Source organism: Nocardia sp. NPDC056100 (genome assembly GCF_042266325.1).
Taxonomy (GTDB): Bacteria; Actinomycetota; Actinomycetes; order Mycobacteriales; family Mycobacteriaceae; genus Nocardia.
The window spans coordinates 1322399-1783771 of the sequence record NZ_JBHJVY010000001.1 but is presented as its reverse complement, the minus strand read 5'-3'; the positions used below and the strand labels follow the sequence as shown (position 1 = coordinate 1783771).

The window sequence follows — 461373 nt, the reverse complement described above, 5'->3', positions numbered from 1 at the left end:
GCAGGCGCATCACCTGAGTGGACTTATCGTCGATCTGGTCGTTCAACATCGCCCGGTGGGCCGCGATGTTCGCGGCCTCCGCCGGGCTCGCCATGAACTCCTGGTTGGCGAGTTCACGGGACTGGGCGTTCAGCTCATCGGCCTCGGCGAGGAGTGTCTTCGCCTGGGCGTTGCGGGCATCGCAACGCTCCAGCATCGAGGAGTACGCGGCCAGCATCGTGTCGGCTTTGCCGACGTATTCGATTGTCATTCCTGCTCTTTCTTACGGCACCCGCCGCACAGCGCCCTTGTCTGCCGAGGTCGCCAGCGCGGCGTATGCCCGCAACGCGGTGGTGACCGGGCGCTCGCGATTCACGGGCTGCCAAGGCCGTTCGGACGCTTCCATTTTCACGCGTCGCTCGGCGAGAACTTCATCGGGTACCAGCAATTCGAGGGCACGCGTGTGCACATCGATGTGAATCCGGTCGCCGTTCTCGATCAGGCCGATGGCGCCGCCGCTGGCCGCCTCGGGCGAGACATGGCCGATGGACAGGCCCGATGTGCCGCCGGAGAACCGGCCGTCGGTGATGAGCGCGCACACCTTGCCCAGGCCAAGGCCCTTGAGGAATGAGGTGGGATGCAGCATCTCCTGCATACCCGGCCCGCCCGCGGGACCCTCGTAGCGCACCACGACGACATCGCCGGGCTTGATCTCCTTGTTCAGGATCTTGGAGACCGCGTCCTCCTGGGATTCGACGACCACGGCCGGACCCTCGAAGGTGAACAGATCCTCATCGATACCGGCGGTCTTGAGGATCGCGCCGTCGGGCGCGATATTGCCGCGCAGCACGCACAACCCGCCCTCGACGGTGTAGGCGTGCGCGAGATCGCGAATGCAGCCGCCCTCGGCATCGGTATCCAGCGAGGACCAGCGGTTGTCGGTGGAGAACGGCACGACGGTGCGCACGCCACCCGGCGCGGCGTGGAACAGCTCGACCGCTTCCTCGGATGCCTTGCCGGAGCGGATATCCCAGGTGTCCAGCCATTCGTCGAACGACTTGGTGTGCACCGTGGACACCTCGGTCTCCAGCAGGCCCGCGCGGCGCAGCTCACCCAGGATGGCGGGAATGCCACCGGCGCGGTGCACATCCTCCATGTGGTAATCCGAGTTCGGCGACACCTTGGACAGGCAGGGCACCCGGCGCGAGATCTCGTCGATGGTCTGCAGATCGAAGTCGATCTCACCCTCCTGCGCCGCCGCGAGAGTGTGCAGCACGGTATTGGTGGAACCGCCCATCGCCACATCGAGGGCCATTGCGTTGTGGAAAGCCTTGACGTTGGCCACATTTCGCGGCAGCACCGACTCGTCGTCATCGCGGTACCAGCGGTTGGCGATATCGACGATGACCCGACCGGCCTTCTGGAACAGCGCGCGGCGAGCCGAATGCGTGGCGAGGGTGGAACCGTTGCCGGGCAACGAGAGTCCCAGCGCTTCGGTGAGGCAGTTCATCGAGTTGGCGGTGAACATGCCGGAGCAGGAACCGCAGGTCGGGCACGCCGACCGCTCGACCTCGGACAGCCCGTCATCGGTGACATTGGGGGAGGCGCTGGCGGAGATGGCGGTGATGAGGTCGGTCGGCGCCTGCGCCACACCGCCCACGACCACGGCCTTACCGGCCTCCATCGGACCGCCGGACACGAACACGGCGGGGATATTGAGCCGCATGGCGGCGTTCAACATGCCGGGAGTGATCTTGTCGCAGTTGGAGATACAGACCAGCGCGTCGGCGGTGTGCGCATTGGCCATGTACTCGACCGAATCGGCGATGATCTCGCGCGAGGGCAGCGAGTACAGCATGCCGCCGTGACCCATGGCGATGCCGTCATCGACCGCGATGGTGTGGAATTCGCGCGGTACGCCGCCTGCCGCCCGGACCGCCTCGGCCACGATCTCGCCGACATCCTTGAGATGCACGTGACCCGGTACGAACTGCGTATACGAGTTCGCGATGGCGACGATCGGCTTCCCGAAATCGGAGTCGGTGAGGCCGGTCGCGCGCCAGAGCGAGCGAGCGCCCGCGGCATTGCGTCCGACGGTGGTGGTGCGTGAGCGAAGCGGTGGCATGGGGTCCTCGGGTTCTCGTCGCAGGGGGCTGATCGGCGACTACGCCGAATGCTTTCGGCGCGTTCCAACGTTACTCCCGCGCGAATCGATCCCCGTCAGCGCCCGAAACCTCGCACCCCAACACGCCGCTACTTGTCCGAAGTATCGCTTTCGGGGATGTCCACCTCGTCCGCATCCTCCGGTTCGATGAACGGATCCGGAATGCGCCCGTCCGATGCCTCGACCAAATCGCGCAATCGGTCATAACTGACAGCGGGCAAACTCACATCCGAGTCATCGGCCAAATGCGCCTGCAGGAATCCGCGCTTGGGAATCCGCAGTCCCTTCACCTGGTCCCAGTCGATATGCCGGGTCGAGAACATCGTCCGCAATTCCAGTCCGTCGGCCGAGACCTTGGTCCGAGTGCGCTCGATCCACACCGCCATCGCGACCGGAATCGCGAACAGCACCCACAGCACCTGCGGCATCCCGGAGAACGGGAAGATCACACCCATCAGCACCATGAACACCGCGATATGCGCGAGCCGGGTAAGCCCGATCACCCGCACGCCGGGGTCCGGAATATGCCCGCGCGCACCCAGCACCAGCGCCCGCAACCGCGCGAAATCGACGCCCGGCAGCGCGATGTCCTCGCCGCCCGTGGTGTGCAGATACACCCGCCCGAATCCCGGAATGCGAACTCCGGCAACCTCGGCCCACGGCACCCTGCGCGTGCGCGTCAGCCCGCGAGTCTCCACGCCTTCGCTGGTCAGGTCGGTTTGCAACCTGAGTAGCCAGAGCGGCAGCACGATGATCAGCGGTGCGATGAGGACTCCCGGCAACCACAGCCAATCACTGCGGAAGCGGACCTGCGGGATCGGACCCGTGTCCGATCCGGGGTCGGGGGTGTGGGACGATTGTGCCGGTGGCACGGACTGATGCGGTGATGACACACCCCCATCCTCGCATTGTGTTGAACTAACCCGAACAACCGCTATGTCTCACATAATGAGACACACATGGTCAGATGTTTGACTCCGCGGCTCATGCGCGCATACCGTCGAGCGCGTGAATCGAATCGAGTTGCTCGTAATCGGCCGGCGCGTCCAGCGCTGAGCCGACGACTATAGAGTCAATTACGTCAGCTCGCAGCTGCGACGCGCCACCCTCGAACAGCCCCCGGCTGTCGAGGGCTTTTTTGTGTTCAGGCAAGTCCATGAACTGGAACGACAAGCAGTAAGGAATCCAGACGGTGAGCGCACCTACCGCCCGACCCGGGCCCTCGGCCCGACGGCCCGCGCCTTCGGCCCCCGCGGCCACGGCTCCGGCCACCACTCCGAACCGCCGCCAGGTCCCGCCCGAGCGGGTCACCGGCGCGCAGTCCGTTGTCCGCTCCCTCGAGGAGCTCGGCGTCGACACGGTATTCGGTATTCCGGGCGGCGCGATTCTTCCCGTTTATGATCCGCTGTTCGACTCGACCAAGGTCCGCCACGTGCTGGTCCGCCATGAGCAGGGCGGCGGCCACGCGGCCACCGGCTACGCCCAGGCAACCGGCAAGGTCGGTGTGTGCATGGCCACATCCGGTCCGGGCGCGACCAATCTGGTGACCCCGATCGCGGACGCCCAGATGGATTCGGTGCCGCTGGTGGCCATCACCGGTCAGGTCGGGCGCAGCCTGATCGGCACCGACGCCTTCCAGGAAGCCGATATCTCCGGCATCACCATGGCGTGCACCAAGCACAACTTCCTGGTCACCGACCCGATCGATATCCCGCGCATGCTGGCCGAGGCGTTCTACCTGGCCGCCTCCGGCCGCCCGGGCGCGGTCCTGGTCGACATCCCGAAGGATGTGCTGCAGGCGCAGACCACCTTCAGCTGGCCGCCGGAAATGCGGCTGCCCGGCTACCGTCCGGTGACCAAGCCGCACGGTAAGCAGGTGCGCGAGGCCGCGCGCATGATCATGGAGGCCAAGGCCCCCGTGCTCTACGTCGGCGGCGGCGTCATCAAGGCCGACGCGTCCGCGGAACTGCTCGAGCTGGCCGAGCTGACCGGTATCCCGGTCGTCACCACGCTGATGGCCCGCGGCGCGTTCCCCGACACCCACACCCTGAACATGGGTATGCCCGGTATGCACGGCACCGTGGGAGCCGTTGCGGCGCTGCAGAAGTCGGATCTGCTGATCACCCTCGGCGCGCGTTTCGACGACCGCGTCACCGGGCAGCTGGATTCCTTCGCACCCAATGCCAAGGTCATCCACGCCGATATCGACCCGGCCGAGATCGGCAAGAACCGGCACGCGGACGTCCCGATCGTGGGCGACTGCCGCGAGGTCATCGCCGAGCTGATCGAAACCCTCAAGGCCGATCCGGCCGCCACCGGCACCCCGCTGCTGGAGCTCGGCGACTGGTGGAAGTACCTGTCCGGCGTGCGCGATCAGTACCCGCTGGGCTGGAAGACCCCGAGCGACGGTTCGCTCTCGCCCGAGTTCGTCATCGAGAAGCTGGGTCAGCTCGCCGGTCCGGACGCCATCTACTGTGCGGGCGTCGGCCAGCATCAGATGTGGGCCGCGCAGTTCATCAAGTACGAGAAGCCGCGCACCTGGCTGAATTCCGGTGGCCTGGGCACCATGGGCTACTCGGTGCCCGCCGCCATGGGCGCCAAGATGGGCATGCCGGACCGTGAGGTCTGGGCCATCGACGGTGACGGCTGCTTCCAGATGACCAATCAGGAACTCGCCACCTGCGCCGTCGAGGGCGTGCCGATCAAGGTCGCGCTGATCAACAACGGCAACCTGGGCATGGTCCGCCAGTGGCAGACCCTGTTCTACGAGAAGCGCTACTCCAACACCGATCTGGGCACGCACACCCTGCGCATCCCGGACTTCGTGAAGCTCGCGGAAGCCCTGGGCTGCCACGGCATTCGCGTGGAGAAGGAAGAGGACGTCGAGGCCGCGATCCGCGAGGCGCAGTCCATCAACGACCGTCCCGTGGTGATCGATTTCATCGTCGGCAAGGATGCGCAGGTGTGGCCGATGGTCGCCGCCGGCACCTCCAATGACGAGATCATGGCCGCGCGCGGCATCCGCCCGCTGTTCGATGACGATGAGGCCGTGGACGAGCCCGCCGTCATCCACGAGGCCATGTCGCATGAGAAGGCCACCCTGACCGCCCACGACAAGGCCGCCCAGAAGGGTTCCGAGGAATGAGCACGACCCACACCCTCTCCGTCTTGGTGGAGGACAAGCCCGGCGTGCTCGCGCGTGTCGCCAGCCTGTTCTCCCGCCGCGGCTTCAATATCGAGTCGCTGGCGGTCGGCGGCACCGAGATCCCCGAGATCTCGCGTATGACAATCGTTGTGACGGTTGAGGATCTGCCGCTCGAGCAGGTCACCAAGCAGCTCAACAAGCTGGTGAACGTCATCAAGATCGTGGAGCAGGACGACGACAGTTCCGTTGCCCGCGAACTGATCCTGGTGAAGGTGCGCGCGGATGCCAGTGTGCGCACCCAGGTCATCGAGGCGGTGAACCTGTTCCGCGCCAAGGTGATCGATGTGTCTCCCGACGCCCTGACCATCGAGGCCACCGGCACGCGCTCCAAGCTCGACGCGCTGCTGCGCATGATGGAGCCCTACGGCATCCGTGAGATCGTGCAGTCCGGAGTCGTCGCGGTGGGACGTGGACCCAAGTCCATCACCGCGACTCGCTAGTACCACCAACACACTTAGACACAGAACCAGAAGGAGAAACCCAAAGTGGCAGTCGAGATGTTCTACGACGACGACGCTGACCTGTCGATCATCCAGGGCAAGAAGGTCGCGGTCATCGGTTACGGCAGCCAGGGCCACGCCCACTCGCTGAGCCTGCGCGACTCCGGCGTCGACGTCCGCGTCGGCCTGACCGAGGGTTCCAAGTCCCGCCCGAAGGCCGAAGAGGCCGGTCTGACCGTCGGCACCCCCGCCGAGGTCTCCGAATGGGCCGACGTGATCATGGTGCTCGCGCCCGATACCGCGCAGGCGTCCATCTTCACCAATGACATCGAGCCCAACCTCAAGGACGGCGACGCGCTGTTCTTCGGCCACGGCCTGAACATCCACTTCGGTCTGATCAAGGCTCCGGCCAACGTCACCGTCGCCATGGTCGCCCCGAAGGGCCCGGGCCACCTGGTGCGTCGTCAGTACGTCGACGGCAAGGGCGTTCCGGCGCTCATCGCGGTCGATCAGGACCCGAAGGGCGACGGCCAGGCGCTGGCGCTGTCCTACGCCAAGGCCATCGGCGGCGCGCGCGCCGGTGTCATCAAGACCACCTTCAAGGAAGAGACCGAGACCGACCTGTTCGGTGAGCAGGCCGTGCTCTGCGGTGGCACCGAAGAGCTGGTCAAGACCGGCTTCGAGGTCATGGTCGAGGCCGGCTACGCGCCCGAGATGGCGTACTTCGAGGTGCTGCACGAGCTCAAGCTGATCGTCGACCTCATGTACGAGGGTGGCATCGCCCGCATGAACTACTCGGTCTCCGACACCGCCGAATTCGGTGGCTACCTGTCGGGCCCGCGCGTCATCGACGCCGGCACCAAGGAGCGCATGAAGGCGATCCTGTCCGACATCCAGGACGGCACCTTCGTCAAGCGCCTGGTCGCCAACGTCGAGAACGGCAACACCGAGCTCGAGGGCCTGCGCAAGGCCAACGCCGAGCACCCCATCGAGGTCACCGGCGCCAAGCTGCGCGGCCTGATGAGCTGGGTCGACCGCCCCATCACCGAGACCGCCTAAGTCTCAAGCGCTTTCGGCGCTGATACGGCCCGGCACCTTTCGGGGGTGCCGGGCCGTTGTCGTTCCCACGGCCAGCAACCAGATCATGGTGAAGCCGCCGAGGGTGGCTGTGGTGCCCCAGCCGTTGGCGGCGTAGAAGTTCGCGGGGGTGTTCCCGAAGAACATGGACGGGACGAAGGCCAGGTTGATCAGGCTGAGGGCGAAGGCCGTGGTCGCGGTCCAGCGGGGGAGTAATCCGGTGCGACGGACGGCGAAACCGAAGGCGCAGAACATGAGTGCCTCGAGGAAGCGCGAGATGGTGCCGTACAGGATGTAGGTGCCGCTGACCGTGATGGTCGGGTCGATGGGGTCGGGGGCCTGGATGACCGCGCCGACCTCGAGGCCGGTGGAGACCAAAGCCACTGTGAGCCAGATGAGTCCGGCATTGGCGGCGATCCCTGCGATCCAATCCGCTTCGGGGAGTGCGCGTTTCACCAGATAGCCGAAGCCGGTGAAGAAGACGATCAGCGTGGTGATGCCCGCGAGCCCGAAGAGGCTGCGGACCAGCACATTCCAGTCCGGCGGCGGGCCGTCGTAGATGAAGTAGAGCGGTATTTCGATCAAGGTGAGCGCGGCCCCGATGATGGCGGCCGTTCCGGTCACTCTGCGCAGCAGGTCGGTATCCATGTCGGTGATAGTATAAGACTTATACTATAAGGGCTATGCTAATCTCGGCGGCAGACTCGACGAGGAGGAAGCCCGAGGCATGCCCGAGCCGACAATGCCCGATGACCTGGCGCGACTGTGGCGACTGCGGACCGGACCCAGGCTGGGGCGACCGGCCGAACTCGATATCGACCGAGTCGTCGGCACCGCGGTGCGATTGGCTGATGAGGGCGGGCTGGCCGCCGCGACACTGCCCAAGATCGCGGCGGCGCTGTCGGTGACGCCGATGTCGCTGTATCGGCACATCGGCTCGAAGGAAGAGCTGATCGGGCTGATGGCCGATGCGGCGATGGGACCGGCCCCGGATTGCTCGTCCGAGGCGACCGCGGAGTCGAATGCGCACTATGCGACGGGCGGCACGGCGACACGGGGCGACGCACCCGAATCTGCTTCTCCGGCATGGCGTCCCGCGCTCCGCGAGTGGGCCGTGGCGCAGTCGGAGGTCTTCCGCCGCCGCCCGTGGCTGGCGCAGTTGCCGGTGACGGGACCGCCGCGTGGGCCGAATGCCATCGCCTGGATGGATGCCGGATTGCGAGCCCTGCGGGAGACCGGGCTGGACTGGGCCGCCAAGATCGGTGTGATCACGGTCGTCGGCGGGTATGTGCGGCAGGCGTTCACGCTGGATCGGCAGTTGGCCGAGAGTCGTGGAGCGGCGAATGTCGATGAGCGGCAGGCGCTTCGGCGATATGTGCGCGAGCTGACCGCGGTCGTCGACGCCGGCCGCTTTCCCGATGTCACCGCGCTGCTCGGCTCCGGACTTTTCGAATCCGTTCCGGACGCACCCGAATCCGCCGATCAGGACTTCGCGTTCGGTCTGGATCTGGTGCTCGACGGGGTGGCGGCGGCCGTCGAACGCTGAGGCGTGTGGGCGGTGGCGGTCCGCGTGTGATGATGGATTTCAGGTGCGAGGAAAGGCTGTTGAATGTCGTTGCGGCACGGTTTGCTCGGATTGCTCGCCGAGGGTCCGGCGAGCGGATATGACCTGGCGCAGCGGTTTCAGGAGGCGCTCGGCCCGGTGTGGCCCGCGCGGCATCCGAAGATCTACGCGGAGTTGGCCCGGTTGCTCGACGGCGGCCTGATCGAGTTGGACAGTGAGGGTGCGCGCGGTCGCAAGTCGTATCGGATCACCGAAAGCGGTCTGGCGGAGGTGCGGCGCTGGCTCACCGAGGAGGATGTCGACCACACGCTGCGGGTGGAGCCGCTGCTGCGCTCATTCTTCTTCTGGCTCATGGATTCCGAGGCTCTGGACCGGCATCTGGAGCAGGAGGAGAAGTTCTTCAGCGATACCGCGGCCATGTATCGGGAGCTGGCGGCGGCCAAGGATCGCGGGGATTTCGGGACCGAACCGCACAATCGCTCCAAGCGGATTTCCATCGAGGCCGGTATCCGGCTGTACGACGCGCTGGCCGAATGGGCGGAGTGGGCGCGCGAGGAGAACAAGCGGTAAGCGCTGGTAGTTCGCGGTAATCGATAGGGCGGCAGCTGTTTTCGGTCGTTCGTGGTTGAGCTGTTCCCATTGACATGTCCCAAGGGACATGTACTCTGGGTCATGCACCTGGAGGGTGCCATTCAACGATTCGATCCCGAGGATCACCATGGCAACGAATAGTTCCGTTCGTGCAGTCCTGATCACTGGAGCCACCGGCGGTATCGGCAAAGCGGCCGTGATCGCATTGGCAGACAAGGGTTTTCACGTCTACGCCGGAGTTCGTACCGAGACTCCGGAGCTGGACGTCACCGGTGTCACCCAAATCCGCGTCGATGTCACCGACCCGGACAGCATTGCCGCAGCCGTCGACGAGGTGGCGAAACGTCAAGACGGCGCAGGCTTGTACGCGCTGATCAACAATGCCGGAGTCCTGGTCCAGGGCCCGGTCGAACTGGTCCCGGCCGCCGAACTGCGCCGCCAGTTCCAAGTCAATGTCGGCGGCCCGGTGCAGATGATCCAGGGGTTTCTGCCGCTGCTGCGCGCCGGTGGCGGGCGGATCATCAATATCAGCGCCGCCAGCGCGCGCGTATCGCTGCCGTTCCTGGGGCCGATCGCCGCGAGCAAAGCTGCGCTGGAATCGTTTTCGGACGCGCTGCGAGTCGAGTTGACGCCCTGGGGGATCCCGGTGTCGGTCATCCAGCCCGGTGCGATGCGAACGGAGATCTTCGCCAAGTCCGGCGCTGCGGCGCAGGAAGCGCGGGCGGAAGCGGATCCGCGCACGGTGGCGCTCTATGAACAGCAGCTCATCGCCCTCGACAAGGTGATGGCCGCCCAGCGCTTCGCCCCGGTCGATATCGCGGTGACCGTGATCGTCAAGGCGGTCGAGTCCCGTGCTCCGAAGCCGTACTACACGGCGGGATCGGATGCGCGCCAAGCCGTTTGGCTGAGCCGTCTCTCCCCGCGGCTGCGGGACCGCCTGATCGCCCACGCCCTGGGCGTCTCCGGTATCCAAGCCGCCCACTGACCGATCGAAAGAGAAAGCCGAACAATGGATTTGGGACTCTCCGGGCGCACCGCGCTCGTTACCGGAGCCTCGGCGGGCATAGGAGCGGCCATGGCCGAGGTCTTCGCCGCCGAAGGCTGCCACCTGCATCTCGCCGCGCGCGGCAAAGAACATCTCGACGATATCGCCGACCGTCTGCGCGCCGAGTACGGCGTGCGCATCGACACCCATCGCGTCGATCTGCGCGTTCACGCCGATATCGAACGCCTCGCCGAAGTGACCGACGGCCCGCACATCCTGATCAACAACGCCGGTGACATTCCCGCCGGATGCCTTGCGGCCGTGGACGATACCGCCTGGCGGTACGGCTGGGAGCTCAAGGTCTTCGGCTATATCGGCCTGACCCGCCTGGTCTACGAGCGCATGAAACAGCGGGGTCGAGGCGTCATCATCAATGACATCGGCGCGGCGGGGGAGCGACCCGACTTCGAATACATCGCGGGCAGCAGCGGCAATGCCGCGCTCATGGCCTTCACCCGCGCACTGGGCGGCCGCAGTTGGCGCGACGGTATCCGCGTGGTCGGCATCAATCCGGGTCCGGTTGCGACGGAACGCATTACGAAACTGATCGACTCCAGCGATCGATTCCGTGCCATGGCGGCCGATTTCCCCTTCGCCCGCCCGGCCGAACCGCGTGAAATCGCGGATGCCGCAGCGTTTCTCGCCTCGGATCGTTCCGCGTACACCTCGGGCATGATCCTGACCGTCGACGGCGGGTTGAGCGCGGCCTGATCGGCTGGTCTCGAACATACGGCGGCCCGGCATCCCAACCGATGCCGGGCCGCGTTCCTCTCGGGGGTATCAGCTTCCGAAGGATCCGGTCGGAAGCCACTGCCGCAGCAGGGATCGCAGCGGATCGTGCCCGCGATTCCACTGGTCGCGGTCGTCCCAGTGATCATGCCGATCGTTGCGGTCCCAGGGATTGTTGCGATCCCACGGGTTATTGCGATCCCACGGATTGTTCCGGTTCCAGGGATTGTTCCAATCGTCGCGGTCGTTGTGGTGCGGCCGGCTGATTTCGGTGACGTCCGGTCCGGCGGTGGTGTCCGCCATGGCCGGAACCGCTACCGCGGTAAGGGGAATCGCGGCGATCGCCCCGGCCACGGCAACCCGGGCGATCATCCGTCGTGCGGAATTGTTTCTCGGCGAGCTCATATCGTTCACTGTGCCGAACTCGGGCGTCGAAAAGATATGGCTTGAAAGGAGTTCGGTCAGAATTCAGGGTGCGGCTACGTCTCGGGTATGACTTTTCCCCGAGCCCGTCAGTAGTGGGTGCCGCCGTCGATGCGGATTTCGGTGCCGGTGATGAACGCGCCGTCATCGGAGGCGAGCATTGCCACCACGCCCGCAACGGTATCCGGCGAGGCGAAGCCCTGGCCGATACCCGGGGCCAGCTTCATGAACAGGCTCAGATCGGCGTCGGCGGGCAGGCCCGGGCCGCGGCCGTCGGTCATATCGCTCGAAATCGAGCCCGGGGCGACGGCGACCACGCGCAGGCCCTGCTTGCTGTATTCGGCGGCGAGCGCGTGCGTCATGGACATGATGCCGCCCTTGGACGCCGCGTACGCGGACATGTACGGGTGCGCGAAGAACGCCGAGGTCGAGGTGAAATTGACGATGACGCCCTTATCCGAGGCGAGCAGCGCGGGCAGCGCCTCGCGGATCATCAGGAAGGTGCCGGTCAAATTCACGGTGATGATCTTGGTGAAATCGGCGAGCGGCATTTCGTGGGTATGCGCGGACCGCAGAATTCCGGCGGCATTGATCAGCGCGTCCAGCCCGCCGAGATTCTCCAGCGCGGTGGCGACGCCCGCCCGCACCGAATCCTCATTGCCGATATCGACGGTGACGGTGCTGAGTCGGTCGGCAGTGCCCTGCTCGGCGGCCTGTTTGACGGTTTCGGCGAGCCCGGCCTCGTTGACATCGGCCGCGACGACCCGCCCGCCCTCGCTGAGCACGCGATGCACGGTGGCCCGGCCGATACCCGAGCCAGCGCCGGTGATGAGTACTCGGCGATCGGTGAAACGCTCCATTGCGAACTTCTCCTCTATGGTCTCGATCCCCCGTACTTGACACGCTACGCCTACATGGCACGTCGTGCCAGATCGGCATCCGAAGACTAGGATGGGAGCACCCGACCGAAGGACATCCCATGCCCGTTGCCGAGCAGCGCCCCACCCTGGCCGAGCGCCGCAAAGCCGAAACGCGCCTGGATATCGCCCGCATCGCCGCGCGGCTGTTCGCCGAACACGGCACCGCCGAGGTCACCGCCGATCGCATCGCCGCCGAAGCGGGCATCGGCCTGCGCACCTTCTACCGCTACGCGCGCACCAAGGAGGACGCGGTCGAACCCATGCTCACCACCGGCGCGCAACGCTGGATCGAAGCGATCTCGACCGGTCCGCATCGCCTGCCCACCCTCGCCGAACTCGAGGTCGCCGCGGTGCAGGCGGTGACCGTCGAGGTGGGGGAGGACTTCGAACTCACCCGCGGCCTGCTGCGCGCCATGGAAACCGATCCGGCCCTGCGCGCGGTCTGGCATCGCATCAATATGGAGGGCGAGCGTGAATTGCGTTGCGCCCTGGCTGAATTGGCGGGGCCGGACGCGGATCCGGTGCAACTGCGCCTGCTTGCGGCCGCCGCAGCCGGAGCGATTCGAATCGCGTTGGAGCAGTGGGCGATTGCCGATGAAACCGGGAGCGCCGGTGCGGCAGCAGGAGCTGGGGAATCGACCCCCGCGGCATTGGTGGTTCGCTGCATTCGCGCACTGGGCGCGGGCATATAGCGCTCGGGCACGGGTCTTCGTTCTCGGGCAGCGGTCGTAGTCGGCTCTCGGACCGCGGTTATAGCGGCTCGTGGGCGACGGCCATAGTCGACTCTCGGGTGGCAGGCCGTAATCGGCTCGCGGGAGGATCCTGTGCGACCGCTGTCCCTGAACGGCGTTTCGTCCCCATTCCTCGCATTCGCGCCCGCTAAGGTACGCCGAGCGACCTTCTGGCTACCTACCATGCGTGCCGACCCGCGGAGGAATCAGTTGTATCGAATCTGTAGTCGTATCGGTCTTTCCGTAGCAGCGGCGGTAGCCCTGCTCATCACCGCGGGTACCGCCTCCGCCGAACCCGAGCAACTCCCGGTCAACTACTCGGTGGCGCAGTGGTTCATCGACGCCAACACCGCCAAGGCCCCCTTCACCCCGCCCGGCGGCAATGACTGGACCTGCGTCCCTACCGCCGCCCACCCCGAACCCGTGGTCCTGGTGCACGGCATCGCGGGCAACGGCGCGGGCTGGCCCGCCATGTCCCCGTTGCTGCACAACAACGGCTACTGCGTCTACTCCGTCACCTACGGCATCTACCCCGGCCAGGGCGGTCTCATCGCAGGTGCGGGCGGACTGGAACCAATTCCCCAGTCCAGCAAGGAATTACGCGACTTCGTCAACCAGGTCCTACAGCAGACCGGCGCTCAAAAGGTCAACCTCCTGACCTGGTCCGAAGGCACCCTGGTAGCCGCCAACTACCTCCTCTTCGACGGCGGCAACGAGGTAGTCGACCAATCCTTCAACCTGGTCCCCATCTGGGCGGGCACCCACGCCGCCGACCCCATCGTGAACGCCGCCTACGGCCTCAACGTAGCCCCCGAAGTCTTCGCCGCCCTGCGCCCCATCTGCCAAGGCTGCGTAGACATGCTCCCCGTCTCCGACTTCATCCATAACCTGCAAGCCGCAGGCGTCTACGCCCCGAATGTCCACTACACCAACCTGGTAACCCGATCCGACACCGAAGTCATCCCCTACACCAGCGGCATCCGCGAAGCCCCCAACGCGACCAACATCGTCCTCCAAGACGTCTGCCCCGTGAATCTCGCAGGCCACAACAGCGTCTCGGTAGACCCCACGGTCGCCGCCCTCATGCTCAACACGTTCGGCACCCCAACCGAAATCCCCTGCGCCCCGTCTCCGTCACCCTCCATCTGAACCCCGCGCTTGCGGCTATCAAGCACTGAATTGGCATATCCGGGCGGTGATCTGGCACGTAACGCCGTGATGTTGCGGACAGATCATTCGCTATAGTCCTCCGGTTATCGTCGTTCGTGCAGGGGTGGGTCATGGCGGAAGAGTGGAAGTTCGATGTTCCCACCACGGGAACCAAGACCCTTCCGCCTGACCCGCGTTATATGGAGGCGCTGACCAGTCAGGGCTACGGCTTCGAAGCCGCGATCGCGGATCTGGTCGACAACTCGATCGATGCCGGCGCCAAAGACGTTGTGGTGCATTTTCTTCGCGATGACGACCGGCTCGTGAGTTTGCTGATCATCGATGACGGTTGCGGTATGACCGAACAGGAACTGGACGTCGCGATGACGGTCGGTGGGCGGCGCGACTATCGCGACGGAGCCCTCGGCATGTTCGGTACGGGTTTGAAGTCGGCCTCGTTGAGTCACGCGGCCGCCGTGACCGTTGTGAGTCGCACGCGCACGAGTCGTCCCGCTGGCAGACGCTGGGTGATGGAGCGCGCGAAGACCGGATTCCAATGCGATATTGTCGAACCCGCGTACGCCCAGACCTTGATCGACCGCTACAACGACAATCCGATCACCTGGCAGGGCACCGTCGTGCGTTGGGATGGAGTCAAGGATTTCCCGCGCAACGGTGGCCCCGAACAGACCGAGCGCTATCTCTCGCGCACCATCAGCGCCCTCGGGATGCACCTCGGATTGCAACTGCACCGCTACCTGGCGCGTGGAAACTTCAACATCACCATCGCCGTGGAGGACATCGCGACCGGCATGGTGGTCATGGATTATGGTGTGCTGCCACTGGATCCGTTCGGGTATCCAGTTACCGGCGATCCCGAGTACCCGCGAGTGTTCTCCGCCTCGCTCCCCTCCGTCGGCGTCGTCAAATTGAACGCGCACATCTGGCCCCCGCGTTCCTCGCTGCCCGAGTTCCGTGCGATCGGTTCGCTACAGAGCACCCAGGGTTTCTACCTGTATCGCAACGACCGCCTGGTGCAGGCGGGCGGTTGGAACAACTTTCGCCAGCCCGAACAGCACCTGGCACTGGCTCGCGTCGCGGTGGAACTTCCCGCGCGGACAAGTGACGCGTTCCGTCTGACGGTGAAGAAGGACGGCGTCGACGTATCGCCCGACTTCATCGCCGCGCTCGACAACGCGGTGGACGAGAACGGATTGACCTTCGTCGAATACATGTCGGCCGCCGACGCTCGCTATCGGGACGCGCGTCGGCGAGCCGGAGTCGAGCGCAAGGCGGTCATCCCTCCCGGCGAAGGTATCGCTCCCGCCGTGCGGGAGGCGATCTCGGAAGAGTTGCCGTATCTCATAGGTGAGGAACCGATCACGGTCCGCTGGCAGCTTTTGGACGGTGACACGTTCTTCGACATCGACCGCGAAGAGCGCACCATCCTCCTCAACCTCCGGTATCGCGCCGCCATCCTCGGTGGCCGCGGCGGCAGTCTCGACGACATCCCGGTTATCAAATCCCTGCTGTACCTGATGTTGAACGAGGTATTCCAACGCGAACGATCGGGTGTTCGTGAGCGGGACAATCTCGCGCTGTGGCAATCGATCCTGGTCGCCGCCGCACGTGCCGAACAAGGTTCTCAAGACGATGGGGACGGGGAGTAGCGGTGGATAGCAACATTCGAATCGCTTTGCACGCAGCGGTTTTGGCGGATATGGCGGGCAGCAAGCCGAAACGTCTGGAACGCGCGATGCGGTACCAGGCGGAGGATCTATCGGGGGTGGATGACTTCGCGAGCGAAGAGGATTTCCGGCAGGAGTTGTTCACCCCCGCACCGGGCGGCCAGCTGGTCGACATGTGGCGAAAGCAATTGCGCGCGTGGGACTTCGCCCAGAGCGTGCCGTGGTCGTCCGCAGCCCCGTGTACGGATGAACGCCGCACCGACATCTACGGTGAGCTCGCGCTCGAAGCGACGACACGCAAATTACTCGATGTGGCTGCGCCGGTGATCAAGGCGCCGATGCCGGTCGTGATCAGCAAAGAGTTCATCCCGTGGTACTCGACGCATCAGGGCCGGTCGTTCTACTGGCCGATGTACGCGGAGCTGCTGAGTCGCAAAGGCTGGCCCGATCACGCGATCACCGCGCTCGATATGGCGACCGAGAGTGTGGTGGAACGACTCTCGGATCCGACCCGACCCCAGGCGTATCAGTCCAAGGGGTTGGTGGTGGGCTATGTCCAATCCGGTAAGACGGCCAACTTCACCGGCGTCATCGCCCGCGCGATGGACGCGGGCTACCGGCTGGTCATCGTGCTCGGCGGCACCCTGAACCTGCTGCGCGATCAGACGCAGCGCCGCCTCGACATGGAGCTCGTCGGCCGAGAGAACGTGTTGCGCGGTGCCAGCGAATTCGAGTCCGACTACGCCGACGACCCGGACTGGATCCAGCGCAAGTTCGTCGAATTCGGCACCGCCCCATCGATTCTGGGCGGATTCGACATTCATCGTATGACCACTCGATACGACGATTACAAGAGCCTGCTGCAAGGCATCGTCGCACTGGAATTCGAGAAGCAGGAACCGGCACTGCCGCTCTACAACCCGGCGAACCTGCATCGCGCTCCCGCGCGATTGATGGTGGTCAAGAAGAACAAGACGGTTCTGACCAAGCTGGTCAAGGATCTCAAGAAGATCCTCACGCCGCTGGACGAGATCCCGGTGCTGATCATCGACGACGAATCCGACGAGGCCTCGGTGAACACCACCAAGCCCAAGCCGGACGCGGAGCGCACCGCTATCAACGAGAAGATCTCGCAGCTGCTCACCATGCTGCCGCGGGCGCAGTACGTCGGTTACACGGCGACGCCGTACGCGAACGTCTTCATCGACCCCAGCGATGGCGCGGATCTGTTCCCGAAGGACTTCATCATCTCGTTGGAACGCCCGAACGGCTACATGGGCGCCGCCGACTTCCACGACCTGGATTCCGATGTGGCCGACGAGGATCGAACCGTCGCCGACTCCAACGAGCGGGCGTACGTCCGCGACGTGAAGGTCACCGACGACGATGACACCGGGCCCCTACGTCGCGCCATGGACATGTTCGTCCTCGCCGGCGCGATGAAGCTGTACCGGGCGGAAGTGGAGGGCGTCGGCGTTGAGAGCTACCGCCACCACACGATGCTCATCCACGAATCCAACTGGGTCGAGGCGCACCGTGAACTACTCGGCCGGGTGACCCAACTGTGGTGGCAGGCAGGCTATTCGAGCGCCGCAGGCGCGGAGCGACTCCGTGAGCTGTTCGACACCGACGTCGCCCCAGTATCAGCGGTACGAGCCGAAGGTCACGCGGTTCCAGCCTCTTTCGACGAACTCCAACGCTTCATCGGCCCCGCCGTCATGAACATCGGTGGCGACCAGCAACCGATCATCGTCGTCAACGGCGACAAGGATCTCGAGACCGGCACAGCCGACTTCGACCGCCGCTCCATCTGGAAGATCCTCATCGGCGGCCAAAAACTCTCCCGCGGCTTCACCGTGGAGGGGCTCACCGTCACCTACTTCCGCCGCCGCGCCTCCAACGCCTCCGCCCTGATGCAGATGGGCCGCTGGTTCGGTTTCCGTAAGGGTTACCGAGACCTGGTGCGGCTCTACATCGGTCGAGATGAGGAGTTCGGCAAAAGGGGGATCGACCTCTTCAAGGCATTCGAAGCCGTCTGCCTGGACGAGGAGCTGTTCCGCGAAGAACTCGCGCAGTACGCGACTCTGGTCGACGGCATGCCCCAGATCACCCCGGCGCAAGTCCCGCCCCTGGTCTCCCAACACCTACCGTGGCTGAAACCCACCAGCCCCAACAAGATGTACAACGCTCGTCTGGTGGAAGTGCGAACCCCAGGACGTTGGAAAGAGTTCTACGACTACCCCAAGGTCGGCCCGGACCTACGCCATAACGTCGAGCTCTGGGCCCCCGTCATGGCCGGACTCTCCACCACCGCAACGGAATTCAAGTACCTCATCCCAGAAGAGGAAACCACTCACAAGTTCCAGGCGCTGACGGGCAGCATCAGCCCGCGCGACCTCATGACCATCCTCGAATCACTCCGCTGGCGTGCTCCCTCCCTGTTCACCCCGCACCTCGATTACCTCCGAGACATCTCAGCGGGACCCAACCGAGGTGTCGACGAATGGATCGTTCTCGCACCGCAACGCGCGAAGCACGCGAAGGGCATCGCCCTGGATACCACCGGCCGCCGCTTCGACTGGTGGGAACGAGGCCGCACCCGCGACTCCATGTTCTCCCGAGTCAGCGAGCCGAAACAAAACAGTGTCGCCATGCGAATCGCCGGCGGCCTCCCCAACTCCGGCGATCCAGTAACCGAAGGCTTCGTAGCCCCACGTCGCGGCGTTCTGATGCTCTTCCCGATCGTCGAGCCGGAGTACGCCCCAGAGATCTCGGACACCGGCACAATCGACGCACGAAAACTGGTCATGGCCTTCGGCTTCGCCGCCCCCGCCTCCGCGATCGGTCGAGACGACCGCCTGATTCGCTTCGTCACGATCGACTCGTCCCAGGACGCCGCGATTATCGAGTTGAATTAAAGTCATGCATTGTCGACACCTACCTTGGAAATCAGTTCCTTAATAATTTCGTTTGAATCCAAGAATGGAGGATGCAGTTTGAAGTGATTGGCAATCTCTGATTTTATGTCACCTATGGATTTTGCGTCTTGCGCGGAGCTGGCCGCCCATTTGCGACCGGGGTGAAGTGTGTCCCAGGGTGAACGCTTGTTTGCTCGGGTATTGGAGTCATCTCCGTTTTTGCCGAAGCCTTGAACTATTTTGGTTTCCTTATTCCAAATTGGCTTGAAGAAGCCGATGAGTGCGCTCTCTGCGGCAATCTGCCAACCACTGGCGACGACTAGTCGGCGGCACTTGAAATCATTGATAGACAGATTCTCCGCGAGCTCGATATTCCCTAGATGCTTTGTAAGTCTCGTGGTGAGCCCAGTCCCTTGATCTCTCGGCGTTCTTGCGCCGGGTTTCGGGTCGGCCTTGCCGACGTAGATCGGAGTCTCGGTGTCGCTTATCGGAGAGTAATCCTCATGGGTTCCGCTGTAGTACAAGGCGTATACACCCGTGCCGTACATCTTGTCGACAGCAACGGATTTCAGCGGCTCCAAAATCTGTCCAACAAGTGCAATCGCCGCAAAGGCTCCGAAGTACTCTGCGTCTGCTGGATTGAACACCGAATTTGGGTACCGGATGGGGTCTAGCGCGGTGATCTGCTTGTTGAGTGCAATGCTGGCTGCTTCCAAGTTCCCTCGATCATTTATGGTGATCTCATTGATTGAAACAGCCGCGATATTCTCTTTTATTTGTTCGATGTCCTCCGTGAACTTCTTCGTCCGGGCGCCGCCGCGCCTGTTTGTCACCATCTTCAGCCCCCATGTAAGGATCGGTTAGCGGCGCGCACGGACAGTGCTGACGATCTGACTCGCCGCCGCCTCGAGGTCATCATGTTCCCAGATTCTAATAACGTGCCAGCCAGCGTTTTCCAGAAGCCGGTCGGTCTCCTTATCCCTAGCTCGATTGCCCTCGATCTTGGCACTCCAGAAGTCGCTGTTCTTTCGCGCCGGTCGATAGTGCTCGGGACATCCATGCCAGTAACAGCCATCGCAGAAGACGGCCACCTTGGAACCAAGGAATACCACGTCAGCTCTTCGTCGAATGTCAGGGACGGGTCGCATGTCTATTCGATAGCGGAGACCATGAGCGCGGATCGCTGATCGCAGAGCGAGCTCGAGCCGAGTGTCCCGCGCGCGATTGGCGCGCATCACCGACCGGACGGCAGGAGTGCTGGCCCAGGAACCGGAGGGCTCGGCTGGAGTTTGAATCAGTTGTCTGGACTTGGCGAGATCCCATGCCTGAGCCAGGTTTTGGCGTCGCGTGCGACCATCCACCTCGCCGATGTACTTGGTTGGGTACTTGCCGTGGTCGGACCAGCGGATGTACGCGCGTATGCGGCGAGTCTTCGCGTAGACCTTCAACTCGACCGACGCGGACGAGGTTCGACCATCGCCAAGGTCGACGAGGCGATGATGGTGACCGCCCGCCGCACGGTCCTGCTCCACCGCGCGGGCCGCCCGGCTCAGGCCGGTTGGGCACCTCCACGCTCGGTCCGGCGGCAGCCGGTCATTCCATTTGCCCTTATCGCGGCCGTCCACGGTCGTGTCTACTTCTTCGGCTGAGCCTCTTCGAGTACGGTCGCGACCGCTCGGGCGAAGGTCTCGCCCAACAGCACAGGGACGGCGTTGCCGAGTTGTCGCATCTTCTCCCCGCGAGGGCCAGCGAGCTGCCAGTCATCGGGAAAAGTCATAACGCGAGCCGTCTCGCGAACAGTCATGTACCGGTGGGTCCCGTTGTCCAGCAACATCACTGACTCTCCACCGGGAACGCCGTGCACACCCGCTTTCACAGTCTTCGCTGGCTTGTCCAGCTCGTTCGGAGTGTGCCCCGCGTAGATTCGCGCGTCGGGCCAACCAATGTGGTCGGCGAAGCCGCCAAGATTGTGCTCCTTGCGATCGAGGAGCTCCGGCGGGACATCAGGGAGAGGCTTCTGCCCCTCGCCAATCCCCTTGAGCGCGTCGCGGAGTGTCCGCCACGGCAAGAGTCGATCCTCCTCGGAATCCTGAAGCGTCGCCTGCGGAGCGGGAATTCGTTCCATGACGCGTTTTCGAACAGCCTTGGGAACCTCGGGGTGCCTGTCCCAGTAAGCTCCGCTGTGCATGTCCTCGTACAGGCTGAGGTCGGAATACCGCGGTCGAACAAGCTCTTTGAATCGGCCCATGTCGACGCCGAGATCCCGACGAAAGGCAATGGCAATGACCCGATTTCGAATCTGTGGCACGCCGTAGTCGGCCGCGTTCACCGCGAAGTGCTCGACGTCGTAACTCTCGTCTGTCGCGACCCGCGCGGAATCCCCCATATGACGCAGGATCTCGTCGTGATCGCGCCAGTCGGATCCCTCGGCGCGCTCCTCGAACGGCAGCGACAACTCTCGTTTGATGTAGTCGAAGTACGGCTTGAATGACGGGCGAAGAAGCCCTCGCACGTTCTCGCAGATGACGGCCTTCGGGCGCATCTCGCGGATCGCGCGGAACATGTGCGGGAAACCGTTGCGGTCGTCCTCGTCGCCCTTGGCGACGCCGCCGAGCGAGAACGGTTGGCACGGTGGGCCTCCTGCCAGGACGTCGACTCTGTTCCGCAGATACTCGAAGTCCACCTTGCGCACGTCACCCACGATGAGCGGCGGTCGCTCGCCACGGCCGGGTATCGCGGGCTCCTGTCCCTCGTCGATGGGCGTGGCGCAATTGGCGGCTAGCGTCTCACACGCCCGCTTCGCGAACTCGTTCATTAGCAAAGGTCGAAAACCGGCGTGCTCAACGGCCATCGCCAAGCCACCACCACCAGCGAAAAGCTCAACGCTCGTACGCTCGGAGTCGGCTGCGCGCCGCTGCTTCGACATGGCGGAAACCATACCGCGGACACGATTCGAACGCACGTGCGACACGCTGTGTGCTCGTCATCTTTGAACTCGCCTGGCCCTCTTGGGTATATGAGGCGTGTCGCACCTCTCAAGTAATGTCAGTTCAGAGTCGGTGATCGGAGATGGGAGTGGGCGGGATGTCGGCAAGTGGCGAATTCAGGCTAAGTATCACTCGTGCACTTGGCGATCAGTTAGCGGAGGGACTGACTCGACTAGTGCCTGAGGCGTTGGATGCCGTGTCCATTGCGGAACTTCAGCCTCGTCCAGGGGTTTATCAGTTATATGAAGACGACGTTCTCGTCTATGTTGGTAAGGCGGATAATTCATTGCCTCAGAGGTTGGGGAAGCATCGAGCGAAACTACAAGGCCGACTAATGGTTGGTTCGATGGCTTTTACCTGCCTGTACGTTGATGAAGATTTGCACGCGGTAGCTCCTGAGCGTCTGCTGATCGACCGGTATAAAGGTAATGGACTTGCTCGTTGGAACTATAACGGGTTCGGTAGTAATGATCCCGGAAAAAATCGAGACGAGACAGTCTTCGAGGAGGATCATTTCGACTCGATGCATCCAGCGAATCTTGGGATTGAAGTGAACGGTATCGAGGTCGGTGAATACGCGCTCGCCGAGCTTCTGAAGAGGCTGAAATCATTATTGCCATACGTTTTCCGGTATCAGTCTGCGGACTTTCACAACGAAATCAGGATAACTATTTCTGATCGTCGTTGGACGGCAGACGGGATCTTTGAGACGATTGGTGAAGCGCTCGGTCGAGCAAACCCTGAATGGCGTATTACGGCACTTCCTGGATATGTGATCATGTATCCTAAGCCGGGACCCTATCCGAGTGCGCAAAAACAATATTCATCTGTGGCGCGACAATCTTGACGGCGCCGGCGCGGATTATTAACGATATTGCTTGATAGGATGTTCGATCACGACAGCGCCAAGCCTTCTTCGCTTTTATCGAGTTTGGTGGCATTTGAGTCCGGAACTGCGGAGGTGCTGACCATCCACTCGGCTCGTGCCAAGAGTTCGTCGAAGGTCAGGATTTCCGGTTCCGTGAGGTTTCGTCGAAAGAGTTCGAACGATCTGAATCTGTCCTCGTGTACTCCGCCGGACTCGCCGTGCAGGCTTGTGAGATCGCCGACGATCAGGTACGAGCGGGGGCGGAGTAGGTAGGTGTAGTCGCCGGGAACATCGCTACCGTCGGATGCCTTCTCCTGTAAGCGGCGGCCGATCTGATCCACGGTTCGATGGATAGTTCCCTGCACCTGCGCGACGGCTCCGGAAACCTCGGAAGAGGGCGCCCAACAGCCGGGGCGATACGGGTCTTTACGCAATAGCTTCGTCTGGTGTGTCTTGATCTCCGCGAACACCATCGACTTGATACGACCGGAAGTGCGCATCAGAGCATCGGCGCGTTTACCCACCCCGCCGATCGAGTTACCTACGACGACTTGTTCGAGCTTCTCATCACTCCACTCTGTGAGAAACTGGCCGGACAGTGATACGCCGAAGATCCACGCATTGTCCTCGAAGAACCTCTGCCACACGGCTTCTGGGCTCTCGCTGGATGTTTCCTCGACCGCCCGCGCGAAGAAATCCGGGTCGGTCAAGAGTCCCTTGAATAACGCGACCTGATTTCTACGCCGCGCCATCGCGACGACATCGTCGGCGGCTTCGTCGTTTCCGATCAATTCCCTGAAAAGGTCGGGATTCTTGTTGTAGGCGTTGGTGAGAATCGATGGATCGAGCGTGACGCCCGTCGGAAACGCCAGATCCCATCGTGTCTGGATGCCGAGTTCCTCGTCACCGAAGGTGTCGCGGAAGACCTGGGTGAGTTGTGCCGCGATCTTCGCGTCGAACTGGAGTGATTGGCTGCTCTTGGGGTGCGAGACACGGTCTTTGGAACCAAAAGTGGATAGATGCAGAAGCTGAGCGCCGTCAGCGTCCTCGACGGCCTGGTGCTCGCAAACGACACTCTTGTCCAGGCTGTGCGCGGTGATTCGCTGCTTGTTCGGACTCAGATCGCGAATTCGTGCCACGAACCGATTGTGTGTCTCTCTGTACCGATCGTCAACCGATATCGGCCGAGCGTGTCGGAGGCAGTTCGTGTGTTGAAGGCATGTGACTGCGCTGTGCGTTCGCGGAAAGTCGGCTTTGCTGCATCCCGTCCCAGGCGTCGGGGATGTAGCGGAGGCGTTCGGGGGCGAGGGTCCAGGCTGTGCGGACTGTGTGGCGGAAGAGGGTGAAGGCTAGGGCATCTGCTCGGGTCCAGGTCCAGCCCAGGATGTTTCGGGCTTCGGGGGGCATGGTGGCGTTGGAGAGCCAGACGCCTATGGACATGACGGGGTAGCGGATCAGGGGCCAGAGGGGTTTTGGGATGAAGGGTGGGGTGGGGACTTTGGCTTTGTGGATGGTGGCGGCGAAGGTGGTGGTTTTGTTGGATTGGAGGACCTCCTGCCACATGTGGAGCCAGTAGGCGCGGTAGTTTTCGTAGTCGCCGAAGGCTGGGCGGTCGGACATGCCGTATAGGCGCCACCAGGTGAGACCCTCGGCTATCAGTTGGGCCTTTTCGGCTTCGGTGAAGGGGGTGCCGAAGAATTCTTGGGTGGCGATGATGGATTCGTAGAAGGTTACGTGAGTCCACCAGAAGACTTCGGGGTCGAGGGCGTGGTAGCGGGTGCCTTCGGGGGCAAGGCCTTTGATGGGTTTGTGGAAGTCTCGGACCTTGCGGGCTCGGGATTCGGGGTCGGGTTGGTAGATCATCGCTTGGATGGGGGCTACCGAGCGGTCGAAGCGGTCCATGGGGTCGGTGAAGAAGGTGGAGTGTTCCTGGAGGGCGGCGTTCAGGACGGGGTGCATGTTCTGCAGGGTGCCGGCGCGGCCGAGGATGAGCATGGAGCGGATGTCGCCGAAGTGCTTCCAGGTCAAGGAGTTCGGGCCCAGCGGAGCGGAGGTGTTCCAGCCGGGGAGTTTGTCGAACACGGGCGTGCCTAACTCTGGGAGAAGCCGGGGGAGAGTAGGGCGAGCGTGGTGTCGACCAGCTCGTCCACGGGGACCTCGGGGTGGGTGAGCCACCAATTCGCCACCGCTACAACGGATGACACGAGGATCGTGGCCGCGATCTCGGGGGTGTGCGGGGAGGCTCGGGGGTTCGGTGGGGGGAGTAGGGCCAGGATGCCGCGGTGGGAGAGGGCGCTCAGGTGCGCTACCACCCCGGAGATGTCGGGATCCTTTGTGGGAGAGAGGATCAGGCGGGTCGCGAGGGGGCGCTCCAGCATGAAGGTGAAGTAGGCGCGCAGGGCGCGGGGGAGGCGGGCTTCGGGTGCGGCGGCCACCTCGGCGGTGATGCGGGCCAGCAGGGCTTCGGTTTCGGTGGTCAGCAGGTCCAGGACCAGATCCTTCTTCGACGGGAAATGGTCGTAGAGGACCGGGCGGGTGATGCCCGCGGCGGTGGCGATATCGCGCATGGAGACCGCGTCATAGCCGTTGGCGGCGAAGAGGTTTCGGGCGGCATCGAGTACCAGCACACGACGTTCTGGGCCCTTCAGGCGACGGACCGGGTTAACCGACACGTGTGTAGGTTAACCCGGTCCCGAAGATCGCGAGGCGGAATCAGTTGGTGTGCCAGGTGATCACGTTCGCGAGATCCGCACGGGTGGTGCGGAATCCGTTGACGGCGTGATCGGGGTCGGGATAGCCGAAGGACACCCCCGCGATGATCTGGCGACTCTCGGGGATGCCGAAGTACTCATGGAGGAAGGGGGAGTAGGACGCCAGGGCGGCTTGTGGGGCGGTGGCGATGCCGAGGCTTTGGGCGGCCAGGAGGAATGAGGTGAGGTAGAGGCCGCAGTCGACTGCGCCGTAGACGCCGAGGTCGGCCTCGGTGGTGAGGATGGCTACGTGGGGGGCGTCGAAAAGTTCGAAGTTGCGGAGCATTTGGCGGAGGGAGCCTTCGTGGTCGCCTCGGGCTATGCCGACGGCGGTGTAGAGGGCGCCGCCGCACTCTCGGCGGCGGTCGCGGTAGACGCCGTTGTAGGCCGGGGGGAAGGGGAGGTCGGATTCGGTGGGGGTGCCGTTGATGTGGTCGAGCAACGCCTTGCGGAAGCGGTCGGTGGCGTCGCCGTCGGTGATGGTCAGCTGCCAGGGCTGGGTGTTGCACCAGGACGGGGTGCGCTGGGCCGCTGTCAGGACCTGTTCGATGGTCTCGCGGGGGACCGGGTCGGGGCGGAAGGCTCGGCAGGTGTAGCGGTCGTCGAGCAGGGTGCGCAGGGTGGTGTACGCCTCGGTCATGGGGTCGCCTCTCCTTTGGTCTCAAAACGAGACCGATTGAACTTGGTCTCATATTAGGACCAAATGGGTAGGATTGGGAGATGCGGTATGAGGAGCTGGCCGAGGAGCCCTGTTCGATCACGCGGTCGCTGGTGGTGCTGGGGGATCGGTGGACGCTGCTGGTGATGAAGGCGGCGTTCTCGGGGGTGCGGCGGTTCAACGGGTTTCAGAACTATTTGGGGATCTCGCGGGGGCGGTTGCAGGATCGGCTGGATCGGCTCGTCGAGCATGGGATTCTCGTGAAGCAGAAGCCGGAAGTCGGTGTGCACGAGGAGTATCGGCTCACCGCCAAGGGGCACGAGGTGTATCCGATCCTGATGGCGTTCAAGGATTGGGGCGATGCGCATATGGCCCCGGACGGGCCGCCCGTGTACTACCGGCATCGGGACTGCGAGGGGGAGGCGCATGTGCACCTCGCGTGTGATCGCTGCGAACGTGAGCTCACCGCGCGCGATGTCGTGCCCGAGGCGGGACCGGGAATGCTGGCGCAGGTGTGAGCGCTCGCCCTCCCGTGAGCCACCAGCGCTGGCATGGGCGATCTGGCACCACTGTGACCGGCCGGTCCTATAGTCGGCGGCATGGGTGAGTTGACGGTGCGTCCGGTTGAGGCCGCGGACGAGAAATTCCTGTGGGCGATGCTGTTCGAGGCGTCGTATTCCCATGAGCAGGGCCGGGTTTCGCCCGAGGAGCTGCGGGATGTGCCATCGCTGGCGCATTACGTCGAGGGCTGGGGTGCGCCGGGTGATGTCGGCGTCATTGCGGAGCGGGACGGGGTGCCGTGCGGGGCCGCGTGGCTGCGGCTGTTCACCGGGGACAATGCCGCTTACGGATACGTGGATGACGAAACGCCGGAGCTGGCCATCGGTGTCGCGCCCGGACAGCGCGGCGGCCGGATCGGCACCGTGCTGATGACCGGTCTGCTCGAAGTCGCCCGAACCCGCTTCGCAAGCGTGAGTTTGAGTGTGCGACAGGAGAATCCGGCGCTGCGCCTGTACGAGCGCCTGGGATTCGTCGTGGTGCCCAGTTCCGCGCACACCAACCCGGCCGGCAGTACCAGCCTCACAATGCTGTTGCGGTTCAGCTGATTACGCGTCGAAGGCGAGCACCCCGGGCGTGACGTAGTCGTCCGGGTCGAGCAGCATGCGAAGCTTCGGGCCGTCGGGAATGGTCGCGAGCGCGGTCTCCAGCGGTGCCCGGAAGGCCGAACCGCGCGCGGTGATCAACGGCAGCCAGTTGTCATGATGGTTGGGCACGAACACCTTTGCCCGCAGCGCCTCGATATAGCTGCGCGGGTCTCGCAGGCCGTTGGTGAACTGGTTGTACCCCTGCACCGCACCCACGTGGACATCGGACGCGGGTAGCTCACGCAGCGTCTCGAGCACCTCCGGCGCCTTGTCCAGCAGCGGCCCGGACGAGTCATGCCAGGTGAGCGTGAACTTCTCGGTGCGGAACTGGTACAGCAGCACGCCGCCCTCCGGATCGGTCAATCGCCGGACGAGATGGGCGGTATCGGCGAGAGTCGTTGGATACCTGCGCATATCGCCGATCTGCGGGATGGGCTTGACGGGTGCGCAGGCGTCCGCGCCCGCGTATCGCTCGGTGCGCGCGGAATGTATATGCCGGACCGCCGTCACCGAAATCCCCGGTGCGAGGTCGAAATCGTAGCGAGCTCCCGGTAGGGAGGTGCTCGAACCCAGTGTCACACAGGAGAATCCGGGAGATTTCACCTGCTTGCGCGCGGTCGCGCAATGTTCGACGGTGCCGTGGATCACCGCACCGCTGGCCTGCGCGATCGGCCCGGCATCGGCGGCATGATCGAAATGCCCATGCCCGATGAAGATCGCCGCCGGGCGCAGCGCCGCCACCTCCGCCGGCGTGGTCGGCACGTATCCGGACGTCGCGCCGCGCGGCACCCAGGCATCGAGCAGGAATACCGAACCGCCCAGCGCGACAGCAAAACTCGCGCACCCGAACCAGCTCAGCACCACCCTGTCGGAGCGCACCGCGCCGGTTTCGGCGTCCACCATATCGGCCCCGAAGAACCGCTGTCGCGCCGCGATGGTCTCCGCGAGCGTCGGCTCGGCGATCGGCTGAGCGCTGACGCGCTCGGCGAATGCGCCCAGGCCGCGCCGCAGCGGCGTCACCAACCCGCGCTGAATCGACTCGCCCAGGCTGCCCAGCTCAGGATTGCGCGCCACCGATAGTCCTCTCGCCCGCGGAGCCGCCGGTCCCGCCCCGTCGCCCGCATTCTGCCCGGGTTCACGCGGCTTGTCAGCGGGCCTGCTTGGTGAAGGTCAGGTGGGTGACGTTTTCGGACGACTCCTTCCGGGTGCACGAATATCCCGGCAATGTGCCCAGACCGTCCCAGAGCCGTTCGCCCGCACCGAGTAGCAGCGGTACCTGGGCCAGGTGCAGTTCGTCCACCAGCCCCGCGCGCAGGAACTGCCGGACCGTGGCCGAGCCGCCGCCCAGGCGCACGTCCTGGCCGCCCGCGGCGTCGAAGGCGCGCTTCAGGACCGCTTCGGGGGTGTCGTTCACGAAGTGGAAGACGGTGCCGCCCGCCATTTCCACCGATGGCCGCGGGTGGTGGGTGAGGACGAAGGTGTCGTGGTGGTAGGGCGGGTTCGGGCCCCACCAACCGGTCCAGGAGTGGTCCGGCCATTCGCCGCGGATCGGCCCGAACATATTGCGCCCCATGATGGTCGCGCCGATGTTCACATCGCCCTCGACGGCGTAGCGCTGGTCGACGCCGTCCTCACCGGTCGCCGCCGCGCCGGACATGCCGCGACCGTAGTCGGTGGCGAAGATCCAGGTGTGCAGATCCTCTCCGCCCACGCCCAGGGGATTGTCGGGGCTTTGGTCCGGCCCGGCGACGTAGCCATCGAGGGAGATCGACAGGTTGTGCACTCGAAGTTTCGGCATGACGCACCTCATAACTGGTTGTGTTTTGCAATCGGTTAGTAGCATAGATCCAACCGGTTGCGATATGCAATCGGTTTGGCGAAAAAGCTTTGAAGTGAACACGATTCGGTCACCTAACCGTTAACCGAGACCTTGCCGTTGCACTGGGCTACCCCTCGGTGAATGTCGGAACATGACCGTGACGAACTGGTAGGTGAATGTTCAGCCCTTTGTTAATCAGGTGGCGTTGCATCGATATCAGGGATAGCTGAACGAAGGCTATCGATAGGGCAATTGGGGACCACCATGTACAACGACGTGCATGCGGCCGCGCTGGACGACCACAAGTACACGATGCGGATCAGCCGGCTGGCCATAGACAAACTCGGAATCCGGCTCTACGACCGGGTTTCGGCCGTACTGGCCGAACTCATCGCGAACTCCTACGATGCCGACGCCACCGAGGTGGAGGTCTCGCTACCGTGGGGCGTCACGCTCGCCGGGACGGTGCGCGCCGCGGATGAGCCCGCGTATCAGATCGTGGTGTCCGACAACGGACATGGCATGACCACCGAGGAGATCAATCAGCACTATCTGATGGTCGGCTCGGACCGGCGCGTTCGCTACGGCACCGACCTGTCCCGCGAACGCGGGCGACCGGTGATGGGCCGCAAGGGAATCGGCAAGCTCGCCGCGTTCGGCATCTGCCGGACCATCGAAGTGATCACCGCCGGAAGCCATTCCGGCGATGAGGGCGCGCTCGGCTGGCCCGTCTCCCATCTGGTGATGGATCTGGACGATATGCTCTCGGACACCGAACGCGACTACTACCCGCAACCGGGTCCGCTGGACGGCACCTTCACCGCCAAACGCGGCACCACGGTGATTCTGCGAGACTTCTTCCGCAAGAGGGTGAATACCGGCACCGAACTGAGCCGCCAGCTCGCTTCGCGCTTCGGTATCGAACGCTCGGACTGGCGGGTGCAGGTGCGCAATTGCATCGGGCAGGAGAGCTTCACTCTCAGCGATCTGGCCATCGATGTCATGGAGGACACCCGCATCGACGTGAGCCGGGTGCCGGTGCGCTTCGGGCATAAATTCCTGCCGGTCACCGGCTGGATCGCCTATTCGAAACAGCCGTACCGCGATGACGCCATGGCCGGGGTGCGCATTTACGCGCGCGGCAAAATCGTCGCGCAGACAAGGGATTTCGGTATTCCCGCCGGATTCACCGGCGAGTTCAAACTGCGCTCCTATCTGGTCGGCGCGGTACACGTGGACTGGCTCGACGATGAGGAGGATCTGGTCCGCTCCGATCGCCAGGACATCATGTGGAACTCCCCGCGCGGTGAGGCGCTGGCCCAGTGGGGTCAGGCGCTGATCAAGGAGATCGGCCGCATCGGCGAGAAATCCATTCGCCGCCGGGTCTGGGAGGAGTTCGTGGACCGCTCCCGGCTGCGCCAGACGCTGGAGTCGATCGCGCCGGGGGACAGGCTGTTCCGCGATTCGGTGATCGACGCCGCGCGAATCCTGGTGGCGCACAAGGATCGCGCCTCACTCGACGATCCCGCGCATATCGAGAACATGGTGCGCCTGGCGCTGTCGCTCGGACCGCAGCGCAGCCTGCTCGAAACCCTCAAGGAGATAGCGGATGACGCCGATCAGGAACTCGATGTCGTAGTGGCGCTGTTCGAACGAGCCCGCATCGCCGAAATCTATTCGCTCGGCCAGATCGCCAGTGAACGCGTCGCCGTGGTGGATCGGCTGCGCGCGCTCATCGACGAACGCCGCTCACTCGAACGCCCCTTCCAGGAGCTCATCGAGAGCGCGCCGTGGCTGCTCGCACCCGAGTGGACGCCGCTGGGCATGAACGAATCGCTCAAACGCGTGCGCGCCAGTTTCGAACGCTGGTACGCGCACAAGTTCGGCACCACGCTGCTCACCAGCGCCATCGGCAGTCCGAAACGCGAGCCGGATTTCGTGCTGCTGCACGATTCGGGCGAATTGTGGATCGTGGAGATCAAGCGGATGGACTACCACCTCACCGATGAGGAGTACAACCGCGCGGTCAACTACCTGTACGAACTCGATCGCTTCCTCGATGAGAATCCCCGCATCGGCGCCCAATTCCCGCGCCGCAGGCTGACTTTCATCGTCGACCACATCGACCGGCTGGGCCCGGCGTCGCTGTCCTCGCTGATGAGCGATCAGCGGGTGGACCGCCGCACCTGGCGCGAACTCCTGGACGCCACACTGCGCGCGCATGGCGACTTCCTGGATCGCGTCTACGCCATGCGCGGCAGCCAGGAGGACGAGGGCACGGCCCGCGCTGGCTAGCGAATTCGGCCCGCTCGGCGGGCAACCCCCCAGCGCGATGCGACACCTCCAATGGCGTGGGTGTCGCATCGCTTTCGTCCGGCCCGCGATTTCGGGACCTGTCACAGGGCCGCGGCAACACCATCGAACCGGACGAGTCGGACGCCCTGCGCGGGCGCGTGCGTGCGGCCGACGTCCGCGTGACACCATGGACCCGCGCGCGGGGGCGCAACTCTGTTATCCGGACGGTCGAGAAGGTTTGGTAATGCTGCACGGCACGGTCAAGTGGTTCGACAGCGCGAAGGGCTTCGGATTCATCAGCCCCGACGGCGGCGGTCCGGATGTGTTCGTGGAGTACACCGCCGTCGAGGGTGACGGTTTTCGTTCGCTGGCCGAGGGACAGCGCGTGGAGTTCGAGGTGCGCCGCACCAAGCCGGGGCCGGAGGCGGTCATCGTGCGGGTCATCGCGGCGGGTTACTGAGTAATTCCGCGGTGGTCGGCGGCGTATGCGCCGAATCGGCCGGTGCCGGTCCGGTGAATTCCTTTGCGCCTCGCGCGACTTCGTTGACGTGGTAGTCGGCGATTGATGCGGGTGCGTTTGTTCGCACAATTCAACGGTACCTGATTCCTATATCGCCTCCGCTGTCGCGAGTCGGGCGAAACCATCGGGCTGCTCGCATATTTCGAGCAATATCGAATAGCGCGTGGTCATCGCGATGCGCCAGCGAACAGAACGCTCTCTCCGCTGGCCGATCGGAATCGGACAACTCTCATACCCGGCTCTCCCGCAAGGTGGCAGAGGCAGGCACAGGCGCTCTCCCGTGACACTCTGCCGGATGCCGGAAGCGCTGCTGGTCCAGGCATTTTCGCAGCTCCCATGCCCATGGAAATAGGGGCGTGATTGGCACGTTATAGACGAGAATTTGATCTGAACATGACTCGGGTCACACAATCCGAATCCTGTGACGCCGATCACATCGTGCTAATGCCCCGTAACGAGCGCGAAAAGTCCGCCGATATGCTGGCTGTCGGAAGTACAACCGAGATTCATTGAGAGGCATTTACATGATCCCCGTTATCATCGACACCGGTTCCGCTGCTCTGGGTGGCCTGTTCGACACCTTCGGTGCCGCACTGCATGGCATCCTGAACACGCTGTGGACCGGCTCCTTCGGCCGCTAAATAGCGCCACACAAGCCTGAAAGGCCGACCTCGGGTTTCGCAGCCCTGAGGTCGGCCTTTTGTCATTTCCCGCGAATTCGTGACCGATCACATGCCCATCACGGCCCGTGTGTGGCCTGCATCGCAACCGCTTGTGATAGCCGATAATTAGCCGGTCAAACGAAGTTTTCTCTCGTTTCGACAGCCCTCTCCCGATGCCCTAGGTTGGCCGGGGTCAGACGGCCGTCCAAGAGAAAGCGGGGCCGATGAACGTCGATGCCCTCAAAGCCAGCTGGCGCCTCGTAGAACGCGCCGGCGACGAAGCGATCCAGTACTTCTACGCACACCTGTTCCTGGCGCACCCCGAGGTCCGGGACATGTTCCCGATCCGGATGACCACCCAGCGCGGCCGCTTCTTCGCCGCCCTCGGCCGCATCGTCAGCAATGTCGAAACCCTGGCCGCCGATCCCGAATTCGTCGCCCAGCTGGGCCGGGACCATCGCCGCTTCGGCGCGGTCGCCGCGCACTACCCGGCCGCGGGCGGATCCCTGCTCGCCACCCTCGCGCACTTCCACGGCCCGCGCTGGACCGAGGAATTGGCGCAGACCTGGACCGCCGCGTACCAGGCCGTCGCGGGCATCATGATCGCCGCGGCCGAACAGGCCGAGCAGATCGACGGCCAGCCCGCCTGGTGGGAGGCGGAAATCGTCGCCACCGAGAAGCGCAGCATCGATGTCACCGTGCACACGGTGCGACCGCTCCAGCCGTATCGGTACGCCGCGGGCCAGTCCCTGGCCATCGAGATCCCGCAGCGTCCGCGACTGTGGCGCTACTACTCACCCGCCAACGCGCCACGCGCCGACGGCACCTTCGATATCCACGTCCAGGTGGTGGACGGCGGCGAGGTCAGCGCCACCTTCGCCAGATCGGTCCGGCCGGGTGATCGGCTGCGGCTGGGCGCACCGGTGGGGACGGCGTTCGTGATCCCGCCGAACGCGGTCGACAATCTGCTGCTCATCGCGGGCGGCTCCGGATTGGCGCCGCTGCGAGCGGTTTTGGACGGTATCGAGGATGAGGCGCACAGCACCGGGATCGCACCGCGCGTGCACCTGTTCCACGGTGTGCGCACCGCCTGGAACCTCTACGACCACGAGGCGCTGACCATGCGCACCGAACAACCCTGGTTCACCTACACCCCGGTCGTCTCCGAGGATCCGGGCTTCCACGGCGTACAGGGCACGGTCGGCGCGGTCGCGGCGCGCGGCCGCGATCTGACCGGCGGCGCGACCGCACTGGTGTGCGGTTCACCGAATATGGTCGCCGCCACCGTTTCCGCGCTCACCGGCGCCGGAATGCCACGGCACGCAATCAGATTCGAGACGTTCGGCCAATCGGCGGCGTCCGACCAGGCCGCCCAGCAGCGCGGATTCGACAAGGTTGGCCAATGGATGTGACACCCGAAGACATTCAATCCGCCCGATTCAAGGGTGCGCGACTGGGACGCCGCGGCTATGACGCGGACGATGTCGATCTCTTCCTCACCCAGGTGCGCGGCGCCATGACCAAGGTGGCGCGCGAGAATCGGCAGTTGACGCTCACCAGCAATTCCGAGGAACTGGCCCGGTTGCAACGGGAGAATCGGCAGTTGGCCACGAAATGCGATGCGCTGCAAATGCAGATGCAGACCATGGCCTCCGCCGGGGAGCTCGCCGAAATGCAGCGCCAGCTCGCCAATGCCAATTGGGAGATCTCCCGGCTCCAGGGCGAGATGGCCAAAGACGCGCTCGGCATCAGCGCCCAGGCCGTCGACGTGCTCAATCGCGCGCAATTGTCCGCGGATTCGATCGTGGAACAGGCCGAGGAGCACGCCCGCGACCTGATGCGGGTCGCGCGTGAGCAGCAGCGCGAAATGCTCTATCAGGCAAGGGAATCCGGGGTGCGCGCCACCGGCGGCGACCAGGAATCCATGGAACAGTTGCGCGCCTACTCCGGACTGCTGCGCAACCAATTGCAGGCCATGATCATGACGCTGTCGGTGGAGGTGGACAAGCTCGCCCTGCTCCCCATGCCCGGCGGGACCGATCCCGGCTCGGAAATCACCAGCGGCTCTTCACGTTCGCGTGATCTGCCGGTCACCGGATCATGGCAGCCTTCGGACAACTGAGTATCGAATCATCAACGCAGGAAAGAGAAGTGGGGGAACCACAGTGAATATCGAAGCATTGCAGTCGAGTTGGGTTCAGGTCGGCGCCGCCGGTCCCGAAGCGGTCGAATACTTCTACGACCACCTCTTCAAATCGCATCCCGAGGTGCGCGGCATGTTCCCCGACGATATGGGCGAACAGCGCACGCGCTTTCTGAACGGTCTCGGCCGGATCGTCACCAATGTCGAAACCCTCGCCGCCGACCCGTCATTCGTACAGCAGCTGGGTCGGCAGCACGGCAAGCTCGGCGTGATCGCGGACCACTACCCGGTAGCGGGGGCCTCGCTGCTCGCGACCCTCGAGTACTTCCTCGGCGAGCAGTGGACGCCGGAGCTCGCCGCCACCTGGACCGCCGCCTACGGCGCGGTGGCCGAGATCATGATCTCCGCCGCGGCGGAACCGGCCGCCGCCACCGCCTGATATCCGTTGCGCCGGTCTCGAATTCGTATCCGAGACCGGCTCTCGGGCTCCTTACTTACTGAATGATCCGCTCGCGGATCCACTACCCGAGCCGCTGCCCAGGATGCACAGCGGGTTGTTCACCATGGCCGCCTCGGCCGAGCCGGAGGACGAACCCGTCGCGCCGGAATCGATGGCGGGCGTATTCGGCACCGGCGCGGCCGGATTCCCGGAACCGCCGTCCCGCATCGACCGGCCGTCCAGGTTCGATGGCGCGGGCACGCCGAGCAGATCCAGCACCGTCGGGGTGATATCGGCCAGGGTGTACCCGTTGTTCTGTGCGCCGCCCGCGAAGTCCGGGCCGCGCGCGATCACGAAACTGGCTGTCTCATAGGCGCTTTGGCCGCCGTGTCCACCCTCGGGCTTATGCCCGTGATCGGTGGTGACCAGAATCGTCCAGCGCTCGTTGGCATGCGAGGCCGCGCGTGCGTCCACCGCCCGGGTGATCTTTCCGACCAGCGCGTCCGCCCGTTGAATCGCGTCCCGATACGCCTGCGGCCAGATCCCGCGCAGCGTATGCCCGGTGATATCGACCTGATCCAGATGCGTGAACACCAGATCGGCGCCGTCATCGGTGACCGCCGATACGACCTTGGCCGCCGCGTTCGAATCCGCCGTCGTCTCACAGACTCCCGCGCCGGTCGGATCGATCTGCGTCACGGAAACCTTGTCCGCGGGCGGATTTCCGGTGCGGGCGATCATGCCGATCTTGTCCCAGGTGCCCAGTGATTCGGTCGTCAGATTCGGCCGGGCCTGTTCGAGCTGGGTGAAAACGGTCGGGTACTGCGCGAAAGGCGTTGGGTTACAGGTGGCGTCGTTGTCCTTGATGCCGTGTTTGTTATCCCACACCCCGGTCAGCGCGGTCGCCCAGGAGACGCACGACATGGTGGTGTGCGGTGCGATCGAGGTGCGCGCCAGCGTGCCCTGCGCGGCCAGCAGGCCGAGGTTCGGCGCGTTGGCGGCGAGCACCTCGCTGTACAGCGTGCCGTCGATGCCGATGACCACGACCTTGTTCACCGTGGGCGCGGCGGTCGCCGGGACCGCGGCCGCGAGCGGCAGGGTGCTCAACGCCGCGGCGGCGAGTGCGCGCCGGGCGGGGCGGGGAAATGTGGAAGATGTGTGAGTCAACCTTCGGGCCATGCCGCGCAACCTAGTGGGTCGTGCGCGTTCGCGGGGCAAAAACTGGACAATTGACCACGAGAGTTCCGGTGATCGGGAAAAAGCGCACGTCACCGATGTGATGGCACGCGTCTACCGGGCGGTAATCCGAGATCAAAACCGGACCACTAAGCTAGCGCCCGTAAATCCCGGATCCCTTTCCCGCAGGAGTACCCCACAGTGAGCCAAGCAGGCCGTCCTGTAGTTCTGATCGCCGACAAGCTCGCCCAGTCGACCGTCGACGCACTCGGTGACGCCGTCGAGGTTCGCTGGGTCGACGGCCCCAACCGGCCCGAGCTGCTCGCCGCCGTCCCGGAGGCCGACGCGCTGCTGGTCCGCTCCGCGACCACCGTCGACGCCGAGGTCCTCGAGGCCGGTAAGAACCTGAAGATCGTCGCCCGCGCGGGCGTCGGCCTCGACAACGTCGATGTGCCGGCCGCCACCGAACGCGGTGTCATGGTCGTCAACGCGCCCACCTCGAATATCCACACCGCCGCCGAACACGCTGTGACGCTGCTGCTTTCGGCCGCGCGCCAGATCCCGGCCGCCGATGCCACGCTGCGTGAGCACACCTGGCAGCGCAGCAAGTTCAACGGTGTCGAGATCCTGGGCAAGACCGTCGGCGTCATCGGCCTGGGCCGCATCGGCCAGCTGTTCGCGCAGCGCCTCGCCGCCTTCGAGACCAAGATCGTCGCGTACGACCCCTACACCTCGCCGGCCCGCGCCGCCCAGCTCGGCATCGAACTGCTGACCCTGGACGAGGTGCTCGAGCGCGCCGACTTCATCTCCATTCACCTGCCCAAGACCCCCGAGACCAAGGGCATGCTGAACAGCGAGACCCTGGCCAAGACCAAGAAGGGCGTCATCATCGTCAACGCCGCCCGCGGCGGTCTGATCGATGAGCAGGCCCTGGCCGACGCGATCAAGTCGGGTCACGTGCGCGCCGCCGGTCTGGACGTGTTCGAGACCGAACCCTGCACCGACAGCCCGCTTTTCGAGCTGCCGCAGGTCGTGGTCACCCCGCACCTGGGCGCTTCCACCGCCGAGGCGCAGGATCGCGCGGGCACCGATGTGGCCAAGTCGGTCAAGCTCGCCCTCGCCGGTGAGTTCGTCCCCGGCGCGGTCAATGTCACCGGTGGTTCGGTCTCCGAAGAGGTCGCCCCGTGGCTGGAGATCGTTCGCAAGCAGGGCGCCCTGCTCGGTGCGCTGTCCTCGGAGCTCCCGGTCAGCCTGGAGGTCCAGGTCCGCGGTGAGCTGAGCGCGAGTGATGTTGCGGTGCTGGAGCTTTCGGCTCTGCGCGGCGTCTTCTCCGCCCTCATCGAGGATTCGGTCACCTTCGTCAACGCCCCGGCGCTGGCCAAGGAACGCGGCCTCGAGGCCACCGTCACCACCGTGTCGGAGAGCCCCACCCACCGCAGCCTGGTGGACCTGCGCGCCGTCTTCGGCGATGGCAGCACCCTGAACGTGGCCGGCACCCTGACCGAGCCGCACCAGGTCCAGAAGATCGTCAACATCAACGGCCGCAACTACGATATGCGCGCCGAGGGCCTGAACGTCGCCGTGCTGGCGTACGAGGACAAGCCGGGTCAGCTCGGCCGCCTGGCCACCAAGCTCGGCGAAGCCGGTATCGACATCCTGGCCGCCCAGCTCACCCAGGACCTGGACCAGGACGGCGCCACCGTCGTCCTGCGCGTCAACACCGAGGTTCCGGCCGAGGTGCAGTCCGCGATCGCCGAGGCCGTCGGCGCGGCCAAGGTCGCCCAGGTCAACCTGGACTGAGTGGACCGGGCGTAATGCCCGAAAGCAATTGCCGCCGAGCCCCTTCCATATACATGGAAGGGGCTCGGCGCGTATCGGCGGACGCTTGCGCAGCCGCGCCTGTCCGGCCTCGACCGCGTCCGCGGCTGCCCGGAGATCCGCGGACGGAATGCGCTCGTCCCAGTGTGTGGGAGCGGTTCGCCCTGGTGACAGGGGTGCGCAAGGCACCCGCTATCGTGGCGACTGTTCACGGGCGCTTATATCCGAACGGAGCATTGTTTACATGAAACTCGCTGTCATCCCGGGCGACGGAATCGGTCCCGAGGTCATCGCCGAGGCACTCAAGGTGCTCGATGTGGTGGTGCCCGGTGTCGAGAAGACCGAATACGATCTGGGCGCGAAGCGGTTCCATGCGACCGGGGAGATCCTGCCCGACAATGTGATCCCGGAGCTGAAGCAGCACGACGCGATCCTGCTCGGCGCGATCGGCGATCCGTCCGTGCAGAGCGGACTGCTCGAGCGCGGACTGCTGCTGCGCACCCGGTTCGAGCTCGATCACCACGTGAACCTGCGCCCGTCCAAGCTGTACCCGGGCGTCACCAGCCCGTTGAGCGGTAATCCGGAGATCGATTTCGTCGTGGTCCGCGAGGGCACCGAGGGTCCGTACACCGGTACCGGCGGCGCGATCCGGGTGAACACCCCGCACGAGGTCGCGACCGAGGTTTCCACCAACACCCGTTTCGGTGTCGAGCGCGTGGTGCGCTACGCCTTCGAGGCCGCGCGGGCGCGTCGCAAGCATCTGACCCTGGTGCACAAGAACAATGTGCTCGCGTACGCCGGTTCGCTGTGGACCCGGACCGTCGCCGAGGTCGGCGCGGAGTACCCGGATATCGAAACCGCCTACCAGCACATCGATGCCGCGACCATTCATATGGTCACCGATCCGGGCCGCTTCGACGTGATCGTCACCGACAACCTGTTCGGCGACATCATCACCGACCTCGCGGCCGCGGTCTCCGGCGGTATCGGCCTGGCGGCGTCGGGCAATATCGACGCCTCCGGCACCAACCCGTCCATGTTCGAGCCCGTGCACGGCTCCGCGCCCGATATCGCGGGCCAGTCCAAGGCCGATCCGACCGCCGCGATTCTCTCGGTGTCGTTGCTGCTCAACCATCTCGGCAAGACCGAGGAGGCCGCGCGCATCGAGGCCGCCGTCGCCAAGGATCTGTCGGTCCGCACCGGTCCGGCCTCCACCGTCGAGGTCGGCGATCGGATCGCCGCCGCCGTCTGATCGGACGCCGCGGCTCGATTCGACCCCGAAACGCCGAACGGCCCCGCTCCCGGATTCCCGGGGCGGGGCCGTTCGAGTTCCGAATCCCTGAGTCGCACAGGTGTTTACCGGCGAGTAAGCTCCGTTTCGCGGCAATTCGGGTGTCCGGAATTGAAACCTGGTGGGGCAGTGAGACATATCGCATTCATGCATTCGGATGCGAAAACGTAACGGGGGCAGCCCTTCCGGATTTGCGGGAGATCAGCGGTCAGCGCGTCCGAGGTTGAAAGATCAACGGGAAGCCCTGGGCACCAACGGGACTGCGACCGCCGCGACCACCGCCGCCAGCGCGTAGACGATCGGGAATCCGGCCGCCGTGATCAACGCGCCGAAGCCGGGCGCGACCGCCGCCACGGCCAGATTCTGACCGGTGTTCTGAATACCCAGCCCCCGCCCGGACCAGTACGGTCCCGCGATCTCGGCCACCGCGGTGAAGGCCAGTCCGTTATCGGTGACGGTGATGACCGAGGCCGCGACCAGAATCGGAATCGCCGCCCACCACCACTGCGCCCAGGCCGCGAAGGCCAACGCGGCCATGGAGATTGCCGCCGCGATGGCGACCGTGCGCAGCGGGCCCAACCGGCTCGCGACCCGGTCGGACCAGACGCCCGCGCCGATTCGCCCTCCCGCGCCCAGGATTTGGGTGATCGTGACCAGCACCCCCGCCGCCGCCAGTGACCAGCCGACATCGCGGTGCAGCCACAGCAGTGCGAAGGTCCACAGCGTGCCCTGCGGGACACACAGCAGCACCGATACCGCGTGAATGCGCCACAGGGTGGAATCGCCCCGATAGGGATTGACGGGACGCCCTGTGTCACCGGTGGATTGGGGGCGCGGCGGATCGATGATGCCGACCAGGCAGGCGATCGCGGCCGCGCCGGCCATCAGCGCGGGCACCAGGATGGCGGTCGAGAAGCCATGTGCCGCAGCGATGGCCGGAATGCTCAGCGCCCCGATGCCGACGCCCAGCGGTTGTGCAGTTTGCCGAATTCCCATGGCCAGTCCGCGTTTATCCGGCGGGAACCAGCCCACGATGACGCGCCCGCTGGCGCCGTTGGTACTCGCCGCGCCGACGCCGCCGATGAACAGCAGTGCGCCCAGCGCGATGTAGTTGGTGACGGTCGCCGCGGCGACGCCCGCGACGAACATCAGCGCGGGACCGGCCACCAGCACCTTGTGCTCACCGATCCGGTCCACCACATAGCCCCACGCGATCAGTGTGCAGACCAGTCCGATGACCGGCATGGCGACCAGCAGACCGGCCGTGGCCAGCGACAATCCGCGATCGGTCAGGGCGGGCAGCAGGAACGGGGTGCCATTCACGAACACCGCGCTGGCGCTCTGCGCGAAGACGCCGAGGGCCAGCATGCTCCACCGTCGGGCCGATCCGATCTGTGTCACGGTGGTCATGTCCGCACCTCTATCTCACTATGTGGAACTGATGTCTTACTCTGTGAACATCGGACCTTACGATACACCTGGGGCATTTGGCTATTTCAGTGGCATGCTGTCTATTTGCTCACACCCCTCGGGGCGGTCCGGGGAACCGTGCCGGGGCATCGAGTTGTCTTGCGTACAAGGGCTTTCCACATTTCCGGTGACCCGATGCGGGCGGGCATGCCGCAGCCTCTCAGCGGGTCCCGCGCCCGCACCCCGGCCACCCGCCCCGATCGCCCCCGCTCTCGCCGGTCGGGTGCATTAGGGCAGGTGGAAGCCGGTCGATAGGATGCGAAACATGCGCCTAGGTCGAGTTGCCAGCCCAGATGGGGTCGCTTTCGTAAGCATCGAAGGAGACGGCCCGAGCGCCGTGGCCCGTGAGATCGCCGAACATCCGTTCGGCAACCCGACGTTCACCGGCCGCAGCTGGCCGCTCGCCGATGTCCGCCTGCTGGCGCCGATTCTGGCCAGCAAGGTGATCTGCATCGGTAAGAACTACGCCGACCACGCGGCCGAAATGGGCGGTCCCGCACCGGCCGACCCGGTCATCTTCATGAAGCCGAACACCTCCATCATCGGCCCGAACGTGCCGATTGTGTTGCCGCCCAGCTCCTCTCAGGTGGATTACGAGGGCGAACTGGCCATCGTCATCGGCCGCCCCTGCAAGGATGTGCCCGCCGCCCAGGCGTATCAGGTGATTCTGGGCTACACCATCGCCAATGACGTCACCGCGCGCGATCAGCAGAAGCACGACGGTCAGTGGACCCGCGCCAAGGGTTACGACACCTTCTGCCCGCTCGGCCCGTGGATCGAGACCTCGCTGGACCCTTCGGATCTGGAGATCAGCACCGAGCTCGACGGCGAGGTGAAGCAACGCAGTCGCACTTCACTTCTGCTGCACGATATTCCGAAGATGATCGAGTGGATCACCACCGTGATGACGCTGCTGCCCGGCGATGTCATCCTGACCGGCACTCCCGCCGGTGTCGGCCCCCTGCAGGCCGGTCAGAGCGTGTCGGTGACCATCGAAGGCATCGGCACCCTCACCAATCCCGTTGCCGCCAAACGCTGATCGAGAGAGAGACATGACTGACGTTCGGGTCCGATTCTGCCCGTCTCCCACCGGCACACCGCATGTCGGCCTGGTCCGCACCGCGCTGTTCAACTGGGCCTACGCCCGCCACACCGGCGGCAAATTCGTCTTCCGCATCGAAGACACCGACGCCGCACGGGATTCCGAGGACTCCTACCGGGCCATCCTGGACGCGCTGCGCTGGCTCGGCCTCACCTGGGACGAGGGTCCGGAGGTCGGCGGTCCGTACGAGCCGTACCGGCAGTCCCAGCGCCGTGACCTTCATCTCGATGTGGTGCGGCGGCTGGTGGAGGCGGGGGAGGCCTACGAATCCTTCTCCACCCCTGAGGAAGTCGAGGCCCGGCACAGGGCCGCCGGCCGCGACCCCAAACTGGGTTACGACAACTTCGACCGCGACCTCACCGATGAGCAGATCGCGGCGTACCGGGCCGAGGGCCGTCCCGCGGTGATCCGGCTGCGGATGCCCGACCACGATCTGTCCTGGAACGATCTGGTGCGCGGTGAGACCACCTTCCGGGCCGGTGTGGTGCCGGACTTCGCGCTCACCCGCGGTAATGGCGATCCGCTCTATACGCTGGTCAATCCCGTCGACGACGCGCTTATGAAGATCACCCATGTTTTGCGCGGCGAGGATCTTTTGTCTTCCACGCCCCGGCAGCTGGCGCTCTATGAGTCCATGATTCGGATCGGCGTCGCCGAGCGCACTCCGGAGTTCGGGCATCTGCCGTTCGTCATGGGCCAGGGCAACAAGAAGCTGTCCAAGCGGGATCCGGAGTCGAATCTCTTCCATCACCGCGACCGCGGCTTCATTCCCGAGGGTTTGCTGAATTATCTGGCGCTGCTCGGCTGGAGCATCGCCGATGATCATGACGTCTTCTCCATGGCCGACATGGTCGCCGCGTTCGATATATCGAAAGTAAATTCGAATCCGGCCCGTTTCGATCAGAAGAAGGCCGACGCTCTGAACGCCGAACATATTCGGTTGCTGGAGCCGGGTGATTTCGCTCACCGGCTCCGCGAGTATCTGACCGAACACGGTCATATCGGCGCGGAGATCGACGAGAAGCTCTTCCTTGCGGCCGCAGATTTGGTGCAGACCCGCATCGTGGTTCTGGGTGATGCGTGGGGTCTGCTGGAGTTCTTGTTCGTCCCCTCCGAAGATTTCGTGATCGATCCGGCCGCACGGGAAAAGAATCTCGGCGCCGATGCCGTTCCGGTATTACAGGCGGCTATCGCGGCAGTGGACGGTGTTTCGGAATGGAATGCGGACGCACTCGGGGAAGCGCTCAAGACCGCGCTCGTCGACGAGTTGGGTCTCAAACCGCGTAAGGCGTTCACCCCCGTGCGCGTCGCGCTGACCGGATCGCACATCAGCCCGCCGCTGTACGAGTCGATGGAACTGCTGGGCCGTGAGGAGTCGCTGCGCCGGTTGCGCGCCGCGAACGCGGGCTAAGCGGGAGCAGGGTTGGCAGAGTGCCGGTGAACAACGCTCGAACAGTTCGAAAACCGGCCTCTGACCAGCCGATTTGTATATAACCCGGCAGGTGCTGCTAATCTTCTTCTCGGCCGGAAGCGGTCAGGGAGTTCCCACTGGGAGCAACCTGAAAGCCCAGGTCAATGGGGTATGGTGTAATTGGCAACACAGCTGATTCTGGTTCAGCCATTCTAGGTTCGAGTCCTGGTACCCCAGCTCCGAGAGCTTTTCGAAGCTTTCGAAATGCTGGAGATTCGGTGGTCCGGCCACCGAGAAATCGACAGCACTCCTGGTCCCGTCGTCTAGCGGCCTAGGACGCCGCCCTCTCAAGGCGGTAGCGCGGGTTCAAATCCCGTCGGGACTACAAAGTAAAGGCCCCCAGCCAATCGGCTGGGGGCCTTCGCTTTTCACATACGCCCTGCTCAATCCTGATCGGTGAGGGTGCTGCCACCCAACGGCATTGCGGGAAGTCCCAGTTTCCGGTGATCCCAGCTGCGCACTCGCTCGGGCACGATGCGAATCGCGATGCGCTTGTTCAGCATCTGCTCCACGAACGGCTTCATCTCTTCGCTGTACGGCCCGGTGTACCGCTCCCACACACTGATTCCCACCTGGAACAGTGCGTCGGCGTCATCGATGATCTCGGCGCGGCCCTCGATGGACACCCCGCGCAACTGGTCGTAGGTGTCCCCGGCCTCGAGCAGCACGGTCACCCGCGGATCGCGGCGCAGATTCACCGCCTTCTGCGATTTCGCCTTGGTCTCGAACCAGATTTCGCCGTTGATCAGGCCGTACCACATGGCGGTCAGGTGCGGGGTGCCCGCGGGACCGAGCGTGGCGAGGTTGGCGATTCGGCTGCGCCGCAGGAATTCCGCGATCTCCGGGTCGGACATCGTGATCTGAGCGCGTTGATTAACTCCCATCGGCCGACTGTAATTTACGGCGTATGAGGCGGGTCACACCGGACCGTCCGGTATCGGATGCGCTGATCGTCCCGCTGCGGCCCGAAAACGCCGACGCCCCCACCGGATTCCCGGCGGGGGCGTGAAAACGGCTGTGCGGGCCCGTCAGAGGCGTTTGTGCAACGCGTCCGCCGCCGCCACGAGATCGGCGGCCCAGCGCGCACCCGGGCGGCGGCCCATCCGATCGATCGGCCCGGAGACCGAAACGGCCGCGATCACCACACCGGTCGCATCGCGCACCGGCGCGGAAACGCTGGCGACGCCCGCCGCCCGCTCGGCCGCGCTCTGCGCCCAGCCGCGCCGCCGCACCTCGGCCAGCGCGCGCTCACCGAAGACCGCCTCGGGCAGCACGGTGCGCTGCAGATCCGGATCAGCCCAGGCCAGCAGGACTTTCGCGGCCGAGCCGGCGGTCATCGGCATGCGCGCCCCGACCGGAACGGTGTCGCGCAGGCCGGACGCGGGCTCCATCGAGGCCACGCACACGCGCGCGTTGCCGTCCCGCCGATACAGCTGCACGCTCTCGCCGGTGATCTCGCGCAGGCGCGGCAGGATGGTGGCGGCGGCGTCCAGCAGCGGATCGCTCGCGGTGGTAGCCAGCTCCGAGAGCGCGGGCCCCGGGCGCCACAGGCCCTGGCTGTCGCGGGCCAGCATGCGATGTGTCTCCAGGCCTACGGCCAGGCGATGCGCGGTGGCGCGGGGCAGGCCGGTGCGGGTGCACAACTCATTGAGGCCGCAGGGTTGCTCGGCTACGGCGTGCAGGACCGCCATGGCTTTGTCCAGAACACCGATACCGCTATGCTGTCTCATAGAACGATATTAGCGTCTCGCATACTGGGAAACGCAAACCGCGTCGCCCAGGCCCCGGAGCCATTCGGCCCGGGTGGTCGGGCGCTCCCCGCGTCGACAGCCCCGGCACGGGAATGTCTATCGAGAGGTGATGGAGATATGGCCGAGCGGCCACGCACTCTGGCGGAGAAGGTCTGGGACCAGCACGTCGTCGTCCAAGGCGAAGGTGAAGGCGCGCATCGCGAACCCGACCTCATCTACATCGATCTGCACCTGGTGCACGAGGTCACCAGCCCGCAGGCGTTCGACGGCCTGCGCGCGGCCGGTCGCCCGGTGCGCCGCCCCGATCTCACCATCGCCACCGAGGACCACAACGTCCCGACCATCGATATCGACAAGCCGATCGCCGATCCCATCTCGCGGCTGCAGGTCGACACCCTGCGCAAGAACTGCGAGGAATTCGGTGTTCGCCTGCACCCCATGGGCGATCTCGATCAGGGCATCGTGCACGTTGTCGGTCCGCAGCTGGGTCTGACCCAGCCGGGCACCACCGTCGTCTGCGGTGATTCGCACACCTCCACGCACGGTGCTTTCGGCGCGCTCGCAATGGGTATCGGCACCAGCGAGGTGGAACATGTTCTGGCAACGCAGACTTTGTCGCTGCGCCCGTTCCGGACCATGGCCATCAATATCGACGGCACGCTGCCCGACGGGGTGACTTCCAAGGATGTGATTCTGGCGGTCATCGCGCAGATCGGCACCGGCGGCGGCCAGGGCTATGTGCTCGAGTACCGCGGTGAGGCCGTGCGCTCGATGTCCATGGAAGCCCGGATGACCATGTGCAACATGTCCATCGAGGCCGGTGCGCGCGCGGGCATGGTGGCCCCGGACGAGATCACCTACGAGTTCCTCAAGGGCCGTCCGCACGCGCCCGAGGGCGCGGATTGGGATGCCGCCGTCGCCGCCTGGGACGCCCTGAAGACCGATGAGGGCGCGGTTTTCGATGCCGAGGTGCATATCGACGCGAGCGCGCTGACCCCGTTCGTCACCTGGGGCACCAACCCGGGACAGGGCCTGCCGCTGGGGGAATCGGTGCCGGACCCGGAGCAGATCGTGGACGAGAACGAGCGTCAGGCCGCCGAAAAGGCGTTGCAGTACATGGACCTGACGCCGGGCACGCCGTTGCGCGAGTTGACCGTGGATACCGTTTTCGTCGGCTCGTGCACGAATGGCCGTATCGAGGATTTGCGTGCGGTGGCTGATGTTTTGAAGGGCCGCAAGATCGCCGAGAGCGTGCGCATGTTGATCGTTCCCGGTTCCATGCGGGTGCGCGCGCAGGCCGAATCCGAAGGGCTGGGCGAGATTTTCACCGCGGCCGGCGCGGAATGGCGGCAGGCGGGCTGCTCGATGTGCCTGGGAATGAACCCCGATCAGCTTTCGCCCGGTCAGCGCTGTGCCTCCACCTCGAACCGGAACTTCGAAGGGCGACAGGGCAAGGGCGGTCGCACACACCTGGTGTCGCCGCTGGTCGCGGCCGCCACCGCGGTGCGCGGAACCCTGTCCTCACCGGCGGATCTCAACTGATTTCGGCTTTACCGGCCCGTAATCCGCTGCCCTCACAGACATCAGGAGAAACACGATGGAAGCCTTCAAGGTCCACAAGGGGATCGGCGTTCCGTTCCGCCGATCCAACGTCGACACCGACCAGATCATCCCCGCCGTCTACCTGAAGCGCGTTACCCGAACGGGTTTCGAGGACGGACTCTTCGCGGCATGGCGAACGGATCCGAACTTCATTCTGAACGCCGAGCCCTACAACCGCGGCAGTGTGCTGGTCGCCGGTCCGGATTTCGGTACCGGTTCCTCACGCGAGCACGCGGTTTGGGCGCTGAAAGACTACGGGTTCCGCGTGGTGATCTCGTCCCGCTTCGCGGACATCTTCCGCGGAAACGCCGGTAAGGACGGGCTTCTGACGGCTCGGATGGCGCAGAGCGATGTGGAATTGCTCTGGAAACTGCTCGAGGAACAGCCCGGTTTGGAATTGGCGACGGACCTCGAGGCGCGCACCGTGACGGCCGGAACGGTCGTGTTGCCGTTCGATATTGACGACTACACGCGGTGGCGCCTGCTGGAAGGTTTGGACGACATCGGCCTCACTCTCCGGCACAGCGACCAGATCGGTCAGTTCGAAAACGCAAGGCCGACATGGAAACCCACCACCATTCCGGCGCGTATTTCGCAGACGTAATCATTGGGGGGCGTTAGCTGAACGCCCCCAAACGAGGTAGCTGGTCGTGTGCCATCTCTCATCAAAATGGGTGTGGCAGATAGACTCTTGCTCAAAGAAGGTTTACCGTGGTACCTAGTCGGTCCGACGACGGGCCATTAGTCTGCGGAGGATTCAATGAACAAGGCGGAACTGATCGATGTTCTGACCGAGAAGTTGGGTACTGACAGGCGCACCGCTACTGCTGCAGTCGAGCAGATGGTAGATACGATCGTGCGTGCTGTGAACAAAGGTCAGAGCGTCACCATCACGGGATTCGGTGTGTTCGAACAGCGTAAGCGTGCAGCGCGCGTTGCTCGTAACCCGCGCACCGGCGAAACCGTCAAGGTGAAGCCGACTTCGGTGCCTGCCTTCCGTCCCGGCGCTCAGTTCAAGGCGATCATCGCCGGCAAGCAGAAGATCACCGCGAGCGGCCCGGCCGTGAAACGTGGTGTGGCTGCTCCGGTGTCGGGCAAGCCGGCCGGTGCGAAGAAGGCCGCTGCCAAGAAGACCGCCAAGAAGGCCGCCACCAAGGCACCGGCCAAGACCACGGCGAAGAAGGCCGCGACCAAGGCTCCGGCCAAGAAGGCCACCGCCAAGAAGACGGCGACCAAGGCTGCTGCCAAGAAGACGGTCACCAAGGCCACCGCCAAGAAGGCGCCGGCCAAGAAGACCGCCGTCAAGGCCACCGCCGCCAAGAAGGCCACCGCCGCCAAGAAGGCACCGGCCAAGAAGGCTCCGGCCAAGAAGACCGCGGCGAAGCGCACCGCTCGCCGCTGATCGCTCGAACAGCCCGTCGCTGACGGGTTTTCGGCACCGCACAACATGTGAGACGGCCCGGCATCGCCGGGCCGTTTCGCACGTTCGGGGGTAGTTGTTCGGAGGCATTCGGCCCGTCAGAGGCCGGAAATGGTTCGGCCGCCGGGTAATTGCCGCAAAACTGTAGTGCGAAATATCCCGGCGGCTCGAAATGCCCTAGCGCCGAATGTCGGTCGGGTTCAATGCGCGATCGAGATGATCGGCGGCGACCAGGCGGCCCTGCTGTACCGAGAGCACCCAGACGCTGCCCTTGCGATTACGGGCGGGCGGCAGCGTGACGCCGTCCTTGGCCGCCCACCACTCCAGCAGATCCGGAATCACCTTGCCCTGACTGCAGATCACCGGAATCTCCCGTTCGGCCGCCAGATCCCGAATGCGCTTGCGCGCGGTGTCCGGGGCGGCGGCGTAACCGGTTTCGGACAGTTGCGGCTCCAGTTCGATGTCCAGGCCCAGCTTTTCGGCGATCGGGGTCACGGTTTGGACACAGCGCACCGGTGGGGCGGAATGGATTTCGGTGGGGCCGAACGCCAGCAGATTCGGCACCAGCTCGCGAGCCTGTGCGCGCCCGGCCTTTTCGAGCGGACGGTCCTCGTCCGCACCGGCGAACCGGTCCCGGCGGCCCGCCTTGGCGTGGCGCACCAGCAGCATGGTGGCCGTATCCGGCGGCAGCCGAAGGAAATTGCGCACGATGTGGCGATCCATGGGATAGGACAGCGCGTCCATCAGCCCGTCGATCCGATGCCACTGGAGCACATCGACTTCCGCGTTCGATTCGAAATCGCCGTCGAGAATCTGTGCGGCCCAGTAGTCCACGCGCTTGAGCTTGCGATGTCCGGTCACCGGATAGGTGACGTGGCCGAGGTAGCGGCCGAGCCGGGAGTGGATCCCGGTCTCCTCGGCCACTTCTCGCACCGTCGTCATCACCAGGCTCTCACCCGGGTCCACCTTGCCCTTGGGCAGTGACCAGTCGTCGTACTTGGGTCGATGGACGAGGGCGATCTCGATGGCCCCATCGGGCGCGTAACGCCACAGCACGGCCCCCGCGGCCGGAATGTTGGCTTTCACCCGGGGATCCGGGAAATCGGCGGCGGGGGAGTAGTCCGGTGGTGTCACGGGCGATCCGGACGCCGCAGTCGCATGAGGTAGTCCTGATGGTCGCGAATCTCTTCACCGGCGACATCGGGATCGGGCTGGGCGACCCAGCTGCCGTCGGGCCGCAGCACCCAGCAGCGGGTGGTGGGGTAGAGCGCGGAGTCGAAGACCTCGCCCAACTGCTGTGCCAGCTTCGGATCCTTCACCTGCGCCAGTACTTCCACGCGCCGGTCCAGATTGCGATGCATCATGTCGGCGCTGCCGATCCAGTACTGATCCTGGGCGGCGAAGTGCAGGATGCGCGAATGCTCCAGGTAGCGGCCGAGAATCGAGCGCACCTCGATGTTCTCGCTCATCCCGGGCACGCCCGGGCGCAGCCCGCAGATACCGCGCACCACGACCTGTACGGGCACGCCCGCCTGCGACGCGCGGTAGAGCGCGTCGATGATCTGCTCATCGACCAGGGCGTTGGCCTTCAAGCGGATTCGCGCCGGAGCGCCCTCGGCGGCCAGTTCCACCTCGCGCTCGATGCGCTCGATAATCCCTTGCCGCACACCGATGGGCGCGACGAGCAGGTTGCGGTAACTCGACTTTCGGGAGTATCCGGTCAGCGAGTTGAACAGATCGGTCAGGTCCGCGCCGATTTCCGGTGCGGCAGTGAGCAAGCCGACGTCCTCGTACAGGCGCGCGGTCTTGGGATTGTAATTACCGGTGCCGATATGGCAGTAGCGGCGGATGGTCGCGCCCTCGCGGCGCACCACCAGGCAGGTCTTGCAGTGCGTCTTGAGACCGACCAGGCCGTAGACCACGTGCACGCCCGCCTGTTCCAGTGCGCGAGCCCATTTGATGTTGGCCTGCTCGTCGAAGCGGGCCTTGATCTCGACCAGTGCCACGACCTGCTTACCGGCCTCGGCGGCGTCGATGAGCGCGTTCACGATCGGGGAGTCGCCCGAGGTGCGGTACAGCGTCTGCTTGATCGCCAGCACCTGAGGATCGGCCGCGGCCTGTTCGATGAAGCGCTGCACGCTGGTGGAGAAGGAGTCGTACGGGTGGTGCACCAGTACGTCGCCCTCGCGCAGCGCCGCGAAAACGTTTCGGGGCGTTTCCCGTTCGCCGAAGGCGGGCGGGGTGGCGGGCACGTACGGTGCGTCCTTGAGATTGGGACGGTCCACGCCGTACACCTGCCACAGGCAGGACAGGTCGAGCAGGCCGGGCACCTGGATGACATCGCCGGGATCGACATCGAGTTCGCGCAGCAGCAGATCGAGCATGTGCTCGGTCATATCGTCCGAGACCTCGAGGCGCACCGGCGATCCGAAGCGGCGGCGCGCGAGTTCGCGCTCCAGGGCCTGCAGCAGATCCTCGTCGCGGTCCTCCTCGACCTCGAGGTCGGCGTTGCGGGTGATGCGGAACGAATGGTGTTCCACCACTTCCATTCCCGGGAAAAGCTGATCCAGGTGTGCGGCGATCAGTTCTTCCATCGGCAGGAAGGGCGCCAGTCCGGTGCCTTGTGCCGCACCGGATTCGCGCGGCGAACGGCGCACGCGCACGAAGCGGTCCACATTGTCGGGCACCTTGACGCGCGCGAAGTGCTCACCGCCGGTGACCGAATCCTTCACCGTGACAGCGAGATTCAGGCTCAATCCGCTGATGTACGGGAACGGGTGCGCCGGATCGACGGCCAGCGGGGTCAGCACCGGGAAGACCTGATCCTGGAAATACCCGGACAGCCGCTGCCTTTCACCGTCATCGAGATCGGCCCAGCGGGTGATGGCGATGTTCTCCGCGGTGAGGGCGGGCAGCACCTGATCGAGGAACACCCGGGCATGGCGGTGTGCCAGATCCTGGGTGCGGGCCGCGATCATCTCCAGCTGTTCGGTGGGGGACAGCCCATCGGCGGACCGCACCGACAAACCCGTTTCGGCGCGGCGTTTGAGGCCGGCGACGCGCACCATATAGAACTCGTCGAGATTGGACGCGAAAATCGCGAGGAATTTCGCCCGCTCCAACAATGGCTGCGAGGTGTCCTCGGCGAGCGCGAGAACGCGCGCGTTGAAATCGAGCCAGCTGAGTTCTCGGTTCAGGTACCGATCCTGTGGCAAACGTGCCGCTGCCGTGGCAGTGGGCGGTGGGGTTGCCGCGGGCGGGGCCGCGGGTAGTAGCGGCGGTTGCTTGACGGTATCCGTATCGCTCACTCTCACGATCATTCCTTATGTCGTGTGCGGGGTGCCGTTCTGACACCGTCCATTGCAGCGCAGATCACGCCCGGTCAGCACAGTGAGGAACCTGTTCGCTGTACTTGTTCGACTCCCCGACACGCCTGCGACACGCCGATTTCACTGAGCAGCGTGTCCGTGGCCGCTCCGACGCCGAGCGCGGCGGCGCGATCCAGATCCGCCGCCGTGTCCACGTCCTGCCGTAATCCGGGCCAGTCACCGAGCAATTCCACCGCGCCCGCCGCGATATGCCTGCGGGCCGAATCGGGGCCGAAAAGCGGATCCAGGGCGGTGCCCGGATCCCGGACGAGCAGTGCCACGGTGCCGCTGCCGTCATGATCAGCAACCACCGAGCGTCGATGTTTCGCCGCACTCACCATGTCGGCGAGTTCGCGCGACCGCAACGCGGGCAGATCAGCCTGCAGCGCAAGCAGATCGACCGGACCGTGCGCACTCCTGATCGCCGCCGCCCCGGCCGCCAGCGCGGCATTGAGCCCACCCGGAATCGCCGGTTCGGGCTGTACGCGCGCACCGAGCCCGCGCACCAATTCACTCACCACCGGATCCGGCGTCACCACCGTCACCGACGCGACGCTCGCCGTGGCGACCGCCGCCGTCACGGTGTCGGTCAGCATCGCCAGCACCAATCTGGGCCGGTCGCGCGGCAGCAGCCGATCCGCGAGCCGGCTCTTGGCCAGCTCGAGATTCTTCACCGCGATCACGGCGTGCACGGTCGACCGCATGCCCGAATCCTCCCACTCCAAAGTGACGACCGTGTGAGCGCCCGCCCACACCCACCTCGATAACCCGTAGTACCCGCTCTGGCTTCCCCGCGCCCGGAGTACCCGGTTTGCGATGCTCGGCGCGGTGGATTTCGGGCGCGCTTATATTGGGCAGATGGCTAGGGCAGCGGTGTTGGGGGCGGGGTCGTGGGGGACCGCGTTCGCGAAGGTGTTGGCGGAGGCGGGAACCGACGTCACGATGTGGGCGCGACGGCCGGAGGTAGCCAAAGTGCTGGGCACCGAACATCGCAATCCCTGGTATCTGCCCGAGGTGACGCTGCCGCCGATCGCCGCCACCGATGATCATCGGATCGCGTTGGCCGGCGCGGACATCGTGGTGCTCGCGGTGCCATCGCAATCGCTGCGCGCCAATCTCGCCGAATGGCAGCCCGCCATTCCCGAGGACGCCACGCTGCTGAGTCTGGCCAAGGGCATCGAGACCGGCACCCTGCTGCGCATGAGTCAGGTCATCGCCGAAGTCAGCGGTGCGGATCCGAGCCGGGTCGCGGTGCTGTCCGGGCCGAATCTGGCGCGCGAGATCGCCGATCGGCAGCCCGCCGCGACCGTGGTCGCCTGCACCGATACCGCGCGGGCCGAAGCGGTGCAGCACGCCAGCGCCACCGGATACTTCCGGCCGTACACCAATCACGATGTGATCGGTTGCGAGATCGGCGGCGCTTGTAAGAACGTGATCGCGCTGGCCTGCGGTATCGCCTCCGGAATGGGGTTGGGCGACAACTCGATTGCCAGCCTCATCACGCGCGGGCTCGCGGAGATCATCCGGCTCGGCGTCGCGGTCGGCGCGGAACCGGTGACCCTGGCCGGACTCGCCGGGGTCGGCGATCTGGTCGCCACCTGCACCTCACCGCTCTCGCGCAACCGTTCCTTCGGGCATGTGCTGGGCGCGGGCGGCACCATGGAGGCCGCCCAGCAGGCCACTCATGGCCAGGTCGCCGAGGGTGTGAAGTCCTGCACATCGGTGCGGGCGCTGGCCGCCGCGCACGGGGTCGAGATGCCGCTGACCAATGCCATGCATCAGGTCTGCCACGAGGGGCTGCCCACCGCCGATGCGGTCGGACAGCTGCTGGGGCGGCGGCTCAAGTCCGAGTGATTCCGGTGCGGCGTGGCGCGATTGCGACGCGACCTGGGGCGACCGCGTAACCGCGCTGCCATCACCGCCGGATATGGTTCCGGGCATGACCAACAGGATCCGGGTGGCGGTGGTGTTCGGCGGGCGCAGCAACGAGCATGGCGTCTCGTGTGTGTCGGCCCGTACGGTCTTGGGCAGCCTCGATCCCGAACGGTACGAGGCGGTTCCGATCGGCATCACCCGGGACGGCACCTGGGTGCTCAATGCCGCGGACTCGCACGCGCTCACCGCGGACGCGAGCCGGGAACTGCCGTCGGTGGATTCGATCGGCACCGAGTTGACCCTGGCCGCCGATCCCAGCCGCGCGGGCGGACTGGTTCCGCTGGACAGCGCGGACGCGGCGATCGGCAGCGTGGATGTGGTTTTCCCGGTGCTGCACGGGCCATTCGGTGAGGACGGCACGCTGCAGGGGCTGCTGGAACTCGCCGGGGTGCCGTATGTCGGGCCGGGTGTGCTGGCCAGCGCAGCCGGTATGGACAAGGAATTCACCAAGAAACTCCTTGCGGCGGAAGGGCTTCCGATCGGCGTTCAGGTGGTGCTGCGGGCGGGCACCGCGACGCTGTCCGAGGCCGACCGCGATCGGCTCGGGCTGCCGGTGTTCGTCAAGCCCGCGCGCGGCGGATCCTCCATCGGCATCACCAAGGTCGACGGCTGGGATGAGCTCGACGCCGCCATCGCCGTTGCGCGCCAGCATGATCCGAAGGTGATCATCGAAGCCGGTATCATCGGCCGCGAAGTCGAGTGCGGCGTACTGGAATTCCCGGACGGGCGCGTGGAAGCCAGTGTGGTGGCGGAGATCCGGATGCCGGAGGAAACCCCCGAGGGCCCCGAGTTCTACGACTTCGACACCAAATACCTCGACGACGTCTGCGAGTTCGATGTCCCCGCCAAGCTGGACGACGATGTGTCGCAACAGATTCGGGAACTCGCGGTGCGGGCGTTCCAGGCCCTGGACTGCCAGGGACTCGCGCGCGTCGACTTCTTCGTCACCGCGGACGGCCCGGTCATCAACGAGATCAACACCATGCCCGGTTTCACCGCCATCTCCATGTACCCGCGCATGTGGGAGGCCACCGGCATCGATCGCGGTGAGCTGGTCACCACGCTCGTGGAAACCGCGCTGGCCCGGGGCACCGGCCTGCGCTGACTCCCCCAACCGGTGGAGCTGCCATCAGACCTGAGGTCGATGGCAGCCGCCGGGGTGCTGAGTACCCTGGATGGCGTGCTCATGGCGATGACCATCCCCGGTTTGGCGATCCTGATAATCGTGGTCGCCTTCGCGGAGGTCGGCTACCGCAAGGTGACCGGCCGCACCGGGCTCCCCTGGATGCGCGGCAGCGAGGACGAGAATCGCAGCGCGGCCGCCATCGGGTTCGAGCAATTCGGCTCGGTCTTCGAATCCGGTAAGAAGCACGAATTCGAACAGCGGCAGTCGGTGCTGATGCACCGCGAGAATCCGGGCGACGGCACCGACGGTATGAAGATCGATCTCACCACCGGGAAAGCCCGGCTGCCCAAGCTCTGATTCGGTTCGGGCGCTGCTTCAGTTCGGCAGCGGTCCCGGATCCAGCGCCTGCTGCGGCATCACCTTGCTGACGGCGTCCGAAATCTCCTGCAGCGGAGTCGGTCCCGCGTTATCGGGCATGGTCAGCGCGATGTACGTACCGCGATCCACCGCCCAGTAGGTGCCCGAGGCCGCACCGCTGGTCTGATCGCGCACATCGAACCAGTTGACGCCGTTCACGACCTGCAACGGTGAGGCGCGGTTGAATTCCAGCGGCCGATCCAGCCCGCAGCGCAGCACGATGGCGTCCCCGCCGTCCGACAGCTGCCACGCCTTCGCGCCCACCGGCGCGGGCTGTACGAGTTCGGAATTGCTGTAGTCGCCGAGTTTCTCGGGCAGTGCGGGCAGCAGGGCCGAGCACAGCGGCCCGGCCGCGGCGGGGGCCTGCACCGCACCCAGTACCAGCGGCTCGCGCGCGGGATGCCGATTGGCCAGCACACCCATCACCAGCACGCCCGCGACGAGCGCGATCGGCAGTGCGACGGCGGTGGCGATCAGCGCGGGTGAGCGGCGTTCGGCCGGCTCGTCATCGGATTCGCCGGTGTCCGTGGACTTCTCCGCGCCCGCGGTGGCCGCATCGGCCGCCTGTGCGCCACTGCCCGCCGAGTTCGCGGGCTCGGTGGTCGTGCTGGACTTCGACTCCTCGGCGGCCGCCCGCGTATCGGCGGCAGCGCTGTCACTCGCGTCTGCGGCGGGCTTGGCGATATCTACCGTGCCGGGTTCGGTGGCGTCGCTGCCGTGGGTGTCGGTGCTCATCCGGTTGTCGGTCCCCGATCGTGCCGGGCCGGGCTCAGCGCGTCCCGGCTGGTGGTCGTCGATTGCGTGTCCGAGGGTACCGTTTCCAGGTCGAGCGTCCGCAGCCCACTCATTGCCGAGGAGACCGTCATCACCGCCAGCAGCAGTCAGCGTCGTGGCTCCCGTATGAGGTTTCCGGGGTACGGCAGTGATGCGGTGACTGTGCGGGAGGTGGGGGAGTTCGGGGTGATTGCCCGGATCAACGCGGGGCGCAAGCAGGGGCCTGGGGTTCTACTTGGGCCCGGGGATGATGCGGCCGTAGTCGCGGCACCCGATGAGCGGTTCGTGGTGACAACGGACATGCTGGTGCAAGACCGGCATTTCCGGCTGGACTGGTCCAGTGGGCATGACATCGGGCGTAAGGCGATCGCGCAGAACGCGGCCGATGTCGTGGCGATGGGAGCCACGCCGAGCGCGTTCGTTGTCTCCTTCGGTTGCCCGCCCGAGACCCCGATCGATTTCGTCACCGATCTCGCCGATGGCATGTGGGCCGAGGCCGAGCGCGCGGGCGCGTCCATCGCGGGCGGCGATGTGGTGAGCGCACCGCTGCTGGTGATCTCGGTGACCGCGTTCGGTGATCCGGCCGGACGCGAGCCGATTCTGAAATCCGGTGCGCGGCCGGGCGATATCGTCGCCGTGGCCGGACTGCTGGGTTGGTCCGGCGCGGGTTTCGCGCTGCTGCACGGCGGCGTCGAGCCGGAGCACTTCCGCTGTGTCGACACTTCGCGTTTCGCGGATGTCATTGCCGTGCACAAGGTTCCGCAGCCGCCGTACGAGGAGGTGCTGACGCTGCCGGATACGATTCGGATCACCGCCCTCACCGATGTCTCGGACGGCCTGCTCGCCGATGTGGGCCATATCGCCGAATCCTCCGGTGTGGCTGTCGATCTCGACTCCGCCGCACTGCGCGATCCGGTGCTGGAGGTGATCGCCGACGCGGTCGGCGCGAACGCCCTCGACTGGATTCTGACCGGCGGCGAGGATCATGCCTTCGCCGCGACTTTCACTGATGCCGTTGATCTTCCCGCAGGTTGGGTGCGTATCGGCCGCGTCACCGAGGGCTCCGGCGTGACCGTGGACGGTATCGCCCGAAACGGACTTACCGGTTGGGAATCCTTCGCATAGGTGGGCGGTCTTCCCTCGCGAAACTCGTCACGATAAGTTCTCCCGACATGGGCAACAAACCGCTGTCGGAGGTCGTCGATTCAGGATGGGCCGAGGCCCTGGAACCGGTGGCCGATCGCATTGCCGAGATGGGCGAATTCCTCCGTACCGAAAACGCCGCGGGCCGTGGCTATCTCCCCAAGGGGGAGAATGTGCTGCGCGCCTTCCAGCGACCGTTCGACAAGGTCCGGGTTCTCATCGTCGGCCAGGATCCGTACCCCACTCCCGGCCATGCCATGGGGCTGAGTTTCTCGGTGGAACCGGATGTGAAACCGGTGCCGCGCAGCCTCGCCAATATCTTCTCCGAGCTCACCAAGGATCTCGAACTGCCGATGCCGTCGAACGGTGATCTGTCGCCGTGGTCGGATCAGGGTGTGCTCATGTTGAACCGAGTTCTCACCGTGCAGCCGGGCCAGGCGGCCTCGCATCGCGGTAAAGGCTGGGAAGCGGTGACCGAGCAGGCAATTCGCGCGCTCGTGGCCCGTGATCAGCCGCTCGTCGCCATTCTGTGGGGTAAGGACGCCTCCACTCTGAAGCCGATGCTGGGGTCCACGCCCTACATCGAATCCGCCCATCCCTCACCGTTGTCCGCCTCGCGCGGATTCTTCGGATCGCGCCCGTTCTCCCGAACCAATGAATTGCTGGGTACATTGGGTGCCGCGCCGGTGGACTGGCGTCTGCCCTAGAGCGCGAATCCGTTGATCCGATTCAGGAGCATGTGAATGCAGAACAAGACTGCCCGTGGTGTTTTCGTGGTACTGGCCGCAGGGGCGGCCCTCGCCGCCGCCCCTGCCGCCGCCAATGCCGCGCCGTTGACGCTGGAGCCCTTCACCAACGCTCCCGTTGCGACGACGAATGAGGGTGGCACCCAGGTGGCGAGCTTGTTCGACACCAATAGCGCCACCACCATGAGCTCGCAGGTGACCTCGCGGATCGCCTGCCTGCCGATGACGATCAGCCAGAACCTGGATTGCTTCACCGGCGATCGCTGATCGAACCCGACGCCCTCAGCGCCCCGCGCGGCGCACCATTCGAATTTCGATGGAGGGCGTGAAGGCTTCGACTCGGCGTTCACCGTCGGGTTCGAAGCCGAATTTGCGGTAGAAGGCCCGGGCACGCGGATTCTCCTCGAACACCCAGAGTGAGGTATCGGCGTCCTGGGCCAGCACCGTTTCCATGAGGGTGTGCGCTACTCCGGTGCCGTACCAGGCTTTCCGGACATACATGGCGCTGATTTCGCGTTCCGCGACGGGTGATTCATCGCGAGCCGGTCCGGCACTGGCGAATCCGATCACCGTGCCGTCGACGACGGCGACGATATTGCGTCCGGGATAGTTCACCCGGATCTTCTCCCACGCTGCCGCGCGCCTGTCGACATCGAACGCGTCGAGCACATGCGCGGGCACCAATCCCTGATACGCCTCGCGCCAGCACGCGATATGGCATTCGGCCATGCTGCGCACATGTTCGGCCTCGAGCGGAACCACCTGCCACTCACTCATTTTCGACCCCTGCGGTCCCAATGTGCCCGGAGCACAGCAAAAGCCCCGGATCACCCATTGTGGGTGCCGGGGCTCTTACAGAAAAGCGGTAATCAGCCGCGGGCGACCTTGCCGGCCTTCAGGCAGGAGGTGCACACGTTCATGCGGCGGGTGTTGCCGGGGGCAACCTGGGCGCGCACGGTCTGAATGTTCGGATTCCAACGACGGTTGGTGCGCCGGTGCGAATGCGAAACCGACTTACCGAAGCCGGGGCCCTTGGCGCAGACGTCGCAGACGGCAGCCATAGTCGCGAGCTCCTTCATGTCATGTTGGGACGCGCTGCTCGAATAAACAGCGTGTCCGGAAACGTAATGTCTGGGGACGTGCCTGCCAGCGAATCGCTAGCGAACGCGTTTCTGATGCCTGAGAAGGATCAGTGCCCGCGTCGGGCAACCGTGCAAGAGTAACCGCCCCCGCCGGGCCATGTCCAATTGCCCCCCACTTCGCTGGGAGAGCCCTGCGAACGAACGGCAGGTGACGGCGCGGTGTCCACACTCCGGACTAGGCTGGCAGCCGGGGGAACAGCGACTTTGATGTGCGGTGAAAGGACGGTGCCGGTGCCCGGGGTAGGGGACGTGCTCGACGGTGAGGCGCTGCTGCGCTGGGGACAGGCCTGCCTGTCCGGGCTCGAACGGCACCGCGATGAGATCAACGCCCTCAATGTGTTCCCGGTCGCGGATTCCGATACCGGTACGAACCTGCTGGCCACCATGCGCGCCGCGATCCATGCCGCCGAAGAGGCGGCCAACCGGGTGACGACCCGACGGATCGTCGAACCCGCCGGGCTCGCGGCGGTATCGGACAGTGCGCGCGCCGAGGCGGAGTCCACGGTCGTACCGGGTCTGCGGGTGGCGACTGTTCGGGCTGCGGCCGGATCGCCGGAGGCTGGGGGCGGATCGTCCGAGGGTGCGGGTGGGGGACTGCCCGCTCGGGTGGTTGCCTCGGCCATGGCGCGGGCGGCGACGATCGGGGCGCGGGGGAATTCGGGGATCATCCTTTCGCAGGTGCTGCGGGGGATGGCCGATGCGGTGCGTGACGAAGACCTCACCGAGGCGACGCTGCGGCTGGCGCTGCGCCGGGCCGCGCGACTGGTGCGCGGGGCGCTGAGTTCGCCGGTGGAGGGGACCATGCTCACCGTGTTGGATCGGGCGGCCGATCACGCGGCGGAATGTACGGAACCGACATTGAACGCGGTGGCGCTGGCCGCGGCCGATGGGGCGGCCAAGGCGCTGGGGGAGACGACATCGCAATTGGGAGTGCTGCGGCGGGCCGGGGTGGTGGATGCCGGGGCGCGCGGGCTGCTCGTGCTGCTCGATGAATTGGTTGTCGCCACCGGTGGGCAGGCTCCGGACCGTCCCGAGTATCTGCGGCAGGCCGAACGCGCGGTGTCCACCGGGTCGGGTGGCGGGGGAGTTATAGGCCGTGGGGTGGCGGGCCGCGGTGGTGCTGCGGGCAGCGGTGGGATCGCGGCCGAGGGGCCGGCTGGTGCCGGTGATCGGCGCGGAGAAGTCGCGACGGGGCCTATTGATCGGGTGGCAGGAGCGGGGGCGGGGTCGCTCGATGACAGTGCCGAGCATGCGAATGATGGTGTCGCGCACGTACTTGTCGGTGGGGCACCGCACTATGAGGTCATGTTCCTACTGACCGGGGCCGATGAGGCGGGTGTGGCCGAGTTGCGCGAAAAGCTTGGGGGGCTGGGGGATTCGGTGGTTGTGGTGGGGGATGGGGTGGGGACGTGGTCGGCGCATGTGCATTGTGCCGATGCGGGGGCGGCGGTCGAGGCGGGGATCGCGGCGGGGGAACTGAGCGGGATTCGGATCGAGACGCTGGCGGCGGCGGGGCCGGTGCCATTGGGGTCGGGGGAGCGCGGCATTCTGGCGGTGGCGACCGGGGATGGGGTGGTGCGGCTGTTCGAGGACGCCGGGGCGCAGGTGCTCCAGGGGCGAGTGACGGCGGAGTCGCTGCTGGCCGGGATCCGGCGGCTGCCGCATCGCGAGGTGCTGGTGCTGCCGAACGGAGCGCTGCCCGCGCACGAGTTGATGGCGGTGAGTGTGGCCGCGCGCGACGGCAATCGGGATGTGCTCATGCTGCCGAGCGGGTCCATGGTGCAGGGGCTGGCGGCGCTGTCCATGCACGACGCCGGGCGGGCTGCGGCCGACGATGTCTTCGCCATGTCCGAGGCGGCCGCCGGAACCCGTTGGGGCGCTTTGCGAATCGCGCCCGAACGCGCGCTGACCATTGTCGGCATGTGCGATGCGGGCGACGGTCTCGGTCTGGTCGGGCACGATGTGGTGGTGATCGATCCCGATCCGCGCGCGGCCGGGCGTACGCTGCTGGATCGAATGCTGGGTCTGGGTGGCGAATTGGTCACCATGCTCATCGGCGCGGATGCGCCGCAGGGACTTTCGCAGGAGTTGGCCGAGCACATCGGCGCCGCGTTCCCGGGTGTCGAGGTGGTGACGTATCCCGGCGGGCAGGCCGGTGATCTGGTGCAGATCGGGGTGGAATAGGTGGCGACACTGGGTGATCGGCTCGACCATGTGCTCGGGGTGAAAGCCGCCGAACCGCTGGCCGAGGCCTTCGATATGCATACCGTCGAGGACCTGCTACGCCACTATCCGCTGCGCTATGCCACCCAGGGCCAGCCTCTCACCGAGGAGGCGCCCGAGGAGGGCCAGCACATCACCGTCATGGGCCGGGTCACCAAAACCGATCTGCGCCCCATGAAGAATCGGCGCGGCAGCCTGCTCAAGGTGAGCCTGGACACCGGCGGCTCGAAACCCATCGAGGTCACCTTCTTCAATGGCGACAAGGTGCGCCATCTGGTGAAGGAGGGTGTGCGCGCCATGATGTCCGGCACCGTGCACTGGTGGCGGCCGGACCGCTGGAATCTCTCGCATCCGGACTACCTGATCCTGCCCGATAAAGAGGGCGGTTCCATCGAGAACCTCACCTCGGTGCGCGGCGGCGGTGCGCTGCGCGGTCTGGCGGCGACCGCGAAAGGCGCGGGCGGCGTGGACGTCTCGTTCTTCGAACGCGAGTTCATCCCGGTCTATCCGGCCACGGCGAAGGTGCAGAGCTGGGATCTGCTGCGCTGTGTGCGTCAGGTGCTCGATCAACTCGACCCCATCGAGGATCCGCTCCCGGTGGAGCTGCTCGACGAACATTCGCTGCTCCCGGTCTCGGACGCGCTGCGCCTTATCCACCTACCCGACAGCAAGACCGATATCGATCAGGCCAGGGGCCGACTGCGTTTCGACGAAGCCCTGGCCCTGCAATTGGTGCTCGCGGAGCGGCGGCATCAGGCCGAGGGCCGCACCGCCAAACCGAGCCTGCCCCGCACCGACGGTATCGCCGCCGCGTTCGACAAACGCCTGCCCTTCGAACTGACCGAGGGCCAGCGCACGGTGATCGATGAGATCTCCGCCGATCTGTCCCGCACCCACCCCATGCACCGTTTGCTCCAGGGCGAGGTCGGCTCCGGTAAGACCATCGTGGCGCTGCACGCCATGTTGCAGGTGGTCGACAACGGCCAGCAGTGCGCTCTGCTCGCGCCGACGGAAGTGCTTGCCTCCCAGCACTATCGCTCGCTCAAGGCGATGCTCGGTGATCTCGCCACCGCCGGTGAACTCGGCGCGGCCGATATCGCCACCAAGGTCGTGCTGGTGACCGGCTCCATGTCGGTCGGCCAGAAACGAGCCGCGCTGCTGGACGCCGTCACCGGCGAGGCGGGCATTCTCATCGGCACGCACGCCCTCATTCAGGATTCGGTCGAGTTCTTCGATCTCGGCATGGTGATCGTCGATGAACAGCACCGCTTCGGCGTGGAACAGCGAGATGCCTTGCGCGCCAAGGCGAAGAACGGCATCAGCCCGCATCTGCTGGTCATGACCGCGACCCCGATCCCGCGCACCATCGCCATGACGACCCTGGGCGATCTGGAAACCTCCACCCTGACCCAGTTGCCGCGCGGCCGGTCGCCGATCACCTCGAAAGTGGTGCCCGCCAAGGTGAAACCGTCCTGGGTGGACCGCGCCTGGGAACGCATTCACGAAGAGGTGGGGGCGGGTCGCCAAGCCTATGTGGTGTGCTCGCGCATCGGCGATGAAGAGGAGAACGGAAAGACCAAGGGCCGCAAGAAGTCCGAAGAGGAGAAGGAAGGCCCCACCACGCATTCGGCGGTGGACATCTTCGAGATGCTGAGCACGGGGCCGCTGAAGGATCTGCGCGTCGGGCTGCTGCACGGCCGCCTGCACTCGGATGAGAAGGACCGGGTCATGCGCGCCTTCAACGACGCCGAGATCGATGTGCTGGTCTGCACCACGGTTGTCGAAGTGGGCGTTGACGTTCCGAACGCCACCGTCATGGCCATCCTGGACGCCGACCGCTTCGGTGTGAGCCAGCTGCATCAGCTCCGCGGTCGCGTGGGCCGAGGCAAACACCCGGGATTGTGCCTGCTCATCACCGAATCCGGTCCGGTCGGCACCGCCATGGCACGCCTGGAGGCGGTCGCCGGAACCACCGACGGTTTCGAACTGGCGGTGCTGGACCTGCGCCAGCGCCGCGAAGGCGATGTGCTGGGTTCGGCGCAATCCGGCACCGCCCGCAGCCTCAGACTGCTGTCCTTGCTTGACGATCTCGAGGTGATCACCGCGGCGCAGCAATTGGCCAGGGAGGTAACCGAATCCGATCCGGGCCTGAAGAAGCATCCGGGCCTGGCCAGCATGATGCATGCCGCCGTGGACGGCGAGCGCCTGGAGTACCTGGCTAAATCCTGACCGCCGTGCGTGTAATGGCGTTCGCCGACGCCATTACACGCACCTCCTCAGCGGGGCAGGCGGGGATAGGGCAGATCGCTGCTGGTGTGTTCGGTGATGGCCAGGGGGCGGCCGATTTGCGGGAACGCGCGCTGGGCGCAGTTGGGGCGCTCGCAGACCTTGCAGCCCGCGCCGATGGGTATCGCCGCGGCCGGATCGTCCAATTGCAGTCCGCGAGAATAGGACAGGCGGTCGGCGTATTCGATATCGCAGCCCAGCCCGATGGCGAATTCCTTTCCGGCGGTGCCGAATCCGGTCGGGGTGGGGGTGGTGGTGCGGGCGATCCAGAGGTAGCGGCGGCCGTCCGGCATGGCCGCCACCTGGGTGAGCATGCGGCCGGGATGGGCGAAGGCCTCGTGCACGACCCACAGCGGGCAGCTGCCGCCGACTCTGGAGAAGTGGAAGGCGGTGGCGGACTGGCGTTTCGAGATATTGCCCGCGCGGTCGGTGCGTATGAGGAAGAAGGGGACCCCGCGCTGGCCCTGGCGTTGCAGGGTGGACAGGCGGTGGCAGACGGTTTCGAAGCCGACTTCGAAACGCAGGCTGAGCAGGTCGATGTCGTAGCGTAGTTCTTCGGCCGAGCGCAGGAATTTGCTGTACGGCAATACGAGTGCGCCCGCGAAGTAATTGGCCAGGCCGATGCGGGCCAGGGTTCTCGATTCCCCACTGAGCGACGGGGTTTCGTCCAGCACCTCGTCGAGTAGGTTGCCGTGCAACAGGAATGCCAGCGTCGAGGCGATCTGGAAGGCGCGCTGTCCGGGGCGCAAGCGCCGCGCCAGGGTCAGGGTGCGGGTTTCCGGTTCATAGTGGCGCTTGGGCACATTCGGGTCCGCGCCGTCGCCGCGCACCAGTACGGTGACGCCCGCGCGCTCCTCGGCGACCCGCGCGAGCTGGCGGTCCAGCGAGCCCACCGTCAGCCCGCAGTCCTCGAACAGCCGCTCGGCGGCCAGATCCAGTTGCGCGATGTGATTGTGGTGGTCGTAGAAGAAATCTCGCACGTCCTCGTAGGGCATGGGCACGCCCGGGGCCCCGGTGGGGGTGGCCACCTTCGAGGACAGCAGATCGAGTTGATCGGTGGCCGCGCGTAGTCGGCGGTGCATGGCCACAACGATTTTCGCGACTTCCGGCATCCGGGTGGCCAGATCTTCCACCTCGGCGACCGGCGCCGCGTTGCCGCCCGCGGCCTCGACCAGTATCTCGTGTAGGTCCGAGACCAGCCGGGCATCGGAGTCCGCGGCGAAGAACTGCACATCAAGATCGAACGTGGAGTTCAGTTTGAGCAGTACCGGAATGGTGAGTGGCCGCTGATCCCGCTCGAGCTGGTTGAGGTAGCTGGGCGAGAGATCCAGGGATTTGGCCAGGGCCGCCTGGGTCATTCGCCGTTCCTCGCGCAACCGCCGTAGTCGAGCACCCGCATACATCTTGCGCACAGTGCAGGATGCTACCGATCGCGCTTCGCAAACATCGCAATTTGAAGGGACTTGCCGCTATTTCTTATTACTGCGTGGCGTTTCGCCTTCGCGGTGCGGCTGCGTAGCGTGCGAATTCGGCGGTCTGAATTCTCATACGCAAGGCACTCATCGTACGCGGGAGCGCCCCCGGCCGTTGCCGAACCGGGGTGGCAATCGGACAGCGGATCGGTCCGGTCACGCCAGTATGAGGTGAACCTGAAGTTCGCCGACGAGGAATCCGAGGACCGCTCCGATGGCGACCAGCTTCCACTCGTCCTGTTTGAAGGCCGGGCGCAGCAGGCCCTCGTACTCGTCATCGGTGAGCTGTTTGGTCTTCTCGATGACCAGACTGCGCACGTCCAGGGCCTCGATGGCGTGCCGGTCGAGGCCCGAATGCGCGGCGGCGCGGACGTGCTCGAGCACGAAGGTGACGGCATCGCGTTCGATGGCGGTATAGCTGTCCCGGGCGACCATGAGCATGAGCGGTTTCGCCGGACCGGTCTGTACGTTCAGGAATTCGCTGACGTGGTGATTGAGCAGTGATGCCAACCGGTCGGCACGCTCACCGTTCAGCACGGCTTCCAGAATCCGTGCGGGGGTGAGGATTTCGGTGGCGATCAAATCGCCGTAATCGGCGCACACCTGCTCGCGGCGCTTATGGAACAGGCCCTGCCAGCGCAACGGTCCGATGCCGATCGGCTTGATCGGCCGGAAGATCATCTGCAGCGCAAGCCAATCCGTCACCAAACCGGTGAAACCGCCGAAAGCGGGCATGAGCCAGGAAGAATGGGTGAACGCCCAGGTGATCATCTGTACGAAACCCAGCACCGTGCCGAAGATCAGCCCGGACCGCACGATGAAGCGCAGCTCATGCGCGCCCACCCGGCGCACCATCTCCACCAGCAGCCGCTTATCGTCCACCAGCGCGCTGATCGCCATACCGCGCAGGTCCATCACCTGATCGATATTGGTGCGCAGATCGAACACGATGTCCTCGATCAGGCGTGGCAGATCCCGTTGCGCGCGTTCGATGATCGCGCGCCGCGCGGCATCGGGCATATTCACCCACAGCCGCGGCTGATGTTTCAGCATCATCTCGCGGACCATGTAGTCCACGCCCGCGTCCAGCGGTTCGCGCAAACGCGTTGTCAGTTCGGCGATATCGATGCGGGCGATGATGTCCTGCGGATCGATGAGCTTGCCGAACATCAGGTCGACTGCGATGGTTGCCATGCGTGGTGCCGAGCGGGGGATCACCCCCTGCCAGCCGAACCACGGTGGGATGCCGCGGAATTCGAGCGGGTACATCAGCATCCGCACGGCGACGATCTTGGTCACCCAGCCGATGAGGGCCGCCACCACCGGAATCGAGCAGTACAGCAGCCAGTGCTCGGTGAAATCCGCGATCACGACGCGAGCTGCCGCGCGATACGTATTGCCATGACCGCTCCCTGGTGCGATTATTCGAATCCTGTGATTCGGCTATTCGTATCGAGAGGCTAGGAGACGCGCGTGCCCGCTGGCAAGACGAGGACGGCCGACAGCTCCCCGCCCACCCAGCGCGTCATCTCCATCGTGGAATTGCTGGCCGCCCAGCGCACCCCGCTCACCTCGGCCGAAATCGCCGACAATCTCGAGCTGAACCGCTCCACCGCCGGGGCCATCCTGGCCGCTCTCACCGAACGCGGCTGGGTGCGCCGCCTGCCCGATCTGACCTACCGCGTCGGGCCCGCGCTGGCCGCACTCGGTGTCCGCGCCGCCGATTCGCGTGGCGATCGCGCCTGGCTCAATACCGAATTGGAGCGCCTGGCCGAACAGGTCGACTGCGGTGCGGCCCTGACCGCCATCGACGGCGAATACCTGGAATTCCTGGCGGTCACCCGGGACCGTCTCACCGTCGGCATGAAATCCGGGGTCCGCATTCCGCTGCGCGCGCCGGCGGGGGCGGGCATGATCGCGCACTGCGGTCCGGGCCGCCAACAGGATTGGCTCGACACCCGCGGCCCCGAACGCCGCGATGAATACCGCGAAGTCCTGAACACGCTGCGCGCCAACGGTTTCTGCGCCTGGCGGCTGGAACCAGACAGCCTGCCCACCGCCCGCGTGCTGTCGGAGGTCGCCGATCACCTCTCCGAACATCCCGCGAACAAGGATCTGCGCGGCCGCGTGCTCGCGCAGCTGGCCACCATCGTCGGCCCCGCCTACGATCTGGCCACCCTCGACGAGGACATTCCACTGCCGCTCAGCTATATCAGCGCCCCCGTCTTCGACGGCAGCGGTCACGCCGTGATGGAACTCCAGATCGGCCCGCTCCGCACCGATGTCACCCGCGACGAACGCCGCCGCTACCTCACCGAATTGGCCGCCGCCGCCCGCCGCATCGGCGACGGCGTCGAAAGGAAGAACAATGTCCGACCCTGATGCCCTGGTCCGCGAAATGTGCGCCGCCTGGGCGAAACCCGATCCGGACCACATCGCCTCCTTCTTCACCGAGGACGCCGTCTACCACAACATTCCGATGGAACCGGTGGTCGGCCGCCAGGCCATTCGCGACTTCATCGCCGGTTTCGCCGCCGCCCTGGACGGCATCGACTTCACCATCCACCGCCAGCTGGTGACCGGCAATCTGGTCATGAACGAGCGCACCGACACCCTGCGCACCCCGGCCGCTGCCACCGATCTGCCGGTGATGGGCACCTTCGAGATCGCCGACGGCAAAATCTCCGCCTGGCGCGACTATTTCGACCTCGCACCCATCACCCGAGCCTTCGGCGGCTGAGGGTCAGTCCTCGGAATCGAGGATGACCGCCTGTGCCGCAATCACATTCGTGCCGTTGAAGGTCACCGATGGTGCGCCGTGCAGGCGGTAGCCGTCGTCGAGCAGCGCGCTGACGCGTTCGCAGAAGGTCGCGTCGTCCGGTCCGGTGATCAGGCGGTAGCGCAGGCGCGGGAGGCTGGTCATGGTTCGAGCCTAGAGGCGTGGATTTCGCAGGACTCGTGCCGGATTCGCACCGGCCGCTCGTTCGGCGGGGACGCCGAGGTGAATGCGGGGAGGTTTTCGGCGGTGGGCCTTAGCAAGTCGGCGAATCCCCGTGCGCAGTTTCCGCTAACCTCACCGGAGGCTATGTGTCCAGGTGATGAACACAAATTCGCAACCGACCGGTATGTGACTGTGAAGATTGCTGCGAAGCCGACTTCGATGCCCGTTCGATACGCGGGGCCAGGTACCTTGGTCGAATGTTCTCCAAAGTCCTGGTCGCCAACCGCGGCGAGATCGCCATTCGCGCGTTCCGCGCGGCCTACGAACTCGGCACCGGCACCGTCGCGGTGTTCCCGTACGAGGATCGCAATTCGGTCCATCGGCTGAAGGCCGACGAGGCGTACCAGATCGGCGAGCCCGGACATCCGGTCCGGGCGTACCTGTCCATCGCCGAGATCATCAAGGCCGCAAAGACTTCCGGCGCGGACGCCATCTACCCGGGTTACGGTTTTCTTTCCGAGAATCCGGACCTGGCCGCGGCCTGCGCCGCCGAGGGCATCACCTTCGTCGGGCCATCGGCGCATGTGCTGGAGCTGACGGGCAACAAGGCGCGCGCCATTGCCGCCGCCAAGGCCGCGGGGCTGCCGGTGCTGGCCTCGAGTGAGCCGTCCTCGGATGTGGATGCGCTGCTGGCCGCCGCCGAGACCATGGAGTTCCCGGTCTTCGTCAAGGCGGTGGCCGGTGGTGGCGGGCGCGGTATGCGCCGGGTCGCGGATAAGGCCCAACTGCGCGAGGCGATCGAGGCCGCTGCGCGTGAGGCGGAGTCGGCGTTCGGTGATGCGACGGTGTTCTTGGAGCAGGCGGTGATCAATCCTCGTCATATCGAGGTGCAGATTCTGGCTGATCAGCAGGGCAATGTGATTCATCTGTACGAGCGCGATTGTTCGTTGCAGCGGCGGCATCAGAAGGTCATCGAGATGGCCCCGGCCCCGAATCTGGATGCGGAACTGCGGGATCGTATTTGCGCGGACGCGGTGGCGTTCGCCAAGGAGATCGGCTACTCGTGTGCGGGTACGGTGGAGTTCTTGCTCGATGAGCGGGGTAATCATGTGTTCATCGAGATGAATCCGCGTATTCAGGTCGAGCACACGGTGACCGAGGAGATCACCGATGTGGATCTGGTGCAGTCGCAGATGCGGATCGCTTCGGGTGAGTCGTTGGATGATCTTGGTTTGAGCCAGGAGTCGATTGTTATTCGTGGTGCGGCGTTGCAGTGCCGGATCACGACCGAGGATCCGGCGAATGGTTTCCGGCCTGATACGGGTCGTATCACCGGTTACCGATCCCCGGGCGGCGCGGGCGTACGCCTGGACGGCGGCACCAATGTCGGTGCCGAGGTCGGCGCGTACTTCGACTCCATGCTCGTCAAGCTCACCTGCCGCGGCCGCGACTTCCAGACCGCCATGGCGCGCGCCCGCCGTGCCGTCGCCGAATTCCGCATTCGTGGCGTGACGACCAATATCCCGTTCCTGATGGCGGTGCTGGACGATCCGGACTTCCGCGCCGGACGCGTCACCACCTCATTCATCGATGAACGCCCGCAACTGCTCACGCTCAAGAGCTCCGCGGACCGCGGCACCAAGATCCTGAACTACCTGGCCGATGTCACGGTCAACAAGCCGCACGGCACCCGGCCCACCAAGCTGTACCCGCACGACAAACTGCCCGCGCTCGATATGACCGTGCCGCCGCCGCCCGGATCACGGCAGCGCCTGCTGCAACTGGGTCCGGAGGGCTTCGCCAAGGCGCTGCGGCAGCAGCAGGGCGTGGCGGTCACCGACACCACCTTCCGCGACGCGCATCAGTCACTGCTCGCGACCCGCGTGCGCACCAATGGTCTGCTCGATGTCGCCGGGCATGTGGCGCGCATGACTCCCGAACTGCTGTCCATCGAATGCTGGGGCGGCGCAACCTATGACGTGGCACTGCGCTTCCTGTACGAGGATCCGTGGGAGCGCCTGGCCGCCCTGCGCGAGGCCGTGCCGAATATCAACCTGCAGATGCTGCTGCGCGGGCGCAATACCGTCGGGTACACCCCGTACCCCGAAAAGGTCACGCGCGCTTTCGTTTCCGAGGCCACCGCGACCGGTATCGACATCTTCCGCATCTTCGACGCGCTCAACAATGTCGACCAGATGCGGCCCGCCATCGACGCGGTCTGCGAAACCGGCACCGCCGTAGCGGAAGTCGCGCTCAGCTACACCGGGGATCTGTCGAACCCGAACGAAGACCTCTACACCCTGGATTACTACCTCAAGCTCGCCGAGCAGATCGTCGAGGCCGGGGCGCACATCATCGGCATCAAGGATATGGCCGGACTGCTGCGCGCACCCGCCGCCGCGACCCTGGTGACCGCGCTGCGCCGCGAATTCGACCTGCCGGTGCATGTGCACACCCATGACACCCCCGGCGGGCAGCTGGCCACCTATCTGGCCGCCTGGCAGGCCGGTGCGGACGCCGTGGACGGCGCGAGTGCGCCCATGGCGGGCACCACATCTCAGCCCGCGCTCTCGGCAATCGTTGCCGCGGCGGCGAATTCGCCGCACGACACCGGACTGAACCTGCAGAACGTGTGCGATCTCGAGCCGTACTGGGAAGCACTCCGAAAGGTATACGGGCCCTTCGAATCCGGGCTGCCCGGCCCGACCGGGCGCGTCTACCACCACGAGATCCCGGGTGGTCAGCTCTCGAACCTGCGCCAGCAGGCCATCGCGCTCGGCCTGGGTGATCAGTTCGAAGAGGTCGAAGCCAAATACGCTGCGGCGGACCGGCTGCTGGGTCGCCTGGTCAAGGTCACCCCGTCCTCGAAGGTCGTCGGCGACCTCGCCCTCGCGCTGGTAGGCACCGGTGTCGACGTCGAGGATTTCGCGAACGATCCGGGCCGCTACGACATCCCCGATTCGGTAATCGGTTTCCTCCGAGGCGAACTCGGCACCCCGGCGGGCGGCTGGCCCGAACCGTTCCGCAGCCGCGCCCTCGCCGGTCGCGGTCCGGCCAAGCCCGAAACCCAGCTCACCGCCGATGACGAGGCCGCCCTGAACGGCACCTCCGACGAACGCCGCGCCACCCTCAACAACCTGCTCTTCCCCGGCCCCACCTCCGAATTCCTCGCGCACCGTGAGAAATTCGGCGACACCACCAACCTGTCCGCGAACCAGTTCTTCTACGGCCTGCGCCACGACGAGGAACACCGCGTCCAGCTCGACAAGGGCGTCACCCTGCTCATCGGCCTGGAGGCGATCTCCGAACCCGATGAGCGCGGTATGCGCACGGTGATGTGCATCCTCAACGGCCAGTTGCGCCCCATCACGGTGCGCGACCGCTCCATCGCCAGCGAGGTCCCCACCGCCGAGAAGGCCGACAAGACCAACGCGGGCCACCTCGCCGCACCGTTCGCGGGTGTGGTGACCCTCGCTGTCTCCGAAGGCGATTCGGTATCGGCGGGCGACACCATCGGCACCATCGAGGCCATGAAGATGGAAGCCGCCATCACCGCACCGCGCGGCGGCGTCATCAAGCGCGTGGCCATCAGCAAGGTCCAGCAGGTGGAAGGCGGCGACCTGCTCGTCGAACTCCGGCTCACCGAGGCCGCGGCCGAATGATCGCAACCCGATGACCCGCATCATCTCGGGCACCGCGGGCGGACGCCGACTACGCGTCCCGCCCGCGGGCACCCGCCCGACCTCGGATCGCGTCCGCGAAGCCCTGTTCAACCTGCTCGAGGCCCGGATGGACTTCGACGATATGCGGGTCCTGGACCTCTACGCGGGCTCCGGGGCGCTGGGCCTGGAAGCATTGTCGCGCGGGGCATCCCACGCGCTGCTGGTCGAATCCGACCGCAAGGCGGCCACGATCATTCGAGGCAATATCTCGGACCTGGGCCTGCCCGGCGCGGAACTCCGAATGACCACCGCCGCGGGCACTCTCGGCGGCCGCCCGGCCGCCCCCTACGACCTCGTCTTCTCCGATCCGCCCTACGCGGTCGAGGTATCCGAGGTCCTGGACGACCTGCGCGCCCTCATCGCCAACGGCTGGCTCCACGACGGAGCCCTGCTCGTCGTCGAACGCTCCACTCGTTCCCCCGAACTGATCTGGCCCGAGGGATACACGCCGCAGAAGTCCCGCGTATACGGCGAAACCCGCCTGGACCTGGCCGAATACGAGCCCTGAGCGACCATGCCGACCCAGCGCCCGGCCGCTCGACAGGCAGCCGGGCCGGGCCGGTGCGGGCTGGGGTAGCGTTCGGCCATGGCTGGAGCATTGTGCCCGGGATCGTTCGATCCCGTGACCAAGGGACATGTCGATGTGTTCGCCCGCGCGGCTGAGCAGTTCGACGAGGTGATCATCACGGTGGTGGTGAATCCCAACAAGCAGGGGATGTTCACCGTCGAGGAGCGGATGGAACTCATTCGCGAGGTGACGGCGGATCTGCCCAATGTGCGTGTCGAATCCTGGCGCGGGCTGCTCGTGGATTTCGCACGCGAACAAGGGGTTACCGCGATCGTCAAGGGACTGCGGGACGCCAACGACTACGCGTACGAGCTCCAGATGGCGCAGATGAATCGCAAGCTCACCGGGGTGGACACCTACTTCATCGCCTCCAATCCGGAGTACAGCTTCGTATCCAGTTCGCTGGTCAAGGAAGTCGCCAAGCTCGGCGGTGACATCTCCGATCTGCTGCCTCCGATCGTGCACAAGGCACTGCTCGCCCGCATCGCGGAAAACCAGGGCTGATACGAGTGCCGGTGTGGGTGCGCTCGATCGATCGCACCCACACCGGCCCCGTCTCCGCCTATAGGCGCAGGGTCGGGATCCGGCGCGGGGCCGAGGCGGGTGCCGGTTCCACGCGGCCGTCGGCGCGGCGCGGGCGGGACAGGGCGGTGCGCAGGCGGCGGGCCGGATCGTCGGTGTGCAGTTCGTTCCAGGTCCAGCGGATGACGTGGAAACCCAAGGCGCGCAGATAGGTTTCGCGGATCTGCTCGCGGCGCAGGGCCTCGGGGACATTGCCCGCGGCGTGTAGCAGACGGCCGTAGCGCAGCGGGCCGTCGAATTCGCAGAGGACGGCGAATTCCTCGTAGTAGAAGTCGACCCGGCCCACGAAGCGGCCGTCGGGGGTGAGCACATTGCCCTGCGTGGCGGGTGCGGGCAGACCCTGGCGGCGCAGCATCAGGCGGCTCAGGGATTCACCCGCGCTCTGACTGCGGCCGTCCAGGGCCGCGACGACCCGTTTGGCCTGGGCGATGCCGTGCCGGCATCTCGCGAGCGAGAGTTCTTCGGCCAGTTCGGCTTCGGTGAGGCCGAACATCCCGGTCAGGCCGTCACCCGCCACCACGGCCGCCTCGAACGGCAGGGACAGCGCCAGATCGATCACCGTGCGCGCGGGCGGGGTGACCAGCATGCCGTCGATCTCCACCGCCGAATCCAGCGGGGAGCCATGCACTTTCGTATACGGCCGGGTACGTCCGCCGCCCCGGCGATTGCGGGTCACGCACACTCGATCCAAAGGGGTGCGCCACAGCGGAGCGCCGTACAGCACCGCGGCCGATTGATGGCTCACCACACTGCCTTCGGCCATCTCCGGCAGTACCGCCTCGATCAACAGTCGATGCCGATCCCGCCAATTCTGGGCCGAGACACCGGCGGCCATCGAAATGCCCCACGGTGTCGAGTCATTCGCCGATGATCTACCGCGACGGGAGGTGTCCGCGCGTCCCGGCGCCGCATCGCCCGGCGCACCGCACCCCTCCAGCAGTCGCCGGGCCAATCCCTTTGGCGCGCAATGCCGTCGGCGTTCGGTATCGGCATCGGGCGCGGAGTCGCCGTGGCGCTTCATTCGCCCTCCCCGCGCGGGCGTCCGCGCCGCCAGCCATGTCTGACGCAGGATGCGTGCGCTCGTCCGGCGGGGCGCGGGGGAGTGGGGCGGCGGGTATCGCGCCGTCCGCCGAGGCATCCGTGCGATCTCTGCATGGGAGGAACCCCTTTCAATCGGTCGATGCTTGCTTTGACGCAGCCATCGCCGAGCGGGTTCCGCCCTACCCGGAAATAGCGAATCCCCGCACCCACTGCCGAGTTTCGGCCGGGTGCGGGGATTCGCCGCGAGCGAGTGTCAGAAGACCCAGAGGCGCAGGGTCAGGAAGCGAATGGTGCCGACCGCGGCCGTGATCGCCAGTACCGCAGCGGCTTCGGCGATATTGCCGAGCCCGGGTGCGGTCGATTCCAGCAGCGCCAGTCCCGCCGAGGTGATCGCCAGACCCGCCAGTGCCAGTCCGCCGCCCTCGAGCTGCGCGGTGTACCAGCGCACCCGCCCGGCCGCGTGGAAGCTGAACCGCCGGTGCAGTTCATTGGCGAGCGCGGTGCTCACGATGGATCCGGCCAGATTGGCCAGCTGCGGGCCACCGCCGTAGAAGGCCAGGAACAGCAGCAGATAGCCGACATTGCTGAGTCCGCCGACGAGCGCGAACCGCAGCAACTGGGCGATGGCGTGCTCACTGCGCAACCACGCGCCGACCTGTTCGGTCCAGCGCGCGCCCGCGGTGCGGACGGCCTCGGTGCCGGAGACCATGGCCTCGGCGCCATATGCGTAGGCGTCGACCAGCGCGGTGCCGGGCGCTGCGGCCCGCTGCGGCATGTCCAGAACAGCCATCGTCATATCCCTCGAACACGTCGGGACGTGCCCTGCGGAGTCATCCCTGTAGAGGCTCCGCCGTCCCGACACAACAATTTCTTGTTGCTTGAATGTAAACCAACTGGAGGGGTTTCCTCCACTTCTTTTCGTGTGGTGTGAAACAGGTCTCCGACACGCCGGGTTCGAACCTTGGTGACAGCGCTCGGAAGGGCAGACTTGTTCCCGCGGAGGTCTCGCCGTGTAGTCCAGGCAGGAGAGTGGGGTAGCAACATGTACCGCGTATTCGAAGCGCTCGACGAACTCGTGGCCATCATCGAGGAGGCGCGGGGCATTCCGCCCACGCGCAACTGCATCGTCCCGCGCGGTGAGGTCCTCGAACTGCTCGACGATGTGCGCGAGGCCCTGCCGGGTGAACTCGACGACGCCCAGGATGTGCTCGACCACCGCGACAAGATCGTGGTCGATGCCCGCAATGCCGCCGAGAGCACGGTCAGCGGCGCGAATCAGCAGGCGCACGACACCGTCACCGGTGCTCGTGACGAGGCCGATCGCATCCTGTCCGATGCCAAGGCGCACGCCGATCGCATGGTCGCCGAGGCCCGCGCGCACGCCGAACACCTGGTCAGCTCCGCCGAGGCCGAGGCCGAACGGGTTGTCGCCGAGGGCAATCAGGAGTTCGACATGGTCACCGGCCGTGCCCGTTCCGAGGCCGATCGCATGACCGCTGCCGGTCAGGCCAGCTACGACCGCTCGGTCGCGGACGGTAAGGCCGAACAGGAACGCCTGGTCTCGGCCACCGAGGTGGTCCGCGCGGCGCATGTCGAATCCGCCCGGCTCATCGATACCGCCCAGGCCGATTCCGATCGCCTGCGCACCGAATGCGATGACTACGTCGACGGCAAGCTGGCCGACTTCGAGGAGACCCTGCACAGCACGCTGCGCATCATCGGCCGCGGCCGCAACCAGGTGCGTTCCGGTACGAGCGTGCAGGATTACGCCGCCGAGTTCCGCCGGTAGCCGGTTTGGGCGCAGCAGTACGTTTCGGTATTGTTGGGTGGTTGCCCATTCCATACCGAACGTGAGTGAGTCCTTGATGTCCGAATCCGGTTCCAAGCCGCGTCACCGTCGCACGACGGTCGACGACGCGGGCTTCAATCTGGATACGCGACGCCTGGGCCGCAAGCCGGGGTCGATCCTCCCGGTCCAGCGCACCTTCACCACCGACAACCGGATCGGCCTGGAAATGGTCGGTATCCCCGCAGGCGGTGAGGTCGAACTCGATCTGACCCTGCAGTCGGTCTCCGAGGGCGTGCTGGTGCTGGGTACGGTGCACGCGCCCATCGAGGGTGAGTGCTCGCGCTGTCTCGAATCGTTCACCGACGATATCGAGCTGCATCTCACCGAGCTGTTCGCCTATCCGGACAGCAATACCGAGAAGACCACCGAGGAAGACGAAGTGCATCGCCTGGTCGATGACATGATCGAACTCGAAGCGGCCGTCATCGACGCCGTCGGTCTGGAGCTGCCGCTACAGCCGCTCTGCGAGCCGGATTGTGCCGGATTGTGCCCCGAATGCGGCGTACGGATGGCGATTGCGGGTTCCGGCCATGGTCATGAGATACTTGACCCTCGCTGGGCCGGGCTCGCGAAATTGGATGTCGCGGACGACAACGTCGTCGGTGACGCAGCCCCCGGAAGCGGCGCCTAGGCGCTGTACCGGACCCATCAACAGATTTATCCTTGCGGGCCACAATGGCGCCGTGAGTCAGAGGACAGAGGAGAAGTAGTCGTGGCCGTTCCGAAGCGCCGGATGTCCCGTTCCAACACCCACTCGCGCCGGAGCCAGTGGAAGGCCAGTGCGCCTACCCTGATCACCTGCCCGAACCGTGCCTGCGGCCAGCAGACCCTGCCGCACATCGCGTGCCCCTCGTGCGGCACGTACAAGGGCCGCCAGGTCACCGCTGCGGTCTGATTCTCTGATCCAGCCGATCGTGACCGCCAGCAAGGACGCGGCGGAGGTGCCCGCCGTGGGTGACTCCGCCGACCATTCCAGCCTGCTCGAAGCGCTCGGCGTCGGCCTGCGACCGGACCTGTTGCGCCTCGCGCTCACCCACCGGTCGTATGCCTACGAGAACGGTGGGCTCCCGACCAATGAGCGCCTGGAGTTTCTGGGCGACTCAGTTCTCGGCCTGAGCATCACCGAACGTCTTTATCTGGAGCATCCGGATAAGTCCGAGGGCGAGCTCGCCAAACTGCGTGCCAGCGTGGTGAATATGCATGCCCTGGCCGAGGTGGCTCGTACCCTCGGCGCGGGCGGGCTCGGCACCCATCTGCTGCTCGGTAAGGGCGAAGAGCTCACCGGCGGCCGGAACAAGCCGAGCATCCTCGCCGACGGCATGGAATCGCTGCTCGGCGCGGTGCATCTCGAGCACGGCATCGACACCGCCCGTGGCGTGGTGCTGCGGCTGTTCGCCGACCTGCTCGAGCGTGGACCCCGCATGGGGGCCGGGCTCGACTGGAAGACCAGCCTGCAGGAGCTGACCGCCGAGCGCGGTATCGGCGTGCCCAGCTACGAGATCACCTCCACCGGACCCGACCACGACAAAGAGTTCACCGCCACCGCGGTGATCGGTGGGAAGGCGTACGGCCAGGGGGTGGGACGCTCCAAGAAGGAAGCCGAGCAGAAGGCCGCGGGCGCCGCCTATCAGGCGTTGAACGCCGAAAGTGCCGCTGCCGCCGGGGAATCGGCGCAGTAGCCGCCGATGCCCGAACTTCCCGAAGTCGAAGTCGTACGGCGCGGGCTCGCCGATCATGTGGTGGGCCGCGTCGTCGATTCGGTGACCGTCAAACATCCGCGTTCGGTGCGACGGCATCTCGAGGGCGGTGATGATCTCATCGCCCGGCTCACCGGCCTGCGGGTCGAATCCGCGCAGCGGCGCGGCAAATTCCTCTGGCTCACCTTCGATGAGCCCGATCTCTCCCTCGTCGTGCATCTGGGCATGAGCGGGCAGATGCTGGTGCAGCCTGCCGACGCCGCCCTGGAGAAGCACGCGCACATCATCGCGAATCTCGATACCGGCGATCAGCTGCGGTTCGTGGATCAGCGCACCTTCGGCGGCTGGCAGCTCGCGGAGCTGGTCGAGGTGGACGGGACGCTGGTGCCCGAGCCGGTCGCGCATATCGCGCGCGATCCGCTGGATCCGCTCGTCGATGACGAAAAGATCGTCTCGGCCATTCGCGCCAAGAACTCCGAGATCAAGCGGGTGCTGCTCGATCAGACCGTGGTGTCCGGGGTCGGCAATATCTACGCTGACGAGGCGCTGTGGCGGGCCAAGCTGCACGGGGAACGGGTGGCGTCGAAGCTGACCCGGCCCGCCGCGCGCGGCCTGCTGGGCGAGGTGCGCACGGTGATGAGCGAGGCACTTCAAGCCGGTGGGACATCGTTCGACGCGCTCTACGTCAACGTGAACGGGCAATCCGGGTACTTCGAGCGCTCACTCAACGCCTACGGCCGCGAGAGCGAAGCCTGCCGCCGCTGCGGTGCGCCGATGATCCGGGAGAAGTTCATGAACCGGTCCTCGTTCTCCTGCCCGCGCTGCCAGCCCCGGCCCCGCGGCTGATCGCCACGTCACTGACAGTTCATGCCCGCTGTTCGGACTAGCCTCCCTATCGAAGGCATTGAAGCGCTACCTTTTTGACAGCGGCATGTGTGGTGCCGGCTGGAGGGACCAATGCGCAAACTGACCTATTACGTGGCAGCCACCATCGACGGATTCATCGCTTCCGACGACGGTTCGGTGGACTTCTTCCCGGTCGGGGGTGATCACGGTCCCGCGATCATCGCGCAGTACCCGGAGACGCTACCGACCAAGGTCCGCGAGGCGCTCGGTGTGGACCGCAAACCCTTCAGCACCTTCGACACCGTCATCATGGGCCGTAAGACGCACGATTTCGGGGTGCGCACGGGCACGTCCAGCCCGTACTCGCATCTGCGGCAGTTCGTGGTCTCGCAGACCCTGCCCGAGTCGCCCGATCCGGATGTGGAATTGATCACCGGTGATCCGCTGGCGCGGGTGCGCGAACTCAAGCGTGAGAAGGGGCTGGGCATCTGGTTGTGCGGCGGCGGTGAGCTGGCGCAGACGCTGCTGCCGGAGATCGATCAGATCTTCCTGAAGCTGTATCCGATCGTGCTCGGGCACGGTCGCCCGCTGTTCGGCACGGCCGGATCCCGGCTGCCCGAGGCCACCCGCTACCGGGTGCTCACCAGCCGGGTGTTCGAGGACGGCGTGGCCTTCCTCAAGTACAGCCGGGTCCGCTAGAGGATCGCGACCGCGACGACCAGGCCGAGCGCGAAATGCGCGGCGGCGACGACGAGAGCCTCGGTGGAGAACGTGGGGCTCTTCAGTACCTCGCCGATATTGATGCCGAGCACCGCTTCGATCACGCGCACCGAAATCACCTGGGCGACAATGCCGACCAGACCGTAGATGAGCGCCGCGATCAAGCCCTCGGACAGCTTGCCCGCCTGCGCGTAGATGGCCAGCACCACGATGAAGGCCATGCTGAGCATGCCTGCGGCACTGACGATCACGGCATTGGGCAGGCCTTGGGCGACCATATGGCGCAGATTGCCCGGGGTGGTCAGATCGACGGCGTAGAAGCCGATGAGCATGAGCGCCAGGCCGATCAGCGCGTACAGGAGGATCGCGCCTACGCCACGACCGAGTGAGCTCCAATATCCCGATTCGAGCGCGAGCGTGGTGATCATCTGGTGGGTCCTCCAGTAGGGGTGGAAGGTTGGGGTCAGGGCTGCGGAATGCGGTGGGGCACAAACGTAGAGGTGTCATCGGTGATCAGGCCGACGGTTTCGCGGATGCCCAGGCCCGCGGAGGTGTCGCCGACGATCCACGCGCCCAGCACCGGGCGCATACCGTCGAATTCCGGTAGCGGGTCCAGCAATTGGTAGACGAAGCCCTCTTCGCCGTAGACCCCGCCGGTGGCGGTTTCCATGCCCGCGCCCACGATGGTCATATTCGCGCCCTCGCGGCCGAGCTTGGGTTTGCGAATGTATTCGGTGAGCTCGTGCGGGTCATCGAGGTAGGCGGGCAACAGGTTCGGATGCCCGGGGTACATCTCCCACAGCACCGCCAGTAGCGCCTTGTTGGAAAGCATTGTCTTCCACAGTGGTTCGATCCACATGGTGCCCGGCAGGGATTGCGTGACGCGCTTGCCGAAGTCGTCGTCCAGTACCCATTCCCAGGGGTAGAGCTTGAAGATGGAGTCGACGGGGGCCTCGGCGAGATCGACGAAACGCTCCAGCTCGGTATCGAATCCGATTTCCTCGATGGGCAGGGCGATGGTGTCGAAGCCCGCCTCGGCGGCGGTTTCCTGCATATAGGCGGTGGTGACATTGTCCTCACCGGAGGCGTCCGCGCCGGACCAGGTGAAGTGCAGTTCCGCGCTGGGCAGCAGCTCGCGCACCTCGCCCCAGCGCTCGACCAGCTTCTCGTGCAACGAGTTCCACTGATCGTCGTCCGGGTGGGTGTCGGTGAGCCAGTGCCACTGCACGATTGCCGCCTCCAGCAGGGAGGTCGGCGTATCGGCGTTGTACTCCAGCAGTTTCGCCGGTCCGCGACCGTCGTAGCGCAGGTCGAAGCGGCCGTAGATATGCGGGTCCGAACGCTTCCAGGAATTGGCGATGGGTTCCCAACTCCACTGCGGCAGACCGAAATCGGCGAAACGCTCGGTCAGGATGATCTGTTCGACGGCGTGCAGGCACATGGTGTGCAGCACCTCGACCTGCGCCTCGAGCGACAGGATCTCATCCATATCGAATTCGTAGTGCACCGATTCGTCCCAGTACGGGCGCGGCTGGCCATTGGTATCGCGTCCGGGCGAGCCGTAGACCAGCCCCTGACTCTCGATGATCTGCTGCCAACCCGGGCGCGGAGTGCTCCGCACTCGCCGCATCAAGAACCTCCACCGCTGATTTTGGAACCGAGCCCGCCGCGCTGAATCGTGCTGCCGCTCTTGGTTTTCACGTCCGCGCCCTTGGGCAGCACGGTGCTGCCGCCGGTCGGTGCGTGGCCGATGGTATTGCCGCTGCCACCGTAGTAGTAGCGATACTGACTGCCATTGAGAATGAAGATTCCGCCCAGTCCGGTACTGCCCGTGCGCTTGGCATCATCGCAGTAGTTGTCCGGAATGACGATTTCCTGATTGTCACTGGTGGCGGTGACGGTCTGGCCGTTGCCGACCGCGACCACCTGACCCTTCTTGGCCACCACCGTGCAGTAGGCGGTCACCTCGGGCGTGGTCAGCGCGTCGTACGCCAGGTACCCGCCGCCCACCAGCGCGGCCACGCCGACCACGGCCGCGCCGCCGATGAGCACCTTCTTCTTTTTCTTGCGCTTGGTCTCGGCGGCCTCGGTTGCGGCCTGTTCGGCCTCCTCGGCGCGCTTGCGCGCCTTCTCCCGGGCGCGCGCCTCCGCGACGGTGGGCGGCCTGGGCGCGGTGACGCCCGCCTCCTGGCGCTGCATACTGCCGCGCCGGGGTTCGGGAGCGGTGAAGGGAGCCGGAGCCGGGAACGGCGGGGGAGCCTGTCCCGCACCGGGTTCCAGCGGCGGCACCGGCATTTCGAAGGTCGGTGGTGTGGGGAGGTCGCCCGCGCCCGGCATCGCGCCGACGATCGACGCGTCGCCGGGGTGGTCCGAAGTGGCTGCCTCTGGCGTGGATTCGGCGGCGGACCGATCGGTCGCGTCCGAGGTGTTCGGGTCCGGCGCGAGGGTGTCCGAACGCTTCTTGATGGTGTGGCCGCCCTGCCCCCACGCCCGCTTCGGCTCTCCGGCCTGGGGCTCGGCGTCGCTCGCCGCACCGGTTTCGACGGTCGGCGGCTCGCTCGCGGCGGGCGTGCTCGGGCCGGAATCCGATGCGCTGATGCGGGATTCGTCGCCGGGGGTGTGGTCCGGGGTGGCTGCGGGGTCGCTGGAATCGGGGCGGCGGTTCGGGTCTTCCGGGGTGCCGCCGAAGCGTTCAATGGCCAACGATCGACTCCTGATGTGCGACCTGCGCCTGCATCAGCGCTCCTCGAATCCGATTATGCCTCCCTGGGCGTCCACCCAGTCCGCAACGACCAGGTCCACGCGACCAGGCGTGTCGCCGGAACGTAGCAGGCTCAGCAGGGTTTCGCAGCCGGTACGGGAGCCTTCGGCCACCACGTGCACGCGGCCGTCGCGGTGATTGCGGGCGTATCCGGTCAGGCCCAGTTCCAGGGCGCGGGATCGGGTCCACCAGCGAAAGCCGACGCCCTGCACCTGGCCGTGCGCCCAGGCGCTGAGCCGGACGGGGGATTCGGTCATTCGTCGACGCGGAAGGTCAGGTTGACGGTGGTCCCGGCCTTGAGGGTGCGGCCCACGGTGCAGACCTTGTCGATCGAGCGCTGCGCGGCGACCAGCAGGCGTTCGCGGGTGGCCTGATCGAGTTCGCTGAGATCCAGCTCGAAGGATTCGTTCAGCTCGGGGTAGGTCTCGTTCTCGCGGTCGGCGTCACCGGAGACGCGCACGGTGGCGTCGAAGCTCTCACCGAGCTTGCGCGAGAGGGTGAAATCGGCGCTGAGCCCGGTGCAGCCGGCGAGCGCGATCTTGAGCAGCTCGCCCGGGGTGAACGCGCCGGGCACGCCCGCGGACGCGATGAGTACCTCGCCGCCGCGATTATTGCGGCCGGTGTAGGCCCGGGTCCCGGTGCGCTCGGCCCACAGTTCGACCGGTTCGGCGGACGGGGCGGCGGTGGCGTTCTGGGGCGCGGCGGTCTGTTCGGACATACCAAGATCCTCGCATTCGTGCGGAATTCACTGCTGTTCGGTTCGAAACAGTGCCGTGGTCAGCGGAATTCCGCTCAGCGCACCGGTGTGAGGTCCACGACCAGTTCGGGGGTCAGCGACTTCAAATTCTCGGCGACATACGAGGCCAGCGCGAGCGCATCGGGCTTGAGCGGGTAGCGCGGATGCGGGACGGCGATGACCGTCATCCCTGCGGCGTGCGCGGCGCGCAGACCATTGCTGGAATCCTCGATGGCCACGCAGTGCGCGGGCTCGATACCGAGTCCGGCCGCCGCGGCCAGGTATCCGTCCGGTGCGGGCTTACCGCGTTCGACCTCCTCGGTCGAGACGGTGGTGTGGAACAGGTCGGTGACACCCATATGGTCCAGCACCACATCGATGAGCCGGCGCGGTGAGGAACTGGCCAGGCCGAGGGTGAACCGATCGGCGAAGCGCCGCACGGTCTCCACCGCATCCGGCATCAGCGGCAGATGATCGGCATACCGGGCCGCCATGCGGGAGATGACATCCTCGGCAACCTCATCGGGTGTGCGCCGCCCGTCCAGCAGATCCGCACTCGTGTACGCAGCCCATTCGGCCGTACTCATCCCCATGAACCGATCCTGGGTATCGGGCAGCCATCGCCCGTGCAGTTCACCGATATACGCGCGCCGCACCTCCTCCCAGATCGGTTCGGTATCGATCAGGACCCCGTCCATATCGAAGACGATCGCGGCAACAGACATGTCCACCATCGTCCCGGTCACCCCCGAACCCCGCGCGCCGGGGGTGACCGGACGGGTCGGTCAGTCGAAGTCCGCCGGTGCGGCCGAGGTGTTTTCGAGCCGGGCCGCCAGGGTGGCCACGCCGGGCCCGTGAACCTGTGCGAGTCCGGCGGCGCGGCCGGTGACAAGAAGCAGCAGGGCGAGCGCGGGTCCGCGGATCTCACTGCCGAGGCCGTAGGTCCACACGGTGTCGGTGGCGATCAGGCGCAGCCCGTCCAGGCGGTGCCGATCCCAGACCGGCCAGCCGACCTCGACGGCGCGATCGGCTCCGGCGGCGGCCGCCTGCGGGGTGACGCGCAGGGTGCGGCCCAGCGGAATCGCGATGTCCTGGCCGTGCACGATGGTGTCGAAGTGGATATTGCGATAGTTGGTGAGCGCGGGCAGCTTTCGTGACGCCGCGTGTGCGCGCAGTTCCGCCACCGGGTCATGGCCCGGGTCGGCCGCATAGTCCAGGGTGAGTCCGTCGATGAGCCGGTTGTAGTTGCCGCGAGCTCGAATCGCGGTGCGCAGCATGGTTTTCGGGGGTATCCGCAGCGGTACGCAGGCCACATGTGCGGCCACGTCGCGCACCCGCCAGCCCGCGCACAGCGACGGCCGATCCCATTCCTCATCGGAGAGTTCGGCCAGGAGATCCGCGATGGCCAGGCGCTGCTGTTCGATGATTCGCCAACTGGATTCGCGATCCATGATGGTTCCCGCTTCCGATAGAGTTAGTCAGCCTCTCTGCCTAATATAGTAAGAGGATCTGACTAAACGTCAAGGAGTTGCGATGGCAGGCGATGAGATGAACGTGGGGCTGCTCATGTTCATCGCCCATCGATCGATGGAACAGCGCACCTTCGACGCCCTGGTCGAGGCCGGGCACGGGGATATCACCATCGCGCAGGGCCGTCTCGCGGCGCAGATCGGCCCGGACGGCACCCGGCTCACCGAATTGGCCGAACGGGCGCAGGTGACCAAGCAGACCGCGGGATTCCTGGTCGATCAGCTCGAGCGTGCGGGATATGTGGAGCGCGTCCCCGATCCGACCGACGGGCGCGCCCGCCTGGTGCGGTTGTCCGAACGCGGGCGGCGGATGGCCGAGTTCGGCAATGAGGTCTCGGCGAGCATCGAGCGCGAATGGGCCGCGCATCTGGGCGAGCGGCGCATGGGTCAGCTGCGTGAGGCGCTGGCGCGGTTGCGCGAAATCACCGATCCGTACGCCTGATCCGGGGCGGCTCCGGCTTCCGCGCATTTCGCTGACATGGTGTCCACTGAATGAGATGGTGGGTGCGAACGCGACCGCGGGCGCTGGTGTGCGGTTAGCGTCCGAATCGAAAGACATACACCCGCAAGTGAATACCGAGGTGGGCCGTGGGCACGGTCATGGATATCTACGATCCGGAACTCTATGTGGACGGGCCGATCCACGAGATGTTCGCCGAATTGCGCGGCACGCGGCCGGTGTACTGGCAGGACATGCCCGATGAGCCGGGGTACTGGGCGATTCTCAAGCATGCGGATGTCGCGCATGTGGCGCGCAATCCGCTGCTGTTCTCGGCCGAGCAGCAGGGCGTGATGCTGGAGAATCAGCCGCCCGAACGGCTGGAGCAGACCCGGAACATGCTGCTCATGATGGATCCGCCCCGGCATACCGATTACCGCAGGCCGCTGGCCGAACATTTCAAGGCGCGGGTGATCGGCGAGATGGAGGATCGGGTTCGTGAACTGACCCGGCGGCTGCTCGAAAACACCGGCGGTGACGTGGAATTCGTGCACGATGTCGCCGGGGTGCTGCCGAGTCAGGTGGTCGGCGGGCTGTTCGGGATTCCGGAAGCGGACTGGCCCGATATCCGGCATTGGGCGGAACAGTCCACCAGTCAACAGGATCCGGAATTGGTCGGCGATTTCGATACCACGGCCGAGATGACGAAAATGGCGATCTACGCCATCCAATTCTCCATGGCACGGCGGGAGCGGGAACCGCAGGCGGATCTGACCTCACTCATCCTGGCCGGTGAATTCGGCGGAAAAGCCATGTCGGACATTGAATTCGGCAGTTTCTTCACCCAGCTGGTGATCGCCGGGAACGACACCACCAAAACAATGCTGTCCTCGGGAGTGCAACTGCTGCTGCGACATCCGGAACAGTTGGCGGCACTGCGGGACAACCCCGCGCTGATTCCCGGTGCGGTGGAAGAGATTCTGCGTTTCGCGAATCCGCTGCATTACTTCCGCCGCACCGCCACCGCCGATACCGAGATTCGCGGTGTGCCGATCAAGGCCGGTGACAAGGTCGCCATGTGGTACACCTCGGCCAATCGCGATGAGGATGTCTTCGCCGATCCGCAGCGTTTCGACATCACCCGCAATCCCAATCCGCACCTGTCCTTCGGCCTGGCTCAGCACTTCTGCCTCGGCGTACACCTGGCCCGCATGGAGGGCCGCGTCTTCTTCGAGGAATTGCTCGCCCGCTTCCCGAAGATCGAGCAGACCGGCGACGCCCGCCGCATCCGCTCCAATCTCAATAACGGACTCAAATCCCTGCCTTTACGCCTGACCCGCTAGGAATTCACCCGTCGGACACCGTGCGCGCCTAGCCTGGAGGGAATGACCTTCAAGGTGATCACCGGGCAATTTCGCGTGATCGGCGCGCAGCCCGACGGCGATTCGATTCGCTTCTACCCGCATGATTCGGCCGCATTGGCCCGCACCGGACTGGCGGTCCGCCCGAACGCGCAGGGCGGCTTCCAGCTCCGGCTGGACGGTATCGACGCCCTCGAAACCCATTACCGCCCACCGCATGCCGCGCACAATTGGCATCAGCCGCCCGAACTCGCCGATAAGGCGAGCGCGGAACTGCTGGCCTTCCTCGGCTTCACCGATGTCACGCGCAAGGAGCAGACCGTCACCGCCGCGACGCCCGCGACGATCGACGGCTACATTCTCACCAAATTCGCCGACAAGTACGGTCGTGCGGTCGCTTTCGCGTTCCCGGGTGAGCCCGATACCGGTGCGCACGACGGCGGCGCGCATTTCGTCGATCCGGACGAGCTGACCCGGTCGGCGAATCACCAGCTGCTGGAACAGGGTCTGGCCTATCCGACCTACTATTCCGGCCTGTTCCCCGATCTGCGCCAGGTTCTGACCGCGGCCGTGGAGACCGCGCGCGGCAAGGCGTCGGGCATCTGGGCACAGGATGTGACCACCGTCGGTTTCGACGTCACCTCGATCGATGATCTGGAATCCCGGGTGGTCATCCTGCCCAAGCTCTTCCGTCGGCTGGCGGAGTATCTGGCCGCCGATACCAGCGCGGTGGACATGTCGCATTTCGATCAGTTCCTGGCCGCGCACGGCGATGAGCTCTACACCCTGGACACCGGGCACAGCACGCATCTGGACACCCTGGTCGAGGTGCGCGGGTCGCGGGTGCGGCTGACCGTCGCACCCGAGGACATCATCTTCCGGGAGAAGTGAGTCAGACCTGGAAGCGGTAGCCCATGCCCGCTTCGGTGAGTAGATGTTTGGGCTGGGACGGGTCGTCTTCGAGTTTGCGGCGCAACTGGGCGAGATACACACGCAGATAATGGGTTTCGGTCGCGTAGGACGGACCCCAGACCTCGCGCAGGATCTCCCGGCGGCCCACCAGCTTGCCCTTGTTGCGCACGAGCATTTCCAGCATGCCCCATTCGGTGGGGGTGAGGTGCACATCGCGGCCGTGCCGGGTGACCTTCTTGGCGGCGAGATCGACTGTGAACGAGGAGGTTTCGATCACCGGTTCGGAGCTGTCCGCGGTGCCCGCCGAGCGGCGGACCGCGGCGCGCAGGCGGGCCAGCAGCTCGTCCATGCCGAAGGGTTTGGTGACGTAATCGTCGGCGCCCGCGTCCAGGGCCTCGACCTTGTCCGAGGAGTCGGTGCGGGCGGACAGCACGATGACCGGGGTGGTGGACCAGCCGCGCAGTCCGGCCAGTACCTCGATACCGTCCATATCGGGCAGGCCGAGGTCGAGCACGACCACGTCCGGATGTTTCTCGGCGGCCGCGCGCAGGGCCGCGGCCCCGGTGGCGGCCGTGGTCACCTCGTAGCCGCGCACCGACAGGTTGATGCGCAGTGCCCGCAGGATCTGCGGTTCGTCATCGACCACCAGGACTTTCGTCGGCGCCGGCGCCGCGTTCGTCACGGGTTCTCCTGTTCATCGCATGCTTGTAGGTCGATCACCATTGTCAGGCCGCCGCCGGGGGTGGCCTCGGCGTGCACCGTGCCGTCCATGGCGTCGACGAATCCGCGCACCACCGACAGGCCGAGGCCGACGCCGGTGGAGTTGTCGCGATCGCCGAGCCGCTGGAAGGGTTCGAAGAGCTGATCTTCCATACCGGTCGGTACCCCGGGTCCGGTATCGACCACGGTAATCGCCACCCGCTTACCGGTGTGCTCCGCCGTCACCCGCACCGGCGAGTCGCCGGGGGAGTACCGCACCGCGTTATCGATGAGATTGGCCAGCACCCGCTCCAGCAGGCCGGAATCCGCGCGCACGCAGACCGTGCCCACCTCCACCTCGACCCGGTTCATGGCGCGGCGGCCCATACCCCGGGTGCCCATCCCCATGAGCGCGTGATGCACCACCTCGTCCAGATAGGTGCGCCGCATCTGCGGTTTTATCACGCCCACCGCGAGCCGCGAGGAATCGAGCAGATTGCCGACCAGCGCGGTCAGCTGATCCACCGATTCCTCCACCGTGGCAAGCAATTCGGCGGTGTCCTCGGGGGAGAACTCCACATCGTCACTGCGCAGACTGGAGACCGCGGCCTTGGCCCCGGCCAGCGGCGTGCGCAGATCGTGGCTGACCGCGGACAGCAGCGCGCGGCGCAGCTTATCGGCCTCCATGACCGCCTGGGCCGCACCCGCCTCCTGCTGCAATCGCTTCTGATTCACCAGTCCCGCCGCCTGATTCGCGACCGCGCCGAGCACCAGCCGATCACCCGAGGACAGCGCCCGCCCGCGCAACAGCAGCCAGTGCAGATCATCGCCCGCCTCGACCGCGGTGTAGGCGTCGATCACCTCGGTGGGCGGATCCTCGCCGACCGAGGCCACCATCTCGTCATCGGTGATGAGGCTGACCGCCTCCTGATTGAAGGTCTCGCGCGCGCGTTCGAGCAGGTCCGGCAGATCCGCGCCGTGCAGTACCGCGCCCGCGAACAGCGTCAGCAATTCGGCCTGCCGGGATGCCTTGCGCGCCTCCCGAGTTCGTTTGGCCGCCACATCCACCAGCGCCGATACCGCCACCGCGACCATGAGCAGCACCACGATGGTCAGGAAGTTATCCGGATCGGCGATGGTGAGGCTGTAGCGCGGCGCGGTGAAGAACCAGTTCAGCAGCACCCCGGACAGCAGCGCCGACAGCGTCGCGGGTGCGACGCCGCCGAACAGCGCGACCACGATGACGCCGATGAAGAACACCGCGCTCTCACCGCCGATATTGAGCCAGCTGTCCAGCCACAGCGCGGTGATCAGGCAGATGATCGAGGGCACCAGCAGTGCGGCCGACCAGGATCCGAGTTTGCGATCGCGCGGTGCGAGCGAGGACCAGCGGAAACCGCGATTGGATTCCTCATGGGTGACCATGTGCACGTCGATCTTGCCGGACTCCTGCACCACGGTCGCGCCGATACCCTCGTCGAGCATGCGCGCCCAGCGTGAGCGCCGCGAGGTGCCCAGCACCAACTGGGTCGCGTTCACCTGACGCGCGAAATCCAGTAGCGCCGTGGGGACGTCGTCGCCGGTGACGGTGTGCAGGCTCGCACCCAGTCCGGTGGCCAGATCGCGGAGCCGGGTGAGCCGCTGGGCGGACACCCCGGCCAGCCCGTCACCGCGAACCACGTGCACCACAATGAGTTCGGCGCTGGATTTGGCCGCGATGCGGCTGGCGCGCCGCACGATGGTCTCGGATTCGCCGCCGCCGGTCACCGCCACCACCAGGCGTTCGCGCGCCTCCCAGGTATCGGTGATCTTGTGGTCCGCACGGTATTTCGCCAAGGCGGCGTCCACCTGATCGGCCAGCCACAGCAGCGCGAGTTCGCGCAGCGCGGTCAGATTGCCGGGCCGGAAGTAATTGCGCAGTGCGGCATCGACTTTGCTCGCCGCGTACACATTGCCGTGAGACATCCTGCGCCGCAACGCTTCCGGGGTGATGTCGACCAGCTCGACCTGATCTGCGGAGCGAACCACCCAGTCCGGCACGGTTTCCCGCTGCACCACCCCGGTGATCTGCTCGACCACATCGTTGAGACTCTCCAGATGCTGCACATTGACCGTGGACACCACATCGATCCCGGCATCCAGCAGTTCCTGCACATCCTGCCAGCGCTTTTCGTGTTTGCTGCCCGGCACATTGGTATGCGCCAGCTCGTCCACCAGCACCACCGCGGGCGCGCGCCGAAGTACCGCCTCCACATCCAGTTCGGGCAGCGTGGTGCCGCGATACTCGATCATCCTGGGGGCGATCCGCTCGATACCCGCCAGCATCTCGGCCGTCTTGGATCGCCCGTGCGTCTCGACCACGGCCGCGACCACATCGCGACCGCGTTCGAGCCGCCGATGTGCCTCCGACAGCATCGAGAACGTCTTGCCCACTCCGGGGGCAGCGCCGAGGTAGATCCGTAGCTGGCCGCGTTTCACTCGTCCATCATCACGCGTGCGGCCGGAAAGTCCGGGCGGGCCGCGCGCACCCGCACCCGATTCGGTTCGGTGCTCGCGAGCACCCGCAGCAACAGTGCGGCAGCCAGGAATCCGAAGATCACCATCAATGGAACGACGATGTCCGGCACGATCTCTCCTCAGTCGGCGGAAAAGCCCGGCCGCCATGGCCGGACTCCCAAGGATGACCGTCGATTTCGCCGCGGCGGCCGATGCTGACGCTTTCTTAACGCCCGCGTGTCGTGATTCCGGCGACAGTTGCCCATTCGGCTGACGGGGGCCGATCCGGCCGGGGAGATTTCGGTGGAGGGCCCGCCCCGCGGGTACTGGCCACCGGGAGCGCGAGGGCGGGACCTCCACCCCTCGAAGTGGTCTGGTTACCCACACGATTCCCAGAACCGTCGCCAACTGTAGGGGGCGAGTTATGACCGAACGCGGCTCGCGATGTGACCTATCGTGCCAAAGCTATTTCGTGGCGAATGCGCGATCCCAACTGGTCGGCGCGGGCCCGAAAGTGCGCTGCCCGTTATTGATCACGGATTTGGCGAGAGCGCGGTTGCCGATGGCGCCGATAACCGCGCCGATGCCGGCGGGCAGCGTTTTGCCGAACATGAGCACACCGCGTTTGACGACGAATTGCACGATGAAGCGTTTGGCCATGGCGTTGTCGATGTTCTTGATCACCGGCAGGTGATCGCCGACGGTACTGGCCCAGTCGCGGGCGGATTGACTCGCGCCCTTACCGAGCAATTGTTCGCCGGTTTCACCCAGCACCACCCCGGCAACCAGGGTGCGGCGCTGTTTGGCGGGCAGATCGCCCATACCGTGCACCGCGCCCAGCGAGGCGGCGTACAGCGCCGAGGTCTCCAGGAAGAACACCGATTCGACGCCGCTGACCGCCAATCCGATCAGGGTGCCGACGCCGGGTACCGCGGCCGAGAGTCCGGCCAGCGTGCCACTGATGGTGACCACCGTCAGATAGCGCAATTCCAGGCCCTGTTCGATGCCCGCCGGAGAGCGATCCGGATGTTTGCGGTGCAGTCGCGCCACGTATTTGGCGGCGAGCGGGGCCTGGATCCCGGTGCTGCCCTTGAGGACCAGCTCCACTGACTTCTGTAGTGCGCGTTCGAACATGGGGCCTCCCTTGTCGGCTGCCTGATCGAGGGTACGGAAGACCCGCGCCACGCCCGCATTCCGACACACCGAGCCGAGCGCGTAAGCGGAGCGTCAATGCACGGCCGCGAGACGCTAAGAAGGCGTAAAGGACCTCGAATAGCGACCAATCGACCGCTTGACTCGCTCTGCCGCACCTGAGGCGCGGCACCGGTTAGAGAGAGGTTTCGATACATGTCCGTCGTGGTGTTCACGGTGCTGACGGTGGCGATTTTCGCCCTGCTCGGCCTGATCCAGCGCGGGGTGGAACGGCTGTGACGCAGAACGTTATCGGTCTGGTTCTGGCCGTCGGCATCGCCGTTTTTCTGATCGCGGCATTGCTGTACCCGGAAAGGTTCTAAGTGAGCACGACTACCGCGGGGCTCATCTTCACGATGGCCCTGGTGATCGCGCTGGCCCTGGTGCATGTACCGCTCGGCGATTACATGTACCGGGTTTACAGCGGCGATAAGCATTCCAAGGCCGAACGCGGCCTGTACCGCGCCATCGGCGTACAGCCCGGGGTCGAACAGACCTGGGGCGTGTACGCGCGCAGCGTCCTGGCCTTCTCGGCCGTGAGCATTCTGTTCCTGTTCTTCCTCCAGCTGATTCAGGGCAAACTGCCGTTGCACCTGAACGATCCGGGCACCGAGATGACCCCGGCGCTGGCCTGGAACACCGCCGTCAGCTTCGTCACGAATACGAACTGGCAGAACTACTCCGGTGAATCGACCCAGGGCCACCTGGTGCAGATGGCCGGACTCGCGGTGCAGAACTTCGTCTCGGCCGCCGTCGGCATGGCCGTGGCGGTGGCGCTGGTGCGCGGATTCGCGCGCAGGCATACCGGCGATCTGGGCAACTTCTGGGTGGATCTGGTGAGGGGAACCATCCGCATTCTGCTGCCCCTGGCATTCGTGTCCGCCATCGTGCTCGTCGCGAGCGGGGTGATCCAGAACTTCCACCTGCACGATCAGGTCGCGCAGACCATTACCGGTGGGACGCAGACGATTACCGGCGGACCGGTGGCGAGCCAGGAGGTCATCAAGGAACTCGGCACCAATGGCGGCGGCTTCTACAACGCCAACTCCGCGCATCCGTTCGAGAACCCGAACGCCTGGACCAACTGGCTGGAGATCTTCCTGCTGCTGGTGATCAGCTTCTCGCTGCCGCGCACCTTCGGGCGCATGGTCGGCTCCAAGAAGCAGGGTTATGCCATCGCCGCGGTCATGTCGGTGATCGCGCTGGCCAGCACCCTGCTGACCAACCTGTTCCAGTTGCAGCACCACGGCACGGTCCCGACCGCGCTCGGCGCGTCCCTGGAAGGGGTGGAAACCCGCTTCGGCGTATCGAATTCGGCGACCTTCGCCTCGGCGACCACGCTCACCTCGACCGGTGCGGTGGACTCGTTCCACGATTCGTACACCAGCCTCGGCGGCATGATGACCATGTTCAATATGCAGCTCGGCGAGGTCGCGCCCGGCGGTACCGGATCCGGTCTCTACGGCATGCTGATCCTGGCGGTCATCACGGTGTTCGTCGCGGGCCTCATGGTCGGGCGCACCCCGGAATACCTCGGCAAGAAGATCACCCCGCGTGAAATCAAGCTCGCCGCTTCGTATTTCCTGATCAGCCCGCTCATCGTGCTCATCGGCACGGCGGTCGCGATGGCCATGCCCGGCCAGCGCGCCAGTATGGCGAACGGGGGACCGCACGGACTCTCGGAAGTGTTGTACGCCTTCACTTCCGCCGCCAACAACAATGGCTCCGCCTTCGCGGGACTGTCCGGCAATACCGAATGGTTCAACACCGCGCTCGGCCTGGCCATGGTCTTCGGCCGCTTCCTGCCGATCATTTTCGTTCTCGCACTGGCCGGTTCGCTGGCACAGCAGGGTTCGACGCCGGAATCGATCGGCACGCTACCGACACACCGGCCGCAGTTCGTCGGCATGGTCGTCGGCGTGACCATCATCCTGGTCGCCCTGACCTTCCTGCCCGCGCTGGCGCTCGGGCCGCTCGCCGAAGGAATCCACTGACATGTCTGCTCCCACCATCGAACCCGCGGTGACGCCGGAGGCGTCGGCGCCCAAGGGCCGGGTCACCAGCGGACTGTTCGATCCGCAGCTGCTGCTCAAGTCCTTGCCGGACGCGGTCGAGAAACTGGACCCGCGCACGCTATGGCGCAATCCGGTCATGCTGATCGTGGAGATCGGCGCGGTGTGGTCCACCATCCTCGCGATCGTCGACCCTTCCTTCTTCGGCTGGGCCATTGTTGTATGGCTCTGGGCGACAGTGCTTTTCGCCAATCTGGCGGAGGCCGTCGCCGAGGGGCGCGGTAAGGCGCAGGCCGATACCCTGCGTAAAGCCAAAACCGACACCGTCGCCCGCCGCCTGGCCAACTGGTCACCCGGCGCACGGGTGATCGAGGAGAAGGTCGCCGCGGCCGAACTCCAGCGCGGCGACTTCGTGGTCGTGGAGGCGGGCCAGGTCATCCCCGGTGACGGTGATGTCGTGGAAGGCATTGCCTCGGTGGACGAATCGGCCATCACCGGTGAATCCGCGCCCGTCATCCGCGAATCCGGCGGTGACCGTTCCGCCGTCACCGGTGGCACCACGGTGCTGTCCGACCGGGTGGTCGTGAAGATCACCCAGGAGCCGGGCGGCAGTTTCATCGACAAGATGATCGCGCTCGTCGAGGGCGCGTCCCGGCAGAAGACGCCGAACGAGATCGCGCTGAACATCCTGCTCGCGGCGCTCACCATCATCTTCGTCTTCGCGGTGGCGACGCTCCAGCCGCTGGCCATCTTCTCCAAGGCGAACCTGCCCGGCGTGCCGGACAGCTTGGCGCTCAACGGCAATGGCATCACCGGCATCGTCATGGTGTCACTGCTGGTCTGCCTGATTCCGACCACCATCGGCGCGCTGCTCTCGGCCATCGGCATCGCCGGTATGGACCGGCTGGTGCAGCGCAATGTATTGGCCATGTCGGGCCGCGCGGTCGAGGCCGCTGGCGATGTGAACACGCTGCTGCTGGACAAGACCGGCACCATCACCCTCGGCAATCGTCAGGCGTCGGACTTCGTGCCGATGCCGGGTGTCACCGCCGACGAAATGGCCGATGCCGCACAGCTTTCCAGCCTCGCGGACGAAACCCCCGAGGGTCGCTCCATCGTGGTGTACGCCAAGACCGCGTACAACAAGCGCGAGCGCACCCCCGGTGAGCTCACCGGCGCGACCTGGGTGGAATTCACCGCCCAGACCCGCATGTCGGGTGTGGACCTGTCCGATGGTCATCAGCTGCGCAAGGGTGCGGCCAGTGCGGTCACCGAATGGGTGCGCGCACAGGGTGGTTCGATTCCGGACCTGCTCGGCCAGACCGTGGACGGCATCTCCGCCTCCGGTGGCACACCGCTGGTGGTCGCGGAGGTCAGGGACGGTAGGGCCCGGCTGGTCGGCGTCATCCATCTCAAGGATGTGGTGAAGCAGGGCATGCGCGAGCGCTTCGACGAGATGCGCAAGATGGGCATCCGGACCGTCATGATCACCGGTGACAATCCCTTGACCGCCAAGGCGATCGCCGATGAGGCGGGCGTGGACGACTTCCTCGCCGAGGCCACCCCCGAGGACAAACTGGCCCTGATCAAGAAGGAGCAGGCCGGTGGCCGCCTGGTCGCCATGACCGGTGACGGCACCAATGACGCGCCCGCACTCGCCCAGGCGGATGTCGGCGTGGCCATGAACACCGGCACCTCGGCCGCCAAAGAGGCGGGCAATATGGTCGATCTCGATTCCGACCCGACCAAACTCATCGAGATCGTGGAGATCGGCAAGCAATTGCTGATCACCCGCGGCGCGCTCACCACGTTCTCCATCGCCAATGACATCGCCAAGTACTTCGCCATCATTCCGGCGTTGTTCGTGGCGCTGTACCCCGGCCTGGACATGCTCAATGTGATGCGGCTGGCGAGCCCGCAGTCCGCCATCCTGTCCGCGGTCATCTTCAACGCGATCATCATCGTGCTGTTGATCCCGCTGGCGCTGCGCGGTGTGGCCTACAAGCCCGCGGCAGCCTCGAAGCTGTTGAGCCGCAACCTGGCCGTCTACGGCGTGGGTGGGATCATCGCCCCGTTCATCGGGATCAAGCTGATCGACCTCGTCGTCCAATTCCTCCCCGGGATGTCCTGAAATGCGCATGTCAACCTGGATCCGGCAGCATGTGGCGGCGCTTCGCGCGCTGCTGGTGCTGACCGCGATCACCGGAATCATCTATCCGCTGGCGGTTTTCGCGATCGCACAGCTGCCCGGCCTGAAGGACAATGCCGACGGGTCACTCATCGAATCGGGCGGAAAGACGGTGGGGTCCAGCCTCATCGGGCAATCCTTCACCGATGACAAGGGCGGCGCGCTGGTGCAGTACTTCCAGAGCCGCCCGTCCGCCGCCGGGTCCAGCGGATACGACCCGACCGCCACGGCCGCGAGCAATCTCGGCCCGGAGAACATCGTGGACAGCGCGCCGGACAAGACCGGTCTGCTCACCACGGTGTGCACCCGCAGCAAGACCATCGGCGAGCTGGAAGGCGTGGACGGCGCTCGCCCGTTCTGCACCCCCGGCGGCGTGGGCGCGGTGCTCTCGGTGATCGGGCCGCGCGAGACCAACGGCACCGTCGACCATCCGGAGAAGGTGGTGAGCGTCAACGAGTTCTGCTCGGTGACCAAGACCCCGTTCCTGGCCGAGTACAAGGGTGTGAAGGTCGAATGCGCCACCGACGGCGAGGACTACTCGGCCGGGCTCATCGTCCCGATTCGCGGTGACGCCCCGGCACAGCCGGTCGTGCCCGCCGACGCCGTCACCGCCAGCGGCAGCGGTCTGGACCCGCACATCTCCCCGGCGTACGCGGATATCCAGATCGCTCGAATCGCCAAGGCCCGCAATGTCTCCGCGGATCAGGTGCGGGCCCTGGTGGACGCGCACACCAGCGGTCGCGTCCTCGGCTTCATGGGCCAGCCGCGCGTGAACGTGGTCGAACTCAACCTCGACCTGGACGGCAAGTACCCGTTCCGCGCCTGATACCCGCCAGGCATCTGCCGGTGGAAGACGCAGGTCCACAGTCACTTTCACGAAAGTGACTGTGGACCGCGTGCGTCAGGGATTCGGCGTGCAGGTGGTCGGGTTGGGCAGTTCGGTGCAGGGCGTGTTGCCGTACGACCGCAGTACGTCCTTGCCCTGTAGATCGGTGAGATAGCGCAGGAAGGCCGCGGCGAGCGAATCGGCGGGGAGTTCGCCGTTGCTGTAGGCGTATTCGACGGTCCAGAACGGGTAGGCGTGCGCCGCCACCTGTTCGCGGGTGGGGGACTGGCCCCCGATGGTCACCGTCTTCACATCGGAAGCCTTTGTCGCGTCGGCGTTCTCGGCGTAACCGATGGCCCCGCGCAGTTCCGCGACGGTCTTGAGCATGTCCTTGGTGACCTGCACCTCGCAGAAGGACGCACCGGCCGGATTGCCCGCGCTGATGGCGCGGCAGCTGGTGGCGGGCGGCGCGGGGGGCTGCTCGTCACCCAGCAGACGGGTGCGGAAGGTTTCCCGGGTGCCCGAGCCCAGCGCCCGATTCACCACGCGCACCGGCAGATCCGGGCCGCCCAGTTGCTGCCAATTGCTCACTCGTCCGGCGTAGATATCGCGAATCTGCGCCACGCTCAGATCGCTCACGCCCACACCGGGATTCACCACCATGGTGAACAGGGACAGCGCCAGGGTGCGCGGGCGCAGATCCGGATACCCGGGGCCCTTGGCGCCATCGCTGACGGCCAGCAGCTCCGGATTGCCCTTACCCTCATCGTCGACGCGGCTCAGACCGCGATCGCTACCGTCGAAGGCGAAGCTGAAATCCGCTCCGTCGCACAGCTTGTGGTACGCGGCGGCGGCATCGCGCACGACCGGTTCGAAGGCCGTGGATCCCACCAGGGTCAGCTTGCCGCTGGTGCATTGGGCGTTCACCGGGGTGTCCTGCGGGCGCAGGCCGACGAAGTACTGGACGGCCACGACCACCACCAGGAAGCCGATCAATGCGAGCAGTCGCGGGGAAGTGCCCGTATTGCTGCGGGTTTCGGCGACCCGGCCGCCCTTGATCTTGGCGCGCACGATCGGGGTGGGGTAGACGCCGCCGGTGCCCGCGCTGCGCTGCAGGATCGCCAGGATCTTGTAGTGATCGCGCCGATTCATCGGCACCTTGGGCAGATCGATGATTCCGATGTGATGCGCGGCGTCCTCGCGCTTACCGATACCGGTACCCGGGCGCAGACAGTCGCCGAGGGTGTCATCGCTGAGTTCGGTGACGGCCATACCGATGACGCGGCGATCCGGGAAATGGATGTGCACGCCGACCAGTTCGGCCTCGGGCACCGCGTAATCACCGTCGTCGATATCGGTCGCGCCGCTGTTCTCGATGCGCATCAGCACCACCGACAGATCCTTCAGATCCGGTGGCGTACCGGTGCCGTCGGGCTGCAATTGCGGTAGTACGCCCGGGAATACGGATTCGATCTCACCGGTGACCGGGGTGTCCATCTGCACCCGGTAGCCCAGCCTTTTGCGCCCGACCAGCACGAATTCCCAGACGAACGCCGCGATCGGCACCACGATGCCGATGAGCGCCAACACGATTTCGATAGGAAAGCCCCCGCCGTTCACCAGACCTCGAATTCTGTTGTCCGCCCGCAGGATCGAGCTGCTGGGCTGCACCATACCGATCCAGGGTTACCGGAACGAGAACGAACTCACCACCAGCCCAGAATCGGGCGTAGCTGGCGTTCGAGTTCCGGTGCCAGAGAACGGGAATAGCTCGCGGTGAGGTGATGCTCATCGTGGTAGATGAGGATATTGCCCTCCACCACGGCGCAGACGGTGGGTTCGCAGACCGCGTTGTTCAGGTCCAGCACATGCACATTGGGGAAATCGTCCGAGGCCGCCAGCGCCGGATTCACCGCCGAGAGCGCGTCGGGGCGTTTCATCCCGCATTCCACCCGATTACCGCCCGAGGCCAGGCAGTCGATGGCGCGATAGCGAATTCCATTGCGGCGCAACCACGGCGTATCGCGCATGGCGAGCACCTGCAAACCACGATCGGCGAGCTCATGCCAGACGTCGAGGTAATCCTGTGGAATCTCGTCGCCGCCATTGTCGGCGGGCCGGGTGCCGGTGGTGAAGACGTAGTCGGGGCGTTCCGCGCCGAGCCGCTCGATCACATCGTGTGACCAGTCCTTGCAGTCCGGATTCTGCTGGCCCTTGTACATGGGTTCCTCCGCCACGGTGAGCGGGCACCCCATCTTCAGGTAGACGCTGATCTTGAAGCGGTACTTCTCCGCCACGATCTGCAACGCCGGAATCCAATGTTCGGCATGGGAATTGCCGACCACCGCGATGGTGCGATGCGCGTTCGCGTCGCCGTAGGTGCAGGTGACCACCGAGCGGGTGTCGAAATCGGCGATACAGCTGTCCCGGGTCGGATAGGCGACATCGGCCGGGGCTTCCTCGATGGTCGGCCGCATCGGCGCGCGCGGCACCAGCGCGCCATCGGCGAGCGCCGCCGCGCCCGGATATTTCGCCGGATCGAGCTCACCCACCGCATGTGCCTTCGCACCCATGCTCCACTGCCAGGCGACGGTCGATCCCAGCAGCAGTACGCCCACCGTCGAGACCGCGACGCCGATCAGCATGCGGGCGCGGGCGGGCGCGGCGGGCACGGTCGGCGTGGACCGCAGGCGCAGCGGTTCCTCCACGAAACGGTGTGTGAGATAGGCGAGTACGAACGAGACCAGGATGATGATCAGCCCGCCGACCGCACCGGCCTCGCGCGAATGCCGTTCGCCCAGATAGAAAATCAGAATCGGCCAGTGCCACAGGTACAGCGCATAGGCGAAACCGCCCAGCCCGACCATGGGCGCACTCGCCAGCAGGCGATTCACCAGCGGCTGTCCGGCGGTGGCGAGCCCGGCCCCGGCCAGAATCAGCGCGACGGTCGCCAGCACCGGAATCAGCGCGTACGGACCGGGGAAGACCGAGGAGCCGTTCACCAGCCAGCCGCACGCGATGATCGCGGCGATACCCGCCCAGCCCAGCATCTCGCGCACGAGTTTGGGCAGTTTGACCAGCGGAGCAGCCAGTGCCAGCAGCGCACCGGTGAGCGGCTCCCAGGCGCGCGCGAAAGTGTCGTAGTAGTTCCAGCCCTGCTGGGTCGAAACCCCTTCGGCGGCATAGCAGAACGAGGCGACCGCGATGGCGGCGAAGATCACGGCCAAGCCGATGCGCAGCACGTTCTGTCGCGAAGTCCGCACCAGCCGGCGGCCGAACCCGGACCGCAGCAGCGCCCGCATCGGATCCGAGGCCAGCACACCGCGCACGGGGGTGAACCGGCGCAGCGCCGGACCCCGGCGGCACAGCCACGCCACCGTCGCGATGATCAGCAGCATGCCGAGATAGCACTGCCCCTGCACCGACATGGACCACAGATGCTGCAGCGGACTCACCGACGGATCCGCGGCCAGATAATCCGACCAGGACAGCGCCAGATACCAGTTCTGGTAGTAGAACAGCGAGGCCAGCGTCTGCGCCGCGATATCGGACCAGCGGGTGTGCGGCAGCAGCAGCACCGCCGCGATCACCACCGCCGCCAGCACCACCACCATGGCGGGCAGCAGCCGTCGCAGCGTCCGGCGAATCGTCGCGGGCACCCCGACGACGCCCGAATCCGAGCGTCGCACCAGCATCCCGGTGAAGAAGAATCCGGACAGCACCAGGAAGACGTCCACGCCGCCGGACACCCGCCCGAACCAGATGTGGAACGCCACCACCAGGGCGATGGCGATCCCGCGCAAACCGTCCAGATCGTGCCGGTAGGCCCCCGGATCATGCACCCCGGAACCCGGACTCGGCACCGGTGCGGCCTGAGGCTCGCTGTCCGGCGCTGACGGCGCGGGCTGATCGGTGCTGGCAAAGGACATGGCGGCGACCATTCTGGTATCCGTAGCCGCATATTTGCCAATCGCCGCACGAATCTTCACCGGAATGTGGCCATCGTCCCGATCGTCGAGGGGGCGGTCCGACCCTGATCAGTCCGCGTCGTACAGGCGCAGCGGGACGCCGAGGCGGTTCCAGAGGTTGATCTGGGCGGTGATGGCCACCAGGCCGCCGCGGGCGCCCTCGTCGAAATTCTTCTCCACCTCGGCCCAGATCTCATCGGAGACGCCGTGCTCACCGAGTTCGGTGGCGGCTTCGGCGTATTCGAGCGCGGCGCGCTCGGCGGGCGTGAACTGGTCGGATTCGCGCCAGGCATTCAGATGGTAGATGCGCTTCTCGGTCTCGCCCTCCTTGCGAGCCTCGGTGGTGTGCATCTCGATGCAGAAGAGGCATCGATTGATCTGGGACACCCGGATCTTCACCAGCTCGCGGACCGTCGCGTCGAGCGGGCCGCGCCGAATCGCGACCTCGGCCGCCATCCACGCCTTGTAGACCTCGGGCGCGACCGCTGCCAGGTTCATTCGTGACATGTGCTCGTCCTTTCATGACGTGCCGATCGGTTCGGTACACACCTTGGACGAGAAAGGGCGCGCGTTCGTGACGCGACGCGACTGTGCGGCCGATCACAGCGTGATCCGCCGGGTCCGCGCACTGGTTCGGATGTGCGGACCCGGCGGTCACCGTGGCCCCACCCCCTGGGGCCCGGAGGCCGTAACCGTGGTTCGGGCGGTTACGGCCGGGTCAGTGCCGCATAGCGGGCGGTGTGGTGCGCGGTGGTGCCGTATTCGTACTGCACGGCGGTGAGACGTTTGAAGAAGTGGCCGATGGCCAGTTCCTCGGTCATACCCATGGCTCCGTGCAACTGCACCGCCTCCTGCCCGATGAGACGGGCGGCCCGGCCGATGGTGGCCTTGGCGGCCGAGGCCGCCTTGGCGCGTTCGGCCGGGGTCGCGGTCAGTTTCAGCGTCACCAGATAGCTTGCGGCAACGGCCTGTTCGAGTTCCAGATGCATATTCACCATGCGGTGCTGCAGCGCCTGGAAGCTGGCGATGGGGACACCGAACTGGTGCCGCTGCTTGGTGTATTCGACGGTGTCCGCGACCACCTTGCGCATGGCCCCGACCGCCTCGGCCGAAATCGCGGCGATGGCCTCGTCGATGGTCGCCGCCACCGCGCCGCCCGCATCGGTCAGCAGCAGGGAATCCGCCGGGAGACGCAGGTTCTGGAAGGTCAGATCCGCGGCCGGGCGTTCGTCGATGGTGCGATACGACTCCACGGTGAGCCCGGCGGGCGGATTCGCGGCATCGAAATCGACCGCGAAGAGCGCGATTTCGCCGTCGATCGCCGCGGTCACCAGTAGGTGGGTGGCGATCGGGGCCGAGGTGACCACGGTCTTCACGCCGGTCAGCAGCCAGTCGTCGCCCTCGCGCACGGCGGTGGCGGCGATGGTGCCGTAGTCGTAGCCGGACTGGGGTTCCAGCCCGGCGAAGCCGATGACCACCGAGCCCTCGGTGATACCGGACAGCAGATCCTCGGCGCGCTTACCGCTCGAGCGCCGGAGCAGCCCGCCACCCACGACCACGGTGTCCACATAGGGTTCGACCACCAGCGCGCCGCCGAGCGCCTCGGCGATGATCATGGTCTCGACGGGTCCGCCGCCGATGCCGCCGGCCGATTCGGGCAGCGCCGCACCCAGGATGCCGACCTCCTCGGCCAGTCCGCGCCACACCCGCGGCTGCCAGCCCGCGCCGATTCGCGCTGCGGCACGGCTGCTTTCGAGGTCGTAGCGGGCCGCGAGATAGTCGACGACGGTATCGCGGAGCAGTTCTTGTTCAGCGGTGAAGGAGAAGTCCATGGCTACAGTCCCAGGGTCGCTTTGGCGATGATGTTTCGCTGAATCTCATTGCTGCCGGCGTAGATCGAACCGGCGCGATCGTTGAAATAGCGCAGCGGCGCGACCGCCTGCCATTCCTCACCGGAGACGAAACCGTCCGCGGGCGGGGTGAAATCGGCGATCGGCCCGCCCGGCATGGTGGCGTGCGGCTGATAGACCCGCCCGCGCGGCCCGGCGGCCTCGAGCGCCAGTTCGGTCAGCGCCTGGCTCAGTTCGGTGCCCAGAATCTTGATGGTGGACGCGGCCGGACCCGGATCCTTCCCGCTGGAAACCAGTGCGAGCGTGCGGTATTCGAGGATCTCCAGCACATCCGCGCGCATCCGGGCATCGGCCAGCTTGGCCGCGAACGCCGGATCGTCCAGCAGCACACCGCCGTTCGGTCCGGGCTGGGTGCGGGCGGCCTGCGCCAGCTCCTCGGCCATCACCTGCAGCGCCGGGGCCGCCGCGCCGCCGCCGCGCTCGAAATTGAGCAGGAATTTGGCGACGGTCCAGCCATCGTCGATGCGCCCCAGGACATTCGCCTTGGGCACCCGCACCTGATCGAAGAAGACCTGATTCTGCACCTGTTCGCCGGAGGTCATCACCAGCGGGCGGATCTGGATGCCGGGGGCGTCCATCTCCATCAGTACGAAGGTGATGCCCTGCTGCTTCTTGGCCTGCTTCGAGGTGCGCACCAGCGCGAAGATCCAATTGGCTTCGGTGGCGTGCGTGGTCCAGATCTTGGATCCGGTGACCACCAGCTCCTCACCGTCCTCGACCGCAGCCATGGACAGCGAGGCCAGATCGGATCCGGCCTCTGGCTCGGAGTAGCCCTGGCAGAAGAACACCTCGCCGGTCAGGATGCGCGGCAGGAAGAATTCCTTCTGCTCCGCGGTGCCGAACGCCATGATGGCGTGCGAGACCATGCGAATCCCCATGGGGGACAGGTTCGGCGCACCGGCGAGGGTGCATTCGCGGCCGAAGATGTAGTGCTGGGTCAGACTCCAATCGCAGCCGCCGTATTTCACCGGCCACGCGGGTGCGGCCCAGCCCTTGGCGTGCAGGATGTGCTGCCATTCCATGCTGGCCTCGTGGTCCGGATAGACGCTGGTGGCCAACCGTCCCGCGCGCCGCAGTCCGGGGGTCAGATTCTCATCGAGGAAGCGGCGCACTTCATCGCGAAACGCCAGCTCAGCGGGCGACCAGTCGAGGTCCACGAAAACTCCTTGTGCGAAGAACCGACCCCAACCATCTCACTGCCTCACCCCCGCTGGCAAATGTGCTGGCACCTGCCCTCACTTGACGGGATTGACATTCCACTGTGGAGGAATATTCTGGAATGCAAGACGTTCCACAAAGGAATATCAAGGAAGGAACGATCATGGACATCAGCCCCGGTACCCGCGCCTCCGATGCCGAGCGCGCACAGGTCGCCGAAGCGCTGGGCCGCCATATGGCCGATGGCCGCCTGGACGTCGCCGAATACCACGAACGCCTGAACCAGGTCTACGCCACCGCCACCCGCGAAGACCTCACCCGGGTGCTCGGCGATCTGCCGAAACTCCCGAAAGCGCCTGTGGCGCAATCGCGCTCACTGGGACGCTTCCCGATCTGGCAGCGCATCGAGGGCAGCGCCTGGCTCGCGGTCGGACTGCTCTGCGTCGCCATCTGGGCCATGGTCTCGGTGGCGGCGGGCGAGTTCACCTACCCCTGGCCCATTTGGGTCATCGGCCCGTGGGGTGCGGTGCTCGCGTTCCGGGCCGTCATGGGCTGGGAGGCGAGCGCCTCGACCGGCTGCGGCGCGAACCTGCGCGTGCGATAAGCGCACCGGACACAAAAAACCGGCGGCCCGGTGTACCTAGGTACACCGGGCCGCCGGTCGAACTCCTGCTAATTAGGCAGGGGTGATGTTCTCCGCCTGGGGGCCCTTCTGGCCCTGCGCGATGTCGAACGAGACCTTCTGGCCCTCGGTCAGCTCGCGGAAGCCCTGAGCGGCAATGTTCGAGTAGTGGGCGAACACGTCAGGGCCGCCACCGTCCTGCTCGATGAAGCCGAAGCCCTTTTCGGTGTTGAACCACTTCACGGTACCGGTAGCCACGATTGACTCTCCTCTTTGTTTTGGTGCGACCCGCACTTTGCGGGTCTGATGTCGCTGTAATGACCCCGTCAGGAATCACTGGAAACACAAATGCGCGCCTGCGTGATGGTCAGCAGGCGCGTACTGAAGTCTGTGAGAACCAAAAGTTGCAACACGCAAGACAGTACCTGATCTCCGGGACATCCGACGAATTCCCACGGTGTGGACGTGTCGCAAGTCATTAGCGCGACGAATGACGACCCGGACCACTGCGATCACCCCGCCCGCCGGTCGGCGATCGACAGGACGCGTTGTCGGCATACTCGGGGCAATCGCGAATTACCGGGTAGCCTGGGCGGCTGTGCACCTCAAGAGTCTGACGCTGAAGGGCTTCAAGTCCTTCGCGTCCGCGACGACGCTGCGGTTGGAACCCGGCATCACCTGCGTGGTGGGCCCCAATGGGTCGGGGAAGTCGAACGTCGTCGACGCCTTGACCTGGGTGATGGGGGAGCAGGGCGCGAAAGCGCTGCGTGGCGGAAAGATGGAGGACGTCATCTTCGCCGGCACCGCCGGCCGCGCGCCGCTGGGCCGCGCCGAGGTGACCCTGACCATCGACAATTCCGACGGCATGCTGCCCATCGAGTACTCCGAGGTCTCCATCACCCGCCGCATGTTCCGCGACGGCGCCGGTGAATACGAGATCAACGGCAATTCCTGCCGCCTGATGGATGTGCAGGAATTGCTCAGCGACTCCGGCATCGGCCGGGAAATGCACGTCATCGTGGGTCAGGGGCGGCTTTCGGCGATCTTGGAATCCCGGCCCGAGGACCGCCGCGCCTTCATCGAAGAGGCCGCGGGCGTGCTCAAACACCGTCGCCGCAAGGAGAAGGCGGTCCGCAAGCTGGACGCCATGCAGGCGAATCTGGCCCGCCTGACCGACCTCACGACCGAACTGCGCCGCCAGCTCAAACCGCTCGGACGCCAGGCCGAGGTGGCCCGGCGCGCGGCCACCGTGCAGTCCGAATTGCGCGACGCGCGCCTGCGTTTGGCGGCCGATGACCTGGTCAGCAGGCGGCATGAGCTGGAGAGCCAGCAGAGCAAGGAATCGTACGCGCGCGAACAGCAGGTCAACGTGCACGCGGAATTGGATGCCGCCAATGCCGCTCTCGCACAGCAGGAATTCGAACTCTCCCGGCTCACCCCGAGCGCGGAGGCGGCGGCGCAGACCTGGTTCCAGCTGTCCGCGTTGACCGAACGTGTCAATGCCACTATTCGAATCGCCCGGGACCGCGCGCGAAATCTGACCATCGAGCAACCCGTCGGCGAGGGCCGCGATCCCGATCAGCTCGAACGCGATGCCGACCGGGTCGAGGCCGAGGAAGCCGAACTCGTCGAGGCCGTCGAGATCGCCACCGAAACCCTCGAGGCCGCCCGCGATCTGCTGCACGAGCGCGAACAGGCCGCCAAGGCCGCCGAACAGGCGCATCTGGCCGCCGTGCGCGCCATCGCTGACCGGCGCGAGGGCCTGGCCCGGCTGTCCGGACAGGTCGACACGCTGCGCTCGCGCGCGCAATCGGTGGACGGGGAGATCAACCGCATCTCCGCCTCCATCGCCGAGGCGCGCCAGCGCGGTTCGGCCGCGGACGCCGAATTCGAGTCCGTCCAGGAGGAATTGAGCGAACTCGATTCCGGTGAGGCCGGACTGGACGCCTCCTACGAACATGCCGCCGAGGCCCTGCAACTGGCCGACCAGCGGGTCACCGAACTGCGCGAACAGGATCGCGAGGCCGGAAAGCGCGTCGCCTCGCTGACCGCGCGCATCGAAGCGCTCACCATGGGCCTGGCCCGCCGCGACGGCGCGGCCTGGCTGCTCGAACATCGCGCCGACGGACTGCTCGGACCGCTGTCCGGACTGATCCGGGTGCAGGGTGGCTTCGAGGCCGCCGTGGCCGCCGCGCTCGGACCGCTCGCCGATGCGGTCGCCGCCGATACCGGACCCTCCGCGCACGCCGCCGTGCGCGCGCTCAAGGACGCCGACGGCGGACGCGTCGCCCTGGTGTACGCCGGTGCGGCGCAACCGGATTCACGCGCCGGCGGACAGCTGCCGGACGGTGCGCGCTGGCTCGCCGACGTGGTGGAATGCCCCGATCACATGCGCGGTGCGATCGCCGCGCTGACCACGGGCATCGCCGTCGCCGCCGATCTGGAGACCGCCACCCGCGTCGTCGCCGCCCGCCCCGAACTGCGCGTGGTCACCCGCGAGGGCGATCTCACCGGCGCGGGCTGGGTACTGGGCGGTTCCGACCGCGCGCCCAGTCAGCTCGAGGTGCAGGCCGAAATCGATTCCGCCAAGGCCGAACTCGACTCCTGGGTGCGCCATGCCGAGGAATTCGAGGCCGCGCTGTCGGGTGCGCTCGCCGAACAGACCGACCGCAAGGAAGCCGTCGATCACGCGCTGCTCGCCCTGCACGAATCCGATCAGGCGCTGGTTTCCATCTACGACCGGCTCGGACGGCTCGGCCAAGGTGCGCGCAATGCCCAGCGCGAATGCGAACGGTTGCTCGCCCAGCGCGCCGAAACCGAGGCCGGGCGCGAGGAGACCCTCGCCAAACTCGCCGAGCTGGAGGACCGGCTGCGGCATGTGGAAGGTGAAGGCTCCGACCTGGATTCGGACTCCGCCGGTACCGAGACCGCCGGATACGCCCGCGAGGAAGCCGCCGCGGCGCTCGCCGAAGCCCGCACCATGGAGGTGGAGGCGCGCCTGACCGTGCGCACCGCCGAGGAACGCGCGGAATCGGTGCGCGGCAAAGCGGATTCGCTACGCCGCGCCGCCCGCGCCGAACGTGAGAACCGTGCCCGCGCCGAACGTCAGCACGCCGCGCGCCGCCAGGCCGCCGCCGTCGCGGCCGTGGTCGCCGAATCCGCCGAGAAGGTCGCCGCCGAACTGGAGAAGGTCGTCGCGCAGGCCGCGCTGCGCCGGGACGAATTGGTGCGCCGCCGTACCGAATTCGCGGCGCAGGTGGATCAGACCAAGGAGCGCGCCCGCGCCCTCACCACCCAGCTGTCGCAGCTCACCGATGTCGTGCACCGCGACGAGGTGGCGCGCGCCCAGGCGGCGCTGCGCATCGAACAGCTCGAAACCAATATCTCCGAACAGTTCGGGCTGGCCCTGGACGACCTCATCAACGAATACGGTCCGGACACCCCGATGCCGCCGACCGCACTGGAGATGATGGAGTACGAGGCCGCCAAGGAACGCGGTGAACAGGTCACCGAACCGCAGCCCATGCCGTTCGACCGCGCCACCCAGGAACGCCGCGCCAAACGCGCCGAGAAGGATCTCACCACCCTCGGCAAGGTGAATCCCCTTGCGCTGGAAGAGTTCGCGGCCCTCGAAGAGCGCTACAACTTCCTCGCCACCCAGCTGGAGGACGTCAAGAAGGCCCGCCAGGATCTGCTCGACGTGGTCGCCGAGGTCGACGCCCGCATCCTGCAGGTCTTCACCGAAGCCTGGGAGGATGTGGAGCGCGAATTCGTCGGCGTCTTCGGCAAACTGTTCCCCGGCGGTGAGGGGCGGCTGCTGCTCACCGATCCCAATGACATGCTCACCACCGGTGTCGAGGTCGAGGCCCGCCCGCCGGGTAAGAAGGTCAAGCGGCTCTCGCTGCTGTCCGGTGGCGAGAAGTCGCTGACCGCGGTCGCGCTGCTGGTCGCCATCTTCCGCGCCCGGCCGTCCCCGTTCTATGTCATGGACGAGGTCGAGGCCGCGCTGGACGACACCAATCTGCGCCGCCTCATCGGCCTTTTCGAGCAATTGCGCGAGAAGAGTCAGCTGATCGTCATCACGCACCAGAAGCCGACCATGGAGATCGCCGATGCGCTCTACGGTGTCAGCATGCGCGGTGACGGAATCACCCAGGTGATTTCGCAGCGATTGCGCGGCGAGAATTTGGTGGGCGCGTCCGCATAGTCGGTGCGATGCGGGAATCCCATTGAGTGGGAGTGAAATTCCCGACAAGCCGACTATTTGAAACATGATCACGTCGGAGTGGTGCGGCGAATAGCCTCCGGGGGCTATGAGAGCTTCTTTCGCAGGTATTGCCCTCGGTGTCGCCGCAACCCTCGCCGTCCCGGCCGTCGCATTCGCCGACAGCGGATCCTCCTCGCTATCCGGCGGGACCGGATCCTCATCCCTGTCGGGCGGGGGCTCCGGCTCCTCCTCGCTATCGGGCGGCGGCAGCAAGCCCAGCTACAGCCAGTGGATCGCCGATGTCACCGCCGTCACCACGCAGGCGCAGAGCTACCTGACCGCCGCACTGCCCGGCGCGACCAAGCCCGCCATCGTGCTCGATATCGACAACACCAGCCTGGAGACCAGCTACAACCCCAGCCCGATCGTCCCGGCCATCCCGCCGGTGCTCGCCCTCACCAAATGGGCCAAATCCCAAGGCGCGGCCATCATTTTCGTGACCGGACGGCCCTCGGTGCTCGGCATCTACACCCAGGCCAACCTGGCCGCGGTCGGGTACTCGGTGGACGGGCTGTACGGCGGCGGGCTCACCACCGGATCCGCCGGTGCGGGCGCGCTGGAGTCGTACAAGACCGGCGCCCGCATCGATATCGAGAGCAAGGGTTACACCATCGTTGCGAATATCGGCAACAGCGCCTCCGATCTCGCGGGCGGGCATGCCCAGCAGACCTTCAAGCTGCCCGATTACGACGGCGCGCTGAACTGATCGCTAGCCCTCGAGGATCGGTTTCAGCTGTGCCGCACCGGTTTCGGTGAGCCACTGTTCGAAAGTGCGCAGCGTGGGCAGGATTTCGCGCAAGGCCGGGATATCGGCGTGCCAGCCCTTGCCCGAGTGTGTCATCCGGTAGACGTTGAGAACCTCACCGCCCAGGTCGGCGGCGAAGTCCTCGGGCAATTCCTCGTAAGTGACGGCGTGCCCGGTGATCGCACTGATCATCGCGGCCGCCGCCACCATGGTGTGCGCATCACCCGCCAGTTCCAGAATCCGGCCGTGGAAGCGAGCGGGATCGGTGAGGGCCAGTTCGGCGAACGCCGCCACATCATCGACCGCGATCATCTGGATCGGCATATCGGCCGGGAACAGGTGCCGATGTACGCCCGCCGTGATGTCGTCCACCGGAAGTCCCTGCGCCAGATAGTTTTCCATGAACCGCACCGGGCGCAGAATGGTCCACTCCAGCCCGCTGCCCCGCACCGCGTCCTCGATCCGGCGCTTACCGTGCGCACCCCACTGCGCCTCGGCCTCGAACGAGGCGATGCCCGAGAAGACGAGCTGCCGCACCCCGGCCGCCTTCGCCGCCGCGACGAGGTCCTCCCCGCGCCGCGCCTCCAGCTCGACATCCCAGCCATCGGGTCCGAACGCCGCGGGCGGAATGAGGAACACCGCACCCGCTCCCTCCACTGTGGCCGCGATCGTCTCGGGTTCGTCGAAGTCACCCCGCGCCAACTCCGCCCCGGCGGCCGCGAGCGCTTGCGCCCCAGCCGATTCCGTATCCCGGACCAGCGCCCTTACCGGTCGCCCCGCCGCCAGCAGCCGCCGGGCCGTCGCACCACCCTGCTTCCCGGTCGCGCCGGTCACCAGGACGAGGTCATTTCCCACAGACATGTGTTCTCGGTTCCTTCGGTAGTATTCGGGTCGGACAACCCGAATGCCGACGCTACGACCGGGCCGTTCGGCTCCGCCAGCACCGAAGAGAATCGCCGTAACGAAATGACCTCCGCGCCACTCCGACTCGATCGCCCCGCCGCCCCGAACGCGCGCGCCGACGCCCGCCGCAATCGCGCGCTGGTGCTCGCGGCCGCACAGCGCGCCTTCGCCGAGGACGGGACCTCGGTATCCCTGATGGAAATCGCGCGCCGGGCGGGCGTCGGCGCGGGCACCGTGCACCGGCATTTCCCCACGAAGATCGAACTGCTGGAAGCGGTGCTGCAACAGCGCATCGACCGCCTCACCGCACTCGCCGTCGGCTACCGCGACGCCCCCGACGCGGGCCTGGCCTTCTTCGCCTTCTGCGCCGAGGTCATCACCTCGACCAGCGGCAACACCGCGCTCTGCGAGGTTTTGGACAATGACGGCTGGCCACGCGACCTGCTCCGGGACGCGGGACAGCGCTTCCACCGCGCGCTGACTCCACTGCTGGTGGCGGCCCAGCGTCAAGGCTCGGTGCGCGCCGACATCGCCCTATCGGACGTGCTGGCCCTCTACACCGGATGTGTTGCCATCCAACGCGTCTCGCCCGGTCCCGGACTCGCTCGCCCGGCCGCACTGATCCTCGACGCCATGCGTGCGATGCCCGCGCGTCCGGACGTGACGAAACCCGTGAAGTCCGGTGCGGCGCGTGACGAAACCCGATCGCGTAACGAAACCCCCGCCACTCCCTGCCCCGTCTGCGCGACCCCCGTCCAGCCCACCGGCACCGGCCGACCCGCCCGCTACTGCTCTCCCGCCTGCCGCCAGAAGGCTCACCGCCGCCGCCACACACCCCTGTCCTGAGCACACCACAGGAGACCCGAATCGGTGTTGTCGCGCGGATTGTGGTCGGTCGGAGTGGTGGGGCAAAGATGTACGCGCACAGGAATGGTCGCGCGCGGATAGGCTCGCGGGGTGGTGTGGGTGTCTGCGGTGGCGTTCGGGGTTGCCTGGTGGCTGGGGTGGTACCTGGTGGCGCGGGATGCGCGTAAGGCGGTGTTGCGCAGGGCGGCGGCCGGGCTGATCGCGTATGCGATCGCGGTGGTCGCGGATCAATTGGCCACAGGGGACGCGTGGTTCGACGGTATGCGGATCGTGCTGGTGTGCATTCCGGCGGTGGCGTGGAGCGGGGTGTTCGCGCTGCTGCTCACCGAGCGGTGGGCGGTGCACGCGGATCGGTTGTGGCGGTTGGGGCTGGTGCCGGTGAGCGCGGTGCTCGCCATGCCCGCGGCGGCCGGATTCCTGCCCGCCGGTTACGTTCTCGGCGCTCTCGCCCTGCTCGCGCTGATGGCCTGCATGCTCGCCGTACTCGGTCAGCAGGGGGATTGGGCCGAGGACGCGCGGCGGCCGGTGACCGGACTGCTCACCGTGGGCGCGCTCATGTTCGGTCTCAGTTCCTCGCTGATCCTGCTGGGGCTCAATGTATTACCGCGCACCTCCATGCTCTCGGCCATCGCGGTGGATCTGGTGCTGCTCGGTGTCGGCATCGCGGTGCTGGACGCCTTCGAGGAAGGGCAGGCGCTGCGCGCGGATATGCTGCGCTCCCTGTTCATCTCGGCCACCGCCGCCACGGTGTTCGGCGGTCAGGCCGCGGTCGCCATCGTGCTGGCGGGGGAGCGGCCCGCACTGGTGGCCCTGCTCTTCGGGGCCATTGCCGCCGCCATCGCCATGCAGGTGCTCAACGCGCCGATCCAGGCGGGCATCGACCGCTTCGCCTTCGCACCGCCACTGCGCGAGGCGCGCGACGAACTGCGCACCGCCGCCGAGGAATTGCCGCGCAAACGCATCGAGACCGGACTCGCCGCGCTCGGCGAGGAGGAGTTCGCCCGCATCACCCGGCGCGCGCTGAGCCACTACGCCGATCTCGGCAAACTCGTCGCCAGCCCGCTCATCGACCTGCCCGCCATCGATGCCCGGTTGCACGGCCGCGACACCCCGGCCGGACCACTCGATCGCGCCACCGAACTCAAGGCGCTGCTGACCGAGAGCATCAGCCACCTCAAACCGCGCACCGGCGAGGACTTCGGCACCAGTGAGGAATGGCGGCACTACAACTCGGTGTACTTCTACTACGTCGCGGGCATCCGCCCCTACAGCGTGCGCACCAAACGCACCGACCTCGACCCGGTAGCGCGGCGCGCCCTGACCTGGTTCGCGGATCAGGTACCCGAACGGACACTGCACAATTGGCAGAACGCGGCAGCGAGAATCATTGCCGCACAATTGCGCGCGGGGCTGGACAGCACCGTGTCCTGAACCGATAAAACGCTCTCACCTGCGGTTGGCAGTACTTTGCAGCTCTTGTCATGGTGTCGGCAGTGCGGTCCCGGCGAATGTCGGTACATCGCAAGCACCGCTTCGGAAGGAACCGATTCCCATGACCGCCAGCACTGCCACCGCCCCCCGCCTGATCGCCGGAATGTCCCCGCTGCGACTGGCTTACGAAGCCGACGGCATCGTCACTCTCGCTTCCGGCATCCTCATCGCGGCCCTGTCCGGTGTGCTCGACACCGCCCTCGGACTCTCCACCGAACTGCTCCTGGGCGTCGGCGCGTTCTTCATCCTCTATGCGGCAGCCGTCCTGGTGGTCGCCACCCGCCGTGAGATCCCGCGCCGCCCGGCCGCTTTCATCGCCGGACTGAACGCGGTATGGGCCGTCGACAGCGTCATCACCGTCGAAGCGGGCTGGGTGCACCCCACCACCCTCGGCACGGTGGGCATCCTGTTCATCGCCGCCTTCACCGCCGCCATGGCCGCGGTGCAGACCTACACCCTGCGCACCTCCCGCTGACCGCACACCATCGACCATGCCGCCCGGCTGCCAGGCCGGGCGGCATCGCGGTGCGGTTCAGTTCGCCGAATCAGGTTGCGGGCGTAGGCCGTCCAGCATGATCGTCATAACGCGGTCGACGGCGTCGGGATACGACTCGCCTTCGCGGGTGTAGACCTGCACGGTCATGAGCAGCGAGATGTCGTCGGGGCCGATATCGGGGCGCAGATCGCCGTCGGCCTGCGCCCGGGCGGTCATGCGGGTCACCAGATCCACGACGGCCGCGCGCACATCGATCAGGCGCGGGTCGGCGTGCATGGCCCGGTGTACGGCGGGGCCGATGGCGGAAGACTGTGCGCCGAGCTGCATTTCGACGCATTCGCGCAGGAAGCGGCGCATACCGCGCCAGGCGGTGCGCTCCTCGCGCCAGGCGGTGGCGGCCAGATCCGAGAGCCGTTCCAGATGCGCCTGCGCGGTGCCGACCAACAGGGCATCGCGATCCGGGAAGCGGCGGTACAGGGTGCCGACGCCCACCCCGGCGCGGTCGGCGATCTCCTTCATCGGGACCTCGGTGCCGCGCTCGCGGAAGACCGCCAGCGCGGCATTGACGATCTGGTCCCGATTGCTGCGCGCATCGGCCCGTAGGCGGTCGGCCGTTGGACTCACCTCCAAAAGTTTAAGTGGACGAAATGCTTCCGTTTAGCCTAGCATCGGAACTAAGCGGACGAAATGCGTCCACTTAAATCGATCGAGGTGATTCCCATGAGCACGAAGGTGCTGATCTCGGGTGCCGGTGTCGGCGGCTCGACCCTGGCCTACTGGCTGAGCGAGCGCGGTTTCGATGTCACGGTGGTGGAGCGCGCCACCGGGCAGCGCTCCAGCGGAAATCCCGTCGACGTGCGCGGATACGCGGCCGACGTGGCGGAGAAAATGGGCGTGATGCCCGAATTGCGCAAGGCGGCAATCGATGTCGACCGGCTCAGTTTCATCGACGCGGCGGGGCGGCCGCGCATGTCGGTGGCTACCAAAGCGGCCGACGGTGCGGGCGAGGTCGAACTACCCCGCGCGGAACTGGCGAAGATCCTGCTCGGCGCGGCGCGCGATCGGGCCGAAATCCGCTGGGGCGACACCATTACCGGCCTGGAACAGGATGATTCGGGGGTATCGGTGAGCTTCGAACAGCACGCCCCGCAAACCTTCGACTATGTGGTCGGCGCGGACGGCCTGCACTCGAATATCCGCCGCCTGGCCTTCGGCCCGGAGCGGGATTTCGTGCGGCATATGGGAATCTACGTCGCCACGCTGCCGGTGGACCGTATCTACGGCGATGCGCGCGAAGTCGTCATGTTCAACACGCCCGGGCGTTCCATCTCGGTGCATCCCGCAGGTGGGAAGCCGCTGGCCGCCTTGATGTTCCGCAGTCCCGCGGTGCCGGACTACGACTATCGCGATATCGCGCAGCACAAACGCCTGCTGCTGAACGCGTTCGACGGACCGGTCGGTGTCTTCGGCCCGGTGTTCGAACAGATTCGAGACGCCGAGGACCTCTACTTCGACTCGGTCAGCAAGGTCCGGCTCGACACCTGGTCGAAGGGTCGCATCACCCTGCTGGGCGACGCCGGTTCCAGCGTCTCCCTCTTCGGTGACGGCTCCAGCCTCGCCATCGCGGGCGCGCACACCCTCGCCGAGGAATTGGCCCGCACTCCAGGCGAACCGGACACCGCCCTGCGTAATTACGAACGGCGGCAGCGGGTCCTGTCCGATCCCAAGCAGAACGGCGCGCGCCTCGCCGGGGCGTTCATCGTCCCCGGCAGCCGCCTCGGAATCCTGGTGCGCGACACCGCCGCCCGCCTCATGCGGCGCGTATGACCCCGGCCGCTAGAGCAGATCGCTGACGTCGTCCGGCACATCCACGGCGTATTTGCGCAGCGTATCCATCGGCACCACCTCGAGAGCGTTCTCGTGGGTGGCGGCCAGCACCACCGGTGCGGCCACCCCGTCCTCATGCGCGTGCAACCAGCGCACCGCCACCACACACCAGCGATCGCCCGGCTGCAGGCCCGGAAAGTTGTTCTCCGGCCGTGCGGTGAGCAGGTCGTTGCCGATCGACTTCTGATGCTCCAGGAACTCCGCGGTCACCACGGTGCACACGGTATGGCTGCCAAGATCTTCGGGACCGGTGCTGCAGCACCCGTCCCGGTAGAAGCCGGTGAGAGGATCGGTGCCACACTCCTCCAGCGGTCCCCCAAGCACATTTCGATCGGTCACGTCGCCGATCCTATTGTCTCGGTGTCGCATTCGCCGCTCCTTCCGCACTGTGGTGCGTTGTCGAGCAGACCGGTCGGTAGTTCGCGCATTTCAGGGGCACCGAATCGGCGTGTCCATAGCCATCGGACACCGATGTGTGCTAGACGACACTGCCCCGCAACTCGTGGGTAGGTATGTGAAACCGGCAATAGCGACCCCTCTGAGAGGATGGCCTGGTGACTGCACAAGCCTGGATCCTCATCGCCGCCATCGCCGCGGTCCTGCTGGTGGTGTTCGTGTCGGGATTCGTCCTGTACAAGCGCCGCCGTATCTCCCTCGCCCCGGCCGCCGAAGAGGCGAAGCCGGAACTGACCGACCGGTCGGGGGGATACACGGCATCGAGCGGATTCAGCTTCAGTCAAGGCGGCGGGACGGCAACCCTGCCCAAACCCGCCCCCGAACCCGAACCGATTCCGGTCGAGCGCACCGATACCGAAGGCCAGCCGCACGTCGGCGATGACGCGGCCATCCCGCGCGATGCCGCCAAACGCGGTATCCACGATGTCCGGCTGCCCGATCCGGTCCAGGGTCCCGAGCTGGCACCGGAGGCCGACGAGGTCGCGCCCGCCGAGACCGAAACACCCGAGGCCGATACCGCACCCTCGATCAGCACTGTCCCCGCCGAAGCGGCGGATATCGCCGCTGCGGCGGCCGAGGCCGAGACCGCCGAGGCTCCCGCCGATACCTCCGCACGTGATCAGGCAGCCGCTGCCGCGGTAGCGCCCGCCGAGGCGGCCCCGTCCGTCAGCCCCGAAACCGTCGCCCCCGAAACCGTCGCTCCCGCCGAGGTTTCCGCTCCTGCCGCCCCGGCCGAGCCCGAGGCCGAGATCGATTTCACGGCCGATATCGAGCCCACCGCCGGTCGCCTGAACCGCCTGCGCGGCCGCCTGGCCCGCTCCCAGAACGCGGTCGGCAAATCCCTGCTCGGCCTGCTCGGCGGCGGCGACCTCGATGAGGACTCCTGGGAGGAGATCGAGGACACCCTGGTGATGGCCGATCTCGGCACCGCCGTGACCGCCGCCATCGTGGAACGCCTGCGCGAGGAGATGGCCGCGCGCACCGTGCGCACCGCCGCCGACGCGCGCGCGGTGCTGCGCGCGGTGCTCATCGAGGCGCTGCGCCCGGAGCTGAATCGCTCGATTCGCGCACTGCCGCACGAGGATCATCCGGCCGTACTGCTGGTCGTCGGCGTGAACGGCACCGGAAAGACCACCACCACGGGCAAACTCGCGCGCGTGCTGGTGGCCGACGGCCGCCGGGTGCTGCTCGGCGCGGCCGACACCTTCCGTGCCGCCGCCGCCGATCAGCTGCAGACCTGGGGTGAGCGCGTGGGCGCGGAGACCGTGCGCGGTAAGGAGGCCGCCGATCCGGCCGCCGTGGCCTTCGACGCGGTCAGCGCCGGTATCGATCGTGGCGTGGATGTGGTGCTCATCGATACCGCGGGCCGCCTGCACACCAAGACCGGCCTGATGGACGAGCTGGGCAAGGTCAAGCGCGTGGTGGAGAAGAAGGCCGAAGTCGACGAGGTGCTGCTGGTGCTCGACGCCACGGTCGGACAGAACGGTCTGATGCAGGCCCGGGTGTTCGCCGAGGTCGTCGATATCACCGGTGTTGCCCTGACGAAGCTGGACGGAACGGCCAAGGGCGGCATCGTCTTCCAGGTTCAGCATGAGCTCGGCGTACCCGTGAAACTGGTTGGTTTGGGAGAGGGTCAGGACGACCTCGCACCCTTCGAACCGGGCGCTTTCGTGGACGCGCTACTCGGCTGAGCCCCGCGTACCACGGGAAACACCAATAACCTCACGCACCGCTGGTAACAGCGGTGCGAACGAGGAAACCTGACCGAAACACTGCAATCTCATCCGTTCACCTATGCGAAACGCCGCAGGATCACGGAGGAAACACCGCTGCCCGAACCTTCATGTCAGGCTCATTCGCCGTTATCGGCTGGGCCCGAGATGAGGAGGAAATTAAGGTGGCGTTCCCCGTTTTAGGCGCACCTGACGCCGGTGATACCGCATGGATGCTGGCAAGTGCCGCGCTCGTGCTGTTGATGACCCCCGGCCTCGCATTCTTCTACGGCGGCATGGTCCGTTCGAAGAATGTCCTGAACATGATCATGATGAGCATCAGTGCCATGGGCGTTATCACCGTCCTGTGGGTGCTGTACGGCTTCTCCATGGCGTTCGGCGAGGACAAGGGCAATCTGTTCGGCGATCCGGCGCAGTATTTCGGCCTGAAGACATTGTTCGGCGGTCAGTACCTGACCAGCGCGACCGATGCTTCCGTCAAGGTGGCTATCCCACTTGCCGGAACCATCCCCGCGACCGTTTTCGTGGCCTTCCAGCTCATGTTCGCGATCATCACCGTCGCCCTCATCTCGGGTGCCGTCGCCGACCGCTTGAAGTTCGGCTCCTGGCTGCTCTTCGCGACCGTGTGGGCCACGGTCGTCTACTTCCCGATCGCGCACTGGGTCTTCGCCTTCGACGGCGTGACCGGTGAGCACGGTGGCTGGATCGCCAACAAGCTCAAGGCGATCGACTTCGCGGGTGGTACCGCGGTCCATATCAACGCCGGTGTCGCGGGCCTGGTCCTGGCCATCGTCCTCGGTAAGCGCAAGGGCTGGCCGGGCACCCCGATGCGCCCGCACAACCTGCCGTTCGTCATGCTCGGCGCGGGTCTGCTGTGGTTCGGCTGGTACGGCTTCAACGCGGGTTCCGCGGTCGGCTCCAACGGCATCGCCGGCGCCACCTTCGTCACCACCACCGTCGCCACCGGTGCGGCCATGCTCGCCTGGCTGCTGGTGGAGAAGGTGCGTGACGGTCACGCCACCTCGCTCGGCGCGGCCTCGGGCATCGTGGCCGGTCTGGTCGCCATCACCCCGTCCTGCTCCTCGGTCAACGTGATCGGCGCGCTCGCCATCGGTGTGGTCGCCGGTGTGCTCTGCGCCCTGGCGGTCGGCCTGAAGTTCCGCTTCGGCTTCGACGACTCGCTCGACGTGGTCGGTGTTCACCTGGTCGGCGGTATCGCCGGCACCCTGATGGTCGGCCTGGTCGCGGCCCCCGAGGCCCCGGCCGCGGTCAAGGGCCTGTTCTACGGTGGCGGTTTCGATCAGCTGGTCAAGCAGGCGATCGGCGCCGGTGCGGTGCTCGCCTACTCCGGTATCGCGACGCTCATCATCGCGCTGGCGATCAAGTACACCATCGGTCTCCGCGCGAACGAGGAAGCCGAGTTCCAGGGCTTGGACGAGTCGGAGCACGCTGAATCGGCATACGATTTCGCTGCTGTGGGTGGCACGGCACGTACCACCGCCGTCAAGGAGGCATGACGCATGAAACTGATCACCGCAATCGTCAAACCGTTCACGCTCGAGGACGTCAAGACCGGGCTGGAGCAGGCCGGCGTACTCGGCATGACCGTCAGCGAAGTGCAGGGCTACGGCCGTCAGAAGGGCCACACCGAGGTCTACCGCGGTGCGGAGTACTCGGTCGACTTCGTCCCGAAGGTCCGGGTCGAGGTGGTCGTGGACGACGCCTCCGTCGACAAGGTCGTGGAGGTCATCGTCGAGGCCGCCCGCACCGGCAAGATCGGTGACGGCAAGGTCTGGGTGACCCCGGTTGACGCCATCATCCGGGTCCGCACCGGCGAACGTGGCTCGGACGCTCTGTAATTCACGAAGTGAGCGGCGGCCCCGTTCCCACCGGATGAGGACCGGTAGGGACGGGGCCGCCCTCGTGCTCGGGCAGGGTGGAAAGTCCCGGTGGCAGCCGGGATCACGAACTGAATGAGATGGGTGGTCGGTGTGGGTTTCCAGCAGGCACGCGATGAGAAGGACGCCAAGGACTCCAAGGACCCTGCGGAGCAGGTCTCGAACGGCGCCTCGGATCTGGTCCGGGCCCGCAACCAACTACTCGCCGAACACAGCGCGCACGGGCGCGCCACCCGACTGGAACCGGAAACACTGCGCCTGGCCCTGGTCGATCTGTACGAATTATGGCTGACCACAAAGGGTCACGAGGTCGGCATCGTCGACGGCAGCGGCCTGGCCATCGTCGCGGTGGGCGGTCTGGGCCGCCGGGAGATGCTGCCCTATTCGGATCTGGATCTGGTGCTGCTCTACGACGACGTCGACCCGGCCAAGGTCGCCGAGGTCGCCGATCAGCTCTGGTATCCGCTGTGGGACGCGCATATCAAGCTCGATCACAGCGTGCGCACGGTGCCGCAGGCGCTGCGCGTGGCCGCCGATGATCTCACCGCCGCGCTTGGCATGCTGGAGGCCCGCCATATCGTCGGTGACGAGGGGCTCAGCAATCTGCTCATCAGCGGGGTGCGGCGGGATTGGCGCGCCGGGGTGCGGTCCCGGTTCGACGGTCTCATCGCACAGGCCGAAACCCGTTGGCGGCGTAGCGGAGAGATCGCGCACCGCGCCGAACCCGATCTCAAGAACGGGCGCGGCGGACTGCGCGATATCCAGCTGCTCGACGCTCTCGCCATCGCACAGCTGACCGATGCCATGCCGGGGCTCGGTCCGGATGTGCCCGGCGGCGGCTTGAAGCAGGCCCAGCGCAGATTGCTCGACGTTCGCACCGAATTGCATCGGGTCGCCGGTCGCGCCCGCGACCAACTGCGCGCCCAGGATGCGGACGAAATCGGCGCGGCCCTGCGCATCGGGGATCGCTTCGACCTCGCCCGCACCCTCAGCGATGCGGCGCGAACGGTCAGCTATTCCACCGATGTCGGGCTGCGCACCGCCGCCAACGCGCTGCCGCGCCGCGGTCTCGCCCGCCTGCGCCGCATGCCGGTACGCCGACCACTCGATGAGGGGGTGGTCGAGCATTCCGGTGAAGTGGTGCTCGCACGAGACGCGCGGCCGCAGCGCGATCCCGGACTGATACTGCGCGTGGCCGCGGCCTCGGCACAGACCGGATTACCCATGTCCGCGACGACCTTGAACAGGCTCTCCGAGGACGCGCCCGAACTACGCGAGCCGTGGCCCAAGGAAGCCCTCAACGACCTGCTGGTTTTGCTGGGCGCGGGCCGCGGCACCATCGACGCCATCGAGGCCCTGGATCGAACGGGCCTGTGGGGCAGGCTCTTTCCGGAATGGGGCGTGGTGCGGGATCTGCCGCCGCGCGATGCCATGCACACCTGGACCGTGGACCGTCATCTCATGGAGGCGGTGGCGCAGGCCGGTGCGCTCTCCACCCGGGTGGCGCGCCCGGACCTGCTGTTGATCGGCGCGCTGTTGCACGATATCGGCAAGGGCCGCACCGAGGATCACAGCGTGGTCGGTGCGGAACTGGCCACCTCGATCGGGCGCAGGCTCGGGTTGTGGCCGTCGGATGTGCGCACGCTCTCGGCCATGGTGCGTCAGCATCTGCTGCTGCCCGATACCGCCACCCGCCGTGATCTGGCCGATCCGGACACCGTGAAAATGGTGGTCGACGCGCTCGACGGCGATCCGCAACTGCTCGAATTGCTGGCCGCGCTGGCCGAAGCCGATTCCCTGGCCACCGGGCCGGGCGTCTGGAACGACTGGAAGGCCTCGCTGATCGGCGATCTGGTGCGCCGCTGCCGACTGTCCATGGCGGGGGAGGAACTGCCCAAACCCGATGCGATTCCGGACGATCTGCGCGAACGGGCCGAAAACGGTGGCGTACATGTGGAATTGAAGCCGGGGGAGGGGCGGTACACCCATATCGTCACCGTGGTCGCACCGGACACTCCCGGTCTGCTCTCGGATGCCGCGGGCGTACTGGCCATGCATTCGCTGCGCGTGCTCTCCGCCGAACTGGCGAGCGTCGGCGTCTCGGCCATCGATACCTTCGTGGTCGCGCCGCGTTTCGGAAATCCGCCCGATGCGGGTCTGCTGCGGCAGGAATTGATCAGGGCCATAAACGGTGATTTGGACCTGGTTTCGGTGCTCGCGCGTAAGGAACGCGAAGCAGGCGGCACCCAGCCCAGCCCTTACGCACAAGCCGCGCCGCGCGTGCTCTGGAATGAAACCGCGGACCCCGGACGGGTACTGCTGGAATTGCGCGCCGAGGATCGAATCGGATTGCTGAGCCGTTTGGCCGCGGCGCTCGCGGAATCCGGTGCGAATGTGTCCTGGGCGAAGGTGCATACGCTCGGCGCGGCCGTCGTCGATACGTTCTGCCTGGATCTGGGCGCCTCCGACACGCCGGAACGCCGCGCGGAAATCGAAGCGGCGGTGCTCGCGGTAGTGCCTCCGCAACAACCGAAGAAATTGCCCGAATCGGACACTGAAAACGGATCAACCTCGGTTTTCTGACCGGTCGCCAGGATGCTGTATTAACTGGCAAACCGTACGTTTGCCAGTTAATCCGATCGTTGCACGTAATTTGCTGAAATACTGATCACGCGGTACTCACCGCCCCCTAATATCGCCTCAACCAATGCTGTCGCGCGCGTATGAGGGGAGCTGGTCGGTGGCCATCGAAGTTGTTTCAGCGTCGATGATGACAAGCGATATGACCACGCACATCGCGCGCTGCGTAGGCGGCGATCGCTGGGTGGTTTCCTGGTTACCCGGCCGCACCCTCTCCGGTCAGCAGGCGGTGACCGCCATGACCATCGCCTCCACCATCGCCGACCACGCGCCCACCGAATCCGACTGGGCCGTACTCGACGGACTCGCCCTCGGGCTCGGGCTCACCGCCCGCGAAGCAGTCGGCATGGTGGCCAGCGAACAGCACGACCTGCGCCGCCCCGCCACCCGGCCGCGATCGCTGGAATAGCCCGCGCGCACCGAAATAGCGCAGCGTACGGGTCCTGGAATAACGGCCCGCCGCAGATCCCACTACCCTGGTATCTCGAGTGACGTCCCTCGAGATCAGGAGCATCGGTGTTCGAATCCCTTTCCGACCGGTTGGCCGGTGCCCTCAAGGATCTGCGCGGGAAGGGGCGCCTGTCACCTGCCGACATCGATGCGACCGCCCGGGAGATCCGGCTCGCGCTGCTCGAGGCCGACGTCGCACTGCCCGTGGTCCGCACCTTCATCGCCAAGATCAAGGAGCGCGCCAAGGGCGCCGAGGTGTCCGCGGCGCTGAATCCGGCGCAGCAGGTCGTCAAGATCGTCAACGAGGAACTCATCGCCATTCTCGGCGGCGAGACCCGGCGACTGCAGTACGCCAAGAACCCGCCCACGGTCATCATGCTGGCCGGTTTGCAGGGTGCGGGTAAGACCACCCTCGCGGGCAAGCTCGCGAAATGGCTGAAGGGGCAGGGGCATCAGCCGCTGCTCGTCGCCTGTGACCTCCAGCGCCCCGGCGCGGTCACCCAGCTCCAGGTCGTGGGCGAACGGGCCGGTGTGCCGGTGTTCGCGCCCAATCCGGGCACCTCCATCGGCGGTGGCGAGAACCCGCTCGGTGTGTCCGCGGCTGATCCGGTCGATGTGGCGCGGCGCGGTATCGAAGAGGCCAAGACCAAGCAGTACGACATCGTGATCGTCGACACCGCCGGTCGCCTCGGCATCGACGCCGAACTGATGGCACAGGCCGCGGGCATCCGCGACGCCGTCAACCCGGACGAGACGCTGTTCGTGCTCGATTCCATGATCGGCCAGGACGCGGTCACCACCGCCGAGGCGTTCCGCGACGGTGTCGGCTTCACCGGTGTCGTGCTCACCAAGCTCGACGGTGACGCCCGCGGTGGCGCGGCGCTGTCCGTGCGTGAAATCACCGGCCAGCCCATCCTTTTCGCCTCCACCGGCGAGAAGCTGGAGGACTTCGACGTCTTCCACCCCGACCGCATGGCCAGCCGCATCCTCGGCATGGGCGATCTGCTCACCCTGATCGAGCAGGCCGAACAGGTCTACGACGCGCAGCAGGCCGAAGAGGCCGCGCGCAAGATCGGCTCCGGTGAACTCACCCTCGAGGACTTCCTCGAGCAGATGCTCGCCATCCGCAAGATGGGTCCCATCGGCAACCTGCTCGGCATGCTGCCGGGCGCGGGGCAGATGAAAGACGTGCTCGCACAGGTCGATGACAAGCAGCTCGATCGCGTGCAGGCCATCATTCGCGGTATGACCCCCGCCGAGCGGGATAACCCGAAGATCATCAACGCTTCGCGCCGCCTGCGCATCGCCAACGGTTCCGGCGTCTCGGTCTCCGAGGTCAATCAGCTCGTCGACCGCTTCTTCGAGGCCAAGAAGATGATGGGCATGATGAGCCGCCAGTTCGGCCTGCCCGGCTCGCGCGGCGGCAACAACAAGAAGGGCAAGGGCAAGAAGGGTAAGAAGGGCGGCCGCGGGCCGACGCCGCCGAAGATGCGCGGCGGTTTCCCGGGCATGCCCGCGCTCCCCGGCGGTATGCCGGGTGGCATGCCGGACCTGTCCAACATGCCCGCGGGCCTGAACGAATTGCCGCCGGGCCTGGAAGGTTTCGACCTGTCGAAGCTGAACTTCCCCAAGAAGTAAGCGCCCCAATACCTTTCGGCCCCGTCAAGTGACGGGGCCGAATCGCGTTCCCGGGTCGTTTCCGATGCCGGAATCCGAGCGGGGGCGAAATCCCTTGTGTTCGAGGTTGCTTCGGCCTAACTCGCAGGGGCCGGTCGCCGTCTGCGGCGACCCCTGGCCACCAATTCGGGATCGAAATCCGGATCGGACCAGGAGTGCGCGAGCGCGAGGCTGGGGGCGCGGCCCGCCGCCACATGGGCGAACGCGCACTCCGCCGCGCCCGCGGCGTCTCCGGCGGCGATCAGCCGGTACAGCACCTCGTGTTCGGAGCACTGTTCGGCGGCATCGCGCGAGGCCGTCAGGCGGAACAGCCATTCGGTGCGGGCGGCCAGCGGGCGCATCTGGGTGCTGAGCAGGGGATTGCCCGCCAGTTCGATGATTTCGGCGTGGAAGGCGGCATTGGCGGTGGCGATGCGCTGCGGGTCGGCGGCGCGGGTGGCCGAACGGGCTTCGGCGAGCAGGTCTTTCAGCGGGCGCAGGGCGTCGGGGGTGGCGTTGGCGGCGGCCAGGCGGGCGGCCAGCGATTCGAGCGCCTCGCGGACGTCGAACAGATCGTTCACATCGGCGGGGGAGAAGGGGGCGACCAGTGCGCCCTTACCCGGCACCAGCAGGACGAGACCTTCGGCGGCGAGTACGCGCAGCGCCTCGCGCAGCGGGATGCGGGAGACCTCGAGGTCGGTGGCCAGATCGCGTTCCACCAATCGCTGTCCGGGGCGCAGTTCGAGACCTACGATGCGCTGCTTGATCGACTCGTAGGCGCGGTGGCGCAGAGAACCTGGTTCCGTCACGACTTTCCACAGTATCGGGCCGCGTGCCGGGTTTTCCGGACCGAAACATTCATGGAACTCGCGCGCCACACGCACCCTCGAAAGTTAGCGGTATACCACTAACTGGAGGTTCGATTGTGCAGACGGCCCTGGAGCTGACCGGCGTCGGCAAGAGTTTCGGTGCGGTGCGGGCACTCTCGGACGTCGACCTCACCATCGCGCTCGGCGAGGTGCACTGCGTGCTCGGGGAGAACGGCGCGGGCAAATCGACGCTGTGCAATCTCGTCTACGGCGGCGCGGCCCTCGACGCGGGCCGGATGCGATTGTTCGGCGAGCCATATCGCCCGCACCGCCCGGCGGACGCGCTGCGCAGCGGAATCGCCATGGTGCATCAGCATTTCAGCCTGGTGCCCACCCTGACCGTGGCCGAGAATCTGCTCCTGGGCGCGGGTACGCGACTGCGCCTGCCGCGCCGGGAGCTGACCACCCGGGTGGCCGCGCTCACCGACGAGTTCGGACTGCGCGTGGATCTCGACGCGCGCGCCGGCGAACTGTCGGTCGGCGAACGGCAGACCGTCGAAATCGTGAAATGCCTACTGCGCGAACCACGTCTGGTGCTGCTGGACGAACCCACCGCGGTGCTCGGCCCCGCCGAGATCGACGCGCTGCTGGACACCTGCCGCCGCATCGCCGCCTCGGGGCGCGCGGTCGTACTGGTCACGCACAAGCTCGGCGAGATCGAACAGGCCGGTGACGCGGCGACCGTACTGCGCGGTGGCCGCGTCGCGGGTTCGGGTCCGCTGGCCTCGTTCACCCGTGACGAACTGGTCGAACTCATGGTCGGCCGGGAGCTGGCGGAGCTGGATCAGGCACTGGTGACCGGTGATTCGGTGCCGCGCGCGGTCCGCGACTTCACCGGTATCGCTCCCATCGCACGGGTAGGCGGGCTGCGATTCACCCGCCCGGACGGGGCGGCGGCGCTGGACGGGGTCGAACTCGAACTGCGACCCGGTGAGATCGTCGGCATCGCGGGCGTCGAAGGCAACGGTCAGAGCGAGTTGATCGGCGTACTCAGCGGCGCACTACGTGCCGACGCCGGTGAATTCCACTTGGACGGAACAGATCTCACCCGGGCCACGCCCGCCGTACGCACCGCGCACGGCCTCGGCGTCATCCCCGAGGACCGGCATCACGAGGGATGCATCCCCGCCATGAGCGTCGCGGAGAACCTCACCCTCGGCCGCCTGCGCGACTTCCGCCGCCGTGGCCTGCTGGACCGCAAGGCCATCGCGGCAACCGCCGCGCACGCCATCGACACATACGCCATCAAGGCGTCATCCCCCGGTGCGGCGATGAGCACCCTATCCGGTGGCAATCAGCAAAAGGTCGTAGTGGCAAGGGAATTGACCATCGACCCGCTGCGCTGCCTACTGGCCGCCCAGCCCACCCGCGGCCTCGATCTGGGTGCCGTCGACGCAGTCCTGGACCGCCTGCGCGAGGCCGCCGCCTCGGGTGCGGCCGTACTGGTCGTCTCGCACGAACTCCCCGAACTCCTCACCCTGTGCGACCGCATCCTGGTCGCCTACCGCGGCCGCCTCCTGGGCCCCGTCGACCCCACCGACCCCGGGGCCAAAGAAAAGATCGCCCACCTCATGCTCGGGACCACCTCATGAACTCACTCGGGAACTCCGCATCGGTCGAAACCCCTGCACCGGAACTGGACCCGGCCCCGCTGGCAAGTTCCGCCTCACGCGAAGCCTCCGGTGCAGGCGAAATCCCCACGCCGGGCGAGAACACAGTGTCAGGGAAGGTCGACGTGCCGGACGAGACTGCGGTAATCGGCGATCTATCCCCGGTGAGCGGTGTCACCGCATCCGAGGCGAACCTCGGGGCCGGAGAGCGCGCCGAATCGGGTGACGATGCCGCTGACTTGGGCAAACAGTCTGCGACGGGCGGAAACTCCGCGTTCGTCGAAGACCCCGCGCCGGGAAAGGATGCTGTTCTCGCCTCCGGGGTTGCCGGGAGGGACGGGCCGGTCGCCGCTCGTTCGCAGGCGACGAATAGGCGGAAGGACGCTGGGCAAGTCGTGCTGCAAGAGTTGAGAAGCGTTCGGGTGGGCGGGTTTTCGCGGAATCTGGTGGTGTACGGCGCTGCGGTCCTCGCGGCGTTGATCGTCGGGGTGTTGCTCGTGATCGGGGGTGGGGCTGCGCCGGTTACGGCGGCGAACGCGTTGTGGGAGGGGATGTTCGGGACGCCGTATGCGTTCGGGAGTGCGTTGAACGCGGCGGCGGTGCTGGCGCTGATCGCGACCGGGTTCACCATCGCGCACCGGGCCGGATTGGTGAATGTGGGTGGGGAGGGTCAGCTCGCGCTGGGTGGTATCGCGGCCACGGCGGTGGGTGTGCACCTGCCCTCGGGAACGCCTGCGGCCGTGGGTGTTCCGCTCATTCTCGGTGCGGGATTCCTGGCGGGCGCGGCCTGGGCGGGGATCGCCGCCTGGCTGCGGGTGCGGCGCGGGACCAGTGAGGTCATCACCACGCTGCTGTTGAATTTTGTCGGGCTCGGGCTGGTGACGCTGGTGGTGCACGAGGCCGGACTGCTGCGGCAGCCGGTGACCTCGGTGGAGACGCTGCCGCAGTCCGCACCGCTGGCTGCCGGTGCGCGGTTGCCGCTGCTCGGTATCGAGGGCTCACCGGCGACCATCGCGGTGCTGGTGGCGGCGATCGTCGTCGTGGTGACCGCGATCATCCTGCGGCGCACCGCGATCGGCACGCGGCTCACCGCCGTCGGATTGTCCGAGGCCGCCGCCGCACGGCTGGGTGTGCCGGTGGCGCGACTGCGGTTCGGCGCGCTCGCGGTGGCGGGCGGGCTGGCCGGGGTCGCGGGTGCGGCGCTGGTGGCCACGGTGCCGTTCGTACTGGCCGAGAACTTCACCTCCGGATACGGCTTCGCGGGACTGGTGGTCGGACTGCTGGCGCGCGGATCGCTGACGGCGGTCGCCGGAATCGCGCTGGCGTTCGGGCTGCTCGCCTCCGGCGGCATCAATCTGCAACTCGCGGCGTCGGTTCCGGCGTCCTCGATCCAGGTGGTGCAGAGCGTTTTGATCATCTTCGTCGCCGGTGCGGTGACCCTGCGGAAGGCGGCCCGGCGATGAGCGCGGTCGGAGAACTCCTCGATGGTGGTGTGCGCCTGGCGATTCCGCTGGCAATGGCCTCGGCGGGCGAGCTGGTGAGCGAACGCGCGGGGGTGCTCAACCTCAGCGTCGAGGGCATGATGCTCACCGGTGCGTTCGCCGGTGCGGTCGGCGCGCACAGCTCCGGCAGCGCGGTCGTCGGCGTCTTGTGCGCGCTGGTGGCGGGGCTGCTGGTGGCCGTGATCCAGGCCGTATTGAGCGTGACCTTGCGTGCCGATCAGATTGTCACGGGCGTGGCGGCCAATGCCCTCGCGCTCGGTGCTACCACCTACGGCTCTCGATTGTACTTCACCGGCGGTCGCGAGGTGCCAGGTTTCGATCGGCTGGAAATCCCCGTCCTGCACGAGATTCCGCTGCTCGGCCGCGCGCTGTTCGACCAGACCCTGCTCGGTTACGCCGGTATCGGGCTCGCGGTACTGCTCGCGGTGCTGTGCTCGCATCGCACCGGCTGGGGTCTGGCGCTCAGCGCGATCGGCGAGGACGCGGTCACCGCGGATCGATCCGGCCTGCCGGTCAACCTCTTCCGCTATGCGGCGGTACTGCTCACCGGCGTCATGTCCGGTCTGGCGGGTGCGCATCTGGCGCTGGCCGATGTGCACGCGTTCACCGACAATCTCACCGCCGGGGCGGGCTACCTGGCCGTCGTCGCGGTGATCGCGGGCAAGTGGCGGGCCTGGCCCACGCTGCTCGCCTGCCTGTTCTTCGGCCTGGCCCAAGCCCTGCAGTTCGCCGCACCCGCACTGGGCGTGCATCTGCCGACCGCGGTGCTGGTCATGTCCCCCTATCTGCTGGCGGTGCTGGCGGTGAGCGGACTGGTCGGAGCCAGCCGCTCACCGGCCGCGCTCACCCTGCCCTTCCGTCGAGAGGCTCGAGCCCGATGACCCTGATTCTCACCAGATCCGATGTGCTGCGCCTGATCACGCTGCCGGAGGTATTCACGGCGGTGCAGCGCGCGCACGCGGATCTGGCTCGCGGCGAGGCGGTCGCGCCCGCACCGCCCGCCATGCGGCTGCCCGGCACCGACGCAGCCTTCCTGGTGATGGCCGCGGCGTCGCGCCCGGCCGGATTGGCGGTGGTCAAACTGCTCGCCGATATGCCTTCGAACGCGGATCATGCTCTGCCGGTGCAGCGTTCGGCGATTCTCGCGGTATCGGCCGCCGACGGTTCCTGTGAGGCGCTGATCGACGGTGCGGCCGTCACCCGGGTGCGCACCGCGGCCGCTTCGGCCGTGGCGACGGCGGCACTGGCCCGCCCGGACAGTCGTGTGCTGGGTCTGGTCGGTGCGGGTGCGCTGGCCCGGGCGCATGTGCACGCGCTGGCCGCGGTGCTGCCGTTCGACCGGATCGTGGTGTGGAGTCGCACCGAGGCCACCGCGCACGCCTTCGCCGCCGAGACCGGAGCCGAAATCTGCACTGCCGCAGCAGATGTCGTGCATGCCGCCGATGTGCTGTGCACCCTGACACCGGCGCGGGAGCCGGTGGTGCGGGGCGCGTGGTTCCGTCCCGGTCTGCACGTGAACGCCGTCGGCGCGCCGCCCCGCGCGGATCATCGCGAAATCGACAGCGAGGGCATGCGCCGCGCCCGCGTCGTGGTGGACAGTCGCCTCTCGGCGCTGCACGAATCCGGTGATGTGCTGATTCCGTTGCGGGAGGGCGTTTTCGGACCCGAGCACATCGACACCGAATTGGGTGAGGTGCTCATCGGCGCCAAACCCGGTCGCACGGAACGCGATCAGATCACCCTGTTCAACTCGCTCGGTATCGGTCTACAGGACCTGGCCGCCGCGCGCCTGCTCATCGACGCCGCCCGCAAACACGGTATCGGCGCCGATATCGACCTGACCGCCTGAAACACCAACCCCCCGAAGGAAACACCATGAAGAAAATCGCTGTCGCCCTGCTGACCCTGGCCGTCGGAGCGTCCGTCGCCGCGTGCGGCAGCGGCGCGGAAGACACCGGCGGCAAGCTGAAGGTCGGTGTCATGTTCCCCGGTTCGCTCTCCGACGACGGCTTCATGCAGTCCGGGTACGAGGGCTATCAACGCATCGAAAGCACTCTGGGAGAGAAGGTTTCACTCAGCAAGGTGGAGCAGGTGCAGACCGCCGACTATCAGCAGGTGCTCACCCGGCTGGCGTCCACCTCGAATCTGGTGGTGTCGTTCGGCGGTCAGACCGATTCGGTGCTGCGCCAGGTCGCCCCCGCCTTTCCCGGGGTGAAATTCGTCGAGATCGGCGGCCCCGCCGATGCCGCCCCGCTCGCCAACCTCGCCTACTACGACCCCATGCAGGATGACGGCGGCTATCTGGCGGGCGCGTACGCCGCGCTCACCAGCAAGACCGGCAAGGTCGCCTTCCTCGGTGGTCTGGAGTTGCCCGCGATCGTCAAGACCGCCAAGGCTTTCGAACAGGGCGCCAAGCAGGTGAAGCCCGAGATCACCGTGCTCGCACCGCAGTACGTGGGCGATTTCAACGATGTCGCCAAGGCCAAACAGGCCGCGCAGGCCGGAATCGGCGCGGGCGCGGACGTTTTCGGCCAGCAGCTCAACCTCGGTCACCAGGGTGTCGCCCAGGCGGCCAAGGAGGGTAGTGCCTCCGTCGTCGGCGGACCGGTGGTCAAGTCGTGCGAGGCGGGCAGCGGCTATGCGGGCTTCGTCAAGGAGGACACCGGCGCGGAACTCGAATACGCCGTGCACGCCGTCCTGGACGGCACCTTCAAGGCCGAACAGGTCCCGTTCGGGCTGGCCTCGGGCAAGAACGCCACCGATATCGTGCTCTGCACCACCGATCCGGCGATCACCGCCGCCATGGCGAAGGTTAAGCAGGATTTGACCGCCGGGGTCCTCACCATCAAATGACCGCGCCCGCGTTCGGCCCCCGCTTCGAAGCGACCGAGGTAATCTACTACTTGCTGTAGTAATGATTCGGTGGAAGCGGGGGCTATCCCATGAAGGTATTTCTGACCGGCGGGACGGGTGCCATCGGGAGTCACGCCCTCCCGGCGCTGGTGCGGGCGGGGCACGAGGTCACGGCATTGGCGCGCACACCGGAGAAGGCGGAGTGGATACGCGCCCGGGGCGCGACGCCGGTGATCCTGTCCCTCTTCGATAGCGACGCTCTCGCAACGGCTTTCGACGAGCACGACGCCGTGGTGAACCTGGCCACGGCGCTACCCGCCACCTGGCAGTGGCTATCGCAACGAGCATGGCGGCGCTGCACCCGAATCCGGGTGGAGGGTTCCACCGCCGTCACCGCCGCCGCGGTGCGGGCCGGAATCCCGCGCCTGGTGCAGGAATCCGTCTCGATGATCTACCCCGATCGCGGCGCGGACTGGATCACCGAGGACCAGCCCGTCGACCACTACCCCCGAGCGGCGGGAAACATTGCGGCCGAAGCGAATACCGACGGTTACACGGCCGCGGGCCGGACCGGCGTGGTGTTGCGCTTCGGCGTCTTCTGCGGACCCGGCGCGGCACACAGCGCGGAGATGTTCGCCCTCGCCCGCCGCCACGTGGTCATCATGACCGGCCCTCCGGACGCGTACATCTCCACGATCCATCTCGCGGACGGCGCGGCGGCCGTAGTCGCCGCGCTCACCGTCGATGCCGGGACCTACAACGTGGTGGATGACGAGCCGCTGACCCACCGCGACTACGCCACCGCCCTCGCAGATGCCGCGGGCGCGCGACCGTGGCTGCGCGGTCCGGGCCGGGCCACCCTGCTGGCGGGACACCGGATGACCTCGACGACCCGATCCCTGCGGGTCGGCAATGCCCGGTTCAAGTCGGCCACCGGCTGGTCTCCCCGGTACCCCAGCGCCCGCGAGGCGTGGCGCACCTTCGCCCGCTGATCTTGCGCACCGCGCGGCGGTAGTTTGTAGTGGAGCCGAGGGTGTCCGGACACGACGTGGCGAGGAGGCCGGCGATGCGTCTGCATTTCCGTGGTGTGGTGCTGCCCGAAGGGGAATTGCGCGATATCTGGGTGCGGGACGGGGTTATCTCGTACGAGCCGATCGCCGATGCGGACACCGTGCACGCTTCGGGCTGGATCGTGCCCGGACTGGTGGACGCGCACTGTCACGTCGGCATCAAATACGGTGGCGGGGACGAGGATTCGGCGGGTGCGGTGGCACAGGCCGAAGTGGAGCGGGATGCCGGTGCGCTATTGCTGCGCGATGCGGGATCACCCATCGACACCCGGTTCATCGATGAGCGCGAAGACCTGCCGGAGATCATTCGCGCCGGGCGGCATATCGCCCGGCCGCGCCGGTACATTCGCGAACTCGGGATCGAACTCGACGATGAGCGCGACCTGCCGGAGATCGTCGCGGAACAGGCGCGGCGCGGGGACGGCTGGGTCAAGATCGTCGGTGACTGGATCGACCGGTCGGTGGGGGATCTGGCCCCGCTGTGGTCCGACGCCATTCTGAAAGAGGCCATCGACGCCGCTCATCGTGAGGGCGCGCGGGTGACCTCGCATGTCTTCGGCGAGGACGCGCTGTACGGCCTGCTGGAAGCGGGCATCGATTGCATCGAGCACGGCACCGGCCTCACCGATGACACCATCGAGATGATGGCGCGCAACGGCACCGCGCTCGTTCCCACCCTGATCAATATCGACACCTTCCCCGAAATCGCCGACAGCGCAGGCAAATTCCCCATCTACGCGGCGCATATGCGCGATCTGCATCGCCGCTCCCGCGAGACCGTGGCCAAGGCCCACGATGCGGGCGTCCCCATCTACACCGGCACCGATGCGGGCGGTTCCATCCCGCACGGCCGCATCGCCGACGAGATCTCCGCCCTGTCCGGCGCGGGTTTCTCCAACCACGACGCCCTCGGCGCATCCTCCTGGAATGCCCGCACCTGGCTCGGCCGCTCCGGCATCGAACCCGGCGCCCGCGCCGATTTCATTGTCTACCAACAGGACCCCCGCCTCGACCTGACCGCCCTGACCACCCCCGCCTGGGTGGTGCTGCGCGGCCACGTCTACGACCGCCGCGACCCGGTCACCGCATACCGGTAATTCCATGGGCTATTCGCCCGCCGCCCACCCTCCTAGAATCCAATGACCCAGGCATTCGGAGGGGAATTGCCATGAGCACCGTTCCGGCACCCCGTCGTGGGCGGTTTACGCCTCGCATCAGCGCTTTCATGTCGGTGATGCATGTCAGAATGGCAGGGATCGAGAGTAATCCGACCGCACGTGCATGTGGCGACATGATCGGACGGAAATGACCATGACAGCGGAGGTTTCGACTATTCACCCACTGGGGCCGACGACCGTGGAGGACTGGCTAGCTGAGGAGCAGCCGGTTGATGGATCCCGTCTCGAACTCATCCTGGGGTACCGCTATATGACACCTGCGCCTGGTGGCTGGCATCAACATGCCTCGTTCCAGCTTGCGAAACTCCTCGACGCGGCCGTCTCGGAGGCGGGTCGTTCGGATCTACGTGTTCTACCGGCGGTCGCGGTGAAGATCAGCACCGCGTTCCGGACCGGCGTCATTCCCGATGTTGCCGTGGTCAGCGCCGGTATCGATCGGACCAGCTATGAGCCGGATGAACTCGTGCTGGCCGTCGAGGTGTGGTCGCCCGGCAATACCCGCGAGGAGCGGGATACGAAAGTGGCGGGCTATGCGTCCGCTCGCGTTCGGTATTTGTGGACCGTCGAGCTGCTCGCGGGCAAACCTGCCAAGTTCTGTTGCTACCGGATGGGTGAAACCCGGTATCGGCAGGAGGTCTACGCGGCGGCGGGCGAGACCGTTGTCGCGCCCGGGCCGGTCCCGGTCACGGTGGTTACCGCACTTCTGAGCTGACCGCGCGAAATCGGCTCACAGGTTGGTGGATTCGACTACGCGGAACAAGTGAATCAGTCATGCTTCACATGTTTTGTCGTTCCACCTTGTTAGGAGAAGACCTTGGGTTCCGTTGAAAGCTTTGCGACGGCCGTGCTGGCCGGACTGGTCGTCAAGCTGCTGACCGGCAGCATCGGCCACTAGGACCGTGCGGACAGCCCATCGGAGTCGCGCGGGCTCCGGTGGGCTGATTCGTGTCACCGATGAATTCCCGGCGGCCGGGGAGTCCCTATTGGATAGGTATTTGCACCGATAGGGAGGTTGATCATGCGGGATCTGGTTGTCACACAGAACATCACGCTCGACGGAGTCATCGACGCGAGCCAGGGGTGGTTCACCGTCGGCGCGGGGGAGCAGGGCGAACTCGACGATGTGCTCGCCGAACTCATGAAGCACACCGAGGCGTGCGATGCCGTGCTGTACGGGCGGGTCACCTTCGAGGGCATGCGCGAGTACTGGCCCAAGCAGCTCGACGATGACACCGGCATCACCGCCGAGTTGAACGAGATGCGCAAGTACGCGGTGTCCCGGACCATGGGCGATCCGGGGTGGAACAATTCGATCGTGCTGCGCTCGCTCGACGAGGTGCGCGCGATCAAGCAGCAGCCCGGAAAAGATATCGTCAGCACCGGCAGTATCACCCTCGTGCACGATCTGACCGCCGCCGGACTGGTCGACGAATACCGGCTGTTCGTCTATCCGGTGGTCCTGGGCCAGGGCGCGAGACTGTTCCCCGAGGGTGCGAAGGTGCCCGCGCTGCGGCTGGTCGAGAGCAAACAGTTCCGCTCCGGCATCGTGCTGCTGCGCTACCGCACCGACTAGCCCGATTTCCGGGGCGTGCACCCCGTCTGGCAGAATGGTCGCTCGTCCTCGTCGAGGACAGTGCAGCCCGTCTCCGGATACGTTCCGCGCGGCGGTCACACACTCAACGCAAAACCGGGTCCACCCCGTGTGGGCTGCTGAATTGCGCCGTGACCACTCAGGCTTTCCCGTGTGGAAGGCCGCCATCGAAAGGCACAGCTCATGGCTGTTCGTATCAAGCTGACCCGTCTGGGCAAGATCCGCAACCCGCAGTACCGCATCGTCGTCGCCGATGCCCGTACCCGTCGTGACGGCCGCGCGATCGAGTCCATCGGCATCTACCAGCCGAAGGAAGAGCCCTCGCTCATCCAGATCGATTCCGAGCGCGCGCAGTACTGGCTGGGTGTCGGCGCGCAGCCGACCGAGCCCGTGCAGCGTCTGCTGGAGATCACCGGCGACTGGCAGAAGTTCAAGGGCCTGCCGGGCGCCGAGGGCACCCTGAAGACCAAGGCCGCCAAGCCGTCCAAGCTGGACCTGTTCAACGCCGCGCTGGCCGCCGCCGACAGCGAGCCCACCACCGAGGCCGTCACCCCGAAGAAGAAGGCCGCCAAGAAGGAGGAGGCCGCCGAGGCTTCCACCGAGGCTGCCGAGACCCCGGCTGCCGAGTAATGACGGCCGTCGTCGCCGATGCCGTCGAACATCTGGTTCGCGGCATCGTCGCCAATCCGGACGATGTCCACGTCGAGCTGATCACCAGCCGTCGTGGCCGGACCGTCGAGGTGCATGTGCACCCCGATGATCTGGGCAAGGTGATCGGGCGCGGTGGACGTACCGCGACCGCACTGCGCACCCTCGTCGCCGGTATCGGCGGTAAGGGTATTCGCGTCGACGTGGTCGACACGGATCAATAGATGGAACTCGTCGTCGGGCGGGTCGCCAAATCGCACGGTGTGCGTGGCGAACTCGTCGTAGAGGTCCGCACCGACGAGCCGGATCTGCGTTTCGCGCCCGGCAGCACCCTTTCGGGGCGGCTGCCGCGCGCGAAGCAGACCCAGAAGTACGTAGTGGAGTCGGCTCGGGAGCACTCGGGCCGGCTTCTCGTGCGTCTGGACGGGCTCGTCACGCGTGAAGCCGCGGATGCGTTGCGCGGCATGCTTTTCGTGATCGACACCGCCGATCTGCCGCCCTCGGAGGATTCGGACGAGTACTACGATCACGAACTCGAAGGTCTCACCGTGCAATTGGGTGACGGCACCGTCGTGGGCAAGGTCCGCGAGGTGCTGCATTCCGCTGCGGGAGAACTGCTTTCGATCACCGCGGCCGAGGGCTTCCCGGGTCCCGCGGGCCGAGAAATCCTGGTGCCCTTCGTGAATGCGATGGTCCCGACCGTATCGATCGCCGACTCTCTGATCGTCATCGATCCGCCCGAGGGTCTGCTGGATCCGGAGTGAGCGCGATGCGAATCGACGTCGTCACGATCTTCCCCGAATATCTGGAGCCGCTGCGAACGGCCTTGCTGGGCAAGGCAATCGACAAGGGGCTGCTGGAAGTCGGCGTACACGATCTGCGTGACTGGACGCACGACGTGCACAAGGCCGTCGACGACACCCCGTACGGCGGCGGGCCCGGCATGGTCATGAAACCCACCGTGTGGGGTCCGGCGCTGGATGACGTCTGCCCCGACGACGCCTTACTGGTGGTGCCCACCCCCGCCGGTGTGCCGTTCACCCAGCGCACCGCCGAAAGATGGTCCACCGAAAAGCATTTGGTGTTCGCCTGCGGTCGCTACGAAGGCATCGATCAGCGCGTCTTCGAGGACGCCGCCCGGCGCGTGCGCGTCGAAGAGGTCAGCATCGGTGACTACGTGCTGATCGGCGGCGAGGCCGCGGTGCTCGTCATGACCGAGGCCGTGGTGCGATTGATGCCCGGCGTGCTCGGCAATAAGCAGTCGCACGAACAGGATTCGTTCTCCGACGGACTCCTGGAGGGCCCCAGCTACACCCGCCCGGTGTCCTGGCGTGAACTCGACGTCCCTGACATCTTGCTCTCGGGCAATCACGCCAAGATCGATGCTTGGCGTCACGAACAGTCGCTGGAGCGCACCCGCGCCCGCCGCCCCGATCTGCTGCCGCCCGACGGCGAATAATCTTCGCGCAGTTCGCTTTGTTGCCGTTCAGGCGCGGCGTTTATCGGTTTTAGGTGCGGCACTGTGCGAGCCTGTCGCCGCACGACGGTAGTGTCTGCGGGCGTGACGATAGCCTCCGAACCTGTCAGCGCAGACACCGTCAGCTCCACCGGAACCGGAACCGTCCGCCTAGCCAGTGTCGGCCGCCGTATCGCCGACGAACTGGGGGTGCGGGAAGAACAGGTGCGTGCCGCCGTCGAACTCCTCGACGCGGGCTCCACCGTTCCGTTCGTGGCCCGGTACCGCAAGGAGGTCACCGGCGGTCTGGACGACGCGCAACTGCGCCAACTCGATGAGCGCCTGAACTACCTGCGCGAACTCGACGACCGCCGCGGCTCGATCATCGAATCCATCCGGGGCCAGGGCAAACTCGACGACGCGCTGCACGCGCAGCTCATGCTCGCCGACACCAAGGCCCGGCTCGAGGACATCTACCTGCCGTACAAGCCCAAGCGGCGCACCAAGGCGCAGATCGCGCGCGAGGCCGGGCACGAGCCCGTCGCCGACGCCCTGATCGGCGATCCTGCCACCGATCCCGCGCAGTACGACGCCGAACAGCTCGACGGCGCGCGGTCCATCCTGGTGGAGCGTTTCGCCGAGGACGCCGATCTGGTCGGTGAACTGCGCGAACTCATGTGGAATCGCGGGCAGATCAGCTCCAGCGTGCGCGCGGGCAAGGAAGAGGCGGGCGCGAAGTTCGCCGACTACTTCGAATTCAGCGAACCGTTCTCCAAACTGCCCTCGCACCGCATCCTGGCGCTGTTGCGCGGTGAGAAGGAAGAGGTGCTCACCCTGCACCTCGAGGCCGACACCGAAGAGCCGGAGCCCGGCGAGCGCACCGTCTACGAGGGCCGCATCGCGCACAAGTTCGGTATCGCCGCACAGGGCCGCCCCGCCGACACCTGGCTGCTGGACACCGTGCGCTGGGCCTGGCGCACCAAGCTCCAGGTGAGCATGGGCATCGATATCCGGATGCGCCTGCGCCAGAGCGCCGAACGCGACGCCGTCGACGTGTTCGCCATGAACCTGCGCGATCTGCTGCTCGCCGCACCGGCGGGCACCCGCACCACCATGGGCCTGGACCCGGGCTTCCGCACCGGTGTGAAGGTCGCCGTGGTCGATGCCACCGGTAAGGCCGTCGCCACCGAGGTCATCTACCCGCATACCGGTCAGACCGAGAAGTCCCTGGCGGTACTGGGCGCACTGGTCGCGCGGTTCAAGGTGGAGCTCATCGCCATCGGCAACGGCACCGCCTCCCGTGAGACCGATGCCCTTGCCGCCGAACTCATCTCGCGCATTCCGGAGAACAAGCCCACCAAGATCGTGGTCTCCGAAGCGGGTGCGTCGGTGTACTCCGCCTCGGCCTACGCCTCGGTGGAACTGCCCGATATGGATGTCTCGCTGCGCGGTGCGGTCTCCATCGCGCGCCGCCTCCAGGACCCGCTGGCCGAGCTCGTGAAGATCGACCCCAAGTCCATCGGCGTCGGCCAGTACCAGCACGACATCTCCGAAACGCTGCTGGCCCGCTCGCTCGGCGCGGTTGTCGAAGACGCCGTGAACGCCGTCGGTGTGGACGTCAACACCGCCTCGGTGCCGCTGCTGTCCCGCGTCTCCGGTATCACCGGTTCGGTCGCGGAAAGCATTGTGGCGCACCGCGATGCCAACGGCCCGTTCCGCAGCCGCACCGCACTGTTGAGCGTGCCGCGCCTGGGCCCCAAGGCTTTCGAACAGTGCGCGGGCTTCCTGCGCATTCGCGGCGGCGACGATCCGCTGGACACCTCCTCGGTGCACCCCGAGGCATACCCGGTGGTCCGCCGCATGCTCGAGGCCAGCGGTCGCGGTATGCACGAACTCATCGGCAACACCACGGCATTGCGCGCCCTGCGCCCCGCCGACTTCACCGATGAGCGTTTCGGTGTTCCGACGGTCACCGACATCATCGCCGAGCTCGAGAAGCCGGGCCGTGACCCGCGCCCCGAATTCAAGACCGCCGAATTCGCGGCTGGCATCGAGAAGGTCGCGGATCTCAAGCCCGGCATGGTGCTCGAAGGCGTGGTCACCAACGTGGCTGCCTTCGGTGCCTTCATCGATGTCGGCGTGCACCAGGACGGTCTCGTGCACGTCTCCGCCATGTCCCACAACTTCGTGAAGGACCCCCGCGAGGTCGTCAAATCCGGCGATGTCGTGAAGGTCAAGGTCATGGAGGTGGACGTGCAGCGTCAGCGCATCGGCCTCTCGCTGCGCCTCGACGATGAGCCCGGCGCGCCCAAACCCGAACGCGGCGAAGGACGTCCGCGCGGTGGCCAGGGCGGCGGCGCACGTCAGGGCGGCCAGGGCGGTGGCAACCCGCGCGGCCAGGGCGGCGGCGCACGCGGCAACCAGGGCGGAGGCCAAGGCGGCAATGCCCGTGGCGGTCAGGGTGGCGGCGCACGCCAGGGCGGCGGTAACCGTCCGCAGGCCGCCCCGAGCGGCTCGATGGCCGATGCCCTCCGCCGCGCGGGCTTCGGCAAGTAGATCTCGCACGCAGATGCGGTGGCACGGGTAATCCCGAGAGGAGCCCACGCCACCGCATCGGCGCTCGTCCGCGAACCCCGCGGCGAAGTAACCACCGGGGGTCGACCGCCTGTGCGGCCTCGTGCCTCGGCCCGGCGGTCACCGCTGACCGGCTCGTCCGTGCCGGTGCCTTTTGTCTTGTTCCCCGTTGGTTCGGGTTCACGGAGCGGCTGACGGCGGGGTGCAGAATGGCGTTGACGTGGGCACTCCCGAGGCGTCGCTACGCTCGGTCGTGACCTTGCCGGCGCGACGGATCGTGGAGACGAGACTGGGATGAAGGGTTTGCACCGCTGGTGGGAGCACGACGTCGTGGAGAACGGGCGGCTACCGCTGGCCTGCCTGCTACTCGGCTTCATCGTCGGTTTCATCCTGATTCGAATCAGCGTGCGGCTCATTCGCAAACAGGTGCGCTGGTGGCCCGGCAATGTCCGCGCGGGCGATGTGCACATCCACCACATGGTGTTCGGCGTGATCCTGGTGCTGGGTTCGGGCGTCACGCTGGTGACGCTGTACGACAGCAGCAGCGGTGTGGTCGGCGCGGTGGCGGCGGTCTTCGGCGTCGGCGCGGCCCTGGTGCTCGATGAGTTCGCGCTCATCTACTACCTGCGTGACGTGTATTGGGAAGAGCAGGGCCGTACTTCGGTGGACGCCGTATTCGTCGCGGTCGCGGTCACCGGTTTGCTGCTGCTCGGTTTCCATCCGCTGTGGCTGCTCGATATCAATGATTTCCGGCGCGATCCCGGGACCGCCGAGCGCACCCTGATCGCCGCGTTCGCGGTGGTGAATCTGCTGCTCGCCGCCATCGTCATCGCCAAGGGCAAGATTTGGACCGGCCTGTTCGGCATGTTCTTCCCGCCGCTGCTGGTGGTCGGCGCACTGCGGTTGAGCCGTCCGGGTGCGCCGTGGGCGCGCTGGCGATACGGCAACCGCCGCGGCCGCATGCGGCGCGCGATCGTGCGGGAGCGCAAATATCGGCGGCCGGTGATCCGGGCCAAGATCTTCCTGCAGGATCTGGTCGCGGGTAGCCCGGATGTCGCGCATGTGCGCAGGGCCGCCGAAGAAGAGTTGGTGCGCACCGTCGTTCCGGCCCCATCGGCCCCGTTACCCACGCCACACCTGGGTAGCAGAAAGATTGCTGACTGACGGTCGGCATGCCAGGGTTGGGCATGGGCTACGTTGTCGGCGATTACCTGCTCGATCGGCTCCACGAACTCGGCGTCACCGAGATATTCGGTGTCCCAGGCGATTTCAACCTGCAATTCCTGGATCACGTGATCGAGCATCCGGGTATCCGATGGGTCGGCAGCGCCAATGAACTCAATGCCGGATACGCCGCGGACGGGTACGCGCGATTGCGCGGCATCGGCGCGGTGGTCACCACCTACGGCGTCGGTGAGCTCAGCGCCGTCAACGCCATCGCCGGTAGCTACGCCGAGTACGTGCCCGTCGTGCATATCGTCGGCGTGCCCGCCAAGGACATTCAGGCCAATCACCGCATCATCCATCACACGCTCGGTGACGGCGATTTCCATCATTTCCGGCGGATCGCCGCCGAAGTGACCTGTGCGCAAGCCGATCTCGGCGCGGCCGATGCCTGTCAGGAAATCGATCGGGTGCTGAATTCGGTGCTGGTGCACCGACGTCCCGGATATCTCATGCTCGCCACCGATACCGCGCGCATCGAGGTGAGTCCGCCGACCACGCCCCTCGCCCCGCCCGCCGACTTCAGCAGTGCCGGTGCGCGAACGGCTTTCACCGCGGCGGCCCGCGAATTCCTGGCCGATCGCCGGGTGACGGTGCTCGCCGACGTCTTCGTCAATCGCATCGGCGCGACGGATCAGCTGCGCGGTTTGCTGGCCGCCGGTGATCTGCCGTACGCGACGCTCGCTTGGGGCAAAACCCTCGTCGATGAATCGACGCCGAACTTCCTGGGCGTCTACACCGGTGCGGCCTCACCGGAAACCGTGCGCGCGGCCGTGGAGGATTCCGAGCGATTGGTGACCGTCGGCGTGCAGTACACCGACAGCATCACCGCCGGATTCAGTCATCGCATCGATGCGCGGCGCACCATGGAAATCGGCCCGGAGCGCACGGTCATCGGCGGTGTGGACGCGTACGCCCCGCTCTCGCTCCCGGCGGCGCTGGAGATTCTCACCGAAATAGCCGCTGAATTCGCGGCCCCGGACAAGACCACCCCCACCGCCGATGTCATCCCCGCCGTCACCGATCCCGGTGACACCCCGCTCACCCAGGCGACCCTGTGGCCGCTCATCGCCGGAGCCCTGGACAACAACAATGTGGTTGTCGCGGACCAGGGTTCGGCCTTCTTCGGCCTGGCCACCCTGCGCATGCCGAGCGGTATCACCTTCATGGGCCAGCCGCTCTGGGGTTCCATCGGCTACGCCCTGCCCGCCGCGCTCGGCGCCGGGCTGGCCTGTCCGGATCGGCGCGCGGTGCTGGTGATCGGTGACGGCGCGGCCCAGCTCTCGATCCAGGAGCTCGGCACCTGGATTCGTGAGCGACTGACCGGTGTCATCGTGCTGGTCGACAATGACGGCTACGCCATCGAACGCGCCATCCACGGCCCGGCCGCCCCGTACAACGACATCGCGCCCTGGCGCTGGTCCGAACTCCCGCACGCGTTCGGCGGCGATGAGGATTCGGTGCTCACCCTGCGCGCGACCACGGTCGGTGAACTCCGCGAATGCCTGGAGGTAGCCGCGGCCGCCCAGGACTGCCTGGTCTTCCTCCAGGTGGTCACCGGCCGCACCGACTATCCGCCGCTGGTGTCCGATATCGCCTCGGCCATCACCCGCGCGAACAGTCGCTCCTGACCGCCTCGTACGCTGATCAGGTGGTTCGGCGGTGGACCCCCGATTACAGCGCGGGCGGTTCCGTCTGGCACAATGCTCAGGTTGCCTTGGACGTGTTCGAGTGTTGAACACGGCTGCCGGGGCACCGCCCAATATCCGGAGCACGAACCGGTAGAGCATCTCCCTTCCGGGCAGGTAGCCACCAGGTTCCTCTGTTCGCGCGAATCCATATAAGGACGGAAATGAACACCCTCGACTTCGTCGACGAAAAGTCGCTGCGCACCGACATCCCGGCGTTCCGCCCGGGTGACACGGTCAACGTGCACGTGAAGGTTATCGAAGGCAACAAGGAGCGCATCCAGGTCTTCAAGGGCGTCGTGATCCGCCGCCAGAACGGTGGCATCCGCGAGACCTTCACCGTGCGCAAGGTGTCGTTCGGTGTCGGCGTGGAGCGCACCTTCCCGGTGCACTCGCCGAACATCGATCACCTCGAGGTCGTCACCCGTGGTGACGTCCGCCGCGCGAAGCTGTACTACCTGCGCGATCTCCGTGGCAAGGCCGCGAAGATCAAGGAAAAGCGCTGATATAGCTTTTCGCTCCGAACGCCGAGTAGCCCGGCACCGCATGGTTCTTCGCGGTGCCGGGCTACTCTGTTCCGGTGGCAGACGAGAGCGAGTCGGTGACGGTGTCCGGTGCGGACGACAGCGGTCGGGCAGCGGATGCGCCGACGCCCAAGCCGAAGAAGAAGCAGCGGCCGTTCTGGCAGGAACTGCCGATGCTCATCGGCATCGCCGCGGTCATCACGGCGCTGGTGGTGACATTCATCGGACGGCCGTACGTGATTCCGTCGCAGTCGATGGAACCCACCCTGCACGGCTGCGCGGGCTGTACCGGCGACCGCATCTACGTGCAGAAGCTGAGCTACTACTTCGGTGATCCCAAACCGGGTGACGTGGTGGTGTTCGTCGGCCCGACCGACGACTGGAACAAGCACTACACCTCGATCCGCTCGAAGAACACCGTGATGCGCGGGGTGCAGAACTTCTTCTCGTTCTTCGGCCTGGTGCCGCCGGATGAGAACGATCTGGTCAAGCGGGTCATCGCGACCGGCGGGCAGACCGTGCAGTGCTGCGACGCGCAGGGCCGAATCCTGGTGGACGGCAAGCCACTCGACGAGCCGTACGTGAAGTTCAACAATAAATTCGATCCCGAGCACCCGGATGTCCCGTTCAACGCGGGCGGCCGCGCGTTCGGCCCGATCAAGGTGCCGAACGGCAATCTGTGGGTGATGGGCGACAACCGCGCCGAATCCGCCGACTCGCGCTATCACATGCGTGATGAACTGCAGGGCACCGTGCCCGTGGACGATGTGCGCGGTAAGGCGGTCTACAAGATCTGGCCGCTGGGCCGGATCGGATTCGTGAAGTCGCAAGACCCGCAGACCAACTGAGCTCGAGCGGGATAATCGACCGGTGGGGAAGATGGCGAACGGTGGCGTGGCGCGCAAAACGCGCGGCGGCAAGAAGATTCAGCCGATCGAACGCGGCGATTGGCCGCCGCGCGTCGTCATGCGGCGCGCGGGCGGGCTACGCACTCTCGAGGCGGCGTTGATCCGCAGCGGACTGGGTCCGGTCGCAGGCGTCGACGAGGCGGGCCGCGGTCCGTCCGCCGGACCGCTGGTGGTGGCGGCCTGTCTGCTGGCACCCAAGGCGTACACCTCGCTGTCCGGGCTCGATGACTCCAAGAAGCTCACCGAGGCCGCGCGCGAGGAGCTGTTCCCGATCATCAAGCGGGTCGCGCTGGCCTGGAAGGTGATCGTCATCCCGGCCTGGGAGATCGACTCCATCGGTATTCACGTCGCCAATATCGAAGGCATGCGGCGTGCGGTGGCCGGACTGGACCCGACCCCCGGGTACGTTCTCACCGATGGGTTCCGGGTGCCCGGGCTGCCGGTGCCGTCGCTGCCGGTGATCGGCGGCGACGCGACGGCGGCCTGCATCGCCGCGGCGAGCGTGCTCGCCAAGGTCACCCGGGACCGCATGATGGTCCAGCTCGACGAGCAATTCCCCGGCTATGGTTTCGCCGGTCACAAGGGCTACAACACGCCCGAACACACCGAGGCCCTGCGGCGGTTGGGCATCACCAGTGAGCACCGGCGGTCCTGGCGCAATGTGCGGGAGACCGGCCGGGTGGCTACCGATACCGCGTATGCGGGATGATGTCCGTACACCCAGTTGGGCGACAAGGAGGACGTTCCACCCGATGAGCGCCGAGGATCTCGAGAAGTACGAAACCGAGATGGAACTCTCGCTATATCGCGAGTACAAGGACATCGTCGGCCAGTTCTCATATGTGGTGGAGACCGAGCGCCGCTTCTACCTGGCAAATACGGTCGAGCTGCGGCCGCAGAACGCCGATGGCGAGGTGTACTTCGAGGTGCGCATGTCCGATGCGTGGGTCTGGGATATGTACCGGCCCGCCCGCTTCGTGAAGCATGTTCGCGTCATCACCTTCAAAGATGTCAATATCGAAGAGCTGGAGAAGCCTGACCTGCGGCTTCCGGAGTAATCCACAGCCTTCCGTCATCCACAGGCAGTCTGTTTCCGCAGGTCGGCATGGCCGGGTCCGTCATGGGCCCGGCCATGCTGGCTGAATGGGAGACAATCTCGCGCTCGGAGCGCATGGGGAGGAGCTGGCGGCGCGGTATCTGAGCGCCGCCGGGATGGAGATCGTTGCCCGCAATTGGCGATGCCGGTACGGGGAACTGGATCTGATCGGGCGGGACGGTGAGGGGATCACCGCCTTCGTCGAGGTGAAGACCCGGCGCAGTCGCGCCTTCGGCCCGCCCGCCGAGGCGGTCACCTTTCTCAAACAGCAGCGCATTCGGCGGCTGGCCCTACTGTGGCTGCACGAACAGCGGGGGCCGTGGCGGCGGGTCCGGTTCGATGTGGTGTCGGTGCTGATGCGGCCCGGTACCGAACCTGTGATCGAACACCTCAAGGCGGTGTTCTGAGATGCCTTTGGGGAGAGCGTTTTCCGTGGCGGTGGCCGGGGTGGACGGAACCCTGGTGGAGATCGAGGCCGATATCGGCCAGGGGTTGCCCTCGGTGCATCTGGTCGGGCGGCCCGATACGACACTGCAGGAATCCCGGGATCGGGTGCGCGCGGCGGTCAGCAATACGGGGGAGAAGTGGCCGGACGGGCGGGTCGTCCTGGCCCTGTCACCGGCGACCCTGCCCAAGGTGGGCTCGGTCTATGACCTGGCCCTGGCCGCCGCCGTGCTGGACGCGGCGGGCACCATTCCGGCGCATCGGCTGGCCGATACGGTGCTGCTGGGCGAACTGGCCCTGGATGGCCGGGTGCGCCGTGTGCGCGGCATCCTGCCCGCGGTCCTCGCCGCCCGAACCGCCGGTCGCGCCACCGTCGTGGTGCCGACGGCCGCCCTGCCCGAGGCCGGGCTGGTGGACGGTATCCGGGTGCTGGGCGCGTCCACCCTCGGTGAACTGCTGGATTGGCTGCGCGGCACCTTCGACCTGGCCCTGCCCGCACCCGCCTCGCCGCCGCTGCTGCCACCCGTCGGCGATCTGCGCGAGGTGGTCGGCCAGGACGAAGCCCGCTGGGCATTGGAGGTGGCTGCCGCGGGCGGCCACCACCTGCTACTGACGGGTCCGCCGGGCATAGGCAAAACCATGCTGGCCCAACGCCTTCCGGGCCTGCTGCCACCGCTGCGCGAACGCGAATCCCTGGAGGTGACGGCCATCCATTCGGTGGCGGGCATCCTCTCCGACGATCACCCGCTGATCTTCTCGCCGCCCTTCGTCGCGCCGCACCACTCGTCCTCGGTCGCGGCGATGATCGGCGGCGGCTCGGGCTCGGCCCGCCCGGGAGCGGCCAGCTGCGCCCATCGCGGCGTCCTCTTCCTCGACGAATGCGCCGAGATAGGTACCAAGGTGCTGGAGGCGCTCCGAACTCCCTTGGAGGAGGGCGAAGTTCGCATAGCCCGCCGCGACGGCGTAGCCCGCTATCCGGCCAGATTCCAACTGGTCCTGGCGGCGAACCCGTGCCCTTGCGCCCCCGCCCGCGATATCGACTGCATCTGCGCCCCTTTGGCCCGCCGCCGCTATCTCGGCAAGCTCTCGGGGCCATTGTTGGACCGCATAGACCTGGCAGTTCAAATGCACGCCCAATCCGCGGGCGCCTTCAGCGGGGAGGAAGTCGAAAGCAGCGAGGCTGTTCGAGCACGCGTAGCCGTCGCCCGCGACGCCGCCGCCGAACGCTGGTCCGCCCTGGGTTTATCCACCAATGCCGAAGTCCCGGGCCACATCCTGCGCCAGAAATTCCGCCTCCCCCGCGAGGCCCTCGCCCCCGTCGAAAACGCCCTCCGCCACGGCCGCATGTCCGCCCGCGGCGCGGATCGTGCCATCAGAGTCGCCTGGACCGTCTGCGACTTACGCGGCGGCGACCTCCCCACCGCCCAGGACATCCTGCAAGCCTTGAACTTCCGCCAGCGAGGTGCCGCATGAGTGACCACCGGCCCCACGGTCCCGCCCGGGGTGGACTGGATTCCGCACCTGAACCGCAATGCGGCGCAGCCGAATCCGGCAAGAGCCACGATGAGCGGCGCTTGGCATGGGTCTATCTGTCGCGGGTGGTGGAAGGGCCCTGTGCCGCACTGAGTTCGCTCATCGAGTCGGTGGGGGTGGTGGAGGCGGCGCGGGCGGTGCGTACATGTGCGCTGCCGGAAGTGTTGCGCGGGCCCACCGAATCGCGGCGGGGGACCGAGCAGGCCGAGGCGGATTTGGCGTTGATGGATCGGCTTGGGGGACGGGTGATTACGCCGGATGATGCGGAGTGGCCCGCGTGGCGGATGCTGGGATTGCGACAGTTGGATCCGGAGCAGGATGAGGCCGCCGCTGTGCCGCTGGTGTTGTGGGCGCGGGGGCCGCGTTCGCTGCTGGAGTGCACCGAGCGGGCCGTTGCCGTCGTCGGTGCGCGGTGCAGCACCGGGTATGGGAATCACGCGACGGGGGAGATCGCCGGGGAACTCGCGGTGCGGGGGTGGACGGTGGTGTCGGGGGCTGCCTTCGGGATCGATGGGATGGCGCATCGGGCGGCGCTCGCGGTGGGCGGGTGCACGATCGCGGTGCTCGGATGTGGGGTCGACCGGCCGTATCCGGTGCAGCATGATCATCTGCTGGCCGAGATTGCCGCCACGGGGCTGGTGGTCAGCGAATATCCGCCCGGGACCGGTGCGCGTAAGCATCATTTCCTGGCGCGGAATCGACTCATCGCGGCCTTGGCGGACACCGTGGTCGTGGTGGAGGCGGGTGCGCGCAGTGGGGCGCGCAATACCGTGAAATGGACTCGGCGACTGGGACGTCCGGCGTTGGCGGTGCCCGGGCCGATCACCTCCGCGGCTTCGGTGGGGTGTCATCGCATGATTCGGGAGGGGGAGGCGTTTCTGGTCACCAGCGCGGCGGACATTCTCGATGAGGCTGGGCCGCTGCGACTTTCGCTGCCGGGGAAGGTGCCGTCCGCGCCGGAGGACAACCTGTCCGATGAGGAGGCGCTGATCTATGCGGCATTGCCCGCGGTCGGGTCGCGGGTGCCGCGGTCGTTGGTCGCGGAGACCGGCCTCTCGATGCCCGCGGTTCGCGCGACGCTGTCCGGTCTGGAGATTTCCGGGCTGGTGGCCTGTGATGACTCCGGTTGGTACCGCCTGAACCAGTCCGCGCCGGTCGGTGCGCAGGCGATAGTGGCCGAACACGATCGGCATCGTTGAACCGCGTCGCGGCGCGATGGCACCTGGGCCCTACGGTGACGGCGGCGCGGGAACTTGCTTTGCGGGAGGGGGAGGGTGAACGTGGGGGGATGAGTGGACTGCCCGAGGATCTGGAGGCCTTGCTGACCGAGTACGGGCGGCATCTGCGGCTGGGGCGGAATCGGTCGGAGCATACGGTGCGGGCCTATTCGGGGGATGCGCGATCGCTGCTGGAGCATTTGGTGGCGCGATCGGCGGATTCCGGTGTGGCGGAAGTGGATCTGGCGCTGTTGCGGTCCTGGCTGGCGGAACAGTCGGCGGGCGGTGCGGCCCGCACCACCATGGCGCGGCGGACATCCTCGGCCCGCACTTTCACGGCTTGGCTGACACATACCGGGAAGCTCGGGGTGGATCCCGGACCGCGGCTGGGTTCGCCCAAGGCGCATCGGGTACTACCCGCGGTGCTCGGCCGGGAGCAGGCGCGGGCCGCCATGGACGCGGCGGAATCCGGTGCCGCACAGCATGATCCGATGGCTCTTCGAGACCGCTTGATCGTGGAGATGCTGTACGCCACCGGAATTCGGGTGAGCGAACTGTGCGGCCTCGATATCGACGACGTCGACCGGGAGCGCCGCCTCGTACGCGTACTCGGCAAGGGCAACAAGGAGCGCGCGGTGCCATTCGGCCTCCCCGCCGATCAAGCCCTCGACGCCTGGCTGCGCTACGGCCGTGCTTCCCTGGCGATCCCGGAGTCCGGTCGCGCCCTCCTGCTCGGCCGTCGCGGCCGCCGACTCGATCAACGCCAAGCCAGAACCGTTGTGCACGAGGTGATTTCCGCGATCCCCGGTGCCCCCGATATGGGCCCGCACGGTTTCCGCCACACCGCCGCCACCCACCTCCTCGAGGGCGGCGCGGACCTGCGCGTAGTCCAGGAGATCCTCGGCCACGCCAGCCTCGCCACCACCCAGCTCTACACCCACGTCTCCATCGACCGCCTCAAGAAGGCCCACGACCAAGCCCACCCCCGCGCATGACCGCCGATCTTCTCGGGAGGCCGCGCGACCGGGCACACTCGCGCGCATGACTGTTCATCGGTTTCCCGGCTCGGTCGATCTGCTGCCCGGCGCGGCGAATTCGGCGGTGATACTGCATGTTCCGCACTCTTCGCGCGTGATTCCGCCCGCCGTCCGCGCCGATATCCTGCTCGATGAGCGGGCGCTCGCGGACGAGCTGGATCACATCACCGACGCGCATACCGAGCGGATTGCCGCCATCGCGGCGGGACTCGCTCCGGTGCGGCCCTGGCGGTTCGTGAATCTGCTGTCACGGCTGGTGGTCGACCCGGAGCGTTTCCCGGATGAGCGGGAGGAGATGCTCGCGGTGGGTATGGGCGCGGTGTACACGAGGACTGCGCATCGGGAAGCCTTGCGCGCCGCGGACTTCGACCCGGAACCGCTGCTGGGCGAGTACTTCCGTCCATATGCCCGGGCGATGGCCGACGCGGTGGCCGATCGGATCGCGGCCACCGGCCGGGCCGTCATCATCGATGTGCACTCGTATCCGGCCGAGCCGCTGCCGTATGAGCTGCACGGTGACGGCGTTCGCCCGCCGATCTGTTTGGGTGCGGACGACTTTCACACGCCATCGCGGCTGACGGCCCGCGCCGCCGAGATTTTCGCCGAATTCGGGGGAGTGGGCATCAACAGCCCCTTCGCGGGTACCTACGTACCCCTGGACCGGTATGGAACAGATGCGCGCGTCACCGCGTTGATGCTGGAAATCAGGCGGGATACCTATATGAGCGAACCCGGTGGCCCGCCCGGAGCCGGTCTGGAACGCCTGGCGGTCGCGCTGGCCGCGCTGATCGATGAACTCTCGTAATCGACGCCATATCGAAGTCTATCGACGAGCTATCGTCAGCCGTGCTACGTTGAGTTAGGTAATCCTAATAATGGAGGTGGCTCCTTGGCTCGCGCCCGCACAACCTTTGTCGTCCAGAACACCATTCGCCTGTCCGAGCACCTGATTCGCGTCCACCTCGGCGGTCCGGGCTTCGCCGCGTTCGAGCCGAACGCGTTCACCGATGCCTACGTGAAGCTGGCCTTTCCCGGCCCCGACGGCGACACCATGCGCACCTATACCGTGCGCTCGATCGATACCGCCGCTCAGGAGATCGCCATCGATTTCGTCTATCACGGCGATGAGGGCGTGGCCGGTCCCTGGGCCGCCGCCGCCGAACCCGGCGACACCATCGATCTGCTCGGCCCGGGCGGCGCCTACGCCCCGCGCCCGGACGCCGACTGGCATCTGCTCGCGGGTGACGACTCCGCGCTCCCCGCAATCGCCGCGGCCTGTGCCGCGCTGCCCGCCGACGCGGTGGGCCGGGTATTCGTCGAAATCGCCGGGCCTGCCGACGAACTCGCGTTCGTTTACCCCGAAGGCGTGAAGCTGACTTGGATTCACCGCGGCGACGCCGCTCCGGGCGAGCTTCTCGCCGCTGCCGTGCGCGCCGAACCCTGGCTCGACGGCCAGGTTCAGGTCTTCATCCACGGTGAAGCCCAGGCGGTCATGCACGACCTGCGTCCCTACATCCGCAAGGAACGCGGCATCACCGCCGAATGGGCCTCGTCCATCTCCGGCTACTGGCGTCGCGGCCGCACCGAAGAGGGCTTCCGCCGCTGGAAGTCCGACCTTGCCGAGGCCGAAAAGGCCACTCCCGCAGGGGTTTAGCGCACGGCCCTGGCCAGGCGCACCGCCTCGGCTCAGTGCGGCGCGGTGCCCTGCTCCGGTTCGGGCTTGCGCTTGGCGGTCCGGTCACAGGACCTGACCGTCATGATGTAGCGCCAGGCGAACCAGCGCTGAATGAGCCGGACCACCGGCCCGCCCGCCCGGACGTACCAGGCTCCGGGACGGGAGAACGCCGCGATCACCCCGTACACCGATTCGTCGGTCGGGTCGTACTCGATCGCGAACAACTCCTCACCGCTTTCGGGGTGCCCCGGCAGGGTGCCGTAGGCGAAGCCGCGGCGATTCGGCTCGTCCACGACGTACACCACCCGGCAGGGTGCGGTGATTCCCAGCGGGCCGATACCCAATCGCACCGTGAGCTCGGTGCCCGGTTCGGCGGTGGGGGTATCCGCCGCGACGAAAATCCCTGTTCCGCGCTGCATCTCGTATTCGAGGACCTGGCTGGCCGCATGGTTGAACATGGGCCTGCCGGAGCCGATGCGGCGGCGCATTCGGAAGTGGTGATAGCCCTTCGGGAAGTCGCCGGTGGTCGCGCCGACATCGGGATAGGTGAAGGGGATGGTGGCGGGTTCGTGCGGCATGTCCTACATCCTGGCCTCAGTTGGCCTCGAGTGGTTTGAGTCGGATGGGCGTTCGATGAATCAGGCCCAGCGGGTCCAGATAATCACGGGAGCGGCGTGCTCCCCAGTGCAGGCAGGCCGCGACCGGGCAGCCGTCGTGCCCGCGATTCAGTACGCCCACGACCGCGCCGCGATTCACGGTGCGGCCCAATGGGATTGACGGGGTGACGGGTTCGTAGGTGGTGCGCAGTCCACCGGGATGATCGATGGAGACTACCGGTTTCCCGGCGATGATTCCCGCGAACGCGATGGTTCCCCCGCCCGCCGCGAGCACCTGCTGTCCGGGCGTTCCGGCGAGATCCACCCCGCGATGTCCGGGCAGCCAATTCCGCTCGGGTTTGTCGAAGGCGCGCACGACCGCCGGCCGCGGTCGTAGCGGCCAATCGAATTCGCCCGGCGCGGCCCAGCATGACGGTGCGAAGACGATCGGCCCGAGCAGCAGCACGGGCAACCAGCCGAAGATGATCGGCGTGAGCCGTCGCAACGGGAGCCGGGCGAGAACGATCGACACGAGAGGGCGCATGCGTTCACTGTGCGCGTCCACGCCCGCCGCCGGACTACCGTGAATGACGAATGTGGATAGCCCGCGCGATGTGAATACCGCGCGATTGACATGCTCGAAACCGGCTGGACCAGGTGTTTCGAATAGGCCGCCGCGCACGCGAAAAGGAGAACAGGCATGGGCTCCGCCGAGCCGTCCGGAAATTCCGCGAACGCGGATCCGGCCGTGAGCGACCACGATATCGCCGCCAAGGCCCGGATCGAAGAGCTCATCGAGGTCGGCGAAACCGAACTCGACTACCGCTTCACCCTCGCCAACGAACGCACCTTCCTTGCCTGGATGCGCACCGCCCTGGGGCTGCTCGCCGGTGGCGTCGCCGTGCATGAACTGGTGAAACCCTTTCGCCACCACGGTGTCCGCTCGGCCGTCGCGCTGAGCTGCATCGTGCTGGCGGGCATCATCGCGCTCGGCGCGTACGGCCGCTGGCGGCATGTGCAGTCCGCCATGGAGCGCGGTGGCACGATGCCGCGCACGCTCATGGTCCCGATTCTGGCCGCCGGTATCGCGATCATCGCGGTGCTCGCGGGTATCGGCCTGCTGCTGTCGTGACCACTCCCGAGGCGGGTCTGGCCGCCGAGCGCACCGCCCTGGCCTGGCGGCGCACCGCGATCGCGTCGATGGCCAATGCGGTGCTGTTCCTCAAGGCCGCGTTCAGCAGTGATTGGCGTCCGGTGACGGTGGCCGCGTTCCTGGCCACGATCGCATTGCTGGTGGTCACGGCTGTTTGTGTGCGCCGCGGTCAGGTGCTGCATTCGCATCGAAAAGGCGCGTGGGACAGGGGTGATCGCGGTATTGCCGCGGTCGCCGTCGCGGTGGGTGGCGTGGTTGCCGTCGCATTCGTGCTCGCGCTCGAATATGCGATCCTGGAGAAGTAAGTATTGCCAGGTCAGCCCCCTTCTGTTAGGGCCGATTTCGGCCTGGGGTGACGGCACCGTAAACTGATCCAGCGGTTTGCTTGAACGCAATCCGACTTCGCGCGCCCACATCGAGGGTCGTCGGCTGGTCCCCCAGATTTTTCATTGGCGGGTTCCGAGGGCTGTGGGCGCCAGGGCAGAGATCGCCGATTTCTGCGTCAACCAGCAATGAAAGGGTTACGGGGCCATGCCTGTCGTAACAATGAGGCAGCTGCTCGACAGCGGCGCGCACTTCGGACACCAGACCCGTCGGTGGAACCCGAAGATGAAGCGTTTCATCTTCACCGACCGCAACGGCATCTACATCATCGATCTGCAGCAGACGCTGACCTACATCGACAAGGCCTACGAGTTCGTCAAGGAGACTGTCGCCCACGGTGGCACCGTCCTCTTCGTCGGTACCAAGAAGCAGGCCCAGGAGTCGATCGCGGCCGAGGCCACTCGCGTCGGCATGCCCTACGTGAACCAGCGCTGGCTGGGCGGCATGCTCACCAACTTCGGCACCGTGCACAAGCGCCTTCAGCGTATGAAGGAGCTCGAGGCCATGGAGCAGACCGGTGGCTTCGAGGGTCGCACCAAGAAGGAAATCCTCATGCTGACGCGTGAGAAGAACAAGCTCGAGCGCACCCTCGGCGGCATCCGGGACATGGCCAAGGTTCCCTCGGCCATCTGGGTCGTCGACACCAACAAGGAGCACATCGCCGTCGGTGAGGCTCGCAAGCTGAACATCCCGGTCATCGCGATCCTGGACACCAACTGCGATCCCGACCTGGTCGACTACCCGATCCCGGGTAACGACGACGCGATCCGTTCGGCCGCGCTGCTGACCCGCGTTGTGGCTTCCGCCGTCGCCGAGGGCGTGCAGGCTCGTGCCTCGCGTGCCGCCGGTGACTCCAAGCCCGAAGCCGGCGAGCCGCTCGCCGAGTGGGAGCAGGAACTGCTGTCGTCGGCCACCCCGGCCGCCGAGGCTGCCGCTGAGGCCCCCGTCGAGACCGCGGCCGAGGCCGCTGTCGCCGAGGTCCCCCCGGCCACCACCCCGGCTGATTTCTGAGCCGCGTCACACGCAGTTAGTTCACCCTGCCGCCCCTTCCTGTTCGGAAGCGGGCGGCATGGTGTGACAAACCCACAGACTCACACTGAGGAGGCTCGCCGCCATGGCGAACTACACCGCCGCTGACGTGAAGAAGCTTCGCGACCTCACCGGCTCCGGCATGATGGACTGCAAGCGGGCGCTCGAGGAGAACGACGGCGACTTCGATAAGGCCGTCGAGACCCTGCGCATCAAGGGCGCCAAGGACGTCGGCAAGCGCGCTGAGCGCGCCACCGCCGAGGGCCTGGTCACCGCCGCTGACGGCGTGCTGATCGAGATCAATTCCGAGACCGACTTCGTCGCCAAGAACGCAGAGTTCCAGGAACTGGCCAACGCGGTCGTCGCCGCTGCCGCCAAGGCCCGCCCGGCCGACCTGGATGCGCTCAAGGCTGTCGACCTGGGCGGCAAGACCGCCGATCAGGCCGTGCAGGAGCTGGCCGCCAAGATCGGCGAGAAGCTCGAACTGCGTCGCGTCGTCTCCTACGACGGCCCGGTCGCGACCTACCTGCACAAGCGTGCCACCGATCTGCCCCCCGCCGTCGGCGTGCTGGTGCAGTACACCGGTGACAGCGAAGCTGCCGCCGAGGCCGCCCGCGCCGCCGCCATGCAGGTCGCCGCGCTCAAGGCCAAGTACGTGACCCGCGATGAGGTCCCGGCCGAGCTGGTCGAGAAGGAGCGTTCGATCGCCGAGGCGACCGCGCGCGAAGAGGGCAAGCCCGAGGCCGCCCTCCCCAAGATCACCGAAGGTCGCGTCAACGGCTTCTACAAGGACGTCGTCCTGCTGGAGCAGCCGTCGGTCACCGACAACAAGAAGACCGTGAAGCAGCTCCTGGACGAGGCCGGTGCCGTTGTCACCGCCTTCTCCCGCTTCGAGGTCGGCCAGGCCTAACCCGCCTGCCAAACCCCAAAAGGCCCCTCGCCCATCATCTTTCGATGAGCGAGGGGCCTTTTGCCGTCCACAGGGTTCGCCGATTGATCAGCAGCCCATGTTGCCGTCTCGGCCGGTCATCATGGTTGATTCGAGAGATGTGCGCAGCCGTTGATACCGCCGCAGATGAGGATCATGAGGATTGTTCCGAATGGTCGCCAGATAGCGGACAGGATCGGAACGTCAGCGGCCGCGGCGCTCATCGAGCTGAGCAGATCGGTGGTGCGCGGGATGGTGACCGAGCCGAGGTTGATGGTTTCGCCCGATGTGTAGATGTTGTCGGCGGTGACCGCCGGCGCGGCGTCCAGCGGCACCTCCGCGACGGCCGACCCCGCGGCGGCCACCAGTGTGGCGGCGACCGCGAGCCCTGCGACCGCGCCTCGGATTCGAATGGTTGATTTCATCTGATCAGCCACCCTGCATTTCGCTTTGGATTGCATATGATTACGCGCCCTGGTGGTTGGTGGCGCAGGTGGTGCAGATGCCCGAGCCCGACAGCAGTGCCGAGAGAATCGGCGGCCAGATCAACTGCACGACAGAACTTCCCGCCGCCTCGGCGCTGAACGAACTGAAGTCGGGCAGGTGATTGGCTTGGGCCCAGCCGCTTTCGGAGTTCAGCAGGGGTCCGAGGAGATTGAACGAGCCGGTGGCCGAGCCCGCACCCGAACCGCTGGGGGCGTCGGCGACCGTGGCCGCGGGTGAGGTGTCGGCGGTTGGGGTGAGTGGGATATCCGCCGAGGCATGGCCCGCGGTCGTTATCAGGGCCGCCGCGATGGTCAGACCGGCTAGAGCCACCCGGGCCCGATTCTTGGTGTTCATAGGAGCAGATTAGTGAAATATTGCTATTTCAAATTGATTTCGCTCGGATCAGGCCGGGGTTCCGGCCGAGGCGGTGGCGCATGCGGTGCCGCCGCTGATCGAGTCCGCGCCGCAGATGGCACCGGCCAGGATGTTGAAGATCGGAGTGAGCAGGATTCGAATGCCGGAGCTGCCGCTGGCGGCCGCGCTGAGCGGGCTGACGTCGGGGAGGTTGTTGGCCTGTGCCCAGCCGCTGAAGCTCACCAGTGGGGCGGCGGCGGAGCCCAGCAGTACCGTGACGGGCGTTTCGGCCGGGGTCTCGGCGACGGTCGCGGCCGGTTCGGTGGCGGCGGGTGTGAGGGGGATATCGGCCGCGGCTTGGCCGGCGGTGGCCAGCACCCCGGCGGTGAGCAGCAGGGTTGCGAATCCGGTTCGGGCGGTTCGGGTTTCGACGATCATGCCCCGGCATCTTATTTGAAGCATTGAAGTTTCAATTCGATTGGACCGCCCCGATTTCTCGGGGCATGGCTCCGCGGTTATTCGCCGGGGTCGCAGCCGCCCGCCATGCACCCCGCGCTGCCGCTGGCGGCCAGCAGGTTCCAGATGAGGTTTCCGAAGGGGGCCCAGAGCGCTTGGGCGAGTGGGTTCTTCGGGATTTCCGCGCTGAGGGTGGAGGAGCCGGACGAGGAGCCCGAGGATGTGAGTGCGGCGGTGGCGGGTGTCGCGGCGATGGTCAGTGCCGCGACGGCCGCGAGACCGCCGACGAGAGCGCGGGCAGCGATGCCCGCAGGGGTATGAGTCGTGCTGTTCATTGGGCGACGATATTTGAAGTATCTAAATTTCAGATAGATTCGGCGAATTTCGCGAGCATTCGAAAGTGCCGCGCGGTGCCGTCGGATGCCGTCCTTCAGATATTCCAGTCGGTGGCGCGCAGCCAGCCGTTCAGGTCGAGCAGTTCCGGATATGCCGCGCGCAGGGCGACGAGATCGACCGGGGCCTGGGGGTGGGTATTGAAATGCGCGAACATCTTGGCGACCTGTTCGTCGAAGGCGCGGATCTGTTCGATCGGGATCTGTACTGTGCGCGGGGTCAATCCGGCTGCGCGGCCTAGGATTTCGGCGATCTGCGGGGGTGTCAGGACGTCTCCGGCCAGGATCAGGGTGCGGCCGAGGAACTCGTCGGGGCGGTCGAAGGCGATGGCGGCGAAGCGGCCGATATCGTTGATGGCGATTAGCGGCATGGGAATCTCCGGGGCTACCGCGAGGGCTAGCACCAGGTCATCGCCGTCGCGGGTGGGCTTGTTGTAGGTGGCGAAATTGTCCATGAACAGCACCGGGCGCAGGATCGTCGCGGGCAGGGCGAGTTCGCGAATCCGCTCCTCGATGCGTTCCTTGGACCGGTAGTACTCGATACCGGAGTCGGTGCCCGCCCCGCTGAGCGAGCTGTACACCAGGTGCTCGATGCCGAGTTCCCCGGCCAATTCGGCGATGCGTCGCCCGCGCCGCTCCTCATCCGCGACGGCGGCGAGGCTGATGTTCACCCCGGACATCATGGTCAGCATGAGGAAGACCCCGTGCGCGCCGTCCATGGCCTTGCGCAGTGAATCCTCGTCGTCGAGGTCGCCCACCATCAGTTCCGCGCCTGCCGCGCGCAGTGCGACGGCCTTGGGCGCTTCCGGATCGCGGACGAAAGCCCTTACCGGCCAACCCCGTTCGAGTAGCGCGGTGGCGGTGGCCCCGCCCTGGCGGCCGGTGGCTCCGATGACCAGAATCGGTGCGGTGTGCGCGGTCATTGTGTACTCCCTTGAGTCCCTGCGGATTTCGTTCTCCCGTTGGTAATGACGCTACGAAGTCGGGCACGGTGCTGTCCTGGTAGCGATACTGCTACCCAGAGCACGGTGCGAGGGGGAGTCGAAGTGGTAAGTGGCAGAAGTGGCCCCGGTTCGGCCCGCCGGTCGCAATTGGCCGAGTTCCTGCGGGCGCAGCGCGCACAGTTGCAGCCCGCCGATGTCGGGCTGCTGCCTTACGGCGAGCCCGCGCGGCGGCGGACGCCGGGATTGCGGCGTGAGGAGGTGGCCGAACTCTCCGGGGTGGGTCTGACCTGGTACACCTGGCTCGAACAGGGCCGCGATGTGGCCGCCAGCCGCCAGGTGATCGACGCGCTGGCGCGCACCCTGCGCCTGAACGCCGATCAGCACCGCCACCTGCGCTTTCTGGCCGGTTTCTCGGAACCCGAGGAGCTGCCCGCGCACGGGGACAGTGCGCGAATGCAACGACTGGTCGACGCCGTGCTGCCCAATCCCGCCTCGGTGTACGACGGCGGCTTCGACTATCTGGTCTGGAACAGCGCCTATGTGCGGCTGCGTCATGATCCGCTGGATACGCCGGTCGAGCGCCGCAATCTGCTGTGGATGATGTTCACCGACAACGACAATCGCGCGCGCATGCCCGGCTGGGAGGGGGCCGCGCGGGCGGTGCTGAGTCAATTGCGCGATGCCATGGGCCGTCGTCCGGAGGATCCCCGGCTCACCGAATTGGTGGCCGGATTGCGAACGGAGAGTCCGGAATTCCGGAGCTGGTGGGCGGAGTATCCGGTGCGGCGTTTCCGGCCCGCCACCATTTCGATCGCCCATCCCGGCGTGGGCCCGATCGAGCTGGAATTGTTCCAATCGCGCCCGGTGGACGATCCGGAATTGCTGCTGGTCGTGCAGATTCCCGCCACCGAAACCGCCGCGGCGCGGCTCGCCGAGCTGATGCGCGCTCCCGAAACGGGGTAGGCGGTACAGAATTTCTTACGCTGTGCGAGGGTCGCCTCACCCGCGCCCGGGCGCGTGAGGCAGGATATATGGAGCTTGCCACCGTCCCCGCATGATGCGCTGTGCCGGGATGGTCTTTTTCATGTGCGTGGCTACGCATCACCGCGAAGGACAAGGAGACCGATGACGGACCCGGATACGGCCCCCGACCGCAAGGGCTATCGCCGAGTGCTCCTGAAGCTGGGTGGCGAGATGTTCGGTGGAGGCAAGGTCGGTCTCGATCCCGATGTGGTGCAGGCGGTTGCGGAGCAGATCGCGGAGGTCGTCGAGGACGGCGTCCAGGTCGCGGTGGTCATCGGCGGCGGTAATTTCTTCCGCGGCGCCGAACTCGAGGAGCGCGGTATGGAACGCGCCCGCTCGGATTACATGGGCATGCTCGGCACCGTGATGAACAGCCTTGCGCTGCAAGACTTTCTGCAGAAGCAGGGGATCGACACCCGGGTGCAGACCGCCATCACCATGGGTCAGGTCGCCGAACCGTATCTCCCGTTGCGCGCCAAGCGGCATCTGGAGAAGGGCCGCGTGGTGATCTTCGGCGCGGGTATGGGCATGCCGTACTTCTCCACCGACACCACCGCGGCCCAGCGTGCGCTGGAGATCGGCGCGGAGGTGGTGTTGATGGCCAAGGCGGTCGACGGTGTCTTCAACGCCGATCCGCGCGAGGATCCCAATGCCACCATGTTCACCGAGATCACCCATAAAGAGGTGCTCGAACAGGGTCTGAAGGTGGCCGACGCCACCGCGTTCAGCCTGTGTATGGACAACCAGATGCCGATGCTGGTGTTCAATTTGTTGACGAAGGGCAATATCGCCCGCGCGGTCGCCGGTGAGAAGATCGGCACGCTGGTCCGTTCGTGACCGCCAGAAGAACGAATGACGCTGTGGAGGAAACGCCGTGATTGAAGAAGCGCTCTTCGACGCCGAGGAAAAGATGGAGAAGGCCGTCTCGGTGGCGAAGGACGACCTGGGTTCCATTCGGACCGGTCGCGCGAATCCGGGCATGTTCTCCCGGATCGTTATCGACTACTACGGGTCGCCCACGCCCATCACCCAGGTTGCCAGCATCAGCTCGCCCGAGCCGCGCATGCTGATCATCAAGCCCTATGAGCAGGCGCTGCTCAAGGAGATCGAGACGGCGATCCGCAATTCGGATCTGGGTGTGAACCCGACCAACAATGGCGACATCATTCGCGTGCAGGTTCCGCAGCTCACCGAGGAGCGGCGCCGTGAAATGGTGAAGCAGGCCAAGTCCAAGGGTGAGGACGCCAAGGTCGCGATCCGCAATGTGCGGCGCAAGACCATGGACGAGCTGGGTCGCATCCAGAAGGATGGCGAGGCCGGTGAGGACGAGGTCGGTCGCGCCGAGAAGGATCTGGACAAGACCACCGCGAAGTACGTTGGCAGTGTCGACGAGCTGGTGAAGCACAAGGAAGCCGAACTGCTGGAGGTCTAGCGGTTCTGGGCGCGGGCGCTTGGAGTCCGGGCACGGCTGCTCGATATCTGGGAACGGACGACCGGCGGTGTCGGCCGGGGGTAGGGACGAACGGACGACAAGTGAGCGACAGGACAATCGTGGCCGAAGAAACTGCCGCCACCGGTGAGGTGACGCCGCCCGGCGAGGGCACCGCGGGATCGGCGCCCGCGCCGGTGCCGGGGTCCGAGTCGAGTGCGGCGGGGATCGCGGCCGCGGGCTCTGCCGCGGCCGGTTCGCCGGCGGCGGGGGAGCAGGCCGCCGCGGCGGCGTCCGGGGTTTCGCAGCCCGAGGGTGCGGCGCCGCCCGCGTCCAAGGCGGGCCGCAATCTGCCCGCCGCGCTGGGTGTCGGTTTCGGTTTGGGCCTATCGCTCATCGCGATTCTGTTGTTCGCGCCCAAGGTGCTGATCGGCGTGATCGCCGCGGCCGTCGCCGTGGCGACCTGGGAGGTGGCCAAGCGGCTGCGCGAGGCCGATGTGCTGGTGCCGCGCATTCCGCTGCTGGCGGGTGGTCAGGCGATCATCTGGCTGGCCTGGCCGTTCGGCCCGCAGGGTGTGCTCGGCGCGTTCGGTGCGACCGCGCTGACGGTGATGGTGTGGCGGCTGTTCGACCACGGTTTGCGCGCCACCCCGCGAAACTATCTGCGCGACAGCGCGATCGGTATTTTCACGCTGTCCTGGATTCCGCTGCTGGCCGCGTTCGCGGTGCTCATGCTGCTGGAGGACGACGGCAATCTGCGGGTGCTGACCTTCATGATCCTGGTGGTCTGCTCCGATGTCGGCGGCTATATCGCCGGAGTGCTGTTCGGTAAGCATCCGATGGTTCCGCACATCAGCCCGAAGAAGTCCTGGGAGGGCTTCGGCGGTTCGCTGGTCTTCTGCGTCATCGGCGGTCTGCTGACGGTAACCCTGCTGCTGCAAGCCAATTCGATGATCGGCGTACTGCTCGGCGTGGCCCTGGTGCTGGTCGCCACCAGCGGCGATCTGATCGAATCCCAGGTCAAGCGCGAACTCGGCATCAAGGATATGGGCACCCTGCTGCCCGGCCACGGCGGCATCATGGATCGCCTGGATTCCATGCTGCCCTCCGCGTTCGTGGCCTGGCTGGTGCTGACCGCGCTGCTCTGATTCGAAGTCCCGCATCGGTTTTCACCGGCGGGCGATGGTCACCCGACATCCAATGCGGTGCCGTATAGCCGGGTGACCCGGAGCTTGATCACCACGCGGCCCTCGGCGGCCTGTTCTTGCAGGAATGTCTCCGGATCGTCCTGGTGACCCGCGGCGGCAAGGAGTTCGGCCGGGGAGTCCGATACCTCCGCATCGCCCTCGGCGACCGCGAAGGACCAGACGGTCGGCCCGTTCACATGCAGGGCGACATGCGGATTGTTCCGCACCTGTTTGGCTTTGAGCCGGTCCGCGGTGGTGGAGATCCGAATGACGCGTGCGGACGGATCCCAGCTGTAGAGCACCGTCGACATGGCCGGGTGCCCGGAGCGTTTCACCGTCGCCAGTACGCCGAACTGCTGGGCGGCCAGTATTTCGGCCAGTTCGGCATCGGTCAGCGTGCGCGGGGCGGGACCCTTGTTGCTCATGAAATGTCCTGTCTGAGTGCGGATTCGATAGAACCCACTGTATGAGCGCCCGCGCAGACGATAAATCATCGTGAATCTCGCGGTGATGTCCAATCGTCTTGCCGCATAGTCTTCTCGATATGGATGTTCTGAGTGCGGCGCTGGCGACCGCACGCACCGGCAGTCCCGCTTCCGGCCTGTTCGTGCGGCATGCGCCGTGGGGCCGGGCGTATCCGCGTATCGAGAGTGCCGGATTCCATATCGTGTTGCAGGGCTCGTGCTGGCTGACCAGGTCCGATGCCGATCCCATCGCGCTCGGGGCGGGCGATGTGGTGTTCATGCCGCGCGGAATCGCGCATGAGCTGGTCGATCAGCTCGGCGCTGCGATCACCGAGACCGCCGGACCGGCCGATATCCGTTTCATCGATGGTCCCGGTCCGGTCGCGACGCTGCTGTGCGGCTCTTACCAATTGGCAGCGGATCGCACGCATCCGCTGCTCGCCGAGCTCCCGGAGGTGGTGCACATTCCGGCGCGCCTGGGCAGTCATGCCGCATTGCGCGCCGCGGTGGAGCTGCTCGCCGATGAGCTGCATTCCCCGCGCCCGGGTGGCGATGCCGCGATCCCGCCGCTGCTGGAGTTGCTGCTGCTCTATCTGCTGCGTGCCTGGTTCGCCGATGCGCCGCATGAAATGTCCGGGTGGGCAGCGGCTTTCGCCGATCCAGGCATTTCGGCGGCGCTGCGCGATATGCATGAGAATCCGGCGCAGGGCTGGACGGTGGAGTCGCTGGGGGAGCGGGCCGGGCTCAGTCGCGCGGCCTTCGCCAAGCGTTTCACCGCCCTGGTCGGGGAGCCGCCGCTGGCCTATCTCACGCGCTGGCGCATGATCACCGCCGCGCGGCTGCTGCGCGAGACCGATGCCCCGCTCGCGGGTGTCGCGCGGCGCACCGGCTACGGCTCGGAGTACGCGTTCGGTAAGGCGTTCAAACGCGAATACGGCACTGCCCCCGGGCAATACCGCAGGACCGCCGACGACCTGCTGCGCGCGGGTGTCTGACGGTCTGCGGGTTCGCCGGTCGCGCTAGCTGTTCTTCTTGGTGGCGCGGCGCAGCTGCAGGATGCGGTAGCCGCCGACGAGCGCGGTGCCCAGCGCTCCGGCGACAACCGACAGCAGCACCAGGACGCCGATGGGCAGGTTCCAGTTCCAGGTGAACAGGGTGACGTGGGCCTGTTCGAGGTTCTGCAGGATGAAGATCAGTACGACGATGCCGAGCAATGCGGCGATGACGAGGCCGACCCAGGCGTAACCGGCGCGGGTCTTGAGGACGCGCTGGCCGTCGTTCGTGCTCATGCCGCTGCTCGGGGTCGGTTCCGACCCAGCGGTCGGTACGGCGTCGGTGGTCATTGCTAGATCATTGCCGATTGCTATGACCGGTGCACGTATATCGCCCCTAATCTGCCGTATGTCGTTTTCGCACGTTGTTAGCCGGAACACTGTCGCGGAGCTCACGTCGAATGTGATGAGCGCATCCCACCCCGCACGCCCGGAACGACGGTTCGGATGGAACACTGGAAGGGTTATGACTTCGATCCCCGTGCCCCTCGTGTTCGACGCCCCCCGCCGTGGCCTGCCGCCCCGGCATCTCGCCGATCTCGACGCACAGGAACGCAAGGCTGTGGTCGAGGAACTCGGCCTCCCCAAATTCCGCGCCGATCAGATCGCGCGCCAGTACTACGGCCGCCTCGTCGCCGATCCGGAAAAGATGACCGACCTGCCGGAAGCCATGCGCGCCAAGGTCGGCGAAGCGCTTTTCCCCACCCTGCTCACCGAGGTCCGCCATATCGAGTGCGATGACGGCACCACCCGCAAATCGCTGTGGAAGGCCAATGACGGCACGCTCCTGGAGAGCGTCCTCATGCGCTACACCGACCGCAACACCCTGTGCATCTCCAGCCAGGCGGGCTGCGGTATGGCGTGCCCGTTCTGCGCGACCGGTCAGGCGGGCCTGACCCGCAACCTGTCCACCGCCGAAATCGTCGACCAGGTCCGCGCCGCCGCGGCCGCGTTGCGCGACGGCGAGGTGGCCGGTGGCCCCGGCCGCCTGTCCAACATCGTCTTCATGGGCATGGGCGAACCCCTCGCCAACTACAAGCGCGTGGTGAACGCGGTGCGCCGCATCACCTCCCCGTCGCCCGACGGTCTCGGCATCTCCCAGCGCAATGTGGTGGTCTCCACCGTCGGCCTGGCCCCCGCCATCCGCAAACTGGCCGACGAAGACCTCTCGGTGACCCTGGCCGTCTCCCTGCACACCCCCGACGACGAACTCCGCGACACCCTGGTCCCGGTCAACAATCGCTGGCCCGTCGCCGAAGTCCTCGACGCCGCAAGGTATTACGCCGACAAGTCCGGCCGCCGAGTCTCCATCGAATACGCCTTGATCCGCGATATCAACGACCAGCCCTGGCGCGCGGACATGCTCGGCAAGAAACTGCACAAGGCTCTCGGCTCCCGAGTCCACGTCAACCTCATCCCGTTGAACCCGACCCCGGGCAGCAAATGGGACGCCTCCCCGAAGCCCGTCGAACGAGAATTCGTCCGCCGAGTCAACGAACAGGGCGTCCCCTGCACCGTCCGCGACACCCGCGGCCAGGAAATCGCCGCCGCCTGCGGCCAGCTGGCCGCCGAGGGCTGATGCTAGGTCACTGCGATCTAGAGAACTTCGCCTGGTCGAACTTGGGCCCGCGCTAGCCGAGGATGCGTCGGTTTGCGGAGAACCAATGACTCAAGGGTATCTAGGGGAGGCGTTGGCGTCACGAATGGCTTGCGGTCTATCGTCCGACCAAAGCGAAGCGCATGAAGCGCGTGTGGGACAGAGCTTTCCGATGGTTTTGCGTATCGTCGATCTGCCGATCGATTCCAGCGAGTACGGCTGGGGAATTCTGCAACGCTGACAGGCGACGGGTGAACTCGTGGCGCTTCTTCTCGGCCGCTGCTGCTGCGGCAGCTGAGGTTGTCGAAAGACTTGCGATTGCTGCAATATATGTTTGCTCGGCTTGAATGCGCTTTTGGCTTGCTTCGTTTTCTGCTTGTTGATCTGCTTGAGCGAGCTTGCTCATTTCAAGGTTGTATTTGGAGTCACCGGTGCTGGTGCTGGTGGGTGCGTTGCGTGAAAACCGTGAAATAGCCTTGGATGCGTGCGCATTTCGCCAATTATCCAATGCCCGGGCTTTGGCTTCCCCTATTCCTTTGACATAGATCGGCCCGCCGGATGTAAGAAGATAGGCAGTCGCCGAGTTGTAGTTCCCGCTCGGCGAGGAAAGCTGGATCCCATCGAAATCTGCTGCAGTCCGAATCCCATGCGCGGCAAGTTCCCTGGTCAGCGCCGAGCCGATCCCTGTAATTGATGAGCTTGATATTTTGAATCGCATCAAGTCTTTCCGCACATACTCTGCTCGTTCATTTGCGTAAGCATCCGATTTGCTCTTTTGTAGTTTCTCTTTCAGCTGGACACGTCTTCTATCGTTGTTGCTTCTTCTGGTTCGCCTTTGTCGGTCGATCTCTTCGAGTTGTCGGTCGTGCTGGACTTTCAGGTGACTTCGCTGCCTTGGGAGTCCGGTCAACCGTTGTTGTTCCGACAGATCATGCTGGCCTTGGTCAACGCGAATCGCAGCCTCTGCCGCAGCAACATCGGCGATGCCGGCGCGGCGTTCATGTAGCTCTAGAAGATGGCTCTCGAGCGCGGTGACTTCGGGGCGAGAACGCCGAGCTGCCCAAATTGCAACCCATGCGCCCGCGATCGGCCCGAACGCGATTGCGGGGGAGAAGAAGATGAAGGACGGGAGTGCGGCGACGGCGGTCACGAGGAAGAGGATCGTCGCCAGGACATCAACGGCTCGCCGCTTGGCGAACCGCGGCAGCGTATCGCCAAGCCGTGTCGATTTAAGCTGCATCGGCTCGCTAGGAGTCACATATCCAGCCATCCAGCTGGGTAATCCGCGACTCATAGTGCCGGTGGGCGGGGCAGAGGACGATGCTGCGCCACCTGTTGCGGTGGATAGTGCGGGTATGCCTGTCAGTGGTTGTGACGCGAGTAGGCGAACCCGTTCGGCTAGGTCTCGGATCTCGCTGTCGACATGAGAAAGCAGCGCCGGAAACCTCTGTGAGATAACTGGATTCGTGAAGTCACTCTCGGTCAAGAGTAGATATTCGCCGTGTTGTTCGTGTAGCTGCCGCCAAAGCTCAGGGTCCCTCGCGACGGACTTCAAGGCCAGATAGATGACCCAGGCTGAGAATCGATCCAACTCGGCCCCAAAGTCGCCATTGCCGCGAATTGGCGACTGATAGTTGCGGTGGCCCCGCTCTGTACCGCCCAAGCCACTCAGTGCGGGCACGAACATGCCATCGTAGTCCAACAGTCGTAAGGTTCCATCATCGGTGACCATTAGATTGCCGTGTTGAAGATCTCCGTGTGCAATACCGTGTTTTGCGAGATCGGAGATCAATCCCGCGAATAGTTCGGCAAGGCGATCGACGCTGGAGCTGTCGCAATGATGTGTATCCAACCAGGCTGATAGTGTGACGCCCTGGACCCACTCCATCTTTAGTATTGGGTAGCGATCCTTGCCTACCAGTATTGCATCCGGCAGATACTCGAATCCGATCTTCCACGGCTGAGATAGATTCGATTGTGGTACTGTCGAGAGCTTTTTGCTGATAGCTTGGTAGCGCGCTTGCTGATCGGGGACGTGTCTGGTGAAACATTTAATGGCATATCGGGTTCCGGTTCGGCTGTGCGTCAGTGGAAATACGCTGGCGAAGGCTCCGGAGATCGCGCGGGGCTGGCGAAGCTTGGTCAGCTCCGGCACAGAATCCCTCAGATCAGTGTCGGTGAAACATATTTTTGGATGCTGAAGGGCCTCTTGATAACTACCCGCAGTAGGGAACTCTTGGGAATTGGCCGTGGCCATCAGCGCTATCTCCCTTCGAAATCGATTCGAATCAGCGCCACGTCATCATTCCGCAACTCATGCCGAGCGCGAAGTGTATCGAGCCAATCTGAAAATTTGGTGGCGTCATAGGGGCCGCCAAATTCCAAGAGTTCGGACAGCGCGCTGGATGGATCGTCTGCGGCAAGGAACCAGGCAGCCAACGCATCGGACATCAGCAGCAAACGATCGCCAGAGACGCAGACGCCTTCGATATAACGGGTGCGCTCCGCGAGCAATGCGGTGTCATGGTTGCGGCTGCCGAAGAGGTCTGGATTTGTGCCGAACTCCTCTAAGCTTTGAACAGGGAATTTCGTTAGCGGCAGATTATCGCGTATGTGAAATATGCAGGAATCGCCTAATGCTGCTGCCTGCCAGCGCCATTCGGAGAGTTTGGTCGGTGTGATCAGGACGGTGAGTAGTGTTGAGAAAGTGCTTCCCTGCAGCTTTGCCTGCTCATACCACTTCAAAGGTCGGCCTGCCGCCGCACGATTCGACGAGTATATGGCAACCCAAGGATCCCAGCGGCTAACTACGTCGGCTGCGAAGTCTTCGAATGCTCTCTCAAGCTCGAAATATTTCGAATCGGCCAATGCTTTTGCCGTTGAGGTCGAGGCCAATATGTGAGCCCAATCCTTTGCTAACACGCTCTCTGTCGCGCCGTCGCAAACGCTTAGCGCTACTGGGCCGGTAACGATCTCATCGAATGAAGCCTCCGGTAGTACACAAACCGCATCCTCGCATTCTGCTACGGTGAAGCCCTGCTTGGGTGCGACCAGGTAGGTTACGTACATGCCTGGCGTTGTCACCGCAGTTCAGTTGCCCGCGTTCCGATGTCCAGAAACTGGACCACCGAGGTGATATCCGCGTTATAGACGAACCCTCGAGTACTGTCACCAATTCGATGTCCCTGCGCTGCGGCGTAAGACCGCATGTGATTGGGTAGCACGCTCGACATCGAGAAAAGTGTTTGAGCGTAGGAATCAGGCAGTCCGGTATCCGAGTTGGGGAATGTAATCGGGGACCCTCCTGTCGCCGATACATGCAGGTTGAAGAGCAGAACTTCGCCGTCGTCCGTAGCCTGCGAGGTGATTGCGGTGGCGGCTCCGGTAGGGATGCCGTCCGTGGACTCGCCGTCGGTCAAATTTATGACAATCGGCGGGAATACGTTGGGGTGCTCTGTGATCCAATCTCGTACCAGGGTTTCCGCGTATCGAAGAGCTCGGCTCATCGGTGTTCCGCCGCCGATGACCGGATCCATCCAAACCGGGAAGGCTACGGTCCTTTCGACGAGGCCGCCGGCACCATCGGGCACCTTCTGCGTGCGTTCGTCGACACGGGCTGGGTTGTCGGCGACTTCGCTCAGCGGTACCAGGTCGCGGCCTGCTAGCGCACCCGAGAAGGCTGACCCGACCGTCGCACCGTAGCCGATCACAGCAATGTGAAAGTAGTCCCGGACCCCCTCCTCTTTAGCGCATTTCACAGATAGTTCCCTCAATAGTCGGTTGATCGCATCGGCGACGACATCCGCCTTCTTCTGCGGGATCTCACCGCCAATCTGGTCACCCATAGAGGTTGACTGATCGATGAGGAAAATGAAGCAGGTCGGATTTGTCCGACTAATCTCGGCTGTGTATGGCATACGTGCTCCCCCGGTATGTGAACCTCGGACTCGCCGTATGTGACGGGTCTCCTGCGCCTCAGCGCTAGTAATGAAATCGAACTACTGACAACCTGTCAATCGCGCTGTTCGCACGTCCTGTAGCCGAATGATTGCTTGTCGGATGACGTCAAGGGTGATCTGTGTGTGAACGTCTCGAGGCAGCCCACCGGACCGTCGATTTGCCGCAGAAGGCTAGGGTAAGAGCGATGGCACTATTTGTCATAGACGCAATCGAGGGAGTGGACCTCATCGCGGTCAGGTATCGGGAGAAGTCCTTGCTACCTGGACGCCTTTCGATCGGGAGGTTACAGAAGTTGGTGGCGATGGCTGAAACGCTATGGCGCCGCAAGGGAGTGGCTCACAGGCTGGGAATTTTTGTCGTATGCTCTCTGCTTGATGCCTACTGATCACATGGCTGTTGTCAGTGTCAGTGCCGGATATGCGGAAGGTTCGCTACGTCTGGCCAGCCGATCCGACAGTCATCGTCGATGGGAGGAAGGGTGATGGTTGATTCGGTTACATACGGGCCAAGACATGCGGGAGTTCGTTTGGGGTCACTATTGCCTTCACCGTTGTAATCATCGCGCTGCTCGCGATCCCGGTGGCATTGCTGGTGCGCTTCCGAACCGGTTGATGTTATTTCGCTTGGGCTTTACCACCGGTGGGCGCGACGGCGAACCAGGTGTTGCCTACGCCCTGGCCGTTGAGGTCGCCGGGGTTCTTGTCCTTGGAGAAGTAGTAGATGGGCCAGCCGCCGATGGTGATCTGGCAGGTGCCGTCGGGGCGTTCGATGAAACCGGTTGTGGCCGGGTCGATTCCGTCTACGTAGAGGGACTGGCCGCGGCTTACCAGCAGGGGTGGCCAGGTGGTGGCGCAGTCGCCTGTGCAGTTCGACTTCGAGGGGTTGGCGGTGTCCTTGTCGAAGCGGTAGAGGGAGCGGTTCAGGTTATCCGTTACGCGGGGGCCGACTTTGGGGTCGGTGGCGACCTTCAGTTGGACGGCGTTGATGCCCTGGGGAGCTGTGCCCGCGTAGATGTTCAGCCAGCCTTGGGTTTTCGCCGGGGACTGGGCCGTTGCCGACGGGGTGGCGGGAGCGGCGGTGGCGGCGGGGCTGGTCGAGAGTGAGACGACCGCTGCGGCCGCGATGGCGACGGCGGTGGTGAGTACGGCTTTGACGCTGGGCATGGATCCTCCGGACTGGCTTTCGTGGGCAGCGCAGCCAAGTGTGGTGCGCGAACAGCGGAAGATCTGTTCGCGCACCGACATTCGTTATGTCAGCGTGCCGACACAACGGGCTTCAGTGACCGCGAGCCCGGCGCAGCACCTCCTCTTCGGTGAGGGCGCTGGAGGGGTGATGGCTCAGGGACATGGGGACGGTGATCTTGGCGAAGCCGAGGCCCTCGGTCGCACCGTAGAAACGGCCCGCCGACAGGCGTGAAATGTCGTCCACCTGACCGCCTTTCGCGCGCGCGAGGTCTTTCGCCGCCTGAATCTGCACCGAGGCGTTGAGCAGGCCGTAGAACTGGGTGGCGGCATTGCCGGTGACCATATTGCTCAGCCCTTTGGGGGCCTGGGTGGCGTAGACCATGCCCAGACCGTATTTGCGCGCCTGGGCGGCCAATTGGATGGTGCTCTGCGAGGACACGGTGCGGCCGATCGCGGGGACGAAGGTCTGCGCCTCGTCCAGCACCAGCAGGCCGCCCAATGGCCTGTCCCCGGCCGGATTTCGCTTGATCCATGCGAACAGCGCCAGTTCGAGTTGGTTCACGAAGGTCTGGCGCTGCTGTTCGGTCGGCAACCCGATGCAGCTGATCACCGAGATGCGCGCGCGTTTTCCGGGAGCGGGAGTGAGCAGCGCGCCCGGATCGAGGCGTTCGCCCGCACCGCCGAACACCGGATCATTGATCATGGCGGCGTTGAGTTCATCGGCCATATCCGCGGCCAGCCGACTCGCATTGCGGATCGTGCTGACATCGGACGGCAGATTGCCGAGCAGGGTGATGAACGCGCCGAGTTCACCACCGCCCTCGCGGGCGAAATGTGCCAGCGATTCGGTGAGAACCGCTGTGCCGGTGCGGAGTTTCTGGGTGGTCAGGCCGGTGCGCGGAACCAGGCTCGCTACCGAGGCGTCGATCGAGAGCCGGAATTCGTCCGGATCGTCGAGCACGCCGCTGAAATCGGGCAGCGGGTTCAGCGCGATCGGACGGCCCGCCTCGCGGCGCGGGGTCCAGACGATCACCTCGGTCTCGGCCAAATAGCGTTGCGCCCGTTCGGGATCGCGCGGACCCCAGCCGTCCGGCGGCGACGGCCACGGATCGCCGAGCCGGGCCAGATCATTGTTGGTATCGATCAGAATCGACGACACCCCTTGCAGCGCGGCCTCTTCCACCAGCCGCCGCAGCAGCACCGTCTTCCCCGAGCCGCTGCCCGCGAAAACCGCCGTGTGCTTGCGCAATTGGATGAGCGGAATACGGAAAGGCGCACCGTTCTCGATACTGCGGCCGAGCTGGATCGCGGGCGCGCCCATACCGTCGTCGTGGGCAATACGGCGGGTGGGCGCGTCGGCGGCGGGCGCACGGCGTTCCCATCCCGCCGCATCGGATTCCGTAACGATCGGACCGGCGAACGTGGCCGCCACCGCGCGGTCACCGCTGCCCGGATACGGAGCCCGCACCGGCGAATCCAGTGCGACGGTGATATCCGGTGCGATGATCGCCGAGGTCTGCTGTACCGCAGTAACTTCGGCGCGGGCGGCGGGGAGCGCCCGCCGCAGCAGTTCCGATCCGCTCGCGGGGCGGCGCGCTTCCAGCCAGCCGAGGAAGCCCTGGCCGCCGTCGGCGTGCATCCCCCGCAGTGCCGCGAACGTGCGCAGGTCCTCTTCCCCGATAGGCAGCGTAATCCCGTGCGCGGCTTCGAATTCGGCTATCGCGGTCTTGGTGACCGGCCCGGGCGAGAAGGTCGTATTGCGCAGGATCACCAGGTGCCGTTTGGTCGCACCGGGATGGATCCCGGCTTCCAGGCAGGCCGAGCGCAACCGGGTGAGCACCGCCCTCGGATGGCCGTGCGCGATGGCGCGGAAACTCCAGTGCTCCTCATCCTCGGTCGCCTCGTCGAGGGTGCGGCGCAGCCGGGCATGCAGGGATTGCTGCACGATGGTGGGCGGGTCGACGCTCAGCTCGCGCCCGGCCTCGCCCTGTTCCAGGACGTAGCAGGCCAATGCCGCGTTGAGCAGCGAGAACATTTGATCGTCTTCGTATTTCGGATTCAGCGGCGCGCTCACATCGGCGGCCGCGCGCAGCTCCGCGAAGCGGCGGTCCAGGGCGTCGAGTTCGGTGGCCGCGGGGGTGATCCGGGTGCTCACGCGTTCGGTCGCCGGTTTCCCGAATTGCTGGAGTTCGATGACCGTATTCTCGGCCAGGCATAGTCGGACGTGTTCCTCGACCTGCTGGAGCAGTCGGCGCGGCGTGAAATCGGCGACCACCGGATCGTCGAAGGCGGCGGGCACGACCGGCCAGGTCGGATACGGCGGCTCGAATCCGCTCTCCCCGTACAGGTTTCCCAGATGCCGTTCGATAATGGCGGTCGCCACCGCGGCCGACGGCATGGCGGTGGAGAGTTCGACCACAGTGAATCGATCGGCGGCAGAGTTCACCGCGCGCGTGGTGATCAGCTCCCATGACTTGGGCAGGCAGGCGGCGACGATGAGGGTGCGGGTGGTCTCCTCGCGCATGCGCATGAGCCCGTCGGCGAGCCGGTTCACCAGCTCGTCCCCGTCGGTCTGCCCGGATTGCGCTATGACACTGTCGATTTGGTCGATGGCGAGTACGACGGGCCCGGTCAGCGCGAACAGTCGCGAGATATCGCCGAAGACCAGCTGCGGTAGTCGATTGCGCCGCCGGAAACCCCACGCCAGCTGATCCGCCGGATCGACGCCATCGTCGAAGGTGAGAAACGTGTGCCCGATATCGCGCAGTTCGCGTTTGCCTTGGAAGAGCACCAGGGCGCGCAGGGTGTCCTCGCACTGCACCGCCACCTGCGCGTCCAATTCCGTTACGCGCTCCAGGAATTCGTCGAGATCGGCGCGGCCGATCGCCATGGTGCCGCGCAACCGCATGCGCAGTTCGGTACCGCACCCGGTCAGTTCGGCGAGCGCGCCGAGCATACGGCCGAGCTGCCCGCCGTCGGACCCCAGCAGCTGCGACACCACCCCGTGCACCGCGCCCGACCAGAACGACTGCCCGTCAATCAGTTTGGGCATGAAGAAGGCCCCGCCCCGCTGCTGCACATGCTGTCGCAGCCAGCCGAGCATATGCGTCTTGCCGACCCCGCGTTCCCCGCTGACCACCAGTCCGGTCGGCGTACTGCGCGGCCGGTTCGCCGCCGCCAGCACCGCCCGCTCGATCTGCGCCACCGCGCGCGGATGCAGCCCGTCGACGTGATAGTTCAGTGGACTCCACACCTCATCGGGTCCGAGCACACTGCCGAATTGCACCGAGGCCAGCGCATACTGCTGTTCCTCGTTCACCGCGCGGCCTCGATGGTGAGCAGATGTCGCGCCGTCCCGCCGAGCACGATCGCGGCGTCCCGATCCCGTTCGGTCAGCGTCTGCTGATCCGCTTCGGCCCGCACGTGCACGTCATCGCGCCGAGCCAGCGATTCCAGCGCCCGGTCCACCTCACCCCGGGACAGCTCACCGAGCTGCTCACGCAGCACCGCGAGCCGCACGGCCGAACCGCCGCCGCGCGCCAGCTCCGCGTACGCCGCCTCCACCTGTCCCGCGATATCGGGCTGGAAGAGATCGGCGAGCGCCTGCCCGCTGTCGTCGAGATGCCGTCGCAGCCCGCCCAATACGGCATACAGCGCACCCCCGGCGGCCCCCGCCCGGCTCGGCCGCGCCGCGCCCAGCTCCGCCCGGCACCATACCGCGCCGCCATCGGTCAGCTCGTGCACGTAGGCCCGCCGCACCATGGTGCTGGCCACCAAACCGAGTTCATTGAGCCGCCTGCGGTTCTTGCCGTCGAGCTTGATCCCCGCGATGGCGAACAGCTCACCATTGGTCAGCTCTCGCGCCTCGGCCATCAGCACGAGCAGCACACACCGCTCACCCAACGTCAATCGGTCATCGGCCACGTCAGTCCCTCACCCTTCGATCCTCGGTAAATCCGCCCGAGCGCGACGACGGCAACATCGCCCACCCCCGGGCGATTTCACTGTAGCTATCGCCGAGTGAGCCACCCCCGATTCCCGAAATATTCCGTCCGGTCCTGTGCCACAAAGAGTTTGAGACATCGGGCGGTACACATCGGCGGTGTCGGCAACGGTGGAGAACTACTTGCCGGTAGGTGGAGCCTGCCGGAGTTCCGCTATCGCCAGCACGGCCAATGCGGCGAACATGATCGCGCCGATGGTGGTGACGGTGTGCAGGCCGGAGGTGAAGGCGGTGCGGGCGGAGTCGAGTAGGTCGTCGCGGACGGTCGGTGGGAGTTGATGTGCCGCGGCGAATGCGCCCGTGACGGATTCGTTGGCTTGGTCGGCGGCGGGGGAGGGGATGGTGGCGGGGAGGTGGAGGGTGGTGCGGTAGACGGCGGTGCCGATGCTGCCGAGCAGGGCGACGCCCGCGGCTACGCCGAATTGGCCGCCCGCTTCGGCGGTGGCGGCGGCCGCGCCCGCGATCTCGGGTGGGGCGGCGCGCAGGATGAGGTCGTAGCCGAGGGACATGCCGGGGCCGATACCGGCCATGGCTATGGCGAAGCCGATTATCAGTGGGGGAAGGCCGGTTTCGACGGTGGTGCAGGTGGTCAGGGTGTAGCCGAGGGCCCCGATGGCCAGCCCGGCGGCGGTGATGTAGGCGGGACGCAGGGTGCGGGCCAGGGCTGGGCCGAGGGCGATGGTGACGAGCATGGCCAGGGCGGGCGGGACCATCCAGAGGCCCGCGCGCAGGGTGGAATAGCCCAGGACGGTTTGCAGGTAGAGATTGATCATGAGGATGCTGCCGCCCTGGGCCGCGCCCGCCAGCAGGCTGAGGGTGAACGCGCCACGGAAGATGCGGTTGGTGAACAGACGCAATTCCAGTAGCGGCCGCCGAATTCTGCTCTGACGCAACAGGAATAGGGCGAACACGAGCACACCGCCGGTGAGGGCGATCCAGGCCCCGGGCTGCCCGGCATCGCGGGACAGTTCGGTGATGCCGTAGACGACGGGCAGAATTCCGGCCAATGACAGTGCGACACTGAGAATGTCGAGCCGAGAGGCGGCGGGATCACGGTATTCGGGCAGCAATATCGGCCCCGCGATGAGCAACAACAGCATGACCGGCACGGCGAGCAGGAATACCGAACCCCACCAGAAGTGCGCCAGCAGTACACCTCCCGCGATCGGCCCGATGATCGCACCACCCATGAAACAGCCGGTGAAGGCGGCGACGGCGGTCGCTCGCTGTTTCGGATCGCCGAACATGCTGCCGATCAACGCCAGACCCGAGGGTGCCAGGGTCGCGCCCGCGATACCGAGCAGCGCCCGGGCGGCGATCAGCATCGCCGGACTGTCCGAGTACGCCGCCAGTATCGAGCACGCGCCGAAAGCCCCCGCACCGCAGAGCAAGAGCCGTCGGCGGCCGACGCGATCGCCGAGAGTGCCCATGGTGAGCAGGAATCCGGCGATCATGAAGCCGTAGATGTCCAGGATCCAGAGTTGTTCGGTGCTGCTGGGCGTCAGGTCCGCCGCCAGGTTCGGCAGGGCCAGATTCAATACGCTGAAGTCGACCGAGATCAGCAGAATGGGCAGGGCCAGCACCGCGAGGCCGAGCCATTCGCGGCGGCCCGCGCGCGCCGTCGCGGGTCTATCGGTGATGTCCACGGGAATCCTTTCGAACGGTTCTGCCGAACCGACGAACGGGACCGCCCCGAATGGACCGGACCAGCGCTACCGCCGACAAACAGCACGGTTCAGGACATTTCGTCGAGCCGCCGCCCGAGATAGCGGCGCTCGGCCTCGGACACCACCAGCTCCAGCGCCGCCCGATAGCAGGTGGCCGCCTCCTCGAACCGACCGAGTCGGCGCAGCAGATCCGCCTTCGTCGCGGACAGCAGATGCGTGCCGTTGAGCGTCGCGTCCGCCTCCAGCTCGCCGAGCTGTGCGAGACCGACCTCCGGTCCCTCCGACATCGCCACCGCGACAACATGATTCAGCCGCACGACGGGGGAGGGCACCAGCTTCAGCAGATGCTCGTAGAGCCCGGCGATCTGCGCCCAATCCGTCGCCGCGGCGGTGGGCGCGTGCACATGGCAGGCCGCGATCGCCGCCTGCAACCGATACGGCCCGATCCGCCCGCGCGCCATGGCGGCATCGAGAATCGCTGTGCCCTCGGCGATTCGAGCACAATCCCAGCGCGCACGGTCCTGATATTCGAGCGTCACCAGTTCGCCGTCGGCAGCCACCCGCGTCGCCCGCCGGGCATCGTGCAGCAGCATCAACGCCAGCAGCCCCTGCGCCTCGGGCTCATCGGGCATCAACTCCACCAGCAGCCGTTGCAGCCGAATGGCCTCCGCACACAACCCTTCCCGGATCATCTCGGTCCCGGTGGTGGCGGAATAGCCCTCGTTGAAGATCAGATACAGCACCCCCAGCACCGCGACAGTCCGCTCGGGCAGCAGATGCGCGGGCGGCACCCGATACGGAATCCCGGCGTTCTTGATCTTCGCCTTGGCGCGCACCAGCCGTTTGGCCAGCGTCGCCTCCGGCACCAGGAAGGCCCGCGCGATCTGCGCGGTGCTCAACCCCGCCAGCGTCCGCAGGGTCAGCGCGATCTGCGATTCGAACGCCAGCGCCGGATGACAGCAGGTGAAGATGAGCCGCAGCCGATCATCGCGAATCTCCTGCGCCTCGCCGCCGACCTCGCCGTGCGCCGTCAATACGGCCAACTCCCGTAATTTCGCCGCCCCCAACGTATTCCGCCGCAGCCTGTCGACGGCGTGATTGCGGGCCGCCGTGGTGAGCCAGGCCCCCGGCTTATCCGGCACCCCGTCGCGCGGCCACACCCGCAGGGCCGCCGCGAACGCCTCCTGCGCCGCCTCCTCGGCCAGATCCCACTCCCCGGTCACCCGGATCAAGGTGGCGACCACATGCCCCCATTCGTCCCGAAAGGCGGCGACGATGGCGTCATCGACCACCCCGGCGCGATCGGCCACACTGCCGTTTCCGGTGTCGCGTACCCCCGCAACGCCTTTCACCTTCGCGCCGTCGCTGGAATCGCCGGGCCCGTTCATCGCACCCGCCCCGCGGCTCATTGCGTCAGCAGCGGCCGAATCTCGATCGCGCCGAGTGCCGCCGCAGGATGTTTCGACACCACCTCGATCGCCTCGTCCAGATCGGCGCAGTCGATGAGCGCGGCCCCGCCGATCTGATCCTTGGTCTCGGCGAACGGCCCGTCCGAGAGCAGCACCTGCTCCCCGCGCACCCGAATCGTGGTGGCATCGCTGGTCGGGCACAGTCCGGTGAGATCGCGCAGGACCCCGCGCGCGGTCATCTCCCGAACCCAGGCCGCGCAGCCCGGCACCTCGCTCACCTCGGTTTCGTCGGTGGCGATCATCAGCAGATATTTCATCGCTCCTCCTGCGGCGTCGACTCGGGCCATACCGATACGACGAACGGCCCGCGCGGACAAGGACAGCGTGTCAGTGCGTCACCACGAAATCATCCAGGAACGCGCCGAGTCGTTCGGCCTTGGCGGCCAGATTGCGCTGGGAATCGAGGTAGTCGCCGATGCCCTGCTCCTGCGCGGCCTTCAGATATTCGGGCAGCGGCTGCTGGATCTCCTCCCGCACCACCTGATCGAGCAGCTGAGCCGCCTTGTCGCGCAGCGGATTCCCGGCCCCGGCCTGATTGTCGAGCTCGAGCCGCCCGCCCTCGGTGCCGTAGTCGTAGAGTTCGAATTCCTGTTCCTGACCCGGATCGATCTGAATTCGCCCGTCCACCCAGTGCGAGTACGACGCGAATTTGGCATCGGCGGTGCGCACCATGGCCACATGGCCGGGGGCATTGCGATCGAACATGATCGCCGCCTCCTCGATGGTCGACTCATCGGTGGTGTGCGCGACCCACGGCCGCCCCGCCGCCCCCGGATTGCGGCACAGCGCCGCCAGATCGGCCCGGTCCCGCAGATGTTCGTAGCGCCCGTCCGCGCGCCAGTCGTTGCCGCCGGTGCCGATGGTCAGCAGCAGCGGCGCGATATCCACGCTGGAGGTCAGCTGCGTGCGGTTGCTCGTCCCGTCCTTCGGACTGAAGTACCCGCGCGGATCGTGCACGTACAGCGGCACCCGAATCGCCTCGTCGTACGCGCCGCCGCCCTTCCCGTGCAGACCGTGCGAGCCCGCGTAATCACCGTGATCGGAGGTGAACACGATCACCGTATTGGCCGCGACATCCGGTCGTGCGGCGAGCGTGTCGAGCACCCGCCCGATCTGGATATCGACCTGCTGCTGCAACCACAGGTACAGATTGCGCATATCGATCCACGCCTGCCGCGCCTGCGGCGTCCCGTATTCGGCGAGCCCGAAGGCGATGGCCGACACCTGCATGAGCGCGGTCTGCAACCGCGGTTTGCGACTCAGCTGTTCGGGCGATTCGAAGTTCGGCGGCAGCTCCGAAACCCACTGCGGGATATCCAGATTGGCCTGATCGCGGCGCGTCCAGCGCGGCCAGTACTGGATATCGTGCGGATTCACCAGCGATACCGTGGTGCACCACGGCGCGGTCCCGGCATCGTGTTCGAACCAGTCCGCGAACTGGTCGACGATCTTGGGATCCATCGAAAGGCCCTGTCCGGGAGCCCCGTTCGGGGAGGGATAGGTGCCGCCGCCGAACCCGTACGCGTCCAGCGCCCCGGGCGTCCGATCCGGATAGTGCCCGAGATGCCATTTCCCCCACCAGGTGCTCTCGTAGCCGTGATCGCGCAGCATCGACCCCCAGGTCGGAAACTTCGGTGACAGCGTGGATTCCGAGACCACCATGCAACCGGTCTGATGGCTGTACAACCCGGTCGCGAGCACCCCGCGCGAGGCGGTGCAATCGTTGGCGGCGGTGTAGTGATTGTCGAAAGACACTCCGCCGGAACGGATTCGCGCCAGATTTGGCAATAGCCCGTCCAACACACCCTGATCCGGGAACCACATCGGTGCGCGCATCTCGTCCACCAGCACGACGAGGATATTGGGCCGGTCCGGGTTCACATCGGCGCGCGCCCGGCCCGCCGGTGCGGCGACGGTGGCCGCCGCCGCGGTGGTGGCCGCCCCGGCCAGGAATCCTCTTCTGCTGACGGAACCGAACACTGTGCCTCCCAAAGCCGCCGTGCCGGGCCGAGGGCGTACCTCGCCGCGTTGTCACGGCCCGATGCACAGCAGCCTAGGTTCGGCAACGGCTGAAACCATCACCCCGGTGAGGGATTCGCCGTCCCTCGCCCGGGGGATCGGCGTCTCAGCTGGGCTGGCGCAGCGGCAGTCCGGCGGCCTGATAGATCGCGTCGATGACGGCCATGTTCTCGACCGAATCCCGCGGCGGCGTCAGTACCGGCGCACCGCGCAGCACGGCATCGGCGAACGCGTCGAGCTGGAAGTCGTAGGTCGGGCGGCGCGTGAACCGTTCGACGCGCTTACCTCGATCGGTGCGCACGGTCAGCCGGTGTCCGAGCTGCGGCCCGATCGGATTGAGCATCCGAAGCTCACCCCGCTCACCGATGACCCGCGCGCTGACCCGCAGCACATCCGAGGACCACATCGAACAGCGAATCCGCCCGGTATGCCCGCTCGGATACCGCAGCTCGGCGGTCATGGCGCGGTCGACCCGCGGATCACGCACCTTCGCCTGCGCCGAGGTGACCTCGGGCTGTTCACCACCGAGTACGCGCGCCATATGCACGGCGTAGCAGCCGGCGTCCATGAGCGCGCCACCGGCGAGATCGTAGTCGTACCGGATATCGGAGAACTTGGGCAGCGGGAAGCAGAAGGCGGTCTCGATCCGCACCAGTTCGCCCAATTCGCCGGAGGCGGCGATCTTTTCGGCCGCCAGCGTGAACGGGTGATAGCGGTAGTGGAACGCCTCCATCACCACCCGATCCGAATCCTGTGCCAGCGCCTGGATTTCGCGGGCTTCGGCGGTGTTGGCCGTGAACGGCTTCTCGCACAGCACATGTTTGCCCGCCGCCAGCGCGGCCCGCGTCCACCGCCCGTGCAAACCATTGGGCAGCGGAATGTAGACCGCGTTGATATCCGGTGCGGTGACCAGCTTTTCGTAATCGTCGTAGGCCGCTTCGATACCGTGCTTCTTCGCGAACGCCGCCGCCCGCATACCATCGCGCGCGGCCACCGCCGCGACCGTCACCTCGGAATTGCGCTTGGCCGGGGCGATCAGGGCCGAGGGCGCGATGCTCGCCGCACCGAGCACGCCGATTCGCAGCGGTGCGACCGCGGGTTCATTCATCAGGCCACCGTAATCGTTTATCCGGCAGCGGGCATCGTCATCGCCCGGCGATGAGCACCGCCGCCAGCGCCAATGCGCCCGGCAGCGCCTGCGCGACGAGAATTCGCCGATTCGCGGTGGCCGCGCCGTACAGGCCCGCGATTACCACGCAGCTGGTGAAGAACACCAGCACACCGTGTCCGTCCTGCCTGCCCAGGATCAGGCCCCACACCAGTCCGGCCGCCAGAAACCCGTTGTACAGGCCCTGATTCGCCGCCAGCGGTTTGGTGGCGGCCGCCATCTCCGAATCGAATCCCGACAGCTGCCGTCCGGGGCCCTTATCCCACAGGAACATCTCCAGCACCAGGATGTAGCCGTGTAGTACGGCCACCAGGGCGACCAAAATAGCGGCGACGATCCACATACGCGCTCCTCCGATTCAGGTGGTGACGACGAGTTTGCCTGTGGCGGTACCGGATTCCATCACCGTATGCGCCTGCCGGATCTCATCGAGGGTGAAGGTACCGCTGATGGGAACCGCGGTGATGCCGTGCGCCACCGCGTCGAGGAACGATTGCAGCACCTCCGGCGGCAGATCACCGGCTTCGCCGCCGTAGGCCGCCAGCCGGACCCCGCGCGGCAGATAGCCGATGGGATAGAAGTTCTCGACTATCCATTGATTGGAGAGCATGCCGGTGAAACAGACGACACCGTGGAAAGCGGTGGCGCGCAGGGTGTCCGGCAGCGTCGGCGTCCCGATCAATTCCAGCGCGGTGTGCACTCCGCCGTCGACGAGCTCGCGCACGCGTGGGGCGATATCACCGTCGTCCAGGATCACGTGGTCGACGCCGATCCGATGCAGCGCCTCGGCCTTGTCCGGATTGCGGGTGGTGGCCAGCACGGTCATACCGCGCTGTTTGGCCAGCACCGCGGTGCACATGCCGATCGAGGAGGTGCCGCCGCGAATCAGAATGGATTGGCCGCGCTTGGCATCCAATCCGACGGTGAGCGAACCGTACGAGGTCTGCAACATCTCCGGCACCGCGCCCAGCACATCCCAGGGCAGATCGCTGTGGAACGGGATCACCTGTCCGGCGGGTACGCAGGTGTATTCGGCATAGCCGCCGTCGAAGGTGCGGCCCATACCGCCCATCAGCGTCACGACCTGCTGTCCGGGTTCGAATTCGCCGCCGGGACATTCCGCCACGACGCCCGTGGCCTTGATACCGAGCACCCGCGGGAAGATCACGCCGTCGGCCAGTCCGAGCCGCGTGTGCAGTTCGGAGCGATTGAGCCCGAACGCCTTGACCCGGATCAGCACCTGCCCGGGTTCGGGAACGGGGACGGGCAGGTCCCGGATATGCAGCGCATCGGGTGGTCCGGGTGCGTCGAGCACCACCGCGCGCATGGTCTCGGCCATTCGACGCCTTTCGATCACGAGCGACTGCGAATCGGGTCCGGGCCTCCACATGCTATCGGTGCGGCACCGCTATGGAGGGGATCACACAACCTCGGTTTCAGTGAGTTCGGCTATCAATACGCTTTCTTAGCTACCTATCAGTAACTCATTCCTGGACACTTGACTAGTGGGCTTGTTATCTGGCCCGAATCCGAATCTCCGTCAGTGTTCGAGCAAGGAAAGCGTACGAAGTGATGAAGTTCAGCAAATTTGCCGCGACATCGGTCATGGTTATCGCGGCCCTCGGCATCAGCGCCGGAGCCGTTCACGCCGATCCCGCTCCCGCCCCGGTCGTCCCCGGCGCCTCGGACATTGTCGAGGGCCTCAACTCCGCGGTCGACGGCCTGGTGCCTTCCATTCACTGGAACGCCGCGATCGAGGGTGATTCGGTCGTGCTGACCACCGACGCGGGTGCGATGACCACCGAGAATGATCAGTTCCAGCTGCTCGACAACCATGGCGGCCTGGTCGCGGCCTTCCCGCTCGGTTTCATCAAGGATGGCCTGCAGTACCCGCTGAAGGCCGCCATCAACGGCCTGCGCGCGACCCTGACCCCGGATATGGATCCCGCCGCCGCGCGCCCGGTCGATCTGCCGATTCACCAGGCGACCCAGCAGAAGGCGTTCGATGACGCCGTGGGTGCCGCGGGCGCGCAGTTCGGCATCATCACCGCTATCGGAACGCTGATCGGCACCCTGGTCGGCGGTATCGGCGGCTGTGCGATCGGCGCGTTCCTCGGCACCCCGATTCTGCTGCCGGGCTGGCTGGGCGGTTGCGTCGCCGGCGCGCTCATCGGCATTCCGCTGGGTGCGGCCGCGGGCCTGATCCTGACCGGTGTTCCGGCCGCGATCGTCATCGCCATCGGCTTCTTCCAGCGCATCAACGATCCCGCGAACCAGTAGTACAGCCCGCTCCGCGGCACTCGGCCGGTACGCATCCTCGGATGTGTACCGGCCTTTGTTATGCACTGAGAGTTTGCTTATTACGGCCTGAAAAGACCGTTTGAACATGAACCGTAACCGAAACGTGCTTGACGACCCATTATCGCCATGATTCGGCAACACCTCGGCAACATAGAAAAACCATTCTATTCACCAGGTGCTCGACGAGGACCTGCTCCCCAAGACAGGGGTCCCGCCCGACGAAAGCGACGAGAAGTCATGCGTTTCAAGAAGTTCGCCGCCACCTCCGCTCTGGCCATCGCGGCCCTCGGCATCACCACCGGCACCAGCTACGCCGCACCCGCCGACGCCGCCCCGGAAGCCTCGGCTATCCACTACGACGCCAAGATCGAAGGCGCGTCGGTGGTCCTGAAGACCGATATCGGTTCGCTGACCACCCAGGGTGATCAGTTCCAGGTGCGCGACACCCAGGGCGGCCTGGTCACCGCCTTCCCGCTGAACTTCATCAAGGACGGCCTGGCCTTCCCGATCGCGGCCCAGATCGACGGCAACACCGCGACGTTGACCCCGAATATGGATCCGGCCGCGGCCCAACCGGCCGATCTGCCGCTGCAGAATGTCGCCAGCCAGGCGGATCAGGACTCGGCCTGGTCGGCCGCCTCCTCGCAGTTCGCGGTCATCACCGCCATCGGCACCATGGTCGGCACCCTCATCGGCGGCGTCGGCGGCTGCGCCATCGGCGCGTTCCTCGGCACCCCGGTGCTGCTGCCCGGCTGGATCGGCGGCTGCTTCGCCGGTGCGCTGGTCGGTATCCCGCTGGGTGCGGCCGCGGGCCTGATCCTGACCGGTGTTCCGGCCGCGATCGGCGTCGGCATCGGCTTCTTCAACCGCATCTCGGCCCCGTAAGCACGGCATCAGCGAAACAACTTCACGCACAACAGACTTCGGGCCGGATCGCATCAAGCGATCCGGCCCGAAGCCGCTGCGGATGTCCGGTTATCAGGACTTGGCGCACACACCATTCAGCAGAATGGTGGCGGTGCCGACGGAGGCGGCATCACCGTTCTTGAGCGCATCGGCGTACTCGGTGATGGCGGTGCGCTCCTGGCCGTCGGCCGGGATGGCCAGCAGCTGATCGGCGACACGGACCTCCAGGTCGTGATCCGGTCCGAGGGCCGTCACGCTACCCAGCACATCGGCCACCTGCGCGCAGGCGGGGGACTGGGCGGAGGCGGTGCCGGCGGGCAGCACCAGCAGGGCGCCGACGGCCGACACGGCCAGCAGGGTGGAGGGCAGAATCTTGCGCATACAGTTCACTCCCGGAAACTTCGGTGGCGGGTTTGCCAACTCGAGTTTGCCTGATGTTCAGGAGGAAAAGATCACAGCCCCGCGAAAATCTTTGCGAGGCTGTGTATTAGCGCAGGTGAGACGCTAGCGAGGCTTGCGTTGCAGCAGCGAATCGCGAATCAGGACGACAGCCAGCAACACCGCGAAGGCGATCAGGAAGATGTATCCGGTGTGGCCGCTGCCCGAGGACGCGCCCTGCGGGCCCTCGAAGAGCATGCCGAGCAGGATGACGACGACGACCCAGCCCGCGGTGCGGAAGGTACGACGCGATTCGCCGCTCCATCCCCATGCGGCGGACGGAACCTCGGCGGTGTCGACCTTGGTGACGACATCGGCGCTGTGGACGGATTCCAGTTCCGTTGCGGCCACTTTCGCTCCTTATAGGCTCGAATCGAATGCTGGCTCATATCGTGACATACGACCCAGTGTCGTAGCCAGCAGGGTGGCGGTGGATACGGCATGTCACCGGATGGGGCAGGCGACAGGCGATTACGCGGCAGGAGAGAATAAGCGGGTGTCCGACGTTGTGAAGGTTCTGCTGCTGGGCAGCACGGGTTCGATCGGTACCCAGGCGCTGGAGGTGATCGCCGCCAATCCCGACCGGTTCGAAGTGGTCGGATTGGCCGCGCGCGGTGGCAATACCGAATTGCTGGCGCAGCAGATCGCCGCCACCGGTACCACCAACGTGGCGGTGGCCGATGCGGCGGCGGCGGCGAAACTCGGTGTGGCACTGGCCGGTCCGGATGCCGCGACCGAATTGGTGCGGCGCACCGACGCCGATGTGGTGCTGAACGCACTGGTCGGTTCGCTCGGTTTGGAGCCCACCCTGGAGACCCTGCATTCGGGTCGGCGGCTCGCACTGGCCAATAAGGAATCACTGGTCGCGGGCGGTTCACTGGTGACCCGCGCGGCCAAGCCCGGCCAGATCGTCCCCGTCGATTCCGAACATTCGGCGCTGGCGCAGTGCCTGCGCGGCGGCCGCGCCGACGAGGTCGACAAGCTGGTGCTGACCGCCTCGGGCGGCCCGTTCCGCGGCTGGACCGCCGAGATGCTGGAATCGGTGAATCCGGCCGAGGCCAAAACCCATCCGACCTGGTCCATGGGTCCGATGAACACCCTGAATTCGGCCTCGCTGGTCAACAAGGGCCTGGAGCTGATCGAAACCCATCTGCTGTTCGGCGTGCCCTACGACCGCATCGAGGTCACCGTGCACCCGCAGTCGATCGTGCACTCCATGGTCACCTTCTGCGACGGTTCCACCCTGGCCCAGGCCAGCCCGCCGGATATGAAACTGCCCATCGCGCTGGCCCTGGGCTGGCCGGACCGGGTGCCCGGCGCGGCCGCGGCCTGCGATTGGACCACCGCCTCGACCTGGACTTTCGAACCGGTCGACAATGAGGTCTTCCCCGCCATCGACCTGGCCCGGCAGGCCGGAACCGCGGGCGGTTGCGTGACCGCGGTCTACAACGCCGCCAATGAAATCGCCGTGCAGGCCTTCCTCGACGGGCTCATTAGATTCCCCGAGATCGTGCGCACGGTCGCGCGGGTCGTGGAGTCCGCCGACCGCTGGACCGCCGAACCCAGTACCTTGGACGAGGTGCTCGCGGCCGATGCGTGGGCGCGAGAAACCGCGCGCACGATCGTGCGCGGCTGACTGCAGGAGGGTTCGGTACCGCATGGTCTACGCGATCGGCTTCGCACTGTTCGCACTCGGTATCACCGTGTCGGTCGCGCTGCACGAATGCGGCCACATGTGGGCCGCGCAGGCGACCGGTATGAAGGTGCGCCGCTACTTCGTCGGCTTCGGCCCGAAGATCTGGTCCACCACCCGGGGTGAGACCGAATACGGCCTGAAGGCGTTGCCGCTGGGCGGTTTCTGCGATATCGCCGGTATGACCGCCCTCGATGAGCTCGAGCCCGAGGATCTGGATCGGGCCATGTACCGGCAGAAGACCTGGAAGCGCCTGGTCGTCATGTCCGGCGGCATCGCGATGAACTTCCTGCTCGGCTTCCTGCTCATCATGCTGCTCGCGGTGGTGTGGGGACTGCCGCGGTTCGACCAGCCGCCCGCCACCCAGCTGGGCGCGATGAACTGCGTGCAGAGCCAGGGCCCGGATCAGAAGTATCTGCCCTGCACCGGTGAGGGCCCGGCGCAGCGCGCGGGCCTGCAACGCGGTGACATCGTGACCGCGGTCAATGGCACCAAGATCAAGACCTGGGAGGACTTCAGCGCCCAGACCCAGAAGCAGACGGGGCCTTTCACCTACACCGTCGAACGCGACGGCAAGACCATCAGCGTTCCGGTCACCCCCGAGCAGGCGGTGATCTACCCGGTGAAGGATGGTGCGCCCAAGACCGTCGGCAAGGTCGGCGTCGGCCATGACATCTACCTCCCGGTGAAGTACGACTTCCTCGCCGCCATTCCGGCCTCGGCCGCGTTCACCGGTGAAATCGGGCTGCGCACAGTGCAATCGCTGGCGCAGATGCCCGCCAAGGTGGTCGATCTGTGGCATGCGGTCACCGGCGGCGAGCGCGATCCGGAGACCCCGGTGTCGGTCTACGGCGCGAGCAAGATCGGTGGCGAGACCGCCGAACACGGTCTGTGGTCGCTGTTCGTGCTCACCCTGGCGAGCCTGAACTTCTTCCTCGGCGCGTTCAACCTGCTGCCGCTGCTGCCCCTGGACGGCGGTCATATGGCGGTCGTCATCTACGAGAAGATCCGCAATGTGCTGCGCGGCCGTAAGGGCCTGCCCGACGGGCCGCCGGTGGATTACCTCAAACTGCTACCCGCCACCTACGTGGTGGTGGTGATCGGCGGCGCGTACATGGTGCTGACCCTGGTCGCCGATATCGTCAACCCGGTCAAGCTCTTCCCCTGACGGTCCGTGCCAATCGCGTAGCGGCCGAACGGCATTGTCGGCCGTTATCGGTAAGGTTGCCGTGGGGCAGCCGTTGAGCTCGGGGTGGGGATAGCGTTCACCGAAGTACCTGGCGCAGTGGATGTCTCGACATTGTCTGCGTGAGAGAACGGTGTTTGCGTCGTGGAGTTGACGCGTGGAGCGAACGCGCCGGTGAATTCGGCCGCGGTATCGCTGGTGCTGCGGTGGGGTTCGGGCCGCGAGGTGGATCCGCAGGCTCTGCTGCTGGATGAGAGCGGAAAGATCCGGGGCAACGACGATTTCGTCTTCTTCAACGCGCCCCGGCATCCCTCGGGAGCGGTGGTACTGGAGGAATCCGCTTCGGGCACCGCCACCATGCGCCTGACCCTCACCGCCATCGAACCGGCGGTGCACAAGGTCGTCATCGCGGGATCCGTTGAGCAGGGCTCATTCCGGGATATCGACGCCCTGACCCTCACCGTCCGCGATACCACCGGCGTCCTGCTCAGCTACCCCCTGCACGGCTCCGACGCGGTCACCGCCATGGTGCTCGGCGAGTTCTACCGCCGCAACGGCGACTGGAAATTCCGCGCCGTCGGCCAAGGCTGGAGCAGCGGATTGCGCGGCCTCGCAGAGGAATTCGGCGTCGAAGTCGACGACGAGGAGACGGCCCCGCCGGTCCAGGCGAGTGCCCCGCCGCTGGTGGCCCCGCCATCTGCCCCGGTCTCCGGGTACACGCCCGCGCCCGCCGCCGCTTCCTTCGCCCCGCCTGCCGCCCCGCCGGTGCCGATTCCCGCGCCCGATATGCCCGCCGGGTGGTATTCCGTCCCAGGCGATTCGGCGCGCCTGCGGTGGTGGAGCGGTTCGGTGTGGACCGAGGACTATCGCCCAGCCTTCCCGGTCGACGATCCGGCCACCTGCCCCCGCTGCGGTCGGCCCCGGCATGTGCCGCGCTTCGGTGCGGGCGGCCCGGCCGCGTGCCGCTGGTGCGAGGCCGAGGTGAGCGGTCTGCTCGAGTCGTGGCGCGGCCAGGTGTGGCAGGTGCTCGCGACCGGCGGTCCGAGCGGCCCGGCCTGGGAGGAGGCGTGGGGGATGCTCCGCTTCCACCTGATCAGCGAGAACACCGGGCGGGAAGCCTTGCGCCCCTTGGCCATCGCCCATCTCGAACGCGTGGTGGCCTTCGCCTTCGCGGACGGTGAGATCGATCAGAGCGAACTCGAGGATTTCGAGCGCACCATCACCACATTGCAGAAATACACCGATCTCGGCATGGCCGCGCAGCATATCGAGGGACTGCGGCAGCGCATGCTGCGCGGGCGCGCGCTGACCCAGGTGAAGGTGGGTGATCTGCCGCGCGTCGAGCGCCCGGATCTGCATCTGGAGGCCGATGAGCTGCTCTACCTCGATGTGAACGCGACGCAGATCCGCTATCTCGCCAGCGGTCCCAAGCAGGCGTCGGGCCGTCTGATCGGCAGCAGTAAGAAGTTCCGTTTCGTCGGTGACGGCGCGGGCGTGGAATTGTCCTGGGCCAAGATGGTCGCCGTTCGCCACGAGTACGACACCGTCGTCATCCAGGCCACCACCGCGCGCGGCGGCGGCACCTACCGGGTGCCCGATGCCGAGTATGTGGCCGCGGTCCTGGAGGGCGCGCTGCGGGTGGCCAAGCGCCTGGTGCTGGCTCCGGGCCAGCGTGATTCGCGTGCGGTCCCGCAGGATGTCAAGGCCCGGGTCTGGCAGCGCGACGGCGGCAGATGCCAGCAGTGCGGTGACAATCAGTACCTGGAGTTCGACCACATCATCCCGTGGAGTCAGGGCGGGGCGACAAGCGTGGAGAACCTGCAGATCCTGTGCCGCAAATGCAATCAGCAGAAGGGTGCGCGCATCTAGCCGGGTTCAGGCCGTCAGCTCACCGAGCAGCTGACGGCACAGCCGGTCCGCGCGCCGGGTGGTCTCGGGCTGCCGGAATTCGGGTGTGAGTGAAAGCACCTGTGCGCAGGCGGTGTCGATATCGATGAGATGCCCCACCGACACGAATACCGGTTTGACGTTGCTGCGAGTGCGCAGCGCCCGCCCCACCACCTCGCCGTCGATGCGGATATCGGTCCACGACCCGCGTTCGGCCCCGGGCGTCCCGTACTCGCCCCAGGCGTTCTTGGCCACCCCGAGCGTCGGTATCCCGGCGAGCAGCCCGATATGGCAGGCGAACCCGAACCGTCGCGGATGCGCCAGCCCCTGACTGTCGCAGATAATGAGATCCGGTGTGACGCCGAGGTTTTCGAACGCCTCCAGCGTGGTGGGCAATTCGCGGAAGGCCAGCAGGCCCGGAACATACGGAAAATCGGTGGTTCCCCGCGCGGTCGCGGTCGCCACGGTCTCCAACGTTTCCGCGTCCAGCACGACTATGGCCGCGACCACATTGCCGTCATCGTCGTAGGCTGAATCCAGTCCCGCGATCGTGCGAAAGTCCGGCGCTGCGGGGTTGCTCGCGATGATCCGGTCGCGCAGTCGATCTTGCAGCGCCATCGCGTCTTCGGCTGAACGCGGCCAGGGATCGATGTTCGCTACCTTCACTTTTCGAAACGTATACCTTCTCGCCCTCTGCAACGAATACAACCTGTAGGCCCCGGCCCGAATCCGAGCCGCTGCCCGGGCGCAGGTACCCTTGTCGCCGCCGTCACAGGGCGACCGGTATCCGTGCCTCGGTAAGCTCGGGACCGGAACGGGTGAGCACAAGACGAAAGTAGGCAACTGATCGTGAGCAGTGCCATCGCATTGGGGATGCCCGCCGCACCCGCGGCAGTCCTCGCGCCCCGGCGCAAGACCCGTCAGTTGATGGTGGGCAAGGTCGGCGTCGGTAGCGAATTCCCGATTTCCGTGCAGTCCATGACCACCACCAAAACCCACGACGTGAACGCCACCCTGCAGCAGATCGCGGAACTCACCGCGTCCGGCTGTGACATCGTGCGCGTCGCGTGCCCGCGTCAGGAGGATGCGGACGCGCTCGCGATCATTGCCAAGAAGTCGAAGCTTCCCGTCATCGCCGATATCCACTTCCAGCCCAAGTACATCTTCGCCGCCATCGACGCGGGATGTGCTGCGGTGCGGGTGAATCCGGGCAATATCAAGGAGTTCGACGGCCGCGTCGGCGAGGTCGCCAAGGCCGCCGCCGCCGCGGGCATCCCGATTCGCATCGGCGTCAACGCCGGTTCGCTGGATAAGCGCATGCTGGAGAAGTACGGCAAGGCCACCCCCGAGGCCCTCGTGGAGTCGGCGCTGTGGGAGGCCAGCCTGTTCGAGGATCACGGCTTCGGCAATATCAAGATCTCGGTCAAGCACAATGACCCGGTCGTGATGGTGGAGGCGTACCGCCAGCTGGCCGCGCAGTCCGATTACCCGCTGCACCTGGGTGTCACCGAGGCCGGTCCGGCCTTCCAGGGCACCATCAAGTCCGCGGTGGCGTTCGGCGCGCTGCTATCGGAAGGCATCGGCGACACCATTCGCGTCTCGCTGTCCGCCCCGCCGGCCGAGGAGATCAAGGTCGGCGATCAGATTCTGCAATCGCTGAACCTGCGCCCGCGCAAGTTGGAGATCGTCTCCTGCCCGTCCTGCGGTCGTGCCCAGGTCGATGTCTACACCCTGGCCAACGCCGTCAGCGCGGGCCTCGAGGGTATGGAAGTGCCGCTGCGCGTGGCCGTTATGGGCTGTGTCGTGAACGGTCCGGGTGAGGCCCGCGAGGCCGATCTGGGTGTGGCCTCCGGTAATGGTCGCGGTCAGATCTTCGTCAAGGGCGAGGTCATCAAGACCGTGCCCGAACACCTCATCGTCGAGACCCTGATCGAGGAGGCCATGCGCATCGCCGAGGAGATGGGTGAGGCCGCCGGAACCGGTTCTCCCGTCGTCAGCGCCGGATAAACCCCAGGTCGACGCGCGGCCAACGGCGATAGTGCGGCACGTTTTGAGAAGTTCTGGCAGGCTGTGAACGTGCGGAGTGTGCTGGAGCCGACTCGCCGGAGCAAGAACTCCGGAGCCCAACAGCTCGCGAACCGCGATCTGACACAGGTTTTACGCGTCCTCGACGCCGATCCGGTGGCGAGTTGCATGGTGGCGGCCCGGCTCCAGGAGTACGGGCTCGACTCCCGCGGCGCGTACGGCGAACTGTGGAGTCGCGGCGGGCCGGGTACCTCGCTGTGCTTCTCGGGTGCGAATCTGGTGCCGCTGCGCGGCGGCCGGGCCGATCTACGGGCCTTCGCCGAGCGGGCGGTGCGCGGTCCGCGCGCGTGCTCGTCGGTGGTGGGCCGCCGCGAATTGGCGCTGCCGCTGTGGGAGCAGCTCAGTGAGCACTGGGGTCCGGCGCGGGAATTGCGCGCCGATCAACCGCTGCTGGCTCTGGACAAGACCGCGACCGTCGCGCCCGATCTCCGGGTGCGACGGGTGCGTCCGGAGGAGCTGGACCGCTATCTGGTCGCCGCGGTGGCCATGTTCACCGAGGAGATCGGCGTCGATCCGCGCGCCGGGGACGGTGGCCGCAGCTATCGCCGCCGGGTGGCGGGCCTGATCGAATCCGGCCGGGCCTGGGCGCGTTTCGAGGACGGTGAGGTCGTCTTCAAGGCCGAGGTGGGCGCGTTGTCCCGGCGCACCGGTCAGATCCAGGGTGTCTGGGTGCATCCCGAACATCGCGGAATCGGCGTCGGCACCTCGGGTACGGCCGCGGTCGCGAATGTCGTTGTGGCGTCCGGTCGTACCGCGAGTCTGTACGTGAACTGCTACAACGAGGTCGCTCGCCGCGCCTACGCGAAGGTCGGCTTCCGGCAGATCGCGACATTCGCGACAGTGCTGCTCGACTGAACCGACCCTGTGATCTTGTGATGTTTCAGTGAAAACTGTTCGGCCCCAGTGTGTCGAGCGTGTTTGCCAATAGTTGGCTCTACTATCTGTGCCGATGTCCACACGGGTCTTCACCATGCTGATCGCCGCCGCGATCTCGGTTGCCGCGGTGGGTTGCTCGTCGGGTCCGCAGGGACCGGTGCAAACCGCCGACGCCTTCCTGCAAGCCTTCGCCGAGCATGAGGTCGCCACGGCCGCCGACCTCACCAGTCAGCCCGAAAAGGCCGCTCCCGCACTGAATTCGGCGTGGGATCAGCTACAGGCCGAACAGCTCGTCGCGCATACCGGCGATACCCGCGTCACCGGTGACACCGCCACCGTCGACTACAGCTACGAGTGGCGGCTGCCCAAGGATCGGGTCTGGTCCTACAGCGGCCAATTGCAGATGGGCCGCAGTGAGGGCAAGTGGTCGGTGCGCTGGACCTCGGCGAATATCCATCCGCAGCTGGGCAATACGCAAACTTTGCAATTGCGCTCCATCCCCGCGCCCCGGGCCAGGGTGAACGAGCGCTCCGGCAGTGATGTGCTGGTGCCGGGCGCTGTCTATCGCGTGGTGTTCAATCGCGGCGCGTCCTCGAACCCGGTCGCGGTGAGCGCCGCGCTGGCGAATGCCCTGCGGCAGTTCGACGAACGCCTCACCCCGGAGGGCATTCTCGCCGCCGCCCGCAAGGCCGACGGCGGCTACACCGTCGAGGTGCTCTCGGAATGGGAGTACCAGCAGGTGAGCAATGATCTGGTCGGTCTGTCCGGTGTCAGCTTCGGCCGGCAGTGGGATCTGGTGCCCACCGATCGCACCTTCGCCCCCGATCTGCTCACCCAGATCCGCAAGACCGTCATCGACGAGGTGGACGGTAAGGCGGGCTGGAATGTGGTGACCGTCAACGCCAATGGCGGTGACACCGATGTGCTCAAGGAGGTGGAGCCGCAGACCTCGCCGTCGTTCTCGCTGAGCGTGGATCGCAATATCCAGAATGCCGCGCAGCGGGCGGTGGACCTGCGCGAGGACCAGGCCATGATGGTGGTGCTGCAACCCTCCACGGGCGCGATTCTGGCCATCGCGCAGAACGAGGCCGCCGATGCCGACGGTCCGGTCGCCGCCTCGGGTCTGTATCCGCCGGGCTCGACCTTCAAGACGGTCACCGCGGCCGCCGCCATGACCGCGGGCAATGCCACCCCGGACACGGTGGTGCCGTGCCCGAGTCAGATTGTGGTGGGGGACCGCACGATTCCCAACTACAACCTCTTCAGCGTCGGCGATGTGCCGATGGCCACCGCCTATGAGCGCTCCTGCAATACCGCGTTCGCGCGGATCGCCTCGGAGTTGGGCGGGGAGGATCTGCGCACGGCCGCGGCCGCGCTGGGCATCGGCCCGGACTACACCGTGGTGGGTCTGCCCACGGTGTCGGGTTCGGTGCCGCAGGACGATGATCTGGTGCAGCGCGCCGAGGACGGTATCGGTCAGGGCAAGGTGCTGGTGAGCCCGTTCGGCCTGGCCATGGTGGCGGCCACGGTCGCGAACGGTGCGGCGCCGGTGCCGTATCTGATCTCGAATCATCCGACCGAGATCAAGGGCGATCGCCCGGCACTGACGCCCGAGGTGATCAATGGACTGCGGCTGATGATGCGCAAGGTGGTGCTCGGTGGCACCGCCGAGCGCATCGCCGATCAGGGCGAGGTCTACGGCAAAACCGGTGAGGCCGAGGTGGAGGGTGGTTCACACGCCTGGTTCATCGGTTATCGCGGTGATATGGCGTTCGCGACGCTGGTGGTGCGCGGTGGCAGTTCCGACAATGCGGTGGCGGTGACCAGGGATATGCTCACCGCTCTGCCTGCGGGGTATTGAGCCCTCCCGCGGGGTGTCGAGCGGCCGGGGTGGCGGACTCAGCGATCGGCCGGCGTGCGCGTGATGTGCACGCAGGCGGATGGCTGAATCTCCCCCAGGGCGGTATCGGTGACATAGCGCTGCGCGGCGAGCGTTTGCCCGGTGGGGGGTCCGGCGGTGGAGGCGTCGCCGAGAAGTTCCGTGACCGCGGCTCCGGCGAGGATCATGCCCGCGGTGGTGAGTAGCAGGAGTGCCGAACGTTTCATGTCCAACTCCCTTGTTTAGGGGATGAGTGTGGCCACCCGAACGGTCAGTTTCGGATAGCCGGTGCTCATGAGGGTTGGCTGACTGTTTGCCAACGAAAGAAACGGTAATCCGGCGGACATATAGGACGCAACCCGTAAGAGTGATCCCGCACACTTGTCGAAACAAAGTGCGCCAGGTCACCGTGGTGTTGGACGTGAAAGAAATCCGCTAATTCTCCCGGTGTAAGTCCGCCGCGAGGTGATGCTGCAGCGGTTGCTCCACCGCCGCCATGCGCAGCGTGTAGCTGAGGGTGTCACCGGCCAGGGTGATGCTACGGCCCAGTGCCGTCACGGATTTGGCGCTGGAGCTGCGCCCGATGGTCGTCGAATCGAGTTCGATGCGCAAGCCCTCGTCATCGGCGACCAGGCTGCCCTCGCAGATCTCGGTGATACCGGTCGGATGCGCCAGGATCAGCTCGACCCGATCGTCCGGCAGCGCGCGCAGGTATCCGGTCTCGCTGTGCATCGGGCGGCTGCCGTCGGCGGCGCGGGTGCGCTGGCGATAGGTGAGGAAGGGCCGGCCGACATGGCCGAAGTGCACTTCCTCCAGATAATCGAAGGTCTCGATCGTCGGGTACTCACCCTGTCCGCGGCCGCGCCAGGTGCCGAGCAGTGGCGCGAGGTGTGCGATATCCGGGTGGGGCGCGATGGGTGATTGGGGTTCGAGCACGGCGGCCAGCATAGTGCGCCGGGCCCGCTCCGGCTGCCGGTCGGCGCGCCGGGTCGCGGGTATTTCCGGAAAGGGGTCTGGATCAGGACATTTCGCCGCTCAGCGGCGGCTTGCCCGGCGATAACCATAGGCGGCGGGGACGGCGAAGACGATGATCATGGCGACCGACCAGAGCACCGTGAGCAGGAGCGGCCGGGCCAGTGCGCCGCCCTCGGCCAGCGCGCGCATGGAGTCCACCGCCACCGACATCGGCTGATTGCGCACCACCGGTTGAATCCAATTGGGGTACGCGCCCAGCGGGACGAAGCCGGTACTGAAGAACATCAGCAGCGAGGACAGCAGCGCCACGCCCTCGACCAGGGTGGACTTGGCGGTGAACACCGCGATCGCGGTGACCATGGTGGCGAAGGCCAGCCCGAACAGCACCGGCAGCCAAAGGAACGCGAACGCGGCCAGCGGACCCTCGTGGAAGCGGAAGCCGAGCAGCATGCCGAACGCGATGATGATGATGGTCCCGCAGAAGATGCGGCAGCCCTCGGCCAGAATTCGCGCCGCGAGCCCGGACCCGCGATGCACCGGCAGCACCCAGAACCGCGCGAGCAGTCCGGCATCGCGTTCGCGCCCGAGCATGACGCCGCTGGCCACGGTGCCCGACAGCGCGCCGACCAGTGTCACCATCGGGGTGGACCCGTACAGCGCGCTGTGCCCGGAGAACTTCTGAATCTGGCTGCCGACAACGATATTGAGCATGAGCAGCAGCAGGCACGGGACGATCAGCGTCTCCAACAGCGTGATCGGATCGCGTGCCCAGCGCAGCAGCAGGCGCTGGGTCTGAATCCAGGTGTGCCGCAGCAGCGCCGGGGCCGAGGCTTCCCGGACGCGGATGAAATCGGTGGTATCGCGTTCGGCGAGGGTGGTTTCGACGGACATGTCACGACCTCTTCGTATTCAGCCGGACGGTGAAGTACAGCGAGACCACGATGATGGCCGCGGCCCACAGCAGCGGCGGTGTCATCAGGGACCAGGTGACCGCACCGGCATTGCCGCGGGTGTCACCGCCCAGGGCGCGCAGCCCGTAGGCGAATTGCGAGACCGGTTGATTGCGCACGAAAGCCTGTACCCAGTGCGGGAATTGGGTGGCGGGCGCGAGCCCGGTGGAGAGCATGCCGAGAATCAGCGGCGGTAGCACCAGCATCTGCGTGGTGGCCTCCGGACTCTTGGTGACGGTGCCGATGACATCCGCGCCGAGGCTGAAGGCGATGCCGATGAGCATGGCGAACGCCAGGAATCCGATGGTGTTGGCGGTGCCCGCGTGGAAGTGGAAGCCGATGAAATGAATGCTCACCAGCGCCGAGGCCAGGCCCACCACCATGCGGAAGGCATTGGCGGACATGCGCGCCGCGGTCGGGATGAGCGGATGCATGGGCATGGCGTCGAAGCGCCGGTCGAGTCCGGAGACCATATCGGTGGCGGCCCGGAAGGCGGCCGAGATGGCGGTGAACGCCGCGGCCTGGAGGATGACGATCGGTGCCATGAACTGCGCGTAACTGCTGAATCCCGTTCCGGCGAAGGTCATTACGCGATTGAGCGGGATGTAGAAGCTGGCGGTGAAGGTGATCGGCGCGAGCACCGCGGTGATCATCTCACCGGTGGTGATGGCGGGCACGATGAGCCGCACGGTGAGCACCCACCACTGCCGCAGCGTGTCCGGGGTGGCGCGGACGCTGGTGAGCCAGGCGTCCCGGCTGGCGGCCACGGCGGTCATGACCGGCCCTGTTCATCGGTGTCGGACTTCTCGGTGAGATGTCCGGTGAGAGAAAGGAATACCTCGTCCAGCGAGGGGCGGCGCAGTGCGATATCCACCAATTCCATTCCGGCGCTGTCGAGTCGGCGCAATGCCTCGGCGAGGGTTTTCGCGCCTTCGGGTGCGGGGATGGCGAGCCGGTCCACATCACCGCTGAGCAGTGCGTCGCGGTTGGCGTCCGGGAACAGATCGCCGAGCGCCTCGGCGATGGCGGGCAGTTCCTGAATGCGCAGCGGCACGATCTCGCAGTAGCTGCCGCCGGTGCGGGCCTTGAGTTCATCGGCGGTGCCGCTGGCGATGACGACGCCGTGGTCGATGACGATGATCCGATCGCAGAGTGCGTCGGCCTCTTCGAGGTACTGGGTGGTGAGCAGGGTGGTGATGCCGTGTTTGCGGAAGCCGCCGACCAGATCCCACACTCCTTGGCGGCTGCGGGGATCCAGTCCGGTGGTGGGTTCGTCCAGGAATACCACCTCGGGCCGCACCACCAGTCCGCAGGCGATATCGATGCGCCGTCGCATACCGCCGGAGTAGGTGCCGACCCGGCGGGTGGCGGCGGCGCTGAGATCGAATTCGGAGATGAGTTCATCGGCGCGGCCGCGGGCGGCGCGTTTGCGTAGTCCCATCAGTCGCCCGAACATGACCAGGTTCTCGTATCCGCTCAACGCGTCGTCGAGGGCGGCGAATTGGCCGGTGAGCATGATGCTGCGGCGCACCTCGGCGGCCTCGGTGGTGACATCGTGTCCGGCCACGGACGCGCGCCCGGCATCGGGTGCGATGAGCGTGGACAGGATATTGACGGTGGTGGTCTTACCCGCCCCGTTGGGTCCGAGGATGCCGAGCACCTCGCCGGGTGCGGCCTTGAAGGTGATGCCGCGCAATGCTTTCACGGCTCCGAAGGATTTCTCGACGCCTTCGACGATGACGCCGTCGGCCGCGCTGTCGGTGGTGGTCACGGTTGTTCTCCCAGGTGTTCGTCGAGAAGGTGTTCGTCCAGGACCCGGGCGATTTCCGCGAGCGCGTGCGGCGCGGTCAACTCCTCGTGGCCGACTTCGATGTCGTGGTTGGTGATGCGGCCGGTGATCCAGGGTCGCCAGCCGGTCGGCCCGAAGATGTCCGACTGCTCCGCGGTGGCACTGAAATACAGTGCGTCACCGTGGAATACGGGTCGTTGATAGCCGGTGCGGGTGCGGGCGGAGGCGTTGTAGGAGGCCGCCATGCGTTCCAGGGTGAGCGCGTCGACCAGCGAAACCCCGCCCATGCGTTCGCGAATGAGATCGGCGGCCTCCTGCGCTGTGGCCTCGGCGGGCATATCGGTGATTCCGAAGACCGAGCCGAAGGCGGCGACGAATGAACCGGCGGTGAGCCTTTCGATGCTGTCGCCGTCGATATCGGTGTGGTCGGCGTCGAGCAGGGTGAGCACGCCGATCTCCGCGCCCGCCGCCTTCAGTTTCGCCGCGACGGCATGCGCGATGAGCCCGCCGAAGGACCAGCCGAGCAGGTGGTACGGGCCTTCGGGTTGCAGGCGGCGGATTTCGCGGGCATAGCGCTCGGCGAAATCGTCGATGCTGCGGGCGTGCGGTTCCCCGGACAGGTCGGGGGCCTGCAAACCGTAGATGGGTCGTCCGGGCCGCAGCAGTTCGGCCAGGCCCAGATAGGTCCAGGCGATGCCGGAGGACGGGTGGATGCAGAACAGCGCGGGCTGATCACCGCCGGGGCGAATGGGCAGCACCACGTCCAGGCCGAGTCCCGGCGTCGAATCCGGTTGTGCGGCAGCCAGTGCCGCGAGCGCCTGTTCCTCCAGGTAGCGCTGTTCGGCCTCGGCCGCGATCTTGGCCTCCGGCGTTTCGGCGAAACGCGCTGCGGCGGTGAGGGCTTCGATCCACAGCCAGGCCAGGGTGGCGACCCGCGCCCGGGTGAGCAGCGTGCCGGGATAGGTGAAGGTGGCCTGTAGCCGATCGCCCGACACCACCGCGTTGATCTCGATCTCGGTGGTCACCGGCACCTCGGGATGTTCGGTGGCGTGCAGATCGCCGAATTCCTCGGTGGGCAGCCAGCCGAGCCCTTCCAATCCGGCCGGGATATCGGCGGTGGCGTAGCGGCCCAGATAGTTGAAGCCGATCCGGCCCGGAACCCGTTGCGGCAGTTGGGCCGCGGTGTCCTGGTTCAGGTACCGCAGCTGTCCAAAGCCGATGCCCCTGTCCGGTATCGCCAGCAGTTGATGCTTCACCGCGCGAATGGCGTCGCCCATGGCCGGGCCGCCGTCGATGGCATCGTCGATATCGATATCGGGCAGGTTCAGCCGCACCGGATACAGTGTGGTGAACCAGCCCATGGTGCGGGACAGGTCCGCGCCGGGAATGATCTCCTGCTGTCTGCCGTGGCCTTCCATGCGCAGCAGTACCGATTCCTCATCGGACCGGGTGCGCCAGCGCCGGACGGCGAGTGCGAGGGTGGTCAGCAGCGCGTCCTCCACACTGCCGCCGAAGAGCGCGGGCAGCGTGGTGAGCAGGGCGTTGGTCACCTCGGCGTCCGCTTCCACATCGACCGCGCGCACGGTGTGCACCTGATCGATGCCCGGATCGAGTTCGCGGCGGCCGATGAGTGGATCCGGTGTGGCGGCCAGCTCACGCCAGTGCGCGAGTTCGGCGACGCGGGTAGCGCTGTACGCCTCCTCGTGCAGGGCGTGCGCCCATCGGCGCATGGAGGTCCCCGTGGCGGGGAGCATGGGCTCCGCACCACCGGAGATCTGAGCCCAGGCGGCGATCAGATCGGGAATCAGGATTCGCCAGGACACACCATCTATTACGAGATGGTGGGCCACCAGGATCAATCTTCCGGAGCGACCGGTCGGTCCGGCCGGGTCCAGCCACACCAATTGCAGCAGCGTCCCGGCGGCCGGATCGAGCCGGCTCATGGCCGAATCGAGCTCGGTCCGGGCGTACTCGCGCAGTTCGGAGCTGCCCGCGGCATCGAATTCCACCCGGTAGAGCAGTGCGTCCACGTCGACCGCACCGGGTTCCCGGGTCTCCAGCCACCACGCACCGTCCTCCTCGCGCAGGCGGGCGCGCAACATATCGTGCTGATCGACCACCGCGCCGACGGTGGCGACCACCTGTTCGCGGGTAATGCCGGCGGGCATCTCCAGTACGGCCGTCTGCGCGAAGCGGTTGAAGTCGCCGCCGCGCTCGAGCATCCAGCGCATGATCGGCGTCAGCGGGAATTCACCGACACCGCCGCCGGGCAGTTCCTCGAGGACCACGGTCTCGCCCGCCTCATCGGCGAGCGCGGCCAGGGCCGCCACCGTGCGATGTTCGAAGATCTGCAACGGGGTGAGCTCGAGTCCGTGCAGTCGTGCCCGGGACACCAGCTGGATCGCGAGAATACTGTCGCCGCCCAGGGCGAAGAACGAATCGTGTACGCCCACCCGATCGCGTCCGAGCAGCTCCGCCACGATGGCGGCGAGCGCGGTCTCGGTCGCGGTGGTGGGTGCGCGGTATTCCGTCTCGGCCTCGAAAACCGGCTCCGGCAGCGCCTTTCGATCGAGTTTGCCGACCGCGTTGAGCGGGATGGCGTCCAGCACCACGAAGGCCGACGGGACCATATAGCCGGGCAGCGCGTCGGCCGCATGGGCGCGCACCGCCGCGATATCGAGCGTGGCACCCGGTTCGGGCAGCAGGTAGGCGGCCAGCGCCGTCGCCCCACCCGGACCCGGAACACCCAGTGTCACCGCGAATTCCACGTTCTCGGCGCGGTTCAGCACCGCGTCGATCTCGCCGAGTTCGATGCGCTGACCGCGTACCTTCACCTGGAAGTCGGTGCGGCCCAGGTACTCCAGCCGGGGCGCGGTCAGCGCACCGGTCCAGCGCACCAGATCGCCGGTGCGATACATGCGCTCGCCCCGCACCCCGTAGGGATTGGCGACGAAGCGCGCCGAGGTGAGTCCGGGCCGCGCGTGATACCCGCGCGCAAGCGCCGGACCTGCGAGATACAGCTCACCGGCCACACCGAGCGGCACCGGCCGCAGCCGATCATCGAGCACCAGGGTCGCCGCACCGCGAATCGGATGCCCGATGGTGACCGGCTGATCCGCGCGCAGTGGATCGGAAGTCGTTGCCCAGATGGTGAATTCGGTCGGGCCGTACAGGTTCACCAGCATGCGGCCCGACGCCCACCGGCTCACCAGATCCGGTCCGATGGCCTCACCCGCGACCGCGAGCACCCGCACACTGGGAACCGCCGCCGGGTCCATGGTGGCCAGCGCCGACGGCGTGATCACCAGGTGCGTGACTCGCTGCGCCGCGATGAGTTCGGCCAGCGCGTCACCGCCGAATACATCGGGTGGTGCGACCACCGCGGTGCCGCCGGAACCGAAGGCCATGAGCGCCTCGAACGCGGAGGCGTCGAAACTCGGTGAGGCGACCTGTAATACCCGCGAGTTCGCGTTGAGCCCGAGCATATGCTGCTGTGCGCGCACGAGATCGGCGATACCGCGATGCGAGACCGCGACGCCCTTGGGCGTACCGGTCGAGCCGGAGGTGTAGATGAGCCAGGCCGGATGATCCGGATGGATCTCACGGTCTGTCGAATACCAGCCGGATTCGATGGCGGCCCAGCGTGATTCGGATGCACCCCAGCCGCCGGTGTCGTTCCGTTCGCCGATCGGATCCAGGGGCAGCCAGAAGACGGTGTCGGGCAGGACCGCCCGGTGCGCGGCGGTGGTGATGCCCAGCACCGCCCCGGAGTCGGTCAGCATGTGATCGATGCGGTCCAGCGGATGGCGCGGATCGATCGGCAGGAAGGCCGCACCGGTCTTGGCGGTGGCCAGCAGTGCGACCAGCAGCTCGGCACTGCGCGAGACCGCCAGCGCCACCACGGTTTCCACCCCCGCCCCGGCCTGCGCCAGCCGCGCGGCCAACTCTTCGGCGGCGTCCTCGAACTCCCCGTAGGTGATGGTGCGCCCGTCCGCGATGATCGCGGGCCGTTCGGGGTGGAAAGCCGATGCGGTGGTGAGCAAGTCGGCCAGTGTGCCGGTCTCCCCGCCGCGTGGTCCACGCAGCGGCACCAGTGCGGCGCGCTCACCCGCCCCGAGTAGATCGATATCGGAGATGCGGATATCCGGATCGGCGGTGATCGCCTCGAGCAGCTGCTCCCAGCGTGCGATCAACTGCGCGGCGGTGGTCCGATCGAACAGGTCGGTGGCGTAGGTGAGCGTGCCCTCGAGCCCCGCCGGAGCCGAGCCCGCATGGGGATCGCGCAGATCGAAGGTCAGATCGAACTGCGAGGTATCCCGGTCGAACGGCTCGACCGTCACCCGCAGCCCCGGGAATTCCAACGCGGGCAGGCTGAAGTTCTGTAGCGACAGCGATACCTGGAACAGCGGATGATGCGCGGTCGAGCGCGGGGGATCGAGCACCTGCACCAGGCGTTCGAACGGCACATCGGCATTGGCGAAGGCATCGAGATCCGAAGTCCGCACGGCAGCGAGGAATTCGCGGAAACCGAGGCCCGGATCGACCGGGGTACGCAGCGCCAAGGTGTTGACGAACATGCCGACCAGATCGTCGAGCGCGGCATCGCCGCGCCCCGCCACGGCGGTGCCGATCAGCACATCCGGTGTTCCCGACAGCCGGGCCAACAGCACCGCGAGCGCGGCGTGCACCACCATGAACAGGCTGGATTCGTTCTCGGTCGCCAAAGTGGTCAGGGCGCTGTGCGTTTCGGGCCGCACCGTGAACGGCAGGTCGGCACTGCGCATGGTCTGCGCCGCCGGTCGCGGCCGATCGGTGGGCAGCTCCAGCACATCCGGCGTGGCCGCGAGCCGCTCGCTCCAGAACCGAAGCTGCTGTGCCGCGGTGGATTCCGCGTCCTGCTCGGCACCGAGCAGTTCCCGCTGCCACAGCGAGTAATCCGCGTACTGCACCCGCAGCGGCGGCAGCGCCTGGCTCGCCCCGCTGACCCGCGCGAGATACGCCGCCATCAGATCGGTGGCCAGCGGAGCCATCGAGGTGCCGTCCGCGCTGACATGGTGCACCACCAGCGCCACGACGTAGGTGTCGCCGGATCCGTTGTGCGCGTCTGCCTTCGGAGCCTTCGGAGCATTCGGAGCGGGAGCCACGCCAACCCGCGACGTCTCGGACTCGGGCGCGGCCGCACCGGTGACATGGAACAGCCCGACGCGGAGCGGAGCTTCCCGCGTCAGGTCGAACCCGGTGCCGGTGACCTCGGCGATCCGCTCGGCGAGCTGCGCGCCGTCCGAGGTCTCGACGACGGTCAGGTCGGGTGTGGCGGAATCGATTCCGACCACCACCTGACGTGGACCGTCGGCATCGGCCGGGTAGATGGTGCGCAGGGTTTCGTGCCGGGTCACCACGTCGATGACCGCCTGCCGCAGCGCGTCCACCTCGAGTTCGCCGGTCAAGCGAAGCGCGACGGAGATGTTGTACGCCGCCGAGGCCGGGTCGAGCCGGTTCATTACCCACATGCGCTGCTGTGCGGGGGAAAGCGGAATCCGGTCGGGGCGAATGCGAGCCGCGAGCATGGGCCGCCCGAAACCCTCACCGGCGGGGACCACGCGGGTCGCGAGCTGGGCCGCGGTGGGGGCGTCGAACAGATCGCGCAGGGCCACGGTCGCGCCGAGCGCGGAGTTGATCCGCGCGATCACCCGGGTGGCGCTGAGCGAGTTGCCGCCGAGCTCGAAGAAGGAGCGATCGATACTGACCTTGTCCATGCCGAGAACTTCGGCGAAGACCTCGGCCACGGCGGTTTCCACCGCTGTGCGCGGGGCCAGATAGCGCTCTTGCAGGCTGCTGAAATCCGGTGCGGGCAACGCGGTGCGGTCCAGCTTGCCGACCGGGGTGAGCGGGACGTCGTCGAGTTCGATGATGTAGCTCGGCACCATATATCCGGGCAGCGCGGCGGCCACCCGGGTACGGAGTTCCTCGGTATCGAGGGTGTGCCCCGTCAGCCCGACCACGTACGAGACCAGCACGGTCTGACCGGCCGGTCCCGGGCAGCCCAGTGTCGCCGCGTATTCCACCTGATCATCGGCACTGAGCACGGCATCGATCTCGCCGAGTTCGATGCGCAGACCGCGAATCTTGACCTGGAAGTCGCTGCGCCCCTGGTATTCCAGCTCCAGTCGAGTCTCCCCGTCATGCTTCATCTCCACCCAGCGGACCATGTCGCCGGTGCGGTACATGCGGGTGCCGGGCGCACCGTACGGGTTGGTGACGAAACGCGCCGCGGTCAGCCCGAATCGATTGAAGTAGCCGCGCGCCAGCGCCGGTCCGGCCAGGTACAGCTCACCGGTGACCCCGACGGGCACCGGCCGCAGCCAGGTGTCCAGCACCATGGCCGCCGCACCGCGAATGGGTGCACCGATGGTGATGGGCTCACCGGGCCGCAGCTCACCCGGGCCGGTCGCCCAGATGCTGAATTCTGTTGGGCCGTAGAGGTTCACCATGCGCCGACCCGGCGACCAGTCGGCGACCAGTTCCGGTCCGGACGCCTCACCGGCGACGGTGAGACTCCGCAATTCGGTGAGCCCGGCCGGATTCATGGTGGCCAGCACCGACGGTGTGATGACGGCGTGCGTCACCCCCTGCGTCCGCATCAATTCTTCGAGTTCATTGCCGCCGTACACATCCGGCGGTGAGACCACCAGACGCCCGCCCATGGCGTGTGCCATGAACATCTCGTGCACCGAGGCGTCGAAGCTGGGCGAGGCCACCTGCAGTGGACTGCACTCCTCATTGAGTTCGAGGAAGGTCTCCTGGGAGGACGCCAGATTCGCCAGTCCGCGATGACTGAGCAGCACGGCCTTCGGCTTACCGGTCGATCCGGACGTATAGATAAGGTAGGCAACCTGATTCAGGTCGATCGGCCCGCCGCGCTCGGCATCGGTGATCGGTGCGTCCGATACCGTCATGACCCGGCGGATGGTGTTGAGATCATCTAGCAGTAGCCAGTCGATACTGCCCGGCAGGGTCTCACCGACCGCGCACACCGTCACCCCGATGGGCGCGCGCGAATCGCTGATGATGTGCTCGATCCGCTCCACCGGATAGTTCGGATCCAGCGGCAGGAACGCCGCGCCGGTCTTGGCCAGCGCCCACACCGCCACAATGGATTCCACCGAGCGGGTCAGCGCCAGCACCACGAAGACCTCGCGCCCGACCCCGCGCCGCAGCAGCACCCGGGCGAAGCGATTGGACCAGGCGTCGAGATCGCGATAGGTCATGGTTAGCGTGCCGGAACTGATGGCGATACCGTCCGGATTGACACGCGCTCCCGCACCGAGGATTTCGGGCAGCGTGCGCATGGGCACCGGATCACCGCCGCGCACCGGCAGCAGTTGCCTGCGCTCGGCGGGTTCGCAGTGCTGGAGCTGTGCCACGCGGCGCTGCGGTGCGAAGGCGATCTGGTCGAGCAGATAGCCGAATCGGTCAAGCAGTCGTCGCGCCTCGGCCTCGGAGAGCTGATCGGCCATGAATTTCACGGTGATCTGCAAACTTTCGGCCCCGTCGGCCGCGCGCTGCGGAATCACCATGAGGTTCAGTGGATACGGCGTGGCATCGGTGCCGGACACATCGAGAATCCGCATCCCGGCGATATCCATTGCCTGCGAGAGGGTTTCGCGATCGATCGGATACGACTCGAACACGGTGAGGGTGTCGAACAGTTCGGGCAGCCCCACCGCCTGGTGAATGGCCGCCAGCCCGACATGCTGATGATCGAGCAGTCGCGTCTGTTCGTCCTGCACCCGCGCGAGCAGATCCGCTACGCGCTCACCGGGATCCAGCCGCACCCGCACGGGCAGGGTATTGATGAAGAGCCCGACCATCTCCTCGACCCCGGACAGTTGCGGTGGCCGTCCGGAGACGGTGCCGCCGAACACCACATCGGTGCGGCCGGTGAGCATGACCAGCAGTAGTGCCCATGCGGTCTGCACGGCGGTGTTCACCGTCGCCCCGGCCGCGCGCACGGTGCCCTCCAGCCGCGCAAGCTGTTCGGGACCGAAATCTATTGTCACCATGCCGGATTCGGTGGAGGCGATACCGGCCAGGCTCGGTACCGCCCGGGTCGGCGAATCCACGCCCGCTAGCGCCTCGGTCCAGGCGGCCATGGACGCGGCGTCATCCTGTTCGCCCAGCCAGGCCAGGAATTCCCGATAGGAGTGCGCGGGCCCGGTGGTGAAGGACTGCCCGGTGATCGCGGCCAGATATCCGGCCAGCAGTTCGCGCACCACCAGCGGCGTGGACCAGCCGTCGAGCACCAGATGGTGATTGGTCATGAGCAGCGTGTACGCCTCGGCCGCGGTGCGAATGAGGCTGAACCGCAGCAGCGGCGGCCGGGCCAGATCGAAGCGGGTGCCCGCATCGACCGCGATCAGCCGCTCCAGCTCGCGGGTGCGCTCACCGGCGTCCTCGATATCGGTGAGATCCACTTCCTGCCAAGGCAATTCGATACCGTCGAGCAGCAGTTGCCGCGGCCCCTGCGCGGTCTCGGTGAACACCACCCGCAGTACATCGTGCCGATCCAGCAGGCTCTGCGCGGCGGTGCGCAGCCGCGCGCCGTCCACCCGCCCCGCCAGACTCAACTGGGTCTGCACGGTGTATCCGTCGGCGGTATCGGTGTCGTAGCGGGCATGGAACAGCAGCCCGTACTGCAGAGGCGACAGCGGCCAGACATCGGTGAGCCGCGGGTATTCCCGTTCCCACGCATCGATATTCGGCTGCGTGACCGGCACCAGCCCGAAGTCCGACGGGGTGTGCCCGCCCGCGAGCGCACGCCGCGCATGGCTGGTGAGCCCCGCCAGCGCCGCCGCCCACAGCTCGGCGAATTCGCGCACGCTCGCCGCGGTGACCAGTTCGGACGCGTACGCCCAGGTCACCTCCAGCCCGGCATCGGTATGCATGGCATTGATATCGACCACCGCCGCCATGGGGGCGGCATCGTCATTGGTGGCGTCGAAATACTTGGGCAGCCACGGAGTATCGGCGTCGGCCGCGCCACCCGCGCCGGTGCGGCCCAGGTAGTTGAAGCTGAGCTGCGGTGTGGTCGCATCCGAAAGTGACTGTGCCGTATCGGCATTCAGGTACCGCAGCATGCCGAAGCCGACACCCTTATCGGGAATGCCGCGCAGCTGCTCCTTCACCGCCTTGAGCGCGATCCCGGCCGCCGGACCCCCGTGGAAGGCATCGTCGATATCGATCCCGCGCAGATCCAGGGCCACCGGATAGACGCTGGTGAACCAGCCGATGGTGCGCGAGATATCCGCACCCGGCAGGATCGCCTCCTCGCGGCCGTGGCCTTCGAGGGTGAGCAGGGTGCGATCGGTCCCGCGCCACCGGCTCGCGGCCAGCGCCAGCGCGGTCAGCAGCGCGTCGTCCACGCCGCAGTGGAAGCGCTCGGGAATGAGTTCCAGTGCCGCCGCGGAGGTTTCGGCATCGATGCCGGTCCGTAGCTGTTCCATGGTGGCCACGGTGTCGACCGCCGCGTCGAACGGCCGCGTGCCCAGCACCGGATCGGGCGTCCGGAGAATCTCCTGCCACAGCGGCAGTTCCGCCGTTCGCTCGGCGGCCTGCTCACGCTGTCCGTGCGCCCAGCGCCGGAACGACGTGCCCACCGGCTGCAGTTCCAGTCCGGCACAGGCGGTCGCCAAGTCCGGCAGCAGGATTCGCCACGTGACGCCATCGCTGACGAGGTGGTGCAGCACGATCCACAGCAGCGGATCGGCATCGGGGCGTTCGATGAGCACGAAGCGCGCCATCACCCCCGCGGTCGGATCGAGCAGATCGGCCGCATGTTCCAGCTCGGCCGCGCCCTCGCGCCCGGTGGGCGCGGCAGCCACATCGATGAGCGCCTCGGCCCGCACCGATCCGCGCTCGCCGACGATCCACTCCCAGTCGTCCCCGGGCTGTGTCGCCGCGTCCCCGACCTCCGCCGGTTCCGGCGCATCCGTCGCGGGGCTCGCCGTCGTGGTCTGTCGTAATGTGCTGCGCAGCAGGTCATGCCGGTCGAGCAGCGCCTGTACGGCCGGAATGAGCTGTGCCCGCTGCATCCCGCTCGGCAATCCGATCAGCACCGCCTGCGCGTAGCGCCGCCAGTGCTCGCCGTGCGTGAGCATGTCGTACACGATCGGTGTCAGCGGCACCCGGCCGACGCCGCCACCCGGCAGCTCCAGCACCACCGGTGCGGTCACCTCGGTGGCGGCCAGCGCCAGCCCGGCAATGGTCTTGTGCTCGAACACATCCCGCGCCCGCAGCGCCAGCCCGGCCGTCTTGGCCCGCGCCACCAGCTGAATCGCGATGATGCTGTCGCCGCCGAGTGCGAAGAAATTGTCATCCGCGCCGATATCGGCCGTACCCAGCACCTCGGCGAAGATGGCGGCGAGCTTGAGTTCCCGCTCACCCTCCGGTGCCCGCCCGGTGCGAGTGCGCGCCCCGAACTCCGGCTGCGGCAGCGCTTTCCGATCCACCTTGCCCGCCGGAGTGAGCGGGAAGGTATCGAGCACCATCACCACCGACGGCACCATATGCGCCGGAAGATGATGTGCCACCGTGGCTTTCACGGCCTCCGGATCGACCGGGACGTCCGGTGCCGCCAGCACGTACGACACCAGCGCGGTGGCCCCGCCGGGCGTGCTCGCCCCCACGGTCACCACCGATTCCACCCCGGCGTGCCGCGCCACCGCGGCATCGACCTCACCCAGTTCGATGCGGAATCCGCGCACCTTCACCTGGGTGTCACCGCGCCCGGCGTACTCCAGTTCGTGGCGGCCGTTGCGCCGCCGCCAGCGCACCAGATCCCCGGTGCGATACATGCGCTCACCGGGCGCGTACGGATCGGCGACGAAGCGTTCCGCGGTGAAGGCGATGCGCTGGTGATATCCGCGCGCCACGCCCGGCCCACTCAAATACAGCTCACCGGTCACCCCGGGCGGTACCGGCCGCAGCCAGGGGTCCAGCACCACGGCCCGCACACCGCGTGCGGGTACGCCGATGGTGATCGGCGCGCCGGGAACCAGCGATGAGCTGATGGTCGCGGTCACCGTGGTCTCGGTGGGCCCGTACCCATTGAGTACCGAACGCCCGGCCCAGCGCACCGGCAGTTCCGGCGGGCACGCGTCACCGCCCACCACCAGGGTGCGCAGGCGCGGCAGCGTCTCGGGTTCGAGCGAACCCGCCACGGCCGGAGTCACATTCAGATGTGTCACCTCGAGGGTGCGCAGTACCCGCGCCAGCTCCTCGCCCGCGTACGCGGCGGGCGGCACCACGGCCACCGTGGCCCCGACCGCGAGCGCGACAAGCAGTTCCTCCACCGAGATGTCGAAACTCGGCGAAACCGCGTGCGCCATAACGGCATCCGAGCCCACCCCGAAGGCGGCCCCGGAGCCGGTGGCCAGATTGGCGAGCCCGCGATGGGTCACCCCGACGCCCTTGGGCAGTCCGGTCGATCCGGAGGTGTAGATGATGTAGGCGAGCTGATCCACCCGCACCGGCGTCCGCCGATCGGCATCGGAGATATCGGCGGAATCGGCTGCGGCCATGCGCTTTCCGGTCGCGTCGTCATCGAGCACCAGCCAGCGCACCCGATCCGGCAGCGCACCGCGCACCGCTCCCACCGTGACCCCGGCGACCACGCCGCTGTCGGTGAGCATGTGCTCGATGCGATCCACGGGATAACCAGGATCGATCGGCACGAACGCCGCCCCGGTCTGCGCCACCGCGATCATGGCCAGCACCGACTCGACCGAACGCGGAATCGAGATGGCAACGGCCCGTTCGGGTCCCGCGCCCGCCTCGATGAGCACCCGGGCCAGCCGATTGGTGTACTCGGTGACCTCGCGATAGGTGAAGGCGGTGCCGTCCGCGCGCATGGCGATGGCGGATGGATCCAGCTGCGCCCCGGTGCTCAGAATCTCGGGCAGGGTGCGCGCGCCGACACCCTTGTGCCCCTGTGCCGGAACGAGTTCCGCGCGCTCCTGCTCCGAGAGCGTGCCCACCCCCGCGAGCGGTGCGCTCTGCCCGCCCGCCAGGAATCGGTGCATGAAGGTCAGGAACCGCGCGTGCAGTGTGGTCAGCACGGCCTCGTCGTAGCGGTTCGGATTGGCCTGGAAGTCGATATGGGTGCGCTCGCCGCCGATGCCGGGGTACACGTTGACGAACAGATCGTCGATGAGTCCCGAGGTCAGCACGTGCAGCTGCCCGGTGACCCCGCCCAGGCGGATGCGGGTATCGGCGAGCATGAGGTTCACCGTCGGCCCGAAGCCCGCGATCTCGTCCATGGCCCAGCCGAGATCGCGAATGATGTCCTCCTGCCGGTACCGCTGCCGGCGCAGGGCGGCGGTCAGCTCACCCTGGGTGGCGCGTACCAGCTCACCGACCGTGGCGGTCGGCGACGGATGCAGCCGCAGCGGCACCACATTGGCCACCATGCCGCCCGAGCGGCGCAGCGCCGCGGTGGTGCGGCCGGAGACCGGCAGACTCAGCACGATCTCGCCGCTGCCGGTCATGGCCCCGACGAACGCGGCGAAGGCGGCCACCACGACGGGGGCCGGACTGGTGGACAGTTCGGTGGTGACGGCATCGAGCAGGGCGGCGGTCTCATCCGGCAGCGCACCGCTGAGCAGGCGCGGGTGCGCGTCCACCGCGCCCGCGTGTTTACCCAGGTAGACCGGTTCGGCCATACCGATCAGATGCTGTTTCCAGTACTCCCGGTCGGCGTCGATGCGATCGGAGTTCCGGTAGGCGATATCGGCGTCGACGATGGTGCGCAGCGGTTCGGCCTTGCCCGCGGGCGCTTCCTTCCCGGTCACCCGGGTGTTGTACAGCTCCGAGGTGCGCTGCAGCATGGTGAGCGCGCCGACCCCGTCCAGCAGGATGTGATGGAAGCGCGAGTACCAGAACCACCTGTTCTCGGCCAGCTTGAGCATGGCGACGGTGCACAGCCGGTCCCGGGTCAGGTCGAGCGGTGCGGTGTACTCCGCGCGCATCCAGGTCTGGGCCGCGGCATCGGGATCGGGCGCGGCACTCAGATCGATGGTGAGGATGCGGTCGTCGAGCGTGGTGTCCACGAGTTGCCAAGGCAGCTCGTCGATTTCGAGCAGGCGCAGATAGCCGGTGCCGAATTCGCGCCCGGCCTGCCGCGCCGCGTCGGCGAGCAGTTCCACATCCACCGCGCCCGCGAGTTCGACGTACTGGGCGATGGAGATCGGGGTGTCACGCGCGAGCTGCTGGGCGAACCAGATGCCACGTTGTGCAGCGGACAGAGCGAAGGCTGAGGTGGCAGAGCTGGAAACCATGAAACATCCTGCGTGCTCGGGTGATTCGACGGATCGCGGGTGGGCCGCTCGCGGGCCGGGGGATCAGGAGGCCATACGCGCCATATGCAGCTCCGCGGCGGAGAGCGGCGCGTCCGAACCGGTCAGGTACTGCACCAGGGTGGAACGCTCGTCCAGTACCAGCCAACGCGCGGTATCGCCGAAGGCGTCCCGCTCGTCCTTGATGGTGATGCCGAAATCCACACGGCTGGCGGTGATTTCGGTGGTGAACGGAACCGCGATGGCGCCGGTCTTGGTGATGGCCGCGCGGGCCACGATGGCTTCGAGCTGGGGGAGCCCGGCGATGGCGACCCGGGTGCCGGGGCGGGCGCCCAGGTTCAGCAGCATGCGGGCCATCCGGTTGGACCAGCGGTCCAGCTCGGCATAGGTGAGCGCGCAATCGCCGACGGTCGCGGCGACGGCGGCGGGATCGGCCTGGGGGGCAAGCGGCTGTGCGCTCGTACGCAGGGTGACGAGGGTGGCTACGGGCGATTCGACCGGCTTGCACATCGGTAATCATCCTCTCGGAGATGCGGCTACGTGGTGCTGTTGGGGATGTATCCAACTGTCGTCGCATTCGGTTCGATCGGACAGCAACCTCAGTGCTGCCGATCTCCGCTCCGGGGGTGCCCTTTAACCCACCTAGGGTGGGTGGATGATCACTTGCCCATATCCTCGATGGCCTGTTCGATCATGTTGGTGGAGTCGCGCGGGCTCAGCGCCATGGCGCGCAACTGGTCGAACATGACCCCGTACCGGCGGACTTCGGGATGGCCCTCGATCAACTCGTCACTGGCGATGCCCTCCACGTAGACCAGTTCGGGATCGGCGGGGTCCGGGAAGTCGAGCAGGGTGAAGGAGCCCAGCATGCCGGGGTGCGCACCCGCGTCGAAGGGCAGGATCTGCAGGATCACATTGCGCTTGTTGGTGTGGTCCAGCAACTGATCGAACTGCTCGCGCATCACCTCCTTACCGCCCACCAGACGTTTGATCACGGCCTCGTCCAGCACCACCCACAGCTCCAGCGGATCGTGCTTGTTCAGCACCTGCGAACGCTCCATGCGAGCCCGAACCCGTTGGTCGCGAACCTGTTCGGAGATTTTCGGCATGGTGGTCTCGTAGACCGCGTTCGCGTACGCCTCGGTCTGCAACAGGCCGGGAACGAAGGTGGACTGGAAGAACCGGGCCGAGAGCGCCTCGGCCTCGAAGTTGATGTAGGCGCCGTACACCTCGGAGACCGCGTCCTCATATGACCTCGCCATACCGGGTTTGAGGGCGTCCACCAGCAGCTGTAAGGCGTCTGTACGCTGCGGTTCGGCGATGTCGTAGAGCTCCAGCATGGCGGTCAGCGTGCGGCGTTGCGGCCGGGCCTGTGCGGTCTCGATGCGGTAGAGCGTGGTGACGTTGATACCGGTCTTGGCGCTGACCACCTCTTTGCTGAGGCCGGCGGTTTCGCGCATCTCGTGCAGCATCGCCGCGAGCCTGCGCAAACGTACGGTAAGCACGGTTCGCTTGCCTGCCATGACGACCCTTTCCCTTGTCGCACTTGCCCGAACGCAGTATTGCGTTCTTGCATTTGTAAGAGCATGATCCGAGCTAGCCTATTCGTGAAGAACCGATCCGATGAGCGGTATAGCTGAATCCGGAGACCAATCATGTTGGTGCGATTAGTGATGTTGTCGGGTGCTTGTGGGGAGTCACGATGACCATGTCGATAGCCGGCGTTCTGCCGACGGCTCCACAATTGCTCTGTGCCTTCCAAGGCAGACGTTTTCAAGATCGAGTTCTGCTGCGCTCGGCGCACGCTCTCGCGGAGCTGCACGAACGCCGGGCCGAGATAAGCGATCTCATGTTGATCGCCGAGATCGATTGCCGGCGGGGCGAACTCGTTGACGATATCAACGACTGGGTGGAACAGGAACTGCCGCAGCACCGTAACGGCAGCCTGTTGCACACCGAAAGTCTGGGTGCGGTGGTCGACCGCATGGCCATGAGCTGGGTGGAAGCCAACCAGGTCATCGACGATGAGGGCGCGGCCAGCGATAACACCCATAAACACTGGTACCACCTGGCCGAACTCGTCGACGGCTACACTGATCTCGTAATCGATGTGGCCGGCGGCCGCCGCCGTTTACCGGAACAATGATTCCAAATGCATTGACACAATTGATGCATCGGCCCGGAAGCATTGCCGCCGGCGGTGACGTCAACCGAGCAGTGCTATCCGACCAGTAGCTCGCTCGAGCCGCAAGACGTCGCCCGCCTCGAGAACGGCGGGCGCAACGGGGCGCCCCGCCCGGCGTGCCGCGTGGTCGACTGGCGCGGCACGCTCGCTATACGGTGTTGCGCACATGCGTTGTTATACAAACGCTTCGGTTTGTTTTTGGTATTCGTTCCGCATTTCTCTTGATATGTCATTCGCGAAATTGTGAGTGAAATACGGCATTTCACATCCCAGTGGACGGAGTGCTGTCATGAATACCGGTGAGTACAGCGCCACCGCGCTCTATGAGCAAGCGCGGGGCGGCGTATTCCAGCTGGATCCCGCGGTCGCACGCGAGTGCGCCGCGCACTTCCTGCGCTTCGCGGACCTCCTCGATCCACAGGTCGAGCAGTCCGCCCGCATCCAGGCTCTCGGCGGGTTCGGCGGCTTCGATTCGGCTCGGCAGCTATGTCGTGGCTTCGAATCCAAGGCCGCCGAACTCACCGCGACCCTCACCACCCTCCAGGGGTGCGCCCTGCGCATGGCGGCCGCCTACCTGCTGGCCGCCGGGCTCATCCTGGACACCGACGAAACCCATTCCCGCGCACTGCTATCCGCCCGCGCGGGCCTCTGACTCCGGGACCGATCCCTCACCGGAGAACAGTTGGGCCGGCACCACTGCCAAGGTGCCGGCCCTACTGGCTGTTCCCGATCGTCCGCCTCAGCGCAGCGCGGCCCGGCCCTTCAAACGGCCCAGGAGGATCAGGGCGATCAAGGTGACCAGCACCAGCAGCGTGGTGCTGGCGGCCGCGTCGAACACCTCACCGCGGTCCGTGGCCGCGAAGATGCTGACGGGCAACGTCTTCCACGTCGCCGGGTAGACCATGATGGTCGCGCCGAGCTCACCCATGGACAGCGCGATGGCAAGGCCCGCCGCCGCGCCGAGCGCGGGCAGCAGGAGCGGCAACGTGATTCGGGTCAGCACGCGCACCGGGCCCGCACCCAGGGATTCGGCGGCCTGCTGATAGCCCGGGTCCAGGCGATCCAGTGCGGCCGAGACGCCGCTGAAGGCGTAGGCCAGCACCAGCACCGTATGGGCCAGGATCACAATCCATTTGGTGCCGCCGAGCAGCAGCGGCTTCTCGTTGAAGGCGATGAGCACGCCCAGGCCGATGGCCACCGAGGGGACCGCGACCGGGACGTGGAAGACCGCATCGGTGGTTCGGCGCAACCACTGCGGGGCCTCCCGGGAGGCCAGCGCCGCCCAGGTGCCCAGGATCAATGAGATGAGTCCGGCCAGCAGCGCGGTTTGCAGGCTGACCGAGAGGCTGGCCGATTCCTCGCCGGAGAGCACATGATCGAAATTGGCGAAGCCCAGGTCCGAGGGGAGCGGGCCGCTCCAGTGTCCGGCCAGAGCGGCGGCGACCACGGTCGCGATCGGGGCCACGAAGACCACGGTGACGACGACCGCGAAGAACGCCAGCACCAGCAGGCGGCCGCGTCGAGTCCATACCAGCATGGCTCAGCTCTCCTTCCGGGCGCTGGTGAGACGGGCGAACAGCAGGCGATAGCCGAGGTACAGGCTCAGTGACAGCAGCACCTGCACCGAGGCCAGCACCGCCGCGCCCGGCAGATCGAAGGTGACGATGCCGCGCGTGTAGATCAGCGCGGGCAGCGTGATCACACCCTTGGCCCCGGTGAACAGCACGATGCCGAATTCGTTGAGCGTCAACAGCAGTACGAGACTGCCGCCCGCCGCGAGCGCGGGCCACGCCTCCGGCAGCACCACCTGGCGCAGCACCCGCCACGGGGTCGCACCCAGGCTGGACGCCACATCCAACTGCTCACGCGGCAACTGCGCGAACGCCGCCAGCAGCGGCCGCACCACGAACGGGGTGAAGAAGGTGATCTCCGCGAAGATGATGCCCCACGGCGTGGACAGGAAGTTGATCGCGGGTTCGGTACTGCCGGTGAGGTTTGCGATCAGCGCGTTCACCGCACCCGCCGTCCCGTACAGGAAGGTGAAGGCCAGCGTCACCAGGAACGACGGCAGCGTCAGCACCGTGTCGATGAGGCGGCCGACCAGCTGTGATCCGGGAAACGGTATGAACGCCAACACGATCGCGAGGAACGTGCCGAGCACCAGACAGCCCGCGGTCGAACCGACGGCGATGGTTACCGTGCGCCACAACGCCTTCCGCACCGATTCCTCGGCCAGCACCCTGCTCCAGGTATCGGTCCCGCGCCCACCCGCCTTGGTCTCGGTGGATTCCAACAGCACCCGGAGAATCGGATACACCGCGATCCCGAGCACCACCAGCACCGGCGGCAAGGTCCACAGCACAGGCTTCCAGGACCGCCTCGGCGCGGGCTCCTCGGGAGCCGCTGCCGCCGAGGGTGATTCGAGTACGGCGGTCATCGCTGCCCCCGTTCCCGAGCGGCGGCGATCCCGCCGGACAGCTTCGACCACACGCCCACCCCTTCGGGGCGCGTGACTGTGTTCCGGCGGGCCGAGCGGCTGCGGACCCGGTCCGCGTTACCACCGCGGCGCAGCGTGATCGGGTGATCGTCGGCCATGCCCGCATCGCCGAGCCGCTGTTGTGCGGTCGGCAGCCCGGTGATCTGGTCGGGGTGCCGGGGTCGCCGTGTCGGCAGGGGGTTCATGCGCGCACCTCGGAATCGGCTGCGGCGGAGGCGTCTCCGATGGCGGGCGGGATGAGTACGCCCGCCGGGTCGGGGAACTTGACGCCGACATTGTCACCGGCGGTGATGTCGGTGTGGCCGGGGATATCGGCGGTGAATTCGACCGGGATACCCGGCACGGTCAGGTGCAGGCGGGTGGCCGCACCCTTCCATACGGCGGTGATCACGGTGCCGCGCAAGGCATCTCGTTCGGTGAGCGGCACGATGCGGACCGTATGCGGGCGCACGCACAGCATGGCCTCGGCATCGGGGGCCCAGTCGGGGCGGCCGACACCCGGGCGCGGGGCCTCCGCGCGCAGGGTGTGTTCGCCGACCGTGACCAGCGCCGCGGTGCCGGAGACGTGTTTGACGGTGCTGGGCAACAGGTTCGCGCCGCCCAGGAAGGATGCGGTGAAATCGGTGGCGGGCTGCTGCCACAGATTGTGCGCGGTATCGATATCGACCAGGCGGGCATCGCGCATCACCGCGATGCGGTCCGCCAGCGCGAGCGCCTCGGCCTGGTCGTGGGTCACGTACAGCATCGCCGTGTCCGGCAACGCCTTTCGCAGCTGCTGCAACTCGCCGAGCATGGACTGGCGCAGCTGCGCGTCCAGGGCGGCGAGGGGTTCGTCGAGCAGCAGCACCCGGGGTCGGATGGCGAGCGCGCGGGCGATGGCCACGCGCTGCTGCTGACCGCCGGAGAGTTCGCGCGGGAGCCGCTTGGCATAGGTACCCATGCCGACCATCTCCAGCGCCTCGGTCACGCGCGTGCCGATCTCATTGCGCGGCACCTGATGTGCCTTGAGCCCGAAGGCCACATTGTCGTGCACCCGCATATGCGGGAAGAGGGCGTAGGACTGCACCACCACCCCGATACCGCGCTTGGCGGGGGAGAGGTTGGTGACGTCGCGCCCGGCCAGTCGCACCGTGCCCGAGGTGGGCCGGACGAATCCGGCCAGGGCCTTGAGCGCGGTGGACTTGCCGGAACCGCTGGGTCCGAGCAGCGCAACCGTTTCCCCCGCGGCGACGCGCAGGTTGAAATCGGCCAGTGCGACAGTGCTTTTACGGCGATTGCCGTAGGTGACACCGACCCGGTCGAACACGATGGCCGGTTCGACGGCCTCGGTGCCGGTGGCCGTGGATGTCGTCAACGCGGAGGACATGGTTGCTGCTCCTGTGGTCGGGCGATTAGCTGCCGGTGGCCTTCGTGTACGCGGCGACATCGGTGTCGAGCGAATCGAGCACCGCGTTCCAATCCGGGTGCACCACATCGACATTGCGCACCAGCGAGGCCGGGGACACGGTGTTGCCGGTGGGCGCCGGGGCGTCCTTGAGATCGGTGCGCGCCGAGACGGCGTTGGCATCGGTCAGGGTCTTCTGCACATCGGCCGAGAGCAGGTAGGTCATCAGCTTCTTACCGGCGTCCGAATGCGGAGCGCCCTTGGCCAGGCCCATCAGGTAGGGCAGCGCCACGGTGGACTGCTTACCGTCGGCGGTGGCCGGGAAGAAGACGTTGAACTTGGAGCCCTTGTCCTTGATGGTCGCCAGGTTCATCTGCACATCGCCGTTGGCGATGAGGATCTCGCCCTTGTCGACCTTGGCCTGCAGCTTGCCGGTGGAGGAGGACGGGCCGACATTGTTGGCCTGCAGCTTGGCGAGGTAGTCCAGCGCGCCCTGCTTGCCGTAGAGCTGCTGCAGCAGGATCAGCACGGCGGTGCCGTCACCGGCCTGGCCGGGGGTGGAGTACTGGATCTTGCCCTTGTAATCGGGCTTGAGCAGATCGTCCCAGGTCACCTTGGCGGCCTCGACGGTCGGGTTGGCGATGAAGCAGAGGTAGTTGCCCGCCAGGCTCACCCAATTGCCCGCCGCGTCCTTCTCGCTGGCCGGGAACGCGCCCAGATCGACGCCGCTGGCCTGCAGCAGATTCGACTTGGCGGCCTTCTGCATGAACGGCGGCAGCGTCACGATGACATCGGCCTGCGGGTTGGACTGTTCCTTCTCCACGCGGTTCACGACCTCGCCGGAGCCGGCCTCGACCAGGTTCACCGAAATACCGGTCTGGTCCTTGAACTTCGCGAACTGGGTCTTGTACCAGTCGCCGACGCCGTCGGCGGAGTAGACGGTGACGGTCTTGCCGTCGCTCGAATCGCTGCCGGTGCCGCCGCAGGCGGTGAGGCTGAACGCGACCGCGGTGGCGGAGGTGAGAATGAGAGCGGTACGGGCGATGGTGCGTGCGAGGCGGTTGTTCTTATTACGCACGGTGACTGCAACTTTCAGTTCGTGGGGAGGTGTCGAGTCGAAGGGACGGGGGGTGTACCCGCCGCCCCCTCATGGATGCGGCGGAATCCTGGGGATCAGCCCTTGGTGAGCAGCAGTGCGGCGAAGTCGACCACCGACGGCACCACATGCGTCGCGCCCGCGGCGCGCAGCTGTTCCTCGTTATGCGCGCCGGTCAGCGTGCCCGCGACGATGCGCGCGCCCGCGGCCAGCCCGGTGCCGATATCGCTGGACGTATCGCCCAGTACCGCAACGCGATCCACGGCGTCGATGCCCAGGCGCAGCAGCGCGGTCAGCACCATGTCCGGGTAGGGGCGGCCGCGTCCGGCATCGGACGGGGCCAGGGTGAGATCGGCGATATCGTTCCAGCCCAGCGCGTTCAGCAGTTTGTCCTGGGTTTCGCGGCTGAAGCCGGTGGTCAGCGCCACCTTGATACCGGCCTTGCGCAGCGCCGAAATGGCTTCCTCCGCACCGGGAATCGGCGTGACACCGGCATCGGCGAATTCGGCGTAGGCGGCCTCGAAGGCGGTATTGGCCTGCTGGGCCCGGTCCTCGTCACCGAGCAGCGCCCGGAAGACAACGATCTTGGACTGGCCCATGGTGTCGATCACGTACTGCCGGGCGGCCTCGCGTTCGGGGCCCTGCTCCGGGATGCCCGCGCTGGTGGCGGCCACGTCGAAGGCGCGGATCACCAGCCCGTCATCGGCGACGGTGGTACCGGCCATATCCAGTACCGCGAGATCGATCTGCTTGTAGGACAACTGTTTTCCTTAAAGTCAGAGGTTGAGCAGGTCGGCGGTTTCCTCGCCGAGCGCGGGGCCGAGCGTCATACCGCGGCCACCCGGACCGGTGATCACCCAGACGTTGTCGGCGGCCTGCGCGCGGGTCACGATCGCGCCCGGATCGATGGACTGGCTGTACACGCCCGCCCAGCGCCGCACCACCTGCGGGAGTTTGCGGCCGAGTAGTTCCTCGGCGACGGTGACCAGGTGCTCATACGGCGCCTCGTCCACATCGAAGTTGAACGGCTCGTCGTATTCGTGGGTGTCACCGATGGTGAGCCCACCGTGCAGGCGCTGTACGCACAGCAGCTGCATCTTGTGCTGCGCGGCCGTGAACGGCTGCGCCTCTTCGTTATTGAGGCGATCGAGCTCCGGCCCCTGGAAGGCGGGGTAGTAGCGGAAGCTGTCGCCGTCGGCGAAGGCGGTGGTGAGCGGTTCGCCCAGTGGCGCGGTCTGCATCATCTGCAACCGCACCCGCCGCACCGGGATATCGCCGACGAGTTCGCGGGTCAGACCCGAATGTGCCGCGCCCGGGCAGGAAATCACCAGATCGCCCTCGTGGCGGCGGCCGCGATCATCGAGCACGGTGGTGCCGGTGATGCTCCGCGCCTCGGTGCCGCCGAAGAAGGTGTAGCGCCCGGTGGCCTCCATATAGCGGCGCAGCGCGGGCAGCGCCTGCCGGGACTCCACCGCGCCGTCCTTCGAACAGTGCAGTCCGGCAACGAATTTGCCGCGCAGGGCCGGGTTGACCTTGCGCACCGCGTCCGGATCCAGCAGTTCGAAACCGCGTTCGGCGGCCGACGGATTGCGCATGGCCGCCTCGGCGACGGCGAGTTCGTTCTCGGTGCGCACCAGCGTCATGGATCCGGCGGGCCGGAATCCGACGCCGGGCACCTTACCGCCGATCTCCTCCCACAGCTGGCGCGAGCGCAGCGTGATGTCGAGTTCGTTCGCGCTGCGGCCGGACACCCACACCAAACCGAAATTGCGGACGGTGGCGCCGCGCGCCTCCACCTCGCGTTCCAGTTGGATGACTTCGTGGCCGCGTCCGATCGCGGCGAGGGCGTGGGCGGTGCCGAGAATTCCTCCGCCGATGATGACCAATCGCATGGGACTCATGGTGGCCAATGGTCTAGACCTAGGAGTGTTTCGTGTGCAAACGCTAGGTTAACAATTGGTATAGACCAATCTTGTGTACATTGATGGGCATGGACACAACGGACGTTGCCGGGGTGGGCGCCCGTATACCGAAGTCGTACCGAGTGCGCACCGAACTCGAAGCGCTGCTCGGCGAACTCAATGAGGGCGATCCGCTGCCGTCGGAACGCGATCTCGCGCTGCGCTGCGGCGTGGCCCGCGAGACGGTTCGCCAGGCGGTGCGAGAGTTGCTGGTGGAGGGCAGGATTCGCCGCCAGGGTCGCGGCACGGTGGTCTCCCGCCCGAAGATGGTGCAGCCCTTGACCTTGCGCTCCTATACCGAGGGCGCGCTCAAATTCGGCCGCACGCCGGGGCGTCTACTCGTGGCGTGGACCGATATCCCCGCCGATCCGGACACCGCCCACGATCTCGAACTGACTCCGGGCACGCCGGTCATGCACCTGGAGCGGATACTGCTCGCCGACGGCGAACGCATCGGCCTGGAAAGCACATTCATGCCGCTGGACCGCTTCGCCGTGCTGCGCGACTTCTACGAACCACAGACCTCGCTGTATGCCGCCACCCGCGCCATGGGCGTCGCCTACGCCTCGGCCACCGAACGCATCGAAACGGTGCTGGCCTCACCGCGCGAGGCCGCACTGCTGGAATGCACCACCGCCCTGCCCATGCTGCTGCTGCACCGCCGCAGCGTGGACACCGACGGCACCCCGATAGAGCGGGTCCGCTCGCTCTATCGCGGCGACCGCATCGCCTTCCAGGCCACCCTCACCGACTGACCTCGCAGCTTGCCGAATCCGTGTGCGCAGTCACGAAATCCTGGCGCGCACAAGGGGTTCGGGTTATCGGAAGCTGTCAGGCGCAGGCGCGGTTGAGTTCATCGGTGACCGCGGCCAGGTCGGTGATCTCGGGATCGCGCAACGCATCCACATAGGCGGAGATGCTGTCGCGCTCGGCGCCACCGGCGACGGCCAGCAATCCGGAAAGCCGGTCGGCAAGGGCTGCCGTCGTGTCCGCATCGAGTCCCGCCGGGCTGTCGATCGCGGTGTTGATCAGCTCGATCGCCTTCGAGCACACCGGCGAACCCGCGTGAGCCGCCGGTCCCGGGATGATGACCGAACCGAGTACACCGGCGCCGAGCAGCACGCCGGCAAGAATCTTCGACATTTTGACCTCTACTACTGAACAGGGATAGGACGAGCGTCCTCGACGGTAGGCAGATTAAGCGCTTCCCGGTATCGGGCATATGTCCTAATTGTCGGCTATCGCGCCGAGCCGTCCTGGCGCGTACCCATTTGGCCGAGTGTGGTGGAGATATTGGCCAGGGCGGGGTGCTGGGGTGTCGGGGTGGCCGATCGGGTGGTCGCGGCGGATTCGTTATCGGCGGTGAGGCGGTAGACCGTGCGCTCCAGGATGGGCAGGATGGCGGTGATTTCCAGTGTGCCGCCAGCGAATCGGGCGATCAGGGCCATCACCATATTGGGCAGGATCAGGGCGATGTCCTCGATGTAGGACTGGTCCAGATCGCGCAGCGCCGCCTCGGCGATGGGGAGGATGGCCGAGACGCCCTGGACGTCCAGGCGATGGCCGCCGGGGGCGGTGCGGGCGTGGTGATACGCCTCGAGCATGGTGGGGTGCTTCTCCCAGGGCTCGAATACGCAGCGCAGCACGCGCGTCATGGCATCGCGCACCGATTCGCCCGGGCTGACGGGCGCCACCTCGGCGTAGGTGTGCTCGGTCATCCACTGTTCGAGCGCGGACACGATGAGCTCATCGCGGGTGGGGAAGAGCTTGTAGACCTTGGTGAGCGAGACGTGCGCGCGGCTCGCGACGGTGCGCAATTGCACGCCGTCGTAGCCGTTCTCGGCCAGCAGTTCCAGCACCACGGCGATTATCCGCGTATATGCGTCCGGCTCTTGATCTTTACCCACCCCATCATGGTAACTTCGTTACTGGTAACCCAGTTACCGGCGAGGGTTCACACCCGGAACCCGATCGGCGGGCGCACGCCCCGAGGACCTCTCGGCGGGCGAACCGTACTGTGGCTCAACGCATTACGAAAGGCTGCCCGCGGCGTCGCGGGACCGTGCCCATGACTTCATTCCTCAGGCCGCTACTGCGGCGATCCTTCATCTTCGGGGCCGCGCTCGCGCTGCTGCCGATCAGCGCCGCCTCCGGCCAGTGGCCCTCGGGGTCCTCCGGCGGGAATTCCACGGTGGCACGGGCGAATTGCGGGCCCGGCTCGAATCCGGAGACCGGCATGCAGGGCGATGTGCCCGCCGCCGACCGGGACAGCGGGCGCAGCCGGGACGGCTACACGTGCAATATCCGGCGGCTCGGCAACTACGCGGGCCGGGGCGGCGGTATCACCTCGGTGAGCTTCGAGCACTGCACCTATATCGGCACCTTCTTCCCCGGTGATCTGCTCGGACCGGTGCAGGGCGTGCAGGTGCTCGACGTCTCCGATCCGGCGAATCCGGTGCTGACGGCGAATCTCGACGAGCCCGCCATGCGAGCGGGGACCTGGGAAAGCTTGAAGGTCAACGAAACTCGCAAACTGTTGGTCGGTGCGGGCGTACCCGCGCTGACCGGTGCGGGACTGCTGTCGATCTACGACATCTCCGATTGCGCGCATCCGCGGCTGCTCAATCCCGGGCCGGGCACCGATCTGCGACTGCCGCTGCCGGTCACCTCGCACGAGGGTGGGTTCTCACCGGACGGCAACACCTACTGGAGTTCCGGTGTCGCACCGGGTTTGGTGAGTGCCGTGGATATCTCCGATCCCGCCGCGCCGCACGTGGTGTGGCAGGGATTGCAGGGCTTGTCCATGCACGGCTTCGGCTTCGCGGCCGACGGCAATCGCATGTACCTGGCCAATAACTTCGGCGGCCTCAACGTGCTCGATATCAGTGCGGTGCAGCGTCGCGATCCCAATCCGCAAGTGCCGCAGCTGGCTTCGATGACCTGGACCGACGGCTGGGCGACCCAGCACGATATCCCGGTGACTATCGGTGGCACGCCCTACGTGCTCACCGTGGACGAAGCGGGTTCGGGCGGGGTGAAGTTCATCGATATCTCCGATGAACGCAATCCGCGCATCGTCAACTCCATCAAGCTCGAGATCAATCAGCTCGTCAACCAGGACAGCATGCTGGCCTCCGCCTCGGGCGGTTCACTCTTCGGCTATGACGCGCACTACTGCGCCGCCGATCGCCCGATCGATCCCACCGCACTGGCCTGCGGCTGGACCTCCTCCGGCATAAGGGTTTTCGATATCCGCGACCCGCACGACATTCGCGAGATCGCCTACTACAACCCGCCCGCGCGCACCGGCGACAACACCGAACTGTGGAACTCGCCGCACGCACTGGCCTCGATCATCGGCCCGCCGCTGCTCGCCGCGCCGACCATCGCGCAGGCGGTCATCGCGGGGCAGTTCGATCTGTCCCAGGCACAGAGCTCGCGCACCGGCAGGATCGCGCTCGGCGATCTGTCCACCGACTGGTGCTTCTCCGCACCCGAATGGCGCGGTAACCAGCTCTGGACCACCTGCGCGGACAACGGTTTCCTGGCCCTCGAGCTGGACCCCGCTGTCTACAGTCCGCCCGCCGATCAGCACTCCACCATCGGTTCCTGATCGTTCCGCGACACCACACTTTCCGCACACCTCTCGAAGGTTTCGCATGCCTGTACTCTCGCGCCGCTCACTGCTGCTCGGCGCAACCGCCGCCGGAGCCATGCTCGTCGGCTCCCGAAATATCAATGGACGCAACAGTATTGCCGCGCGTGTCAACAGTGTCCCGCTGACCCGAGAGGAACACCGCGTCGTGGTCGTCGGCTCCGGCTTCGGCGGCGGCGTCACCGCGCTGCGCCTGGCCGAAGCGGGCGTTCAGGTGCTGCTGCTGGAGCGCGGCATGCGCTGGCCCACCGGGCCGAACGCGGAGACTTTCCCACGTGCGTCCGCGCCGGACAAGCGCATGCTGTGGTACCGCTCCAGTCCCGAACTATTCGGTAAGCCAATGGTTTTCGAGCCGTACACCGGACTGGTCGAAGCCGTGCCCGGCGAGAATATGACCGCCCTGTGCGCCGCCGGTCTCGGCGGTGGATCGCTGATCTACCAAGGCATGTCACTCCAGCCCACGGAGGCGGTGTTCAACACCCATTTCCCGGAGCAGTTGGACTGGGCGGCCATGAATCGCGTGCACTATCCGCGCGCGGCCCGCATGCTCGGGCTCGCGGTCGCACCGGATGAGCTCGTGGAAAGCCCCAACTACGCCTCGGCCCGCTATTTCGCCGACCGGGTTCGCCAGGCGGGGTTGCCGCTGTCCAAGATCCCCATGCCCATCGACTGGAACTACGCCCTCGCCGAATTGCGCGGGGAGATGAAACCGTCCTACACCAACGGCGACGGCGCGATGGGCGTCAACAACGGCGGTAAACATTCGGTCGACGTCACCTACCTGGCTGCCGCCGAGGCCACCGGCCGCGTGAATATTCAAACCCTGCACCAGGTTTCGGATATCGAACGCGCCCCCGACGGCCGCTGGACCCTGCACGTCCAACAGCTCGACACCGCCGGAACCGTCATCGCCGACAAACTCATCACCACCCCCGCCCTGGTGCTGTCGGCGGGCAGCCTCAACACCACCAGACTCCTCATGCGCGCGGGCGCGAAGGGTCATATCCCCGACCTCCCCGAGGGACTGGGCCAAGGCTGGGGCACCAACGCCGACCGCATCTACATCTGGACCGATCCCAACGCGAATTTCGGTACCGCACAGGGCGGTCCGGTCGTCTACGGCTCACTCAACTGGGACGACCCGCACACCGCGCATACCGTCATCCAGGCTTCCATCCCACCGCTTCCCATGGACCCGAAGAGCACCATGATGGTCGGCTACGGCGTCAGTGACGGCCGGGGTCACTTCACCTACGACTCCGCCACCGACGATGCCACCCTGCACTGGCCCGCCGACGGCGATGCCTTCATCCAGGACAACCACATCGGGCCTACCACCCGCCGAATCGCAGGCCCCGCAAGCACTCTCACCGACACCAACGCCGCATTCCCCTCCACCTGGCATCCTCTTGGCGGCGCGAGCATGGGCACGGTCTGCGACCTGAACGGCAGAGTCCTGGGCCAGCGCGGCCTCTACGTTCTGGACGGTGCCCTCATGCCCGGCAATACCGCCGCCTGCAATCCGTCCTTGACCATCGCGGCCGTGGCCGAACGCGCGCTCGACGCCCTGGTCGCCCAGGACGTCGGCACGGTGATCTGAAGCGGGACAGGCGATTACGCTCAGCGGACTTGCGGGGCCACCTTCTCGCCGAGCAGTTCGATATTGCGCAGCACCTTGTCGTGCGGCAGGGTGCCCACGCTGGTGTGCAGCATGAAGCGGTCCAGGCCGAGATCGTCGCGGACCTTGGCGATCTTGCCCGCCACGTAGTCGGGGGTGCCGACGAACAGGGAGCCGCTCTGCGACCGCAGCGCCGCGAACTGTTCGCGGGTCATCGGACCCCAGCCGCGTTCGCGGCCGATACCGGACATGGCGCGGGCGTACGGGGCGTAGAAGTCCGCGACCGCCTGCTCATCGGTTTCCGCGACATAGCCGTGCGCGTGCACCGCCACCGGCTGCTTCTCATGCCCGCCCTGCTCCAGCGCCTTGTGGTACAGCTCCACCAGCGGCTTGAAGCGCGCGGGCTGGCCGCCGATGATCGCGATGGCCAGCGGCAGGCCCAAAAGCCCTGCGCGGACCACGGATTCGGGGCTGCCGCCGACGGCGATCCAGACCGGTAGCGGCCGGTTCTCGGTGCGCGGGTAGACGATGGCGTCGGTCAGCGGAGCGCGGAAATTGCCCTCCCAGGTGACCGGGCCCTCCTCGCGGATCTTCAGCAGCAGTGCCAGCTTCTCCTCGAAGAGTTCGTCGTAGTCGGACAGGTCGTAGCCGAACAGCGGGAACGATTCGATGAACGAGCCGCGGCCCGCCATGAGTTCGGCTCGGCCGTTGGACAATCCGTCCAGGGTGGAGAAGTCCTGATAGGCCCGCACCGGATCGGCCGAGCTGAGCACCGTCACCGCACTGGTGAGCTGGATGCGCTCGGTGCGCGAGGCGATGGCGGCCAGCACCACGGCGGGGGAGGAGGCGGCGAAATCCTTGCGGTGGTGTTCGCCCACGCCGTACACGTCGAGTCCGGCCTGTTCGGTGACCACGGCCTCCTCGACCACCTGGCGCAGTCGTTCACCCGCGGTCGGCACCGGGCCGTCCCCGCCGACGGGGTGCGTCTCGGCGAATGTCGTCAGTCCCAGTTCCACGGCGTACGCACCTTCCAATGTTGTTTCCAAGTCAACCTGCGAGCTTAAACGGACCGTAGTCCGGAAACATTCCGCGCAGCTCGGGGAGAGTCGCCCGCATCGGCCGGATAGTCTTGTTCTCATGTCAGTGCGCACCCGCCAACCCCTCGTTCCCGGCACCCAATCGCCCATTCGTGAGGTGCCCAAGTCCATCGAGCGGCCCGAGTACGTCTGGAAGAAGACGGCCAAGGAGGGCAACGAGCCCTGGGTGCAGACGCCCGAAACCATCGAGGCCATGCGCATCGCGAGCAAGCTCGCCGCACAGGCCCTGGAAGAGGCGGGCAAGGCGGTCGCCCCCGGCGTCACCACCGATGAGCTCGACCGCATCGTGCACGAATACCTGATCGACAATGGCGCCTACCCGTCGACGCTGGGCTACAAGGGCTTCCCCAAGTCCTGCTGCACCTCGCTCAATGAGGTCATCTGCCACGGCATTCCGGACTCCACCGTCATCGAGGACGGTGACATCGTCAATATCGACGTCACCGCGTTCATCGGCGGCGTACACGGCGACACCAACAAGACCTACCTCGCGGGCGATGTCGACGAAGAGGTGCGGCTGCTCGTCGAGCGCACCGAAGAGGCCACGCTGCGCGCCATCAAGGCCGTCAAGCCGGGCCGGGCGCTCAATGTCATCGGCCGCGTCATCGAGTCCTACGCCAACCGCTTCGACTACGGCGTGGTGCGGGACTTCACCGGCCACGGCGTCGGCCCCACCTTCCACAGCGGCCTGGTGATCCTGCATTACGACCAGCCCGCCGTCGAATCCGAAATCGAAACCGGCATGACCTTCACCATCGAGCCCATGATCAACCTCGGCGGCATCGACTACGAGATCTGGCCGGACGGCTGGACCGTGGTCACCAAGGACCGCAAATGGACGGCCCAGTTCGAGCACACCCTGGTCGTCAACGAGAACGGCGCTGAAATCCTCACCCTGCCGTGAGTTCGGCCGCCGCCGGGCTCGTGATCGGGCAGCGCGCGTGAAAGGCGCACTGCTCATCGCGGGCACCACCTCCGACGCCGGGAAAAGCGTTGTCGTGGCCGGGCTCTGCCGCATGCTGGCCCGGCGCGGGGTGCGGGTCGCGCCGTTCAAGGCGCAGAACATGTCGAACAACTCCGTCGTCACCCTGGACGGCGGGGAGATCGGGCGCGCCCAGGCATTGCAGGCGCGCGCCTGCGGGCTGGAACCGAGCGTGCGCTTCAATCCGGTACTGCTCAAGCCCGGCAGTGACCGACGCTCACAACTCGTGGTGCGCGGCAAGGCAATCGACACCGTGGGTGCGAAGGACTACTTCCGGCATCGCACCGAATTGCGCGCCATCGTCGCCGAGGAATTGGCTTCCCTGCGCGCCGAATTCGACGTTGTCATCTGCGAGGGTGCGGGCTCACCCGCCGAAATCAACCTGCGCGCAACCGATCTCGCGAACATAGGCCTGGCCCGAGCCGCCGACCTCCCGGTCCTGCTGGTCGGCGATATCGATCGCGGCGGCGTGCTCGCCCATCTCTTCGGCACCGTCGCCATCCTGGAACCCGAAGACCAGCAACTCATCTCGGGCTACATCATCAATAAATTCCGCGGCGACGTCGACCTGCTCCGTCCCGGCCTGGATCAGCTCACCGAGCTGACCGGCCGCCCCACCCTCGGCGTCATCCCCTTCGCAGAAGACCTCTGGATCGATGCCGAGGACTCTCTAGGCACCATCGCAGACGCCCCTGTAGGCCGCTCCCAGCCCCCACTGGGCAGGGACTGGCTCACCGTCGCCGCCATCCGCCTGCCCCGCATCTCCAACTCCACCGACGTGGAAGCCCTCGCCTGCGAACCGGGCGTCTCCGTCCGCTGGGTCACCGACCCGTCCCGCCTCGCCGGAGCCGATCTGGTGGTCCTGCCCGGCAGTAAATCCACCGTCGGCGACCTGGAATGGTTGCGCCGCACCGGAATAGCCGCCACCCTCGAGGAACGCGCCGCCCGCGGCGGCCCCATCCTCGGCATCTGCGGCGGCTACCAAATGCTCGCCCGCACCATCGACGACCGAGTCGAATCCGCGGCGGGCACCGTCGAGGGCCTCGGCCTCCTCGATCTCGAAATCGAGTTCGCCGATCCGAAGGTGTTGCGCCGCAGCGTGGGTCACGCCCCCGAGTACTCGATTGCGGGCAGCGGCACGAACACCGACACGCATGACCACCGGCCCGCGGCGGAAGGCCCAGGAATTCCGGTGCACGGCTACGAGATTCACCACGGCCGCGTTCGGCACAACGGCGACCGGCCGTGGCTGCACCTCGACGGTGTCCCCGAAGGCAGTGTGCGCGGCGCGATCTGGGGCACCCACCTGCACGGTGCACTCGAATCCGACGAATTCCGCCGCGCCTTCCTCCGTGACGTGGCGTCCCACTCCACCGCAGATTTCATTGTCGCCGACAATGTCTCGGTCGCCGAGGTCCGAGCCACCCAGCTCGACCTGCTCGCCGACCTCATGGAGAAGTACCTCGACCTCTCCGCCCTCGAGCGCCTCATCGACACCGGCGCACCCCCGAACCTCCCAACCCTCGCGGTCAGCCGCTGAATATCCCCGACTCGTGCGGTCGGCCGGTGCGCACCACGTGCGAATCCTCGATCCCCGCACGGGAGCCGGTGTGATCGGCCGCGTGCGGAGGACTCTCGACCCGGAGGCCGTCTGAGTTTTCGCGCGGCGCGAGTCCCTCGGTGGTGGTCCCGGCCTTCCCTGGGGTGGGGTCGGTGTCGCACGGCACATGTGACTTTCGGCCGGGGTTCGGGTGGCGGCCGACACGTGGGAAGGGTTGGCCGACAGGCGAATCAGTGGTCTGTGCCACTTGGGAGGGCCGGTTTTCGGGGATTCGGCGCGGATCCGCCGAGGTCGCGGTGACGGCGATCACAGCAATCCGGGCGACACGCGTTCGGGGCGTTTGCGCGCCGTGTAGCGTGACTCGATATGGAATCTCGGCGGATCACGGTCGGTGACCGCGTATGGGCCGTGCGGGTCGGAGGCTCCGAATCCCGCCACCACGTGCTCCTACTTCCCGATGCGGGCGATCCGGCCGATGTATATGACCAGGTCTGTGCACGATTGCAGACCTCGGACCTGCGCACGATCGTTATCGAACCCGCGGACGGGCTCGATAACGCGGCGGTCTTCGGCATCCTCGACGAACTGAAGGTGCCCTGGGCGAACCTGGTCGGTGCGGGCACCGGCGCGGATCTGGCCTGGCAGCTGGCCGCGCGCGGCTTCGGCCGCTTCATGAGCCTCATCGCCGCGGGCAGCGGCCACCCGGCCGCTCCCGGCGCGGACGGCGCCATCGCGGACGCCACCTGCCCCCCGGTGGAAATCCCCACCACTCTGCTGGCCACCAAACGCCTGCCTCGCGCGGCCGCCGAAGCCTCCGGCCGCTACGTCTACGGCGAATTCCGCCTCGTCCCGGTCGATGTCACCGACGTCGCCACCGAAGCGGGCCACGAACTCGCCACCGAGATAGTCCTGCGCACCAGCTTCTGGTGACCCACCCCGCTCACTGACCGCGCCTCGAATCCGATGCGCGGTCAGCGGCTTTTCCGGGTCTTACGCCTTCGCCTGCGGCGACTCCGCCAGCCACGTCAGCCACGAATCCAACTCCGCGAACGCCTGGGTGCGCGGCTGTTCCGAGGACAGGAACACGTCGTGACGTGCGCCTTCGATCGGCACGATATTGGTGCGATCGCCCAGGCAACCCGCCCAGCGCTGAATCTGCTTCACATCCAGCACCACGTCCGAGACATCGGCGGCCGGACCGTACTTGGCCATGAACTTGGTCATCTTGGAGCGCAGCACCAGTGCGGGCACCCCGATATCGAGCCCACGATGCACCCGGGCGTGCCCGCGCCGGATCGCCCGCAGCCAGCCCGCGTGAACGGCGAAGCCGCTCAACGGCTTCCAGTCCAGGTTGTAATCCCATTCGCCGGATACGGTGTTGTGCAGGCTGTCTCCGTAGGTGGTCGCCTTGCCCAGCGGCAGCGCGGTCAGCGCGCTCAACCGCCCGACCCCCTGCAGCACCGCATTGCTCAGCGGGCTGCGGTAGTACGACGGCCCCTGCAGATCGAACCACGGGCTGTTCAGCACCAGCCCCGAAATCCCCTGTGCGCGAGACCCGCCCGCCGCGTTGAGCCGGTTCAGCCACAGCGAGGTGACCAGTCCGCCGGTCGAATGCCCCATCACGAGCACCGGCAGCCCGGTCTCCTCGCGAATGATCTTCAGGGACCGGTTCAGCTCCACGTCGTACAGCGCGAGATCGGTCACATAGTGCGGCGTCTGCCCGTCCCGGGTGGAGCGCCCGCACTTGCGCAGATCCAGCGCGTAGAAGGCGATGCCCTGCGCCGCCATGTGCTCGGCGAGGTGCTCCTGGAAGAAGTAGTCGGTGAACCCGTGCACGTACAGCACGGCGCTGCCGGCGGTCGGCGCGGACGCGGGCGTGTAGCGGATCAGCGTGGCGAAGGCGTCGCCCTGCCCGTCCGGGTCCGGCCCGAGCGCCAGAGTCAGCTGCTGATAATCGGATCCGAGCACGTCGGGCTGCCAAACGCCCGCCGCGCCGGTCGATGCGGACGTGGTTGCGGTTGATGACGTATCAGAGGTCACATGGCCCAATGTAAACGGCGAAGGTGAAAAATGAGCGTGGAGGTATCTCTCACATTCGGCCTTTTCGCTGCCTGATTTCGGCGTGTCCAGGGGCACAATCGAAGTTAGGTGAACGACGGGTAACCTAACTGCCGCTGGGTTGCCCTACACAGACAAGGAAGTCGATCAACGCCGTGTCGAACAATGCTGCCACGATTGAAAAGACCGATGTAGTCCTCATCGGCGCAGGCATCATGAGTGCCACCCTCGGCGCACTGCTTCGACAGGTGCAGCCGGACTGGTCGATCTCGCTCTTCGAGCGTCTCGATGCCGCCGCCGCGGAGTCCAGCGATCCGTGGAACAACGCGGGCACCGGTCACTCCGCCCTCTGCGAGCTGAACTACACGCCGCAGAACGCCGACGGCTCGGTGGAGATCGCCAAGGCCATCGATATCAACGAGCGCTTCCAGGTGTCGCGCCAGTTCTGGTCGCATGCGGTCGAGAACGGCATCCTGGCCAATCCCTCGAACTTCATCAACCCCATCCCGCACGTGAGCTTCACGCACGGCGCGGACGGCGTGGAATACCTGCGTAAGCGCCAGGAGGCGCTGTCGCGGCATCCGCTGTTCGAAGGCATGGAGTACATCAACAACAAGGACGAGTTCGCGCGGCGACTACCGCTGATGTCCAAGGGTCGCGATTTCTCCGATCCGGTCGCGCTGAACTGGACCGACTACGGCACCGATATCGATTTCGGTGAGCTCACCAAGGAGCTGCTGGCGTACCTGGGCAAGTCCGGTGCGGATATCGCCTTCGGGCACGAGGTGAAGAACCTCACCAAGCAGTCGGACGGCTCCTGGCTGGTCAAGGTCCGCAACCTGCGCACCGGCAAGACCCGCGTCATCCACGCCAAGTTCGTCTTCGTCGGCGCGGGCGGCGGCGCACTGCCGCTGCTGCAGAAGTCGGGCATCAAGGAGATCTCCGGTTTCGGCGGCTTCCCGGTGTCGGGTCTGTTCCTGCGCTGCAAGAACCCGGCCCTGATCGCCCAGCACGAGGCCAAGGTGTACGGCCAGGCTTCGGTCGGCGCGCCGCCGATGTCGGTGCCGCACTTGGACACTCGCGTCATCAACGGTGAGCGCGGGCTGCTGTTCGGCCCGTACGCGGGCTGGACGCCCAAGTTCCTCAAGGACGGCAAGAACACCGACCTGTTCAAGTCGGTGAAGCCGAACAACCTGTTCTCCATGCTCGGCGTCGGTGTCACCGAACTGAGCCTGGTCAACTACCTGGTGGGCGAACTGCTCAAGTCCCAGGCCGGTCGCGTGGACGCGATGGCGGAGTTCCTGCCGCGCGCCGACGGCCACGACTGGGATCTGATCATCGCCGGTCAGCGCGTACAGGTGATTCGCCGCAAGGGCGCGGGCGGTGTGCTCGAGCTCGGCACCGCGGTCGTCGCGGCCGAGGACGGCACCATCGCCGGTCTGCTCGGCGCCTCGCCGGGCGCGTCGACCTGTGTGAGCGCCATGCTCGATGTGATGAAGCGCTGCTTCCCGCGTGAATTCGGTTCGTGGGAGCCGAAACTCAAGGAAATGGTGCCCTCGCTCGGGGTCAAGCTGTCCGAGAATCAGGCGCTGTTCTCCGAGGTCTGGGATTGGTCGCAGAAGGCCCTGCACCTGGCCGACGCGAACACGCCGAACCATTCCGGGGTCGCTTCTCACGCCTAGGTGTGATAGCAACAATCGATGATGTCAACGGTTGCTCTCAAAAGGTCGTGGGCCCAGGATCTGGACACCTCGACTCTGTACAAGCTGTTGAAACTTCGCGTGGAGGTTTTCGTCGTCGAGCAGAAGTGCGCCTATCCCGAACTCGACGGTCTCGACCTCGGTCCGGAAACCCGGCACTTCTGGCTCGACGACGAGGGTGATGTCATCTGCACCCTCCGACTGCTCGAAGAGCATGACGACGGCGTGAAGTCCTTCCGCATCGGCCGCCTGTGCACCACCCCGGCGGCCCGCGGGCACGGCTACACCACCCGCGTACTGCAGGCGGCCCTCGCCGAAGCGGGATCGGGCGCGACGGTTCGCCTGAACGCCCAGACCTACCTGGTCGATATGTACACCAAGCACGGTTTCAAGATCGACGGCGAAGAGTACATCGAAGACGGCATCCCGCACATCCCGATGCGCCGAGGCTGAGACTGCAAGCCCCGCAACCGAATTCGGTTGCGGGGCTGTTTTTCTATCTGCCTGCCCGGGGTCCGGTGATCGGCGGCGGCACGGCAATCCGGCCTGGCGACCGGGGGTGTGACCGGGCGGGACCGCGGGTGAGTGCGGGGTCATAGCCGGTTCGATGTGGCGCGCGCATAGAGTTGGGGTGTGGCGGTTTCCTCTGCGGTGTATACCGAATCCAAGCGTGCGGCCTCCGATGTCGAGGCAGGCTTTCCGTTCTCGGCGGTCGTCGGGCAGGAACGGCTGCAGCTGGGATTGATTCTCTGCGCGGTGCACCCCGGTATCGGCGGTGTGCTGGTGCGCGGCGAGAAGGGGACCGCGAAATCGACCGTGGTGCGCGCGCTGGCGCAATTGCTGCCGCCCGTGGTGGATGAGAGTGGGGCGCGCCCGGCTCGGCTGGTGGAGTTGCCCGTGGGGGCCACCGAGGACCGCGTGGTCGGCTCGCTGGACCTGGAGCGGGTGCTGCGCGATGGCGAACAGGCGTTCAAGCCCGGCCTGCTGGCCGCGGCGCATCACGGCGTGCTGTACGTCGACGAGGTGAACCTGCTGCACGACCATCTGGTCGATGTACTGCTCGACGCCGCCGCCATGGGCCGCGTGCACATCGAACGCGACGGCGTATCGCATTCGCATCCGGCGCGATTCGTACTCGTCGGCACCATGAATCCCGAGGAGGGCGAACTCCGGCCGCAGCTGCTGGACCGCTTCGGCCTCACCGTGGACGTCGTCGCCTCGCGCGATGTGGACACCCGCATGGCGGTGGTGCGCCGCCGCCTCGACTACGAGGCCGATCCGGCCGCATTCGCCGCGGACTACGCGCCCGCCGATCGTGAAGTGGCCGAACGCATTCTGACCGCGCGCGATCGACTCCCCGCCATCGCGCTCGACAATGTGGAACTGCGCCGAATCGCCGCGCTCTGCGCCACCTTCGATGTGGACGGTATGCGCGCGGACCTGGTCGTCGCCCGCACCGCCACCGCGCACGCCGCCTGGCGCGGCGGTGACGCGGTCACCGAGGCCGATGTGCGCATCGCCGCCGAACTCGCACTGCCGCATCGCCGTCGGCGCGATCCATTCGACGAACCCGGCATCAGCGAGGAACAGCTCGACGACGCCATGCAAAAGGCGGCGGAGGAAGCGGCTCGCGCCGGTGACGACCTGGGAAAAGGTGAAGCGGCTTCGCAGGATGCGGAGCCGCAGGACCTCGACCCGGATGACGATCCCGACGGTGGCGTGGAGGACCCGAATTCGCCCTCGAGTGAAGCGGATTCGGCGCAGGACGCGAACACCGGGCCTGACGCGAATTCGGATCCGGCGCGACCGGCACCCGATGGCGCGCAACAGGATTCGCTCGACGCATCGCAGGACGGGATGCTGCCGGACGGATCGGACGACACGCTTCCGGATGGGCCGCTCGACGATCCCACCGGACGCGACGCCGATGCCACCGAGGACAACCGGAACCCGAACGGCGGCAAGGCATCCGCCCGCGAGGGCCGCTCCGCCACCCCGGCCGGTTCGATCGCCAAACCCCCGCGCTGGGAGGTCCCCGGTGTAGGCGAGGGCGCGCCCGGCCGCCGTTCCCGCGCCCGCACCCGCCAGGGCCGGGTCGTGCGCGCCACCCCCGAAACCGGTACCGGCCTGCACCTGCTCGGCACCATTTTCGCCGCCGCCCCGCATCAGCGTGCCCGCGGCCGTATTTCCGGCCCGATCGAATTCGCCCCCGGCGATCTGCGCGGCGCGTATCGCGAAGGCCGCGAAGGCAATCTGGTCGTCTTCGTCGTCGACGCCTCCGGCTCCATGGCCTCCCGCGACCGTCTGGCCGCCGTCACCGGCGCTGTGGTGGCCCTGCTTCGCGACGCCTACCAGCGCCGCGACAAGGTCGCCGTGATCACCGTCCGGGGCGCGGACGCCGAACTCGTGCTCCCGCCGACCTCCTCGGTCGATATCGCCGTGCGCCGCCTGGCCGATATGCGCACCGGCGGCAAAACCCCACTCGCCCAGGGTCTCCTGAAGGCCCGCGAGGTCATTCACCGCGAACACGTCCGCGACCCGCACCGCCGTCCCATGCTCGTGATGCTCACCGACGGCCGCGCCACCGGCGGCCCGACCCCGGTCCCGCGCGCCCGCACCGCCGCCCGCCTGCTGGCCAACGAATCGGTCACCGCCATGGTCATCGACTGCGAACGCGGCATGATCCGCCTCGGCCTGGCCCGCGACCTCGCCCGCGATCTCCGCGCGGGCTACCTCCAGCTGTCCGAACTCACCGGTGACTCGGTGGCGGGCGCGGTCCGGGCCACCCGCGCCGCCTGAACCATGCGATCACCGGTGTCGCCCGACAAGCGGGCTCGCGGCCTGCCCGGTGATCGTGCGGCCCGGATCGCACCGGACGCACGCCCATAGCTCGTTGAGTCGTGAACGTGTGCGGGAACCTCCCGCGGGCATTGTTCGTCGTACCGATATGCGTGGTTTATCTGCTCTCCGGCGGATCGCGGTGGCGATCGCGCACGCGCTGAGCTGATCGCGCGCCCGGCGGCGGACTCGCACCGGGCATGTGGCACGGTGGGATGAGCGTTCGGCGCACGCCGCGCGGTGAGAGGAGTTCGATTCCATGCCTCAGGGTGTTCCGCTGGCCGAGAGCATTCCGGACGACGGGCTGACCACGCGGCAGCGCCGGAATCTGCCGGTGCTGGCCGTGCATACCGGGCCGGGCAAGGGTAAGTCGACCGCGGCCTTCGGGATGGCGTTGCGGGCGTGGAATCAGGGCTTCGATGTAGCGGTGTTCCAGTTCGTGAAGAGCGCCAAATGGAAGGTCGGCGAGGAAGCCGCCTTCCGCACCCTCGGCACGCTGCACGAGGAGACCGGCGCGGGCGGCGCGGTGGAATGGCACAAAATGGGCGAGGGCTGGTCCTGGTCCCGCAAACAGGGCTCCGATGAGGACCACGCCGCCGCCGCGCTCGCGGGCTGGCAGGAGATCGCCCGTCGCATCGCCGCCGAACAACACCGCTTCTACGTCCTCGACGAATTCACCTACCCCCTCAAATGGGGCTGGGTCGACGTCGACGAGGTGGTCGAAACCCTGCGCAACCGCCCCGGCAACCAGCACGTGGTCATCACCGGCCGCGACGCCCCGCAGGCGCTACTCGACGTAGCCGACCTCGTCACCGAGATGACCAAGGTCAAGCACCCCATGGACGCGGGCCGTAAGGGCCAGCGCGGTATCGAATGGTGAGCGTCGCCCCTGCCGAGCGCGCTGTCGATTCCGCCGGAACCGGCATCGGCGGTGCCATGGTGCGCCTGGCGAGCGGTGCGGCCGGAGCAGGCATCGGCCGCGCCGCGCCGCGCGTCGCTGTCGGGGGCGCGTGGTGAGCGTGCCCGCCGTCGTTATCGCCGCACCCGCATCGGGCAGCGGAAAGACCACGCTCGCAACCGGTTTGATCGGTGCGCTGCGCCGTGCCGGGCACCGGGTGGCCCCTTTCAAGGTCGGCCCCGACTACATCGACCCGGGCTACCACGGCCTCGCCGCCGGACGTCCCGGCCGCAACCTGGATCCGGTGCTGTGCGGCACCGAACGCATCGCGCCGCTCTACCTGCACGGCAGCGCCGACTGCGATATCGCGGTGGTCGAGGGCGTCATGGGCCTGTTCGACGGCCGTATCGACGAGAACAACTCCGACCCCATCGCCGAGGGCTCCACCGCCCAGATCGCCGCCATGCTCGGCGCACCGGTCATCCTGGTGGTCGACGCCCGCGGCCACAGCCAGAGCCTGGCCGCCCTGCTGCACGGTTTCGCCACCTATGACAGCGGAATCCGTTTGGGCGGAGTGATTCTCAACCGTGTCGGCAGCGAACGCCACGAACAGGTGCTGCGCGCCGCCTGCACCCGAGTCGGCCTCCCCGTGCTCGGCGCACTCCCGCGCCTGGCCGAATTGGAAGTCCCCTCCAGACATCTCGGCCTGATCCCGGCGGTGGAGCATGGCTCCGCCGCCCAGGCAGCCGTGGACGCTATGACCGATCTCGTTGCCGCACACATAGATCTGGCTGCGGTAGTGGCACTGGCGAGCTCGCAGACCTCCGGCCCGAGCTGGAATCCCGCCGAGGAACTGCACCTCGCCGCCGAATCGGGTTCCGGCGCAGGCGCTCTCATCGCGCAGCTGGAGCATGGACCCGCTGCGCGCGTCGTGCCGACTGTCGCGCGGGTGGCTGGGGATTCGGAGCGGGCCGCCGCCGGGGCCGGGTGGGATCGCGGCACCGATCAGGCGTTCGTCACCGGCGGACCGATTGTTGCCGTGGCGGGCGGGGCTGCCTTCACCTTCGGTTACGCCGAGCATCGCGAACTTCTGGAGGCGGCGGGCGCGCGGGTTGTAGTGTTCGACCCGATGCGCGACGAACTTCCTTCCGGTACAGCGGGTCTGGTGATTCCCGGCGGCTTCCCGGAGGAGCACGCCGCCGCCCTCGCCGCCAACGTGCCCCTGCTCGAACAGATCGCCGCCCGGGCCGAGCGCGGCCTCCCCATCCACGCCGAATGCGCGGGCCTGCTCTACCTCACCCGCTCCCTGGACGGTCACCGCATGGCCGGAGTCATCGACGCCACAGCCGAATTCGGCCCCCGCCTCACCCTCGGCTACCGAGACGCCGTGGCCCTCACCGATTCACCGCTGTGGCGCGCGGGTGAACGCGTGCGCGGCCACGAATTCCACCGCACCCGCCTCACTGCACCCGCCGCGAACCCCGCCGCCTGGGCCTGGCGCGCGCCCTCCGGCGAAACAGTCCGCGAAGGCGCGACAACCCACCATGTCCACGCCTCCTACCTGCACACCCACCCCGCCGGAAACCCGAGCGCGATAGCGCGATTCGTCGCCACCGCCCGCGCTTTCGCCGACGACGAAGCGCTCGTATGAGACGCCGCCGCCTCCGACCCGGCCCGGACAGGTCGGCACCGAGTCGATTACCGAGATCGGCGGTCCGCACCACCGGGAACCACCCGCTCGAATCCGCGCACGACCGCCGGTCACGGAGGTCCCGCGCGCGTCGAGGCCGCCGATGAGCGGACCCGCGCAAACCGAAGGCGCGCGACCGGTACTCGCGGTTGGCGTGGGTACCCGAACCGGCGTGGAGGCCGCCGTCATCGTCGCGGCGATACGGGAAGTCTTGGGGGACAGCGTGATCGGCTGCCTCGCGACCGTGGACAGGCGCGCGGGGGAGTTGGGCCTGGTGGCCGCGGCACGAGAGCTCGGGGTGCCGGTGATGTCCTTCGCGCCGGGCGAACTGGCGCGGGTCGAAGTGCCCAACCCGTCCGCGGTCACCGCCCAGGCGCTCGGAACCCCGAGCGTGGCGGAGGCCGCCGCGATGCTGGCCGCCGGCGGCGGAGAGCTGGCTGTTCCCAAGCGCATAAATAGGGGAATCGCCTTGGCAGCAGCGGTTATTCGACGCTGAGACCGCACACTACCGGTCGGGTGCGCGGATATACATATGAGGCGGTCGAAATCGTCTTGGCGGCAGCTGTAATTCGGCGCTGGGTTGCGCTCCGCGCCTCGAGCGGATCAGCCCGGGAATAGGTACCGATGCGGTGGCGCGGTGATACGGCGCCGCCGCGCCCGCCGACCGGTTGGGTAGTCGGCGAGCGCGGCGGGTGGGCGGATCACGGGTTGGGGCTGCGTGATCCGCCGCTGGTGGGGTGGTGGGTCAGGGGGCTACCGAACCCCAGTCGGCGAAGCCGGTGGGGTCGTGGCGGCCCAGGGTGCCGTGTTCGAACAGGCCCCAGCCCTCGGCGTCACCGCAGCGGGCCTTGCCGACGTGGTCGATGACGCCGAAGGGGATGCGGCCCGCATTGGCCGGGTCGGTGAGGTCGTAGCGTTTGGCCTCGGACCAGTTGCGGCCCTTCCATTGCCCGTGCTGCCAGTCCGGATCGCCGCCGTAGCCCGCGCCGACGTGCAGCGCGATGAACGTGCCCGCCTCGACCTCCACCTCGAGCGGTTTGCCGTCGGGAGTGGTGAGTTCCAGGCGCAGGGCGGTGGGGATGCGGGTGCCGGACTTGTAGGTCAGATGCACTCGCGGCCAGCCCAATTGCTCGATGCGGCCGTCATTCCAGATGCGGGTGGCATCGTTGAGCGTGCGGAACCCGTTGGGCTCCTCCTGCACGATGACGATGATGGAGAACTCGTCGAAGCGTAGCGGCACGTACAGCCACCAGAAGCCTTCGGACGGTTCGGAAGCCAGTCGTCCGGCCGGATCGGACTCACCGACCGGGCGGATACCCCAGGAGCGGTCCCGGGTGCCCATCCAGCTGCCCGGATCGACGGCGAAATCGGTGCCGTCGACATTCAGTGTGCCGGACCAGCTTCCGACCTGAGCGAAGCGCTGGGCCTCGATCATGGCCTTGTTCATGCCGGTGATGATGGTGTGCGCCTCCTCCTGCACGACCGGGAACGAACCCTCCCAGGTCATATCGAAGGACAGCGTCTCGTGCTCGCAGATCACCCGCAGCTTCTGCAGCGGCTCGATCACCTCGATGCGGTATCCGCCGACCGCCAGGTCCAGGCTGCGCTGCTCGAGTGCGTCGGAGAATCGCACCGAATGCTGGATGTCCCCGCGCCGCACGGTGGCGAACGCGTCGGTCACGCCGAGGTTCGGGTACACGCCGAATCCGGTGACCAGCAACAGATCTCCGCCGGTGTCGATGGCGTTGTAGTAGCTGCGGTCGTAGAAGTTCTTATCGCTGCTGGCCACCCGTGCGATGGGCTGCGGCGTCTGGTGGATCGGGTATTCGTCCAGAGGACCGATCATGGGTCGCATATCTCTCAATCCCAGGCGTAGGTGCCGTCGAGCAGTGCCTCGAGCAGCTTTCGGTGCATGACGTAGTCGTCGCGGTCGGCGGTGTCGGTGTCCTCGCCGAAGTGGATCATCCGGCGCTTGATGCGCGCCATGACGATCCCGTGCCGCAGTGCGGCATAGGTGAGGTACCAGTCCAGATCGCGCACGGCGTGCCCGGTGGCTTCCTCGTACAGCTTCTCGATATCGCTGCGGCGCAGGAAGTCCGGCAGTCCGGGCTGATCGAACGTGGTCGCGATGTCCTGGAAGAACCGGTGAATCAGGATGGGCCAGGCCACATCCAGTTCGCGCGGTCCGATGGCGGCCATCTCCCAGTCGAGCACGGCGGAGGTGTCGCCGGTCTCCTCGAAGAACATGATGTTGCCCGGGCGCGCGTCACCCCAGCTGAGCACATCGGGCGCGGAATCGTCCGGCCAGTTGGCTTCCAGGTATTCGAAGGTGCGCTCCAGCAACGGAATCCGGAATCCGTCAGCGGCCAGTGCCCAGTCGTACCAGCGCTTTTGCGCGTCGAAATGCCTGCGCAGTGCCGAGCCCTCGCCGTGCAGCATGGGGAAGCGCTCTTCGGGCTTGTCGATGCTGTGCACCCGGGCGATGACGTCGACGGTCTTGCGGGTGATCTCCAGCCGCTCCTCGGGCGTCGCGTCGAACACCCAGCCGAAGAACACGTACGGCGGATTGTCCTCCGCCACACGGCCGCTCACCCGCTTCATGACCAGGAACGGCGAGCCCAGGACGGAGGCGTCGTTCTCCATCCAGCACAGCGGCGGCACCGGGATATCGGTGGCCTCGGCGACCGCGGCCATGATGTCGTACTGGGCCTGCAGGTCGTACTTCTCGAAGACCGGGAAGGAGCTGGACTCCGGTGGCATCCGCGCCACATACGATCCGCCCGCGGGCGCACCGTTCTCGGTCCATTCGGCGTCGAACAGCAGGGTGGTGCTGGACATGCCGCCCGCCTGCGGCTTGGTCAGCGAGGTGACGCGCGGGGCGTCGTCGGCATCGACCTTGGTGGCGAGCCAGGCGGCCAATTGCTCCGCGAGTTGTGCATCGTCCCGGTCGGAGACGGTGAGTTCCCATCTCTGGTTGGGGTCGTCGGCCGACATTCTTTCCTCCTGGCGTGAAGCGGCGGGCGTGTGCGCGCGGTTCGGGCTGGTGGGCCCGGGTGTGGCGCGTTCCACACGATGTGCAGAAATGTAACGTGTTGCAGTTGAAATGTGCAGGGGTTCGGCTGGTAAGTACCGGTGAATGGGATGCCTCTCGACGCGCATTCTGGTAAGTCGGTAGTGCTGGCACGTAGTCCCGCAGAGGTATGCCGCACCATCCCACCGGGGTAGGCGAGAACGCTACGAACGGGGGATCCACCCGGAGGTGCGCGGCGGGCACACTCCCTATCGTCGAAAGAGGTTCGCCGAGAGGGGAGAGAGCGCGATGAGTACAGCAGCGGTCGTCGTCGAGGCGGAGCTCGATCCACCCGAACCGGCGACCGCGCGGACATGGAATCCGCTGGCGCGCCTCGGCTTTCGCTTCGTGGTCGCATACCTGACCCTATTCTGCGTCATCTATCCGCAGCCGCTGTTCGCCTTCATCGGCATCATCGCGCTCTGGACACCGGATCGCATGGTCATGGACTACGCGCAACTGCCGCACGCCATCGTGGAATGGGTGGGGCGCAATGTCTTCGGCATCGACGCGCGCCTGCACCTGGAATCCGGTAGTGGCGATCAGGCGTACCTGTGGGTGCTGGTGTTCTGCATCCTGATTCTCGCGCTCATCGTGACCGCGGTGTGGACCGTCCTGGACCGCAAGCGCACCGAATACCGCCGTCTCGCGGGCTGGTTCCTGCTCTTCATCCAGCTCATCCTGGCCGGGCAGATGCTGGGATACGGCTTCGCCAAGGCGATTCCGCTCCAGATGCAGGTGCCCGGTCTGGCCACCCTCATCCAGCCGTACGGCGACTTCAGTCATATGGCGGTGCTGTGGAATCAGGTCGGCACGTCACCGGTGTACGAGAGCCTGCTCGGTATCGCCGAGGTGCTCGGCGGTCTGCTGCTGCTCATGCCGCGCACGCGGCTCGCGGGCGTGCTGCTCAGTCTGGTCAGCATGGCGCAGGTGTGGGTGCTCAATATGACCTTCGATGTGCCGGTCAAACTGCTCTCGTTCCACCTGCTGTTGCTCTCGCTGGTGTTGCTGGCCCCCGAGGCCCGCAGGCTCACGGCGGTGCTGCTGGGACAGTCCGCCGGTCCGTCGACCGCACCCACCCCGTTCACGACGCCCCGTTCGCGCCGGATCGCCGACATCGGCCTGGTGGTACTTGCGGCCTGGTTCGTGCTGGCGCAGGCGGTCGGCAGCTGGCAGGGCTGGCACGATTACGGTCCGGGGCGGGGCAAACCCGAGCTCTACGGCATCTGGAACGTCACCGAATTCACCCGCGACGGCCAGCCGGTGCCGCCCCTGCTCACCGATGAAACCCGCTGGCGGCGCTTGGTTTTCGACTACAGGGAGTACGCCACCTATCAGCGCATGGACGACAGCCTGGTCTCGGTCGCCACCGAATACGACAGCGCCGCACACCATCTCACCCTGCACTCACCCGAGGCGCAGCAGCCGCTGGCCAGCTTCACCTACGACCGCACCGCCCCGGATCGCCTGCTGCTCACCGGCGAACTGGACGGCCATCCGGTGACCCTGTCCCTCACCCGCGTCGACGACAGCGCCATGCCGGTGCGCAAGGGCGGCCTGAACCTGGTGCAGGACAACCCCAATGGCGTGAACTAGTTCCCGAGCTGATTGACCCAGCCGGGATTCGGCGCGAAGAACTCCCCACCGGCCGCGAAGGCGCTGCGCGCGTCTTCCCGGCCGAGCAGCCGGGCCGCCAGCCACGCGGTCGGATACCCGAGATATCCGTACACCCCGACCGCGCACGGGAACGCCGCTCCCGCGCAATCCGGTTGCCCCTGCACATCATTGTGATTCGGCCCGACGAGCGTGCCCCACGCCTTCGGAATCGAATTCGGGATCGCCTCGTAGTACGCCCGAATCGATTGCAGTCCGATCACCTGGCGGGGCAGCGCCTGCTCCGACGGCGAGATCAGGAAATCCGCGGACCCGTTCACCAGGAACACCGAACCGCTGACCAGCTTCCCGGTATCCGGGCACCATGATCCGGTCGCACAGAGAATCTGGATCGGCAGTTCGATCGGCACCACCGTCTTGATCCGCCCGCCCGAATTCGCCATGGCGTTCAACGCCCCGGTCGCGCCCTGCGAATGCCCCACCGCGCCAATCGCATTCGCGTCCAGCCGATCGTGGAAGACGCTCGCCGGATCGGCGGCCCGATGCAGCAGGAAGTCCACCGCCCCCGCGATATCCGTCCCGGACCCGGTCTGCTTGTTCTCGGTCGCGATGACGACGAACCCCCACGACGCCAAATGCGTGAGCAGATACTCGTATTGGCTCGGCACCGCATTGGTGCCGTCGCCGAAGGTGATGATCGGATGCCGGAATCCGCCCGCCCCGAGATTCGCCGGATACCAGATGTCATAGGCCGCCCCGGTGGAATCGCAACAGCCGAAACCCTTTTGCGTGGTCACCGCCCACGGACCGGGCTGCGAATAGATCGCCTCGACACTTGGCGACACCAGCGTCCCGGCCGCTGTATCGGCCGCGGCGGGCGCGACGCCCGCGAGCGAGAGGGAAACCAGAACTGCGAACATCCGGACCACTGCCCCGCGGCGAATCATAGCTATCAAGCATAGGAAGCCGAACGGGTTTCCGAGGCCAGGCGCACGGATCGCCATCCAGCCGAGATCCGCCGCCGCCATCGAGGTGGGCTCTATAACGGTTGCTGTGCGGACGCCGGTCGATTGTGGGCGGTTCGCGGCCAGGCCGTAGGCTCAATCCTCGTGCAGTACACGTCAGACGCATCCGATGAACAGCCCGTTGGCGACCCGAACTACCTGGTCGGGCTCGATCTGAACGGCCGGCGCGTAGTCGTCGTCGGCGGTGGAACGGTCGCCCAGCGGCGGCTCGGACTGCTCATCGCCTCCGGTGCGGACGTGCACGTGATCAGCCGCGAGGCCACCCCGGCCGTGGAGGGTATGGCCACCTCCGGCCAGATCACCCTGGAACTGCGGCCCTACGCCGACGGTGATCTCGATGGCGCGTGGTACGCCATGACCTGCACCGATGAACCCGAAACCAATGCCGCGGTGGTCGAAGAGGCCACCCGCAGGCGTATTTTCTGCGTCCGCGCCGACAGTGCCCGGCTCGGCACTGCCGTCACCCCGGCGACCGCGCGCTATGACGGTATGAGCCTCGGCGTCCTCGCGGGCGGTCAGCATCGCCGTTCGGCCGCGATCCGGAACGGCCTGCTGGAGGCGCTGCAATCCGGTGTGGTGACCGATGATTCGGGCCCGGTGACCCCAGGCGTCGCCCTGGTCGGCGGCGGTCCCGGCGATCCGGACCTCATCACCGTGCGCGGCCGCCGCCTGCTGGCCCGCGCGAATCTCGTTGTCGCGGACCGTCTCGCGCCCCCGGAGCTGCTCGCCGAACTGGGTCCGGATGTCGAGGTCGTGGACGCCGCCAAGATCCCGTACGGCCGCGCCATGGCGCAGGAGGCCATCAATACCGCGCTCATCGAGGGCGCGAAGGCGGGCAAATTCGTGGTCCGCCTCAAGGGCGGCGACCCCTATGTCTTCGGCCGCGGTTACGAGGAACTCGAAGCCTGCGTCGACGCCGGTGTCCCGGTGACGGTCGTCCCCGGCGTGACCAGCGCCATCTCGGTCCCCGCCCTCGCGGGAATCCCGGTCACCCATCGCGGCGTCACCCACGAATTCGTCGTGGTCTCCGGCCATGTCGCCCCCGACCATCCGGACTCCCTGGTCGACTGGCCCGCCCTGGCCCGACTGCGCGGCACCATCGTGCTGCTCATGGCCGTCGAGCGCATCGATAAATTCGCCGCCGCCCTCCTGGAAGGCGGTCGCGCCGCGGACACCCCGGTCACCATCGTCCAGGAAGGCAGCCTGCGTACCCAGCGCATCGTCCGCGCCGACCTGTCCACGGTCGCGGACCGTGTCCGCGCCGAAGCCATTCGCCCCCCGGCCATCATCGTCATCGGCCCCACCGCCGGTTTCACCGCCGGAGCGCCGGATGGCGAATCGCTGGACGCGGGAGCGCACTGACCTCATGCCCGGTACGAGCCAGCACGAGATCGGTTGGCCGCGCCGGGTATCCATTACAGTGTCGGAGTGCTCGATAATCCCGCTGCGACGATGCAGTATCCGGTGACCAAGCGGGCGTTCGGCCTCGCGATTCTCGTCCTGAGCGGGTTGCAGCTGATGGTGGTGCTCGACGGCACCGTCATGATTCTGGCGCTGCCCCGACTACAGGAGCAGTTGGGTCTGTCCAGTGCGGGCAGTGCCTGGACGGTGACGGCGTACGGTCTGCCGTTCGCCGGGCTCATGCTGCTGGGTGGTCGCCTCGGCGACTCCTTCGGTCGCAAGCGCATGCTGATTCTCGGTGTCGCACTGTTCACCGTCGCGTCCGCGCTGTGCGGCAGCGCGCAGAACGAAGCCTGGCTGATCGCCGCCCGCGCCCTGCAGGGCACCGGTGCCGCCATCGCCGCGCCGACCGCGTTCGCGCTGGTCGCCAGCACCTACGCCCCCGGTCCGGCCCGTAATCAGGCCATCGCCATCTTCGGTTCCATGGTCGGCATCGGTTCGGTCGGCGGTCTGGTCATCGGCGGTGCGCTGACCCAGCTGGATTGGCGCTGGATCTTCTGGATCAATGTGCCGATCGGCATTCTCATCGTCATCGGCGCGATCAACGAGCTGCGCGATACCGCGCACCAGCGCATCTCCCTCGATATTCGAGGGGCGGTACTGGGCACGCTCGCCTGCGTGGCCATTGTGTTCGGTGCGACCGAAGGCCCCGAAATGGGTTGGGGCAGCCCGATTATCCTGGGCTCGGTGATCGGCGGCCTGGTGCTGCTGGTGGTGTTCATCCTCGCCGAACGCAATGTCGAGAACCCGCTGCTGCCGTGGTCGCTGTTCGACAGCCGCGATCGCGTGGCCACCTTCATCGCCATCTTCCTGACCTCCGGCGTACTGGGCGCGACGACCTTCTTCGTCGCCCAGTTCCTGCAGAACGTGCTTGGCTACAGTCCGCTCTCGGCCGGTCTGGCGAGCATCCCGTTCACCCTCGGCGCGGGTGTGGGCACCGCGGTCGCCTCCAAGGCCGCGCAGTATGTGGCCCCGCGCTGGCTGCTGTTCTCCGCCGCACTGGTGCTCGCGGCCGGGCTGTACTTCGGTTCCACCATCGACGGTTCGGTGGAGTACTTCCCGACGCTGCTGATCCTGCTGTGCGTGGTGGGTTTCTGCGTCGGCACCGCGATCGTGATCCTGCCGCTGTGCGTACTGGTCGGGGTGGATATGGCGCATATCGGCCCGCTGTCCGCGGTCGGGCAGATGTTCATGAATATGGGCACCCCGTTCGCGGTGGGCGTGCTGAGCCCGGTCGCACTGTCCCGCACGCTGTCCCTGGGCGGTTCCACCGGCAAGGTCACCGAGATGAACCCGACCCAGATCGAGGCGCTGGGCAGCGGTTACACCCTGGTGCTGCTGGTCTGCGCCATCGGCACCGCGGTGCTGGGCGTGCTGGCGCTGACCCTGCGCTATACGCCCGCGCAATTGCAGCAGGCGCAGCACGCACAGGATGAGGCCCAGAAATCCTGAGTCCCTACGGCACTCGCGTCACCGCGATGGCCGGTTCGGACAGGCTCCCGAGGTAGAGATTGCCGTCGTGTTCGGCGACGGCGGTCACCAGCGCGTAGTCGACGCCTTCGCGCTGTAGATCGTGCACCTGCTTGCCGTCGAAATCGAAGGCCATCGCCCAGACGGTGCGCGCCGGCTTCGGTTGCAGCCGTTCGGGAATCGCCCACGAGATCTTGCGGAGAATGCCGGGCAGCGGAAGCAGGGTGTCCAGCAATGGGTTTCGTGGGGATGCCAGCGAAACCCACACCAGGCCATCGCTGCCGAGCAGCATATTGTCCGGGAATCCGGGCAGGTTCTGCACCAGCGGATCGCTGGTCCCGGCGCGCGGGCCCGACAGCCAGTAGCGGGTCACCCGGTACGCCCCGGTCTCGGCGACCACCACGCACGAACCGTCCGGCGCGAGCACCACGCCATTGGCGAAATCCAGTCCGTCCAACAGGATTTCGACGCTCCCGTCGGTGTTCCGGCGCAGCAGCCGCCCGGTTCCGGAATGCTCCATGATGTCGCCCATCCACTCGGTGAGCGGCCATCGGCGCGAGGATTCCGAGAAGTAGATCGTGCCGTCCGCGGCCGCGACCACATTGCTGGTGAAATTCAGCGGTTCGCCATTGACCTCGGCGACCAGCACCTCTATCTGCCCGCCCGGCTTGTCCAGCTGCAGCAATCCGCGCTGTGCATCGCAGATCAGCAGGGAGCCATCGGATTCCGCGTGCAGTCCGAGCGGCCGCCCGCCGGTGTGCGCGATCTGCTCCACCGCCCCGGTCGCCGGATCGACGGCCAGGATCGCGCCATTGTCGATACCGGTGAGCAAACGCCCGTCGGCCGCGATGACCACGTCTTCCGGTCCCTTGCCCGGCAATTCGAGTAACCGCAGGGCGGGCATCTCCGGGGTGCTGCGGGTGTCACGGGCACGCGGCGGGGCAGGCGGGGGCGTCCATCGGCGGGGCTGCATCGGCATGGCTCACTGTATCCGCGCGCCACCACACTCCGAGGGCGGTGAGGCTGAAAACCGCGCCCAGCAGGCAGACCGCCGTCCATCCGAAGGCCGCGTAGACGGCGGTGGCGGCCACGGCTCCGGCCGCGCTGCCGATCGAATAGAAGATCATGTAGCCGCCGATGACCCGGCTGCCCGCATCGGGGCGATGCGAGTAGATCATGCTCTGGTTCGTGACGTGCACGGCTTGAATGGCGGCATCCAGGGCGATGATGCCGATCACCAGGGCCACCAGCGATTTCGGAGTCAAGGCGAGCAGTGGCCACGACGCGACCAGGAGTGATAGTGCGAGCCCCGTCACCCGTCGGCCGTGTCCTCGGTCGAAGAGTCGCCCCGCCGGAGTCGCCGCTGCCGCGCCCGCGACGCCCGCCAGCCCGAAAGCGCCGATCACGGTGTGCGACAGCGTGAATGGCGCGGCGCTGAGCAGCAGTGCGAGCGTGCTCCACAGCGTGCTGAACGCGGCGAAGATGAGCAGGGCCAGCAGCCCTCGGGTGCGTAGCAGGGGATCGGTGGCGAAAAGTGTGATGGTGGAACGCAATAGCGCCGGATATCGCGGTGCCGAGTCCGGGTGCTCGCCGCCAACCCCGAGGTCGTCGTCCGCATCGCGTCGAGGCATCGGCCCGGTGGGCGCGGGCACATAGGGCAGCGTGCGTCGCATGGCGAACACCAGTAGCAGCGTGACCGCCGCCGAGGTGAAATACACCGCGCGCCAGCCCGCCACATCGGCGATAGTCCCGGATATCGTGCGCGCCAGCAGAATTCCGATGACGATCCCGCTGGTGACCCGCCCGACGATCCGTCCCCGATCGCCCGGCCCGGTGAGCGCCGCGGCATAGGCGACCAGCGATTGCGCCACCACGGCGAGGAATCCGACGGTCGCCGCAGCGCCGAGCAGCACGGGAGTATTTGCGGCCGTGGCGAATACCAGCAGCGCCCCCGCCAGTAGCAGCGACTGTGCCGAGACCAATGCCCGCTTGGGCAGTAGATCCGCCAGCGGGACGAGCAGGAAAAGCCCCAGTCCGTAACCGATTTGCGTAGCGGTGACAATGCCGCCGACCGCCTGCTCACCGATGCCGAACTCCGCGCCGAGCGTGGCCAGCAACGGTTGCGCCAGGTACACGTTCGCCACGGCGGTTCCGCTCGCCAGCGCGAACACCGCGAGCGCCGGGCGGCTTGGTTGTGCTCCGGCCCCGGATGATTCGTCCGCGCGGTGGCCGGGCCGGGCTCCCACCGTGGGTGGTTCGGTCGTGGGCCGATTGTGTTCCAGCGTCATACACCCTCCAGTGGTTGCATCTTGCTACCTACGCTAGAGTGGAGTGGTAGCAAGATGCAACCGATAATTCCGGAGGCCGGGCCTTGGTCAAACGCACCCGATTCGACGATGCCGACTGCCCAGTCGCCCGCTCGGTGGACGCCATCGGTGATTGGTGGTCGCTGCTCATCGTGCGCGACGCCTTCGACGGCAGTCGCCGCTTCAATGAATTCCAGCGCAGCCTCGGCGTGGCCAAGAACATCCTCGCCGCCCGACTGCGCGATCTGGTCGCCAACGAGATCCTGGAAACCACCCCGATCTCGGAAGGCAGCCCCTACCAGGAATACACGCTCACCGAAAAAGGCCGCGCTCTCTTCCCGGTCATCGTCGCCCTGCGGCAATGGGGTGAAGCCTTCTCCTTCGCCGACTCCGAACCCCACTCCGAACTGCTGGACCGCCGCGACGGCCGGCCACTGGCCCCGCTCGAGGTGCACGCTCACGACGGCCGCTTACTCACCCCGGACGATGTCGCGGTAGCCAAACTGAGCTGACCTCGCGTATCGGAGGGCCGACGCGTAATGGTGGCGTCCCGGCGCAGTGGTGAAAACCACCGCCGCCCAGGGCTGTTGCCGCCCGCGGGAATTCGGCAGACTGCCTGGATGGGGAGAAACCTGGACGCGGAACTACTGGACCGCTGGACCGATCTGGCTGGACCCGATGCGCGTGAACTCGGCGAAGACCTGGTCCGCCGCTATCGAGAACCACACCGCCGCTACCACACCGTCGAACATCTATCCGCCATGCTCGCGGTCATCGACGACCTCGCCGCCGACGCCACCGACCTGGCCGCCGTCCGCTATGCCGCCTTCTTCCACGACGCCGTCTACTCGGTCGACGGCGGCGACAATGAGGAAGCCAGCGCGGTACTGGCCGAATCCGCCCTCCCCGCACTGGGTTTGAGCCCGGAGACGATCACCGAGGTGGCCCGCCTGGTCCGCCTCACCGCGGGCCACCACCCCGCCCCCGGCGACCGCAACGGCGAGGTTCTCTGCGACGCCGACCTCGCCATTCTCGCCGCCGACCAACCCGCCTACACCGCCTACACGGCCGCCGTCCGAGCCGAATACGCCCACGTCCCGGACGATCTCTTCCGCGCGGGCCGCGCCGCCGTCCTACGCGGCCTGGTAGACCAACCCCACCTCTTCCGCACCCCCATAGGCCGAGCCCGCTACGACGAAGCCGCCCGAGCCAACCTCTCCGCCGAACTCGCCACCCTCGCCTGACAGCCCGCCGCCTCGTCCGGATCGCGGATGAGGCGGCGGGCTGGATTGTGCCGCCCGGTCGGGGCGGCGAAATCTATTCGCTCAGAGCAGCTTCCACGCGCTGGTCAGCGCGCCCCGAACAATCTGCTCGATCTCCTGGAACTGTTCCGGTCCGCAGATCAGCGGCGGCGAGAATTGGATCACCGGTTCGGCACGGTCGTCTGCGCGGCAGTACAGGCCGTTGGCGAACAGTTCCCGCGAGACGTGGTTGCGCAGAACGCGAGTGGATTCCTCATCGGTGAAGCGTTCCCGGGTGTTCTTGTCCTTGACCAATTCTACCGCCCAGAAGAACCCGGCACCGCGCACCTCGCCGACGATCGGCAGGTCCTCTAGCTTGGAAAGCGTTGCGCGGAAGGCGTCTTCGTTATCGCGCACATGCTGATACAGCCCCTCGCCCTCGAGAATATCGAGGTTGGCCAGCGCCACCGCGCAGGACACCGGATGCCCGCCGTAGGTGGAGCCGTGCATGAACATATCGTTCGAGCGCTGGAACGGTTCCATGATGCGGTCGCTGATCATGACCGCGCCCAGCGGCGCGTACCCGGACGTGAGCCCCTTGGCGGTGGTGATCATATCCGGCTGATAACCGAAACGGTCTGCGCCGAAAGCGGTTCCGAGCCGCCCGAACGCACAGATCACCTCATCGGAGATGAGCAGCACATCGTGCCGATCGCAGATTTCGCGCACCCGCTGGAAGTAGCCCGGCGGCGGTACGAAACAGCCGCCGGTGTTCTGCACCGGCTCCAGGAATACCGCGGCCACGGTATCCGCGCCCTCGAAGAGAATGGCCTCCTCGATCCGGTCCGCCGCCCACAGCCCATACGCCTCGTAGTCGTCGGCATGTTCGGTGGCCCGATAGAAGTTGGTGTTCGGCACCCGAATGGTGCTCGGCACCAGCGGTTCGAAAGGCGCTTTGGCGCCGGGGATTCCGGTGATCGACAGCGCGCCCAGCGATGTCCCGTGATATGCCATGGACCGGCTGATCGCCTTGTGCTTGGTCGGCTTGCCGATCACCTTGAAGTACTGCCGCGCGAGTTTCCATGCGGTCTCGACGGATTCGCCGCCGCTGACGGTGAAGAACACCCGATTCAGGTCACCGGGGGCCGAAGCCGCCAGCCGGTCGGCCAATTCGATGGCCGGGGGATGGGCGTAACCCCAGAGCGGGAAGTACGGCAGCGTCCGCATCTGCCGGGCCGCGGCCTCGGCGAGTTCCTCGCGCCCGTGCCCGACCTGGACGGCGAAGAGTCCCGCCAGTCCGTCCAGGTAGCGCTTGCCGTTGTCATCGAAGAGATATGCGCCCTCGCCTCGCACAATCACCGGGGTGTCGGCCTCGTCCTGCCCGTTGTGGGTGGCGAAGTGCATCCAGAGGTGGTCACGGACGACGCGGGACGCGTCGACGGTATGGAGGGGTTCGGCGGTGGCGGTCATGGTGGGACTCCTCGAAGTCTTGATGTACTTCGGTTATCCCATATTCAAGCCGCCTCAGCAACCGATTTCGTTGTTACAAGATTGTCAGCTTCGGATTTCGTTGTGACATTAGCGGGTGCCCCACTTGTAGGTCTGTTTGTTCAGCTTGAGGTACATCATGATCTCCGCATGCCGCACACCCGCGAGCGCGCGAATATGGTTCGACACCAGGTCGAGCAGCGCTTCGTCATCCGGGCACACGGCCTCGCACAGCACGTCGTAGCGGCCCGCGCACACCACCACGTAGTTGATCTCGTCGATGGCGGACAGCGCATCGGCCACCACCTGCACCGGACCGTCCACCGTGATGGCGATCATGGCCTGCCGGAACAGTCCGACCTGTAGCGGATCGGTCACCGCGACGATCTGGATCACACCGGCGTCGGCGAGTTTCTGCACCCGCTGCCGCACCGCGGCCTCGGACAGGCCGACGGCCTTGCCGATGGTCGCGTAGGCGCGCCGCCCGTCTTCCTGTAGCTGGGCGATGATCCGCTTGGAGATGTCATCGAGCGCCGGAGTGCTCCGGCTGGAAGTCAGGTCGCTCACCCCGATCATCCTTCCGGACACGGTGGTATCCCACCAATCGTGCTCGGGGCGAGTCGTCCCCGCGCATATGGCTCGCACACCTCGCGGCAGTGCATTACGGTGCGGTGGCGGCCGCAGTTCGGCAACCGCTGATCGCGGCCGAAGGCGAGCGGGGAGGGCGCAGGCCATGGCGTTGGCAGCGGGATCGGTGTTCGCCGGATTCACCATCGACATCCTGTTGGGCGCGGGCGGTATGGGCGAGGTGTACCGGGCGCGACATCCGCGATTGCCGCGCATGGTCGCGTTGAAGGTGCTCTCCGACGCCACCGCCGCCGATCCGTCCTTCCGAGCCCGCTTCGATCGCGAGGCCGATCTGGCGGCGCAGCTCAACCACCGCAATATCGTGACCATCCACGATCGCGGGGTCGAGGCGGAGCGGCCCTGGATCTGCATGGAATACATACCGGGCACCGATGTCGCGCACGCGGTCAGACAGCAGGGCGACGGCCTGAATCCCGCACGCGCCGTGCACATTCTCACCGAGGCGGCGCGCGGTATCGACCACGCGCATTCGAACGGCCTGCTGCACCGCGATATCAAACCCGCCAATATCCTGCTCTCACCCGGTGATCCGGGCGATCCGGAACGAGTCGTGGTGTCCGACTTCGGCATAGCCCGCCGCGTCGACCAATCCACCGCCCTCACCGAAACCGGCACCTTCGTCGCCACCCTCGCCTACGCCGCCCCGGAAATCTTCACCGGCGATCCGGTAGATCACCGCACCGACCTCTACGCCCTCGGCGCGACCCTCTACGAAATGCTCACCGGCACAGTCCCATACCCGCGCACCACTCCGGCTGCCGTCCTGCACGCCCATTTGATGCAGCCCCCACCCAAGGTGACCGCGCACAACCCCGGTCTACCCCGCGAGCTCGACGACATCGTCGCCCGCGCACTGGCCAAGAACCCCGCCGAAAGATTCAGCACCGCAAGAGAATTGGCGACCTCGGTAGCCGGCGCGCTATCACGCCCGCAGCCCTTCCGTTCACCAGCTCAGCCGCCCCGCCCGACACCTCCCCAGGCAACGATCGTCGGCCAGCGACCCACCGCACCGAGCCAGCCGCCCGCCTGGACACCCCCACCCGCCGCGCGGCGTGACCGGTCGCAGGCCGCATCGAGTGCGCCCTCAACCCGAACACCGGTCGATCCCGCGCCCGCAGTGCCGCCCGGCCGCTCCGAATCATCCGCGGCCGCTGCGGGGCGGGGGAGTAGCCGCCGCCGGTCGCTCCTCGGCCCGCCCTATCGGCTGGCGATTATCTCGCTTGCGGTCGTGCTGATCCTGACACTGGGGATTGTCGTGCTCTACACGGCGGCTCGCCGTGACTACTACGTCGCCGAGGACAACGGGGCCGTGGTGATCGAGCGCGGCCGACCGGGTTCGGTGCTGGGGATGTCATGGCACAGTCCGGAATTGATCGGGTGTGTCACCGCTGCCGGAGAGTTGACCCTGTCCGCCACGGCCTCGGGTTTTCCCGCGGGCTGCCGGGCTTTGCGGATCACCGACCTCACCGCATCCGGCCGCACCAGCGTGCAGACGGGATTGCCGCGCGGTCCGATCGACACCGCTGCCAACCAGCTGCGGGCCCTGGTCAAGAGTGAGCTGTTGCCGGCGTGCGAGCAGCCGCCCGCCGCCCCGGGTGCATCGGCCCCGAGCAGTACATCCCCGAGCACCGCGCCCGCGGCGCCGACTCTCGGAGCCGCACCCGTCACCACCGCTTCCCGGAACCCGCCCCAGTCGGTGGCCCCGCAGACCCCCGGTCAGATCTGTCGCGTCACCGGGTGAGACTTTTCTCCCCCGGCCACCAGTGCCCGGTACGGGTATCGTCGTGGCGGGGGAATCGACGGCGTCGGACACCGGTCCACGCCAATGTATTCATGAGGATTGACTCTGTTGAACCGAATTCCCCGCCAGGTGTTCATGCTGGTGATTCCGGCGCTGCTCTTCCTGGTCCCGTGGTGGCTGCTGGTCTTCACCACCACTTCCGGTGCGGTGTTCTGGGCGTTGTCGGCGCTGTTCGTGCTCGGCTATATCGGCCTGCCGCTGGCCATGTTCACCGGTCACGGCCCGAAGCAGTCCGATACCGCCGCACTCATCGGAGATACCGCGCTCGGTGTGATGTGGGTGCTGTTCAGCTGGTCGGTGATCGGCACGGTGGTTCGCACCGGACTGATCATCGCTGGCGTGGATGATCCCGCCCGCTCCCGCATCGTCGCCCTTGGCGTGCTTGCGATTTCGGCCGCGCTCACGGTGTGGGGCATCTATGAGGCCCGCCGCATTCCGCGCGTGAAGACCGTCGAGGTGACCATCCCCAAGCTGGCTCCCGGTCTGGACGGCCTGCGCATGGTCGTCATCACCGATACCCATTACGCCGCCACCGACCGCCTGCGCTGGTCCGAGCGCGTGGTCGAGATCGTTAACGAGCAGCGCCCCGATATCGCCTGCCACGCAGGCGATCTGGCCGACGGTTCGGTGGTCAAGCGCCGCGCCCAGGTCGATCCGCTGGGCAAGGTGCAGGCCGAACTCGGCCGCTTCTACATCACCGGCAATCACGAATACTTCGGTGACGCCGCGGGCTGGATCGACCATATGGCGGGCCTGGGCTGGCAGCCCATGCACAATCAGCACGAGGTCCTCACCCGCGACGGCGACCGCCTCATCATGGCGGGCATCGACGACCCCACCGGCGTCTCGCTCCCCGGCCACGGCCCCAACCTCCCCGCCGCCCTCTCCGGCGCGGACCCCGACCTCCCGGTCATCCTGCTCGCCCATCAGCCCAAACAGATCACCGACGCCGTGAAAGCCGGTGTGGCCCTGCAAATCTCCGGCCACACCCACGGCGGCCAAATCTGGCCCTTCCGCTACCTGGTCCGCTTGGACCAGCCGGTAGTAGCGGGCCTGAGCCAACACGGCGACACCCAGCTCTACACCAGCCGAGGCACCGGCTTCTGGGGGCCCCAACTCCGAGTCTTCGCCCCCAGCGAAATCACCGTCCTCATCCTCCGCAGCCCGAAGTAGCACTCGTGCTCGGTCGCGCCTTCGACGAGGTCCGAGTCCACATCGAAGGCACACCGTTCACCGGCCGCGAGCGGTGAATCCGCCCGCGGCCGGGCATGCTTCGGTCGAGCCTCAGCTGTCGAACCCCAATCCGGTGGCGTCCATGATGCGCAGCCACAGGTTTCGTTTACCGCCGTGCTGGTCCGCGCGGGCCAGTGACCAGCGGGTCAACTGAATGCCGATGGAGCGGAACGGCTCCGGCGGCATGGGCAGCGGCCGGGATTTCACCATGCGCAGCCGGGTGCGTTCGGTGTCGAGGTTCCAGAGCCGATCCAGCATTACCTCCGCGCCGAATCGTGTTGCGCCGACACCCAATCCGGTATATCCGACGGCGTACGCCAGCTTGCCCTTGTAGGCCCTGCCGAAGAACGCGCAGAACCGCCCGCAGGTGTCGATGATGCCGCCCCAGCGGTGCGTGAAGCGCACACCGTCCAGCTGCGGGAAGATCTGGAAGAAATGCTGGGAGAGCCGCTCGAAGGTTTCCTCGTTGTAATCCTGTGCGGGAGAGATCTTTCCGTTGTAGTGGTAGATCGCGTCGTAGCCGCCGAACAGAATGCGATTATCGCTGGTCAGGCGGTAATAGTGGAACCGGTACGAGGCATCGCCCAGACCCATGCGGTGTTTGCCCCAGCCGATGGAGTCCAATTGCTCCTCGGTCAGCGGTTCGGTCATGAGCGCGTAGTCGTAGACCGGAACCACATGCCGGGACACCTTGGCCAGCGGTCCCTGGAATGCGCTGGTGCACAGCGCGACCCGGGGTGCGCGCACCTCACCGTGCGGGGTGTGCAGGGTCAGCGTGCCGCCGCCGGTCTTCGAAATGCGCTGCACCGGTGTGCCTTCGTAGATACGCACACCTTTCTCCAGGCAGGCGCGCCGCAGCCCCCAGGCCAGGCGAGCCGGATCCAGCATTGCCACACCGTCGCGGTCCCACCAGCCGCCGAGGTAGGTGGGGGAGTGGACGAGGTTCTGCACCTCCTCCGCGCTGAGTAGCTCACTGCGATAACCGAGTTCGAGCGCGGCGTCATGGCTTTCCTGCAGCCATTCCAGCTCGTGCGGCGCGGTGGCCACCTCGAGTTCGCCGGTGCGCTCGAAATCGCAGTCGATATCGTAGCGGCGGATGGTGGCCTCGATGGCGTCCAGGTTCTCCCGGCCCATCCGTTCGAGGACGTCGATCTCATCGGGGAAGCGGTCCACACCGTTGGAGAGCCCGTGCGTCAGGCTGGCCGCGCAGAAGCCGCCGTTGCGGCCGGACGCGGCATGCCCGCATATGGCGGATTCGACCAGTACGACATCTATTTCGGGGTACCTCTCCTTGGCCAGCAACGCCGTCCACAGCCCGCTGTAGCCGCCGCCGATGACTGCCAGATCGGCGGTCGTGGCATTGGTGAGCGGATCATTGGGGTGCGGGCGCTCCGGCCGGTCGGTCCAGAACGGCGTCGGCGCTGCCTCGGAGAGTGCCGACGCCAACAGTTTGCTTCCTTTGGCCTGCATGGCCGATCAACTCCTTCTCTCTTGCCGCACGGTCCGGCCGCGCGGCCCAACTCACTGTTGTGTTGGTCTGTGTGGGTACGCGAAAGCCGCCGGCGGTCGCTACGACCTGGCCCGGCGGCTCGCGGGGGAATCAGCTGGTGGCGGCGCGATCGTCCGAGCGGCGGCGATTACGCAGCTGCCCGGCGATGACGAAGACCAGCGATAGCAGGAAAGTGAGGCTGGCGACCGCGTTCACCTGCGGCGGAATACCGCGCAGGTTGATACCCCAGACATACATGGGGAAGGTTTCGGCGGTGCCCGCCGTGAAATTGGTGACCACGAAATCATCGAAGGACAGCGAGAACGCCAAAAGCGCCGCGGCCATGATGCCGGGCCATACGAGGGGGAGCACAACGGACCGGAACGCCTGTACGGGCGTCGCGTAGAGGTCCATGGCCGCCTCCTGGAGCCTGGGGTCCAATCCCGCCAGTCGCGCTTTTACGGTGACAACCACGAACGACAGGCAGAACATGACGTGTGCGATGAGAATAGCCCAAAAACCGAGCGGGATACCGAATCCGATGAACAGTGTCAGCAGTGACGAACCCATTACGATTTCCGGCGTCGCCATCGGCAGGAAGATCAGCGCCTGCACCGCGGAGCGTCCGGTGAAGCGATAGCGCGCCAGCGCGAACGCGATTCCGGTGCCGAGCGCGGTCGCGATGATCGCGGCCAGCGCACCGATGAGCAGGCTCAACAGCAGTGCGTCCCGAAGCCCGGCCGGATCGAACATATTCGTCCAGTTGTGCCAGGTGAAATGGAATTCATCGAGGTTGAGCACATAGGTGGTGTTGCGGCTGCCGGGTTGATTGAACGACAGCAGAATCACCACGGCGATGGGCGCGAGCATGTACGCCAGAATCACGAGGCCGAGAATGAGCACCGCGTTCTTGCGAATCCGGGACCACAGTCGATGTGCCATCTAGACCACCTCATCGGTATCGGTCTTGCGCAGATACAGCATGACCAGCACCAGAATCGCCACCATCAGCACCACCGACAGCGCGGATCCCACGGGTAGATCCTTGACCACCAGCAATCGGGACTGAATGACATTGCCGATCATGGTGGTATTGGTATTGCCGAGCAGTTGCGAATTCACATAGTCGCCGGTGGCCGGGACGAAGGTGAGCAGTGTTCCCGCGACGATGCCGGGCATGGTGAGCGGCAATGTGACGCGCAGGAAAGTCCGCACGGGTCCGTGTGCGAGATCGGCCGAAGCCTCCAGCAACCGCGGATCCAGCTTGTCCAGGGAGGTGTACAGCGGTAGCACCGTGAACGGCAGGAAGTTGTAGACCAGCCCCGCGATCACCGCGATCGGCGTGGCCAGCAACCGCCCGTCCGGTCCGAGCAGATGCACCGCCCGCAGGACCGAAACCAGCGGACCGGTATCGGCGAGAATGGCTTTCCACGCGAAGGTGCGCACCAGGAAGCTGGTGAAGAAGGGCGCGATCACCGCGATCAGCATGAGGTTCTTCCACCGCCCGCCCTTGAGCGCGATGGCGTATGCCAGCGGATAGCCGATCACAATGCAGAGCACCGTGCAGATGAGCGCGTACGCCAGTGACCGGAAGATCTGCGGCTGATACAGATTCCACGCGTAGCCGAAGTTGTCCAGCGAGAACGTCTGCGCGTAACCGGTTTCGATGGATCCGGTGCGGTCGTACATGCTGGCCGCCAGCAGCTGCACGGTCGGCACCGCGAAGAACACCAGCAGGAAGATCAATCCGGGCGCGAGCAGCAGATACGGTGTGAGACCGCGCTTTCCGCGCGGTGCGTCGACGGGGGCCGCGGGTGGTGCGGTGGCCGCGGACGCGGGCAGTACGGCGGGCATCAGGACCGCCCGAGCAGGAATGCGTGTTCGGGCTGCCAGTGCACCGCCACCTGCGAACCGGGCGCGATCACATTGCCGGGTCCGGCGTTCGGCACCTGCGCGGTGAGCTCCTGCCCCCAGGGCGCACGCACCAGATACTGCGTGGACACACCCAGGAATATGGCATCGGTGACGACGCCTGCGACCTGCGCCCGGCCCTCCGGCACGGAGTCGGAATCACTTGCGAGGGCGACCTTTTCGGGCCGAATGCCGAGCGAGGCCGCACCCGAGGTGGCCCGGCAGCGCGTCGACGGCACCGCCAGCCGATGCCCCTGCGCGTCGATGCTCACCGCATCCCCGCTCCCGGTGACGGTCGCCTCGATGAGGTTCGTCTGCCCGAGGAAATTGGCCACGAAGGCGCTGGCCGGGAAATCGTAGATCTCCTGCGGCGCACCGGATTGCTCCAGCTTGCCGCCGTTCATCACCGCCACGGTATCGGCCATGCTCATGGCCTCCTCCTGATCGTGGGTGATGTGCACGAAGGTGATGCCGACCTCGGTCTGCAACCGCTTGAGCTCGAGCTGCATCTGCCGCCGCAGCTTGAGATCCAGTGCGCCCAAAGGCTCGTCGAGCAGCAGCACCTCGGGATGATTGACCAGCGCGCGGGCCAGCGCGACGCGCTGCTGCTGCCCGCCGGACAGCTGTGCGGGCTTACGCCCCGAGAATCCTTCCAACTGCACCAGTTTCAGCATCTGATGCGCCTGTTCGCGGGCGGCGGTCTTACCGATCCCCTTGCGCCGCAGGCCGTACGAGACATTGTCCTCGACGGTCATATGCGGGAACAGCGCATAGCTCTGGAACACGGTGTTTATCGGTCTTCGATACGGGCGCAGGGCGGTGATGTCCTTATCGCCCAGCATGATTCGCCCGGCGGTGGGCTCCTCCAGCCCGGCGATCATGCGCAGCGTGGTGGTCTTACCGCAGCCTGATGCGCCGATAATGGCGAAGAAGGAGCCGTCCGGGATGGTGAGGTTCAGATCGTCGACGGCATGGAAATCGCCGAAACTCTTGGTGACGCCCTCGATACGTAGGTCTTGTGCGGACATGTCGATTATCACGCCCCCGTCAGAGCCTGGAACTTGGACTGATAGTCCTTCTCCTTGGCCTCGGTCAGCGACATGAAGATCTGCAACTTCTTCTGCGTCTCCACGGACGGGAAGATCAATTCGTTCTGCGCCAGTTCGGGATTGAACTTGGCCATCTCCTCCTGCGCCCCGGCGACCGGGCACACGTAGTTCACGAATGCCGACAGTCGCGCCGCGATGGCCGGGTCATAGTAGAAGTCCAGCAGTGCCATGGCATTCGCGGCGTGCGCGGAGGTGACCGGGATCAGCGCCTCATCGGAGTAGAGCACCGCGCCTTCGTCCGGGCTGATGAACTTGATCTTCGGATCGGTGGCATTGAGCTGAATGACATCGCCGGACCACGCCATACAGGCCGCGATATCGCCCTTGGCCAGATCCTGGACGTAATCATTGCCGGTGAACTTGCGCACGTGCCCGGACTGAACGGCCTTCTGCAACTTGGCGATCGCGTTGTCGTAGTCGTCATCGGTGAACTTGGCCGCGCTCTTGCCGATGGAGTGCAGCATCAATCCCATGGTGTCCGGCATTTCGGTGAGGCAGACGACCTTGCCCTTGAGATCGGGCCGGGTGAGCAATTCGTCGATGGTGTGAACTTCGCCCGTGACATTGGTGTTCACCCCGATGCCGACCAGACCGGACTGCCACGGCGCCATGCGATTGTTCTGCGGATCGACATCGCTGCCGCGCAGCATGGGATGCAGATTCTTGGCGAAGTTCGGCATCTTCGACACATCGAGCGGCTGGGTGTAGCCCTGCCGGACCACGCGCACCGCGGTGGAATCCGAGAGCACCATGATGTCGCGCGAGATGCTCTGACAATTGGTCAGCTGCGCGCTGACCTTGCCCCAGAACTCGTTGTTGTCATTGACATCCGCGACATAGGAGACCTTGACCCCGGACTTGGCGGTGAATTCGGCCATGGTCGGATGCACTTCGGCATTGCCGGGCGCCTCGTCGAGATATCCGGGCCAATTGGAGAAGTTGATCGTCTTCTCCGAAGCCGAATTGTCGGCGGGCGGTGTGCACGCGGGGGAGCCGCTATTCGAGGACGACCCCTTGGTGCCGCAGGCGGCGAGGGTGCCCGCGGCGGCGATGAGGCCACCGGTGCGCAGCAGGCCGCGGCGCGAAGGCCGGGCGGAGAGCAGGCTACGTAGCTCGGGAGGCAGGGAGTCCGGGGACTTGTTCATGAGGGTCGCACCTTCACCGGGACGGAATATCGAAGCTCGCAGCGGGGCTGCGGTGTGGAACTGATAGTTCCATAGTCCCGTTGCAAATCAAGCGATTCCATTGAAAATTCCACGTTACGCAACTGATTTAGTTGTGGGGCATGGAAATAGCTGCACAAGGCACGACTGTGAGGACGGACGCCGATGGGGTACATCGGCGGCCGCCCTCGGTGGGCGCTATTCGATTGGGGAAGTGTGCTATTCGGCCGTGAAGATCACGTCGTGCCACGGCTTGTGCGCGGCGGCGGTGATATCCGACATGACGTGTTTGATGTTGGTGTACTCGTCGAATGCGTACGCGGACATGTCTTTTCCGAATCCGGACGCCTTGTATCCGCCGTGCGGCATTTCGCTGATGATCGGAATGTGATCGTTGATCCACACGCATCCGGCCTGGATCTCCCGGCTCGCGCGTTGCGTGCGATACACATTCGTGGACCAGGCCGATGCGGCCAGGCCGTAGGCGGTGTCATTGGCGAGGGCGATGGCCTCGTCATCGGTATCGAACGGCAGCACCACCAGCACCGGTCCGAAGACCTCGTTCTGCACGATCTCCGAATCCTGTGCCACCCCGGTGATCAGGGTGGGCTCGTAATAGGAGCCGCCCGCCGCGGTGTGTTCGGGAATTCGCCCGCCGCGCACCACTTTCGCACCGTATTCGCGGGCGCGATCGACCATGCCGATCACCTTGTCCCGGTGTTGCATCGAAATCAGCGGTCCCAGATCGGTTTCCGGATCCTCCACCGGTCCGATGGTCACCTGATCCATGATTTCGGCTACCCGTGAGACGAATTCGTCGAACAGCGGCCGCTGTACATAGACGCGGGTGGCGGCGGTGCAATCCTGGCCGACATTGATCAGCGATCCCGCGACCGCGCCGCGTGCGGCGCCTTCCAGATCGGCGTCGTCGAACACCACGAACGGTGCTTTACCGCCGAGTTCGAGATGCACCCGCTTCACCGATCCGGCCGCGGTGGCGGCCACCTGACGGCCCACCACGGTGGATCCGGTGAACGACACCATGGCCACCGCGGGATGTTCCACCAGCGCCTGTCCCGCGATCGGCCCGACGCCGGTGAGCACATTGATCACACCCGCCGGAACACCCGCCTCGGTCGCTATCTCCGCGAACAACAGCGAGGTCAGCGGCGTCAATTCGGAAGGTTTGAGCACAATGGTGTTCCCGGCCGCGACGGCGGGCAGGATCTTCCACGCCGCCATCTGCAACGGGTAATTCCACGGCGATATGGAGCCGACCACGCCGATCGCCTCGCGGCGAATCGATGAGGTGTGATCGGCGGAGTATTCGGCCGCCGCCTTACCCTCCAGATTGCGGGCCGCCCCCGCGAAGAACGCGGTGTTGTCGATGGTGCCGGGTACATCGAATTCGGTGGCGAGCCGAATCGGCTTACCGGCATTACGACTTTCGACGGCGGCGAGCTCATCGGCCCGCTCGCGCAGCAGTCGCGCCCAGTTGTGCATGATGTCCGACCGCTCACCGGGGGTCATGCCCGACCAGTGCGGGAATGCCGCCCGTGCGGCCGCGACGGCGGCTTCCACATCGGCGATGCTCGCGCTCGCGCCGGACGCGATGATCTCGCCGGTGGCCGGGGCGATGACGGACAGCGGCTCACCCGACCCGGGTCGGCGGAGTCCGCCGATGAATTGCAGTTCCTGCGTACTCACTGCTCTCCTAGCTTGTGTCGGTGCACCGTAGCGACACCGTATGTTCGCTTTGTTACCGGTGGTTTGCCAGCGGCCTGTGCGGTATTCCGCACAGGCCGCCATAGCGAACGACTACTACAGGTGCGAATCCGCCACTGTCAGAGCCTGATCCAGGATCGCCAGCCCCTCCTTGGCCTCGGCCTCGGAAACGGTGCACGGCGGAACCACGTGGATGCGATTGAAATTCATGAACAGCAACAGTCCGGCGGCCTTGGCGGCGGCGATCGTCTCGGTCATGGCCGCACTGGTGCCGCCGTACGGCGCGAGCGGTTCCCGCGTCGCACGATCGCTCACCAATTCCAGCGCCCAGAACACCCCGAGCCCGCGCACCTCACCGATGCTCGGATGCCGCTCGGCCAGTTCCCGCAGCGCGGGACCGAGCACGTTCTCACCCATATGTGCGGCATTCTCGACAATGCCCTCATCGCGCATGGCGGTGATGGTCGCCACCGCCGCCGCCGTGGCGAGCGGATGTCCGGAGTAGGTGAGCCCACCCGGGTACGGGCGATCATCGAAGGTGGCCGCGATATGCGGTGCGATGGCGACGCCGCCGAGCGGGACATAACCCGAGTTGACGCCCTTGGCGAAGGTGATCAGATCCGGCACGACACCGAAACTGTCTATGGCGAACCACTTTCCGGTGCGCCCGAACCCCGCCATCACCTCATCGGCGATGAATACGATGCCGTACCGATCGCAGATCTCCCGCACGCCCGCCATATATCCCGGTGGCGGCACCATGATTCCGGCCGTACCCGGCACCGACTCCAGCACGATCGCCGCGATGGTGTTCGGCCCCTCGAACGCGATGGTCTGCTCGAGATGCTCCAGCGCCCGCTGCGACTCCTGCTCCTCGGAGTCGGCATGGAACTGCGACCGATACAGGAACGGCCCGAAGAAATGCCCGATCCCGCTGTTGCCGTGGTCATTCGGCCAGCGCCGCGGATCACCGGTGAGGTTGATCGCGGTCTCGGTGCCGCCGTGGTACGAGCGATACCGGGACAGCACCTTGTACCGCCCGGTGTGCAGCCGCGCCATCCGCACCGCGTGCTCCACGGCATCCGCGCCGCCATTGGTGAAGAAGATGCGGTTCAGCTCACCCGGGGTGCGCTCGGCGATCAGCCGGGCGGCCTCCGAGCGCGCGTCGTTCACATGCTGGGGTGCGATCGTGCACAGCTTGGCGGCCTGTTCCTGAATGGCCGCAACGACTTTCGGATGCTGATGCCCGATATTGGTGTTCACCAGCTGCGAGGAGAAATCCAGCAGCCGGTTGCCGTCGCCGTCCCACACATACGAACCCTGGGTGGCCGTGACGACCATCGGCTTCAGCTGCGCCTGCGCCGACCACGAATGGAATACGTGTTTGCGATCGAGTTCATAAGCGCGCGCAGCCTGTTCACGTGCGTCCGCCTCGGAGAGGCCATTGGGAAGTGTCATCGCAACGTCCTGTCAGCTGTTCTGCGGGAAACCGAGATTCAGGCCGCCGTGGCTCGGGTCGAGCCAGCGTGAGGTGACGGCCTTGGTGCGGGTGAAGAAGTGCACGCCGTCGATGCCGTGCGCATGCGAATCGCCGAAGAGGGAGTTCTTCCAGCCTCCGAAACTGTAGTAGGCCATGGGCACCGGGATCGGGACGTTGATGCCGACCATGCCGACCTCGACCTCATTGTGGAAGCGCCGGGCCGCGCCGCCGTCATTGGTGAAGATGGCGGTGCCGTTGCCGTACTGGTTGGCATTGATGAGAGCCAATGCCTCGTCATAGGTTTCGACGCGCACCACCGAGAGCACCGGGCCGAAGATCTCATCGGTGTAGACGCTCATATCGGTGGTGACATGGTCGAGAATGGTAGGGCCGAGCCAGAATCCGGCGGCCTCGCCATCGACCTGCACACCGCGACCGTCGAGTACCACCGTGGCACCGGCGGTTTCGCCCGCCGCGACATAACCGGCGACCTTATCGCGATGCGCCTCGGTGACCAGCGGGCCCATATCGGTGCCCCGGGTACCGTCGCCGGTGCGAATGGTCTTGGCGCGCTGCGCGATCCGGGCCACCAGGTCATCCGCGATCGGACCCACCGCGACCAGTGCGCTGATCGCCATGCACCGCTCACCGGCGGAACCGAAGCCCGCGTTCACCGCGGCGTCGGCGGCCAGATCCAGATCCGCGTCCGGCAGCACCACCATATGGTTCTTCGCCCCGCCCAGGGCCTGCACGCGCTTACCGTGCGCGGTGCCGCGCTCGTACACGTACTTGGCGATCGGGGTGGATCCGACGAATGAAACAGCCTTGATGGCAGGGTTTTCCAGCAGCTCGTCCACGGCGACCTTGTCACCCTGCACGACATTGAACACGCCCGCGGGCAGTCCGGCTTCCTCCCAGAGCGCCGCGGTCCACAGCGCCGCCGACGGATCCTTCTCGGAAGGCTTGAGCACCACGGTGTTTCCGGCGGCGATGGCGACCGGGAAGAACCACATCGGCACCATGGCCGGGAAATTGAACGGCGAGATGATCGCGATCGGCCCGAGCGGCTGCCGGATCGAGAAGATATCCACCTTGGTCGACGCGTTCTCGGTATATCCGCCCTTGAGCAGATGCGGTATGCCACAGGCGAATTCGACGACCTCCAGCCCGCGCGTCACCTCGCCCAGCGCATCGGCGAGCACCTTGCCGTGTTCGGCGGTGATGATCGCGGCCAGCTCGGTCTTGCGTTCGTTGAGTAGCTCGCGGAACCGGAACAGCACCTGGGTGCGCTTGGCCAGCGAGGCGTCCCGCCACTCCGGGAACGCGGCCGCGGCGGCGTCGACGACCGTGCGCACATCGGCGATATTGGCCAGGGCGACCTGTCCGGTCACCACCCCGGTCGCCGGATTGGTCACGGGCGCGGTGGCCTCGCTGGTGCCGGCAAAGGGCTTGCCGTCGAGCCAGTGCGCGATCGTCTGCATATCTCCTCGATTCCTGAATGTTCCGTATATGGAGATGGACCCGTCCCCGTCACCGGCATGACGGGAACGGGCCGCGGGAGGCGGGCGGGACTGCGGTGGCCCGAGTCCAACTCTGCACCATCGGAGCTATCCCGCAGGCCGACATTCTGTACGAATTCGAGGGTTGCGTATTACGATTCGTCGGTGCTCCTTTCTGTTGCTGACGTTCTGGCGATTCCGGTTGTGCGTGCGGGAGAGCCCGAGGTCATCGGCGGTGGATCACTCGATCGTCCGGTGCGTTGGGTGCACGTCAGCGAATTGTCCGATATCGCGAAAGTGCTGGTCGGTCGGGAATTGATCCTCACCACCGGTCAGGCGCTATCCCTGGGCGACGAGGCCACCGTCGCCTACCTGGAATCCCTCGCCGCCGCGGGCGTCTCCGGACTGGTGATCGAACTCGGCACCTACGTGAAGGAACTGCCGCCCGTCGTCGCCGAAACCGCCGACCGGCTGCTACTGCCGGTGGTCGCCCTCGCCCAGGTGGTGCGCTTCGTCGAAGTCACCGAGGCGGTGCACCGCGTCATCGTCGCGGACCAGTACGCCGAACTCGAATTCGCGCGCACCGTGCACGAAACCTTCACCGCGCTGAGCGTGCGCCGCGCCGCACTCGCCGAAATCGTGAAAACCGCCGCGGGCATGCTGGACGCCTCGGTCGTATTGGAAGACCTAACCCATCGCGTACTCGCCTCGACCGCACGGCACACCGCCACTTCGACCTTGCTCGAGCACTGGGAGAACACCTCCCGCCTGCTGCCCGACCATGACGCGAACGTGGTTCCGGTCGGCCCGCACACCCAGCGCTGGGGCCGACTCATTCTGCGCTCCAGCCGGGTTCCCAATGCCCGTGCGCGCATGGTGCTCGAACGCGCGGCCCAGACCCTGACCCTGCACCGCATGGTCGAACGCGATCGATTCGGCCTGCACCGGCAGGCGCAGACCGGATTCATCGACGATATGGTCACCGGCCGCCTCACCGATGAGAGCGACGCCCTAGCGGTGGCGGCCTCCCTCGGCCTGGCACGCCGCTCCCGCTACATCCCGCTCTCCATCGACGTCGCCGCACCGGCCGAATCCGATCCCGTTGCCCAGCAACGCCGTACGGCCGCCATCCTGGACGCGGCCATGCACGGCGTCGGCCTGGCCCGCGTCACCGCGCTAGCCGCCCCCGACCACGGCAATCGAGTCAGCATGATCCTCGCGATCTCGCGCACCGGCGAACTCGACGCCACCCTCACCGTGATCTGCACCGGCATGCTCGGCGAGATCCGCCGCGTCTCCGGGGTGGAACGCGCGGTGATCGGCGTCGGCGTCGAATCGGACTCCCTCCTGGACACCGCCCGCGAACTGTCCCAAGCCGCCCACGTCGCGGAAGTCGCTCTCGCCCTTGGCTCTTCATCCACACGCCCCTACTACCGCAGCGGCGATGTCCGCCTGCGCGGCCTGCTCTCCCTGATCCGCGACGAGCCCGGCGTGCAGCGCTTCGCCGAAACCGAACTGGGCGCACTGCTGCGCTACGACATCCGCCAGGCTGCCGACCTCACCCGCACCCTGCGCCAATTCCTCGACCTCGCAGGCAATAAGACCGAATTGGCCAAGCGACTCAACATAAGTCGGCCCACGCTGTACGACCGGCTCGCCCGTATCGAACGCATCCTCGATGTGGACCTGGACGACGGTGAGACCCGGACCTCGCTGCACGCGGCACTGCTGATTAGAGAGCTGCACGCGTAAGTGAAAACTTGCAGTTCAGAAGGGGTTTCGGGTGTTCTCGGGTGGTCTTGGTTGGTAGAATTAGAACATGGGTTCGATGGGGGTGGATGCGAGTGAGGTGGCGATCGGTCAATTGGCCGACGTGGTAGCCGCCCTGCTCGAAGTGCCCCTGGGGGATTTGAGTAACGACGGGATCGTCGAGGCCATGCAGCGGGTGGAAAGCTGTGCGCGGCAGTTGGTTTGCGTGTCGCGGCGGTTGACCGTGGAGGCGGTCGAGCGCAAGCTGCCCGAGACTTTGGGGCTGGGAACCATCAAGAAGTTCCTCAGCGATACGCTGCGGCTCTCCGGGCCGGATGCCGGAGCCCGTGCGCGGGCCACGATGATGCTGGGGACCTGGCACGATCTGCTGGGGAATCCGGTCCGGATTCCGCTGGGGATGGTGGCCGAAGCTCAAGTCGCGGGGGATATTTCGCCGGATCACGTGCGGGCCATCGAAGCGGTGATGAAGCGGATTCCCGATAGCTGCACTCCGGCCGATCGTGAAGCCGCACAGGATCAGCTCGTCACCTACGCGCGCACCGGCTGGCCCGAGGACATTCCCGCGGTCGGGGATCGCATTCTGGGATACCTGGATCCCGACGGCACACTTTCCGGGGATAAGGACCGTGCGCGGATGCGCGGGATTGTGCTCGGGCGTCAGCGGGCGGATGGGATGCGCACCATCAAAGGTGAGATCACCCCCGAGCTGTCGGCGCTGCTGGACCCGGTACTCGCCAAACTTGCCCGGCCCGGTATGTGCAATCCGGATGACGCGGAAAGCCCCACCGCCGCAACATATGTCGACACAGAGGTGCTGCGGGCCGCTGCCGGGCGTGATTCACGCACCAGCGCTCAGCGCAACCATGACGCCTTCCTGGCGCTGCTGCAACCCGGTGTGACTCCCGATGGATTGGGATCGCACCGCGGGCTGCCGGTGACCACGATTCTGACCATGACGATCGATCAGGTCGAAGCAGCCGCCGGGGTGGTGACCACCGCTACCGGGGGCACCGTCCCGATCTCGACGGCACTCAAGCTCGCCGAACGATCCAAGCCGTATCTCGCGGTGTTCGATCACGCCGGGCTGCCATTGCACTTGGGCCGCGAGAAACGGCTGGCGACACCAGCACAACGTATGGCGTTGATAGCCTCCATACGAGGCTGTTCACGCCCGGGATGCGATGCGCCCGCATCGATTTCGGCGGTGCACCACGTCTCTGAATGGGTCAAGGGTGGTCCCACCGACTTGGCCAATGAAACGCTCGCATGCGATCGCTGCCATGCTCTCGTCCATGATGGCCCCGGCGGCTGGCAAACACGCGTCCTCGGCAAGGAATCGCCCTACGCGGGCCGCACGGCGTGGATCGCGCCCCGTCACCTCGACCACACCGGCACCCCGAGGGTGAACCACCGCCACCACGCAGGCGAGTTGCTCGCCCAGACCGTCGCGCGCATCACCGTCCGCAATGAACGCGAAGCCGAAGAACGCCGGAAACGCTGGCAGCGCATGCACTCTCACGCCCCAGCCTCTACCGGGCTCCCAGCTGCTGCGGAGTAAGCATCTCCGTACCGTGGCCGAACCAACGGCATTCCACCCCGGACCGGCAACGTCACCTTCCGGTGAAACGACCGTGCTGGGCACGCCGCCTGCCGTACCCGGCTTTAGCTCCCCCATTGGGAGCCGCAATCTCCCGTCCCAGCCTGGCTGAAAGGTTCTGGTCCGGTCCAAAACCAAAACCCAAACCTATTCAAGTATTGAGGGAGCTGGAAGGTGAGATAGCCCCGTATCCGTCTGTCGCGTAACGCAACCACAGCCACCCAACCAGGCTGGAAGGGCGTATTCGCTCCCAACTGGTAAAGAAAATCGGGTACGCCCCCCAACCCAGCCCCGCGGCCGGTTCTGGCTCTGCCAGCCGCTCCAAAGCAACCCTTCCCCATCCCGACCAAACACATGGGTCGGCCTCTGTCCGCCCGTACGAATCCAGGGCACCCCTCAGGCGGGATCCGCCCCCATCGGGTTCGGATAGGGAACCGCACCACTGCGTGCCACCGCTTTCGCAGCCGGTGTCAGTACAGCCAATGCGTCAGCAATGGCAGGCACGGACTCATATGCGGTCATGGCGAGAGCATCGGTACGAGATTCGATATGTGCGCGCAGCTCTCGCCCGGCGTCAGTCAGGCCGGTATCGGAGATCAGATCGCGCGATCGCAGGCGGGATTGAGCTGAGGCCCAATCGGATTCGGTCCAACCGCGATTGGCCTGCCACCAATCCGCCGGGGTGCCGGTGTGGGCGGCGAACAGCACGTGCGCCTCGCATCCGTCGATGCCCTCGGCGAGCAGGCAGGCGACGTGGCCGTCGCCACGATGTTCACGCAGTGTCGTGGCCGCTTGCCAGAGTGCCTCGACGGGATCGGCAGGAGCGGGCAGATCGCGGTTGGCGGCGAAGAGCGCACGTCCAGGTGCGGCAGCTGATTCGATCGCGGCATGCAGTGTGGGAAGGGTTGTGGCGGCTACGGTTTCGATATCCGGCGTGATCGACCGCAATACCGAGGCGGCGGCGGTGCGGCGAGTTTCCAGCACGGCCTCGGGAGTCGCGAACGTCCAGGCATCCGGGATGGCGCGTCGGATCATCGACGGATGGAAGTTGTAGAACGTGGCCTCCACCAGATTCGGTCCCGCCGCGCCGAACGGAGCCGATCGGGTCGCGAAGTAGCCCATCCAAAATCCGCGCAGCCCAACGGCTTTATTGGCGGCAACGCACTCCGGGCTGAAGTAGGTGATCGCGTGCAGCGGTTCGAGTGTCCGCCACATGGTCCGCGCGAAGCTGCTGTCCATACCCATCCTTGACACTCCGTAAGTCTTCGGCGTTGAATTCTTGCCGATCGTAAGAACTGTGATGCAGGGCACATTATTGATAATCGCCGGTAACCCGGATTCATATTCAGGCAACACGCTCGACCCCACAATTCTCACAGGTCGGGCGAGCCCGACAGTGAACGTGGTGCTAGCTGGAGGCGAAAACGAGTGGCAGTGACCGATGAGGATCAAACCGCCTACGGCGACCGTGTCATAGCCGTCGAACCCGGCGGCGATGATTACATCCCCGACAGCGCCCGGCACGGCACTCCCCGAAAATTGTTCTGGACCTGGATGTCTCCGAATATGGAGTTCGCGACGATCTTCGTCGGGGTACTCGCGGTGACCTTCTACGGCATGAACTTCTGGCAGGCGAGCCTCGGTCTCGCGGTAGGCGTCGGTCTCGGGGCGATCGCGCACTATCTGCTATCGGCGCGCGGACCGCTTTACGGCGTACCGCAAATGGTCTTGGGCCGCTTGGGATTCGGTTATCGCGGCAATGTGCTGCCCGCCGGATTCATGGCCGTCATGTGCGGGGTGGGCTGGTTCGCCACCAATAGCGTGAGCGGGGCCTTCGCCTTGAACTCGCTGACCGGGCTGCCGAAACTGCCCTCATTGATCGTGATCGTGCTGGCGCAAACGGCTTTCGCGTTCTTCGGGCACAACCTGGTGCAGGCGTTCGAGCGAATCGCCTTCCCGCTCTTGGCGATCGTATTCGCCATTGTCACCGTGGTGATCTTCAGCAAGGCCGATCTGGGCGCGGCCGCCCCGGCCGGGGGAGTGGGCGGCATCGGCGGCTTCCTGCTGACCGTCGGCACCGCGTTCGGCTACGCCGCGGGCTGGAATCCCTACGCGGCGGACTACTCCCGGTATCTGCCGTCCTCGGTATCCAAGACCGCGACCGGGCTCTACGCCTCCGCTGGACTGTTCATCTCCTGCCTCTGGCTGACCATGGTCGGTGCGGCATCGGCGACCGTGGCCACCACCGTGCAGGGCAGTCCCACCGATGTCTTCACCGCGAATCTGCCATCGTTCCTCGCGAAATTGACGCTGCTCGCCATCGCGGTCGGTGCGGTGGCTGCCAATGCGTTGAATGTCTATTCGGGTGCCATGGCATTCGTGACCATGGGTTTCAAACTCCCGGTGCGCACCCAGCGGGCATTGGTCTCAGCCGTATTCGGACTCGTCGGCTTCCTGGTCGCCTGGTGGGCGCTGCCCGACGCGGCCGCCAACTATGAGGCGTTCCTGCTGATCGTCGCGTATTGGATCGGCCCGTGGCTGGGCATCGTCTTCGCTGATGAATATTTGCGCCGCGGCCAGCGCATCGACCATCTGCTCTACGACCGCGCCTATACGAATTGGCCCGGTGTGGCCGCCTTCCTGGCCGGTCTGGTCGTCTCGGTGCTGCTGTTCTCCAATCAGGCCAAATTCGTCGGCTATGTGGTGCGGCAGGTGCCCGAGCTGGGGGATATCACCTTCTTCATCGGATTCCTGATCTCCGGCGGCGCCTATCTGCTGTTCGGACGCTCCAGGATTTCTCAGACTCCGGTGGCAGCATGATCGGCATGATCAACGCAAAGGAGCTGCTGATCGCGGCTGTCGACGAGGCGCGACTTGGGCTGGCCGAGGGCGGTATTCCGATCGGCGCGGCACTGTTCGACTCCGACGGCAACCTGCTCGGCCGGGGCCACAACCGGCGCGTGCAAGCCGGTGACCCCAGCCTGCACGCCGAAACCGACGCCTTCCGCAATGCCGGTCGCCGCCGCGACTACCGCGACACCATCATGGTCACCACGCTCTCGCCGTGCTGGTACTGCAGCGGTCTGGTGCGCCAGTTCAATATCGGCGCGGTCATCGTCGGGGAAGCACGCACCTTCAACGGCGGTCATGAATGGCTTGCGGAGCACGGTGTTTCGATCACCGTGCTCGATGATCCGGACTGCGTGGACATGATGGAGAAGTTCATCAGGGACCGGCCCGAACTGTGGAACGAGGACATCGGAGTGGCCGAGTGAACGCCATCGCCACCGTCGACCTGGATCGCTGGCGAAGCGGTGGCGCGGATGCCGCGCAGGTGCTGCGCGAGGTCGACGAAGGCATGCAGCGCGCCGGATTCCTGCTGGTACGCGGACACGGTGTGCGGCAAGGACTTCCGGGTGAACTCCGGGCGGCCGCCAGGCGATTCTTCGCCCTGCCCGCCGAGGTGAAGCAGCGCTACGCCACCGCCGTCGGCGGGCGCGGCTGGATCGGTCCCGGAATGGAGGCCAACGGCTATGCCGAGGGCACCGAGACCCCGCCCGATCTCAAGGAGACCTTCGCCATCGGCGCGGACACCCGCACCGGCGACGCGGCGGTCGATTCGGTCTGGTTTCTCGATAATGTCTGGCCCGCCGAGATCACCGAACTGCGCGAGCTGTTCACCACCTACACCGATGCCATGCGCGTGCTCTCGGATGAGCTGCTCGCGCTCTTCGCCGCCGCACTCGACCTGCCGCACAACCCGTTTCAAGGTCTGGCGAGCCTGCCCACCTGGACCTGCAATATCAACTGGTATCCGCCGCTGACCCACGTCGGCGTTCCCGAACCCGGGCAGTTCCGCATCGGCCCGCACACCGACTTCGGCACCGTCACCGTGCTCGACCGTGAACCCGGTGCGGGCGGGCTTCAGGTCTACACCGATGAAGGCGGCTGGGCCGACGCGCCTTTCGATCCGGACGCCCTCACCGTGAATATCGGTGATCTGCTGGCACATTGGAGCGGTCAGCGCTGGCCCGCCGGTCGGCATCGCGTCCTGCCCCCGCAGGCCACCGCGCCCGATGAGGATCTGGTCTCGCTCATCTACTTCTACGAGCTCGACCACGATGCGCGCGTCACGCCCCTGGCACCCCCGATCGGCCGCATCGGCGGACTCGAACCGGTGGTGTCCGCGGAATTCCTGCGCACCCGACTCGACGCCATCTCCCTCGGCTGAGACTTTCCGGCGAGTTCCCACGGCCGTCGTCCGGCGGCGGCCGTGGGGGCGAATCCTCCACCGCCCGGAGCGGGAACATCTTCCCAGCCGTGGGGGTTGGCCACAGACATGACGACGCTGGGACTTATCGGGAGCGGCAATATCGGCGGCACACTGGCCCGACTGGCCGTGGCCGCCGGAATAGATGTGGTGCTGAGCAATTCCCGGGGGCCCGAGACCTTGGCCGACCTGGTCGCCGAACTGGGCGAGCGGGCCAAGGCCGGAACGCCCGAGGAGGCCGCGGCGGCTGGGGATATCGTCGTGGTGACGGTACCGCTCAAGGTGTATCGCGAGGTGCCGTCCGATCCGCTGGTCGGCAAGGTCGTCATCGACACCAATAACTATTACCCGGACCGCGACGGCGAATTCCCGGATCTGGCGGCGGGCGTCGCCACCAGTAGTGAACTGCTGCAACGGCATCTGCCGCGTTCGCGAGTGGTCAAGGCGTTCAACAACATCTACTTCAAGCACCTGGCCGTACTCGGCCGCCCGGCCGATGCCCCCGATCGCACCACGCTGCCTATCGCGGGTGACGACTCCGAGGCGAAAGCCGCTGCGACGCAACTGATCAGCGCGCTCGGGTTCGACACTCTCGATATCGGCGGTGCGAGCGACAGTTGGCGCACCCAGCCCGATACCCCGGTGTACGGCGCTCCGTACTCGGCATCGCAGCCGTTCTGGGAGAGCGAGGCCGCCCCGGCCGATGCCGAGACGGTCCGCAAGGCGGTCGACGCCGCCGAGCGGTGAATGTCGCAGTCAGGCGGTGGTGGGCGCCCAGGCATTGGCTGTGATCTCGAATCCGGGCAGCGCCTCGGGTGCCATCTTGGCCTCGAAGATGCGCTTGTATCCGGTGCCCGAGATGCGCCATACGCCGTCTTCGAGGCGGTAGGTGTCGGTGTAGTACGCGGCGCCGCGAATCAGGAAGTTATACTCCGGCGCTATCACCGTGTCCTCCAGAAGCCAACTGCCGGAGGCGGTCTCGCCGTCCACCGTGATCTCCGGATGGGTGGCCACGTGCACGGTGATGATATTGCCGCTCAGCGCGCCCCGCATGTAGTCGACAACCGCGTCCCGACCGGTGAATTCGAGCGGCTGACCGCCCGAGGGTGAGCCGTACGAGGCCACGATGTCCTTGCTCAGGGTGTCGGCGAAATCGTCCCAGAGCTTGAGATCCAGCGTCCGAAGGTAGCGGTGCTTGAGCGCCCGGATCTGCTCCATTGCAATCGAATCCATGATGAATTTGAACACAGCGCAACCGATCTCGCATCGGTCGATGCACTGGAACAAACACCTGTCCCGGTGATCGGGAAACTGCTTGCTTCAAACCGCCTCCCTACCTACCAAGCGGTTGCTAGGCTCGCCGCATGATTTCCACCCTGGTCTGGGGCACCGGCAATGTCGGCCGGGCCGCGATACGCGCTGTCGCCGCGCATCCCGCGCTGAAACTCACCGGAGTGCTGGTGCACAACCCGGACAAAGTAGGCCGGGACGCGGGCGAACTAGCGGGACTCGACACCGAGCTGGGGGTGGCGGCCACCGACGACATCGCCGCCGCACTCGCCACCGGTCCCGGCGCGGTCGTGTACGCCGCCTCCGGCGAAATCCGGCCCGATGACGCACTCGCCGATATCGTGCAAGCCATTCGCGCCGGAGCCGTCGTGGTCACCCCTGCGCTGTACGCCCTCTACGACCAGCAGAACGCGCCTGCTGAAATGCGCGAACCCGTACTGAAAGCCATTGCGGAAGGCGGCGGTTCGCTGTTCGTCTCCGGTGTCGACCCGGGCTGGGGCAACGATGTGCTGCCCCTGCTGATCAGCGGCCTCGGCCACACCGTCGACGTGGTGCGCTGCCAGGAGATCTTCGACTACACCACCTACGACCAGCCCGATTCGGTCCGCTACCTGGTCGGCATGGGCCAGCCCATGGACTACGACCCGCCCATGCTGATGGCCACCGTGCCGTCCATGGTGTGGGGCGGGCAGATTCGGCTCATCGCGCGCGGACTCGGCGTCGAGATCGAGGAAATCCGCGAGGTGGTGCACCGCCGCGCACTCGAGACCACCGTCAGCACCGAGTTGATGGGTGATTTCGAGGCGGGCACCCAGGGCGCGATCCGCTTCGAAGTGCAGGGCATCGTCGACGGTGAGCCCCGCATCGTCATCGAACACGTCACCCGCATCCACGCCTCCTGCGCCACCGACTGGCCCGCGCCGCACAGTGGCGCCGGCGCACACCGCGTCATCATCGAAGGCCGCCCGAATATCGAGGTCACCATTCAGGCCACCGATGAGGGCGGCAATCACTCGGCGGGCGGAAACGCCACCGCCGTAGGCAGATTGGTGCACGCCATCGACTGGCTCGTCACCGCCGAACCCGGGCTCTACGACGCCCTCGACATCCCCCTCCGCCCCGGCACCCTCGGAAGGAACCAACCATGATCATCGACATTCCCGAAGGCAAAGACCCCATCGGCTACGTATGGGGCGAAATGGTCCCCGGCATCGGCGTCGCCGCCGCGGCCTTCTCCCTCGCGGTCTACGAGCACACCACGCTCGGCCTGCGTGAATTCGAAGCCGCCCGCCTGCGCATCGCGCAGATCAACGGCTGCCTCTTCTGCCTGGACTGGCGCACCGACCGCAATGGCGAAAAGGTCGAAGAGTCCTTCGAAGACGACGTAACCAACTGGCGCACAACGGAAAACTTCGACGACCGCACCCGCTTGGCCGCCGAATACGCCGAACGCTACGCCGAGGACCACCACAGCCTCGACGACGAATTCTGGCAGCGCATGTTCGCCCACTACTCCCAAGCCGAAGTAGTGGAACTCTCCATGTGCCTGGGTTCCTGGCTCGCCTTCGGCCGCCTGAACCACGTCCTCGGCCTGGACGCCGTCTGCGTCCTCCCGAGCCACGCCGCCGGAAAGTAATCACCGCCGGGTGTTGTCCGAGGTTGGCGGACAACACCTTCCGGTTCACTCCGGACCCCGCGATCGGGCAGAAATCGGGCGCCGGGAAATGCGCGTCTCCGCAGAGCGAGCACCTGCCGCCGCGTGCCCCACCGGATCCGTCGTAGGCTCGGATCACTATGGACGCCTTCTATCTTCCCGATGCGGAGCAGCCTGACGTCTTTCACTCCACCGATCACACGCGTGGGCCGTGGTCGCCGGAGGCGCAGCATGCGGGGCCGCCGTCGGCATTGCTCGGGCATGTGATCGAGCGGTGTGAGCCGCGGGCGGGGTTTCGGGTGGGGCGGGTTGCGGTGGAGATTCTCGGGCCGGTGCCGATTGTGCCGCTGATCGCGCGGGCGCGGGTGGTGCGGGCCGGGCGCAGTGTCGAATTGATCGAGGCCACACTGAGTTCGGAGCAGGGGCCGGTGTTGCGGGCCAATGCGTGGCGGCTGCGCGCGGCGGAGCCGGAGTTGGGTTTCCCGGCTGAGGTGCTGCCGACTGGAACCAGGCCCGGACCCGAGACTGCCGGGCGGAGTGTGCGATTCCCGTCGGATCAGCCGGTCGGATTTCATCGCGCCATTGAATATCGTTTCGTATCAGGCAGTTTCACCGAACCTGGGCCTGCCGTTTGCTGGATTCGACTGCGCCACCCCATCGTTGCGGGCACCGTGCCCAGTCCACTCGAGCGCGCCCTCGCCGCCGCCGACTCCGGCAATGGCGTCAGTGCCGTATTGGACTGGGACCGTTACCTTTTCATCAATACCGATCTGACGGTGACGCTGCATCGGGAACCGGTCGGCGAATGGGTCTGCCTGGACGCGGTCACCTATCCCGAACGCACCGGCGTCGGCCTCGCCGAGTCGCGCATGTTCGACGAAAAGGGTCCGGTCGGTCGCGGCACCCAAACCCTGTTCCTCGGCCCGCGCGGCTGATAGGACTAGGACTAGGTCAGCACGAGAAGTTCTGTTGGCGAGGCGATTTCGCAGCGCAGGCCGAACTTCTCGGCTACGCGCGCCAGCCCGTTGATATCGGTCGGCTCGGCGCGCGAGAGCACCAGCGCCCGCGCGAGCAGCCCCTTGTGATGTTTGTTGAAGTGGCTCACCACGGTTCGACTGCCATCGGGCCGCTCGGTGAGAACCGTCGCGGTGACCGCACCGTGGACGCGCCCCAGGTTCTGATACGTCCCCGAGCGCAGATCCACCGTCAACTGCCCACCGGCCTCCTCGCGCAAAGCCTCCGGCAGCACCTGCTTCCACAGCGATTGCAGCGTAGGCAACCCCGGCAGCTTCGACCCACCCGAAAGCCGATACGCCGGAATCGGATCCCCCGCCCGAATCACCCCGAACAACGCCGACCCGATCGCCAGCCGAGCATCCGCCTTGGCCCGCTGCGCCTTGGTGAACCCCGGCGCATCCAGCGCGTCATAGAGCACGCCCGTGTACCGATCCAGCGCCGCGCGGGTGGGGGAGCTGCGCAGGGCGGCATTGCGCGCGATCTCCGCGTCAGCCCCCTTACCCAGCCCGAGCGCACTGCGCGACGCGTCCGGATCCCCAGCCAACTGACTCAGCTCGGTCACCAACTTATCGCGCACCGCCGTGAGCTGCGGCATCGCAAGGGCATCCAGGTCCAGGGGACCGCCCGAACCACCGTCGGACTTGGTTTCTGAAGGAGGCAGCAGCACCAGCACGAGCCAACACGGTAATGCCTTGTGAGCATCTCGTACGCAGCGGCTAGTCTGTGGAGCCGTGATCACCCGCCTCTCCCACCTCTTCCTGCGCACCCTGCGCGACGATCCCGCCGACGCCGAGGTGCCCAGCCATAAGCTGCTGGTCCGCGCCGGATATGTGCGGCGCATTGCCCCGGGTGTGTACTCGTGGCTGCCGCTCGGGCTGCGCACGCTGCGCAAGATCGAGAATGTCGTTCGCGAGGAGATGGACGCCATCGGCGCCCAGGAGATCTCACTGCCGGCGCTGCTGCCGCGCGAACCGTACGAAGCCACCAACCGGTGGACCGAATACGGTGACGCGCTGTTCCGGCTCAAGGACCGCAAGGGGCAGGACTACCTGCTCGGACCCACCCACGAGGAGCTGTTCGCGCTCACCGTGAAGGGTGAATACAACTCGTACAAGGATCTGCCGGTCACGCTGTACCAGATCCAGAACAAGTACCGCGATGAAGGCCGTCCGCGCGCTGGCATCCTGCGCGGCCGCGAATTCATCATGAAGGATTCGTACTCGTTCGACCTCGACGAGGACGGGCTCAAGAACAGCTACAACGCGCACCGCGAGGCCTACCAGAAAATCTTCGAGCGCTTGGGCGTGTCGTACGTGATCGTGGCCGCCACCTCCGGCGCCATGGGCGGTTCCGCGTCCGAGGAATTCCTGGCCGACAGCCCCGTCGGCGAGGACACCTACGTGATCTGCCGCGAATCCGGTTATGCCGCAAACGTGGAAGCCGTGATCACCGCCGCACCGCCGGAGATCGCCCTCGAGGGCCTGCCCGAGGCCGTCGCGCACGAGACCCCCGGCACCCCCACCATCGCCACCCTGGTCGACTGGGCCAATGGCGCGGGCATCGCCGAACAGTTCGGCCGCCCCGTCACCGCCGCGGACACGCTCAAGAACGTGCTCGTCAAGCTGCGCTACCCGGACGGCAAGACCGAGATCGTCGGCGTCGGCGTCCCCGGCGACCGCGAGATCGACGAGAAGCGCCTCGGCGCGTCCGTCGAGCCCGCCGAGGTCGAACTCCTCGACGATGCCGACTTCAAGGCCAACCCCTTCCTGGTGAAGGGCTACATCGGCCCGAAGGCACTGCTGGCCAACGGCGTTCGCTACCTGGTCGACCCGCGCGTGGTCTCCGGCACCGCCTGGATCACCGGCGCGGACGAGTCGGGCAAGCATTACGTCGGTCTGGTCGCGGGCCGCGATTTCACCCCCGACGGCACCATCGAGGCCGCCGAAGTCCGCGACGGCGATCCCTCGCCCGACGGCCGCGGCGTTCTGGAAGCCGCGCGCGGTATCGAGATCGGCCACATCTTCCAGCTCGGCCAGAAGTACACCGACTCCTTCGAGGTCGATGTGCTCGGCGAGAACGGTAAGCCGGTCCGCCTCACCATGGGCTCCTACGGCGTCGGCGTCTCCCGCATGGTCGCCGTCATCGCCGAGCAGATGCACGATGACAAGGGCCTGCGCTGGCCCCGGTCCGTGGCCCCGTACGACGTGCACGTCGTCATCGCCAACAAGGACGACGCCGCCCGCGAGGGCGCGGAACAGGTTGTCGCCGAACTCAACTCGGCCGGTCTGGACGTGCTCTTCGACGACCGCAAGGCCTCCCCGGGCGTGAAGTTCAAGGATGCCGAACTCCTGGGCATGCCCCTGGTCGTGGTCATCGGCCGCGGCTGGTCCGAGGGCAAGCTGGAACTCCGTGACCGTTTCACCGGCGAGAGCGAAGAGTTCCCGGCCGAAACCGCCGTGGCGAGCATCATCGCCCGCGTGCGCGGCTGATCGGCGAATCACCCCGGCACACAACGCGAATCGAGCCGCGCACCTTCGGGTGCGCGGCTCGGCGATTTTCTGGCTCGGCCGCTAGTTGAACGCCTTCGCGACACCGTCCAGCAGATGTTCGAGGGTGTCGTAGTTGGGCGGATCCACCACATCGATGAGATTGGGCACCACCGGAACCTGGTGCTCGGTGGTGACCTTGGTGAACAGCGACGCATCGGCGGGCCGGAAGCCGTGCTCGGCGGCCAGGCGCTGTAGCTCGGGATCGGTGGAGAGCAGTTTGCCGATGGTGTCGCCCTTATCGTTCAGGGGCACCACGGTGTGCTGGGACATGACCGTAGGAGACGGGTACATGAGCACCATGTCCGGCTTCAGCTGATTGTGCACGGCCGCGTCCACGTACTGGGCCTCGTAGATCCACACCATGGGCGTGGGACCCATGCCATTGGCGAGATACTCCTTGAACGGCCCGTCGGTGCTGTTCTCGGTATAGCCCTGACGCGTGAACAGGCGCGAAATACGGGATACCGCATAGTCTTCCGCCTTGCCGCCGCGCACGATGGTGTTGTCATTGGCGACATAGGCGGTCACGGCGAGATACATGGCAGCAGAGTTGGACGTGCGCGGATCGGTGGTCCCCACCAGTACGTTCTTGCGCACCGGATAGGTCGTATTGCCTTCCAGTTGATCCCACTGCACTCCCTTCTCGGCGAGCGCGAGGTACTTCTCGACATCGAAAGCCGGTGTCGGACCGGGCTGCACGACCCCGGCGGCGGTGAGCAGATCCACGATCGGCTTGAAGGTGGCGATCGCCATCGGCGAGGAGAACGGCGTGTACTTACCGCTCACGTTCTTCAGCCGCTGAATCCGTTCCGCCGCTGCCGAACTGGACGGGAAGGCGAAATCGTACTTGCCGAGGTCCACCGAGGTCGCGATCTGCCGCGATCCCGCCGGATCCACCTCGACCTTGACCCCCTGCTTGGCCAGCGCGTCCACCACCCGCTGATCGGAGAAGAACGCCATCTTCTCCGACCCGACCACGCCGCGCACGGTGGTGAGCCCGGCCGGTGCCGCGGCGGCGGGTTCCGAATCCGGCCCCTGCACGGCGATCACGGTCACCACCCCGACCACCGCGACCACGGCCGCCGCCGCACCCACCAGCACGGTCCGCCGCTTCACCCCCAACCGGTCCAAGGTGTCGAACAGATGACTACTGGCCGAATTCGAATTGTCCCCCAATGGAATTGCTTCCGAATTACTCGAATTCGATTGTTCGGCACTATTTTCCACTTCGACCGCTGTGAGCTCGCGCCGCACAATCCGCTCGATCAGAATGGGAACGAAATCGCGCACCTTATGACCGTCGAACCGCTGCCGGACCGCACCCACCGCAGCCTCGACCCGCTCCGCCGAATACTCCTCGCCATACCGCTCTACCAGGCGATTCGTAACCTCACGCAGTGCTTTTTCTTCCCGGGCAGCATCAACCGCCACAGCCACTCCTCGACTCACACCGGAATTGAATTGCGCGGCAAAAAGATTACGCCCAACCGCGTCCGGACAACCCTACCGGTATTCCCAGCCTCAGGACTGCCCCGGAAAAGCGTTGGTGGCGGGATTGTTCCCGAGAATGGTGTTCCAAGTGGCTTCGCGGAGAGCGGATTCGGTGAGCGCGTCCAGTGCGGTGCGGCGGATTTCCGGGGTGTCCGCGCGTTCCAGGGCGGAGTGCCACGCGGCGGCGGTATCGGCTTCGACGGTGACGGCGAGCTTGGCCGCCGGGATGGGATCGTCGACGGTGAAGGGGACGGTGTAGGCGGCGGCCGGAGCGGGGACGGTCGCGCCGAGCGCCTTCAAGGTGTCGATGGTCGCATCGCGCCGGGCGCGATGGGCCGCGGTGCATTCGGAGACGTACTTGTCGCGGTCATTATTGGCGTAGGCGGCGATGACGCCGTAGGCGTAGACGGCGGCGTACTCGGCACTCAGCGCATCGGTGAGTGCCTGCTGATCGGGGAGGGTCATGCGAGCAGGACTCCCGCCTGGGTGGCGCACGCGGCGCTGATCGAACCGAGCAGACCCGCTCGGTAACCCGAGAGCTGAATCGAGAGATCGGCGGCCGAGCGCTGCGCTTGGCTCAGACCGGCTTTGAGCTGACTGACCGCGGGCGGCGGCACGGGCACCACGGGGGTGGGCGGTGCGACGCGCTTGGAGGGCGTGGTGCCGTCACCGTAAACGCCTATGGCGCGGTCGATTTCGGCCCGCAACGCATCGGCGTGCGCACCGCGCTGCGTCGCGATGGTCTGCAATGCGACGGCCTTGTCCGGGTTGGTGGCGATGGCCGCCTGCGCGGACGCGGCATCCGAGCGCGCCGACTCCTCCTGTGCCAGAAGCGGATCCGGCAGTTCCGGAGCCGCTTCGGTGGTGCACGCCGTCAACGCGCCGACGGCGGCGACGGCGAGCGCGCCACCACCGGCGAGGCGCAGCACGGCACGGCGGTCCATAGCGGATCCGGGGGGCTCGGGCAATTGCGTGACACCGGCCATAGGGCCGCTCAGACTGCTGGGCACCCGTACATGGTGCCAGCCATCGCGGCGCACCCCCGTCGTCAGGGCCGTCGGATAGGCTGTGATCTCGATCGATACGTTGCCGCGATGGGCGAGTCGGCAGCCAACACGCCGTCGCCCGGTAGCGCCGACCATGCCGAAGTCGTGAACCTCGGCTGGTCCTTTACACTCTTTCCGCGCGTTACGCTAGACCTCCCGGTGCGCAAATTCACCGGAAACTCGCACCGCCACAACCGACAACTCAATCCGTCACAACTGAACCAGGAGCCGCCCCACATGCCGATGCCGACCGAGGAAAGGGTGAGCCAGCTAGTTGCTGAGCTCGTCGAACGCCGGGGATTCGATCTCGAAGGCGTTTCGATTTCGGCTGCCGGTACAGCGCATGCCAAGGTGAAGGTGACGGTCGACAGCGATGAGGCGGCCCCACTGGACGCCGTCGCGAAACTGAGTTCGGAAATCTCGGAAATCCTCGACGAGGCAGGCGACTTCGGCGAGACCCCGTATCTGCTGGAGGTCACCACCCCCGGCATCGATCGACCCCTGACCGAGCTACGCCACTGGCGGCGCGCACAGGGCCGCAAGGTGAAGGTCACGCTCCGCACGGGCGTGCAGTCCCCGGAGGAGAAGGGCAAACCGCGTTTCGAGGCACGCGTCGGCGTCGCCACCGCAGAGCAGGTGGCGCTGGTCCTCGGCGGCAAGCGGAATCCGCACCGGGTGACGGTGCCGCTGGCCGATATCGAGTTCGCCGTGGTCCAGGTGGAGTTCTCACCACCAGGAGCCGCCGAACTGGAACTGGCTGGGGGAGTGGCGCCGGGCCGTCCCCAGCCCGGTGCGGAGGCCGTCGACACGGGTGCGCCACCCGATGAAGACGATGACGACGACGAAGCAACAGAAGAAGCAGTATCCGATTCACCGACCGAAGGGATCGTGGAATGAACATCGAAATCGAAGCCCTGCGCGCGATAGTCGCCGACAAGGGGATCTCGATGGAGACCGTGATCTCCGCGATCGAGTCCGCGTTGCTCACCGCCTACCGGCACACCGAGGGCCATCAGCCCAACGCCCGCATCGACATCAACCAGAAGACCGGTGTGGTGCGCGTGATGGCCCGCGAGGTCGATGCCGACGGCAACATGATCTCCGAATGGGATGACACCCCAGAGGGTTTCGGCCGCATCGCGGCAACCACCGCCCGCCAGGTCGTGCTCCAGCGACTGCGCGACGCGGAGAACGAGAAATCGTTCGGCGACTTCGCCACTCATGAGGGCGATATCGTCGGCGGCGTCGTCCAGCGCGACGCCCGCATGAACGCCCGCGGCACCATCGTGGTCCGCATCGGCAGCGAGGCGCACGGCGCCGAAGGCGTCATCCCGCCCGCCGAGCAGGTGCCTGGCGAAACCTATGAGCACGGCGATCGCATCAAGTGCTACGTGGTCGGCGTCTCGCGCGGTCCGCGCGGCCCGCAGATCACCCTCTCGCGCACGCACCCCAACCTGGTGCGCCGCCTGTTCGCACTCGAGGTCCCGGAGATCGCGGACGGTTCGGTCGAGATCGTGGCCGTGGCCCGCGAGGCCGGGCACCGCTCCAAGATCGCGGTCCGCTCCACCGTGCAGGGCGTGAACGCCAAGGGCGCGTGCATCGGCCCGATGGGTCAGCGCGTGCGCAATGTGATGAGCGAGCTCGCCGGCGAGAAGATCGACATCATCGATTACGCCGAGGATCCGGCCGCCTTCGTCGGGAATGCGCTGTCCCCGTCGAAAGTTGTATCCGTCACGATCGTCGACCCCGACGCCCGTGCGGCGCGGGTCGTGGTGCCGGACTTCCAGCTCTCGCTGGCGATCGGCAAGGAAGGTCAGAATGCTCGTCTCGCCGCCCGTCTCACGGGCTGGCGAATCGACATTCGCAGTGATGCGGCCCCCGATGTGGCCGGTTCGGTGCGCACCGAGGCGCACCGGAGCTGAGTAGGGGTTGATCTTGCCGGAGTGCTCCGGCCCGGTCGGTCCCGAGATTTGGTAAACAGACCCCCTGGATGACAGCTTGGTAACTTCCAGGGGGTACGGATGCGGAGATCGGGACATGACAGCGGTAGAGTGGACGCAGGCTCAGCGCGAGTCTTCGGCTTCTTTGCGCGCTGCACGGGTGAAATCAAGATCAGAACCCATGCGGACCTGCATCGGATGCCGCAGGCGAGAGCTGACCGTCGAACTGTTGCGGATCGTCGCCCGGGAAACCGCGGTGATTCCCGATCCGCGGCACAGACTGCCCGGAAGGGGTGCCTGGTTGCACCCCGTTTCGTCTTGTCTGAGCAATGCGGTTCGGCGCCGAGCATTCGGCAGAGCACTACGAGTGTCCGGACATCTGGATATCTCAGCCCTGGAGCATTACGTAGAGAACAGGCACGAGCACTCATGAGCACACCGTGAAGCACCAACGATGATCGGCCATCGGAAATAATCTGAGGTCGTGCGGGCCATCCCCAAAAGGGTTGCCGCGCTCGACCTCTCAGTGAGGAGAGCAGTGGCAGGCAAGGCCCGCGTGCACGAGTTGGCGAAAGAACTCGGTGTCACTAGCAAGGAACTACTCGCAAGGCTCAAGGAGCAGGGCGAGTTCGTGAAATCGGCGTCGTCGACGGTGGAGGCCCCCGTCGCACGTCGCCTGCGTGAGTCCATGACGCCCAAGAGCACCCCGGCGAATGGCACCGCGAAGCCGGCATCCGGCACCCCCGGCGGTCAGTCGCCGCGTCCGGCTGCCAAGCCGAACCCGGGTGCGAGCTCGGGACCGCGTCCCGGCGCACCCCGTCCGTCCGCACCGGCTCCGGCGCCCGCGCCGGTTCAGGCTCAGACCCCGGCTCCGGCCGCCCCGAAGCCCGTCGCCCAGCCCGAGCAGGCCGCCCCCGCGGCCGCCGCTCCGGCTCCGGCCGTGCGCCCGGGTCCGTCCATCAAGCCCGGTCCGGCCCCCAAGCCGCCGGTGCCCGAAACCCCCGCTGCCCCAGCGGCTTCCGCGGCTCCGGCCCCGGCTCCCGCCCCGCAGCAACAGGGTCAGCGCCCCACCCCGGGTGCTCCCCGTCCGGCGCAGCCCGCGCCGCGTCCGGCGCAGCAGGCCGGTGGCCAGGCTCCGACTCCGGGCGCTCCGCGTCCCGCGGGTCCGAAGCCGGGTCCCAAGGCCCCGCGCGTCGGTAACAACCCCTTCTCCTCCGCTCCCGAGCGTCCCGCGCCGCGTCCGGCTCCCGGTCAGGGCGGTCCCCGCCCGGCTCCGGGCCAGGGTGGCCCGCGTCCGGGTCCCGGCCAGGGCCCGCGCCCGGGTCAGGGTCAGAGCGGTCCGGGTCAGGGTGGTCCGCGCCCCGGTGGCGCCGGTCGTCCGGCTCCCGGTCAGGGTGGTCCGCGTCCGGCCGCCGGTCAGGGCGGTCCCCGTCCCGGTGGCCCGCGTCCGAGCCCCGGCTCGATGCCGCCTCGCCCGAACCCGGGTGCGATGCCGTCGCGTGCCGCGCGTCCGGCTCCCGGTGGCGGTCGTCCCGGTGGTCCGGGTCAGGGTGGTCCGCGTCCCGGTGGCGGCGCAGGTCGTCCGGCCGGTGCCGGTGGTCCGTACCGCGGTGGCCAGGGCGGTGCCCCGGGTACCGGTGGTGCTCCGGGTGCCGGTGGCGCTGCCGCGGGTGGTTTCCGCGGTCGTCCCGGCGGTGGCGGCGGTGGCCGTCCCGGTTCCGGTGGTGGTCGCGGCGGTGCCGCGGGTGCCTTCGGTCGTCCGGGTGGCGCGCCCCGCAAGGGTCGTAAGTCGAAGCGGGCGAAGCGCGCCGAGTACGAGAGCATGCAGGCTCCCGCCGTCGGTGGCGTGCGTCTGCCCCGCGGCAACGGCGAGATCATCCGTCTCGCCCGTGGCGCGTCGCTGTCCGATTTCGCCGAGAAGATCGGCGCCAACCCGGCCTCGCTGGTACAGGCGCTGTTCAACCTCGGTGAGATGGTCACCGCTACCCAGTCGGTGAACGAGGAGACCCTCGAGCTGCTGGGTTCGGAGATGAACTACGTGGTTCACGTGGTCTCCCCGGAGGACGAGGACCGCGAGCTGCTCGCCAACTTCGACCTCACCTACGGCGAGGACGAGGGCGACGAGGACGATCTGCAGATCCGTCCGCCGGTGGTGACCGTCATGGGTCACGTCGACCACGGTAAGACCCGACTGCTGGACACCATCCGTAAGGCGAACGTCCGTGAGGGCGAAGCCGGCGGTATCACCCAGCACATCGGCGCCTACCAGGTGCTGTCCGAGGTCAACGGCCTCGACCGGCTCATCACCTTCATCGATACCCCGGGTCACGAGGCGTTCACCGCCATGCGTGCCCGTGGTGCCAAGGCCACCGATATCGCGATCCTGGTGGTCGCGGCCGATGACGGCGTCATGCCGCAGACGGTGGAGGCCATCAACCACGCGCAGGCCGCTGATGTGCCGATCGTGGTGGCGGTCAACAAGATCGATAAGGAAGGCGCGAATCCGCAGAAGATTCGCCAGCAGCTGACCGAATACGGTCTGGTCGCCGAGGAGTACGGCGGCGAGACCATGTTCGTCGACATCTCGGCCAAGCAGGGCACCAATATCGACTCCCTGCTCGAGGCCGTCGTGCTGACCGCGGATGCCACCCTGGATCTGCGGGCCAACCCGGACATGGACGCGCAGGGTGTGGCCATCGAAGCCCACCTGGACCGCGGTCGCGGCCCGGTCGCCACCGTCCTCATCCAGCGCGGCACGCTGCGCGTGGGTGACTCGATCGTGGCGGGCGACGCCTACGGTCGTGTGCGCCGCATGGTCGACGAGCACGGCGACGACGTCGTGGCGGCACTGCCGTCGCGTCCCGTCCAGGTCATCGGTTTCACCTCGGTCCCCGGTGCAGGCGACAACCTGCTCGTGGTCGAGGAAGACCGGATCGCGCGTCAGATCGCCGATCGCCGCAACGCTCGCAAGCGCAACGCCCTGGCAGCGCGCAGCCGCAAGCGGATCTCCCTGGAAGATCTGGATGCCGCTCTGAAGGAGACTTCGGAGCTGAACCTGATCCTCAAGGGCGACAACTCCGGTACCGTCGAGGCCCTCGAAGAGGCGCTGCTCGGTATCGATGTGGGCGACGAGGTGCGTCTGCGCGTCATCGACCGCGGTGTCGGTGGCGTCACCGAGACCAACGTCAACCTGGCGTCGGCCTCGAACGCGATCATCATCGGGTTCAACGTCCGTGCCGAGGGCAAGGCGACCGAGCTGGCGAACCGCGAAGGCGTGGACATTCGCTACTACTCGGTCATCTACCAGGCGATCGACGAGATCGAGAAGGCCCTCAAGGGTCTGCTCAAGCCGATCTACGAAGAGGTCGAGCTGGGTCGGGCGGAAATCCGCCAGATCTTCCGCTCCTCCAAGTTCGGCAATATCGCCGGTTGCTGGGTTACCAGCGGTTCGGTCAAGCGCAATGCCAAGGCGCGTCTGCTGCGTGACAACGTAGTGGTCGCGGAGACGGTGACCATCGCGTCGCTCCGTCGTGAGAAGGATGATGCCACCGAGGTTCGTGAAGGCTACGAATGCGGTATGACGTTGACCTACAACGACATTCGCGAAGGTGACATCGTCGAGGCCTACGAGCTGCGGGAAAAGCCGCGCGACTAGGAGCAGTACACGATCCCGCCGGGCCCCTAGGGTCCGGCGGGGTTGTGCCCCTTTCCCATCCGGGTAACACACGCGCATTTCCCGGGGCGCGTTCATATGACTGAAAAGCTGTTTTTCGGAGCGCTCGAGTTCGATATCTTGCTCGGTGATGTGCATTCACTGAAAGAGAAGCGCTCCGTCCTTCGCCCGATCATCGCCGACCTGCGCAGGTTCGAGGTCAGCGTCACCGAGGGCGGAGATCATGACCGGTATCGCCGGACACTGGTAGGTGTGGCCATGGCCAGCTACGGCATGAATCACCTGACCGAAGTGCTGGACAAGTGTGAACGGCATGTCGCCAATCGTCCGGAGTTACAGTTGCTGGCGGTACGCCGCCGCGTCTTCGGACCCGAAGACTGAATCTATCCAGTGAGGAGGGCACGGCCATGGTGGATCAAGCCAGGGCACGCCGACTCGCCAAGCGGATCTCCTCGATCGTGGCTACGGCCATCGAGTACGAGATCAAGGATCCGCGGCTGCGTTTCGTCACCATCACCGATACCAAGATGACCGGTGATCTGCGAGAAGCCACCGTCTACTACACGGTGATGGGGGAAACCCTCGACACCGAACCCGATTACACCGAAGCGGCCGCGGGGCTGGAGAAGGCCAAGGGCATTCTCCGTTCCAAGGTCGGCGCGGGCACCGGGGTGAAGTTCACCCCGATCCTGTCGTTCCAGCTCGACACCGTTCCGACCGCCGCGAAGGAGATGGAGGAGCTGCTGGCCCGCGCCCGCGCCGCCGACGCTCGGGTCGCCCAGGTCGCGGTGAACGCCAACTATGCGGGTGATGTCGATCCGTACAAGAACGACGACGATACGGACGACGAAGACTGACCTGCGGTCTCCGGACCGGGAGGAGACGCCGGTGACCGAACCGGTCGACCTGTCCGAGGCGGTGTCGATTCTCGACACCGCCCGATCGGTGACGGTGCTGTGCCATGTACAGCCCGATGCCGACACCATCGGCAGCGGACTCGCCCTGGGTCTGGTGCTGCGCCGGCGCGGTGTGCCGGTGCGGGTGTCCTTCGCCGAGCCCGCCGAACTACCGGTGTCCATGCGATCGCTGCCCGGTACCGAACTATTGGTTGCGCCGGAACAGGTTCCGCGTGAGGTCGACGTGCTGGTCGCGGTCGACTGCGGTAGCGCGGGGCGGCTCGGTGCGCTCAAAGATCGGCTCGACGGTGCGCGCATCACACTGGTGTTGGACCATCACCGGTCCAATACCCGGTTCGGTGCGGTCAATGTCATCGACGAGAATGCCGAATCCACAGCGGGATTGATCGCCCGGGTGCTCGATGCCTGGGGCGAACCCATCGATCGCGATGTGGCGCACTGTCTTTACGCCGGACTGGTCACCGATACCGGATCCTTCAAATGGGCGCGGCCCGGCTCGCATGCGCTGGCCGAGCGGCTGCTGGCGACGGGTATCGACGGTGCGGGCATTACACGCACGCTCATGGACACCCATCCCTTCCAGTGGCTGCCCATGCTGTCCCGGGTGCTCGGCTCCGCGCAGCTCGATCGCGCGGCGGCCGGGGGTGCGGGGCTGGTCTATGTCTTCGTGCGCCGGGAGGACACCGTCGGGGTGCGCTCGGAAGAGGTCGAGAGCATTGTCGATCTGGTGCGCACGACCGCGGAGGCGCAGGTCGCGGCGGTGTTCAAGGAATGCCGGGGCGAATCCGAGCACTGGACCGTCTCACTGCGTTCGCATGATGCGGCCGATGGCAGTCTCGGTGTGGATGTCTCCAAGGTCGCGACCGCGCTCGGCGGTGGCGGACATCGTTATGCCGCAGGCTATTCCAGCGTCGGTGCGCCGGAGCGACTGGTCGCGGCGCTGCTGGCAGAACTGGGCTGACGGGTCGCCGAGCCCGGTTACGGTGCGGCCCAGCCGAGTTCGGCTGATATGAACCGGCCGGGTTCGGTTGACATGAACCCAGCCGAGTTCGGCTGATATGACCCAGCCGGGTTCGGCCGATATGAGCGCAGCCGAACCCGGGTGACGGGCCCCGTCTGTCAGTCGTGCAGGCCGTCGATGACCACACCCTTCCCGGCTTCCACCCGGTAGCCGAAGGTGATGGTCGACTGGGCTTGCGGTTCGAGCTCGAGTTTCCAGGTGAGGATGCCGAGATCGCCCCGTTCGGCCGGTTGCGGTTTGGCGGTGGTCTCGCGGACGGTGATGGCGGCATCGCGGGCCACCGGGAGGCGATCGAGCACCGTGACGTTCGCGGTGCGGCCGGTGTGGTTGCTCACGGTGATCGCGTACTCGGTTTCGATCCGCCGCGCCGAGCCGAGGGTGGCCTTGGAAGCGTTGCGGCGCACCAGTTCTCGTTCGACCCGAATGCGGTCGTCCACGCCCAGGGCCAGTTCGCGCTCTTCGCCCGGAGCCCAGGTGTCGAGGTGGGTGGCCCCGACGAATTCGGATTCGTGGAACAGCGCGGCCCGGCCGGACGGCAGGGTGTGCTCGGAGGTATTGCGCGCGGTGGCGCGCAGCACCGCTTCCAGGGCCTGCACCGGGGCCGTCACATGGTCCAGCTCGGCCTCGAGGTCGAGCGCGGTGATGACCGTGCGGTGGTCGGTGCCGTCCGAGGCCACCGCGACTGCCCGCTGTGGCGTGTAGGTCGCGGCGGTGACGCCGTGTTCGACCTCGGCGACGGACTCGCGAATCGGAGCCGCCTTGCGCGCCATGGCCGGTGGTGGTGCCGCCGGTGCGGGCGCGCCGTAGCCGACCGGCACCGCGTCCATCGACGCGCCGCCCGCCACCATGGACCGCATCACCGGCCGCGGTATCTCCACACCGATGAACCAGGGATCGAGTTCGGGCACGTCGAGCGCTTGGGCGGGCCGGGCCGTGGACAGTTGCAGGCGGCATTCCGGCCAATCCTCGCCGGTGCGCTGTTCCACCAGGCCGAACCAGCGCAGTGTCAGGCCCGCATCGGTGAGGCGCAGGTCGTAGCTCGAGCTCCAGCTCGCGCCGAGCACGACGTAGGAGATGTCCAGATCCACGGTCACGGCCTGTGCCGCTTCGACGGTGATGATCGCGACCTCGGTATCGGTGCGATTCTTACCGCGCAGATCGCCAAGCTGCCGCTGTACCGCCTGCTGTTCGCGAATATGTCGCTGCCGCAGCTTATCTCGCTCGCGCCGTGCGGTATTGACGGTCTCGTACTGCGCTTCGAGATCGTCGACGAACGCGCTGACCCGTCCGCTGTCCGCCGCGGCGAGTGATTCCGCCGAACGCCGGGCGAGCCTGTCCAGGAAGACGATTCGCGCATCGGCCGCGCGATCGGAGTCGCCGAGCGCACCGATCGCCACCTCGAGTTCGCGAATGCGTTCCTCCAGTGCCGCGACCTGCTCATCGGTCACCGCGATCTGCCGCTCGGTCGTGATGTCGACCCCGAGCACCACCACCTCGCCCTGGCCCGCCACCCGAATCGAATCCCGCAGCAGATCCCGCGGTAGCGGCGCGACCCGTATCCGGTGTTCGCCCGCGGGCACCTCCACCTTGCCGGATCGCGTCACCCGCGCCCGATCGGGATAGACGGTGACCGCGGTGATGGCAGTGTCGAGTGAGATCATGCCCCCAGCCTGCCTCGAGTCGGCGGCTCCGCGCACGGGCTTTCCGGGCCGAACCGGGCGGGCGGCGCGGCGATCAATTCCGCAGCGCCCGTTCGATCATCGGCCAGGAGTCGTGCAGATCCTGCTGCCAGTAGCCCCAGGAGTGCGTGCCGACCGGGCGCAGGTTGAAGGTGGCCGGGATGCCGAGGTCGTCCAGGCGGTCGCGCAGGGCATGCGCGCATTGCGCGGTAATGGCTTCGAGGAAGCCGCCGCTGGTGAGCTGGGCGAGCAGTTTCGGCGCGTTGCCGCGAATGCCGGGCGCGTCGAGGGTGTCCAGGGGTCCGGCCAGCCCGGTGCCGGTCGAGACGTAGATGGCGGTGCCGCGCAACTGTTCGGCGTGCAGGTACGGGTCGTTGGCGAGCCAGGCGGGATCATCCGGTGGACCCCACATATTGACCGGATTGCCGTGCCAGCGCACCACCACCGCGTCCACGAACAGGCGGCCGATCGGATCGCTGGTGCGCGCGCAGCCGCTGTACGCGCCGATGGCCCGGTAGAGGCTGGGCGCGTCCAAGGCGAGCTGGAAGACCGAGGTTCCGGCCATGGAGATGCCCGCGATGGCGTTCGCGCCGCTGCCGTGCAGCGCGGAATCGATAATGGGCGGCAATTCCCGGGTGAGGAAGGTGCTCCAGCGCATGCGGCCCAGTAGCGGATCGTCGGCCTGCCAGTCGGTGAAGTAGCTGCCGTTGCCGCCCAGCGGGGTGACCACGGTGACCTGTTTGCCGCGGAAGAAGTCGACGATATCGGTCTGTTCGGGCCAGCTGCTGGCATCGGAGCCGCCGCCCGCGCCGTTGAGTAGATAGAGCACCGGGGCCGGGGCCGAATCATCGGGTGCGCGAAGCACTTTCAGTGCGATATCGGTGTTCATGGCGGTGGAGTGCACGCGCAGGTCGAGCAGGCCGTCCGGACTCTCGGCCGCCGTGAGCAGGCTGGAGCCGTCGGGTGCGGGCCGCGCGGATTCCAGTGCCGCGGCGGGTGTGCTCGGTTCCGCGTGTGCGGGGACCCCGGCACCCAGCCAGGGGATAGCCATGGCCAGAACGAGCGCGGTGAGCGGGCCTGCCGAATGCACCCTGGACCTCCGATTGCCGCGTATGGGGACGGACGGCTGGTGACGTTAGGTCGAATCCGATTCCCGGACAACGCGGATCGGCAAACTTTGGGAGACCATCCGGGCGTGGCGGACTCGGCTTGGGAATGGTCACAGACTTTGGCTGCGGTGCTGGTCAGGGCGTGGGCGGGTGGCGTTCACTCGAAAACCTGATTCATCAGGGAAGTGGAATCGAGGTCATTCATGGTCGCGTTCGGACTCTTCGGCGACTGGCAGCCCGGTCTCGGGCGGCTCACCACCTGGACGGCGTCGCCCGCCGCCCGGGCCGCGATGCGGCGGGCGCCCGCGCACGAGGTCGGACCGTCGTATCAGCAGCAGACCTATCTGCGCGCGACGCATCGCAATTCCCGGGTGGGACTGCGGGTTTCGCGATTGTGCATGATCTCGTTCGATCTCCCCGGACAGCCGGACGCGCGAGCGCTGAACGCCGCGCTGACCGCCTTCCTGCGCAGGCACGACACCTTCAGCAGCTGGTTCGAGCTGGAGCCGGACGGGCAGATCGTGCGGCATGTCGGCGAACCGGAGATGATCGAGCTCGCCGCCACCGACCACGGCGAGTTCACCGATCTCGTGGAGTTGCGCGAACGGGTGCAGGCCGAGACGCCGGGACCGTTCGAATGGGATTGCTTCTCGTTCGGCGTCATCGAGCGATCCGAGTCGTTCACGCTGTACGCGGCGGTGGACCACCTGCACACCGACGGTGTGGCGCAGGCGCTTTCGTGCGTGGATCTGCTGCTGCTGTATTTCGCCGAACTGTCCGGTGACGCTGCCGAACTGCCGCCCGTGAGCGGTCATATCGACTATTGCGCGCGGGAACGGCGCATCAACGAGCGGCTCAGCCTGGAGTCGCCCGAAGTCTGGCAGTGGCTGGATCTGCTGCGGCACAACGGCGGTGACGTCCCGCGCTTCCCGCTCGAATTGGGTGGCGGCGGATACGCCCGGGGCGCGCAGCAGACGCTGCCGCTGCTGCGCGAATCCGACATGCTGCGATTCGAGCAGGTGTGCGCCGAGCACGGCGGGCGGTTCCTGGGCGGACTTTTCGCCGCGGCCGCGCTGGCGGAGTTCGAATTGGCAGGCCGGGAAACATATTTCGGCTTCTCACCGGCCAATACCCGTTCCCTGCCCGGTGAGTCGGCATCGGTGGGCTGGTACACCAACCTCATCCCGGTGGAGATTCCGGTGCGGGCCGAGGACAGTTTCACCTCCCTGGTGGGGACGGCGCAGCGGGCGACCGAACGGGCCAAGGACCTCACCGATGTATCCCTGCACCGGGTACTGGAATTGGTGACGCCGGATCTCGGCATCCGGGTCACGCCGGGCTTCACCGCGCCGATGGTGTCCTATGTCGACGTCCGCAAGATGGCGGGGGCGGATCTGTTCGACGCCATCAAGGGCGGACTGTTCGGCAGTGAGGCCAGTGCGGGCGAAGTGTTCCTGTGGGTCAACAGGTTTCACGATGTGACCACGCTGACGCTGCTGTTCCCCGATACCGTGCAGGCGCACGCCTCGGTGGTGCGCTATGTGCGGACGCTGACCGCGATCATCAGCGCGGTGGTCGCCGACGGGGATTACGCGGTGCGGGTCCCGGCGCTGTCATGACGGCCGGGATCACCGGCCGCGCCACGGAATCGGCGCTCCGCCCGGGCGCGTGGATCGCCCTGGCCGCGTGCCTGATAGCGGTGTTCATGCAGATGCTGGACCTGACCATCGTGCATACCGCCATGCCCGCGGTGGCGCTGGATCTGCGCGCCGACGGACCCGCCGAACTGCTCATCGTGAGCGTGTACGGGCTGACCTTCGCGTGCACGCTGCCCACGGCGGCCCGGCTCGGTGATCTGCTGGGGCGGCACGCGGTGTTCACGACCGCCCTGTCGGCGTTCGCGGCGGCATCGGTCTGGTGTGGAACGGCTTCCAGCGCAACGGAATTAGCGCTCGCCCGGGGAACGGCGGGGATCGCGGCGGCGCTGGTCTCCGCGCAGACCATCGCGATCATCACCGGGGAGTTCCCGGAGCGGCTGCACGCCACCGTCTTCGGTATCTACGGTGCGATCGCGGGATTGGCGGGTATGGCCGGGCCGCTGCTGGGCGGTGCTCTGGTGGATGCCGATGCGTTCGGATTGAGCTGGCGCACAGTATTCCTCATCAATATCCCGCTGGCCGGAATCGCGATGGCGCTGGCGCACCGGCACCTCGATATCGTCGCGGACGCGCCGGACACTCGTCCGCGCCGGTCAGCGCGCCGCCGGGGCGAACGCTGGGTGCTGGTGCTTCAGCAGCTTGATATCGGGGGTGCGGTGCTGTCCGCGGTGGGACTCGGGTTGCTGGTGTATCCGCTCACCTTCGGCCGGGCACTGGGCTGGCCGCCGATAACCCTTGTGCTGCTGGGGCTTTCGATACCCGTGCTGGCGTTCTTCGGATGGGGACAGTATCGCCGTACCGCACGGGGCGTCGAGCCGCTGGTACGGCTGGAGCTGTTCGGCGATCGCGGGTTCGCCGTGGGGTCGGTGCTCACCGCGATGTTCTACGGGGTGTTCACGGCGCTGCTGTTCACCGTCTCGGTCGCGGTGCAGTCCGGCCTGGGGTGGTCGGCCTCGCGGGCGGGCCTGGTCATGCTGCCCTTCGCGGTCGGAGCCGTGGCCGGTGCGCTGTCCTCGCCGATTCTGATGGCGCTGTGGGGAACTCGGGCGCTCACCGTGGGGGTGACGGTATTCGCGGTCGCGCTGGGGGCGATCGCGAGCACCGTGCACGCCGCCGGGCCCGCGCTGGATATTCGCGAACTGGCGGGACCGGTGCTGGCGGCCGGAGCCGGTATGGGCTGGTTCGCCGCACCCCTGCCCGCGGTGATGCTGGCGCGGGTGGTCGATCGCGCTACCGGATCGGCCTCGGGAATCGTGCCCACGGTGCAGCAGATCGGCAGCGCGCTGGGGGTCGCGGTACTGGGCACGGTGTTCTTCACCCGAGCCGCGGCAGGGTCTTATCTCGCGGCGATCACCACGGTGCTCTGGATCATGGCGGGACTGGCCGCGCTATTGGCGGTATTCACACTCGCACTGCCTCGGCGGCAACCGTGATCGCCCGCCGCGCAGGGAATCTCGCGGACAACATCGCCGCGCCCGGCACCGGGGCGGCTGACGCCGAACCTTGTTCCACGCCGGAAATGGCGAAGAGGAGCGCGGCGCGGTCCGATACGGCGGCGGGGAATTCGCCGCACGGCCGGGATGCGGCCGCGGATACGCGTCCCGAATCCGAGACATCGGCGGATTCCCTCGGGCCCGTCGAATCCTCACCGCCGCATTCATCTTCGGTTGCCAGGATTCCGTCGGCGGCGGGGACCGATGCAGGGCGTGTGCCGCCGCCTGCCGTACCGGGTGAACAACGGGGTGGGCGGCGAGATGAGCTGTTGCCGTGGGATATTCGCGGCGCGGTGGTGATCTCGGGGGTTGCGGCGTTGCTGCTGTGGCTGCGGGCGGGGCGGTACGGGTATTTCGGTGACGAGCTGTATTTTCTGGCGGCGGGACGGCGGGTCGCGGCCGGGTATGCGGATCAGGGGCCAGTGTTGCCGCTGCTGGCGCGGGCGGCGGATTGGGTTGCGCCCGGATCGGTTACGGTGCTGCGGTTGCCCGCCATCGCGTGCGGGGTGGCGGCGATCTGGGTGTGTGCGGGGGTGGCGCGGGAGTTCGGGGGTGGGCGTCGGGCGCAGCGGCTGGCGGCACTGGGGTGGGCCACGAGTCCGTTTCTGATCACCGCCGCCGCGAGTCTGTCCACGTTCGCCATCGATGCCACACTGTCGGCGGTGCTGCTCTGGATAGTGTTGCGCTGGTGCCGAACTCGCGATGATCGGCTGTTTCCGGCCGCTGCGGCCGTGGCAGTGCTGGATCTTCAGGTGAAGCCCCTATTACCGGTGCTCGTTGCCGGAATCGCGCTTGGCATAGCGGTTTTCGGGCCGCGGCCGCTGTTCCGGCGGGCGGCGCTGTGGGCGGCGCTGGTGGTGGTTGCGTTGTCCGTCGTGCCGAGCCTGTGCTGGCAGGCGGGCCACGGCTGGCCGCAATTGGCGATGGGGTCCGTCATCGCGGATGAGCAGCGCGCGGCGACGGGCGGACTCGCCGGATTGCCGATTCAGGTGGCGCTATTGCTCGGTGTACTTGGTACGCCGCTGGCCATCGCCGGTGCGTGGGCGCTGTTCCGAATGCCCGCGCTGCGCGCCTATCGATTCGCCGGTGTGGCCGTACTGGTGCAGGCGCTGTTCGTGCTGGTCACGGTATCGCGGCCCTATTATCTGGCCGGATTGTTCCCGGTGCTGCTGGCGGCGGGCGCGATGTGGTGGGAGCGGTACGAACACCGGAGATGGTGGCGTGCGATCCGCGTGACGGCGGCCGTATCGGCCGGTATCGCGCTGGCCGTGGTCCTGATACTTCCGCTGTCGGCCTTCCGGCTGGACGATCCGACCGATACCCAGCGCGCGCTGTCCGCCCGCATGCGCCTGTACGGCGTCGACGGCTGGTCGGAACTCGTTGCCACCGTGGACTATCAGGTCCGGCGGCTGACTCCGCGCGAACGTGCGAATACCGTGCTGATCACCCAGAATTATTGGCAGGCAGCGGCGCTCGATCAGCTCGGCGCGGAGCTGCCGCCGGTGTACAGCCCGAATCGGGGGTTCGCGTACTTCGGGATGCCGCCGCCGACCGCGACCACCGTGCTCTATATCGGCGCGGATTCGGCGGAATCCATACTGCGCGAAGCGTTTTCGGAGGTGCAGCCGCTATCGCGGCTCGATGCCCCGCTCGGATTTCCGGGCATCACCAGACATGTCGTGCTGTGGCGCTGCGACCATCCGAACCGGCCGTGGCAACAGATCTGGCCGGTATGGCACACCACCGCACTCGATTCGGGCGAAGGGACAACATGATGATCCACTGGAAGGGTTTGGCCGACATCACCTGGTTTCACCGGGAGTGGTCGTTGTCGGAGCTATTGGAGCACAAGGGCGGTCGCACCGTCTCGGTCGTACTGCCCGCATTGAACGAGCAGGCGACCATCGCAGGCGTGCTGGCGTCCATTCGGCAGCTGGTGGGCACACTCGTGGACGAACTCGTGGTCATCGACTCCGGATCCGAGGACGACACCGTGCGCATCGCCCGATCCGCCGGGGCCACAGCGGTATTCACCCGTGAGGAGGCGCTGCCCGATCTGCCCACCCGGCCCGGCAAGGGCGAGGTGCTATGGCGATCGCTCGCGGTGACCACCGGTGATCTGATCGTGTTCGTGGATTCGGATCTGCTCGAACCGAGTCCGCGCTTCGTGCCCGCACTGCTCGCGCCGCTGCTGCTGGGTGAGGGCGTCGAATTGGTGAAGGGCTACTACCGCCGCCCGCTGGAATTGGATCCGACCGGTGATGTGGACGGCGGCGGCCGCATCACCCAGCTGGTGGCCCGCCCGCTGCTCACCGCGCTCGCGCCCGAACTAGGCGATATCCTGCAACCGCTCGGCGGCGAATACGCCGCGACCCGAGATCTATTGCACGGCATACCTTTCGCGCCCGGCTACGGCGTGGAGATCGGCATTCTGCTCGATGCCTGGCAGCGGCACGGCGCGGCCGCCATCGCGCAGGTGGATCTGGGCACCCGCAGACACCGCAATCGCCCCACCCACGAATTGGCGGAGATGAGCCGCCAGGTCATCGCGACCCTGCTGGACCGGCTCGGCATCTGCGATTCGGGTGTCGGCCTGGCCCGCTACCGCCCGGAGGGTGCCACCTGGCATCGCAGCGTCGGCACGGTATCGCTCGCCGACCGCCCACCCATGGCGACCACCCGCCCACTGGCGGGAGTCACCCGCCCCGGCTGGGTCGAGAGCCGCCCCAGCCGCGGCATCCGATGATCCCGCACCCATTCCCATGCCGAATCCATGAATTTGCGTCGGGAACCAATGGCGCACTGGCCGGGTGGGTGGCACCGGAGCCATAGTGGCCGGGCTGACTGTAGCCCGGGGAGATTCTGTCGTCCGGCTCCCCGCTCATGTCAGGGCCGTGTGGGAGGGTGGCTGCATGGCGGAGACCGAGGTGGGGGTGGCGGCGGTGCAGGCGGGGCCGGGGCGGATTCTCGGGATCGCGGTGCCGACCCTCGGTGTGCTGGTCGCCGAGCCGATCTATCTGCTGTTCGATATGGCCGTGGTGGGGCGGCTGGGGGCGCTGGCGCTGGCGGGGCTGGCGGTCGGCGGATTGATTCTGGCGCAGGTGAGTTCGCAGTTGACGTTTCTGAGCTACGGCACGACGGCGCGGGCGTCGCGGCGGCACGGGGCGGGGGATGAGCGCGGGGCGATTGTCGAAGGGGTGCAGGCGAGTTGGATCGCGGCGGGGGTCGGGATCGCGATTGTCGTTGTGCTGCAGATCTTCGCGGGGCCGGTGACGCGGGCCATCGCGGGCGGTGACGATATCGCCCCGGGTGCGGAGTCGTGGCTGCGGATCGCGCTGTTCGGGGTGCCGCTGATCCTGTTGTCCATGGCCGGGAACGGGTGGATGCGCGGGGTGCAGCAGACGCGCCGACCGCTGCTGTACGTGGTTGCGGGGCTGACACTTTCGGGTGTGCTGTGCCCGGTGCTGGTGCACGGTTTGCTCGGTGCGCCGCGCCTGGAGCTGGAGGGTTCCGCGGTCGCCAATGTGGCCGGTCAGGTGGTGACGGCGGCGCTGTTCGTGGGTGCGCTGGTGGCGTCCCGGGTTCCGCTCGCACCGCATATCGCGATCATGAAGGCGCAGCTGGTGCTCGGCCGCGATCTGATCGCCCGCAGTCTGGCCTTCCAGGCGTGTTTCGTTTCCGCCGCGGCGGTGGCCTCCCGCTTCGGTGCGGCCTCGGTGGCCGCGCATCAGCTGGTCTTGCAGCTGTGGAACTTCCTGGCACTGACCCTGGATTCACTGGCCATCGCGGCGCAGACCCTGGTGGGTGCGGCATTGGGGGCCGGAAATGCCAGTGGCGCACAGGGTTTGGCGCGGCGGATCACCGCGTGGTCGACGATATTCGCGCTGGTGCTGGCTGCTATCTTCGCGGCGGGGTACACGGTGATCCCGAACCTGTTCACCACCGATCCCTCGGTATTGGATCGCACCCATGTGGTGTGGTGGTTCTTCGTCGGCATCATTCCCATCGCGGGCGTGGTGTTCGCCCTGGACGGCGTTCTACTCGGCGCGGGTGATGCCGCGTTCCTGCGCAATGCCACGCTGGGTTCGGCGCTGCTCGGCTTCCTGCCCGCGATCTGGCTATCCCTGGCCTATGACTGGGGCATCGCCGGAATCTGGACCGGCCTGGTCGCTTTCATGGTGCTGCGCCTGATCGCGGTGTCCGCGCGCGCCCTGTCCGGTAAGTGGGCGCGCGTCGGCGCGGATGTGCCGGGGCGGCTCGCCTAACCCTGTTCGGCCGCCCGCCGGGCCAGATTCTCGGCGACCTCGGCTTCCCAGTTCTCATTGGCGTGCGTGGTGTCCACCTCGAATTCGAAGCGGGCCGTCATCTCCGGCTTGATATCGGCGACATCCACGTAGAACTGCTCGTACCAGCGCCGATGCTGATACACCGGCCCGTCTTCCTGGGTGAGCAGCGGATTGTCGATGCGCGTCTTGTGCTTCCAGATCTCGACGTCCTGCAGGAATCCGACACCGAAGCTCTTTCCGAACGCCTTGGCCAGCGATGCCGATTTGGCGGGCGGCAATCCCTCGATGCGCTGCACGCTCACACCCCACTGCAGCATGAACGAATTGTGCGTCACCGGATAGTGGCAATTGATCAGCGCCACTTCGACGGTCCGCTCACCGAAGTCGTTGTGCAGGTAGTTGATCATGTACGACGGCCCGAAATACGAAGCCTCCGACCGCAATAGCTGCATCTCGGTGGAGTAGTTCGAGGCGGTGTGCACATCCGGCCGCCCCTTGCTGTGCAGGAACTGCGTCGCCACATGCCCTTCGAACACATTCTTGAAGAACACCGGATACGCGTAGTGGATATAGAAGAAGTGCGCCATATCCACGTTGTTGTCGATGATTTCGCGACAGTGCGCGCCCTCGATCAACAGCGAATTCCAGTTCCACTCACTCCACAGATCGGTGCCCATACCCTCGATATGCGGTATCGCGACCTCGGGTTGCGGCGGATTGCCCTCGGGATCGTTCCAGACGAAGAACTGCCCGTTCTCCTCGCAGGTGGCCCACGATCGCGTCTTGGCCAGCGGCGGCACCCGGCGCGCGTAAGGGATTGCGGCACAACGCCCGTCGCCGCGCCAGCGCCAATCGTGGAAGGGGCAGGCGATATTGTCGTCCTTCACGCTGCCGTAGGACAGGTCCGCGCCCATATGGCGGCAGTAGCCGTCGAGCGCGTGCAACTCGCCTTTGCTGTCCGACCAGATCACGATCTTGGTGCCGAATGCCTCGATCGAGTGCGGTTGTCCGTCCCGGAAGCTTTCGGCCAGTCCGAGGCAGTGCCAGCCGCGTGCGAAGCGGGTCATGGGCTGTCCGACATCGATGCTGCGATACTGCATGAGCCGAGATTAAGCATCCGCGCTTAAGTTGTGAAGCGTTTTCGCTTAATCCTTATGGCGGCGAACGATCACCCGCGCGGGCCGGACCGATCGATCGGCAATGGTCAGCCCGGGTTGCAGCACGCTGTCCACGGTGCGATCCGCCTCCGGATCGGCCGTGGCCGTCACATCGGCGGCCTCCATGGTCAATGCGTCGAACCCGGCCCCGGCGACGGGACTGACGATATGCCCGCCGCGACCGGTCAGCAGCCGCTCCACCCGGCCCGCGAAGGTTTCGAACGCGGCCTGCTCAGTCTCGGAGTGCGCGGTGGCGGCCAGCGACAGCGCATCCCCGTACAGCGCGAACAGTTCCACCACCAGCGGTACGTCCGCACCCGCGCGCTCACGCTGGGCCCGCGCCTTGGCGTCATCGGCCAGCCGTTCGAGCGTGTTCGCCTGCCGGGCGATCACCCTGGTCAGATCGTCGATGCGTTCGGCCAGCACGCCCGTGCCGTCCGCGTCGCGTTCGGGTGCGGGCCCGGTATCGCCGTCGCGATCGGGTTCGATTGCGCTGTCAGGGTTCCCGGTCGCCGCCGCGGGTTCGGTCATGCCCCGAACCTTAATCCCGATGGCCGGACATGGCTGCTACGATCGCCGCCATGGGGGTCTTCGGCATCGACCTGGGCACAACGAATTCGGCTATCGCGCGGATCGACGCGGACGGACGCCCGGAAATTCTGATCGGCATGAACGGGGAGCCGACGGTGCCCTCGGTGGTGCTGTTCGCCTCCGCCAACGACCATGTGGTGGGCGAGGGCGCGCGCAGGCAGTCGCGCCTGGATCCCGAGCATGTGTGCGCACTGGTGAAGCGGCGCATGGGTGATGCCGAATGGCGCTTCATGGCGCACGGGCAGAGCTGGTCCGCGCCCGCGGTCTCCTCGCTGATCCTCAAGAGCCTGGCCGCCGATGCCGAATTCGGCGGTGGCGGCACCGTACAGCGCGTGGTCATCACCGTGCCCGCCTATTTCGGTGACGAGGAGCGGCGCGCGACCATTCAGGCCGGCACCTATGCCGGTTTCGATGTCGCCGGTGTGCTGTCCGAACCCATCGCCGCGGCGCTGTCCTACGGTTTCGGCCGCCTGGACGGCAGTATCGATATCGGCAAGGCCGGTGGCCGCGAGACCGTGCTGGTGTACGACCTGGGCGGCGGCACCTTCGACGCCACGGTGATCGAACTGTCCGATCGGCGCATCGCGGTGCTCGCGGTCGAGGGTGATCATCAACTCGGCGGCGCGGATTGGGATGAGCGCATCGCCCTGCACCTGTCCCAGCAGTTCTGCGCCGCCAACCCGGATGCCGAAGACCCGCTGGATGATTCGGCCGGATCGCAGATGCTGGTGCTGGCCGCCGAACGCGCCAAACACGAACTCAGCGAGGCCGAGCAGACCGAGGTACTGGTCGCGCACGACGGTGCGCGCGCGGTGATCACGCTGACCCGCGCCGAGCTGGAGGCCATGACGGCCTCGCTCATGCGCCGCACCCTCGATCTCACCAAGGCGTGCCTGGCCGCGGCCGGACAGCGCGGGGTCGGTCAGGTGGATCGGGTGCTGCTGGTCGGCGGTTCCTCGCGAATGCCCATGGTGGCGAATCAACTTCAGCGGGAACTCGGCCTGGTCGGCGAGCTGCGCGATCCGGATCTCTCGGTGGCGCGCGGTGCCGCGCTGTACGGCGAGAAGCTGGAAATGGAACGCCTGGTCATCGCCGATCTGGTGACGCGCGGCCGCCTGCGCGACGGTGCGGAACTGCGTGATGCGGATCCGCGCGAATTGGAGCAGTCGGTCGGCCGGGTCGCCGCCTCCTTCGGACAGCCGGTGAGCCTGGTGCGCCGCATGCTGGAAATCCAGGTCGACACCGTGGTGTCGCGCGGCTTCGGCGTGCTCGCGCTGGACAGCTACAACGGGCTGGCCGCGAGCTGGCTCGTGCACCGCAATCAGACGCTGCCCATCAAGGTGCGGCGCTCCTACGGCACCGTGCGCGCCGATCAGGATCAGATCGAGCTGACCATCGTGGAACAGCAGGGCCAGGCCGCCTCGACCCGGCCCGAGGATTCGAAAATACTGGTGGAGGGGCGGATTCGGGATATTCCGCCCGGCTATCCGGCGGGCAGTGAAGTGCGGGTCACCTTCGAGATGGGCTTCGACGGTGTGCTGCACGTGACCGCCTATCACGTGGACGCCGATCTGCCCCTTGCCCTTTCGGTGCAGACCGGGGCGACGCTGTCGCAGGCCGATGTGGCCCGCGAACTGGATCAGCTGCAGCGCACGCGCCGCCGCGCCGTGTAGAACCAGAGCCATGCACGCCTTCGACCCGAACGACTATCGCAAGCGAGTGCTCGCCGCCGTGGAACGCCGCGGCGGCATCGAGGCGTCGGATGCGTTCGAGCTCTACGACATTCCGCTCGATGAGGCGGGCACGCTCGGCGATGCCGAGGTGCGGGCGCGCATCGAGGAAGTGTGGGGGTTCTGGCAGAAACAGCGCGACCACCCCAAATATCGGGTGCTGGCCGGGCTGCTGGTGGATGAGCACGATGAGCTCTCCGCACCACTGCTGCACGCCTCTTCGCGCCGGGTGGAGGCCGAGCGCGTGGAGCAGTTGCGCGAACGCCGCGATTCCGAGCGGTACGAGATGATCGACGCCGCCATCGACCGGCTGGTGCAGCGGCACGGCGGAATCCCGGCGGGCAAGGTGCCCGGGCTGGAAGATATCGGCAAGCTGAGCGGTCTGACCCCGGATCAGGTGCGTGCACGCCTGCGCCGCCACCGCATCCTCGACGAGACGGCAGCGCCCACGCCCGCCGCCACCGGTGTGAGTCCGCAACGGCGGCAGCAGATTCGCAAACTGCTCGCCGAATACGATCGCCTGCTTCCCGGCGAACCGGTCCCCACCCTGCTCGCGCTGCTGGGCCTGGATTTCACCAAGGCCCGCCAAACCGGTGAGATCCATTTGCGCGCAGAGGCTTTGCGCGCCCGCACCCGCGAACTCCCGCCGGGCCGCGTCCGGGTGGTGCTCGATGAACTACTCGTGCACGTCAGCGACCTGCTCGAGGGTGACGCCGTCGTCGACGACTACCTCCGAGCGATCATCGACGATGCCACCGACCTGCTCCGCCCCCAGGTCCGCGCCGCGGTCCTGGTCGAGGACAGCCTGGTGGCAGGCGATTACGAATTCCTCGTCGGTGAGGCCATCGCCGCCGGAGTCGATCGCGCCGCCGCCGAGAAGATAATCCTTGCCCTGGCAGCAGAACTCGGCACCACCGTCGAGGGCATGGACCTGCCCACGAATTCCGTTGCGACCCAGCAGGGTTCGGGCACGCCGCCGATTTCCTTCGCCCGACCCGATCGAAGCGGCTCGCGCGATACCGGTGCGACCTCCGGCCACGCGACCCCGGGTTCGGCGGCGGGCGGATCGGCCGCAAGCGCTACCGGTCCATTCGCCGGGACGGGCGGCTCCGACTATCGGCGGGTGCCGCCACTGCCCCCGCCGCCGCCCGCACGGGCGTGGGAGGAGCCGTTGAAGGCGGCTCGGGCGGCGTTGCGGGCCGGGCATCCGCTCGCGGCCAAAGGGCATGTCGCACAGGCGCAGCGGTATGTCGGCGCGGACAGCGCCGGTACCACCGCGGTGCGCCCCGTCGCCGAACTTGTGGACCGGGTGCTGTCCGAGGCCGCCGTGCACTGGCGCGGTGCGACGACCGCCTGCGCCGGCAAGCGGTTCATGGAGGCGCTCGGGCATCTGGAGTATCTGGAACGCTCCGCCTCCGACGTGCCCAATCCCGACAGCCGCGGCCCGTCCCTGAATCAGCTACTGGCACAGGCGCGTTCGGCGCTCGCCGAGGCCGACCGCCTGTTCGCCGCCGCGCCGCCTGCCCCCGCCGCCGCCCGAATGCGCGCACTGCGAGCGGTTTTCGAGGTGTGCGCGGATCACGCGGGCACCGTCGCCGCACTCACGGACTTGCCGGTCGAAGCGCCCGGGCCGGTGAACGCAACGCGCCAACCTGATGGCACCGTGGTGATTACCTGGTCGCCGTCCGCGACCGAGGAGGTCGAATACCGCGTCACCCGTGTACAACCCGATGGATCCGCGCGGGTGGTCGGCCGCACCCGCGGCACCACTCTCGAGGACGGCGCGGCAGGCACCGGTGCGATCCCCGTCTACGGCGTGGTCGCGTCGGTGGCAGGCCGGGCCTCGGAGATGACCCGTTCGGATACCGGCGCACATGCGGGTTCGGGCGGTCGGGCAGGCTCGGGCGGTCAAGTGCACTCCGACGGTCAGCCCGGCTCGTTCGGCCGGGCGCGTCCGAATGGTCAGGCGAGCCAGGGCGGTCCGCACGGCGGGGCGAGTCCGGCGGCCGCCACCGACACCGCCCCCGGCGGCATGCCGACCGTCACCGCACTGTCCGAGCGCGCGGGGCTGCTCACCTTCACCTGGCCGGTGGGCATTACCGAGGTCATGGTGGTCGCCCGCGTCGACGCCCCGCCCCGCATTCCGGATGATCCCGAAGCCGATCGCAAGTGGAAGGTCACCAACACCCGCTATCAGATCGACGGCGGCGCGAAACTCCCCGTGGACCTTCCTCGCCCCTGTCACCTCGCCATCGCCTCCTGCCGCCGCGAACCCTCGGGAACCCTCACCGTCGCAGCCGGTTTCGCCGCCACCGCCCGCATCCACCTGGACCGCTGACAGCCTCGGCCGGGGGGACCTGCGGCCCGCCGGGGTGCGCATGGGAATCTGATGGGGGCCGCCGCCGTTACCGCGAAGGCTGGTCTCGACAGGAAGGGCGGAACTGCGTGATTCCGAAACTGATGGCGGTGAGCGACATCCATGTCGGTCATTCGGGCAATAAACCCGTGGTGGAGGGGATTCGGGCGGATTCTCCGGAAGACTGGCTGATTCTCGCCGGCGACGTGGGGGAGAAGACCGATGACTTCCGGTGGGCGCTGGAAACGCTGCGCCGCCAGTTCGCCAAGGTCATCTGGGTGCCAGGGAATCACGAATTGTGGACCACGGCAAAGGATCCCGTGCAGATGCACGGTGCCGGACGGTACGACTACCTGGTGTCCATCTGCCGCGATCTCGATGTGCTGACCCCGGAGGATCCGTTCCCGGTGTGGACCGGTGCGGGCTCGGAGGAGTACGGCGGCGCGGTGACGCTGGTCCCGATGTTCCTGCTCTACGACTATTCGTGGCTGCCCGCGGGCACCACCACCAAGGCCGAGGGCCTGGCGCTGGCGCGCGAGCGCAATGTGGTGGCGACCGATGAGTTCCTGCTGTCCTCGGAGCCGTACCTGACCCGCGACGCCTGGTGTCACGCCCGCGTGCAGTACACCCAGCGCCGCCTGGACGCGCTACCCGCGGACACCCCGGTGGTGCTGATCAATCACTTCCCGCTGCTGCGCGAGATCACCGATATGCTCTGGTACCCGGAGTTCGCGCTGTGGTGCGGCACCGATCTCACCGCGGATTGGCACACCAGTTACAACGTGGTCTGCTCGGTCTACGGGCATCTGCACATCCCGCGCACGACCTATCACGACGGTGTGCGCTTCGAAGAGGTCTCGCTCGGTTATCCGCGCGAATGGCAGCGCCGCGGTCTGCCGGAGAAGCTGCTCCGGCAGATTCTGCCGACGCCGGATTACGGCGACACCCTGAACGAGTGGGGTGGCCACTTCAAGATCACTCCCGAGATGCAGGCCGCCGCCCTGAAGATGCGCGAGGAAGCCCAGCGCCGCCGGGGTCTGGCCTAGTTGCGAGCCGGGGGCCGGTAATCGGCCCACCACCGGCCCGCATGTTGCGCTGACGTTGCTATCTCGTGTGCGCGCGAGCGCGCGCGGCATCGGGCGGCGATGATGGAGGTATGCGCGATGTGCTGCCCCAGCTGATCGACCGGGTCCGAAAAGGCCCGGTGGTGCTGGCCCGGGTGGTCGCGGTCACCGGGGCCGGACCGCGTGAGATCGGTGCGGCCATGGTCGTGACCGGCTCGGGTGAGGTGATCGGTTCGCTCTCGGGTGGCTGTGTCGAAGCGGCCGTGGTGGAATCCGCGCGCGGCGTACTTGCCGACGGCGAGGCGGTGCTCGAGCGCTTCGGCATCGCCGATCCGGACGGGTTTGCTGTCGGTTTGACGTGTGGCGGCGAAATGGAAATCTGCCTCGAACGCGTCGATGCCGCCCGGCTCCCGGAATTGCGGGCACTGGATCGAGAGATGCGCGCCGGGCGAGCGGTCGCACTGGCGACGACGCTCACCGCGAACCCGTCATGGCTGCTCATACACCCGGCCGATCGTGCCGTCGCGCAATCGGAGACCGGTACGCGAGGAATGGTCGACGGCGGTGCGGCACCCGATGGCGAGGTGCGAGCGGTATCCGGCGGCGGCGCATTTGTGAGCCGCGATGCGCTGAATATGGTGCGCGCCGGGCGAACCGGAATCATCGGGTCCGACGAATGCGCGGACAGCGCCTTCCCCGCGCGCTCCTTCGTGCAGAGTTTCGGCCCACCCGCCCGCATGATCCTGGCCGGTGCGAATGATTTCGTGCGCGCCCTGAGCCGTCTCGGCGCACAACTCGGCTATCGCGTCACGGTCGTCGACGCCCGCGAAACCTTCGCCACCGCAACGCGTTTCCCTGCCGCGCACGAGGTGGTGGTGGATTGGCCGCACCGCTATCTGCGCGGCGAATACGCGAGCGGCCGGATCGACGATCGCACCGTGGTGTGCGTGCTCACCCACGACAGCAAATTCGATGTGCCCATGCTCGCCGAGGCGCTGAGCATCGAACGGATCGCGTTCGTCGGTGCGCTGGGTTCGCGCCGCACCCATGCCGATCGGGTGGAACGCCTGCTCGCGGCGGGCGTCACATCGGAACAGCTCCGGCGGCTGCGCAGCCCGCTCGGCCTGGATTTGAACGCCTCCACACCGGACGAGACCGCCGTTTCCATTGCGGCGCAACTCATTGCCGAGTCCGGACGCGCCTCGGGCCGTCCGCTCGATGAGACGGACGGCCCGATTCACTACTGATCGCGGTCGATTCCCGCACCGGCGCACGATGATTCAGCCCAGCGCGACCAGCGCCGTGGCACCGAGGAAGATCACCTGCACCACCGTCCGCAGTGGCAGCGGCATGGTCTTCACCCCGACATCCTCCCGGGCGGCCCGCACATTCGCCGGAAACATGATGAGCAGCAACAGGAATAGCGCCACGGCCGCGATCCGCGGGAAGGGCGGCAGCAGCAGTCCCACCGCGCCCGCGATCTCCAGCACGCCGGTGAGCGTGACCATGGCGGCGGCATTGGGGAACATCGTCGGAACCATGGCGATCAGGCCGTCCCGCTTGGGCTGAATGAAGTGCGCGCTCGCGGTGAGCGCGAACATGGCGGCCAATCCCAGTGCCGTGCTGTGCGGCCAGGAATCGAGCCAGGCATTGCCGGTGACCCAGCCGAGCAATCGGGTGAGTGCGGTGACGACGGCGAGTACGAGCAAGGGGGCCATCGGGTTCTCCTGCGTTTCGAGCAATCTTGACAGTGGAAAGATTAGATCCGTACGAGGAACTTGTCAATGGCAAGATTGCCGGTCATGATGGGGTCATGGCGAAGACCAGTTATCACCACGGCGACCTGCGGGCCACCCTGCTGGCCGCAGCCGCCGAACAGATCGCCGCCGACGGCGTCGACGCGATCTCCCTGCGCAGCCTGGCCCGGCGCGCGGAGGTCTCCCACGCGGCCCCCGCGCATCACTTCGGCGATCGGGCCGGATTGCTCACCGCACTGGCCATCGAGGGCTTCGAATTGCTCACCGCGGAGTTGAACGCGGCCGACGGCGATTTCCGCGCCGCCGCCATCGCCTACGTCCGCTTCGCACTCCGGCATCCCGGTCACTTCGACGTCATGTACCGCCGCGATCTACTGCACACCGATGATGCGCGACTTGTGCAGGCGCGCAATCGATCCGGGGCCGCCCTGCGCGCCGGAGCGGCCGCCAATCAACCCGATCCCGGCGAACAGCCGCAGCTGGCGACCCAGCTCGCGGCCTGGTCGATGGTGCACGGTTTCGCCGTACTGTGGCGCGAGGGCGCACTGGAGCAGTCACCGCTCAATTTCGAACCCGATCCGGAAGCCCTGGCCCGCAGCATGATCGCCACGGTCCGATTCGACTGACCGAAGCCGGGCATGGGGTCGGTACCCGGTGGGCCCGGGTGTCCGGAGCTCGGCCGGTAGGCTCTTGACCGGTAAGTGGTGGTGCTATCAGGAGGCGGTCATCGAAGAGCGGACGGTCGCGGCGACGGAGTCGGCGCGCATTCTCGGCAGAATTCTTCCCGACGGTATCGCCGCGGCCGAACTGACGGCGTACCCCGAAGACCTGAAGGCCCATCCCGCCGAAGAGCATCTGATCGCCCGGGCCGTGGAGAAGCGGCGGCGCGATTTCATCGGCGCGCGGCATTGCGCCCGGCAGGCGCTGACCCAGCTCGGTGAGCCCGCGGTCGCCATCGGCAAGGGCGAGGACGGCGGCCCGCAGTGGCCGCGCGGCGTCGTCGGCAGCATCACCCACTGCGACGGCTACAAGGCCGCGGCGCTGGCGCACAAGCTGCGCTTCCGGTCCGTCGGCATCGACGCCGAACCGCATGCGGCGCTGCCCGACGGTGTACTCGATTCGGTCAGCCTGGCTCCCGAGCGCGACTGGCTCAAAGCCGTATTGCCCGGCACCGGACTGCATTTGGATCGATTGCTGTTCTGCGCCAAGGAGGCCACCTACAAGACCTGGCGTCCGCTCACCGGCATCTGGCTGGGTTTCGAGGACGCGCACATCACCTTCACCGTCGATGAGGAATCCGAGGGCACGGGTGCGGGCACCTTCCACACCGAACTGCTGATTCCGGGCCTGGCCATCGATGGTGGCGCACCGCTGAAGAGCTTCGACGGCCGCTGGCTGATCTCGGACGGCCTGATTCTGACCGCGATCGTGGAGGGCTGATGAGCGAGAAGCGCACCCCGGTCGTCGACGCCCTCGGCGGGCTGGTGATCGTCGATAAGGAACAGGGCTGGACCAGTCACGATGTGGTCGCCAAGAGCCGGGGGATATTGCGCACCAAGAAGGTCGGGCATGCGGGCACCCTGGATCCGATGGCGACCGGCGTGCTGGTGCTCGGGGTCGAGCGGGCGACCAAACTGCTCGGGCAGCTGATCCTGACCACCAAGGCGTACACGGCCACGATTCGGCTCGGACAGTCCACCATCACCGATGACGCCGAGGGCGAGGTCACCGCGACCACCTCCGCCGCGCAGGTGACCGATGCCGAAATCGCCTCGGGCGTAGCCGAATTGACCGGCGATATCCAGCAGGTGCCCGCCACGGTCAGCGCCATCAAGATCAACGGTGAGCGCGCCTACGCCCGCGCCCGGGCCGGTGAGGATGTGCAGCTGGCCGCCCGCCCCGTCACCGTCAGCCGCTTCGACATCCTGGCGCGTCGCGATATCGACACCGGCACAGAACAATTCGTGGATCTCGATGTCGAGGTCGAATGCACCTCCGGCACCTACATTCGCGCACTGGCCCGCGACCTCGGCGAAAAGCTCGGCGTCGGAGGCCATCTCACCGCATTGCGCCGCACCCGGGTCGGCCCGTTCACCCTCGAACACGCCCGCACCCTGGAAGCGCTGCAGGCCGCCGCCACGGCGGGTGATCCGCTGCTGAGCCTCGATATCGACGAGGCCGCGCGCGCCGCCTTCCCGATCCGCGAGATCACCGACACCCAGGCCGAAGACCTCCGCAACGGCCGCTGGCTCGATCCGGCGGGCATCCAGGGCGTCTATGCCGCAATCGATTCCACCGGTCACGCCATCGCCCTGCTGAAGGAGAGTGGTAAGCGCGCCTCCTCGGTCATGGTCATCCGCCCCGCGAATCTCTAAGGGGCTTGAGCCGCAAGCGGTTCCAGCGCCCCCAGCAGCGCGCCGACGCACACATCGCGCAGCACCGGCCGGGGGCAGGACGGGTTCTCCAGCCATTCCACGGTGAGGACTCGCACGAAGGTCAGCCAGCTCATGATGACCGCCGAGAACAGTTGGCGCGGTTGACCTTCCACACCCAGCACATCGAGCATCCGTTCGCGCAGCGTGGCCAGCTCGCCGGTGATGATGGCCTGGATGGCCGGATCGCCGATCAATAGGCGGTTGGCCACCACCACGGTCTTGGCATTGGCCTCGAAGTAGTCGAAATGCACATCCAACCCCGCCGCGATCTGATCGGCCAGGGGAATGTCCGGGTCCAGGCTGGTATCGACCAGCAGCTGTTCCGCCGCCTGCTGGTACACGGCCGCGAAAAGCTCGGGCTTACTGGGGAAGTGGCGGTAGAGCAGCGCCCGTGAGATGCCCGCCGCGTTCGCCACGTCCTCCATGTGCACGGTCGGGTAGTCGTGCGTGGCGAACAGCCGCGCCGCGCTGTCGATGAGCTGGCGGCGGCGTTCGTCGGGGGAGAGGCGGCGGCGGGTCACGGGATCAGCTTAGTTGACGTGTGTCTACTAGCGTTCTAGCCTCTCTTAGTAGACGTGCGTCAACTAAGCGGGAATCTTTGGGAACCAACTCGATTCGGGAGGATCGAATGACCGCAGCACTCAAATGGCTGAGCCTGCTCATGGGCTACGCCTGTGTCGCCATCGGGATTTTCCATATCGTGGCCGGTATCGACGGCATCCCGGATATGGGATCGGACGGGGCCACCGCCGATAGCCAGACCAGATTCTTCGGCGCGATCTTCCTCGGCTACGGCCTGGCCTGGCTGTGGGCGGCGCGGCGCGATCCGGTGGACACCACCGCCATCCGCTGGCTGGCCGGAATCTTCGCGCTCGGGGCGTTCGGCCGCGCGGTCTCCATCGCGGTGCACGGCTGGCCGCACTGGTTCCAGCTGGTGCTCACCGCCATCGAGGTGGCGCTGCCGCCGGTGTGGTTCTGGCTCGCCGCCGTCGAGGACCGCCGTCCGCGCACTGGCCCTGCCGCCGTACCGGGCGGGGCACTTCCCACCCACTGAGCGGTGCGGTGGCGTGTCGAATCAGCCTGGGGGACAGCCGTGATGATCTCACCGGTAATGCGCTACCACCCTGGGCGACACCTGCGCGGCCTACAGTGCTCTGGTGGTGGAATTGCGGCAGTTGCGGTACTTCGTGGCGGTAGCGGAAGAATTGCACTTCCGCCGGGCCGCGGAGCGGCTGTTCATTTCCACCCCCACGCTGAGTCAGCAGATTCGCGCCATCGAGCGTGAGGTGGGCGGGCCGCTGCTGATCAGGGGATCGCAGGGGGTCGAATTGACCGCCGCCGGTGAGGTACTGCTGAAGACGGCGCGGAACGTGCTGGACGCCGCCGAAACAGCATTGCGCGAGACGCGGCTGGTAGCAGATCCCGAGCGCGCGGTCTTCCGGCTCGGTGTGGTGAACGGTGCGCCGACCTGGCTGCCCGCCCGCATCGAGGCGCTGCTCAAGGCGCGGCAGCCGGGTGCGCGGGTGGTGCTCACCGGCGGCCCCAGCGCCGATCAGGTGCGACTGCTCGATCGCGAGGATGTCGATCTCGCGGTGCTGCGCATGCCGATTCGGCTGCCGGACCATCTCACCAGCACCTGTATCGCCGCCGAGGAACTCGGCATCGTGATGTCCCGCGAGCATCCGCTCGCGGGCCGCGACACCATCGAACCGGCGCATCTGAGCGATCAGGAATTGATCATGTTCGCCCGCGATACCGCACCCGAACTGCACGATTCCATGCTCGCCCAATTGCGCGAACGCGGTGCGGCCGTCGCCCTCAGCGAGAGCGCCATGAGCCATGCGCAAATGCTGTCGCTGCTCCCGATGCGCCCCGCCGCCATCGGCCTGGGCTCGTCCCGCACCGCGTCCGCACCCGGATTGGTGTGGCGCCCACTGCAACCGCGCCCCCTGGTGGTGAACTACGTGGCCGCCTGGCGTCCCGCCGCCCGCAATTCCGCCCTGCACACCGTCGCCGAAGCGCTCACCGGCGGTATTCGATTCGCACCCTGACCGCCGCCGTTAGCCCGCCGCTAACCCGGCTTCGGGGCTGCGACATGGACGGGCGCTGTCAAGCCCGGTTGGCTGAATGGCATGACACACAAGGGATTCGAGAACGAGATCGGCCGCGCGGTAGTCATCGGCGGCGGTTCGGGTATGGGCCTGGCGATCGCCGACGCACTGCTGGCGGCGGGCGCGGAGGTGACGATCGTCGGCCGCTCGGCCGAGCGCCTCGCCGACGCGGTGCGCGAGTTGGGCGACGGAAAACTGAACGCCATCACCGCGAACGTGGGTGACGAGGAACAGGTCGAACGGCTCTTCGACACCATCGGCGCGGTGGACCATGTGATCACCACCGCCGGTGACACCACCGGAACCTACGGCCCCATCAAGGATTTCGACTTCACCAACGGCCGCGGTTTCATCGAGACCAAACTGGTCGGCTCCATGCTGCTGGCCAAACACGCCCGCATCACCCCGGGCGGATCACTCACCTTCACCTCGGGAATCGCCGCCTACCGCCCCGCGTCCGGCGGTGCCATGGTGGCTGCGGTCAACGCGGCCCTGGAAGGTCTGGCCCGCGCCCTCGCGGTGGAACTCGCCCCGACCCGCGTCAACGCGGTCTCCCCGGGCTGGGTGCGCACCGGCATCTGGGACAAGATGCCCTGGGACGATCGCGAAGACCGCCTGCGCGCCATGGCGGAAAGACTCCCGGCGGGCCGCCTGGGTGCCCCGGAAGACATTGCGCAGGCGGCGCTTTCGCTACTGCGCAACCCCTTCATCACCGGCACCGTGCTGCACGTCGACGGCGGTCACCGACTGGTCTGAGGCTCGCGTCCCGCGGGATACGGCTTCGCGAATCGCTGTTCGCTAGTTCTCGTGGGTGAGCCAAATCGCCTCGGCCGCAATGCTGCCGAGATCGATGGTGCGATCGTCCACCCGCACGGCGATGGTTCCGGCGAAGTCCCGCCGCTCCACCACCGCGATCGGCGTATCGAGGGCGATGCCGAGCGAATCGAAATAGCGCAGCATCGCCGGATCCGAATCGGAGATGCGCGCGACCCGCCCGGTCTCGCCATCGCCGAAATCGCTCAGCTGCCGGGCGGGCGGGGTCGGCACCGCACCGTCCACCGAGGGGATGGGGTCGCCGTGCGGATCCCGGTCCGGGTAGCCGAGTTTGGCGTCGATGCGCAGCATGAGCGTTTCGGAGACGGCGTGCTCGAGCACCTCCGCCTCATCGTGGACTTCATCCCAGCCGTAGCCGAGTTCATTGACGAGGAATGTCTCGATGAGCCGATGCCGGCGCACCATGGCAATGGCGGCGCGGCGGCCGTCCTCGGTCAGGGTGATGGCGCCGTAGCGGGCGTGTTCCACCAATCCCTGATCGGCGAGCTTGCGGACGGCCTCGGAGACGGTCGAGGCCGACACTCCGATCCGTTCGGCCAGCAGTTTGGTCGACACCTTCTCCTGGGGCGACCATTCCTGCGCGGTCCAGATCACCTTCAAATAGTCCTGCGCGACGGAGGACAGAACCGGCGCGACACTGGTCGCGACGGCGGTGGAGGTACCGGTGGGTTCGGACGGATCGGCCAGCTCGCGGCGCGTGGCGATGTCTCGTTTTCCGGGCACGTCACCGAGCTTAGGCACAGCCGCAGCGGTTTCCCACATCGGCGCGCACGCTGGTCGGCAAGGCCGCGCGGCACAGGTTACGGGCGGCTGCGCGCGGGTGAACGGGTGATGACGAGCACGCTCGCCGCTGTGAAGATCCGCACGGCCGAATATTGTCCGAGACGCGCTTTCAGTAGGCTTCCGGTGTGCAGAGATGGCGAAGCCTCGACGAGATGCCCGCGGAGTGGGGCCGGTGCGTGCTCACGATCGGGGTGTTCGACGGCGTCCACCGCGGTCACGCCCAGCTCATCAGCCGTGCGGTGAAATCCGCTGCGGTGCGCGGTGTTCCGTCGGTCCTGATGACCTTCGATCCGCATCCGCTCGAGGTGGTGCGGCCCGGTGCGCATCCGGCGCAGCTGTCCACGCTGAACCGCCGCGCGGAGCTGGTGGAGGAACTCGGCATCGACGTCTTCCTGGTCATGCCGTTCACCAAAGATTTCATGAAGCTGACGCCCGAGGAATACGTGCAGGAGTTGCTCGTCGACAAACTGCACGTCTCCGAGGTCGTCGTCGGCGATAACTTCACCTTCGGCAAGCAGGCCGCGGGCACCGTGGACACCATGCGTGAACTGGGCGCGCGCTTCGGTTTCGAGGTCGACGGCGTGCAATTGCTCGGCGAGCACGCGGTCACCTTCTCCTCGACCTATATTCGCGCCTGCCTGTCCTCGGGCGATGTGGCCGCGGCCGCCGAAGCCCTGGGCCGCCCGCATCGGGTGGAGGGCGTTGTCGTGCACGGTGACGCCCGCGGTCGCGCGCTCGGCTTCCCGACCGCCAATGTGGCACCCGTCCCGCGCGGCGCGATTCCGGCCGACGGCGTCTACGCCGGATGGTTCACCGCCCTGGACGACCCCTATCAAGTGCGCCGCATGGCGGCCATCTCGGTGGGCACCAATCCGACCTTCGAGGACGGGCGTTCCCGCACGGTCGAACCGCATATCCTCGATTTCGACGGCGATCTCTACGACAAGCACGTGGCGGTGGATTTCGTCGAACAGCTGCGCGGAATGCGCAAATTCGACTCCATCGAGGAACTGGTCGAGGCCATCGGCCGCGATGTCGACCAGGCCCGCAAAGTGCTCACCGCCCAGACCGTCGATTAGCCCCGATTAACAGTCCAGGTCAGCGGTCCGGTAACCTGATCCGCTGGGTTTGCTGCGGTCCGCGGCAGCGCCCGACCGGGCTCGCCCGGGACTTTTCGCGCGGACTGGAAATTCAGGAGCAATGCTGTGGCTTTGACCACCGAGCAGAAGAAGGCCATTCTGGCCGAGTACGGCCTGCACCCGACCGACACCGGTTCTCCGGAGGCTCAGATCGCGATGCTGTCCAAGCGCATCGCCGATCTCACCGAGCACCTGAAGGTGCACAAGCACGATCACCACACCCGCCACGGTCTGCTCGCGCTGATCGGTCGCCGTCGTCGTCTGTCGAAGTACCTGCAGGCCAACGACATCAACCGCTACCGTTCGCTGATCGAGCGTCTGGGCCTGCGTCGCTAATTTGCTGACGCATCGTCGCGCATTCGCGCGACACAACACGACTGCCGCAGGCAGTTGACGAACCGGCCGACGGGGAGGCATAGAATCTCCTCGTTGGCCTTTCGTGCATCCGGTGAACGCTGCCGTATGCACGCCAACATGAGCCGTATGCATCCGTCGCGTGGCGTCGGTCTTCGGTAGTGGCTTTTCGGGGCGCAGCAAGAGGAGATACACCGCGCGCCGGAGGGCTTCGATCGATGACCGCCTCCGCGTCGCCGTCTCCAAGGGGAGATGGCCGGGTGTGCGCCCGGAGACCAGGAGGGTCCTCGAGCGCCCGTGCCGGGTACGACTCGCCCCGTCAAGGGGACAAAACAGCTGGATCGCGTCATGCCCATCGGGGCGGTGGCGCTGGTATCCGGCGAAGACGAGAGGTTGAGAGAAGAGAATGACCGAAACATTGACCAGTTCCGCCGCCGAGGTCGAGCCCGGCGTATTCGAGTCCGTCGCGCTGATCGACAACGGCGCCTACGGCACCCGCACCATCCGTTTCGAGACCGGCCGCCTCGCCAAGCAGGCCGCCGGTTCGGTCGTCGCCTACCTGGACGACGAGACCATGCTGCTGTCGGCGACCACCGCCGGTAAGCACCCCAAGGACCAGTTCGACTTCTTCCCGCTGACGGTGGACGTCGAGGAGCGCATGTACGCCGCGGGCCGCATCCCCGGCTCGTTCTTCCGTCGCGAGGGCCGTCCCTCCACCGACGCCATCCTGACCTGCCGCCTGATCGACCGGCCGCTGCGCCCGTCCTTCGTCGACGGTCTGCGCAATGAGATCCAGGTCGTCGTGACCGTCATGTCGCTCGATCCCAAGGATCTGTACGACGTGGTCGCCATCAACGCGGCGTCGGCGTCGACTCAGCTTGCGGGCCTGCCCTTCTCGGGTCCGGTCGCCGGTGTGCGCGTGGCCCTGATCGGTGATCAGTGGGTCGCGTTCCCGACCGTCGAGCAGCTCGAGGGAGCCGTATTCGACATGGTCGTCGCGGGCCGCGTCGTCGAGGGTGACGTCGCGATCATGATGGTCGAGGCCGAGGCCACCGACAAGGTGCTCGCTCTCATCGCGGACGGCGCCACCGCGCCCACCGAAACCGTTGTGGCACAGGGCCTCGAGGCCGCCAAGCCGTTCATCGCCCGGCTGTGCAAGGCGCAGTCCGACCTCGCCGCGCTGGCCGCCAAGGAGACCGCGGAGTACCCGGTCTTCCTGCCGTACCAGTCCGATGTGTTCGAGGCCGTGCTGGGCACCGCCAAGGAGGAGCTGAACGAGGCGCTCTCCATCGCGGGCAAGCATGAGCGCGAGGACAAGATCGACGAGATCAAGCTGGCCGTGCTGTCCAGCCTGGCCGAGACCTTCGAGGGTCGCGAGAAGGAGATCGGCGCGGCTTTCCGCTCGGTCACCAAGAAGCTTGTGCGCCAGCGCATCCTGACCGACGGCTTCCGCATCGACGGTCGTGGTCTGGCCGATATCCGCGCCCTGTCCGCCGAGGTCGCGGTCGTCCCGCGCGCCCACGGTTCGGCGCTGTTCGAGCGTGGCGAGACCCAGATCCTGGGTGTCACCACCCTGGACATGGTCAAGATGGCGCAGCAGGTCGACTCGCTCGGCCCGGAGACCTCCAAGCGCTACATGCACCACTACAACTTCCCGCCGTACTCCACCGGTGAGACCGGTCGCGTCGGCTCGCCCAAGCGTCGCGAGATCGGCCACGGCGCGCTCGCCGAGCGCGCCCTGATGCCGGTGCTGCCGTCGCAGGAAGAGTTCCCGTACGCCATCCGTCAGGTGTCGGAAGCGTTGTCCTCCAACGGTTCCACCTCGATGGGCTCGGTCTGCGCCTCGACCCTGTCGCTGCTGAACGCCGGTGTGCCGCTCAAGGCCCCCGTCGCCGGTATCGCCATGGGCCTGGTGTCCGACACCATCAAGAACGACAAGGGTCAGGACGAGGTCCGCTACGTCGCGCTGACCGACATCCTGGGTGCCGAAGACGCCTTCGGTGACATGGACTTCAAGGTCGCCGGTACCCCGGAGTTCGTCACGGCTCTCCAGCTGGACACCAAGCTCGACGGCATCCCGTCGCAGGTGCTGGCCGGTGCGCTGAACCAGGCCCGCGATGCCCGCATGACCATCCTGGATGTCATGGCCGAGGCCATCAACATCCCGGACGAGATGAGCCCGTACGCCCCGCGCGTCACCGCCATCAAGATCCCGGTCGACAAGATCGGCGAGGTGATCGGGCCCAAGGGCAAGGTCATCAACCAGATCACCGAGGAAACCGGCGCCAACATCTCGATCGAAGATGACGGCACCGTCTACGTCGGTGCGACCAACGGCCCCGCGGCGCAGGCGGCGATCGATCAGATCAACGCCATCGCGAACCCGCAGCTGCCGAAGGTCGGCGAGCGCTTCCTGGGCACGGTCGTCAAGACCACCGCCTTCGGCGCGTTCGTCTCGCTGCTGCCGGGCCGTGACGGCCTGGTGCACATCTCCAAGCTGGGCAACGGCAAGCGCGTGGCGAAGGTCGAGGACGTGGTGAACGTCGGCGACAAGATCCGCGTCGAGATCGCCGATATCGACAACCGCGGCAAGATCTCCCTCGTCCCGGTCGACGAGGACTCGGCGGACAGCGCGGACAGCGCTGTCGCCGAAACCGTCGCGGCCGAGTGATTGTCGTACGTCTGACGTAAAGTGCGGTGGCCCCTTGCTCCGATAATGGAGTGGGGGGCCACCAATCTTTGAACTACACAAGCTCTTCGAGGCACGAACCGCGGGTTGGGAAGCATGGGTCGGAAGAAGGACACTCCACTGTCGGCTAAGAGTTCTGCACTGGTCCGCTCCACCAACGAGGTGCCGTACGCCGATACCGGTGTGCGCCGGACGGTGCTGCCCGGCGGGCTACGGGTCGTCACCGAACATGTGCCCGGCGTGCGTTCGGCCTCCATCGGCGTATGGGTCGGCGTCGGCTCGCGCGATGAGGGCTCGACGGTCGCCGGTGCGGCGCATTTCCTGGAGCATCTGCTCTTCAAGGCCACGCCCACCCGGTCCGCGCTCGATATCGCGCAGGCCATGGATGCCGTTGGCGGAGAACTCAATGCGTTCACCGCCAAGGAACAGACCTGCTACTACGCGCATGTGCTGGACGAGGATCTGCCCATGGCGGTGGATCTGGTCACCGATGTGGTGCTGAACGGTCTGTGTCGGGCCGAGGATGTCGCCGTCGAACGGCAGGTCGTGCTCGAAGAGATCTTCATGCGCGATGACGATCCCGAGGATATGGTCGGCGACGCCTTCCTGACCGCGCTGTTCGGCGATCATCCGATCGGCCGCCCGGTGATCGGCAGCGTCGAGACCATCGAGGGCATGAACGCGCCGCAGCTGCGCTCGTTCCATCAGCGGCGGTACCGCCCGGACCGCATGGTGGTCGCGGTGGCGGGCAATATCGAACATGAGCACACGGTCGAGCTGGTGCATCGCGCCTTCGCCAACCGGCTCGATCCGGCGTGCGAACCCGCACCGCGCCGCGAAGGCAAATTCCGCCCGCGCGCCACCCCCGAACTCATGCGCATCTACCGCGAGAGCGAACAGGCGCACCTGGTATTCGGCACCCGCGCCTTCGGCCGCCACGAGGGCGATAAGCGCTGGCCGCTGTCGATCCTCAACACGGTGCTGGGCGGTGGCCTGAGTTCGCGTCTGTTCCAGCGCATTCGAGAGGAACGCGGCCTGGCGTACTCGGTGTACTCCAGCGTCGACACCTTCGCCGACACCGGCGCTTTCTCGGTCTACCTCGGCTGCCAGCCCGAAAACCTCGGCCAGGTCACGAATCTGGCCCGCGGCGTGCTGGAAGAGGTTGCCGCCGAAGGCATCACCGACGCAGAATGCGCCCGCGCCAAGGGCTCCCTGCGCGGCGGCCTGGTACTGGGCCTGGAGGACTCCGGCTCCCGCATGAACCGCATCGGCCGCAGCGAACTCAGCTACGGCAACCACCGCAGCGTCTCCGAAACCCTGGCCCGCATAGACGAAGTCACCACCGACGAGGTCTCCCGCATAGCCGCCAAACTCCTCTCCCGCCCCTTCGCCGCCTCGGTAGCGGGCCCCTACCGCCGCACCCGAGACCTCCCCGCCCCGGTCCGCCGCCTGGTGGATTGAGCGCAAGCCTCGCACTCGGGTCAGGAGCGCGCACCCGAGCCCGTGCGGATCGGGTGCGCAGGATGAGCGAGGGTGCGGCTGCCGCAGGTCCAGCGGCGCTGAAACCTGTGTGGCGCTGAAACCTGTGCGGCGCCGAAAGCGCGCGGTGTGCTCCGGATCAGTGCGGTCGAATCGCAGCGGGAGCCTCGTCGGGGATCGCGAGTCGCCGACTTATCCTGCGCTGGTTCACCACCCGGCGATCGAAGGGGTATGCCGCACCGGATCTATCCGGTGCGGCGGCATAGGGGCATTGCGTTGGCGGTGTCGTGGACGCCGATTTGCGGCAGACTGGCTCGGGTGACGACTCTCAGCAAAGGGGCCAATGTCCCCGTGGCCGCCAATGCCGTTCGAGCCGTGCTGGCGTGGTCGGGGGGACCCGGGGTGCCCGCCGTCGATGCTTCCGCGCTATTGCTCACCGCTGCGGGGAAGGTGCGCAACGATGTGGATTTCGTGTTCTACAACCAGCCGGGGCATCCCAGCGGCGCGGTGCGGCATCTCGGCAAGCGCGGGGATTTCGATGCGCTGGAAGTGAATTTGGCCGGGGTGCAGCCGGATATCGACCGGATCGCATTGTGCGCGTCCGCCGATGGCGGGACCTTCGGGCAGGTGCCGGGGTTGCATCTGCGGGTGGTGGACGCCGCCACCGAGGCTGAGATCGCGCGCTTCGATATCGCGGCCGGACCCGAGACCGCCATGCTGTGCGGGGAGTTGTATCGGCGTAGTGGTGCCTGGAAGTTCCGGGCCGTGGGGCAGGGCTGGTCCAGCGGATTGGCCGGGCTGGCAACCGATTTCGGTATCACCGTGGATGATGACACGTCGGCGCAGCCCGCGCCCGCCCCATACTCACCGCAACCCGCCGCCTACGCCCCGCCGCCCATGCCGCAACCTCCCGCGTACGCTCCGCCGCAGTCTCCCGCGTACGCGCCGCCGCCCCCGCCGCAGTCTCCCGCGTACGCTCCGCCACCCGTGCCGCAGGGATCGCAAATTCCGCCGCCGTATCCGGGTGCGCCGCAACCCGCTTCGTATGCGCCGCCGCCCGCGGGCCATCAGCCTCCGCCGCCTCCGGCGTACCAGCCGCCCCCGGCTCCGGGGTATCAGCCCGCGCCGCAGCAGTTCGCGCAGCCGGGTGGACAGCCCGCGATTCGGCTGACCAAGGGGGAGGAGCAGCTGCCTGTCGATATGCGAAAGCGGTTGTCGCTGCGCAAGGAACAGGTCGCGGTGAGCCTGGCCAAGCATGGTGTGCAGCAGTTGAACGCGCGGGTGATCCTGGTGCTCGATGCCTCCGGATCGATGACGCCGCTGTACGACAAGCAGTTGGTGCACCGGGTGGTGGAGCGGATGGCGGCGGTCGCGGCGCAGCTCGATGACAATGGCGCGATGCAGGCGTGGACCTTCGCCAGCAATCCGGCGCGACTGCCGGATCTCACCATCGCCGATATGCCGCAGTGGATTTCGCTGCATGTGCGCTGCGGTCAGCTGTCGCTGTTCGGCGGACGCAAACGCGGTCGCACGCTCCAGCCGGGTCAGGTCGATATGAAGGCCGTCGGCATTCAGAACGAGGAGCAGAAGGTGATCGCGGAGGTGCGCAACTATGTGCGCGCCACCCCGCAGCACGGGCCGACGCTGGTGCTGTTCTTCTCCGACGGCGGCGTCTACAAGAACCGCGAGATCGAACAGGAATTGCGGGCCGCGGTCGAGGAGCCGATCTTCTGGCAGTTCGTGGGCCTGGGCACCCGCTCCGGATACGGCGTGCTGGAGCGCCTGGACACCATGGCGGGCCGCCGCGTCGACAATGTGGGCTTCTTCGCCGTGGATGATATCGACCAGATCACCGATCCGGAACTCTACGATCGCCTGCTCACCGAGTTCCCGGCGTGGATCAACGCGGCCACCGGGGCGGGCATTCTGCGCTGAAAACCCGCCGCCGCGTAGGCAACTCGCGTCGGCGGGGGAGTCGCGCGCCCGGAAACGAGTGGTCCGCTACTCAGGCCGTACGGTCCGTACGGGAGCAGGCTGGGCACATGGTGACCTGACGGCTCGAAAGGGGGACACCATGTTCCGATCGAGTGGACCGGCATCCGATATTCCGGCAATGCTCTCGCTGCTCGGCGCCCTGCGCGACCGCACGTCCATGGCGGAGCTGGAGCGCTTCGTCTGGCTGGCGGACGCGGACGGTGACCAGCAGGCCCGCGCGGCGGAGCTGCTGGTCTGGGTGTCACGCGGCAACCACCTGGAGCGCGTGCGCCGGATCATGTACGAGCATCCGGACGCCCGCGTGCGCCTGGCCGCCATCGACGCGTGCGTCTTCGCCTCGGGCGATGATCCGCGCATGCTGGGCGGTCTCCGCGAACTGGCCCGCGTCCAGGAGTGCCTGGCGGCGCGGCCCAGCTGACCGGCTCGGCCCGGGATCGCACCGCACACGGAGCCCTCAGTGCCGTGGGGTGCGGGCCGAGCGTAGACCGGACCGCCGCGAATGCCCCATCGCCGGGGAGCCCGGGCCGTCTGATGTCCGGACCGTGTGAATGCCGGACTGTCTGATGGCCACACCGTATGACATCCGGGCCCTCGTGGTGTTCTCGACCGTCGGAGGTCGCCGTCGCGACTTCAGAGATCGCGCCGCATGACGGTGCGCGGCCAGCGGTCCAGACCGTGTTCGGCCTCGCGCGCCCGAATCTTGCGCAGCCCCGGCGTCAACTCCGCGTCATCCACGATATGGAAGCCCAGGCGTTCGTAATACGGTGCGTTCCAAGGCACTTCGGTGAACGTGGTGAGGGTGAGCGCGGTCAGCCCCTGGGCGCGGGCGTGGTCGGCGGCCCGGTCGATCAGGGTCGCGCCGATGCCCCGCCGTGCCGCCTGGGGATGCACCGAGAGCTGGTCGATGTGTTCGGTGCCGTCGACTTCCTCGCTGATCAGGTAGGCGATCGGGATGTCGCCGTCATCGTCGACGGCGACCCAGGCCCGGCCGTCGCGTCGATATTCGTCGAGTACTTCTATCGAGGGTGGGTCGTCATCGGCGATCTCGATCATGCCGACGGTCCGGAAGGGTTCTCCGGCCGCGTCTTCGATGTCCTGCAGGATCGGGAGGTCGTCGGTCGTGGCCGCACGAATGCGCATCCGCCGACGCTAGCGCACCGGGCGGTTCCCGGTCACTCGGTTAGCCGGTTCGCCGCCCCGAGGACGGCGTCGAGCAGTCCGGGCAGCGCGGTTTCGATGTCCTCGGTGCGCAGCCGCTGACAGGTCTGGCCGTCGATGGTGAGGCGTTCGGTGAGCCCGGCCTCGCGCAGGATTTTGAAGTGGTGTGCCGCGGTGGACTTGCTGACCACCTCGTAGAGCGCGCTGCAGCGCACCGGTTCGCCACCGGCATTGCCGAGCCGGCGCAGCATTTCGAGGCGGACCGGGTCCTGTAGCGCGCCCAGCACCGCGGGCAGCGGGGCCACGGGGAGCATCGCGTCGGTGTCGGTCATGAGCTACCTCACTCGATAAGTGGTTTGACGTTCATCGAACCAGGAGTAGGGTCAGGTTCGATAAGAATCAAACTTACCTGATGGAGGGTTCGATGGCAGCGGTAGTGACGGTTGCGACTCGAGCCGAGCAGAGCAGCCAGAAATGGGCCTACGCGCTCATCCTCGCGGCCAGCGGTGTTGCGCTCGGCGTCTCGGGAGCGCCCGCGCCGCTCTACGGCATGTATCAGCAGGCGTGGAATTTCTCGCCGCTGACGACCACCTTCGTCTTCGCCGTCTACGCCGTCGCGGCCCTGGTCGCGGTGCTGGTGTCCGGTCGCATCTCCGATGTGGTGGGCCGAAAGCCGGTGCTGCTCGGCGCGTTCGGCATCATGATCGCGGGCCTGGTGGTCTTCCTGTTCGCCGACAATGTGGCCATGCTGCTGGTGGCGCGCGCCCTGCACGGTTTCGCGGTCGGCGCGACCGTGGTGGCCGGTGCCGCGGCACTGCTGGATATGCGGCCCAAGGAGGGTGCGCGGTCGGGCCAGCTGTCCGGTGTGGCCTTCAATGTCGGTATGGCAGTGGCGATTCTGGGTTCCGCGCTGCTGGCGCAGTACGCCCCGTACCCGCTGCGCACCCCGTACGTGGTGATCACGCTGGCCTGCCTCGCCATCGGCGCGGGCGTGCTGGCCCTGCGCGAACCGCATACCGCGCGCACCGCCGGACGCATCACCATCGCCAAGCCCGCTGTGCCGCAGGAGATTCGAAGCGATTTCTGGTTCTCCGCCCTCGGCGTGATGGCGGCCTGGTCGGTGCTCGGCGTGCTGCTGTCGCTGTACCCGTCGCTGGCCTCGGCCAAGACCGGCATCCACAATCTGGTGTTCGGCGGCGCGGTGGTGGCGTCCACGGCCACCGCCGGTGCGGCCGCGCAGTACTTCGCCACCAATATCACCGCCCGTCGTGCGGCGATCATCGGCGATATCGGTATGGCCGTCACCCTGCTGCTGACCATTCCGGCCCTGGCCACCCACAACTGGGTGCTGGTGCTGGTGGCCGGTTTCGCCCTCGGCGCGACCTTCGGCCTGGGTTTCGGCGGTTCGCTGCGCCACCTGTCCAATGTGGTGCCGCAGCACAAGCGCGGTGAGACCATGTCCGCCTACTACCTGCTCGCCTACACCGCCATGGCGCTGCCGACCGTGGTCGCGGGCTGGGCCGCCACCACCTGGGGTCTGACCACCGTGTTCCCCTGGTTCGTGGTCGCGGTCTCGCTGGCCTGCCTGGGTGCGGCGGGACTGGGTCTGCGGCGACAGGCCGCCTGATTCGTCAGTGCCCGAACAGCTCTCAGCCCGTCCGGCGACCTGCCGGGCGGGCCGAGTCGTGTCACGGCCGAAATCGCTTGTCGCGGAGTGGGAATAACCACAGCCCGCGCGGCGCGGGAGCCTGATCGTTATCCTTCCGCTATGCGACGGTGGGGTTGGTTCGGCGGAATGTTGAACCGGACAGTTCATCGGTCGGCGCTGTTGCTGTCGGTGTTGATCGCGGTGGCCGGTGGTCTGGCCATCGGTGCGTTCACCTGGTGGATGTTGTGGCTGGCCCTGGGTGCGAAGGCGGAGACGCCGAATCAATTGGATCTGACCAAGATCGCGCTGAGTATTACCGCGGGCGTCGGCGCGGCGGTGGCGCTGGTCGTCGCTTACCGGCGGCAACGCGATCTGGAGCGCGGGCGGTTCGCGGAACTGTTCGGCGCGGCGGCCTCACAACTCGGCAATTCCGATGTGGCGGTGCGCATTGCGGGCGTGTACGCACTGGCGGGCGTCGCCGACGAGTTCTCGGTGCGCGGGCGGCGGCAGCAGTGCATCGATGTGCTGTGCGGATATCTGCGCCTGCCGTACGCGCCGGATGAGGGCGCCAGCCATCTGGTCTCCAAATCCCAGCGCATCGAGGATTCCGGGACGGCGGTGGAACGCGTCTACAACTACCGGCAGAACGACCGGCAGGTACGCGAGACCATTGTCCGGGTGATCGCCGAACGGCTCCGGCGCTCGGCCGATGTCTCCTGGTCCGCGTCCGATTTCGATTTCTCCGACGCGGTCTTCGAGAACGCGGATTTCCGGGGCGCGGTCTTCGCGGGTCACAGCACCCGTTTCACCAATGCCTCCTTCACCGGCGGCCGCGACACCACCTTCGAGGGCGCGTCCTTCCTGGGGCGGCGAGTGACCTTCCGCGGGGCCATGTTCCGGGGCGGCAGCACCTCCTTCGAACATGTGAACTTCAAGCACAATCGGGTCGGTCGGGCCGATCGCAAGAGTTCGGGGACCACCTTCGTGGACGCCACCTTCGGCGGTCCGGTGAACTTCGATTACGCCGTATTCGGCGGCGCGCGAACGGCATTCGATCGCGCCACCTTCGCCGGTGAACGCGGCGGCTTCGCCAATGCCAAATTCACCGCCCAGCTCACGAGTTTCGAGCGCACCGTGTTCGACGGTGACCGGGTGACCTTCACCGGGGCCGAATTCACCGGTGCCCGAGTGGTTTTCACCGCCGCCCGGTTCTACGCGGAGACCACCGCGTTCGACTGCGCCAATCTGGGCACCGCCACCCGCTGGGGTTCGGGCCGCACCGAGGAGATCACCTTCGCGCGCGCCGAATACCACGGCAAGGTGTCCTTCGCCGATGCCGTCTTCGGCGGTCGCCTGATCACCTTCAACGGCGGAGACTTCTTCGGCGATATCAACTTCCGCCGCGCCTCGTTCGACGCCCGCGAGATCTGCTTCGAACGTCCGAAGGCGTGGGTCGGCGTGCATTTCGACTGGCAGGGCAGTTCGGCCGCCAAACCCGCGAATATCCGCCCGGAACAGTGGCCCCCGATTCCGGCGGACAAGTCCGAGAAGGCCGAGGAGCTCACGAGCTAGCCGCCCCGTCATCCCGGCGTGCTGCCGTCCGGGATCCACGCCTCCGGCATGAGTGACGGATCTGTCGGATTGCCCTCGTATTGTGGCGTGCGATAGTTTGCGAGGGTACCGATCTAGGGGATTGTGGTGGGGACGCTGGGTGTGGAGTGGGCCGATGTCGGGCGCGCGGCAGCGCTGTTGTTCGCGGCCGCGGTAGTCGGCTTCTTCGCCATCGCTTCGGAGCGCGAGGCCAAGCGCTCTTGGAATCCGGCCGCACGCGGGAAACGCTGGCTGGTCGTGCTCACCGTCGCGCTCGGCGGATTCGGCTGGCTCGCAATGGCTTCCGCGGCGTCCCCGGTCCCGTCGGCGCTGTTCGGCGACACCGTCGCGGGCACCGCGCTGCCCGAAGCCCCCGGCCTGGTCCAGGCGGGCATTCCCACCAGCACCGCCAATCCGAAACCCGCGGCCCCGGATCCGCTGTCACTGCTGAATCCCGGTGACTGCGTCGAGGTTCCGATGGAGGCCGCCACCGCCGCCGATGGCGGCCCCACCTGGAAACCCGGTGCGCCCGCGCCCGCGGACTGCACCACGCTCGACGCGAATTACCGGGTCCTGCAAACCGGTCCGGCCCCCTGCGCCGGACCGCTCTACAAGTTGGAGACCAGTCGTAAGGATCGCGCGGGCAAACAGCTCTATCACCTGTGCCTGGCCTTCGACTGGCGCGCCGGATTCTGTTACGACACAGAACATATGGATGAACCGTCCAAGGTGGACTGCGCCACCCCGGGCGATCACATAGTGCAGGCCACCGCCGTCTTCGAGAACACCACCGACGGCTCCGGCTGTCCCCGCGACGGTCGCGGCGCGGTCTGGGTGGTGTGGGACAAACGGCAGATGACAGTCTGTTTCCGGGGTGGCGACAAACCCGGCGTGCGTTAGGTGCGCCGCCCCACGGTGATGACGTCGGGCACCAGCCAGGACGGGATGGGCCGGTCGATCTTGCGCTGATCGAGCACCCGGAAACCGGCGTCCTCCAGCAGCTTCCGGGTCTCCCGGGGTGAGGGCGCGTGCGCCGGGAAGAGCGGGCTGCGCGTCAAACGCTGAATCGGCCGTGCGGTCGGGGCCGAGGGATGCATGGTCGCTATGGCCACCAGACCGCCGGGCGCGAGCACGCGCTGGAATTCGCGCAGCGCCACCGGATGATCGAAGAAATGAAAAGCGCTGGTGGAGACCACCGCATCCACTTCACCGTCGTCGAGCGGGAGATGCTCCGCGGCCGAATGCCGCCACTGCACCTCGCTGGACCGGGCGCGGGCCTGCGCCAGCATGCCGGTGGAGGCGTCCACCCCGTACACCACCTCCGGCCGTAGTTCCCGGGCGATACGGGTGGTGAGAATGCCGGTGCCGCAGCCGATATCGGCGATCCGCCGGGATTTCGCCGCGCGCAACTCCTTGACCACCTGATCCTGCGGCGGTTTGTAGACGGCCTGCTGTAGCGCCGCGGTGTCGTAGGCGCGGGCGACGTTTCCGAAGAATCCGGTCACCAATTGATTGAGGGCGCGATTGCCGGTGGTGAGGGAAGTACTGGGCATATGTGCTCCTATCCGACTCCATCGAAGCAGATTTCCAACTGTCTGGGAAGGTTGTACTTCGGGTTCGATGTGAGCCGGTGGAGTAGCGTCGGGCGCATGAGGATTCGTGGAGCTGTCCTGGAACGAATCGGGGCGCCGGCTCCGTTCGCCGAGTCGAAACCGATCACCGTGAGCGAACTCGACCTGGGTGAACCCGGCCCGGGTGAGCTGCTGGTGCGCATCGAGGCGGCCGGACTGTGCCACTCGGATCTGTCGGTGGTGGACGGGAATCGGGTGCGCCCGGTGCCCATGCTGCTCGGGCACGAGGCCGCCGGACGGGTCGAGGCGGTCGGTCCCGGCGAGAGCGATATCGCGGTCGGTCAGCGCGTGGTCATGACCTTCCTGCCGCGCTGCGGGGAATGCGCGGGCTGTGCGACCGAGGGCCGCACCCCGTGCCTGCCGGGCAGTATGGCCAATAATGCCGGTGAACTCATGAACGGCGGGCGGCGACTGCTGCGCGACGGTGCGGAGGTGCATCACCATCTGGGTGTCTCGGCCTTCGCCACGCATGCGGTGGTGGACCGGCATTCGGTGGTACCGGTCGAGGACGATGTTCCGGCGGACGTGGCGGCGGTGCTCGGCTGCGCGGTGCTGACCGGCGGTGGGGCACTGTTGAATTCGGCGAAGCCCGGTCCGGCCGATCGCATCATGGTGGTGGGCCTGGGCGGTGTCGGCATGGCCGCGGTACTGGTGGCCGCGGCCATCCGCGAGGGCACCGGCCGCGATGTGATCGCGGTCGATACCGTGCCGGAGAAGCTCAAGATCGCCATGGAATTGGGCGCGACCGCCTCTTACACCCCGGCGGAACTGGCCGAGCAGGGCATTCAGGCCGAGGTCGTGATCGAGGCGGCGGGCAATATCCGCGCCTTCGAAACAGCGGTGGCCGCGACCGCGGTGGGCGGTACCACCGTGACGGTCGGCCTGCCCGCGCCCGAGGCGATGGCCAGCATCTCCCCGCTGGGCCTGGTCGCCCAGGGCCGCTCCATCATCGGCAGCTACCTGGGCTCCGCGGTTCCCGCGCGGGATATCCCGGAGTACGTGCGCATGTGGCGCGAGGGCAAGCTGCCGGTCGAGCGGCTGGTGTCCTCGCGAATCACCCTGGACGACATCAACACCGGCATGGATGAACTCGCCGCCGGGCACGCCCTGCGCCAGGTCGTCATCTTCGACTGAGCGGCAACGCTTTCCGCATCGAAACGAACGCGCCCGCCACGGATCACCGTGGCGGGCGTTGGTTTTCGAGCAGGCGCTACTTGACCGTCAGGTTGATCGTCTTGGTCTGCGTCTTCGCGGGCAGCTTGGTGGTATCCACCGCGAGGATCTCACCGCTGTCCTGCACCCCATTCGGCAGGATCTTGGCCTTGAGCCCGAACGGCGGCTGATCACCGGTCGCGCCCTCGACGCCGAAATCGCTGTCATCGGAGATGTAGAGCGTCTTACCGCCGTCGTTGGTGGCCACGCCCTCGACCTTGTCGTGGCCGAAGAACTTGCCGTCCGGGTTGAGGCCGTCCAGCAGCCCGCCCAGATCCAGGTTCGACTTCTTGGCGACCGCGGTGATACCGGCCTTCTGCAGGGCGGCAACTCCGTCGGCGGTGCTCACGGTGCCGACGTAGACCTCGATCGGCTTACCGTCGATGAGCAGACCCTTCTCCGGATCGTACTGCGCGCCCGCGACTTTGGACTGCGGGCCGACATCGGTGGCATTGCTGATATCGATGGTCCACAGCTTCTTGTTGGCCTTGGGTGCCTTGTTGCCGTCGCGCTCGTCGACCACGAAGGTGGTGGCGCTCAGCGCGGTGATCTCGGAGACCGCGAGCTTCTCCTTGGGGTTCTCCAAGGGGTAGATGAACTCCTTGGTGGCCTTGGTCTTGAGGTCCACGGTGACGATGCGGGTCATCGGCACTTCGCGCGCATTGCTGACGCCGGGCTCATTGAGCGCGGACTGGATGATGCCCACCAGGGTGCTGCCGTCGGGGGTGATGGTCAGCCCCTCCATGCCCTGATTCGGGGTGCGCAGCGAAAGTTCCTTGGGCAGACCGCGTCCCGGCGCGAGCCGCTCCAGTTCGGTGCCCTTGGCGTCGAAATGCACCATGAACGGGCCGTATTCGTCCGAGACCCAGAAGGTGCCGTCGGGCAGGGCGACCAGGCCCTCGCTGTCGATACCGTGATCGGTGGGCGGCAGCACATTGCCCGCGAGATCCTTGATGGTCTCACCGGTGGTGGCCGAGGTGTCGACCAGGCCGTTGAACGGCTGTCCGGCCGGATTCTTCAGTGCGATGGTGGATTCCACCACCGCGCGGGTGCCGACCATCTTGAACTTGGCGATCGAGGGCGTGAAATCCGGTACCGCGACCAGCTTTTCGTTCTTGCCCTTGCCGTCGACGTTCGGGCCGCGGTCGGTCAGGCCGTAGAACTCGTCCTTGGAACCCGGTACCGGCGTGAACGAGGAGCCGAAACCGCTGCCCTGCACCGTGATTCCGCCGAAGGTGCCCAGCGGCTTGATATCGGTGGTGTACAGCTTGACCGCATCGGTGGTGGTGACGGTGATGCTGTCCGAACCGGTGTATCCGGCGGCGGGGGTGTACACGACCGAACCGTCGACATTGCGGGTGATCTTGCCGTGCTGCGGGTCCGCGATGGCCACCGCCGCGGTCCCGCCGGTCTTGGCCAGGAAGTCGTCCAGCGAGATGACCAGCGGCTGATCCTTGGTCGCGGTGAAGTCGGCGCCCGAGTCCGAGGAGGAGCAGGCGGCCAGGGCAGCGGCGCACACGGCGACGGCGACGAGCGCGCTGGGGGTACTACGGCGAATTCTCACAGGCGATGCCTACCGGGCGTATCCGACGGCCGGTTGGCCGGAAGCTGAACAGTTGCCCTCATCGCCCGCGAGGGCCGGGACGGGCGGGCCGTGCCGGGTGTGCCGGATCGCATACGCCCACGGTAACGGGGGTTCCCCGACTCGCCCCCGCGACCCGATAGGCTCGGGCCAGACTTTTTTGTTCAGGTAGAGGCATGTGAGGAGACGTGGTGACCACGAACCGGATCCGGGTGGGTGTGCTCGGAGCGCGCGGCAAGGTCGGGCAGGCGATCTGCGCGGGTGTCGAGGCGGCCGACGATCTCGAACTGGTCGCCCAGGTCGACAAGGGTGATTCGCTGGAGATGTTCACCGTGGTCGGCACCGAGGTGGTCATCGACTTCACCCATCCCGATGTGGTCATGCCCAATCTGGAGTGGCTGGTGGCCAATGGCATTCACGCCGTGGTCGGCACCACCGGCTTCGATGCCGAACGCCTGGACAAGGTGCGCGGCTGGCTCGCCGCCAAGCCCGAGGTCGGCGTGCTCATCGCCCCGAATTTCGCCATCGGCGCGGTGCTGACCATGCGTTTCGCCGAACAGGCCGCGCGCTGGTTCGATTCGGTCGAGGTCATCGAACTGCATCACCCGAACAAGGCCGACGCGCCGTCGGGCACCGCCTTCCGCACCGCGAGCATGATCGCCGCCGCCCGCGAGAAGGCGGGCGTGGGCCGCAGCCCCGATGCCACCAGTCAGGAACTCGAGGGCGCGCGCGGCGCGGACGTCGACGGCGTGCGCGTGCACTCGGTGCGCCTGGCGGGCCTGGTCGCGCACCAGGAGGTGCTTTTCGGCACCCAGGGCGAAACCCTCACCATCCGGCACGACTCCATGGACCGCACCTCCTTCGTCCCCGGCGTCCTGCTCGGCACCCGCAAGACCCCGCTGCGCCCGGGCCTGACCGTGGGCATCGACGCCCTGCTGGACCTGTGAGCGAGCCATTGATGTCGTACAGCCGGGACTCGAGCCCGAACGGGGTTCGACGATGACCGCGCCGGAGAACAACTCCCGCGAGGTCGGCAAGCGGGTCGCGTTCATCGCGGCCCTGGTCCTGATCCTGGGCTTCTACTTCCTGCTGCTGGGCAAGATCGCGCTGAGCCTGATCGGTTCGGGGTCTATCCCGGCGGCGATCCTGGGCGTGGGTGTGCTGCTGCTGCCGCTGCTGGGTGTCTGGATCGTGGCCTCCAGCGTGCGCGCCGCCTTCGCACACCAGCATCTGGCGAAGCTGATCCACGCCGAGGGCCTGGAGCTCGACACCTCCGACCTGCCGCGCCGTCCCTCGGGCCGTCTGGAACGTGAAGCCGCCGACCAGCTTTTCGAGCGCGTGAAGGTCGAATGGGAAGCCGACCCGGACAACTGGCGCACCAACTACCGCGCCGCCCGCGCCTACGACTACGCGGGCGACCGCACCCGCGCCCGCGAAGTCATGCGCCGCGCAGTCGAATTGGAGCGCCAGGAGCGCACCGCCCAGCAATCCTGATTCACCGTTCGAACGAAGAATGGCCCGGAACCTGTTGGTTCCGGGCCATTTTCGTAGCTACCGCGGCGGGTGGGTGGCGCGCCAGTGGTCGGCGATATCGATGCGGCGGGTCAGCCACACCTTGTCGTGCGACTGCACATAGTCCAGGAAGCGTTCCAGAGACTTTGCGCGAGCGGGCTTTCCGATGATCCGGCAGTGCAGGCCGACGGACAGCATCTTCGGCGCACCCGCCGCGCCCTCGGCGTAGAGGACATCGAAGGCATCGCGCAGGTACGAGAAGAACTCGTCACCGTTGGCGAATCCGGCGGGGGAGGAGAACCGCATGTCATTGGTCTCCAGGGTGTACGGCACCACCAGCTGGTCGTGCTCGCCCACCTTCACCCAGTACGGCAGATCATCCGCGTAGGAGTCCGAGTCGTAGGCGAAGCCGCCGTGCTCGACCACCAGCTCACGGGTCTGCGGTGAGTCCCGCCCGGTGTACCAGCCGCGCGGCGGCTCACCGAAGAGACGGGTAATGATGTTTACCGCCTCTTCCATATGCTTGCGCTCGGTCTCCGGATCGGACATCTGGTAGGAGATCCAGCGCAACCCGTGGCAGGCGATCTCATGCCCGAGGCGTTTGAACGCCGCGACGGCTTCCGGATTGCGTTCCAGCGCCCGCGCCACCCCGAAGATGGTCAGCGGGATATCGCGCTGTTCGAACAGTCGCAGCACCCGCCACAGTCCGGCGCGCGAACCGTACTCGTAGATGGTCTCCATCGACAGGTGCCGGTTCGGGAACGCCTGTGCCGGAACGATATCCGACAGGAACGTCTCCGAGCCCTCGTCGCCGTCCAGGACGTTGTTCTCCCCGCCCTCCTCGTAATTGAGGACGAAGTTCACCGCGATATTGGCCTCGCCGGGCCAGTGCGGATGCGGGGGATTGGGTCCGTAGCCGACCATATCCCTCGGGTAGTTCAGGTCGAAATCGCTCATGCGAGTTCACCTTCCAGCTCCGCTCGCGCGGCGGGAGTGAGGGTGCCGAACAGTCGCAGCCGCGCCAGCCCGCCATCCGGGAAGGCGTCCAGACGCACCTCCACCACGGCCTCATCGGAGTCGATGGCGAACCGGTGCCGGGTATCGGGCCGAAGCACCGTGCGCGGCAGCAACTCCACCTCGGACCCGTCCGCGCGAATACCGGTCAGCGAGGCCGCTCCCGGGCTGTTGAACAGGAAGTACGAGGTATCGATCTCGGCCATGGTGAGCACGCCCTCACCCGCCAAACGCACTCGCACCCAATCGTTGTCGCGGGTCCGCCGCCGCGCGGTCTCCCAGCCGTCACCCATGGACCGCGCCCGCCCGGGCAGCAGAATCTGCTCGGGATGGGAGTAGAACCGGTTGGAGCAATCCGCGACGAGCCCACCGTTCTCCAGCGCCGCCAAATCGAACGGCCCCGAATCCAACCACCGCAGTTCGGGTTTGGCGATCCCGTGCACCCGCAACCGCGCCACGCCGCCATCCGGGAACATGCGCAACCGCACATGGGTGTACCGCTGCTTGGAGTCCACCGGGAACGGATTGCGGCTGTCCCCGTTCACCGCGGACCGCGCCACAATGGTCGTCCACCCATCCAGCCCCGCAACCTCCTCGGCCGACGGATACCCTTCCAGCGCAATGGCTTCCACCGAAACCTCCGGCGGATAATTCCCCTTGAACCACGCGGTATCCACCACGACCCCGTGAATCACCCCGGGCACCCCCAGCCGCACGATCGCGATATCGCAATCCTCCGAATCCGGCGAATCCCCGAAGTCCCCCCGCCGCCGCCGGGTCTCCCACCCGTCGTACACCTGCCCCTTATGCCCGAAAGTCGCGGGCTGATAGGTGGATTCCTCCGGCCGAATGAGATTCTCCCGCTCAGCGAAGGACTCGTCATTGGCCCAGATCACCGCACCGCCCAGCGAGCGCACGGCCAGATCGGGCAGCAAAGTGAAATCAGTCTTGTCGGCGGTCATAGCGAGGGCATTTTCCTTTCGCGCAACTGATGGAGAACGGTGACGGTCGCGGCCGGGACCAGCGCCGTCACCTCGTCGGGACCGAAAGCGCCGCAGTCCAATCCGCGCAGCACGACGGTCGCAAGGGCTTGGGCGGTGGCCGGTTCGTCCACCACCGCGCCGCCCTGGCGATCCAGGTAGCGGCCGATACGGGGTGCGGCCACCTCGAGGGCGGTGCGATAGAAGGCGAAGGTGGCGAGCCAGCGGGTGGCCAGGTGGCCCGCGCCCATATCCCAGCCCTGGTAGTACCCGCGCTCGAGGGAACGGGTGACCAGGCGGTAGTGGCGGGCCAGGGCGGCGCGCACCTCGTCATCGGTGCCCAGGGGCAGTACCTGGGTGGAGCCGTCGCAGACCCAGACGCCGGTCTGTGCGGCGGCGGCCTGCATGACGGCCTTGGCGTGATCGGCCACCGGATGCTCCAGCGACTGGAACTGCGGTGCGATACCGCAGGCGGCGCTGTAATCGTATGTGCCGTAATGCAATCCGGTACAGCGACCGGCGGAGCGGTGAATGGCCTGTGCGACGGTCGCGGTGCCGTCGGCGGCGATCACGGCCTGCGGGCTCTCGATCTGCAATTCGAACTTCAGCGATCGCTCCGGCAGCCCGTGCGCGGATTCGATTGCCTCGCACAGCAGTACGGCCGCCTCGGCCTGATCGGCCGAGCGAATCTTGGGAATGGTGAAGACGAATCCGTCGGGCACCCCGCCCGCGCCTTCCAGGACCTTCTCCAGAGTGCGCACCGCGCGCTCCCATTCGAGCGTGGTGAGCCCCTTCATGCGGATACCGCGCGAGACCACCTCGGCGGGCAGCGCCGCCAGCACCGCACCGGCGTGCAGCGCGTCGCGATCCTCCACGGCGTCGCCGCGCGTTCCGTACCCGTCCTCGAAATCCAGCCGCAGATCCTGAATGGGCCGCCAGCGCAACGCGTTCAGCGTGCGCGCGAGCGCATCCGGCCCGCCCAGTTCGGTCAGCACATCGCTGTGCTTGCCGGCCAGTTCGATGGCGGTCGCGCCCCATTCCCTCGGCAGTTCCGGGGTGGCGTCGGCCGCGCTCACATACGCGGTGTGAATGGGCTGTCCCGCCCGATCACCCGGATAGTGTTGCGCCAGTTCCGCATCGACCGACCGCAACCGGCCTTCGATATCGCCAAGTACGTACGCGGGCAGGGTCACTTACGCGCCTCCTGACTGTCTAGGGAGAATTCGGCCAGCAGGCCGGTGTACTGCTTGGGCAGCGGTGCGGCGTACTCCCCGCGCCCGGATTTGCGCAGCCCCATGGTGATCAGGGATTGCGCGGTGAGCGTGGCGGCGGCGACACCGTCGATGACGGGGACGCCGACCTCCCGCGTGAGGTATTCGCACAGATCGGCCATGCCCGCACAGCCGAGCACGATGGCGTCGGAGTTATCGGTGTGCACGGCATCGCGGCAGGCGTCGGCGATCACCGTGCGCGCCTTGGGATCCTCCAGTTCCAGCACCGGAATCTCACACGCGTGAATACCCGCGCAGAACCGCTCCATCCCGTAGCGCTCGGCCAATTCCGCGGCCCGGCCCGAGGTTCGGGCCAGCGTGGTGACCACGCTGAACCCGCGCCCGAAATGGCTGGCAGCCTGCATGGCGGCCTCGGCGATACCGATCACCGGCCCGCGCGCCAGCTCCCGCGCCGCGTCCAAGCCGGGATCGCCGAAACACGAGATGACATAGCCGTCCACACCCTCGGCCTCACCGCGCGCGATCTCCGCGAGCAGTCCCGGCACCGAAAGCGCTTCGTCGTAATGACTTTCGATGGACGCCGGTCCCATCGCCGAGGTGATGCCCTCGACAATGGTGCCGGGCGCGGCCACGGCCCGCGCGGCCGCGGCGGCCAGATCCGTCATGGCCGCGGTGGTATTGGGATTGATGACTCGAATTCGCATGCGTCTCACCGATCTTCGGATACGGGTACGGACAGGCGCAGCGGTCCCCGGGTGGCCAGCAGGTAGTACCCGGCCAGTGCGAGACCGCAGCCGATGAACCAGCTGTACTGCGCGGCCGTGTACATCCCGGTCATCCGGCCCGAGGCCAGCACCGGAATCACCGCGAACACCGCGCCGACAACAGTCGCGAGAATAGCCGCCGGGTTGTAACCCCTGCGGTACCAATAACTTCCGTGCTCGGACATGGTGAACAGCTCATCGACGTTCACCCGCTGCTTGCGCACCAGGTAGTAGTCGGCGATGAGCACGCCGAACAGCGGGCCGATGAACGCGCCGAGCGTTTCCAGCGTGTAGTGGATGACATCGGGATTGTTGTACAGATTCCACGGCGTGATCAGCACCGATCCGACCGCGGCGATCATGCCGCCCATCCGCCAGCTGATGCGCTGCGGATTCACATTCGAGAAATCGAAGGCGGGGGAGATGAAGTTGGCCACGATATTGATGCCGATGGTGGCGATGGTGAAGGTCAGCGCGCCCAGCACGATGGCGAAGGTGTTGTCGATGCGCGCCACGGTCGCGACCGGATCGGTGATCAACTCGCCGTACACCGGAATCGTCAGCGACGCGGTCACCACGACCAGCAGCGAGAACACCAGGAAGTTCACCGGCAACCCGAGCAGATTGCCCTTCTTCACCGCCGCGAAGGACTTGCCGTAGCGCGAGAAGTCGCCGAAGTTCAGCATCGGACCGGAGAAATAGGAGACCACCAGCGCGATCGCGCCCAGCATGACCGGCAGCGCCGACCAGCCCGACAGCGTCTGCTTACCTAGGTTCAGATCGATCCCGCTCCAGCCGGCCTTCCAGATCAGGTAGCCGCACAGCACGAACATCACCACGTAGACCGCCGGACCGCAGAAGTCGATGAACTTGCGAATCGACTCCATGCCACGCCAGAACACGGCCGCCTGCAGCACCCAGAGAATCAGATATGAGGCCCAGCCCAGTGCGGACAGCCCGAGGAATCCGTAGTCATCGACCACCGCGTACGGCGCGAGCCCGGGAAACAGCTTGATCAGCACCACATCCAGCGCCGCCGACGCCAGGAAGGTCTGAATCCCGTACCAGGCCACCGCGATCAGACCGCGAATAATGGCGGGCACATTCGCGCCCAGCACACCGAAGGCGCTGCGGCACATGACCGGATACGGCACACCCGTCACCTGCGAGGGTTTGGCCACCAGATTGCACAGCCCGTACACGATGGTGATGCCGACGACCAGGGCGATCAGCACCTGCCAGCTGTGCAGGCCCAGTGCGAACAGGCTGCCCGCGGTGACATAGCCGCCGACGCTGTGCACGTCCGACATCCAGAACGCGAAAATGTTGTAGGTGCCCCAGGTCTGCTCACGCAGCGGGGCGAGGTCTTCATTGACCAACCGGGGGTCGTAGTCCGGCGCGTTGGTCACCGCCGAGTGGGGCGCACTCGTGGACGGCGGCGCAACGGTTTCGGGCATGTCGCACATCCGATCTCATCGGGTCCCGGCCTTCGGGAACAAGGGTGTGCGCGACGCTATCGAGCCGGTATTGCCCGGGTGTTGCTGAAACTATATATCTTTCCCACCTGCGGAATCCGCAAAAAGTCCGGTGTCGGTGGGCAGTCGCGACAGTACTCCGTTGAGTCGCAGATGGTGTGCCGCGGTGGCGTCCAACAGCGCCGCCGCATCGCGTGCGAGGAAGGCCGCGAGTTGCTTGGAGTGATCGGCGTGCAGCACCACGCGATCGGCGGTGCTGGCGTGCACCATCGGCTGCACCGGTTCGGTGATATTCCAGGCGTATTCGAGCATGTGCACCACCCGCGGCATCGCGGACGGCAGCACCAGCGCGAGATGGAAGTTCCGGGTCTCGCGGTGATAGGCCACCGCGTCCTCGGTGAGAATCGCGCGCTCGAGCCGGGCATGGGTCTCGCGCGCCAGTGCATGATCCTCGGCGGTGGCCCGCGAGACCGCGGCGGCGAGCGCGGCGGCCTCCAGGCTCTCCCGCACCACATACAGTTCGCTCAGTTCGGCGGCGGTCAGCAGGGTGACCTGATAGCCGAAATTGGGCCGATGCTCGACCAGGCCCTCACCGATCAGCGTCTGCAGCGATTCCCGCACCGGAATGGCGCTCACCCCGAACTGCCTGGCCAATTCGCCCAGCGGCATTCCGGTGCCGGGCGGCAGATTGCCGCCCAGGATCAGCCTGCGCAGTTCGTCCAGGATTTCGTGCTGTGTGTAGCCGCGATGCGCGTCCAGTGCGGGCGTGAGCTGGGGTAAACGCGGTAGTCGCGGTCGAGAGGGCACCCGTTCACGGTAGTCGCCCGGTTGCCGGGCCGGACGCGCATCCGGGCAGATCAGGCGTATCGGTCAGAGCTCGTCCAGGTCGTAACCGAGCGCCTTGAGCGAAAGCCGGTGCAGCGTTTCGCGTTCCGCGGGGGTGAGTCGATGCAGCAGATTGTCGGTGGCGGCGGAGATCCGGGCATTGGTCTCATCGCGCAGCGTGCGGCCCGAATTCGTGATGGCCAGCCGGTACTTGCGCCGATCGTCGGCATCGCGGGTGCGGGTGACCAGGCCGGACTTCTCCAGGCTGTCGATCAGGCGCACCACCTCGCTGCGGTCGATGCCGAGCGCGTCGGCCATCTCCTGCTGGGAGATCTCGCTGAACTCCGACAGATAGGTGAGCACCCAGTGCTCGCGCAGCGGGGTCCCCAGCTCGACGTGCATGGCCTTGTGCAGCTTGCCGAGCGCGTAGGTCGGATAGCGCAGCAGGTCCCGGGGGTAGTAGTCGCGGCTTTCGGTCACCTGCGGATTATATCTATTGTTGAGTTACTCAATCATTGTTAGAGTCTGCAATTGGGAAGCTCAAGCACATTCGAAGGAGTCATCCGATGACGCGGACGCGCCCGGATACCAACGCCCCCACCACCTCTCGCGCACCGGATGCTCCCGCCGCATCCGGCAAGATCCCCGCCTATGTCTGGCGCACCGCCGCCGTCGTGGTGTTCGGCGCGATCATGGGCATGCTCGACACCTCACTGGTGAATATCGGGCTGCACACCATCGGCGCGGATCTGCACGCCTCGCTCGCCACGATTCAATGGGTGGCGAGCGGATACCTACTGGCCCTTGGTGTTTCGCTCACCGTCTGCGGCTGGCTCGGCCGCCGCTTCGGCGTCGGGCGGCTGTGGCTGGGAGCCATGCTCGCGTTCACCATCACCTCGGGGCTGTGCGCCCTGGCCGGTTCGGCCGGATGGCTCATCGCCCTGCGGGTGCTTCAGGGCCTGGCCGCCGGGGTCATGATTCCCGCAGGTCAAACCATTCTCGGGCAGGCCGCTGGACCGCAGCGCATGGGCCGAGTCATGGGCGTGGTCGGCATCGCGGTGGTCGGCGCGCCCGCCCTCGGGCCGACCGTCGGCGGGCTCATGCTCGCGCACTGGAGCTGGCAGTGGCTGTTCCTGATCAATATCCCGCTGGGGCTGATCGGGTTCGCGCTCGGTCTGCGCTATCTGCCCCTGGGGCCCGGTGGGTCGACGCAACCGCTGGACGTCATCGGCCTGATCCTGGCGGGCGGCGGTGTGTCCGCGGTCGTCTACGGGCTGTCGGAAATCGGCGAAACCGGTTCCGCCGCATCGCTATCGGTCTGGCTGCCGGTCGTGCTCGGCCTGGCCGCGCTGGCTGGTTTCATCCTTCGCACCGCCGGTAGCGTCCGGCCGCTGCTCGATGTCCGGATGTTCAGCAATCGGGTCTTCGCCGCGGCGAATACCGCCAGCTTCTTCGCCGGGGCCTCCATGTTCAGCGTCATGGTCCTGCTGCCCCTGTATTTCCAGGTATTGCACGGTGACGGCCTGATTCGCACGGGTGTGCTGCTCATCGCCTTCGGCGCGGGCGGCGTTATCACCCTGCCCCTGGGTGGCCGCCTGGCCGACCGATTCGGTGGCGGCTTCATCGCCATCTTCGGCAATCTGGGCGTGGCTGTGACTCTCGTACCCTTCGCCTTCCTGCCGAAGGATGCCAATCTCGTTGTCGTACAGCTTCTTCTGTTCGCGGCAGGCGTGGCGACCGCGCTCGCGGGCATGCCCCTGGTGTCGGCCGCCTATGCCGCCGTTCGCCCGGATCAACTGCCCGACGCGGCGGCCTTCGTCAATATCCTGCAGCGCATCGGCGGTGCGGTGGGAGTCGCGGTCATCGCGGTAATCCTCTCCCGCGCAACGGCTTCCGAGTGGTCCCCGGTTTCCGGATATCAGCTGGCCTTCGCGGTGCTGGCCGCGCTGTCGCTGATCGCCTCGATCGCGTCGACCCAACTGCGCCGCCACCAGCGCAGGTAGCCGTGCGCCCCGGGCGTGGCGAATAATGAACGAAGTGTGACGCCCGGCCGGGGGCGGGAACTTCCATCCGGGGCGGCCGGTTGTACGTGTGGCCGATAAGAGGAGGTCAGGTGACACAGGAATACAACCGGAATCCGGCGGCGGTAGCGGCGCTCTCACCCGAGCAGTACCACGTCACGCAGGAGAACGGCACCGAGCGAGCGTTCACCGGCGAGTACTGGGACAACCACGAGCCGGGAATCTACGTGGACGTCGTATCCGGCGAACCATTGTTCGCCTCGACGGACAAGTTCGAATCCGGATCGGGGTGGCCGAGCTTCACCAAACCGATCGACGCCACCAATGTGTTCGAGAAGCGCGATATCAGCCATCTGATGATTCGCACCGAGGTGCGGTCCGCTCACGGTGATAGCCATCTCGGGCACGTGTTCACCGATGGCCCGCGCGATCAGGGCGGACTGCGATACTGCATCAACTCCGCGGCCCTGCGTTTCATCCACCTCGATAACCTCGAGGCGGAAGGCTACGGACAGTACAAGACTCTCTTCACGAAGGAGGAGGCGTGACCGACACGCGCAAGGCGATTCTGGCCGGCGGATGCTTCTGGGGCATGGAGGATCTGATCCGCCGCCAGCCCGGTGTGCTCTCCACCAAGGTCGGCTACACCGGCGGCCGCAACGACCACCCCACCTACCGCAACCATCCCGGACACGCGGAAGCCGTGGAGATCGACTACGACCCCGCGGTCACCGACTACCGCGCCCTGCTGGAATTCCTCTTCCAGATCCACGACCCCACCACCAAGAACCGCCAGGGCAACGACATCGGCGACAGCTACCGCTCCGCCATCTTCTACCTCGACGACGAGCAGAAGCAGGTAGCCCTGGACACCATCGCCGACGTCGACGCCTCCGGCCTGTGGCCCGGCAAGGTGGTCACCGAGGTAACCCCGGCCAGCACCTTCTGGGATGCCGAGCCGGAGCACCAGGACTACCTCCTCCGCTACCCCGAGGGCTACACCTGCCACTTCCCCCGCCCGGGCTGGAAACTACCCAAGCGCGAGACGGCCAAGTAGCAGCTGCTGAATGAACGGCCGCGTCACCCGAGCACGGGTGGCGCGGCTGTTTCGCGTTCGGGGCAGCGTCGGCGGATACGGACCGGTCCGGCATTAGGCTCGGGAGCGTGCCGAAGCTGCTGCTGATTCATCACACGCCGTCGCCGCATATGCAGGAGATGTTCGAGGCGGTGGTGGCGGGGGCGACCGATCCGGAGATTCAGGGTGTGGAGTTGGTGCGCCGGGCGGCCTTGTCCGTGACCGCGAGTGATGTCCTCGACGCCGACGGGTATCTGCTCGGCACCCCCGCCAATCTCGGGTATATGTCCGGCGCCTTGAAGCACGCTTTCGACACGTTCTACTACCCGTGCCTGGATTCGACCAAGGGGCGGCCGTACGCCATGTACATGCACGGCAACCAGGGGACCGAGGGGGCCGAGCGCGGGGTGGAGAGCATTGCCACCGGGCTGGGGTGGGAGAAAGCGGCTGCGGCCGTGGTGATTTCGGGGCCGCCGACCAAACAGGATGTGGAGCGTTGCTGGGAGCTGGGGGCTACGGTGGCCGCTCAGCTCATGCCGTGAGTGCTACCTCGGTCGCGATAGTCATCGCCGGTGCGCTGATCTCGGCGGCGTTGTTCGCGTGGCCGCGTACACGCAGATCGGTGACCACACCCGCTGAGCGAGCGGTGCACGCGGCGTTGCAGACGGCCGCGCTGGCGGCAAAACCGTTGCGCGGCGGGCTTACCGAGGAATCCGCTGAACAGGCCGTGCCCTATCTGCGGGCGCTCATGGGCGCGGAAGCGCTCGGTATCGCCGATGCCGCCGGAACGCTGCTGGCCTGGGATGGTGCGCACACCGAACTCGCGGAAACCTTCGGGGAGGCGGCGAGTCGCGCCATCGCGGGGGAGCGGTCCGTGCTCGTCTCCTGCGCCGACGGCTATACCCTGCTGGCGCAACCGCTTCCGAGTGAGCACAGCGGGATGGTCGGTGCGCTCGGGGCGGTGACCCGGGGCAAGCCCGGGCCGGGCATGCTCGGCGCGGTCGCCGAGGTGGCCCGATACGCCTGCGGCCAAATCGAATTGGCCGAACTCGATGCCTCGCGGGCGCGCCTGGACCGTGCCGAGGTGCGCGCGCTGCGGGCGCAGATCAGCCCGCATTTCATCTACAACGCCCTCAACACCATCGGTTCTTTCGTCCGCACCGATCCGGACCGCGCCCGCGAACTCATCCTCGATTTCGCCGACTTCACCCGCTACTCGTTCCGCACCGCGGGCGAATTCACTTCGCTGGCGGACGAACTCACCAATATCGACCGCTACCTGGCCCTGGAACGCGCGCGCTTCGGCGACGCCCTGCGCGTCCGACTGCAAATAGCCCCCGACGTCCTGACGGTCGTTCTCCCCTTCCTGGCCCTGCAACCCCTGGTCGAGAACGCCGTCCGGCACGGCCTCGCCACCCAGCCCGGCCTCGGCACCGTCACCATCGTCGCCGAGGACGCGGGCGCCGACTGCCTCATCTCGGTGGAGGACGACGGCGCGGGCATGGATCCCGAAATCCTGCGCTCCGGCGCCCTCGACGCCATCCACACCACCTCCGGCACAGCCGAATCCGCCCACGTCGGCCTCGCCAACGTGGACGACCGCCTCCGCGCCGCCTTCGGCAACGACTACGGCCTGACAGTCGACACCGCTCCCGGCGCGGGAACGAAGGTCAGCATGCGCGTCCCCAAATTCCGCCCGGGGGTGCGGGCATGAGGGTCGCGAAGCCGCGTATCCGAGCCGGGGTGCTCATGCCCATCTCGTCATTCCGGCGCGCTTTCGGCCGGGGTCCATCGATCGGCTGTGGATCCCGGCCGAAAACATGCCGGAATGACGAGGTCGGATATGCCGGGTTTAGGATGTCCGGACTGTGACCAGGACCACCGACTCGACCGACGCCGCGCTACGCGTACTCGCCGTGGATGACGAGAAACCGGCCCTGGATGAACTCGTCTATCTGCTGCGGGCGCAATCCGGGGTCGGCGAGATCCATGCCGCGAGCGATGCCACCAGCGCGCTGCGACTGTTGCGGGCGCATGCGGTGGACGCGGTGTTCCTGGATATCAATATGCCGGGGCTGGACGGGCTCGAACTGGCGGGCATTCTCTCGGAGTTCGCGCGGCCGCCCGCCGTGGTGTTCGTGACCGCGCACGATGATCGGGCCGTCGCGGCGTTCGATCTGGGCGCGGTGGACTACCTGCTCAAACCATTGCGAGAGGCGCGGCTGGCGGAGGCCGTACGGCGAATCATCGCTGGGCGGGCTCAACCCCCGCCGGTGACGGATATCGATCCGCACGAGGTGATCCCGGTCGAACTCGGCGGTGCGACAACGCTGGTGAACCGCGTCTCGGTGAGCTGGGTCGAAGCGGACGGCGATTACTCCCGCCTGCACACCAATTCGGGCTCACACCTGGTCCGCATCCCGCTCTCCGAGCTGGAATCCCGCTGGCAGGAAGCCGGTTTCGTGCGCGTGCACCGCTCCTACCTGGTGGCCCTACGTCTGGTCACCGGGCTGCGTACGGTCGGCACCGGCACGGTGGTCTGCCTGCGCGCGGAGGGCAGCGCGGCGGCGGTGGAACTCCCGGTCAGCCGTCGCCAGGTACGCGACCTCAAACAACGGTTGATCCATACGCCGCGTCAGCATCGGACCCCGCGCTGATGCGGGCGCTCAATCGACCGGGATGCGGTGGAGCGTCGCCGCATCGGCGACTTCGCGCGGCGGCTCGTCCATCCGGCGCGCGAAAACGCTCAGTGCCCGACTACAGCATTACCGCCGCATTGGTCGAGGCCGTCCGATGACGAGTGGGCAACGGCCGCAGCGAGAGCGGGTGGTGCTCGCCGAGCGGCGGGGCGCTCGGCTGGTGCGGACCCGGGTGGAGGTGGCCGAGCAGACCGAGGTGGGCGCGGCCATGATCGGCGGGTTGATTCGCGCGCAGTTCGGCTTGGCCGTGCGCGTGGGTCTGGTCGTGGTGGGTGCGCTCGGGGCGCTGCCATTGTTGTTCGCGTTGGGGCCGCTGGGGAGCGCAGAACTCTTCGGGCTGCGGTTGCCCTGGGTGCTGCTGGGGTTCGCGGTGTATCCGATGTTGTTCGTGGCCGGGGTGGTCTATGTGCGGCTGGCCGAGCGCAATGAGCAGGACTTCGGCGAATTGACCGGGGACTGAGGTGGATTCGCAGCCGGGATCCTGGATGACGGTGGTGGCATTGCTGCTCGCCGCGTTCGCGAGCGTGGCCATCGGCAGTTACGGGGTGCGGCTGGCCCGGACGACTTCGGATTTCCTGGTGGCCTCGCGGTCGGTGGGGCCGCGCTGGAATGCGGCGGCCGTCTCGGGTGAATATCTTTCCGCTGCTTCATATCTCGGTGTTGCGGGGTTGATCGCCAAGTACGGTGCGGACGCACTTTGGTATCCGGTCGGATTCACCGCCGGATATCTGGGCCTGCTGCTGTTCGTCGCCGCGCCTCTGCGCCGTTCGGGTGCGTACACGATGCCCGACTTCGTGGAGTTCCGGTTGGGCTCGCGCCCGGTGCGCAAGCTGACCGCCCTTGTCGTGGTGCTCATTTGCGGCGTCTACATGATCCCGCAGTTCCAGGGCGCGGGCCTCACGCTGAGAATCCTGCTGGGCGTACCGGATTGGGTCGGCGCGGTCGCGGTGGGCGCCATCGTGATCGGCACCGTCGCGGGCGGCGGCATGCGATCGATCACCTTCGTGCAGGCATTCCAGTACTGGCTCAAACTCACCGCCATCGCGATCCCGGGCCTGGTGCTGCTCGCGTATTTCCTTCGGCACGACGATGATTCGAGCGCACCGCATCTGACCGCCGTAACCGATGCGCAGTGGCTGCTCCCCGGCGGCGGGCTCGGCGGCCCGCATCCGATGTATCAGGTGTATTCGCTGATCATCGCGACGTTCCTCGGCACCATGGGACTCCCGCACGTACTGGTGCGGTTCTACACCAACCCGGACGGCCGAAAAGCCCGCAGCACAGCGCTTTCGGTGATCGGCCTGGTCGGATTCTTCTACCTGTTCCCGGTGCTGCTGGGCATACTCGCGCGCCTGTACGCGGCGAGGCTCTCCAACGCCGGAGCCTCGGATGCCGCGGCTCTGCTGCTGCCCAGCGCAGTGCTCTCGGGTCTCCCCGGTCAACTCCTCGCGGCCCTGGTGGCGGCGGGCGCGGTGGCGGCATTCCTGTCCACCTCCTCCGGCCTGCTGGTCAGCATTGCGGGCGTGGTCGGCACCGATCTGCTGCGCGGCCGCATCCGCGACTTCCGCCTGGCGGCGATCATCACCGGCACCGTGCCGCTGCTCCTCGCCCTGACCGTTGTCTCCCTGGACCTTTCGCGCGCCGTCGGCCTGGCCTTCGCGGTCGCCGCATCCACCCTCTGCCCGCTGCTGGTGCTCGGCATCTGGTGGCGCGGCCTGACCGCCACCGGTGCGGCCGTCGGCCTCATCGCGGGTGGATTGCTGTCGGGCACCGCCACCGCCGTCTCGGTCTCCGGCGGCGTTTCGCACACCCTCGCCGCGGGCTGGCCCTCGGCCCTGCTCAGCTATCCGGCCGCCGTCAGCGTCCCCGTCGCCTTCGCCGCGATGATCCTGGTGAGCCGCCTGACCCGTCGCCAATCCGCCCCGGAGATCGCGAATATCTTCGTCCGCATGCACGCGCCCGAACCCCTGGGCATGGGCGCGGATCGTGAACGGGGCTTGCGCTCGGCCTGACCGTTCATCGCGCCGAACCGACCGCTCACCGCAGAACCGGGCACCTTCGTCGAGTGACCCAGCCCACACCGTTCTGCCCGGTCGCCGCGCTGGTTAGCGTCGTCACAGTTAGCCACATCACACGCTAGGAATCCGATGAGCAGTACCGAATCCGGTCTCGCCGCGCCACCGCGCGAGTTGACCGCAGCGGACTTCGCCGCCGCCCAAGCCAGTCCGCAATTCCAGGAACTGCGTCATCGACTGCGCCGCTTCGTCTTCCCCATGACCGCGCTCTTCCTGGCCTGGTACGTGGTGTACGTGCTGCTCGGCGCGTACGCGCATGACTTCATGGCGCACAGGGTGATCGGCAATATCAATGTCGGATTGATCCTGGGCGCGGGGCAATTCGTCTCCACCTTCGTGATCACGGCGCTGTACGTGCGCTTCGCCGGGCGCGAGCTCGATCCCCGCGCCGCCGCACTGCGCGCCGAACTGGAAGGCGGACAGGCATGAACGTCTTCGCCGGTACGACGAACACCCTCGCCGCCACCACGGTCGGCAATCCGGCCGCCAATATCGCCATCTTCGCGGTCTTCGTCGCGGTCACCATGGTCGTGGTGGTCCGTGCCAGCCGGAATACCTCCAGCGCCTCGGACTTCTTCACCGGCGGCCGCGGTTTCTCCGGCCCGCAGAACGGCATTGCCATTGCGGGCGACTATCTTTCGGCCGCGAGCTTCCTGGGTATCGCGGGAGCCATCGCCGTCTACGGCTACGACGGCTTCCTCTACTCCATCGGCTTCCTGGTGGCGTGGCTGGTCGCACTGCTGCTGGTCGCCGAAATGCTCAGGAACACCGGCAAATTCACCATGGCCGATGTGCTCAGCTTCCGTCTGAAGCAGGGCCCGGTGCGCACCGCCGCGGCCCTGTCCACCCTGACCGTCTCGCTGTTCTACCTGCTGGCCCAGATGGCGGGCGCGGGCGGTCTGGTCGCCCTGCTGCTCGATATCGACAGTCGCGCAGGACAATCCGTCGTCATCGCGGTGGTCGGCCTGCTCATGATCGCCTACGTGCTCATCGGCGGTATGAAGGGCACCACCTGGGTGCAGATCATCAAGGCCGTCCTGCTGATCACCGGTGCGGCGTTCATGACCGTCATGGTGCTGGGCAAGTTCGGTTTCAACCTCTCCGAGATCCTGGGCTCGGCGCAGCAGCACGTCTCCGAATCCGCGAACAAGGCTGTGGCACACCGCGATGTGCTGGCTCCCGGCGCGCAGTACGGCGGCAGTGAAACCTCCAAGCTGAACTTCGTGTCCCTCGGCCTGGCCCTGGTGCTCGGCACCGCCGGACTCCCGCACGTGCTCATGCGCTTCTACACCGTGCCCACCGCCAAGGAAGCCCGCCGCTCGGTGGTCTGGGCCATCGGCCTGATCGGCGCGTTCTACGTCTTCACCCTGGTGCTCGGCTACGGCGCGGCCGCCATTGTCGGCCCGGACAAGATCCTCGCCGCGGCGGGCGGTCAGAACTCCGCGGCTCCGCTGCTGGCCTTCGAACTCGGCGGTGTGGTGCTGCTCGGCATTATCTCGGCGGTGGCGTTCGCGACCATCTTGGCCGTGGTCGCCGGACTCACCATCACCGCCTCGGCCTCCTTCGCACACGATATCTACGCCGGGGTCATCAAACGCGGTAAAGCCGGTGAGGCCGAACAGGTTCGGGTCTCCCGCATCACCGCCGTGGTGATCGGCCTGATCGCGATCGGCCTCGGCATCCTCGCCAACGGCCAGAACATTGCCTTCCTGGTGGCGCTGGCCTTCGCGGTCGCCGCCGCGGCCAATCTGCCGACCATCCTGTACTCGCTGTTCTGGAAGCGCTTCAACACCACCGGCGCGCTGTTCAGCATGTACGGCGGTCTGATCTCCACCATCGTGCTGATCGTCTTCTCCCCGGCGGTATCCGGTGCGAAGACCGCCATGATCCCGAGCCGCGATTTCGCCTGGTTCCCGCTGTCCAATCCGGGCATCGTATCCATTCCGCTGGCCTTCGTCCTCGGCATTGTCGGCACCTACCTGGGCCGGAACAACGAAGATCCGGCCAAGGCCGCCGAAATGGAGGTCCGCGCCCTCACCGGCGTCGGCGCCGAGCAGGCCGTCGCGCACTGACGGCGCTCGATTCGTAAACCCTTACCGCCCTGCCCTTTCGACTGGAGAAAGCACAATGACGAGCACGATCGACCGCGACCACACCGACCGGCTGAGCTATCCGCCCAGCCCCGAGTTCGCGGCCGCCGCCAACGCCACTGTGTCCCTCTACGATCGGGCGGCGGCGGACCGCGAGGGCTTCTGGGCCGAACAGGCGCGGCGCCTGCACTGGGCGCGGCCGTGGACCCGCGTACTCGACTGGGATGACGCGCCTTTCGCCAAATGGTTCGTGGACGGCACGCTGAACGTCGCGTACAACTGCGTCGATCGGCACGTGCTGGCTGGACACGGCGACCAGGTCGCCATCCACTGGGTCGGCGAGCCGGGTGATGCCCGCGCCATCACCTACGCCGACCTGCTGGCCGAAGTCTCCAGAGCGGCAAATCAATTCAACGCTCTGGGACTTCGCGCCGGTGACCGGGTCGCCATCTACATGCCCATGGTTCCCGAGGCGATCGTCACCATGCTGGCCTGCGCCCGACTCGGGCTGGTGCACTCGGTGGTGTTCGCCGGATTCTCGGCGGGCGCACTGGGACAGCGCATCGAGGACGCGCGGGCACGGCTGGTGGTGACCACCGACGGCCAATGGCGGCGGGGGAGTGCGGCGGCGCTCAAGCCCGCCGTGGATGAAGCCATTGCGGCACAGCCGGATTCGAGCGTCGAACATGTCCTGGTGGTCAACCGCACCGGCCTGGACACCCCGATGACCGAAGGGCGCGATCTGTGGTGGCACGACACCGTCGCCAACGCCTCGCCCGAACACGAGCCCGAGGCATTCGATGCCGAACACCCCCTGTTCATCCTCTACACCTCCGGCACGACGGGTAAGCCGAAAGGCATCCTGCACACCAGCGGCGGCTACCTCACCCAGGTCTCGTACACGCACCACGCCGTCTTCGATCACAAGCCCGAGACCGATGTGTACTGGTGCACGGCCGATATCGGCTGGGTGACCGGCCACTCCTACATCGTCTACGGCCCGCTCTCGAACCGCGCCACCCAGATCGTCTACGAGGGCACCCCGAACTTCCCCGATGAGCACCGGCACTGGGAGATCATCGAAAAGTACGGCGTCACCATCTATTACACCGCCCCGACGCTGGTCCGCACCTTCATGAAGTGGGGCCGCGAGATCCCCGACGCCCACGATCTGTCCTCACTGCGCCTGCTGGGTTCGGTCGGCGAGCCGATCAATCCGGAAGCGTGGCGCTGGTATCGAGATGTGGTGGGCGCGAACAGCACTCCCATCGTGGACACCTGGTGGCAGACCGAAACCGGCGCGATCATGATCTCGCCGCTGCCCGGCGTCGCCGCCGCCAAACCGGGTGCGGCCATGACCCCGGTCCCGGGTATCTCCGCGAAAGTCGTTGACGAGGAGGGTAACCCGGTCGTCCTCGGCGAGACCGAAGCCAATGGCTATCTGGTCCTGGACGAGCCGTGGCCGTCCATGCTGCGCGGCATCTGGGGCGATAACGAGCGCTACCGCGAAACCTATTGGGCCCGTTACGCGGACAAGGGCTGGTATTTCGCCGGTGACGGCGCGAAACTCGATACCGACGGTGACCTGTGGGTGCTGGGCCGAGTCGATGACGTCATGAACGTCTCGGGTCACCGCATCTCCACCGCCGAGGTCGAATCCGCGCTGGTCGGCCATTCGAGTGTCGCCGAAGCCGCCGTGGTCGGCGCGTCCGATGACACCACCGGCCAGGGCATCGTCGCCTTCGTCATCCTCACCGGCGAGGCCGAGAACACCGGCGACGCCCTCATCAAGGAATTGAAAGCCGAAGTGTCCCGGGAGATCTCACCGATCGCCCGCCCCCGTGACATTCACATCGTTCCGGAACTCCCGAAAACCCGTTCCGGCAAGATCATGCGCCGCCTGCTCCGCGATGTGGCCGAGGGCCGCGAACTGGGTGACACCTCAACCCTGGTCGACCCCAAGGTATTCGAGGCCATCACCCGTCGCTGACCGCGCTCAGGCAGCCTGCCGATACACCTTCCGCGCCACGAGAATCATCGGGATCTGAAGCGGCAGACGAAGAATTGCTCCGGCTTTCAGCGGAAGCGGTTTACTGCTGCGCACCCAGTCGTCAGCCATCTTCAGATTTCCGGGAAACACCCCGATGAACAGCAGGATGGCGAGCAGGCTGCCGAGCCGCCGTGTTCGCGGCACCGCGACAGCGGTGGCGACCGCGAATTCGGCGACGCCGGATCCGAGTGTCCACGCCCGTGCGGATCCCGGCAGCTGCGGTGGAATCAATGCGTCATAAAACTTGGGGACCACGAAATGCAGTGTTCCGGTGCCGAACAGCAATGCCGATAGCGCCCGGGCGGTGCCCCGCCCGGGGCGCGATAGTTCTGTGCTCTCGCTCATGACGACGAGCGTACGGTCAAATCGTCCAACAAGATCATGACCTCACCCGCCTGCTTCACGACCTCCACGAGCCGGATCTTCAATCCCAGCAATTCCGCCCCGGTCAGCGCCTCCCGCAATTCCTCCCCGATCCGCTGCCATTCCGGTGCGACGGCAATCCGCCCGAGCAGTATCTCGACACTGTCCTGTCCGGCCCCGGCGATGAATCCGGATACCTCGATCGACGCGTGCGGCGAGCGCACATACAGATCCAGCCCGGTGACCTCGCCCGGTAGCGCGACCGCCTGCTCGGCCTTGGCCACCAGCTCGATCTCATGCCCGTCGGCGGCCCCGCGCACCAGCACCGCCAGCGCCCGATGGTCCTCCCCGCGCACCCCGTCCGGGTAGACCCCCGGATCCTTGACCGGCGCGCCCTCGGCGAACGTGGTGATATGCGCCTTACTCGCCCCCGCCCCCGCGAGCTCCCACTTCCCGGTGTCCTCGAAGTCGTCCAGCAGCACTTCGTCCGGCATATTCCGATCCCTTCACACGCCCTGCGGTTCTCCCCGCAAACCCTACAAACCCGCTCCCGGCTTTTCCCCCCGAATTCTGGTGGCTGACGAATCGGGACTGGTTACCGTCATACTCAGTACGGATATTCGGTTGTGGGAAGAGGTGAGGGCCGCCGTGGAGGCACAGGATTCGGGGATTCGCCGTATCGGGCTGGTGGAGGATCACGAGTCGGTGGCAATCGGTTTGGCGGCCATGTTGGCGCCCGAGGCCGATCTGGAGTTGGTGATCACCGCGGGCACGGTGGCCGAGTTGTTGTCGGCGAACCCGCGTTTGGACCTGGTGGTATTGGATCTGCGGCTGGCCGACGGATCCTCACCGGACGACAATGTGCGATCCCTGCGCGAACGCGGGATCGAGGTGCTGGTGTTCACCGGGGCGGACAATCCGTTCCTGGTGCGCGAGGCCGCACGGGCGGGTGTGCTCGGCGTGGTCCGCAAATCCGAGGATGTGCCCACCGTGGTGACCGCGGTGCGCCGCGCCGCCCAGGGCGAACAGGTGGTGACCACCGACTGGGCCGCGGCCATCGACGGTGATCCGCAACTGTCCAATGTCGGATTGAGCCCGCGCCAACAGCAGGTTCTGCAGCTGTACGCCTCGGGTGAGAAAGCCTCCCGCGTGGCCCGCATGACCGGCCTCTCGGAACAGACCGTCAACGATTACCTCGGCCGCATCCGGCAGAAGTACGCCGACGCCGGCCGCCCGGCCCCGACCAAAACCGATCTGTACAAGCGGGCAGTCGAGGACGGCTGGCTGCCCGTCCCCGAACGACACCCGCGCGCATGACCGCGTCGGGCACGCTGGACACCACGCCCGGAGCACCCTCGATGTCCGCCGTCACCGCGCTCATTCGGCGGGTGCGCGGCGGACTGACGGTGCCGCAGGAGGATCCGGCCACCGCCGCGTACGACCGCATCATGCGGCGGCTCGGCATTTCCATCGGCATCGCCGGAATCATTGTCGGCGGTATGGAATTGCCGGAGATCGCCGAACAGGGCCGGGTCGCCGGAGCCTGGTGGACGATCACCGCCGTGGTGCTGGCCTTCGGCTGGTATCCGGTGATCGCGGTGGTGTCCGCGCTGGCCGGACCGCGTGCGATCCGCATCGTATGCGGTTGCGCGGCAATCAGTTTCCTCTTCGCGTTCGCCACCATTCCGATCGCGCTGGAAACGCATTCGGTGGACGCCACCACGGTGTGGCCGTACCGCGTGACCGCACTGGCCGTGACGGCGGCCGTGCTGGCCTGGCCCGCGCGCTGGGCCGTCACCTATCTGCTGGTGTCCGCGACCTCGGCGGCGCTGGCCTCGGTGTACACGGTCGCCACCGTCACCCCGCTGTCCGTGGTCGAGAACTTCCTGCGCGCAGCCGGTTTGGCGGCCCTGTTCGTCTGGTGCGGTACCGCCGCCACCGGCGCGGCCGCCCGCGTCGACCGCGAATCCGCCATCGCCAGCCGTCGCGCGGCAGCCGCCGCGGCCGCACAGGGCCGCGATCGCGAACGCGCCCGCTTCGCCGCGCTCATTCACGACGCCGTGCTCTCCACGCTGCTGGAGGCCTCACGCGCGGGCACCCAATCCTCGGTACTGCGCCGCCAAGCCGAACGCACCCTGGAACAGCTCGACGAATGCCGCGGCGACGATCGAGATCCCGATCTGCTCGACGCCCGCACCGCCGTGCTGTTCCTGAGAACCGCCGTGCACGAGGTGAATCCGAGCATTCGCTTCGCCACCCGCACCTGGCCCGGCTACGACGATCTGCGCATGCCGGTGCATTCGGCCAGCACCATCGCCGCCGCGCTCACCGAAGCGGTGCGCAACAGCCTGCGGCACGCCCATGTCCCCGGCCGCGATGTCCGCCGCACCGTCACCGCGACGATCAGCGCGGGCAGCATTCGCATCGCCTTCACCGATGACGGCGCGGGTTTCGACCTGGCGCGGGTCTCCGCCGACCGGCTCGGCATCTCCATGAGCATCCTGGGCCGCATGCGCCAATTGGCCGGCGGTTCGGCCTTCGTGGAATCCGCACCCGGCGAGGGCACCACCGTGACACTGGTCTGGGGTGGCGATGGTTCCCGTTGAATACCACGCGGCCGAACTGGATTCGCGCTTCGGCCTGCGTGATCTGCTAGGTCTGCGCGGTCGCGCGGCGTGGCTGTTCCTGCTCATCCTGGAAGCCACCATCGGGCTGTACATGCTGCGCAACTTCGGTGAATCACCGCAGTGGGCAGCGCTTTTCAGCATGGTGATCATCTTGAGCGCCGGTGCGCTGGTCATCGTCATGCCGGTGGATCCGCTACCGCTGCCGGTATCGCTGTACGCGGCGGCCTCCGGTCCGATCGCCACCGCGCTCACCATCATGACCCCGTACTCCGAACGCGCGAATCAATCGGTGTGGTCGGCGTTCGCGGCCTCCTATGTATTGACCGTGCTGGTGCTGCGCGGCCGCGGCCGACTGGCCTGGGTGGGCGTCGCCGGGGTCGCCGGGGTGATCCTGCTGGCCGGACTCGGCGAACAACTCGACTCCCGCACGGTGCTCGGCACGCTCGTGCCGATTGGCACCGTCGCCGCCATCTCGGTCTTCGCGGCCGTCATGCGCCCGATGCAGCGCTCCCTGGTTCTGTTGCGCGAGGACGCGATGATCCGCGCCGCCGCCGAGGCCACCATGGCGGCCTCCGACAGCGAGCGCACCCGCCAGCTTGCCCGGCTGGACCGGGTGGCGCGCCCGATACTCGAGCGCATTGCCGACGGTGCCGAACTCACCGCCGCCGAACGCGAGGAATGCCGCCTGCTCGAGGCCGAACTCCGCGATGGTCTGCGCGCTCCGCAGCTGGTCACCGATGAACTCAGCGGCGCCGCACGCGGTGCTCGCTCCCGGGGAGTGGAAGTGGTGCTGTTGGACGACGGCGGTTTCGCGGGCGTCCCCGAATGGGTGCGCAGGCGCGTAATCGACGCCGCCACAAGGGAATTGGATGCCGCGAACGCCGGATCGGTAACGGTGCGAGTCCTACCCCTCGGACGCAGCGTGCTCGCCACAGTCCTCGCACACGCCCCGGATCACGACCGCCGCACCGAGATAGATACGGACGGCAAGGTCAGCGTCACCGATTAGTTCGTTGCCGCCGGGCTTGCTGCTCGACTAGTTCGAGGGATCCTTCGGCTCTTTAGGCTCCCGCGGTTCCCTCGACTCACGCGGCATATCCCAGCGACCCGGGCCGCCCCGCTTCATCTGATCGCGCAGCGCACCCTGCACGGCGGTCGCCATCCACGAGTTCAGCGACTGCCCGCTCTGCGCGGCGGCCTCCTCGGCCCGGGATTTGATCTGCTCCACCAACCGCAGTGTGACGCGGCTGATATCCCCGGTCATCTCCTCGAACGTCGGTTGATGCTCTTCCTCGGCGGATGCGGTCTTGCGCACATCCACGTGGGCGTCGGTGCCGTCGACCGAGACGCGCACGGTGCGATCGCCGACCGACGCGCTCACCTCGCTCGCCAATTCCGACAGCGCCGCGAGCAGAACCAGCCGGGCCGAACTCTCGGTGGCGGCGGCCAGCGCCGCGGCGGTGGACTGTGTCTTCTCATCGCCCAGAGCGGCCGCGGCGATGAGGTTCTCGCGTAGTTGGGCGGTGTACTTGTTCAGATCCATGACACCAGTGTGCTGTCACATCTGACATCATTCAAGGAAACTTTTGACGTCACCCCAAGGTGGGCGATGCGAATCACCGTTATCGCCGGGCCGGTTCGGGTATAACGATGCAAAAGGTGATTCGATGACCGGGTAGCCTTCTGGCTATGACGAACGGTGAATCGACGCGAATCGAGCTGCGCGCGTCCGGCACAGTCGGTGTCGCGATGGTGACCCCCTTTACCGCCGAAGGCAAGCTCGATGTCGATGCCGGGGTGGCGCTCGCCGCACGCCTGGTCGACGGCGGTGTCGATCTGCTCGCGATCTCCGGAACCACCGGCGAATCGCCCACCACCACCGAGTCCGAGAAGTTCGATCTGCTGCACGCCGTGGTCGACGCGGTCGGTGACCGCGCCACCGTTATCGCGGGCGTCGGCACCTACGACACCGCGCACAGCATCGAGCTGGCACGCACCGCGCAGCGCGCGGGCGCGCACGGATTGCTCGTCGTCACCCCCTATTACTCCCGTCCCACCCAGGACGGCCTGATCGCGCACTTCACCGCGATCGCGGACAGCACCGATCTGCCCGTCACGCTCTACGACATTCCGCCGCGTTCGGTGGTGGCCATCGCGCCCGACACCATTCGCCGCCTCGCCGAACATCCGCGCATCGTCGCGGTGAAGGACGCCAAGGGCGATCTGAACGCCGGCGCGGAACTGATCGCCGAGACCGGACTGGCGTTCTACTCCGGTGACGATGTGCTCAACCTGCCCTGGTTGTCCGTCGGCGCCACCGGATTCATCAGCGTCATCGGGCATTTGGTGCCCGATCGCCTGCGCGCGCTCGCCACCGCTTACGCGGCCGGTGACGTGGTGCGGGCCCGTGAAATCAATGTCAGCCTGATTCCGCTCAACCGGGCCATGGCCCGGTTGGGCGGCGTCGCCATGACCAAGGGCGCCCTGCGGCTGCTCGGGGTCGAGACCGGGGAGCCACGCTTGCCACAAATCATGCCCACATCCGAACAACTCGCAGAACTCGCGGTCGATTTGCGGGCCGCGGGGGTGCTTGCATGAGCAGCCCCGAGGGACGTCGCCCGCGCCGCACCGCATCCCGCGCCGCGGGAGCCCCGGCACCCGTGCCGGATAAGCCGGAACCCGTTGCCGCACAGCCGAAAGCGGCCGAGCCCAAGGCCGCTGCCGCGGATAAGCCGGTAGCGCAGGCCGCGCCGGTGGAAGCCGCCGCGGAGCCCCGTGGTCGCAACGGCCGCAATGGCACCGCCCGTGGCGCCCGCAACGGCGATACCGCCGAGGCCGCGCCCGCCAAGACCGAGGCCCCCAAGGCCGAGCCCGCCCGCGCGCGCCAGGACGAATCCGCCCCGCGCTCGCGCCAGGGTGAGCGAAATCGCAAGCCCGGCGGCCGTTCCCGCCAGGGCGGCGGCCGTAACGACCGCTCCGACGCGCCCGCCCAGCCGCGCGTGGAACGCCAGAAGCTGAACCCGCCGCCCGCCGCCCCCAAGGGTGGCCTGCGGGTGTTCGCGCTCGGCGGTATCGGCGAAATCGGCCGCAACATGACCGTTTTCGAATACAACGGCAAGTTGCTGATCATCGACTGCGGTGTGCTGTTCCCCGAGGATCAGCAGCCCGGCGTCGACCTGATCCTGCCCGACTTCGGCCCCATCGAGAATCGGATGGACGATATCGAGGCCGTCGTGCTCACCCACGGCCACGAGGATCACATCGGCGCGGTGCCGTTCCTGCTCCGCCTACGCCGCGATATCCCGGTCGTCGGCGCGAAGTTCACCCTCGCGCTGGTCGCGGCCAAATGCCGCGAACATCGCCTGCAGCCCAAGCTGATCGAGATCACCGAGGGCCAGCGCACCCAGCACGGACCGTTCGACTGCGAGTACTTCGCGGTGAACCACTCGATCCCCGATGCGATCGCCGTCGCGATCCGCACGCCCGCCGGTATCGCGCTGCACACCGGCGATATCAAGCTGGATCAGCTGCCTCTCGATGGCCGCCTCACCGACCTGGCCGGATTCTCCCGCCTCGGTGACGAAGGCGTTGACCTGTTTCTGGTCGACTCCACCAATGCCGAGGTCCCCGGATTCGTCACGCCCGAGCGTGAGATCGGCCCCGTGCTCGACAATGTGATCGGCAAGGCCAAGGGCCGAGTCATCGTGGCCTCCTTCGCCTCTCACGTGCACCGCATCCAGCAGGTGGTGGAGGTGGCCCAGCGCTACGACCGCCGCATCTGCTTCGTCGGCCGCTCCATGGTCCGCAATATGCAGATCGCGCAGGACCTCGGCTATCTGGATGTGCCGGACGGTCTCGTGGTCGATATCGATCAGGCCGCGAACCTGCCGGTGCACAAGCTGGTGCTGATCTCCACCGGCTCGCAGGGTGAACCGCTCTCGGCGCTGTCCCGGATGGCGCGCGGCGACCACCGCCAGATCAATATCCGCCCCGACGATCTCGTCGTGCTGGCCTCCTCGCTGATCCCCGGCAACGAGAACGCGGTCTTCACCGTGGTCAACGGCCTGACCCGGATCGGCGCGACCGTCATCACCCAGCAGAACGCCAAAGTCCATGTCTCCGGACATGCTTCGGCCGGTGAGCTGCTGTACCTGTACAACGCGGTCCGCCCGACCAATGCCATGCCCGTGCACGGCGAATGGCGGCACCTGCGCGCCAACGCCGCGCTCGCCGTGGCCACCGGCGTTCCCGAAGAGCGAGTCATGCTCGCCGAGAACGGCGTAGTGGTCGACCTGGTGGACGGTATCGCCACCATCACCGGGCGCGTCCCCGTCGGGCAGGTCTACGTGGACGGCCTGTCCGTCGGCGATGTCGGCGAATCCACCCTCTCGGACCGCCTGGTTCTGGGCGAGGGCGGCTTCATCTCCATCACCGTTGCCGTCGATTCCACCACCGGTAAGGCCGTCAGCGCCCCCGAGGTCACCGGTCGCGGCTTCTCCGACGATCCGGACGCGTTGATCGACGCCCACGAGCTCGTGGAAGCCGAACTCCGCCGACTGGCCAGCGAAGGCGTCACCGACACCCACCGCATCGCTCAGAGCGTGCGACGGGTGGTCGGCAAGTGGGTGGCGGACAAATACCGCCGCCGTCCGATGATCGTCCCCACGGTCATGGGCGTCTGACCCGAATAACCAACAGCCACACCGCGAGAGCGCCCGGTAGCACCAGCTACCGGGCGCTCTCGCGTATCCGCCAAAAGAGGCAACCCATGGATACCTGGATTGAAATATGCGCATCCAAGCATGGGTGTGCGGCGTGGCGGGTGCAGCGAACTTGGTTGCCGAACCTTGAAACAAAACCGCCCCGACAACGTGAGTGTCGGGGCGGGAACCTCGTAAGGCTCTAGTTGTCCTGGCAGGCAGCCGAATCCAGCTTGGCGGCCTTGACGATGCTGCACGCGAAGGCGTGGTCGACCTTCCATTCGTTGCCCTCGGCGACGAACGAGACGGTGGCGTTGTTCACGGGATTGCCCGCGATGGTGACCTTGGCGTCGGCCTTGAGCTTGCCGTCGGCCGGGTCCGGAACGTTGGTGATCTCGACCTTGACGTCGTTCTTCTTGGCGGCGTCGACGAGCTTGGCGACCAATTGCGGGTCCTGGCCCGCGTTTTCGATCCAGTCGATCTTGGTCTTGGCGTCGATGGACGGGTCGAACGCCTTGGTGATCTTGTCGTTCAGTTCGGCGACCGTCGGCTTGGGCAGGTTCGGCGCGGGAGTGGTCGACGGCGGCGCGCCGGTCTCCTTGGTGTCGTCGGTGCTGCCCTGGAAATTATTGGTGGGTGCGGACGCGCTCGTGGTGGTCGCGCTATCCGATTTGGTCTCGCTGGTGCTGCAGGCGACCAGTCCGAAGGCGGAGGCGGCCAGCGCCACGGCGGCGGTGGCGCGGAAGATGCTGTGCTTCAACGAATTTTCTCCCCTGAACGGATATTAGAGCTGGTAGCCGGTGGTGCAGTTCCAGTGGATGATGGTGGCGTCGGAGCTGTTCCGAGTGAGCGCCTGGGTGCGGGCCGCCGAACGCGAGTACGCCGCACCGTAGGTGTACAGCCCCGCGCGGCGGGAGTAGGCAACCGCACCGCAACCGTTTCCGAAGCTGGCGACGACACGGCAGTCGTCGAACGTGCACGAGTTCATCGCACCGCCCTGCGCGGCGGCGCGGTCCGGATAGTCATAGGAGTAGCCGATGCGGCCGGTGGACGGCGACAGCGCGATCGCGCCGAAGTTGTCCGTATATGCCCCGGCCGGAGCCGCCAAGCTCACCAGCAGTGAGCCCGCGGCCGCGACCATCACGGCGGCGCCACTGACGATCTTTTTCAAGGTGTTGCCCCTTCGTATGCAGTGGATCCATTCCCCGATGGACCGAGTGATCAAGCTACCGACCCGGATTCGCCGACGCCAACCCGGAACCGGCTCGGCGGCGGCATATCCCACCGCCCCATCCGGGATCGGATCGGGCGGCGCGTAAATGATCAAGGGACGACCTTATGACGGACCGGGTGCTCGGCTTAACCTGCCGAACCGTCCAGCAATTGAGGCGCAACTCAACCGACGTGATCATGTGACCCGGGCGAGTGCGGTCGCGCGATACCGGGGGAGCGCCCATCGGCGTGCGAGCGCCTCATTCAGCGACCCCGCCACCTGTGCATGCGCATCATGCATCACGCCAACCATCCGGTTAGTGTGGCCTTATGAGTATGGCCCAACGGGAGCGCCAGGCACTGGTGCAGACCATGTCCGCCACCGGTCCGGACGCGCCCACCCTGTGCGGCACCTGGACGGTGCGAGATCTGGCCGCGCACTTGATCGTTCGCGAACGCCGCCCAGACGCTGCCCCGGGCATCATGCTGAAGCCCTTCGCGCCCTATCTGGAGCGGGTGCAGGACAAGGTCGCCAAACGGCCGTTCCCGCAACTGCTGGATGAGATCGCCGGTGGCCCGCCGTGGCTCCTGCGACCGGTCGATTCCCTGATGAATCTCACCGAGATGTACGTCCACCATGAGGACGTGCGCCGCGCCGAACCCGGCTGGGAACCGCGCGAACTCTCCACCGCCGATGAGGACCGGCTCTGGAAAGTGCTGACCGGCCTGTCGCGCATGGCTTATCGCAAATCAGCGGTTACCGTCGCGCTCACCACACCCGACGGCCGCCGCACGGTTGCGCACCAGGTCGGCGATCGCACCGTCGTACTCGCCGGAAAACCCTCCGAACTGCTGTTCCACGCCTTCGGTCGCAATGCCGTGCGGCTGGAGGCCACCGGCGATCCCGCCGATGTGGAAGCCGTCTACGCGCTCGATCGCAGCGTCTGACCATTCCGGTATGCGGGACGGTCCGCCCGCGCCGGTGGCAGCGTGACCACCGATCATGAAACGATCACGCGTCGGCCGGTAGTTTCTGTGCTCGGCAGCGGCCCGCGGTGTGATGAGGTGGTAGGCAATGTCTTGGCAACTGGCGGTTCTCGGGCCGGTCGAGCTGACGACGGAGGGCGTCCCCGCCGCGCCCATGCCACCCAAGCACCAGGCCGCGCTCGTCATGCTCGCCTTCGCGCGCGGGCGCACCGTATCGATCGAGGAACTCGCCGACGGCATCTGGGGCGTCGATCGTCCTTCCTCCGCGGTGGGCGCGCTGCGTAATTACGCGTGGGCGCTGCGCAAGCAGCTGGCGGCGCGGCCGGAGACGGTGCGATTGTTCTCGGAGTCGCGCGGCTACCGCCTGGAAGGTCCGCTCGAACTCGATATCGATGGCATCGACGGTTGCCGCGCCGAGGCCGAACAGGCCCGCGCGGAAGGACATTTGGACCGGGCGGACGCCATCCTGCGGGCGCAGTTGCGGCTGTGGCGCGGTGATCCGCTCGCCGGTGTGCCCGGACCGTGGGCCGGTGCCGAACGCGCCCGATTACGTCGTTTACAGCGGGTGCTGCGCGAGGATCTCATCGATATCACCGTGCGGCGCGGGGATTATTCGCGTGCCCTGGCCGATCTGGAAGCCCTGATCACCGTCGACCCGCACAGTGAGCGATTGCGCGGGCTCATGATGACCGCGCTGTACCGGGCCGGGCGGCGCACCGAGGCGCTGGGCGAATATCAGCGCATCCGGCGGCTGCTGGTCGCCGAACAGGGCATCGAACCCGGTCCCGCGCTGCTGGAACTGCATCGCCAGATCCTGTCCGATGAACTGCCCGGCGATGGGTCCGCGGTGGCGGTGCAGCCGAAACCCGCGCAATTGCCGCCGGACACAGCCGATTTCACCGGCCGCCGGGAATTGGCGCGCGACCTGTGCGCCGTATTGGCCGACAGCATCACCCCGATCGTGGCCATCTCGGGCATGGGCGGGGTCGGCAAGACGGCGCTGGCATTGCATGTGGCACACCGGATTCGGGATCGATATCCGGACGGGCAGCTGTATGTCGATCTGCACGGCGCGGGCGCGGATCCGGCCGAACCCGAACAGGTGCTGGGCGCACTGCTGCGCGGATTGAATGTGCCGCCGCGCGATGTACCCGCCGGGGCGGCCGAGCGGGCCGCCCTGTTCCGATCCGCCGTGAGCGGGCGTCGCATGCTGCTCGTGCTCGACAATGCCTGTGACGCAGCGCAAATCGCGCCGCTGCTACCCGGTGAGCCGGGATGCGCGGTCCTGGTGACGGCCCGGCGGCCCATGACCGCTCTGCCCGGCGTGCGCTCGGCCGCGCTGAAGGTGCTCGAAACCGATGAGGCCGCAGCGCTTTTCACTCGAATCGTCGGCCCCGCCCGGGTCAACGCCGAACCCGAATCCACCCGCCGGATTGTCGAACTGTGCGGGCGGCTGCCCATGGCGGTGCGGATCGTGGCGGCGCGGGTCGCGGCCCGCCCGCAGTGGACCATTGTCTCCGAGGCCGACCGGCTGGCCGCGGAACGCCATGACCTGGATCGTTTCCGCGCCGGGGATCTGGCGCTGACCGCCGCTTTCCGCGCCGGATACGAACAGCTCCCGGTCGAGGCCGCGCGCGCCTTCCGGCTGCTGGCCGTCGCCGAACTCCCGGATCTGCCGCTGGCCGCCACCGCGGCGGTGCTGGACACCATCGAACCGCTCGCCGAGGATCTGTGCGAGGAACTGGTCGATCGCGGCATGCTCGAGACGGTGGGCCGCGGGCGCTACCACTATCACGATCTGATGCGCCTGTTCGCGGCCGGTTGTCAGCAGGCCGAACCGATCGTATGCCCGGACCGGCGCGCCGTTGTGGACCCCGTCGAGCGACTGCTCGACTACTACCTGGCCACCATGAAAACCGTGCTGCGCGTGCGGCATCCGGGTGTTCGGCTGGGTTTGGCCGCCACCGCGCATCCGGGCACCCGGATGGCGGATCTCGATTCCACTCGGGATTTCATGAATGTGGAGCGGCGGAATCTGGTCGCGCTGTACCGGTTGGCGGCGGTGGGCACCCGGCGGCATCGGCTGCTGGCTGCGGATCTCGCGCTAGCGGTGTCCGGCACCATGCTCGCCAGCGATGCCACGGTCGATATCGAGAAGGCGCTGGAGGAATTGATCCGCGCCTGCGAAGCCGACGGTAATTCTTTGTCCGCCAGTCGCGCTCGCCTGGCCCTGGTATTCGTGGTCGTTTCCGAGCTCGGTGAACCCGAGCGGGCCGCGGACCATGTGGACCGGCTGCTGGAGGATGTGAATACCGAGGCCGAACCCTGGGTCGCGGGCACCACGCATATCTTCGCGGGCGCGCTCGGCATGCATCACCACGACCCGGTCCGCGCCGCAACGCATTTCGCCGCCGCCCTGCGCCTGTATCGCTGCGGCGCGAGCCCCGAATGCGTCCGGGTCGCGTATTCCCTGCTCGCCCAGGCGCATTCGGCCGCGGGCCGGGACCGCGATTCGCTCGCGGCCGCCGCCCGCGCCGTGGTCGGCGACACCCGTCCCGGCACCCGGCGAAATGTCATGTGGGCCTTGACCGAAGCGGCCTGCGTGCTCAGCGGCCAGGGTGAGGCCGAACTGGGCGCCCGCCTGTTCGACGCCGCCCTGCGCACCGCCCGCCGCGGCGGCTCCACCCGCTTCGAATCCACCGTGCACTCCCGCGCCGCCGTCGCCCACCTGTCCGCCGGTCGCCTCCCGCAGGCGGCCGAACACGCCGAACGCGCCGAAGCCACCCGCGACTCCTCCCGCCCCGGCGTCCTGCACACCTACAACCTCTACAACCTGCTGGTCCGCTACACGGCCCTGCGCCGCATGGGCCGCAATGTCGACGCCGCCGAGTGCTACCGCACCGCCACGACCCAAATCCCCGACTTCGACCAGGCCCTGATCCGCTGGGGCGCGCTGGTCGACCCCACACCGCATCCGGGCCGTCCCGAGCCGGTCCCCGTCGGCGGCTGAGGCGGCGTCATCACCCGGATCGACCCCTCGCGGCCGGTGTCTTCGTTCGCATGGTCCGCGATACATGCGAACGGCCGTGCGGGCGGTCACCTAGTGCGGTAGCGGGTGGCCGACACGCCGTTTTTCGCACTGTCCGGGTGACACCGCTCGATTCCGGTCTCGGGTGCGGGAGCATGTGATGGGCGGTGTTCGCGGACTTCGGTGGCGATAGGCGTTGCCTATCCCACAGGGCTGTTGTGGGTGGGCCGGGTGTTGCGGATGGTCCGGGTGGGGCGTTTGCGGCTAGCCTGGGGGTCATGCCAGGTAAGTCCCGCGGTGCCGCAACGTCACGTTCGCGAGCGGGATCGACGCGGGGGCAGACTCCTGCACGGTCCCGGGCGCGTACTCCGCGTGCCGCCGCGGGCGGTCGCACCGCTAGCGCCGGTCGCACTCGAAGCCCCAAACGTCCGGCCGCCGCGCGCAGGCCCGCGCCGCGCCGCAGGTCCGATACCGCGCCATTGGCGGTGGTCACGCGGGCGGTGAACAACGGCTGGAACATGCTGGCGCGCGGGCTCGGCGCGAGCACCCGGGCGGTGAGCCGGGCGGGGGAGATCGAGCACGGGCATCGGCGCGACGGAATCGCGCTGGGGCTGGTGGCATTCGGCATCGTGATCGCGGTGGCGGTGTGGTTGTCCGCGGGCGGCCCGGTCGGGCGCGGGGTGGATACCGCGATTCGCTGGATCGCCGGATCCGCCTCGGCGGCACTGCCGTTCGTGGCCATCGGCATCGCGGTGATTCTCATGCGCACCGAACCGCATCCGGAGATCCGGCCGCGCCTGGTGCTGGGCGGGCTGCTCACCGGACTGCCGATACTGGGTATCTGGCATCTGGCGGCGGGTTCGCCCACCGATATGCACGGTCGCGCGCACGGTGCGGGATTCGTCGGCTATGTCATCGGCGGCCCGCTCAGCGACGGGCTCAGCGCGTTCCTGGCGGTGCCATTGCTGATGCTGGCCATAGGATTCGGTCTGCTGCTGCTGACCGGCACCACGGTGCGTGAGGTGCCCGAGGCGCTGCGCGAGATCTTCGGCACCGGCAGCCGCGGCGATGAATACGAGAGCTATTCCGATGAGCCCGGTCTCTACGATCCGGCCAATTACGACGAGGACGGTTTCCCGCGCCACGAGGGCGTGAAATCCCGCCGCCGCGGTCGCACCCCGTCGGAGAACTATCCGCCCGACGAATTCGGCGGTTCGGACGCGGCCACCGAGATCATCGGCGAACCGCCGCTGCAGGACGCCAAGGAGATCGCGGCCGAGGAGCCGCCGAAACCCAAGCCGCGCAAGGCCCTCAAGGTCGTCGATCAGACCCCGCCGCCCCCGCCGCCGCAGCAGCTGGAATTCGTCACCGAGCGGGAGGTGGACGGTGATTACAATCTGCCGCCGCTGACCCTGCTCACCGATGGCGAACCGCCCAAGAAGCGCAGCGCCGCCAACGAATCCATGATCGAGGCCATCACCGAGGTGCTGGTCCAGTTCAAAATCGACGCCGCCGTCACGGGTTTCGTGCGCGGCCCGACGGTCACCCGGTACGAGGTCGAGCTCGGCCCGGGCGTGAAGGTCGAGAAGATCACCGCGCTGGCCCGCAATATCGCCTATGCGGTGGCGACGGAGAATGTGCGCCTGCTCGCACCCATCCCGGGCAAATCCGCGGTCGGTATCGAAGTGCCCAATGCCGATAGGGAATTGGTGCGCCTGGCCGATGTGCTCAAGGCCCCGTCGACCCGAAACGATCACCATCCCTTGGTGATCGGTCTCGGCAAGAACATCGAGGGCGAATACCTCTCGGCGAACCTGGCCAAGATGCCGCATCTCCTGGTCGCCGGTTCCACCGGTTCGGGTAAGTCGAGTTTCGTGAATTCCATGCTGATCTCACTGCTGCACCGGGCCACCCCCGATGAGGTCCGCATGATCCTCATCGACCCCAAGATGGTGGAACTCACGCCGTACGAAGGCATTCCGCATCTGATCACCCCCATCATCACCCAGCCCAAGAAGGCCGCCGCCGCGCTGGCCTGGCTGGTGGAGGAGATGGAACAGCGGTATCAGGATATGCAGGCCAACAAGGTCCGCCATATCGACGATTTCAACCGCAAGGTGAAATCGGGCCAGATCACGGCTCCGCTGGGCAGTGAACGCGTCTACCGCCCGTACCCATACATCCTGGCCATTGTCGACGAGCTCGCCGACCTCATGATGACCGCGCCGCGCGATGTGGAAGACGCCATCGTCCGCATCACCCAGAAGGCTCGTGCGGCGGGCATTCACCTGGTGCTCGCGACGCAGCGCCCCTCGGTGGACGTGGTCACCGGCCTGATCAAGACCAATGTCCCGTCCCGATTGGCCTTCGCCACCTCGTCATTGACGGACTCGCGAGTCATCCTCGACCAGCCGGGTGCGGAAAAGCTGATCGGTATGGGTGACGGCCTGTTCCTGCCCATGGGCGCGAGCAAGCCGACCCGTCTGCAGGGTGCGTTCATCTCCGACGAGGAAATCCAGGCCGTCGTCGATTTCGCCAAAACCCAGGCCGAACCCGAATATCAGGAAGGCATCACCGCCGCCAAGACCGGCGAGAAGAAGGATGTCGACCCCGATATCGGCGACGATCTCGACCTGCTGCTGCAGGCCATCGAATTGGTTGTCACCTCGCAGTTCGGCTCCACCTCGATGCTGCAGCGCAAACTCCGCGTCGGCTTCGCCAAGGCGGGCCGCCTGATGGATCTGATGGAGACTCGGGAAGTGGTGGGCCCGTCCGAAGGGTCCAAGGCCCGCGATGTCCTCATCAAGCCCGATGAATTGGACGGGCTGCTCTGGACCATTCGCGGCGGCGGCGGTGAGCCCCCGGACTCCGGCGACTCCGATAGCTGATCACCCCCGGCCGCACCATCGGGAGATACGGGCCCGATGGTGCGCCGGTGGTGCTCCCGCGGATCAATTCGGTGCGGGCGGCTGCCAGCAGGCGAGCGGCGGTCCCGGCGGGTAGAGCAGGGACCAGCCGATGAGTGCGCCGATACCCGCGCCGATCAGGGCTCCGGGCAGGGCGCTGAAGGTGCCGCCGATGAGACCGCCGGTGAGTGCGCCGAGAATGGCATTGCACTGGTGCATGGTCACATCGGGATCATCTACGGTGCCCGCGGCCGGTGGCGGCGCGTCTTCCACGGGAATCGAAATACTCTGCCCGACATCGGGATCGGGGCTTTCCACGGACGGGTCCGCGCCCGCCACGCCAGTTGCCGTGAATACCGTGACTCCTATTGCGAGCACGGCGGTTGCAGTGAATCGTTTGATTCTCATAGCTCCTTCTTCCGTGTCGAAAAAAGCGGACTATTGTGAATCAATTTCTGCTGCCGGGTAGCTGATTCATGCGTACCAGACATGACAAATACGCATTATCGTTTCCAGAATTTCGTAATCAGAGAGTGCGGCGGGAGCTCTACTGTCAAAACGCTAGTAATTTTCGGTTGCCGCCGGTACGCTGACCGTCTTGTCCGAGCTCGCTCGCAGTGATCGCCGGAGGGGAATTCGAATGCTGACCAGGACAGTTCGCGGCGTACTGGCGGGGATGGTGTTATCGCTGGTGGTCGCGGTGCCGTCGATCGCCGATGTCACCGCGGCGGCGCAGACCACCGATCTGAGCTGGCACGAGTACGGCTCCGGTGCCGCGGCTCGGCGCTACCTGCTGTACCGGCCGCCGCAGCTCGCGGCAGGCAGTCCGGTCGTTATGTGGTTGCACGGGTGCTGGTTTCGCGGTACGGACCCGTCGGACGCGGACCGGGAGCGGGATGCGATGGCGACCGGATTCCCGGCGCTGGCGGCGGCGCAGGGGTTCGCGGTCGTCTTCCCGCAGCAACCCCGCTCGGCCAACTCCGATGAGTGCTGGAACTGGTTCGATCCGGTGCAGCAGTGGTGCGAGCGGGGTGAGGTCGCCACGCTCGCGGGCATGGTCTCCGAGGCGGTGGATGAGCTGCGCGCCGATCCGAAGCGGGTATATCTGGCCGGGCATTCGGCCGGCGGTGCCATGACGGCCGTCCTGGGCGCGGTGCATCCCGAACGGTTCGCCGCGCTCGGGATCAGCGCCGGATTTCCGGCCGTGACCGGCCTGGACTCGCTCGGCACCATCGCGGGCTCCCGGATGATCGAGCGCGGGGTGCGGTCGCTGCCGGTCACGGTGGTCACCGGCAGCGCGGACCCGGTGTCACCGCCGTGGGTGCAGGGGCTGGTCGCGGGGGAGTGGCGCAGTGCGGGTCTGGCCGCGAGTGCCGGGCGGGTGGATATCCTGGCCGCCGTCGCCGCTGCGATCGTGCCGCCGACGCCGGACTCGGTCGACACCTACCCCGCCGGTGATGGCGAATACGCCCGCACCGTGTCGCATTACGACATCGACGGCCGAATCGGCGTGGACCACTGGGTGTTCGGGAAGATGGGTCACGAATATCCCGCCGCGACCATGACTCCCGCGCTCTGGCGGTTCTTCACCGCGAGCGGCGCATCGCGATAGCGGCGATTTCTCCTGCGTCTCAGTCCTTTTCGGTTACCCGCGAGAGGAGGTAGTCGTAGGCGGCGACCACCCGCTCATCGAGTTCCGCCAGGGGCACGCCGATATCGCTCGCCACGACCCGGCGGAAGATGGCGTATCCGGCGACGGTCGCCGCCGTCAGCACGTGCAGGGCTTCCGCGTCCACGTCCGGAGGCAGTGCGCCGTACGCCTTATCGCGTTGCAGGGCGGCGGTCATCTCATCGGGTTCGCTGAAGATGGAGAGCTGTTCATCGCCGTCGAGGGCGAGCATCGCCATGAATGCCATCCATTTGCCGGACAGTGACGCCTGCATCAGCCGTCGGCGGCGCTCGGCAAACGGCACATTCCAGTGATCCGGTGACTGCGAGGCCAGCCCGGCGAGTCGATCCGCCAGTGCCGCGCGCAGGAGTTCCTGGCGGCTGCCGAAGAGCTGATAGATCTGGCCCCGGTTCACATTCGCTTCGGCCGCAACTTCGTTGAGATTGAGCCCGGCCAGTATGCCGTCGCGTTCCAGCAGCCGTTCGACGGCGTCGAACAGATCCGATTCGGTGCGCGCGCGATCGCGTTTCTTGCGCGGCCGGGGCGTGGTCGGCTCGTCCATATCGCAGATCTTGCCCCATGGTGGCGGCCGCGCTTTATCGAAGGCCAATCATGGAGTGTTACTGGATGATTGCTGTGATTGTCATCATACTAGCGAAACGCTAGTAATTGTTCCGAGTGGTCTCTACGCTGGCGATCGCCGGACACTTCATTCCGGCAGCACCGAAAAGGAAAGGCAGTCAATTGATTCCAGTCATCATCGACACCGGTAGCGCCGCCTTCGGCGGTCTTTTCCACACCCTGGGAGCCGCGCTCGGCGGCATTGTCAACACCCTCTGGACCGGCTCCTTCGGCCGCTGACAACACCCCGTTGATTCACTGATCCGGCGGGTAGCCGACTCCTTACCCCTCGTCAGAGCCGGCTACCCGCTCGACCATTTCCGAACACACTGCGGCACAACCCCGTTACGCGAGGAGCGCGAGTGATCCGGCACCTGAACACCCGACGGACGACCCTCGGCGTATGTCTGTTGCTCGCGACGGCGCTACCCGGTCTCGGGCCCGCCCATGCCGAAAGTCCCGATGATTCCAGCATCGCCAATTCCACCGTCGTGGACGACCGCCACCTGAACCTCGACGTCTATTCGGCCGCGATGGGCCGCACAATCACCGTCGAAGTCCAACTCCCCGCCGATAACACCCGGCCGCGACCGGTGCTGTACCTGCTCAATGGCGCGGACGGCGGTGAGGGCACCGCGAATTGGGATCATCGTGCACCCGAGGCGCTGGATTTCCTGGCGGGCAAGGACGTCAATTCTCACCGAGGAGCTCCCGCCACTGATCGACCGGGCACTGAATACCAGCGGGCAGAACGCGATCGCGGGACTGTCGACCTCGGGCACCTCGGTGCTGCAACTGGCGATCGCGAAGCCCGGCCTCTACGGCTCGGTGGCCGCCTACAGCGGATGTGCGCAGATCAGCGACCCGCTCGGCTATCAATTCGTGAATCTGGTCGTCCAGCAGGGGCGCGGTGACACCGCGAATATGTACGGCCCGCAGGGCGATCCGATGTGGGCCGATAATGATCCGTACGTGCACGCGGATCAACTGCGCGGCCTGAACCTGTTCATCTCCAGCGGCTCCGGCCTGCCCGGCCCGCATGACACCCTGGACGGTCCCTACACGCTGCCGGGCATTCCCGGTTTGGCCAATCAGATCACGGTCGGCGGCGTGCTCGAAGCCGCCACCGACTATTGCAGCCACAATCTCCAGACACGTCTGACCGCGCTCGGAATTCCCGCCACCTATGACTTCCCGCCCACCGGAACCCATTCCTGGGGTTACTGGCATGACGCGCTGATCAATTCGTGGCCGGTGCTGGCACGCGGCCTCGGCCTGCCGGAATGATCCGTGGAGCTGAAGCGCCAGGATTCGAACCTGAACCGGCGGAATCAGAATCCGCCATGCTGCCGATTACACCACGCTTCATTGAAATATGGAGTGCCCGGAAGGAATTGAACCTCCAGCCTTCTCGTTCGTAGCGAGACGCTCTGTCCGTTTGAGCTACGGGCACATGCCCCGCACGGATGTCCGCATTGACATCTACTCGCCATCGAGGTGTGCGGGTGTGAGTGTTCGTGAATGAAAAAGGGCCGCTCCGTGGCTGATTCGCCAGAGCGGCCCTGCGGTCTACCGGTAGACCTAGGGACCGCTGCGAATACGGCGGCGGAGCGATTGTCCGAACATGTTCTCCGCCTTCCCTTTTCTCGTATCGGATCGTTGTATCGAAGGTAGCAGCCGGTCGCCGGGGGCGAAACCGAATTATCGGCCGGGTGGTCGCCCGGGGGCTCGCCGGGCCGGGACGAGGTGTTTAACCGGTTGCGGGTGCCTGAGACAATCGGTGCGGTCGCTCAGGGTGGGCGGCGTGGGGGTGGGCACGATGAGTGATGTGACCGAGCGGGAAGCGCGCGGTGACGGCGGTCCGGTGTGGTCTCGGCCGTGGTTTCTCAATACTTTGTCGCTGGCGACTTTCGTTGCGCTGGTGATCTTCCAGTATCGGTGGTGGCATGATCACGGCCGCCCGCTCGCATGGGTACTGCTGCCGCTCACGCCATTCCTGGCTTTCCTGCCGTCCGGAATTATCGTGAAATCGTTCCGCAAGCGGTGGACGGCGCGGTGGGCGGGAGAGAACGGCTTCGAATACCGGCGCTCATCCGAGTGGCCGGTGCCGACCTGGGATTTTCCGCCGTTCAATATCGGCCGGGCGCGGCGCTATCGGATCCGGGACACCATGCAGGGGCGAGTCGGCGACTATCCGGCGATCTTCTTCCACCTGACCTGGCTGCACAACAACCGGATCAATGTCAGCACCCACTATCGGAACGTCTTCGTGCTGACGCTGCCCGCGGCACTGCCCAGACTGACCCTCGGGGTGACGCTGGATATGACCACCGGTGCTCGAGTGGAGTTCGAATCGGCGGACTTCAACGAGAAATTCTCGGTGTATTCCGCGAATCCGGGGTTCGCGCACGCGGTGCTCACGCCGCGCACGATCGGCGAACTGCTGGACATCGCCGGGCGGCACGGCGGCGCGGTCATGTTGACCAAATTCGAAATCGTCGGAAACCTGTTGGTCGGCACCACCACCCTGGGCAATCGGCCCCGTGAGATCGGGGCGGTCTTCGACGCGATGCGCGTAATCGCCGATGGCATCCCACGATTCGTCTGGACCGATTACGGATCCCCCGCTGAAAGGGAACACGCATGACCCTCATCGTCGTAGTGCTCATCGTCATCGCACTGGTGGCGATGCTGTGGTACTTCGCCGCGTACAACGATTTCGTTCGATTGCGGAATCTGGTCGCCGAATCCTGGCGGCAGGTCGATGTCGAACTGCAGCGCCGCCACGAGCTGGTGCCGAATCTGGTGGCAACGGTCGAACGCGCCGCCGAATTCGAGCGTGGAACCCTGGAGGCCGTGGTCTCGGCGCGCGACAGTGCGCGCGCACTCGCCGCCGACCCGGTCGAAACCCACGGTGAGATCACCGGCGTCGCGACCGCCGAAAACGCCCTCACCTCGGCGCTTTCACATCTGTCGGCGCTCGCCGAACAGTATCCAGACCTCGGATCGGTCAAGAACTACGCGGCACTGCAACGCGAACTGAGCGATGTCGAGGATCGAATCGCCGCGGCCCGGCGCCTCTACAACGCGAACGTCCGCGCTCTGAACACGAAAATCGAATCGATCCCCGCCTCGATGGTGGCCAGGCGCCATCATGTGTCGCCCGCGCAGTATTTCGATATCAGCACCCCCGAAGCGCGCGCGGGCGTCCGGGTGGATCGGCTGTTCCGGAATCAACAGGACCGGTAAAGCGCCGAAATTCGGTCGCGCACCGCTGCCCGGTTCGCCTAACTTGCCCGGAATGGAAGAGATGGGCTGGGCAAGCGGTGTGACCCGGGTGGCGGTGCTGACGGGTGCGGGGATCTCCACCGATTCCGGACTGCCCGATTACCGTGGGCCGCAAGGGACGTGGACCAGGAACCCGTCGCTCGCCGGTGCTTTCACCGAGCGCGAGTTCCTGGCCTCGGCCGATATGCGCCGCCAATTCTGGCGCGAGTTCAACGCCCTGCACCGGGCTGATGCGGAACCCAATGCCGCACACCGGGCGCTGGCCGAACTCGATCGCACCGGTATCGCCATTCGCGTGCTGACGCAGAATGTCGACGGATTGCATCAGCGCGCCGGATCACCGGATCGCAAGGTGCTCGAATTGCACGGCAGCTTCGCGAACGTCGATTGCCGGCAATGCGAACAGCGCGGCACGACCGCGGACGCCCTGGCGAAAGTCGCTGCGGGCGAGGACGATCCGCGCTGCACGTGCGGCGGAATCCTGAAACCGTCCATCGTCATGTTCGGTGAGCAGCTCGACAGCGATGTGCTGAACAAGGCGCGCGTAATCGCCGCGGCCAGTCAGCTTTTCCTCGCGATCGGCACATCGTTGCAGGTCGAACCCGCGGCCTCGCTGTGCGCGCTCGCGGTCGGCGGCGGCGCGAATCTGGTCATCGTCAACAATGCCCCCACCCCGTACGACGATATGGCGGTCGAGGTGATTCGTGAGCCGATCGGCACGGCGGTACCCCGCATCTGCCGGAGCATCGCGGCTGCGCGGTGAGCGCTACTTCAGCACGAATTGGATTGCGCTGTCGATGATTTCGGCACGAGACCCGGTGCCGTGTTCGGCGGTGATCAGATAGTTGGCGATCACCAGTGAGAACGCGAGCATGGCCCGGGCCTCGACCTCGCGCGGATCGTCGCTGATCGTGCCGATCAGATCGCGCAGGTATTCCATGCGCTCGTTATCGACCCGCCGCAGCCGATCGGCGACGGCGGGATCGCGTCGCGCCCATTCGCGGACCGCGAGATCGATGGGCAGCAGTCTGGGGGAGAAGGTGAGCGCACCGGCCTTGCGCACCTTGGCTTTGGCGTCCCCGCCCTCGCGTTCAACGCGCTCGCGCACCTCGTCGACGGTGCGAAGTTCCCAGCTGTCCAGTACGGCGTCGAGCAATTCCTGGCGGCTCGCGAACTGCCGGTAGAACCCGCCCCGGGTGACGCCGAGCCGGGCGGCGAGCGTTTCGACCCGGATGGCCTCGGCACCCGCCTCGGCCAGGATCGCCAGGGCGGCGTCGATCCAGGCTTGTCGGGGAGTGCGCACCGGTGGGGCCATCGATGTCAACCAATCAGTAGTCGGTGCTGTTGATTCAATCATCCGCGATAGATACAGTACTGTTCTGTATCTATCGATGGCGGACGACACACCGCCACCGACGACACTGATCGATAGGGAATCCACATGACGCACCGTGACTCGAACGAGCGGTATGCCGACACCGAACCGCTGATCGTCGAGGAGGTGGGCCTCGATGCCGACACACTCGCCCTCACCACCCTGACCGGCTTCGGGCATTACGACGCGCACCTGTTGCGCACCAGCGCATCCGGTACGCGTCCGGCCGAACAGTGGGCTCGGGAGATTCTGGAGGAGGTGGCCCCGGACGTCGCGACGGCGCTTCAGCGGGGCTGGCGGAGGATCGCGCTCCAGCTCGCCCCCGTCGGCTCCGAGGGGACGATCGCGGGCTGGCCCATCGCGTACTCCGCACCCGAATACCTGCTGCTGCAGGCGGAATCCACCCGTGGCTTCGAAGGTCAGCTGCTCTTCCGCCGCGATGACACCGGCGTGCTGCTGGCGACTTTCGTCCGATTCATCGATCCGGCCGCCCGGGCTATCTGGGAGCGCGTCCTGCCCAACCATCTCGAGTTCGTGCGCTCGCTACTCACCGCGCGGGCCCGGCGGCTCGCGCCCACCGCCTGACCGTCACCGAAACAGCTTCACGCACAAAGGATCTCGAACAATGACCACCGCTTATCACATTGTCGCCATCGTCGCCGCGCTCTGGATCGGCTTCTCCGGGTTCTCCCTGTTCACCCGGAAGCAGTTCGTCGTCGAACCGCTCGAACAGTACGGCGTCCCCGCACCCTGGTGGAATTGGTTGGCGCTGGCCAAATCCGCGGGCGCGCTCGGCCTGATCGCCGGCTTCTTCCTCCCGCCGATCGGTATCGCGGCCGCGCTCTGCCTCATCCTCTATTTCCTGCTGGCGTCGGCGACCTCGATCCGTGCCGGTCACGCGGGATCGGCCATCTTCCCGGTGTTGTATCTGGTGCCCGCCGCGGCGACCGTCGCCCTGCAATTGGCCGCGTGACACCGGCTCGATCCAGCACGACAGCGCATCCGGTGGAACTGCTTTCGGGCGACGGGCGAATTCTCGCTCCGGAGCACCTGCCGGGTGCGGTACTGTCCTGGCCGTCGACCATGTGAGCGGTTGAGGGAGGGGCGTTGGGCACCGATCAGACTCTGCTGCACCGGTTCGTGATCTCGCAGTTGACGGCGATGGGGTTGGATCGAGCACGGCTGATCCGGGAATCCGGGGTGCCGAGCTGGACATTGACCGGCAATGGCGTGCACGTGCCCAGTGAAACCTTCTGGCGGCTATGGGAAGTCGGGGCGCGGGCGCTCGGGGATCCGGATGTGGCGCTGCGGGTGGCGAGCCGGTATGAGCTCAAGGCGACTCGGCTGTACGACTATCTGTTCACCAGTGCGCCGACGCTGCGCGCGGGATTGGCGACGTGCGGGCCGTATGTCAGTGCTGTCACCACCAATCACCGGTTCGACCTGGTGGAGGGTGACGGTGGTCCGGCGTTGCGGCTCGATATGGTCGACGGTGGAGACGCGACGCGGGACTACACCCAGCTGTGGGGTTTGACCGCGGTGCTGACCCGAGCGCGTCGCGTCGTAGACGCTCCGCTGGATCCGATTCGGGTCTCGCTGCGACGGCCCGCGCCGCGCCGGATCGAGGTGTACCGCGAGGTATTCGGTTCCGCCATCATCGAATTCGGCGCGGACACCGATGCCATGACATTCCGCGCGTCCGATCTGGATATGCCGCTCACCAGTGCCGATCCGGTGCTCGCTGCCGTGCTGAAGCCGCTGGCGGAGGCGCTGCCGCCACCCCCGCCACTGGAATCGGCGTGGCCCGAACGTGTAGCGGTCGCGGTCGCCGAGGCACTCGACGCGGGCGATATCTCACTGGAAAGGGTGGCGCGCAGTCTCGCGACAAGTCCGCGCACGCTGCAACGCCGTCTCGCCGAAGCGGGTACGACCTGGCGGCGGGAACTGGACCGGGCGCGCTCGGCCCGGTTGGCCGCGGCCTCGATCGGCGGGCCGGTGAGTAGGGGCAGACAGGCGCAGTTGCTCGGCTACTCCGATACCGCGTCCATGCGCCGGGCGGCCCTGCGCTGGGCGGTGGTCACCCGCTCGCATCCGAACGCGCCATTCGGCTGAGCCGTGCGGGATTGAGCTGGGCCTATGTGGGATTAGGCTGGGCCGCCGGGCTTCTGGGCCGGGCCGTCCAGGGTTTCCGTCAAGCCTTCAGATAGCTGGCGGCGATATTCCAGAACAGCGACCGTTCCATTTCCGAGAAGTCCCAGCCTTCGGTGATCGCGTGCGAAGTGTCGACGATGCCCGGTACGTCGAAGTCATCCCGGGTCGCGGTGCCTTTGGCCTCCAACGCTTCGATCACATAGGCGGTGGCGCGTTCTCGGGAATGTTGCACGACGTCTCCTCACGGGCAGTTCGATGGGGATGTCCGCTCTGGATCAGATCGGCAGCCAAGGGCGTTCGGGATGTCGAACGCATACCCGCACCATGGGTGTGGTGCGGGTATCCAGTGTTGCCTCGTAGTCGCTGCCGGACCAGTGCGGAACGCGTCAGGATCGGGCAAACGCGCCAACCCGGTGGAATTCAGCCCGCGGCCCGCGCCACCAGCTCACCGATGCGAGCTTCGTCCTCGGCGGTCAGGGAAGTCAATGCGAAGGCCACCGGCCATACGGTGCCGTCATCGAGCCGCGCCGGATCGCTGAAACCGAGTGTGGCGTACCGGGACTTGAATTTCGCGGCGCACTGGAAATGCACCACGATCTTCCCGTCACGGGCGTAGGCGGGCATGCCGTACCAGAGCTTCGGGGTCAGCTCGGGGGCATTGGCCTTGACGATGGCGTGAATGCGCTCGCCCAGAACGCGATCGGACTCGTCCATCTCGGCGATCTTGGCGAGCACATCGCGCTCACCATCGGCCTTGGCGTTCTTCGGATTGCGGCGCGCAGTCGTCTTCAGTTCCTGCGCATGGGCTTTCATGGCGGCGCGCTCTTCGGCGGAGAAGGAGACGGCGGACTTGGTGCTGGTGGTCATGTGCTTGTCCTTACGTGAATGAGGTGAAAGTTGCTGGTGCGAGCGGGTTTCAGCGGTCCTGGATGAGGCCGAGCACATTGCCGTCGGTATCGACGAGGGTGGCGACCAGGCGGCCGCCGCCGACCTCGTTGGCGGCCTCCCGCACGGTGGCTCCGGCCGCGGTCATGTCGGCGATCTTGGCCTCGATATCCGGGACGTGCCAGTAGGAGACGGGATTGGTGAGCTGCTGCTTACCGTTGTCCGGGACGAGGCCGATGTGCTGACCTTCGGCGTCGAATCCGACGTAGTAGGGGGAGTCGGTCTGCGGGGCGACACCCAGCAGGGCGGTGTAGACGGCCTTGGCGGCGGCCAGATCGGTGACGGGATGCAGCACGGTTTTGATGCCCTGCGTGGTGGTCATTTTCGCTCCTGACGTGGGGATTCTCGGTGCCGGTGTGGTGTGCTCCGGACGTGATTAAAGCTTCGCTCGCGGAGGGGGTGAGCCACATCCGTGCTCACCACGGAATCCACCACTGAGTGCCGATTCGGTGCTCCGTACCGAGCCGACCGAACGGTCTCGGTGCGGCCCGGGTACGGCAGAATGGGGCGCATGGTTGCGACAGTGGACATCTCGGCGCGGGAAGCCGAGGTGCTCGCGCTGGTCGGAGAGCACCTCAGCAATGCGGAAATCGGCGCGCGCCTGTTCATCTCGGTGCGGACGGTCGAAAGCCACGTCTCCTCGCTGCTGCGCAAGCTCGAGGTAGCCGATCGGCGGGCGCTCGCCCAGCACGCCGCCCACTCCGCACCGGCCGATCGCCCGCAACCCGCCGCCGCCCCGGTGCTGCCGACCCCGCTGACCTCGTTCATCGGCCGCGCGGGGGAGCGAGCCGAACTCACCGAACTGCTGCAGTCCCAGCGCCAGGTGACCGCCGTGGGTCCGGGCGGCGTCGGCAAGACCCGGCTCGCGCTCACCGTCGCCGCCGAACTCGCCGATGAATTCCCGGACGGCGTGTGGTTCGTCGATCTGGTGCCCATCACCAGCCCGGATATCTGTGTGGTCGCCGGAACCGCCGCGCTCGCACTGGGACTCGGCGAACAGCCCGGCCGCGCCATGGACGAATCCGTGCTGGCGGCGCTCGCCGATCGCAATGCCCTACTGGTGCTGGACAATTGCGAGCACGTGCGCGACGGGGTCGCGCCCTTCATCGAACGGCTGCTCGCGAGCTGCCCCGGCGTGACCGTGCTGGCCACCAGTCGCGCCCGGCTCATGGTGCCCTTCGAACGCGTCTACACCGTGCCGCCCATGTCGCTGGCGGGCGCGGGCGAATCCGATGCGGTCGAGTTGTTCATGGACCGCGCGGCGGCGGGCGGCTGGCCACCGAATCAGGCGTTGCGCGAACAGGTTTCCGCGTTCGTCGAGCGGCTGGACGGTGTGGCGCTCGCCATCGAATTGGCCGCCGCGCGCTGGACCACGCTCGGCCTGGACGGTCTCGGCGAGGGTCTGTCGGATCAGCTGCGCATGCTCGCGGGCGGCGCGCGCGCCGATGACCGGCATCGGTCGGTGCGCGCGGCTCTGGATTGGAGTCACGCGCTGCTCGAGCCCGGAGACCGAGTCCTGTTGCGCCGCATAGCGGTCTTCATGAAATCGTTCACCATCGCGGCGGCCGCACAGGTCACCGGATCCGAGAAGGGTTCCGTCGCAACCGGATTGGCGCGCCTGGTGGAGCAGAGCCTGCTCATGGTCACCCCGACCGCCACCGGCACCGAATACCGCGCGCTGGAGACCATCCGCCAGTACGGCATGGAACAGCTCACCGACGCGGGCGAACTCGATGACGCCCGCGCCCGCCATCTCGCCTGGTGCCTCACCGAGGCCACCAACTTGACTGTGGCGCAACCGGATTGGCGTCCCCGCTTCGACGCGGCCGCCGACGACCTGCGAGTGGCCCTGGCCTGGGTCTGCGAACAGCCCGATCGGCGCGCCGACGCCTACCGCCTGACCCGCGACTTCGCGAACCTCGCCTTCACCCGCCACCTCACCGGCGAATCCCAATGGCGCTACGAACAAGCCGCCGCCTTCGCCGACAACCCGGCCGACACGGCCGCCCTCCTCCGCCAAGCCGCCGCGGCCGCGGGTTGCCAACTCAGCGGCGACAATATGTACCGCCTGCACCGCGCCGCCGCCGTGGCCGCCCAGCAGGCGGACGACCCCGCCGGTGCCGCCGCCGACCTGGCCACCGCCGCCACCAGCGCCTACCGCTTCTGGAATACCTTCCAGCAGCACCCGCCACGCGATGAACTGACCGCTTTGATCGCCGAGGCGCGAAACCTCGCCTCCGGCAATGCATCCGCCCAAGCCGCCATCGCTCTTGCCGAGGCCGCAGTCCTCGCCAACGCCTTCGGCGCACCGGATGCATTGCCCGGCAGTACTTCCGGAGTATCCGACGCGAACGGGCACGGTTCGCACGGTTCGCGAATCCCACCGGTGGCACCCGCATCGTCTCACTCCATTCCGGAGGTGCTGCTGCACGCCGAGCGGGCGGTCGAATTCGCGCACCGTACCGGCGATCCGCTGGCCGAATCCGCGGCACTGGACGCGCTCACCGGTGCGCAAAGCCGGGTTGGTGACGCGTTGGCGGCATCGGCGACGGCACGTCGCCGGGTCGCGTTGCTGGCGTCCGCGCCGACGACGCCGGACGGTACGCACGAGTTGATCGAGGCGCTCGGCCAGGCCGCCGAAGCCGGTGTGGGCGTGGGAGATCTGCGCGGTGCGCGCCGGGCGGCCCGCCGCCTGGCCGATCATCCCATGCTGGCCGAGGTGGGGCACCGGGCCACCGGCCGCCTATTGGTGGTGGATGCGCTGGTGGGCAATGTCGAGGATGTGCTCACCCGCAGTGTCCGGTTTTTCGAAGCCTGGCAGCGCGAAGGCTCGCCGAGTGCCCCCGGCCTCGGTGCCGCCGCGACGGGCGTGGCGATGATTCACGGCCTGCGCGGTGACGACGCCGCCCGCGCGGAATGGCAGGCGGTATCGGACCGGCTCGGTGCCGCACCCGGCCACGGCGACCGCGCGGTCTTCAATACGCTCCGGCTGCTGCACCACGGCCGGACCGATGAGGCGTTCGATCACGTGGACGCGGCACCCGCCGACCTGTGGCGGGATTCCCCGTCCCCCTGGCTGCACTGGTACGTGGCCCTACGCGCCGAAACCTGTGCCCTCGACGGTGATCCGGCCGCAACCGACCGCATAGCCGAGGCTCGGGCCGTCGTGGCGGGCAATCCGATCGCCACCGCCCTGGTCGACCGCGCCGAAGCCGTCCTGGCCCGAGATCCGGATCGAATTCTGGCCACGGTCACCGTGTTCGACAACGCCGAGTGCCGATACCAGTCCGCCCGAACCAAAGTCCTCGCCGGTGGCGACCACGCGGCACAGGGCGGGGCCGCCCTCGCGGCGCTCGGCATTGCCCCGATGGCCGCATCGCGGTAATCAAACGGGCAGGGCCGCCGTCAGTTTGGCGAGGAACCGTTCGAAATGCGGATCGGCCGCGGGCAATTCCGGCGCGTCCAGGGGAAACCAGCGCTGATCGGCGAATTCGGCCGGGTCCAAAGCGTATTCGCGGTCGCGGCTGCCCCGGATGACGTACCAGAGCGATACGTCCTCGTGGCTGAGCCCGATTCCGACGGTTGTCGTGATCGTCAGGAACAGCGGTGCGTCGCCGATGACGGTGAAGTCCGCCTCGATGGCGATCTCTTCGACGGTCTCGCGGCGTGCCGTGGTGAGCGGGTGCTCGCCCGGATCGACATGGCCGCCCGTCGGCAGCCAGAGTCCCGCCTTGCGATGCAGGCCCAGCAACACCGCACGGGAGTCCGGATCGACCAGCACCACATAGCTGACCAGATGTCGCGGCGGCGTGGCCGGTTTGACTCTGCGGAAGATGTCATCGGATTCGGACAACCAGCGCAGGGTTTCGGCGATATGCCCGCGTTCCAGGGCATCCCATGGGGTCAGAGTGCGCACGATATCGGCGACAGCGGCCGTGGCGGCTTGCATGTCCGGACCCTAATCTCCGGCACCGACAGTCGATTGGGAGAGTGTGGTCATGAAGGTGCTGGTTACCGGGGCGGCGGGGTACGTCGGCCGAGCAGTGGTCCAGGCGCTGCATACGAGGGGGCATGAGCCGGTGGCGATGGTGCGGCCGGGCGTGCGGGTCGAGATCGCCGATGCGGCCGAGGTCCGGATGGCCGAACTACTGGATGCCGATGGATTGCGGCGCGCGGTGTCCGGGGTGGACGCCGTGTGCCACCTGGCAGGGTTGGGACGTGCACGAGAATCGGTGACGGATCCACTGCCGTATTTCCGGGTGAACACCGGCGGGACGGTGGCACTGGTGGAGGCGATGGCCGTGGAAGGCGTACCGCGCATCGTATTCGCTTCCACCGGAGCGATTTACGGCTCACCGGAAATGCAGCCGATGGGGGAGCACACCCCGGACGCGCCGCCGCATCCCTACGCGGCCAGCAAGCTGGCGGCCGAATTCGCGGTGGAAGCACAAGCTCGGACAGGCGCGCTGGGCGCGGTGGTGGTCAGATTGCTGAATGTTGCCGGAGGAGCCGATCCGGAAGCCACCCGTTTGATCCCCCGGGTGCTGGCCGCGGCACGCGACGGAGAGGTATTGCGTATCAACGGCGATGGCGGCGCGGTGCGCGACTACCTGCATATCGCGGACGCGGCCGCAGCCTTCGCGGCCTGCGTCGAGCACTGCCCCGCACCGGGTACCAGCACCCGCTACAACATCGGCAGCGGTTGCGGCACAAGCATTCTCGATGTGATCGCGGCGGTCGAGCGAGTCACCGGACGCACGGTGGCCCGGGTGCACGGTCCGGCCGCCGCGGAACCGCCGACCCTGATCGGCGATCCCGGCAAGGCGATCGCCGAACTCGGCTGGCGGCCGCGACATTCCGATATCGACGAGATCGTCGCCGCCACCTGGCAGGCGGTGTCGGCGCGTTAGCGCGTCCCCGCCCGGACGCTACGCCGGAGCGGCGGAAGGGAATCCGTCGGTCGGCAGCCACTCCACCACGCGCGTGCCGTCGACCAGATTCGAGACCTGGAACGGATCCTCGGCGAGCAGCTTGCCCACCGTCTCGGCGGAATCGGCGTCGAAGATGAGCAGTGCGCCGGACCCGTCCGGGTACGGGCCGCGCGCCAGCAGGATGCCCTGCTTCGCGAGCCCGGCGAGGTACTCGCGGTGCACGGGACGGATCTCATCACGACCGGGAACGGTCGCCTCGGAGTAGGTGTAGTGGACGGCGAAGATCGGCACGGTATCCGCTTTCTGGTCGAATGGGCTTCGAAGAAGCTAGAGCGTCAACAGCATTCGGGTATTCCCGAGGGTATTGGGCTTCACATAGCTCAGGTCGAGGAATTCGGCGACGCCGGTGTCGTAGGACCGGCACATCTCGGCGTACACCTCGGCGGTGACGGGCGTGCCCTCGATCTCCACGAATCCGTGCCGCGCGAAGAAGTCCACCTCGAAGGTCAGCACGAACACCCGCCCGAGCGAGAGTTCGCGCGCCACGGTGATGAGCTGCTGCACCAGCAGATGCCCGGCCCCGGTCCCCTTGATCTCCGGGTGCACGGCGACCGTGCGGATCTCACCGAGGTCCGCCCACAGCACATGCAGCGCCCCGCAGCCCACGAGTTCCCCGTCGCGTTCGGCGACCCAGAATTCCTGGATCGACTCGTACAGCGTGACCAGGTTCTTCTCCAGCAGGATCTTGCCGGCGTAGAAATCGATGAGGCGTTTTATCGAGGGCACATCAGAGGTTCGGGCACGACGGATGATCGGCGCCGTGGCCGTCATACCGTCTACCGAACCGCTGTGGGGTGCCCGTGTTGTCATGGGGTGCACAGTAGTCGGCCCCGGTACCGATAGGCTTGGGGTGTGTCGCACATCCAGCCTCCCCTCATACCGGAATGGTCCGGGAACCATGGCCGGTGTCGCGGCTGTTGGGGGCGCTGGTGACCGTGCAGCGTGATGAGGTGGAAGGTCGCTGGGCAGATGCCGGTCCGGCGCGATCGGGTTTCGCCCCCGCGACCCCGGGTGTGGTGGAACCGGCGGCCGTGCCGCTGATGAATATCGCCAATGTGCTGACCGTGCTGCGCATCGCGATCGTGCCGCTGTTCCTGGCCGCGTTGTTCGCGGGCGACGGTCATGATCCGCAGTGGCGCTGGGGTGCGGCGGCGCTGTTCGGCATCGCGGCGATCACCGATCGCATCGACGGTCAGCTGGCCCGGAAGTACGGCCTGGTCACCGACTTCGGCAAACTCGCCGATCCGATCGCGGACAAGGCGCTGATCGGCGCCGCGCTGATCGGCCTGTCCATGCTGGGCGATCTGCCGTGGTGGATGACGATCGTGATCGTGGCCCGTGAACTCGGCGTGACCCTGCTGCGCCTGGCGGTGGTGCGGCGCGGGGTGATCCCCGCGGGCCGGGGCGGCAAGCTCAAGACCCTGGTGCAGTCGGTGGCGATTGCGGTGCTGTTGCTGCCGCTTTCCGGCGGATTCGCCAGTGCCGGAATGGCATTGATGTACGTGGCCGTGGTGCTCACCGTGGTGACCGGTCTCGACTACGTGGTGCAGGCGGGCAGGCTGTGGTTCGGTTCGCCCGGCGGCAGCCGTGCCGCCTGAGCTCGACTCGACCCGAACGCCCGGATCATCCGATCCACTCACCTCGCTCGTGCCCGCCGCGGAACTCGTCCACGCGCTGAAAGACGCAGGTCAGACGGTAGCCACCGCGGAATCCCTGACTGCGGGCCTGCTCGCCGCGACCATCGCGGGAATTCCCGGCGCGAGTGCCGTGTTGCGGGGTGGACTGATCGTCTACGCCACCGAGCTCAAGCACGATTTGGCCGGTGTGAGCGCGGACACCCTCGCTACCGACGGCCCGGTCGCCGCGAGCACCGCCGAACAGCTTGCTGTCGGGGCGCGGAGGACATGCGGAGCGGACTGGGGAATCGGCCTGACCGGTGTCGCCGGACCCGATCCACAGGACGGCCGCGAGGTCGGAACCGTGTTCCTCGGCATCGCCGGTGTCCAGGGCACGGAGGTCATCCGGTTGAAACTGTCGGGAGACCGGTGGACGATCAGGGTGGGCGCGGTCCGCGCCGCGGTCGCCGAACTCGTCCGTACTGTTCGAGGCGGGTGAAGCTTCCGGGAACGCGAGACCGACGCCGGACGTTGTCCAGTCAAACGCTGGGTCCGGCGAGACGAGTGTGAGGAGAACGGGATGACGCTGCTGCGAGAAGCGATCGGGGAGAGTCTGCGGCGCGCTCGGGTCGCCCAGAGCCGGACGCTGCGTGAGGTCTCGACCTCGGCACGAGTGAGCCTGGGTTATCTATCGGAGGTCGAACGGGGCCGCAAGGAGGCGTCGAGCGAATTGCTCGCCGCCATCTGCCAGGCCCTGGACGTGCCGTTGGCGCAGGTCCTCGTCGATGTCGGCGCGGCCATGGCCGATGCCGATCGGCTGGCCGCGAAAAAGGCCGTGGCCACGGCGAACGCCTCGCTGGCCCCGGCCGGTGCGGGAGTACGGCCCAGGGGTGGGGACGGCGATGTGGCACGGGCCGGCGATGCCGGTTTCGGGCCGCGGATCGTCATTCCGGCCCCCAAATCGGATCGCCTGGTTCTGGTCGCGGCCAAGTGATCGCCCGCTGCGCGCATGTGATTACGGTGTCGAGCACACCGTGATTACTGTGCGTGGCAGCCGAAAGGGATAAATTCTCTGTAGGCTTCGTGCCGGAGGCGCCGTGCCAGGTACGGGTTTTCCGGCCGCTGCCGCGCAGTGGAGGATATGGGACAACCGGGTGCGTGACGGTCGCGCACTATGTCGCGCGAAGGCGCGCGGCACGTCAGATGGAGGCGGGATCAATCGATGGCTAATCCGTTCGTGAAGGCCTGGAAATACATGATGGCCCTCTTCGATTCCAAGATCGAAGAGCATGCGGATCCGAAGGTCCAGATCCAGCAGGCCATCGAGGAGGCCCAGCGGCAGCACCAGGCGCTGTCGCAGCAGGCGGCGTCGGTGATCGGCAACCAGCGTCAGCTGGAGATGAAGCTGAACCGTTCGCTCGACGAGGTCGAGAAGCTCAATGCCAATGCGCGCCAGGCGGTCATGCTGGCCGATCAGGCCGCCGGTGCGGGCGACACCGAGAAGGCGATCCAATACACCAATGCGGCTGAGGCTTTCGCCGCCCAGCTGGTCACCGCCGAACAGGCCGTCGAGGATCTGAAGGTGCTGCACGACCAGTCGCTGCAGGCCGCCGCTCAGGCCAAGAAGGCCGTCGAGCAGAACGCCATGCTGTTGCAGCAGAAGGTCGCCGAGCGCACCAAGCTGCTGTCCCAGCTGGAGCAGGCCAAGATGCAGGAGCAGGTTTCGGCCTCGCTGCAGCAGATGGACTCCACCCTGTCCGCCCCCGGCACCACCCCCAGCCTGGACGCGGTGCGCGAGAAGATCGAGCGCCGCTACGCCAATGCCCTCGGCGCGGCCGAGCTGGCCCAGAACACGGTGCAGGGTCGCATGATGGAGGTCCAGCAGGCCAGCATTCAGATGGCAGGCCACTCCCGCCTCGAGCAGATCCGCGCCTCCATGCGCGGCGACGCTCTGCCCGCCGGCGGTAACAACCAGCAGGCCGCCGTCCCGAATCCCGCGGCCACGCCGCAGATCAACACCAACAAGGGCCAGGCCGCCCAGCAGTAATTCGAGCGGTAGCGAAAGGCATTACACCGATGGGGAGATCGCGGGCGGACAACACCCCCGCGACCTCCCCTGCCCGTTTCCGCCGCAAATCCCGCCCCGCGGACCCCACCGTCCCCCTCCCCGGCTTCCCTTCCCCCTTCGGTCAGCCCGCCCCGGATCCCGCACCCGCCAACGACTTCCACCCCCGGCCTCCGAATACGCAGGGGTGGCCGGTGGATCCGCAGTCGGATCAGACCACGGCAAGGCACTCCACCAAGCCGCTGCACCGCCCCGAGACCGGCTTCCCGATACCCGATTCCGTGCCGCCCACCGCTCGGACTCGCGCGTACGAAACCGGTGGCTACTCCGAATTCCGGCCCGAATCAGGCTCGGGCGGAGCCGATTCGGCACCGACCCCCGGTTCCTCGGAATCCTCGGGCCGTACGGCGCGAGCGGATTCCGATACCGGTGCGCGCACTTCCCGGAAGCGGTTCTCACGGCCCGGAGCGCGCACGCCCGAACCGATTGTTCCCGAGGCGGCATCGGAGCCACGGATGGCCTGGGTGCCACCGGGTCCGGATGCGCAGGCGCAGTTCGGGTTCGGCAGTGCCGAGGCAACATACGATCATGGTCGTTCCGCCGCCGAGCCCGGTCCCGCACCGGAGTCCTCCGGCCGCAAGCGCGGCCGTGTCGCTCGGGTGGCGCGGGAGATGTTGGCGCCCACCGGGGTTGGGCCCGAGGAGTTGGCGCAGCGGCTGCCGGATACTTTGCGCGGGGTGGGGGAGCAGGCGCTGGTTGCCGTGCGCAAGTGGGCTGATCCGCGCGAGCGGGAGTTGCGTAAGCGGCGGCGGACGCGGCGACGGAGTTTGCGGTTGGGGACCGCGGGCGGGTTGACCACCGCGGGAACCGTTGGGCTGGTGCTCATCTCGGCTCCCGCGTGGGCGGTGATCGTGGTGGGTGGCGGTGCGGTGGCGCTGGTCACCGGAACCGCTGTCACGGCCAAGCGGTATCTGCAATTGCGCAAGGAGCCGCTGCCGCAGGCGGCGTTCGCACCGCGCAAGCTGCCGCCGATCCGGTCGGCGGCGCGGGCGTCGATTTCGCGACTCGTGCGCGCCGAGCGGGCCCTGCACGGGTTGAGCGCCCAGATCGAGCGATCGGGCCGGTTACCGGCCGAAGACCTCAGCGACACTTTGGAAACGGCGTCCTCGGGCGCTGCCGCGCTGCATGCCCTGGCCGCCGATATGGTTGCCATGGAGCAGGCCGCGAATGTGCTCGGCCCGCGCAATTCGCCTCTGGCGGAACATGTCCAGGCCATCACCATCCGCTTGGACGGCGGTGTGGCCGAATTCGAGGGCATGGTCGCCGCCGCCGCGCGCGTCCTCGCCGTCCCGGAGAGCGCCGCGATCACCGACGACCTCGGCTGGGCCATGGTCGGCCTCCGCGATGCCGCCGACCGCCTCGACGGCTGGGCGCAGGCCCTGACCGACCTGGCCGACGATCGCTATCGCGCGAACCCCTAGACCGGCCGAGCGCCTCACCTGCGACTGTTGTCCGGTGGGCCGCCTTCACGCGCGGGAAGTCCGGGTCCGTGCCCGGGGCGTACCCTCGGGGACAACCCTGAACTTTCCCCGATATTGCTGCTGACCTGGTGATTTTCCATTCCGGGCACTGCAGTATTGAGGCATCGGATCGCGCTGATCGCGGTTCGGGAACTACGGGAGGCACGGAATGCTTTGGAAGATCATCGGCATAGTCGCGGTTGTCTGGATCGCGCTCGCCATCATCGGCGCGTTGATCAAGGGGCTGTTCCCGATCCTCATGATCAGCCTGGTCGTTTTCGGTCTGTACCTGGTGTACAAGGCGATGTCGGGCTCGAACAAGAACCCGATGAGCAAGCTGTAGCGGTATCGGAACCCCGCGGGTGGGCCGTTCGGAGACACTCCGAACGGCCCACAGCCATATCCGGACCCATCCGGTGTCGCCGAATGGGAATCGGTCGCGCGGGCGGTACGTTGTCCGCGCTATGGCTGCTACTGCGATCGTCGCCACCAATTACGGTGGTCCCGAGGTTCTCGCTCCGCTCGAGGTGGAGCTGCCCGATCCCGGTCCGGGCGAGGTGACCGTCGAGGTCCGCGCCGCCGGGGTGAATCCCTTCGATTACAAGCGCTACAGCGGTGCGTTCGGCACCGATCCGGCCGCGCTGCCGATCCGGCTGGGGTTGGAGTCGGCGGGTGTGGTGACCGCCGTCGGCCCGGACGCGATCGGCCCGGCCGGTCCGGTCGCCGTCGGTGAAGAGGTGATCGTGCGCGGCGGCGCGTACGCCACCGCGCTCACCGTGCCCGCAGCGACGGTGGTGCCCAAACCCGCCGAGGTGTCCTGGGAGGTGGCCGCCGGACTGCTGGCGGTCGGCGGCACCGCGGTACATCTGGTGTCCGCGACCGATGTCGCGGCGGGCGACACTGTGCTGGTGCACGGTGCGGCGGGCAGTGTGGGCGCGCTGGCCGCACAGCTCGCGGTGGCGCGCGGCGCGCGCGTGATCGGTACGGCCGCACCCGCCCGGCATGAGCGGCTGCGGGCCTACGGCATCGAACCCGTCGAATACGGTCCCGGATTGGCCGAGCGCGTAAAGGCTTTGGCCCCGCAGGGCGTGGACGTCGCGATCGACACCGTGGGAACCGATGAGGCGGTGGATGTTTCGCTGGAGCTGGTCCCGGACCGGCAGCGCATCGCCTCGATCGTGGCCTTCGGGCGAGCGGCTCAGGATGGTTTCCAGGTGCTCGGCGGCGGTCCGGGCGCGGATCCGGGCACCGAGATTCGCGGTGCGGCCTGGCGGGAACTGCTGCCGCTGGTGGCCTCCGGGAAACTGGATCTGCCGATCGCCAAGACCTATCCGCTGACCGAGGCCGCCGCCGCGCACGAGTTCGTCCTTGACGGCCATGCGGGCGGAAAGGTTGTTTTGCTGCCCTGATTTCGGCGAATCGTCCCGTCTGGGTGATCCCCTTCGCATATGTTGTTGCCCACAACATATCGGTGTGCGGCCACAATCCGGTGGCCGCCGCTCGAAAGGGTCACCCTGATGAGGACGAAGAACTCGCCGAAGCGCCGCCTGCGGTCCGCGACCGTTGCCATGGCCGTGGCGCTAACGGGTCTGCTCACGCTCACCGCGTGCGGATCCAACTCCACCAGCAGCACCGAATCCTCCTCCGCCCCTTCGGGTGGCGGCGGCAATGGCACGGTCGGGGTCATCCTCCCCGAGACCGCGACCTCGGCGCGCTGGGAATCATTCGACAAGCCGATGCTCCAGCAGGCCCTGCGCGCACAGGGATTCGACGCCGACGTGCAGAACGCCCAGGGTGATGTGCAGAAGTTCACCACCCTCGCCGACGGCATGATCGCCAAGGGCGTCAAGGTGCTCATCGTCGCCTCGATCAACAGCGAGGTCGGCAGCGCGGTCGCCGCCAAGGCCAAGAAGGCCGGAATCCCGACCATCGATTACGACCGCCTCAATCTGGGCGGATCCTCGGACTACTACGTCTCCTTCGACAATGTGCGCGTCGGCGAACTCCAGGGCCAGGCCCTGATCACCGCGCTCAAGGACAAGCCGGGCGCACAGGTCGTCGAGATCGAGGGCGCGCCCACCGATAACAACGCCACCCTGTTCCATCAGGGTCAGCTCAAAGCCCTTCAGCCGCTTTATGATTCGGGCGTATTGAAGCTGGTGCGCAGCCAGGCCATCGACGGCTGGGATAACCAGAAGGGCGGCAGCACCTTCGAGCAGATCCTCACCGGCAACGGCGGCAAGGTCGACGGCGTCGTGGCCGCCAATGACGGCCTCGCGGGCGCGGTCATCACCGTGCTGAAGAAGAACGGTCTCAATGGCAAGGTCCCGGTGACCGGCCAGGACGCCACCGCCGACGGCCTCAAGGCCGTGCTGCGCGGCGATCAGTACATGACGGTCTTCAAGCCCATCAAGGATGAGGCCGAATCCGCCGCCAAACTCGCAGTGGCACTGGCCAAGGGTGATAAAGCCGCAGCGGATGCGCTGGCGACGGCCGTGAGCCAGGATCCCAAGGGCAAGCGGGATGTGAAATCGGTACTGCTGACCCCGCAGACGATCACCCGCGCGGACGTCAAAGTGGTGACCGACGCCGGATTCGTCAAGGCGAGCGATATCTGCGGTGGCGATCTCAAGGCCGCCTGCACCGAACTCGGCATTTCCTGACGCCGTCGTAACTAGCCGGAGAACTATGTGATGAGCGAGCCGCTGCTCCAGATCACCGGACTGAACAAGAGTTTCGGCCCGGTGCACGTACTGCACGATGTGGATCTGACCGTACCTGCCGGCGAGGTCACCGCCCTGGTCGGCGATAACGGCGCGGGCAAGACCACATTGGTGAAATGCGTTGCCGGAATACACCCTTCGGACTCCGGCGAGGTGCGATTCCGGGGTGAGCCCGCACACCTGCGCGGGCCCAAGGACGCGGCGGCGCTCGGTATCGAGGTGGTCTACCAGGACCTGGCCCTGGCCGACAATCTCGACATCGTGGCCAATATGTTCCTCGGCCGCGAACGCGGGAAACCGTGGCTGCTGGACGAGGCGAGCATGGAGGAGGCGGCGCGCACCACGCTGGCCTCCCTCGGGGTGCGGACGGTGAAATCCGTTCGCACACCGGTGGCTTCGCTCTCGGGCGGGCAACGGCAGACCGTGGCCATCGCCAAAGCGGTGCTCTGGAACAGCAATCTGGTGCTGCTGGACGAACCCACCGCGGCGCTCGGCGTCGCGCAGACCCGGCAGGTGCTGGATCTGGTGCGGCGCTTGGCCGAACAGGGTCTGGGCGTCGTGCTGATCAGCCACAACCTGGCCGATGTCTTCGAGGTCGCGGACCGCATCGCGGTGCTGTACCTGGGCCGGATGGCGGCCCAGGTGCGCACCGCCGATGTCACGCACAGTCAGGTGGTGGAGTTGATCACCGCCGGTCGCTCGGGTGACCTCGGGCTGGCTCGTCCGGAAGCGGTGGCGTTGTGAGCGAGAAAGCCGTTGACATGAACAAGGTTTCGGAGAAATCCGATACCGCCGCGATCACCGATTTCGGTATCGACACCACCACCAGATCCACCCGAGAGGCGCTGGGAGAGTATCTCGCCCGTTTGAGGGGAGGCGAGATCGGTTCGCTCCCGGCCCTTTTGGGTCTGCTCGCACTGGTGGTGCTGTTCTCGGTGCAGTCCGATGTGTTCTTCTCGCTCAACAACATCGCCAATCTGCTCGCGCAGGGCGCGGGGCAGACGATCATCGCGATCGGCATCGTCTATGTATTGCTGATCGGGGAGATCGACCTGTCGGCGGGTACCGCGTCCGGGGTGGCGGGCGCGGTGCTGGCCATGCATTACGTGCACGACGGGAACCTGCTCACCGGCATGGGTTCCACCGTGTTCTTCCTCTTCAACGGCCTGCTGGTGCTGGCGGCGATTCTGGCCGGGCTGCTGCGCATTTGGCCGGGCGTGGCCATGTCGCTGCTCGGTGTGCTGATCACCGTCATCGGCTTCAAGGCCAATCCGTGGATCGAGATGCTGCTCGCGGTGTGCGTGGGCGCGGCCATCGGCTGCATCACCGGATTCCTGATCGCCAAGATCGGCATGCCATCGTTCGTGGTGACCCTGGCGCTGTTCCTGACCTGGCAGGGCGTGATCCTGCAACTCATCGGTGAGGGCGGTGTCCTGGGCATCAGCTCCTCGCATGTGCTCGATCAGGTGGCGAACGGGAATCTGTCCACCGCCGGCAGTTGGGCGCTGTTCGTGGTGGGCGCGGGCGGATACGCGGTGGTCACCCTCGGCGGTCATCTGCGGCGGCGGCAACGCGGGCTGGTGACCCAGCCGACGCCGCTGGTCGCCGCGAAAGTGCTGGCGCTCACCGTATTGGCGGCCGTGGCGACCGCGCTGCTGACCGTGAATCGTTCGCCGAGCAATTTGATCGTCATCTCCGGTGTGCCGTATGTGGTTCCGATCGTGCTGGCGCTGTTGGTCGCGGGCACCTTCGTGCTCAACCGGACTCGATACGGTCGCCACATCTATGCCGTCGGCGGTAACGCCGAAGCCGCGCGCCGCGCGGGCATCAACGTAACCCAGTTGCGCGCAAGTGTTTTCGTCATCTCCTCGTCCTGTGCGGCGGTGGGCGCGATCGTCTACTCGTCCAAGGTCGGTTCGGTCGATCCGCAGGCGGGCGGGCTCAACACCCTGCTGTTCGCCGTCGGCGCGGCCGTGATCGGCGGCACCTCGCTGTTCGGCGGCCGCGGCCGGGTGGCCGATGCCGTGATCGGCGGTGCGGTGCTGGCGGTCGTATCCAACGGTCTGGGTCTGCTGCAGCAACCGGCGGCGGTGGTCTCCATCGTCACCGGTCTGGTGCTGCTGCTCGCCGCGACCGTCGACGCGCTGTCCCGGCGGCGCTCGGCGACGGCGCAGCGATGAGGCCGCGCAATTCGCTCGCAGCCACGCTCAACGTGGCTGCGGGTGGCGCGAATTCGCGCGGCGTTGCGCGGAACACGCAAGGCGCGAGAAGGGCGCTCGGGGCGGCAATGGTATTGCTAAGTCCATGACCGTCGCCCGCCCGGACGAGGTGCGCCGCTATAACCGGTCCAGCCTCTTGAGGCTGCTGCATACCGGAGGACCCACCACCCGGGCAGCGCTCGCCACCGCGTTGGGGCTCAATCGATCCACCATCAAAATGCTGGTCGACGGACTCGCCGAAGCCGGATTGGTGGAGGAGCGGGTGCCGCGCCTGGCCAGCGGCGCGGGCCGCCCATCGCTGCTGGTGCTGCCGCAACCGCAGTCCGCGGCGGTGCTGGCGGTGGATGTGCGCGCCGAGCACGCCGGGATCGCGCTGGTGGGCTTCGGCGGGCAGGTGCTGGGGCGCAACAGCTGGAATCTGCATGGGCGGCAACGGGAACCGGATGAGGTGATCACCCACGTCGCCGAATCCGCCGCGCTGCTGGCCGATGATCTCGGCGTGCGGCCGCTCTCGGCGGGTGTGTCGGTGCCGGGGGTGGTGCGCCGCTCCGACGGCCTGGTGCGCAGTTCGGAGAATCTGCGCTGGGCCGAGGTGGCGCTGGGGCAGCGGCTGGGCGCGGTACTGGAACTGCCCGTCGTGGTCGGCAACGATGCCGAATTCGGTGCGCTCGCAGAGCATGTGCGCGGTGCGGGCAAGGGTGCGAGCGATGCCGTGTTCGTCTCCGCCGATGTCGGGGTCGGCGGCGGATTGATCGCGCAGGGTGCGCTATTGCGCGGCTCGGCGGGCTATCTCGGCGAAATCGGCCATATGATGGTGCGCCCCGGCGGCCTGCCCTGCCACTGCGGCAATGAGGGCTGCTGGGAAACCGAGGTCGGCGAAGCGGCGCTGTGCCGTGCGCTCGGGCTGCCCGAGCACGGGCCGCGCGGGGCGATCGTCGCCGAACTCCGTGAGCTGCACGAGGATTGCGATGCCCGCCTCGCCGACTATCTGAACTGGCTGGTGCTCGGGCTGGTCAATGTCGTGAATATCCTCGGCCCGGAACTGGTGGTGCTCGGGGATCTCTTCACCGCGCTGCCCGATGCGACGGTCGCCAAGGTCGCCGATGAGGTGCGCCGTCGCAGCATGGTCAGTCGCGCGCTCGGCGGGGTGCGCATCGAAAAGTCCCGGCTGGGAGCCGATCTGAAATTGCTGGGTGCGGCCGAAGCCGCCTTCGACGGCGTTCTCGCCGCGCTGTAGCAGTGCGTGCGCGGATAACGCGCGGCATCGAATCGTACGAGTCGGCGTCCGTTGGCCCGGGTCTGGTATTGAATTCACCCATGGAGCAGCTTCCCGAGGACTGGCAGCGCGGACTGGTGATCGTCGCGCACCCCGATGACATCGAATACGGTGCGGCCGCGGCCGTCGCGCGATGGACCCGGCAGGGCAAGGACATTCGGTACGTCCTGGTCACCAGCGGCGAAGCGGGCATCGCGGGGCTGACACCCGCCGAGGCCGGTCCGCTGCGCGAGGACGAGGAGCGCGCCAGCGCGAAGATCGTCGGCGTCAGCCAGGTCGAATTCCTCGGCTATCCGGACGGCCGCATCGAGGAGGGTCTCGCACTGCGCCGCGATCTGGCGGCCGCCATTCGACGGCATCAGCCGGATATGGTGGTGCTCTTCAACTTCGGCGATGTCTGGGCGCGCGGCTACGCCAATAGCGCAGACCACCGCGCCGTCGGCCGCTCCGGCCTGGACGCGGTATCCGATGCGGGCAACGAATGGATTCACACGGACCTGGACCTGCCCCCGCACTCCCCGCGCTGGGCCGCGGTCTGCGGTGTCGCCGACGGCAGCCACGGCGTTGACGTCACCGACACCATCGAAACGGCCGTGGAATCCCTCGCCGCGCACCACCGCTACCTCGCCGCGCTGAGCTCCGACCCCGTGCTCGATCAGGCGCGCGCGGTCATCGATATGACCGCCGGTCCCAAAGAGGGCTTCCCAGCCGCCCGAGCCGTCTCTTTCGAGCTCTACTACTTCGCCGGGTAACCCCGTCAATTCGCCCGTCGGGGGCAATACCGGCGGGTGTTGTTGGGCGAGGTGCGGGTGGGGGCGGGGCGGTGTGGGAGGCTACGCGTGTGCGAGTAGCGGTGGTGGCCGGGCCTGATCCGGGACATGCCTTTCCGGCGATCGCGTTATGCCTGCGAATGCTGGCGGCGGGCGATGATCCGGTGCTGTTCACCAGCCCGCGGTGGTTCGACGCGGCGCTGGCGGCCGGTATCGGGGTGCGGCGGTTGAAGGGGCTGGCCCCGCGCGCCGAGGATGACGATGCCGACGCGGGTGCCCGCATCCACCAACGGGCGGCGCATATTTCGACCGAGATCCTGCCGGATCTGAGCGCCATGCTCCCCGAACTGGTGGTGTCGGATGTGCTCACCGCCGGTGGCGGGATGGCGGCCGAGCGGTTGGGGCTGCCGTGGGTGGAGCTGTCACCGCATCCGCTGTACCTGCCGTCGAAGGGGTTGCCGCCCATCGGAAGTGGGCTCACACCGGGGGAGGGGATGCGCGGTCGCGCCCGGGATTCTGTGCTGCGCACGCTGACCGCCCGCGATATCCGCCGGGGCGAGGCACAGCGCGGACTGGCGCGGGTGAGTATCGGCCTGCCCGAACAGGATCCGGGACCGGCCGCGCGCTTGATCGCCACCCTGCCCGCGCTCGAGGTGCCGCGACCTGACTGGCCGGAGAACGCGCATCTGGTCGGGCCGCTGCTGTGGGAGCCGACCGATCACATTCTGGAACTGCCGCCCGGCGATGAACCGTTGATCATGGTCGCGCCCTCGACCGCGCACACGGGTGTCGCCGACATGGTCGACACCGTGCTCGAGGGTCTGCGCGGTGCGGGCGTGCGCGTCGCGGTCTCCACCCTGGATACCCCGCCTGCCGAGTTGCCCGCCTGGGCCACAGCGGGTTTGGGCCGCCAGGATGAACTGCTTCGCCATGCCTCGGTGGTCATCGGCGGCGGCGGGCACGGACTGCTCGCCAAATCGCTGCTGGCCGGTGTGCCCGTGGTCACCGTCCCCGGTGGCGGCGACCAATGGGAGCTGGCGAATCGTGTTGTCCGCCAGGGCAGTTCGATCCTCATTCGACCGCTCACGCCGGAATCGGTGCGCGATGCGGTGAAACAGATCCTCGACGATCCGGCCTACACCGCCGCCGCCCGATCGGCCGCGGCCGGAGCGGCGGTGGTCTCCGACCCCGTCCAGATCTGTCATGACGTCGCCAACGCCTGACGTCGCCGGATGGGTGCCGCACGTGGATTTCGCGGAAAGCGGAGCGGTGCGCGCGGGTCTTGGCCGTGGCGTAGGCTCGCGGCCGTGCGATTGACGGAATTCCAGGAGCTGTTGCATACCGAGTTCGGCACGGCGCGCGGGGACGCGCTGCTCACCGATCATGTGCTGCCGCGGATCGGGAAGACGGGTGCGCAGGCCATCGATTCGGGCATCGATCCGCGCGATGTGTGGCGCGCGCTCTGCGCGGAGTTCGATGTGCCCAAGACGCGCTGGTAAGTCCCTACTCGTCCGGATGTGTCTTCTTGGCGTAGTGCCGGGTGGCCTTGGCGCGATTGCCGCAGGTCGCCATGGAATGCCAGCGGCGAGCGCCGTTCTTCGAGGTGTCGTGGAACCAGAGCACACAGTTGGGGTGGGCGCACTGTTTGATGCGGTCGGGGGCCGCGGCCAATAGCTCCAATAGGTTTTCGGCGGCCAGCCAGGCCGGGAACCATTCGGCCTGCCGGACATCGGGTTCGGCGACCGGACCGTCCGGGGTGAGGACGCGGCGAATGCGACCGTGGTCCAGCACCCGATTGAGCTCATCGGCGGAGCCGCCGCGCACCGTGTGCAGGATCGCCTCGCGCGTGGCCACGACCGCGCGCAGCATGGCGGCGTCGACCGCGACCGAGAGGTCGTTATCCGCCAGCCACCGCCGCAATCCGGCGAGGTCGGTGAGCAGATCCTGCGGACCCTCCGCATCGATCCAGCGGGTGTTCAGCAGATCCAGCGCAAGCGGTTCGCCGAGGTGGGGGCGGGCATCGGGCACGCCTGAGACTAACTGTCGCGAGCTCGTCATCGGTGGAACACCTCCTCACTAACCGGTGTTGTCGACAATGAAGGTTGACACCACGGGTCCTCGACCCTAGGTTTCTAACCAGTCAAACGCCTCAGTAGGGTTAATTCTTCCGTGAAAGGACCGCACCATGCGACCCCCACTGCCGCCCTTCGACCTGGAATCGGCCAAGCTGAAGGTCCGTGCCGCCGAAAACGCCTGGAACACCCGCGATCCCGAGAAGGTCGCGCAGGCATACACCGAGGATTCGGTCTGGCGCAATCGCGATGAATTCCTGACCGGCCGCGCCGAGATCGTCGACTTCCTGAAGCGCAAATGGTCCGCCGAGAATGGCTATGCGCTGCGCAAACAGCTCTGGAGCTTCGATGGGAACCGCATCGCCGTGCGCTTCCAATACGAATGGCATGACGATTCCGGCCAATGGTGGCGCAGCTACGGCAATGAGCTCTGGGAATTCTCCCCCGAGGGCCTGATGTCCCGTCGCGAAGCCAGCATCAACGACACCCGCATCGATGAATCCGCCCGCCGCATCTTCGGGCCGCGCACCGAGGCGGACGACAACTGGGACCTGCCGCTCCAATAGTCCGGAGGCCGTCCGTGATTCGCCGCGGCGCGGGCCGCGTGCGGAGGTCCTCCCCGGCCGCTGTGCCCGGTGTGCCTCCGGGGCGGTGCGGACCCCTCCGCCGCGCCGCCCCGGAGTATCACCGGAAGTGGCCGGTGGGCGAGCTCGTGGCGGATTCGCACGCCAGCTGCGCTCGGGCCGAAAGTTGTGCTCCCGCTCGGCCATCGCGGCGGGCAGTGCCGCGATGGCCTTATGGGGCGGGTGGTTGCCGATGCGGGATTGCGTCGGCCTCTAAATAGTCGGCGATCGGGGTCCGGGGCGGCAGCCTGTACGCACCACTCGTGGACGGGGTGCTGGCACCACCGTGCGAGCGGTGCGCCCCGGGAATTGAGGTAGTGCGGTACGGGTGCGCGCCGGCGCGGGGTGGAGGATCCTCGCAGATGTGAACACCGGCCGGGTGAAGGTTGTCGTCGCCGAGGACTCGATACTGATTCGCGAGAGCGTATTGCGGGTGCTGGCAACGGATTCGGGGATCGAAGTGGTCGGGGCGGGCACCGATTTCGCCTCGACGCTCGAGGTGGTGCGTTCGGCGCGGCCGGATGTGCTCATCACCGATGTGCGGATGCCGCCCACCGGCACCGATGAGGGGGTGCGGCTGGCCAAATTACTGCGCGAGACGCATCCGGGCACGGGGGTGCTGGTGCTCTCGCACTATGCCGAACCCGGCTATGCCGCAGGGCTGCTCGACGGCGGCTCGGTGGGGCGCGGATACCTGCTCAAGGAACGCATCGCGCATTTCGATCAGCTGCTCAACGCGGTGCACGTGATCGCGGGCGGCGGTTCGATTCTCGATCCGATGATCATGGAAGCGCTACTGGCGCAACGTCCGCAGCGGGAGCTGGTCGACCGCCTCACCGCGCGCGAACATCAGGTGCTCGGGGAGATCGCGCTCGGCGGCAGCAATCGGGTCGTCGCCGAACGGCTGGCGCTCTCCCAGCGAGCCGTGGAGAAGCACATCAATTCGATCTTCGCCAAGCTCGGGCTGACCGCGGATCCGGCACTGGATCAGCGGGTGGCCGCGGTACTGGTATTCCTGTCCGCGAACGACCGTTAGGGGTGTGTGCACCCTTTCGATGCCCGGCCCCGCGCGGCACCATGACAGCATGAATGCCGAAGTGCCGGTGTGGATCGTCGATGATCGCGCGGCCTTCCGGCGTGCCCTGGCCGCCACGATCGCGGCCAGCGCGGGTTTCACCGTCGCGGGTGAGGCCGCCACCGGTGAGGCGGCCCTGGAACTGCTCACGCGTGCGGCGTCCGGGCTGGTACTGATGGATATCAATATGCCCGGTATCGGCGGTATCGAGGCGACCCGCCGGATCAGCGGCGCGCACCCCGGCGTGCGGGTGCTGCTGATGTCGACCTATGACACATCCGATCTCCCGGACGAGGTATCGCAGTGTGGCGCAGCGGGATACGTGCACAAGGAAAACCTGAGCCCGGAGCTGATCGCGACGGTCTGGACCCGACTGAACCGCTGGCGCACGACTGGGATGACACCGCCGCCGTGAGCCGGATTCGGCTGCGGCAGTTCCTGTTCGCCGCCTTCGGCACCATCGCGGTACTGCTCGGGCTGTGCCTGGTCGCGCAGCTGCTGCGGCCCTCGATCTGGAATATCGCGCTGGCCGCGGTGCTCGCGTTCAACGCCCTCATCGATATCGGGGTGTTGCGGCTGGTGGAGCGCGGTGCGCTGGCCTTCGCGGTCACCGTGATCTCGATCGAGCTGTGGGTGAGCGCCATGGTGGCGTCGTATCTGTCGCCGTTCACACTCCCGATTCACGTGGTCGCGGCGATCCTGCCCGCCATTTTCGTTGTCCCGTACGTGGATCGGCGACGACTGCCGGGCTTCTCGATCGTCACCATCGCCAGCATCGTGGTGTGCGGGGTGCTGGCCGCCCCGCTGCTGAGTTCGGTGCCGCGCTCACCCGGCATCTCCGCAGCCGCCATCGTCGGGCTTCCGGTGATGTCCACGCTGATCCTGCTGGTGGTGTGGCATACCGCGACCACATTGCAGGACATCGCGACCGCCGCCCGGCGCAGTGCGGACGCATTGGCCCTGTCCCAGCAGCTGCTGGCGCGGCGCGCCGAACAGCTCGCGGCCTCGCGCGCCCGGCTGGTCGCGGCCATCGATGCCGAGCGGCGCAGGCTCGAACGCGATCTGCACGACGGCGCGCAACAGGATCTGGTCGCGGTCGCCGTGACGGTGCAACTGGCCCGGCAGCTGGTGGGGTCGAACGATGACGAATGCGCCCGAATGCTCACCGAGGCAAGCGATCTGCTGCAAACCGCGATCGGGGAGATCCGCCGGCTCGCGCACGGCATCTATCCGACCCTGCTCGCCTCGGGCGGATTGCGGGCCGCGCTGGCGGGTGTCACGCACCGCTCCGCCGTGCCGGTGCTGCTGAATATCGCCGATCTGGGCAGATATCGCAGCGAGATCGAGACCGCACTCTACTTCTGCTGTCTCGAGGCGTTGCAGAACACCGCCAAACACGGCGGGAACGGTGTCACCGCCACCATTTCCGCGCATCAGGAGGACGGGACTCTGACGATCACCGTGTCGGACAACGGATGCGGATTCGAGCCATCGGAAAAGCCCGCGGGCGTGGGGCTCACGAATATGCAGGATCGCCTCGCGGTGATCGGTGGCGCGCTGATCGTGGCCTCGACGCCGGGACAGGGCACGCGGGTGACGGCAACCGTTCCCGCCCAACCGATTCCGGGACACCCCCGCATCGATGATGAAGAGGTGTCCCGGCTATCGCGTTAGGCACGCACCGATCGTTGTGGCCGCGCCGCCACTCGGCCGCTCGTCGTATCAGCCGACCGGCACGGCCACGGGATTTACCGGCGGCGACTGCACCTGTGCCCGGCGCAGCAGCGCGAACGCCACCGCACCGAATACCAGGCCGACCACGCCCGCCACGATGAAGGCCGCGTCCAGTCCGTCCACGAATTGCCCGGGCGGAGTCGGCTGCGTATCGCCCGCGCTGCCGCGGAATACGGTGCCCAGCACCGCGACTCCCAGGGCGAGCCCGAGCTGGCGGGCGGTGTTCACCGCACCCGCCGCGGTGCCGCTCTGTTGCGGCGGCACCGCCGCCATGCCGGTCGACACCAGTGCGGGCGCGTTGATACCCGCTCCCGCGCCGATCACCACCAGGCCGGGAATCAAAGCGGTCCAGGAGGATCCGCTGTCGACCAGGGTGAGCAACCCCGCCCCGATGCCGATCACGATCAGGCCCGCCCCGATCGTCCACTGCGCCGCGGCATCGTGCAGGAAGCGACCGGTCGCACCGGCCACCACGAAAGCCGTTACGGCCATGGGCAGCAATGCCAGACCGGTGCGCAGCGGGCTCATATGCAGCTGCTGCTGCAACCACAGCGAGATCAGCGGTGAGGCGGCGAAAGCAGCGAAGGTCTGCCCGGACGCACCGAGCAGGGTTCCGGCGAAGGTGCGGTTGCGCAGCAGTCGCAGCGGCAACATCGGTGCCGCACTGCGGGATTCGATGAACACGAACAGGGCCGCGGCGGCGATGCCGAACAGCAGCGCGGTCAGCGCTCCGCCGTCATCCCAGCCGTGCTCGCCACCGCGAATGATGCCGAAGGTGATCCCGGTCGCCGCCACCGTGAACGCCAGCATGCCCGGCAGATCCACCCGATGACCCGAATTGCGTTGCGAGGCGGGGAAAACGACGACCGAGAGCGCGACGGTGACCGCCGCGATCGGCAGGTTCACGAAGAAGATCCACCGCCACGACAGCAGATCGGTGAGCACACCGCCCAGCACCACGCCGAGCGCGGCCGCCGCACCGCTCACCGCACCCCAGGCGCCGAAGGCGATACCGCGATCGCGGCCGGTATAGGTGGCGTGCAGCAGTGACAGCGTGGTCGCGAACATGGCCGCGCCGCCGATGCCCTGGAACACCCGGGCGAGTACGAGAAGCGAAGTGTCCCCGGCCATTCCGCACACCAGTGACGAAACGGCGAAGAGGGTGAGTCCGGCCAGATAGACCGGTTTCGCGCCGATCCGGTCCGCGAGCGAGCCGAGTACCAGCAGCAGCGCGGCCAGGGCGAGCGCGTAGCCGTCCACGATCCACTGCAGGCCCGACAGTCCGGTGCCGAGGTCGGCGGCCATATCGGGAAGTGCGACATTCACGATGGTGACGTCGATGAGAAGCATGAGCGTGCCCAGGCACGCGGCGAAAAGGGGGAGCCATTTTCGCATGAGGGAGCCTCCACGGAAAGAATGAACGATTTGTGCGTTCAGCGTGGCTTGTGGCCCAGATTTCACACACCCACAGCGGCATATGCGTTAGATTCTTGCTATGATTGACGAATCCGTCCAGGAATCCGCCATCCTCGATGACCTCGATAAGCGAATCATCCACGGGCTGGTGGTGGACGCCCGCATCCCCTTCGCCAAACTCGCGGCGGTACTGGATGTTTCGGAGCAGACCGTGGCCCGGCGGTATCGATCGCTGTTGCAGCGCGGCATCATTCACGTCTCCGGGCAGGTCAATGTCGTACCCCTCGGTTACGCGCGCTGGATCCTGCGCATCCGCTCCACGCCGAGCGCGGCATTGCGGCTCGGCGAGGCGCTGGCGCGACTGCCCGAACTGAGCTGGGTCTCGCTGCTCTCCACCGGTTCGGAGATCATGTGCGTGAGCCGCGCGCGCACCGCGGAACGGCGAGATGCGCTGCTGCTGAAGATAATTCCGAATGCGCCACAGGTCACCGGATTGACCGCGTACGAGGTCATGCACGGCTTCGAACAGGATGAGGACTGGCCGCGCTTCAGCCGACTGTTCACCGCCGATCAACTGCGGATGCTGGGTCCCGGCAAACCGGTGCAGGACGCGGCGGTATTCGACGAACCGTTCGCGCTGACCCGCGAGGACGAGGCGATGCTGGCGATCCTGGCCCGTGACGGGCGCGCGCCCTACGCGCAACTCGCGACCGCCACCGGCTGGAGCGCACCGCGCGTCGCACGGCGCATGAGTGAACTCGTCGAATCCGGTGTGCTGTATTTCGATCTGGATTTCGCGCTGGAACGCATGGGTTATGCGGTGCGCGCGGCGATCTGGATGCGGGTGCGGCCCGCCGATCTCGCCGCGGTCGGGTCGGCGCTGGCCACCTATGCCGAGGTCACCTACGTCGGGGCGACCACCGGGCCGACCACGCTGACCGCGGCGCTGGTCTGCCGCGATATCGCGCATCTGTACCGGTTCGTCACCGAGCGGCTGGGCGCACTCGACGGGATCGTGGATGTGGAGGTGACACCGTCGCTGCGGACGTTCAAGCAGGCGCAGGCGCTGATGGACACCGACCGAATCTCGCTGATCCGCTGATTCGGGCACCGGAAAATATCCGTCCCGCGTGTCGGCGGGTGTGGTGTTTGCCTCGAACAGGTGTTCGTTTAAGCTCGTCGTCGGAACTTGTCGGTGCCGCCCTCTAACGTGAGCGCCAACCACAGCACGTAAAGACAACCCGCCGAAAAGGGGAACCAGACGATGGCACCACAGGCTTTTGACCGCGATAAGGCGCTGGAGCTGGCGCTTGCCCAGATCGAGAAGGGCTTCGGCAAGGGCGCGGTCATGCGCCTCGGCGAAGAGGTGCGCCAGCCCATTTCGGTGATTCCGACGGGTTCCATCGCGCTGGACGTCGCGCTCGGCATCGGCGGTCTGCCGCGTGGTCGCGTCGTCGAGATCTACGGTCCGGAATCCTCCGGTAAGACCACCGTCGCCCTGCACGCGGTCGCCAACGCGCAGGCCCTGGGCGGCGTCGCCGCGTTCATCGACGCGGAGCACGCGCTCGATCCCGATTACGCCCGCAAGCTCGGCGTCGACACCGACGCACTGCTGGTCTCGCAGCCCGACACCGGTGAGCAGGCCCTGGAAATCGCCGACATGCTGGTGCGTTCCGGCGCCATCGACATCATCGTCATCGACTCCGTCGCCGCCCTGGTGCCGCGCGCGGAAATCGAAGGCGAAATGGGTGACAGCCACGTCGGTCTGCAGGCCCGCCTGATGAGCCAGGCGCTGCGCAAGATGACCGGCGCCCTGAACAATTCGGGCACCACCGCCATCTTCATCAACCAGCTGCGCGAGAAGATCGGCGTCATGTTCGGCTCGCCCGAGACCACCACCGGTGGTAAGGCGCTCAAGTTCTACGCCTCGGTGCGCCTGGATGTGCGTCGTATCGAAACCCTCAAGGACGGTTCCGACGCGGTCGGTAACCGCACCCGCGTCAAGGTCGTCAAGAACAAGGTCTCGCCGCCGTTCAAGCAGGCCGAGTTCGACATCCTCTACGGCGTCGGCATCTCCAAGGAAGGCTCGATCATCGATATGGGTGTCGAGCACGGCTTCATCCGCAAGTCCGGCTCCTGGTACACCTACGAGGGTGACCAGCTCGGCCAGGGCAAGGAGAACGCCCGTAAGTTCCTGCTGGAGAACACCGATGTCCGCGACGAAATCGAGAAGAAGATCAAGGAGAAGCTCGGCATCGGCGCGGACGTCACCGCCGAAGAGGCTCCCGCCGACTTCTAACCTCCCATGACAGACCGGTCCACCCCCGAGCCCCGGCCCACCCGGCCGGGGCCCGAGGACTCCCGCCTCGACGCCGTAGAACGCCTCCGCCGCCAACTCGACGCCCTCGAGTCCCGCAGCGCCAAGCGCGCGGCGCGAGCGGGCGGCTCCGGTGGTTCCGGTTCGGGAGGTGCCAGGACTCGAAACGGCTCCGGCACAGGCGGATCCTCCGGCCGTGGCGCATGGGATGCCCCCAGCAAATGGGATGACAGCGGCGCCTCCGCCGCCCCCTCCCGCTGGGAAGAATCCGCCTCGAGTGACCCGTGGTCCGGTGCCGCAGACACGTCACAACTCTGGTCCGAATCCGATTCCGGCACCGGCGGCTGGACCCAATCCTCCACCCGCCGCACCACTTCCACCCGCGCCCGCCGCGACGACACGGAACCCTCAGGCGACGAGCCGAACAGCCGCCGCCCCCGGCGCGACAACGCCGACCCTGACTCCGCCGATGGCGAGTCGAACGGCCGCCGTGCCCGTTCGCGCGATGCCGACTCCGCTGATGGCGAGTTGGATGGCCGCCGTGCTCGTTCGCGTGGTGCCGACTTTGCAGATGGCGAGTCGAATGGTCGCCGTGCCCGTTCGCGCGATGCCGACTTTGCCGATGGTGAGTCGGATGGTCGGCGTTCGCGTTATGCCGACTCCGCCGACGGCGAATCCAACGATCGGCGTCGCAGACGCCGGGGTGACGGGGAATCTGTTGGGGGCGAGTCGGATTCGAGGCGGTCCGGGACAGACTCAGCCTCGGATGGGGGATCCGGCCGGGGGCGGCGTTCGCAGCGGGCGCGTCGTCCGGGGCAGCCGGTGGAGCCGCTGCCCGATGGTGGTAAACCGGCGCAGGCCAAGGAGATCTGCCTGCGGTTGCTCACCGATCGTGCGCGCAGCCGGTTCGAATTGGCGGATAAGCTTGCCGCCCGCGGCTTCTCGACCGCGGTGTCCGATCAGGTACTGGATCGCCTCACCGAAGTCGGCCTCATCGATGACGCGGCCTTCGCCCAGCAGTGGGTCTACTCGCGCCACACCTACTCCGGCAAGGGCAAGAAGGCGCTCGCGGAGGAACTCCGCCGCAAGGGCATAGCACCGGAAGTCGCCGACGAAGCACTGTCCACCATCACCTCCGATGATGAACTCTCCCGCGCCGCCGACCTGGTCCGCCGCAAACTCCGCACCTTCCCGGAGGGCATAGAGCGCCAGAAGGCGATCACCCGCCTGGTCGGCATGCTCGCCCGCCGCGGCTACGACCCCGGCACCGCCTTCGCGGTAGTAGCCCCCGAAGTAGCGGCCGCCGGTCTCACCGACACCCGCAAACCCCCACCCCAGTCATCCCGCCGCACCCCGCCCGATCAGTCGGACGCCGGTTCGCACGAATCGAACAGCGGTCTCACCCGCTCCCGAGCCGGAAGCGCCGCGACCTCCGAGGCGGATTCGGAACCCGCTCGGAATGAATCGACCTCACTCCGCACATCGAAGGCACCCAAGTCGGCCAAACCCGCGCCCGCCACCAATCGCCCGATGTACAAATTCGGCAAAGCCATCGTCACCGACGATCCCGCGGATTCCGAATCGCCCGAACAAGACTCCGACCCCGCCGCCGACCTGGTCCGCCGCAAACTCCGCACCTTCCCCCCGAACCTGGACCGCCAGAAGGCAATAACCCGCCTCGTAGGCATGCTCGCCCGCCGCGGCTACAACCAATCCACCGCCTACACCATCGTCAAAGCCGAACTAGCCGCCGCCGACCTCGACCGCCCCTGACGCCACGGCCCCGGGCCTCCAGAACGAACTACCGTGCGACCGTTCGCGCTCCAGCGAGGTTCGGCGGATAGCCGGGATTCTTCGAATGGTCACCTGCGCCCGCGCACCCAACTTTGCCCCACCGGTTGGCAGCCACAATCCCGAGCCTGGCAAGTACGCCTGAGACTAGGCAGCCACCTGATCTCGCGGCTGCCCAATTGTGTTGAGCCACAGGCAAAATATTGGGATGAGCTCCGTCATGCAGCAGTTGTTGCCCTTGGTTGGCGTGGTGCTGGGGGTCGGGACAACTTTTGCCGCTACCTCCATGAACGAGCGGGCCAAGTGGCGTAGAAGTCATGGCACTCGGTGGGACGACAAGAGGCTGGCGGCCTACAGCGAGTATGCGAATTCGTTGAAGCAGTATGTCCAGGTGTCCTATCGGTTGGCCGCTGCGCGGGGATACCCGGCGGTCGCGTTGCCAATTGATATCGATGCGGGTTTGCAGGCGCTGGCCGAGGCCGAGGCTGACAAGACGATCAAATGGGAGACGGTATTGCTGCTGGGCTCGCCGGAAGCAGTTGCGGCCGCGCGCAGTTGGAATCGGGCGGCGTGGGAGCTCGGCTGGCCAGCGCGCGGGCATGCCATGGAACATGCGGAGTACCTGCGACTGTATTCGGAAATGGGCCGCAGGCGGAACGCCTTCTACGAATCTGCGCGGGCAGACTTAGGAGTGCTTACCGGTGCACTTCCGCCCGGCGATCAGCCGTGGATGCCGCCAGGAATCGAAACCCCTCCGTCAGCCTGAGTGGGATCGGCGCCCGGAAGGTGGCTGGTCAGTTGAGGACTCGGCCGTGTTGGCGGGGGCCGCGGCGGGGGCGGCGGGAGTCGGCTCGGGGGGTGGGGCGTGGGCTGGCGACGCGGGGGAGGGTTTTGGGGGTGGGGAGGGGTGTGGGTGGGTTCAGGCGTTTGCGGGCGTCTGAGAGGAGGAGGGCGCCCAGGGCGGCGGCGAGGGCGGTGCAGGCTGCGGCCAAGGGGGTGGCGAGGGCGAGCAGGAGCAGGCCGAGACGGAATTGTCTTCGGGCGCTGTCGGCTTCGCTCATTACAGCAGTATGCGAGGTGGGGACGGTTGTTGTCCGAGGCTCGGGCACATTGGCCTGAAGTCGGGATTCGGCCCGGCTCGGGGGACGGCCATTGCGGCAGTCCCCCGAGCCGGGGCGGTGATCAGGTGAGGCTCATGCCCGGTGCCGCGGTGCTGGTGTTGGCGGGCAGGGCTGTTCGGCTGCCGCGTTTGCGGGTGCGGAGCCAGCGTTCCAGGCGGGTGGCGATGACGCTGAGGGTGTAGTTGAGGGCGATCATGATCACCGCGATCACCAGGAGGGCGGGGATGGTGTTCTGTTCGGCCGCACCGAGTTGCTTACCGGCGCGGACGACCTCGACATAGGTGATCTGGTAGCCGAGGGCCGAATCCTTCAGCGCCACGACCATTTGCGAGACCAGGGCGGGCAGCATGGCGGTGATGGCCTGGGGAAGCAGGACCAGGCGCATGACCTGGTTCTTGCGCAGCCCGAGGGCCACCGCCGCTTCGGATTGCCCGCGCGGCAGCGAGCGAATGCCCGAGCGCACGATCTCCGCGATGACCGATCCGTTGTAGACGGTCAGCGCGGTCACCACGGCGGCGAGCGCCAGCTGATCCGACGGGAACACATTGTTCTGCGAGAACATCGCGAACAGGAAGATCATCAGGATCAGCACCGGGATCGCCCGGGCCACCTCCACGACCGTTCCGGCGATGATCCGCACACTGCGATGATCGGACAGCCGCAGGATGCCGAACACCATGCCGATCACCAGCGCGAACACGATCGACAGCCCGGCCGCCTCGATGGTTCCGCGCAGACCCGGCAGCAGATACGTGGACCAGATGTCCCCTTCCAGGAACGGCTTCCACTTGGCCGCCTCGAACTGGCCCTTGCTGTTGAACGCGTCGTAGACGAACCACAGCAGCACCGCCGCGATCACCACGACCACGACGCTGTAGATCCGGTAGCGCAGCCGCGCGCGGGGGCCCGGTGCGTCGTAGAGAACCGATGCCGAGCTCATCGCGCCACCTCATATCGTTTGGCCAGCCAGCCGAACAGCAGACCGGCCGGCAGGGTCAGCACCACGAAGCCGAGCGCGAAGATCGCGCCGATGGCCAGCGGGGCGGCCTCGTTCTCATTCATGGTGTCCATCAGCAGCGCGGCCTCGCCGACACCGATCACCGAGGCGACGGTGGAATTCTTGGTCAGCGCGATGAACACACTGCCGAGCGGGCCGATGATGGCGCGAAATGCCTGCGGCAGCACCACGAGTCGCAAATTCTGCAAAAATGTCAGGCCCAGTGAGCGGCCCGCCTCGGATTGCCCCAGCGGCACGGTATTGATGCCCGCCCGCAGCGATTCGCAGACGAAAGCCGCCGTGTACACGCCCAATCCGAGCACCGCGAAGCGGAAATTGTTCTCCGCCAGATCATTCGGTCCCGATGCGGCGAGTTTGACGCCGAGCGTGGAATACAACCCGATCGAGCAGAAGATGACGATCAGCGTAAGTGGCGTATTGCGAAAGACATTGACGTATGCCGTGCCGAGTAACCGCGCGATCGGCACCGGCGCCACTCGCATCCCGGCCACGATCGTGCCCAGAACCAGTGCCAGCACAGCCGAATACAGCGTCAGTTTGATGGTCACCCAGAACGCGTCCAGCAGCTGGGTGTGGTAGTCCGAGATCAAGTTGAACACGGCGCCCGAGCCCCTCCGTTCGAAATAGAAAGCGTGCCGGGCGGATCCACCGCCCGGCACGCCTGCTCAACTCAGTACCGGTCGACCTGCGGCGGCGCGGGAATCTCGAAACCCGTTCCGGCGAAGTTCTTCTCCAGTGCCGCCTTCCAGGCGCCGCTGGTGATCATGGCTTCGATGGCGTCATTGACCTTGCCGCGGAATTCGGCATCGCCCTTCTTGACGCCGATGCCGTACTTCTCGGTGGTGAACGGCGCGCCGACGACCTTCAGCGCACCCGGGGACTGCGCCGCGTAACCGCGCAGAATGATGTCATCGGTGGTGACCGCGTCGACCGAACCGGACTTGAGCGCCTCAACGCACAGCGAGTACGTGTCGTACTCCTGCAGCTGAACGTCCTTGGCGTACTTGTCCTTCACGTTCTGCGCCGGGGTTGAGCCCTTCACCGAGCACAGCTTCTTATTGCCGTTGAGCGAATCCGCACCGGTGATATCGGTATTGTCCGAACGCACCAGCAGCGACTGCCCGGTCAGGTAGTACGGCCCCGCGAAATCGACCTTCTCCTTGCGCTTATCGGTGATCGAGTAGGTCGCGGCGATGAAATCGACCTGACCGTTCTGGATCAGCGTTTCGCGCTGCGCCGACGGCGCTTCCTTGAAGGTGATGTTCTCCGGCTTCACACCGAGCTTATCGGCCACGAACTTGGCCACATCCACATCGAAACCGCTGAACGAGCCATCCTTGTTGTGCAGGCCCAGACCCGGCTGGTCGTACTTGATGCCCACGGTCAGCTTGCCGCTCGCCGCGTTCTGCTGGGCGGACTTATCGCTGCCGCCACCACAACCGGCGGCCACGACGGTTAGGGCCAGTGCCCCGACTGCGACCTTGAGTACCTGGTTGAACCTCATCGAGAGTCCTTCTCTGTAGGGAAACGTCTGTAGGGAAACGTCAGTGGCTCAGGATCTTGCCGAGGAAATCCTTGGCGCGATCGGATTTGGGTGCGGTGAAGAACGAGTCCGGATCGGTGTCCTCGACGATCTGCCCGTCGGCCATGAACAGCACGCGATTGCCCGCGCGGCGCGCGAACCCCATCTCGTGCGTGACCACGACCATGGTCATACCGTCCTTGGCCAGCTGCACCATCACCTCGAGCACCTCGGACACCATTTCCGGGTCCAGCGCGGAGGTGGGCTCGTCGAACAGCATCACCTTGGGATTCATGGCGAGCGCCCGCGCGATCGCCACGCGCTGCTGCTGTCCGCCGGACAGCTGCGCCGGATACTTGTCCGCCTGATTGGCGATGCCGACCCGTTCGAGCAATTCCATGGCGTGCGTGCGAGCCTGCGCCTTATCGGTGCCGCGCACCTTCACGGGCGCGAGCATGACGTTCTCCAGAATCGTCTTGTGCGCGAACAGGTTGAAGGACTGGAACACCATGCCGACATCGGCACGGAGTTTGGCCAGCGCCTTACCCTCATCGGGCAGATTCACCCCGTCGATGGCGATCTCACCGGAGTCGATGGTCTCGAGCCGGTTGATGGTGCGGCACAGGGTCGACTTGCCGGAACCCGAAGGTCCCACCACGATCACGACCTGCCCGGAGGGCACCTCGAGATTGATGTCACGCAGCACGTGCAGCGAGCCGAAGTGCTTGTCCACACTCCGCATCGAGATCATCGGCGCGGACTTGCTGATGGAAACAGGCGCGTCGGTCATGACCTGTGACCTTAGAGGCACTGTGCCCGAAATGCTCGTCTTCGGTGGGAACACCGGTACTGTGCCTCGACTCGACACCCTCCCGTAACCGGCGATTGATACCGCGGTGATCGCGGAGACGCAGGTCACCACCATCGGACGGGGTTTATGGCCCCGAGAGCCCAGCCATTACCCTGATTGGGTGAATTCGTTGGCGCAGGTTTCAGCACATGACGCGGTTGCCGAGCAGGATGCGCGCACCTACGAGGTGCGCACCTACGGCTGCCAGATGAATGTGCACGACTCCGAACGACTTTCGGGCCTGCTCGAAGATGCCGGATACGTCAGGGCCGCCACCGGCGATACCGCCGACCTGGTTGTCTTCAATACCTGCGCGGTCCGCGAGAACGCCGACAACAAGCTGTACGGCACGCTCAGCCACCTCGCGCCGATCAAGGCCGAGCGGCCGGGCATGCAGATCGCGGTCGGCGGTTGTCTCGCGCAGAAGGACCGTGACACCGTGGTCAAGAAGGCGCCGTACGTGGACGTGGTGTTCGGTACGCACAACATCGGCTCGCTGCCGGTGCTGCTGGAGCGGGCCCGCCACAACGCCGAGGCCCAGGTCGAGATCATCGAATCGCTGGAGGCGTTCCCGTCCACGCTGCCCGCCAAGCGCGAATCCGCGTACGCCGGCTGGGTGTCGATCTCGGTGGGCTGCAACAACACCTGCACGTTCTGCATCGTGCCCGCGCTGCGCGGTAAAGAGGTCGACCGCCGTCCCGGCGATGTGCTCGCCGAGGTGCAGGCGCTGGTCGATCAGGGCGTCATGGAGGTGACGCTGCTCGGACAGAACGTTAATGCCTACGGTGTCTCCTTCGCAGATCCGACCGAGGAGCGCGATCGCGGCGCGTTCGCCAAACTGCTGCGCGCCTGCGGCAATATCGAGGGCCTGGAGCGGGTGCGCTTCACCTCCCCGCACCCGGCCGAATTCACCGATGACGTCATCGAGGCGATGGCCGAGACCCCGAATGTCTGCCCGCAGCTGCATATGCCGTTGCAGTCGGGTTCGGATCGTGTGCTCAAGGCCATGAAGCGGTCGTACCGCAGCGCCAAATTCCTCGGCATCATCGAGAAGGTGCGCGCGGCCATGCCGCACGCCGCCATCACCACCGACATCATCGTCGGCTTCCCAGGCGAGACCGAGGAGGACTTCCAGGCCACCCTGGATGTGGTGCGCCAGGCGCGTTTCACCAGCGCCTACACCTTCCAGTACTCCATCCGCCCGGGCACGCCCGCCGCGGATATGCCCGATCAGCTCCCCAAAGAGGTGGTGCAGGAGCGCTATATGCGACTCATCGCGCTGCAGGAGCAGGTCTCCCTCGAAGCCAATCAGGAGCTCATCGGCACCACGGTCGAACTGCTGGTCGCCGAGGGCGCGGGCAAGAAGAACGCCGCCACCGCTCGCATGAGCGGCCGCGCCCGGGACGGCCGCCTGGTCCACTTCCGGCCGACCGCCGATCTGCCCGCGGGCTCGGAAATCCGCCCCGGCGATATCGTCACGGTGGCGGTCACCGAAGCGGCCCCGCACCACCTCATCGCCGATGCCCCGATCCAGTCGCACCGCCGTACGGCCGCGGGCGATGCCCACGAGCGCGGCATCACCCCGAAAACCGCTCCCATCGGCGTCGGTCTCGGCCTGCCCAGCATCGGCAAGCCGCTCGTCGTGGCGGCCGCCGCCGCGGGCTGCGGCTCCGAATGCGGTGCCTGATCGCGTCCTGATTCCGACACCGCGTAGTAGTCGGAATTCGGGGCGGGGCATGATGGGTCGACCCCACTCCCGCATGACTCAGGATCACCACAGATGACCGAGCAGCAGCCGAACGGCCCCGACGACGGTTCCGCGCAGGACCCACAGCAGGCGGAAGAGTCAGCGGCACAATCAGATTCGGCGCGTGCGGATGCGCCCGAGGCGAACGAGGAGACCATGAAGTCGGCGGAGAACAGTCAGGACTTCGAACAGTTCCGCGCGGATCTCGAGGCCGTCGAGCGCAAGATCGCGGGGGAGATCGACCCGGGCGTGCGCGCGATGGTCGTCGCGGGCGCGGTATTCCTGCTGCTGTTCTCGCTGGTGCTGCCGCATGCCGGGCAGGCGCGCGGCTTCGATGTGATCCTGTACGACGCCGCGGCGAAGGCCGAGCACATCGGCCTGCCGTCGCGGGTCTTCGAATGGTTCGTGGTGGTCTTCGGCATCGGCTTCTCCCTGCTGGCGCTGGCCACCCGGCGCTGGGCGCTGGCGTGGATCGCGGTCGCGGGCTCGGCCATCGGCAGCGTGTTCGGCGTGTTCTCCATCTGGCACCGCAACACCCCGGGCCTGGGCAACTATCACGGCGCGGGCCCGGGCATCGGCCTGATCCTGTCCACCATCGTGATCATGGTGCTGACCTTCCACTGGATTCGCGTGGTCTGGAGCCGCACCACCGTGCACCTGGCCGCCGAGGAACAGCGCCGCATCGCCGCCGCCGAAGCCGAGGAACGCGACCACCGCCGCCTGTTCGGCGATAAATAGCACTCACCGATCCGGTCGGTAGGCGAGCCCCGCGAAGGTCGCGGCAACGCCCACCACGGTCATGAAGAGCCAGCCCGCGCGGAATTCGGCGAGGGTGTGGTCCGCGCCCGCACCCAGGATCGCGGTCAGAATGGCAACGCCCAGAGCGGAACTCGTCTGCCGCGCCATCATGAGCGTGCCGGAACCGAGCGAGGTCTCGGCGGCGGGCAGTAGCGCGGCCGAACCGAACAGCGGCGGCTGCAACAGTGCGGTACTGGCTCCGGCGAGTATGCCGCCGGGCAGGATGATCAGCGCGTAGGAATCGGTGAGTCCGCTGGCCAGCACCCACCACCCGGCACCTGCCGCCAGGCACGCGCCACCGAGAGCGGCCGAGGCGCGAGCACCGAAGCGGGCGATGAACCTGCCCGAGAACGGTGACAGCAGTAGGCAACTGATCGGCAGGGGAGCCACACCGAGACTCGCCGCGAGCACCGAATAGTGCAGTCGTTCGGTGAGGAACAGCGTGATCTCCAGGATCATGGCTGCGAAAGCCAGGTAGTAGCAGAACACTCCGAGCAGTGCGGTCCGGAATAGCTTGTGCCGCAGAACAACCGGGCTCACCACCGGATCGGGGTGCTGTCGGATGTGCACGGCGAACCACACGGCCAGGCCGATCGCGGCGATGAGCATGCCGAGGGTCGCCACCCCCGTGTAACCCCAGGTGTCCGCCTGCACGAACACCGTGGTGAATCCCGCCGTCGCGCCCAGAATGAGCAGTGCACCAAGGGGATCCAGCCGCCGTCGCACACCCGGTGCGATATCGGGCAGCACCCGCAGCCCCAGGACGAACGCCACCACCGTGAACGGTACGTTCAGCAAGAAGATCCACCGCCACCCCGCCTGCAACAGCAGTCCACCCAGCACTGGCGCGCTGGCCCCGCCGGCGGCCGCGATGGCGGTCCAGATGCCCATGACCGTCGCATGTTCCCGGCGCGGGAAGCTGGGCAGCACCAGTCCCAGTCCGGTCGGCACCAGCAGCGCCGCCGCGGCCGCCTGAGCTATGCGCGCGATGATCAGCACCGTCAGATTCGGCGCGGCTCCACACGCGATCGAGGCCAGTCCGAAAAGCGCTATGCCGATGAGGAATCCGCGCTTGCGCCCGGTATCGTCCGCCAGCCGCCCGGCGGGAACGAGCAGTGCCGCCATGACGATCGTGTACGCGTTCAAAGTCCACGACACCGCGCCGATCGAGCTGTCGAACGATTCCCGCAGCGCCGGAAACGCGACGGTGACCGCGAAAAGATCGAGTATGGCGAGGAATTGGGCGATACCGGCGATGGCGAGTACGCGATAGCGCCCCGCCGATACTGTCTCGACCCGCTGAGCTGCTTCGTCTTCGGTCGTCGTTGTCATGAGTTCGACTATCCGAGCCCGGCATTCGCGCCAACAGTGGCAGGAATGCCACGATGCGCTAGATTTCTGACAGGGCCGAGGGTTACCGTGAATTCATGGAGCCGAACAGCCCGGGAACGGGTATCGATCCCGGAACCCTCGCCGTGGCCGTCGCCCCCGGTATGCCGATCTTCGAGGTCGCCATCCCGTACCAGGTCTTTTCCGAACCGCCGCTGGGCGTGGACCCGGACCGCTGGTATCGCTTCCAGCTCTGCGGTCCCCGTGACGCCGTATCCGCCGCACTGCGGGATCCGTTCGTGGCCTTGACCGCTCACGACTACGACGACCTGATCCGCGCCGATACGGTGGTCATCCCGTCCACCCCGAACGTGCGCGAGCATCCGCCCCGCGATCTGGTCGACGCCGTCCGCGCCGCCTACGAGGCGGGCGCGCGCATCGTCTCGCTCTGCACGGGCGCGTTCATCCTCGCCGAGGCGGGACTGCTGGACGGCCGCCGCATGACCACGCACTGGCGGCATATCGCCGTCATGCGCGAACGCTTCCCGCACCTGGAGATCGATCCGGCCGTCCTCTATATCGATGACGGCCGCATTCTCACCAGCGCGGGCACCATGGCCGGAATGGACCTGTGCATCCACCTGATTCGCAAGGATCTGGGCTCCGGCGCGGCCAATGCCGCCGCCCGGCACCTGGTGGTGTCACCGCATCGAGCCGGGGGCCAGGCCCAATATCTGCAATCCCCGGTCCCCGCCTATCCCGCCGACTCCGGCCTGTCCGCGACCCTGCAGTGGGCCATCCATCACCTGGATCAGCCGCTTACCGTCACCGATCTGGCCCGCCACGCCAACACCAGCGAACGCACCCTGGCCCGCCGCTTCCACGCCGAAATCGGCGGCACCCCGCTGCAATGGCTGCTCACCCAGCGCGTCATTCGCGCCCGAGAGCTATTGGAGTGCACCGATTTACCGGTGGACGTGGTGGCCGACCGCTGCGGACTCGGCACGGCCGCCAACCTCCGCGCTCATTTCGGCCGCGAGGTCGGCATCTCCCCGAGCGAATACCGCCGCTCCCACCGCGTCACCCGCCACGAAATCATCACCGGCTGACCGGCCGCCCGCTATGTCCGGCTGGTGAGGATGTATTCGCCGAGCAGGTCGTATTCCTCTTCATCGATGCCGTCGTCGAGCGGTACCGCGACCGCGACGGTGCCCTCCTCCTCGCCGACGAAGAGCGCCGGGTCATTGCAGTCCGCGAAGCCGATGGCGTCGATTCCGGCGTAGGCCGCACCGCCGCACCAACCGTGGTCGGCGACAACGAGATCCGGGCGCGCCTCGCCCGCCTTCTCCAGCGCCGCCAGCACCAGCCGGATCGGCCGATCCGAATGCGTGTGCACCGCACCGATCGGGTCGCCAATGGTCGCGACGCCGAGGAAGTAGTCCACCTCCAGCCGCTGCCATCCGCGCCGGGTGTACCCGTCATATCCCGCACCCGCACCAGCCCGGACTATCGTCCCGCCCGCATCGGTCAGGGCCGCCGCCAATTGCTGATAGAGCCGGGCCAGGGTGCGCGGATGCCCGGTGGCGAACAGCACCCGCTGCTGTTCCCGCAACGCCTGCTGGAATCGCTCCGCATATCGGTCCAGTGCCGATGCGGTGAGCTCGGGATCGATGGTGTCCACGCCCCGGCGGAACTGCGGTCGCGGATCCACCCCCACCTTGCGCGCCATCAATTCCAGGATCTCGGCCGGATCCTCCCAGCGCGGCCCCGGATTCAACCCGAACATATAGTCCGGATCCCGGTAGGCCAGCCGCTGATAGTGATCCAGATTGTTCTCCCGCGGCGTTGCCACCTGCCCCGCCATTCCGGTCGCCATCAAATGCGCGACCAGCGTTTCCCGCGTCGGTCCCATAGCCCCGAGCCTAACCGGACCCCGGTCCTCACCTCGATCTATTTGAGCCCCAAGGTAATCCGCCGAGCCGCCGGAATCGCCCGAACTCCGCGCGAGTCCGGTCGGGCCGGTGTGCGCGACACAAACGAACCGGTTTGCGGTGTGCGCGCCCGGGCATCCGTCACTACGGTGGTTCGGGCAAGCGGAGACCAAGGTAGCGGTGGAGGCAGCATGTCAGTGGGGATCGAGCGGCTCGCGGACACGAATCACGTGGTGCCGGAGCGGCGCACGATTCCCGCCGCGGTGGTGTGGGCCTTCGCGGTGGTAGGGGTGCTGGCGGGATGGCGCTACCTCGAACAGGTGGCCGTCAATACGCAGATGATGACGCATCTGATGGACCTGGGCACCTATCAGATCGCGGCGCAACGCGTGGTGGACGGAGTTTCGGTCTACGACAGTCCGCTGCGGGGGAGTACCCGCGGGGTGTGGGAATTCGTCTACACGCCGTTCTCGGCGCTGCTGTTCGTACCGTTGGTGGCCATGCACGGCACCGTGTTCACCTGGGTCGGCCAGCTCGGCAATTTCGCCATCCTCGCCGCATCGGGATGGGTGGCGCTGTCGATGCTGGGCTATCGGCGTGATCGCCGGATGGCGTTGCTGGCGCTGTCGAGCGCGGCGATTCTGCTGTGGTGTGAGCCGATTCGCGAATCCATGGCGTTCGGCCAGATCAATATCCTGCTGCTGCTCATCGTGCTGGTGGATTTGAGCCTGCCCGATTCCTCGCGCTGGAAGGGCGTGCTGACCGGTATCGCGGCCGGAATCAAGCTCACCCCACTGTTTTTCGTGCTCTACCTGCTGGTGACGCGCCGATTCCGGGCCGCCGCCACCGCGATCGGGGCTCTGATCGCCACCGTGATCGTGGGTTTGGCTGTGCTGCCCAAGGATTCGTGGACATTCTGGAGCGGTGCGTTCGCCGATCCGGCGCGGGTGGGTGTACCGGCGAACCCGCAGAACGAGACGCTGCGCGGCATGATCGCGCGCTCCCTCGGTGCGGGTACGGGGCTCCAATTGCTGTGGCTCGCAGGCGCTCTCGCGATTGTCGCGATCTGTCTGTGGCTGGCGCGCCGGTTCTCGGCGACCGGCCGGGAACTGCCCGCCGTACTGTTGTGCGGGCTGACCAGCACCGCCGTATCGCCGTTCAGCTGGATCCATCACTGGGTGTGGCTGGCACCGCTGCTGATCTACCTGGCCGATCTCGCCCTGCGCCGCGGCGGCATGATCGCGCCGACCGTACTGCTTGTGGTGTTCGCGGTCTCCTCGGGCGGCGTATTCGACCTGCTGGGAATGCGTTTGGGCAGCGTCTTCGATCTGCCCGAGCACGGCCGCTACGCGTTCCTGTCCCACAATGCCTACATCTGGCTCACCCTCGCATTGTTCGCGGTCGCGGCCGCGTGGCTGCACGGTGAAACGAAAACGGCCCGGGGGCAACAGGATCGACTGCCCTCGGACCGTTCACGCGAAAGCCTCAGCGCGGGCTGACAAACACGCTCAGCGCTGGCTGACCGCGCCTTCGGCGGCTTCGGCCCATTCCTGCCACTGCTTGGCCTGTTCGAGCGCCTTCTCCGCATCGCGGGTCTTACCGGCGGCCTGCGCCTTGGCGGCTTGCTCCTCGAACTGCGCGACCCGCTCACGGAATTGGGCCGCCCGGGCCATGGCCTCGGGATCGCTGCGCCGCCACTGCGCGTCGACGGCGTCGCGGACCCGCTTCTCGACCGCGCGCAGGCGCGCCTCCAGATCGTGGATGCGCTCGCGCGGCACCTTGCCGATGGCGTCCCACTTCTCCTGCAGATCGCGCAGCGCGGCGCGAGCGGCATCGAGATTGGTTTCCGGATTCAGGTTCTCGTAGTGCAGCAGCAGCTCTTCCTTGGAATGCGCGTTCTGCTCGAATTCGGCATCCCGCTCCGAAGCGGCCGAATTGCGGGCCGCGAAGAACACGTCCTGCGCGGATTTGAAGCGCTTCCACAGCTGCTCATCGGCTTCGCGCGGAGCGCGCCCCGCGGCTTTCCATTCGGCGAGCAGATCGCGGAAGACCGCGGCGGTGCCCGCCCAATCGGTGGAATTGGCCAATTCCTCGGCCCGCACGCAGAGCTCTTCCTTATGCGTCTTGGCCGAGGCGCGTTCACGATCCAATTCCGCGAAGTGCGCGCCGCGCCTGCGGTTGAAGGCCTCGCGCGCCTTGGAGAAGCGCCGCCACAGTGCGTCGTCGACCTTGCGATCGACCCCGCGAATGGTCTTCCACTCGTCCAGGATTTCGCGCAGCCGATCGCCCGCGACCTTCCACTGGGTGGAATCCGCGGCGATCTGCTCGGCCTCGGCGGCCAGGGCTTCCTTGCGCTCGGTCTGTTCGTGCCGGGAGCGTTCCTTCTCCTCCTTGGCGTGCGCGGCCGCCTCGTCGGAGTGTTCGATGATGGCGCGCAGGCGCTGGGTGAGCCCGTCGATATCGCCGATGACCGCGGCGCTGGGCAATGTCTCGGCAAGCGCGGTGGCGGCGGTCTTGGTCTTGCGGGCGTCGGTGCCGGCGGCCAGGCGGGCCTCGAGCAGGGCGACCTCGGTGGCCAGATCGTCGAAGCGGCGGCCGAAGTGGGCCAGGCCCTCGGCGGTGTCACCGGCCTGCCAAGACCCGATGACGCGTTCGCCGTCGGTGGTCTTCACCCAGGCGGTGCCGTCCTCGTCGACGCGGCCCCACTGGCTGGGGTCGCTCACGCTCGGCACCACGACGGGATGCGGATGCGGGGTCGCCGGGCCGGGAGTGGGCTTGACGGCGTGTGGCTTCGGGGCTTCCGGTTTACGCGGCGCCGGGCCCGGGCGGGGACCGGCGGCGGTGGCCGGAGACGGACGCTGGGCGGCGCCGGGCTGGGGCGTCGAGGTCGGTTCCGACTGGGTAGCCTTCTCGTTTCCGCTGTTGTCGCTCATTGCTCCTCGTCCCTGCCGCGCGTCACGGCTGCCTGGTTACGCCCTAGCTCATTGTCCAACTCTCCCCATTCAACCAGGCTGAGATGCGAAATGCTGTCTTTGAGGCCACCTCCGTGGCGCGGCGATCAGGTGGGGTGGGGCTGGTGAGGCGCGGTAGCGCTACGGTTGACCGCGTGTTCTGTGTTGCGTCGCTGGTCCCCTCACCACCCGCCCTGATACCCGAGCTGGGTGGCGCGGCAGGCGCGGCGGCGGACGGTGATCTCGCGCGGCTGCGCGGCGCGGTGTTCGAGGCGGCCGGAGAGCTGGCTGGCCAGGCCAAACGTTGGATTGTTGTCGGCGTGGCGGATTCGGACAGCGTGTACGACGCGGAAACCGCGGGCACGTTCCGGGGATACGGGGTGGATATCCGGGCCGGTTTGTCGGCGACCGCGAATACCGAGAATCCGGATCCCGATTTGCCGCTGCCGGTGTTGATCGGCGGCTGGTTGCGCGAGCGGGTGGCCCCGGACGCGATCGCGGTGGCTCGTCTGGTGGCATCGGACACACCGGCCGCGGAGTGCCTGGCGTATGGCCGGAAGTTGCGCGCCGAACTGGATTCAGCGACCGACCGGTACGGCGTGCTGGTCGTCGGCGACGGTGCGGCAACCCTGTCGCTCAAGGCCCCGCGCTATCTCGATCCGCGCGCCGAAGCGGCACAGGCCGAGATCGATCGCGCACTGGCGGCGGGGGACCGGACCGCCTTGGCGGCACTGGATGAGCAGCTGTGCGCCGAACTCGATGTCGCGGGCCGCCCGGCCTTCCAGGTGCTGGCCGGACTCTTCGCCGCCGACGCCGCCGACCCTCGCGTCGAAACCTTCTATGCCGCAGCCCCGTTCGGCGTCGCCTACCACGCGAGCAGCTGGCTTCCGGGCGGTGCCGCATGATTCGGCCCATTGCCGTCGTCGGCCCCACCGCCACCGGAAAGTCCGATCTGGCCCTGGATTTGGCCGAACGACTACACGGCGAGATCGTGAATATCGATGCCATGCAGCTCTATCGCGGCATGGATGTCGGCACCGCGAAACTCTCGCTCGCCGAGCGCCGCGGTATTCCGCATCATCAGCTCGATGTCCTCGACGTCACCGAAACCGCGACCGTCGCCGTGTATCAAACCGCGGCCCGCGCCGATGTGGAAGACATCATGGCGCGCGGTCACACCCCGGTCATCGTCGGCGGTTCGATGATGTATGTCCAAGCGCTGCTGGACGATTGGGATTTCCCGGCCACCGACCCGGTGGTCCGCGCCAAATGGGAGACCCTGCTGGAGGAGCGCGGCGTGGTCATCGTGCACGAAGCGCTGCGTGCCGCCGATCCGGTGGCCGCCGACACCATTCTGCCCACCGACGGCCGCCGCATGGTGCGCGCCCTCGAGGTGGTCGAGCTGACCGGTAAGCCGTTCGCCGCCTCCGCCCCGCAGATCGGCGAACCCCGCTGGGGCACAGTCATAATCGGCGTCGACCGGGAAACCGCCGCACTGGACGCCCGTATCGAACTGCGCACCGCGAAGATGTTCGACTCCGGTCTGGTGGACGAGGTGCACACGCTCATCGGCCAGGGCCTGCGCGATGGCCAGACCGCCCGCCGCGCAATCGGATACGCACAAGTCCTGGACTACCTGGACAACGAATACGACCTGAACGAAGCACAGGAGCGCACCTTCATCGGCACCAGGCGCTATGTCCGGAGACAGCGGTCCTGGTTCCGCCGCGATCAGCGGGTGCACTGGGTGGACGGCGCGGATCCGCGGCTGGCGGAGACGGCGCTGGCGCTCATTCGCTCCTCGACGACGAAGGACGAACAGGAAGTCAGCTGAGTGACGCGTCGCGCGAATGCCCGCAATGCCTCGGTCCAGGTGTGGCAGGCATATCTGAACTCCCGGGCCAGTCGCCTGCGCGACAATAGATTCCTGGTGCACGGTCAGCGCCCCATCGCCCGCGCACTCGAATGTCATTGGCCCCTGGAGACTCTCGTCTATCGACTGGGTGCGCCGGAACCGTCCGGCTGGGCGCGCCAGGTGCTCGAATCCAGCGGTGTGCCGAGCATCGGACTGGTGCCCGAGGTGATGGCCGAACTGGCCGAACCCTCCGAATCGGTGCCGGAGCTGGTCGCGGTGGCGGTCTCGCGCCGAATGGAACTCGACGATTTCGCCCCGGGCACACCGGAACAGCCGCCCACCGTGGTGGTCATCGATCGCCCGGGTTCACCGGTCCGGCTGGGTGCGCTGATCCGCTCGGCGGCGGCCTTCGGTGCGAGCGGGGTGATCGTGACCGGTTCCGGCGCGGACCATTACGACCCGCAGAGCGTGACCGCCTCCGATGGCGCGCTCTTCGCGGTTCCGGTCCTGCGCGCCTCCGGCCCGGCCCAGTTGACCGCGTTCCGGGACCGGCAACTGGCCCGGGGGATCGGCACCCGTATCGTCGGCAGTGACGATCACGGCGGTATCGCCCTCGACGAATTCGAGTTCGGCGCCGCCACCGTGCTGGTCATAGGTGATGAAAGCGAGACGCTCGCCCCCGCCTGGCGGCAGGTGTGCGATGAGCTGGTGTGCGTCCCGTCCGACGGTTCCCTCGGGGCCCCGTCGGCGGCGGCGGTGGCCCTGTACGAAATTTCCCGGCAGCGCCGGGCGTTGCGCTGACAACTCGGGTGTGGGTGAGGACGAATGGTGAACGAGAACGCGGCTGATATCGACTTCAGCAAAGGACACGGCACGCAGAACGATTTCGTCGTGCTGCCGGATCCGGATGCCTGGCTGGAGCTGACCGAATCCCGGGTCGCCGCACTGTGCGATCGCCAGCGCGGTATCGGCGCGGACGGTGTGCTGCGCGTGGCTCGCGCGGGCGCCCTCATCGAAAACGGCACTCTGCCAGTGCTTCCCGAAGGCGTGAGCCCGGAAGACTGGTTCATGGACTACCGCAACGCCGACGGTTCCATCGCCGAGATGTGCGGTAACGGCGTGCGCGTCTTCGCCCACTACCTGGTCGCCATCGGTCTCGAGACCGCCGAGGAATTCGTGGTCGGCAGCCGCGCCGGAGCCCGCCCGGTGATCGTGCACCATGCCGATCCGGTGCACGGTGAGGTCACCGTCGCCATGGGCCGGGTCCGCACCCTGGGCGAGTCCACCGCCACCCTCGCCGGTCGCGAATTCACCGGTCTCGGCATCGACGTCGGCAATCCGCACCTGGCCTGCGTGGATCCCACCCTCACCCATCAGGAACTGGCAGAACTGGACCTGACCCACGCCCCGTCGTTCGACCACACGGTCTTCCCCAACGGCGTCAACGTCGAAATCCTGACCGCCCTGGGTGTCGCCTCCGACGGCAATCGCGGCGTCGATATGCGCGTCTACGAACGCGGCGTCGGCGAAACCCGTTCCTGCGGAACGGGAACCGTGGCAGCGGCCGCCGCGGCTCTCGCCCGCGACGGCTTCGATCTGGCCGCCGATACCGGCCATGTCCAGGTCCACATCCCCGGCGGCACCGTCACGGTCGGCATCGATCACGGCACCGCGACCCTGCGTGGCCCGTCGGTGCTGGTGGCCACCGGCAGGATCGCCGCCAAGTGGTGGCAGGACGCCTAGGACACGCCTGTCCTGTCGCCCGGAAATAACCGAATGCGCTGTTCGGTTGGTCCGTGGGATCATGGAGGCGTATGAGTAAACAAGAGACGTACGAGTTCACTCCCGCTGAGGAGAACACCGACGACGCCGCGACCGGCTGGTCCGCGTCGCCGACCGGAAACGATTCCGGATCGCCCACCGTCGGTGAATTGCAGCTCGATGACCGCGCCGCCCTGCGCCGCACGGCAGGCCTGTCCACCGAGCTCGAGGATGTCACCGAGGTCGAGTACCGGCAGCTGCGCCTGGAGCGCGTGGTGCTGGTCGGCGTCTGGACCGAGGGCACCACCGAACAGGTCGATGCGCGAATGGCCGAATTGGCCGCCCTCGCCGAGACCGCCGGTTCCGAGGTGCTGGACACGCTGATCCAGCGCCGCGACAAACCGGATAAGGCCACCTACATCGGCTCGGGTAAGACCGAGGAGCTGCGCACCATGGTCCTCGAGACCGGTGCGGATACGGTCATTCTCGACGGTGAGTTGAGCCCCGCACAGCTGACCGCGCTGGAGAAGATCGTCAAGGTGAAGGTCATCGACCGCACCGCGCTGATTCTGGATATCTTCGCCCAGCACGCGACCTCCCGTGAGGGCAAGGCTCAGGTCGCGCTCGCGCAGATGCAGTACATGATGCCGCGACTGCGCGGCTGGGGTGAGTCCATGTCCCGGCAGGCCGGTGGTCGTGCGGGCGCGAACGGTGGCGTGGGTACGCGTGGTCCCGGTGAGACCAAGATCGAGACCGATCGTCAGCGCATTCGTGAGCGAATGGCCAAGCTGCGCCGCGAGATCCGGGAGATGAAGACCGCCCGCGATACCAAGCGGCATCGGCGGGTCTCCAGCGGTATTCCGCAGGTGGCGATCGTCGGCTATACGAACGCGGGCAAGTCGAGCCTGATGAACGCGCTCACCGGCGCGGGCATTCTGGTGCAGGACGCGCTGTTCGCGACCCTGGATCCGACCACCCGCAAGGCCGCGCTCGAGGATGGCCGCGAGGTCGTCTTCACCGATACCGTCGGTTTCGTGCGCCACCTGCCGACCCAGCTGGTCGAGGCCTTCCGCTCCACCTTGGAAGAGGTCACCGGCGCGGATCTGCTGCTGCACGTGGTGGATGGTTCGGACCCGTTCCCGGATGAGCAGATCAAGGCGGTCCGCGAGGTCGTCACCGATGTGCTGCGCGAAACCAAGACCCCGGCCCCGCCGGAGTTGCTGGTGGTCAACAAGATCGACGCCCTCGACCCGATGGAGCTGACCCAGCTGCGCGGCTGGCTCCCCGAGGCGGTCTTCGTCTCGGCCGCCACCGGCCAGGGTCTGGATGTGCTGCGCGAACGCCTGGACAAGGTGCTCGGCGGGCTGGTGGAGGTCAGCGTGCTGCTGCCCTACACGCGCGGTGATCTGCTCGCCCGCATTCACGCGGACGGCCGCATCCTCACCTCGGATCACGAGGCCGACGGCACCCTGGTCCGCGCCAAGGTCCCGGCCTCCCTCGCGGGCATCTTGAGTGAATTCGCCCACGCTGGCGTGGACGTCAGCGCCTCGACGGAATAGTCGCGCTCACCTCGGCGAAGGTTCGTGCGGGTCGCGCGGGTTTTCGGGGGTTTGGGGGCGAAGCCCCCGAGGGTCACCCGGGAGCGGGGTGAATTCGGCCCCCTGCAGGGTATTTCGTTAGCATCTCGCTATCGGAATCTCTGCAGGGAGGGATATCTTGTCGTCGAATGACAATCAATCGACCGAGTCACGGGGGCTCACCGACGGTGCTCCGTTGCACGTCGAGTTGACCGACATCGATCGTCGGGTCATAGAACTGATCACCGCGCCGTCGCGCGCCTGGTTCAGTCCGCGTTTCTACGGGCTGGAGAATTTCCCGCTGGACGGCCCGGTACTGCTGGTCGGCAATCACACGCTCGCGGGCGGAACCGATGCCCCGCTGCTGGCGGCGGAGATCCTGGCCAAGCATGACCGGCTGGTGCGGGGTCTGGCCGAGAACATCCTCATCGATGTCCCGATCTTGCGAGATGGCTTGCACCGCTTGGGAGTTGTGCGCGGCAATCGCCGTAACTGCACCGCGCTGCTGGAGCAGGGCGAGGCCGTCGCGGTGTTCCCCGGCGGGGGCCGGGAAGCCATGCGCGGCAAGGGCCAGAAGTATCAGCTGCTCTGGGAGGGCCGAACGGGCTTCGCGCACATGGCGATTGCGACCGGGGCTCCGATCGTGCCCATCGCCATGGTCGGCGGCGATGACATCTACGACATCGTCTTCGACGGCGATCATCCGGTCATGCTGCCGCTGCGCAAGGCTGTCACCGGTCTGGGACTGCGCGCGAATCTGACGCCGCCGCTGATTCGCGGTCTGGGCCCGACTCTGGTGCCCAAGCCGGAGCGCTTCTATTTCTCGCTCGGCACCCCGATCGATACCAGCCCGTGGCGTGATGCCACCGATGCCGAGGCCGCCGCCCTGGAATTGCAGACGGTGACCCGTAAGGCGCTCGAGGAGGAACTCGGTTTCCTGCTCGCCGAACGGGACCGCGATCGCGGCCGTTCACTGCTGGGCCGGACCCTCTCCGCGGTCGGTCTCTGACCCCGTAGGTTTACCGGCGTTCAGCTGCTTCGATCTGCACTGTCAATGGCGACAGGTGCAGTTCGGACCACTTTTTCGGGGTTCGAAGTTAACCCTGATTCGACTTTCGAGTACCGTATGGGCAGAGGCGATGTGCCGATGTGGTCACTCAGGAGGTTGGCGTGGAACGCACTATTTTCGAACCCGAGCACGATCTGTTCCGGGAGTCGTTCCGAAAGTTTCTGGATCAGCATGTGGCCGCGCACCACGAGCAGTGGGAGCACGACGGCATCGTCGATCGCGCGGTCTGGCTGGAGGCGGGCAAACAGGGCTTCCTCGGTATGGCGGTGCCGGAGGAGTACGGCGGCGGTGGCGTGAAGGATTTCCGCTACAACGCCGTGGTCACCGAAGAGGTCACCTACGCGCAGTATTCGGGCCTGGGTTTCGGCCTGCACAATGACGTCATCGCCCCCTACCTGCTGGAGCTGGCGAACGAGGAGCAGAAGCAGCGCTGGCTGCCCGGTTTCTGCTCCGGCGAGATCATCACCGCCATCGCCATGACCGAACCCGGCACCGGTTCGGATCTGCAGGGCATCAAGACCCGCGCGGTCAAGGACGGCGACGACTGGATCCTCAACGGCTCCAAGACCTTCATCACCAATGGCATCAACGCCGATATCGTCATCGTGGTCGCCCAGACCGATCCGGAGAAGGGCGCGATGGGTTTCTCGCTCCTGGTGGTCGAGCGCGGTATGCCCGGTTTCGAACGCGGCCGCAATCTCGACAAGATCGGCCTCAAGGCGCAGGACACCGCCGAGCTCTCCTTCCAGGATGTCCGCGTTCCGGGCAAGAACCTGCTCGGCACCGAGGGGCAGGGCTTCATCCACCTGATGCAGAACCTGCCGCAGGAGCGCCTCTCGATCGCCGTCATGGCCGCCGCCGCCATGGAAGGCTCGCTGAAGAACACCATCCAGTACGTGCGTGATCGCAAGGCGTTCGGCAAACCGATTGGCGCACAACAGAACACCCGTTTCGTCCTGGCCGAGCTCGCCACCAAGACCACCGCCGTCCGCGTCTTCGTCGACCGCTGCATCGAACTCCTGAACCAGGAGAAGCTCACGGTGGAAGAGGCCGCCATGGCCAAGTACTGGAGCACCGAGGAGCAGCTCGACCTCATCACCAAATGCCTGCAGCTGCACGGCGGCTACGGCTACATGCGCGAATACCCGATCGCCAAGGCGTACATGGACGCTCGCGTGCAGACCATCTACGGCGGCACCACCGAGATCATGAAGGAGATCATCGGTCGTTCCCTGAAACTGGCCTGATCCCAACGGCTTTCGAAGTTTCGGCCGGTGACGTGACAGTCACCGGCCGACACTGCTTCGGCACCGGCCGGTCGGTAGGGTGACCGGTATGGCACTCACCTTGGGATCGATCACCCGCGGCGTCAACAGCGCGGTCGTCGCGCTGACCGAAGCGCCGGTCATCGGGACGCTCATGCGGCGCGGATTCGTCGAGCTCACCTACGTCGGGCGGCGCTCCGGGCGGACGTTCAAGACGCCGGTGTTCTATTCGCGCAAGGGCGACACGATCACCATCGGTGTCGCCATGCCGGACAGCAAGAAATGGTGGCGCAACTTCCTGGGCGAGGGCGGCCCGATCTCGCTGCACCTGGACGGTGCGGATCGCGGCGGGCATGCCACCGCACGCCGGGATGACCGGGGCCGGGTTACGGTCCGGGTCCTGCTGGATCAGCCGAACTGATCGGCCGAATCTGGCGCGGCCCCCGTGTTTTCGGGGTGATGCGCGGCCGGATCGGCACCGCTACAGTGCATTTGAGCAGGTAGTTTCATCGCCTGCCACAGTGCGGCGGGGAGGTCGTCATGCCGGATGGGGCACGGGTTTTCGCTTGGTGGCTGGTACTGCCCGGGGTGGTGGGCCTGTACTGGTTGTTCTGGGCCGTGGCGGCGCCGGGGTTCGGGCGGCAGAACGGGTTGCGCGCCTGGTGGTTCAATGTTTTCGCGCACGGCGGCGGACTGTGGTGGCTGATCGGGTACGCGGCGGCCGGGGTGATCGCCTATGGCGTGTACGCGTATTCGAACGCGGCCACCATCGCAGGTTCGCTGCTGTTGGTCGCGGCGATCGTGGGTGCGGGGTATTTCCTGGTCGCACTGGACAAGAACGAGGGCCGGTTCTATTCGGGGGCGACCACGTTCTACATCCGCGATGCCAACCATGTTCCCGGCTCGGTGCATCTGCTCGGTGATGGCGGACAACGCGATTCGGACGGATGCGCGATTCTGGGGCGGCATGATGTGCGCGGTTGCATCAAACAGGGGGAGCTGTCGGCGGCGGGATGGGATCCGCGCGCGGGATCGCTGGACGGCGCCCGGATCGCGCTCTCGCGGGCGACGGGAGATGTACAGGCGGTGAGTCTGCTGACCGATACCATCACCTATCTCAACGGCAAGAACGGCGCGTGGAGCGGCGTGCTGGACGGCAGCGGTATCAATGTGCCACTGGGCGGGGTCGCGGAGTGGACGGGGCAGGGCAATGCCACCGAATGCAACTTCATCGGTGACTACGCCATCGACAAGGCGTTCGGTGGTGCGCGGATGAACAGCCTGAACAATCTGCTGAAGGAGAAATACCCGCTCATCGGCTATGACATGAGCGATGTGTGGGGGTACTGCGATGGCAAGGAGCCGATCGTCGTCATCCCGGTCACCACGCCCATGCCGTGGACCCATCGCACCGTGACCGCGCCCGCCGGGGTGATAGTGGTGCGCGGTGATCACGGACATATCGCGCTCGACTACCGGCAGGAGGTGGCGGCGGGTGCGCTGCCGGGCCCGGTCTATCCGAAATCCCTTACCGCGCAACAGCGCACCGAGACCAAATGGGCTGCGGGCCGAGAGAACATGAACCGCAACCACTTCGGGTTCGATCCGGCGAATTCCGGGGCGCAGAGCGGCAATGTCTCGGAGTATCTGCTGCGCGATAAGGCGACCGGCCGCCTGCAATGGGTCACCCCGATGACATTGCGGGGCAGCACTTCCGAACTCTTCGTGGCGTATTCGGTCACGTCCGCCGATGAAGTGCATCGCGGCAACCTCAACGCGCAATCGGTCTATGTGCTCGACGACAGCGACCCGCGCCGCATCAATATCGACAATCTGGACGCCGATGCCCGCGCCTGGTTGGCCACCAATGCCGGGACCGTCATGTCCAATGGCGGCAAACTGGTCGAGTTCACCCCGATCGACGGTGACACCTGGCGCGGTTTCGTGGAGTTCAACGGCCGGGTGGTCTACCGGATGGATATCAGTGCCAGTCACAAGACCCCGGTCCAGCTGGTGAAACTGGACGATACGGGTGCCGCGGCCGCCGAGGCCACGCCGAATCCGGTCGCCGCACCGAACGCCGACTGCGCCAAGGATCTCGGTGGCCTCACCCCTGCCCAATTGGCGCAGTGCGCAAAGGTTTTCGTGGATGAGCTGGCAACCCGCCAGTCCCAGCCGCACTGATTCGGACGGTTGCCGCTCGTGCCGCGGTCCCGTTCGGGTCCGCGGCCGGGACGCGCCGTGCGGACCGGGCCTCCCGCCGGGCCCGGGACGGGTGCTGCCACCATGGAGCGATGGTGACTAATCGGATTCGTCAGCGTTCCGCCTGCACCGCATTCGCCCTCGCCGCTCTGGGCGCGGGCCTGATTTCCACCGCCCCCGCCGCGTTGGCGGCCAACTCCATCGAGGTCAAGGGGGCCGACGCCACGGTTGTCGGGGTCCTGTACTCCTGCGACGCCGATGCCGGGGTCGCGGGGCTCAAAGTCTTGGTCGGCGACCCCAATGCCGACCGTCCGTCCGCGCAGGGCACCCTGAGCGCCCCCACTTGCGACGGGAGCTCGCAGAAGGCCACAGTCACGATCACCCCCGCCCCGGGGGCGGCGGCGCTGGCCTCGGGCCAATCGGTCCAGGTGCGCGCGGCCCTGGTCGACAAGAGCGATACCGTCATCACCGGTACGGCCGCGGTGCTCCCATTGGACTAGACCCGCCGTCTCGGTCTCGGTATCGGCCCGCACGCCGCGCTGCGTGCGGGCCTTTCCCGTATCGCCCTGTCGCCCAGGCGATTACGGCTCTCAGGCGATGACGGTGCGCAGCAGCGTCACGCCTGCGGTGAGTGCCGCGCCCGCTGCCGACCAGCTCATATCGGCCGGTTGGGTGGTCAGCACCACCACGGCGTAGCGCAGCGGTCCGCCCGGTGTGGCGGCGACCAGTCCGGTGGTGTCGAGGGTGGTGGAATCGTCCAGTGACATCCAGCCCTGTTTGACGGCCCAGGCGTCACCGGTGAGTCCGTCCGGGATGCCGAAGTATTGATCGGTGCCGTCGGCGGAGATCTGAGTGGCCCCGCGCATCGCGGAGAGTATGAGCGTGCGCGCGGGCAGCGGCACGGTGTCGTTCAGGTAGTCGAGCAGTTTCACCACATCCTGTGGGGTGGTGAGGGTTTCGCCCCACTGCGCGTTGTCCTCGGGCGCCTGGGTGCCGGGCAGTCCGATGAGATCGGCCATGCGGGTGACGATATCGCCGCCGCCGTCGGCGTCCCAGAGCGTATCGGCGATATCGTCATCGCTGGTGGCGAGCATCTGGGTGAGTTCGGCCGCGGTATCCGAATCCGCCTGCCAATTCTGACTTTTCAGCTCGTCGAGCGCGATGAGCAGTTTCACCACCGAGGCGGTGTAGAACTGCTGATCGGCATTGAGGTCGGCCAGGACCGCACCCGAACCGATATCGACGACGTCGATGCCGACGGTGCTGCCGGGAGAGGCGGCCTGGATCGCGGTCTGCATCTGCTGCGCGATCATGGCGGGCGTCTGCTGGGGAGTCGTCGGCGGGGCCACCTGCACCGGTGTCTCGACCGGCTGGGTGGTGGTGACCGGGTGCTGTCCGGGGGCGCCGGTATCGCGTGCCGCGGCGACCGCGCTCGGCACGCTCAGTGCCACGGCGATCACGGCGACCAGGCAGCCGAGGGCGAGCCATACCCACCGCGTCCGCGGCGATCGAGAAATTTTCCGAGCCATGGTCAATTAATCGCCGCGAAGCTGCGCGGGTTTCGTGAACCAGCTGGCAGTTGGCTGTCAATGTGCGGATACGACGCCGCAGGTAGAAGACCATTTGGTCTCGTTTGTATTGCACTTGTTCGTAGCTATCTCATAGCGAACTAGCATCGCTGTTAGGTCGGGGTCGACCGTTGGAGGCAGTGATGCACTCACGCCGCGAAACACTGAGATATGCCCTGGTGAGGTTGCTCGCCCTTGCCGGATTAGGTACCGCGTTCGCGCTCAATCCCTTCACCGCGCCGATAGCCGCCGCGGATGCCGATTATGGCGGCGGTTGCGTCCTGTACAACGGCGATCGCGCGGCAACCATTGACTCACTGCGTTTTCGGTGTTCGCCGGCGCAGCAGGACGATATCTTCCGCGATGCCGATCAGGGCGCGGTCCCGATGGGCGTCAAGAACGGCTGGGTGATCCGGCCGGTGGATATGCAGGCGTGGACTCCGCTGGTGTGGATCGGTAAGACCTTCTACACCGGACCCAACGGCGGCTATCTGGAGAACCGCATCACCGGCGCCGGCATCGAGGGGTGGCGCGCGGATGTGTACAGCGCGCCCGCCATTCTGGACGGCCGCCCGACCTGGGCACTGAACTACGCGCCCTCGCCCACCCCGCAGATCTACGACGAGATCCGCGAGATCACCCCGGGCGTCTGGTTCGGCTACTCCTGGTCGCGCGGGGCCGGTGGTGCCGCGGCGCTGCTGACCTTCGCCCTGACCTGATCACGGGCGCGCGGCGGTGCGGATCCGAGCGGGTCGAGCCGCGCCGCCCAGGCGCAATAGCGTGGTTGCGGACTGTTCGCGGGGCGGGCGAGTCCGAAAATGTTGTCCGATAGGGGAATAGGCGGTCGACGGGCCGGGTTCCCCGCCTACATGGCACACGCGTTCGATCCGGAGCTGGAGCCGTGGGTTGACCAGCTCCGACCCGCCGATTACCGAGACGTCCCCGCCGCGCGGGCGCAGATGAGCGCGCTGTTCTCGGCTCGCCCGCCGGTGGCGGTTCCCGAGTCCGTGCGCATCCGCGATCTGATCGCGCGCACCGAGGACGCCGAAGTCGATGTGCCGGTGCGTGTTTACGCTCCCGCGGATCGTCCCGGACCGTTCCCGGCGCTGCTCTACGTCCACGGTGGCGGATTCGTCCTGGGTGACCTGGAGATGGTGCATGCCAAGATGATTCGCTTCGCCGAACTCGGCATCGTGGTGGTGTCGGTGGACTACCGCCTCGCGCCCGAGCACCCGTTCCCGGCCGGATTGCACGATTGCTTCGCCGCCCTGCGCTGGGTGGTGGACCGCGCCGGTGAACTGGCCGTCGACAGCACCCGCATCGGGGTGGCCGGTGACAGTGCGGGCGGAGCCATCGCCGCCGGTCTCGCACTCCTCGCGCGCGATCGCGGCGGACCCGGGTTGAGCTTCCAGCTCCTGGATTTTCCCGCGACGGACGACAGGTTGCGGACCCCGTCCGCCACCGCCTATGACGACACCCCGAATTTCGACGGCCCCAGTCTGCGAGTGATCTGGGAGCACTATCTCGGTGTGGCACCCGGCGGTGCGGACGTATCGCCCTACGCCGCCGTCGCCCGCGCCACCGACCTCTCCGGTCTGCCCCCGGCGTACATCTCGACCAGCCAGTTCGACCCGGTGCGAGATGACGGCATCGACTACGCCCAGCGCCTGGCGCACGCGGGTGTGCCGGTCGAATTGCATCTGTACCCGGGCACCTTCCACGGTTCGGGCTTGGTGGCCGGTGCCGCGGTCAGCGTGCGCGCGGCCGCCGATCAGCTGGCCGCACTGCGACGCGGACTGGGCGTGAATGAGGCTGTCGCGCAAGGGGTATCGACGCCGTAGCGGTACCGCCCGGGCAAATCCCGCCCGGGCTCGGTCCCGGTGCAAGGCGATGGTGGTTCGCAACGCGTATTCGGCGGCCGATCGGTACGCCGAGGTCATCGATCGGCCGCCTTCGAGTTCAGTTGTGCCGGTGGGTGATCCGCTGGTGTGCCGCCATCAGGCGGGGCACCACCACGTAGACCGCGCTGGGCACCACGACCGCGGTCAGGGCCAGGGCCCGCAGGGCGGGCGGCCAGGTCGCGGTGAACGGGGCCATCAGGGTCATGCCGAGGGCGACCATGGGGAAGATGGCGAGCCAGGTGATCACGGCGCGAACGTGCACCGAGGGGGCGGTGGTGGGGGCTGTGACAGTCATTTCAGACTCCGTTCGAAACTCCAACCGTTTGGTTGCAAATGTGAGTAGATCACTTTCGCGACGCATTTGCAACCGTTTGGTTGGAGATTCTGAAGGTGCTGGTCCGAGGCTCGCCCGAACGCCGAAACCGCACGGCGTCAGGGTGATTCGGCCGACACGACATCAAGCCAGGCGGCCGCCGCCGTCCACATGCAGGGTCGTTCCGGTGAGGAACGGATTGGTCAGGGCCAGCAGTGCTGCGGCGGAGATATCGGCGGGAGTGCCGATGCGGCGGGCCGGGTTACGGGCCGCCACCGATTCGAAGAAGGCGTCCTTGGCGGGGCCGTCCCAGGCTCCGGAATCGATGATGCCGGGGGAGAGCGCGTTGACGCGCAGCGGTGCGAGTTCGACCGCCAGCGCCTCGGCGAGAGTGGCCGCGGCGGCATTGGTGCTCGCCATGACGCTGCGGCCCGGGGCGGGCCGCCAGGCTGCTACGCCGGAGAAGAGCAGCATCGCACCGTCCGGGCGGAAGCGCGGGGCGAAGTGTTTGGCCAGCAGGATCGGGCCGATGACCTTGGCGTCGAACGCGCGGTGCACGGCCGTGCGATCCAGTTCGGTGACGGGCCCGTTGGCGTGGTCGGCGGCGAGGGTGATCAGGTAGTCGAGTTCGCCGACGCGTTCGGCCAGGGCCCGAATCGATGCTTCATCGGCGAGGTCGACCTCCGGGCGGCCGGTCGAAATCACCTGTGCGCCTTGTTCTGTCGCATCGGCGGCGATGCGGGCGGCGATGCCGGAGCTCGCGCCGATGATCACCAGGGTCTTGTTCTCGAGTGTTGTCATATCCCGATCAGCGTCTCCCGCCCGGCCGATAATCCCATCGCGATCTGAAGGTTTTCGATCGCTGCCATAGAATTCACGAATGCCTACGTTGCGCGCACTGGAATGTCTGATCGCGGTCGTGGACGCCGGATCGATCACCGAGGCGGCAGCGCGACTGCATATGTCACAACCCGCGCTGTCCCATCAACTGGCCGCGCTGGAACGTGAGATCGGCGCGCCCGTGGTGGAGCGGCTGCCCCGGGGTGTGCGCCCGACGGCGGTGGGGGACAGCGTGATCGGGGAGGCGCGCCTGGCCGTTGCCGCCGTCGATCGCGCCATGAACGGCGGTCGCGCGACCGCGCGCGGTGAAGGCGGATCGCTGCGCCTGGCCTGCGCGGAGAGTATGACCGCCGGACTTCTCGCACCCGTGCTGCGCGGCTGGCTGCGCCGCAATCCGCTGGTGCGCCTGGCGCTCACCGAGGCCACCAGCGCGGATGAGCTTGCCCGCCTGGTCGATTCGGGCGCTGCGGATCTGGCCATCGGCCCCCGGCCCAGCCGCTGGACCGGCGCTACCGAGGTCATCGGCACCGAGGAAATCATCGCGGTACTCCCGCCGGGCCATCCCCTGGCAAATCGCCCGCACCTCACCCTGCGGCACCTGCGCGATGAGCCCCTCATCCACTATCACCCGGATAACGGCCTCGCGGGCTGGCTGGACGCACAAGCCGCCCGTCAGGAAGTGGAATTCACCGTGGCCATGCGCACCCGCCAGGCCGCCACCGCTGCACAACTGGCCGCCGCCGGTGTAGGTGTGGCCCTTGTCCCCATCACCGCGCTTCCCACCGGCCTCCCGGCGGCACTGCGTCACATCCGCCCCACCGTCAGCCGCGAAATCGTCTGTCTACAGGGAACTCCCGGCGATGTGCTGGTACGCGCCTTCACCGCGGCGGTACTGCACCGGGGCATCCCGATTCCCGCCGCGATCACCGCGAAACTGGACAGCTGACGCGAACACCGCGGCCTCGGACGGCACTCCTTCCGCGGCGCGGCGCAGTGGCCCGGGTGCCGGGCGCGGATATCCGCGCCCAGCACGAACTTTCAACCCCGGCGTTCGAGGAGTGACCGAGTGCGGGTCACTTATCCGGTGCGGCGTCACCGAGGATGCGGCGGGCCTCCAGGGCCAGCTGGATCTCGGTGGCGGCGCGCGGTTCGGTGAGCCTGCGCCCGGTCAACTCGGCCACCCGGTTGATGCGGAAGCGCACCGTATTGCGGTGGCAGAACAGTGCCGCGGCCACCGCGGAGACCTCGCCGTCCTGGTCGAACCAGGTGCGCATGGTCTCCAGCAGTACCTCGCGATCGTGTTCGGGCAGCGCCAGAATCGGCCCGAGCACGGTGCGCGCCAGTGCGCTCGCCGCCTCCGGTGAACCCGCGAGCAGCACCGGTATCAGCGCGTCGTCGTAGCGCAGCACCTGGTGGGAACCGGGCTGCGCCGCGGCACAGGCCAATTCGGCCTGGCGCAGGGCGGCCGCGGCTTCGGTGAGCGCGGTGAACTCCGAGCTGATCCCGGCCCGCCCGATACTGCGTTCTGCCAATAGCGCGCGCAGTCGAGGTTCGGTGAAACGTGCTGTGAGACTGATGATTCCGATATGACTGTGGGCGCGCACCCGCCATGCCGAGGCCACGCCCAGCATGGACAGCCCGCGGTCCACCCCGGGTAGCGCCTCGGCGGCGGCGGTGCCGGTGGTGGCCGCCACCACCACGTACGACCCTTGCGCGGGTAGTCCGAGCGCGCGTGCGCACTCCCATAGTCGAGCGCCGTCGACCTGCCCGGTGAGCAGTGCCTCCAGCGCCGCGTCATGCGCGCGGGCATCGCGGCGCAGCTGTTCGGCCACGGTCTCCTGATACCCGTCGGTGAGCGCCTGCGAGTAGTCGTCGACCAATTTCCAGACGTGCGAGGCGATTCCGAGCAGTTCGCGACTGGCCTCGGGATCGTCCCCGGCCATGGCGAGCAGTTCGTCCCACACCACGCCGGAGCCGATGCGGTAGGCGCGCAGCACCGCGGGTAGCGGTACTCCGGTCTCCGCGCGGCGGTGGCCGGTGCTGCGCGGTGCGGCGATGCCGATTTCGCGGCGTCCGGCCAGATGTCCCAGGATGGCTTCGAGGTTGGCGCGGTTGGCGCGCCGCAGGTCCTCCGGCGTCACCGCGCGCAGATTTCCGTAAACCGGTTCGGCTCGTTCGATTTCCGCTGCTACCCGGTCGACCACATCGTCGATGCGCTCCAGCAGTGTGGTGCTGGCGCGTGCCACGAACCCTCCGGGCAGGGTGTTCGAGGTGTTCATGGCAATTGATCGTACCGTCCAGAATTGTTGCCGTGCACAGTACCGCGAGAGTCGAACGATCGAATCGGCCCGATTAGTGAGGTATTCGAGCGTGCTCGGGCATGGTTGAGCCATTCAGCTGTGCGCGGGCACAGTTCCCGGTCGTGGGAACAATTGGTGTGCCGGAGTGCTGATTGGTAGGACCACAGGACCGGAATTTCCCTCCCGCATGTCGTCACTGCGCGTGTTCCCAAGGCATAGCGCACAATTGGGATGCTTCGCGGCGGGATTCGAGGATTGTTATGAACGCGTACAAGGGCCTGTCCATCGCTCTGCTGGCCCTCGGGGTCGCGGCGGGGTGCGCCACACATCCGGCAAACCATGTGGCACAGGTGGTTTCGGGGCCGCCCGCCAAACAGCAGAATGTGACCGTACCGGTCGGTCCCGGCCCGGTGCAGTACACGGTGCAGGCCCAGCCCGCGCCCGGTACCTGCCACTTCGGCAAAACTGCTGACGGACAACCACTTCCGGATCCCGTGTGCACGCCCGGCGCGACCAATCCGAAGGTGACCGCCGCGAATCTGGCCGACACCATCTGTAAATCCGGCTATACCGCCTCGATTCGGCCGAATTCGAATATCACCGGCCGTGAGAAGGAAGCCAATATCAAGTCCTATGCCTTCACCGGTGATCCGAAGGACGCCGAATACGACCATCTCATCTCACTGGAGCTCGGCGGCGATCCGAACGATCCGCGCAATCTCTGGGTGGAACCGCCGTCACCGGATCACAAGCCGGGGGCCGGCATCGCCAATCCGAAGGACAAGGTGGAGAACCAGCTGCACAGTCTGGTCTGCACCGGCAAGGTCGCGCTCACCGACGCGCAGGGGGCCATCGCCACCGACTGGACCACCGCACTCACCGTGGTCGGTCATCCGAACGGCAACTGAACTGCGAATTCGGGTCTGCGCGGTCGGATCCGGGCCTACCATCGACGGATGTCAGCCCCGCGGGGCGGCTCGATGATGATCGAAGGTCGGGTCGTCCACAAACTCTCCAATGCCCTGAAGATCACCTTCCAGTCCGGGCCGGGGGACCCGCTGGCCGACGGTGTGCAGGGAGCGGGTGACGGTTTCGGCGGCAAGATGGCCATGCTCTTCGGTTTCAAGAACGGCGGCACCGGCCGGCATCGCATCACCTACGCCGACGGATCGGTCGTCTGGGTGCAGTCCAAGGATGCCGCGCCGACCGTGCTGAGCCGCGCGGACGGCAGCTCCATCGGCACCATCAACCGGGCCGACACCTCCACGGCCGTGGGTTCGACCGCGGGGACGCTGCTGCATTTCGTGCCCGCCGACGATCCGAAATCGCCGGAGCTGTTCCGGCTGCGCATTCTGGATCGCATGGGCGCGGAGTTCGGCCGCCTCGATGTGGTGCGCACCGCGGGCGGCTGGACGCTGGGCCGGATCGCGAACGATCTGTACGACACCTATATCTGGTGGGATCGGGCCGGACAGCCGCTGCCCACCCCGATTCTGGGCACCCGGCTGCTGTTGCAGCGCGCACCGGACCCCACCGAGCGCGATGTCCTGCTCGGGGCATGCGTGGACATCACGCTCGGCCTGCGGCCCTACATCACCGCCATGCAGTGAAAGCTGCTCCGGCGCAGCCTAATCCGCGACCTTGATGCTCAACTTGCCAAGATTCTTCCCGGTGAGCAGCCCCTGGAACGCGGCGACCGCGTTATCGAGGCCGTCCACCACATCCTCGAGATAGGTGAGCTTGCCGTCCGCGAGCCAACCGGTGGCATCGGGATAGAACTCGTCGAACTGATCCAGGAATTCGGTCTGGATGAACCCGCGCAGCAGCAGACTCTTGCGCAGGATGTGCCCCATGAGCAGACCCATACGATCCGGTCCCGGCGGCAGTTCGGTGTCGTTGTACGAGGCGATCAAGCCGCACACCGGGATACGCGCGAACTTGTTGAGCCGGGGCAGCACCGCGTCCAATACCGCGCCGCCGACATTCTCGAAGTAGACGTCGATACCGTCCGGGGTGGCGGCGGCCAGCTGTTCGGCGAAATCCGGTGCGCGATGGTCGATGGCGGCGTCGAAGCCGAACTTCTCCCGCAGCAGCGCGACCTTCTGCGGTCCGCCCGCGATACCGACCGCGCGAGCGCCCTTGATCTTGGCGATCTGCCCGACCGTCGCCCCGACCGGACCGGTGGCCGCGGCCACCACCACGGTCTCACCGGGCTTGGGCTGTCCGATGGTGAGCAGCCCCGAATAGGCGGTGAACCCGGGCATTCCGAGCACGCCGAGCGCGGTGGTGAGCGGCGCGGCGGCCGGATCGAGCTTGCGCAGATACTGCGTGTACTCGATCGAATGCGTCTGCCATCCGCCGTAGCCCAGCACCACGTCACCGGGCTGCAAGGCCGGATCGCTCGACTCCACGACCCGGGAAACCGTTGCCCCGCACATGGTCTCGCCGACCTCGACTGGCGGTGCGTACGACGGCGCATCACTCATGCGCCCGCGCATATACGGATCGAGCGACAGATACAGCGTCTGCAACAGCGCCTGCCCCGGCGCGGGCGGCTCCAACTCCACCGTCTCGGTACGGAAGTTCTCCGGCTGCGGCATTCCCGTCGGACGGGAAGCCAGCACGATTCGGGTGCTCTTCATCGGCACGACCTTTCGCTGGGCGACGCCCCATTCTGAAACACGGACGCCCCGATCATCCTCGATTCAGGGAGGCGTCCCGGTCACCGGGCCGCGTCAGCGGCGGGTGGTCGCCGCTCCCCGGCGACCCCGGCTCTGCGGGACCGGCTGCGGCAGAAGGGCTTCCAATGCCTGGCGGAGTTGGGCGCGGGCCTCGTCGGTATCGAGTTCGCCGGAGAGCCAGCGCGAGGACAGTCCCTCGGTGAGGGCGGTGGCGATACCGCCGAGGTGGTCGGCGTCCACCGCGCCGGAGATTTCACCGAGGGCCTGGGCGACGCGAATGGTGTCGGAGATTTCCCCGCTCCAGCGGCGGGAGGTGCGGGTGAGCGGTTCGCGCAGGGCTTCCTCGTAGACGGCGCAGGCGCGTAACTCGTTCCAGGCCAGCGAGTTCTCCCGGACTTCGGCGCGGTCCTGGATCTCGTCGAGGATCTGGTGGATGAGCCGCTCGCGCGCGGACTCACCCGCCCCGGCGGCGGTGCGGTAGGTGCGGGCGCGGTCATTGATGTAGGTCAGCGCCGCCGCGAGTAGACCGTCCCGATCCTTGAAGTGGTAGTAGAGCAGTCCGGGGGACACCCCGGCCACCTCCGCCACATCGCTGACCCGCAGACCGCGCACCCCGCGTGAGGCGATCGCGGTGGCACTGGCTTGCAGGATCGCCTCCCGGCGGTTCGGCCCGCTGCTGTCCTTCACCGTTTCAACCTCACCCTCCGAATGTGCGGCCATGCTAGCCCCGAGCCCCGGGCGACCGCCGCCCCGGGCTCCCACTCCTGGTATCCAAGGTCAGGACACGACAAGGCCGTACGGGCGATCGGTGTCGACCGGTGCGGTGAGCCGGGTGTAGGTGTCCGGGCGGCGGGTGGTCAGGAAGGGGAACAGGTCCAGCCAGTCGGCGCGCTGGGCCAGATCCAGATCGGCGACCAGGACGGCGGCGGCATCGCGCGGGGCCTGCGCCAGGATGCGGCCGTACGGATCGGAGATGAACGAGGAGCCGTAGAAGTTGACACCGCCCTCATCGCCGAATCGATTGGGCACCACCATGAATGTGCCCGCGGTGATGCCGTTGCCGACGATCACGTGCTGCCAGATGGGCTGGGTGTCGAAGCTCGGCATGGACGGTTCGGACCCGATGGCGGTGGGGTACACCAGGATCTCCGCACCGCCGAGCGAGTAATTGCGGGCCAGTTCCGGGAACCACTGATCCCAGCAGGTCGGCAGGCCCAGCGCCGCGCCGTCGAGGGCGGCGGGCCGGTACACCGGATGCGGATCGCCCTCGGGCGGCCCCTGCCGGAAGTAGGTGTCCTCGTAGTATCCGGCGCTGATCGGAATATGCAGTTTCCTTGTGCGCCCGAGCAATTCGCCCTCGGGCGAGACCAGGATGGCGGTGTTGAAGCCGAGCCCGTCCGCGCCCTCGGCGCGTTCGTAGAGCGAGGCGTGCACCAGTACGCCGTGTTCGCGGGCGGCGGCCGCGGCGAATTCGAAGGTCGGTCCGGTCAGCAGGTCTTCGGCGGTCGCGCCCGGATTCTCGGCGGCGGGCACATCGGCCGGATAGCGCGAGAGCGTGAGCTCGGGCAGGAATACCGCGCGAGCGCCCTGCGCCGCCGCGAGCCCGATGCCCGTGTCGAGCTGGGCCCGCAATTCGGCGGGATCGGCCAGCCAGCGGTGCTGAACCAGGCCGACGCGCAGCGGTGCGCGATCGGTATCGCTCATCCGGGCGTAGGACGGCGGCGGGGTGAGGGCGGTCGTGAGGACGAAATCGTGCTGACTCATGCGGTCAGTCTGTAACTGAAAACTCAGTCAGTCAAGTCCCCATGTAGATGCCATGGGAATCGAAGAATGCGTCAAAAAACTGAATATCGACTCAGCGAATCAGCGGTACTCGGCGCGCCAGGTGTCGAAACTCGTCATGATGTGGTGCCGCACGGTGGACCACTCCGGCACCAGGCTCGCGGCGGCGGGGACCGCGGATGTCAGCAGCACGCCCGCGATGGTGATGACCGTGATGCGCATCCAATCGCGCGCGCCGGGCTGATCGGCCAGCTCACCGAGCACCTGCCGTGCGACCGCGAAAATGGTGGTCTCGATGTGCTCCACCAAATGTGCGACGGTATCGGCCATTTCGGGATCGGTGCGGGCGGTGGTGAGCAGTTCCAGCCCGACGCCGATGGGTGCGAGTCGCGCCAGCGACCAGAGTTCGTCCACCAGTTCGGCGACCCGCTCCCGATCGGATCCCTGTACGGCGGAATAGGTTTCGACAACGGCCCGGGCGCTCTGATCCGCCATCCGGCGCACCGCGGCGTCGAGCAATTCACCCCGGGTGGGGAAGTGGTGCTGTACCGCGCCCTGACTCACTCCGGCGCGTTCGGCGACCCCGCGCGTGGTGGTGGCGGCCTGCCCGTGCTCGACGAGGCTGGCGATGGTGGCGTCCAGAATCGCGGTGCGGGTGTCCTCGCGCTGTTCCGCCCGGGTGCGTTTGGTTTTTCCCGCCGTGACCGACACCCGCCCACGATACCGGTCGGGATACGAACAAGTCACGCGACTTGTCAAGTCGGGCGACTGGTCAATACGCTTGTGGCACAGCCGATATGAGCACGAAGAGGTGGTCGGCCATGACATCCGCGAATATCCGCGCCGGGAAGAAACGTGCCAGGGCGCATCAGAACGCCCGCATCTGGCGGCGCGGTCCCATCCCCACCCCGGCCGGATCAGGGGAGCACGACTACGGCTATTTCGGTCCGGGATCTCAGGTGTGGCGGGTGGTGCTGCATCCGGCCGTCACCGCGTTCCTGGCCCCCGTCACGGCGCTGCTCGAATTACCGCACATCCCATTGCAAGCGGTGATCCACGACCATGATCCGCTGGCCGTCGCGGGGCGGCGCAGCCGCAGTATGAGCCCGCTCATGGCGGTGCGCCGCGCCCAGCGCACGGTGGGCGTCCCGGTCCCGATCATCCTGGGCGACAGGGAAACCGCCGATCGAGTGGCCGCGCATCTGCGCCGCTATCACGCGCCGATGACCGGAACCATCCCCGGCACCGATCAGCCGTATGCCGCGCAGGGCCCCGAACTGGTGCTGTTCGCGCATGTGACGATCATGCAGGCGGCGCTGCTGGTCTACGAGAACGCCGCCTTCGAGGGATTGCGCCGCCCGCATCGGCTCACCCCGCGCGATCGCGATCAATTCTGGCTGGAGGCAAAGCAATTCGGTGTGCTCATGGGCGCGAACCCCGAGGAGATCCCCACCACCTGCCGCGCGGTCGCGGCGTACTACGCGGGCATCGCCGACACCTACGGTGTCATCGACGGTTTCGGACCGGACCTCGTGGTGGGGCCATTCCTCGCCATGCTGCGCGGGTTAACACCCGCGCATCTGCCCGAGCTCGCACCCCTGGCCCTGGCGGGCGCGGTCACCCCGCAGTTGATCGCCATGCTGCCCCGCCCGGCCCGCCGGAACCTCGGTGTCCCAGCGGTTTTGGATCCTTTCCTGGATCTCTCGCTGCGCCTGACCCGTCCGGCCGCGCGGGTGTTCACGGTGCGGCCCTTCGCCGACGCGCTCGAACGCCGCATCACCGGACCCGATGCCATGGATCTGGTCGCCCACGCTCGCAGGCTGCGAACGACTGCGGCATAGGCGGTTCCGGCTATTTGGCGCTGCCCGCGACCCATTCGTCCCAGGGCATGCCCCAGTCGCCGTTCTGCCAGACCTCGAGCGGTGCGCCGCCGGTATTGCGCACCTCCACCACATCGCCGGGGAGCGCGTAGTCGAAGAACCAGCGCGCGTTCTCGGAGCTGAGGTTCAGGCAGCCGTGCGAGACGTCCTGACTGCCCTGTGCCCAGACGGTGGAGTCCAGCGCGTGCAGATAGATGCCGTCCGTGCTGATCCGGGTGGCCCAGCCGATGGCTTCCTTGTAGCCGAGCCGGGAATTGATCGGCAGGCCGTAGGTGGAGGAGTCCATGATCACGGGATTGGCCTTGTCCATCACGGTGTAGACCCCGGGCTGGGTCCAGAAGGTGATGGTGTGCCCGGCGATGGTCTCACTGCCGCCGCGGCCCATGGAGGTGGGCATGGAGCGGATCAGATTGCCGTTCTCGAACACGTCGACCATATGGGTGTTGTCATCGGCGATGGAGACGTGCGCGGCCCCGATGACGAAGTTGACCTTGCTGTCTTCCTGTCCGAAGAGTCCGGGTCCGACCTGGACACCATAGATGTTCGCGGCCACGCTGATCTTGGTGCCGGGCGCGTAGTAATCCTTGGGCCGCCAGTGCGCGTTGCGGTTGTCCATCCAGTACCAGACGCCGTCGACCTTGGGCGTCGTGGTGACGATCAGGCGCTTCTGCGCGGCGGCGCGATCGGTGATGTCCTCGTCGAAATGCGCGACGATCACGGTGCCCACGCCGTAGGTGCCGCCCTCGGCGAGCGCCTCCCCGCCGGTGGTGTTCAGGTACACCTTGGTCTGATTCGCGGGCTGAATCGTGGTGAACGTCGAGGTCACCGGCCCGGTCGAGCCGGTGAGACCCATACCCTCGGCCTTGAGCGTGTACGTGCGCCCGTACCCGAGCTGCACATTGGGCTTCCACGCCGTCTGATCGGGCGTGAAGGTGCCGTCGATGGTCCGGCCCTCGTCATTGGTCAGCGTGACCGCGGTGAGCACTCCCCGGGACGTGCTCGCCTCGACCGGTGCGGAGGGGTCGACATTGCCGGTGCCCTCCGCGGGAGTGAGCGTGATGGCCTGCGTCACCGGCGAATCCGGCCCGGGCGTGCCATTCGGTGTGGAGGACGACGAACATGCTGCTATCACCACGATCAGGACCGCCAGGATGCAGGTGGCGGCGGAAGATCGAAAACGGTGGAGTGGCATGGGACTCCCTCCATCTTGTTACTGCTCAGCCTAGTAGACCATCTTGCGTTTGCATTCGTTCCGTAGCGCCCCGGCGAGACGCGGAACGGCACAAAGTCATCGACTTGTTACCTCACTTCAGCGTTTGGTCCTTGATCGCCAGCATTTGCTGACCCTTTTGATAGGTGACCTCTCTGATTCCCAGCGCATCGTGCAGCTTGCCCGCGGGCAGGGTCACCGGTTTCGGGGCGGGACCGTCACCCGGTTTGGGCAGCGGATAGGCGGTGGTGGTGCCGCTGTAGAAGGTGATGTTGCCCTCGGTCTTGGTGAACAGCTGGTGCACATGACCGTTGAGGCAGGTGACCGAGCTGAACCGGCGCAGATAGCTCAGCGCCTGGGTGGCATCGTCTGTGCCCCAGCCCCATTGGGGGTACATGGCGAACAGCGGGATATGGCTGAACACGATGATCGGTGTGTCACTGGACAATCCGGCCACATCCTTGCGGATGAACTCCAGCTGATCGACGCCGAGGTGGCCGAGCGCCTGCAGATTCAGCGTGTTGACCAGTCCGATCACATGCACGCCCGCGATATCGAAGCTGTACCAGCCGTCGCCCCGGGTGCCCCGGCCGAAGGTGTCGCGATACCGCTGCCCGCCGTCATCGCTCGAATCGTGTTCGCCGGGAACGGTGAACACGTGCGGGGTGCTCAGTCCGCCCAGCATCTGATGCACCTGATCGAACTGTTCGGGCGTGGCCAGATGGGTGAGATCGCCGGTGTGGATCACGAAGTCCGGGGTGTAGCCGAGCGAATTCACCTGTCCGATGGCCTCATTGAAGGTATCGGTGACATTGGCGTTGGCCGTGCCGGTGAAACCGATGTGGCTGTCGCTGACCTGGGCGAAGCGCAGCGTCGGGCGTCCGGTGGCGGCCTGCGCGGTGCCCGCGATATGCGAGACCACCTCACCGCCCACCACCGCCAGGCTCACCGCCGAACCGAACCAGGCGCTGTGCCGCAGCAATTGGCGGCGGGTCATGCCCTGGGGATCGTCCTCGGTCACGGCGTCACCACCACCGTCGCGTGCATGAACGGGTGGATCGCGCAGATGTAGGCGAAGCTGCCCGCCTTGGTGAAGGTGAAGGTATACGTCGCTCCCGCACCGAGATTCGGTGAATGGAAGCCGCCGTCGCTCGCCGCCACATTGTGCGGTTCCTCATCGCGGTTGGTCCAGGTCACCGTGGTGCCGACCGGAACGGTCAGGGTGGCCGGGGCGAAGGCGAAATTATCGATGGTGACGGCGTTCGGACCGGCCTTCGCGTCCGCCGGCGCCGTTGCCGTGCTGGACGTGCCCTGCATGCCGGGCATGGCCGGTCCGCTGCCACCCGGCACCATCCCGGGAGTATCGGTGCCGGAAGCGAAAACCGGTGTGGGAGCGGGATTGTCCGTGGCCTTGTCGCCTCCGCCGCCGCATGCGCTCAGTGTGAGCGCGGTCGCGACGGCGGCGACGGCCAGGGCCGTGCGCCGACGGCTGCGGATAAGTCTCATGGGTCCGGGCCTCCCTATCGGATTCGTCACCCGCGGGTGCGGGATCGGTCATCTACAGATAGGGCGGCTGGTTACACGGTCGGACCGAAAATCTCTATGGCGCCGTTGTTTTCGCGAACCTGCAGGTGTGGCAGCGGTGCGGGCGCGACCCGCAGCTGATGGGTGAGCACCACGCCGTCGGTGGAGAACGAGGTGGAGTGGCAGGGGCAGCGCAGCCGGTCGGCGGGCGCGTCCAGCCACAGTTTGCAGCCCTGGTGCGTGCACACCCCCGATACCGCCACCGGAATCCCGTTGGCGCGCCGCACGAATCCGCTCACGGTGCCGATATCGAAGGCGATGGTGCCGCCCTCGGGCAGATCCGCACCCGCCGCGATCGGCCGCCACGACCCGTTATTGGGCTCCAGGGTCGTCTGTGCCGCAGGCTGTTCCGGCTCCGCGGGGTTCAGCAGGGTCCGATCCACCACGGCCCCTGCGGCTCCCACGGCGGCGGCCGCTGCCGCCGCCGAGGTGCCGATCAGTATCTGCCGCCGCCGCGTCCCGGTCTCGGGCGGCGAATCCTGGTCCTCCCCATCGATTTCCGCCGCCAGCCGACGTTGCAGGCTCGCCAGGAAATCCTCGCTCGGGGTATCGCTCCCATGCCGCGCGGCGCGCAATTCGATCGCGGCCCGCATTTCCTCGGCGTCCTCGTCATCGGGCCGGAATGCCCGGGGCGGCCGCCCGGCCAGCAGCTCCTCCATATACCGCCGCACATCCCGCCCGCTCATCGCGCACCTCCCTCGTCCAGCCGCGCAGCCAGCTGTAAAGCCCGATGCTGCAACACTTTCGCATTCGCCACACTCACCCCGAGATCATTCGCCGCATCCCGCACCGACAACCCTTGCAGAAACCGCAACTCCAGGATCCGCCGATAGTTCTCCGGCAGCCGGTCCAGCACCTTGCGGGCCTGCGCCTCCGCCCGCCCGTCACCGGGGGCCTGCTGCGGTGCATCATCCACGATGTCGATATCGATGGTGGTGATCTCCCGCCCCATCCGGGCCTTCCAATATCCGGCCAGCACGGTCCGGGCCGTGGCCCGCAGATACGCCCGCACCTCGGGCACCGAAGCCTCGATCCGCAATGGCTTGAGCGCGGTGCTGAACACCTCCGCCGTCAGATCCTCCGCATCGGGCCGATTGCCGACCTTGCCGAACATGAGCGAATACACCCAGCCCACATTGTCGCGGTACAGGGACTCCCAGCCCGAGTAGTGCTCACCGTCCACGAGCCGCAACCCCCGGCCGGGCGCGCTCGGCGCACCGTCTGCCCCCCGATCGCGTCCAGCAGTCGTCCGCCGCATCATGAACAGCCACTCCCAGGCTCCGCCAACGACGCATAACCACGCCTTCCAGTAGATAGCGTCGCGGGTTACAGCGGCACCCGTTTTCCCGATTCCCGCTAGCGATCCAGCTCGGAGAGCGCGGCGAGAATGATCCGGCGCGCCTGCGGGCCGTAGACGGCGGCACTCTTGAGCGCTTCGAACATGCGCGCGTACAGCTGACATTCGGCCGGTTGCGTGACGTGAATGCTCGCGGTCGGTGTTTCGAGCGCGACCAGATCGTCATCGAATATCCAGAACCCTGCGGACGCAACGGCTTCCCGCTCGGTCATGAGCGGAATGATGCCGAGTGAGATGTTCGGCATCGACATCAGTTCGAGCAGCCGCCCGAGCTGACCGGCCTGTACGCGGGCATCCCCGAACCAGGTTCGCAGCGCCTGCTCCTCGAGTACCACCACGAACCGCTTACCGCCCCGCCGCAGTACCCGCTGCCGCTGCATGCGCACCGCGACCGCGTCATCCACATCATTCGGTGTGTCGAGGAAGCGAATCCAGAACGCCAGCATGGCCGCCGCGTACTCCGGCGTCTGAAACAGTCCGGGGATGACATTGTGTTCGTAGATGCGAAATACGTTCGTCTGCTCGTAGCGCTGCGGAGTGTGCGCGCCCACCACCCGCTTGAGTCCGGCCCGGCTTTGTCGCCTGAATTCCAGATATGCGGAATCGACCGTTCGCAGGGTGGCGACCAGATCGGCCACCTGATCCTCCGCGTGGCACACTCGGCACCAGCCGCGCAGATCCTCATCGGTCGGGGCCTGGACGCCGTTCTCGATCTTGGATATGCGCGTGTAGTGCTGATCGGTCGCGGCAGCGAGTTGTCGGGCGCTGAGTCCGGCGTCCATCCGCAACTCACGCAATCGTTCACCGAGCGCACGCCGTGCCGCCTGCGCCGAACTAGACGGGCTGGTATTCACGGTGCGGGATAGCCAACTTCCAAACCGTATCGAATGCCGTGCGGCACAGCTGGATGTCATCGGCGTCGGTCGAGAGCGAGTATCCGGTGGCCAGCCCATTCCCGGCATAGTGCAGGAACACCACGTACCGCTGGTCGAACAGGTAGAAATCGTTGCCGGGTAAGGCAATCGACGAAACCAGCACGCGGGGCACCCACCGGATGTCCTCACCGGCGTCCACCATCGGCCACGCGATGCTGTGCGACCACCGTTGGTAGTCGCTCAGCGGTTCGGACACGATGCGGGCGCGCCGCACCGAACGTTCGGCCGCGGCGTGTTCGCGCAATGTCGAACACCATCCCCGCAGCCATTCGAGGTCGTCGGATTCTCCCGCCGCCCATCGGGCGAAATGCGGCAGTTCCACCACCGTGCCGTAGGCGTCACGCGTCTCCAGGTGGATCGCCTCGTGCGCGAATTCGGCCAGCAGTCGGTCGAATTCGCGGCCGGTAATCGAGATCACCTGTCTCCCTGATCGAAGAACGGAACCAACCTGTCCGGAATCTCCACGCAGGACTCACCTTCCGGGATGCCCATCTGCGCCAGTACGGCGGGATCGGTGACCACCCAGCCCTGCACCACCCAGGAGTCGCGGTCGGTCCGATACAGCGTGGGCGAACCGGTCGGGTTGGAGTTGGGATCCTTGGCGATGAATGTAAGACGCATGACGATCCACCCGCTTCTCGAGGTTGCGAACTGTTGCGCCGAGCCACTTCATGTTTGCGCGCGGGGATCTGGCGGTCAAGCCTGTTCGTCGAGCGTCATTGACGCCCGTGGAAGCCCGCGACCGGCTGCTATCTCCCGCGGCCGAGGGTGAAAGTCATTGCGATGCCGGAAGGCTCGAAGATCGCAACTAATCGCAACAACCTTCCGGATTCGGTGCGCGGCTCTCTAGCGTGTTTCCTGCGTGTTTGCTCTGATGACAGGGGAAGTGTTATGCGGTTTCGGCCGACGGCGCTGGGGTATTTGCGGACCGATGTGTCCGGGGCTGCGCAACTGTGGGATGAGAGCCTGATTCGGCGGACCGCGGAGCGGCTCGGATACGACTTCGCCGGGATGGTGCTCTTCGATCCGCGGAGCGGGCGGCCGCCGCTGGCTCGGTTGCGGTCACTGGTGACCCGGCTCGACGCCGAAGCCGTAATCGCCCCCGCGCCAGCTCATTTCGAGGCTGGGCGAGTGCCGGAATCGCTGGTGGCGCGGGTCGATGTGATTATCGTGAGCCCCGAGCAGACGTTCGCGCGGTGGATCATTCCGCCCGACGCGCCGGTGGATATGGGAGCGCGCTGATCGGGACTGTCAGTGCGCGGGGTGCAGGAGTGTGCCGTACAGGGCGTCGTGGACAGTGCGGCCCGCCACCACGGCCCAGGCGGTGACCAGCAGCGCGAACAGCGCCACCGCGACCACGCCGAACAGGACGGCGCCGGTATGGGCGTACAGGACGGTGCTGCCGGTGACACAGGTGCCCAGGGGGAAGGTGAAACCCCACCAGGTCATGTTGAAGGACATGGACTTTCGCGCGTGCCAGGTGACGGCGATGGCCAGGCCCAGCCACAGCATGGCGAAGCCCCAGGTGGGAACACCGAACAACAGCGCGAAGACATCCAGTCCGGCGGCCTCGCGGGCGGGCAGGGCGGTGGGGGCGACGGTGGCGAGTTGGCCTGCGGCGGTGACGGATTGGCCGAGCGGGCCGAGCACGATCCAGACGGTGGCGACCATGCTCGCGGCGGGCAGGCCGTGATGCAGCAGACGCGACCAGATCATGGTGATGGTGACGAAGGCGGCGATCAGGCTCAGCCCGAACATGGCCAGGCAGGCGAACAGCAGGGTCATCCGGGGCTGCCCGGCGGGAGTGTGCGGGATGAGCAGTGCGCCGGTGGCGGCCGAAACCATGGGGGGCACCACGGGCATGAGCCAGCCGCCGAACGCGGCGTCGCCGTCGAAGCTGTGCCGGGTGATCATGCGGAAGGGGATGGCGCAGGCCGAGATCAGGCCCAGTGCGGTGCCCGCGCTCCACAGCACCCAGTCGATGGCAACGGCGGCGGACATGCCGATCAGATCGCCACCGAGTAGCAGGGTGCCCAGACCGATGGTCATCAGCGCCATGGGGGGTGCGCCGTAGAACTGCATCATGACCGGATTCGCACCGTGCGAGCGGGCGATCTCGGGGTGGCGTCGCCAGTGCGCGATCCAGGCGGCCGACAGCACCACCAGCAGTCCGGCGGCCAGCGCCCAGATCAGGGTGGCGGCCCCGCGCAGGCCCGGGAATTGCAGGGGGAGGGTGGCGGCGGCATTGGCGATAATGCCGGTGCCCATCACCACGGCGAACCAGTTGGGGGCCAGGGCGCGCAGCGCGTCGCTGGGCTGGTGTTCGACCGTATTCGCGCGCTCGGCGGTGGTGCGCGCCGGAGCGGACGCCTCCGCAGCAGCTGACTTGGCGTCGGTACCGGTGCGGAAGGTCAATGTGGTCATGCATTCAGCATCGGCGAGCATCAAACTCCCCGGTACCGCCCGCAATCCGATGGATGCATAGAACGGTTCTATGACCGATATCGGCCGGGCCTATGCCCGCACACCGTTCAGCTGACGACGGAGAACCGGCGGGTCGGTGGATTGGCGCGCAACTGCCGGACCAGGCCCAGGTCGGTCGGTTGTGCATGGTGATTGTCGAATCGCTCGAAGGCCGCCGCGAGCTCCGGCGACCAGCGCGCGAACTCCGCACGCACCGGACCCTCTGCCTCGAGTTGGGCGAGCACGCCCATGGCCGTGAGCAGGGCGCGGGCGAACGGTGTCACATACGCCGGAATCGTCATCTGCCGATGCGCGTTGCTCAGCCGCGGATCCATCACATGCCGCACCCGATGCCGCAGCCATTCGGTGGTGAACCGGAAACTGCTCTCCGCCAGCGGTTCACTGACCACCGCGATGCCCTCGGCGATGGCCGCCACATCGTAGGCCCGATTCGGCTCGACGAATCCGTGCCGCCGCAGTGCCACATCGAGATCGGCGATGGTCCCGTTCAACGCCGAATCGACCAGTTCACCGACCAATTCGGTGAACCCGTCCTGCGGCCAGGACACACAGGCCCCGAAATCGACCACGCCGAGCCGCCCGTCCGGCAGCACCCGGAAATTCCCGGGATGCGGATCGCAGTACAGCAGTCCGGTGCGCACCCAGGACGAGAGCAGGAAGCGCAGAATCAGCATCCCGACCCGGCTGCGCTCCTGCGGCGCACCGGATTCGATGATCCGGGTGACCGGCGTCCCGTGCAGCCATTCGCTGACCACCACATTGCCGCGCTGCGTAATCACCTTGGGCACAACGATATCCGGGTCATCGGCGAAGACTTCGGCGAAGATTCGCTGATGTTCGGCCTCGGCGGCGTAATCGAGTTCGCCCGCCACACTGGTGCAGATGGCCTCGGTCACCGCGGGCACATCGGCCCCCGGTGCGAAGACGGTGGCCAGAATGGACAGTCGCCGCAGCTGTTCCAGATCCCCGAGCACCGCCTGATGCGCGCCCGGGTACATGACCTTCACCGCGACCTGGCGGCCGTCCCGCCACACCGCGCGATGCACCTGCCCGATCGAGGCACCGGCGGCGCGCCGGTCATCGAATTCCAGGAAGTTCCACCGCCAGCTCTCGCCCAGTTCGTCCGCCATGGCGGCGTGCACGGTCGCGGGCAGCATGGCGGGTGCGGAATCCTGTAGCTGCGCCAGCGCGGTCCGGTACGGTTCCGCCAATTCCGGCGGCAGTGCCAGTTCATACAGTGCGAGCAGCTGCCCGAGTTTGGTCGCGCAACCCTTCAACTCGCCCAGCACCTCGAAAATGTGCTGCGCCGTGCGCATCTGGATGTCCTGATTGACCTCGGCCGCGGATTTGCCCCGGGCGCGTTTGGCGACCCCGGCCGCCTGGCGACCGGCGTACGCGATGGGCAGCGACGCGATTTTGGCATTGCGAACCGCGGTCCGAACCGGCGGCGTGCCGCCGGTACCCCTTGAACGACTGCTGGTTCGCCGCTCCGTCATATGCTCACCTCATTGTGTGCGCGGCGCGCGACTGTCGAGGTGCGCGCACGTGCAGTTTGGCACATAGCAGCATAAACTGTCTGGGACGTATCCGATAGTTGTCGAAAGGTGACAGGATGGGTGCCCAGACGGTCGTCGCCGATGTCGCCGACGAACTCGCTCGCCGGGTCGCCACGGGGGTGTACGCACCGGGTGATCTGATGCCTTCGGTCCGCCAGGTCGCCGATGAGTTCGAGATGAACCGGGCCACCGCGCAATTGGTGTTGGGCAGGCTGGAGTCCTACGGTTTCGTCGATGCGCACCGGGGCCGCGGTTTCACCGTGCGGGATGTGCGGCACACCGGTGGCCTGGACGTCTACCGGCGCTTGTTCCGGCTCTCCATGCACGAACCGGAGCTGGCGGCCGATATCTTCCGCAATATCGTTGCCACCGAACGGGTCATCGTGCTCGAGGCGCTGCTCGACTACACCGAGGCGGAGAGCGAGCTCGATCCGAGCCTGCTGCGCGCGGCGATCGACGAGCTCGAAATCGAGGCGCGCGCCGACGATCCCGATGCGGTTCGCATGCTGGAGATCGAGATCGGCCTGGTCCGTGACCTGCTCACCGAACTCGGCCACAGTATGCAACGCGCCGTGTTGAATTCGGTCGGCGAGATGCTGTTCGAGGTGCCCGAGGCGGTGCAGGCGTACTTCGCGGCATCGGCGGATCTGCACGTGCTGGTCTGGCGCGCGTTGCTGGCGGTGTGGGAGTCCGGCAGCGGTCCGTCCGAGGCGCAGCTGGCGCTGTTCGAGGATCTGTTCGCGATGTTCCACGAGAAGGTGGTCGCGCATTTCGAGGAACTGGTCGGCCTGGCTGCCGAGAGCGCCGAAAGCACTGCGCGGCACGCCGTTTGACCAACCGTCTGAGACAATCTAATCTTCGATTCGTGCCCCCGGGCACATTGCTATCTCACTCGCGCAAGCGTGTACCGGCGATACGAATCGAGGCACCCGATGGCGGGCAAGAGAAGAACCGGTCTGGCACGATCGGCCAAGATCGCGGCACTGCCGATGGGCATCGTGGCCCGGCGCATGACCGCCACCGGTAAGGCGATCATGACCGGCGCCGACCGCGGGGCCATCGACGAGGCCCTGATCGAGAAGGCCGCCGACGAGGTCTTCCGGGTCCTGGGCGAACTCAAGGGCGGCGCGATGAAACTGGGCCAGGCGCTCAGCGTCGCCGAGGCCGCGGTACCGCCGCGGTTCGCCGACCGGTATCGAGAAGCGCTGGCGCGCCTGCAGAATCAGGCTCCGCCCATGCCGACCGCCCAGGCGCACCGCATGCTGGACGAACAATTGGGCACCCGCTGGCGCGAACGCTTCACCAGCTTCGAGGACGCCCCGGTGGCCGCGGCCAGTATCGGGCAGGTGCATCGTGCCGTCTGGCGGGACGGGCGCACGGTCGCGGTGAAGATCCAGTACCCGGGCGCGGATGTCGCGCTCATGTCCGATCTCAAACTGCTGCAGATGCTTTCGGGCACCTTCGGCGTCTTCATGCCGGGCGTGGATGTGAAGGCGCTGATCGAGGAATTCGTCTCGCGCACCGCCGATGAGCTCGACTATCGCATCGAGGCCGATCATCAGCGGCGTTTCGCCAAGGCGTATGCCGATGATCCGAACTTCTTCATACCCCGGGTGATCGCGAGCGCGCCGAAGGTCATGATCACCGAGTGGATGGATGCCGTCCCGCTGTCGAAGATCATCGCCGAGGGCACCGCGGCGCAGCGTGATCGCGCCGGTCAGTTGCTGGTCGAATTCGGTTTGAGCTCACCGAAACTCGTCGGTCACCTGCACTGCGATCCGCATCCGGGCAATTATCAGCTGCTCGCGGACGGGCGTCTGGGCATCATCGATTTCGGTGCGACCATCGCACTGCCGGACGGTCTGCCGCCGGTGGTCGGCGAACTGGCCCGCCTGGCCGTCGCCGAGGATTACGACGCCCTGCTGGCCGCATTGCACACCAACGGTTTCGTGCGCCCCGGTCATCATCTGGACGCCGATCCGATCCTGCGCGTGGTGGCGCCGGTGGTCGCCGAATTCCAGGGTGAGCGCCTGCGCATCACCAGGGAACTGCTGCAGGGACATATGTTGCGCGCCATGGACATGCGGAATCTGTCGATGAACAACACCGTGGCCGTCCGCACCCCGCCCGAATTGCCGGATCTGGTAATGCTCGGCCGGGTACTGGCAGGCATCATCGCCGTCTGCGCCCAACTCGACGCCGAGGGGCCGTATCTCGGACTGGTCGAACGCTGGCTGCCGGGCTACGTCATCGAGGGTGAAGCGGCCTGAGCCGGCCTCAGGCTCCGACCAGCGCGCTCACCGTGACCAGCGCGGCGATCACGGTGAGCGCCATGGCTACCACGATCACCAGGTTTCTGCGGGTGGGCGGTTCGGTCGGGGTGGACGGACGTTCTTCCATGCTTCATCTCCTCAGTGGAATGGGCGGCGGTGGCGGATCATCGTATTCCGGTGGTTCCCAATAGGTTTGCAGACCCGGTCGCTGCGGCATGAGTTCGGCCGCCTCGCGGGCGATGCCGACGAATCCGGGATGGTCGATGACGAAGCGCACCGCGCGTTCCACCTCGGGTCCGGTGCCCGCCCGCATGAGCGCCCGGGTGAAGTTGGGGAAGGCGCGGGTGAACAGGTGAATCAGCCGTGATTCCAGGCGTAATGGCAGCATGGCGCGGTTGGCGGCGGCGGCCTCGACGATCTTGCGCCCGGCCTTGTCCGGATGCATGCCGAGCAGGGTCATCCCCTTCACCACGATCTGCCGGGTGATGGCGACCTGTTCGGTGCTGAGGGTGGCCAGGGAGGCGGTGGCCGCCAGATTGGTGGCGATCAGCCCGGGGCAGACCACGGTGACTCCAATACCGAGCGGTGCCATTTCAACTCGGAGCGTATCGCTCAGATGCTTCACCCCCGCGGCGGTGAAGGCGTAGGGAGTGCCCAGTCGCATGGCCGCGAAGGCCGCGACCGAGGAGATGTTCACCAGTTGCCCGCCGGCGCCGCGTTCGGCCATCTGCGCGCCGAAGAGGCGGCATCCGTGTACGACGGCGGTCAGATTCACATCCACGATTCGTTGCAGGTCGGCCGGTCGGATGTCGAAGAATGGTCCGCCGACCACTATTCCGGCATTGTTGACCACCACATCGGGTACGCCGTGCGCGGCGCGCACGTACTCGGCCAGACCTTCCATGGAGACCGGATCGGCCACGTCGAGGGCATAGGGCAGGGCTTGCCCACCGTAGGAATGGATCAGTGCCGCAGTATCTTTCGCGGTGGCGAAATTGATATCGGCGACGATGACGGTGGCCCCGCGGTCGGCCAGGGCCTTGGCGGTGCCGCGGCCGATACCGCTGCCCGCACCGGTCACCACGGCGAGCCGCGGCTGGAAGGATTTCATCTGCTGGTCCCGCTCCTGCGCTGGAAGTTGAAGTGTACACTGTCTGGGACAGTAAATGAATCTGAACGCAGCGCCGCAGCCGCGGAATCAGGGGACCACACATGACAGGGTTCGAGCACCAGATCGTCGTGATCACCGGTGCGGGCAGCGGCATCGGACGCGCGGTGGCGCAACGTTTCGCGCGTAAGAAGGCCATGGTCGTCGTCGCCGATGTCGACAAGGCGTGCGCGGTGCGGACCGTGGAGTCCATCGAGGCGTTCGGTGGTGACGCGACGCCGTACGCGGTCGATGTGGCCGATGCGATCGCCATGGAATCCTTCGCCGAGGATGTCCAGACCGAATTCGGCACGCCCCGGGTACTGGTCAACAGTGCCGGATACACCACGGCCGGGCCATTTCTGGAGCACACGCTCGAGGAGTGGGAGCGGCTGCTCGGGGTGAACGTCTGGGGACTGGTGCACGGCTGCACCCACTTCGGCAGGCAGATGGTGGAATCCGGGCGCGGCGGGCGCATCATCAATGTCACCTCGGTGGCGGCCTTCACCCCGATTCCGCTCAGCGCCCCGTACTGCGCCACCCGCGCCGCGGCCCAAATGCTCACCGAGGGACTGCGATTGGAGTTCGCGGGCACCGGCGTGGGTGTCACGGCGGTCTGCCCGGCCCCGGAGCCGACCGAGGACATCGCGCGCACCATCGTCCGGGTGGCCGCCCGCAATCCGGCGGTGGTGCCGACGCCCTTCGAGGCGCGGGCGCAATATCTGGGCAGCCGGGTCTCGCCCGCCGGTGCGCGCCTGGCCGCGCGAATCGGCAAGCGGGACAGTACGACCGGGCTGCGCTCCCGATTCCTCCGCCGTGCGGTGCTGTCCCGCATCGACGACTATCTGGCGCGCAAGCTGGAGCCCTAGCGACGTGACGCCGGTCCTCGCGGTGCGCGGCCCCGCACGGCGTCACCGGCGCGCACGGCGGCCGTGACGGTGGCGCGGACGCTGCGCATCCGGTAGATCTGCCAGAGTCCGAAGAGCGCGGCGAGACCGGCCGGAATCAGCATCAGGGTCGAGGTGGTGAGCAGCGCGGCCCAGTGCGGCATCCAGTTCGCCAGCAGTTCGGTGAGGAACCGGAAGAAGTAGACGATGCCGTAGGCGGCCGCGACGACGGCGAAACCCAATGCGGCCAAGGCGATTACGCCGCGCGCCAACTCGGCGAGCGCGAACTTGCCCGCGCGATACAGTGTGGGCCCGGCCCAGGCGGTGAATTCGGCGAGCAGCAGCCGCAGGATCCGCTCGGGTTCGCTCGGTCGCGCCGCGATCGCTGTGCGGTAACTGGTTTGGTCGCCCGCCATCTGCGGCCCCCTCGAATCAGCATCCTCATCGGCGACCGCCGGTCGCCCGAACTGTCGCATCCTAACACGGTCGGCTAGATTGTCTCAGACGGCGAATTTCCCTCAGGAGGGTGAACGGAATGGCCAAAGTGCTCTCGGCCCGGACGACCACGGCGCGGCTGCCGCTACTACCGCGCCCCTGGACCGCGGACGATATTCCCGACCTGACCGGTAAGACCGCGGTGGTCACCGGCGCGAACAGCGGACTCGGCCTGCGCACCGCCGAGGCGCTGGCCGCCAAGGGCGCGCAGGTGATCATGGCCTGCCGCAATGAACTCAAAGCCGCCACCGCGCTGGAATCGGTGGCCGCCGCCGCGACGGGCCCGAAACCCGAAGTGCTGCCGCTGGATCTGGCCGATCTGACCTCGATCCGCCGCGCCGCCGACCATCTCGATGTGCGCGAGGGCGCCATCGACATCCTGGTGAACAATGCCGGGGTCATGGCGTTGCCGCGCAATGTTCGCACCGCCGAGGGTTTCGACGCGCAGTTCGGCACCAATCATCTCGGCCACTACGCGCTCACCGGATTGTTGCTCCCCGCACTGCTGCGCGCGCCCGCACCGCGCGTGGTGACGGTGTCCTCCATCGCGGCCTGGGGCGGGGTCATCAATTGGCCGGACCCCAATTGGCGTGTGGTGTACATGCGCTGGCTCGCGTACAGCCAATCCAAACTCGCCAATCTGCTCTTCACCGCGGAACTGGACCGGCGCGCCAGCGGCACCGCGCTGACCGCCGTGGCCGCCCACCCGGGTCTGTCCGCCACGAATCTCTACGACTCCGGCGCGGAGAAGGGCGTATCGGCCCGGCTCGCCGCGCTCCAGCAGCAGGCGCTGGTCGCCATGGCGCAGTCCGATCGCATGGGCGCGCTGCCCCAGCTCTACGCCGCCACCATGCCCGGCCTGCCCGGTAACGCCTACCTCGGTCCCGGTCTGGAGACCTTCGGGTATCCGCGCCGCACCCTGCGGAATCCGCTCGCCTACAGCCGAACCCAGGCCCGCGCGCTCTGGCGACTGAGCGAGAAGTTGACCGGCGTCACCTACCCCTGGCCCGCCTGACCACGGTTCACCGTATTGGGCGGCCGCCACGAGATCATTCGACCACCCGGCGCACACCATCCCGCCGTGCGAGAATTCGGCTGCTGTTTACCGGCTTACCCCGAAAATGCGTGAGGAGATGCTTGTGAGCTCGAGGCTGTGGATGGGTGTACCCGTCGCGGTAATGGCGGTGGCGCCGGTGTTCGCCGTGGTCGGGGCCGCCCCGGCGCAGGCGAGTCCGCACGGACCCGGTGTGGCGTACGACTATTCGTGCACCGGTCAGGACTACGCGGGCGCGCAATTGCCGACGGTGACCGTCACCGCGCGCCAGGGTGTGCGGGCGGCCAAGGGACAGGCGCAGACCTCGTGGCGCGGGGTGGCGAAGTTCTCGACCATCGAGTGCACGCCGCTCTGATGTGCTGAGTACCGGACTTCGGGGAGTCCGGACCGCCGTGCTCAGATGGCGCGGCGGTGATTGAGATAGGCGAAAGACCCCAGGCCGAGCGGGATTTGGAACCAGAAGGTCAGCAGGCGGAAGCCCAGTGCCGCGCCGACCGCGACCCCGCCGGTCAGGCCCGCGATGGCGGTCAGGCCCGCGGCCAGGGTCACCTCCTTGGCGGCCACGCCGCTGGGGGAGGGCAGTAGCGGTGCGAGCGCGACCGTCACCAGCTGCACCACGAAGGTGTCCGCGAAACTGAGATTCGCGCCCACCGCGTGCAGCACCGCCCACAGCGCGACCACCATGAGCAGCGGCTGCGCCAGTGCGCAGAGCCACAACAGGGCGGCCCGGCGCGGGCGCAAGGCGGTGGCGGCGACCGACTTCCAGGCGAATTCGGCATCGGTGCGCCCGGTGCGGGCGCGATGCAGCAGTCCGCGCCAGCCACCCCGGCCCGTGAGCCAGCGGCGCAGCGCGATGGTCGCGACAGTGCCCAGCGCACCGGTGACGAGCACCGCGATGCCGACGATCAGCGTTGTATGCCAGGCGTTTCCGGTCGCGCCGTGCCACCAGGCGGCGGTGCGCGCGCCCAGATCGTGCCAGGGCGGCTGCCCCTTGGTGCGGTCGATCAGGCTGGGGGTGGCCAGGATCGCCACGATCACCAGCGGTATGCGTACCACCAGCGCGGCGAAACCGAACAGGGTCATCGAGGCGACGGCGGCGCTGTGGCTCAGTCCCTCGCGGCGCAGGAAGCGCAGCCGGATGAGCAGTGAGGCCGCCGGGATGAGCCCGATGGCGGGCACCGCGAGTTGCAGTGCGAACAACCGGGCCGAAGAGGGTTGTGCGGGAATCGAACCGCGCAGCATCCACACCGAGGTGGGCCAGAGTCCGAGCGTGGCGACCAGCGCCACCGCCAGCCAGCGCGGATCGGCGGCGAGCAGCGCGCGCATACCCGCGGCGACCGTCTCGTGCTGCCAGAGCGCGGCGGCGACGACCACCACCGCGCAGATAACGGTCGGGAGCGCCTTTCTCGCGGTAGCGGGAATGGCCAGAGCCATCGGCTCTCCTCGTGATGTCGACGATGCCGTAATCGTGCTGTGAATCGCAGATCCGATGCTCGACATTAACGCGCCGGAGAAGGGAGCGACCCGCAATCCGGCACATGAGTGGGCACTGCCGGACCGTGCTGATCGTAGCGGGTCGCTCCCGGGACACCGGTGATCCTCCGGTGGGGTACGCATCGAAGGATCGTGGGTCGCGCTCAGCCTAAACGTGTCTGGGACAATGTGCAATCAATTGTCAGGCGCCGGCGAGGATTTCGGTGACGGCCGCGGATCGGAAGAACGGTTCCACTCGCTGCCGCACCAGTCCGGCCAGTACGCCATCGGCTTTGGCCAGATCGATAATGGGCGGTGCGTAGCGGACGAATTCATCGCGGAGCAATTCCGGCGTCAATCCGACCTCCTGCCACAGGCCCGCCACCGTGTAATCGCCGTAGTGGTTCAGCAGGATATCGGTGGCGTCGCCGACCAGTTCGGTCAGATATTCGTGATTCTCGACCGTGGTGACCAGATCGAAGATCGCCCCGATCAGCGCGCGCAGCTCCTCCAATTCGATGAATTCCCGCAGATCGCTGACCGGTTCACCGGCGAACAGGTCGTAGACCTCCATGGCGGCATCGGTCAGCGGGGTCTCCTTGATGACGGTCAGGATCGCGTGATTGGTGCGCTTGACCGCGAATTGCGCCGCCGCCGCGCCCGCTTCGCCCAGGCGCTCCCCGAAGGCTTTGTCGCTCGCGCTGAGCACCCGCCCGACCGTCCGATCACCCAGGGAGAGAGCGGATTTCACCACCGGTATCCGCTCCGCCCGGCTGCGCGCGGCATCGGCCGCGCCCGAGACGATGCGATTGACGAAGGTGGCGGCCACGGTGCCGACCAGCGGGCTCTGCGCGAAACGGTCCAGGCCGCGCTCGAACATGGTGTGCATACCGAGCACGGTGGCGACCAGCCGGACCACGCCGTCGCGATCGACGACATCGCCGAGCCGGAATTCGTCATTCGCCGCCAATTCGTAGATGGCGTCCGCCAGCGCCTCGAACAGATTCCGGTTCAGCGCACTGCTGTTGAGCAGTTCGATGATCGAGAGCGCGGTTTGCTGCACCGAGGCGCGCTCGAGTATCTCGCCGACCTTCATGGTCTCCGCGACCTCGAAGGCATCGCGCAGAATCGAATCCGAATGCGCCACCAGGGTTTCGCCGCTGACCTGATCCAGTATGTAGGCGACCGCCGCGTCGAGCAGTAGCTCCGCCGTGTCCTGTGCCATTGAACAATCCCCATTCCCGCCCGTATGCGGCGGCCTTGTGCGCTGTCGAATCGGATTGTCTCAGACGGTGATTCGCACCGCAAAAGGAAGCGGGGCACGGGCTAGCGTCCGGCGGCCCGATCCCGCCGCGCGCGAATCTGATCCTGTCGAGCGGTCTGGTCATCGAACTGGCGCTGTGTCAGCGCGGTCACCTGATACGTGAACACGACCTGACCGTCCCCGCAGTCCCGGATCAGGTGCAGTACACCGCCACCGCCGACGGTGAATCCGGGCTCGTTGACGACGATTCGGCGATCCCAGTCCAAGGGCGTGGTGCAGACGTAGACCAGGTCGACCGTGCCCGCCGCCGAATCCTCGTTGTAGCAGCTCACTTCCAGGATTCGACCGTTCTTGTGGCTGGCGGAGCAGTCGATCTCCGCCGCCCTCGGTTGTGCCATGCTCTGCCCGGTCGGCACCGCCAGCAGCAGCCCACCCGTCAGCACGGCCGTCATCGCATGCCTCATACCGCCATCTCCTGGCTCGGGTTCGGTCGGACCGGCTCGGCGGCGGCCCCGTGCTCGGCCAGGCCGATGCGCTCGTGCAATCGCTTCGCCCAGGCGGGCGCCCACCAGCAGCGATCGCCGAGCAGCGCCATGATCGCGGGCACCAACAGCAGGCGAATAACGGTGGCGTCCAGGATGAGCGCCACGATCATGCCGTAGGCGATGTACTTCATCAGCACCAGATCCGAGAGCCCGAACGCGCCGGTGACCACGATCAGCACCAGGGCCGCCGCGGTGATGATGCCGCCGGTGTGCGCGGTGCCGTATCGAATGGATTCGGTGGTGGACGTGCCGCGCTCGCGCGCCTCGGCCATGCGCGACATCAGGAAGATCTCGTAGTCGGTGGACAGCCCGAAGATGATCGCGATGATGACCACCAGTACCGGGAAGCTGAGCGGTTGCGGGGTGAAGTTCAGCAGGGTCGCGCCGTGGCCGAGGTAGAACACGAAGGACAGGAAGCCGAGGGTCGCGGTCAGGCTCAGCGCGCTCACCACTATTGCCTTGAGCGGGAGTACGAAGGATCCGAAGGCCAGGAACATCATGACGAACGAGGCCAGCACCAGAATGGCAAGCAGCCAGGGCAGCCGGTCGATCACGCCGTGGATCGAATCCCGTTCCAGCACCGGCAGACCCGTCACGTACATGGTCACCCCGGGCGGCGGTGTGATGCCCCGCAGTCCGGCGATCACGGCGTCGGCGTCACTCGGATCGATCAGGCCCGAGGTGTAGACCTTGACGTTCGCGCCGTCCTTGGCGACGCCATTGGAGAACGGCTTCTCGAAATCCGCGGTGCGCCCGGGCACCCGATTCGCCGCCGCGACGATCGCGGTGAGCGTCGCCCGATCCGCGCCCTCGATCACCAGTTTGATCGGCGATACCCGTTCGGTCGGGAAGATGGCGTCGAAACTCTGCTGCGCGGAACGGATTTCATTGCCCGGTGGGAGATACTTCTCGCTCAGCCCGGCGTATTGGGCATGCAGGAACGGCAGCATCAGTCCGAGCAACACCAGCATGATCGGATAGGCCAGCACGGCGGGTCGCCGCATCGCCCAGGTGGCCAATCGCGACCAGAACGAGGCGTCGATCTGCGCGGTGGTTCTGGTACGCGACAAGCGCCGCGGTCCGAACGCATCCACGCGCTTGCCGAGCACGCCGAGCAGGGCCGGTAGCACCGTAATCGACAGCAGCGCAGCCAGAATGACGGCGGTCAGCGCCCCGAGTGCGACCGAGCGCAGGAATGTCATCGGGAAGATGAGCACCCCGGCCACGCACACCACGATGATGGTCGCCGAGAACATGATCGTCCGCCCCGCCGTCGAAACCGCCATGCGCACAGCGGCTTCGGCGGATCTACCCTGTGCGATCTCCTCCCGGAACCTGCTCACCATGAACAATCCGTAGTCGATCGCCAGCCCCAGCCCGATCAATGAGATGACCGCATCGGCGAATTGGTGCACCGGCATGAACAGCGTGAGCAGCTTCATCACGCCCCAGGCCCCCGCGATGGTGAGCCCGCCGATGATGAGCGGCAGTGCCGCCGCGACCGCGCCGCCGAAGACGAAGAACAGCACGATCGCGACCAATGGCAGTGCGATCAGATGCATGCGCGCGATATCGGCCTGCATGGTCAGGCCGACCGCGTCGGCCACCGCCACCCGCCCGGCGATCCGCACCTGGAGTCCGGGAATCGCGAGTTCGTCCTTGATCCGATGGTAGAAGTCGACGCTGTCCTGATCGCCGGTGCCCTGTAGCCCGATACTCAGGAAGGCCCGCGTCTTGGATTCGTCGATGAAGCGCGTCTTGCCCAGACTGCCGTTCCAGTAGCCGCTGACATCCTTGATCTGAGTTCGATAGTCGTTCAACAACTTCCGGGTCAGATCCCGGCCCGCGGCCTCGAGATCCGGATCGGTGATATGTCTGCCAGGCGGTGCGGTGTACAGCGCGATGACATCGCCGTCGAAATCGCGGCCGAAGGTGTCATCGGCCAATTCGGTGCCCGCCACCGATTCGCTGGAATCGTCGAAGAAGCCCTTGGCGGTCAGCCGATCCTGGTATCCGAACCCGTACAGCCCCGAAATCCCCATCAGCACAACGAATATCGCGGTCACGGTGTATCGAGCGTGGTAAGTCCAGCGCCCCAGCCATCCGAACACGAGTGGATCTCCCCTCCGGTGCTCGCGCTCAGGAGGCGCAGGCGGGTGACTTGTAATCGGTCTGGGCCAGGATTCCGCAGATCTCGCTGACCGGAATCTTCCACTCGCCGTTGGCCGGCGACAGATTCAGCGGTGCGGAGCGGCGATTGCCATTGCCGTCCTTGTCCAGCCAGAACTCGGCCTCGAGCACATCGCCGTTGAGTACCACCGAACCGGGCACCACACCGAATTTCGCATTCGGGTTCTCGGACATGGCCTTCTGCAATTCGGGCAGGTCATTGCGGAATTTCTCACCGCCCGCCACGATCGAGAGCCGTTGATCGTCGGTGACCTGACGGCCTTTGCCGAACAGGTCCTGCAGGCGGGTGTCGAGCTGATCCGCGGTGAGTGGATCCGGGATCTTGCCCTTGGCGGTGGTGGCGGCCGTGCCGGTGGGCGCGACGGTAATGGTGACATCGCTGCTGCGCACGTTTCCGGAACCGCATCCGGAAAGTGTCACGGACAGTGCGAACAGAATCACCGCCAGTGAGTTTGCCTTTGCCATAGTGATTTTCATGTCCCCTCCACTGTGACCGTGCTCGCATCTTGCACTTCGATGCGTCGTGAGTCACAGTATGCTAACAACTGTCTCAGTCGGTAGTGATGATTTTGTGAGGAGGGGCCCGTGGGCAGATTGCGCAGGCCGCGCGAATCGGCAGTCGCATATGCCTCGGGCTTGATGGTGGCGGCGGTGCTCATCGCCGCCGGAAGCGGTGCGGCACTGTGGTTCCGGAGCCATCTGGGCGCACCGCCGCCGATCGTCGTGGTGGCCGGAACCACGCCGGTGACCACCACCTCGACCGTGCCCGGCACGCGCGCGGTGACCACCACGCCCAAGTCAGTCGCACCGCCCGAGGCGATTCCACCGCAGCTCCCCGATGCCGCCGCCTATACCGCGGCACCGTCGAGCGCACTGCCGAACTTCGTCAATCGCAGTGCCGATCACTACGGCTGGTACAGCGGTGACGGCGTCTCCGCGCGCTGCGACGAGTGGACCCGGGCCACCGCGGTGGGCAGTACGGCGGGCACGCTGTTCGTGGTGTGCGGATCTCTGTTCAAGGCATTCGAATTGGCGACCGGTACGCCGATTCGCCTCGGGGTCGTCGCACGCTCGGGTGGCTGGTCCGGTTCCGGTCCCGGCATATCCATCGATCTGACCCAGAGTGTGCTCACCATTGTGCGCGACGGCGGAAATCCCGCTGTCCAGCCGATGGTCGAGTGGTGGATGCCGTAGC

436 protein-coding genes, 4 tRNA genes and 2 pseudogenes (1 of these 442 running past the window's edge) are annotated in these 461373 nt (G+C 66.7%); 255 read left to right on the top strand and 187 right to left on the bottom strand.

The annotated features are described in order from the left end of the window. The 4 genes from ACFC0O_RS08250 to ACFC0O_RS08235 form a co-directional block, all read right to left on the bottom strand. On the bottom strand, positions 1–250 hold the 5' portion of the coding sequence (locus ACFC0O_RS08250; protein ID WP_375954881.1) for a hypothetical protein. 50 nt of this gene lie to the left of the window's left edge; the window shows 250 of its 300 coding nt (coding positions 1–250); the start codon lies at positions 248–250; its stop codon lies beyond the left edge, outside the window. A 12-nt stretch (positions 251–262) separates the two neighbouring features. Further along, positions 263–2104, bottom strand: a complete 1842-nt coding sequence (gene ilvD / locus ACFC0O_RS08245) for a dihydroxy-acid dehydratase (RefSeq protein ID WP_375954879.1) — start codon at positions 2102–2104, stop codon at positions 263–265. Positions 2105–2232: 128 nt separating this feature from the next. Continuing rightward, positions 2233–3036: a PH domain-containing protein gene (locus tag ACFC0O_RS08240; protein ID WP_375954877.1), complete on the bottom strand. Its 804-nt coding sequence runs from the start codon at positions 3034–3036 to the stop codon at positions 2233–2235. 91 nt (positions 3037–3127) lie between these two features. Continuing rightward, the gene (locus ACFC0O_RS08235; RefSeq protein ID WP_375954875.1) at positions 3128–3316 is read right to left on the bottom strand and encodes a hypothetical protein; all 189 of its coding nucleotides are present in this window, start codon (positions 3314–3316) and stop codon (positions 3128–3130) included. A gap of 19 nt (positions 3317–3335) precedes the next feature. On the opposite strand from ACFC0O_RS08235, the gene ACFC0O_RS08230 reads away from it, so the two are divergent. The 3 genes from ACFC0O_RS08230 to ilvC are packed head-to-tail and all read left to right on the top strand — an operon-like array spanning position 3336 to position 6847. Beyond that, a complete protein-coding gene (locus ACFC0O_RS08230) occupies positions 3336–5288 on the top strand; it encodes an acetolactate synthase large subunit (protein ID WP_364630270.1) in 1953 nt (650 codons plus the stop codon). Further along, a complete protein-coding gene (gene ilvN / locus ACFC0O_RS08225) occupies positions 5285–5788 on the top strand; it encodes an acetolactate synthase small subunit (protein WP_153810031.1) in 504 nt (167 codons plus the stop codon). The genes ACFC0O_RS08230 and ilvN overlap by 4 nt, the downstream gene beginning before the upstream one ends. Before the next feature lie 57 nt (positions 5789–5845). Further along, positions 5846–6847, top strand: a complete 1002-nt coding sequence (ilvC, locus tag ACFC0O_RS08220) for a ketol-acid reductoisomerase (RefSeq protein WP_364632745.1) — start codon at positions 5846–5848, stop codon at positions 6845–6847. Between the two features lie 3 nt (positions 6848–6850). Here ilvC and ACFC0O_RS08215 read toward each other — a convergent pair whose 3' ends face one another. Beyond that, on the bottom strand, positions 6851–7513 hold the full coding sequence (locus tag ACFC0O_RS08215; protein WP_375954873.1) for a hypothetical protein: 663 nt from the start codon (positions 7511–7513) through the stop codon (positions 6851–6853). Between the two features lie 79 nt (positions 7514–7592). Here ACFC0O_RS08215 and ACFC0O_RS08210 point away from each other — a divergent pair, with 79 nt between their 5' ends. The 4 genes from ACFC0O_RS08210 (at position 7593) to ACFC0O_RS08195 (ending at position 10776) form a co-directional block, all read left to right on the top strand. Next, on the top strand, positions 7593–8411 hold the full coding sequence (locus tag ACFC0O_RS08210) for a TetR/AcrR family transcriptional regulator (RefSeq protein WP_375954871.1): 819 nt from the start codon (positions 7593–7595) through the stop codon (positions 8409–8411). A gap of 63 nt (positions 8412–8474) precedes the next feature. Then, positions 8475–8999, top strand: a complete 525-nt coding sequence (locus ACFC0O_RS08205) for a PadR family transcriptional regulator (RefSeq protein WP_375954868.1) — start codon at positions 8475–8477, stop codon at positions 8997–8999. 148 nt (positions 9000–9147) lie between these two features. Continuing rightward, positions 9148–10005: an SDR family oxidoreductase gene (locus tag ACFC0O_RS08200; RefSeq protein WP_375954866.1), complete on the top strand. Its 858-nt coding sequence runs from the start codon at positions 9148–9150 to the stop codon at positions 10003–10005. A gap of 24 nt (positions 10006–10029) precedes the next feature. Next, the gene (locus ACFC0O_RS08195; protein WP_375954865.1) at positions 10030–10776 is read left to right on the top strand and encodes a short-chain dehydrogenase/reductase; all 747 of its coding nucleotides are present in this window, start codon (positions 10030–10032) and stop codon (positions 10774–10776) included. Positions 10777–10845: 69 nt separating this feature from the next. On the opposite strand, the gene ACFC0O_RS08190 is transcribed toward ACFC0O_RS08195, so the two are convergent. Both ACFC0O_RS08190 and ACFC0O_RS08185 read right to left on the bottom strand, forming a co-directional pair. Further along, a complete protein-coding gene (locus ACFC0O_RS08190) occupies positions 10846–11199 on the bottom strand; it encodes a hypothetical protein (RefSeq protein ID WP_375954863.1) in 354 nt (117 codons plus the stop codon). A 107-nt stretch (positions 11200–11306) separates the two neighbouring features. After that, positions 11307–12077, bottom strand: coding sequence for an SDR family NAD(P)-dependent oxidoreductase (locus ACFC0O_RS08185; protein WP_375954861.1), 771 nt, complete (start codon positions 12075–12077; stop codon positions 11307–11309). Between the two features lie 119 nt (positions 12078–12196). Here ACFC0O_RS08185 and ACFC0O_RS08180 point away from each other — a divergent pair, with 119 nt between their 5' ends. The 4 genes from ACFC0O_RS08180 (at position 12197) to ACFC0O_RS08165 (ending at position 18623) form a co-directional block, all read left to right on the top strand. Next, positions 12197–12829 carry a TetR/AcrR family transcriptional regulator gene (locus ACFC0O_RS08180; protein ID WP_375954859.1) on the top strand — a complete coding sequence of 211 codons (633 nt, stop codon included), beginning with the start codon at positions 12197–12199 and terminating at the stop codon, positions 12827–12829. Between the two features lie 249 nt (positions 12830–13078). Next, positions 13079–14017 carry a lipase family alpha/beta hydrolase gene (locus ACFC0O_RS08175; RefSeq protein ID WP_375954858.1) on the top strand — a complete coding sequence of 313 codons (939 nt, stop codon included), beginning with the start codon at positions 13079–13081 and terminating at the stop codon, positions 14015–14017. A 131-nt stretch (positions 14018–14148) separates the two neighbouring features. Then, on the top strand, positions 14149–15687 hold the full coding sequence (locus ACFC0O_RS08170) for an ATP-binding protein (RefSeq protein ID WP_375954856.1): 1539 nt from the start codon (positions 14149–14151) through the stop codon (positions 15685–15687). A 2-nt stretch (positions 15688–15689) separates the two neighbouring features. After that, positions 15690–18623 carry a Z1 domain-containing protein gene (locus tag ACFC0O_RS08165; RefSeq protein WP_375954855.1) on the top strand — a complete coding sequence of 978 codons (2934 nt, stop codon included), beginning with the start codon at positions 15690–15692 and terminating at the stop codon, positions 18621–18623. A gap of 2 nt (positions 18624–18625) precedes the next feature. Here the strand turns inward: ACFC0O_RS08165 and ACFC0O_RS08160 are convergent, their stop codons facing one another. Genes ACFC0O_RS08160 through ACFC0O_RS08150 form a run of 3 tightly spaced genes read right to left on the bottom strand, consistent with a single transcriptional unit; the run spans position 18626 to position 21549 of the window. Beyond that, positions 18626–19459, bottom strand: a complete 834-nt coding sequence (locus tag ACFC0O_RS08160) for an Eco29kI family restriction endonuclease (RefSeq protein WP_375954853.1) — start codon at positions 19457–19459, stop codon at positions 18626–18628. 24 nt (positions 19460–19483) lie between these two features. Then, positions 19484–20248 carry a very short patch repair endonuclease gene (locus ACFC0O_RS08155; RefSeq protein ID WP_375954851.1) on the bottom strand — a complete coding sequence of 255 codons (765 nt, stop codon included), beginning with the start codon at positions 20246–20248 and terminating at the stop codon, positions 19484–19486. An 8-nt stretch (positions 20249–20256) separates the two neighbouring features. Beyond that, positions 20257–21549 carry a DNA cytosine methyltransferase gene (locus ACFC0O_RS08150; RefSeq protein WP_375954850.1) on the bottom strand — a complete coding sequence of 431 codons (1293 nt, stop codon included), beginning with the start codon at positions 21547–21549 and terminating at the stop codon, positions 20257–20259. A 236-nt stretch (positions 21550–21785) separates the two neighbouring features. On the opposite strand from ACFC0O_RS08150, the gene ACFC0O_RS08145 reads away from it, so the two are divergent. Continuing rightward, complete coding sequence (locus tag ACFC0O_RS08145) at positions 21786–22457, top strand: GIY-YIG nuclease family protein (protein WP_375954848.1); 672 nt, start codon at positions 21786–21788, stop codon at positions 22455–22457. A gap of 47 nt (positions 22458–22504) precedes the next feature. Here ACFC0O_RS08145 and ACFC0O_RS08140 read toward each other — a convergent pair whose 3' ends face one another. Genes ACFC0O_RS08140 through ACFC0O_RS08125 form a run of 4 tightly spaced genes read right to left on the bottom strand, consistent with a single transcriptional unit; the run spans position 22505 to position 25868 of the window. After that, positions 22505–23617, bottom strand: coding sequence for a Shedu immune nuclease family protein (locus ACFC0O_RS08140; RefSeq protein ID WP_375954846.1), 1113 nt, complete (start codon positions 23615–23617; stop codon positions 22505–22507). A 31-nt stretch (positions 23618–23648) separates the two neighbouring features. Then, on the bottom strand, positions 23649–24560 hold the full coding sequence (locus ACFC0O_RS08135) for an oxygenase MpaB family protein (RefSeq protein WP_375954844.1): 912 nt from the start codon (positions 24558–24560) through the stop codon (positions 23649–23651). 8 nt (positions 24561–24568) lie between these two features. Then, positions 24569–25150 (bottom strand): TetR/AcrR family transcriptional regulator, encoded by a 582-nt coding sequence (locus tag ACFC0O_RS08130; RefSeq protein ID WP_375954842.1) that lies wholly within the window; start codon positions 25148–25150, stop codon positions 24569–24571. A 40-nt stretch (positions 25151–25190) separates the two neighbouring features. Continuing rightward, positions 25191–25868, bottom strand: coding sequence for a nitroreductase (locus ACFC0O_RS08125; protein WP_375954840.1), 678 nt, complete (start codon positions 25866–25868; stop codon positions 25191–25193). Positions 25869–25948: 80 nt separating this feature from the next. Between ACFC0O_RS08125 and ACFC0O_RS08120 the strand changes: the two genes are divergently transcribed. Both ACFC0O_RS08120 and ACFC0O_RS08115 read left to right on the top strand, forming a co-directional pair. Further along, the gene (locus ACFC0O_RS08120; protein WP_364630324.1) at positions 25949–26404 is read left to right on the top strand and encodes a helix-turn-helix domain-containing protein; all 456 of its coding nucleotides are present in this window, start codon (positions 25949–25951) and stop codon (positions 26402–26404) included. Positions 26405–26485: 81 nt separating this feature from the next. Beyond that, entirely contained in the window at positions 26486–26992 is a 507-nt protein-coding gene (locus tag ACFC0O_RS08115; protein ID WP_375954838.1) for a GNAT family N-acetyltransferase, read from the top strand. On the opposite strand, the gene ACFC0O_RS08110 is transcribed toward ACFC0O_RS08115, so the two are convergent. After that, a complete protein-coding gene (locus ACFC0O_RS08110; protein ID WP_375954836.1) occupies positions 26993–28105 on the bottom strand; it encodes an MBL fold metallo-hydrolase in 1113 nt (370 codons plus the stop codon). 73 nt (positions 28106–28178) lie between these two features. Then, positions 28179–28829 carry a dihydrofolate reductase family protein gene (locus ACFC0O_RS08105; RefSeq protein WP_375954834.1) on the bottom strand — a complete coding sequence of 217 codons (651 nt, stop codon included), beginning with the start codon at positions 28827–28829 and terminating at the stop codon, positions 28179–28181. A 285-nt stretch (positions 28830–29114) separates the two neighbouring features. Between ACFC0O_RS08105 and ACFC0O_RS08100 the strand changes: the two genes are divergently transcribed. From ACFC0O_RS08100 to ACFC0O_RS08080, 5 genes are all read left to right on the top strand, one after another. After that, on the top strand, positions 29115–31145 hold the full coding sequence (locus tag ACFC0O_RS08100) for an ATP-binding protein (RefSeq protein WP_375954832.1): 2031 nt from the start codon (positions 29115–29117) through the stop codon (positions 31143–31145). 244 nt (positions 31146–31389) lie between these two features. Continuing rightward, the gene (locus tag ACFC0O_RS08095) at positions 31390–31605 is read left to right on the top strand and encodes a cold-shock protein (RefSeq protein WP_375954831.1); all 216 of its coding nucleotides are present in this window, start codon (positions 31390–31392) and stop codon (positions 31603–31605) included. Between the two features lie 946 nt (positions 31606–32551). Continuing rightward, positions 32552–33739, top strand: a complete 1188-nt coding sequence (locus ACFC0O_RS08090) for a globin domain-containing protein (RefSeq protein ID WP_375954829.1) — start codon at positions 32552–32554, stop codon at positions 33737–33739. Next, the gene (locus ACFC0O_RS08085; protein ID WP_375954828.1) at positions 33730–34449 is read left to right on the top strand and encodes a DivIVA domain-containing protein; all 720 of its coding nucleotides are present in this window, start codon (positions 33730–33732) and stop codon (positions 34447–34449) included. The genes ACFC0O_RS08090 and ACFC0O_RS08085 overlap by 10 nt, the downstream gene beginning before the upstream one ends. A 43-nt stretch (positions 34450–34492) precedes the next feature. Then, positions 34493–34909 (top strand): globin domain-containing protein, encoded by a 417-nt coding sequence (locus tag ACFC0O_RS08080; protein WP_364630348.1) that lies wholly within the window; start codon positions 34493–34495, stop codon positions 34907–34909. Between the two features lie 51 nt (positions 34910–34960). On the opposite strand, the gene ACFC0O_RS08075 is transcribed toward ACFC0O_RS08080, so the two are convergent. Continuing rightward, positions 34961–36076, bottom strand: coding sequence for an alkaline phosphatase family protein (locus ACFC0O_RS08075; RefSeq protein ID WP_375954826.1), 1116 nt, complete (start codon positions 36074–36076; stop codon positions 34961–34963). Between the two features lie 210 nt (positions 36077–36286). On the opposite strand from ACFC0O_RS08075, the gene serA reads away from it, so the two are divergent. Both serA and ACFC0O_RS08065 read left to right on the top strand, forming a co-directional pair. Then, entirely contained in the window at positions 36287–37885 is a 1599-nt protein-coding gene (gene serA / locus ACFC0O_RS08070) for a phosphoglycerate dehydrogenase (RefSeq protein WP_364630354.1), read from the top strand. Between the two features lie 262 nt (positions 37886–38147). Then, complete coding sequence (locus tag ACFC0O_RS08065) at positions 38148–39155, top strand: 3-isopropylmalate dehydrogenase (protein ID WP_375954823.1); 1008 nt, start codon at positions 38148–38150, stop codon at positions 39153–39155. Positions 39156–39425: 270 nt separating this feature from the next. On the opposite strand, the gene ACFC0O_RS08060 is transcribed toward ACFC0O_RS08065, so the two are convergent. Further along, on the bottom strand, positions 39426–40604 hold the full coding sequence (locus ACFC0O_RS08060) for an MFS transporter (protein WP_375954822.1): 1179 nt from the start codon (positions 40602–40604) through the stop codon (positions 39426–39428). A 325-nt stretch (positions 40605–40929) separates the two neighbouring features. Between ACFC0O_RS08060 and ACFC0O_RS08055 the strand changes: the two genes are divergently transcribed. From ACFC0O_RS08055 to ACFC0O_RS08040, 4 genes are all read left to right on the top strand, one after another. Then, on the top strand, positions 40930–41703 hold the full coding sequence (locus tag ACFC0O_RS08055; RefSeq protein WP_375954820.1) for a fumarylacetoacetate hydrolase family protein: 774 nt from the start codon (positions 40930–40932) through the stop codon (positions 41701–41703). A gap of 13 nt (positions 41704–41716) precedes the next feature. Next, positions 41717–43177 carry a glutamate--tRNA ligase gene (gene gltX, locus ACFC0O_RS08050; RefSeq protein WP_375954817.1) on the top strand — a complete coding sequence of 487 codons (1461 nt, stop codon included), beginning with the start codon at positions 41717–41719 and terminating at the stop codon, positions 43175–43177. A gap of 165 nt (positions 43178–43342) precedes the next feature. Next, a tRNA-Gln gene (locus tag ACFC0O_RS08045) sits at positions 43343–43414 on the top strand. Between the two features lie 75 nt (positions 43415–43489). Continuing rightward, positions 43490–43562, top strand: a tRNA-Glu gene (locus tag ACFC0O_RS08040). A 58-nt stretch (positions 43563–43620) separates the two neighbouring features. Here ACFC0O_RS08040 and ACFC0O_RS08035 read toward each other — a convergent pair. Together ACFC0O_RS08035 and ACFC0O_RS08030 are read right to left on the bottom strand one after the other, a co-directional pair. Then, positions 43621–44121 (bottom strand): PPOX class F420-dependent oxidoreductase, encoded by a 501-nt coding sequence (locus ACFC0O_RS08035; protein WP_375954816.1) that lies wholly within the window; start codon positions 44119–44121, stop codon positions 43621–43623. Positions 44122–44265: 144 nt separating this feature from the next. Continuing rightward, entirely contained in the window at positions 44266–44967 is a 702-nt protein-coding gene (locus tag ACFC0O_RS08030; RefSeq protein ID WP_364630371.1) for an IclR family transcriptional regulator, read from the bottom strand. Positions 44968–45105: 138 nt separating this feature from the next. Between ACFC0O_RS08030 and leuC the strand changes: the two genes are divergently transcribed. The 3 genes from leuC (at position 45106) to ACFC0O_RS08015 (ending at position 47992) form a co-directional block, all read left to right on the top strand. Then, positions 45106–46530, top strand: coding sequence for a 3-isopropylmalate dehydratase large subunit (leuC, locus tag ACFC0O_RS08025; RefSeq protein WP_375954813.1), 1425 nt, complete (start codon positions 45106–45108; stop codon positions 46528–46530). A 55-nt stretch (positions 46531–46585) separates the two neighbouring features. Then, a complete protein-coding gene (gene leuD, locus ACFC0O_RS08020) occupies positions 46586–47194 on the top strand; it encodes a 3-isopropylmalate dehydratase small subunit (protein ID WP_153807886.1) in 609 nt (202 codons plus the stop codon). Between the two features lie 156 nt (positions 47195–47350). Next, positions 47351–47992 (top strand): HU family DNA-binding protein, encoded by a 642-nt coding sequence (locus ACFC0O_RS08015; protein WP_364630377.1) that lies wholly within the window; start codon positions 47351–47353, stop codon positions 47990–47992. A gap of 195 nt (positions 47993–48187) precedes the next feature. On the opposite strand, the gene ACFC0O_RS08010 is transcribed toward ACFC0O_RS08015, so the two are convergent. The 3 genes from ACFC0O_RS08010 to cofC form a co-directional block, all read right to left on the bottom strand. Further along, on the bottom strand, positions 48188–49144 hold the full coding sequence (locus tag ACFC0O_RS08010) for an NUDIX domain-containing protein (protein ID WP_375954810.1): 957 nt from the start codon (positions 49142–49144) through the stop codon (positions 48188–48190). Continuing rightward, on the bottom strand, positions 49141–51330 hold the full coding sequence (locus tag ACFC0O_RS08005) for an RNA degradosome polyphosphate kinase (RefSeq protein ID WP_364630383.1): 2190 nt from the start codon (positions 51328–51330) through the stop codon (positions 49141–49143). Before ACFC0O_RS08005 ends, ACFC0O_RS08010 begins: the two co-directional genes overlap by 4 nt. Positions 51331–51392: 62 nt before the next feature. Then, positions 51393–52082: a 2-phospho-L-lactate guanylyltransferase gene (gene cofC, locus ACFC0O_RS08000; RefSeq protein ID WP_375954808.1), complete on the bottom strand. Its 690-nt coding sequence runs from the start codon at positions 52080–52082 to the stop codon at positions 51393–51395. A 154-nt stretch (positions 52083–52236) separates the two neighbouring features. On the opposite strand from cofC, the gene ACFC0O_RS07995 reads away from it, so the two are divergent. From ACFC0O_RS07995 to ACFC0O_RS07985, 3 genes are all read left to right on the top strand, one after another. After that, the gene (locus ACFC0O_RS07995; RefSeq protein ID WP_364630389.1) at positions 52237–53232 is read left to right on the top strand and encodes an NAD(P)H-dependent glycerol-3-phosphate dehydrogenase; all 996 of its coding nucleotides are present in this window, start codon (positions 52237–52239) and stop codon (positions 53230–53232) included. An 85-nt stretch (positions 53233–53317) separates the two neighbouring features. Next, positions 53318–54418 carry a D-alanine--D-alanine ligase family protein gene (locus ACFC0O_RS07990; protein WP_375954806.1) on the top strand — a complete coding sequence of 367 codons (1101 nt, stop codon included), beginning with the start codon at positions 53318–53320 and terminating at the stop codon, positions 54416–54418. Between the two features lie 39 nt (positions 54419–54457). Continuing rightward, complete coding sequence (locus ACFC0O_RS07985) at positions 54458–54796, top strand: DUF6191 domain-containing protein (protein ID WP_375954804.1); 339 nt, start codon at positions 54458–54460, stop codon at positions 54794–54796. A gap of 18 nt (positions 54797–54814) precedes the next feature. Here the strand turns inward: ACFC0O_RS07985 and ACFC0O_RS07980 are convergent, their stop codons facing one another. Continuing rightward, a complete protein-coding gene (locus tag ACFC0O_RS07980) occupies positions 54815–55591 on the bottom strand; it encodes a DUF3515 domain-containing protein (RefSeq protein ID WP_375954802.1) in 777 nt (258 codons plus the stop codon). Positions 55592–55756: 165 nt separating this feature from the next. Between ACFC0O_RS07980 and ACFC0O_RS07975 the strand changes: the two genes are divergently transcribed. From ACFC0O_RS07975 to ACFC0O_RS07965, 3 genes are read left to right on the top strand one after another with little or no spacing between them, the layout of a single operon-like run. After that, positions 55757–56755 (top strand): thiamine-phosphate kinase, encoded by a 999-nt coding sequence (locus ACFC0O_RS07975; RefSeq protein WP_375954800.1) that lies wholly within the window; start codon positions 55757–55759, stop codon positions 56753–56755. Positions 56756–56802: 47 nt separating this feature from the next. After that, the gene (locus ACFC0O_RS07970) at positions 56803–57480 is read left to right on the top strand and encodes a uracil-DNA glycosylase (protein WP_364630404.1); all 678 of its coding nucleotides are present in this window, start codon (positions 56803–56805) and stop codon (positions 57478–57480) included. 36 nt (positions 57481–57516) lie between these two features. After that, complete coding sequence (locus tag ACFC0O_RS07965; RefSeq protein ID WP_375954798.1) at positions 57517–57786, top strand: hypothetical protein; 270 nt, start codon at positions 57517–57519, stop codon at positions 57784–57786. Positions 57787–57801: 15 nt separating this feature from the next. Here ACFC0O_RS07965 and ACFC0O_RS07960 read toward each other — a convergent pair whose 3' ends face one another. After that, positions 57802–58296 carry a GNAT family N-acetyltransferase gene (locus ACFC0O_RS07960; protein ID WP_375954796.1) on the bottom strand — a complete coding sequence of 165 codons (495 nt, stop codon included), beginning with the start codon at positions 58294–58296 and terminating at the stop codon, positions 57802–57804. A 92-nt stretch (positions 58297–58388) separates the two neighbouring features. Then, the gene (gene rpmB / locus ACFC0O_RS07955) at positions 58389–58580 is read right to left on the bottom strand and encodes a 50S ribosomal protein L28 (RefSeq protein WP_039799620.1); all 192 of its coding nucleotides are present in this window, start codon (positions 58578–58580) and stop codon (positions 58389–58391) included. A 288-nt stretch (positions 58581–58868) separates the two neighbouring features. On the opposite strand from rpmB, the gene ACFC0O_RS07950 reads away from it, so the two are divergent. Together ACFC0O_RS07950 and recG are read left to right on the top strand one after the other, a co-directional pair. Then, positions 58869–60845, top strand: a complete 1977-nt coding sequence (locus tag ACFC0O_RS07950; protein ID WP_375954793.1) for a DAK2 domain-containing protein — start codon at positions 58869–58871, stop codon at positions 60843–60845. Beyond that, on the top strand, positions 60846–63113 hold the full coding sequence (gene recG, locus ACFC0O_RS07945; protein ID WP_375954791.1) for an ATP-dependent DNA helicase RecG: 2268 nt from the start codon (positions 60846–60848) through the stop codon (positions 63111–63113). Between the two features lie 47 nt (positions 63114–63160). On the opposite strand, the gene ACFC0O_RS07940 is transcribed toward recG, so the two are convergent. Further along, a complete protein-coding gene (locus ACFC0O_RS07940; protein ID WP_364630419.1) occupies positions 63161–64582 on the bottom strand; it encodes a short-chain fatty acyl-CoA regulator family protein in 1422 nt (473 codons plus the stop codon). 216 nt (positions 64583–64798) lie between these two features. Beyond that, positions 64799–66013, bottom strand: coding sequence for a DUF445 domain-containing protein (locus tag ACFC0O_RS07935; RefSeq protein WP_375954788.1), 1215 nt, complete (start codon positions 66011–66013; stop codon positions 64799–64801). A gap of 102 nt (positions 66014–66115) precedes the next feature. Between ACFC0O_RS07935 and ACFC0O_RS07930 the strand changes: the two genes are divergently transcribed. Next, the gene (locus ACFC0O_RS07930) at positions 66116–67024 is read left to right on the top strand and encodes a helix-turn-helix domain-containing protein (RefSeq protein WP_375954787.1); all 909 of its coding nucleotides are present in this window, start codon (positions 66116–66118) and stop codon (positions 67022–67024) included. Then, complete coding sequence (locus ACFC0O_RS07925) at positions 67011–67382, top strand: SgcJ/EcaC family oxidoreductase (protein ID WP_375954785.1); 372 nt, start codon at positions 67011–67013, stop codon at positions 67380–67382. The genes ACFC0O_RS07930 and ACFC0O_RS07925 overlap by 14 nt, the downstream gene beginning before the upstream one ends. A gap of 3 nt (positions 67383–67385) precedes the next feature. On the opposite strand, the gene ACFC0O_RS07920 is transcribed toward ACFC0O_RS07925, so the two are convergent. Further along, the gene (locus ACFC0O_RS07920) at positions 67386–67565 is read right to left on the bottom strand and encodes a DUF1737 domain-containing protein (protein ID WP_375954783.1); all 180 of its coding nucleotides are present in this window, start codon (positions 67563–67565) and stop codon (positions 67386–67388) included. A gap of 275 nt (positions 67566–67840) precedes the next feature. Here ACFC0O_RS07920 and ACFC0O_RS07915 point away from each other — a divergent pair, with 275 nt between their 5' ends. The 3 genes from ACFC0O_RS07915 to coaD all read left to right on the top strand — a co-directional run bounded on the left by ACFC0O_RS07915 (position 67841) and on the right by coaD (position 72377). Then, positions 67841–71245 carry a pyruvate carboxylase gene (locus ACFC0O_RS07915; RefSeq protein ID WP_375954782.1) on the top strand — a complete coding sequence of 1135 codons (3405 nt, stop codon included), beginning with the start codon at positions 67841–67843 and terminating at the stop codon, positions 71243–71245. 10 nt (positions 71246–71255) lie between these two features. After that, the gene (rsmD, locus tag ACFC0O_RS07910; protein WP_375954780.1) at positions 71256–71813 is read left to right on the top strand and encodes a 16S rRNA (guanine(966)-N(2))-methyltransferase RsmD; all 558 of its coding nucleotides are present in this window, start codon (positions 71256–71258) and stop codon (positions 71811–71813) included. Positions 71814–71891: 78 nt separating this feature from the next. Continuing rightward, positions 71892–72377 (top strand): pantetheine-phosphate adenylyltransferase, encoded by a 486-nt coding sequence (gene coaD, locus ACFC0O_RS07905; protein WP_375954778.1) that lies wholly within the window; start codon positions 71892–71894, stop codon positions 72375–72377. A 58-nt stretch (positions 72378–72435) separates the two neighbouring features. On the opposite strand, the gene ACFC0O_RS07900 is transcribed toward coaD, so the two are convergent. Together ACFC0O_RS07900 and ACFC0O_RS07895 are read right to left on the bottom strand one after the other, a co-directional pair. Then, on the bottom strand, positions 72436–73476 hold the full coding sequence (locus ACFC0O_RS07900; RefSeq protein WP_375954777.1) for a hypothetical protein: 1041 nt from the start codon (positions 73474–73476) through the stop codon (positions 72436–72438). A 273-nt stretch (positions 73477–73749) separates the two neighbouring features. Further along, a complete protein-coding gene (locus tag ACFC0O_RS07895; RefSeq protein ID WP_375954775.1) occupies positions 73750–74286 on the bottom strand; it encodes a GtrA family protein in 537 nt (178 codons plus the stop codon). A 252-nt stretch (positions 74287–74538) separates the two neighbouring features. On the opposite strand from ACFC0O_RS07895, the gene ACFC0O_RS07890 reads away from it, so the two are divergent. The 6 genes from ACFC0O_RS07890 to ACFC0O_RS07865 all read left to right on the top strand — a co-directional run bounded on the left by ACFC0O_RS07890 (position 74539) and on the right by ACFC0O_RS07865 (position 78587). Then, positions 74539–75285, top strand: a complete 747-nt coding sequence (locus ACFC0O_RS07890; protein WP_375954774.1) for a DivIVA domain-containing protein — start codon at positions 74539–74541, stop codon at positions 75283–75285. 76 nt (positions 75286–75361) lie between these two features. Beyond that, on the top strand, positions 75362–75976 hold the full coding sequence (locus ACFC0O_RS07885; protein WP_364632747.1) for a DUF177 domain-containing protein: 615 nt from the start codon (positions 75362–75364) through the stop codon (positions 75974–75976). An 81-nt stretch (positions 75977–76057) separates the two neighbouring features. Next, on the top strand, positions 76058–76240 hold the full coding sequence (rpmF, locus tag ACFC0O_RS07880; protein ID WP_330182376.1) for a 50S ribosomal protein L32: 183 nt from the start codon (positions 76058–76060) through the stop codon (positions 76238–76240). Positions 76241–76259: 19 nt separating this feature from the next. Next, complete coding sequence (rnc, locus tag ACFC0O_RS07875; RefSeq protein ID WP_364630453.1) at positions 76260–77024, top strand: ribonuclease III; 765 nt, start codon at positions 76260–76262, stop codon at positions 77022–77024. A gap of 6 nt (positions 77025–77030) precedes the next feature. Then, positions 77031–77888, top strand: a complete 858-nt coding sequence (mutM, locus tag ACFC0O_RS07870) for a bifunctional DNA-formamidopyrimidine glycosylase/DNA-(apurinic or apyrimidinic site) lyase (RefSeq protein WP_375954771.1) — start codon at positions 77031–77033, stop codon at positions 77886–77888. Positions 77889–77999: 111 nt separating this feature from the next. Next, complete coding sequence (locus tag ACFC0O_RS07865; RefSeq protein WP_375954769.1) at positions 78000–78587, top strand: dihydrofolate reductase family protein; 588 nt, start codon at positions 78000–78002, stop codon at positions 78585–78587. On the opposite strand, the gene ACFC0O_RS07860 is transcribed toward ACFC0O_RS07865, so the two are convergent. The 7 genes from ACFC0O_RS07860 to ACFC0O_RS07830 all read right to left on the bottom strand — a co-directional run bounded on the left by ACFC0O_RS07860 (position 78584) and on the right by ACFC0O_RS07830 (position 83556). Beyond that, the gene (locus ACFC0O_RS07860; protein WP_375956039.1) at positions 78584–79033 is read right to left on the bottom strand and encodes a DUF350 domain-containing protein; all 450 of its coding nucleotides are present in this window, start codon (positions 79031–79033) and stop codon (positions 78584–78586) included. The two genes, ACFC0O_RS07865 and ACFC0O_RS07860, sit on opposite strands and share 4 nt — an antisense overlap. Before the next feature lie 38 nt (positions 79034–79071). Then, positions 79072–80238 carry a glutathionylspermidine synthase family protein gene (locus ACFC0O_RS07855; RefSeq protein WP_364630462.1) on the bottom strand — a complete coding sequence of 389 codons (1167 nt, stop codon included), beginning with the start codon at positions 80236–80238 and terminating at the stop codon, positions 79072–79074. Then, positions 80238–81311: a hypothetical protein gene (locus ACFC0O_RS07850; RefSeq protein WP_375954767.1), complete on the bottom strand. Its 1074-nt coding sequence runs from the start codon at positions 81309–81311 to the stop codon at positions 80238–80240. Before ACFC0O_RS07850 ends, ACFC0O_RS07855 begins: the two co-directional genes overlap by 1 nt. A 33-nt stretch (positions 81312–81344) precedes the next feature. Then, a complete protein-coding gene (locus ACFC0O_RS07845) occupies positions 81345–81626 on the bottom strand; it encodes an acylphosphatase (protein ID WP_375954765.1) in 282 nt (93 codons plus the stop codon). Further along, on the bottom strand, positions 81623–82087 hold the full coding sequence (locus ACFC0O_RS07840; protein ID WP_364630471.1) for an OsmC family protein: 465 nt from the start codon (positions 82085–82087) through the stop codon (positions 81623–81625). Before ACFC0O_RS07840 ends, ACFC0O_RS07845 begins: the two co-directional genes overlap by 4 nt. Positions 82088–82161: 74 nt before the next feature. Continuing rightward, positions 82162–82830: an HAD family hydrolase gene (locus tag ACFC0O_RS07835; protein ID WP_375954763.1), complete on the bottom strand. Its 669-nt coding sequence runs from the start codon at positions 82828–82830 to the stop codon at positions 82162–82164. A gap of 60 nt (positions 82831–82890) precedes the next feature. Beyond that, complete coding sequence (locus ACFC0O_RS07830) at positions 82891–83556, bottom strand: maleylpyruvate isomerase family mycothiol-dependent enzyme (RefSeq protein ID WP_375954761.1); 666 nt, start codon at positions 83554–83556, stop codon at positions 82891–82893. A gap of 82 nt (positions 83557–83638) precedes the next feature. Here ACFC0O_RS07830 and ACFC0O_RS07825 point away from each other — a divergent pair, with 82 nt between their 5' ends. From ACFC0O_RS07825 to ACFC0O_RS07815, 3 genes are all read left to right on the top strand, one after another. Further along, complete coding sequence (locus ACFC0O_RS07825; RefSeq protein ID WP_375954759.1) at positions 83639–84076, top strand: MarR family winged helix-turn-helix transcriptional regulator; 438 nt, start codon at positions 83639–83641, stop codon at positions 84074–84076. A gap of 146 nt (positions 84077–84222) precedes the next feature. Next, on the top strand, positions 84223–85416 hold the full coding sequence (locus tag ACFC0O_RS07820; RefSeq protein WP_375954757.1) for a cytochrome P450: 1194 nt from the start codon (positions 84223–84225) through the stop codon (positions 85414–85416). A 42-nt stretch (positions 85417–85458) separates the two neighbouring features. Beyond that, positions 85459–86325 carry a thermonuclease family protein gene (locus ACFC0O_RS07815; protein WP_375954755.1) on the top strand — a complete coding sequence of 289 codons (867 nt, stop codon included), beginning with the start codon at positions 85459–85461 and terminating at the stop codon, positions 86323–86325. Between the two features lies 1 nt (position 86326). On the opposite strand, the gene ACFC0O_RS07810 is transcribed toward ACFC0O_RS07815, so the two are convergent. The 4 genes from ACFC0O_RS07810 to ACFC0O_RS07795 form a co-directional block, all read right to left on the bottom strand. Then, entirely contained in the window at positions 86327–87028 is a 702-nt protein-coding gene (locus ACFC0O_RS07810) for a response regulator (protein ID WP_375954753.1), read from the bottom strand. Next, entirely contained in the window at positions 87025–89523 is a 2499-nt protein-coding gene (locus ACFC0O_RS07805) for a DUF4118 domain-containing protein (protein ID WP_375954752.1), read from the bottom strand. Before ACFC0O_RS07805 ends, ACFC0O_RS07810 begins: the two co-directional genes overlap by 4 nt. Next, positions 89520–89672 carry a hypothetical protein gene (locus ACFC0O_RS07800; protein ID WP_375954750.1) on the bottom strand — a complete coding sequence of 51 codons (153 nt, stop codon included), beginning with the start codon at positions 89670–89672 and terminating at the stop codon, positions 89520–89522. Before ACFC0O_RS07800 ends, ACFC0O_RS07805 begins: the two co-directional genes overlap by 4 nt. Positions 89673–90006: 334 nt before the next feature. Continuing rightward, positions 90007–90675, bottom strand: coding sequence for a hypothetical protein (locus ACFC0O_RS07795; protein WP_375954748.1), 669 nt, complete (start codon positions 90673–90675; stop codon positions 90007–90009). 293 nt (positions 90676–90968) lie between these two features. On the opposite strand from ACFC0O_RS07795, the gene kdpF reads away from it, so the two are divergent. From kdpF to ACFC0O_RS07775, 4 genes are read left to right on the top strand one after another with little or no spacing between them, the layout of a single operon-like run. Beyond that, positions 90969–91055 (top strand): K(+)-transporting ATPase subunit F, encoded by an 87-nt coding sequence (gene kdpF / locus ACFC0O_RS07790; protein ID WP_364632752.1) that lies wholly within the window; start codon positions 90969–90971, stop codon positions 91053–91055. After that, on the top strand, positions 91056–92726 hold the full coding sequence (kdpA, locus tag ACFC0O_RS07785; protein ID WP_375954746.1) for a potassium-transporting ATPase subunit KdpA: 1671 nt from the start codon (positions 91056–91058) through the stop codon (positions 92724–92726). Between the two features lies 1 nt (position 92727). Then, the gene (gene kdpB / locus ACFC0O_RS07780; RefSeq protein WP_375954744.1) at positions 92728–94875 is read left to right on the top strand and encodes a potassium-transporting ATPase subunit KdpB; all 2148 of its coding nucleotides are present in this window, start codon (positions 92728–92730) and stop codon (positions 94873–94875) included. Between the two features lies 1 nt (position 94876). Then, positions 94877–95758, top strand: coding sequence for a potassium-transporting ATPase subunit C (locus tag ACFC0O_RS07775; RefSeq protein ID WP_375954742.1), 882 nt, complete (start codon positions 94877–94879; stop codon positions 95756–95758). 75 nt (positions 95759–95833) lie between these two features. Here the strand turns inward: ACFC0O_RS07775 and ACFC0O_RS07770 are convergent, their stop codons facing one another. The 5 genes from ACFC0O_RS07770 to ACFC0O_RS07750 all read right to left on the bottom strand — a co-directional run bounded on the left by ACFC0O_RS07770 (position 95834) and on the right by ACFC0O_RS07750 (position 102793). Continuing rightward, complete coding sequence (locus tag ACFC0O_RS07770; protein ID WP_375954740.1) at positions 95834–97432, bottom strand: PstS family phosphate ABC transporter substrate-binding protein; 1599 nt, start codon at positions 97430–97432, stop codon at positions 95834–95836. Between the two features lie 32 nt (positions 97433–97464). After that, entirely contained in the window at positions 97465–99687 is a 2223-nt protein-coding gene (locus ACFC0O_RS07765; RefSeq protein WP_375954738.1) for an acyltransferase family protein, read from the bottom strand. 108 nt (positions 99688–99795) lie between these two features. Continuing rightward, complete coding sequence (locus ACFC0O_RS07760; RefSeq protein ID WP_375954736.1) at positions 99796–100233, bottom strand: carboxymuconolactone decarboxylase family protein; 438 nt, start codon at positions 100231–100233, stop codon at positions 99796–99798. 200 nt (positions 100234–100433) lie between these two features. Next, positions 100434–101558 carry an acyl-CoA dehydrogenase family protein gene (locus ACFC0O_RS07755; RefSeq protein ID WP_375954734.1) on the bottom strand — a complete coding sequence of 375 codons (1125 nt, stop codon included), beginning with the start codon at positions 101556–101558 and terminating at the stop codon, positions 100434–100436. Positions 101559–101560: 2 nt separating this feature from the next. Next, positions 101561–102793, bottom strand: coding sequence for an acyl-CoA dehydrogenase family protein (locus tag ACFC0O_RS07750; RefSeq protein ID WP_375954731.1), 1233 nt, complete (start codon positions 102791–102793; stop codon positions 101561–101563). A gap of 164 nt (positions 102794–102957) precedes the next feature. Between ACFC0O_RS07750 and ACFC0O_RS07745 the strand changes: the two genes are divergently transcribed. After that, a complete protein-coding gene (locus ACFC0O_RS07745) occupies positions 102958–103398 on the top strand; it encodes a DUF1707 domain-containing protein (RefSeq protein ID WP_375954729.1) in 441 nt (146 codons plus the stop codon). A gap of 72 nt (positions 103399–103470) precedes the next feature. Here ACFC0O_RS07745 and ACFC0O_RS07740 read toward each other — a convergent pair whose 3' ends face one another. Beyond that, positions 103471–103674: a cold-shock protein gene (locus tag ACFC0O_RS07740; RefSeq protein ID WP_067574676.1), complete on the bottom strand. Its 204-nt coding sequence runs from the start codon at positions 103672–103674 to the stop codon at positions 103471–103473. Between the two features lie 340 nt (positions 103675–104014). Here ACFC0O_RS07740 and smc point away from each other — a divergent pair, with 340 nt between their 5' ends. After that, positions 104015–107623 (top strand): chromosome segregation protein SMC, encoded by a 3609-nt coding sequence (gene smc / locus ACFC0O_RS07735; protein ID WP_375954727.1) that lies wholly within the window; start codon positions 104015–104017, stop codon positions 107621–107623. A gap of 106 nt (positions 107624–107729) precedes the next feature. After that, positions 107730–108389, top strand: coding sequence for an HAD family acid phosphatase (locus ACFC0O_RS07730; RefSeq protein WP_375954726.1), 660 nt, complete (start codon positions 107730–107732; stop codon positions 108387–108389). 3 nt (positions 108390–108392) lie between these two features. On the opposite strand, the gene ACFC0O_RS07725 is transcribed toward ACFC0O_RS07730, so the two are convergent. Beyond that, a complete protein-coding gene (locus ACFC0O_RS07725; RefSeq protein ID WP_375954724.1) occupies positions 108393–109289 on the bottom strand; it encodes an NmrA family NAD(P)-binding protein in 897 nt (298 codons plus the stop codon). A 105-nt stretch (positions 109290–109394) separates the two neighbouring features. On the opposite strand from ACFC0O_RS07725, the gene ACFC0O_RS07720 reads away from it, so the two are divergent. From ACFC0O_RS07720 to ACFC0O_RS07710, 3 genes are all read left to right on the top strand, one after another. After that, on the top strand, positions 109395–110177 hold the full coding sequence (locus tag ACFC0O_RS07720; RefSeq protein ID WP_375954722.1) for a TetR/AcrR family transcriptional regulator: 783 nt from the start codon (positions 109395–109397) through the stop codon (positions 110175–110177). Between the two features lie 111 nt (positions 110178–110288). Continuing rightward, positions 110289–111629: a hypothetical protein gene (locus ACFC0O_RS07715; RefSeq protein WP_375954720.1), complete on the top strand. Its 1341-nt coding sequence runs from the start codon at positions 110289–110291 to the stop codon at positions 111627–111629. 121 nt (positions 111630–111750) lie between these two features. Next, positions 111751–112164, top strand: a complete 414-nt coding sequence (locus tag ACFC0O_RS07710; protein ID WP_375954718.1) for a hypothetical protein — start codon at positions 111751–111753, stop codon at positions 112162–112164. 57 nt (positions 112165–112221) lie between these two features. Here the strand turns inward: ACFC0O_RS07710 and ACFC0O_RS07705 are convergent, their stop codons facing one another. Continuing rightward, positions 112222–112809: a TetR/AcrR family transcriptional regulator gene (locus tag ACFC0O_RS07705; protein ID WP_375954716.1), complete on the bottom strand. Its 588-nt coding sequence runs from the start codon at positions 112807–112809 to the stop codon at positions 112222–112224. A gap of 96 nt (positions 112810–112905) precedes the next feature. On the opposite strand from ACFC0O_RS07705, the gene ACFC0O_RS07700 reads away from it, so the two are divergent. Further along, positions 112906–114012, top strand: a complete 1107-nt coding sequence (locus ACFC0O_RS07700; protein ID WP_375954714.1) for an FAD-dependent monooxygenase — start codon at positions 112906–112908, stop codon at positions 114010–114012. A 9-nt stretch (positions 114013–114021) separates the two neighbouring features. On the opposite strand, the gene ACFC0O_RS07695 is transcribed toward ACFC0O_RS07700, so the two are convergent. Beyond that, positions 114022–114411: a DUF2237 domain-containing protein gene (locus tag ACFC0O_RS07695; protein ID WP_309231366.1), complete on the bottom strand. Its 390-nt coding sequence runs from the start codon at positions 114409–114411 to the stop codon at positions 114022–114024. Between the two features lie 215 nt (positions 114412–114626). Between ACFC0O_RS07695 and ftsY the strand changes: the two genes are divergently transcribed. From ftsY to ffh, 6 genes are all read left to right on the top strand, one after another. Next, complete coding sequence (gene ftsY, locus ACFC0O_RS07690; protein WP_375954712.1) at positions 114627–116219, top strand: signal recognition particle-docking protein FtsY; 1593 nt, start codon at positions 114627–114629, stop codon at positions 116217–116219. Between the two features lie 206 nt (positions 116220–116425). After that, entirely contained in the window at positions 116426–117778 is a 1353-nt protein-coding gene (locus tag ACFC0O_RS07685; RefSeq protein ID WP_375954710.1) for an ammonium transporter, read from the top strand. Positions 117779–117781: 3 nt separating this feature from the next. Next, a complete protein-coding gene (locus ACFC0O_RS07680; RefSeq protein ID WP_364630550.1) occupies positions 117782–118120 on the top strand; it encodes a P-II family nitrogen regulator in 339 nt (112 codons plus the stop codon). Positions 118121–118234: 114 nt separating this feature from the next. Continuing rightward, complete coding sequence (locus tag ACFC0O_RS07675; RefSeq protein WP_375954707.1) at positions 118235–120742, top strand: [protein-PII] uridylyltransferase; 2508 nt, start codon at positions 118235–118237, stop codon at positions 120740–120742. Positions 120743–120941: 199 nt separating this feature from the next. Further along, on the top strand, positions 120942–121208 hold the full coding sequence (locus tag ACFC0O_RS07670; RefSeq protein ID WP_375954706.1) for a hypothetical protein: 267 nt from the start codon (positions 120942–120944) through the stop codon (positions 121206–121208). A gap of 107 nt (positions 121209–121315) precedes the next feature. Beyond that, complete coding sequence (gene ffh / locus ACFC0O_RS07665; RefSeq protein ID WP_375954704.1) at positions 121316–122887, top strand: signal recognition particle protein; 1572 nt, start codon at positions 121316–121318, stop codon at positions 122885–122887. A gap of 116 nt (positions 122888–123003) precedes the next feature. Here ffh and ACFC0O_RS07660 read toward each other — a convergent pair whose 3' ends face one another. Then, positions 123004–123714: a GntR family transcriptional regulator gene (locus ACFC0O_RS07660; RefSeq protein ID WP_375954702.1), complete on the bottom strand. Its 711-nt coding sequence runs from the start codon at positions 123712–123714 to the stop codon at positions 123004–123006. Between the two features lie 116 nt (positions 123715–123830). On the opposite strand from ACFC0O_RS07660, the gene ACFC0O_RS07655 reads away from it, so the two are divergent. From ACFC0O_RS07655 to ACFC0O_RS07530, 26 genes are all read left to right on the top strand, one after another. After that, positions 123831–125366: an ABC transporter ATP-binding protein gene (locus tag ACFC0O_RS07655; RefSeq protein WP_375954700.1), complete on the top strand. Its 1536-nt coding sequence runs from the start codon at positions 123831–123833 to the stop codon at positions 125364–125366. A 440-nt stretch (positions 125367–125806) separates the two neighbouring features. Beyond that, positions 125807–126847 (top strand): ABC transporter permease, encoded by a 1041-nt coding sequence (locus ACFC0O_RS07650; RefSeq protein WP_375954698.1) that lies wholly within the window; start codon positions 125807–125809, stop codon positions 126845–126847. Then, the gene (locus tag ACFC0O_RS07645) at positions 126844–127767 is read left to right on the top strand and encodes an ABC transporter permease (protein WP_375954697.1); all 924 of its coding nucleotides are present in this window, start codon (positions 126844–126846) and stop codon (positions 127765–127767) included. The genes ACFC0O_RS07650 and ACFC0O_RS07645 overlap by 4 nt, the downstream gene beginning before the upstream one ends. After that, complete coding sequence (locus ACFC0O_RS07640; protein ID WP_375954695.1) at positions 127764–128735, top strand: ornithine cyclodeaminase family protein; 972 nt, start codon at positions 127764–127766, stop codon at positions 128733–128735. Before ACFC0O_RS07645 ends, ACFC0O_RS07640 begins: the two co-directional genes overlap by 4 nt. Positions 128736–128761: 26 nt before the next feature. Then, positions 128762–129739 carry a BMP family ABC transporter substrate-binding protein gene (locus ACFC0O_RS07635; protein ID WP_375954692.1) on the top strand — a complete coding sequence of 326 codons (978 nt, stop codon included), beginning with the start codon at positions 128762–128764 and terminating at the stop codon, positions 129737–129739. A gap of 89 nt (positions 129740–129828) precedes the next feature. Continuing rightward, positions 129829–130731 (top strand): NAD-dependent epimerase/dehydratase family protein, encoded by a 903-nt coding sequence (locus ACFC0O_RS07630; protein ID WP_375954690.1) that lies wholly within the window; start codon positions 129829–129831, stop codon positions 130729–130731. A gap of 74 nt (positions 130732–130805) precedes the next feature. After that, entirely contained in the window at positions 130806–131906 is a 1101-nt protein-coding gene (locus tag ACFC0O_RS07625; RefSeq protein ID WP_375954689.1) for an amidohydrolase family protein, read from the top strand. A 214-nt stretch (positions 131907–132120) separates the two neighbouring features. Beyond that, positions 132121–132699: a Uma2 family endonuclease gene (locus ACFC0O_RS07620; RefSeq protein WP_375954687.1), complete on the top strand. Its 579-nt coding sequence runs from the start codon at positions 132121–132123 to the stop codon at positions 132697–132699. 306 nt (positions 132700–133005) lie between these two features. Continuing rightward, entirely contained in the window at positions 133006–133560 is a 555-nt protein-coding gene (locus ACFC0O_RS07615; protein ID WP_375954685.1) for a dihydrofolate reductase family protein, read from the top strand. A 201-nt stretch (positions 133561–133761) separates the two neighbouring features. Beyond that, positions 133762–134208: a 30S ribosomal protein S16 gene (rpsP, locus tag ACFC0O_RS07610; protein ID WP_364630590.1), complete on the top strand. Its 447-nt coding sequence runs from the start codon at positions 133762–133764 to the stop codon at positions 134206–134208. Next, a complete protein-coding gene (locus tag ACFC0O_RS07605; protein WP_067574801.1) occupies positions 134208–134450 on the top strand; it encodes an RNA-binding protein in 243 nt (80 codons plus the stop codon). Before rpsP ends, ACFC0O_RS07605 begins: the two co-directional genes overlap by 1 nt. Next, a complete protein-coding gene (rimM, locus tag ACFC0O_RS07600) occupies positions 134451–134990 on the top strand; it encodes a ribosome maturation factor RimM (protein ID WP_375954682.1) in 540 nt (179 codons plus the stop codon). It abuts the gene before it with no gap. A gap of 5 nt (positions 134991–134995) precedes the next feature. Beyond that, positions 134996–135685 carry a tRNA (guanosine(37)-N1)-methyltransferase TrmD gene (gene trmD, locus ACFC0O_RS07595; protein ID WP_375956036.1) on the top strand — a complete coding sequence of 230 codons (690 nt, stop codon included), beginning with the start codon at positions 134996–134998 and terminating at the stop codon, positions 135683–135685. 108 nt (positions 135686–135793) lie between these two features. Further along, on the top strand, positions 135794–138238 hold the full coding sequence (locus tag ACFC0O_RS07590) for a Tex family protein (protein ID WP_375956033.1): 2445 nt from the start codon (positions 135794–135796) through the stop codon (positions 138236–138238). A 312-nt stretch (positions 138239–138550) separates the two neighbouring features. Continuing rightward, a complete protein-coding gene (locus ACFC0O_RS07585; RefSeq protein WP_375954680.1) occupies positions 138551–139420 on the top strand; it encodes a hypothetical protein in 870 nt (289 codons plus the stop codon). Positions 139421–139443: 23 nt separating this feature from the next. Continuing rightward, entirely contained in the window at positions 139444–141111 is a 1668-nt protein-coding gene (locus ACFC0O_RS07580) for an alpha-keto acid decarboxylase family protein (RefSeq protein WP_375954679.1), read from the top strand. 221 nt (positions 141112–141332) lie between these two features. Further along, positions 141333–141674: a 50S ribosomal protein L19 gene (gene rplS / locus ACFC0O_RS07575; RefSeq protein WP_364630604.1), complete on the top strand. Its 342-nt coding sequence runs from the start codon at positions 141333–141335 to the stop codon at positions 141672–141674. Positions 141675–141748: 74 nt separating this feature from the next. Then, complete coding sequence (lepB, locus tag ACFC0O_RS07570; RefSeq protein WP_375954677.1) at positions 141749–142540, top strand: signal peptidase I; 792 nt, start codon at positions 141749–141751, stop codon at positions 142538–142540. Positions 142541–142571: 31 nt separating this feature from the next. Beyond that, entirely contained in the window at positions 142572–143309 is a 738-nt protein-coding gene (locus tag ACFC0O_RS07565; RefSeq protein ID WP_364632760.1) for a ribonuclease HII, read from the top strand. 43 nt (positions 143310–143352) lie between these two features. Further along, the gene (locus ACFC0O_RS07560) at positions 143353–143658 is read left to right on the top strand and encodes a DUF2469 domain-containing protein (protein WP_067514125.1); all 306 of its coding nucleotides are present in this window, start codon (positions 143353–143355) and stop codon (positions 143656–143658) included. A gap of 85 nt (positions 143659–143743) precedes the next feature. Further along, positions 143744–144103 (top strand): YraN family protein, encoded by a 360-nt coding sequence (locus tag ACFC0O_RS07555; RefSeq protein WP_375954674.1) that lies wholly within the window; start codon positions 143744–143746, stop codon positions 144101–144103. A 1-nt stretch (position 144104) separates the two neighbouring features. Next, a complete protein-coding gene (locus ACFC0O_RS07550) occupies positions 144105–145613 on the top strand; it encodes a YifB family Mg chelatase-like AAA ATPase (RefSeq protein ID WP_364630611.1) in 1509 nt (502 codons plus the stop codon). Next, complete coding sequence (gene dprA, locus ACFC0O_RS07545) at positions 145610–146872, top strand: DNA-processing protein DprA (protein ID WP_375954672.1); 1263 nt, start codon at positions 145610–145612, stop codon at positions 146870–146872. The genes ACFC0O_RS07550 and dprA overlap by 4 nt, the downstream gene beginning before the upstream one ends. A gap of 89 nt (positions 146873–146961) precedes the next feature. Next, complete coding sequence (locus ACFC0O_RS07540; protein ID WP_375954670.1) at positions 146962–147885, top strand: tyrosine recombinase XerC; 924 nt, start codon at positions 146962–146964, stop codon at positions 147883–147885. Between the two features lie 46 nt (positions 147886–147931). Continuing rightward, complete coding sequence (locus ACFC0O_RS07535) at positions 147932–148732, top strand: N-formylglutamate amidohydrolase (protein ID WP_375954668.1); 801 nt, start codon at positions 147932–147934, stop codon at positions 148730–148732. Between the two features lie 84 nt (positions 148733–148816). Then, positions 148817–149581, top strand: coding sequence for a siderophore-interacting protein (locus tag ACFC0O_RS07530; protein WP_375954667.1), 765 nt, complete (start codon positions 148817–148819; stop codon positions 149579–149581). Positions 149582–149613: 32 nt separating this feature from the next. Here ACFC0O_RS07530 and ACFC0O_RS07525 read toward each other — a convergent pair whose 3' ends face one another. Together ACFC0O_RS07525 and ACFC0O_RS07520 are read right to left on the bottom strand one after the other, a co-directional pair. Then, complete coding sequence (locus tag ACFC0O_RS07525; protein WP_375954665.1) at positions 149614–150180, bottom strand: DUF1990 family protein; 567 nt, start codon at positions 150178–150180, stop codon at positions 149614–149616. A 16-nt stretch (positions 150181–150196) separates the two neighbouring features. Continuing rightward, positions 150197–150742, bottom strand: a complete 546-nt coding sequence (locus tag ACFC0O_RS07520) for a M23 family metallopeptidase (RefSeq protein WP_375954663.1) — start codon at positions 150740–150742, stop codon at positions 150197–150199. A 156-nt stretch (positions 150743–150898) separates the two neighbouring features. Between ACFC0O_RS07520 and ACFC0O_RS07515 the strand changes: the two genes are divergently transcribed. From ACFC0O_RS07515 to tsf, 4 genes are all read left to right on the top strand, one after another. After that, positions 150899–151330 carry a YidH family protein gene (locus ACFC0O_RS07515; RefSeq protein WP_375954661.1) on the top strand — a complete coding sequence of 144 codons (432 nt, stop codon included), beginning with the start codon at positions 150899–150901 and terminating at the stop codon, positions 151328–151330. After that, positions 151327–151656 (top strand): DUF202 domain-containing protein, encoded by a 330-nt coding sequence (locus tag ACFC0O_RS07510; RefSeq protein WP_364630633.1) that lies wholly within the window; start codon positions 151327–151329, stop codon positions 151654–151656. Before ACFC0O_RS07515 ends, ACFC0O_RS07510 begins: the two co-directional genes overlap by 4 nt. A 226-nt stretch (positions 151657–151882) precedes the next feature. Further along, positions 151883–152746 (top strand): 30S ribosomal protein S2, encoded by an 864-nt coding sequence (rpsB, locus tag ACFC0O_RS07505; protein ID WP_364630636.1) that lies wholly within the window; start codon positions 151883–151885, stop codon positions 152744–152746. Between the two features lie 103 nt (positions 152747–152849). Continuing rightward, a complete protein-coding gene (tsf, locus tag ACFC0O_RS07500; RefSeq protein WP_364630639.1) occupies positions 152850–153674 on the top strand; it encodes a translation elongation factor Ts in 825 nt (274 codons plus the stop codon). A 119-nt stretch (positions 153675–153793) separates the two neighbouring features. Here the strand turns inward: tsf and ACFC0O_RS07495 are convergent, their stop codons facing one another. The 5 genes from ACFC0O_RS07495 to ACFC0O_RS07475 form a co-directional block, all read right to left on the bottom strand. Next, entirely contained in the window at positions 153794–154117 is a 324-nt protein-coding gene (locus ACFC0O_RS07495; protein WP_375954659.1) for a hypothetical protein, read from the bottom strand. Between the two features lie 40 nt (positions 154118–154157). After that, positions 154158–154532: a hypothetical protein gene (locus tag ACFC0O_RS07490; RefSeq protein WP_375954657.1), complete on the bottom strand. Its 375-nt coding sequence runs from the start codon at positions 154530–154532 to the stop codon at positions 154158–154160. Positions 154533–154580: 48 nt separating this feature from the next. Continuing rightward, positions 154581–154970, bottom strand: a complete 390-nt coding sequence (locus ACFC0O_RS07485; RefSeq protein WP_375954656.1) for a hypothetical protein — start codon at positions 154968–154970, stop codon at positions 154581–154583. 77 nt (positions 154971–155047) lie between these two features. Further along, positions 155048–155323, bottom strand: a complete 276-nt coding sequence (locus tag ACFC0O_RS07480; RefSeq protein ID WP_375954654.1) for a hypothetical protein — start codon at positions 155321–155323, stop codon at positions 155048–155050. 95 nt (positions 155324–155418) lie between these two features. After that, positions 155419–156303, bottom strand: coding sequence for an NmrA/HSCARG family protein (locus tag ACFC0O_RS07475; RefSeq protein ID WP_375954652.1), 885 nt, complete (start codon positions 156301–156303; stop codon positions 155419–155421). Between the two features lie 123 nt (positions 156304–156426). Between ACFC0O_RS07475 and ACFC0O_RS07470 the strand changes: the two genes are divergently transcribed. The 4 genes from ACFC0O_RS07470 (at position 156427) to ACFC0O_RS07455 (ending at position 159924) form a co-directional block, all read left to right on the top strand. After that, positions 156427–157287: a helix-turn-helix transcriptional regulator gene (locus ACFC0O_RS07470; RefSeq protein WP_375954650.1), complete on the top strand. Its 861-nt coding sequence runs from the start codon at positions 156427–156429 to the stop codon at positions 157285–157287. Positions 157288–157449: 162 nt separating this feature from the next. Next, positions 157450–158184, top strand: a complete 735-nt coding sequence (pyrH, locus tag ACFC0O_RS07465; RefSeq protein WP_067567919.1) for a UMP kinase — start codon at positions 157450–157452, stop codon at positions 158182–158184. A gap of 37 nt (positions 158185–158221) precedes the next feature. Further along, positions 158222–158779 (top strand): ribosome recycling factor, encoded by a 558-nt coding sequence (gene frr, locus ACFC0O_RS07460; RefSeq protein ID WP_364630657.1) that lies wholly within the window; start codon positions 158222–158224, stop codon positions 158777–158779. Between the two features lie 224 nt (positions 158780–159003). Then, positions 159004–159924, top strand: a complete 921-nt coding sequence (locus ACFC0O_RS07455; protein WP_375956029.1) for a phosphatidate cytidylyltransferase — start codon at positions 159004–159006, stop codon at positions 159922–159924. Between the two features lie 38 nt (positions 159925–159962). On the opposite strand, the gene ACFC0O_RS07450 is transcribed toward ACFC0O_RS07455, so the two are convergent. Further along, complete coding sequence (locus ACFC0O_RS07450) at positions 159963–160388, bottom strand: TIGR03618 family F420-dependent PPOX class oxidoreductase (protein WP_375954648.1); 426 nt, start codon at positions 160386–160388, stop codon at positions 159963–159965. 119 nt (positions 160389–160507) lie between these two features. Here ACFC0O_RS07450 and ACFC0O_RS07445 point away from each other — a divergent pair, with 119 nt between their 5' ends. Next, positions 160508–161422, top strand: a complete 915-nt coding sequence (locus ACFC0O_RS07445) for an AraC family transcriptional regulator (protein WP_375954646.1) — start codon at positions 160508–160510, stop codon at positions 161420–161422. A gap of 24 nt (positions 161423–161446) precedes the next feature. On the opposite strand, the gene ACFC0O_RS07440 is transcribed toward ACFC0O_RS07445, so the two are convergent. After that, positions 161447–161716, bottom strand: a complete 270-nt coding sequence (locus ACFC0O_RS07440) for a lipopolysaccharide assembly LapA domain-containing protein (RefSeq protein WP_375954644.1) — start codon at positions 161714–161716, stop codon at positions 161447–161449. A gap of 229 nt (positions 161717–161945) precedes the next feature. On the opposite strand from ACFC0O_RS07440, the gene rlmN reads away from it, so the two are divergent. Continuing rightward, the gene (rlmN, locus tag ACFC0O_RS07435; protein ID WP_364630672.1) at positions 161946–163058 is read left to right on the top strand and encodes a 23S rRNA (adenine(2503)-C(2))-methyltransferase RlmN; all 1113 of its coding nucleotides are present in this window, start codon (positions 161946–161948) and stop codon (positions 163056–163058) included. Between the two features lie 136 nt (positions 163059–163194). Here rlmN and ACFC0O_RS07430 read toward each other — a convergent pair whose 3' ends face one another. From ACFC0O_RS07430 to ACFC0O_RS07370, 13 genes are all read right to left on the bottom strand, one after another. Beyond that, positions 163195–165333, bottom strand: coding sequence for an AarF/UbiB family protein (locus ACFC0O_RS07430; protein ID WP_375954643.1), 2139 nt, complete (start codon positions 165331–165333; stop codon positions 163195–163197). A 5-nt stretch (positions 165334–165338) separates the two neighbouring features. Further along, on the bottom strand, positions 165339–166145 hold the full coding sequence (locus ACFC0O_RS07425) for a hypothetical protein (protein ID WP_375954641.1): 807 nt from the start codon (positions 166143–166145) through the stop codon (positions 165339–165341). An 11-nt stretch (positions 166146–166156) separates the two neighbouring features. Continuing rightward, positions 166157–166993: a VWA domain-containing protein gene (locus ACFC0O_RS07420; protein WP_375954639.1), complete on the bottom strand. Its 837-nt coding sequence runs from the start codon at positions 166991–166993 to the stop codon at positions 166157–166159. Between the two features lie 657 nt (positions 166994–167650). Then, a complete protein-coding gene (locus tag ACFC0O_RS07415; protein WP_375954637.1) occupies positions 167651–168199 on the bottom strand; it encodes a hypothetical protein in 549 nt (182 codons plus the stop codon). 112 nt (positions 168200–168311) lie between these two features. Then, on the bottom strand, positions 168312–171539 hold the full coding sequence (locus tag ACFC0O_RS07410; protein WP_375954636.1) for a helicase HerA domain-containing protein: 3228 nt from the start codon (positions 171537–171539) through the stop codon (positions 168312–168314). Continuing rightward, positions 171536–172144, bottom strand: a complete 609-nt coding sequence (locus tag ACFC0O_RS07405) for a hypothetical protein (protein ID WP_375954634.1) — start codon at positions 172142–172144, stop codon at positions 171536–171538. The genes ACFC0O_RS07410 and ACFC0O_RS07405 overlap by 4 nt, the downstream gene beginning before the upstream one ends. Positions 172145–172342: 198 nt before the next feature. Then, positions 172343–173869: an MFS transporter gene (locus tag ACFC0O_RS07400; RefSeq protein ID WP_375954632.1), complete on the bottom strand. Its 1527-nt coding sequence runs from the start codon at positions 173867–173869 to the stop codon at positions 172343–172345. A gap of 89 nt (positions 173870–173958) precedes the next feature. Continuing rightward, positions 173959–175182: an RNA polymerase sigma factor gene (locus tag ACFC0O_RS07395; protein ID WP_375956027.1), complete on the bottom strand. Its 1224-nt coding sequence runs from the start codon at positions 175180–175182 to the stop codon at positions 173959–173961. 113 nt (positions 175183–175295) lie between these two features. Next, entirely contained in the window at positions 175296–175616 is a 321-nt protein-coding gene (locus tag ACFC0O_RS07390; RefSeq protein WP_375954630.1) for a YciI family protein, read from the bottom strand. A gap of 70 nt (positions 175617–175686) precedes the next feature. After that, complete coding sequence (locus ACFC0O_RS07385) at positions 175687–177339, bottom strand: sulfatase-like hydrolase/transferase (protein ID WP_375954628.1); 1653 nt, start codon at positions 177337–177339, stop codon at positions 175687–175689. Between the two features lie 145 nt (positions 177340–177484). Beyond that, the gene (locus tag ACFC0O_RS07380; RefSeq protein ID WP_375954627.1) at positions 177485–178486 is read right to left on the bottom strand and encodes a Gfo/Idh/MocA family protein; all 1002 of its coding nucleotides are present in this window, start codon (positions 178484–178486) and stop codon (positions 177485–177487) included. 37 nt (positions 178487–178523) lie between these two features. Next, positions 178524–178889: a DUF1304 domain-containing protein gene (locus tag ACFC0O_RS07375; RefSeq protein ID WP_375954626.1), complete on the bottom strand. Its 366-nt coding sequence runs from the start codon at positions 178887–178889 to the stop codon at positions 178524–178526. Positions 178890–178904: 15 nt separating this feature from the next. Beyond that, the gene (locus tag ACFC0O_RS07370) at positions 178905–179885 is read right to left on the bottom strand and encodes a zinc-binding alcohol dehydrogenase family protein (protein WP_375954624.1); all 981 of its coding nucleotides are present in this window, start codon (positions 179883–179885) and stop codon (positions 178905–178907) included. 233 nt (positions 179886–180118) lie between these two features. Between ACFC0O_RS07370 and ACFC0O_RS07365 the strand changes: the two genes are divergently transcribed. Together ACFC0O_RS07365 and ACFC0O_RS07360 are read left to right on the top strand one after the other, a co-directional pair. Further along, positions 180119–180826 (top strand): hypothetical protein, encoded by a 708-nt coding sequence (locus ACFC0O_RS07365; RefSeq protein WP_375954623.1) that lies wholly within the window; start codon positions 180119–180121, stop codon positions 180824–180826. 258 nt (positions 180827–181084) lie between these two features. Beyond that, positions 181085–181732: a hypothetical protein gene (locus tag ACFC0O_RS07360; protein ID WP_375954621.1), complete on the top strand. Its 648-nt coding sequence runs from the start codon at positions 181085–181087 to the stop codon at positions 181730–181732. Positions 181733–181825: 93 nt separating this feature from the next. Here ACFC0O_RS07360 and ACFC0O_RS07355 read toward each other — a convergent pair whose 3' ends face one another. Beyond that, the gene (locus tag ACFC0O_RS07355; RefSeq protein ID WP_375954620.1) at positions 181826–182134 is read right to left on the bottom strand and encodes a hypothetical protein; all 309 of its coding nucleotides are present in this window, start codon (positions 182132–182134) and stop codon (positions 181826–181828) included. Positions 182135–182257: 123 nt separating this feature from the next. Next, on the bottom strand, positions 182258–182542 hold the full coding sequence (locus ACFC0O_RS07350; RefSeq protein WP_375954618.1) for a DUF2631 domain-containing protein: 285 nt from the start codon (positions 182540–182542) through the stop codon (positions 182258–182260). 100 nt (positions 182543–182642) lie between these two features. Between ACFC0O_RS07350 and dxr the strand changes: the two genes are divergently transcribed. From dxr to ACFC0O_RS07335, 3 genes are all read left to right on the top strand, one after another. Continuing rightward, positions 182643–183827 (top strand): 1-deoxy-D-xylulose-5-phosphate reductoisomerase, encoded by a 1185-nt coding sequence (dxr, locus tag ACFC0O_RS07345; protein WP_375954616.1) that lies wholly within the window; start codon positions 182643–182645, stop codon positions 183825–183827. A gap of 22 nt (positions 183828–183849) precedes the next feature. Continuing rightward, positions 183850–185052: an RIP metalloprotease gene (locus ACFC0O_RS07340; protein WP_375954614.1), complete on the top strand. Its 1203-nt coding sequence runs from the start codon at positions 183850–183852 to the stop codon at positions 185050–185052. Between the two features lie 162 nt (positions 185053–185214). Further along, positions 185215–186939 carry a TerD family protein gene (locus ACFC0O_RS07335; protein ID WP_375954613.1) on the top strand — a complete coding sequence of 575 codons (1725 nt, stop codon included), beginning with the start codon at positions 185215–185217 and terminating at the stop codon, positions 186937–186939. 6 nt (positions 186940–186945) lie between these two features. Here ACFC0O_RS07335 and ACFC0O_RS07330 read toward each other — a convergent pair whose 3' ends face one another. Beyond that, on the bottom strand, positions 186946–187623 hold the full coding sequence (locus tag ACFC0O_RS07330) for an endonuclease V (RefSeq protein ID WP_375954611.1): 678 nt from the start codon (positions 187621–187623) through the stop codon (positions 186946–186948). A 207-nt stretch (positions 187624–187830) separates the two neighbouring features. Here ACFC0O_RS07330 and ispG point away from each other — a divergent pair, with 207 nt between their 5' ends. From ispG to ACFC0O_RS07315, 3 genes are all read left to right on the top strand, one after another. Further along, on the top strand, positions 187831–188964 hold the full coding sequence (ispG, locus tag ACFC0O_RS07325; RefSeq protein WP_375956024.1) for a flavodoxin-dependent (E)-4-hydroxy-3-methylbut-2-enyl-diphosphate synthase: 1134 nt from the start codon (positions 187831–187833) through the stop codon (positions 188962–188964). A 69-nt stretch (positions 188965–189033) separates the two neighbouring features. Further along, positions 189034–189897: a GNAT family N-acetyltransferase gene (locus ACFC0O_RS07320; RefSeq protein ID WP_364630720.1), complete on the top strand. Its 864-nt coding sequence runs from the start codon at positions 189034–189036 to the stop codon at positions 189895–189897. A gap of 94 nt (positions 189898–189991) precedes the next feature. Further along, positions 189992–191779 (top strand): penicillin-binding transpeptidase domain-containing protein, encoded by a 1788-nt coding sequence (locus ACFC0O_RS07315; protein ID WP_375954609.1) that lies wholly within the window; start codon positions 189992–189994, stop codon positions 191777–191779. A 38-nt stretch (positions 191780–191817) separates the two neighbouring features. On the opposite strand, the gene ACFC0O_RS07310 is transcribed toward ACFC0O_RS07315, so the two are convergent. The 8 genes from ACFC0O_RS07310 to ACFC0O_RS07275 all read right to left on the bottom strand — a co-directional run bounded on the left by ACFC0O_RS07310 (position 191818) and on the right by ACFC0O_RS07275 (position 210386). Further along, positions 191818–192024 (bottom strand): hypothetical protein, encoded by a 207-nt coding sequence (locus ACFC0O_RS07310; protein WP_375954608.1) that lies wholly within the window; start codon positions 192022–192024, stop codon positions 191818–191820. Positions 192025–192232: 208 nt separating this feature from the next. Beyond that, complete coding sequence (locus tag ACFC0O_RS07305) at positions 192233–192745, bottom strand: peroxynitrite isomerase (RefSeq protein ID WP_375954607.1); 513 nt, start codon at positions 192743–192745, stop codon at positions 192233–192235. A gap of 87 nt (positions 192746–192832) precedes the next feature. Then, on the bottom strand, positions 192833–193663 hold the full coding sequence (locus ACFC0O_RS07300; protein WP_375954605.1) for an ABC transporter permease: 831 nt from the start codon (positions 193661–193663) through the stop codon (positions 192833–192835). A 1-nt stretch (position 193664) separates the two neighbouring features. Continuing rightward, on the bottom strand, positions 193665–194498 hold the full coding sequence (locus ACFC0O_RS07295; RefSeq protein ID WP_364630733.1) for an antibiotic transporter: 834 nt from the start codon (positions 194496–194498) through the stop codon (positions 193665–193667). After that, positions 194495–195493 (bottom strand): ATP-binding cassette domain-containing protein, encoded by a 999-nt coding sequence (locus ACFC0O_RS07290; RefSeq protein ID WP_375954603.1) that lies wholly within the window; start codon positions 195491–195493, stop codon positions 194495–194497. The genes ACFC0O_RS07295 and ACFC0O_RS07290 overlap by 4 nt, the downstream gene beginning before the upstream one ends. Further along, entirely contained in the window at positions 195490–208845 is a 13356-nt protein-coding gene (locus ACFC0O_RS07285) for an amino acid adenylation domain-containing protein (protein WP_375954602.1), read from the bottom strand. The genes ACFC0O_RS07290 and ACFC0O_RS07285 overlap by 4 nt, the downstream gene beginning before the upstream one ends. A 63-nt stretch (positions 208846–208908) precedes the next feature. Beyond that, a complete protein-coding gene (locus ACFC0O_RS07280; protein WP_375954600.1) occupies positions 208909–209373 on the bottom strand; it encodes an AMP-binding protein in 465 nt (154 codons plus the stop codon). Between the two features lie 149 nt (positions 209374–209522). Then, positions 209523–210386 (bottom strand): helix-turn-helix domain-containing protein, encoded by an 864-nt coding sequence (locus tag ACFC0O_RS07275; RefSeq protein WP_375954598.1) that lies wholly within the window; start codon positions 210384–210386, stop codon positions 209523–209525. A gap of 179 nt (positions 210387–210565) precedes the next feature. Between ACFC0O_RS07275 and ACFC0O_RS07270 the strand changes: the two genes are divergently transcribed. Together ACFC0O_RS07270 and ACFC0O_RS07265 are read left to right on the top strand one after the other, a co-directional pair. Beyond that, positions 210566–211009, top strand: coding sequence for a DUF4254 domain-containing protein (locus tag ACFC0O_RS07270; RefSeq protein ID WP_375954596.1), 444 nt, complete (start codon positions 210566–210568; stop codon positions 211007–211009). A 328-nt stretch (positions 211010–211337) separates the two neighbouring features. Further along, complete coding sequence (locus tag ACFC0O_RS07265; protein WP_375954595.1) at positions 211338–211700, top strand: hypothetical protein; 363 nt, start codon at positions 211338–211340, stop codon at positions 211698–211700. 87 nt (positions 211701–211787) lie between these two features. Here ACFC0O_RS07265 and ACFC0O_RS07260 read toward each other — a convergent pair whose 3' ends face one another. From ACFC0O_RS07260 to ACFC0O_RS07230, 7 genes are all read right to left on the bottom strand, one after another. Beyond that, positions 211788–212585: an ABC transporter permease gene (locus ACFC0O_RS07260; protein ID WP_375954593.1), complete on the bottom strand. Its 798-nt coding sequence runs from the start codon at positions 212583–212585 to the stop codon at positions 211788–211790. A 3-nt stretch (positions 212586–212588) separates the two neighbouring features. Further along, positions 212589–213485, bottom strand: a complete 897-nt coding sequence (locus tag ACFC0O_RS07255) for a 2-aminoethylphosphonate ABC transporter permease subunit (RefSeq protein ID WP_375954591.1) — start codon at positions 213483–213485, stop codon at positions 212589–212591. Then, positions 213482–213730: a hypothetical protein gene (locus tag ACFC0O_RS07250; protein ID WP_375954588.1), complete on the bottom strand. Its 249-nt coding sequence runs from the start codon at positions 213728–213730 to the stop codon at positions 213482–213484. The genes ACFC0O_RS07255 and ACFC0O_RS07250 overlap by 4 nt, the downstream gene beginning before the upstream one ends. Beyond that, a complete protein-coding gene (locus ACFC0O_RS07245) occupies positions 213727–214911 on the bottom strand; it encodes an ABC transporter ATP-binding protein (RefSeq protein WP_375954586.1) in 1185 nt (394 codons plus the stop codon). Before ACFC0O_RS07245 ends, ACFC0O_RS07250 begins: the two co-directional genes overlap by 4 nt. 25 nt (positions 214912–214936) lie before the next feature. Further along, on the bottom strand, positions 214937–216007 hold the full coding sequence (locus ACFC0O_RS07240; protein ID WP_375954584.1) for a 2-aminoethylphosphonate ABC transporter substrate-binding protein: 1071 nt from the start codon (positions 216005–216007) through the stop codon (positions 214937–214939). Positions 216008–216102: 95 nt separating this feature from the next. Next, complete coding sequence (locus tag ACFC0O_RS07235) at positions 216103–216786, bottom strand: phosphonatase-like hydrolase (RefSeq protein WP_375954582.1); 684 nt, start codon at positions 216784–216786, stop codon at positions 216103–216105. Positions 216787–216801: 15 nt separating this feature from the next. Beyond that, a complete protein-coding gene (locus tag ACFC0O_RS07230) occupies positions 216802–217917 on the bottom strand; it encodes a TIGR03364 family FAD-dependent oxidoreductase (RefSeq protein WP_375954581.1) in 1116 nt (371 codons plus the stop codon). A 98-nt stretch (positions 217918–218015) separates the two neighbouring features. Here ACFC0O_RS07230 and ACFC0O_RS07225 point away from each other — a divergent pair, with 98 nt between their 5' ends. Continuing rightward, positions 218016–218741 (top strand): GntR family transcriptional regulator, encoded by a 726-nt coding sequence (locus tag ACFC0O_RS07225; protein ID WP_375954579.1) that lies wholly within the window; start codon positions 218016–218018, stop codon positions 218739–218741. Positions 218742–218817: 76 nt separating this feature from the next. Here ACFC0O_RS07225 and ACFC0O_RS07220 read toward each other — a convergent pair whose 3' ends face one another. Both ACFC0O_RS07220 and ACFC0O_RS07215 read right to left on the bottom strand, forming a co-directional pair. After that, entirely contained in the window at positions 218818–219129 is a 312-nt protein-coding gene (locus tag ACFC0O_RS07220) for a hypothetical protein (RefSeq protein ID WP_375954578.1), read from the bottom strand. Positions 219130–219224: 95 nt separating this feature from the next. Continuing rightward, positions 219225–219893: a TetR family transcriptional regulator gene (locus ACFC0O_RS07215; protein ID WP_375954575.1), complete on the bottom strand. Its 669-nt coding sequence runs from the start codon at positions 219891–219893 to the stop codon at positions 219225–219227. A gap of 161 nt (positions 219894–220054) precedes the next feature. On the opposite strand from ACFC0O_RS07215, the gene ACFC0O_RS07210 reads away from it, so the two are divergent. After that, complete coding sequence (locus ACFC0O_RS07210; protein WP_375954572.1) at positions 220055–221599, top strand: LVIVD repeat-containing protein; 1545 nt, start codon at positions 220055–220057, stop codon at positions 221597–221599. Between the two features lie 46 nt (positions 221600–221645). Next, positions 221646–223241 (top strand): GMC oxidoreductase, encoded by a 1596-nt coding sequence (locus ACFC0O_RS07205; RefSeq protein ID WP_375954570.1) that lies wholly within the window; start codon positions 221646–221648, stop codon positions 223239–223241. 20 nt (positions 223242–223261) lie between these two features. Here the strand turns inward: ACFC0O_RS07205 and ACFC0O_RS07200 are convergent, their stop codons facing one another. Next, positions 223262–224275 (bottom strand): LLM class flavin-dependent oxidoreductase, encoded by a 1014-nt coding sequence (locus tag ACFC0O_RS07200; RefSeq protein ID WP_364630786.1) that lies wholly within the window; start codon positions 224273–224275, stop codon positions 223262–223264. Between the two features lie 121 nt (positions 224276–224396). On the opposite strand from ACFC0O_RS07200, the gene map reads away from it, so the two are divergent. The 3 genes from map to ACFC0O_RS07185 all read left to right on the top strand — a co-directional run bounded on the left by map (position 224397) and on the right by ACFC0O_RS07185 (position 227829). Continuing rightward, the gene (gene map / locus ACFC0O_RS07195) at positions 224397–225260 is read left to right on the top strand and encodes a type I methionyl aminopeptidase (protein ID WP_375954568.1); all 864 of its coding nucleotides are present in this window, start codon (positions 224397–224399) and stop codon (positions 225258–225260) included. A gap of 37 nt (positions 225261–225297) precedes the next feature. Further along, entirely contained in the window at positions 225298–226878 is a 1581-nt protein-coding gene (locus ACFC0O_RS07190; RefSeq protein WP_375954566.1) for a cobyric acid synthase, read from the top strand. A gap of 387 nt (positions 226879–227265) precedes the next feature. Next, positions 227266–227829, top strand: a complete 564-nt coding sequence (locus tag ACFC0O_RS07185; protein WP_375954564.1) for an alpha/beta hydrolase — start codon at positions 227266–227268, stop codon at positions 227827–227829. Between the two features lie 60 nt (positions 227830–227889). On the opposite strand, the gene ACFC0O_RS07180 is transcribed toward ACFC0O_RS07185, so the two are convergent. Then, on the bottom strand, positions 227890–228939 hold the full coding sequence (locus tag ACFC0O_RS07180) for an alpha/beta hydrolase (protein ID WP_375954562.1): 1050 nt from the start codon (positions 228937–228939) through the stop codon (positions 227890–227892). Between the two features lie 233 nt (positions 228940–229172). Between ACFC0O_RS07180 and mqo the strand changes: the two genes are divergently transcribed. From mqo to ACFC0O_RS07145, 7 genes are all read left to right on the top strand, one after another. Next, positions 229173–230639, top strand: a complete 1467-nt coding sequence (gene mqo, locus ACFC0O_RS07175; RefSeq protein ID WP_375956021.1) for a malate dehydrogenase (quinone) — start codon at positions 229173–229175, stop codon at positions 230637–230639. An 18-nt stretch (positions 230640–230657) separates the two neighbouring features. Then, positions 230658–231110, top strand: coding sequence for a GNAT family N-acetyltransferase (locus ACFC0O_RS07170; protein WP_364630803.1), 453 nt, complete (start codon positions 230658–230660; stop codon positions 231108–231110). A gap of 180 nt (positions 231111–231290) precedes the next feature. Next, on the top strand, positions 231291–233456 hold the full coding sequence (locus tag ACFC0O_RS07165) for a VWA domain-containing protein (RefSeq protein ID WP_375954560.1): 2166 nt from the start codon (positions 231291–231293) through the stop codon (positions 233454–233456). Positions 233457–233754: 298 nt separating this feature from the next. Then, a complete protein-coding gene (gene cobO / locus ACFC0O_RS07160; protein WP_375954559.1) occupies positions 233755–234375 on the top strand; it encodes a cob(I)yrinic acid a,c-diamide adenosyltransferase in 621 nt (206 codons plus the stop codon). Next, the gene (locus ACFC0O_RS07155) at positions 234372–234512 is read left to right on the top strand and encodes a hypothetical protein (RefSeq protein WP_375954557.1); all 141 of its coding nucleotides are present in this window, start codon (positions 234372–234374) and stop codon (positions 234510–234512) included. The genes cobO and ACFC0O_RS07155 overlap by 4 nt, the downstream gene beginning before the upstream one ends. Continuing rightward, complete coding sequence (locus ACFC0O_RS07150; protein WP_375954556.1) at positions 234509–236044, top strand: cobyrinate a,c-diamide synthase; 1536 nt, start codon at positions 234509–234511, stop codon at positions 236042–236044. Before ACFC0O_RS07155 ends, ACFC0O_RS07150 begins: the two co-directional genes overlap by 4 nt. A 193-nt stretch (positions 236045–236237) precedes the next feature. Further along, the gene (locus ACFC0O_RS07145; protein ID WP_375954554.1) at positions 236238–236579 is read left to right on the top strand and encodes a cobalamin biosynthesis protein; all 342 of its coding nucleotides are present in this window, start codon (positions 236238–236240) and stop codon (positions 236577–236579) included. 249 nt (positions 236580–236828) lie between these two features. Here ACFC0O_RS07145 and ACFC0O_RS07140 read toward each other — a convergent pair whose 3' ends face one another. Both ACFC0O_RS07140 and ACFC0O_RS07135 read right to left on the bottom strand, forming a co-directional pair. Beyond that, positions 236829–237929, bottom strand: a complete 1101-nt coding sequence (locus ACFC0O_RS07140; protein ID WP_375954552.1) for a hypothetical protein — start codon at positions 237927–237929, stop codon at positions 236829–236831. Between the two features lie 14 nt (positions 237930–237943). Then, positions 237944–239077, bottom strand: a complete 1134-nt coding sequence (locus tag ACFC0O_RS07135; RefSeq protein ID WP_375954550.1) for a phosphotransferase family protein — start codon at positions 239075–239077, stop codon at positions 237944–237946. A 325-nt stretch (positions 239078–239402) separates the two neighbouring features. On the opposite strand from ACFC0O_RS07135, the gene ACFC0O_RS07130 reads away from it, so the two are divergent. Beyond that, a complete protein-coding gene (locus ACFC0O_RS07130; RefSeq protein WP_375954549.1) occupies positions 239403–240749 on the top strand; it encodes a DoxX family protein in 1347 nt (448 codons plus the stop codon). Here the strand turns inward: ACFC0O_RS07130 and ACFC0O_RS07125 are convergent. Continuing rightward, a complete protein-coding gene (locus tag ACFC0O_RS07125) occupies positions 240746–241687 on the bottom strand; it encodes a hypothetical protein (protein ID WP_375954547.1) in 942 nt (313 codons plus the stop codon). The genes ACFC0O_RS07130 and ACFC0O_RS07125 overlap by 4 nt on opposite strands. A gap of 189 nt (positions 241688–241876) precedes the next feature. On the opposite strand from ACFC0O_RS07125, the gene cobA reads away from it, so the two are divergent. Both cobA and ACFC0O_RS07115 read left to right on the top strand, forming a co-directional pair. Next, positions 241877–243154, top strand: a complete 1278-nt coding sequence (gene cobA / locus ACFC0O_RS07120) for a uroporphyrinogen-III C-methyltransferase (protein WP_375954545.1) — start codon at positions 241877–241879, stop codon at positions 243152–243154. A 90-nt stretch (positions 243155–243244) separates the two neighbouring features. Further along, positions 243245–244705 carry an MFS transporter gene (locus ACFC0O_RS07115; RefSeq protein ID WP_375956018.1) on the top strand — a complete coding sequence of 487 codons (1461 nt, stop codon included), beginning with the start codon at positions 243245–243247 and terminating at the stop codon, positions 244703–244705. A 4-nt stretch (positions 244706–244709) separates the two neighbouring features. On the opposite strand, the gene ACFC0O_RS07110 is transcribed toward ACFC0O_RS07115, so the two are convergent. Together ACFC0O_RS07110 and ACFC0O_RS07105 are read right to left on the bottom strand one after the other, a co-directional pair. Continuing rightward, positions 244710–245702 (bottom strand): SMP-30/gluconolactonase/LRE family protein, encoded by a 993-nt coding sequence (locus tag ACFC0O_RS07110; protein ID WP_375954543.1) that lies wholly within the window; start codon positions 245700–245702, stop codon positions 244710–244712. Next, a complete protein-coding gene (locus tag ACFC0O_RS07105; protein ID WP_375954541.1) occupies positions 245647–247011 on the bottom strand; it encodes an MFS transporter in 1365 nt (454 codons plus the stop codon). The genes ACFC0O_RS07110 and ACFC0O_RS07105 overlap by 56 nt, the downstream gene beginning before the upstream one ends. An 83-nt stretch (positions 247012–247094) precedes the next feature. On the opposite strand from ACFC0O_RS07105, the gene ACFC0O_RS07100 reads away from it, so the two are divergent. Next, positions 247095–247541, top strand: coding sequence for a winged helix-turn-helix transcriptional regulator (locus ACFC0O_RS07100; protein ID WP_375954538.1), 447 nt, complete (start codon positions 247095–247097; stop codon positions 247539–247541). 108 nt (positions 247542–247649) lie between these two features. Continuing rightward, complete coding sequence (locus tag ACFC0O_RS07095) at positions 247650–248273, top strand: metal-dependent phosphohydrolase (RefSeq protein WP_375954536.1); 624 nt, start codon at positions 247650–247652, stop codon at positions 248271–248273. A gap of 81 nt (positions 248274–248354) precedes the next feature. Here ACFC0O_RS07095 and ACFC0O_RS07090 read toward each other — a convergent pair whose 3' ends face one another. Next, complete coding sequence (locus ACFC0O_RS07090; protein ID WP_375954534.1) at positions 248355–249740, bottom strand: aspartate aminotransferase family protein; 1386 nt, start codon at positions 249738–249740, stop codon at positions 248355–248357. Between the two features lie 108 nt (positions 249741–249848). Next, complete coding sequence (locus ACFC0O_RS07085; protein WP_375956015.1) at positions 249849–250334, bottom strand: Lrp/AsnC family transcriptional regulator; 486 nt, start codon at positions 250332–250334, stop codon at positions 249849–249851. Positions 250335–250491: 157 nt separating this feature from the next. Here ACFC0O_RS07085 and ACFC0O_RS07080 point away from each other — a divergent pair, with 157 nt between their 5' ends. Both ACFC0O_RS07080 and ACFC0O_RS07075 read left to right on the top strand, forming a co-directional pair. Further along, on the top strand, positions 250492–252147 hold the full coding sequence (locus ACFC0O_RS07080; protein WP_375954533.1) for a serine/threonine-protein kinase: 1656 nt from the start codon (positions 250492–250494) through the stop codon (positions 252145–252147). A gap of 108 nt (positions 252148–252255) precedes the next feature. Beyond that, a complete protein-coding gene (locus ACFC0O_RS07075) occupies positions 252256–253380 on the top strand; it encodes a metallophosphoesterase (protein ID WP_375954531.1) in 1125 nt (374 codons plus the stop codon). A 111-nt stretch (positions 253381–253491) separates the two neighbouring features. On the opposite strand, the gene ACFC0O_RS07070 is transcribed toward ACFC0O_RS07075, so the two are convergent. From ACFC0O_RS07070 to ACFC0O_RS07035, 8 genes are all read right to left on the bottom strand, one after another. Further along, positions 253492–254910, bottom strand: a complete 1419-nt coding sequence (locus tag ACFC0O_RS07070; protein WP_375954529.1) for an NAD(P)/FAD-dependent oxidoreductase — start codon at positions 254908–254910, stop codon at positions 253492–253494. Between the two features lie 130 nt (positions 254911–255040). Further along, entirely contained in the window at positions 255041–255871 is an 831-nt protein-coding gene (locus ACFC0O_RS07065) for an ABC transporter permease (protein WP_375954527.1), read from the bottom strand. Then, positions 255872–256783 (bottom strand): ABC transporter permease, encoded by a 912-nt coding sequence (locus ACFC0O_RS07060; RefSeq protein ID WP_375954525.1) that lies wholly within the window; start codon positions 256781–256783, stop codon positions 255872–255874. Next, positions 256783–257868 (bottom strand): ABC transporter ATP-binding protein, encoded by a 1086-nt coding sequence (locus tag ACFC0O_RS07055; protein WP_375954523.1) that lies wholly within the window; start codon positions 257866–257868, stop codon positions 256783–256785. The genes ACFC0O_RS07060 and ACFC0O_RS07055 overlap by 1 nt, the downstream gene beginning before the upstream one ends. Positions 257869–257876: 8 nt before the next feature. Next, complete coding sequence (locus ACFC0O_RS07050) at positions 257877–259094, bottom strand: PotD/PotF family extracellular solute-binding protein (protein WP_375954521.1); 1218 nt, start codon at positions 259092–259094, stop codon at positions 257877–257879. Between the two features lie 237 nt (positions 259095–259331). Next, on the bottom strand, positions 259332–260819 hold the full coding sequence (locus ACFC0O_RS07045; RefSeq protein WP_375954519.1) for a gamma-aminobutyraldehyde dehydrogenase: 1488 nt from the start codon (positions 260817–260819) through the stop codon (positions 259332–259334). A gap of 114 nt (positions 260820–260933) precedes the next feature. Next, a complete protein-coding gene (locus ACFC0O_RS07040) occupies positions 260934–262295 on the bottom strand; it encodes an aspartate aminotransferase family protein (RefSeq protein ID WP_375954517.1) in 1362 nt (453 codons plus the stop codon). Positions 262296–262307: 12 nt separating this feature from the next. After that, positions 262308–263798: a CoA-acylating methylmalonate-semialdehyde dehydrogenase gene (locus ACFC0O_RS07035; RefSeq protein WP_375954515.1), complete on the bottom strand. Its 1491-nt coding sequence runs from the start codon at positions 263796–263798 to the stop codon at positions 262308–262310. A gap of 183 nt (positions 263799–263981) precedes the next feature. Between ACFC0O_RS07035 and ACFC0O_RS07030 the strand changes: the two genes are divergently transcribed. Both ACFC0O_RS07030 and ACFC0O_RS07025 read left to right on the top strand, forming a co-directional pair. Next, the gene (locus ACFC0O_RS07030; RefSeq protein WP_375954513.1) at positions 263982–265568 is read left to right on the top strand and encodes a PucR family transcriptional regulator; all 1587 of its coding nucleotides are present in this window, start codon (positions 263982–263984) and stop codon (positions 265566–265568) included. Positions 265569–265635: 67 nt separating this feature from the next. Continuing rightward, entirely contained in the window at positions 265636–267144 is a 1509-nt protein-coding gene (locus ACFC0O_RS07025; protein WP_375954511.1) for a DUF222 domain-containing protein, read from the top strand. Between the two features lie 435 nt (positions 267145–267579). Here ACFC0O_RS07025 and ACFC0O_RS07020 read toward each other — a convergent pair whose 3' ends face one another. Then, complete coding sequence (locus tag ACFC0O_RS07020) at positions 267580–268422, bottom strand: hypothetical protein (RefSeq protein WP_375954509.1); 843 nt, start codon at positions 268420–268422, stop codon at positions 267580–267582. Between the two features lie 189 nt (positions 268423–268611). Here ACFC0O_RS07020 and ACFC0O_RS07015 point away from each other — a divergent pair, with 189 nt between their 5' ends. From ACFC0O_RS07015 to ACFC0O_RS07000, 4 genes are all read left to right on the top strand, one after another. Then, positions 268612–270003, top strand: a complete 1392-nt coding sequence (locus ACFC0O_RS07015; protein ID WP_375954507.1) for a purine-cytosine permease family protein — start codon at positions 268612–268614, stop codon at positions 270001–270003. 5 nt (positions 270004–270008) lie between these two features. Continuing rightward, positions 270009–270458, top strand: a complete 450-nt coding sequence (locus tag ACFC0O_RS07010) for a nucleoside deaminase (protein ID WP_375954505.1) — start codon at positions 270009–270011, stop codon at positions 270456–270458. Continuing rightward, positions 270455–271414 carry an isopenicillin N synthase family dioxygenase gene (locus tag ACFC0O_RS07005; protein ID WP_375954504.1) on the top strand — a complete coding sequence of 320 codons (960 nt, stop codon included), beginning with the start codon at positions 270455–270457 and terminating at the stop codon, positions 271412–271414. Before ACFC0O_RS07010 ends, ACFC0O_RS07005 begins: the two co-directional genes overlap by 4 nt. 108 nt (positions 271415–271522) lie before the next feature. Next, positions 271523–272200 (top strand): NADPH-dependent F420 reductase, encoded by a 678-nt coding sequence (locus tag ACFC0O_RS07000; protein WP_375954503.1) that lies wholly within the window; start codon positions 271523–271525, stop codon positions 272198–272200. Positions 272201–272209: 9 nt separating this feature from the next. On the opposite strand, the gene ACFC0O_RS06995 is transcribed toward ACFC0O_RS07000, so the two are convergent. Then, positions 272210–272686 carry a nuclear transport factor 2 family protein gene (locus ACFC0O_RS06995; protein WP_375954502.1) on the bottom strand — a complete coding sequence of 159 codons (477 nt, stop codon included), beginning with the start codon at positions 272684–272686 and terminating at the stop codon, positions 272210–272212. A 131-nt stretch (positions 272687–272817) separates the two neighbouring features. On the opposite strand from ACFC0O_RS06995, the gene ACFC0O_RS06990 reads away from it, so the two are divergent. From ACFC0O_RS06990 to ACFC0O_RS06980, 3 genes are all read left to right on the top strand, one after another. Beyond that, on the top strand, positions 272818–273891 hold the full coding sequence (locus ACFC0O_RS06990; RefSeq protein WP_375954500.1) for a dihydrodipicolinate reductase: 1074 nt from the start codon (positions 272818–272820) through the stop codon (positions 273889–273891). Continuing rightward, entirely contained in the window at positions 273888–274379 is a 492-nt protein-coding gene (locus tag ACFC0O_RS06985) for a carboxymuconolactone decarboxylase family protein (protein ID WP_364630898.1), read from the top strand. Before ACFC0O_RS06990 ends, ACFC0O_RS06985 begins: the two co-directional genes overlap by 4 nt. A gap of 158 nt (positions 274380–274537) precedes the next feature. After that, positions 274538–275332, top strand: a complete 795-nt coding sequence (locus ACFC0O_RS06980) for a thioesterase family protein (RefSeq protein ID WP_375954498.1) — start codon at positions 274538–274540, stop codon at positions 275330–275332. 11 nt (positions 275333–275343) lie between these two features. Here the strand turns inward: ACFC0O_RS06980 and yaaA are convergent, their stop codons facing one another. Continuing rightward, positions 275344–276087, bottom strand: coding sequence for a peroxide stress protein YaaA (gene yaaA / locus ACFC0O_RS06975; protein ID WP_375954496.1), 744 nt, complete (start codon positions 276085–276087; stop codon positions 275344–275346). 58 nt (positions 276088–276145) lie between these two features. Here yaaA and ACFC0O_RS06970 point away from each other — a divergent pair, with 58 nt between their 5' ends. Next, a complete protein-coding gene (locus tag ACFC0O_RS06970) occupies positions 276146–277903 on the top strand; it encodes a proline--tRNA ligase (protein ID WP_375954494.1) in 1758 nt (585 codons plus the stop codon). A gap of 81 nt (positions 277904–277984) precedes the next feature. On the opposite strand, the gene ACFC0O_RS06965 is transcribed toward ACFC0O_RS06970, so the two are convergent. From ACFC0O_RS06965 to ACFC0O_RS06955, 3 genes are all read right to left on the bottom strand, one after another. Further along, complete coding sequence (locus ACFC0O_RS06965) at positions 277985–279394, bottom strand: three-helix bundle dimerization domain-containing protein (protein ID WP_375954493.1); 1410 nt, start codon at positions 279392–279394, stop codon at positions 277985–277987. Between the two features lie 90 nt (positions 279395–279484). Beyond that, the gene (locus ACFC0O_RS06960) at positions 279485–279919 is read right to left on the bottom strand and encodes a ferritin-like domain-containing protein (protein ID WP_364630912.1); all 435 of its coding nucleotides are present in this window, start codon (positions 279917–279919) and stop codon (positions 279485–279487) included. Continuing rightward, a complete protein-coding gene (locus tag ACFC0O_RS06955; RefSeq protein ID WP_364630915.1) occupies positions 279916–280398 on the bottom strand; it encodes a hypothetical protein in 483 nt (160 codons plus the stop codon). The genes ACFC0O_RS06960 and ACFC0O_RS06955 overlap by 4 nt, the downstream gene beginning before the upstream one ends. A gap of 339 nt (positions 280399–280737) precedes the next feature. Between ACFC0O_RS06955 and rimP the strand changes: the two genes are divergently transcribed. The 7 genes from rimP (at position 280738) to ACFC0O_RS06920 (ending at position 287991) form a co-directional block, all read left to right on the top strand. Beyond that, positions 280738–281397, top strand: a complete 660-nt coding sequence (gene rimP, locus ACFC0O_RS06950; RefSeq protein ID WP_375956012.1) for a ribosome maturation factor RimP — start codon at positions 280738–280740, stop codon at positions 281395–281397. Further along, on the top strand, positions 281394–282422 hold the full coding sequence (nusA, locus tag ACFC0O_RS06945; protein WP_364630921.1) for a transcription termination factor NusA: 1029 nt from the start codon (positions 281394–281396) through the stop codon (positions 282420–282422). Before rimP ends, nusA begins: the two co-directional genes overlap by 4 nt. 199 nt (positions 282423–282621) lie before the next feature. Next, positions 282622–282873: a YlxR family protein gene (locus tag ACFC0O_RS06940; protein WP_364630924.1), complete on the top strand. Its 252-nt coding sequence runs from the start codon at positions 282622–282624 to the stop codon at positions 282871–282873. A gap of 105 nt (positions 282874–282978) precedes the next feature. After that, on the top strand, positions 282979–286095 hold the full coding sequence (infB, locus tag ACFC0O_RS06935) for a translation initiation factor IF-2 (protein ID WP_375954489.1): 3117 nt from the start codon (positions 282979–282981) through the stop codon (positions 286093–286095). Positions 286096–286203: 108 nt separating this feature from the next. Further along, complete coding sequence (locus ACFC0O_RS06930; protein ID WP_364632768.1) at positions 286204–286494, top strand: DUF503 domain-containing protein; 291 nt, start codon at positions 286204–286206, stop codon at positions 286492–286494. A 26-nt stretch (positions 286495–286520) separates the two neighbouring features. After that, complete coding sequence (gene rbfA / locus ACFC0O_RS06925) at positions 286521–286970, top strand: 30S ribosome-binding factor RbfA (RefSeq protein ID WP_375954487.1); 450 nt, start codon at positions 286521–286523, stop codon at positions 286968–286970. Continuing rightward, positions 286924–287991: a bifunctional oligoribonuclease/PAP phosphatase NrnA gene (locus tag ACFC0O_RS06920; protein ID WP_375954486.1), complete on the top strand. Its 1068-nt coding sequence runs from the start codon at positions 286924–286926 to the stop codon at positions 287989–287991. The genes rbfA and ACFC0O_RS06920 overlap by 47 nt, the downstream gene beginning before the upstream one ends. Before the next feature lie 158 nt (positions 287992–288149). Here ACFC0O_RS06920 and ACFC0O_RS06915 read toward each other — a convergent pair whose 3' ends face one another. Then, entirely contained in the window at positions 288150–289712 is a 1563-nt protein-coding gene (locus tag ACFC0O_RS06915) for a mucoidy inhibitor MuiA family protein (protein WP_375954484.1), read from the bottom strand. Positions 289713–289785: 73 nt separating this feature from the next. After that, positions 289786–290781, bottom strand: coding sequence for an alpha/beta hydrolase (locus tag ACFC0O_RS06910; protein WP_375956009.1), 996 nt, complete (start codon positions 290779–290781; stop codon positions 289786–289788). A gap of 261 nt (positions 290782–291042) precedes the next feature. Between ACFC0O_RS06910 and ACFC0O_RS06905 the strand changes: the two genes are divergently transcribed. The 5 genes from ACFC0O_RS06905 to ACFC0O_RS06885 all read left to right on the top strand — a co-directional run bounded on the left by ACFC0O_RS06905 (position 291043) and on the right by ACFC0O_RS06885 (position 298255). Beyond that, entirely contained in the window at positions 291043–292458 is a 1416-nt protein-coding gene (locus ACFC0O_RS06905) for a condensation domain-containing protein (RefSeq protein ID WP_375954483.1), read from the top strand. Beyond that, a complete protein-coding gene (locus tag ACFC0O_RS06900) occupies positions 292455–293930 on the top strand; it encodes an MFS transporter (RefSeq protein WP_375954482.1) in 1476 nt (491 codons plus the stop codon). The genes ACFC0O_RS06905 and ACFC0O_RS06900 overlap by 4 nt, the downstream gene beginning before the upstream one ends. An 86-nt stretch (positions 293931–294016) precedes the next feature. After that, the gene (locus ACFC0O_RS06895) at positions 294017–295765 is read left to right on the top strand and encodes an ArnT family glycosyltransferase (RefSeq protein WP_375954480.1); all 1749 of its coding nucleotides are present in this window, start codon (positions 294017–294019) and stop codon (positions 295763–295765) included. Beyond that, on the top strand, positions 295762–296736 hold the full coding sequence (locus ACFC0O_RS06890) for a glucosyl-3-phosphoglycerate synthase (RefSeq protein ID WP_375954479.1): 975 nt from the start codon (positions 295762–295764) through the stop codon (positions 296734–296736). Before ACFC0O_RS06895 ends, ACFC0O_RS06890 begins: the two co-directional genes overlap by 4 nt. Before the next feature lie 166 nt (positions 296737–296902). Continuing rightward, a complete protein-coding gene (locus ACFC0O_RS06885; protein ID WP_375954477.1) occupies positions 296903–298255 on the top strand; it encodes an MATE family efflux transporter in 1353 nt (450 codons plus the stop codon). Here ACFC0O_RS06885 and ACFC0O_RS06880 read toward each other — a convergent pair. Then, positions 298252–299376, bottom strand: a complete 1125-nt coding sequence (locus ACFC0O_RS06880) for a Rieske 2Fe-2S domain-containing protein (RefSeq protein WP_364630953.1) — start codon at positions 299374–299376, stop codon at positions 298252–298254. The two genes, ACFC0O_RS06885 and ACFC0O_RS06880, sit on opposite strands and share 4 nt — an antisense overlap. A gap of 45 nt (positions 299377–299421) precedes the next feature. Beyond that, positions 299422–299964, bottom strand: a complete 543-nt coding sequence (gene grpE, locus ACFC0O_RS06875; protein WP_375954475.1) for a nucleotide exchange factor GrpE — start codon at positions 299962–299964, stop codon at positions 299422–299424. A gap of 50 nt (positions 299965–300014) precedes the next feature. Here grpE and ACFC0O_RS06870 point away from each other — a divergent pair, with 50 nt between their 5' ends. From ACFC0O_RS06870 to ACFC0O_RS06855, 4 genes are all read left to right on the top strand, one after another. Beyond that, on the top strand, positions 300015–301697 hold the full coding sequence (locus ACFC0O_RS06870; RefSeq protein WP_375956006.1) for an Hsp70 family protein: 1683 nt from the start codon (positions 300015–300017) through the stop codon (positions 301695–301697). Positions 301698–301707: 10 nt separating this feature from the next. After that, on the top strand, positions 301708–304092 hold the full coding sequence (locus ACFC0O_RS06865) for an Ig-like domain repeat protein (protein ID WP_375954473.1): 2385 nt from the start codon (positions 301708–301710) through the stop codon (positions 304090–304092). Between the two features lie 122 nt (positions 304093–304214). Next, positions 304215–305156: a metallophosphoesterase family protein gene (locus ACFC0O_RS06860; RefSeq protein ID WP_375956003.1), complete on the top strand. Its 942-nt coding sequence runs from the start codon at positions 304215–304217 to the stop codon at positions 305154–305156. Positions 305157–305266: 110 nt separating this feature from the next. Then, complete coding sequence (locus tag ACFC0O_RS06855; protein ID WP_375954471.1) at positions 305267–306421, top strand: XdhC family protein; 1155 nt, start codon at positions 305267–305269, stop codon at positions 306419–306421. Between the two features lie 33 nt (positions 306422–306454). Here ACFC0O_RS06855 and ACFC0O_RS06850 read toward each other — a convergent pair whose 3' ends face one another. Further along, positions 306455–306892, bottom strand: coding sequence for a DoxX family protein (locus tag ACFC0O_RS06850; RefSeq protein WP_375954469.1), 438 nt, complete (start codon positions 306890–306892; stop codon positions 306455–306457). A 95-nt stretch (positions 306893–306987) separates the two neighbouring features. Between ACFC0O_RS06850 and ACFC0O_RS06845 the strand changes: the two genes are divergently transcribed. The 3 genes from ACFC0O_RS06845 to truB all read left to right on the top strand — a co-directional run bounded on the left by ACFC0O_RS06845 (position 306988) and on the right by truB (position 309306). Further along, positions 306988–307557, top strand: coding sequence for a TetR/AcrR family transcriptional regulator (locus ACFC0O_RS06845; protein WP_375954467.1), 570 nt, complete (start codon positions 306988–306990; stop codon positions 307555–307557). Positions 307558–307696: 139 nt separating this feature from the next. Continuing rightward, on the top strand, positions 307697–308371 hold the full coding sequence (gene npt, locus ACFC0O_RS06840) for a 4'-phosphopantetheinyl transferase Npt (protein WP_375956000.1): 675 nt from the start codon (positions 307697–307699) through the stop codon (positions 308369–308371). After that, positions 308371–309306 (top strand): tRNA pseudouridine(55) synthase TruB, encoded by a 936-nt coding sequence (gene truB / locus ACFC0O_RS06835; protein ID WP_375954465.1) that lies wholly within the window; start codon positions 308371–308373, stop codon positions 309304–309306. Before npt ends, truB begins: the two co-directional genes overlap by 1 nt. Here truB and ACFC0O_RS06830 read toward each other — a convergent pair. Then, positions 309303–309887, bottom strand: a complete 585-nt coding sequence (locus tag ACFC0O_RS06830) for a TetR/AcrR family transcriptional regulator (RefSeq protein WP_375954463.1) — start codon at positions 309885–309887, stop codon at positions 309303–309305. The genes truB and ACFC0O_RS06830 overlap by 4 nt on opposite strands. A gap of 107 nt (positions 309888–309994) precedes the next feature. Here ACFC0O_RS06830 and ACFC0O_RS06825 point away from each other — a divergent pair, with 107 nt between their 5' ends. From ACFC0O_RS06825 to ACFC0O_RS06815, 3 genes are all read left to right on the top strand, one after another. After that, positions 309995–310420 (top strand): DUF4345 domain-containing protein, encoded by a 426-nt coding sequence (locus tag ACFC0O_RS06825; protein ID WP_375954461.1) that lies wholly within the window; start codon positions 309995–309997, stop codon positions 310418–310420. A gap of 103 nt (positions 310421–310523) precedes the next feature. Next, positions 310524–311417, top strand: coding sequence for a LysR family transcriptional regulator (locus ACFC0O_RS06820; RefSeq protein ID WP_375954459.1), 894 nt, complete (start codon positions 310524–310526; stop codon positions 311415–311417). Between the two features lie 81 nt (positions 311418–311498). Further along, on the top strand, positions 311499–312233 hold the full coding sequence (locus ACFC0O_RS06815) for an SDR family oxidoreductase (RefSeq protein ID WP_375954457.1): 735 nt from the start codon (positions 311499–311501) through the stop codon (positions 312231–312233). Positions 312234–312275: 42 nt separating this feature from the next. On the opposite strand, the gene ACFC0O_RS06810 is transcribed toward ACFC0O_RS06815, so the two are convergent. After that, positions 312276–313052 carry a metal-dependent transcriptional regulator gene (locus tag ACFC0O_RS06810; RefSeq protein WP_375954456.1) on the bottom strand — a complete coding sequence of 259 codons (777 nt, stop codon included), beginning with the start codon at positions 313050–313052 and terminating at the stop codon, positions 312276–312278. A 167-nt stretch (positions 313053–313219) separates the two neighbouring features. Between ACFC0O_RS06810 and ACFC0O_RS06805 the strand changes: the two genes are divergently transcribed. The 6 genes from ACFC0O_RS06805 to ACFC0O_RS06780 all read left to right on the top strand — a co-directional run bounded on the left by ACFC0O_RS06805 (position 313220) and on the right by ACFC0O_RS06780 (position 321168). Beyond that, complete coding sequence (locus ACFC0O_RS06805; protein WP_375954454.1) at positions 313220–314173, top strand: bifunctional riboflavin kinase/FAD synthetase; 954 nt, start codon at positions 313220–313222, stop codon at positions 314171–314173. A gap of 126 nt (positions 314174–314299) precedes the next feature. Further along, entirely contained in the window at positions 314300–314569 is a 270-nt protein-coding gene (gene rpsO / locus ACFC0O_RS06800; protein WP_309231729.1) for a 30S ribosomal protein S15, read from the top strand. Positions 314570–314993: 424 nt separating this feature from the next. Then, a complete protein-coding gene (locus tag ACFC0O_RS06795) occupies positions 314994–317258 on the top strand; it encodes a polyribonucleotide nucleotidyltransferase (RefSeq protein WP_364630997.1) in 2265 nt (754 codons plus the stop codon). A 114-nt stretch (positions 317259–317372) separates the two neighbouring features. Continuing rightward, positions 317373–318737 (top strand): M16 family metallopeptidase, encoded by a 1365-nt coding sequence (locus tag ACFC0O_RS06790; protein ID WP_375954452.1) that lies wholly within the window; start codon positions 317373–317375, stop codon positions 318735–318737. A 336-nt stretch (positions 318738–319073) separates the two neighbouring features. Beyond that, the gene (locus ACFC0O_RS06785; RefSeq protein ID WP_375954451.1) at positions 319074–320690 is read left to right on the top strand and encodes a VWA domain-containing protein; all 1617 of its coding nucleotides are present in this window, start codon (positions 319074–319076) and stop codon (positions 320688–320690) included. A 139-nt stretch (positions 320691–320829) separates the two neighbouring features. Continuing rightward, positions 320830–321168, top strand: a complete 339-nt coding sequence (locus tag ACFC0O_RS06780; protein ID WP_375954449.1) for a hypothetical protein — start codon at positions 320830–320832, stop codon at positions 321166–321168. A gap of 212 nt (positions 321169–321380) precedes the next feature. Here the strand turns inward: ACFC0O_RS06780 and ACFC0O_RS06775 are convergent, their stop codons facing one another. Together ACFC0O_RS06775 and ACFC0O_RS06770 are read right to left on the bottom strand one after the other, a co-directional pair. Next, complete coding sequence (locus ACFC0O_RS06775; RefSeq protein WP_375954447.1) at positions 321381–321890, bottom strand: GNAT family N-acetyltransferase; 510 nt, start codon at positions 321888–321890, stop codon at positions 321381–321383. Positions 321891–321922: 32 nt separating this feature from the next. Further along, entirely contained in the window at positions 321923–322240 is a 318-nt protein-coding gene (locus ACFC0O_RS06770) for an ArsR/SmtB family transcription factor (protein WP_375954446.1), read from the bottom strand. Between the two features lie 92 nt (positions 322241–322332). Here ACFC0O_RS06770 and ACFC0O_RS06765 point away from each other — a divergent pair, with 92 nt between their 5' ends. From ACFC0O_RS06765 to ACFC0O_RS06755, 3 genes are all read left to right on the top strand, one after another. After that, on the top strand, positions 322333–323535 hold the full coding sequence (locus ACFC0O_RS06765) for an MFS transporter (protein ID WP_375954444.1): 1203 nt from the start codon (positions 322333–322335) through the stop codon (positions 323533–323535). Between the two features lie 141 nt (positions 323536–323676). Next, positions 323677–325128 carry a pentapeptide repeat-containing protein gene (locus ACFC0O_RS06760; RefSeq protein WP_364631018.1) on the top strand — a complete coding sequence of 484 codons (1452 nt, stop codon included), beginning with the start codon at positions 323677–323679 and terminating at the stop codon, positions 325126–325128. A 126-nt stretch (positions 325129–325254) separates the two neighbouring features. After that, on the top strand, positions 325255–326046 hold the full coding sequence (locus tag ACFC0O_RS06755; RefSeq protein ID WP_375954442.1) for a hypothetical protein: 792 nt from the start codon (positions 325255–325257) through the stop codon (positions 326044–326046). Here the strand turns inward: ACFC0O_RS06755 and ACFC0O_RS06750 are convergent. Further along, positions 326043–326699 (bottom strand): class I SAM-dependent methyltransferase, encoded by a 657-nt coding sequence (locus ACFC0O_RS06750; RefSeq protein ID WP_375954441.1) that lies wholly within the window; start codon positions 326697–326699, stop codon positions 326043–326045. The two genes, ACFC0O_RS06755 and ACFC0O_RS06750, sit on opposite strands and share 4 nt — an antisense overlap. A gap of 96 nt (positions 326700–326795) precedes the next feature. On the opposite strand from ACFC0O_RS06750, the gene ACFC0O_RS06745 reads away from it, so the two are divergent. Further along, a complete protein-coding gene (locus ACFC0O_RS06745) occupies positions 326796–327911 on the top strand; it encodes an alcohol dehydrogenase catalytic domain-containing protein (RefSeq protein WP_364631027.1) in 1116 nt (371 codons plus the stop codon). 76 nt (positions 327912–327987) lie between these two features. On the opposite strand, the gene ACFC0O_RS06740 is transcribed toward ACFC0O_RS06745, so the two are convergent. Then, positions 327988–329553: an esterase-like activity of phytase family protein gene (locus tag ACFC0O_RS06740; RefSeq protein ID WP_375954439.1), complete on the bottom strand. Its 1566-nt coding sequence runs from the start codon at positions 329551–329553 to the stop codon at positions 327988–327990. Positions 329554–329762: 209 nt separating this feature from the next. On the opposite strand from ACFC0O_RS06740, the gene dapB reads away from it, so the two are divergent. Continuing rightward, positions 329763–330518 carry a 4-hydroxy-tetrahydrodipicolinate reductase gene (dapB, locus tag ACFC0O_RS06735; protein ID WP_375954437.1) on the top strand — a complete coding sequence of 252 codons (756 nt, stop codon included), beginning with the start codon at positions 329763–329765 and terminating at the stop codon, positions 330516–330518. Between the two features lie 52 nt (positions 330519–330570). After that, positions 330571–331065 carry a hypothetical protein gene (locus ACFC0O_RS06730; RefSeq protein WP_375954435.1) on the top strand — a complete coding sequence of 165 codons (495 nt, stop codon included), beginning with the start codon at positions 330571–330573 and terminating at the stop codon, positions 331063–331065. 57 nt (positions 331066–331122) lie between these two features. Here ACFC0O_RS06730 and puuE read toward each other — a convergent pair whose 3' ends face one another. The 7 genes from puuE to ACFC0O_RS06695 all read right to left on the bottom strand — a co-directional run bounded on the left by puuE (position 331123) and on the right by ACFC0O_RS06695 (position 337853). Beyond that, positions 331123–332040: an allantoinase PuuE gene (gene puuE, locus ACFC0O_RS06725; protein WP_375954433.1), complete on the bottom strand. Its 918-nt coding sequence runs from the start codon at positions 332038–332040 to the stop codon at positions 331123–331125. Then, positions 332037–333059 carry an allantoicase gene (alc, locus tag ACFC0O_RS06720; protein WP_375954432.1) on the bottom strand — a complete coding sequence of 341 codons (1023 nt, stop codon included), beginning with the start codon at positions 333057–333059 and terminating at the stop codon, positions 332037–332039. The genes puuE and alc overlap by 4 nt, the downstream gene beginning before the upstream one ends. After that, a complete protein-coding gene (locus ACFC0O_RS06715; protein WP_375954430.1) occupies positions 333056–334270 on the bottom strand; it encodes a DUF6986 family protein in 1215 nt (404 codons plus the stop codon). Before ACFC0O_RS06715 ends, alc begins: the two co-directional genes overlap by 4 nt. Continuing rightward, positions 334267–335013: an aspartate/glutamate racemase family protein gene (locus tag ACFC0O_RS06710; protein ID WP_375954428.1), complete on the bottom strand. Its 747-nt coding sequence runs from the start codon at positions 335011–335013 to the stop codon at positions 334267–334269. Before ACFC0O_RS06710 ends, ACFC0O_RS06715 begins: the two co-directional genes overlap by 4 nt. A 5-nt stretch (positions 335014–335018) precedes the next feature. Beyond that, on the bottom strand, positions 335019–336530 hold the full coding sequence (locus ACFC0O_RS06705; protein ID WP_375954426.1) for an NCS1 family nucleobase:cation symporter-1: 1512 nt from the start codon (positions 336528–336530) through the stop codon (positions 335019–335021). 90 nt (positions 336531–336620) lie between these two features. Next, the gene (locus ACFC0O_RS06700; RefSeq protein ID WP_375954424.1) at positions 336621–337355 is read right to left on the bottom strand and encodes a GntR family transcriptional regulator; all 735 of its coding nucleotides are present in this window, start codon (positions 337353–337355) and stop codon (positions 336621–336623) included. A 63-nt stretch (positions 337356–337418) separates the two neighbouring features. After that, positions 337419–337853, bottom strand: coding sequence for a MarR family winged helix-turn-helix transcriptional regulator (locus ACFC0O_RS06695; RefSeq protein WP_375954422.1), 435 nt, complete (start codon positions 337851–337853; stop codon positions 337419–337421). 86 nt (positions 337854–337939) lie between these two features. Here ACFC0O_RS06695 and ACFC0O_RS06690 point away from each other — a divergent pair, with 86 nt between their 5' ends. From ACFC0O_RS06690 to acs, 11 genes are all read left to right on the top strand, one after another. Next, positions 337940–339376, top strand: a complete 1437-nt coding sequence (locus ACFC0O_RS06690) for a DHA2 family efflux MFS transporter permease subunit (RefSeq protein WP_375954421.1) — start codon at positions 337940–337942, stop codon at positions 339374–339376. Positions 339377–339486: 110 nt separating this feature from the next. Then, on the top strand, positions 339487–339942 hold the full coding sequence (gene msrB / locus ACFC0O_RS06685) for a peptide-methionine (R)-S-oxide reductase MsrB (protein ID WP_375954419.1): 456 nt from the start codon (positions 339487–339489) through the stop codon (positions 339940–339942). Then, the gene (msrA, locus tag ACFC0O_RS06680; RefSeq protein ID WP_375954417.1) at positions 339939–340451 is read left to right on the top strand and encodes a peptide-methionine (S)-S-oxide reductase MsrA; all 513 of its coding nucleotides are present in this window, start codon (positions 339939–339941) and stop codon (positions 340449–340451) included. Before msrB ends, msrA begins: the two co-directional genes overlap by 4 nt. A gap of 107 nt (positions 340452–340558) precedes the next feature. Then, on the top strand, positions 340559–341011 hold the full coding sequence (locus ACFC0O_RS06675; RefSeq protein WP_375954415.1) for a flavodoxin family protein: 453 nt from the start codon (positions 340559–340561) through the stop codon (positions 341009–341011). Further along, positions 341008–342183: a sensor histidine kinase gene (locus ACFC0O_RS06670; protein ID WP_375954414.1), complete on the top strand. Its 1176-nt coding sequence runs from the start codon at positions 341008–341010 to the stop codon at positions 342181–342183. The genes ACFC0O_RS06675 and ACFC0O_RS06670 overlap by 4 nt, the downstream gene beginning before the upstream one ends. A 154-nt stretch (positions 342184–342337) precedes the next feature. Continuing rightward, positions 342338–343126, top strand: coding sequence for a LytR/AlgR family response regulator transcription factor (locus tag ACFC0O_RS06665; RefSeq protein ID WP_375954412.1), 789 nt, complete (start codon positions 342338–342340; stop codon positions 343124–343126). Positions 343127–343262: 136 nt separating this feature from the next. After that, a complete protein-coding gene (locus ACFC0O_RS06660) occupies positions 343263–343628 on the top strand; it encodes a hypothetical protein (protein WP_375954410.1) in 366 nt (121 codons plus the stop codon). A 25-nt stretch (positions 343629–343653) separates the two neighbouring features. Next, positions 343654–345180, top strand: coding sequence for a cation acetate symporter (locus ACFC0O_RS06655; protein ID WP_375955998.1), 1527 nt, complete (start codon positions 343654–343656; stop codon positions 345178–345180). Positions 345181–345315: 135 nt separating this feature from the next. Further along, positions 345316–345672: a DUF485 domain-containing protein gene (locus tag ACFC0O_RS06650; protein ID WP_364631075.1), complete on the top strand. Its 357-nt coding sequence runs from the start codon at positions 345316–345318 to the stop codon at positions 345670–345672. Then, entirely contained in the window at positions 345669–347315 is a 1647-nt protein-coding gene (locus tag ACFC0O_RS06645) for a cation acetate symporter (RefSeq protein ID WP_375954409.1), read from the top strand. Before ACFC0O_RS06650 ends, ACFC0O_RS06645 begins: the two co-directional genes overlap by 4 nt. 55 nt (positions 347316–347370) lie before the next feature. Next, positions 347371–349323, top strand: a complete 1953-nt coding sequence (acs, locus tag ACFC0O_RS06640) for an acetate--CoA ligase (RefSeq protein ID WP_375954407.1) — start codon at positions 347371–347373, stop codon at positions 349321–349323. 6 nt (positions 349324–349329) lie between these two features. Here acs and ACFC0O_RS06635 read toward each other — a convergent pair whose 3' ends face one another. Both ACFC0O_RS06635 and ACFC0O_RS06630 read right to left on the bottom strand, forming a co-directional pair. Then, positions 349330–349728: a hypothetical protein gene (locus ACFC0O_RS06635; protein WP_375954405.1), complete on the bottom strand. Its 399-nt coding sequence runs from the start codon at positions 349726–349728 to the stop codon at positions 349330–349332. Continuing rightward, the gene (locus ACFC0O_RS06630; protein WP_375954403.1) at positions 349725–350240 is read right to left on the bottom strand and encodes a hypothetical protein; all 516 of its coding nucleotides are present in this window, start codon (positions 350238–350240) and stop codon (positions 349725–349727) included. Before ACFC0O_RS06630 ends, ACFC0O_RS06635 begins: the two co-directional genes overlap by 4 nt. Before the next feature lie 154 nt (positions 350241–350394). Between ACFC0O_RS06630 and ACFC0O_RS06625 the strand changes: the two genes are divergently transcribed. The 3 genes from ACFC0O_RS06625 to ACFC0O_RS06615 are packed head-to-tail and all read left to right on the top strand — an operon-like array spanning position 350395 to position 353382. Then, a complete protein-coding gene (locus ACFC0O_RS06625) occupies positions 350395–351063 on the top strand; it encodes a response regulator transcription factor (RefSeq protein ID WP_364631090.1) in 669 nt (222 codons plus the stop codon). After that, positions 351060–352352: a sensor histidine kinase gene (locus tag ACFC0O_RS06620; protein WP_375954401.1), complete on the top strand. Its 1293-nt coding sequence runs from the start codon at positions 351060–351062 to the stop codon at positions 352350–352352. Before ACFC0O_RS06625 ends, ACFC0O_RS06620 begins: the two co-directional genes overlap by 4 nt. Next, positions 352339–353382, top strand: a complete 1044-nt coding sequence (locus ACFC0O_RS06615) for a hypothetical protein (RefSeq protein WP_375954400.1) — start codon at positions 352339–352341, stop codon at positions 353380–353382. The genes ACFC0O_RS06620 and ACFC0O_RS06615 overlap by 14 nt, the downstream gene beginning before the upstream one ends. Positions 353383–353409: 27 nt before the next feature. Here the strand turns inward: ACFC0O_RS06615 and ACFC0O_RS06610 are convergent, their stop codons facing one another. Next, on the bottom strand, positions 353410–353916 hold the full coding sequence (locus tag ACFC0O_RS06610) for a hypothetical protein (RefSeq protein ID WP_375954399.1): 507 nt from the start codon (positions 353914–353916) through the stop codon (positions 353410–353412). 146 nt (positions 353917–354062) lie between these two features. Here ACFC0O_RS06610 and dapA point away from each other — a divergent pair, with 146 nt between their 5' ends. Both dapA and ACFC0O_RS06600 read left to right on the top strand, forming a co-directional pair. Continuing rightward, positions 354063–354971, top strand: coding sequence for a 4-hydroxy-tetrahydrodipicolinate synthase (gene dapA / locus ACFC0O_RS06605; protein WP_364631102.1), 909 nt, complete (start codon positions 354063–354065; stop codon positions 354969–354971). After that, on the top strand, positions 354968–357055 hold the full coding sequence (locus ACFC0O_RS06600) for an RNase J family beta-CASP ribonuclease (RefSeq protein ID WP_375954398.1): 2088 nt from the start codon (positions 354968–354970) through the stop codon (positions 357053–357055). Before dapA ends, ACFC0O_RS06600 begins: the two co-directional genes overlap by 4 nt. A 220-nt stretch (positions 357056–357275) precedes the next feature. Here the strand turns inward: ACFC0O_RS06600 and ACFC0O_RS06595 are convergent, their stop codons facing one another. Together ACFC0O_RS06595 and ACFC0O_RS06590 are read right to left on the bottom strand one after the other, a co-directional pair. Beyond that, positions 357276–357833, bottom strand: coding sequence for a hypothetical protein (locus ACFC0O_RS06595; RefSeq protein ID WP_364631108.1), 558 nt, complete (start codon positions 357831–357833; stop codon positions 357276–357278). Between the two features lie 24 nt (positions 357834–357857). Next, a complete protein-coding gene (locus ACFC0O_RS06590; RefSeq protein WP_364631112.1) occupies positions 357858–358244 on the bottom strand; it encodes a DUF4189 domain-containing protein in 387 nt (128 codons plus the stop codon). Positions 358245–358615: 371 nt separating this feature from the next. Here ACFC0O_RS06590 and ACFC0O_RS06585 point away from each other — a divergent pair, with 371 nt between their 5' ends. From ACFC0O_RS06585 to ACFC0O_RS06575, 3 genes are all read left to right on the top strand, one after another. Beyond that, on the top strand, positions 358616–359233 hold the full coding sequence (locus tag ACFC0O_RS06585) for a TIGR03085 family metal-binding protein (RefSeq protein WP_375954396.1): 618 nt from the start codon (positions 358616–358618) through the stop codon (positions 359231–359233). A gap of 127 nt (positions 359234–359360) precedes the next feature. Next, complete coding sequence (locus ACFC0O_RS06580) at positions 359361–362282, top strand: BTAD domain-containing putative transcriptional regulator (RefSeq protein WP_375954394.1); 2922 nt, start codon at positions 359361–359363, stop codon at positions 362280–362282. A gap of 296 nt (positions 362283–362578) precedes the next feature. Beyond that, positions 362579–365188 carry a DNA translocase FtsK gene (locus ACFC0O_RS06575; RefSeq protein ID WP_375954392.1) on the top strand — a complete coding sequence of 870 codons (2610 nt, stop codon included), beginning with the start codon at positions 362579–362581 and terminating at the stop codon, positions 365186–365188. Between the two features lie 63 nt (positions 365189–365251). Here ACFC0O_RS06575 and ACFC0O_RS06570 read toward each other — a convergent pair whose 3' ends face one another. Continuing rightward, on the bottom strand, positions 365252–365614 hold the full coding sequence (locus ACFC0O_RS06570) for a hypothetical protein (protein WP_375954390.1): 363 nt from the start codon (positions 365612–365614) through the stop codon (positions 365252–365254). Positions 365615–365846: 232 nt separating this feature from the next. On the opposite strand from ACFC0O_RS06570, the gene ACFC0O_RS06565 reads away from it, so the two are divergent. Beyond that, positions 365847–366818, top strand: a complete 972-nt coding sequence (locus tag ACFC0O_RS06565; RefSeq protein ID WP_375954388.1) for an alpha/beta hydrolase family esterase — start codon at positions 365847–365849, stop codon at positions 366816–366818. Between the two features lie 19 nt (positions 366819–366837). Here ACFC0O_RS06565 and ACFC0O_RS06560 read toward each other — a convergent pair whose 3' ends face one another. Next, the gene (locus tag ACFC0O_RS06560) at positions 366838–367485 is read right to left on the bottom strand and encodes a TetR/AcrR family transcriptional regulator (RefSeq protein ID WP_375954386.1); all 648 of its coding nucleotides are present in this window, start codon (positions 367483–367485) and stop codon (positions 366838–366840) included. Positions 367486–367903: 418 nt separating this feature from the next. Between ACFC0O_RS06560 and ACFC0O_RS06555 the strand changes: the two are divergent. Further along, a pseudogene (locus ACFC0O_RS06555) lies at positions 367904–368783 on the top strand (alpha/beta hydrolase). 9 nt (positions 368784–368792) lie between these two features. On the opposite strand, the gene ACFC0O_RS06550 reads toward ACFC0O_RS06555, so the two are convergent. After that, a tRNA-Gln gene (locus ACFC0O_RS06550) sits at positions 368793–368864 on the bottom strand. A gap of 8 nt (positions 368865–368872) precedes the next feature. Next, positions 368873–368949, bottom strand: a tRNA-Arg gene (locus ACFC0O_RS06545). Positions 368950–369315: 366 nt separating this feature from the next. Here ACFC0O_RS06545 and ACFC0O_RS06540 point away from each other — a divergent pair. The 3 genes from ACFC0O_RS06540 to ACFC0O_RS06530 are packed head-to-tail and all read left to right on the top strand — an operon-like array spanning position 369316 to position 371547. Further along, a complete protein-coding gene (locus ACFC0O_RS06540; protein WP_375954385.1) occupies positions 369316–370143 on the top strand; it encodes a DUF3137 domain-containing protein in 828 nt (275 codons plus the stop codon). Continuing rightward, the gene (locus ACFC0O_RS06535) at positions 370140–370745 is read left to right on the top strand and encodes a LemA family protein (protein WP_375954383.1); all 606 of its coding nucleotides are present in this window, start codon (positions 370140–370142) and stop codon (positions 370743–370745) included. Before ACFC0O_RS06540 ends, ACFC0O_RS06535 begins: the two co-directional genes overlap by 4 nt. A gap of 52 nt (positions 370746–370797) precedes the next feature. Beyond that, positions 370798–371547 (top strand): NAD-dependent deacetylase, encoded by a 750-nt coding sequence (locus tag ACFC0O_RS06530; protein ID WP_375954382.1) that lies wholly within the window; start codon positions 370798–370800, stop codon positions 371545–371547. A gap of 3 nt (positions 371548–371550) precedes the next feature. On the opposite strand, the gene ACFC0O_RS06525 is transcribed toward ACFC0O_RS06530, so the two are convergent. After that, positions 371551–372099: a TetR/AcrR family transcriptional regulator gene (locus tag ACFC0O_RS06525; protein WP_375954380.1), complete on the bottom strand. Its 549-nt coding sequence runs from the start codon at positions 372097–372099 to the stop codon at positions 371551–371553. 126 nt (positions 372100–372225) lie between these two features. Here ACFC0O_RS06525 and ACFC0O_RS06520 point away from each other — a divergent pair, with 126 nt between their 5' ends. The 3 genes from ACFC0O_RS06520 to ACFC0O_RS06510 all read left to right on the top strand — a co-directional run bounded on the left by ACFC0O_RS06520 (position 372226) and on the right by ACFC0O_RS06510 (position 374271). After that, on the top strand, positions 372226–372744 hold the full coding sequence (locus ACFC0O_RS06520; RefSeq protein WP_375954378.1) for a hypothetical protein: 519 nt from the start codon (positions 372226–372228) through the stop codon (positions 372742–372744). 40 nt (positions 372745–372784) lie between these two features. Then, positions 372785–373132: a DoxX family protein gene (locus tag ACFC0O_RS06515; RefSeq protein WP_375954377.1), complete on the top strand. Its 348-nt coding sequence runs from the start codon at positions 372785–372787 to the stop codon at positions 373130–373132. 134 nt (positions 373133–373266) lie between these two features. Next, on the top strand, positions 373267–374271 hold the full coding sequence (locus ACFC0O_RS06510; RefSeq protein ID WP_375954375.1) for an AraC family transcriptional regulator: 1005 nt from the start codon (positions 373267–373269) through the stop codon (positions 374269–374271). A 79-nt stretch (positions 374272–374350) separates the two neighbouring features. Here ACFC0O_RS06510 and ACFC0O_RS06505 read toward each other — a convergent pair whose 3' ends face one another. The 3 genes from ACFC0O_RS06505 to ACFC0O_RS06495 all read right to left on the bottom strand — a co-directional run bounded on the left by ACFC0O_RS06505 (position 374351) and on the right by ACFC0O_RS06495 (position 375577). Further along, positions 374351–374542: a hypothetical protein gene (locus tag ACFC0O_RS06505; protein ID WP_375954374.1), complete on the bottom strand. Its 192-nt coding sequence runs from the start codon at positions 374540–374542 to the stop codon at positions 374351–374353. Between the two features lie 188 nt (positions 374543–374730). Then, positions 374731–375177, bottom strand: coding sequence for an iron chaperone (locus ACFC0O_RS06500; protein WP_375954372.1), 447 nt, complete (start codon positions 375175–375177; stop codon positions 374731–374733). 49 nt (positions 375178–375226) lie between these two features. Further along, on the bottom strand, positions 375227–375577 hold the full coding sequence (locus ACFC0O_RS06495; protein WP_375954371.1) for a VOC family protein: 351 nt from the start codon (positions 375575–375577) through the stop codon (positions 375227–375229). 189 nt (positions 375578–375766) lie between these two features. Here ACFC0O_RS06495 and ACFC0O_RS06490 point away from each other — a divergent pair, with 189 nt between their 5' ends. Further along, the gene (locus tag ACFC0O_RS06490) at positions 375767–378640 is read left to right on the top strand and encodes a LuxR C-terminal-related transcriptional regulator (protein ID WP_375954369.1); all 2874 of its coding nucleotides are present in this window, start codon (positions 375767–375769) and stop codon (positions 378638–378640) included. Here the strand turns inward: ACFC0O_RS06490 and ACFC0O_RS06485 are convergent, their stop codons facing one another. Next, complete coding sequence (locus ACFC0O_RS06485; protein ID WP_375954367.1) at positions 378641–379204, bottom strand: NUDIX hydrolase; 564 nt, start codon at positions 379202–379204, stop codon at positions 378641–378643. It lies immediately after the preceding gene. 49 nt (positions 379205–379253) lie between these two features. Between ACFC0O_RS06485 and ACFC0O_RS06480 the strand changes: the two genes are divergently transcribed. After that, positions 379254–380165, top strand: a complete 912-nt coding sequence (locus ACFC0O_RS06480; RefSeq protein WP_375954365.1) for an NAD-dependent epimerase/dehydratase family protein — start codon at positions 379254–379256, stop codon at positions 380163–380165. Positions 380166–380183: 18 nt separating this feature from the next. Here ACFC0O_RS06480 and ACFC0O_RS06475 read toward each other — a convergent pair whose 3' ends face one another. Continuing rightward, positions 380184–380477 carry a YciI family protein gene (locus ACFC0O_RS06475; RefSeq protein WP_375954363.1) on the bottom strand — a complete coding sequence of 98 codons (294 nt, stop codon included), beginning with the start codon at positions 380475–380477 and terminating at the stop codon, positions 380184–380186. A 36-nt stretch (positions 380478–380513) separates the two neighbouring features. After that, positions 380514–381056 (bottom strand): amino-acid N-acetyltransferase, encoded by a 543-nt coding sequence (locus ACFC0O_RS06470; protein WP_364631163.1) that lies wholly within the window; start codon positions 381054–381056, stop codon positions 380514–380516. A 119-nt stretch (positions 381057–381175) separates the two neighbouring features. Between ACFC0O_RS06470 and pgsA the strand changes: the two genes are divergently transcribed. The 14 genes from pgsA to ACFC0O_RS06400 all read left to right on the top strand — a co-directional run bounded on the left by pgsA (position 381176) and on the right by ACFC0O_RS06400 (position 393934). Further along, on the top strand, positions 381176–381844 hold the full coding sequence (pgsA, locus tag ACFC0O_RS06465; protein ID WP_375955996.1) for a CDP-diacylglycerol--glycerol-3-phosphate 3-phosphatidyltransferase: 669 nt from the start codon (positions 381176–381178) through the stop codon (positions 381842–381844). Then, positions 381834–382361, top strand: a complete 528-nt coding sequence (locus ACFC0O_RS06460) for a CinA family protein (RefSeq protein WP_375954361.1) — start codon at positions 381834–381836, stop codon at positions 382359–382361. Before pgsA ends, ACFC0O_RS06460 begins: the two co-directional genes overlap by 11 nt. An 81-nt stretch (positions 382362–382442) precedes the next feature. After that, positions 382443–382856 (top strand): helix-turn-helix domain-containing protein, encoded by a 414-nt coding sequence (locus ACFC0O_RS06455; protein ID WP_375954359.1) that lies wholly within the window; start codon positions 382443–382445, stop codon positions 382854–382856. Between the two features lie 228 nt (positions 382857–383084). Then, complete coding sequence (locus ACFC0O_RS06450) at positions 383085–383909, top strand: PspA/IM30 family protein (RefSeq protein ID WP_364631172.1); 825 nt, start codon at positions 383085–383087, stop codon at positions 383907–383909. A gap of 29 nt (positions 383910–383938) precedes the next feature. Further along, positions 383939–385408, top strand: a complete 1470-nt coding sequence (locus tag ACFC0O_RS06445) for a hypothetical protein (RefSeq protein ID WP_375954357.1) — start codon at positions 383939–383941, stop codon at positions 385406–385408. A gap of 208 nt (positions 385409–385616) precedes the next feature. Continuing rightward, on the top strand, positions 385617–385790 hold the full coding sequence (locus ACFC0O_RS06440; protein ID WP_364631178.1) for a hypothetical protein: 174 nt from the start codon (positions 385617–385619) through the stop codon (positions 385788–385790). Positions 385791–385911: 121 nt separating this feature from the next. Next, positions 385912–386856, top strand: a complete 945-nt coding sequence (locus ACFC0O_RS06435; RefSeq protein WP_375954355.1) for an NADP-dependent oxidoreductase — start codon at positions 385912–385914, stop codon at positions 386854–386856. 108 nt (positions 386857–386964) lie between these two features. Continuing rightward, a complete protein-coding gene (locus ACFC0O_RS06430; protein WP_375954353.1) occupies positions 386965–388110 on the top strand; it encodes a sugar ABC transporter substrate-binding protein in 1146 nt (381 codons plus the stop codon). 30 nt (positions 388111–388140) lie between these two features. Beyond that, positions 388141–388914: an ATP-binding cassette domain-containing protein gene (locus tag ACFC0O_RS06425; RefSeq protein ID WP_364631186.1), complete on the top strand. Its 774-nt coding sequence runs from the start codon at positions 388141–388143 to the stop codon at positions 388912–388914. After that, positions 388911–390350 (top strand): sugar ABC transporter permease, encoded by a 1440-nt coding sequence (locus ACFC0O_RS06420; RefSeq protein ID WP_375954351.1) that lies wholly within the window; start codon positions 388911–388913, stop codon positions 390348–390350. The genes ACFC0O_RS06425 and ACFC0O_RS06420 overlap by 4 nt, the downstream gene beginning before the upstream one ends. Positions 390351–390474: 124 nt before the next feature. After that, entirely contained in the window at positions 390475–391626 is a 1152-nt protein-coding gene (locus ACFC0O_RS06415; protein ID WP_375954349.1) for an ROK family protein, read from the top strand. 80 nt (positions 391627–391706) lie between these two features. Beyond that, positions 391707–392417: a PIG-L deacetylase family protein gene (locus ACFC0O_RS06410; RefSeq protein ID WP_375954347.1), complete on the top strand. Its 711-nt coding sequence runs from the start codon at positions 391707–391709 to the stop codon at positions 392415–392417. Positions 392418–392506: 89 nt separating this feature from the next. Next, complete coding sequence (locus tag ACFC0O_RS06405; RefSeq protein WP_375954345.1) at positions 392507–393658, top strand: glycosyltransferase; 1152 nt, start codon at positions 392507–392509, stop codon at positions 393656–393658. Positions 393659–393742: 84 nt separating this feature from the next. Beyond that, positions 393743–393934, top strand: coding sequence for a DUF3046 domain-containing protein (locus tag ACFC0O_RS06400; protein ID WP_364631202.1), 192 nt, complete (start codon positions 393743–393745; stop codon positions 393932–393934). Between the two features lie 4 nt (positions 393935–393938). Here ACFC0O_RS06400 and ACFC0O_RS06395 read toward each other — a convergent pair whose 3' ends face one another. Further along, positions 393939–394493 (bottom strand): CGNR zinc finger domain-containing protein, encoded by a 555-nt coding sequence (locus tag ACFC0O_RS06395; protein ID WP_375954343.1) that lies wholly within the window; start codon positions 394491–394493, stop codon positions 393939–393941. Between the two features lie 127 nt (positions 394494–394620). Between ACFC0O_RS06395 and ACFC0O_RS06390 the strand changes: the two genes are divergently transcribed. The 4 genes from ACFC0O_RS06390 (at position 394621) to ACFC0O_RS06375 (ending at position 397879) form a co-directional block, all read left to right on the top strand. Beyond that, positions 394621–395073, top strand: a complete 453-nt coding sequence (locus ACFC0O_RS06390; RefSeq protein WP_364631205.1) for a nuclear transport factor 2 family protein — start codon at positions 394621–394623, stop codon at positions 395071–395073. Between the two features lie 421 nt (positions 395074–395494). Continuing rightward, positions 395495–396166, top strand: coding sequence for a response regulator (locus ACFC0O_RS06385; protein ID WP_375954341.1), 672 nt, complete (start codon positions 395495–395497; stop codon positions 396164–396166). A 49-nt stretch (positions 396167–396215) separates the two neighbouring features. After that, entirely contained in the window at positions 396216–396620 is a 405-nt protein-coding gene (locus ACFC0O_RS06380) for a response regulator transcription factor (protein ID WP_375954339.1), read from the top strand. Next, on the top strand, positions 396617–397879 hold the full coding sequence (locus tag ACFC0O_RS06375) for a sensor histidine kinase (protein WP_375954337.1): 1263 nt from the start codon (positions 396617–396619) through the stop codon (positions 397877–397879). Before ACFC0O_RS06380 ends, ACFC0O_RS06375 begins: the two co-directional genes overlap by 4 nt. 48 nt (positions 397880–397927) lie before the next feature. On the opposite strand, the gene ACFC0O_RS06370 is transcribed toward ACFC0O_RS06375, so the two are convergent. Beyond that, positions 397928–399334 (bottom strand): MFS transporter, encoded by a 1407-nt coding sequence (locus ACFC0O_RS06370; protein WP_375954335.1) that lies wholly within the window; start codon positions 399332–399334, stop codon positions 397928–397930. Positions 399335–399434: 100 nt separating this feature from the next. On the opposite strand from ACFC0O_RS06370, the gene ACFC0O_RS06365 reads away from it, so the two are divergent. The 4 genes and pseudogenes from ACFC0O_RS06365 (at position 399435) to ACFC0O_RS06350 (ending at position 404229) form a co-directional block, all read left to right on the top strand. Then, on the top strand, positions 399435–400457 hold the full coding sequence (locus tag ACFC0O_RS06365; RefSeq protein WP_375954333.1) for an Lrp/AsnC family transcriptional regulator: 1023 nt from the start codon (positions 399435–399437) through the stop codon (positions 400455–400457). A gap of 162 nt (positions 400458–400619) precedes the next feature. Continuing rightward, complete coding sequence (recA, locus tag ACFC0O_RS06360) at positions 400620–401654, top strand: recombinase RecA (RefSeq protein WP_364631220.1); 1035 nt, start codon at positions 400620–400622, stop codon at positions 401652–401654. Positions 401655–402461: 807 nt separating this feature from the next. After that, positions 402462–402980: pseudogene (recX, locus tag ACFC0O_RS06355) on the top strand (recombination regulator RecX); the annotation flags it as partial. Positions 402981–403671: 691 nt separating this feature from the next. Next, on the top strand, positions 403672–404229 hold the full coding sequence (locus tag ACFC0O_RS06350) for a hypothetical protein (protein ID WP_375954330.1): 558 nt from the start codon (positions 403672–403674) through the stop codon (positions 404227–404229). A gap of 28 nt (positions 404230–404257) precedes the next feature. Here the strand turns inward: ACFC0O_RS06350 and ACFC0O_RS06345 are convergent, their stop codons facing one another. The 5 genes from ACFC0O_RS06345 to ACFC0O_RS06325 form a co-directional block, all read right to left on the bottom strand. Further along, positions 404258–404524 (bottom strand): hypothetical protein, encoded by a 267-nt coding sequence (locus ACFC0O_RS06345; protein ID WP_375954328.1) that lies wholly within the window; start codon positions 404522–404524, stop codon positions 404258–404260. Between the two features lie 121 nt (positions 404525–404645). Further along, positions 404646–405524, bottom strand: coding sequence for an amino acid ABC transporter permease (locus ACFC0O_RS06340; protein ID WP_364631225.1), 879 nt, complete (start codon positions 405522–405524; stop codon positions 404646–404648). Continuing rightward, positions 405521–406201, bottom strand: a complete 681-nt coding sequence (locus tag ACFC0O_RS06335) for an amino acid ABC transporter permease (RefSeq protein WP_364631228.1) — start codon at positions 406199–406201, stop codon at positions 405521–405523. Before ACFC0O_RS06335 ends, ACFC0O_RS06340 begins: the two co-directional genes overlap by 4 nt. 71 nt (positions 406202–406272) lie before the next feature. Further along, positions 406273–407106 (bottom strand): glutamate ABC transporter substrate-binding protein, encoded by an 834-nt coding sequence (locus tag ACFC0O_RS06330; RefSeq protein WP_364631231.1) that lies wholly within the window; start codon positions 407104–407106, stop codon positions 406273–406275. Positions 407107–407146: 40 nt separating this feature from the next. Then, positions 407147–407875, bottom strand: coding sequence for an amino acid ABC transporter ATP-binding protein (locus ACFC0O_RS06325; protein WP_364632785.1), 729 nt, complete (start codon positions 407873–407875; stop codon positions 407147–407149). A 229-nt stretch (positions 407876–408104) separates the two neighbouring features. Between ACFC0O_RS06325 and miaB the strand changes: the two genes are divergently transcribed. Together miaB and ACFC0O_RS06315 are read left to right on the top strand one after the other, a co-directional pair. Continuing rightward, positions 408105–409661, top strand: a complete 1557-nt coding sequence (gene miaB / locus ACFC0O_RS06320; protein ID WP_375955992.1) for a tRNA (N6-isopentenyl adenosine(37)-C2)-methylthiotransferase MiaB — start codon at positions 408105–408107, stop codon at positions 409659–409661. A gap of 216 nt (positions 409662–409877) precedes the next feature. After that, positions 409878–410459 (top strand): hypothetical protein, encoded by a 582-nt coding sequence (locus ACFC0O_RS06315; RefSeq protein WP_364632787.1) that lies wholly within the window; start codon positions 409878–409880, stop codon positions 410457–410459. Positions 410460–410462: 3 nt separating this feature from the next. On the opposite strand, the gene ACFC0O_RS06310 is transcribed toward ACFC0O_RS06315, so the two are convergent. Next, entirely contained in the window at positions 410463–411851 is a 1389-nt protein-coding gene (locus ACFC0O_RS06310) for an MFS transporter (RefSeq protein ID WP_375954325.1), read from the bottom strand. Between the two features lie 95 nt (positions 411852–411946). Between ACFC0O_RS06310 and ACFC0O_RS06305 the strand changes: the two genes are divergently transcribed. After that, the gene (locus ACFC0O_RS06305; RefSeq protein ID WP_375954323.1) at positions 411947–412957 is read left to right on the top strand and encodes a GlxA family transcriptional regulator; all 1011 of its coding nucleotides are present in this window, start codon (positions 411947–411949) and stop codon (positions 412955–412957) included. 11 nt (positions 412958–412968) lie between these two features. Here the strand turns inward: ACFC0O_RS06305 and ACFC0O_RS06300 are convergent, their stop codons facing one another. Next, a complete protein-coding gene (locus ACFC0O_RS06300; RefSeq protein WP_375954321.1) occupies positions 412969–413760 on the bottom strand; it encodes a phosphatase in 792 nt (263 codons plus the stop codon). 210 nt (positions 413761–413970) lie between these two features. Between ACFC0O_RS06300 and ACFC0O_RS06295 the strand changes: the two genes are divergently transcribed. Continuing rightward, on the top strand, positions 413971–415278 hold the full coding sequence (locus tag ACFC0O_RS06295; RefSeq protein ID WP_375954320.1) for a glycosyltransferase 87 family protein: 1308 nt from the start codon (positions 413971–413973) through the stop codon (positions 415276–415278). Positions 415279–415287: 9 nt separating this feature from the next. Here ACFC0O_RS06295 and ACFC0O_RS06290 read toward each other — a convergent pair whose 3' ends face one another. Then, positions 415288–416712, bottom strand: a complete 1425-nt coding sequence (locus tag ACFC0O_RS06290) for a DUF349 domain-containing protein (RefSeq protein ID WP_375954318.1) — start codon at positions 416710–416712, stop codon at positions 415288–415290. Positions 416713–416885: 173 nt separating this feature from the next. On the opposite strand from ACFC0O_RS06290, the gene ACFC0O_RS06285 reads away from it, so the two are divergent. The 10 genes from ACFC0O_RS06285 to ACFC0O_RS06240 all read left to right on the top strand — a co-directional run bounded on the left by ACFC0O_RS06285 (position 416886) and on the right by ACFC0O_RS06240 (position 426959). Next, positions 416886–417635 (top strand): hypothetical protein, encoded by a 750-nt coding sequence (locus tag ACFC0O_RS06285; protein ID WP_375954317.1) that lies wholly within the window; start codon positions 416886–416888, stop codon positions 417633–417635. Then, positions 417632–418564, top strand: coding sequence for a tRNA (adenosine(37)-N6)-dimethylallyltransferase MiaA (gene miaA, locus ACFC0O_RS06280; RefSeq protein WP_375954315.1), 933 nt, complete (start codon positions 417632–417634; stop codon positions 418562–418564). The genes ACFC0O_RS06285 and miaA overlap by 4 nt, the downstream gene beginning before the upstream one ends. After that, positions 418565–419386, top strand: coding sequence for a TrmH family RNA methyltransferase (locus ACFC0O_RS06275; RefSeq protein ID WP_375954313.1), 822 nt, complete (start codon positions 418565–418567; stop codon positions 419384–419386). 24 nt (positions 419387–419410) lie between these two features. Then, complete coding sequence (gene dapF / locus ACFC0O_RS06270; RefSeq protein WP_375954311.1) at positions 419411–420328, top strand: diaminopimelate epimerase; 918 nt, start codon at positions 419411–419413, stop codon at positions 420326–420328. Between the two features lie 71 nt (positions 420329–420399). Then, on the top strand, positions 420400–421905 hold the full coding sequence (gene hflX, locus ACFC0O_RS06265; RefSeq protein ID WP_375954309.1) for a GTPase HflX: 1506 nt from the start codon (positions 420400–420402) through the stop codon (positions 421903–421905). Positions 421906–422119: 214 nt separating this feature from the next. Further along, positions 422120–422932, top strand: a complete 813-nt coding sequence (locus ACFC0O_RS06260; protein ID WP_375954307.1) for a lysophospholipid acyltransferase family protein — start codon at positions 422120–422122, stop codon at positions 422930–422932. A 161-nt stretch (positions 422933–423093) separates the two neighbouring features. Continuing rightward, positions 423094–424239, top strand: a complete 1146-nt coding sequence (locus tag ACFC0O_RS06255; protein WP_375954305.1) for an acyl-CoA dehydrogenase family protein — start codon at positions 423094–423096, stop codon at positions 424237–424239. A gap of 88 nt (positions 424240–424327) precedes the next feature. Continuing rightward, the gene (locus ACFC0O_RS06250; protein ID WP_375954303.1) at positions 424328–424678 is read left to right on the top strand and encodes a nitroreductase/quinone reductase family protein; all 351 of its coding nucleotides are present in this window, start codon (positions 424328–424330) and stop codon (positions 424676–424678) included. A 119-nt stretch (positions 424679–424797) separates the two neighbouring features. Then, positions 424798–426441, top strand: a complete 1644-nt coding sequence (locus ACFC0O_RS06245; RefSeq protein WP_375954302.1) for a hypothetical protein — start codon at positions 424798–424800, stop codon at positions 426439–426441. Positions 426442–426554: 113 nt separating this feature from the next. Further along, the gene (locus ACFC0O_RS06240; protein WP_375954300.1) at positions 426555–426959 is read left to right on the top strand and encodes a hypothetical protein; all 405 of its coding nucleotides are present in this window, start codon (positions 426555–426557) and stop codon (positions 426957–426959) included. Between the two features lie 90 nt (positions 426960–427049). On the opposite strand, the gene ACFC0O_RS06235 is transcribed toward ACFC0O_RS06240, so the two are convergent. Further along, positions 427050–427988, bottom strand: coding sequence for a hypothetical protein (locus tag ACFC0O_RS06235; RefSeq protein ID WP_375954299.1), 939 nt, complete (start codon positions 427986–427988; stop codon positions 427050–427052). Between the two features lie 218 nt (positions 427989–428206). Here ACFC0O_RS06235 and ACFC0O_RS06230 point away from each other — a divergent pair, with 218 nt between their 5' ends. Further along, positions 428207–428746, top strand: coding sequence for a hypothetical protein (locus ACFC0O_RS06230; RefSeq protein WP_375954297.1), 540 nt, complete (start codon positions 428207–428209; stop codon positions 428744–428746). Positions 428747–428896: 150 nt separating this feature from the next. Beyond that, entirely contained in the window at positions 428897–429868 is a 972-nt protein-coding gene (locus ACFC0O_RS06225) for an alpha/beta hydrolase (protein ID WP_375954295.1), read from the top strand. A 118-nt stretch (positions 429869–429986) separates the two neighbouring features. Here ACFC0O_RS06225 and ACFC0O_RS06220 read toward each other — a convergent pair whose 3' ends face one another. Both ACFC0O_RS06220 and ACFC0O_RS06215 read right to left on the bottom strand, forming a co-directional pair. After that, complete coding sequence (locus ACFC0O_RS06220) at positions 429987–430223, bottom strand: hypothetical protein (protein ID WP_375954293.1); 237 nt, start codon at positions 430221–430223, stop codon at positions 429987–429989. Between the two features lie 162 nt (positions 430224–430385). Beyond that, positions 430386–431042 carry an SDR family oxidoreductase gene (locus tag ACFC0O_RS06215; protein ID WP_375954291.1) on the bottom strand — a complete coding sequence of 219 codons (657 nt, stop codon included), beginning with the start codon at positions 431040–431042 and terminating at the stop codon, positions 430386–430388. Positions 431043–431121: 79 nt separating this feature from the next. On the opposite strand from ACFC0O_RS06215, the gene ACFC0O_RS06210 reads away from it, so the two are divergent. Then, positions 431122–432027 carry a LysR substrate-binding domain-containing protein gene (locus tag ACFC0O_RS06210; protein ID WP_375954289.1) on the top strand — a complete coding sequence of 302 codons (906 nt, stop codon included), beginning with the start codon at positions 431122–431124 and terminating at the stop codon, positions 432025–432027. A gap of 127 nt (positions 432028–432154) precedes the next feature. Here ACFC0O_RS06210 and ACFC0O_RS06205 read toward each other — a convergent pair whose 3' ends face one another. Beyond that, a complete protein-coding gene (locus tag ACFC0O_RS06205; protein WP_375954287.1) occupies positions 432155–433360 on the bottom strand; it encodes a PucR family transcriptional regulator in 1206 nt (401 codons plus the stop codon). A 281-nt stretch (positions 433361–433641) separates the two neighbouring features. Here ACFC0O_RS06205 and ACFC0O_RS06200 point away from each other — a divergent pair, with 281 nt between their 5' ends. Further along, a complete protein-coding gene (locus ACFC0O_RS06200; protein ID WP_375954285.1) occupies positions 433642–434289 on the top strand; it encodes a hypothetical protein in 648 nt (215 codons plus the stop codon). A 48-nt stretch (positions 434290–434337) separates the two neighbouring features. Then, entirely contained in the window at positions 434338–434991 is a 654-nt protein-coding gene (locus ACFC0O_RS06195) for a hypothetical protein (protein ID WP_375954283.1), read from the top strand. A gap of 18 nt (positions 434992–435009) precedes the next feature. Here ACFC0O_RS06195 and ACFC0O_RS06190 read toward each other — a convergent pair whose 3' ends face one another. From ACFC0O_RS06190 to ACFC0O_RS06175, 4 genes are all read right to left on the bottom strand, one after another. Then, complete coding sequence (locus ACFC0O_RS06190; RefSeq protein ID WP_375954281.1) at positions 435010–436023, bottom strand: NADP-dependent oxidoreductase; 1014 nt, start codon at positions 436021–436023, stop codon at positions 435010–435012. Positions 436024–436116: 93 nt separating this feature from the next. Then, positions 436117–436749: a TetR/AcrR family transcriptional regulator gene (locus ACFC0O_RS06185; protein ID WP_364631303.1), complete on the bottom strand. Its 633-nt coding sequence runs from the start codon at positions 436747–436749 to the stop codon at positions 436117–436119. A 90-nt stretch (positions 436750–436839) separates the two neighbouring features. Continuing rightward, positions 436840–437766: a nitrilase-related carbon-nitrogen hydrolase gene (locus ACFC0O_RS06180; protein ID WP_375955989.1), complete on the bottom strand. Its 927-nt coding sequence runs from the start codon at positions 437764–437766 to the stop codon at positions 436840–436842. A 159-nt stretch (positions 437767–437925) separates the two neighbouring features. Next, on the bottom strand, positions 437926–438555 hold the full coding sequence (locus tag ACFC0O_RS06175; protein ID WP_375954279.1) for a TetR/AcrR family transcriptional regulator: 630 nt from the start codon (positions 438553–438555) through the stop codon (positions 437926–437928). A gap of 110 nt (positions 438556–438665) precedes the next feature. Here ACFC0O_RS06175 and ACFC0O_RS06170 point away from each other — a divergent pair, with 110 nt between their 5' ends. Then, positions 438666–439685: an oxygenase MpaB family protein gene (locus tag ACFC0O_RS06170; protein ID WP_375954277.1), complete on the top strand. Its 1020-nt coding sequence runs from the start codon at positions 438666–438668 to the stop codon at positions 439683–439685. A 10-nt stretch (positions 439686–439695) separates the two neighbouring features. Here the strand turns inward: ACFC0O_RS06170 and ACFC0O_RS06165 are convergent, their stop codons facing one another. The 8 genes from ACFC0O_RS06165 to ACFC0O_RS06130 form a co-directional block, all read right to left on the bottom strand. After that, entirely contained in the window at positions 439696–440916 is a 1221-nt protein-coding gene (locus tag ACFC0O_RS06165) for an Ig-like domain-containing protein (protein WP_375954275.1), read from the bottom strand. Between the two features lie 112 nt (positions 440917–441028). Beyond that, positions 441029–441931 (bottom strand): metallophosphoesterase family protein, encoded by a 903-nt coding sequence (locus ACFC0O_RS06160; RefSeq protein ID WP_375955986.1) that lies wholly within the window; start codon positions 441929–441931, stop codon positions 441029–441031. Positions 441932–441951: 20 nt separating this feature from the next. Next, positions 441952–442440, bottom strand: a complete 489-nt coding sequence (locus ACFC0O_RS06155; RefSeq protein ID WP_375954273.1) for a cupredoxin family copper-binding protein — start codon at positions 442438–442440, stop codon at positions 441952–441954. 71 nt (positions 442441–442511) lie between these two features. Beyond that, positions 442512–443204, bottom strand: coding sequence for a ubiquinol-cytochrome c reductase iron-sulfur subunit (locus ACFC0O_RS06150; RefSeq protein WP_375954272.1), 693 nt, complete (start codon positions 443202–443204; stop codon positions 442512–442514). Then, positions 443201–443776 (bottom strand): RNA polymerase sigma factor, encoded by a 576-nt coding sequence (locus ACFC0O_RS06145; RefSeq protein WP_375955983.1) that lies wholly within the window; start codon positions 443774–443776, stop codon positions 443201–443203. The genes ACFC0O_RS06150 and ACFC0O_RS06145 overlap by 4 nt, the downstream gene beginning before the upstream one ends. Before the next feature lie 98 nt (positions 443777–443874). Continuing rightward, the gene (locus ACFC0O_RS06140) at positions 443875–444789 is read right to left on the bottom strand and encodes a helix-turn-helix domain-containing protein (RefSeq protein WP_375954270.1); all 915 of its coding nucleotides are present in this window, start codon (positions 444787–444789) and stop codon (positions 443875–443877) included. Continuing rightward, entirely contained in the window at positions 444710–445228 is a 519-nt protein-coding gene (locus ACFC0O_RS06135; protein WP_375954268.1) for a DUF6879 family protein, read from the bottom strand. Before ACFC0O_RS06135 ends, ACFC0O_RS06140 begins: the two co-directional genes overlap by 80 nt. Further along, positions 445225–445431, bottom strand: coding sequence for a hypothetical protein (locus tag ACFC0O_RS06130; RefSeq protein WP_364631319.1), 207 nt, complete (start codon positions 445429–445431; stop codon positions 445225–445227). Before ACFC0O_RS06130 ends, ACFC0O_RS06135 begins: the two co-directional genes overlap by 4 nt. A gap of 270 nt (positions 445432–445701) precedes the next feature. Here ACFC0O_RS06130 and ACFC0O_RS06125 point away from each other — a divergent pair, with 270 nt between their 5' ends. Then, positions 445702–446052, top strand: a complete 351-nt coding sequence (locus ACFC0O_RS06125; RefSeq protein WP_375954266.1) for a hypothetical protein — start codon at positions 445702–445704, stop codon at positions 446050–446052. A gap of 9 nt (positions 446053–446061) precedes the next feature. Here ACFC0O_RS06125 and ACFC0O_RS06120 read toward each other — a convergent pair whose 3' ends face one another. Then, positions 446062–447234, bottom strand: a complete 1173-nt coding sequence (locus ACFC0O_RS06120; RefSeq protein WP_375954264.1) for a TDT family transporter — start codon at positions 447232–447234, stop codon at positions 446062–446064. A gap of 107 nt (positions 447235–447341) precedes the next feature. Beyond that, positions 447342–448790: an AarF/ABC1/UbiB kinase family protein gene (locus ACFC0O_RS06115; protein ID WP_364631326.1), complete on the bottom strand. Its 1449-nt coding sequence runs from the start codon at positions 448788–448790 to the stop codon at positions 447342–447344. Positions 448791–448906: 116 nt separating this feature from the next. Between ACFC0O_RS06115 and ACFC0O_RS06110 the strand changes: the two genes are divergently transcribed. Further along, positions 448907–449683, top strand: coding sequence for a GntR family transcriptional regulator (locus tag ACFC0O_RS06110; protein WP_375954262.1), 777 nt, complete (start codon positions 448907–448909; stop codon positions 449681–449683). Between the two features lie 99 nt (positions 449684–449782). Further along, positions 449783–451120 (top strand): ABC1 kinase family protein, encoded by a 1338-nt coding sequence (locus ACFC0O_RS06105; RefSeq protein ID WP_375954260.1) that lies wholly within the window; start codon positions 449783–449785, stop codon positions 451118–451120. Between the two features lie 7 nt (positions 451121–451127). On the opposite strand, the gene ACFC0O_RS06100 is transcribed toward ACFC0O_RS06105, so the two are convergent. Both ACFC0O_RS06100 and ACFC0O_RS06095 read right to left on the bottom strand, forming a co-directional pair. Then, a complete protein-coding gene (locus ACFC0O_RS06100; protein WP_375954258.1) occupies positions 451128–451250 on the bottom strand; it encodes a hypothetical protein in 123 nt (40 codons plus the stop codon). Positions 451251–451253: 3 nt separating this feature from the next. Continuing rightward, positions 451254–452234, bottom strand: a complete 981-nt coding sequence (locus tag ACFC0O_RS06095; RefSeq protein WP_375954256.1) for an SDR family NAD(P)-dependent oxidoreductase — start codon at positions 452232–452234, stop codon at positions 451254–451256. 101 nt (positions 452235–452335) lie between these two features. Here ACFC0O_RS06095 and ACFC0O_RS06090 point away from each other — a divergent pair, with 101 nt between their 5' ends. Further along, entirely contained in the window at positions 452336–453139 is an 804-nt protein-coding gene (locus ACFC0O_RS06090) for an SDR family NAD(P)-dependent oxidoreductase (RefSeq protein ID WP_375954254.1), read from the top strand. Here ACFC0O_RS06090 and ACFC0O_RS06085 read toward each other — a convergent pair. Next, positions 453136–453573: a phage holin family protein gene (locus ACFC0O_RS06085; protein ID WP_375954252.1), complete on the bottom strand. Its 438-nt coding sequence runs from the start codon at positions 453571–453573 to the stop codon at positions 453136–453138. The genes ACFC0O_RS06090 and ACFC0O_RS06085 overlap by 4 nt on opposite strands. Before the next feature lie 119 nt (positions 453574–453692). Here ACFC0O_RS06085 and ACFC0O_RS06080 point away from each other — a divergent pair, with 119 nt between their 5' ends. Next, the gene (locus tag ACFC0O_RS06080) at positions 453693–454667 is read left to right on the top strand and encodes an oxidoreductase (protein WP_375954250.1); all 975 of its coding nucleotides are present in this window, start codon (positions 453693–453695) and stop codon (positions 454665–454667) included. Positions 454668–454791: 124 nt separating this feature from the next. Beyond that, on the top strand, positions 454792–455061 hold the full coding sequence (locus ACFC0O_RS06075; RefSeq protein ID WP_375954248.1) for a hypothetical protein: 270 nt from the start codon (positions 454792–454794) through the stop codon (positions 455059–455061). A 41-nt stretch (positions 455062–455102) separates the two neighbouring features. Here ACFC0O_RS06075 and ACFC0O_RS06070 read toward each other — a convergent pair whose 3' ends face one another. From ACFC0O_RS06070 to ACFC0O_RS06050, 5 genes are all read right to left on the bottom strand, one after another. Beyond that, on the bottom strand, positions 455103–456140 hold the full coding sequence (locus ACFC0O_RS06070) for a YbhN family protein (RefSeq protein WP_375954246.1): 1038 nt from the start codon (positions 456138–456140) through the stop codon (positions 455103–455105). 241 nt (positions 456141–456381) lie between these two features. Next, positions 456382–457404 (bottom strand): hypothetical protein, encoded by a 1023-nt coding sequence (locus ACFC0O_RS06065; RefSeq protein WP_375954244.1) that lies wholly within the window; start codon positions 457402–457404, stop codon positions 456382–456384. A 101-nt stretch (positions 457405–457505) separates the two neighbouring features. Further along, positions 457506–457907, bottom strand: a complete 402-nt coding sequence (locus ACFC0O_RS06060; RefSeq protein WP_375954242.1) for a hypothetical protein — start codon at positions 457905–457907, stop codon at positions 457506–457508. Further along, a complete protein-coding gene (locus ACFC0O_RS06055) occupies positions 457904–460054 on the bottom strand; it encodes an MMPL family transporter (RefSeq protein ID WP_375954241.1) in 2151 nt (716 codons plus the stop codon). Before ACFC0O_RS06055 ends, ACFC0O_RS06060 begins: the two co-directional genes overlap by 4 nt. Before the next feature lie 73 nt (positions 460055–460127). Continuing rightward, positions 460128–460655 carry a hypothetical protein gene (locus ACFC0O_RS06050; RefSeq protein WP_375954240.1) on the bottom strand — a complete coding sequence of 176 codons (528 nt, stop codon included), beginning with the start codon at positions 460653–460655 and terminating at the stop codon, positions 460128–460130. A gap of 108 nt (positions 460656–460763) precedes the next feature. Between ACFC0O_RS06050 and ACFC0O_RS06045 the strand changes: the two genes are divergently transcribed. Then, entirely contained in the window at positions 460764–461372 is a 609-nt protein-coding gene (locus ACFC0O_RS06045; protein ID WP_375954238.1) for a hypothetical protein, read from the top strand. Position 461373: the final 1 nt, after the last annotated feature.

Excerpts from the sequence above, each read along its gene's own strand:
- ACFC0O_RS06655 (WP_375955998.1), top strand. The coding sequence starts at position 343,654 with ATGACGGTGGTGGCATTGCTGCTCGCCGCGTTCGCGAGCGTGGCCATC.
- rimP (WP_375956012.1), top strand. The coding sequence starts at position 280,738 with ATGCCGATGCCGACCGAGGAAAGGGTGAGCCAGCTAGTTGCTGAGCTC.
- ACFC0O_RS08105 (WP_375954834.1), bottom strand. The coding sequence starts at position 28,829 with ATGCCGAAACTTCGAGTGCACAACCTGTCGATCTCCCTCGATGGCTAC.
- ACFC0O_RS06815 (WP_375954457.1), top strand. The coding sequence starts at position 311,499 with ATGACACACAAGGGATTCGAGAACGAGATCGGCCGCGCGGTAGTCATC.
- ACFC0O_RS07260 (WP_375954593.1), bottom strand. The coding sequence starts at position 212,585 with ATGCTGGTATGGACTCGACGCGGCCGCCTGCTGGTGCTGGCGTTCTTC.
- ACFC0O_RS06750 (WP_375954441.1), bottom strand. The coding sequence starts at position 326,699 with ATGCCCAGTACTTCCCTCACCACCGGCAATCGCGCCCTCAATCAATTG.
- ACFC0O_RS07730 (WP_375954726.1), top strand. The coding sequence starts at position 107,730 with ATGAGAGCTTCTTTCGCAGGTATTGCCCTCGGTGTCGCCGCAACCCTC.
- ACFC0O_RS06390 (WP_364631205.1), top strand. The coding sequence starts at position 394,621 with ATGCGACCCCCACTGCCGCCCTTCGACCTGGAATCGGCCAAGCTGAAG.
- ACFC0O_RS07265 (WP_375954595.1), top strand. The coding sequence starts at position 211,338 with ATGAATACCGGTGAGTACAGCGCCACCGCGCTCTATGAGCAAGCGCGG.
- ACFC0O_RS06645 (WP_375954409.1), top strand. The coding sequence starts at position 345,669 with ATGAACGTCTTCGCCGGTACGACGAACACCCTCGCCGCCACCACGGTC.
- rplS (WP_364630604.1), top strand. The coding sequence starts at position 141,333 with ATGAACACCCTCGACTTCGTCGACGAAAAGTCGCTGCGCACCGACATC.
- ACFC0O_RS07995 (WP_364630389.1), top strand. The coding sequence starts at position 52,237 with ATGGCTAGGGCAGCGGTGTTGGGGGCGGGGTCGTGGGGGACCGCGTTC.
- ACFC0O_RS06985 (WP_364630898.1), top strand. The coding sequence starts at position 273,888 with ATGATCATCGACATTCCCGAAGGCAAAGACCCCATCGGCTACGTATGG.
- ACFC0O_RS07425 (WP_375954641.1), bottom strand. The coding sequence starts at position 166,145 with ATGTACGTAACCTACCTGGTCGCACCCAAGCAGGGCTTCACCGTAGCA.
- ilvC (WP_364632745.1), top strand. The coding sequence starts at position 5,846 with ATGTTCTACGACGACGACGCTGACCTGTCGATCATCCAGGGCAAGAAG.
- ACFC0O_RS08215 (WP_375954873.1), bottom strand. The coding sequence starts at position 7,513 with ATGGATACCGACCTGCTGCGCAGAGTGACCGGAACGGCCGCCATCATC.
- ACFC0O_RS07415 (WP_375954637.1), bottom strand. The coding sequence starts at position 168,199 with ATGCCCAGCGTCAAAGCCGTACTCACCACCGCCGTCGCCATCGCGGCC.
- ACFC0O_RS08160 (WP_375954853.1), bottom strand. The coding sequence starts at position 19,459 with ATGGTGACAAACAGGCGCGGCGGCGCCCGGACGAAGAAGTTCACGGAG.
- ACFC0O_RS06895 (WP_375954480.1), top strand. The coding sequence starts at position 294,017 with ATGGCGAAGAGGAGCGCGGCGCGGTCCGATACGGCGGCGGGGAATTCG.
- ACFC0O_RS07485 (WP_375954656.1), bottom strand. The coding sequence starts at position 154,970 with ATGATCGTCGAAACCCGAACCGCCCGAACCGGATTCGCAACCCTGCTG.
- ACFC0O_RS08005 (WP_364630383.1), bottom strand. The coding sequence starts at position 51,330 with ATGATCGTGAGAGTGAGCGATACGGATACCGTCAAGCAACCGCCGCTA.
- ACFC0O_RS07700 (WP_375954714.1), top strand. The coding sequence starts at position 112,906 with ATGAGCACGAAGGTGCTGATCTCGGGTGCCGGTGTCGGCGGCTCGACC.
- ACFC0O_RS06850 (WP_375954469.1), bottom strand. The coding sequence starts at position 306,892 with ATGGCCCCCTTGCTCGTACTCGCCGTCGTCACCGCACTCACCCGATTG.
- ACFC0O_RS06880 (WP_364630953.1), bottom strand. The coding sequence starts at position 299,376 with ATGCAGTATCGCAGCATCGATGTCGGACAGCCCATGACCCGCTTCGCA.
- ACFC0O_RS06200 (WP_375954285.1), top strand. The coding sequence starts at position 433,642 with ATGAACGCGTACAAGGGCCTGTCCATCGCTCTGCTGGCCCTCGGGGTC.
- ACFC0O_RS06870 (WP_375956006.1), top strand. The coding sequence starts at position 300,015 with ATGGGGGTCTTCGGCATCGACCTGGGCACAACGAATTCGGCTATCGCG.
- ACFC0O_RS07055 (WP_375954523.1), bottom strand. The coding sequence starts at position 257,868 with ATGTCCGCACAAGACCTACGTATCGAGGGCGTCACCAAGAGTTTCGGC.
- ACFC0O_RS06960 (WP_364630912.1), bottom strand. The coding sequence starts at position 279,919 with ATGACCCTCCCCGATCAGCAGGCACTCACCGATGCGCTGAGTGCCGAG.
- ACFC0O_RS07365 (WP_375954623.1), top strand. The coding sequence starts at position 180,119 with ATGAAGTTCAGCAAATTTGCCGCGACATCGGTCATGGTTATCGCGGCC.
- ACFC0O_RS06215 (WP_375954291.1), bottom strand. The coding sequence starts at position 431,042 with ATGACAACACTCGAGAACAAGACCCTGGTGATCATCGGCGCGAGCTCC.
- ACFC0O_RS07840 (WP_364630471.1), bottom strand. The coding sequence starts at position 82,087 with ATGTCCGAACAGACCGCCGCGCCCCAGAACGCCACCGCCGCCCCGTCC.
- ACFC0O_RS07745 (WP_375954729.1), top strand. The coding sequence starts at position 102,958 with ATGGACATCAGCCCCGGTACCCGCGCCTCCGATGCCGAGCGCGCACAG.
- ACFC0O_RS07090 (WP_375954534.1), bottom strand. The coding sequence starts at position 249,740 with ATGACCGCCACCGCCGAACCCCTCCATACCGTCGACGCGTCCCGCGTC.
- ACFC0O_RS07535 (WP_375954668.1), top strand. The coding sequence starts at position 147,932 with ATGACTGTTCATCGGTTTCCCGGCTCGGTCGATCTGCTGCCCGGCGCG.
- ACFC0O_RS06095 (WP_375954256.1), bottom strand. The coding sequence starts at position 452,234 with ATGAAATCCTTCCAGCCGCGGCTCGCCGTGGTGACCGGTGCGGGCAGC.
- ACFC0O_RS07220 (WP_375954578.1), bottom strand. The coding sequence starts at position 219,129 with ATGTCGAAGATTCTTGCCGGCGTGCTGCTCGGCGCCGGTGTACTCGGT.
- ACFC0O_RS07270 (WP_375954596.1), top strand. The coding sequence starts at position 210,566 with ATGACCATGTCGATAGCCGGCGTTCTGCCGACGGCTCCACAATTGCTC.
- ACFC0O_RS07525 (WP_375954665.1), bottom strand. The coding sequence starts at position 150,180 with ATGCCGCACGAACCCGCCACCATCCCCTTCACCTATCCCGATGTCGGC.
- ACFC0O_RS06125 (WP_375954266.1), top strand. The coding sequence starts at position 445,702 with ATGCGGTTTCGGCCGACGGCGCTGGGGTATTTGCGGACCGATGTGTCC.
- ACFC0O_RS06170 (WP_375954277.1), top strand. The coding sequence starts at position 438,666 with ATGACATCCGCGAATATCCGCGCCGGGAAGAAACGTGCCAGGGCGCAT.
- mqo (WP_375956021.1), top strand. The coding sequence starts at position 229,173 with ATGAGTGCCACCCTCGGCGCACTGCTTCGACAGGTGCAGCCGGACTGG.
- ACFC0O_RS07280 (WP_375954600.1), bottom strand. The coding sequence starts at position 209,373 with ATGTGCAAGCCGGTCGAATCGCCCGTAGCCACCCTCGTCACCCTGCGT.
- ACFC0O_RS06120 (WP_375954264.1), bottom strand. The coding sequence starts at position 447,234 with ATGACCACATTGACCTTCCGCACCGGTACCGACGCCAAGTCAGCTGCT.
- ACFC0O_RS06690 (WP_375954421.1), top strand. The coding sequence starts at position 337,940 with ATGACGCGGACGCGCCCGGATACCAACGCCCCCACCACCTCTCGCGCA.
- ACFC0O_RS06225 (WP_375954295.1), top strand. The coding sequence starts at position 428,897 with ATGGCACACGCGTTCGATCCGGAGCTGGAGCCGTGGGTTGACCAGCTC.
- ACFC0O_RS06480 (WP_375954365.1), top strand. The coding sequence starts at position 379,254 with ATGAAGGTGCTGGTTACCGGGGCGGCGGGGTACGTCGGCCGAGCAGTG.
- ACFC0O_RS08085 (WP_375954828.1), top strand. The coding sequence starts at position 33,730 with ATGGATGTGACACCCGAAGACATTCAATCCGCCCGATTCAAGGGTGCG.
- recA (WP_364631220.1), top strand. The coding sequence starts at position 400,620 with ATGGCACCACAGGCTTTTGACCGCGATAAGGCGCTGGAGCTGGCGCTT.
- ACFC0O_RS06890 (WP_375954479.1), top strand. The coding sequence starts at position 295,762 with ATGATGATCCACTGGAAGGGTTTGGCCGACATCACCTGGTTTCACCGG.
- ACFC0O_RS07855 (WP_364630462.1), bottom strand. The coding sequence starts at position 80,238 with ATGCGGCGAGTGCGGAGCACTCCGCGCCCGGGTTGGCAGCAGATCATC.
- ACFC0O_RS06155 (WP_375954273.1), bottom strand. The coding sequence starts at position 442,440 with ATGAGACTTATCCGCAGCCGTCGGCGCACGGCCCTGGCCGTCGCCGCC.
- ACFC0O_RS06660 (WP_375954410.1), top strand. The coding sequence starts at position 343,263 with ATGACGAGTGGGCAACGGCCGCAGCGAGAGCGGGTGGTGCTCGCCGAG.
- rpmB (WP_039799620.1), bottom strand. The coding sequence starts at position 58,580 with ATGGCTGCCGTCTGCGACGTCTGCGCCAAGGGCCCCGGCTTCGGTAAG.
- ACFC0O_RS06530 (WP_375954382.1), top strand. The coding sequence starts at position 370,798 with ATGGAAGAGATGGGCTGGGCAAGCGGTGTGACCCGGGTGGCGGTGCTG.
- ACFC0O_RS07285 (WP_375954602.1), bottom strand. The coding sequence starts at position 208,845 with ATGGTTTCCAGCTCTGCCACCTCAGCCTTCGCTCTGTCCGCTGCACAA.
- ACFC0O_RS06090 (WP_375954254.1), top strand. The coding sequence starts at position 452,336 with ATGACAGGGTTCGAGCACCAGATCGTCGTGATCACCGGTGCGGGCAGC.
- ACFC0O_RS07245 (WP_375954586.1), bottom strand. The coding sequence starts at position 214,911 with ATGTCCTCCGCGTTGACGACATCCACGGCCACCGGCACCGAGGCCGTC.
- ACFC0O_RS06650 (WP_364631075.1), top strand. The coding sequence starts at position 345,316 with ATGAGCAGTACCGAATCCGGTCTCGCCGCGCCACCGCGCGAGTTGACC.
- ACFC0O_RS07025 (WP_375954511.1), top strand. The coding sequence starts at position 265,636 with ATGGGTTCGATGGGGGTGGATGCGAGTGAGGTGGCGATCGGTCAATTG.
- ACFC0O_RS06330 (WP_364631231.1), bottom strand. The coding sequence starts at position 407,106 with ATGAGGTTCAACCAGGTACTCAAGGTCGCAGTCGGGGCACTGGCCCTA.
- ACFC0O_RS07980 (WP_375954802.1), bottom strand. The coding sequence starts at position 55,591 with ATGAGCACCGACACCCACGGCAGCGACGCCACCGAACCCGGCACGGTA.
- ACFC0O_RS07300 (WP_375954605.1), bottom strand. The coding sequence starts at position 193,663 with ATGTCCGTCGAAACCACCCTCGCCGAACGCGATACCACCGATTTCATC.
- ACFC0O_RS07105 (WP_375954541.1), bottom strand. The coding sequence starts at position 247,011 with ATGACGCTGGAACACAATCGGCCCACGACCGAACCACCCACGGTGGGA.
- ACFC0O_RS07990 (WP_375954806.1), top strand. The coding sequence starts at position 53,318 with ATGACCAACAGGATCCGGGTGGCGGTGGTGTTCGGCGGGCGCAGCAAC.
- cofC (WP_375954808.1), bottom strand. The coding sequence starts at position 52,082 with ATGCGGTCGACCGTGCACGCCGTGATCGCGGTGAAGAATCTCGAGCTG.
- ACFC0O_RS07960 (WP_375954796.1), bottom strand. The coding sequence starts at position 58,296 with ATGAGTGAGTGGCAGGTGGTTCCGCTCGAGGCCGAACATGTGCGCAGC.
- ACFC0O_RS06340 (WP_364631225.1), bottom strand. The coding sequence starts at position 405,524 with ATGAGCTCGGCATCGGTTCTCTACGACGCACCGGGCCCCCGCGCGCGG.
- rlmN (WP_364630672.1), top strand. The coding sequence starts at position 161,946 with ATGACTTCGATCCCCGTGCCCCTCGTGTTCGACGCCCCCCGCCGTGGC.
- kdpB (WP_375954744.1), top strand. The coding sequence starts at position 92,728 with ATGTCTGCTCCCACCATCGAACCCGCGGTGACGCCGGAGGCGTCGGCG.
- ACFC0O_RS08090 (WP_375954829.1), top strand. The coding sequence starts at position 32,552 with ATGAACGTCGATGCCCTCAAAGCCAGCTGGCGCCTCGTAGAACGCGCC.
- miaA (WP_375954315.1), top strand. The coding sequence starts at position 417,632 with ATGATTCGGCCCATTGCCGTCGTCGGCCCCACCGCCACCGGAAAGTCC.
- ACFC0O_RS07560 (WP_067514125.1), top strand. The coding sequence starts at position 143,353 with ATGAGCGCCGAGGATCTCGAGAAGTACGAAACCGAGATGGAACTCTCG.
- coaD (WP_375954778.1), top strand. The coding sequence starts at position 71,892 with ATGGCTGGAGCATTGTGCCCGGGATCGTTCGATCCCGTGACCAAGGGA.
- ACFC0O_RS06180 (WP_375955989.1), bottom strand. The coding sequence starts at position 437,766 with ATGAGCGATACCGATCGCGCACCGCTGCGCGTCGGCCTGGTTCAGCAC.
- ACFC0O_RS08035 (WP_375954816.1), bottom strand. The coding sequence starts at position 44,121 with ATGGGAGTTAATCAACGCGCTCAGATCACGATGTCCGACCCGGAGATC.
- ACFC0O_RS08115 (WP_375954838.1), top strand. The coding sequence starts at position 26,486 with ATGGGTGAGTTGACGGTGCGTCCGGTTGAGGCCGCGGACGAGAAATTC.
- ACFC0O_RS07010 (WP_375954505.1), top strand. The coding sequence starts at position 270,009 with ATGATCAACGCAAAGGAGCTGCTGATCGCGGCTGTCGACGAGGCGCGA.
- ACFC0O_RS07605 (WP_067574801.1), top strand. The coding sequence starts at position 134,208 with ATGACGGCCGTCGTCGCCGATGCCGTCGAACATCTGGTTCGCGGCATC.
- ACFC0O_RS07225 (WP_375954579.1), top strand. The coding sequence starts at position 218,016 with ATGGACACAACGGACGTTGCCGGGGTGGGCGCCCGTATACCGAAGTCG.
- rimM (WP_375954682.1), top strand. The coding sequence starts at position 134,451 with ATGGAACTCGTCGTCGGGCGGGTCGCCAAATCGCACGGTGTGCGTGGC.
- ACFC0O_RS06995 (WP_375954502.1), bottom strand. The coding sequence starts at position 272,686 with ATGGATTCGATTGCAATGGAGCAGATCCGGGCGCTCAAGCACCGCTAC.
- ACFC0O_RS07275 (WP_375954598.1), bottom strand. The coding sequence starts at position 210,386 with ATGGCAGGCAAGCGAACCGTGCTTACCGTACGTTTGCGCAGGCTCGCG.
- ACFC0O_RS06535 (WP_375954383.1), top strand. The coding sequence starts at position 370,140 with ATGACCCTCATCGTCGTAGTGCTCATCGTCATCGCACTGGTGGCGATG.
- ACFC0O_RS06635 (WP_375954405.1), bottom strand. The coding sequence starts at position 349,728 with ATGAGCGAGAGCACAGAACTATCGCGCCCCGGGCGGGGCACCGCCCGG.
- ACFC0O_RS07920 (WP_375954783.1), bottom strand. The coding sequence starts at position 67,565 with ATGACCAGCCTCCCGCGCCTGCGCTACCGCCTGATCACCGGACCGGAC.
- ACFC0O_RS06370 (WP_375954335.1), bottom strand. The coding sequence starts at position 399,334 with ATGCGAAAATGGCTCCCCCTTTTCGCCGCGTGCCTGGGCACGCTCATG.
- ACFC0O_RS06425 (WP_364631186.1), top strand. The coding sequence starts at position 388,141 with ATGAGCGAGCCGCTGCTCCAGATCACCGGACTGAACAAGAGTTTCGGC.
- ACFC0O_RS07380 (WP_375954627.1), bottom strand. The coding sequence starts at position 178,486 with ATGAATGAACCCGCGGTCGCACCGCTGCGAATCGGCGTGCTCGGTGCG.
- ACFC0O_RS07985 (WP_375954804.1), top strand. The coding sequence starts at position 54,458 with ATGGCAGCCGCCGGGGTGCTGAGTACCCTGGATGGCGTGCTCATGGCG.
- ACFC0O_RS06110 (WP_375954262.1), top strand. The coding sequence starts at position 448,907 with ATGGGTGCCCAGACGGTCGTCGCCGATGTCGCCGACGAACTCGCTCGC.
- ACFC0O_RS07000 (WP_375954503.1), top strand. The coding sequence starts at position 271,523 with ATGACGACGCTGGGACTTATCGGGAGCGGCAATATCGGCGGCACACTG.
- ispG (WP_375956024.1), top strand. The coding sequence starts at position 187,831 with ATGCCCGCCGCACCCGCGGCAGTCCTCGCGCCCCGGCGCAAGACCCGT.
- ACFC0O_RS06575 (WP_375954392.1), top strand. The coding sequence starts at position 362,579 with ATGCCAGGTAAGTCCCGCGGTGCCGCAACGTCACGTTCGCGAGCGGGA.
- ACFC0O_RS07970 (WP_364630404.1), top strand. The coding sequence starts at position 56,803 with ATGGGCAACAAACCGCTGTCGGAGGTCGTCGATTCAGGATGGGCCGAG.
- dapA (WP_364631102.1), top strand. The coding sequence starts at position 354,063 with ATGACGAACGGTGAATCGACGCGAATCGAGCTGCGCGCGTCCGGCACA.
- ACFC0O_RS07915 (WP_375954782.1), top strand. The coding sequence starts at position 67,841 with ATGTTCTCCAAAGTCCTGGTCGCCAACCGCGGCGAGATCGCCATTCGC.
- ACFC0O_RS06380 (WP_375954339.1), top strand. The coding sequence starts at position 396,216 with ATGAATGCCGAAGTGCCGGTGTGGATCGTCGATGATCGCGCGGCCTTC.
- ilvD (WP_375954879.1), bottom strand. The coding sequence starts at position 2,104 with ATGCCACCGCTTCGCTCACGCACCACCACCGTCGGACGCAATGCCGCG.
- ACFC0O_RS07115 (WP_375956018.1), top strand. The coding sequence starts at position 243,245 with ATGCAGTATCCGGTGACCAAGCGGGCGTTCGGCCTCGCGATTCTCGTC.
- ACFC0O_RS06235 (WP_375954299.1), bottom strand. The coding sequence starts at position 427,988 with ATGGCTCGGAAAATTTCTCGATCGCCGCGGACGCGGTGGGTATGGCTC.
- ACFC0O_RS06365 (WP_375954333.1), top strand. The coding sequence starts at position 399,435 with ATGATTGACGAATCCGTCCAGGAATCCGCCATCCTCGATGACCTCGAT.
- ACFC0O_RS07060 (WP_375954525.1), bottom strand. The coding sequence starts at position 256,783 with ATGCCCGCCGTACTGCCCGCGTCCGCGGCCACCGCACCACCCGCGGCC.
- ACFC0O_RS06860 (WP_375956003.1), top strand. The coding sequence starts at position 304,215 with ATGGCGGTGAGCGACATCCATGTCGGTCATTCGGGCAATAAACCCGTG.
- ACFC0O_RS06100 (WP_375954258.1), bottom strand. The coding sequence starts at position 451,250 with ATGGAAGAACGTCCGTCCACCCCGACCGAACCGCCCACCCGCAGAAAC.
- ACFC0O_RS07630 (WP_375954690.1), top strand. The coding sequence starts at position 129,829 with ATGAAGGTATTTCTGACCGGCGGGACGGGTGCCATCGGGAGTCACGCC.
- ACFC0O_RS06210 (WP_375954289.1), top strand. The coding sequence starts at position 431,122 with ATGCCTACGTTGCGCGCACTGGAATGTCTGATCGCGGTCGTGGACGCC.
- ACFC0O_RS06990 (WP_375954500.1), top strand. The coding sequence starts at position 272,818 with ATGATTTCCACCCTGGTCTGGGGCACCGGCAATGTCGGCCGGGCCGCG.
- ACFC0O_RS07635 (WP_375954692.1), top strand. The coding sequence starts at position 128,762 with ATGAAGAAAATCGCTGTCGCCCTGCTGACCCTGGCCGTCGGAGCGTCC.
- ACFC0O_RS06730 (WP_375954435.1), top strand. The coding sequence starts at position 330,571 with ATGACCGCGCCGGAGAACAACTCCCGCGAGGTCGGCAAGCGGGTCGCG.
- ACFC0O_RS07295 (WP_364630733.1), bottom strand. The coding sequence starts at position 194,498 with ATGACCGCCGTGGCCGCCAGCCGGGACGCCTGGCTCACCAGCGTCCGC.
- ACFC0O_RS07420 (WP_375954639.1), bottom strand. The coding sequence starts at position 166,993 with ATGCCATACACAGCCGAGATTAGTCGGACAAATCCGACCTGCTTCATT.
- ACFC0O_RS06205 (WP_375954287.1), bottom strand. The coding sequence starts at position 433,360 with ATGAACACCTCGAACACCCTGCCCGGAGGGTTCGTGGCACGCGCCAGC.
- ACFC0O_RS08030 (WP_364630371.1), bottom strand. The coding sequence starts at position 44,967 with ATGAGACAGCATAGCGGTATCGGTGTTCTGGACAAAGCCATGGCGGTC.
- ACFC0O_RS06130 (WP_364631319.1), bottom strand. The coding sequence starts at position 445,431 with ATGCGTCTTACATTCATCGCCAAGGATCCCAACTCCAACCCGACCGGT.
- ACFC0O_RS06585 (WP_375954396.1), top strand. The coding sequence starts at position 358,616 with ATGAGTATGGCCCAACGGGAGCGCCAGGCACTGGTGCAGACCATGTCC.
- ACFC0O_RS07580 (WP_375954679.1), top strand. The coding sequence starts at position 139,444 with ATGGGCTACGTTGTCGGCGATTACCTGCTCGATCGGCTCCACGAACTC.
- ACFC0O_RS06770 (WP_375954446.1), bottom strand. The coding sequence starts at position 322,240 with ATGACCGACACCGACGCGATGCTCCCCGTGGCCCCGCTGCCCGCGGTG.
- ACFC0O_RS06980 (WP_375954498.1), top strand. The coding sequence starts at position 274,538 with ATGGACGCCTTCTATCTTCCCGATGCGGAGCAGCCTGACGTCTTTCAC.
- ACFC0O_RS06435 (WP_375954355.1), top strand. The coding sequence starts at position 385,912 with ATGGCTGCTACTGCGATCGTCGCCACCAATTACGGTGGTCCCGAGGTT.
- alc (WP_375954432.1), bottom strand. The coding sequence starts at position 333,059 with ATGACCGCCGACAAGACTGATTTCACTTTGCTGCCCGATCTGGCCGTG.
- ACFC0O_RS06610 (WP_375954399.1), bottom strand. The coding sequence starts at position 353,916 with ATGGATCTGAACAAGTACACCGCCCAACTACGCGAGAACCTCATCGCC.
- ACFC0O_RS06600 (WP_375954398.1), top strand. The coding sequence starts at position 354,968 with ATGAGCAGCCCCGAGGGACGTCGCCCGCGCCGCACCGCATCCCGCGCC.
- ACFC0O_RS06470 (WP_364631163.1), bottom strand. The coding sequence starts at position 381,056 with ATGACAACACGGGCACCCCACAGCGGTTCGGTAGACGGTATGACGGCC.
- ACFC0O_RS06430 (WP_375954353.1), top strand. The coding sequence starts at position 386,965 with ATGAGGACGAAGAACTCGCCGAAGCGCCGCCTGCGGTCCGCGACCGTT.
- ACFC0O_RS07815 (WP_375954755.1), top strand. The coding sequence starts at position 85,459 with ATGACCTTCAAGGTGATCACCGGGCAATTTCGCGTGATCGGCGCGCAG.
- ACFC0O_RS06865 (WP_375954473.1), top strand. The coding sequence starts at position 301,708 with ATGCACGCCTTCGACCCGAACGACTATCGCAAGCGAGTGCTCGCCGCC.
- ACFC0O_RS07135 (WP_375954550.1), bottom strand. The coding sequence starts at position 239,077 with ATGTCGGCCGACGACCCCAACCAGAGATGGGAACTCACCGTCTCCGAC.
- rpsB (WP_364630636.1), top strand. The coding sequence starts at position 151,883 with ATGCCTGTCGTAACAATGAGGCAGCTGCTCGACAGCGGCGCGCACTTC.
- ACFC0O_RS07360 (WP_375954621.1), top strand. The coding sequence starts at position 181,085 with ATGCGTTTCAAGAAGTTCGCCGCCACCTCCGCTCTGGCCATCGCGGCC.
- ACFC0O_RS07340 (WP_375954614.1), top strand. The coding sequence starts at position 183,850 with ATGGTCTACGCGATCGGCTTCGCACTGTTCGCACTCGGTATCACCGTG.
- ACFC0O_RS06500 (WP_375954372.1), bottom strand. The coding sequence starts at position 375,177 with ATGACCACCAGCACCAAGTCCGCCGTCTCCTTCTCCGCCGAAGAGCGC.
- ACFC0O_RS06495 (WP_375954371.1), bottom strand. The coding sequence starts at position 375,577 with ATGACCACCACGCAGGGCATCAAAACCGTGCTGCATCCCGTCACCGAT.
- ACFC0O_RS06515 (WP_375954377.1), top strand. The coding sequence starts at position 372,785 with ATGACCACCGCTTATCACATTGTCGCCATCGTCGCCGCGCTCTGGATC.
- ACFC0O_RS08055 (WP_375954820.1), top strand. The coding sequence starts at position 40,930 with ATGCGCCTAGGTCGAGTTGCCAGCCCAGATGGGGTCGCTTTCGTAAGC.
- ACFC0O_RS07310 (WP_375954608.1), bottom strand. The coding sequence starts at position 192,024 with ATGAAACGTTCGGCACTCCTGCTACTCACCACCGCGGGCATGATCCTC.
- ACFC0O_RS08060 (WP_375954822.1), bottom strand. The coding sequence starts at position 40,604 with ATGACCACCGTGACACAGATCGGATCGGCCCGACGGTGGAGCATGCTG.
- dxr (WP_375954616.1), top strand. The coding sequence starts at position 182,643 with ATGGGGCAGGCGACAGGCGATTACGCGGCAGGAGAGAATAAGCGGGTG.
- ACFC0O_RS07725 (WP_375954724.1), bottom strand. The coding sequence starts at position 109,289 with ATGTCTGTGGGAAATGACCTCGTCCTGGTGACCGGCGCGACCGGGAAG.
- truB (WP_375954465.1), top strand. The coding sequence starts at position 308,371 with ATGAGCGAGAAGCGCACCCCGGTCGTCGACGCCCTCGGCGGGCTGGTG.
- ACFC0O_RS07795 (WP_375954748.1), bottom strand. The coding sequence starts at position 90,675 with ATGTTCGAACGCGCACTACAGAAGTCAGTGGAGCTGGTCCTCAAGGGC.
- leuD (WP_153807886.1), top strand. The coding sequence starts at position 46,586 with ATGGAAGCCTTCAAGGTCCACAAGGGGATCGGCGTTCCGTTCCGCCGA.
- ACFC0O_RS06325 (WP_364632785.1), bottom strand. The coding sequence starts at position 407,875 with ATGATCTCGATGCGGAGTGTGGACAAGCACTTCGGCTCGCTGCACGTG.
- ACFC0O_RS07900 (WP_375954777.1), bottom strand. The coding sequence starts at position 73,476 with ATGAAGCGCCACGGCGACTCCGCGCCCGATGCCGATACCGAACGCCGA.
- ACFC0O_RS08190 (WP_375954863.1), bottom strand. The coding sequence starts at position 11,199 with ATGAGCTCGCCGAGAAACAATTCCGCACGACGGATGATCGCCCGGGTT.
- ACFC0O_RS06920 (WP_375954486.1), top strand. The coding sequence starts at position 286,924 with ATGTCGATCCGTACAAGAACGACGACGATACGGACGACGAAGACTGAC.
- ACFC0O_RS07450 (WP_375954648.1), bottom strand. The coding sequence starts at position 160,388 with ATGAGCAACAAGGGTCCCGCCCCGCGCACGCTGACCGATGCCGAACTG.
- ACFC0O_RS07625 (WP_375954689.1), top strand. The coding sequence starts at position 130,806 with ATGCGTCTGCATTTCCGTGGTGTGGTGCTGCCCGAAGGGGAATTGCGC.
- ACFC0O_RS06520 (WP_375954378.1), top strand. The coding sequence starts at position 372,226 with ATGACGCACCGTGACTCGAACGAGCGGTATGCCGACACCGAACCGCTG.
- ACFC0O_RS06105 (WP_375954260.1), top strand. The coding sequence starts at position 449,783 with ATGGCGGGCAAGAGAAGAACCGGTCTGGCACGATCGGCCAAGATCGCG.
- ACFC0O_RS06745 (WP_364631027.1), top strand. The coding sequence starts at position 326,796 with ATGAGGATTCGTGGAGCTGTCCTGGAACGAATCGGGGCGCCGGCTCCG.
- ACFC0O_RS07095 (WP_375954536.1), top strand. The coding sequence starts at position 247,650 with ATGGGGAGAAACCTGGACGCGGAACTACTGGACCGCTGGACCGATCTG.
- ACFC0O_RS06250 (WP_375954303.1), top strand. The coding sequence starts at position 424,328 with ATGGCACTCACCTTGGGATCGATCACCCGCGGCGTCAACAGCGCGGTC.
- ACFC0O_RS07720 (WP_375954722.1), top strand. The coding sequence starts at position 109,395 with ATGACCTCCGCGCCACTCCGACTCGATCGCCCCGCCGCCCCGAACGCG.
- ACFC0O_RS06065 (WP_375954244.1), bottom strand. The coding sequence starts at position 457,404 with ATGGCACAGGACACGGCGGAGCTACTGCTCGACGCGGCGGTCGCCTAC.
- ACFC0O_RS06115 (WP_364631326.1), bottom strand. The coding sequence starts at position 448,790 with ATGACGGAGCGGCGAACCAGCAGTCGTTCAAGGGGTACCGGCGGCACG.
- ACFC0O_RS07515 (WP_375954661.1), top strand. The coding sequence starts at position 150,899 with ATGGGCTCCGCCGAGCCGTCCGGAAATTCCGCGAACGCGGATCCGGCC.
- ACFC0O_RS07130 (WP_375954549.1), top strand. The coding sequence starts at position 239,403 with ATGAGTACAGCAGCGGTCGTCGTCGAGGCGGAGCTCGATCCACCCGAA.
- ACFC0O_RS06305 (WP_375954323.1), top strand. The coding sequence starts at position 411,947 with ATGGAGCCGAACAGCCCGGGAACGGGTATCGATCCCGGAACCCTCGCC.
- ACFC0O_RS06350 (WP_375954330.1), top strand. The coding sequence starts at position 403,672 with ATGAGCTCCGTCATGCAGCAGTTGTTGCCCTTGGTTGGCGTGGTGCTG.
- ACFC0O_RS07540 (WP_375954670.1), top strand. The coding sequence starts at position 146,962 with ATGAGTGGACTGCCCGAGGATCTGGAGGCCTTGCTGACCGAGTACGGG.
- ACFC0O_RS07555 (WP_375954674.1), top strand. The coding sequence starts at position 143,744 with ATGGGAGACAATCTCGCGCTCGGAGCGCATGGGGAGGAGCTGGCGGCG.
- ACFC0O_RS08125 (WP_375954840.1), bottom strand. The coding sequence starts at position 25,868 with ATGACCGAGGCGTACACCACCCTGCGCACCCTGCTCGACGACCGCTAC.
- ACFC0O_RS07925 (WP_375954785.1), top strand. The coding sequence starts at position 67,011 with ATGTCCGACCCTGATGCCCTGGTCCGCGAAATGTGCGCCGCCTGGGCG.
- ACFC0O_RS07975 (WP_375954800.1), top strand. The coding sequence starts at position 55,757 with ATGAGGTTTCCGGGGTACGGCAGTGATGCGGTGACTGTGCGGGAGGTG.
- ACFC0O_RS06165 (WP_375954275.1), bottom strand. The coding sequence starts at position 440,916 with ATGCCACTCCACCGTTTTCGATCTTCCGCCGCCACCTGCATCCTGGCG.
- ACFC0O_RS06345 (WP_375954328.1), bottom strand. The coding sequence starts at position 404,524 with ATGAGCGAAGCCGACAGCGCCCGAAGACAATTCCGTCTCGGCCTGCTC.
- ACFC0O_RS06580 (WP_375954394.1), top strand. The coding sequence starts at position 359,361 with ATGTCTTGGCAACTGGCGGTTCTCGGGCCGGTCGAGCTGACGACGGAG.
- ACFC0O_RS06080 (WP_375954250.1), top strand. The coding sequence starts at position 453,693 with ATGGCCAAAGTGCTCTCGGCCCGGACGACCACGGCGCGGCTGCCGCTA.
- ACFC0O_RS07890 (WP_375954774.1), top strand. The coding sequence starts at position 74,539 with ATGTACCGCGTATTCGAAGCGCTCGACGAACTCGTGGCCATCATCGAG.
- ACFC0O_RS08200 (WP_375954866.1), top strand. The coding sequence starts at position 9,148 with ATGGCAACGAATAGTTCCGTTCGTGCAGTCCTGATCACTGGAGCCACC.
- ACFC0O_RS06955 (WP_364630915.1), bottom strand. The coding sequence starts at position 280,398 with ATGGACCGCCGTGCCGTGCTGCGCCTCGCCGGTGGTGGCGCGCTCGCC.
- ACFC0O_RS07770 (WP_375954740.1), bottom strand. The coding sequence starts at position 97,432 with ATGGTGCAGCCCAGCAGCTCGATCCTGCGGGCGGACAACAGAATTCGA.
- ACFC0O_RS06060 (WP_375954242.1), bottom strand. The coding sequence starts at position 457,907 with ATGAGGCATGCGATGACGGCCGTGCTGACGGGTGGGCTGCTGCTGGCG.
- mutM (WP_375954771.1), top strand. The coding sequence starts at position 77,031 with ATGCCCGAACTTCCCGAAGTCGAAGTCGTACGGCGCGGGCTCGCCGAT.
- ACFC0O_RS06845 (WP_375954467.1), top strand. The coding sequence starts at position 306,988 with ATGGCGAAGACCAGTTATCACCACGGCGACCTGCGGGCCACCCTGCTG.
- ACFC0O_RS08180 (WP_375954859.1), top strand. The coding sequence starts at position 12,197 with ATGCCCGTTGCCGAGCAGCGCCCCACCCTGGCCGAGCGCCGCAAAGCC.
- ACFC0O_RS07675 (WP_375954707.1), top strand. The coding sequence starts at position 118,235 with ATGAGATGGGTGGTCGGTGTGGGTTTCCAGCAGGCACGCGATGAGAAG.
- ACFC0O_RS07950 (WP_375954793.1), top strand. The coding sequence starts at position 58,869 with ATGTGCGGTGAAAGGACGGTGCCGGTGCCCGGGGTAGGGGACGTGCTC.
- ACFC0O_RS07620 (WP_375954687.1), top strand. The coding sequence starts at position 132,121 with ATGACAGCGGAGGTTTCGACTATTCACCCACTGGGGCCGACGACCGTG.
- ACFC0O_RS08150 (WP_375954850.1), bottom strand. The coding sequence starts at position 21,549 with ATGTCGAAGCAGCGGCGCGCAGCCGACTCCGAGCGTACGAGCGTTGAG.
- ACFC0O_RS06910 (WP_375956009.1), bottom strand. The coding sequence starts at position 290,781 with ATGGCTATCCCCTGGCTGGGTGCCGGGGTCCCCGCACACGCGGAACCG.
- ACFC0O_RS07255 (WP_375954591.1), bottom strand. The coding sequence starts at position 213,485 with ATGACCGCCGTACTCGAATCACCCTCGGCGGCAGCGGCTCCCGAGGAG.
- ACFC0O_RS07040 (WP_375954517.1), bottom strand. The coding sequence starts at position 262,295 with ATGACACTTCCCAATGGCCTCTCCGAGGCGGACGCACGTGAACAGGCT.
- ACFC0O_RS06485 (WP_375954367.1), bottom strand. The coding sequence starts at position 379,204 with ATGCAAGCCGCCACGGCCGCTGTCGCCGATATCGTGCGCACTCTGACC.
- leuC (WP_375954813.1), top strand. The coding sequence starts at position 45,106 with ATGGCCGAGCGGCCACGCACTCTGGCGGAGAAGGTCTGGGACCAGCAC.
- ACFC0O_RS08065 (WP_375954823.1), top strand. The coding sequence starts at position 38,148 with ATGAAACTCGCTGTCATCCCGGGCGACGGAATCGGTCCCGAGGTCATC.
- ACFC0O_RS07520 (WP_375954663.1), bottom strand. The coding sequence starts at position 150,742 with ATGCGCCCTCTCGTGTCGATCGTTCTCGCCCGGCTCCCGTTGCGACGG.
- ACFC0O_RS07895 (WP_375954775.1), bottom strand. The coding sequence starts at position 74,286 with ATGGCTGTTCTGGACATGCCGCAGCGGGCCGCAGCGCCCGGCACCGCG.
- dapF (WP_375954311.1), top strand. The coding sequence starts at position 419,411 with ATGGTGAACGAGAACGCGGCTGATATCGACTTCAGCAAAGGACACGGC.
- ACFC0O_RS07775 (WP_375954742.1), top strand. The coding sequence starts at position 94,877 with ATGCGCATGTCAACCTGGATCCGGCAGCATGTGGCGGCGCTTCGCGCG.
- ACFC0O_RS06160 (WP_375955986.1), bottom strand. The coding sequence starts at position 441,931 with ATGACCCGCCGCCAATTGCTGCGGCACAGCGCCTGGTTCGGTTCGGCG.
- ACFC0O_RS06440 (WP_364631178.1), top strand. The coding sequence starts at position 385,617 with ATGCTTTGGAAGATCATCGGCATAGTCGCGGTTGTCTGGATCGCGCTC.
- ACFC0O_RS07475 (WP_375954652.1), bottom strand. The coding sequence starts at position 156,303 with ATGACCGCGCACACCGCACCGATTCTGGTCATCGGAGCCACCGGCCGC.
- ACFC0O_RS07170 (WP_364630803.1), top strand. The coding sequence starts at position 230,658 with ATGATGTCAACGGTTGCTCTCAAAAGGTCGTGGGCCCAGGATCTGGAC.
- ACFC0O_RS07375 (WP_375954626.1), bottom strand. The coding sequence starts at position 178,889 with ATGTGGATCGTCGCCGCTATTTTGGTCGCCCTGGTGGCCGTACTACAC.
- ACFC0O_RS07085 (WP_375956015.1), bottom strand. The coding sequence starts at position 250,334 with ATGATCGGGGTGAGCGACCTGACTTCCAGCCGGAGCACTCCGGCGCTC.
- ACFC0O_RS06760 (WP_364631018.1), top strand. The coding sequence starts at position 323,677 with ATGCGACGGTGGGGTTGGTTCGGCGGAATGTTGAACCGGACAGTTCAT.
- ACFC0O_RS08195 (WP_375954865.1), top strand. The coding sequence starts at position 10,030 with ATGGATTTGGGACTCTCCGGGCGCACCGCGCTCGTTACCGGAGCCTCG.
- ACFC0O_RS06450 (WP_364631172.1), top strand. The coding sequence starts at position 383,085 with ATGGCTAATCCGTTCGTGAAGGCCTGGAAATACATGATGGCCCTCTTC.
- ACFC0O_RS06190 (WP_375954281.1), bottom strand. The coding sequence starts at position 436,023 with ATGAAGAGCACCCGAATCGTGCTGGCTTCCCGTCCGACGGGAATGCCG.
- acs (WP_375954407.1), top strand. The coding sequence starts at position 347,371 with ATGACGAGCACGATCGACCGCGACCACACCGACCGGCTGAGCTATCCG.
- ACFC0O_RS07830 (WP_375954761.1), bottom strand. The coding sequence starts at position 83,556 with ATGGATCGCGAATCCAGTTGGCGAATCATCGAACAGCAGCGCCTGGCC.
- ACFC0O_RS07065 (WP_375954527.1), bottom strand. The coding sequence starts at position 255,871 with ATGGCACATCGACTGTGGTCCCGGATTCGCAAGAACGCGGTGCTCATT.
- ACFC0O_RS07765 (WP_375954738.1), bottom strand. The coding sequence starts at position 99,687 with ATGTCCTTTGCCAGCACCGATCAGCCCGCGCCGTCAGCGCCGGACAGC.
- cobO (WP_375954559.1), top strand. The coding sequence starts at position 233,755 with ATGCCTCAGGGTGTTCCGCTGGCCGAGAGCATTCCGGACGACGGGCTG.
- ACFC0O_RS06290 (WP_375954318.1), bottom strand. The coding sequence starts at position 416,712 with ATGAGCGACAACAGCGGAAACGAGAAGGCTACCCAGTCGGAACCGACC.
- ACFC0O_RS08210 (WP_375954871.1), top strand. The coding sequence starts at position 7,593 with ATGCCCGAGCCGACAATGCCCGATGACCTGGCGCGACTGTGGCGACTG.
- ACFC0O_RS07965 (WP_375954798.1), top strand. The coding sequence starts at position 57,517 with ATGCAGAACAAGACTGCCCGTGGTGTTTTCGTGGTACTGGCCGCAGGG.
- ACFC0O_RS06140 (WP_375954270.1), bottom strand. The coding sequence starts at position 444,789 with ATGACATCCAGCTGTGCCGCACGGCATTCGATACGGTTTGGAAGTTGG.
- ACFC0O_RS06540 (WP_375954385.1), top strand. The coding sequence starts at position 369,316 with ATGAGTGATGTGACCGAGCGGGAAGCGCGCGGTGACGGCGGTCCGGTG.
- ACFC0O_RS06620 (WP_375954401.1), top strand. The coding sequence starts at position 351,060 with ATGACCGCGTCGGGCACGCTGGACACCACGCCCGGAGCACCCTCGATG.
- ACFC0O_RS06765 (WP_375954444.1), top strand. The coding sequence starts at position 322,333 with ATGGCAGCGGTAGTGACGGTTGCGACTCGAGCCGAGCAGAGCAGCCAG.
- ACFC0O_RS07250 (WP_375954588.1), bottom strand. The coding sequence starts at position 213,730 with ATGAACCCCCTGCCGACACGGCGACCCCGGCACCCCGACCAGATCACC.
- ACFC0O_RS06145 (WP_375955983.1), bottom strand. The coding sequence starts at position 443,776 with ATGCGGCGGACGACTGCTGGACGCGATCGGGGGGCAGACGGTGCGCCG.
- ACFC0O_RS07615 (WP_375954685.1), top strand. The coding sequence starts at position 133,006 with ATGCGGGATCTGGTTGTCACACAGAACATCACGCTCGACGGAGTCATC.
- rsmD (WP_375954780.1), top strand. The coding sequence starts at position 71,256 with ATGACCCGCATCATCTCGGGCACCGCGGGCGGACGCCGACTACGCGTC.
- pyrH (WP_067567919.1), top strand. The coding sequence starts at position 157,450 with ATGACGGACCCGGATACGGCCCCCGACCGCAAGGGCTATCGCCGAGTG.
- ACFC0O_RS06245 (WP_375954302.1), top strand. The coding sequence starts at position 424,798 with ATGCCGGATGGGGCACGGGTTTTCGCTTGGTGGCTGGTACTGCCCGGG.
- ACFC0O_RS07680 (WP_364630550.1), top strand. The coding sequence starts at position 117,782 with ATGAAACTGATCACCGCAATCGTCAAACCGTTCACGCTCGAGGACGTC.
- ACFC0O_RS06310 (WP_375954325.1), bottom strand. The coding sequence starts at position 411,851 with ATGACAACGACGACCGAAGACGAAGCAGCTCAGCGGGTCGAGACAGTA.
- ACFC0O_RS06615 (WP_375954400.1), top strand. The coding sequence starts at position 352,339 with ATGGTTCCCGTTGAATACCACGCGGCCGAACTGGATTCGCGCTTCGGC.
- ACFC0O_RS07550 (WP_364630611.1), top strand. The coding sequence starts at position 144,105 with ATGCCTTTGGGGAGAGCGTTTTCCGTGGCGGTGGCCGGGGTGGACGGA.
- ACFC0O_RS08205 (WP_375954868.1), top strand. The coding sequence starts at position 8,475 with ATGTCGTTGCGGCACGGTTTGCTCGGATTGCTCGCCGAGGGTCCGGCG.
- ACFC0O_RS06220 (WP_375954293.1), bottom strand. The coding sequence starts at position 430,223 with ATGACTGTCACAGCCCCCACCACCGCCCCCTCGGTGCACGTTCGCGCC.
- trmD (WP_375956036.1), top strand. The coding sequence starts at position 134,996 with ATGCGAATCGACGTCGTCACGATCTTCCCCGAATATCTGGAGCCGCTG.
- map (WP_375954568.1), top strand. The coding sequence starts at position 224,397 with ATGTCAGTGCGCACCCGCCAACCCCTCGTTCCCGGCACCCAATCGCCC.
- ACFC0O_RS07440 (WP_375954644.1), bottom strand. The coding sequence starts at position 161,716 with ATGAGCACGAACGACGGCCAGCGCGTCCTCAAGACCCGCGCCGGTTAC.
- ACFC0O_RS07640 (WP_375954695.1), top strand. The coding sequence starts at position 127,764 with ATGACCCTGATTCTCACCAGATCCGATGTGCTGCGCCTGATCACGCTG.
- ACFC0O_RS07185 (WP_375954564.1), top strand. The coding sequence starts at position 227,266 with ATGGAATCTCGGCGGATCACGGTCGGTGACCGCGTATGGGCCGTGCGG.
- gltX (WP_375954817.1), top strand. The coding sequence starts at position 41,717 with ATGACTGACGTTCGGGTCCGATTCTGCCCGTCTCCCACCGGCACACCG.
- ACFC0O_RS06315 (WP_364632787.1), top strand. The coding sequence starts at position 409,878 with ATGAAGTCGGCGGAGAACAGTCAGGACTTCGAACAGTTCCGCGCGGAT.
- ACFC0O_RS07050 (WP_375954521.1), bottom strand. The coding sequence starts at position 259,094 with ATGAACAAGTCCCCGGACTCCCTGCCTCCCGAGCTACGTAGCCTGCTC.
- rbfA (WP_375954487.1), top strand. The coding sequence starts at position 286,521 with ATGGTGGATCAAGCCAGGGCACGCCGACTCGCCAAGCGGATCTCCTCG.
- ACFC0O_RS06070 (WP_375954246.1), bottom strand. The coding sequence starts at position 456,140 with ATGGCTCTGGCCATTCCCGCTACCGCGAGAAAGGCGCTCCCGACCGTT.
- grpE (WP_375954475.1), bottom strand. The coding sequence starts at position 299,964 with ATGACCGAACCCGCGGCGGCGACCGGGAACCCTGACAGCGCAATCGAA.
- ACFC0O_RS07760 (WP_375954736.1), bottom strand. The coding sequence starts at position 100,233 with ATGTCACGAATGAACCTGGCAGCGGTCGCGCCCGAGGTCTACAAGGCG.
- puuE (WP_375954433.1), bottom strand. The coding sequence starts at position 332,040 with ATGAGCGATTTCGACCTGAACTACCCGAGGGATATGGTCGGCTACGGA.
- ACFC0O_RS07645 (WP_375954697.1), top strand. The coding sequence starts at position 126,844 with ATGAGCGCGGTCGGAGAACTCCTCGATGGTGGTGTGCGCCTGGCGATT.
- ACFC0O_RS08120 (WP_364630324.1), top strand. The coding sequence starts at position 25,949 with ATGCGGTATGAGGAGCTGGCCGAGGAGCCCTGTTCGATCACGCGGTCG.
- ACFC0O_RS06900 (WP_375954482.1), top strand. The coding sequence starts at position 292,455 with ATGACGGCCGGGATCACCGGCCGCGCCACGGAATCGGCGCTCCGCCCG.
- ACFC0O_RS06775 (WP_375954447.1), bottom strand. The coding sequence starts at position 321,890 with ATGCGCATTCGTGCGGCCACGACCGACGACCTCCCGATCCTGCAGGAC.
- nusA (WP_364630921.1), top strand. The coding sequence starts at position 281,394 with ATGAACATCGAAATCGAAGCCCTGCGCGCGATAGTCGCCGACAAGGGG.
- ACFC0O_RS06195 (WP_375954283.1), top strand. The coding sequence starts at position 434,338 with ATGTCAGCCCCGCGGGGCGGCTCGATGATGATCGAAGGTCGGGTCGTC.
- ilvN (WP_153810031.1), top strand. The coding sequence starts at position 5,285 with ATGAGCACGACCCACACCCTCTCCGTCTTGGTGGAGGACAAGCCCGGC.
- ACFC0O_RS07845 (WP_375954765.1), bottom strand. The coding sequence starts at position 81,626 with ATGACCGAATCCCCCGTCCGGCTCAGCGCCTGGGCGCACGGCCAGGTG.
- ACFC0O_RS06630 (WP_375954403.1), bottom strand. The coding sequence starts at position 350,240 with ATGCCGGACGAAGTGCTGCTGGACGACTTCGAGGACACCGGGAAGTGG.
- hflX (WP_375954309.1), top strand. The coding sequence starts at position 420,400 with ATGAGTAAACAAGAGACGTACGAGTTCACTCCCGCTGAGGAGAACACC.
- ACFC0O_RS06825 (WP_375954461.1), top strand. The coding sequence starts at position 309,995 with ATGACCGCAGCACTCAAATGGCTGAGCCTGCTCATGGGCTACGCCTGT.
- ACFC0O_RS07140 (WP_375954552.1), bottom strand. The coding sequence starts at position 237,929 with ATGATCGGTCCTCTGGACGAATACCCGATCCACCAGACGCCGCAGCCC.
- ACFC0O_RS07125 (WP_375954547.1), bottom strand. The coding sequence starts at position 241,687 with ATGTTCGCAGTTCTGGTTTCCCTCTCGCTCGCGGGCGTCGCGCCCGCC.
- ACFC0O_RS06295 (WP_375954320.1), top strand. The coding sequence starts at position 413,971 with ATGTCAGTGGGGATCGAGCGGCTCGCGGACACGAATCACGTGGTGCCG.
- ACFC0O_RS06455 (WP_375954359.1), top strand. The coding sequence starts at position 382,443 with ATGACGCTGCTGCGAGAAGCGATCGGGGAGAGTCTGCGGCGCGCTCGG.
- ACFC0O_RS07205 (WP_375954570.1), top strand. The coding sequence starts at position 221,646 with ATGCCTGTACTCTCGCGCCGCTCACTGCTGCTCGGCGCAACCGCCGCC.
- ACFC0O_RS06710 (WP_375954428.1), bottom strand. The coding sequence starts at position 335,013 with ATGCGAATTCGAGTCATCAATCCCAATACCACCGCGGCCATGACGGAT.
- ACFC0O_RS06050 (WP_375954240.1), bottom strand. The coding sequence starts at position 460,655 with ATGAAAATCACTATGGCAAAGGCAAACTCACTGGCGGTGATTCTGTTC.
- ACFC0O_RS07755 (WP_375954734.1), bottom strand. The coding sequence starts at position 101,558 with ATGGACTTCTCCTTCACCGCTGAACAAGAACTGCTCCGCGATACCGTC.
- ACFC0O_RS07305 (WP_375954607.1), bottom strand. The coding sequence starts at position 192,745 with ATGCTGGCCGCCGTGCTCGAACCCCAATCACCCATCGCGCCCCACCCG.
- ACFC0O_RS08185 (WP_375954861.1), bottom strand. The coding sequence starts at position 12,077 with ATGGAGCGTTTCACCGATCGCCGAGTACTCATCACCGGCGCTGGCTCG.
- dprA (WP_375954672.1), top strand. The coding sequence starts at position 145,610 with ATGAGTGACCACCGGCCCCACGGTCCCGCCCGGGGTGGACTGGATTCC.
- ACFC0O_RS06885 (WP_375954477.1), top strand. The coding sequence starts at position 296,903 with ATGGCGGAGACCGAGGTGGGGGTGGCGGCGGTGCAGGCGGGGCCGGGG.
- ACFC0O_RS07430 (WP_375954643.1), bottom strand. The coding sequence starts at position 165,333 with ATGGCCACGGCCAATTCCCAAGAGTTCCCTACTGCGGGTAGTTATCAA.
- ACFC0O_RS08100 (WP_375954832.1), top strand. The coding sequence starts at position 29,115 with ATGTACAACGACGTGCATGCGGCCGCGCTGGACGACCACAAGTACACG.
- ACFC0O_RS06940 (WP_364630924.1), top strand. The coding sequence starts at position 282,622 with ATGCGGACCTGCATCGGATGCCGCAGGCGAGAGCTGACCGTCGAACTG.
- ACFC0O_RS07070 (WP_375954529.1), bottom strand. The coding sequence starts at position 254,910 with ATGCAGGCCAAAGGAAGCAAACTGTTGGCGTCGGCACTCTCCGAGGCA.
- ACFC0O_RS06790 (WP_375954452.1), top strand. The coding sequence starts at position 317,373 with ATGGGTCGGAAGAAGGACACTCCACTGTCGGCTAAGAGTTCTGCACTG.
- ACFC0O_RS07490 (WP_375954657.1), bottom strand. The coding sequence starts at position 154,532 with ATGAACACCAAGAATCGGGCCCGGGTGGCTCTAGCCGGTCTGACCATC.
- ACFC0O_RS06565 (WP_375954388.1), top strand. The coding sequence starts at position 365,847 with ATGCTGACCAGGACAGTTCGCGGCGTACTGGCGGGGATGGTGTTATCG.
- ACFC0O_RS06300 (WP_375954321.1), bottom strand. The coding sequence starts at position 413,760 with ATGGGACCGACGCGGGAAACGCTGGTCGCGCATTTGATGGCGACCGGA.
- ACFC0O_RS06780 (WP_375954449.1), top strand. The coding sequence starts at position 320,830 with ATGTTCCGATCGAGTGGACCGGCATCCGATATTCCGGCAATGCTCTCG.
- ACFC0O_RS06795 (WP_364630997.1), top strand. The coding sequence starts at position 314,994 with ATGACCGAAACATTGACCAGTTCCGCCGCCGAGGTCGAGCCCGGCGTA.
- ACFC0O_RS07020 (WP_375954509.1), bottom strand. The coding sequence starts at position 268,422 with ATGGACAGCAGCTTCGCGCGGACCATGTGGCGGACACTCGAACCGCTG.
- ACFC0O_RS06855 (WP_375954471.1), top strand. The coding sequence starts at position 305,267 with ATGCGCGATGTGCTGCCCCAGCTGATCGACCGGGTCCGAAAAGGCCCG.
- ACFC0O_RS07390 (WP_375954630.1), bottom strand. The coding sequence starts at position 175,616 with ATGAAATATCTGCTGATGATCGCCACCGACGAAACCGAGGTGAGCGAG.
- tsf (WP_364630639.1), top strand. The coding sequence starts at position 152,850 with ATGGCGAACTACACCGCCGCTGACGTGAAGAAGCTTCGCGACCTCACC.
- ACFC0O_RS06915 (WP_375954484.1), bottom strand. The coding sequence starts at position 289,712 with ATGATCTCACTCGACACTGCCATCACCGCGGTCACCGTCTATCCCGAT.
- ACFC0O_RS06525 (WP_375954380.1), bottom strand. The coding sequence starts at position 372,099 with ATGGCCCCACCGGTGCGCACTCCCCGACAAGCCTGGATCGACGCCGCC.
- ACFC0O_RS06395 (WP_375954343.1), bottom strand. The coding sequence starts at position 394,493 with ATGACGAGCTCGCGACAGTTAGTCTCAGGCGTGCCCGATGCCCGCCCC.
- ACFC0O_RS07315 (WP_375954609.1), top strand. The coding sequence starts at position 189,992 with ATGTCCACACGGGTCTTCACCATGCTGATCGCCGCCGCGATCTCGGTT.
- ACFC0O_RS08170 (WP_375954856.1), top strand. The coding sequence starts at position 14,149 with ATGGCGGAAGAGTGGAAGTTCGATGTTCCCACCACGGGAACCAAGACC.
- ACFC0O_RS07585 (WP_375954680.1), top strand. The coding sequence starts at position 138,551 with ATGAAGGGTTTGCACCGCTGGTGGGAGCACGACGTCGTGGAGAACGGG.
- ACFC0O_RS07480 (WP_375954654.1), bottom strand. The coding sequence starts at position 155,323 with ATGAACAGCACGACTCATACCCCTGCGGGCATCGCTGCCCGCGCTCTC.
- ACFC0O_RS07710 (WP_375954718.1), top strand. The coding sequence starts at position 111,751 with ATGACCGCCAGCACTGCCACCGCCCCCCGCCTGATCGCCGGAATGTCC.
- ACFC0O_RS07110 (WP_375954543.1), bottom strand. The coding sequence starts at position 245,702 with ATGCCGATGCAGCCCCGCCGATGGACGCCCCCGCCTGCCCCGCCGCGT.
- ACFC0O_RS07445 (WP_375954646.1), top strand. The coding sequence starts at position 160,508 with ATGGATGTTCTGAGTGCGGCGCTGGCGACCGCACGCACCGGCAGTCCC.
- ACFC0O_RS07080 (WP_375954533.1), top strand. The coding sequence starts at position 250,492 with ATGGCGTTGGCAGCGGGATCGGTGTTCGCCGGATTCACCATCGACATC.
- ACFC0O_RS07885 (WP_364632747.1), top strand. The coding sequence starts at position 75,362 with ATGTCCGAATCCGGTTCCAAGCCGCGTCACCGTCGCACGACGGTCGAC.
- ACFC0O_RS07370 (WP_375954624.1), bottom strand. The coding sequence starts at position 179,885 with ATGGCCGAGACCATGCGCGCGGTGGTGCTCGACGCACCCGGACCACCC.
- ACFC0O_RS07865 (WP_375954769.1), top strand. The coding sequence starts at position 78,000 with ATGCGCAAACTGACCTATTACGTGGCAGCCACCATCGACGGATTCATC.
- ACFC0O_RS06445 (WP_375954357.1), top strand. The coding sequence starts at position 383,939 with ATGGGGAGATCGCGGGCGGACAACACCCCCGCGACCTCCCCTGCCCGT.
- ACFC0O_RS07230 (WP_375954581.1), bottom strand. The coding sequence starts at position 217,917 with ATGCGATTGGTCATCATCGGCGGAGGAATTCTCGGCACCGCCCACGCC.
- ACFC0O_RS06490 (WP_375954369.1), top strand. The coding sequence starts at position 375,767 with ATGGTTGCGACAGTGGACATCTCGGCGCGGGAAGCCGAGGTGCTCGCG.
- ACFC0O_RS06905 (WP_375954483.1), top strand. The coding sequence starts at position 291,043 with ATGGTCGCGTTCGGACTCTTCGGCGACTGGCAGCCCGGTCTCGGGCGG.
- ACFC0O_RS06570 (WP_375954390.1), bottom strand. The coding sequence starts at position 365,614 with ATGAGAATCAAACGATTCACTGCAACCGCCGTGCTCGCAATAGGAGTC.
- ACFC0O_RS07355 (WP_375954620.1), bottom strand. The coding sequence starts at position 182,134 with ATGCGCAAGATTCTGCCCTCCACCCTGCTGGCCGTGTCGGCCGTCGGC.
- rpsP (WP_364630590.1), top strand. The coding sequence starts at position 133,762 with ATGGCTGTTCGTATCAAGCTGACCCGTCTGGGCAAGATCCGCAACCCG.
- ACFC0O_RS07825 (WP_375954759.1), top strand. The coding sequence starts at position 83,639 with ATGGCAGGCGATGAGATGAACGTGGGGCTGCTCATGTTCATCGCCCAT.
- ACFC0O_RS07495 (WP_375954659.1), bottom strand. The coding sequence starts at position 154,117 with ATGAAATCAACCATTCGAATCCGAGGCGCGGTCGCAGGGCTCGCGGTC.
- ACFC0O_RS06150 (WP_375954272.1), bottom strand. The coding sequence starts at position 443,204 with ATGAGCGGGCGGGATGTGCGGCGGTATATGGAGGAGCTGCTGGCCGGG.
- ACFC0O_RS08015 (WP_364630377.1), top strand. The coding sequence starts at position 47,351 with ATGAACAAGGCGGAACTGATCGATGTTCTGACCGAGAAGTTGGGTACT.
- ACFC0O_RS07565 (WP_364632760.1), top strand. The coding sequence starts at position 142,572 with ATGGCGAACGGTGGCGTGGCGCGCAAAACGCGCGGCGGCAAGAAGATT.
- ACFC0O_RS06705 (WP_375954426.1), bottom strand. The coding sequence starts at position 336,530 with ATGCCCGAAACCGTTGCGCCGCCGTCCACGAGTGCGCCCCACTCGGCG.
- ACFC0O_RS06085 (WP_375954252.1), bottom strand. The coding sequence starts at position 453,573 with ATGGCGGGCGACCAAACCAGTTACCGCACAGCGATCGCGGCGCGACCG.
- ACFC0O_RS08095 (WP_375954831.1), top strand. The coding sequence starts at position 31,390 with ATGCTGCACGGCACGGTCAAGTGGTTCGACAGCGCGAAGGGCTTCGGA.
- ACFC0O_RS07035 (WP_375954515.1), bottom strand. The coding sequence starts at position 263,798 with ATGCAGACGATCGCGCACTGGCTCGACGGCAAGCCCTTTGCCGGCACC.
- ACFC0O_RS07210 (WP_375954572.1), top strand. The coding sequence starts at position 220,055 with ATGACTTCATTCCTCAGGCCGCTACTGCGGCGATCCTTCATCTTCGGG.
- ACFC0O_RS07670 (WP_375954706.1), top strand. The coding sequence starts at position 120,942 with ATGACCACGCACATCGCGCGCTGCGTAGGCGGCGATCGCTGGGTGGTT.
- ACFC0O_RS06415 (WP_375954349.1), top strand. The coding sequence starts at position 390,475 with ATGACCGTCGCCCGCCCGGACGAGGTGCGCCGCTATAACCGGTCCAGC.
- ACFC0O_RS06410 (WP_375954347.1), top strand. The coding sequence starts at position 391,707 with ATGGAGCAGCTTCCCGAGGACTGGCAGCGCGGACTGGTGATCGTCGCG.
- ACFC0O_RS07835 (WP_375954763.1), bottom strand. The coding sequence starts at position 82,830 with ATGTCTGTTGCCGCGATCGTCTTCGATATGGACGGGGTCCTGATCGAT.